Raw genomic sequence first — 461373 nt, forward strand, 5'->3', positions numbered from 1 at the left:
CTCTGCATTTCTCTGCTTGGCCTGTTTGAGATAAAATTCAAGTCTTGTTGCATTCATACCCAATGTCGGTAATTGGAGTGCAGCTACAACAAGTTGTGCCATTACAGAGTATCTCCAGTATTTTGATTGGCCTGTTCTATCACTGTGATCTTCGTTTTGGCCTCTTCTATCAGTGTTTGTGCCTCTTTGATATTTTTCAATCCCTCTTCATACAGCTTGACAGACTCTTCAAGTGTGATCTCGGGGTTCATCAGTTTTTCAAGCAATTCTTTGGAATATTCTAATTTTTCTTCAAATGTTTCATGTTTCATATTATGCCTTTCTCCTTTCAGCTAAGCAAAGCTCAACTGAAATTCCTCTCACTTCTAGTCCAACAGACTGATGCATGGAAATCACTAAATGATTTCTCGTAAAAGCTTCATTTATCAATTCAGACAATTTCATTGTAATACCTCCTTGATATGGTCTTCAAATTTATCTAATTCTACCAAAAAGGCATCATGTCCATAACTGCTCTGAACTTCAAGATAAGTATGCTTTTGTCCATTACGCTCCATCATTTTGGCGATATGTTCCATTTCACAAGGGAAAAACAGATAATCAGTTGAAAAACTGATCAGATGCACATTGGCTTTAATACGTAAGATAGCCTCATGCAAAGAGTCATATCCACGGCTTAAATTAAAGGTATTGATCGCTTTGACTATATATAGATAAGAAAGCGGATCAAATATACGTGAGAAATTATTGGTATTGTACTCCATGTATCTCTCCACTTCATAACGTCCGAAGAGTTCAAAAAGTCCATCATTATTAACATAGTCACGTCCAAACTTCTTATCCATAGAGTCCGGTGCCAGGTAAGAGATGTGCCCTGCGATGCGCCCTATAGCCAACCCATCCAGTCCCTCTTCTTGAAAGGCACCTCTTTCATAGTTACCGTGCTTAAATCGTGGGTCTCTACGTATCGCTTCTACAGCCACCTTGTTAAATGCTATGGTCCAGGGCCGTGTAGCGTACGTAGCGGCAAGTGAAATGATATCATCGGAAAAGTTCGGGTAGTCCACCGCGAATTGCAATGCCTGCATACCTCCCATAGAACCACCTACTATCGCACGTACATGGTAGATACCCAACTGCGAAAGAAGATGCATCTGTGCACGTACCATATCTTTAATGGTCACGACCGGAAAACGAAGTCTATAAGGATCTTCACTGGGATAATTGTTACTCATAGGCCCTGTCGAGCCAAAACATGAACCTATCACATTGGTACAGATCACAAAAAATTTGCGGGTATCGATCGCTTTACCGTCACCGATCAATCCGTCCCACCAGCCAGCCTTTCGCTCACCTTCATAGGTCCCTGCTGCATGATGGGAACCACTCAAGGCATGACAGACTAAAATAACATTGGACTTATCTTCATTTAACGCTCCGTATGTCTCATAGGCGATCTCATACGGTTCTAAGATACGCCCACTCTCTAAGTAGAGAGGAGAGCTAAATTGTGCTGTTTTAGTTGTGATTTCCATAGACTGCTTTTTATTTATAGAACATTTTTGGCTAAAACCAAGAAGCTACACCGTCTCGATAGCATACCCAAGGGTATAGACTGGTAATAACTTCAACTCTTGGCCCATGCGACTGGGGTCACATACAAGCACAATGTCCATTCATTATATTATTTTGTCGTATTTTATCTAATTTGCGCTTTATAACTATCCAAGTGCTTTTGCCAAATCATCTATAAGGTCTTGTGTATCTTCTATCCCTACGCTCAGTCGTACTAAACCTCCAGGCACACCAGCCTCTTCAAGCTCCTTGGCTGAAAGCTGCTGGTGTGTTGTACTCGCAGGATGCGTGATGATCGACTTACTGTCTCCGATGTTCACTACCACTGCAAATATCTCCGTTGCATCTGCGATACTCTGCGCCAACTCTTTACTCTCTACTTCAAACGAAAGAAGACCACTTGCCATCCCCTCTTTAAAGTACTTTTGAACCAGTGGATTTTGGGCACTGGACTTTAGACCCGGGTAATTTACCTTTTTTACTTTTGGATGTGCTTCCAAGAACTCTGCTATAGCCAATGCAGAACTGGAATGCTGTTTCATTCGTAGTGGCAGAGTTTCAAGACCTTGAATATGTAACCATGAGTTAAATGGACTTGGCGCACCACCAAGATCACGTAAAAGTGCCAAACGTACTCTAAGTGTAAAAAGTGGAAGAGGTACATCACTGTACACGAGTCCATGATAACTTGCATCCGGCTCATTAAAGTGAGCGTAACGTGCATTCCCCTTGATCTTTTCTACTAGATTCTCACGCTCAATAATAATACCACCGAGTGCCAACCCTTGTCCCGTCGTATATTTACTGGTACTGTGTACTGACAAGTCTACACCCTGTGCTATTGGCTTACATAACACGGGAGTTGCAACCGTATTGTCCACACAAGTCAAAATACCATGCTTGTCGGCAATAGCCACGATAGCATCAAAATCAGCCACATCAATACTCGGATTTGTAATACTCTCAAAAAGTATGATCTTTGTTCTCTCATCTACCAATGCTTCGATCTCTGAAGGATTTCTCACATCAAAGTAACGTGTCTCAATACCAAAACGTTTGATCGTATGTCCGGTAAGTGTCGTTGTTCCACCATATACTTGTTTTGCAACGATGATATTATCACCCGCTTCAGCCACGTTTGCGATAGCGTAAAAAATAGCCGACATTCCAGATGCAGTCCCGATCGCAGCCGCTCCACCTTCCAGTGCCGCAAAACGTTTTTCAAAGACATCCGTAGTAGGATTCATAAGACGTGTATAGATATTTCCAAGCTCTTTTAGTGCGAAGAGATTCGCTGCATGTTCCGTATCTCTAAACTCATACGCTGTACTTTGGTAAATAGGTACTGCCATAGTCCCTTGTGCATCTTTTTCATATCCTGCATGGACGGCCAGTGTTTGTTCGTGCATTACAATTCCTTATTTCATTATATAGGTAAATTATAGCTTGTGCTTGCTTGAAGAGAGGATTAATTGGAAGAAAAGATATCGTATTTATGGACGAAAGGAATCCCCGTATCACATACGGGGAGTATGATGAGAATCTTTAAGAAGAATAGTTTGGAGATTCTTTGGTGATCGTTACATCATGCACATGACTCTCTTTAAGCCCGGCAGAGGTAATTTCAACAAATTCCGCTTTTTCCCAGAATACTTTGATCGATTCCGAACCGCAGTATCCCATCGATGAACGGAGTCCACCTACCATTTGGTGTACAACATCGGCAATGCGTCCTCTGTAAGGCACACGTCCTTCGATCCCTTCGGGTACAAGTTTATCTGCAGCTGTACCTTCCTGGAAGTAACGGTCTGTACTTCCTTTGGTCATCGCACCGATACTTCCCATACCTCTATACTCTTTAAACTGTCTTCCGTTAAAGAGTATCATATCACCCGGTGCTTCATAGGTTCCCGCAAGGGCAGAACCCAACATTACCGAGCTGGCACCTACAGCCAAAGCCTTTGCAACATCTCCAGAATATTTGATACCCCCATCAGCGACCACAGGTACACCCGCTTTGTTTGCAACCTGTGCCACTTCATCAATCGCAGAGATCTGAGGTACACCCACACCTGCAACGACACGAGTCGTACAGATTGACCCCGGTCCGATACCCACTTTAACAGCATCAGCACCTGCATCGATAAGATCTTGTGCAGCTGCCCCAGTTGCAATATTCCCTGCAATCACATCGACATCAAGTGTTTTTTTAATGAGTTTAAGTGTATCGATGATACCTTGTGAATGCCCGTGTGCCGAATCAAGTACGATCACATCTACCCCAGCTTCTACCAGTGCAGTCGCACGATCAAGCTGACCTACACCGATCGCTGCACCTACCCTTAAACGTCCATGCTGATCTTTATTTGCATTAGGGAACTTCTCTTTTTTCTCGATATCTTTAATGGTCACAAGACCCTGAAGTACGCCATTGTCATCGATGATAGGCAGTTTTTCTATCTTATGCTGTTGAAGTACCTTTGCTGCTTCCTCCAGAGTGATACCTACTTTTGCCGTTACCAAAGGTGCCTTTGTCATGACATCGGAAATTTTCAAACTCATATCAGTGATAAAACGCATATCACGGTTTGTGATGATCCCTATAAGTTTCAACTCATCATCCACTACAGGTACACCGGAGATCTTATATTCGCCCATCAATGCATCCGCATCTGCCACTGTCTTATCGGGACCTATGAATATTGGGTCAATGATAATACCGCTCTCAGACTTCTTTACTTTCATGATTTGCTTTGCCTGTGTTGCTATGTCCATATTTTTATGAATGATCCCGATACCACCCAGGTGTGCCATAGCGATCGCTGCTTTGTACTCAGTTACGGTATCCATCGCTGCAGAAACGATAGGTGTATTCAATGTGACACGTTTGGTCAAGTTACTTTTTAAACAAACTTCTTTAGGAAGCACAACTGAATGTTGTGGTACTAGTAATACATCTTCAAATGTCAATGCTCTTTTTTTAATTCTCATTTTTTTATTTCCTTCGTTTATTTAATATAGTTTACAGCTTTTTCCATGCTTGCGGCACCGTCAAAAAGTGTTTTTTCGTTAAAAGCTTTAGCAATGAGTTGCAACCCTATAGGCATTCCCTCATCATTTTTAGCAACAGGCAGTGAAATGGCAGGAAGTCCTGCAAGATTGATCGCGATGGTATACATATCGCTCTTGTACATTTCGAGCGGGTCTTCAGACGCACCTATCTTCGGTGCGACCGATGGTGCAACGGGTGAAAGGATAAGATCTGCCTCCTCAAAAATAGCATTGAACTCATCTCTGATAAGGTGTCTTACTTTTTGTGCTTTGACATAGTACGCATCATAATATCCTGATGAAAGTACAAAGTTTCCAAGCAGGATACGTCTTTTCACCTCTTCCCCAAACCCTTCGGACCGTGTATGGTAGAAAAGTTCTTCCGTAGTTTTTGATTCCGCCCTTGTTCCATAACGTACCCCGTCAAAACGGGCAAGGTTGGTTGCCGCTTCTGCCGTAGCCAAAATATAATAGGTTGCGATATCATACTTTGTGTTTTGCATATTTCTATGTACGATGGTATGGCCGGCTTCTTCCAGTGCCTTGACTGTCTGGGCATAGGCTTTTTGTGTATCTTCATCTGCTTCAGAGATGTAGTTGTCGATCACGGCGATCGTCAGTTTTACATCCGGATCGATGTGATTGGCAATATCTTCTATCTCAAAATCTGCTGAAGTCGAATCTTTTTCATCATGTCCTTTGATCGCATCATACAAGATCGCCGCATCTTCCACATTCTGCGTGATAGGGCCTATCTGGTCCAAAGAAGAGGCATAGGCTGCCAGACCAAAACGGCTTACTCTTCCATAGGTAGGTTTCATCCCCACGACCCCACAGTAGGCTGCAGGCTGTCTGATAGACCCGCCTGTATCTGAACCCAGTGCAGCAATAGCGATCCCCCCGGCAACAGCTGCTGCTGATCCACCCGAAGATCCCCCAGGTACACGGTCTGTACCATGCGGGTTCTTCGTAGGTCCATAAAAAGAGCTTTCAGTCGTTGAACCCATGGCGAACTCATCCATATTGGCTCTACCGAATGCCATCATCCCTTTAGATTTAAGGTTCGTGATAGCCGTAGCTTCGTAAGGTGCAATATACCCCTGAAGAATTTTAGAACCAGAGGTCACAGACCACTCTTTGACCTGAATGTTATCTTTAATAAGGATCGGTACACCCTCACCTGAACTTTCAAACCCTACATAGGCATTGAGTCCACTCTCTTTGGCTTTGACTTCAAGTTGAGCTCTTATCTCTTCTAATTCTTCATTAGATTTTGTTAGCGCTTCTTTAAGAGTTATCACGACTTGCTTCCTTTTCTCTTATAATATTCTACTATTGCCAGACCTATCCCCACCAATCCAAAGATAAAAACGATCGAACCAATGATCACTTCTATCTGTATGGGTTGAGACATATCAAACATTAGGCAACTTCTCCATTACCAACGACATTCTCACATCTTTCACAGGCACACGTATCACTGCTGCTTGTAAATCTCCAACATCTTGGACATTTTGATGCCGTGGCTTTATGTACAGTAAATGTTTTTCCTTCAACTTCAAATGAAGCGACCTGTTCACCCTCACTGCTTGATTTCATTGCCGATACTACAAACCAGTCTTCCAGGTCCTTGCTGTCTTTGATGTCAAATGTACTTATATCTCCTGCGATCTCCACTTCAAGTGTAGATTTCATCAATTTCTCTTTTTTAAGTTTGTCTACAGCTTCAGAGAACTTTTCACGTGCCGTGATAAGGATGCTATCATCAAAACTCGATTCAACTTCAGGTACTGCAACATACACGAGGTCAAATACATTTTCCATATCACCTTTGAAAAGTGCCGGTGCGTATTCCAGGATCTCATCTGCTGTATAGGTCAATACCGGAGCCACGATGCCCAACATCGCTTTGGCAATATGTGCCATGGCAGACTGTGTGGCCCTTCTGACAGGATCATTTTTATCTTCACAATAGAGTCTGTCTTTGGTAATATCCATATAGATACCTGATAGCTCATTGGTAATGAAGTGGTTCAATGTTGCAAATCCTCTAAGGAAATCATAGGCATCAAATGAGTTTTTGACCGATGCAAATACCTTTGCTGCCTTTGTTAGGATCCATCTGTCCAATTCCCCATAGGCATCATGGGCCACATAGGTTTCAAGGTCATCCACATTCGCAAGGAGGAACCGGAAGGTATTTCTTATCTTTCTATACTGTTCGGCCGTCTGTTTCAAAATATTGTCAGAGATCTTCAAGTCTGACTGATAATCAGAAAGTGCTACCCACAGTCTTAGAATTTCCGAACCATACTCTTTGACGACTTTGTCCGGAGCAACAACGTTACCTTTGGACTTAGACATCTTCTCACCCTTCTCATCCACAGTAAAGCCATGCGTGATCAGCGTTTTATAAGGGGAAACTCCATTCACAGCTGATGAAAGCAATAACGAAGACTGGAACCACCCTCTATGCTGGTCGCTTCCTTCGATGTACAGGGAGGCAGGGTATTCACCCGCATCATAATTACCGCTTTTGATCACCGAATTCCAAGTTGAACCCGAGTCAAACCATACATCCAGGATATCATCGATCTTTTCGAGATCATCGGCGTTATAGCCTGAATTCTCAGGAAGAAGCGCTTCGATACTCATAGAGTACCAGGCATCTGCACCCTGTACATCAAAAAGTGATGCTATATGGTCCAAAACATTTGCATCAAAGATCACTTCTTTGGTACTCTTGTTTCTGAAGAACGCAATAGGCACTCCCCAGGAACGCTGACGGGAAATACACCAGTCAGGTCTGCCCTCTATCATAGGTTTGAGACGGTTTTTAGATGTCTTAGGATAAAAGTCCACCCCCTCAATCGCATGAAGTGCTGTATCTCTAAGAGACTCTTTAGCCCCTTTAGCAGTATCATCTATGGAGATGAACCATTGGTTCGTTGCTCTATAGATCAGCGGCTTTTTTGTTCTCCAACAGTGTGGGTATGAGTGAACGAATTTACTCTGCTTCAGCAATGCATCACCCAGGATCTCCAAGATAGGCTCATTGGCTTTAAAGATATGCATCCCTACAAACGCGTCTGGATCAGGAAGAAGATGCAAGCCTTTGACACTCTCATCATAACATCCGCGCTCATCAACAGGCATGATCACTTCAAGGCCATACTTCAGTCCAACTTTGTAGTCATCTTCACCATGTCCAGGCGCTGTATGTACACATCCGGTACCGCCATCCATCAATACATGGTCACCGAGGATCACTTTAGAGGTACGACCGTTTACAGGGTTGATCGCCAAAAGATTTTCCATCTCTTTGGCTGCGATCTTTCTGCTTGCATGTCCGGAGACCACACCCTCTTCAATCATCGCTTCATAACGTGCCTCTGCTACGATATGGCCATCATCGGTCAAAACATACATCTCTTCAGGATTCAGAGAGATACCTGTATTTGCCGGCAGTGTCCAAGGCGTTGTTGTCCAGATCACAAGACCGGCTTTACCTTCAACTCCCAACTTCTCTTTGGCTGCATCACTGAGTTCAAAGTGTACATAGATAGAGTAATCTTCTTTATCTTCATACTCCACTTCTGCATCAGCAAGTGCTGTTCTTGCAGCCCATGACCAGAAAATAGGTTTGTGTCTTTCGACCAAGAGACCTTTTTGTGCGACTTCGCAAAGTGTTCTATAAATGTTTGCTTCAAATTTAAAATCCATTGTGACATAAGGATTTTCCCAGTCTGCAATGACACCCAAAGCTTTAAATCCGTCTCTTTGTATATCCACAAATTTTTCAGCATGTGCACGACAAAGTTCTCTGAACTTCTCTGTAGGCATTGCTTCTTTCTTCTCTTTACCCAGTTTCTCTTCAACTTTCTGCTCGATCGGTAAACCGTGACAATCCCAACCCGGAGTCATACGCACCGCTTTGCCTTGGAAATAATTATATTTTAAAATGATATCTTTGAGTATTTTGTTCAGTGCATGTCCAATGTGAATATCACCGTTGGCATACGGAGGTCCATCATGCAGTGTAAACATTTCAGCACCCGCACGTTTTGTTTTCATCTGTTCATAAATATCGGCATCAAACCATGCATTATACTTTTTAGGTTCATTGTTTGGAAGATTTCCACGCATCGGAAAATCGGTTTTTGGGAGGAGAAGTGTGTCTTTAAAATCCATGTTTGATAATACCCTTAGTCTTATATTATCCCGTGATTATACCTAAAAGAGCATTAGAAGCTACTTTTGGTACAATTATCTTATGAAAAATATCCAATACCTAGTAGAAAAAATTATTCGAAAATTGGCAAAAGAGGGAGAGACGATCTCTTTTGCAGAAAGCTGTACAGGGGGTCGTATCGCTGCAGCCTTTACATCCATATCAGGTGCTTCAGAGGTTCTCCACGGCTCATGCGTCACATACTCGAACAATATCAAACATCTTTGGCTGGGAGTGAGTAATGAAATACTTGAAAAACAAGGTGCAGTGAGTCGGGAGTGTGTCTCTCAGATGCTAGATGGCATACAGAAGATGGCAAGTTCTGACTATGCTATAGCTGTTTCCGGCATAGCAGGCCCCACCGGCGGTACAGAATTCAAACCTGTGGGCACCGTATATATAGGGTTGAAAACACCTTTTTCCAAAGAGGTGTATCATTGTCACTTTAAGGGTTCAAGAGATGCAGTGCAAGAAGAATCTACCCTTTTTGCTATCGAGAAATTGGCCGAAGTCTTGGAAATTTAAAAACATTTCCCATAATTCTCTTGACAATCAAAGGTTTCTGAGCTATAATTCCGTCCACTTATTCAAGAAGTGAGTGCAAAAAACGTGTGACCTTTTAGCTCAGTTGGTAGAGCAACTCCCTTTTAAGGAGTGGGCCCATGGTTCGAATCCATGAAGGGTCACCACTATTATTTTTTATCGGTGCGGTGGTAGTTCAGTTGGTTAGAATACCTGCCTGTCACGCAGGGGGTCGCGAGTTCGAGTCTCGTCCACCGCGCCATAACTTTAAAGCAGACTTCAGCAGTCGGCTTATAAAACAAAGTTCCATTTTATGACCTTTTAGCTCAGTTGGTAGAGCAACTCCCTTTTAAGGAGTGGGCCCATGGTTCGAATCCATGAAGGGTCACCACTATATACAATGTTTGGTCGCTTAGCTCAGTTGGTAGAGCGCTACCCTTACAAGGTAGATGTCACAAGTTCGAGTCTTGTAGCGACCACCATTTTTGACAATTTATGTTTATGGTTCTTGATGACCCTTTCATCTAGTGGCCAAGGATATTACGTTTTCAACGTAAAAACAGAGGTTCAAATCCTTTAGGGGTCGCCATTCTGTCCAAATAAACATTCAAGCATTGGTCGCTTAGCTCAGTTGGTAGAGCGCTACCCTTACAAGGTAGATGTCACAAGTTCGAGTCTTGTAGCGACCACCATGTACATTTAAGCAAATTGATGTACAATTCTTTTCAACCATTTAGTTGGTTTAGGTGCGGTGGTAGTTCAGTTGGTTAGAATACCTGCCTGTCACGCAGGGGGTCGCGAGTTCGAGTCTCGTCCACCGCGCCATTTTTTCAAAAAAATCATTCTTTTTTCAATATAAAATAATCTTCAATAAGATAATCATACACACATTGCAAAACTTCTTATTTTTATTGAAATTCTAAGACAAAAGACAATTTATGATGTACGATAGTTGTATTGCACTTTTTTCTTTTGGGTTCGTTTTCTCTTTTGTTGCAATAACAAAAAAGAAAAGGAATGAAAGAACAAGTTAAAAGATAATTAGGAGTAGATATTCCCACAAACTATGCAGGAATCAAGAGAAGCAAAAATGATTAATCTCTAAGTCTGATACGCACAGACTCCTCATGCGCAGTCAACCCTTCCGTATTTGCGATCATTGCACACGCACCGCCGATCTCCTGCATCCCTTCCTTACTCATAGAGATAATAGAGGATTTTTTCAAGAAGTGTTCTACACTTAAAGGAGAATAGAATTTCGCTGTTCCACCGGTAGGCAGTGTGTGGTTTGGTCCTGCCACATAGTCACCTATCGGTTCTGGTGTATTTTCACCCAGGAAGATGGCACCTGCATGTTTGATCTTATCCAGCAACGACATTGGATCAAGCGTGATCACTTCTAAGTGCTCAGGAGCGATCTCATTCATCAGCTCGATCGCCTCATCCATATCTTGGGTCACGATAATGGCACCTCTCTCCTCTATTGACTTTCTGGCTATCTCTTCACGTGAAAGTGTTCCAAGGAACTCTTCTACCTTGTCACTGACCCTGTTCGCAAGTTCTCCATCGGTGGTAATGAGGATAGAACTTGCCATTTCGTCATGTTCTGCCTGTGAAAGAAGATCAATGGCGATGTAGTCTTCCCTTGCACTCTCATCTGCAAGTATCCCTATCTCCGATGGTCCAGCGATCATGTCTATGTTCACTTCGCCATAGACCAGTTTTTTGGCCGTAGCCACGAAAATATTTCCAGGACCGGTAATGACATCCACTTTAGGTATGGTCTCTGTTCCGTACGCCATCGCACCGATCGCAGAAGCACCTCCCACTTTAAAGACCTTCGTCACTTTACAAAGGTGACAAGCAGCCAGTAACAGTTCATTAATCTCATCATCTGGTGTAGGCGTACATACGACTATCTCTTCCACTCCCGCTACCTGTGCAGGGATCACATTCATAAGCAGTGAACTTGGGTAGGCAGCTTTTCCACCAGGAATGTAAAGTCCTGCTCTATCGACTGCAGTGACCTTTTGTCCCAGGATCGTTCCATTGGCTTCTTTGTCCATCCATGTTTTTGGCATCAGTTTTTGGTGATACCTTTCTATACGGTCATACGCAAGGTGCAGGGCATCACGAAGTTCAGGATCTATGGCATCATAAGCTTTTGCCATCTCTTCTGTAGAGACCAAGAGGGCATCATCATTTGCCGGTTCCCATCTGTCAAACTTCGCTATCTGGCTTTTTACTGCGCTGTTACCTTCAGTTTGTATCTCTTTAAGTAACCCGGACACGATGCTTGTCACACCCTCTATGTCCATTTTACCACGCTGAAGCAATTCATCAAAATTTGCGTCAAATGTATCGTCACTACTGTAAAATATTTTCACAATATATCCTTATCTAACTCTTTATATTTTCGTTCATATCTCGGGAGCATACTCTCATTGCCTAACACGCCACCTTGATGGATGTAGAGTGTAGGTATGGAAAAGACCTCAGGATGTGCAAGTAAAACTCTCCATCCAAGGGGGTCATAGAGAAGGTCAAACTCCACTCCCGTTTGTTGTTGTAATTTTAGCCAAATTTTATAATTTTCTTTATAAAGTTTGGCAAAATGGTGTTTTTTCTCCAAACTCAAGATCACTGGATGAACATTCTCATCCTGTTCCAACGCAAAAAACTGTTTTTTGAGATAGTGCTCATCTCCTACACAGGCTGTCGTATAGACCCTGTTTGAAGGAAGATATTTTTGTAAAAAAAGTGCCGTTGTCCCGGTCCCGGAGGGTAGAAATATATTTAATGCTGTTATATCATGCTCTTCTTGCCATGAAACGATCTCTTCAGCCAACGCCCGTAGTCCAAACGCTGCCTCTTTTTGCCGTCCGCCCTCTTCTATAAAAAGCACATTCTTGGGATAGCTGGAAGCAATGCTCTCTTTTTCGATGATCTTCATGCCATTATCCAGTGCAGCCTTGTAATTGCCATGAGGGTGCACCTTTAAATAGTCAGCGATATGGTCTACACCATACTCAAACTCCCATCCTTTCCTCTTTGCCAATACAGAGAGTGAGTACATGGTATTAGACTGTGCAGAACCATAAGAGACAAGCGTATTGACACCGGGAAAGTCGTGTTGAAGAAAATAGTAGAATTTTCGTGCTTTGTTGCCAGAGAAATCAGAGTCTATCAGATCATCCCGTTTCAGATAAAAATGATGATCGTCAAAAGTGATCGATTGGATCGGAGAGGGAAAATGTAATGTTTTCATGTGTAGATTCCCGGGTAGAACCCCGGGATAATGAACATACTATTAGTTTCTGTTTAAGCAGTTAAGGTCATCAAATGCTCTTTCAAGTCTCACAACAGTTGACTCTTCTGCAGCACGTAACCATTTTCTTGGATCATAATACTTTTTGTTCGGTTTATCTTCACCCTCAGGGTTACCGATCTGTCCCTGCAGGTAATCATGATACTTAGCCACATAGTTACGTACACCATCCCAGAACGACCACTGGGTATCCGTATCTATGTTCATTTTAACCACACCGTAACTGATCGCTTCTCTGATGTCAGAGAGTTCAGAGCCTGAACCGCCGTGGAAGACAAAATTTACAGGTTTTTTGGCGGTATTGTACTTCTCTTCGATATAGGTTTGGGAATTATCAAGGATCTTAGGGGTAAGTGAAACGTTCCCCGGTTTATACACCCCATGTACATTTCCAAAAGAAGCGGCGATCGTGAACTTGTCAGAGATCTTTGAGAGTTCTTCATACGCATAGGCTACCTCTTCAGGCTGCGTATAGAGCAATGCATTATCGACATGGGTATTATCAACCCCATCTTCTTCTCCGCCTGTTACACCGAGCTCTATCTCCAGTGTCATGCCTATCTTGGACATACGCTCCAAATAGACTTTACACGTAGCGATATTCTCTTCTATCGGCTCTTCAGAGAGATCTAACATATGAGAAGAGAAAAGAGGTACACCATGTACCTTGTAGTGTGCTTCACTTGCATCCAGCAGCGCATCTATCCAAGGCAGAAGTGGTCTTGCTGCATGGTCCGTGTGAAGTACAACAGGTATACCATAAGCTTTAGCGACCGTATGCACATGCTGTGCGCCTGAGATACACCCTAATATAGCTGCTTCATCTGATGGAAGTCCTTTACCTGCATAGTATGCACCACCACCATTTGAGAACTGGACCATTACGGGAGAATTTACTTTCTTTGCAGCTTCAAGTACAGCATTCACAGAAGGGGTGCTCACCACATTCACCGCAGGTAAAGCAAACCCCTCCTCTTTTGCAATTTTAAACAACTTTTGAAGGTCATCCCCTGTCACTACACCTGCTGGTACAACATCTAAAACTTTTGTAGACATTTAATTTCCCTTTTATGAAATTATTTTATTTTGATGTTTGCATTTTTCATCAATTGACTTACAACTTTTTCCTGTGCAAGTTGCATCTTGATATTATTTTTCACTGCCTCAAATGCCGGAATAGTTTGTGTACTTTTTGCTTTTTCTGCTGCTGTTTTCATTTTATTATAGGCTTCTTGGGCTTCTATGTCCGTCACTTCGGTTGTTGACATTTTTTTCTGCATCCAGTAACCTGAAAGTGCAGCTTCTTTTTCTTTATCGGTTAAAGATTTTTTTGATTCTGCCGCTACCAATTTAGCCGGAGCCATCATATTAATCAGTTGTTGTTTCTCATCAGCTGTAAGTTTTTCCCACGTCTTCGTACCTTTTGTAATTGTATTCAGGGCACTGTTTGCTTCTTCAACAGTGATCGTCATACCATTGACTGTACCTGCAGCCGTTGCAGCTACTGCATGATGTGTGGTGAATGCCAGTGTAAGACCTAATATAACAAGAGTTTTTTTCATTCTCTATTTCCTTTTGTATAATGTGGTGTGTATTCTACCTAATATTTGCCAATTACTCATTAATAAACATTTTTACAAAACTTCTATCTTTGCATCTTTTACAAGTTTATCGACCAGGGTCTTCTCAATGATCTGGATTTTCAATTTATCCTTAACACTTTCAAATGATGGGATGTTTTGGGTGGCGTTATGCTCTTTAGCCTGTTGCTTTAACTGATCATATACTCTCAAGGCCTCTTCATCCGTGACATTGATCTTACGTGCTTCTTTTTGCATCCATGTACGTGTATAGACTGCCTGTTTCTCTTCTTCGGTCAACTCTTTTTCTGCTGCATCCAACACGATGATAGGAAGTGCCAGCTCCTGTATGAGACGTGAACGTTGTTCCGGGGGCAAATGATCAAAATCGGTCACTTTGCCCTGTGTACGCTCTTGAAGATAACTATCCGCCTCTTTTTTGATGATCTTATGCCCGTTGACCGTAGCGATCATTGCTTTAGAAGATCTTGTTTTTGGCTGTTTAGGCTTCGCATCCAGGTTGATATTACCCAGGTCCACTATCCCTGATGTCTCTTTGGTATTTAACATATCTGTTAAACTGTTTTTTAAATCATCTGCAGAGACTGAAGTGATCATTAAAGCAAACGATACCCCTACCCCCATAAAAATTTTTGTCATACTCTTTTCCCTGTTCTAATGGCTGAAATTACTATTTGGTTGCGTTTACTTCTTCTGTCATATCGACAATTTTGGCTTTACTTTTAAGTTCTTTTGCAACTTCTTTAATTTTAACAGTAAACTGCTGTTGCTTGAGTAAAGCAATGATATTCTCTTTCACTTTCTCATAAGACGCCGGTTTCGCCTCTGTCTTACTTTCAAGATAGATCACATGGTAACCGAACTGTGTTTTGACAGGTTTTGTCGTGATTTGACCTTTTTCCAGTGCCAAAGCTGCTTTTGAAAATTCCGGAACCAATCTGTCTTCTGTTGCAGTACCAAGATCTCCCCCATTGGGTGCAGTAGGTCCTGTAGATTTGGCTTTAGCCAATTCAATGAACTTGGTTTTGAGTGCCTCACCTTTCAGTGGCTTGAGCGTATCAATAATATCTTGTGCATCTTTTTCATTCTCAAGTAATATATGTCTTGCATGCATCGAAGCTTTTTCCATGAATTTTTCAGCGTTCTTATCATAAAATGCTTTTGCTTCACTCTCACTTACAATGGCATTATCCAACTGCTCTTTCATCCACATGTTTACCAAAAGTTCATCTCTGATCTTTTCCATGTTTCTTTTAAATTCAGGTTTTTTATCTATACCTTCCTGTGCTGCAAGTTCTGTAAAAAGGACTTTTTCCACTAGTCTCTCTGTAACCATTTTTTTCTCAGCAGGAGCAAGGTCCATAAAGTTTGCCTGAGGGGCAGAGGCAGATACAAATGCTTGTGCATCCTGCTTAGTGATATTTTTACCGTTGACTGTTACAAGTATGTCTGACGCCACTACTGATGTTGCCATGACAGCCACAGCAAGCAGTGAAATTTTTGCTAGTTTTAACATTTCGAATTATCCTTAAGTACTTAAATTTATCCAAGAAGTATATACCTCTTGGGTAAATCATTTATTAATGTGCTACTATTCTATTTACTATTTTATTAGAGGAAGGCAATGAAGTATGGCAAAAGTCAAAAAAGCAACCAAAAAAGAGATAGAAGAGATAAAAAGTATCTTTCTTGAACACTATCCTGATTCTGTCACTGAATTAGAGTATCGTAATCTTTTTGAACTGCTCATTGCGGTCATGCTCTCTGCCCAGTGTACAGATAAACGTGTGAATATCATTACCCCTGCTCTTTTCGAAGCCTATCCCGACCCGGTATCTCTTGCCAATGCCGACCTGGATGAAGTCAAATCGTACATCAATACCTGTTCATTTTTCAACAACAAAGCCAAAAATCTCATCAAAATGGCACAGAGTGTCGTAGAACATTATGGGAATGAAGTGCCACTGGAGCGTGATGAACTGGTCAAGCTTGCAGGCGTGGGTCAAAAAACAGCCAATGTCGTCATGATAGAGTATGCCGGTGCCAATCTTATGGCTGTAGATACCCATGTATTCAGGGTCGCGCACCGTTTAGGGCTCTCTGATGCCAAAACCGCTGTCAAATGTGAAGAGGAGTTAAGTAAAAAGTTTAAAACAGACCTACATCTGCTCCATCAGGCGATGGTACTCTTTGGACGCTACAGATGTAAAGCGGTCAAACCCGAGTGTGAAGGCTGCTTTATGGAGGCCCATTGCAAAACAAAACAAACCTTTAAAGTGTAAGGATTCTCTTAGTACTTCTGTAATTCAATCTCTTTTCTGCTCTTCATTCACCGATCTTATGATCCGTTTCACTACCTCAAACGTACGTTCAACGGATTCCAGGTCGACCATCTCTCTTGTAGAGTGCGGATACCGTATGGTTGGACCGATGGAAGCAAACTTCATGGCAGGATATTTCTCTGCGATGACACCACACTCAAGTCCTGCATGTATCGCCATCATCTTTGTTTTACCGAACACCGACCGCATCTCTTGACTGACAAGATTGGTAAAATCACTGACATCGGGTTTCCATGCGGGGTATTTATCTTCAAGTTTTACGTTAAAACCGTAAGCGTTAAAAAATGCTAATGTTTCTTTTGAAATATCTTCCAGCTTTAGCGCATCCATTGCACGTGCACTGGTTTCCACAAGAAGCCCACCTTTCTCATCTGCGGTGATAATGGCCAGGTTGATACTGACATCAGGAATGCCCAGCGCCTCATTTTGTGCATGTACACCATGCTTGAATTGATGTATCATCTCTATGGTTTGAGCGCCCTCACGCAATACTTTCGGTCTTTCCGTCAGTTCACGTACCTTCACCAACTCTGTGTTCTCCAACTTCAATGCACTGCGTACAATGGCCACTGCATTTGCCGGAATAGAATTTCGACGTTCTCCTGCATAGATACTTGCCAATTGTGTGATCTGGTGTTCATGTAAATACTCACCCAGTACTTTGATCGCAGAAGGAATGCCTTTATCGATATCTACACCGGAGTGTCCACCGACCAGTCCTTTGACAGCCACTTCATAGCAATCGCCACTTCCGTCCACATAACTGTCTTGTTTGGTGGCTGTAATATCGACACCGCCTGCACACCCGATATAGACCTCTGCTTCATCCTCACTGTCTAGGTTTAACATGTAGGGGCTCTGAAGATCAAAGGAGACTTGATTGGCCCCTATGAGTCCGACCTCTTCGTCAGCCGTGAACAGAAATTCCAACTCTTGGCCTTCATCCATAAGCTGCATCATCATTGCTATGGCCATACCGTTGTCTGCACCTAGGGAAGCATCTTTGGCTTTCATCCAGCCATCTTCTATATAGGTTTCCAGGATAGGTGCCTTGCCCATGCAGACCATGTCATAATGTGCCTGAAGACAGAGTGCCGGTCTGCCTTTTGAGATGAAAATATTTTTAATGTCGTCTACTTCAACGTCATACCCTCTTTCTTTAGCAAACGTAACCAAAAATTCCAATAACCTGTCTGCTATTTTACTGCAGTGCGGGATCTGTGTGAGGGTTTGAAAATGTTCGATGATAGATGACATATATACTCTTTTTTCCAAATTATAGTAAAATCACATAAAAAAACAGGGAGTATGCATGGAACATTTCTTTACCTGTCCCTACTGTTGGGAACGTATCTCCATGGTACTGGACTATTCCGAGGAAGAAAGTGAATATATAGAAGACTGTGAAGTATGCTGTCGCCCCATAGAACTTCATTTCAGGTTTTCCGGGAAAGAGTTGGTGAGTTTTGAAGCGAGAAGAATGGAAGGGATCTAATCCTCATCTTCCAGCTTTTCAAAACGGGGTATGCAGAGCCCCTCTACCTCAACTTTTTCTATGAACATCTCATACGGACGCACCCATGTTCCTTGATCTCCATATAATGCCTTATAGACCACCATCCACTCCTTGGTCTCTGAGTGTTGTGCTGTCATAAAGACCTCATAAAGATTTCCTTTATAATGTCTGTAGACTCCTTTTTCCAATTTCATTTTAGATCTCCTTCTCTTCCGCTATGGATATTAGTCTATAGAATTTTCATTAAAGATACTATAATATACTTATGATTATAGATTTACGCAAAAGGATACAAAATGAAAAAATGGCGTTTGGATTTTAGAATATGGCACTGGGTACATGCAACAGTCATTTTGGGCCTGTTAGGCACTGTATTTTTACGCAAAACCTTTTTAAGCTGGAGAACGAACTCTGAACTTCTGACACAAAAACTTTCAGAGATCAACATTGAGGTCACCTCAGATCAGGCGAAAACACTTGCTACCGCCATCCGTGCACCCATGTGGGAGTGGCACATCATCTTAGGGTATGCGCTCGCAGTTTTAGTCGTATGGCGACTACTGCTCTTTTTTACCCCAAGTGGAAAAACAAACTACCAGAACTTCAAAGAAAAGACGCTCTATAAAAAAACGGTCGCCCTAAGTTATATCGTTTTCTATGCTGTCCTTCTCTTTATGGCCATTACAGGATTGACCATCCATTTTTATGAAGCACTCTCTCTTACTAAAGATACGGCCCATGACATCAAAGAGCTGCATGAACTTGTCTACAATGCCGTACTGATCTTTGTACCTTTACATATCATCGGGGTCATTGTTGCTGAGAGCAGAGATGAAAAAGGGATCATTTCAGATATGATCCACGGAGGGGCGTAAAACCTGTCCGTTTTTAACAGGACCTAATAGAGGAGCTGAACCCATAAACAATAAAGTCCTAAAACCCTATAATGAATAATAGGTTGCACCTTTATGGTGTACCACCAGTGCAGTCGTGCTCTGTTCCGGGACTATCTGGAATGTCTCAGAGAGTTCTATGCCGAACTCTTCAGGTTTTAACATATCAAACAACTCTCTACTCTGTTCAAGGTCAGGACATGCCGGGTACCCGAACGAGTATCTCGCACCCTGGTAACGGTTCATACGTACATCACGTAACGTATTGCCTTCATCTTCGGCAGTGATATTCAGATCCAAACGTATCTGTTTGTGCACGACTTCAGCCAATGCCTCAGCAAGTTCAACAGAGAGCCCGTGTACCATATTATACTCCAGGTATTTTCCTGCATCGTAAAGCTCTTTTTCATAGGCACTGAACTTGGCTCCGGCACTGACACAGGTCAGAGCGATGACATCATGTCTGTCATGTCTGAAAAAGTCAGAAAGTGCACGGTGCGGCTTCCTTCCCTGTCTTGGGAAAGAGAACTTGGTGACTGCCCTGCCGATGACCTTGTCCAAAGGCTCTCGGTTGGCATTTGCATCGACATTCCACCCTTCACTCTCATCGAACAAGTACAATTCCTGATCCTCGCTCCTGCAAGGATAATATCCGTAGATGATCGTCGGCTCGAACAGGTCTTTTTCGATAAACTCTTTTTTCAAACGTTCAAAAGCAGGATAGACCGTCTCATCTATGAGCTTTTGATAGACTTCTTTATCCATACCTTTACTCTTATAGCCCCAGTGCATCTTAAAGACAGAACGCGTATTGATCCACTCGTAGATCACAGAGAGATCCAAGTCCCCCTTTTGAAGTACTCTTCTTCCCCAGAATGGCGGTGTGGGTATCTCCACTTTCTCAGGCATCTCTATCTCTTCGAACGGTGGTATCACCACCTCTTTTTTTACTTTTTCCTGACGCTCTTCCATATCTCCGGCCAGACGCGTGTCCAACCCTACGGAATTATCTTCATTGAACTTCTCTATACGGCTCATCGCGATCACCCCGTCAAATGCATCACGACAGTAGAATATAGGGCCTTTGTAGATAGGTCTACAGAAATCATCGACAAAAGAGCGTGTGAGTGCTGCCCCGCCTAAGAGTACCGGAATTTCCATACCCATCTCGGCCATCGTTTCAAGATTCTCTTTCATCACCGCTGTGGACTTCACTAGAAGACCGCTCATTCCTATGGCCTGTATCGATTGTTTCTCTACAATGTCGAGATACTCCTGCAGTTCCGTTTTGATGCCCACATTGACCACTTTAAATCCGTTGTTCGAAAGGATAATGTCCACAAGGTTTTTACCCACATCATGAACATCCCCTTTGACCGTACCGATGACCAGTGTGGTATCCGTCTCTTTTTCCTGTTTGGTCAAATAAGGATTGAGGTAGTCTACCGTTGCTTTCATCGTTTCGGCACTCTGCAGTACAAAAGGAAGCTGCATCTGTCCTGAACCAAAGAGTTCACCCACCACTTTCATCGCATCAATAAGGATCTCATTGACTATCACATCGGGGTGTATCTCGTGACGTGCCTCCTCCACAAGCGGCAGCATCCTTTCTTTGTCACCATCCATAAGAAGTTTTTTAATCTTCTCTTCATGACTCATAGCCTCATAAGCTTCATCTGCACCCTCATCTTCTACCACAGCATCTGCAAAATGGTCGATGAATTTAAACAATGATTTCTCATCCGGTGTAAAAAGCAACTCTTCACAAATCGCAATGTCTTCTGCCGTCATTTTGGCCAGGGGAATAATGTGTTTCACATTGATGATCACAGAGGTCATACCTGCCTGTACACAATGATGCAAAAAGACTGAATTGAGGTAGAACCTCGCATGCTTTTCCAAACCGAATGAGATGTTTGAAAGGCCAAGCGTGGAACCTACCTCAGGATAGATCTCATGTATCTCTTTGATAGCTTCATAGGCATTCTTTCCAGCCAATCTGTCTTCTTCTTCACCTGTACCCACTGTAAAGGCCAACATATCGAACATAATGTTTTGAGGTTTCAGTCCATATTTGTTCACGGCAAGTTCATACATGCGTTTAGCCACCGCTACTTTCTTCTCTTTGCTCCTTGCCATCCCCTCTTCATCGATCACAAGGCAGACAAGTACAGCCCCAAACTTTTTGGCCAATTTACAGTAGGTTGCAAAGTTCTCTTCTCCATCTTCGAGGTTCGTGGAGTTGATGATAGGCTTTCCACCGATACACTTCAGCCCCTCTTCTATCGTATTGGGTCGTGTTGCATCCGGCATAAGAGGAAGCGGTATCTTCTGGTTATAGAGCTCCATGACCGCCCTCATATCCTTGGCCCCGTCACGTCCTGCAAACTCCACGTTGACATCAAGCATATGTGCCCCATCACGTACCTGTGCCTGACCTACGGTCAGTGTACCTTCATAGTCACTGGCCAAAATAAGCTCTCTGAATGCTTTTGATCCTGTCGCATTTGAACGCTCCCCTATGAGCAGTGGTGCCGGTTCCTGGAACAACTCTACACTATTGAACAAAGAAGCGACACTTGGCTTGATACTACCTGTAGGTTTTTTAGGGACTATCACTTCAACTGCTTTTTTGAGTGCCTGGATATGCTGTGGTGTTGTTCCGCAACATCCACCTAAAAAGCTTACACCGGCGTACCTTGTAAATTCCAATTGTTTTTCAGTAAATTCATCCGGTCCCATAGGATAGAAGGTATACCCCCCACGGTTCTGGGGCAAGCCTGCATTCGCATGCACTGAGATAGGTATCGCACAAAGTTCAGAGAGTGTTTTAAGGTGTTTTTTTACCTGGTCTGGCCCCGTACCGCAGTTAAATCCAAGTGATAAGATATCAAACGGTTCAAGTATTGTAACGATCGTCTCAACATTGGTACCTATAAGCATAGTTCCACTCAGTTCGATCGTAACGGATACCATAATAGGAAGCTGCACATCTCTCTCTTCATTTGCATCCTGACATGCATGCAATGCAGCTTTGATCTGCAGAGGATCCTGACAGGTTTCCAAAAGAAAAACATCACATCCGCCATCTATAAGTCCAAGTGCAACACATTTATACCCTTCATACATTTCATCATAATGGATATGCCCTAGAGAAGGAAGCTTTGTGCCCGGTCCTATCGAACCCAAGACAAACTTCGGTGACTTCTCTGTACCGTATTCGTTACAGATCTTCTTTACTATCTGAGCACCTTTTTTAGAAAGTTCATAGGCACGTTCACCCATCTGATACTCATCCAGTACCCAAGGCATCGTACCAAATGTGTTCGTCTTAAGTAGGTCAGCACCTGCCATAGCATAACGCTTATGGATACGCTCTATAAGTTCCGGTGCACTATGGTTAAGCAGTTCATTACATCCCTCTTGATCCACACCTTTATCATCTATCCATGCTTCGGAAGGAACTTTAAGGTCTTGTATCTGTGTACCCATTGCGCCATCGATGACGAGTATACGCTCTTGTAAAAGTGATTTGATTGTTTCTGTAATAGACAAAAAACGCCCCTTTATCATAATTCTGTAATTGTAGCAAAGTATGAAGAAAATATGATTAAATCTGAGTCACAAAGTAGTCTATTATGTCCATATAAGCTATAGATAGATACTATGTTAGGTATAATATCTAAGGCTAAACTCATTGTGAAGTGAGGACAGAAAGTGATGGGTCTCAATGTAGATTGCCAGACTGCCAAATGTATTTGATCTGCATTTGTACTTCCTTTTGTCCTAATAAGACTTTTAATGCAACCTATCTATTGTTTATGGAGAGAAAATGGGAAAAACAATTAAAAACACTATTAACGGAAAAGAAATCACAAAACCAGATCCGGTAGATGTAGAAGTGCCGTTTGACGGTGGTGTGATGATCACAGAAACAGACCCGGCAGGTATCATCACTTATGCCAACCGTAAATTTCGTGAACTTACCGGTTATACAAAAGAAGAACTCATCGGATCTCCACACAGTATAAACAGACACCCAGATATGCCAAAAGCTGCATTTAAAGGGTTATGGGAAACCATCAAAGGTGGAAACTATTGGGAAGGGTTTGTCAAAAATATGACAAGTGAAGGCAAATATTACAATGTTGTTGTATGGATCAAGCCTAAATTGGATGATGACGGCAATGTCATCGGATATATTGCAGGAAGAAAGATCCCTGATAAAGACCTCATGCAAAGAGCTTTCGACAAATACAAGGTCATGAAGAATGATGAAATGTAGTTAATGGGCCTAACCCATTAACCAAAAAGTATATACAATACTATAACGCTTTTTTTGCTTCCTGCAATGCTTCGATCACTGCATCGATATTTGCTTTAGGAATATGCACTTTCCAGTCCGGTTCTTCAGCACCTGCCTGCAGTGAAATACCGATACTTGCTACACTTTCACTCTTTGGACCATACGGTTCTTTTACTGTGGTCACTGTGATCTTCCCATCTTTTGTACCACTCAAACCCATTTCATCTATTTTTGTGACTGTTCCGCTCATCTATACTCCTTTAAATTTTGATATCAATGATTATAGTACAATGACTTAACTATTTTTTACCTTTGAGCAAACCCATCATTTTGGCCTGCAAACGCAACCACATTTTATGATCAATAGCAGGAAACCCTGCATAGGTCTTACCACCTTCAAGAGATTTGGTGACACCACCTTTTCCTGCAATGGTTGCAAAAGCACCCACTTTCAAGTGTCCTGCAGTGGCACTCTGTCCGCCCATGACCACATTTCTGCCTAACGTCGTCGAACCTGCAAGACCCACTTGTGCAGCACAAAGTGTATGCTCTCCTACATCACAGTTATGTGCGATCTGTATCAGATTATCCAGTTTGGTACCTTTACGTATATAGGTGGTACCAAATACGGCTCTGTCTATGGCACAGTTTGCACCGATCTCTACATTATCTTCTACCACCACATTACCATTCTGATAGATCTTCACATGCTCACCAAGCTTTGTATGCGCAAATCCGTACCCGTCACAACCGATCACCGTACCGCTATGAATGATACACTCAGCGCCGATCTGTGTATGATGATACAAGGTCACATTGGGATGCAGAAGTGTCCCTGAACCAACAGTCACATTGTCTCCGAGATAACACCCCGGTAAGATGGTCACATGATCTCCAAGTGTCACATTCTTACCAAAAGAGACGCTTGTATCTATATCGCAACCTTTACCCATAGCAGGCTGTGATGTCTCACTCCCCATTTTATGTGCAAAGAACTTAGAGGCCAGTGCCAGTTTAAGATATGCCTCATCCGTAATCAATGCGATCGTTCCGGAAGGCAGTAATCCTGCATGCTTTTCATCGATCAACACCGCAGCAGCCTTGGTCTCTGCCAATTGTGAAGCATATTTACTGTCTGTAAAAAAACTGAGTTGTGTGGAAGTCGCCTCACTTAAGGTATGTATCCCTTCGATAGTGATATCTTCACCATGAAAATCTACACCGATATGTGCTGTGATCTGAGAGAGTGGGTAAGTCATAAAGTGGTCCTTTTAACTTAAAGTAGATGTCACTTTCCTGTAAGGAGAGTGACAGAAGTAAAATGGTTTCTATCTTTCTATAGCTACAACACCGCCACGTACAACTTCATAAGGGTTGTAACGCTGCGCTGCTTCTATAAAATGCTGTATACGTATAGGTTCATCTGCAACCATGGCAATGATCATCTCTTTACCCACATTTGCGATACCACCGTTATATGCGGCACATAATGCTCCGATGTCACTTAAGTGCTCGGTAATAGGGAACTTCACCAAGACCATCTCTTTTTCAACCATCTCTTCATGCTCGATCACCTTATAGACGGGTATGAGCTTATGCAGTTGCTTGGTGATCTGTTCCATCACTTTAGTAGAACCGTTCGTTTCGATCGTAATATGTGACATATCACTGTCTGGTATGGGTGCCACAGTGAGTGATGCGATGTTATAGCCACGTGCTGCAAAAAGTGATGTGACACGTGCAAGAACAGAACTTTCATTCAATACGATAACAGAAATAACACGTCTTTCATTCATAGAATTTTCCATTATTTCTCTCCTTTTTGCGGTAACATCATATTGAAGAGTGCACCGCCGGCCGGTACCATAGGAAGTACATCTTCAAAACGGTTCACGGCAACATTCATGAAACACACCTTATCTTGTGCTATTGCATCTTTGATCGCTGCATCAAACTCTTCTTTGGTAGTCACGTCATACCCTATTCCGCCACACGCCTCAGCCAGTGCTTTCCAGTTCGGTTGGAATGTCAAGTCTGTCTCGGAGTAGCGCTTTTCATAGAAGAACGTCTGCCACTGTCTAACCATTCCCAGGAAGTGGTTATTGAGTATAAGATTGATGACCGGTATTTTGTACTCTGCCGCCGTCACCAGTTCTTGCATATTCATCAGGATCGAACCGTCACCTGTGATATTGATAACCGTTTTATCGGGGAAGGCTCTTTTTGCACCGATGGCTGCAGGGAAACCAAAGCCCATCGTTCCCAATCCACCGGAATTGATCCACTGGCGTGGTCTATCGAACGGATAATGCTGCGCTGCCCACATTTGGTGTTGCCCGACATCTGAAGTGATGATGGCATTTTCACCTACCAGTTCACCGATACGTTCTATAGCCCATTGCGGCTTGATGACCTCATCAGAATCAACATAAGATTGAGGGTGCAGCTCATCATAACGCTTCAATATCTCTCTCCATGCCTGGAATCTGTCTGTATCTATTCCATCAAGAAGCGGTAACATCTCTTCAAGAACCTGACTGACATCACCTACGATAGGATAGTCAACATCCACAAGTTTACCGATATTCGCTGCATCAATGTCTACATGAATAATATCTGCATATTTTGCAAACTCGGAAAGTTTACCTGTTACCCTGTCATCAAATCTCGCACCAAGAGAGATCACCAGGTCTGTCTCTGACATTGCCATATTGGATGCATAATTCCCATGCATCCCCAGCATACCAAGAAGCAATGGATTTTTGGCACCCATTACACCTCTTGCCATCAATGTTTCAACGGTAGGGATCTGCGTTTTTTCTGCCAGCTTACGTACAAGATCACTCGCGTTTGAAAGTACCACACCACCCCCGATGTAAAGCAAAGGTTTTTTTGCTTTTTTCATCGCTTCTACAGCTTTTTCTATCTGCTTTTTGTTTCCTTTGTATGTCGGTTTATACGTAGGAATATTGACAGAATCAGGGTAGACAAACTCACCGATATCTACAGTAATATCTTTAGGAATGTCGATAAGCACCGGTCCCGGTCGTCCAGAACGCGCAATATAAAATGCTTCTTTCAACAAACGAGGCAGTTCTTCCAATGAACGTACCAAAAAGTTATGTTTTGTACAGGGTCTGGATATACCTACAGCATCTATCTCTTGAAACCCATCTGTACCGATAAGCGACAAAGGCACCTGCCCGGAGATCACGACCATAGGAATTGAATCCATATAAGCTGTAGCCAGTCCAGTGACGGCGTTTGTAAATCCTGGTCCACTGGTTACCATCGCAACACCCACTTCACCTGTAGCTCTTGCATAACCATCTGCTGCATGAACAGCTGCCTGTTCGTGACGGTTCAAGATATGCTCAAACCCTTCTTGTTTGTAAATTTCATCATAAACGTGCATGATCGCACCGCCCGGGTAACCAAATACGGTCTTAACACCCTCAGCGATAATCGCTTCACACACCATTTGTGCACCACTCATCTGCATGGTCTACACTCCATTTAAATTTTTTTTGATTATATCTAAAAAAGATTAGAGTTTAATGGGCCTGATGCCCGCAAGCTTCTATGGCCACTCCCTCGCGTAAGCCATCATCTATCACGATACAGCTTTCAAACCCCAATAATCTGAAGAGTTGTTTGTAGATAAGGATACCTGCTGCTATGAGATCAGAACGTCCCGTACCTACAGCGATCTCTCTCTCTTCAAATGGCATGGAGAGTAATTCTTTCAAGTAAAAATCCAACTCCTCTATTGCAAGAGAAGTACCGTTGATCTTTGATGCATCATAGGTTTCATAATTTTGTCCGAGTTTCATGGCTGCAACGGTCGTAGGTGTCCCGGCTGTGGCTACGAAAGCATTGACCTTGCTTTTACTATGATAAAGATTCTCACAAAATCGTTGCATCTCAGCCATCTCTTTAGGAAGGACTTTCTCTATTTTTTCCAACGTTTCATAGGTTTGTGCAATGGTCACGATCCCTAAAGGAAAACTTTTAGAAACCGTTTCATCTCCATAATGGAAGATAAGTTCGGTAGAACCTCCACCTATATCAATCAGTACAAAGCTCTCCGAAGTATCCTGTAATGTGGAGAGTCTGTGTCTTACCGCGAGTAGAGTGAGTCTTGCTTCTTCTTCACCGGAGATGATATCAAAGTGCACACCTGTCTCTTTTTTGATCCGGGAAAGCACTTCATCCGAGTTCACTGCTCTGCGTACAGCTTCCGTTGTCACGGCTCTTACCAAAGATGAGGAAAAATCGATCTGCTCTTGTGCTTCCTGTATGGCTGAGATGACCTTTTTTACAGCCTCGTCATTGATCACCCCATACTGAGCCAGACCATCTGCCGTCTTCACGACCTTTTCAAATTCAGCTGTATGTCTGCCTGTGCTACACTCATACTCCAATACACGTAAAGTATTTGAACCTAGATCTATCGCTATCATTAATGTTCTTCTTTAAAAGAAAACCCACCCTCTTTGAGTTGCTCTCTTATCTGTTCCTGATGCTCCACACCTTTGGTTTCCAAGGAGACAGAGACATGTGCATCACCGAATTCCAGATCTATAGAGGTTCTGTCATACCCTATCTGAACGATGTTCGCACCTACTCTTGTCAGTATCTCGGTCAATGCCTGTAAAGCCCCCGGTTTGTCTACCAGCGTAACAAGCAGTTTCATCTTACGTGCAGACTTCATCAGTCCTTTTTCAATGATAAGAGAAAGCATTGTCACATCTATGTTTCCTCCACTGAGTACGACAGCTACTTTTGACCCTTTAGGCAAGTCTATCTTTCCATGTAGAAGTGCAGCAACACCTACGGCACCTGCCCCCTCTACCAACACTTTTTGTTTTTCCAATAAAAAGAGTATGGCAGCAGCGATCTCATCTTCGCCTACTGTCTCAAAAACATCCACATTTTTGAGAATATACTCTAAAGTGATCGGGGAAGTATCTCTAACTGCGATACCATCAGCGATCGTCCTTACAGAAGTCGTATCTATAGGTGTTTTTGCATCGTAAGACTGTTTCATTGCAGGTGCTCCTGCTGAAGAGATACCGATGATCTTACACTTAGGATTCAGTGCTTTACTTGCCACAGACATACCTGAGATAAGTCCACCTCCACCAACGCATACAACCATAGCATCAAGATCTTTTATATCCTCAATGATCTCAAGTGCAACTGTACCTTGACCTGCCATAACTTCTTCATCTTCAAAAGGGTGTACAAATGTATAGTTGTTCTTTTCCCCGAATTTTACGGCATAGGCATAGGCTTCATCATAGTTAGACCCATGAAGTATCACATTGGCACCCAGCTCTTTCACTCCCATGACTTTGGTAAGCGGTGTGGATTCCGGCATGACAATGGTGGCTTCGATACCAAAATGTTTTGCTGAAAAAGCTACACCCTGTGCATGGTTACCTGCAGAGGAAGCGACAACGCCACCTTTGTCACCCGCTTCTATCAAAGAAGCAATTTTATTAAAAGCTCCTCTAAGTTTAAACGCACCGGTACGTTGAAGGTTCTCTTTTTTAAGGTACACCTCATAGCCGCTCATTTGGCTTAAAATAGGAGCATAAGAGAAGGGCGTTCGATGCACAACATCCGATACTCTTTCATAGGCTTTTTGGATACTTTTTAAGTCTAACATTATCTTTCCTAGCTATTATATTGTCAGAAGTATATCAGAATAAGGATAAAGCATGGAATGCGAACTGCCACGCGTCAATAGTAGCTGTGAAGAGATGAAGAAATATTTTGAAGAAGCCAAAACCATAGCTGTGATAGGGGCATCACCAAAAACAAACAAAGCGAGCAATCATGTAGCCCACTACTTACAGAAAGTAGGCTACAAAATGATACCTGTCTATCCGAAAGGCGACACCATTTTAGGAGAAAAGGTCTATAGAAGTCTTACTGAGATAGACGAACCTGTCGATATGGTCATCGTTTTTAGAAAACCTGCTGCACTGGATGCTATTGCGGATGAAGTCATAGCCCGTGGTGATGTGAAGACCTACTGGACACAACTTGAACTTATTAACAATGAGGCAGCGCAAAGAGTCAAAGACGCAGGTATCAATGTCGTACAGAACTACTGTGCAATGGTCGAACACAGAAAGCTATTTAAACACACATGAAAAAGATACTTTTAATTACACTGACTTTACTTGGTACAGCGACACTGCAGGCAGAGCTTTTCACAGACCATTTTGAAAATGGTGTGGTCAAATCACAGATCGAATATCTCAAAGGCACAAGAACAGAGACTGCAGAGGGTGTCAAAGACGGACTTGAAAAGGTCTATTATAATACAGGTCAACTGGCATTTGTAGTGAAGAACGTTCAAGGGGTAAGAGAGGGCCCGCTCAATTGGTATGACAGAGAAGGAAACCATCTTGAAGTGATCCATTATCAAAAAGGTAAACGTCATGGTATGAATAAAATATTTTATGCTGACGGGACACTGCGTATAGAGGTCAATTATGTCAATGATGAAAAAGAGGGTCCCGAGAAATACTACTTCAGTACAGGCAAACTCGCCTCTGAAGTCATTTTTAAAAATGGTAAAAAAGAAGGCTTACAAAAAGAATACAATGAAGACGGGACTCTCAACAATGATGTCATGTATAAACATGGATATAAAGAGGGTAAAAGACGGTGGTATGACAAAGAGGGAAAAGTGATCAGAACGGAACTTTATAAAATGGACAGACCTGTCAATCTCATGAAGAAAATTCAGGCTAAAAAACCGGATGCGACCATAGAAGCACTTCACGGTTTAGACTTCAATCCTAACAACAGAAAGGTTAAATAGTCAAAGACGCATAAATTCGACTCTATATATGATGCGAAGGTACACTGTACCAATCAAATGTACCTTCCAAATATGCTTTATTCTATAGCAATAAAAAGTCCATTTAATCAGAGGGATAAATACACATTTTTCTCTCTATATTGACGTACTTATTACCTCATTAAAACCCCATATTTTCGCATATATCCATAAAAATTATAATAACTATTCTTACAGATAATAATAATCTTTAATTATGTTAAATATATTATTATTTTTATAATTTTAAAGAAAACTTAACAATTTTAATGTAAAAATTTATGGTAATCAAATTTAAAAGGAGACTAAAATGATTTCAAAAATTGTAAAAAGCACAGTAGCCTTGTCACTTCTTACCACTGCTGCTTTTTCTGCCGCTGACTATGACAAAACCCCGCCGTTTTCGATGGATAAATTGGAGGCAGTAAAAATAAAAGGGAAAACTGCCTTTCAACCAAAAGCAGACTATAGCATGTTTGTCAACTACGAACTTGGTATGCACTGTGTTGGTTTTGATATGAGCTACTGTTGTGTCATTCCACCATACAACTCTATCCAATCACAAGCGATCAAAGTCGGAAAAGGAAGCAGCCTTCCTAAGCTCATGACACCGGATGATAATGTAAAACTTTTTGCCTACACCAGAGACAACTCATTCTCTGAGGGTAACAAGATGAAGTACTGGACAGTACCTAAAGATGCCGATGGGGATGGCCACTTGGACAGTCCGGGTGATAATGTCGCAAACTATGTATGGTCGCATCTCTTTATCTATAAAGACCTTGAAGGTACGATGCCTCCTGGTGCAACAGAAAAAGACAGACTTAGAGTAGGTCGTCAGATCCAGGTAAAAGTGGACCATGGTCCTTCAGGTGCGCCTATGACCGGGTATATGTCCTATGCCGGTAAAGACGGTGGTAACGTGGTGATGACCGATACCCTCGTACCTCCGGTGAAAGATGTTAAACTTGTCCTTACAGCTTCGCACTTATGGGATGCACTCGGTCTTCCTTTGACTGCGTTTAATGACAGTACAAGAAAAGGTTCACTGCGTACAATAACAGAAAGAGATTTCCAGCCATTCCAGTACTCCACAGTTGAACTTCACACGGGTGATGGGAAACAGGTGAAACAACCCGATGGAACTGCCGTTTCTTACTTTGGTACCAACCCTGTAGATATCCCTAACTGTTATGCTTGTCACTCACGTACCGGTAAAGCAGCTCAAATGGCCAGAGATGAAGGTTTGACCCAAGGAGATGAAGAGTACAACTATTGGAAATCATACCCTGATACATCCGAGTATATGGCGAGACTTTCAGAGGGTTCTATCAACATCCTTGCACTTCACGATAAGCATCATGGTACGACATTCCTCTCTGACTATCGTAATGATGCACCTGCACAGCGTTTAGGTAAAGTCGGTTTTGTGAATTGTACGGACTGTCATGGTGATAACGTTTCTGGGAACCTTCAAGAGCCTAGAGTCACTGCCATGGGTTATAAAACAGTGAAAGCAAAACCGCTTTCAGAAGCGGTGCACGGATTCCACCTAGCCATGGTACCTATGCCTGATGCTGCAGGAAGATCACAATCATGTCAATCCTGTCACCCGACACACTTCCAAAACCCTAGTATGAATGATGACACGAACCCGTTCCGTGTGACAGACAGATATGGTGAAGCAAGATTCTCTAAAGGTGATATCAGAAATTCCGGCGGTGGTTGTTATGTCAGACGTGATGCGCACTCCAACCCGAATGCAAAACCTCCGTTCTTCCTTAATGCTTATGGTAAATGGCAGCTTGAGAACGTTGCAACCAAAGATGAACACGGAAAAGATGCCGGTAAACTTCTAGGTCTATACTGTACGAACTGTCACACGAAAGTAGCGCAAGCGCTTTATGCTGCGGATGACTTGACCAATGATTCCAAACAAGAGGGGAAAACACTTAGAAACAAATCTCTTAAAGAAATGGTAGCAGGTATCACAGGTGGAGACATGAAGAAGTTTGCTTCTTGGGCAGACCCTAAATCAACTGGTGAGAAGAATGAAGTCCTCAGTTACTATGCAGATCACAAATCAGCAACATTGGTTAAAAATGTGGGAGAAGGATTGAAACTGGATCTCAAGCCTTGGAACCATAAAACAGGTGAAGATGTACCGTATTCAGCAGCCTCTGCCGGTAATGACTGGTGGTTGGCAGCTTCTGAACCTCACTGTGCGGATTGTCACTTGGCACCGTTTGTTGAGCAAGATACCGGTGGTAAATACTTCCCGATCGATCAGCCTAACAAGTATTCACTCTATAGATACTCTAAAGCACATGGGAACCTTGCATGTCAGACATGTCATGAGTCGACACATGGTCTTTACTCAACACGATATGACGGTGATGAAAGATCTGTAGATGTGACAACACACCAGCAAGCACTTCAGTATAGTCCTGATGGTAAATATACCGGACCGGTGACCTGTACGGCATGTCACACGGTCAATAATAATGGTGTACCGGTGCAACTGGAGGGTACGGAGTATGCAAATGACTATTGGGCTTCAGTGACATTGGCTCACTTCATGAGAGAGGGAGACCAAAAACTTTCAGTCAAAGAACTGGTGAAAAAATACCCTTATAAAAAATCTGCACAGATCGTGAAAGACGGTTGGAAGTAATGCCAACCCTCTTTGAACTTACTATCTTCATAGTAAGTTCCTTTTCCCTTCTTCATTGAAGGGTTTTTTCTATATTCTTTTTTTCTATCCCTATACTTCACTCTTTATCACTATTTTTTGAGTTCTATCATAATATTACGGGTATAGATGATAAATCCAAAAAGTTGCCCCAGAAGCAAAACAGGATCTTTTCTGAAAACAGCATAACTTAATATCATCAGTGAACCGGTGAGACTTAGCATCCAAAAACCAAATGGAAGATGGGATCTTTTCATCCGTTCAGAGTAGATCCATTGATAGACAAATCTGAAGGTAAATAGAATTTGTCCTATGCTCCCCCAGAGCAAAAGAAACAACGGGATATCCTCATTTTTAAAGAGACGGTGCATCTCGATCTCGTTATTGTTGTATGCATAAAGAACGATGAGTGCAGGGAAAATCCATAAAAAGATCTGCAACACAGAGGGGAGCTTTCTCCAGGATCCTTGAAGCTGCATATTTCTTATATAGATAAAATAGGTGATCGATTGCCCCAACATGATGGCAAAGTCATCACGCAACCATCCATAGATAAATAATAAAAAAGAGGCCATAAGGCTCAATTCCCAAAAAAGTTCAGGGGTGAGTACCTTTTTCACTTTTTCTGACTGTATCCATTGCACAAGCAGACGTGCCGAAAAAAGAATTTGTGCACTGAATCCTATAACATAGACAAAAAGTCCATACGAGAGCCATCCACTACTCATACACTAGGGGTACTCTCTTCAACTTTATAGGTAATATATCTGCTTTTCATCCAACGGTAGGCAAAGGCATCCTGAAGAGGCTTGATGGAACGGTTAAAGATATTGAATTTTGATACCCCTGCGGTGCGTTCAAAATGTTGAACGTTTTTTTGCTGTATCTTGCCGCCTTGAAGTTTGATCAAAGCAGGAATAAAACGATGCATCCCGTCAAAAAAAGGTATTTTTTTTGCCACATCTGCTTTCATTATCTTAAGGGGGCATCCGGTATCGATCACGCCATCATCGATCAAAGCGCGTCTGATAGAGTTGGCAAAAGAGGATTGTACTTTCTTGCTTAACGTGTCTTTTCGTTTACCTCTAAATCCAATAACCGCTTCATACTGGTCTATCTCTTCAAGCAGTAGGTCAAAGTCAAACGGTGTGGTTTGCAGATCCGCATCGATATAGCCTACAAGCTCTGTACCGCAAACATCGATCCCTGCTTTAATAGCCGTACTCAATCCATAGTTTTTATCGAATTTGATATAGCTGAAATCATCTTTTTTACAAATATCCATTATTTTTTCAAAACTGCCGTCCGTAGAGCCGTCATCCACAAATATCACTTTACTTTTCGTGTCACTTTGAGCAAAATACTCTGTAAAAACAGCCTCTATCCTATCTAAATTGTCCACCTCATTGTAGACAGGTACAATGATACTCATTCTATAGTTATTTTTCATATCATACTATTTCCATATGTTTTTTGATGTAGATTCCCACTATTATAACGTACAATAATATAAAAGCTTCAAGGGTTTTACAAGCATGCTTTTTACTACAGGGTCATACAATATTCGAATAGATCTTTCCGCAGGAAACAGATAAAATTTCATATATTGAAAATGAGGTTAAAGAGAATAAGGATATACTTACCGTCAAATATCCCCATCATACGTTTTACACGCAAGAAAGAGTTCATTCTATCTGCAGAAGTGAAGACGATATTTTATTTGATTTCTATCTATAGTGAAGGAAAAAAGTACAAGTCATGATGAAACATCTCTCTATTCCCTTTTTCATACTCATTCTGATAACCGCTATTGGCATCTATTTTCGTCCTATTTGGATCATCGATGAAACACGTTATCTCAGTGTCGCATGGGAGATGTGGGATAAAGGCTCCTTTTTGGTTCCACTGCTCAATGGTGAGCCTTACCCCCATAAACCTCCATTTATATTTTGGTTGGTACATGTAAACTGGTTACTTTGGGGGGTGAATGAAACCACTGTACGCTTCATCCCTATGCTATTTGGTTTTGGGACGCTCGTTCTGGCCTATAGACTCTATCTTACGCTCTGGAAAGATGATGTTCAAGGTGCGCAAAATACCCTTCTGATCCTGGCAGGTACCCTGATATTCACTTTTTATAATTCACTGTTTATGTTTGATATCATACTGACATTTTGGGTATTTGTCGGTGTTTTGGGTATCGTGCAGGCTGTACAGAAACAGACATTTCTTCCATTTTTCCTTATCTCACTCTCATTTGGCTTTGGCATACTGACCAAAGGACCGGTTATTTTAGTACACCTTCTGCCACTTTTACTGCTTGCACCCTATTGGAGTGCACAAAACATAGATAAACGTATTTATGTGAAATTTTTCTTGGCATTTTTAGGGGGTGCTGCCATTGCACTTTCCTGGGCGATCCCGGCAGGTATTGCCGGCGGTGAAGCCTATCAACATGCTATCTTTTGGGGCCAGACAGCTGACAGGATGGTGAACTCTTTTGCACACCAAAGGGCGATCTGGTGGTATCTTGCGCTGTTGCCATTATTACTTTTCCCATGGTCATTCCATAAAGTATTTTATACGTCACTTAAAAAGACAACTATGGATCACGGGTTGAAAATGCTGTTGGTCTGGATGCTATCTGCACTGCTTGTATTTTCATTCATCAGCGGTAAGCAGGTACATTATCTCCTGCCTGAAATTGCTGCATTCTCCCTTTTTTGTGCAAGGGTCCTCACGACTGCTGCTCCTAACATGAAAGGCTATACAAAGTCTCTAGGGTATACCTATCTCTTCTTTGCGATCGTATTTGCCATTGCACCTTTTGTTGCACCGAAATCCATCACATTTCCTGTGGACAGCACTGCTTTTTTACTCTCAGCATTTTTGCTGTTTATTCTTGGACTTTATCTTGTAAAAAAGCATTTTACACTGAAACACGATGCCATAAAGGTCATGGCTTTAAGTATCATAGTGGCTGTTTTCGCAGTGCATTTTGCCATTCACAACTTTTTAGCCGCACAGGATATTTCCAGCTTTTCACAAAAAATTTCTTCTTTGCAGCAACAAGGTATACCGGTAGCACAGGATAAAAAATACCATGACCAGTTTCATTTTTTAGGCAGACTTCATGATCCTATCATCGTCTTAAAAGGTAAAGAGAAGATCGCTACGTTCATAGAGGAGCATCCTGATGGCATGATCATTACCTACCGCAAGAAAAAGCATATGCATAAGATAGATCAAGATCTCATCACGGACAAGACAAGCTTCAAAGGCAAATACGCCATCCTCGTCAAAGCAGATCTGTACAACAAACTAGATCGTATACCCTAAGATCACACTGACCTCTTCTTCAAAAATACGCCGCTTTCCACATGCTCCGTATGCGGGAACTGGTCAAACATCGCTGCTTCAAGCACCTCATGTGTTTCTGACAGTGTTACAAGATCTCTGGCAAGTGTTTCAGGGTTACATGAGATATAGATAATATTTTCTATATGTGAAATAAGTGCTATGGTTCCCTCATCCAATCCTGCTCTTGGCGGATCTACCAGTACCGTACTGAAGTTATAACTTTCCAGATCTATCCCCTTCAGTCTGGAAAACGCTCTTGCACCATTCAAAGCCTCTGTCATCTCTTCTGATGCCAGTCTTGCGAAAGTGATATTTTCAATAGCATTGAGCGCACAATTTTCGAGTGCCGCATGAATGGATCGTTTACTGATCTCCGTAGCCAACACTTTATCAAAGTAAGATGAGAGAGGAAGTGTAAAATTCCCCAGACCGCAGTAGCTCTCTAAGAAATCCCCGGACCCTACCCTTTTGGCTTGTTTGATTGCCCACTCTATCATCTTGACATTCACTGCAGGATTTGGCTGGGTAAAACCACTCTCATATTGCACATAGGTAAACGTTTTTCCGTCGATATCCAATGTTTCGCTTACAAACTCATCCGAAAGGATCACTTTTTGTTTACGGCTTCGTCCCATGATCTTACAGTTGAGCTCTGATTCAAGCGCTTTTGCCTCAGCACGCCACACATCATCGAGCTTTCTATGGTACAACATCGTGATAAGACATTCATCAGTGGTCGTTGCCAAAAACTCCACGGCAAAAAGACGCGCTTTTAACACTTCTGTAGAGGCATTGATCTTTTCAAGTAACTTCCACATACGCTTCTCTATGGGCTCTATGACCTTAGGACACTCTTCTATGATGATGGCACCTTTTTTCTCGATGTTACCCATCGCATAATCACACCTCTCTCCCTCATGCCAGATACGAAACTCCGCTCTGGCCCTGTAATGATCGGTAGGCGAATCAAAAACTTCCAGGTCCCCCTGATAAAAAGGGGCCAAAAGCCCGGAAACCCTCTGCTCTTTTTGCTTTAATTGTGCCTCATACCCGATCTCATAGAGTCCGCAGGACCCACAACTTCCAAAATGTTTACAGTTCAAACTTCATACCTTTAATTTGCATTGGATATAATCACAATAATAAAATATATCTGTAATTTTACCCAAAAGGTCCAAAATGTCTATAAGCGTTGTCATCCTCGCAGCAGGTCAAGGTACAAGAATGAAGTCCACGACCCCCAAAGTACTTCATGAAATCTCCGGAAAACCTATGCTATTCCATGCCATTGATGCAGCGCAAAAGATCTCTGATGACATCACGGTAGTACTCTACCACCAGGCAGCACGTATTCAAGAAGCCATAGAGGTACACTACAGCGGCATACATTTTCATATGCAGGATGCTGAACAGTTTCCCGGTACAGGCGGGGCCATGAAAGGTGTCAAAGTTGCACATTCCAAAGCATTGATACTCAATGGTGACATGCCGCTTGTCACCATGTCTGCTCTGGAGTCGCTCATGCAGGGAGATGCCGACATCAACATGTCTGTGATCAAACTGGACAACCCGACTGGTTATGGACGCGTGGTCATCAGCCAAGAGAAGGTCATAGAGATCGTGGAAGAGAAAGACTGTATTCCTGCACAAAAAGAGATACAGACTGTCAATGCGGGTGTCTACTGCGTGAAAAAAGAGTTACTGGAACGTTATATCCCTGTGCTAAGTAATGACAATGCCCAAAAAGAGTACTACCTCACGGACATCGTCAAAATGGCCGTAGATGATGGGAAGATCGTTCATCCTGTCATGGTAGAAGAAGAGGAGTTCAAAGGTGTGAACTCCAAGCTTGATCTTGCACATGCAGAAGAGATACTTCAAAGACGTATCAAAACAGCATGGATGAAAGCCGGTGTCTCTATGCGTTTGCCAGAAACCATTTACATTGATTCACGGGCCACGTTTGAAGGGGAATGTCTATTGGAGAACGGCGTAAGCATTCAGGGTGCTTCGCATATCATCGCGTCGCACATTAAAACACACTCTGTCATAGAAGATGCACATATAGAGAATTCTGATGTGGGGCCTATGGGAAGAGTAAGACCACATTCAAAACTTATCGACACGCATATCGGTAACTTTGTGGAAGTAAAGAAATCAACACTGACAGGGGTCAAAGCCGGACATCTCGCATACATTGGAGATGCAACCATAGAGGAAGGGTCTAACATCGGGGCAGGTGTCATTACCTGTAATTACGACGGAAAGCACAAATACCAAACCAAGATTGGTAAAAATGTCTTTGTGGGTTCAGATACACAGCTTGTTGCACCTGTGATCATAGAAGATGATGTGATGATAGCAGCTGGAAGTACCATCAACAAAAACGTAGCACAGGGTGAGCTTGCCATCTCAAGAGCGCCTATGAGAACTGTCAAAAATTTCTTTTATAAATTTTTTGGAGACAAATAGTATGCAAATTGATCTAAGCGGCAAATCTGTACTCATTGGTGTTACGGGCAGTATCTCAGCCTATAAAGCTTGTGATCTCGCACGTCTTTTTGTCAAATCAGGTGCTTCTGTACATGTTGTCATGAGTCCCTCTGCCGAGCGTTTTGTCTCAGCATTGACCTTTGAAGCGCTCACACGCAATGCTGTTTTAACTGAGAAGAGTGAATCCTGGGCCAGTGAGCTCAATCATATAGAGTTGGGGAAAAAGTGTGATGTGTTTATCATTGCTCCTGCAACAGCCAATACCATTAACAAAATCGCACAGGGTATTGCGGATAATATTTTAACCCAAACTGCACTGGCATTTAAAGACAAGATCCTCATCGCTCCTGCTGCCAATACACAGATGCTGGCAAAGACTGCTACATGCAATGCCCTGACCTTTTTACAGGAGAATGACTATACGATCATCAATCCTCAAGATAAACTCCTTGCCTGCGGAGATGTGGGAAGCGGAGCACTGGCAGAACCGACCGAGATATTTTTGGAAGTTGCCAAAGCATTATGCAGTGATCCATTTTGGGAAAACAGATCTGTCATTGTCACGGGTGGAGGCACACGCGAAAAACTGGATGAAGTACGCTATATATCAAACTTTTCCTCCGGGAAAATGGCAAAGTCACTCTGTCTCGCACTCTACTTGAGAGGTGCAGAGGTATCGTATATCTCTACAATGGGGTTTGATGACCTGCCCTCAGCCATTGCCACCATAGAAGCCCACGATGCACAGGATATTTTAGAGGCCACGCAGCACTCTATTCAAAAAGTCACTACAGACAGCCACAAGGTGAAAATGCCTTATTTGTTCATGGTAGCAGCCGTTGCAGACTTTACCCCCAAAGCGCCGCAAAGCGGGAAACTGAAGAAATCCATGCTTGGTGATACATGGAATATTGAACTCAAGCAGACTACCGATGTACTCGCATCTATCGATAAGAGTGCTATCAAAACCGTAGGTTTTAAAGCAGAAATGGATACACAAGAGGGGTTGAACAATGCCATCGCGCTTTTAGATAAAAAAGGGGTGGATGCAGTGTGTTATAACCTTTTGAAAGATGCCAAAAGTTTTGGCGGCAACGATAATGAAATCACCTTTATTACCAAAGAGGGACAAGTGGCTCTAGGACGTGCCGATAAACTCACGCTCTCCAATAAAATACTTGATGAATCCAAAAAGCTCATCCATGAAGAAGATCTCCATGTCTGAGAATTCAATCAAGCATCTTGCTATCATTATGGATGGTAATGGAAGATGGGCAAAAGAACGTGGTCTTAAACGTACGAAAGGACATGAGGCTGGTGCAGAGATCATTCGCGATATTACGACTTACTGCGCTGCACATAAAACTATAGAGACCGCTACGTTTTATGCTTTTAGCACCGAAAACTGGAAACGTCCCAAACTTGAAGTAGAGTTCCTCATGAAACTGCTTGACCGATACCTTCAAAAAGAACTGGAAACCTATCAATCGCATAATATCCGTTTTCAGGCGATCGGCAATATTGAAGCCTTTAGCAAATCTCTACAGGAACGTATCAGAAAAACGGAAGAACTCACCCAAAGCAATACCAGTCTTACACAGATACTGGCGTTAAATTATGGCGGACGTGCAGAAATAACCTCTGCAGTGAACAGCCTTATCTCAGAAGGCAAGAAAAGTGTCACAGAAGAGGATATCTCTGCAGCACTGCAGACACCATACAGCGATATAGATCTGCTTATCCGTACCAGCGGAGAAGAGCGTATTTCCAACTTTCTGTTGTGGCAGATCTCTTACAGTGAATTCTATTTCACTCCTACGCTCTGGCCTGATTTTTCAAGCGATGAGTTAAAGGAAATTATAGAAAATTTTGAACAACGTAACAGACGTTTTGGAGGTATTCAATGATAGAAACAGTTACAGGGATCATCGTTTTTATCTTTGGCATTATGATAGGATCGTTTTTAAATGTGGTCATCTACCGTATACCCAAAGGAGAAAGTATTGTTTTCCCTGCATCCAAATGCCAAAGCTGCCAAACCCCGCTGAAGTGGTACCATAATATCCCGCTCTTTTCATGGATGGCACTGGGTGGTCAATGCGGTTTTTGTAAAGAAAAAATATCCGTACAATACCCGGTCGTTGAATTCCTTACAGGTATTATCTTTCTGGCACTCTTCTTGAAATTAGGATTGGTCTGGTATCTCCCTTTTATTGCAGCTTCATTTGCTGCATTGTTTGCCCTTGTGATGATAGATTTCAAATATATGGCTGTCCCTGACAATGTGAACTTTGCAGCACTCATTTTTGCCCTTGTACAGCCTGAATTTCTCATGGCACTGTTCTACGCAGGCATCGCTGCTGGGGGACTCTACCTTATAGGCCTGTTCTCATCACTGATCGCAAGAAAACAGGCAATGGGTGGTGCAGATGTCATTGTTGCCGGAACGATGGGTGCACTGCTGGGATTCCCAAACTTTTTTGTCGCACTCTTCCTCTCTGCCTTGCTGGCCATGATACCTGCACTGATCTGGAGAGACAAGGGCGTTCCTTTCGTACCATTTTTGGCTTTAGCTACATTTATCGTGTATCTCTATGATAGACAAGCCACACAACTCTTGGAAACAATCATTTATGGTTAATGTAAAAGGCTATATATCATCAAACTTCACCAAGTCATTTTTGATGATATTCCTGCCATTTTTCATTATTATATCTCTCGTATTTTTTGTCAAAATATCGGCACTTACCTCCAAGATACAGATCAATTTTGCAGAATTGATACTCCTTTACAGTTATTCTGTGCCAGAGATTATTTTTTATACGATTCCCCTCTCTTTTGTCGCTGCCTTGGCAAATGTACTGATCAATCTCTCTCAAGGCAATGAACTCATCGCACTCTATGCGCTCGGACTGAAAGCAAAGAAGATACTCAGCAGTCTGCTGCTGTTGGGGTTTCTTTTTTCACTGCTCCTGGCCAGCATCTCTTTTCTGGCTATGCCACTCAGTAAACAGTTCTATAAGGCCTTCAAAGAAGAGAAGAGAGATGAAGCCAAACTGAACATCGTACCTGGGGAACTGGGTCAAAAGTTTGGGGACTATTATATGTATGTCAAAGAGAAAACAGGGGATACTTTTCAGGATGTCGTGATCTATAACCGTACCAATAAGGCAGATGAACAGTTCTTTGCATCCCAAACGGGTCAAATCAACAACTATGAAAATGTGTCTTCTCTGCTTCTCCATAAAGGGTATGGCTATACCTATGAAAAAACAAAGTTACAACAGGCAGAATACGAAACTATGGAAGTTTTTGACAGGTCACAAAGTAAAGGATTTGAATTTCAAAGTATCCTCTCTTATTGGAGTGAAGGAAAAGAAAGCGGAGAGAAGGTCATGCACAGGATCCTATTTTATATTTTCACAAGTCTCATTCCTTTTCTTTCGGTCTATCTTGTTGCTTCCTTTACCATGATCAACCCTCGTTATCAACAGAACCGTTCCTTTCTTACCATCTTTATCACTACACTCTTCTTCTATGTGATAGCATCTTCTTTAGAAAAGTGGGGTAATCCTCTTATATTGATCCTGACTATCGGTGTCGTTGCCATACTCGGTCAATGGCTCTTTAAAAAACGTGTAGCCAAGTACTTCTAATGGTTTCACTATGCGTGTAAAAGCTGTCATCAGTTATGATGGAAGTCACTATCAGGGCTTTCAAAAACAAAAATCTACCAAAATGACCGTCAGCAGTGCTATAGAGGAAGCCCTCTCCTCTCTGCAGATAGATTCACCTATCGTTGGGAGTGGGAGAACGGATGCCGGTGTACATGCTACCGGCCAGGTCATACACTTTGATCTGCCGGATTTCTGGCATGACCTGGAGAAACTAAAACGCAATTTAAACCGAAAATTGACAGATATCTCCTTTAAACATATCTCTGTGGCAAGCAATGATTTTCATGCACGCTTCAGCGCGAAGAAAAGAGTCTACCGTTATGTCTTTAAAACACACAAACCTTCTGTCTTTGAACAAAAGTATATTTCATATTACAAATCATTTGATCCAATTCTACTGATCAGTGCACTCAAAATATTTGAAGGAAAACATGATTTTAATTTCTTTCATAAGACAGGTACCATTACGCATACCACCGTTCGAGAGATCTATCGTGCCACATATATGGAACGTGACGGGTACCATTTTATCTATTTTGAAGCCAATGGCTTTCTACGCTCTCAGGTACGTATGATGGTGGATACAGCCATGCTTTGTGCCAAAGGGGATATGAGTATCACACAACTTCAAGAACAACTATCATGCCAAAAAAAGTACACCACCAAACTCGCCCCTCCGGAAGGACTTTATCTGGCAAGAATTATCTATGGATGACCTTTTTCTTTTTCAATCCACAATTTTTTGTTAGAATATCATGATATTACAGCAAGGATATATCTTTTGAAGAAACTTTTAATTTTTACTGCCATAGTATGTTTTTCTCATGCCGCCAGCGAAATGGAAAAACTCTACCTTCAAAATGGATGTAACGGATGCCATGGAATGTATGGAGAAGGTATGGGTGCATCTCCCAGACTACAAGGGGTACGAGAAGAGGTATTACTGAGAAGACTTAAAGATCTGCAAAAGGGGAAAACCCGTTCTGCTTTTGGTACGATCATGATATCCTTTGCCAAGGCACTGGATGAAAATCAAACCATAGAGATGGCAAAGTATCTATCAAATCTAGAAACAAAAGTGGAGGATGAACGCTATCAGATAGAATTTACCCCCGCCGGAGATGGGGGGTCATGAGATATAAAGAGAGCTACTTAATGTGTAGAAATTTCCGGTTGTACCATCTCTTCTGGCATACCTTCTACCTGTAGTGGTTCTGCTTCTTCTTTCACTTCAATTCTAACACTTTCAGTGATGATTTCAACAGGTGCACCCTCTACCGCTGTTTTTGCTTCAGACTGCGTGCTGTTTGTTTCTATGGCCTCTTCTTTCTCAGCTTCTGCTGACGCTTTTATCTCTTCCAGCTCCTCTTTGGTTTCATCCAGTTCCTCTTGAGCATCAAAAAGTTCATCATCCAGTACTTTGACCTGTTCAACATTCAGACCATGCTTATACACAAGTTCTCCACCCTCGTCTCCTTGTTCAAAGATACCTGCGACAAATGCGATAAGAATAAGTATATATATGACTCTTATGATACTTTTGTCTGTGAGCATGGAGAGCAGTTTAAAGAGTAAGACCAACCATGATGTCAACATCAGATAAGTCCCTAAATTTTTGTGCGCAGCAAGGGCTTCTTTCGCAGCATCATTCAATGTAGGGTAGGCTTCACTTCCATCCACCAATCCTGTAAAATATGCGCTAACCGCTGCTAACACAGTGAAAAGGATCAAAAAGAAAGACATACCGCTTATGGCTTTCTTTCTCATCACTAAATTGACAAGTTCCAACAAGAGGATCACAACAGGTAAAGCGATTATGAAATGGTCTACGACAGGGTGCCATAAAACAGGGATATCAAACGGAAGTTCTATTTTTGGTAATGAGATAGCTGGTAACTGCATACTTTTTTCCTTTTTTCTAATAGTTTTCTTGTTCTAAGATTATAGTGATTGATTATAACACAAATGCATTAAAAGGGTTTAACCACCACCATAATAACGATAAATATCATCAGCAGGGTCGGTATTTCATTATAAATCCTGAAGTATTTGCTGCTTTTATAGTGTGGATCATCGATAAGTGTTCTGCGAATACTCTCCAAAGAGAAGTGATAGGCTATAAGGAAAGCAAGAAGCAGCAGTTTGGCATGCATCCATCCGCCGCTTGAAAAAATACCTGAATTCAGATACAGCATGAAAGCTCCGGAGATGATCGTTGCCCACATAGCCGGTACACCGATATATTTAAACAGTTTATATTCCTGGATCTCCACGATATCTGTAAATGCTTTTGTATCCGCATTTTCACGATGATAGATGAACAATCTCGGCAGATAAAACAACATTGCCATCCAAGAGACAAAGCTCATCACATGAAATGCCAAAATCCAACTATAATATGCCATATTTACTCCAATACCTCAAAATCTTTTTTACTGTATATCACTACTTGTAGCTTCTTATAATAACCAAGATGTGCATAGTGTATCTTTAGACGGCTGCCATTTGCAGGGGTATGTTTCTTCTTTTTAAAATAGAGAGGAACCTTGGTATCATTGAAATACAAAAAATTATTTTTATAAATACCCGAGATCTCTTTGAGCACTTCGTTCTGCGGTATCCTGTTAGATATAAATGCATTACCTCTGAGCATATAGTTTTCACTCTCTACTGCACCCTTATCTTTAACCCTATACGCATGGGTGATCTCTTTTAACCCGTGATAGGTTTTGATACCTTCTACAAGCAGGTCATACCTCTGTCCCTCCTCCAATCTGTCTGCACAACCGTACAGGTAGATCCCTCGTCCGTTCATACGCTGTTTCACTACAGCATTACGGCCTCTTTTCAATACCACTACAACATTTTCAAGTTTGATCTTCCCGTCCAAGGCTTCTATATTGTAGAGATCCTCAATGCTCTTTCTTTCTACTTTTTTTTCACCTCTTTTTTTCTTTTCAGCGACATAAGGCTTTGTATCAAAATAGGCATAGACAGGGAGATGGTCAGAGTACCCTTTTCCTCTATGCTTACCGTTTTTATAGTCCCATGTGTTAATGTACCCTCGCCTCGTAAACAAATAAGATCGCTTAAAGACTTTAAAAGAGTTATTGACATAATCTATCCCTTGACCATCAAACATCTGTTTGGGAAGTACGATCTGGTCCAAACTGGATTTTTTCCCGTAGAACTTGTGACTCCAACGCTGATCTACGGGCAACTCCTTCCACAATGTATAATGTACACCTTTGTCTGCCTTTAGCATCTCCTCTTCTTCAACGAGATAGTCGCCTATTTTGGTTTTCAACACATCATTGAATGCCGTTTTACCATGCGTGTCATTGATCTTGTTTTCTAATGTCAGGTAAGCATTATAATCACTGTTAAAATCTCCCAATATGATATACTCTTTTGTCTCAGGCATCTTTATTATGCGGGACTGCAGAGCCTTGGCATACTTGATACGTTTGCTCTCATATCCCCTATAGGCCTTGGATTTCCAATGGTTCACAAACAATGTCAGGGGTTTCCCTTTTATATCTGCCTCCACTTCCAAGATATTTCTTACACCTGCAGCCACGCTCACCTCTATCTCACTTTGTTTTCTTATAGGGTAACGAGACAAGAGTGCGACCTGAATAGGTGCATTCTTTTTATGGGTGATGGCAGAGTATCCATAAGGACACCCCACTCTCTTCAGTCGGGTCATCAGTTGTTGCAGGATATGACCGTTCTCTACTTCTTGAAGTCCCAGGATATCTGCATCAAGATCACAGATGACCTCAGCCGCATGGTTCAGTTTGATGTCCACCATACGTTGTGTCCAATTATGTTTTACCGTGTAGTCATCATACTCCGTACCGACATACTCCGCATCAAAAAGGTTTTCTACATTATAGCTTGCTACTTTAAAAGGTTTGGAAAAGACAAATAAAGGCAGTAAAAATAAAAGTAAATATCGCACGTCATATCCTATGGTTTTAAAAATATTCTATCGAAGCATGAAAAAGAATATGCTAAGTATGACATATTGTCATAAAAAGAGATACAAAACATTACTATATTGGTATCAAAAAAGCTAAATCAGATAAAATTTATCCTATTTAAAGCTATCTTTGATATAACTGTTCATAAAAAACACAGACTAAAGGACACAATCATGACAAACAATGAAGTAACGTCTCAAAAAGAAGAGAAAGGGTATGAAGTCATATCCTATACAGATACGGTGGCATTTAACTATACCCTGCCCGATAATGAAGAACCACAAACCATAGAACATGAACTAACCTTGATTTGGGAAGATACGATTGAAAAGTTTATAGAAGCACATGGTACCGACAAACCGTACAAGGTACATACCTTTAAAAGGGAAAGAGAACAAAAATTTTTCATAGAACAGGTAGAAGGTAGAACTGAAGACCTCATAGACGAGGTACAAGAAGAGATCGCCAACAAAATGAAGTTTGGCTTTGAGTTTAGTGGACAACTGCATAATGACGACTAAAGAATATTCCTTGCTCCCATCGGCAACGATGGGGACGAGTTAAAAAAATTGGGTCAAGATAACTTTAGAGACTCTTTTCTGAAAATTTTTAACAAGAATTTGTATAGATCTTCACCTCTATGATTAAACCTGACTTCACACTCTTTGAGATGTAAAATAAAACTCTTTTTATCAAGTCCTCTAAATTTGGCTAACCTTATTTTAGCATAACTCCAGAAAGACTCAATACCATTGAAATGAGATTTGCCTCGGACAAACTTATTGGCTCCATGATGAACACGGAAGTACTTATCATATCCAAGATCAACTAATCCATGATAACCACACCAGCCATCATAATGAATGATGCTATCTGCGTCAAAAGCTTTTAAATACTTGTTAGTTGTAGGTCTGCTTATCTTTATTAGATTTAAAATTTGTGTCGCATTCAAGTCCTCTGAAAAATACTTTACACTCTCTCTAAATTTCCTTTCAGAAATGTGCGAACTTTTTACATACTTATTCTTGACGGTCATAGAGTTACTTTAGCATATTTATTAGCTGCTAAAGTTATCTAGACCCTTAATTTTATTATCTATATGAAGCCAATATATAATGATCAAACATCTCGGCGTACAAACTGTTCGAACTCCATTGATGAAAGTGCTTTACTAAAATAATACCCCTGAATTTCGTCACATCCTATTTTACGGAGAATAGCAAGCTGTTCCGCGGTTTCTACCCCTTCTGCGATAGTTGTCAAATTTAAATTATGTGCCATATTAATAATCGTATTTACAAGTGTCCTGTCTTCCGAATTTTCAATAATATCATGGATAAAGGATTGATCTATTTTGAGTTTATAAACCCGAAACTGTTTGAGGTATATAAGGGAAGAGTACCCCGTTCCGAAATCGTCTATTGACATTCGTATTCCATGATCATACAGCTCGTTTATCAGATCAATTGCATAAGAAGGATCTTCCATAGTAATACTTTCAGTAAGTTCGAGCAAGAGATATTCTGCGGGGAGTTGCAGTTCCTCAAGGATACCAACAATCATTGAAACTAATTGAGGATGCCGAAACTGGATAGCGGAAAGATTGATAGCCATCATAAAGGGAGGGATTCCTTCTGTAATCCATCTTTTTAATTGTCCAAGTGCATTACGAAGTACCCATTCACCGATCATTACGATTTGTCCACTCTGTTCTGCTATAGGTATAAATTCTGTGGGAGATATCACCCCCAGTACAGGATGTTTCCAGCGAAGAAGAGCTTCTGCACCGATAAGATCTCCTGTATCCATAGAGATTTGAGGTTGATAGTAAATCTCGAATTCATTATGTTGTAAAGCCTGCTTAAGCGCATTTTCGAGTTCAATTTTTCTGCTAGAGTTGGCTTGCATTTGCAAAGTAAAAAAACGGTAGCAGTTGCGGCCATCATGTTTTGCACGCTGCATTGCGGCATCGGAAGATTTAATCAATGATTCAACAGTACTACCATCAGTCGGATAAAGACCGATCCCGATCGAAGGCGTAATGGATACTTCAAATTTTTCTATAGTGTAAGATTGTGAGATGATATGAATCAATTTTTCGGCGACATGTGCTGCTCCGTCTGCATCAATATCGGGAAGAACGATAATAAATTCATCTCCTCCATGACGAGAAAGTGTATCTTCTTCACGAAGCACAGACTGTATCCGTTTTGAGACCTGAAGGAGTAAAGTATCACCAATATCATGTCCCAAAGAGTCATTAATATTTTTAAAATGATCCAGATTTACAAAGAGTAATGCTATAGGTTTTTTGGTACGATATGCGATATTGATAGCGTATTGGACTCTATCTTTGAGTAAAATACGATTCGGTAATCCCGTAAGGGAATCAAAATTAGCGAGCCATTGTACTTTTTCTTCGGCTGTTCTTTGAGTTGTTATATCCTGCATTGAACCGCGAACCATAATCACTTCACCATCTTGAATTACCGGTGAACCAATAGTATGAACCCATTTTTCATTTCCCTTTGCTGTCTCCATTTTAAGAATTAAATCATAAGATATTCCTTTATGAATCGCATCATCCAGTGCAGTTTGTATTTTTTGAAGCCATTCACCTTTATAGACGCTCAAACCTATGTCCACTGTGACAGCAATGTTCGGATCTAGATCGTGGATCAATGCGATCTCTTTTGTCCAATGTCCCATACCGCTTTTGAGGTCAAATTCCCATCCGCCGACGTGCGCCATCGAACTCATCTCTTCAAGGAGTCTCTCTGTTTGGATGAGATTGTCTTCTGCTGCTTTCCGCTTGGTTTCACGATCAAAATTTTCCATCGCAAAGCTAATGTCACTGCTCATTTCTATAAGCAATTGTTGACTCAAAGAGTCAAAAGCATTGAGAGTTTTCGAATAGATCGTAAATACACCGATTACATTGTCATACAAAGAAATAGGGAGTGCGGCGGAAGATTTCCATCCCATTTCACTGCCACGATCATGCCAGGGGGCCGTAGCAGGGTCACCCATGAAATCCTGACACCAATAGGGACGATTTTCACGGACTGCAGTACCGGTGGGACCTTTTCCAGAAAAAACATCTTCTCGTGTAGAAATTTCAATCCCCTCAAGATAATTTTTTTCATCCCCATATGATGCAACAGAATAAATATATTTGCTTTTCGGATCAATCAGTCCGATCCATGCCATATCCATGCCGCCTTGAACAACGGCACTTTTACAAATTTTTGAAAAGAGCTCATTTGGAGTAATAGCATGGACAATAGCATGATTGCATTCACTCAGCGCAGTGTATAATTGAGTGAGGTGATTGATATGTAGTTCATTGTTGTGGCGCCGTGTAATGTCACGGGCTATACCTAATACACCAATAAGTTTACCTGTCTCATCAAACATAGGACTTTTAAGCGTTTCAAAAAGTCCTTCATAGCTGCCGTCTGCAAATTCTAAATATTCTTCATTCATACTGGTTTTGTTTGTAGTCATAACCAAACGGTCTTTTTCACGGAAAAAATCAGCCAGCTCTTTATTGACAAAATCGTAATCTGTTCTGCCGACGATTTCTTCTTCTTTTGCGCCAAAAAAACGTTCAAATGTCGGATTACAAAACAAGAAGACACCATCACTATCCTTCAGCCAGATCAAATCGGGGATAGTGTTGAGCAACATACGAAGCTGACTTTTGGTCGCCAAAATCTCGGAGGTGCGTTTTTGGACAAGTGTTTCAAGAGAATTTCTGTAGTTTCTGAGTTCGGTGTATTGTTTAGCGATGTATCCCAGCAGTATACTGAGAAGGATGCCCAGCACTATTTCAATTGTTAAAAGCCATTGATTATGCCAGCCATTGATCGGGGCAATACGAAGTGTCCATTGCCCGTTTGGAATATCAATAGTCTGTTCCACAGGCTGTTTCAGTTTATCTGTACCTGATGCAGCAATGATTTGTTCTTTTCCGGTATTGATATTTATGCGGCTAAGTACATACTGATACCCTTCTTCTTTTAGCTTATCCATAAAAGTTACATCAATAATATCGGGAAATCGGATGGCAATGAATATAAATCCCCAAAACCTATTTTCTGTTCCTCTGTAAATTGGAAAACGGCTTACCAGTGCTTCTCTTCCCTGAACAAGCTGCAGCGGTCCCGCGAGAATTATTTTCCCGGTTTTATGTGCCAATAGAGCTTCTTCTTTCTGTTTTGGATCATTGAGAAGATTTAATCCCAGAGCTTTTTCATTGCCTGACAGCGGAACTATATGTTCGATAATACCATGAGGCGCCAATGCTATCTCGGAGATAAGTGGGAAATATTCTAGAAGTTCTTCTGCGGAAAATTTAAAATTGTCAATATTACCATCTTCTTGAACCATTGTTGAGAGTGGATAACTCAATGCCAGGATCTGATCGATATTTTTGTGTAAATTGGAAATATTTTCATTGGCAATATTTTCTATTCTATCCTTCATCTGCTGAATACGTATTTTTTCAAAATGCCAAATAAGGGTTCCTAAGACAATAGCAAAAATGAAAAAAATAAATATGCCTACAATCCATCCTTTTTGCACAGAATTATTTGGATAGTTCGATTGAGGAGAAAAAGATGGCATAGAAATAACCTTTTAAAACATATAGTTTGTAGTATAACACAAGCTTATTGATATACTTATGTTTTTTAATTAAATTTCATTTAACCATACTTCTTATCATCAGGTATGGGACTATTAGGTACAGTGAGTGTATTTCGCCTGGAATTTTTTGGAGTATTGAGGGCTTCATCAACTTTTTCTATGGCCTGATCAATAATATTATTCTCAGCTAATGAGGATATCCCAAAAGAAGCTTTTACCGAAATGTTCACATTACCCTAGAAACAGCAGTAAAAAGAGCCAATTCTTCACGTAAGCGATCAATAATTATTTTTACTGTCTGAATGTCAGTACCGGGCATACAAATAAGGAACTCCTCACCTCCGTAACGGTAGACCTGATCAGGGATGTATTTACAGACAATAGAACGTATGAGTTCTTTATCCCGTGGTTCATGGTTATACATGGCTTGATCTAACTGTTTGGGGTTGATTCTAATCTTTCTCGAGTCATCTTGAACATTATATACCTCATATATTTGTACATTATTCTTAATCTAAATAAGTTAATGCAAAAAAAGTTTGTAAAGGAATAATGGACAGTGGGAGAAATTAAAAATAAATTTATAAAAAACTACAAACCTTATAAAATGCTCTATATAGGAGGTTTTATAAGGTATGAGAGTAATAGATAACTATCCGAAGTTATCTATCTAAAGAGTTTATCTGAACATCTTTCCAAGCATACCCATAGCACCATTAGGTCCACCTGCATTGGCAAGCATTTCATCCATGATCGTACCTTCTCCTCTGGTTGCCTGATCTACAACCTGAGGTACTGCCTCAGCTAAAGCATTCGCTGCACACTCTTGAGAGATTCCAAGCTCTAAAGCAAAAGCAGCAATTTTATCAGAACCCAGAAGTGTCGTGATCTGCTCTGTGGAAATGGTTTTGTTTTCACCGTTGCCTAACCATGACCCCACGATCTCACCCAAACCATTTTGAGACAATCCGCCTACAAATTTCACAAGGTCAAGTCCGCCCTGACCATTTCCTACAAGATTATTTAGCGCATTGGTGATATCATCTGCATCAAGTCCTGATGTCGCAACATCTCCATTGTTTTGTATCATAGAAGCGGCTACTTTAAATAAATCTGTCAATTCCATATCTTTCCCTTTACTATTTCACTCTTGAGACTATCACAATAAAACAATTGCATTATCTAATAGTTGTATCTGCTTACTCTCGATCAGTTCAGTTAACGTACGTTTAAAATTTTTCTTGCTCATGCCAAAGACCTTTTTGATCTCTTCTGCATCACTTTTATAGGTAAAAGGCAAAGTGCCACCTGCTTCTTTAAGCATTTGCAAGATAGTGCCTTCAGCCACACTTATCGTCGCCTGTTTTCCAATGGGCTGTAACGAAAGATCAAGCTTATAGTCTTTTCTCACCTTTTTGATATAGACTTTTTTACGGTCACCTACACGTATCTCTTCAAAGATCTCATTGTCAAAAAGCATTCCCTCATACTGGTTATCGGCTACGACTTTAAAACCCAATGGTGTCTTAGCCAAAACAATGGCATCCAACATTTTGTTCTGATGCAGGCCGCTCATGTCCCTGTTGAAATATTTCCCTATTTTCTGTGTACCGTAAAGACGACCTGTCTGCTCATCCAGGCAGACACGTAAAAGATACTTTTTACCGATATTAAAATACTCTTTTTGTTGAGAAAGGGGGACAAAAAGATCTTTTGGAAGTCCCCAGTTCACAAATGCCCCATAAGATTTATAGTCCACAACTGTAAAGTAGCCATACTCTCCAAGTTTTGCATAAGGTATTTTGGTGGTCGCTACAGGACGGTCTTCGCTGTCGGTATAGACAAACACATCTATCAGAGCACCGATAGGCATCTCATCTTCCATGACATAGACATTGGGAAGCAGTACTTCATTGCCATCTTTTGCCTCCAAGAACAATCCGTAGTCCGTATCTCTGGAGACTTCTAGAGTATTTATCTCACCAATATTGATCGTTAAGTTTTTTGATTTTTCATTCATGTGTGTTATTCCGTTTCTTTGTATTGTGATATACTCACAATGTGATAGTGACATTATAGCGGAATAATGCACTAACCTGTACTACCTTTTACTGCAGAAGGATAGATATCCTTCTACCTATAAACCTGATTAGTATGTATAATCAAACATTACCCAGTATTTATTCGTATCTACATAACTCGTTGCAGCATCACCCTTCGCATACATGGCACCTTTGAGCATCATCATCAAATCTTTCATCACTTTTTTCGTGTAGACGATGTCAAACTCCGAACCGTAATCGACACTTCCTGCATCACTGTCAAACTTATGATAGACACCCAGTATCTTTCCAAATGTTTTATCACCATATCCCAGTTTAACAGAGAGATCTTCAAGACCGTCAGCAGGAGTAGCTAAAAACATATCTGCCCATCCGTTGTGAGCATGCAGTGTGGCAAGCGGTGTACTAAATGGACTTGCACCGCTTCCGGCTTCTCCCAGTACTTCATAACACACACCTGCAGTCAACCCATGGTGACTTCCGCTCAATCCGAATCTATAGTAATCAGCATCCTGCTCAGGTTCAGCATCATTGAACGGTGCACTCTCTTCAGTGAGTGATGGATCATTTTGCTTTGCATACTCTGCCATATAGTTCAGCTCAACACCGTTTTCCAACGTCATACCACCTGTTGCCCTGATACCGATATGATCAAATTTACTTGCGATCATATAGTCATATGCTGTGATGGTCAGCTCAGGCATCACTTTATAAGAAGCATGCAATAACACTGTATTGGTGTCAAAGTCCGGAATCTTTAGTCCGCCCAGATCTCTATCGAAAATTCTATTGACCCCCCAAACATATGCTGCCATAAGATCAAGCTTCTCTATGCCTTTATAGGCTACCGATGCAAGATCATAAGTCTGCGGCATCTGTCTCCAGCCTACGGTCCCTATAAACCTCTGATTGTCTAAATTCAACCCTTTTCGTCCTACCGTACCGACAAAACCCTCTTTAGCATACGAAATATTTGCCTGCGTGACCCTGGTCTGCTCACCATCTGCAACCACAGAGTAGCCTGGACTTGCAGGTGCATAATTGTCTACACCGAAATTGCTCACATTGGTCATTTCCAATGTAGCTGCCAACCCATCAACACCCAATGTATCAAATTTCGCTCCAAGCACCGTTCTTACAGTAAATGCATTGGCATTGTTTTTAGCATTATCTTCATCCACAAATTCATATCTTGGTCTGATCTGAAGAGAGTACTTCCCATGACTCAATATCTCTGATACACCATTCACTTCCGCTGCTTCCTCTGCCTGCACTACAGAAGTTGTTCCCATCATCACGCTCATTGCAGCGATAGCAACATAGCTCATTTTGTTCATTTTCATATTTTACGTTCCTTGTCTTGTAATTTTATATAAAAATGATAACGTGATAACTACAATTTATAATCAATATAATGATTAATTTTTAATCATTATAAGACACATTACATATAGGATAAGTAAGTTCAAATCTACAATACCCCCTGTGGGAGCATCATAGGGACCCTATAAATTCAATGGCAAGGAGGAGAAGAATTACTTCATGTAATAAGAAGTATGGGAGTTTACTGCGTGATACTCTCTAAATGTGTGGCAAAATCTTCAGGAGGAATAAATCCAGTCAAACTTTTTTCAGGCAAGTAGTTATTTCCTTTGTCAAAAAAGATGATGTTCGGCGTACCGAAAAGTTCAAACTTCTTTAGTAATGCTTTGTCTGCATCCGTATTGTCTGTGAGGTCTATCTTGATAAACGTGAAGTTCTTAAGATGTTCCTGTACACGTGGATCTGGAAATGTGATCTCTTCGAGTTCTGTACATGCAGTACAAGATTTTTTACCAAAGTCCACCACCACAGGCTTCTCTGACTCACGTACCTCTTTCATAAGGCGTTCAACACTATAACCTCTGTGACTTTTCTTGTCTACACTCACAGATACACTGTTTGCTACACTGGTATGCACCTGTGTGAATCTTTCAAAAGGTCTGATCATTGAGCTTGCACCACTGATCCCACCGATGAAGAGTGATACACCGTAGAGTAAAAACACCATAGCCAATAGCTGGAACAGTTTCTTTGCACCTTGTGTGGCACTGCTAGGATTAAATACACCCATATAGAGTGCTGAACCTATCAACAACAATGCCCACAATATCATCGTAAGACTCTCTGGAAGTATGCGTGAAAGCATAAAAATACCAAGACCCAGCATCATCACACCAAACGTTTGGGAAACCGCTGTCATCCATCCACCAGGTTTTGGCATAAATTTACCTGCTCCCAGTCCCACGATAAGCAGTGGCATACCCATACCGATACTCATAATGAACAGTGCCGCTCCCCCCAGAAGTGCATCACCCGTATGGGAAATGAACAGTACAGCCCCGCCAAGCGGTGGAGCGACACACGGCCCGACGATCAGTGCAGAGAGTAATCCCATAATAGCCGTACCCACGATACCCTTACCTTGGGCATTGTCACTTACACTGCTTAATTTCGACTGCCAGGAAGCTGGAAGTCCTATCTCATAATATCCGAAAAGGGAAAATGCCAAAGCCACGAACATCGCTGCAAAAAGGGTCAAGACCCAAGGTGTCTGCATCGCAGTCTGTATATCTGCCCCGACCAGTCCTGCTATGATCCCCACAGCCGTGTAGGTCAAAGCCATAGAAACGACATAGACCAAAGAGGTAAAAAATGCCTGGGCTACACTTGGTTTTTCATTGCCTCCCTGCTGCGAAACGATGATCGAAGACAAGATGGGTATCATAGGGAAAATACATGGTGTCAAAGATAACAATAGACCAAAAATAAAGAAAAGAAGTAAAATGAATATGGAACTTTCATTCACCAGTATATCTGCTATTTTCGCTGTATTGCCCTCCTTGACAAGTTTTGATATCTTGTCAAACAGCCCGAGTTCTTCGCCTTTGAAATCAAAGGTTTTTTTAATGGGCTGATAACAGATACCTGCATCTGAACATCCTTGAAACTCGATCTCAAGGGTGTAGTCACCTTTCACTTTGGACACTATCTCTTTTACAGGGATGGTAACAAGTACCTCATTTTCGTACACCATATCACCATCAAAATCATGTGCTTTGGGTTTTGTAACGGTCAGTTCAACAGAAGAGGGAGAAATGATTCTATAAAATAATGTGTTTTCATACACATGGATTTTATCTGCCATATTGATCTTTGTTTCTATCACATCCTCTTTGAGTACAGCACTCACTTGAAATGCTTCATCCGGTGATAAAAACTTCTGTTTTTTCAATACACTCTCAAACCCTGCAGTTGCAAATGTACTGAAAAGTAAACTCAATAAGAGTAACTTTTTGACTAAATCATTCATTATTTTCTCTTTTATATTAAACTTTTATAGTATTCTATTGTACTATTCGTGTATACGCTGTGTAATATTACCAATAATTGGTTAATAATAAAGGTTAAAAATGGCAAATCGTCTTAAAAATGAGCACTCCCCTTACTTACAGCAACATGCTGACAATCCTGTAGACTGGTACCCTTGGGGAGAAGAAGCCTTTGAAAAAGCACGAAAAGAGAACAAAGCGATCTTTCTTTCCATAGGGTACAGTTCTTGCCACTGGTGCCATGTCATGGAAGATGAGTCTTTTAAAGATGAAGCGACCGCGAAGATCCTGAATGAACATTTCATTGCAGTCAAAGTAGACAGGGAAGAGCGCCCGGACATAGACAAACATTTTCAGGAAGTCTACCAGCTGATGAACCAACGTCCGGGAGGCTGGCCGACTTCCATCTTTCTCACACAGGAACAAAAGCCTTTCTACTCAGCGACCTACATACCCGATGAGCCACGTTATGGTATGATGAGCTTTTCAAGTTTACTCGAAGTGATCGCTGAAAAATACAGCAAAGAAAAAGCGCTGCTTACCGAAAAAGCCGATGAGATACTCCGTTTTCTCAATCCCAAAGAAGATAGCATACAGGCCACAAAACTGGACCTCAGTATCATCCCAAGGGTTTCGGATCAGGCCAAACAGCTCTTTGATAATACAAACGGCGGCTTTAACAAAGCACCTAAATTCCCTCAGGCTTCTATGCTGGATCTACTCCTGGACCTCTACCGTATCACTGAAGATAAAGAGACACTGGACATGGCACTGCACTCACTCACCTGTATGGCAAAAGGCGGATTGAGAGATCTTGTGGAGGGTGGTTTTTGCCGTTACTCTACCGATAATGAATGGCTTGTCCCCCATTTTGAAAAAATGACCTATGACAATGCCCTGCTGGCAGAAGTCTACCTCAAAGCCTACCATGTAAGAGGAGAAGACTTTTACAGATCTGTTGCTTTTGAAACGATAGACTTTATGATGGAAAATATGAGTGAGGACGGCCTCTTCTACTCTGCCTCGGATGCCGATACAGAAGGTGAAGAGGGCAAATACTTTGTCTATACCTATGAAAAAGCTTTAAAGTCATTTGATAAAGCAGGTATCCCTAGCCAGGAACATGCTGCTCTTGCAGAGGCACTGCATATCACAAAAGAAGGAAACTTTGAAGGCAAGAACATCGTGCGTATAGAGGAACCCGCACACAGCGGCGATATCCCTTATTATGATGAAGCGATACAGGCACTGAGAAAACGCAGAGAAAAGCGTACCCACCCTTTCATAGACAAAAAAGTGCTTGTCTCATGGAATGCCATGATGATCAAAACGCTCTTTAAAGCCTCTCGTGCAGATCATGCGTACCTCAAACCAGCGCTCAGATCTCTGGATGCATTGCTGGAGAGTATGTACATCAATTCTGAACTCTTTCACTCTACACTGATAGGTAAAAAACCGAAGATCAAAGCATTTTTGGAAGATTATGCCTATCTTGCAGACACGCTTATCGAAGCATACGAAAGTACACTGGATGAAACCTATCTTATGACGGCAACAAAACTGACGAACAGTGCCATTGAAAAATACTATGCCCAGGGGAAATGGAAGTTCTCACGCGGAGAGTTTGAAACCAATGCGGACATTTATGACAGCTCCTATCCTTCTTCCGTTGCCACCATGCTCTCTGTACTTTACAGCATCTCCTCTTTGGTGGATGTCGTCTATAAAAAGTTTGTCTTTAAAACACTCGAGATCTACTCTTATGATATCATGCGCCAGCCTATCTCTACGCCGCGTATGAGCCGTATGGTGATCCGTTATCTCAAAGATGATGTCATTATCAAAGCCAAAGAGTATGCACTTAAAACACATATCAAAGAGCTGGATACCCTTCCTCATCCCTTCTCTCTTTTGAAAAATGATACCAATGACGGTTTTATGCTGTGTAATTCCAACAGCTGTTTTGGGCATGAAAAAGATTTTAAAGGCATTATAGAAATTTTAGAGAATCGTTAATGCGTCTTTTTATTGTTCTTTTCTTTCCTCTGTTCTTACTTGCGCAAGAGGGCCTGCAAACACGTACACAGGTACTGATGGGGACTTTTGTAAGTATTTCACTACCACAAACATACAACCAGGAGATCACCAGATCTTTTGAACTGCTAAGACATATCGAAGATTCTCTCTCTACCTATGATGAGACTGCTACACTGGCAAAACTGAACAAGAACCATCATGTGGAGTATGACCCTTATCTGGCTGAAGCGCTGACACTTTCAAGATCTTACTATGATGAGAGCAACGGTTACTTTGATATCACGATCGGATCGATCTCCAAAAAGCTCTACCATTTTGGAGAAGAGAAAACCTACTCCCCCTCCAAACAGGAATTACGTAATGCCCATCTGGATATCCACGGTATCCATATAGATGACAAGCAGATCATCATAGATGAAAACATCACCATAGACCTTGGCGGTATGGGCAAAGGGTATGGTGCAGACAAAGTTGCACAGTATCTTGATGAACAAAATATCACGAAAGGGATCATTGCACTGAGCGGGGATATCAGATGTTTGGACCAATGCGAGGTCTATCTTCAGTCACCCTACTCTGAACAGACATTTGCCAAAGTCAAAAGCAAAAAAGCACAACTTTCCATCTCTACAAGCGGTATTTACAGGAGATATGCCACCACCAAAGCAGAACATCACCTCATCAATCCAAAGACCGCTTCACAGGGGCGTGAATTTGTTTCCGTATCGCTTTTTACGACTGCCGACAACGCCAAAATCGATGCCTATGCCACAGCACTCTCTGTCATGTCAAGAACAGAAGCATTGGCATTTTTAAAAGAGAAGAAGGATATCGGCTTTATACTGGTTGATAAAGAGGGGAAAATACTCTATGGAAATGTAACAGATCTTGTGACTATAGAGTGGTTAGGCTACAAAGAAAACCCAACCAATCCAAGCAAGAGAAAAAACAGTAGCACAAAACACGAAAGTGCTGCAAGTTTGATCCATCCTGATACCACTAATCCAAACGCAATGACAAAGTAGGAAAAGATATCAAACAATGCAAAAATAAAAAGAGCCATTGCCACGATCAAAGATGTTTTTTGTGAAAATCTGGTACTGAACAGCATGAAATGTGCTGTAACAAAGATCAGTGTTCCTATGGCAAACAGATGCGGTGTAGCTACTTCTATCAGACCTTCTACACTCTTTTCTACAGGAGAAGCTATGATATTTTTCAGTGTACTTATCACACTGTCATTGCACTCTAATCCCTGAGAAAGTAAAAAAAGCCATATCCCGCTCATTAAGATCAAAATAATATAAATGAGCATATATCCGATAGGAAGACTATAGAGTGTTATATTTTTCATTTGAACAAGAGTTTCTTTAAAATTATGATAGCGACTATAAAAGCCAGTACATGCCACAATATGAAACTGATCAACCACATAGCTATAAATGACGGACTGACAAAATAAGCAAGCAACAGTGCTGCAGGTGCCAACATACCCATAATAAAGAGAAGATGCACGACCCATTTGGTCATGACTTTATCCGAATAGAGACGAATATAGATAGAGGCAAGTATCAAGAGTGAAAAGAGTGTCATGAACAGATCGATATGTACTTGAAGCAGCAGTGAATCTATCAGGATAGGTTCAACAAAGTTCTCTATATCACCCAAAAGTGTCACTGTAACACTCTGCATATCCGATCCTATCACATACGCATGAAGCAGTATATCAAATCCAAGATAGAGGAGTATCACAAATACGACAGATCCCATCAGATAACGAAGCAGTGTAGAGTGTGCCAGATCTTTTGTTACTAAAAATTTCATTGTCTCTTACTTTAATACAATTTCATAAATGGCTCTGGCGACTCTTGCACCTTCAGTGATCGACCTTGCCGAGAGAGTGGAACCGCTGATCGTAGGTATATCTTTCCCTACCGTCAGTGTTGCGGAGGCATCTTTATCCTGCAGTTGGCTCATCCACGTTTTGTTCGGTATATACTCCGGCGGCTCACCAAATGCCATAATTTCCGTAAACTTCAAGGTTCCACAGTTATCAAATGCATAGAGTACGGTCGCCTTCTTCCCTCTTACTTTTCTTGCTATAAGTACAGCATAACCCAGTCTTTCATTCTTACTTTTAATATCGTAATAACGATACACTTTAGTTCTCACAGCTGCCTTCGCTCTGGACTGTACCTGAGAAAACTGTTTTTTTGTCAGTATGATCTGCTTTGGGTCTATCGTGCTCACTCCTGTAAATGAGGATTTTATCACCTCATCTACAGATGCTTTACTGCTAGCAACACTGCTTTGGGACAACAGTGTCCCAAGCAGCAGTGTAAAAAAGATTTGTTTCATTGTGTATCCACGTATTAAAATATAAAGCCTAGACCAAAAGAAAATGTATTGGTATCTACATTATTCACTTCTTTCATCGCATAGTCAGCTTTCAATACCACCTGATCTGCAGGGAAGAAATTTAAACCGATTGTAACAATTTCTGTCTGAAATGCATCTTCATTCAAGCCGTCTACTGTCTTTTCTACAGGGTTATAGTCTTCGTATTGTGCAAAAACCGGTAATTTATACTCAAGTCCCACTAAAGAAGAGATATCGTAAGAGACATTGGCATAGTAACCGCTTGCTTCTTCAACAGCACTACTTCCAAGCTTTTCTGCACCATCCAAATTTGTCTGTGTGTAAAGCCCGTACGCCGAGAACGGACCGTTGTCATAACTTGCATGGATATCAAATATGGTGGTATCAAGTCCAGATACATCGTTAATTGCATCATTTTTAAGATTTGAACCATCACCATAGTAGACAGAAGCACCCGCCATAAGTCCATTGATACCCGTATAGTCCACACGGCCTACAAAAGCAGGGTCAAACGGCGCATTTGCACTCGAACCAAGTCTTGCACTTCTGATCCATGAACCATTTGGTGTCATAGTATTTGCATTATTTACATTCAATGCATTGATCACACCTGCCGTATATTCAATATCTACACTGTCAAATCTACCATAGACCAATGCACCGTTCTCATGCCATGTACTAGGTAGAAGGTATTTTTCAATATCCGGTCTTTGTACCGTGTTAAAGAGTGTCGGTTCATGTCTTTGGTTTATGAGACCCATCGGAGTGAGTACATGCCCAAGTCTAAAGTTTATTTCCTGGCTAAGTAAGAAGTCTAGGTAAAGAAACTCTACAACTACTTCACCACCATCCTCTGCATTGGCACCATGTTCAAACTCTATCTCAGTGTTCAGTACGATCCAGTCATTGAATTTGTATCCGAAATAGGTAATAAATCTATAGACATCTGCAAAATCATCCCCATTATCAGGATTTGCATAGAACATTTCACCATATCCCCCTATAGAGAGTGGGTTTTTAGAAAAATATACTTTAGAAGCTGCCGGTCCCATACCGCTGTATGATTTTTTTGTATCTACAAGTGTAAAGCCACCTGTTTGCGTCGCTAAAACCTCTTCTGTAAGTACAGTGTTCTGTTCCTCTAATACTTTTACTCTCTCTTCCAATGTAGCTGCCTGTGCACCCATTGCCATCATCGCTGCAACACTTAATGCCGTTGTCATTTTTTTCATCATTTTTCCTTGTTTTTATTTGTTTTTGAATTGATAGTTATTATCGAAATCGTAATTTAGCCAAATGTTTCTTAAATTTTTATTAAAATGATAATAATTATTAAAATATAATCATTAATAATATTATTCAATTAGATAAGCTTTGAAATTCCCTTATATAAGGGCTTTGAGGATTGTGCAGAAAATTAAAAATATATTTTATTTTCATGATATTTTAAGAAAATCAAGATAAAGTTGCATTTGATAATTGTTATCAATACAATATAAAAGGACATGAAATGAAATTCAATACGCTTTTGGCCACTACACTGACCGGTCTTATCTTTACAGGATGCGGAGGAGGTAGTTCCTCTTCAGAGAACTTTGGGAGGAATCAGATTGCATTGGGAGAAAAACTCTATCATGATACGAATCTCTCTAATAATAGAACGATGTCCTGTGCAACCTGTCATGTCATAGAGAATGCTTTTGTAGATCCTAGACCTACAAACTTGAGTTTAGGTGCTTCTCTGGGTGATGACGGCCTTTCTATAGGAGATAGAAATGCACCTATTGCAGCCTATGCTAAATTTATACCAAGATTTCATTTTGATACACACGAAGGACTCTATATAGGAGGACAATTTTTAGATGGAAGAGCCTTAGACCTTACAGAACAGGCAAAAGGCCCCTTTTTGAATCCTGTTGAAATGAATATGCCAGATGCGGCATCGGTCATAGCAAGAGTACAAGAGAATGCAGAATATGTGCAGGCATTTAAAGCAATATATGGAGATGATATCTTCAATAATACACAAAAAGCCTATGAAGCGCTTGCTGACACCATTGCAAAATTTGAAAAAAGTAATACTTTTTCTCCTTTTAGTTCCAAATATGATAAAGCCCTCAAAGGAGATGCCATACTCACAGAACAGGAGACGAGAGGATTGGCCCTTTTTAACGGGAAAGCAGAGTGTGCTGCATGTCACCCCTCTGATGGTACCCATGCACAATTTACAGACTTTTCCTATGATAACTTAGGCGTACCGGTCAATCATGCACTGCGTGATGCCAATGGGAAAGGAGATACTTTTGTAGACAATGGTCTTTATAACAATCCACATGTGAATGATGCCGGCCTTAAAGGGGCATTTAGAGTGTCTACTTTGCGAAACATCGCTGTTACTGGACCCTATATGCACAACGGTGTCTTTAAAGACTTGGCTACAGTGGTACATTTCTATAATACAAGAGATGTTCCCGGTGCTGTCAATCCTGAAACAGGCGAAGTATGGGAAAAAGGTGAAGTAGATATAAATAAAAATACCGCAGAACTTGGTAACCTTGGATTAACTGCTGAAGAAGAAGCAGATCTAGTTGCCTTTCTCAAAACGCTTACCGATGAACAATATGAACATTTGATCCCATAATATTTTTCTTATGTACCCTATGTCATACACAAACATCATTTTTTATGGCATAATAAATTTATATAATTAACTAAAAGGATATATTATGAAATGTAACATAGGAAAAATAGATAGGATCATCCGAACTATAATTGGTGTGGCTTTACTGGTTTGGGGAATCATGAATAACAATATCATTGCAGATGTTGTAGGAGGAGTCCTTCTCTTGACTGTTATTATAGGATGGTGTCCACCTTATGCATTACTTGGAATAAATACAGGGTGTAAAACCAAGAACGATTAAGTTACGAGATCCTTAATCTACAACTTGAGACTAAAGGATACAGTTTAACATTTTCATCGAGGGTAATACGCTTTTATAGCATAGAATAATCTTATAATAGATATAATTTCTTTCAATGAAAGAAAGTTTAAATATATTTTATGGAGATCTAAAAAATTCGTTTAAAGATCTCCTTCCCATTATCATTGTTGTTGCCCTGTTTCAAGGTATCATCATCCGGACTGTGCCGGATAATCTCACTTCGATTGTTATAGGTCTTACGATCGTGGCAATAGGATTGGCACTTTTTATCCGTGGTCTTGAACTGGGTATCTTTCCCATAGGAGAAGGATTGGCCATAGACTTTGCTAAAAAAGGTTCGGTCTTTTGGCTGTTGCTTTTTGCTTTTACTATAGGGTTTTCAACCACTGTAGCAGAACCTGCACTTATCGCCATAGCAGATAAAGCCGCGTTGATATCTAATGGTCTGATAGATGCTTTCTGGCTTCGTATGACCGTTGCACTCTCTGTAGGATTTGCCATCGCACTGGGTACACTTCGTATCTTATTGGGGCATCCTATAGCTTACTACATTATCAGTGGATATATTTTAGTGGTACTTGTTACTTTTTTTGCGCCCAAAGAGATCATCGGACTGGCATATGACAGTGGCGGGGTCACCACTTCTACGGTGACTGTTCCACTGGTGGCTGCGTTGGGGATCGGTTTGTCTTCAAGTATCAAAGGGCGTAATCCGGCCATAGACGGCTTTGGCCTGATCGCGTTTGCATCTCTGACACCCATGATATTTGTACAGATCTACGGTATCATCGTTTACAATGCAGGAGAGACAAGTGCCCTATCTACCGTAGTTACAGAAGTTGCTGAAAGTACAAAGAGTGCAGCGACTGCCTATACTTTTTCAGCGATGGACATCTTTATGGAACTCCTGGGTGTGATCAAGGATGTTGCCCCTATTCTCATCGTGATATTCTTTTTTCAGTATGTCATTATCAAAAAACCTGTGGCATACTTACATAAGATAGCCACAGGTATCATTATGGTGATCCTGGGGCTTTATGCATTCATCGTAGGACTTGAAATGGGACTTTTCCCCATAGGAGAGACCATCGCTTTTCAGCTTACGGATACGGGTAACTACCTTCTTATTTATTTGTTCGCATTTCTTATAGGTTTCTCTACGACGATGGCAGAACCTGCACTCTTGGCTATAGCCATCAAAGCAGATGAGATAAGTGAAGGGAAAATTAAACAAAATATACTTAGAATGATAGTAGCATTTGGTGTGGCTATCGGGATCGGGTTGGGTTCATACCGTATCGTTGCTGGTGATCCTATACATTACTATATTATTGTAGGCTATATCTTTGTGATTATTTTTACCTATTTTGCACCAAAATACATTATACCCATTGCCTATGACAGTGGTGGGGTTACCACTTCAACGGTCACCGTACCTTTGGTTGCAGCACTGGGCTTGGGATTGGCAGAAAACCTGGAATGGTGTGATCCACTGATAGATGGGTTTGGTCTCATTGCCTTTGCCTCCCTGTTTCCGATGCTTACTGTGATGGGGTATGGGATTTACGCAGAATATTATAAAAAGCAACAGAAGGTAGAACCATCCAATATTGAAGGAGAAGCATTATGAAATTCACAGCACTGATCGTCATCATACAGGATAAAGATGAAGAAGCCGCTATAGAAGCTGCCAAGGGAGCAGGAGCAGGTTCTGTAACTATTTTACATGGAAAAAATATCGGGCTTGAAGAGAAAAAAGTGTTCTTTGGTCTTACACTTGAGGAAAATGTCTCTGTACTGCTTTTTGTCTTACCGAGAAAACTCTCACTGCAGGTCATGCGCTTGCTTCGTGAAAAGTTCGATCTGGACAACCCGGAAAACAGCGGATTGGCATTTACTCTACCATTAACGCATGTAGCAGGTCTTGATACCAAAGAGTTACACAAATTTGAACATGATATCAAATCGATAATATAAAGGAGAAATCAATGTTAGTAGAAAAAGTAATGACACCTAAAGAAAAATTGATAGTGATCTCAGTGATGTCAACAGTCAGAGAAGCACTGAAGTTAATGAAAGAACACCAGGTACGCTCTGTCATTGTAGACAAAAACACAGAGGATGGTGCCTATGGACTTTTGACCTTTAAAAATATTTTGCAAAGTATCGTTGCGGAGGATGGTGACATCGATCTGCTCAATGTCTATGACATTGCTACAACACCGGCCTTCTCTGTCTCTGCTAAACTTGATGTAAAGTATGCGGCAAAAATGATGGTACAAAACAGCATTAAACGTCTACTGGTCATTGATAACAATGAACTTTACGGTATCCTCACCATGACCGATATCATTGGTATCCTTATGGATAGTGTAGAATAACGTTATTTTTTTACGACAGGAAAGGTAAGTATAAAGGTACTTCCTTCTCCTTTTTTAGACTCCAGATCCAATTTTATTTTGTATTCTTTACAAATAGAAAGGACGATATTCAACCCTATACCAAAACCGCCACGTTCATCATTTTCTCTATAGTAGCGCTTAAAGATATCATCCTGTACTTTTTTATCTATACCAACCCCCGTATCTTTCACCTTTAACACATGGTCCTTCAGCGTAATAGAAATACTGTCCCCCACGTCAGAATATTTGATGGCATTGGAGAGTAAATTATCTATGAGTCTATACGAAGATGTTTTAGGTATCAGCACTTCTGTAGGTTCAAGATCCAGTGAGATATGCAGACGTTTAGAATCAATGAGTTCCTTCACATATTCAGCCCTCTCTTTTACCACATCGGAAAAACACAATACTTCTGAAGATTCGACCTTACCTTCAAGTCTATAGGTGAGAGAACTGTACATCACAGAAAGTCTTTTCGCACTGGCCTCCAAACGTTTCAATTTTTTGGGCTCAATGTCTTTCAACGACTGTATCGTCATCAGTATGGCTGCAATGGGGGTATTGAGTTCATGTGTCGTATCTGAAATGAAATTATCTAAAGACTCTATCTGTTCCCTGACCGGTCTTAAAAATAGACGTCCTAAAAAATATCCTACTATCCCCATCAGTATAAATGATAATACTAAGTAACCTATGATCTTGATACGTAAACTCTGTACATTTTTTGAAAGCGCATTCTCTTTTAATACAATATAGTGCACACCTAAATGGTTGCTCTTGTCTTCTATGATAGTATAAGCACTTCCATTTTCAATGAAGAAGTCTTGATCAGTTACTTTAAAATTATCGACTTCCGTGTAGATAGGTCTTTTATCCTTATCATAGTACCCTACATGAAAACGGCAATGTTTTAAATGTTTTAAGAAGTCATTTTGACTCGCCAAATCCATCTCGCCTTTTGCGTCATCCTGCATAGCTTTCATCACAATGGAAGAAGATAACATACGTGCCTGGTACATCATTTCAAATTTTATGGCATTTTGCATAGAAACACGGTTATTTTCAAAGAAAAGGTACCCTATGATCGCAAGTAATATGAAGACCGATATCAGATAGACAGCTAAAAAACTAAAAAGTGATTTACGCTCATACGATGTTAAAACGATAACCTTCTCCTTTAATGTTCTCAAAATACTCTTTATCGAACATCTTTCTCAGATTTTTAATATACGTACGGATCGTCGCATGCGCAGGAATATTTTCATCGTCCCATACATTTTCTATGATCTCATCGCAAGAGATGATCTTCCCTATATTACGGATAAAGTACTCAAGTACCTGTGATTCTTTCTGCCTCATCTCGATCACTCTGTCTTTTAGAAAAATTTGATGTGCTTTAGGAATGAACCTCATACCGTCAAACTCAATCTCTTCTTGTAAACGGTAAAGCCTGACTATATGTTCTATCCGGGCATTTAATTCCTCAAGTTCAAAAGGCTTTTTCAGGTAATCATCTGCGCCCAGGTCAAAACCTTTTTTGAGATCCTCTACCCCTGCAAGTGAGGTGATATATATCGCCGGTGTGGTGTTACCGATCTCACGTAAGTATGAAAGTATCTCGAAACCATCAATGTTAGGTACATTCACATCTAAAAGCATCATATCATACGAACCGGAACCTATCGCATCGAGGGCTTTTTCACCATCAAAAAAACTCTCTACTTTATACCCTTTTTCTATAAGAAACTCCTCCATGATCTCCTGCAGTATCACATCATCTTCAAGCAGTAATATATTCATCCCCAACCTTCTTTAAATTCAATGATATATTTTAACATACTCTATGTGTAGAAGAGTACACATAGGATTTATGCTATAATCCCGCATCACAATGACCAACACTTCACTACAGGGAGCCCCACACCATGCGAGGAATTAAAAGATCAGTACTCTGTGTACTCATCACTTTGCTTTTATTTTCCGGATGTACACAGGTCGTAACAATACCTGTCTCTGTTGCAGGCTCTGTCGTAGGTGCGACTGTAGATGTAGCGGGTTCAGCGGTCAATGCAGTCACAGACTCGAACGACGACGAAGCGTGTGAAGATTAATACCTCTGTGCATTCTTAAATTCAGAAATTTCACTTTCAACCATCTCATCTATCATTCTTACATAGAGATCATTGATAAGGTTAGGAGACAATCCAAGTGAAATTGCTTGTTCTCTTACATGGGCGATCACATCTGCGATCCTATCCTCTGCTTTGACCTCATCTACACTGGTTTTAAAATGTGCTATCTGTTTAATATACTCATTGCGTTTAGCGATCAGTTCTACGATCTCTCGATCTACACTATCGATCTCATTTCTCGCTTCTTCAAGTGTGTTACACTTTTTAATATCCATATTCTATCCTTACATTAGTATCGCTATCATTTCGGTATTATAACCTAATAATATCCAAAGTAATATTTTAGCTATAATGATAAAATGAAGAATAAAAAATATCTCTTATTTGTTTTGTTAAGTGCCACACTTTTAAGTGCTGCAGGAAATGAGAATAATGCAACAAAAGGAAAAGAGTGGATTTTTTTACCTTATGCCTTTTCGAGTGACGCTACTGGATTTGCAGGAGGTGTCAGTGCTATGAAAAGAGCTTTATTCCAACCCCAAACCACATTTATCGCTACTCTTTTTACCGGTCTACCGCAAGACATTACCATCAATAATCAGCCCGAAGAAGCAACCTTTTCCGGAGGGTTCATCTCTTTTTTAGACTATAAACTTCCTTACACAGACCGGTTCTTTTTCTCCTTCATGGGTTTAAAAAGCTATTTTCCGAAAAACCGTTACTATATAGACGGTTCACATACATCCGATAAAGAGGATGCCTACATCAGTTCGGGTGATTCTGACTTCTTCACCACTACCTTCAGATACACCCTTCCCATAGGAGAAGGTGTAGACAATCCCGCAGGCCTCTACAAACTTGAAGGTGGTTTTTGTGTAGGCAGAGAGGAGTGCGGAGGCGGTGTACCTTTCGTAAGTGGTAGAACTTCTATAGGGATCAAGACATTTTTCCAGACAGACAATACGGACAACACAGAGAGGTGGCAAGATTCGATTTGGTGGAAAAACGGGACATCTCTACCCACATGGAATACCAATGGACTGCGATTTTTTCTTATGCATGATAATACAGATTTTGATATTAACCCCGCTAGAGGCTACCAGTTCCAACTGCAATACTCAAAAGATTTCGGCTGGGGGGATTCTCTTCAGAGTTGGGATTTTTTAGAATTTGCATACAATCATTACTTTGAACTGGAAACATTTTCATTTACCCAACAAAATGTGCTGGCTTTAAGTCTATGGACAGGGTACTCATTTTCATGGGATAATGACACAGAGATCTCTCCCGGATTTGATGCACATCGTCCCCCTATGTGGGAAGGTGCCAGACTGGGCGGTTTCAACAGGATGAGAGGCTATGATCAGGATCGTTTTTCAGACAAAGCAGCCTTTTACGCTGCTGCAGAGTACAGAGCCATCATCGACTACAATCCTCTGAAGGACATCTCATGGATACCGGCAAAAGTAGATTGGTTCCAGATCGTTCTGTTTGCAGAGGCCGGAAGGGTACATGATCAATACACGCTTGATCTTGTCAATGATATGAAATATGATGCAGGTATCAGCCTACGGGCCATGGTATCAGAATTACCGATACGGTTTGATGTGGCAACAAGCGAAGAAGGTACCTATCTGTGGCTGATGGCACGGCATCCATTTGACTTTTAAACTTCATTGTCTTAATCACACGAAGTGTACCATGTCTCTGTGAACGACCTTGTAAGCGAAGCGATTCGAGAATAGAGACGATTTTTGCTTCGTTTTTCTAAAAAATGAAGAGGAAAACAAGACCATAGTTCAAATTGAAGGGATATTAAAAAAAATGTTATAGATTTGATAGATTGGGATATATGTTCCCACGCAAAGCATGGGAACAAGAAAAAGCCCCTTATGGATCGTATGGCTTATGGAAGCAGAGCCTTACTCTACTTCAGCATCGATGACATCGTCATCGTCTGCTTTTTTTGCTTCCGGGTTTGCACCGCCTTGTTGTTCTTTAGCATACATCGCTTCCGCTAGCTTATGGCTTTTTTCAGTCAATGCTTTTACTTTTTCATCTATCTGCTCTTTGGTTGCAGAGTCATCTTTAATGACAGCTTCAAGCTCTTCGATAGCCGATTCAATACTCGCTTTTTCTGTCGCATCGAAGTTTTCACCTAGATCACTCAATGACTTTTTCGTCTGGTGCACCAATGCATCTGCCTGGTTTCTTGCTTCAACAACTGCTTTTCTTTTCTCATCATCAGCTTTGTGCGCTTCAGCATCTTGAACCATTTTTTCGATCTCTTCATCTGAAAGTCCTGACGAACCAGTGATCTTGATCTCTTGAGATTTACCCGTACCTTTATCTTGTGCAGATACAGTCAAGATACCATTCGCATCGATATCAAATGTTACTTCGATCTGAGGTACACCTCTTGGAGCTGCCGGAATATCTCTAAGTTCGAACATACCAAGTGATTTGTTGTCTTTAGAGAACTCTCTTTCACCTTGAAGTACATGGATGCTTACCGCTGGCTGGTTATCTTCCGCTGTTGAGAACACTTGTGACTTCTTCGCTGGGATCGTTGTTCCTTTTTCGATCACTTTCGTTGTCACGCCACCTAGTGTCTCGATACCAAGAGAAAGTGGTGTAACATCAAGAAGTAGTACATCTTTCACATCACCTGCAAGTACCCCACCCTGGATAGCTGCACCAAGCGCAACCACTTCATCCGGGTTCACGGATTTGTTAAGGTCTTTACCAAAGAATTTTTTCATCTCCTCTTGTACCAAAGGAACTCTTGTAGAACCACCGACCATGACGATCTCGTTGATATCTGACTTACTAAGACCTGCATCTTTCAATACACTTTCCACAGTCTTGATCGTGCCTGCGACCAGGTCACCGATAAGCGACTCAAATTTTGCTCTAGTGATCTTTGTTACCAAGTGTTTTGGTCCTGATGCATCCGCTGTAATGAACGGAAGGTTTATTTCCGTTTCAGTGGATGAAGAGAGCTCTTTTTTTGCTGTTTCAGCTGCATCTTTAACTCTTTGAAGCGCCATCACATCCGCTTTCACATCGATACCAGTGTCTGATTTAAATTGCTCAGCGACATAATCGATGATCTTGTTATCAAAGTCATCACCACCGAGGAATGCATCTCCGCCTGTTGCCATAACTTCAACCACACCGTCACCCGTCTCAAGTGCAGTTACGTCAAATGTACCACCACCTAGGTCGTAAACCACGATCTGCTCTGATTCTTTTTTATCAAGACCATAAGCCAATGCAGCTGATGTCGGTTCGTTGATGATACGAAGTACATTGAGTCCTGCGATCGTTCCGGCTTCTTTTGTTGCTTTTCTTTGTGCATCATTGAAGTATGCCGGTACTGTAATAACTGCATCTGTTACCGTCTCACCAAGATATGCTTCTGCATCCTCTTTCATTTTCATCAATACTTTTGCAGAGATCTCTTGCGGTGTATATGTTTTACCTGCCACTTCGATCGCACATGCACCAGATCTGTCTATGATATGGTAAGGAAGCTTCTCTTGTGCTTCTTTAGCCTTATCTTCACTCATCATCAGACCCATAATTCTTTTAATAGAGTAGATCGTTTTCTCAGGGTTTGTGATCGCCTGTCTTTTAGCAGACTCACCTACAAGTACTTCACCTTTATCGGTAAATGCTACGATAGAAGGTGTCGTATTTTTACCCTCTTTGTTTGCAATGATCTTTGCTTCACCGTTATCATACACTGCCATAGCAGAGTTTGTTGTCCCTAAATCTATTCCTAATACTTTTGCCATATTAAATCCTTGCTTATTCTATATTTATTTTTTATTTACAGGTTGAAACCATCGCTGGTCTCAGTACACGGTCTTTGATCGTATACCCTTTTTGCATCACTTGAACGATATCACCGGTTTCATGTGCATCACTTTCCACTTGCATGATCGCTTGATGTACTTCAGGATCAAATTCACCCTCACAGGACACCTCTTTGATATGATTTTTTTCTAAAATCTTTTTAAGTTGTTCATGCGTAAGGTTCACACCTTCTTTCATCTTTTCAAGTACTTCTGAAGCATTCTCTTCATCTGCACTTTCCATAGATGCCAATGCGTTTTCAAAAGAGTCCATGACTGCCAGAATGTCCTTTGCAAAACTTTCATTTGCATAGGAGACAGCATTCATTTTATCTTTCTCTAGACGTTTTTTAGTGTTTTCAAAGTCAGCATGGGCTCTGAGATATTTATCTTTATAGTCGGCAGCTTCTGCAAGCGCAGCTTCCAGAGGATCAACTTCCGCAGTCTCCTCTACTTCCGTTTGCCCTTCGACCTCTTCAGCCTGAGACTCTTCAAGATTTTCATTCTCTTGACTCATATAGAGACCTCCTTGTGTTCTAAATATTGCATCTTCATATTTAATGCTTGCGGCAATTATACAACATTGAGTGTACCTTTGTCAAGTACTAGTTGAGTTGATATGACTAAACTTAGTAAAAAGTGCCAAAATGTCTATTTGTAGGTTAACACATTGATGTGTAACTTGCGTGTAAAATAAGAATGTTTGGAGAATTGAATGGAAAAAGTTATGTATATAATAGGTGTGTAGAACTTATCAGCCCAAAAGCTGATAAGAGATGTGAAGATATTAGTTTCTAATACCAAGATCTGCTTTGATCGTGTTCCATCTAGCAAGATCTGTATTTTTAAGATATCTCATAAGTCTTCTTCTTTGACCTACCAGTTTAAGTAGTCCAAGTCTTGAAGAGTGATCTTTTTTATTTGTCTTAAGGTGCTCAGTCAAATATTTAATTCTCTCTGTAATAAGAGCTACTTGTACTTCTGTTGAACCTGTATCGCCGTTTCCTCTAGCATATTTAGCAATAATGTCTGCTTTTTTCGCCTGATCTAAAGCCATAATGACCTCCTGATTGGTATTTAATTTCCAAAATTCTATTTGGGAACGCAATCATAGCATAATAAGCTTAGACGAATATTGAGAGATACTATGCGTACATTAATGTTATTTTTTAATGTTAATTAGAGTAAAATACTCCTAATTATGAAAAAGGTTTTATTATGCTATTGACCCGTGCAAGTGAATATGCTCTACTTTCTTTGGATGCTATACGAAAATCTGACACGCCTATCGGTGCAGAACAGTTGGCCAATGAACTGTGTATCCCTAAAAGTTTTCTTGCAAAGATTTTACAAAGTCTCGCAAAAAAAGGTATCCTTGAATCACGTAAAGGTGCGCATGGTGGATTTATCTTGGCTAAAGACGTGAATGAGATCAGTGTGAATGATATCATTTTTGCTGCTGAAGGTAAATCGCCTGCTGTGTTTGACTGTACCAGCTATACAAGTACCTGTCCAAACGGGACTATAGGAAGTTGTGCTATTTCACCTTTTCTGATCAATTTCCAAACGAAGATAGATGACTTTTTAAATGGTTTGACCCTGGGCGACATACTTTAAGCCACGCTGATCACTTTTCTTCAGGGTCTACTCTATAGACCTACAAGTACTTCATTGTATAATACACTCATATTTAAACCTCAAAAAGGCATATTTTAATGAAACAACATGTTTACCACCTCTCCCATATTGATCTCGATGGCTATGGATGTCAATATCTCTCAGAACAATGTTTCGACACTATCGACTGCTATAATGCGAACTATGGTCCGGAAGTCACAGCAAGACTGGCGGAGATCGTGAAAAAGATCGAACAGGATAAATTTCTACACGGAGATGAGATCGAAGCACTCATTCTTATCACTGACCTCAATCTTACCACCAAAGAGGGTAACTGGATAGAAAACGAAGCTGTACGTATCGGTGCGAAGCTTCAACTGCTTGATCACCATGCTACAGGTGCAAGTACTGCAGAACGCTTTGCCTGGTATACACTTGACACGACACGTTGTGCTACGCTTATTACCTACGACTGGCTGCGACAACATTATCACTTTGATAAGCACAGTCACTTGGCCACCATCGTAAAAGCGATCAATGCCATCGATATTTGGCTCAGTGATGATACGCTGTTCGAATATGGAAAAGTCATGCTTGGTATGATCTCCGGGGCAAGAGAGGTCAACCGTATTTTATTTCCCGCAGAGGACAGGACCTTTAAACTCTCTCTTATAGAAGCGGCAAAACAAAGGGTCGATAGTCAAGATGCCCCGATACAATTGGATGATGATCTGCATCAGATCAAAAAATCTTTTTTCAGACAGGGTGAAAACAACACCAAAGACAACCTGGTTGCCTCTTATGTCACAGACCTGCTTACCAAAGACAAACAACGCCTTACCATCCACTACAAAGGCTACAAGGGTATACTTGGCTACAATGTAGGCAATACCTCCATCATAGGAAATGCCTGTATGGTAGCAAATGATGACTATGACTTCTATATGGATGTGAACTTCAGGGGACACTTTTCACTCAGAAGTAACAATAAACTGGATGTTTCTGCCATGGCCGCCCACATTGGAAATGGTGGAGGACACCCCAATGCAAGCGGCGGAAAGATAGACGGGTACAAAGATTCTTTTGTCTATGCCGATGTACGTAAATTTGTGCAGGAGTATATCGATAAGAAATGCGAATAGACTGAAGAACTTCAATCTGAATCAGTACTGTCAGTGGGACTGTATCTTAGATGATCTTCATGTTGCAGCAGCAGGTGCATATATTGGGCAAAGTAAAATGATGCAGCATATGCCAGAAATGAAAACAATGATCGATACAGAACTTAAAAAATGGATGAGAGTAAGAAAAAATAGCACAGGAACACCCCTTGGGTCTAAACCGACGAACGGGAGTTAAACATTATGAACAATGGTTAACTCTGGAATGAATTTATTTTACTTTGAGTATAATACTATACACTGAGATCATCAAAAAAAGGCATGCATGTTAAGAGAGATCATATCCTATAAATACTTTCGAAAATATTTTTATACGCATCAAGTCATTTCAGTTATCATCCTCTTTTTCTCTATATTCATTGCCATATTTATTTGGTCTTTATCAAAAGACTACTATGACAATCTGATACAAGAACATTTTGAAAGCCATGTACATGAGACGTTAAGCAGCATCGAAAAACAAATATCCAGTTATGAGCACGCTTTACAGGGCGGTATCGCACTCTTTCATTCAAATAACACTATTAACCGAGGAGAATGGCATCGTTATATAAAAGCACTCCAACCGGAAAAAAATTATCCCGGTGTTCAAGGAATCGGATTTTCACTGATGCTAAAACCTGAAGAGGTTACCCCACTCATAAAAAAGATACGTACCCACGACTATCCGACTTTTACGCTTACCCCTGCAGGGGAACGAGAACAATATAGTACTATTCTCTATCTCGAGCCGATGGACAAACGTAATCTTCAGGCAATCGGATACGATATGTTTTCCAATCCTACCCGCAGAGAAGCAATGGAAAGAGCAAGAGACACAGGTCTTCCATCTGTTTCAGGAAAGGTCACACTGGTTCAGGAGATCGATTCGGATATTCAATCCGGGTTTCTCATGTATCTACCATTATACAAGACCATAAAAAAACCGAAAACGGTACAAGCACGACGCGATTCACTCCTTGGTTTTGTCTACAGCCCTTTTCGGATGAACGATCTTATAAATGTCCTTATTAAAGACTCCTCAATGCTCAATTTTGAAATCTACGATAATGAAGAACCTCATAAAGGACACCTGCTCTATAGTTCCCTTACGTCATCTTCTTATACTCCTCAACATCACAGTAAAGAAATCTTTCAAATAGGTGGAAGAGAATGGTCTATCCACTTTTCAAGTACACGTGAATTTGATACAAATATAGACAACAGCTATCCCCTGTTTTTAACAATAGGAGGCTTACTGGTTTACTTCTCTCTGCTGTTCATTACCATAGCACTATTTTATAACCGGGAAAAACTGAAAGAGAAGAGTAAAGAACTTGAATCAAGCAGTGCATGGCTCAACACACTGATCCAATCCTCAATCGATGGTATTCATTTGATGGATAGAGATGGTAAACTCGTCGAATTCAGTCCCTCTTTTCTAAAGATGCTTGGCTACACTAAAGAGGAAGCGCGTCATCTGAACATACAGAATTGGGATGCAAAATTCTCAAAAGAAGTGATTTATCAACGCTTACATTCTATATCCGATACACCTATAACTATCGAAACGATTCATCGCCGTAAAGATGGTACGCTGCTTGATGTTGAGATCACAACAAAATCGATCATATTGGGTGGAGAACACTATATCTATGCCTCATCCAGAGATATTACCAAACGTAAAAAAAATGAACATGAGTTAAAAAAACTTTCACAAGCCCTTGAACAAAGCCCCAATACCGTAGTGATCACTGACTTAAAAGGGAATATTGAATATGTCAATACCGCTTTTACCACAATTACCGGATATAAATTTGAAGAGGCCATCGGGAAAAATGCGCGTCTTCTCCAATCAGGTAAAACACCTCTCAGTGCCTATAATGCCATGTGGTTACAATTGAACAAAGGAAAGAATTGGGTTGGTGAATTTATAAATCGACGCAAAGACCAAACAGAATATATCGAATCGATCAAAGCTTCCCCAATCGTGAATTCTGATGGGGTCATAACCAATTTTATGGCGATTAAAGAAGATATTACTGAACAAAAGAGGAATGAAGCGCGCATACATCACCTTGCTAATTTTGATGCACTTACCGCACTTCCAAACAGAAATAAACTAAAAGAACAAACCAAATATGCTATTAGCATTGCCAAACGGCAACATGGAAAGGTGGGGCTTCTCTTCCTTGATATTGATCACTTTAAAAACATCAATGATACCCTTGGTCATACTATCGGAGATGCTTTACTCGTTACACTGGCCAAACGTTTTCTTTTAGCCATTCGTGAGGAGGATATCGTATCACGTCTGGGAGGAGATGAATTTATCTTTATGCTACCCAACACGAATGAAAAAGGCATTGCTTCTGTTGCAAGAAAAATATTGGATCTTGTTTCCAAACCTGTTGTCATTAAAAAAAATGAGCTCATTGTTACCGCTTCTGTAGGTATAGCCATCTATCCAAATGATGGTACTGATTATGAAACCCTATCCAAGAATGCTGATATTGCTATGTACCGTGCGAAGCATGAAGGTCGAAACAATTACTGTTTCTTTACTGAAGCAATGCAGGAACACTCAGCACGTAATTTAGAATTGATCAATGCATTACACCATGCACTCGAACGAAATGAATTATCTCTAGTCTATCAACCCCAAATCTCATTAAAGCATAATCGCATTATCGGAGTAGAAGCTTTATTGCGATGGGATCATCCAGAATATGGAAATATTGTACCTAGTGAATTTATTACACTTGCAGAAGATAGTGGATTGATTTTGCCAATTGGAGAATGGGTGCTACGTACTGCGTTGAAGCAGGCAAAAAGTTGGATAGACCATGGTCTGTCTCCGATGACTATCGCTGTTAATTTATCGGCCGTACAATTCCGCCATAATCGTTTAACAGCTTTGATCACAAGTATACTTGACGACATTGGTTTACCACCAAAGTATTTGGAACTTGAATTAACTGAAGCCGTTACTATGAGTGACCCTGAAAGTGCCTATAAGGTGATAGACAATCTACATGCATGTGGTATCAATATGTCAATTGATGATTTTGGAACAGGTTATTCCAGTTTGAATTATCTTAAAAAATTCAAAGTTTCTAAACTTAAAATTGACCAGTCATTTATTCATGATATCCATAGAGAAAAGGAAGACAGAGCTATCGTAAATGCTATTATCAGTATGGCGCACAGTCTTGGCCTGAAGACAATTGCCGAAGGAGTAGAAACAGCTGAGCAACTCCATTATCTTCAGGAACAAGGATGTGATGAGATACAAGGATATTACTATAGCGAACCACTATCGGCTGAAGCATTGGAACTGTTTGTTAAGAATAACATAAAATCAAACTTCATGCAATATGACCATGCTGTCTAAAATTGATTGAAATATAAAATCATGGAACTATGTACAGCTCTTTTTTTAATCATATCTTCACTCTCGCTTCCAGTGCACGTGAGAGTGACATCACGTCTATATTATCCAATTCTACACCGGTAGGTACACCTTGAGCAATCTTCGTAAAATTTATCTCAAGCCCTTTTAGCTTATCTTCTATGTAAAGTATCATCGTATCTGTAGCAATGCTCGGAGGAAAAGCAAAGATGATCTCATCTACACCTCCAACTGCATAAAACAGATGTGCATCATCTAGATCATGTACCTCAGTCACCACATAATATACACCATCGAACTGTCTGCTCTCTTCTATGGTCAAAATGTCTTTGGCACTTTGCACAATACAGAGCTTTGTATTGTCACGATAAGGGTCAGAACAGATCGTACAAAGCTCATCTTCACTCATATTGTGGCACTTGCTGCATTTTTGGATCGTATTGACACCCGTTTCCAGGGCATGTGCCAGTTTCATCGCAGAAAATCCGTCTTCCATGACTGCATGATAGGCTAAACGGATCGCTGTTTTTTTACCGATGGAAGGCAAAGAACCAAATGCCTCCACCAGGTTTTCAAAGGCTTCTATCTTGTAGTGTTTCATTCGCACGCCGCCTTCATGGCTACACTTTGTTGCGAACACTTCGGTTCAAAAGCTAAAATCATGAAACTATTCATCATTTCTTAATGTTTCTCATAATCTACAACTTTAGAGTATTCCACTACAGTTTTGATAAAGTCGACCACTTTGAGATGTTCAGGATGCATCGCATAGGCATCCAACCCTTCTTTGCTTTCAAATACTGTAATGATACTCAGGTCCATAGCGCGTTCTTCCGTAGAAAAATTCACGCCGACATCTATACTTCGAAGTGTCGGCACCGCCCCCATAAGATTTTCCAGCATCTGTTTTGCCTGTATGATATTGGCCTTTTTATTTTCTTCTTTAAATTTAAAAGTAACGATATGTACAACCATAATAAACTACCTATCTTTGTATTTTTGTGATTATAACCAAATTATGGTAGAATTCGCCCAAATCATTCCCTATCTATGGAGATATATCAATGACAGATTTAGATTATTATGAAGTACTTGAAGTAAGTAAAGACTGTTCAGGTGCTGAACTTAAAAAATCATACAGAAAACTTGCAATGAAATACCATCCAGACAGAAATCCGGATGACAAAGAAGCTGAAGATCAGTTCAAAATAGTCAACGAAGCCTACCAGGTACTCAGCGACGAAGAAAAAAGAGCGATCTATGACCGGTATGGAAAAGCCGGTCTAGAAGGCCAAGGCGGCATGGGCGGCGGATTCGGCGGTGCTAACATGGATGATATCATGGATATCTTTAACTCTATGTTCGGAGGCTCTGGCGGTGGATTCGGCGGTTTTGGCCGAGCGCGAAGAGACCCGGGTCAGAAATATGCACTGGACTTTGAGATAGAAGTGCCTTTAAAATTTCATGAAGCAGTCTTTGGCTGTGAAAAGAAGATAGACATCCGTTACAAAGCACCTTGTGGTGACTGTGAAGGTACGGGTGCCAAGGATGCAAAACTAGAGACATGTGACTACTGTCAAGGACAAGGTCAGGTATTGATGAGACAAGGGCCTATGCAGTTTGCCCAAACATGTCCAAAATGCCATGGTCAGGGACAAAGCATTAAAGAAGAGTGTAAAAGCTGTCAGGGTAAAGGCTACCATGAAAAAGAGGATACAGTTACCATAAATATCCCTGCGGGAGTAGATTCCGGTAACCGTTTAAGGGCACAAGGGTATGGGAACGAAGCTAAAAATGGGCAGCGCGGTGACCTCTACCTTACATTCCATGTAGAAGAAGATGAAAACTTCATCCGTAATGGAAACGATATCTATATAGAAGTACCTGTGTTCTTCACACAAGCCATACTCGGTGAAACTATCTCCATCCCGGCACTCGACGGTGAATTGGAACTGGAACTTAAACAAAGCACCAAAGACAAAGAACAATTCGTCTTCGATGGTGAGGGTGTGGCTGATGTCCATAGCGGAAGAAGAGGACGACTTATTGCACAAGTGCGTATGGTACTCCCTAAAAAGATCAATGATGAACAAAAAGAGCTCCTCGAAAAACTTCAGGAGACCTATGGTGTGGAAAGCAGACCACACAAAAGTACTTTCGAATCTGCATTTGACAGAGTGAAAAGCTGGTTTGGCAACTAACGTTTAGCCTTTTTTGTCTTCCAATAAAAGAACGGGGTCTTCTCCCTGTTCTTTGAGTAGTTTCACCAACTCTTTTTTAACATTTTTATCTGTCTTCACATCCACTACGATCTCTAACATTTTTGTGATCTTTTCATGATGCTGCTGACTTGCCTGCATATACTCCTCGTGTCTTAAAGACTCTTTCTGCATCTTTGCTTCATGGGCTTTATTCTTTTTATGTATCCATAGCAGAAGCAGCAAAATAAGCAATACAAGCAATGTACTTACAATGAGCACGATCTGATACAGTCTATTTTGTTCACCCTGGTTCGATAGAAGCCGTTTTTCCTGAAGTAAAACAAGTTCTTTTTCCTGGGCAAGTTTCATTCCCTGCAGCTCTTTTTCATACGCCAATTTACTTTCCTGTAATTTAGATGTCTCTTGCGCTTGCAGTTTGATTTGCTCCAGTTCCAATATTTTAAGCTGCTGAAGTTTTTCTGCTTCAATTTTTGCTAAAGTGACCTGGTTGGCCCCTACCAGCTTTTGAAGTTCCAAAGTTTCATTCACTTCTTTATAGGTCTTCTGATCCGATGCTGCTGCCTCCTGTTTTTTCTTTGTCTCTTCCATCAAACGGGCTTTAGACACCTTACCCTGCTCACATCCATACAACATTACCAATACCACTGCTAGGAAAAAATATCTTATTTTCAAATTCTGCCTCTCTATCTCGTTTCAGTATTTTAGCCAATTTTTTGTTAGGCCATAAAAAAAGCACTATTTCTCTTTAAGTTTAATAGCGTTACAATGAACAAAGGATAATTTTTTTCCTTAATAGCTTTGAAAGGATCTAGTATGGCAAAAAGAGGTAATTCGATTATCAAAGGGTTGGAGATCAATGAGATTATTGCAATGCTCAATAAAGCATATGCGGACGAATGGCTGGCTTATTATCAATATTTCATTGAAGCCAAAGTCATCAAGGGTATTATGAAAGATGCAGCTATTGCTGAACTGACACAGCATGCGGCAGATGAACTCAGACATGCGAATATGCTGGCAGACAGGATCATTCAACTGGGCGGAACGCCTATCTTGCATCCACAAGAGTGGTTTACCCATGCGAACTGTGGATATGAAGAACCAAAAGATTTTGATGTCGTGAGCATACTTGAAGATTCGATCAAAGGGGAACAGTGTGCGATCTCAGTCTATTCGAAGCTTGCAGATATGACACAGCATAAAGATATCGTTACCTACGACATTATCTCTGAAATACTTGCAGATGAAGTAGAACACGAAGAAGATCTTCAGGCACTGCATGATGATATCACTGAATTTATAAGCGATCTCAAAAAAAGTATGCACTGAAAAAGTGATGATCGAAGCTTAGGGTGGCAGAAGGAGAGTATTTTACAGTATAAAGTCATCATTTGAAATGACAGAAAAGTGTGGGGTAGAAAGATGCAAGCATTTACCATGGCAGAAATGTTACCTGCATTTTTGTTAACCCTGTTTGCAGGTCTTTCTACTGCCCTTGGTGCGCTCTTTGCTTTTTGGGGTGGTGTCAAAAACACGAAGTTTTTATCCGTAGGTCTAGGCTTTTCTGCAGGCGTCATGGTCTATGTCTCATTTGCAGAGATCCTTGTCAAATCCCAAGATGCATTTACGTTAAAATATGGAGAGCTTGTAGGTGAAAGTTTAGGTCTTGTTGCTTTTTTTGTCGGTATTGCACTCTCATTTGTTATTGATCAGTTAATTCCTGATAATATCAATCCCCACCATACACTTGATATTGAAAACAGTATCGATAACGATGATACACAAACTATCCAAAACCATAGGGCACCACTGGCACGTATGGGTTTTTTTACAGCTATTGCCATTGCCTTACATAACTTTCCGGAGGGATTTGCTACCTTTGTCTCAGCTTTAAATAATATGACTACCGGGGTATCCATTGCACTGGCAATAGCACTCCACAACATACCAGAGGGCTTGGCAGTGGCACTTCCCGTATATCATGCAACAGGAGATCGCACAAAAGCCTTTCTCTATGCCTTGGGCTCTGGACTGGCAGAGCCCGTAGGTGCGATCATTGGATTCCTTATTTTAGTGCCTCTCATGGGAGATCTGACATTAGGGATCACATTTGGCCTGGTCGCCGGTATCATGGTCTATATCTCATTTGACGAACTCTTACCTTCTGCCAGGGTCTATGGTAATGACCACACCACCATCTTTGGTCTTGTGATCGGCATGCTTGTGATGTCAGTAAGCTTGATACTTTTTAAACTATGAGCTTACTTTTTGGTGTAATATCACCTTATGCGCTGATGGTTCTATACTTGAATCCTCTGTACGATGGTCATATGCGATGACATAGATTTCATCTCCCTTCTTGAGATAATTCTTCTCACCAAACTCTGCATACGCGGTTGCCCCTATAGAGATGAGGGCTTGTTTGGGATACCCTGCTGCCTGAAGATGGGCTGCGATATCTTCAAGAGGACCAAAATCCTCTTGGGTGTTCATTTTGTCTATCAGCCATGTTTTGAGCTTTGTATAGAAGTATGAGTACCCCAGAAGTGGAGCATCCACACCATAGGGATGCAACACACCTTCACGTTTCACAAAAGAGCATAAATGGTAATGGTCCATCACCCCACCCTCTTCAAACCTGTCAATAGGTATCCATTTGTCACCGATACCTTTGGAATTAGGCCCCCAGGACTTTTTCTCTGAGATCTTTTTTGCCCCTTCTTTACGAATAGTGCAGTCATTAAATGTAGTAAACTTCTGAGCAATGAGGTCAATCACCTTTTTTTGATCATCATACACAATATCAAACAGTACTGCGATCTCCGGTTCGACTTGTGCATTTGCTTCATACTCTGGAAGTGTAAGTCTGTCTGTGCCTATGGAGTACACGCCTAAAAAAGAGTCTGAGCCAGGAAGATAAAAAGGGAATATACCTTTAGGTGCATCAGGTTCAGCAGTCATGACATTTTCAAAGTCTTTGAGTTCACCTGCTTGTTCTAAATGGTGTGCAAAGTTTCCTGCCACACCTAAACCTATTGTATTTTGTAATTGCATAAATATCCTTAGAGAAAATATTAACGTAGTATATCTCAGGGACGGTTATAGGGTGTTGTAAAAGATTTTGGATGAAATAAAAGTGAAGAGTATCTACTACCCGAAAGTAGTAGATATAAGGGTGAACTTAGTTACCTGCTACAGCGTCTTTAAGTGTTTTACCCATTTTGAATTTAGGTGCTGTGTGTGCTGGCTTTGTATACGTTTTATTAGTTCCTGGAACTGTACCGCTTTTTTCTGCTACATCTACTGTAGAGAATGTTCCGAAACCTACCAATGATACAGTTTCTTTTTTTACTAATGCTTCAGTTACTGAAGTGGTAAATGCTTTTACCGCTCTCTCTGCTGCTGCTTTACTTTCAAACTCACCGTTTTTCTGTACCAATTCTACGAAATCTGCTTTTGTCATTCTACTTCCTTGTTTTTAAGATGGAATCATTATATCACAACTAATTCTTAAAAAAAGATAAAAATATGATAAAAAGCCCTATTTTACGGCATTTAATACACTTTTGTTAAAAAAAAGACTAAATATTATATTTAGTTATTTGTATAAATAATAGTTAATATATCTGTAAATTATATTGTATGGCCGTGAGAAAGTCCATATCATGTTCATCTAGTCTTTAAATGACGCTGTGAGCGTCATTACATTCATATGAAATCATCCTTAAAAATCAAGCTGTTCACATTTTGAGAGTCAAATCAGCACTCTAAATAAACACTACACACTTCAAAATCTGATCCAATATTTAAAAATAGTATTGGAATAGCAGAGAAATAAAAAATAGTTCTAGCCGCAGTTTTTATAGGGGTATCATTACAGTAAGAATATATTAGTGAAGTATACCTATCTAAAGGTTTAAGAAGATGGTGCGTCAGAGAGGATTTGAACCTCCACACCCGTAGGGCACTACCCCCTCAAGGTAGCGTGTCTACCGTTCCACCACTGACGCACATAGACTTGTAGTTTAAAAGTACTACTGAACTTTAAAAAAATGAGGGGTTGAAAAGTTGTGACGGATTATATCCATCACAACCTTTCAGTGTCTTTAAAATTAACCGATAAATGGGTTAGCATAAAGAGCGATAAGCGCAATTACCAATGTATAGATAACTTGTGCTTCGATCATTGCAAGAGCGATGAACATTGTAGTCATTAGTTTACCACCAAGACCTGGGTTTCTAGCAGTACCAGCGATAGTCGCAGCAGCAGTGTTACCCATACCAACAGCTCCACCAAGTGCAGCAAGACCAAGACCGATACCAGCAGCAACTACTGAGTATGCTTTGATCATAGATTCACCATCTGCTTCAGCAGCAAATGCAACAGCACCAAGTGCTAAGAAAAGTAAGAAAAACTTTTTCATTTTATATCCTTTAAATTAATAGAGTTTAAGTCTCTTCGACTGTTCTAGAAGTCTGTTCGGATAGCGTAAACGATACTAAATGATCGCCAACATAGACATAAATGCCTACATTTCCCTACTGATCACTTCAAATAACGTCAAAATTATATCTAAAATATATTTAAAAAATACATTGTTTATCGGTACAAAAATATTCCATGTGATTTATTTAATTTAAACTTAAATAATATAATAAATTATGATAGAATAAAATAAGGGATGTAGGTAACAATGTTTGTAGATTTGTTGCTACCTAATTAAAAGACAAGGGAAAAAGGGATGGAGTTTATTGATTATTTTGCAGCCTATTGGCTGATCATAAAATATTTAGTATTATTTGCAGCGTTGATCATTTTGCTTAGTAGTATAGATGATTTTTTTATAGATTGTTACTATTGGATCCGTCGTATTTGGCGAAAATTCACCGTTTACAGAAAACATAAACCTTTTAATGTGAATGAACTTTATAAAAATACAGAAAAACCGATTGCAATTATGGTACCGGCATGGCATGAGAAAGGTGTCATAGCCGATATGGCTGCTTTGGCTGCTTCAAGTTTTGAATATTACAACTATCACATTTTTATCGGAACCTATCCGAATGATCCTGAAACCCAGCATGATGTTGATATTGTTGCGGAACATTATCGTAACATTCACAAGGTAGTCACACGAACTCCCGGGCCAACCAATAAATCTGATTGTTTAAATAATATTATCGAACATATTTTTATATTTGAAAAGTCACACAATATCACATTTGATATTTTTGTTTTACACGATGCAGAGGATGTGATACATCCTCTGGAATTAAAGCTTTTCAATCATCTTATCGCACATAACGACTTGATACAGATTCCTGTATTTCCATTTCAAAGAAAATGGTATGACCTCACAGCGGGTCACTACGAGGATGAATTTGCAGAAAATCACGGTAAAGATCTCATTGTCAGAGAGAGTATTTTGGGATTCGTTCCGAGTGCTGGCGTAGGGACTGCATTAAGTCGAAAAGCGATAGAAAGACTTCGGGAAATTCATGAAGGTGAAGTTTTTTCTGTAGATACGCTCACAGAGGATTATAGCCTGGGATATGAACTGTTTAAAGAAAAAATGAAACTTATTTTTGTAAGAGTACCTGCAGAAATAGAATATAGAGCCAATAATCGGTATGGTCAGGCTGTTCCAGGGAAAAAACAGGAACTGATCACCGTCAGAGAATTCTTCCCTTCCACATTTAGAAAAGCGGTGAATCAAAAATCAAGATGGCTTACGGGTATTGCACTTCAGGGATGGCAGAAGATAGGCTGGACCGACAGCTTCAAAACAAACTATATACTCTTTAGGGATAGAAAGGCGATACTCACCAATTTAGCGAATATCTTAGCCTACATTTTGGTTGTCAATGTTCTTTTTATGACCTTATACTCAAAATTGACTACCGATACATGGTGGTTTCCGCCTATTGTGAAAGAAGACACATTGCTATGGACTTTACTTATCATCAATGCTTTTTTCCTGCTCAACCGGGTTCTACAAAGAATGTACTTCACCTATAAGGTCTATGGAATAAAAGGTGCACTACTGAGTTTTCCAAGAATTGTATGGGGGAATATTATTAATTTCTTTGCAATGTTTAAAGCAATAAGACAATTTTTCAAAAACAAAAAAGAAGGAAGCATACTGACATGGGATAAAACAACACATGATTTTCCCATAAATATAAAATTCCATACAATGCTGGGTGATATTCTTATAGAAAAGAACTTGATCGATCAAACAACACTCAATGAAGCATTAGAATTACAAAAGAGTGTCAATAAACCATTAGGACAACTGTTGGTTGAACAAGATATTTTAAGCGAAGAAGAATTGACAAAAGCAATGGCATTACAAGGGAATTTAGAATATATTGATATTACCATAGATCAAATAGATCGTTCCCTTATCAAAGAAATGGATAGATATGCTATGCTCGAACATGATATCCTGATCCTTAAAGAAAAAGAAGGGCTACAACCCATAGTCTCATCTCATCAATTGGTAGATGTGATCATTGATGATTATAAAAAAATCATATCAAAAGACACTAAACTATTTATCGCAAACGAAAGTACCATTCAGACGATTCAAAAAGAAATTTTGTTCCCGGACCTTACTGAAAATGAATACTTACATCTTCGAACTGTTGTGAAACAAAAAATGATCCCTAGAAATATGGTATCCCAGATTTTAGCATATAGAGCAGAACACAATATCACTTTTATAGCAAGCTGTCAGCATTTTGGCTTTTTACCTGAAGATCAATTAAAAAGGATCGGACTATGAAACGATTACTCATTTTGCCATTGTACTGTGTAACACTTCTCAGTGCAAATATTGTGACTGATTCGGTCGATCATGTCACAAATGAATTAACCGAATATAGAATCTATCCCCGGTTGAAAAAAGCCGATCTCTACATCTCTCAGGGAAATACTACAGCAGCAAAAGAACTTCTCTTGAAGGTTTTGGAGATCGATCCTAAGAATACGCAAGCAGCCAACAGGGTCGTTGTACTCTGTATGCAAGATAAAGATTTTGAATGTGCCAATAAATATGTTGCACTTGTAGAACCCGCTGTGTATGCCAAATACTATAAAGGGTATATCTCTTTCCACTTAAAAGATTATGCCCAGGCACTAAAAACGGCTTCTTCTATAGAAGATACTTCTGTACTCAAAAAGAATGAACAGGCATTTAATGATCACATCCTATTGAGATCAGCGATATTCACTGACAATACGAAAGCGACCCAGACCTATGTAGAGGAGATCCTGCATCCTAAATTCAACATTTCCTCTTGTCCCTCTGAATATTTGGATATCATCTCTTTGTTATTTGAACACAAGATGTTTGATACAGCAGTCAAAGAGATAGACCTTTACTTAGATCACTGTAAATCTCAAAAGATATCGGATGAAAAACTGGCTGTGTGGGCAGATCTTTTAAGAAAAGAAAACCACTTTGATCAAGCCGAACGTATGATCGCCCATATAAATCAAACCAATCTGAAAAATGAACAGTTGCTGCTTCTGTTTTTACAAACTAATCATGAAGCAAAAGCCATTGAAACAATGGAAACCATCTATCAGGCCAGCCCTACTGAAGAAAATCAAGTTCGACTTGCCTATCTTTATGAAAAATCCGATAGGCAAGATAAAATAACTTCTCTTTATTCCGATGTATACGAAGGTAAGAAAAACCCAAAAGATCTAAAAACACTGCTTTATCTCAAAAAGGACCCTCAACAGCAGTATCAACTATTAGAGAAATACTACCCCTATGCAGGGCTTACGGATGAAGAAAAATTTAACTTTTCAGTCTCTCTGATCAAGTTTTACAAAGAAGAGAACAAAGTCACTAAAATACTGCCTATAGTTGATGATCTCACACACCTTGAAAACTTGACAGACAAGCAAAAACTCTATTTGAGCCATCAGTATAGTGAAAATCATCAAGACCAAAAAGCGATAGCACTTATGGAAGCACTCTATCAAGGTGACCCGCTTCCTGAGTATAAAGAGAGACTGGTATATCTACGCAATAAAAATACCATTCCTAAGAAATCAAAACCTAAAGTAGTACAAAAGAAACCACAGATCAAACCATTACCTACACGAGAAGATAAACTAAGGTCTGAAACACAGATGGCGTATGACCTCATCCATCAAAAAAAGTATGATGAAGCGGTCATCCACCTGAACAATGTACTCAAATATGAACCGAACAACCCGGTAAGATATGAACAGCTCGGACAAGCATACTATGCGCAGGAAAAGTATGCACCTGCAGCAAAAGCTTTTGGCAAGGCAGCTTCTCTTGATCCACAATCAGGCTATTATGAATCATTGGGCTACTGCCACATAAAGTTAAAAGACAAAAAAAGCGCTATAGAAAATTTTAAAAAAAGTATCGATATCGTGAAGCAGGAAGAGCCTGAAAACATTGACAAGCTCTATCAATTAAAATACAGTGTAGCGGAATTGGACCGAAATTTCTTTGGTTATTTGACCTATGGTATGCGGCTTGACTCCTACAATAATACCGGCGGTATATCTCCCATACTTTCTGCCAACTATGGCGGGTTTTCTGCATTAGAACTTCATTATAAACCAGAAATTTTCAAGGGCTATGCTACCGTCTATGCAAAAGTACTGGCTGGCGTACGAGACCAGAGTTTGGCAATCAGATCAGAGACATGGCAGCCATCCATAGGACTGCGTTTCCAACCATTAGAAGAGGAAAGACTCTACTTCTTCGTAGAAAAATTCTTCAAAGGTGGGGATGAGAGTCGTGACGATACCATGCTTAGAGCATCATGGGAACTCTTTGATGGCTATGACTTTTACCCTACTACAACAGAGTACCCGTGGAAACACCTGTATATGGACAGTGTCTACTACCTGGACAATGGCACCTACAGTCTCTATGCAAACTATGAACACGGATATGTATGGAAAAGCGGATACCAGGATGCCTGGATGCCGTATCTTTGTACTTCTGCAGGATACACTAACGATAACGGTCCAAAAGAGACGCTCAAAAGATTTGATGTAGGTGCAGGGATCTCCTATTTTTTCTGGCGCAATGAACGTGAATATAAATCCCATCAATATACAGGAAGAACCAGACTGGAATACCGTCATCAATATGCGGGTGACCCTGAAGACGACCATGCACTAAGACTCATGCTTGAATTTTTCTTTTAAGGCATTCAATGCGCTAAAGAACCATTTGTGAAGTAATCATAAGAAAGGAGGCTAACAATGAAAAGCGTGTTTAAATTTGGTACATTGCTGATGTATCTTCTGTTTTTCGTTTCTTGCGGAGGTGGCGGAGGCGGCAGTGGTGTTACAACACCACCTGCTGATCCTGAGCCTGAACCTATCGTTCTTCCTTTACCAAGTAATAATCCTCCCCTGCAAAATGTCTTGATATTGTATGATAGTGCCGGTCCTTATGGAGATCAGGGAAAAACCAATGCACTCTTGCTTGAAAATCTCCTGGGGCACTTTGATCTCAACATTACCTCCAAACCTGCTAATGCATATATAGCAAATGAAATGGTTGATGAGAATATTACGACTGTGTTCTATCTTGGTACCACCTTTGATGTATTGAGTTACTATCAAGGTGACCCTAATGGGCATAGCAGTTATATGAATTTTTATCATGATATAGCAACACAAAATAAAATGGTTGTATGGATCAACTATAACCTTGACCTATTAGAAACAGAATGGGATGCAAACTCAAATAATTGGGGAGTGAATACATTTGTAGATACAACTGGCTTTACCAACTCCGGCACAGATACAAATTATACTCGTGTATGGTATAAGGACACAGAACTCTATAAGGGTGTCATACCTTTTGCAACGCCCGATGCAAACACAACAGCTTGCTATGAAGAAAGCAACATTACCTATGCTTGTTCATTAGAACTTAACACCATCGGAATCATTGATGATACTAAAGCAACTAGACTTGCTACAGCATCTTCAACATTTGATTTAACTAAATCTATAGAGCCCTATGTAACGAGGGGTGGAAATTTCTGGTTTGTTGGGGATCTCCCTTTTTCTTATATGTCGGAAGAGGACAGGTATCTTGCATTCGCAGACCTCCTGCATGATATGCTTGGTATAGACCACAATGAATCACACAAGGCGATCATGCGGCTGGAAGATGTCAATGCAGAAACAAATCCTTCTGATCTAATAGCTATAACAGAGTATATGCAAAGCCAGAATATTCCTTTCAATGTTGCTACCATCCCACAATATGAGAATCCATTGGGTGAATATGGTTATCCAGTCGGTACCTCCATCCCAATTTCTGAATCAGATATCGGTACACTACTACAAGCTTACTATAATGAAAGACTTATAGATATTGTACAGCATGGATTTAGCCATCAATATGACAGTGTCAAAAACCCATACAATGGGGTCACTGCGGATGATTTTGAATTCATGATAGTAACAGATATTAACAATGATGGCAATTATACCTATGTAGGACCTTCAGAAGATGATAATGGAACCTGGGCGAAGAATAGAATACTGGAAGGAAAAGCGATTTTAAATGAAGTCAGTATACAGGCATTTGCCTGGGAGGCTCCACACTATATGGCAGGTCCGAGCCATTACCGGGCTATCCAAGAAGTCTATCCGATACAATATTCAAGACTGATCTACTATCCAGATGAGACCGATAAATCTAAATTTATCGGACAATTCTACCCGTATGTCATCCGAAAAGATACCTATGGATACTATATCATCCCTGAAAATATATACAATATTGTCAAAGATCCAAATCAGGGCTATAGAGCAATAAATGCTGAAGATATCATCCGTTTTGCACAGAAACTGAAAGTAGTACGTGATGGTGTTGCCAGTTTCTTTTACCATCCATATCTTGGTACAAGTGACCTTTCTGTTATTATTTCAGGACTACAAAATGAAGGATATACTTTTGTAAGGGCTACATCATTAGTAGAATAGATCAAATGTCTTTGTTCCAAATCATGAAACTACCAGCTACAGTTTTCTATCTGATAGTTATTAACACCATGGGATATAGCAGTGACCTATCAAAACATACAAAAGCGGAGTGGATCACTGAAGCACTCTCTTCGCTTGCCGATAGCCGATACCCTCATGTCAAAGCAATCGCATGGTGGAACTCAAACTTTGATGATACAAGGCTGAGGATAGACTCTTCGCAAAAAAGCCTGAAGGCATATCAAAAAGGTATTGACCTGCCAATATTCACATCTAAAGCTCTTATCAGTTACAAAAAGCTCTATCCGTCATCTAATGGTACTATCTACCATGCTGCATACCCAGACTTTGGTGGTACTGAAGATAATGTCACCTCCGTCAGTATCAAAACATTTGAAACGCTTGCACAAAAACAGCTTGTATGGGCATACTTCTCAAACAATTGGTTCGATCAGATCAAATTTCCTCTATCCCAAGTGAATACCATCCATAAGAATGGGAAAATACCTTTTATCCGCTTGATGCCTAGAAGTGATTTTAGAAAAGGTGGTCCTGACCCGCTTTACACCATGCAAAAGATCATCGATGGAAAATTCGATAAAGCACTGAGTGAGTGGGCTTTGGATGCCAAAAAGACAGAAATACCTTTACTTGTGGAGTTTGGAACAGAGGTCAATGGAGATTGGTTTCCATGGAACGGAAGCTATAATGGAGGAGGGATCAAACATCTTTATGGTGACAAAAACAAAGCAGATGGGCCAGAACGTTTTCGTGATGCTTATAGACATATTATAGATCTCTTTCGTAGTCATGGAGTCGATAACATTACATGGTTTTTTCATGTAGATACATTTGGAGAACCGAAAAAGAGCTGGAATAGCATCGAAAAATACTACCCTGGTGACAAATATATAGATTGGATAGGGATAAGTGTCTATGGACCACAACTAAAAGATGAGCCCTACCGCTCTTTTGTTGAAATAATGGATACCATATATCCTGCTGTTCTAAAGATATCGGATAAACCCATTGCGATCTTGGAATTAGGTATCACAGAGTTAGAGTAAAAGAAGAGAAGGATCAACAAATTTTATAGGATATGCAGCAAAGTATATAGTATACACAGGGAACAAACCCTCTGTACTTTATGCATAAATGGACAAAGTATAGAAGAAAAAATTTAGGCTAAAAACTCTGGAGTTGCCAACTCGACTTTTTTACCTTTTTGTTCCATGACCACCACAGTGATCGTATCACCTTCACTGTATCTTTCTGAAAGATTATTGACACGTTCTTTGGCTACTTTTGAAATGTGGAGCAGTGCATCAAAGCCATCTGGCATTTCAACAAAAATTCCGAAATCTACGATCTTTTTCACTTTACCCTCATAGCTCTCACCGACCTTATATTCCATCTGCTTTTTCACAGGGGATGAAGCGATCTCTTCTATATGGGCTTTTGCGTCCGCTACTTTTGCTTTGTCTTCGCCTGAAATTTTTACGCCGCCTACATCACGGTCAAGATCAACGGAGACTTCGAACTTCTCAATGATCTCACGGATCGTAGCACCCGCTTTCCCGATAATATCCACTATCTTGCTTGGATGTACTGTAAAATGTTCTGTACTAGGAAGTGCTTCACTTGTAACAATGTTTGTTTCTGCTTCTTCCATCAATCCAAGAATATGGTTTTTACCCTGGCTGGCTTTTTGCAAAGCATCTCTCAGGATTTCTAGATCGATACCTCCTAGTTTAATATCCATTTGAAGTGCGGTGATACCTTTTGCAGTACCTGCTATTTTAAAGTCCATATCACCATCATGGTCTTCCAGCCCCATAATATCTGTCAATACAGCATACTTGTCGCCTTCACTTACCAGTCCCATAGCAATACCTGCTACAAGTGCTGTAGTATTCACCTCAGCTGCACGCAGAGCCAAAGCACCACCACAGATCGTAGCCATAGAGGAAGAACCATTGCTCTCTAAAATTTCAGAAACCAGACGGATACTGCCGTCAAAGTTGAGATCCAAAGAAGGTTCCAGTGCTCTTTTTGCCAGGTTACCATGTCCAAGTTCTCTTCTACCCGGTGCACCGATAAATTTAGCTTCACCCACAGAGTAACCCGGAAAATTGTAATGCACCATAAAATTCTCTGACTGTGCATTTTTATCGGTAATAAGTTCGTACATCTGTGCATCTTTTTTATCACCCAGTGTCGCCGTGACAAGTGCCTGAGTCTGGCCACGTGTAAAAAGACATGACCCGTGTACAGAAGGTAAAAGATTTGTCTCGATACTGATAGGTCTTACTTCATCGAGTGTTCTGCCGTCTGCACGAATATTTTTATCCAGGATCATCGCTCTAACCACTGTTTTTTTGTAGCGTTCCAGTACTTTGGATACCAGTTCTTTATCTGCCTCTTGACCGTCCGCTTCTAGAGCTTCCATGATCTTCGTGCGTACTTTTTTAAGTTCAGTGGAACGCTCGCTTTTGGCCATATGTGAGATCGCTTTTTCGACATCCTCAGCATATTTCTTTTCGATCATTTCATACAGTGATTCATCTACTTTGTCTTCAGCCAATGGCAGGTCCAGCGCTTCCCGTACCATAGGAGTAAAGGCGTCTGCATAAGCCGATGTTGCGGTATCTATAGCCTCTGATGCCATCGCGATCACATCGACCAGTGCTGACTCATCAAACTCATTGGCATTTTGTCCCTCTTCATTTTCAGTGGCGAGTGTACGCATCTCTATCATCACTACATCTTTACCTGAACCAACAACCAAAAGATCCAGTTCACTCTCCGCCTGTTGTGTAAGCGTCGGATTGATAACGATATCATCTCCGACTGTACCAACTCTGACCGCAGCAATACTTGTGGTCACCGGGATATCCGAAACATACAGTGCTGCATTTGCCGCATGTAAGGCAGCTACCTGCATATCAACCTCTGAATCTGAACTTACCACCATCACTGTGATCGTTAGAGGATAGTGAAACCCTTTAGGGAATAATGGACGTAAAGAGCGGTCAATGATACGAGATGTCAGTGTTTCAAAGTCACCAGGCTTTGTCTCTCTCTTGATGAAACCGCCAGGGATCTTGGCTGCAGCATAAGATTTTTCCATATACTGCACAGTCAAAGGAAGAAAATCCTCATCCACTGCTTTTTCATCGACTGCAACAGCTGCTATCAGTACCGCTTTTCCCTGTCGGTACATCACTGCACCACTTGCCTGCTTTGCTATTTTATTAAATTCATATTTTTCTTCGAGACTGTTTACATTGATCTCTATGGTTTGTTCTTTCATTCGTTTCTCTTTCCTTTTAACTGTTAAATACTTTCATACGATGCTGTTTTGCATGTTTATTTTCATAAAAATATATTTATTCTACTTCTTTTGGTTTTACTTCTTGATCATGGACCATGGAGGTTATCTCTTCAAAATTCAATCTTTCAAAATGTTTGTAATAGTATTCTATCGAAATATAGTCTTGTATCTTATGAGGGCAAAATACACCATCACACACCGTAAGCAGATTTTGATAGACACCTTTATCCAATATGGGCGTTGCAATAAAAATATTTTTAGCCCCTCTTGCGATGACCGACTTCAGTGCAACCATCATGGTCAGTCCGGTCTCTATGCACTCATCAGCCAAGATAACATATTTCCCCTTGAGAGAGATCAAATCCTTTCCTTTTCGATATTTATAGACGTAAGAGAGTACTTCCTCTTCATACTTTCTGTGGGCTTCGCCATAGACATAATCTTCATTGATCTCGAACGCATCGACAAGTGCTTTATGTATCACCACTTCTTCTGTTTCAGAGACCATTGCAATAGCCACTTCATGGTTATTCGGTGCCAATATAGGTTCTGCGAGTAAAATATCCATCTGTGCATTGATAGCCTTGGATATCTTATCTGCAAAATAAACGCCTCCTTCACTGACACCTATCACTACCGTTTCATTTTTTGAAAACAACTCTATAGGCAGTGTTTCAATCAACTGTTTTGAAGCGTCTTCTCTATCTTCAAAATACGCGTTAGGGTTTGAATCGCTGGGCATAATCTGCTCCTGGGAATTGTTTAGAAATTTCTTCATCATCAAAAGTATAACGAAACTCTTCTATATACTTCATCAATAATTTATACGCGTGATTTAGCTGTTCCATGTTTTCAACATCCCCTCCTAGGTCAGGGTGATTCTTTTTAGCCAGATAATGGTACTGTTTTTTGATATCCGCTTTGCTGATCAATTTGGGCAGATGTAATATCTCTAACGCTTTTTCGATCTCATCTTTAGGATTGATATTCATTATTCGGTCCCTACTGCACCAAAAGGAATAAAGTTTAACTGCAAATAAAATGTAGTATCTAGCGTAAAGCCTGTTGGTCTGGGAACGATATCTTGTCGGACGGATGCCGTAGCATTCCAGCAATCACGGTGATAGCTTCCCCCCAATCTCCACTGCTTACTTGATGCATCATCCACATCATACGTTAAACCGCCATTCACCTTGATCTGTTCATTGAATGCATATCCAAAATAAAAATAGATTTCATTGGCATTGAGATTACCGGTAACATAGGTCGGCACATCAGGTAATATCTTTTTATAGGTATGCCCCAGACTAAAATGGTAATCTTGTTCATTTAAGGTAACTCGGCTGGCTGACTCACGTATTTTACCATACTCATGTGAATAGGTCACATTATTATACAAACTCCATCTGTTCCAATTGTACTGCATTTCATTATTCAGATCAGCAAATTCATAGTTTCTATCAAGGTAATAGGTTTGCGTCAATCTTTGAAAAAATTTTAAGTTCATCATTTCATCATAAAAGTATTGGCTTAAATTCAGTGCATAGTGCTCTTCAGGTAACCCAACCGTGAACAATGCTGTTTGGTTCACATCCAGTGCAGACAACGAAGGGGACTTGTGTTCATTCCCCGGTCTAATGTACGCAAAAGAGGGTTGCAGAACATGTATAAATCCACCATACTTTTTCGTTAGATCCGTAAAAAATTTTACTTTATGTATATTACTGTAATACTCAAAATCATCATAAAGATACGTTCCATTATCAAAAAAGAATTTACTGTAATACAGCTCTTCTCCCAAAGAGAGATTCAAATAATCATCAAAAAATGATGTGGTAAATTCCACTGGTACCTTGAGCTCCGCCTGACGGAGGGTAGTACCTTTTTCTCTATCAAAATTATTGATGCGGAGATCTGTGCTATAGGTGAGGTTATCCCATATAAAATGACTTAAGTATTTATGTAATTGCAGGGCAGGCAGTATCTGTAATGTATCACTGTTATCCTCTTTTCTTGTATCGATGAAATATTTGGCATTTAACCCTGTGTAGTAGTCATTGTTATAAAGAAAATAATTCACTCTGGATTCTTGTAGAGGAATAAGTCCAAAATGTCTCAAATGGCTTTGCTGTAAATTCAGATAATCGATATCATTAAGATAGGTTATGTTGGTATAGAGACCATCTGTAAATCCACTGGGTAATTTATGAGACAGTACTTTGGAAGATTCATAGTTGAACTCTACCCCATAGTGACTATCGTTTGGGAGATAGTTGTCGTCTATATACTCCGTTTTATCTTTGAAATACCCTACCCTCAACTTTCCGGATGAATGCGATGAATCAACAAAACGAAAGGTACTGTACATCCCTATGCTCCTTGATGTACGGATCTGTGGGTTAAACTCTAAATCCATACTTGGAGAAATAGCCCAATAGATAGGTTGTTCGTAGAGAAACCCCTCAGTGGATGAATACCCAAAAGCAGGAAAGAGAAGCCCTGAACTTCTTTCTCTATCAGTTGAAAAAGCCAAATAAGGTGTATAAAACATAGGAATATCCCATAAATATACCTTGGCGCCATAGAGCTTTATATAGTTTGCATCACTATCGTATAAAGCGTCCGAGAAAGACATTTTCCATAAAGGATCTTCAATATCGCAACTTGAAATCAGAGAGGCTCCCAAAGTATAATTGCCTTCATCTTTATGTGCATCATCTGAAAAGATCCACACATCATTTTTCCCGATCAGAAAGAGTTCATCGAACGTCACCTCTTTTGTATCGGTATGAATTTCAATATGATTGGTATGAACTTTACTTCCATTGTAGCCCAGCATTTCGATCTCTCCATCAAGAACAAGTACTTTGGTACTTTTGTCAAAATCTGCAGAAGCTGCTTTAATGATACTGTCTTCATAATATACCACCACCTGATCTCTGGCTTTGACTGTATTGCCTGCAGCATCCACATGTTTTGCTGTTATCTCGATTTTACTTTTATCTGAGGCAGCAGACACTATTTGTATGCCCGCTATCATAGATACAAGAAAAAAAACGAGCTTTTTAGTCATTCACAACTACGCAGTTAGAAAGTTTATCATGCAGTGTTTGTCTCAGTGGTACAAAGAATGCCATAAGAAAGCCCAGATAGAACAGTACTTCACTTGGGATCCTCACGGAAGCACGTAAAAATGCCTTTTGAAAACCAGGGGTATCTCCTGTTTCCAAATCTATCACTTTGATCTTCATAAAATACTTACCCAGCGTCATACCGTTTTGCCACACTAAAACAGTGTGATAGAGAAGTTTTATAGAGAGCACAACCAAAAGATTTTGAGCGATGAAGCTATTGACAGTTTCAAGTGCTGCTTCATCTAGCACTGTGATATTTGACAAAACTGCAGAGAATTGATCATAAAAAATAATGATAAAAAACAGGGTGATAACCATATCATCTATGACAAAAGCAGTGATTCTTTTTTGAAGACTTGCAAGGGGCAAGGATAGAGATTCAGACATCCCTGCTTCCTAGAGTGCCTGATAGGCAATGTCTGTACGACACTGTTTGCCTGCAAAATGCACCTGCCCTACCAACATATAGGCACGCCTTTGTGCCTCTTTGATACTATCACCGATACCTACACAGACCAGTACCCTGCCGCCTGTTGCATAGAGTTTTCCGTCTTCACCCCGTGTCACTCCCGCATACGAGATATGTGCATTTTCCCTTACCTCTTCATGGTAGATATCATCTACGATGATCTCTGCAGGCGATGAACTTTTATAAGGATAGTCTTTACTTGCCATAACGACACCCACCGCATATTTGTCATGAAACTCTATCTTGGCATTTTTCAGATCACCTGTTGCTGCCTTATAGAAGAGTTCAGAAGCCGGAGACTTAAGCAGCGGCATCAACTCTTCACATTCAGGATCACCAAAACGTACATTATACTCAAGAATGATAGGCTCACCTTTGACCACCATCACACCGATAAAAAGTACCCCCGTGAACGGCATACCTTCAGCTTCCATACCCTTTAGTGTAGGTTCTATCACTCTCTCGTTCAACTTACGATAGATCTCATCATTGACCAGAGGTGTAGGGGCATAGGCACCCATACCGCCAGTGTTTGGACCTTCATCATTATTGAGGAGTCTTTTATGATCCTGTGCCGCAGGCAAGACCACATAATCTTTTCCATCACAGATAGCAAATACAGAAAGCTCATAGCCATCCAGGAATTCTTCCACAACAATACTTGTACCCGCATCACCAAATGCGTTACCTGAAAGCATTTCACCTGCAGCTTTTTTTGCTTCGTCATGGCTTTGGGCGATGATCACACCCTTACCAGCACAAAGTCCGTCTGCTTTCACTACGATCGGGGCATCCAGTGTCATGATAAAATCATATGCATCCTGCAATGAATCCGTTTCAATGTACTTGGCAGTAGGCACATTGTGACGGGCGAGAAAGTTCTTCATAAAGATCTTGGAACCTTCAAGTTGTGCCGCTTGGGCTGTGGGTCCAAAGATCGTAAGACCTCTGGCTTTAAAGACATCCACAATACCGCCTACCAATGGTGCTTCCGGACCCACAATGGTCAGTTCGATACCATTGGCTTCTACAAAATCAGCCAATGCAGAAAAATCACTGATCTCAAGGTTCTCACCCAATGTGTCTGTGGCTCCGTTACCCGGTGCAAAATAGATCTTCTCTACATTCTCATCTTTTGTCAATGCCAAGCCAATAGAGTATTCTCTACCGCCGGCACCTATTATCAATACGTTCATTTAAAATTCTCCGAAAAAGTTTAATTCTCACCATAATATGCGGTTAGTCCAGTAGGGATGACCATTGTGCGTAGAGGGTTTTGGAAAGGTTTGAAGGAGAACTTCCTTGTTCATCAATGACCTTTCCAAAGTCCTATGCGTCCAAAAAATCGTCACTGATAAGACCCGGGTGAGCGTTCTGTGTCAAGTCGGCCCTATATAGCCAACGGTGTAGGAGAGAGTCTCTCTTTAGGGGATGATCTCTCGCCGACCATGTCAAGCTCAAACGAAAACATCCACACACCAAGAGACCACATGTCCCACTAACAATAAATGTTGGACCCCAAATACAGTCGTCGCATCACCTAGGCTAAATATATTATAACCTATTTGGAGTTAGAAGTGAGTAAAATCTGCTTTGCTTTTAGTATGCAGGCATCTATCGTTGGCCTATCTGCTACTTCATAGCATACTTTGGCAGGTAAATGTACTTTTGTCGCTTCACCTATCACCACGGCGGTATAACTTTCATCCCATGCAAAGTTTTTCAAAAAACAGTGAATCGTCGAGGGAGATGTGAAGATAATAATGGCATTTTTGCCTGGTTTCTCTTTTTTTTCATAGCGGATACAAGCAGTCTCATAGATGACCTGTTCCTGAAGTGCTATACCCGCCTTGGCTAAAAACGTTTTTGCATCAAAAGAGACCTCTTTAGGGCGTAAGTATAAGATCTTTTTATCTTGAAATTGCGTGATGATATCTTGACTGAGCGTTTGGGCATAAAATGATTTGGGTCGGTACATCACTTTTCCGCCCAGGGATTCTATCTCTTTTGCCGTGGCTGCCCCTATGGCCAGACAAGGATACTTTTTCCATTCGGGATTTAATGCTTCTGCGCTCTTGACGGCCTGCTTGGAGGTAAACAGCAGTGTATCGCATGTTGAAAGATCTATCGTGGAGGAGAGAGATGAAAAACGTATCATCGGCAGATGTCTCGTTCCTTCCCTGGGCAGAGGGGATAAAAGATAGATCATACCATCAGTTTGCGTCATGATGATTTTTTCGCTACTCTGGATAAATGCTCACCATTCAGCATTGCCACATTCATACGTTCGTCATCATAAGGATCAAAGTGCGGTGTAATGACCCAGTTTTTATTGGTATCGAGTAAAAAGATCTGATCTTCTACTTGATCGGCGATACGGTGTGCTTCAAGCAGCAGTATATTCGGGTGCAAGACCATATGAAATTCTACAAAGTTGATGGAACCGTCCGTACGTGTCTTAAGCCAATGGTAACTTGTTATCTCAGGATGACTTGAGAGGATCTTTGCAATGTTTTCCACCATATCTGCATCCAGTGCACGGTCTAAAAGTATCTCTATACCTTCCCGAACGATCTCGTAGGCAGAGTAGATGATATAAAGTCCTATCCCTAGACCAAAGACCGCATCGATCGCATCAATGCCTGTCAGATATACCAATCCCAGCGCCAGCAAAACAGCAGCATTGCTCCATAGGTCTGTAGTATAATGCAACGCATCTGCTTTGATCACAAGATTGTCCGTCACTCTGGCGATTTTTAAGAGATACCTGGACAAAAGATAGGTAATGATGATGGAAAGCGTCATGGCTACGATTGAAGGGGTAAGCAGTGTGGTCACAGATCCGCTGCTTATCTTTTTAAACGCCTCATAAATGATGTAGAGACCTGACATGGTAATGATCGTTCCCTCTATGACAGCAGCAATAGCTTGGATCTTACCTTTACCGTAATGGTATTCATCATCCGGATGTTCTTCTGACTTTTTGATCGCATAAAAGTTGAAAACGGACACCAACATATCTAAAAGAGAGTCGATCGCAGAAGCAAGGACCGCCACTGATCCGCTTGCTATTCCCAAGACCAATTTTAAGATCACCAAAAGTGTTGCAACGGAACTTGACACAAGTGTGGCACGTTTCTGTGGTGACATTTTCAACTCCTTGCTCATGATAATGCTCCTCTTTTTTCTTTTATCATTGTCAACCCATTGACGGCCAATAATCCCACAGAGACTGTAAGATACATTATAAGAAGCATCCATAATCCGCGGCTTGCCACATCCAAAAAAGGGAAGAAAAGTGTGATACGATACAGTATACCTAGTAAGACTGTATATTTCACCATGTTGTGTAGACGTGTATAGAGTTTAACAATAGTTATCTCACGACAATGGTCACATCGGTTTTCAATCGCTCTTTGCTCATTTTTAGATAAAAATGCATAGACGAACTTTAACACATAACGCGACAAAGTAATGATCACAGCTATTCTAATGATAACAAAAAATGCCTCTAACCAAAAGCCCTCCGGTATCTTGGTCCACAGTTCCAAAAGCAGTGCTTTGAGACTCATCCCTTCCGAAAGATAATAGAGCCCAAACATAAACATACCTGTGAGCCCCAGCCATAACAATACTTTCAGTACCCAAAAGAGATACTCTTTTGCTTTCTCTATTTTAGCCTTATGTTTTTCATATGAAGAGGTATTTCTCATCAGCCCAAAAGCAAACCGGTAATGCCATATAAGCATGAAATAGAGTGCTACCACAGAAAAAAGAAGTATTCCAAATGCAATCACTTCTTCGTAGAAATTTGAGATATCCATATTTGACGGCCTCACAGTTGAATGAAAAGTGATTTTAGCATAGTTAGATTTAAAGGGCACGGGAAAGTTTGCCCGTGCCCTGAAATATAGAGAAAATTAGAGTGCTTTGGTCGCTAATGAAGCTACGCGTTGGGCAAAGGCTCCCTTATCTTTAGGTTCGAGTCCTTCAGAAAGTTTCGCAGAATCCAAAAGTATCCATGAGAGATCAGCAAAGAGAGATTCATCTTCAAGCGTATCCAGCTTCTTGATCATTTCATGGTCAGGGTTGATCTCCAGGATCAAAGGTATTTCCGGCATTTCCTGTCCCATTTGGGCAAACATCGCTGCCATACTTGCCATAGGATCAGAACTGTCTTTCAGTACACATGAGGGACTGGATGTCAGTCTCGTAGAAGTTTTTACCTCCTTGACCTCTTCACCCAACACCTCTTTGATCTTATCTGTAAGAGATTTGAACTCTTTAGAGATCTCTTCTTTCTCTTCTTCGGTCTTGGAATCCGGTGCTTCAATCGTTGTGATATCTTTAAGGTTCCACTCTTTATAGGCACCTATCATCGGCGTAACGATACTGTCCACCTCTTTATCATCCATGATAAGTACTTCGATATTTGCCTTTTTATAGGCTTCGAGCAGAGGAGAGTTTCTCAATACCTTTTCATCATCACCTACGATATAGTAGATCTCTTTTTTCTCAGAATCACAACGGCTCGTATACTCTTCAAGCGATACAAGACCTTCTTCCGTTGAACTCTTGTATTTGACGATATCAAGCAACAACTCTTTGTTCACATGGTCTGTGTAGATACCCTCTTTTATCACTCTATTGTATTGTGCAATAAATGTATCCGCATCTTCGCCACTGAGCTTTTTAATGGCCTGGAGTATCTTCTTTGTAGAATTTTGTTTGATATTTGCCAAGATCCTGTTTTCCTGAAGTAACTCACGGGAAACATTCAGCGGCAGATCTTCAGAATCGATGATCCCTTTTACAAAACGAAGATACGGTGGCAATAACTCTTTGTTGTCATCGGTGATAAACACACGCTTCACATAGAGTTTAACCCCTGCTTCATAATCTGCTCTGTACATATCCATAGGGGCGGTTTTAGGGATATAGAAAAGTGTGGTAAATTCATTGGCACCCTCTACTCTGTTGTGCAGATAGCTCAGTGGTTCATTATCACCATGTGCCAATGTTTTATAGAACTCTACATAATCCTCTTTTTTCAATTCAGATTTTGGAAGTGTCCAGAGTGCTGTAGCCGCATTGATCTGTTCTGATTTCTGGACCATTTTAGTCGTTGCTTCATCCCCTTCACCTTCTCTCTCCTCTTCAGAGTAGTTCAACATAATAGGGTATGCAATGTGGTTGGAGTACTTTTTGACCACTTCTTGTACTCTCCACTTGTCCAGGAACTCTTTCTCATCCTCTTTAAGCTTGATGTAGATGATCGTTCCATGCGCTTCCTTCGTCACAGGCTTCACTTCGTACTCACCTGTACCATCCGTACTGAACATGTAAGCCTGCTCTTCACCCGCCTTTTTAGAGATCACATCCACTTTGTCTGCTACCATGAACACAGAATAGAACCCTACCCCGAACTGACCGATAAGATTTGAATCTTTTTTCGCATCACCGGTAAGATTTTCCATGAATGCTTTTGTACCGGACTTGGCAATCGTACCTAAATGGTCCATTAGATCGGATTCATTCATCCCTACACCATTATCACCGATGGTTAGAGAGTTATCGTCTTTATCTAATTTGATGAACACTTTTCCGGACCAATCATCTTTCTTGAACTTTTCATCTGTAAGAGAAAGATAATTAAATTTATCTAACGCATCACTCGCATTTGAAACGAGTTCACGTATAAATATCTCTTTGTTTGAATAAAGAGAGTGAGTCATCAGTTTTAAGAGTTGACCAATCTCTGTTTGAAATTGATGTTTTGCCATACTATTTCTCCTATAGTGTATTACTTTGGTGAGATTATAATATATTTTTCTAAATATTACAAGTTTTTTGAAGGAAAGTTTAGTGATATTGACTAAAGTATTTATATTTTTAAAATATCCCATTATCTTGCTATAATAGAGATATGAAAAATTTATATTTAATCAGACATGCAAAATCAGATTGGAGCGATGAGAGTCAAAGCGACTTCGACAGGGGCCTCAATAAAAGAGGTGAAAAAGCGATCCTTACCATGGCAAATGCACTCAAAGAGAAAAAAGTCATGCCGGATCTTATACTCTCCAGTTCTGCCAAAAGAGCACGACTTACAGCCAAAGGTTTAGCCAAAGAGATAGGCTATGAGGAAAAGATCAAATACATCGATGCTCTTTATATGGCAGCACCTCTGGATGTCATTTCCATTATTAAAGAGATCAAAGACAAATACGATGATGTATGGATCGTCGGGCACAATCCCGAAACAACTGAATTAACAGACCTGATGCTGGATGACTACATCGACAATGTACCCACGCTGGGTATCGTCGCCTTAAAACTTCCGATCAAGCATTGGAAGAAAATGAAACCCGAAAAAGCAAAACTAAACTTTTTTATTTACCCTAAAATGTATACATAAGTTTTACTCTTTCCACTCCAGATGCTCTATAGAAAGTTTGTCGTTTGAAAATGGCTCAATGATGACATCTAACTCATCGAGCCTATAGTGCAAAGGGAAACCTATATTTGAATTTCTGGCCGTACTTTCGAGGATAAAGTATTTCTTTCCATTGACCCAGAGCCCTTTTGTCTTATCCAATCGCTTATCCTCTATGGCTGTAATGACAAAAATGTGTTTGGGTACCAGGACAAAATAGGCTTCTGATCCTAATACATGCAGCATAGAAATGAGTAGATTGCTCTTGTCATCACAATCTCCAAAATTCTGCTGTATGGTTTTTTGTGCAGAATACTGTTGAAAAGTGTTGGTCTTATAGGGGATATTGGTCACAAAATCCAATAAGGATTGTACTTTACAAAGTGCATCGGAGCAATGTGCTGTTAATGCAAATGCTTTCTCTTGTATCTCTTGGGAAGTCGTGACATAAGATCTATAGATGCCATTGGATGTACCTACATGTGTTCTATCTACGATAGCCATCGCCTTGATCGTACCGTAGATAAAAGCAATAAAAGAAATCGCTATAATAAGAAGAGATAGATTTTTTTTACTTTCGCTTTTCATACAAAGCTACACCCTATCAAAACATATTCTTTTATTCTTTTTTGCCTGTTTCACAACCCTGTTTTTGACGCTCTGCTAAAAGTTCTACACGTTTTTTCTCTGCATCTTTTAACATTTTCTTTTTGTTATTGCTCACTGTGAACCCTGGTGACGGTAATGCACTGGCTTTTTCTTGTAAATGGAAAGCACTGGTAGTATTTACCATGATCGTAAATTCATACAGTTCGATCAGCTCTTGATCAAGAGCATCATATACATCAGACTTACGACTCACTCTCTTTTCGTCAGCTATTTGAGCACTCTCTACCGTCATAAGGGATTCAGCACTCTCTTTTTGATGCTCTGCTGAATGTTCTGTATCTTTTTTCGTTTCATCTCTGACCACTGGTACGTTATTCTTTTTCACCGTGATCCCGGCTACCGGCACTGCTGCAACCTTTTCTTCAACATCCACACTACTGCCATGGTTTATCTTGGTCGTCAATGCGTCTGGTTTAACCATTTTTTCATCCCTGTCAGTAGATGGTTCTGATACTGGCACAGGTTTATTGACCACTTCCTTTTTATCTGCCAGGTCAACACTGCGTACAGGTATAGACGTTTTGCAACTATATTTTTGACGCTCTGCCGTATACTCTGCATATTTCTTCTTTGCATCTTTTAGCATCTGTTTTCTATTATTGCTGACCGTGATACCAGGTACCGACAGTGCTGCAGCTTTTTCTTCCAAATGAAAAGCACTGGTATGGTTTACCATGGCAATAAATTCATCCAGTTTCATCAGTTTGTTATCAATAGTATCACATGGCTCAGATAACAGAGCAGCTTTACTTACCACTGCCATTTGTGCCGTACTTGTATGTATAGGAGATTCGCAACCGTATTTTTGATGCTCTGCAGCATACTCTGCATATTTCTTCTCTGCATCTTCTAACATCTGTTTTCTATTATTGCTGACCGTGATCCCCGGTACCGTCAGTGCTGTAGCTTTTTCTTCCAAATGAAAAGCACTGGTGTTTTGTACCACTTGGGTAAATCTATCCAATCTTAGCACTTTTGCATCGATCGCAGCACAGGGATCAGAAGACAAAGAAGGGGTACTTACTACAGCCATTTTATCAGTCATTTGACCACTGCAGGCAGTCATAAAGGTTACAACAGCAAGAGACGAGAGTGAGTAAAGCAGTATTTTTTTCATAAGAGATTCCTTTAAAAAAGATTATAGCCGAAGTAGCTCAAATAAACGCGAGGGTCTATGTATATACATTACTGCAAACGCTTTTGGGTCACTTCATCCGGTTCAACTTCACATAACATCGTATCTTGTCCGCAATGACGGCAGGTTGTTCTCACAGTAAAGATATACCAGCCATTTTTATCTTTCAGTAGGGAATTACCACACTTAGGACAGGTGATACGGCTCTGAAGTATAGCAAAGAACATTGCCACACCTAGCTGAAGTGTACTATGCGTATAAAATATGGATAAGATGACAAAAAGACCGACCATCACACCTAGGATCATATACTTAACAAATGATGGAATACATTTCATGATTCTATTTCCTTTTTATTTGTAAAAAATATTTTAACACAATGGACTTCATCTGTAATGATATTAGTATGATTCTATTTCTTTCTCATGGGTATTAGATTCGAAGGTTGTTGAGAAGGGGGTTTCATGTCAAGTAAGTGACTGAACAACCCTACCCTCGAAGATAAGATCAAATAGAATCAAACTATTCCCACTCAATGGTTGCAGGAGGCTTAGAGCTGATATCATATACGACTCTGTTGATCCCGTCAATCTCATTAATGATCCTTCTACTCATACCTTCAAGCACATCATGCGGGATGTGTGCAAAAGTAGCCGTCATACCATCTACGGATTCAACCATACGGATACAGACCGTATTGTCATAGGTACGGTTGTCCCCCATCACACCCACGGATTGTACATTCAGCAGTACCGTGAATGCCTGCCATACTTTATCATAGTATCCTGTTGCTTTAAGCTCTTCTTGCATAATGGCATCTGATTCACGAAGTAGTCTCAATGCCTCTTCATTGACGTCTCCCATGACTCTTATGGCAAGACCTGGCCCAGGGAAAGGATGTCTTCCTATCATATGCTTTGGAAGTCCCAGTTCAAGACCGAGTTTTCTTACTTCATCTTTAAATATCTCTCTAAGAGGTTCCACCAGCTCAAAGGTCATCCAATCCGGGAGACCGCCCACATTATGGTGAGATTTGATCGTTTTTGATGGTCCTTTTACTGAAACAGATTCGATCACATCCGTATAGAGAGTCCCTTGTGCAAGAAAACTTACATCCGTATGCTTCTTGGCTTCTTTATCAAATACTTCAATGAACTTTTCACCGATAGCTTTTCTTTTGGCTTCAGGATCTGTCACACCTGCAAGTGCTTCCATAAACTCTTTTTTTGCATCGAGAGTGATCAATGGAATACCTACAAGTTTGAACATATCCTGTACCTGTTCTGCTTCATCCTTACGAAGCAGTCCCTGATCCACAAACACACAGATGAGCTGTTCTTTTGGCAAGGCTTCATTCAGCATAGCAGCCACAACAGAAGAGTCTACTCCGCCGCTTACGCCACAAAGGACTTTTCTGTCACCCACTTGTGCTCTGATAGCAGCGATCTTCTCTTTCGCAAAACTTCCCATGTTCCAAGTGCTGTCACAACCACAGATGTGCTTAGCAAAGTTCTTCAACATTGCTGTACCTTCTACCGAGTGATGTACTTCCGGGTGAAACTGGAATGCATAGATGTTTTTACTCTCATTGGCTATGGCTGCAAATGGAGAGTTTTCACTTGTACCTATGACCTCAAAACCTTCAGGTATACGTTCTGCTTTATCTCCATGGCTCATCCATACGATAGAGTCATTTGGGATATTGTTGAAGATACCGCCATTGTTTTCTATGTGAAGTTTTGCTTTCCCGTATTCATGATGATCCGCGGCGATCACGCTTCCGCCAAAGTGCTGTGTGATAAGCTGCATACCATAACAGATACCCAAAATAGGCAATCCAAGATCCCACACGCCATCATCTGGCTTATATGCATCTTCTGCATACACAGAAGCCGGGCCGCCAGAAAGTATAATACCTTGCGGTTTTCTGGCCTTAATATCTTCAATACTCTCACGATACGGTACTACTTCCGTATAGACACCACTTTCTCTCAGTTTTCTAGCGATAAGCTGTGTATATTGTGATCCGAAGTCTAAGACTAATATAGGTACTTGTTTCATCATCTTTCCTTGTATATGTATGGTTAAATCTTTCAAAAAAAACTTAACTATAAAAATACTTTTTCGGTATTCCTGAGCATCCTCAGAAATACCGATCTTGCAAACCTAACCTAAGATAGGATTATGCACCTATACCCAGTATCAGAAACTGTACATACCAGACAGAGACTGACACGATATAACCTACAAGTACGGTCCAAGCTAATTTTAGATGTGAACCAAATGTATAAATTCCGTGAAGTTTACCCATGACACCCACACCTGCGGCAGAACCGAATGAGATCAGTGATCCACCCACACCGGCCGTAAGTGTTACAAGCATCCACTGTGCATGTGCAGATGCACCCATATCCGGGCTTGACTTCAGTACTGCTGACATGACAGGTACGTTATCCACGATCGCAGAAAGGAATCCTACTCCGATATTCACGGTAGTCGCACCAAACTGGGAATAGAGAGCCGTGAAGTACTCCAAGAAACCTAAAAAGTGAAGTCCGCCGACCGCAGCTAAAATACCAAAGAAGAAAAGCAGTGTATCATTTTCAATTTTAGCGATGAATGAGAAAACGTTGACCGGAGGACATACGATACCCTCACTGTCGTATCTTACTTCTCTGCTCATTCTATAAATATAGAGTTTCAGCACAGCCAAACCGAACATCATTCCCCACATTGCAGGTAAATGAAGGACCTGGTGCGAGAGAACCGCTGAAGCGATCGTCAAAGCAAAAAGCCCTATGATCACTTTCCCGCCTGCAGCGATATAGACCTTTTTTTCATCTGCCGCAAATGGCGGTGTATCGTGTGGTACAAAACGGCTTAAAAGGAATGCCGTCACAAACCAACCTAAAATCGATGCAGGGAAAAGATAAAGGAAATCAACAAAAGCCCCCTTGCCGTCAACCCATACCATCAACGTTGTGATATCACCAAATGGTGACCAGGCACCCCCGGCGTTCGCCGCAACAACGATATTGATCGCCGAAGGCACGATAAATGCTTTGTTCGTTTTATCAATGGTGATCAATACCGTTGAAAGGATCAGTGCTGTTGTAAGGTTATCTGCAACAGGAGAGATGAAGAAAGCCAGAAGACCTGTGATCCAGAAAAGTTTTTTATAGCTGTACCCTTTGGAGACAAGGTTATAACGTAAAGCAGAAAATACATTCCTGTCGATCATCGCCTCGATATAGGTCATTGCCACATAGAGGAAGAAGAAGATCCCTGCGATCTCATAAATAAGCAACTCTATTTCATGGTGCAGATGTGCACCGTCCAAACCGTTCATAGCATAATAGACACCGATCAACATGAAGATCATTGTCCCTGCAAAAAGTGCCGGTTTTGCTTTGTTTATAAGGTATTTATCTTCCGCTGCGATAAAGTAGTATCCTACGACAAATATGATAAGTGAAACGATCCCCACCCATGTCGTTGTCAAATCTGTGTGCAATATTTCCGTGGTCATTAATTGTTCTCCTAATTCTTTGGTATGCCATATCTGCCCATACATTTACGCTAGACTGACTCTATATAGTGTGAGCCCAAAGACTCTTTTCTCGCAAGTGCTGCATCTACGATGGCAGAAGCAGTATTTAGTCTCAGTTTCAGTAATCTGCCGATCTCTTTATTTTTCATATCATAAATGAGATTTTTCGCTTCATGCAAGCCTTTGGTTGTCCTGATAATCCCTATATCATCCCACATCACTTGACGTAATTTTTGTTTATAGATTTTATCGTTTTCCTTGTGCAGAATATTACCGTAATCTTTCTCAAATATAGGTGTTTTTATCGCTTTATGCTCTTTGGAAAGCAGATGTTCCACTGCACGTTTTGCAAAGACCACACCTTCAAGTAATGAATTGGATGCAAGACGATTTGCCCCATGCACGCCTGTTCTTGCTGCTTCACCTATCACATAAAGACCTTCCATACCCTCTATGGAGCCATTGGTATCGCATTTTATACCACCGTTAGAGTAGTGAAATGCCGGAGAGATAGCGATCTTGTCTTTGGGGAATTTATAGCCAAGTCTGGCAAAGGTATGTGTGATATTGGGGAAACGATGTTCAAACCATTTCTCTTCGAACATGGAAAAATCCAGATAAGCCTTTTGTCCCGTTTTTCGTTTATGGGTGAAGATACCGCGAGCCACGATATCCCGGCTTGCCAACTCTCCTCTCTCATCATAATCGAACAAGAATCGTCTTCCCTCTTCATCCACGACATGCGCACCCTCACCCCTCAATGCTTCGGTCAGTAACAGTTTTCTTGCAAAAGGGGTATCAACAAATACGGTAGGATGAAACTGCATGAATTCCATATCGGAAAGCTCTATACCTTTTTCAACACAGATACCATGAATGTCGGCGCTGACGGTACGAGAATTAGTATTGTATGCATACAAAGAGCCTATACCTCCAGAGGCGATGATTACATCATCTGCATAGATGGTCGTAGGTTCATAATTGACCGTTGCTTTGACCCCAAAACATCTGCCGTTATCTATAAGCAGATCATACACCAGTGTATTTTTCTGAAGCTGGTGTTTGTTCTGCACCATCATAAAATAATGCATATAACGTCCCGTAGCATCTCCTCCGGCATGTATGATACGCTCTACGGAGTGTGCAGCCTCTTTCGTATATAAAAGATTCCCCGCTTCATCGGTATCAAACTCCATCCCTCTGGAGATGATATCAGGCGTGGTTTCCAGTGAGGTACGGGAGAGAATCTCCACAGCTTCTTTGTTATTATGATACGAACCCGCAGCCATGGTATCTTCGACATGAAGAGGGATATCCGCTTCATTCAAGGCGGTGGTCATACCTCCCTGGGCATAAAACGTATTGCACTCCCAGGGGATATCTTTACATACCACCAAGACCTTTTTACTTGCAGGCAGCTGCATGGCTGCATAAAGCCCTGCGATACCGGCACCTATGATCAGTACATCATACTTCTGCATCTTTAACCTTCTGTCTTCATACTTGTATTGTGCTCTACACTCTCTTCTACATACACCGGGTCGGTTTTATAACCGCACCCTGTCAAGATGATACAGCAAAGTGATGTTATAATCGCTTTATGAAAAAAGCCAGTATGATTTTGTCTCATTTATCTTCTCAACCTCAGTTTAAATCATTAAAACGGCAGGAGTGTTACCAAAAGTTTATCGATCTTCTTAGTCCCAAATGGCAAAAGGCCGTTGCCTTTGTCTATATCAAAGATGCGACACTCTTTATAGCGGTCACACACCCCGGTTTTAAAATGGAACTTAATTATAATAGAGATTTATTAAAAAGCCTATTAACAGAGCTGAACAAGCACGATGAAGCGTGTAAGATGATGCAGGCTGAAAAGGTTGTCGTCTTTCACAGCAAATATTATGCGATGCCTCAGGAAAAAGTCTCTTATGTGAGTGTACCCCATTATCATGAACGTGCCAAGGGAAATTTTGAAACACCTTCAGACAGAGAACTCAAAGAAAAATTCGAACGTATCAAAGCCATAGTCACATGCAATCAGTAATCCAAGATCTCCCTTCCTGTGCAGGCGTGTACCAGTATTTTGACGCAAACGGCAAACTGCTCTATGTAGGAAAGGCCAAAAACCTGAAAAACAGGGTCAAAAGCTATTGGCGTTTTTCTCCTGAATTCAAACCCAACCCTGCACAAAGTTCGCGCATCATCAAAATGCTCTATGAAGCAAGCAGAATTGAGTATATCGTCGTAGAGACGGAAGACGATGCCCTCATCTTGGAAAACTCGCTGATCAAACAGCTCAAACCCAAATACAACATTTTGCTTCGTGATGATAAAACTTACCCCTACATCTATATCGATGAATCTGTAGCCTACCCAAGGTTTGAGATCACCCGAAAGGTCATCAAAGGCAAGCAAATCACCTATTACGGCCCTTTTCCTACCGGAGGGAAAGCCCTACTTGATGCACTCTATGAAGTCTATCCGCTGGTACAGAAGAAGTCTTGTTTAAAAGAAGGAAAAGCCTGTCTCTTCTATCAGATCAAAAAATGTCTGGCCCCTTGTGAAGGGAAAGTGTCACCTGAAGCCTATGGTGAGATCGTCACCCAAGCCAAAACATCCATCGTCAAACGTAAAGATCTACTCTCCACCCTTGAAGAGAAGATGACAAACCTTGCCATCCAGGAACGTTATGAAGAAGCCGCTGCTATACGCGACAGCATCAATGCCATCTCTTCGCTCACGATCTCATCAAACATTGATTTTGCCAATGCCATGGACCTGGATATCTTTGCCATACTCAATGGGGATGAAAGAGGTGTGATCGTCAAGCTCTTTATGCGGGGAGGTAAGATCATCTCATCCGCATACTCTTACTTCAGGCATACCCATATTTTTGACGAAAATGAAGCGTATAAACAGGCCTTATTGGAATTCTATACCATCGACACCCCCCATACCGGTAAACAGATTCTTACGGCCCATATGTTTGAAGACTCGGCACAGGTGGCACATAGCCTTTCTGCCCGTTTTGACAAAAAAATAGAGATCCTTACCCCTCAGCGCGGTCCCAAAGCCAAACTGATCTCTTTGGCCCTGCAAAACTGCGAAGAGTTATTGCGTAAAACGCAGAGTGATACACTCATGGAACAAAAAATAGCAGATCTCTTTGACCTTTCTGTCATTCCTTACCGTATAGAAACTTTCGACAACTCTCATCTTATGGGAGCTGCTACAGTGGGCGGTATGGTGGTGTGGGATGAAGATAAATGGGATAAATCCGCATACCGACGGTATACACTGCATGAACGTGATGAGTATGGGCAGATGAAAGAGATGCTCTCCAGACGTATAGAGAACTTTAAAGAAGAACCTGCTCCGGACCTCTGGATACTTGATGGAGGACAGGCCAACCTCAATCTTGCAAAAGCCCTTCTCAAAGAAGCCCATGTCAATCTTGATGTCATAGCCATAGCTAAAGAAAAGCTCGATGCCAAGGCACACCGCGCGAAAGGTGCAGCCAAAGATATCCTCTATACCGCTCATGGCGTTCTTGAACTCAAAGCAAATGACAAACGTCTACACTGGATACAGCGCCAAAGAGATGAAGCACATCGTTATGCCATTACCTACCATCAGAACAAAAAACGTAAAGAAGATACACAAATTTCACTTCTCAATAAAAAAGGCATAGGCAAAGCAACAGTGAAAAAGTTGATCGATTATTTCGGGACATTTGAAGCCATAGAAAATGCATCTCATGAAGAAATAGAAAAAGTTACAAATAAGAAAATCTCTAACATTATTAAAAATTATAATCCATAAACAGACATTATTTAATATTTTTTACTAAAAAACTTCTTAATTCAATCTATTTTTAGTTTAGTTGTTATAGAGTTTTAGCAGCGGGTTATGTTTGCAGTATTGTTAGCCATAAGATTCTAGTGCATCTTATATGATACATAACGCTAAGTTAACAAGCTAAACTCATTGTGAAGTGAGGACAGAAAGCCATGGGTCTCATGAAGATTGCCAGGCTGCGAACAGTAGACTTCATGACTGTAAGTTTACTGAAACTACACTTCTTACACGTCACACTACAAAAAGGGGGGAGAATAATACAATGAATAGACCTGATCCAATTGATGAAGAGTATATCTTTGAAAAAGGCTTGATCGTTAGTTCTACAGATCTTAAAGGGATCATTACATACGCTAACAGAAAATTCTGTGAAATATCAGGATATACCAAAGAGGAACTCGTAGGCAAAAATCATAATATCGTCAGACATCCGGATATGCCAAAAGCAGCATTTCAAGAACTTTGGGACACGATACAGAGTGGCAAGGAGTGGACCGGTATCGTAAAAAATTTAAGAAAAGATGGCAGATATTATTGGGTTTATTCACATATTTCACCTATCATCCTTGATGGAGAGACCACCGGCTATACTGCAGCCAGAAGACCGGCATCGGAGACAGAGGTCACAGAAACCATTCCTATTTACAGGGATTTGTTAGAGAAAGAAAGTAAGTAAAAGAGGGGTTGTCAACAAAATGTACTATATATTAAATGAAACAAATCAAATTATCGCTGCTGATAAGAATCTATTGGAATTATGCGGGTTGTCGCATATAGATGCATTATCATTAAACATTGCATTAGGCGATACAAAATTTGATTTATCTGAAACAAAAATCACGATCACTACAGATCAAAATGAAAAAACGTTTCCTGTCTCCAAAACGTCTCTTTCAAGTATGCTTGGTCATATCACATTGGTTGAAATACAAGCAGAAGAAGAAAAAGCAGAAGAAAATGATCTATCGGTATTAACACTTGATGATACGGTAGAAAATATCGCTCCTCTTGATAGAGAGGAAACGGGTGAAGAAAAAGAAGTTGCTGTAGAAGACAGCGAACGCTTTGATCTTGTCATGGAAGAGGAAACAGAAAGTATCGCTCCTCTTGATACAGAGGAACCAAGCAAAGAACCTGAAGTTGCTATAGAAGACAACGAACTCTTTGATCTTGTTATGGAAGAAGAAACACAGAGCAGCATTGAGACGGTGGAAGAACCGCTCGATATCATGACCGAAGATACAGATATCCTTGACTTGGGATTGTCCGATAGAGAAGATGAAGTCATAATGGAGAAACCTGAAGCAGAGGATACTGCTGAAATTCTAATAGATCTGGATAAAGTATGTCAACAGATCGGTGTTTCTCATGAAGATTACAATACATTTCTCAATGAATATATCGATACGGCATTGGAACTTGAAACGGATCTACAGAGTGAAGAGAGCGCAACACGTTCCAATGCTGTTGCAACACTTTCCCATCTTGGCGAAGTATTACAATTGCCGGTTATCGGAGACCTCCTAAAAAGAATTGATGCAGCGCCTGCAGGTGAACAAAAAGCAACGGTCGAATCTTTTTACACAGCTCTCTCAAGAATCACTAAATCACCAAGCTCTCAAGCAGAACCTGAAATGGACCTCTTTGATACCCAAAAAGAGACTGAGCTAGACCTTTTTGATGTTGAAGAAAAAGAAAGTAAACCAGAAGTGATGATCAATGAAAAAGGCTTTGGTACTATTTCTCTTGAAGGTATTAAACCAATTCACTTTGACTTTCAACTTGAAGAAGCAGCCAATGACCTCTCTTTACCTGTAGAACTTATTGAAGAATTTGTAAATGATTTTATCGAACAGTGTCATAGTGAAACCAAGAATATGCTAAAAGCCTATGAAGAGGGTGATCTGGATGCCATTCAGAAGATAGGACATCTTCTTAAAGGCGCTGCAAGTAACCTTCGTATCAATCCATTAGCTGATACGCTCTATAAGATACAGTTTTGTGAAGACAGCAGTGATTTGGAAGCTTTGATCAAAGACTATTGGGGACACTTTTTGTCTTTCGAAATTCAAATAAATGCGCTAGCAAAATAAAAGGAAATAAACTATGACTATACGTAATAGACTTAAACTCATTGGTCTTGTGCCAATTTCTCTACTCATTTTACTTTCAAGTTATTTCTTTGTAACTTCATATGTAAACTATGAAAAGGCAAATGCACTCAAAACGACATTGATCAATAACGGTGCATTGGGCAAATCACTGATCGAAATAGGTAAAGAGAGTGGATTAACGGCCTTATATCTAGGCAGTGATAAGGAAATGTATGCAGATGCACTTATCAAACAGCGAGAGAAGTTAGATGAATCTTTTGAAAACCTAAAATATGAAGTTATCACAGACAAAAAAGTATATCTTCCTTTCCTGGTTACACTTTTGGAAGGAGAGAAAGCAAAACCATTAGACCCTTATACGCTGCTTGTGTCAAATATCGGTACACTTCCTGAAGAGAGGAAAAAGATAGATACTGCAAATATTGATTTCAAAACTGCCTTTTTTCAAACCTATAGAAACGGTTTATCGACGCCAACACTTGACAAGGTCCTTACACTGAAGAATTATCCGCTTGATACAGATATTTCAGAACTGATCGATATACTTGCACAAATTTATACAGCGACAGAGTACAGCGGACTTGAAAGAGGATTTATTTCATACTACATGACAAAAAAATCTTCTTTATCATTTGAGGAGATCGCTTTATGGGATGAGTTTAAAACAAAAGCGCATATTTTTGATATAAAACAGGTAGACAATAGTGCATTGCGTCAACAACTTGAAAAAGTCCTCTATAATGAGCATGCAAAAGAAGTGATGAATGACCTGGCACTTACATCATCTGCGATTCAAACAGATATCGATAACGGTGACTATGCAGAATCGGTTATGGACTGGTTTGCACTTCAAACACAGAAGATCGCTTTGCTTTCAAAAGCAGAACTTGTGGTTTCAAATGCTTTATGGAAAAAAAGTAACCTTTACCTTGATAAACAACTTTTACTTCTTGGTATCGCAGGTGCTATCTGGTTGCTGAGTTTTATTTTGGCATACCTCGGATACACAACTGCAAGAGATATTACTAGAAACATTAAAGAGCTTGAAGACGTACTTAACAAAGCTGTTGAAGAGATGAAAGCCAGCGATCAATACCTTGCATCAGACTCACATGCGATTGAAAATATTGATCTTGATACCCACGAAGGTACAAAAGAAGCCTATAAGTTCCTTGAGGACCTCGTTGAAACAGCAAAAGATGATAAACTCATTGCCCTACAGGCCAATGAAGCAAAATCTCTTTTCCTGGCAAACATGTCACATGAGATCCGTACACCGCTGAACGGTATTGTCGGTTTTACAGAAATATTACGTAGTACACACCTTACCGAAGAGCAAGAGGAATTCCTTGCAATCATTGATAAAAGTTCTGAAAACCTTCTGAGCATTATCAATAACATTCTTGACCTTTCAAAAATTGAAAGTAACAAGGTTGAGATTGAAAGTATCGTATTTGATGCAGCTGAAGAGTTCGAAAGTGCAGTGGAAACCTATGCAGTTGCTGCAACAGAAAAAAATATCGATATGAACTATTATATGGATCCAACGATCTCTGCAAAACTCAAAGGGGATCCAACAAAGATCAAAGAGATCATTATCAACCTTCTTTCCAATGCCGTCAAATTTACAAGTTACGGTGGAGAGGTGAACCTTGATATCGTAAAAGAGACAGATGAAAATGGTGTGAACAGAGTTAAATTTACGGTAAGAGATAATGGTATCGGTATGACAAAAGACCAACAGTCACGTATTTTTGATGCATTCTCACAAGCGGATGTATCGGTGACAAGAAAATATGGTGGTACAGGTCTTGGTCTTACTATTTCCAGTCAATTCGTTGAACTGATGGGTGGAAAACTGGAGCTTGAAAGTGCGAAAGACCATGGTACATCATTCTTCTTCTCATTGCCGTTAGAAGAGGTTGCATCTACTGAAGTTAATTATGAAAATGCATTTACCGATCTTGTTATAGGTAAATACGAGCAAGATATTCCGACAAAACTCGACACCAATCTGGAAAAATGGTTTGAATACTTTGGACCAACGGTTAAACATTTTGAATCCATAGCTGAACTCAAAGAGCTTGATTATAATGATACGTGTAAGAACTACTGGATCGATATTGACAAAGCAAGACAGAACATACTGGATGCTATCCATAATATGGATAAATCAAAACTTATTGTTATTGCGAATGTCACAAGCCGTAATAAGGTTGAAGAGCTGGGTATTGATCAAAGTCGTGTTCTCTTTAAACCGGTTACACTCAGTAAACTCAAAACCGTCTTAAACAATACAGCGACTGTAGCACCTCAGCGTATTGAAGAAGCAGCAGCAACACAACAGACCAAGTTTGATGCCAAAGTATTGGTGACTGAAGACAATATCATTAACCAGAAACTTATTAGACGTATACTTGAAGAGCATGGTATCACAGTGGATATTGCAAACAACGGTCTTGAATCATTTGAAAAACGTAGAAGTGGTGACTATGATCTTCTCTTTATGGATATTCAAATGCCTGTGATGGATGGTATTGAAGCAACACATGAGATCCTTGACTATGAAGAAGATGAAGAGTTAGCGCATATCCCGATCGTAGCCTTAACAGCCAATGCACTTAAAGGTGACAGAGAGAGGTTCTTAAGTGAGGGTATGGATGAGTATATCACCAAGCCAATTGAAACGACAGAGTTACTTTATATCCTTAACAAGTTCTTATCAGACAAGGCAAGTAACGAGACTGTAGAATCTGTCAAGAGAGAAGAGGACGTTATAGAAGATGTGGTTGCAACACCTGAAGAAAGTATCACTCCAGTCGCTGAAATCTCTGATGAGCCAGAACTCACTCTCGAAGAGCCAATGGCAGACCTCACGGAGACACCAAAAGAGGCAAAGATCCTTATTGCTAAAAAATTCTTATTGACTCGTAGAGTTCTTGCAAAAGTCCTGGAAAATCTAGGGCACGACTATGATACATTGGATGATATGGATATGCTGGAAAGCAGATTGGCATCAGGTGACTATGATATACTCTTTACAGATACCGACCTGGTAACGGAGAGTATCAGCCGCTCTAATGGAAATGTAGCTATAATTTCATCAAGCAATACAAATGTCTCTCAAGAAGTAAGTGTACAAAAAGGTGAAACCATCTCAAATACAGCTTCTAAAGAAGAGATAGAAAACATAATAACGAAGTATAGAGGATAAGAAACATGGCATTAAAAGTACTTGTTGTTGATGATGACTTCATCAACAGAAAGCTCCTACAGACTCTTTTAAAGAAGAATCCAAAAGTAATAGACATTATTGAGGCAGAAAACGGGTCTGACGCCTTAGATAAAATGAAAAAAGATCCTACTATCAATATCATACTGTTAGATATCATGATGCCTGTTGTGGATGGGATAGAATTTCTCAAGATCTTTAGATCTGATATGAATAATGCACATGTGCCTGTCATTGTACTCTCTACGGATGATACACGTAAAACGGAAGTGTATGACAACGGCGCAAACGACTTCTTACGTAAACCCGTGATGCAAGACAATCTCTATGAAAAATTAGACCAGTGGGCAGGCTAACTGATCTCTTAAAACAATAATTTGACCAGCCTTTCGGCCGGTCAAACTGTAGAAAAAAGCTTACTATTTTACAAATATTTCTTTCAATACTTCTTCAATACGAGAAACCCCAATGATTTTTACATTATGCTTTACTTCATCAGGAATATCCTCTAAGTCACGTTCATAGTTCTTCATCGGAATGAGTGCCTTTTCAACCCCTGCTTTATATGCAGCGATCAATTTTTCTTTGAGCCCGCCTATAGGCAATACCTTTCCTGTCAGTGTAACTTCACCTGTCATTGCAACCTTATTGTCTATCTTTTGCTCGCTTAAAATAGAAGCGATGGCACTTACCATAGCAATACCGGCACTGGGACCATCTTTCGGAGTTGCTCCCTCAGGCACATGGATATGAAGGTCATAACGCTTATAGACTTCGCTTGCATCCACTGCGATACGCTCTTCTCTCTCTTTGGCACTGTGAGGAATGATGGAAGGAGAGATAGGAAGCTCTCCATTGTCTATCAGTATCTTCACCACAGAATGTGCGATACGGACAGACTCTTTCATCACATCGCCTAAACTACCCGTTGGCTGTAAGGCACCCTTACCTTTGATCTTGATAGCTTCTATGGTTAAAACATCCCCTCCCACTGCCGTCCAAGCCAATCCGCTGACAACTCCGACTTGAGGCTTACTGTCTACCAAAGAGATCTCGAAGACTTTTTTATCTATAAATTTTTCCAAATTCTTTCTTGAGATCCTAATACTGTCTTTTGTTTTATCTTCCAAAAGCTGTCTTGCACCTTTTCGCATTAATCCGGCTATTCTACGACGTAAATTTCGTACACCCGCTTCTCTGGTATATTCATCTATCAATGTTTTCAGTGCTTTATCCGTAATAGAAAATTCTCTACTTTTTAATGCATGCTTTTTAAGCTCCTGAGGTATGAGATAGCGCTTTGCGATCTCAAATTTCTCTTTAGGTGTATAAGAGTTCAATCCTATGAATTCCATCCTGTCACGCAACGGGGCAGGTATACGGCCAACTTCATTGGCTGTAGCGATAAAAATAGCTTTGCTCAGATCAATATTGAAATTGAGATAATAATCTCTATACTTGCTGTTCTGCTCCGGATCAAGTATCTCAAGCAGGGCAGCTGTCGGATCACCCCTCATACTGCGCCCTACTTTGTCTATCTCATCGAGTACAATGACAGGATCCATACTTTTGGCTTCTATGAGTCCCTGCACTAAACGTCCTGGCATTGCTCCCACATACGTTCTTCTGTGTCCTCGAAGCTCATTGACATCTTCAAGTCCACCCAGTGCCATACGTACAAGCGGTCTTCCCAATGCAGTGGCGATGGAGTTGGCAAGTGAGGTTTTCCCTACACCAGGAGGGCCTGCAAAACAGAGTATGACGCCTCCCGTCTCTTTTTGTTTGATCCCTCTAAGCTCTGCGAGTTCACGTACAGAGAAGAATTCAACGATGCGCTCTTTGGGTTTTTCCAAAGAATAATGGTCCTTGTCAAGCTCAAGAGAAACATCTTTCACACTCAGATTTTTCTTGGTCAACTTTCCAAATGGCACTTCGAGTACCCATTCCAGATAACTCTGAAGTACATTGGCATCTGCAGAATCAGGATGCATACGGGCGAAGCGGTCCAACTGTTTACTGATCTCTTTAAACGCATCCTCTTGCATGTGAGGTTTGAGTTCCGCTATTTTTTCTCTAAAATTGGCGATCTCCTCTTCCCTTTGCGTATCCATGCCGAGCTCTTGCTGTATCTCTTTGAGCTGTTCTTTTAAGAAATACTCTTTGTTGGTCTGTTCTATCTTCGAATGTACTTTTGTACGTATCTCACGCTGCACTTTCGCAGACTCTATCTGAGAAGTGACAATGTCAATAAGCCCCAAGAGACGTTTCTCGATATTCATCTCCACATAGAGGACATAAGCGACTTCTTTATCCAGTTTCAACATAGACGAAACAAGGTCTGCGATACGGTTTGGCTCATCATTCTCTTCTATGGTACGTACAAGGTCTGCAGGGATCTGAGAGTTTAGCGCTGAGAGTTTTTTGACTTTATCTCTGAGAATATCCATCAACGCATCTGCTTTGAGCTTATTGTAACTCTCTAACGTGACCACATCGATCACGGCACGGTTAAAAGGTCCTTCTTGAGGTTCAATGATCTTTCCGCGGGCAAGTCCCTGGAAAAGTATCTTGACCCTTCCATCAGGTATATGTACTTTTCGCATGATCGAACCGATCACCCCAACTTTATACATGGAATCAAAATCATGTATGCCCTCTTTTCCTGGCATGGAAGACGTCACAAAGAGTAACGAATTGTTTTCCATCGCATCTGCTGCAGCATCGATATCTTTTTGGTCTGTAAGAAAAATGGGACTGATCATAAAAGGGTAGAGGAAAAGCTCATCCTCGACCACTATCGGTAAGGTAGTGGGAAACGCATCATAATCACTAAGTTGCATAATGTTGCTCCTTTAAAAATATTTATTTTGTTTTATATATATGTAGTGTAGACACCGAAGCACCCTATCAAAAGTGCTTTTAGTCTCACCTTAATTCAAAGGTTAGTCAAAGACATAACCGATGATACCTTTTTCAGGCGGTGTGATATCGGTCATTTCAACCACAGAGCCTTTGTTTTTCTCTCTATAGATCTTTGCCGCCTCTTCCTTGCCCGTACGGTCATACAGTGCCGCGATATTCTCATTGAGCAGGTATTGACTCATATGTAATCTTATCAGCATGGTATTAACAAGCGGTGCATAGGGAGAACCAGGATAACGATTGATATACACTTTAGCCGCAGCGATACTGTCTATGATCAATTTTTGGTCCTTATAGACATCTTTGATACCCAGAAATGACGCTTTGAGTTTCATGAAGTCTGTATACTCACGACTTTCATACTCACCAAAACGTTTGTTATACTCATCAAGATAATAGTTCGCAAGCAGGTACTCTTCAGCATTCATATGTGCATGAGCAAGCATCATCAAAGAGGTCGGCATCAACGGTGAACGCATATGTTCACTCTTAAGGGAGATGTAGTACGCATCTGCCTTATCCAAATTTCCACTCGTAATACTGCCGGCTATTTTCTGATACCAATAGAGTGCCGGTTTATTAAACTCAGCCACTTCCTTCTCATCACCGCACCCCACAAATAATAATGACATCGCTGCAGCCATACCTACTAACACACTTCTCTTCAAGTTCATATCTTTCCCTAAATTAAAATCTAATTACATATATAATAGCTCAAAGTATGTAAAAAGCGTATTAGGTTTGGTATAAATTGCTTCGTTTTATATAAGAATTAAGTTGTTTTATGTCATTATAATTAATAATAATAAAAGAGTATGGCCAAACCTATTGTGAAGTAGGGACGGAAAGCCACGGGTCTCAAAAGAGATGGCTGGGTTGCAATTTGACTAAAGACAGTCATTGCTCTAACTATTTTCTGCATATACCTCTCTTTTATAGCTGTATATTATGCTTTTATAGTATAATTAATCATTACTTGAACGATATGTAGGATATAAGATGAAAAAAAATTTACTTAATGCTTCAGTACAAAATGTAGTCCGTTTAAAATACATTCTCATATTCATACTCTCTTTTTTCTTTTCCATTCAGGCGTTGGGAGCACCATCATGTAGTAGTTATCACAGTACAAGTGAGTGTAATGCTGTCTCAACATGTACATGGGACGATGCTAGTAGTGTTTGTGTTGCAAGTGATGCAGATATAGATCTTCTTATAGCCAAAACCCCGTCAAGCAGGGTAGTTGACCTAAATGATACTATTACATACGTACTGACTGTAGCAAATGAGGCAAAAGACGATGCTGAAGTCGATAATCATGTAACGGTGATAGATACCCTTCCTCCTGTAACAGGTCTTACAGATTTTCAAATGATTGATGATGCTGGTTTTAACTGTACCATTGACGGTTCAGCCATTACACCAGGAATGCCACTTACTGATTCCAGTGTGTTGACCTGTATTGACGGGGAAATTGATGGAAGAACAGGGAATAGTGGAGTTCCGGGTCTCATTGAAATTTGGTACAGTTTTCGGGCTCCAGATTATAATACAGAACTCAACAACACGGTTGAAGTCAGTGCTCTCAATGATACTACAAATAATACTAAATCATCGTATGCTACAGTATATGTCTATGATGGTAATCTCATTCTTAATCCTCCACCACCGGAACATGCAGATGTTATTGATACTTTTACCACTCAAGCAGCATACAATGACGGAACATCAAAGGTAATAAAAACAAAAATTGCTGCAAAAACATTCACACCTATAACAGGTGTACATCTTAATGGGGATAATGTAGCCGTACCCTATCAGCATACTGATCCAGATATGTCTTTTATTGTCATTCCCTATCTAAGTGATAACAGTTGTATTACACAAAAAACAATTATCGATAGTGACACAGGGCTTCCAATGGTATTTAACATCACTGATGGAATGACTGCTGTAGAGGCGAATATGACGGTAGATAGCTCAGCTAGTCGTGCTTCTCGTATTCTGGTCAGCTATATTGATCTTGGGGCGATCCTTGACAATACTGGTGTAAAATGTGTATATACCAGTTCAACGCAAGGTAACCTTGCAGGACTTGGGCAATGTGTCAACAGTGCAAATAACTATTATGATGCCTTTGGCCTTTCAGCTTATGAACGCTGTAATGTCTTAAATGGTCAACCATGTACCCCGTCAAATGGTGGATATAGTTGTGGTCCAAATGATACAAGCTGTACTGGATACAATCCACTCTATGACAATGAAGTTGGATGTTTAATGTGTACACTAAATGCTTTTCCAGAGTGTTCTACAGACAATTTTGCCATTCGTCCTGAAAGATTTGATATCAATGCAACACATCAGAATTTTCCACATCTTCTCCGTGCGGGGGAAGATTATCCGATTGCATTAACTGCGCGTGATGCTGTAGGTTCAGCAACCGACCAATACACTATTTCAGATTATCCTTTCAACGATGACATCAATGCTTCTGCAATCAAATATTTTAATGATAATTATACTACCCTAGCTACAGACGATCTAATGTTTGGTAATCTTACTATGAATGATTCTTACCTTTTCTATTCTATTAACGGCCTATCAAGTTCAAGTGCTTCTATAGAACCCGCAACCGCAGAAGAATCGATACATATAGCCTATGATGATGTAGGCGATATTACACTTCATGTTCAAGACCAAAATTGGTCAGCAGTAGATAATGATGATACACCTATGAACTGTGATGAGAACGGTACTTATATCTGTGGAGATAGAAATATCACATTCATTCCTCATCACTTTAAATTTGCAGAACTTAACATTACCAACCATGCCGGTCCGGACAGTAATTTTACCTATATTGCAGATAATAGAGGCATGCCAAGTACAAATCCGCCTACAAGAAGTCCAATGGCAGCTCGAATAAAGACACGTATAGAAGCATTAAACAAAGACGGTAATATTACAAGAAACTTTAGAACTGGGGCACTCTATTATGAAAATAATATCACTGTCACTCCTACTGTTATCGTTCCTACATATGGAAACCCTAATGGATATCTTTTCCCTGATGCAAATGAATCGAATATCAGTAATCAACTGGTAGGATTTGGTCGTCCAGGAACTGAGGATGAAAATGGGACACGTTATATTGACTGGAATGAAAGCACCTATCCACTTGACTTCAATTTCCGTAGAGAGATCAATCAACCTGCTAATCCTTTTGATGTCAACGGTTCTTATCTTTCCATCTCTATGCTTTCACAGTATGTTGACCCTGAGGATGGTGATACAGCAGATATCAACGGAAGCCGCATCGGTGATCAAAATACTTCAACAACCTGTGCAGCAGATCCGGGCTGTGTAGAAGAAAATGCCGAGAACAATGCTACTTTCTATTATGGAAGAGCCCGTCCGTCCCTATACATTTATGATGACATCATTACTTCTAGCGTAAATACACCTATAGCAATTGATGTGTATTGTGATCTTCTTTTTACGGAATGCTCTGACAAAGGTATAGATACAGACAATGCACAGATCAATGAAGCTGATTGGTGGTTATCCTTAAATCACACTGAGGACAGTACGCGTCATGATGGAAATGTTACACTGCAAACAGGTATCATCACACCTTCAGGTACTGCGTCTATCTCCTCTACTATCTCTACTGACCCAGCAGCAGTACGAATTACCTCAGGGGGGATAGATCCAGATGTCACAGTAACCGCAACCTCATCAGATAGACCAATGACAGTGCCTATAGAGTTGGTTCACAATATACTTCCATTGACCTTGCCTTACTATACTGCGACACCTCCTTATACAAATAGTTGGTTAATCTATAATGAAGACTCTTTAAATCTTCCAAGTCCATTCTATAAAGTACGTTTTATTGGTAGTTCTGATTGGGCAGGACATGGAGATACTGGTCATGTTGTTGACAGCAATGTCAGTACAAAGAAAAACAGACGGTTGGAATGGTAAATGATGTTAAAAACTAAAATAATGCGTCCAGCAATCGCAATGCTAGAATTGATATTTGCTATAGTTATTATGGGTATCATACTGATGTCTGCCCCGCAACTCATCAGTACAGCTGCTAAAAGTGGTTATGTTGCTATCCAGCAGGAAGCGATTAATGAAGCTGCAGCACAAGTGAATATGATCATGGGATACCATTGGGATGAAAATGATGTGAGTGATGAGTATATAGATCCTATACTCATTGTATCAAATGGTGATAGTGCCCTAGATGAAGATGGTACTACCGGACGCCGTCTTGGTACACCTAAAGAGAGTTATCGTTCTTTTATACGTGCTGATGGTAGAGATGATCTCAATGCCTCATCTTTGGGTAGTGATGGAACGGAAACTGAGGAGGACGATATTGATGATTTCACGGGAGTCAGGAACCTAAGAGAAGTTGAAACTTCCATAGCAGATACTGTGGAGACAAACACTATTGATATTGATAGGGAGGTCGTCTACAGTAGTGACAGTGCCAACTACAATCAAACAACTATCACATTTGCCCCTTCCTTTACAGATGATGGAGCTACTACAAATATAAAATCTATTATTGTAAAGGTAACAAGTAGCAGTGGCACTGATGAGCTTGACAAAGAGATTATCTTACGTGGCTTTAGCTGCAACATAGGTGGATACAGACTTGAAGATAAGGAATTCTAGTATGAAACAATATCGATTTAAACCTGCTTTCAGTATGCTTGAACTTGTCTTTGTCATCGTCATACTCGGCATCGTTGCTTCTATTGGTTCTGAAATGATCGTCAAAGTTTATGAAAGCTATATTGTTCAAAGAGCACAACATCGGGCTACACTTAAAACTGAATTAGCGGCTACACAAATAGCCAATAGACTTGCTTCTGCTATTCCAGGAACAGTGTTTCGTGTCAGAACGAATGATACTTATGAACCAATTGATTCTGATTTTCCTGCCGGTGTAGTAGGTGATGAGTATAAAGGATTACAGTGGGTGGGGAGTGACACAGAAAGTTTCAGTGCAACTAGTGTCCCCGGGTGGAGTGGATTTTGCGATATCAATATCAGTACACAAACTTCTATTGAAACTCCTGGTTCTGCATTAGCTGACACGACAACCATTATAAATAATCTCTTTCCCGGCTTTAGTAGACTTTCGCTCTATTTCCCTTATGATCCAACAGATTATAATGCTACTATTGTAGATGGTGATACTATAGCACTTACAGGTACCGGTGCATCACGCATTGTGGAACACTATAAACTAGCATGGAGTTCTTATGCTTTAATAGTAGAAAATGGAGACCTTTATCTCTATTATAATTTTGACCCTACACCAGCAACACCTGTGGGCAATACAAAATCTCTGTTGATGAAGAATGTCAGTACATTCAAATTCAAGGGAGCAGGACGTACGATAAGATTTAAGATCTGTAAAGAAGAACCTATCAGTGAAGATGTCAACATCACAGCTTGTAAAGAAAAGGCGGTATTCTAATGAGAAAAGCATTTTCAATGTTAACGGCGATCTTTATCATTGTTTTGATGGCAACTGTAGCTGCCTTCATCGTGAACCTTTCAGGTAAAATGGTCAAAGAAACTACTGCACAATTCCAACGTGAACAAGCAATGCTCTTAGCTAAAAGTTATACTGAGTATGCGATTATGGCCGTTACTGCCAACGATCAAAATACTACCTGTCTCAATACTATTAACGGAAGCTTTAATGATTACAATGTGAATGTTAATATATCCTATATAGGACATCATAATATACTGAATGGCGGCTGTACTAATATTTTGAATCCTGGAAATGACGTAATTACACCCAAGTCTCCACTTAATATCATAGTTGATGTCTTTGTTCGCTACCCTGACTACGACCATCCCGATGGTCTCAATATGACCTATCATAGAAGGAGCTTACAAAAAATATGAGAACTTTACATAAACACACAAAAGCCTTTACTATGTTGGAACTTGTCTTTGTTATCGTTGTATTAGGTATCCTTGCGTCGTTAGCACTTCCTAGAATGGACCGAGATCTCAGACAGGAAGCCAAGGACAATATCCTTGCTGCCATTCGTTATACACAGCACTTGGCACTCAATGATGACAAAACCGATCCTACAGATCCAAATTGGCAGAAGAAGCTCTGGAAAATCACTTTCTCGATATCAGGTAACAATTTAGCTAACTTCTACACTATTTCATCCGATGATAACCAGAATGGTACTGTAGATAAAAATGAAACTGCCATTGATCCTCAAGATGGAAAATATATGTTTACTGATGATAGCACTATTGATATTGATGAAAGCTCTAATATCTTCATAGGAAAAAAATATGGTGTCATAAATATGACCTTTAGTGGTGGATGTTCAAATACTGCCCCTGAAATTGCATTTGACCACCTCGGTAGAACATATAATGATATAGGAAGTGCTACAAATGACTACAGCAAATATATGTCTCTAGACTGTAATATCGTATTTAGCTTTGCAGATGGTTCGACACCCATTACTGTAATAATTGTTCCTGAGACAGGGTATGTCAGTGCGGATTAATAAGAGATAAAAACCCTCTTCTATTTACCTTTCATTAAGTATCTTAAGTTAAAATTAAGTATGGATATAGCGATATATCTATACTTTAATATTAAGGATATATTATGAACAAAAGTATAACGGGAAGACATTTCGAACTGACTGATCCTATAAAAGCATATGCTGAAGCAGCCATCGATGGTTTAGAAAAATATCATTTAGACATAATTTCTGCAAGCACTGTGATCTCAGCCAGTGAAAAGAATGGGAAAAAAGGCTTTGTCACAGAGTTCATTATTAACCTTAAAGATAAAAACACGATCGTTATCACCCAAGTAGATAAAGATGTGTATGCCGCTCTGGACCTGGCGATAGAAAGAGTGAAAAAATCACTTAGAAGACATGCAGATAAAATAAAAGATCATAAAATTATGAGTTTTAGAGATCTGGGAGAAGAGGCTGAAGCTGTCAGTGAATTGACCGCAGAGGAAGTAGAGATCGTTCCAATGGACTTAGAACTTCACAAACCGCTTGATTTTGATGAAGCGATAGACGCATTGCAAGCCGAGAAAAAAAGACAATTTATCGTATTTAATGACAATGAGGGTTTGATGCGTGTCATGTATAAAAGAGCGGACGGTAAATTCGGACTTTATTAAATTCCTCTTTGGAAATTTCCTCGGGAGACCCCGAGGATCACACTCCTACACTTCCCAATCTATTTTTAGCCCTCATAATCACCTCTTCATCCTCAGCCATATCCAGCCACTTAAACTTTTGACCGCTTTGTATCGTACCATCTAGAATATCACCACTGTCTCGAAACTTCAGATCCAGTTTTGCTATGTCAAAGCCATTGGTTGTTTGTGAAAACTGCTCAAGCCTGAAATTCTCTGTAGTGTTAGAGTAGAGATAACACCAGCTCTTTAAACCGTTACGTCCTACCCTACCTCTGAGTTGATGCAGTGTGGCAAGTCCAAGCCGTTCTGCACCTACGACAACGATAAGCGTAAGCCTCGGTAAGGAGATACCCACTTCAACCACAGTTGTCGCTAAAAGTATGTTTCCTTTCTCTCTGAATTCAAGTAACACATCCTCTTTCTGTTTATCTTTACCGTGTGTGACATAGACATGCTCAAACTTCTTTTCCCAGAAGCCTCTGCTCTCTTCCAGAGACTGATAGGGTACCTCACTGCTCTCTTCTACCAAGGGGTAAATGATGAGTACTTGATGATCCTGTGCGATTTCCTCTTTGATATGTGTCAAAAGATTGGGAAAATCTTGTTTACTGATCGTCTGGGTCAATACTTCACGTTCAAAAGGCGTTGTCGTAATGAGACTGACATCAATCAGTTCAGACTCCATCATCGCCTGTGTTCTAGGTATAGGGGTAGCAGAGAACTGTATGAAATGTGGTTTTTTATCTCCCTTGCTGACCAAAGCTTCCAGGCTCTGTCTCTGTTTGGTACCAAAGCGGTGCTGTTCATCTACCATCACCAAAGAGGCCTTAGGAAGGTCCTCTTTGAAAAGCAGTGCATGTGTACCGATGATAAAATCTGCTTCTCTGTAATCTCCTTGATCTTTACCCTGCATGACCAATGCCACTTTGACGTGTTTGGGCAAATGCTTACATGCTTCTTCGTAAAGTTGCAGTGCAAGAAGTGAGGTCGGTGCCATCAATATACTCTTATGCGGCAGTGCCATCATCACAGAAGCCAGTATCACCATCGTTTTGCCTGAACCCACATCGCCAACGACCATACGTTTGGCTGCTTTGTCTTCTCTTCCCAGATCTGATCGTATCTCTGCTATGACCGATTGCTGTTCTTGTGTCAGCGTAAAAGGCAAATGATCCACAAAGTTTTCTATACTCCCCGTCAGTGCTCTGTGTGCAGGGAAATCTGCCCTTTTACCCCGTAATTTTTTGAGATGATTATACGCTTCAACAAACTTCAGTGCAGTGACAAAGTCAGGCTTGAATGTTGTACCCTCATATACCTCTTCCATACTTTTTGGGAAATGGATATGCATCAGCGTAGAGACCTCTTTACTGTCCAACCCTTCATTGTATAGATTCTGTTCATTGACATAACATGCTATCAGTGAAGAGATCTCACTCTCTTTGAGTACGGTTTTGTACTTGGGTGTGATTTTACCTATCGTTTTAATGGATTTGGGCTGTGACATTTGCAAATAGCCCTTATACTCCTCCAGCCTGCCTTGTATCACATGGCTGGACCCCACTTCAAAAAGTTTATGATGGTACGGTGTCACCCTGAAAAATGTAGAAGAGAGCCGCCTGCCTGATCGTGTGAGGTTGAAGGTGACACGCAGCTTACCTGAATAAATACTCGAATCCACCACTTTGGCCTCAAGGGTATTGACCTTACCTAGTTCCAGGGTGGTTGAGAGTGTCGTATCGTTATAAGAAGTCGGGATGATCAGTGCGAGATCAAGTAGAGAGTGAATTTTGAGTTTTTTAAAAAGTTGTTTTGCTTCTTCCATCCCAATGCCCTTCTGTTTGTATGATTATACAAAAGTTTTAGAGACAAAAGAAATAATATGTCAGATTGACATATTATTTCTTAGGAGGATCTTCCTTTTTTGTGACAATGCTGAAAGTGATATCTGACAACTCAGTATGTGCTTTGATAAAAGCATTGACCTCATCCAGTGTGACAGACTCGATCTTTTTTAACTGCGCTTTACTAAAATCAAGTGGTCTGCCATAGTAATAGTCATTATAGGCTCTATGCAGTCTTTGTGAAAGTGTTTCTGTGCGCAGAGGCTCAGACCCAAGTAAGAACTTCTTAGTCTCATCAAGCTCTTTTTGGGTGATACCCTCTTTGACAAATGTGTCTACCACCTCTTGTATCAGATCTTTTGCCTCGTTCTGCGTACTGAGCTTGGTTTGCATATATCCGCTCAGATACGACACCGGTTTTGTACGTCTGAATGAAGAGTAGACACCATAGGTAAGTCCGCGTTTTACACGTATCTCTTCCATGAGACGCGAACCAAAACCGGCACCTCCAAGAAGATACTCCGCGATCTTTGCCAGGTACTGATCTTTCTCTTTATAGCTATAGTTGAATGGCGCACCAAAATAGATATACGCCTGTTGCGTATCTTCATCGATCAGTACGACTTCTTTTTTATCTGAAGCCTGAACACATTCCACTTCTTTCTCTTCAACTTTCGGCAACACTGCAAGCAGTTTTGTCAGATATCCTTCTGCTTCATCCAATGTGATATCACCGCCCACAACCCCTATGGCATTGTTATACCCTAAATGTGTAGAGATAAATGTCTGGATATCTTCCAGCGACATACTCTCTATACTCTCGATCGTACCGTCATAGGGTCTGGCTAACGCGCTCCCTTTAAAAAGAGTCGCTCTCAAAGAGGTACCTGCGATATAATCAAAATCACTCTTCTTTTGTGTCAGCCAGCCGATCTTTTGATGTTTAATCTGAGACAATGCCTCTTTGGTGTAGTTCGGATCCTTTAAAAGTTCCTCCAGACGCTCTACCGCATAGGGAAATTCACTTTTTAATGAAGAGACCTCTATCACGAAACTCTCACGTCCCACATGTGCACCGATCTCTACAGCATGCGCATCAAGTTTTGTAGCAAACCCTACACTACCCTCTTTAGAGGTACCTTCATTCATAAGTCTTGCAGACATATCGGCCAAACCATCTTTGGTATTGCTCAAATGTCCTGCATTTTTAAAGATCAGTTGGATCGATACGATAGGAAGATACTTCTCTTGCTCAAATATAACAGGTACTTTGCTTCCTTTAACCTCGATCTCTTGAACGAATGCTGCCATCAATACTCCTTGTACTGCTATCCATAATAAAATAATTTTCTTCATATAAAACCTTTAGGTTTTTATTTACTCTAAAGTAAAAATAATTGTGACTGGTCACATGAATCAACTGCTAACAAATAACTACATTGCAGTGCGACCAGGGCACTAAATACCGAGTCGTAAGTTAACGTAATTCTTTTGAACTTTGCCTCAAAAACATCTAATCAATAATAACGTTCTAATATCTCATACGCAGTATTGCGTTTTGCAGGGTTTTCCCCCACATCTCTGATGAGCTTGATCATCTCTTCCTGGTTCATCTGGTTTTTCGCTCCTGCTGCAGAAACGACGTTTTCTTCCATCATCGTTGAACCCAGATCATTCGCACCGAAAAGCAGTGCCATTTGTCCTATGTAAGAGCCCTGTGTGACCCATGAACTCTGAATGTTGGGTACATTGTCCAAAAAGAGTCTGGCTACAGCCAGATAACGGAGATAGAGATTTGAAGAGGTCTTAGTGATCGTCGGTAACTCTCTTTTCAGCTGTGTATGGTCGCTTTGATAAGACCACATGATAAATGCTCTAAACCCTCCGGTTTCATCCTGAAGCTGACGTACATAATCCCAATGTTCTACGATCTCACGGGTTGTCTCTACCGTACCATACATCATTGTAGCCGTTGACTTGATGCCAAGTTTATGTGCCTGACGATGTACATCCAGCCATGTGTCTTTATCATGTTTTTTAGGTGCGATGATGTCACGTACCCTGTCTGAAAGTATCTCTGCACCTGCACCGGGAATTGAACTGAGCCCCTTTGCTTTCAATCTGCGCAGGACTTCGGAGATACTGATCTTTGAACGGTTGGCAATGTAATCTATCTCGATGGATGAAAAACCGTGTATCGTGACTTGCGGGTATTTCTTTGAGATATGTTCCACCAGATCTTCATACCACTCTATCTGCAGTTTAGGGTGTACGCCTCCTTGAAAGAGTATCTGTGTTCCGCCTATGGCCAAAAGTTCATCTATCTTCTGATCGATCTCATCAAATGTAAGAATGTACGCATCTTCTTTTTTCTCATGCGTATAAAAAGCGCAAAACTTACAATCCACCCAACAAATGTTCGTGTAGTTGATATTTCTGTCCACAACAAATGTCGTGACACCTTTGGGATGCATCTCTTTTTTACGTGCGAGTGCCATCTTCCCAAGGGTTTTCAGATCAGCGTTTTCAATAAGCTCTACTGCCTCATCAATACTCATACGTTGATGTGTGGAATTGGTACGAATCGTCATTTAGTGCCTCACTCAGATTGCGTTTTAACGCTTATCATTTTTATTTATCCAATGCATCCAAAACACCATTGATAAACTGTGGTGATTTTTCATCTGCAAGCTCTTTAGCCAATTCAACCGCTTCATTGATGATAATGGCTTTATCTGTTTTTGCAACAAGGATCTCATAGGCTCCCAGTCTCATGATCGCTTTTTCTACTTTGCCTATGCCATCATAATCCCAATCCTTCAAATGCTCTTGAATTTTGGCATCCAACATTTCAAGATTTTCTATAGTTCCCTGGAAAAGAATATCTGAAAACTCTTTTTGCTTGTTTCGGATCTTACCCTCTTCCAAAATTTCATCTGAGAACTTACCTATATTATTATTTCCTAGGTCATACGCATAGAGTAGCCCGACTACAGCGGTACGTGCCTGATGTCTGGTAGCCATTAGTCAATCTCACTGTAAAGGTTGATAAGTTCGATCAGTCCTACCATCGCTTCAGCACCTTTGTTTCCTGCCTTGGTACCTGCTCTCTCTATAGCCTGCTCGATGCTGTCTACGGTAAGTACACCGAAGGTTGCCGGTTTACCATGCTTCAGAGTGACAGATGCCACACCTTTCGTTGCTTCTGCCGATACATAGTCAAAGTGAGGGGTTGCACCACGGATCACTGCTCCTAAACAACATACGGCATCATATTTACCAGAAGCCAATGCTTTGTCCAATGCGAACGGTATCTCAAATGCACCCGGTACCAGGATAAGATCGAGATCCTCTGCATTTCCGCCATGTCTCGCATAGGCATCTTTTGCTCCCTCTACCAGTCTATCTGTAATAAAGTGGTTAAATCTTGCATTGATGATCGCTACTTTTTTACTCTTATCTACCGATAACTGACCTTCTACAATTTTCATGCTATTCCTTTAATTTTTAGTATTTAAATTTATGTTATTCGACGATCATTCTGATCGCATCGATCTGTTGGATCAATGCATCCAATTTACTTAACTCTATCATGTTCGGGCCATCACTTAAAGCGATACTCGGATCAAAGTGTGTTTCAAAAAAGAAACCGTCCACCCCTACTGCTGCCGCTGCACGTGCAAGATAAGGGACAAATGAAGCGTCTCCACCTGAACTTGCTCCGCCGGAAGCTGGCATCTGTACAGAGTGTGTTGCATCAAAGATCACCGGGGCAAACTCACGCATCGTTTTAAGACCACGCATATCTACCACAAGGTTACCGTATCCGAATGTTGTACCTCTCTCGGTGAGCCATACATTATATTTCTTGGCATTTTCATAACTGACCTCTCCGTCAAACCCTCTGGTTTTAAGCACTTTTCCCACAGAGTGTTCCATCGCGGCAGGCGCCAGGAACTGTCCTTTTTTGATGTTCACTACCGCAGAGGTTTTTGCAGCAGCCACAAGCAGATCAGTCTGACGACATAAAAATGCAGGGATTTGAAGTACATCTGCTACCTCAGCCGCTGCTGCCGGTTGTGTATAGTCATGGACATCTGTTAAGATCTTATAGCCAAACTGCTCTTTGACCTCTTGAAGCATTTTAAGTCCTTCATCCAGTCCCGGCCCTCTAAAAGAATCCAGACTGGTACGGTTGGCTTTGTCAAAACTGGCTTTAAAATAGAAGTCTTTGGTACAGTCATCATGGTACTGACCCAAAGATTCTGCGATACGCATCACATTGTCACGGCTCTCCAGAACACAGGGTCCAGCAATTAAAATCATTTTAGTCCTTTAGGCAGAGCTACGAGAAGCCCTGATAATATTACCAAGATTATACCCAAAACTGTCCAAATATCAGGAATGGGGTCTCCAAGCATGATACCGATCACCACTGCAAAGACAATATTACTGTAACTAATGGTACCAACGATACCTGCCTTTGTCAGTTCATACGCTTTGGTCATCAAAAGCTGGGAGATTGTTGCAAAGAGACCTACGGCTACAACATAAGCCCATTGACTGCCCTCCGGCATGACAAACGCTGCAAACATCCAATCAAACTCTTCTGAAACGTTCACATAGGGTGTGATAAGCATCAGAAATAGCGGAGCAACAGTTCCTACCCCCATAAACGACATCACTATGGCACGTGTATCATAATACTTTCGGAGTTCCCGTATGGAAGTATACGCCAGTGCTGCACCTATACCTGAAAAAATACCTAACATGTCATATTTGTCAAAGCTTCCGCCTTCAGGTTGTGCTACCAGAACAATCCCTATGAATCCTATGATGATGGCCAATAAAGCACTCTTGTGCAATTTCTCATTTAAAAACAGATAGGCAAATATGGCCACAAAGATCGGTGAGGTTTTGTTATAGGTCACGGCTTCACCCAGAGGAATATATGCCATGATATAAAAATATGCCAAAAGCGCTGCAAACCCCATAGAACCACGGAAAATAAGCAAGAAGGGCTTTCCTCCTATTTGCTTTAAAGGGACTCTATAAATGGCAACGCCTACAAGAATGACCCCAAAGATATTCCGGAAAAAAGTCACTTCCACAGGAGGGAGTACCTGACTCACGACTTTTGCAAATCCTCCCATCACCGCAAAGCTCAAAGAAGCCAACAGCATCAAAAGGATACCTCTGTCCATATTTTTAATTATTTCTATCAAAAGAGTGTCCTCATTGTTTCTAAAGAAGTTTTTTACATAGACAAAACATCATTTGCTAATTTTGTGAAAGTGTAGCATAATACCTTTATGAATGATGCAGAATTTTATACAAACCTCGTAGCCCTTCCCAATGGTGCAAATGATGTACGATATCTTGGCAAACGATATCTACTACGAAAAGAGACATTACTGGGCGGAAAACTTCTCAAAATCTATGCAGAAGAGCTGGGTGGTAATGACATCATCAGTGGAAACTACTACCCCACCATCAAACACGGGATGCTGAAACCTTGTGAGATGTCAGATAAAAAAGTGATCGACTTTGTGCTCAATGCCAAAGCTATTTGATCCTTGCAAGTTTTGCATCCCCGTAGAACAGTATATCTTTGATTGCTGATCTATGGATAAAACCGTCATTTGCAACAGCCAGTAAGATATCACCTTTTTTCTTTCTGAAATTTTTTTGGTGAATGAACGCCTTGGCATAGAGCTTTGCATCCTGCCCCAGATCTTTTTGATACTCTGCTACCTGGACATTATCGGGTATAGTGATCTGTACTTCACCATTTTGCTTTTCAAGTCCCACTGACTTAAACAGATAAGTTCTACCTTTTGGCTTCTGACTCACAGCATGGCCCAGGTTAAAGTAGAGTGTCAACAGGTCATCTTCGGCATAAAATTTGAGTGTTTCGGTATGGTCTTCTACCAATGTTTCTTTACGCCATTTTCTCACTCTTTTTGTCACATGCTTCTTATGATGATCGATATGATACTCTTTCATGACTCTTTTATCTTTTTTCTTGCTTGTCATCTGATAAAAATCACTGACCATCAGTCCATCTTTGATATGCCCTTTGGAAACATAGTGTTCCGTCTGTCCGCCCATCAGCACTTTCGCAACGCCTGACAGTGTTACTTTTGTATCGATCTGATAGGTTTCGCCATTTTGTGCAAGAGTGTTTTCAATGGTTCCTACCGTACCAAAGATCCCAAAGGTTGCCCTATAATCCAATTGGGTCACTTTGGCCGAAGCGAAACTTCCCAAAAGTAAAAACAGACCGCTCAATATAAACATTCTTCTTAGCACATGGATCCTTTTCTATCTCAATTTATACCAAATTCTATTATACTTATGTGTATAAAATGTGAAGGACAACAAAAAATGCCGACAACTGAAGTAAATACGACCGAATTCAATGCCACACAATGCCTCAATGTCATAGATGACCTCTCTATGAACCTTGAAGGAAACATACAGACACTGCTGGTACCTGTCTATGAAAAGTTTCCCATTTTGACCCAGACCTTTTTAGATATCCCTTTGGCAAATCTTTTTGCTGCCATATCGGTCTTTTTACTCTTTTTACTTTTTCGAAAAATTTTCACACTGATGATCATAGGTACCCTGCAAAAAATCGCCAAAATGACAGACACCTATTATGATGACAAAGTGATCTCTGCACTCAGAGGGCCTATACGGTTTGCTTTTATACTTATCGGTGCACACCTCTTCTTCTTGCTGATCTTCAAAGAGACAGCATTCGTCAAAAACATTCTCAATACACTGGTCGTCTACACCGTATTTTGGGCCATTATTTCTGTCATGGAGTCTTTGCGCAGTGCGTTTCAGCATGCCACAGAGAAATTTAATCCCGACCTCGCCAAAGAGATGGGGAATTTCATACTTAAAATAGCCAAAATCCTCGTAGGTGCTGTAGGTTTGGGTGCCATGCTTCAAGTCTGGGGGATCAACGTGACCGCGCTCGTTGCTTCTTTGGGGCTTGGAGGTCTTGCCTTCGCACTTGCAGCGAAAGATACCGCCTCCAATATGTTTGGCTCTTTTGCCCTGCTGGCAGATAAATCTATACGTATCGGTGAATGGATCAAAGTAGGCGGTGTCGAAGGTACAGTGGAAGATATAGGAATGCGTACGACTAAAATACGATCATTTGAAAAAGCGCTCATCACGGTTCCTAACCAGATCGTCTCTAATTCTCCTATAGAGAACTTCTCCCGCAGAGGTGTCCGTCGGATCAAAATGCAGATAGGTCTTACCTATGGTACCAGCAGAGATCAGATGAATGCCATAGTAAAAGAGATCCGAGCCATGCTGCATGGCCATGAGAAGATCTCTCAAAAAGAGACTTTACTGGTCAATTTTGACTCTTTTGGAGACTCTTCACTCAATATTTTCATCTATACGTTTACCAACACTTCCAACTGGGAACGCTACTTGAATATACGGGAAGAGATCCATCTGAAGATCATGCACATTGTTGAGGAGAACGGGGCGAGTTTTGCCTTTCCTTCACGGTCGATCTATATGGAACAGATGCCTGATAAAAATATGTTATAATTCTAATAATTAATAGGGAACCTCTAAAAGAAAGATTTATATTTATGCAAGAACTTAAAAAAGTAGCGATACTAGGACGACCAAATGTAGGAAAGAGTTCTCTCTTCAACCGTTTGGCAAGACAAAGAGATGCCATCACCGCTGATATCTCCGGGACCACGAGAGATATCAAAAAACGTATCGTGACGATTTCAGAGAACCGTGACTTTGAAGTGATCGATACAGGGGGGATAGACTACTCTTCCGAGCTTTTCTCCAAAGTAGCCGATTTTTCAATGAAAGCTGCCCAAATGGCAGATATCATCATCTATATGGTAGATGGTAAAACACTGCCATCTGAAGAGGACAGGGAACTCTTTTATAAACTTCAGGCACTGGACAAGCCGCTTGCGCTTGTGGTCAACAAGATCGACAATGACAAAGAAGAAGAGCGTTACTGGGAATTTTTGGAGTTTGGTGCAGAGGCAACGTTTCCTATGTCCGTCAGTCATAACCGTTATTTTAATGACTTCTATGCATGGCTTGAAGCACTCATACCTCCTCGGGAAGAAGAACCTACGGGACTTGAACTGACCGAAGATACGGAAGTAGACCCTTTTGATGAGATAGTCCGCGATATCAATAGCGTCGAAGAAGAGATAGACAACGAGATCAAGGTGGCCATCCTCGGTCGCGTCAACACAGGGAAAAGCTCCCTCCTGAATGCACTGTTGGGTCAAGAACGTTCTGTCGTTTCAGATGTTGCAGGAACCACAATCGACCCTATTGATGAGATGATAGAGCATAATGACTACAAAATTACTTTTGTCGATACTGCGGGAATCAGAAGAAGAAGTAAAATCGTGGGTATTGAAAAGTATGCACTTTCACGTACAGAAGAAATGCTGGAAAAAGCAAACCTTGTGCTTCTTGTGCTTGATGCTACCGTAGGTGTGACAGAGCTTGATGAAAGGGTGGCCGGACTGATAGAAAAATACAAACTGGCTTGCCTGATCGTCGTGAACAAATGGGATATCCATGAAGAGAAAACCTATGAAGAAATGGTTGAAGAGATACGTGATGAGCTGAAGTTCCTCCACTATGCGCCGCTGATCACCATTTCGGCAAAAACAGGATTGCGCGTCAACAAAATACTCGACAAAGTGACAGAGATCTATCAACGATATACCCGACGTATCCCTACTTCCGAACTGAACGATACGATACGTGAAGCCATAAGAAGACACCATGTACCCACACACAACGGTGCAGTAGTAAACATCAAGTTTGCAACACAGTATGAGACCAAACCGCCAAAAATTGCCCTCATCAGCAATAGACCTGAATTTATACACTTCTCCTATAAACGTTATCTGGCGAATTTCCTTCGAAGCAAATATGACTTTGAAGGGGTACCTTTAGACATCGTTGCCCGTAAACGCGGCGAGCGCTTCGATGACGATGAATAGTGTTTTTTACTAACACTTCGCTATAATCCCCTAAAATTATTTTAGGATGATATATGCGTGTACTTACAGGAATACAAGCTTCAGGAAAACTGCATTTAGGGAATTATTTTGGCGCCATGAAGCCCATGGTCGAGCTTCAAGAAGAGCATGAACTTTTTACTTTTATCGCCAACTACCACTCACTGACCACTTCAAAAGATGCAGCCACACTGAGACAACACACTATCGATGCTGCTGTTGACTACCTTTCCATTGGGATCGACCCTGAGAAGACAACATTCTGGGTACAGAGTGACATGCCTGAAGTCCTTGAACTTTACTGGATACTCTCTAAATTCACCCCTATGGGACTACTGGAGCGTGCGCATTCCTACAAAGATAAAATCGCCAAAGGTATCGCTGCCAACCATGCACTCTTCTCCTATCCTGTACTGATGGCCGCAGACATCCTGATGTTGGATACCCAAAAGGTGCCTGTGGGAAAAGACCAGATCCAACATGTTGAAATGACAAGAGACATCGCGATCAAATTCAACAATGAGTATGGAGAGATCTTTACACTTCCAGAACACCTTGTACAAGAAGATGTAGCTACGATCCCTGGCATTGACGGACAAAAGATGAGTAAGAGTTATGGCAACGCCATTGACCTTTTTATGGATGAAAAACCGCTGCAAAAAAGATGTAACAAGATCATCTCATCCTCCACTCCATTAGGGGAACCGTTGGAGTATGAGGGGGACAATATCTATGCACTGGCCTCACTCTTTTTAAACGAGGAGCAGAAACTTGAACTGCAGGCACGTTATAAAAGCGGTAAAGAGGGGTATGGTCACTTCAAAAAATATCTCAAAGAGTTGATCTGGGAAGAGTTGGGTGAAGCGAGAGAAAAACGGGAGTATTACCTCAACCATATGGATGAAGTCAATGACATTTTAGCAGCAGGCGCCAAGAAAGCCAGAGCGATCGCAAATACCAAAATGTCTAAAGTGAGAGAAGCGGTAGGGCTACTGTAAATTCAGCCCTACTTTCACTTCATCGACACTTACTCCCCTAGATCGCTATCCTCATCCGCATCGATATCCCCTTCATCATCAAGATCAAGGTCATCATCTGCTTCTAATTCTGCATCCGTCGGCATTTGATAGGCAGTTTTATCTAACGGATCTACGAAATTTTGATCATCGATCGAATTGTATTGCACAATTAAATATACGATACCTATAGACAAAAGTCCCACAAGCAATATTGCAAAGCTTTCTAACAAATTTTTCATCTTTTATCCTCAAATTGGTGGTCTGGCAAACTCAGATATGAAGTTTCTGGGTCCCATAACTTGCTTCACAACAAATTAGGCTTTTTACATACAGTAAAACCGTATGGATGTATTCTAGCATAGATAAGTTTATAGTAGGCGTTTTTCATCAAAATATACATAAAAATAACTTTACCTAATGTATAATTCAGTCGCAGCTGAGACAAATAAAATAGCGGATTTCAGTGATTATCCACTTCTATGGGCAGTATATGTACATAGCTCTCTATGATACTCTTTACCACTTCTATTTGAATTTCACCTGTCGTATGAATGTGCACCTGCAGTTCTCCCTCATTGAGATGTCCTTTTTGGGTGCCCAGTGTAAGTAAATGTCTGGATATCGCTTCGCCGGTATGGATCAGACTCACATTACAATCCATGATCTTTTCGATACTTTGACCTACAAGCGGGTAGTGTGTACATCCCAGTACGATCGTGTCTACATTATTCTCACGCATCGGTGCAAGCCATTTTTCAAGTAACCCTTTTGTCACCTCACTCTCCAGTTCACCTTTTTCTATCTGTTCAACCAAACCGGGGCACGCCTGTTCAAAAATGGAAACACTTTTTTGTGAAGCAAGTGTTTGTGTCAAGGTCTTATACTTATCTCCCTGAAGTGTGGCTGGTGTTGCCAAAACTCCTATTTTTCCTGTTTTCGTCTGTTCGATAGCCGGTTTGATCCCGGGTTCTGTACCTATGATGATCAGCGAAGGGTACATTTCTCTCAAATGATGGATCGCGGAAGAAGTCGCGGTATTACATGCCAATATCAATGCATCTATCTGATGGGTATTGATCAGATAATTGGTGATATTCAGTGAGTATTGCAGGATTTGTTCAGGGGTTTTTTCGCCATAAGGCGCATTTTTGGTGTCTGCCACATAGAAGATCTGTGCACCTTTGATCACTTGGGTCATAGCCCGAACAACGGTCAAACCACCCAAACCGGAGTCAAAAACACCTATTTTCATGATGCATCTCTCCTTGAAGCTAAGCAAAGTTCAGATGAAAATACAAATATTTTCATTGCCGTTGCCTACGCACCTTCGTTCATCATAGAAAGGAACTCTTCATTGGTTTTGGTTTTCATCATTTTAGAGAAGAGGAACTTCAGTCCTTCTACCTCTTCCATGTTTTGCATTGCATTTCTCAATGCCCATACTTTTTGAAGGGTTTCAGGATCCATCATCAATTCTTCTTTTCTTGTTCCAGACTTCGTCACATCGATCGCAGGATAGATACGTCTTTCAGAGACGTGACGACTGAGCACTACTTCGGAGTTACCTGTACCTTTGAACTCTTCAAAGATCACTTCATCCATACGGCTTCCAGTATCGATCAGTGCTGTCGCAATGATGGTCAAAGAACCACCCTCTTCTATGTTTCTGGCTGCACCGAAGAAACGTTTAGGTTTATGCAGTGCATTGGCATCCACACCACCGGAAAGTACTTTACCCGAACTTGGTGTGACTGTGTTGTAGGCACGAGCAAGTCTTGTGATAGAGTCAAGCAAAATAATGACATCTTTACCCATCTCTACACGTCTTTTGGCTTTTTCTATCACCATTTCGGCTGTTCTTACATGATTTTGTGCAGGAAGGTCGAATGTGGAAGCATACACTTCACCTTTCACTGAACGTTGCATATCTGTGACCTCTTCAGGTCTTTCATCTACAAGAAGTACCATCAGCGAAGCATCGGGATTATTGTGTGTCACACCATGAGCCAGTTCTTTTAAAAGTTCTGTTTTACCTGTTCGTGGCGGTGCAACGACCAGTGCTCTTTGTCCTTTTCCTATAGGGGTAAAAAGATCCAGTACACGTCCTGTCATTTTCATTGGGTTATACTCAAGTTTGAGTTGTTCACTTGCATACAGTGGTGTAAGGTTTTCAAAAAGAGGTCTCTGTTTTGACTTCTCCGGAGCCAAGTAGTTGATCGCTTCAATTTTAAGCAATGCATAATACTTCTCCTGGTCTTTAGGCGAACGTACCTGACCTGTCACTATGTCACCGTTTCTCAAAGCAAATCGTTTGATCTGCGTACCGCTTACATACGTATCATTGCTCGAATTGGCAAAGTTTCCATCAATAGAACGTAAAAACCCAAAACCATCGTTCATTACTTCAAGAATACCCGTATAGAGGATAAATCCTCCCTGGTTCACTTGTGATTTAAGGATTTCGAAAATAAGATCTTTTCTTTGAAATTCATTGGGGTTTTCAACTTTGACCTCTTTTGCTATGGTTACAAGTTCTGTCAGTGGAAGTTGTTGAAGATTTTCTATTTTGTAGCCCTCTACCGGTACATGTGTTCTGTTTTTCCTACTAGCAGCATTGCCGTTAGAAGATTTTTTATTATCGCTCATATTTCCTCTTGTTTTGAATATGCATTATGGAGATTGTACGTTAGCCATACGATATGCTACGCTATATGTAGTATCCGTATTATAATCCTTTTTGGCTGAAATTATAATTAAAATACGTCTCTTGGGCAAAGGTTGACAGGCCAGGCTACCCTATGACAGGGCAAAAAACAGTAACGGAGGATACAGGGCTGCTCCCATCCAAAAAAACATTGAAGGCAATTTCCATTCCAACATTTGTGCTATCTCTGGAGATACTTTACGCTCGATAAAGACTTTTTTAATCAGTTCTATTTTATAAAACAGATCAAAGATCTTCATCGCCAAAAGAAAGATCATGGTCACATTCAGTACACCTGTAAGAACGACTACGAAAAGTATAAAGTAAAATCCTGGCTGGATAAGGAAAAACAGAAAAATACTTTTCTGATAATAGGCATAGAGTTTTGCCAAAACACCCAAAAGCGTTGGGGCACGCTGAATAGTTGCCTCAAAAAGTTCTGCGAAGAGAAGGATGGTCGTCAATAAAAGTGCATGTTCCATAGAAGATTTTACCCATATTTAGATAAAATATATACTTCTAATACTAACTATGGACAAAGAGCTCATAGTACAATCAATCAAGGAAGTATCATTGGCAGACATAGCATGTACCCACTGTAATCTCACTTTTCCTGAAGAGGTGATGATCGCTGAACAGCAGAATGAGACACAACTTTTTTTCTGCTGTAAAGGTTGCCAGGGTGTCTACCATCTCCTAAATACCGAAGGTCTGGATACCTTTTATGACAAATTGGGCGATACCAAACTTCAACCTGCCATACAAAGCAATGAAGATCTCGAAAAGTTTGACTTGGAAGGGTTTAAAAACAAATACATCACTGTCCATGAAGATGGACTGTATGAGATCAATCTGATCATCGAAGGTATACACTGTTCTGCGTGTGTATGGCTCAACGAAAAGGTACTGCATAAAACCGATGGGGTCATAGAAACAAGCATCAACTATACCAACAACAAAGCCAAGATCATCTGGGATCCCGAGGTCATACAACTCTCCAAGATCATAGCAACCATCCGTTCCATCGGTTATAATGCCTACCCTTATGATCCGAAGCTTCAAGAAGAACGTGCCACCCGTACACGAAAAACCTATTATACCCGTATTTTAGTAGCCGTGTTTGGAGCTATGAACATCATGTGGCTGGCTGTTGCACACTATGCCGGATACTTTGGAGGCATCCAACAATCGTTTAAAGATATCCTCAATGTGGCTGAATTCGTATTGGCCACACCGGTACTCTTTTACTCCGGATGGATCTTTTTCAGGGGTGCCTATTATGGCTATAAGAACAATATCGTTAACATGGATACCCTGGTGGCTTCAGGTGCACTCTCGGCCTACATCTACTCCATCTATGCCATGGTCGCGCAAAGCGGGGAGGTCTACTTTGACTCCGTGGTGATGATCATCACCTTCGTACTGGTAGGAAAATACCTTGAAGTGCTGAGTAAAAAGCATGCCGTCGATACCTTGGACACACTGATGGGAAGCACACCCACCGAAGTGACCACATTGAAAGACGGGGTAAAGTCCTTAGTGAGCATTGAGAATATCCTCGTGGGGGACATCATCGAACTGAAACCCGGTGAAAAGGTCGTCATAGACGGTGAAGTCACCTGGGGACAAGGCTCTTTTGATCAGAGTTCGCTGACAGGAGAAAATGAACCGATCTATAAAAAGAAACATGACACTATTTTAAGCGGTTCTGTGTGTTTAGACTCTGTTATACACTATAGTGCGACCAAAGATGCATCAAACTCTATGTTGAGCTCCATCGTCAATCTTCTTGAAGACTCCATCACTAAGAAACCCCGTATAGAGCAATTGGCAAACACGGTTTCAGGATACTTTTCAACCGTCATCCTTATCATTGCCCTGCTGACCTTTGCAGGGTGGTACTTTTGGACAGAGAGCTTTGAACAGGCACTTATCGTCGGTATCTCTGTGATCGTGATCGCCTGTCCCTGTGCGTTGGGTCTGGCGACCCCTATGGCAACCCTGGTGGGTATCAGTGTGGCAGCAAAACGGGGTATCCTTTTTAAAGAAGCCTCTTTTCTGGAAACGATGGCGAAAAGTGACATCCTTGCCCTGGACAAAACCGGTACGATCACCGAAGGTAAACCCTCTGTCGTAAAAGCAGACTATCTTGAAGCCTTTGATCCCTCTTTACTCTATGCACTTGTCTCTACATCCAACCATCCCATCTCTAAAGGGATCAAAGCCTATCTAGAAGAGAGAGACGAAAAACTGGAACCACTCATGCTTGAAGAGATCACAACGGTTGAAGCCAAAGGGATCAAAGCCGGTTATAAAAACCAGTCACTGCTTGGAGGCAATGCCGAACTGATGAAAGCTTCAAAACTCGATGTGGATGCCAGTTCAGACAATGCCCTCTTCTTCTTTACGATAGACGATAGACTGGTCGCACGATTTGAGCTGACCGATACCATCAGGGAGGGTGCTGCAAAAGCCATCAAGCATATTCAAGACCTAGGGATCAAGGTGGTCATGCTGACAGGGGACCATGAACAAAGTGCCCAAAAAGTGGCAAAACAGGTAGGAATAGAAGAGATCTATGCTCAACTGCTTCCTCAGGATAAAGCTGCATTGATCGATAGGTTCCATCAAGAGGGGCATGTGGTTGTAATGGCCGGAGACGGTATCAATGATACGATAGCCCTTGCTTCTTCAGATATCTCCATCGCGATGGGAAATGGTGCAGATGTGGCCATCTCTGTCAGTGACATCGTGCTTTTAGATGAAAAACCTGAAAGTCTATACGAATCCTATAAACTCTCACGGAGAACCTTCGGAGCAGTCAAGGAAAATCTCGGCTTCTCCTTGTTGTATAATGTCGTTGCGGTTCCTCTGGCAGTCATGGGGTTTGTCAATCCACTGGTGGCAGCACTTTCTATGAGCTTGAGCTCGCTGGTTGTGGTCGGTAACTCTATGCGTATCAAACGTTTAAAATTCAAGGAAAAGAAATGAGCCAAGGGCGAATCTTTTACGAAAAATCATTTAGTGATTTCCTGTATAATGCTTTAGCAAAAAGTGAGATGAATTGCATAGGAGCTTTGCTTTTATGCAAGAAGAAAGGATAGATAATGTCAGAAAATATAGTCATTTTAATGATAGGTGTCTCTACAGTTTTAGGTGCCATAGGCTTAATCGCTTTGATCTGGGCTGTAAGAACAGGACAATTTGACGACCATAGCAAATTCATTGATGCGGTCCGTCATGACAATGAAGAGGACCTAAAAGATGCCGTGTTGATGCAAGAGAAGAAAAAAGCCTATAAAGAAAAGATTAAACAAGAGAAACGGGAAAAAGAAAAGAACTATCGACCGGCAGATTAGTATCTATCAAGAAAATTATGCTAGTATTATATGCATAAATATCAAAGGTTTGCCATGTACGTAAAAAAACTCTGTGTCACTTCACTTTTAACCCTTGGACTACTTCATGCCCAAAGCAATATAGGGCTCAATATCAATAACGAAGATCTGGAAGTAAGTGCTTCTATCGATCTTAATACTTTGACCTACTACTCAGACAGTACTTCCTATACACTGGATGCTTCTTACCTTCATACCGATGGTGACAACCTCATGACTCTGGGTGTCAGTGCGGAGAGTACTTTCCAGGGTGTCGATGGACTTGCACTCGGATTAGGACTGAAATCCGTGTTTGCCGATGATTTTATCGCTATTCCATTCTGTGCCAAAGCAAAATATACCCTTCCACTCAACTACAGTATCCCTACGACTTCATTCACAACAAGTGTGGCTTATGCCCCTTCTATTCTCACATTGAGTGATGGCGAAAGCTATACGGAATTTAGAATAGAAGCCGATATGGAAGTCATCACGAATGTACATCTGTTTACCGGCTATCGTAATATAGATACGGAGTATGATACCTATGATCAAACGTTTAATAACAGCTTTTATGGTGGAATGAAACTTAGTTTTTAGTGCTATACTTTCATACACAAACTGAAAGAATGTTCTTATACATCTTTTAGGCACCTCCCTGAGACCATAGAGAAGGAAGAAAATAATGGCAGACAGTATAGAAAAAAGCATATTCAGAGAGTATGACATACGTGGGATCTACGAAAAAGAGCTTAACGAAAGATCTGTCAAACTGATCGGTTATTACCTTGGTCAAAAAATTAATGGCGACAAGGTGGTTGCCATCGGTTATGATGCCCGTTCCCATTCCCCTATTCTAAGAGACTATCTCACTTCCGGACTCAATGCAGCCGGATGCAAAGTATTGGATATGGGAATGGTTGCTACTCCGGTCAACTACTACAGCAACTACATCGATTTTGACGGTATTACGACAGATGCATCCATTATGATCACCGGTTCGCACAACCCCAGCGAGTATAATGGTTTTAAGATCACTGTCGATCAAAGTCCTTTTTTCGGAGAAGCCATTTATGCCTTAGGAGATGAGATCCTTGCGCATCAAGAACTCATCATTGAAGACAATACGGCAAAAACAGATATAGATGTAAAAATCCCTTATATAGACTTTATGGTCAAACAATTTGCACACCTGAAAAACTTCCCTCAAAAGATCGTCATTGATGCCGGTAATGGTGTGGCTGATACTGTGATCACAGCTATCTTTGATGCGTTGCACTTTCACTACACCGGCCTCTACCTTGAACCAGACGGTACTTTCCCGAACCACCATCCTGACCCCTCTATAGAAAAAAACCTTGCCGATGTCAAAGCAGCTTTAGAAAAAGAGGGAGATATCGCTTTTGCCTACGATGGAGATGCTGACCGTATCGCTGTACTCACCCATAAGCATAACATCAAAGGGGATCAAATGGCACTGCTCTATGCCATGAAGATGCAAAACCCTACGGTCATAGGAGAGGTCAAGTGTTCACAGGTTATGTACGATGAACTTGAACGACGTGGTGCAAAGGCCATCATGTATAAAACAGGGCATTCCAACCTCAAAGTAAAAATGAAAGAGACTGGTGCAGATCTTGCCTGTGAGGTCAGCGGACATATCTTCTTTAAGAACCGTTATTTTGGGTATGATGATGCCATCTATGCCACACTTAGAATGCTGGAGCTCATCCATGACGGTATTGATCTGGATAAAGAGATCGATGCACTTCCCACGGTATTTTCTACAGAAGAGATCAAAGTAGAGACCACTGAAGAAGAGAAATTTGCCATCATTGACAAAGTCAAAGAACTGCTTGTCGATCCACCTGAAGATTTTCCCAAAATTCTCAACATCATTGATGTAGACGGTGTGCGTATCAACTTTGAAAAAGGTTGGGGACTGGTGAGAGCCAGTAACACCACCCCTGTACTTGTCACACGGTTCGAGTCTACAGATGAAGCACTGGCAAAAGAGTATGAATCCAAGGTCAATGCACTGATCAAACGAGCAAAGAGCCTACTGTGATCAACAGACTTTCTTTTACGTCCCAGGATGAAAAAACCCAGAAAAAGGCGTTTAAAGCGATTAAAGAAGAGCAGCAGCATATTGGATACTATACGCTGCCAGATCAAGACATTACATCTATAGTAAACTATTGTGACTCGATCTCCGATACGGTAGAGACGATCGCTGTCATTGGGATCGGAGGGAGTTCTTTAGGCGCTAAGGCCGTGTATGAATTTCTCAAACCTCTGAACGGGCTGACACGGAAACTGTACTTTTTTGAAAGTACTGACCCTATCAATATCACTACCCTGCTTTCAAAAATAAACCTTGCCAAAACACATTTTCTCGTGATCTCCAAATCAGGGACCACCGTAGAGACTTTCTCTATCTATAAATACATCTATTCACTTCAAAGTGATCCTACTGCCTATACGTTTATCACGGATCCTGACTCACCGCTTGAAAAGTATGCCAAAGAGATCAATGCAGCCGTACTTCACCTGCCTCACAATGTAGGAGGAAGATTCTCTGTACTCTCAACGGTAGGGCTTGTTCCCCTGGCTTTATGCGGTATAGACATACAGGCACTGCTAAATGGTGCGAAGGACGTCAAAGAGAGCTTTTTTCATGATGGATACCTCAAAGATACCTTACTGAAAAAAGCCGCCTTTTATGCGAAAAATCACACCCGATACAACATCAACTGTATTTTTGCCTATTCTGAAACACTCAAATATTTTTGTGAGTGGTATGTACAGCTTTGGGGTGAAAGCCTGGGAAAACATCAACGCCACAGTGCCTTTCATGTCGGTCTGACACCTATCGGCCTGATCGGTCCGGAAGACCAGCATTCATTCCTGCAGCTTATCATGGAAGGGACCAGGGACAAATCGGTCACTTTCATTAAAATTGAAGATTTTAATGACAATATCACTATCCCGGATATCACGCTTCCCCACTTGGAAGCGCTTGATACGCTCAATAACCTGCCTTTTTCGACACTCATCAATATGCAGTGTGATTCGGTGATGGAATCACTCGAAGCACAAGATGATATTCCTATTGACAGTATTATCCTTCCAAATGTCAATGCAAGTACCATAGGATCACTGCTCTACTATTATGAACTGCTGACGTCACTTGTGGGAGAACTCATCGATGTCAATACCTATGATCAGCCGGGAGTGGAAGCAGGAAAGATCATTTTGAAGAAAAAACTACATCAAAGGAAAAAATAAGATCATGAGTTACAAAATAGCCATCGCCGGTACAGGGTACGTAGGACTGTCAAACGGGATCTTATTGGCACAGCACAATGAAGTCGTTGCTCTGGATGTCATTCCTGAGAAAGTGGAGATACTCAACCAAAAGATCTCCCCCATTGAAGATACAGACATAGAAGCGTACCTTAAAAACGAACCTCTGAACTTTAAAGCGACACTGGATAAGCATGAGGCCTATGAGAATGCCGATTTTGTCATCATTGCCACCCCTACGGATTACGATCCGGAAACCAATTACTTCAATACCGAACTGGTAGAATCCGTGATCAGGGATGTGATCGAGATCAACCCAAATGCAGTGATGGTGATCAAATCTACCGTTCCTGTAGGCTACACCAAAAGCATTCGAGATAAATTCAACTGTGACAATATCATTTTCTCTCCGGAATTCCTGAGAGAAGGCAAAGCCCTCCATGATAACCTCTACCCTTCTCGTATCATTGTGGGTGAACAAAGCGAACGTGCCAAAACCTTTGCAAACCTTCTGGCACAAGGGGCCATCAAAAAAGAGATTGACATTCTTTTTACCGGCTCTACGGAAGCAGAAGCGGTCAAACTCTTTTCAAACACATTCCTGGCAATGAGAGTGGCCTACTTCAATGAACTGGACTCTTATGCAGAGACACATGGACTTGATACCAGACAGATCATAGAGGGTGTAGGTCTTGACCCCAGAATAGGTATGCACTACAATAACCCTTCCTTTGGATATGGCGGATACTGTCTGCCTAAAGATACCAAACAGTTACGTGCCAACTACAAAAATGTACCTAACAGTCTTATCGGTGCCATTGTAGAGGCGAACAGTATGAGAAAAGATTTTATTGCGGACTCGATATTGAAAAAGAACCCTTCTACCGTGGGTATCTACCGTCTGACGATGAAGAGCGGATCAGACAACTTCAGGTCCTCATCGATCCAGGGGATCATGAAACGTATCAAAGCCAAAGGGATCAATGTCGTCGTCTATGAACCCGCATTGGACGAAGAGGAATTCTTTCACTCCAAAGTCATAAAAGACCTGCAAGCATTTAAAGATATTTCAGATGTGATCGTAGCCAATAGACTCTCAGATGATCTCAAAGATGTGAAAGCAAAAGTCTACACCAGAGATCTCTTTGGCAGTGACTAAAGGAAAACGATGAAGATATTGGTCACAGGAACAGCCGGGTTCATCGGGTTTCATTTGGCAAAGAAATTGCTTGAGCGCGGTGACGAAGTCGTAGGACTTGACAATATCAATGACTATTATGATGTAAATTTGAAATACGGTCGTTTAAAAGCGTTAGGTATCGATCCCGCACACATAGAAGAAACCCATCCTGTCACTTCGACCATGTTTCCAAAACATACTTTTATTAAATTAGACCTTGCCCATAAGGATCAAATGGAAGCCTTTTTTAAAAAAGAGCAATTTGATGCGGTGTGCAACCTTGCTGCACAGGCAGGTGTACGGTACAGTCTTGAGAACCCCCATGTCTACATCGACAGTAACATACAGGGCTTTATGAACATCCTTGAAGGATGCCGTCAAAACGGCATCAAAAACCTCTCTTACGCTTCCAGCTCTTCTATTTATGGACTCAACAAAGACCAGCCGTTCAAAACCACGGACCAAGTGGACAGACCCATCTCTATCTATGCAGCTACCAAAAAATCCAATGAACTGATGGCACATACCTACTCCCATCTCTTTGGTATCTCTACAACCGGTCTTAGATTTTTTACCGTCTATGGACCGTGGGGAAGACCCGATATGGCGCCTATGCTCTTTGCGGATGCGATCCTCCATGACCGCGCCATCAAGGTCTTTAATCAAGGGGATATGAGTAGAGACTTCACTTACATCGATGATATTGTAGATGGATGCATCAAGGTGATAGACAACCCCAATGAAAAAGACCTCTATCAGATCTATAACATCGGGAACAATGCCCCGGTACAACTGATGGACTTTATCAAGGCTTTAGAGAATTCTCTGGGAAAAGAAGCGAAGAAAGAGTACCTTCCCATGCAGCCGGGAGATGTCAAATCAACCTATGCGGATGTCAGCGGTCTCGTGAATAACTTTGATTACAAACCCGATACTTCTATTCAGGAGGGTGTGGACAGATTTGCACAGTGGTATAGAGCGTTCTACCATATATAAAATGTATGCTTCTACAGATTCGTAAATTTCAACATATCCATCTTTTTATCATACACTGAAGTCTGTACATCAAACAGTCCAAGCAGTGTGGAAAAAAGATTGTCCTGGGAAAATTCATATGAAGAAGCTTTTCTGATCTCTTCTTTATTCAGAGGAAAATTTTTGCCTAGCCACAGTACAGACGCCACATGTTTCTGAGCATCCGGCGCTATAAAATAGGGAAGTCCGTGCAGGTAGAATCCTCCTTCACCCAAAGATTCTCCATGATCCGCCATATAAAACATGGCTGTATCGACCGTATCCTCATATTTCTTCAAAAGCCCTACCGTCTGTGACAGGAAGTAGTCTGTATAAAGCAGTGCATTGTCATAGGCATTGGCGATCTCTTCCTGGGAACACTCTTCTAGCTGGTTGGTCTGACACGTAGGCGTAAAACGTTCAAACTCTTTTGGATACCGTTTATAGTATGCCGGGCCGTGATTACCCATCTGGTGCAGTACAATGATCATATCTTTAGAGCTCTCTTCGATCAGTCTATCCAAACCGACCAGCATACCAACATCACGACACTCTCCTTCACACACAGTATTGTTATCAGGCGTTTTATACTGCTCATATTTGACTCTGTCTGCCACTCCCTTTGAGTCTGAGTTATTGTCTCTCCATAACACCTCTACACCAGCATGGGAGAGTACATCGAGTACATTCTCTCTATGAAGTCCTTTTTGTGTATCATAGTCGTTTCTGTCATAAATGGAGAACATACAAGGTACAGAAACCGCTGTGGTGGTCCCGCAGGAATACATATTTGAAAAATTGATGATATCTTCCTGTTGGATCAATGGATTCGTCTCTCTTTGATACCCATTCAGTGAAAAATGATCGGCACGTGTCGCTTCACCCACCACCATGATCACTACTTTTCTCTTCTCCGTTTTCTCTATCTTTGCATCTAATCCTGTCTGTGTGAGTGGCATATCCGTCTCTGTGACCTGTTCTTTGACATAAGAGCCCAAAGCGTAAAGTCCATAGGTTGGATTGGTATAAGAACGTAAGATCTTATGCTCTCTGAAAAATGAGGTATAGTGTTTGGAAAAAGGAAGCATCACCACAAAGATCAAAGCAAAACTGCCTACACTCAGTTTTAATTTTGAAAACAATTCCTTTTTTATACCATGATACACGATAGGTGTTTTATAGATAAAATAGGAAGGCAGAACTCCAAGCAGTATTACATAACCAAACAGTTTCCAGCTCATAAGATCAGAGGCTTCATGTATGTCTGTCTGGACCGTATTTTCGATCATCGTTGTATCCATAATGACATTATAGGTTTGCATAAAATAGTTTGCAGTCGCTGCCGTCATCAACATGACTATAAGCAATGGCTTAGTGACATATCTCCAACTTAAAAGAGAGCATAAAAGGATTAAAAAAAGAGTAAAGACCAACCCCTGAGACATGACAAAAGGTGCATAGGTACTATCAAAAGGATATACTTCCAACACATGCTTAAAAAATGAAACATTGGTAAACAGTACGATAAATAACGAGACTCCTACGATAAGAGCTGTAGATGTTCTAGGTTTCAATGTGATCCTTGGAAAGATTTGCGTAATGGTATCTGAAAAAGGTTAATATACAGAAAAATTGTTCAATTCCAAAAAAATTCATTCACGTATGCTATGAAAATTGTCACTTTTTGAACTTATCCGACTTTAAAGGTATTTTTTTTATTTCTTAATATTAGATATTTAACATAGTATTAATACTATTCGACTATCATTTTATGTCATAAATATGACAAACATTATGTTATAGTTCCTTACATGCATAAATGTAAGTCATACTAACTATATACACAAACTTAAAAGGTTCTTTTTGATCAGAAAATGTCTATTTCCCACAACAAGTTACGGTACATGTCTCCTACCACTTACGTTTATCAGAATATTTCATGGAGACAATAAATAGATGACAAATATCATATTATGTGGAGGTAACGGTACAAGACTCTGGCCACTTAGCCGTAACCTTATGCCAAAACAGTTTGTGAAGCTGTTTGAAGGTGAATCTCTCTTTCAAAAAACAGTTTCCCGTAACCAAAAAGCTTGTGGCGCACAGTTCATTGTCTCCAACTCCGAACAGTATTTCCTTGCAGTGGATCAGATAGAAGAGCACAACAATGATCATTCAAAATCAAACATTCAGAATTCAAAATTTCTTTTGGAGCCGGTAGGAAGAAACACCGCACCAGCCATAGCACTCGCCTGTCTCGCGTTAAATGAGGAAGAGATTGTCCTTGTCACACCGTCAGATCACCTCATTAAAGATGAAGCAGCGTATCTTGAAGCTATGGAGAAAGCAAAAACATTGGCACAATCAGACAATCTTGTGACTTTTGGTATCACCCCGCAATACCCGGAGACAGGGTTTGGATATATTGAGGCAAATGGTGAGTCTGTCGTGTCCTTTAAAGAGAAGCCGGATGCCGTTACTGCTCAAGCTTACCTTGATGCCGGAAATTACTACTGGAACTCTGGGATGTTCTGTTTTAAAGCGGGGGTCTTTCTTAAAGAGCTAAAACAATACACCCCAGAGATCTACGAGGCTTGTTTGGCAGCCTATAAGAATGCTAAAAGAGACGAGATGATCCGTATCACTTATGAAGATATGTTGGCTATCCCGGAAGACAGTATAGACTATGCGGTGATGGAAAAAAGCAGCAAGGTAAAGGTCATACCTTCAGACATCGCGTGGAGTGACCTGGGAAGCTTCGAATCTTTGGCTGAAGAGATCGATTCAAGTACCCATATCATTAATATTGGATCGACCAATAACCTGGTTCTTTCTCCCAAGCAAGTAGCCACCATCGATGTGGATGACTTGATTATCATCGATACAGCAGATGCTCTGTTGGTCTCTAAAAAAGGTTCCTCTCAAAAAGTGAAAGCTGTGGTTAAAGAGCTCAAAGAACAAGGTTCTGAACTGCCGAACATACATGTTACAGGACACCGTCCATGGGGTACCTACACGATACTCGATGAGTCTGATGGGTATAAGGTCAAACGTATCGTGGTAAAAACAGGTAAACGCCTCTCTTTACAAAAACACCATCACCGTTCTGAACACTGGATCGTCGTAAGCGGTACAGCTTTAGTGACCAATGGAACCAAAGAGTATACCGTACGTGCCAATGAATCTACCTACATTCCTATGGGTGAGATCCACCGTTTAGAGAATATAGGAAAGATCCCTCTTGTGATGATCGAAGCACAGGTTGGTGAGTATGTGGGTGAAGATGACATCGTACGTATAGAGGATGATTTTGCAAGAAACTAGTCCAGGGTATCTTAGAGGTGATCTGTTTAAAACCATTATTGAGAATACGCCACTTGTCTCCGTTGATCTTATAGTCAAGCATAAGGGTAAAATACTACTGGGGAAAAGAGTCAACAAACCAGCTAAAGGATACTGGTTTACACTGGGTGGCAGGGTACGTAAGGATGAGACTATCAAGAGTGCCATACATCGTATCTGTAATATGGAAATAGGTATAATTCCACCTGAAAATCCAGGGTTTATAGGTGTATTTGAACATCTCTATAACGACAGCATTTTTGATGATGTTTCGACGCACTATGTGAACCTTGGGTATGAGATAGAAGTATCAGATCTTGAAGATCTGCCAAGAGATCAGCACAACGAGTATCGTTGGTTCGGTCTTGAAGAACTGATACAAAACGATGAAGTACATAAGTATGTCAAGGATTATTTCACCACACAAAAGGGCACAGTCCCACAACAAAAGGAGAGTTAAATGGCAGAAAAGAAAAAAGTAGCACTGATCACAGGGATCACAGGACAAGATGGTTCTTACCTGGCAGAGTTCTTACTCAAAAAAGGCTATGAAGTACACGGTATCAAAAGAAGAGCATCACTCTTTAACACAGACCGTATTGACCACCTGTATGAAGATCCACATGTGGAGAACCGTCATCTTATCTTGCATTATGGTGATATGACGGATTCTATGAACTTGACACGTATTATCCAAGAAGTTCAGCCTGATGAGATCTACAACCTTGCTGCGATGAGTCATGTTGCCGTTTCATTTGAAACACCAGAGTATGTTGCCAATGCTGATGGAACGGGAACACTTCGTATCTTAGAAGCGGTAAGACTCCTTGGCCTTGAGCAAAAGACCAAGATCTACCAGGCTTCCACTTCAGAGCTTTATGGAAAGGTACAGGAGACGCCTCAGAGTGAAACGACACCATTCTACCCTCGTTCACCGTATGCCGTAGCTAAGATGTATGCCTACTGGATCACAGTGAACTACCGGGAAGCATATGGTATGTTCGCATGTAACGGAATACTCTTCAACCATGAGTCTCCGGTACGTGGTGAAACCTTTGTAACGCGTAAGATCACTAGAGCCGCTTCTAAGATCGCACTGGGACTACAAGATAAACTTTACCTTGGTAACCTGGATGCGAAGCGTGACTGGGGACATGCGAAGGATTATGTAAAGATGATGTGGATGATCCTCCAAGCAGATGAACCTGAAGACTGGGTCATCGCTACGGGTCAAACTACGATGGTAAGAGAGTTTGTACGTATGGCATTTGCCTATGCAGGTATAGAGTTAGAGTTCCAAGGTGAAGGTGTTGATGAAGTGGGTATCGTCAAAAGCTGTTCAAACCCGGATTATCAGATCAAAGCAGGAACTGAAGTAGTGGCCGTAGACCCTAGATACTTCAGACCTACAGAGGTAGACCTTCTTCTTGGAGATCCGACAAAAGCTGAACAGAAGCTAGGTTGGAGCAGAGAGTATGACCTCAAAGAGCTTGTCAATGATATGATGGCAAGTGACCTCAAACTGATGACAAAAGACCAGTATCTGAAAGATGGTGGCTACACCATTATGAATTACTTCGAATAAGAGCTAGCGTTAAGTGTTAAGTATTACGAAGGGAAAAAGGAAGTAAATGAATCTAGATTCAAAGATTTTTGTTGCAGGTGGAACCGGGCTTGTTGGGTCAGCCATTATAAAGAATTTGCAAGAAAAAGGCTATACGAATATCGTAGCAAATTACCATACTCGTCAACCCATCGTAACACGTAAGACGACGCACCTAGCACAAACAAATTCAGTCACGTATGAAAAATTAGATCTGTTAGACAGTAATGCAGTCTCAGATTTCTTCGAGCAAGAGAAACCCGAATTTGTTTTTCTCGCAGCAGCAAAAGTAGGTGGCATCGTAGCCAATAACACCTATCGTGCTGACTTCATCTATGAGAACCTGCAGATACAAAACAATATCATCCACCAAAGTTATAAAAATGATGTCAAAAAACTGATGTTCTTAGGTTCGACGTGTATCTACCCAAAAAATGCACCGCAGCCTATGAGGGAAGATTGTCTTCTTACTGATACACTAGAATATACCAATGAACCCTATGCCATCGCCAAGATAGCAGGTATCAAGATGTGCGAGAGTTATAACCTGCAGTATGGTACAAACTACATCTCTGTCATGCCCACCAATCTCTATGGTCCCAATGATAACTTTGATCTTGAAAAGTCTCATGTACTTCCTGCACTGATCCGCAAGATCCATTTGGGAAAAGCTCTAGAGCGTGTTAAGTGGGACGTGCTAGGTACTACGAAAGATGAAGCATGGGAGATTGTCACCGAAGATCTCAACAGAAATCCTATCGAAGGCATCACAGGTCAAAATACACAAGAAGAGATACTCGATATTTTAGAAAAATACGGTATCAAACTTCCTAACACTTCCCACGTAGCACGTAACACTCCCCAAATTTCCATAGAAATTTGGGGTTCAGGTAAACCTATGAGAGAGTTCCTTTGGTCAGAAGATATGGCTGATGCCTGTGTATTTTTGATGGAAAATAGAGACTTCAAAGACATTATCACTCAATCCACAATTACACAGCCAACGGCTGATGGTAAATCCTGCGAAGCTCTTAACGCTCAACGCTCAACGCTCAACGCTGAAATCCGCAATACCCATATCAACATCGGTACAGGTGTTGACATATCCATCAAAGAGCTAGCTGAGACGATCAAAGAGATCATCGGATTCCAGGGTGAACTCTACTTCAATGCAGACAAGCCTGATGGCACTATGAAAAAATTGACAGATGTCTCTAAGCTACATGGACTTGGATGGAAGCATAGTGTTGATTTAAAAGAAGGAATTAAAAAAATGTATAATTGGTATAAGAACGTAAGATCTTATGCTCTCTGAAAAAAGAGGTATACTATTTGGAAAGATTTGCGTAATGGTATCTGAAAAAGGTTAATATACCTTCAGTACAAAAAACAATTTATGATATATTTTTTAAAAACTATTGGCTTTTGATACAAAATATGACATCAATGTGACATTAATAAGATAAACTTTCGTTATGAAAAATTATATTTAGAAATATAATGAATTATTAAATCTTCCTGAGGTATAATCTTCAACAATTTTTAAAATGAAAGTTCACGATGATCCAAAAATGTCTATTCCCCGCAGCAGGGTACGGTACCCGTTTCCTCCCAGCGACCAAAGCCACACCCAAAGAGATGCTCCCTGTGCTTACCAAACCTCTCATTCAATACGGTGTGGAAGAAGCAGTTGAAGCAGGACTCAATACCATGGCAATCATCACAGGGCGTGGTAAACGTGCGATAGAAGACCATTTTGATATCTCGTATGAACTTGAACACCAGATAAAAGGTAGCAGCAAAGAGCCGCTTCTTGATGAGATACGTTCTCTCATCAACCAATGTACTTTCTCCTATACAAGACAGGTAGAGATGAAAGGCCTTGGCCATGCCATCCTCACAGGTGAAACGCTTATAGGAAATGAACCCTTCGCCGTCATCTTGGCAGACGACCTCTGTACCAATGGTCATGATAGTGTACTCAAACAGATGCTAGAAGTGTATGAAAAGTACCAATGCTCCATCATAGCCATTGAAGAAGTGCCTAAGGAAGAAACCTATAAATACGGTGTGATAGCCGGAAACCTGGTCGACAATACAAATGATACCTACAGAGTGACAGATATGGTGGAAAAACCGGACCCCAAAGAGGCGCCGACCAACATGGCGATCATCGGACGCTACATCCTTACACCCGATATCTTTGATATCCTCAGGGAAACCAAACCGGGCAAAGGTGGAGAGATTCAGATCACCGATGCTCTTTTAGAACAAGCAAAAAAGGGTAAAGTGATCGCCTATAAATTTCATGGTCAACGTTTTGACTGCGGTTCAGTGGATGGGTTTGTGGAAGCAACTAATTATTTTTACAATAGAATGGAGGCGTAATGCAAAAAATTTTAATTGTATTTGGTACACGTCCAGAAGCCATCAAGATGGCACCACTCGTAAAAGCATTCCAAAAACATACTGATAGTTTTGAGACCAAGGTCTGTGTGACGGCACAACACCGTGAGATGCTTGATCAGGTCTTGGATCTTTTTGAGATCATCCCTGAGTATGATCTGGATATTATGAAACCGGGACAAGACCTTTACGACGTTACTTCCAATGTACTGCTTGGCATGAAGCCTGTTCTAGCTGATTTTAAACCAGATGTGGTATTTGTTCATGGAGACACATCAACGACTTTTGCGGCTTCATTGGCTGCCTTTTATCAGCAAATAAAAGTCGCACACATTGAAGCAGGACTAAGAACAGGTAATATCTACTCACCTTGGCCAGAAGAAGCAAACCGCCAGCTTACTACGCAGATCACATCGTATCATTTTGCACCGACGGCAACATCTAAAGATAATTTGCTTAAAGAAAATGTAAATGAGCAAAGTATTGAAGTAACAGGAAACACTGTTATAGATGCGCTATTCCTGGCTTTAGAGAAGATCAAGTCCAATGAACAGCTCGAAACAGAGATCATTCAGCACCTGGCAACTCTTAATTACAAATTTCAAGATGATAAAAAAACAATATTAGTCACTGGCCACCGTAGAGAGAACCATGGTCAAGGCTTTATTAATATCTGTACTGCACTTAAAGAGATCGCTGTTTCTAATCCAGATATCGACATTGTCTATCCTGTGCATTTGAACCCAAATGTGCAAAAACCGGTAAAAGAATTGCTTTCAGATGTAGCAAATATCTACCTTATAGAGCCTCTGCAGTATGAACAGTTCATCTACATGATGGACAAGTCGTACTTCATCATCACAGACAGTGGCGGAGTACAGGAGGAAGCACCTTCTTTGGGGAAACCCGTCCTCGTGATGCGTAACACGACAGAACGTCCTGAAGCGTTAGCTGCAGGTACTGTGAAATTAGTTGGGACAGATACTGAACTTATCATTAAAGAGGCTCAAGAACTTATAGACGACAAAGAAGCCTATGAGCGTATGAGTAAAGCGAGTAACCCTTATGGTGACGGGCATGCGTGTGAAGAGGTCGTTGAATTTTTAAGAGGAAGTAATTAAATGTACAAAAATAAAAAAATATGTGTAATCGGTTTAGGCTATATCGGTCTACCAACTTCGGCCTTACTTGCAAACAGAGGTTATGATGTTCATGGTGTAGATGTAGTTCAAAGTACGGTAGATACTATCAACCAAGGCAAGATCCACATAGTAGAACCAGAACTTGATACTTTTGTGCATGCTGCTGTCAATAGCGGCAAACTAAAAGCTGATACGAAACCAGCAGAGGCAGATGTGTTTGTGATAGCAGTACCAACCCCCTTCCATGATGGTTTTGTACCAAATATCGATTACGTAGTGTCTGCTACAAAAGCGATAGCCCCTTATGTACAAGAAGGAAATATAGTCATCCTGGAGTCAACATCCCCAGTAGGCACGACAGATTTAGTAGAGCAAACTCTAAAAGAAAATGGCGTAGATACTTCTAAAATATATGTAGCTCACTGCCCAGAGCGTGTACTGCCAGGTCATATCATGCGTGAGCTTGTAGAAAATGACCGTATCGTAGGGGGTACAACACCAGAGGCTACAAAACTCACCGCAGAGTTTTACAGAGAGTTTGTAGAAGGTGAAGTCCTCGAAACCGACGCCAAAACAGCAGAGATGGCCAAACTGACCGAAAATAGTTTTAGAGATGCCAACATCGCTTTTGCTAATGAACTTTCTATGCTTTGTGACAAGTTTGGTATCGATGTATGGGAACTCATCAAACTTGCGAATAGACACCCAAGAGTAAACATTTTACAACCGGGGGCTGGTGTCGGTGGGCACTGCATCGCTGTTGACCCTTGGTTCATAGTGCATGCAGGCGGTGAAGATGCCAAGATGATAAGAACAGCTAGAGAGGTCAATACCTATAAAACAGAGTGGGTCATAGAAAAAATCAAAAATGCTGCTCTTAAGTTTGAAAATGAAAATGGAAGAAAAGCAAAAGTAGCTTGCATGGGTCTAGCATTTAAACCAGACATCGATGACCTTAGAGAATCACCTGCTCTTTACATCACCAAAAGACTCATCACTGATGGTTTTAATGTACTTGCAGTAGAACCTAATATCACTAAACATGAGGAGTTTAATATTTTCAACTACAATGAAGCTGTAAAACAGGCAGATATTGTGACTTTTTTAGTTGCTCATAAAGAGTTTAAAAACCTAGAGCTAGAAACAGATTTAGATTTTTGTGGAGTAAATAAATGATAAACAAAGAGAGATTAACCCATCTTCGCCAATTAGAAGCCGAATCTATCCATATTTTACGTGAAGTTGCAGCTGAATTTACCAATCCGGTAATGATGTACTCAGTAGGGAAAGACTCTTCTGTGATGTTACATTTAGCGATGAAAGCTTTCGCACCAAGTAAACTTCCTTTTCCTCTTTTACATGTTGATACCTGCTGGAAATTCAAAGAGATGATAGAGTTTCGAGACCAGCGTGCAAAAGACCTTGGGTTTGACCTTGTAGTTCACTCAAATCCTGAAGGCGTAGAGATGGGTATCTCTCCCTTCGAACATGGTTCCAAAGTGCATACAGATATCATGAAAACCCAAGGATTAAAACAAGCTCTTAATCAAGGTGGCTACGATGCTATCATAGGTGGGGCACGTCGTGATGAAGAGAAGTCACGTGCCAAAGAACGTATCTTTTCCTTTAGAGATAAACATCACAGATGGGACCCTAAAAACCAACGTCCTGAACTCTGGAATGTCTATAACACTGCTATCCAAAAAGGTGAAAGCGTACGTGTTTTCCCTATAAGTAACTGGACAGAACTGGATATCTGGCAATATATCTACCTGGAAGATATCAAAATACCATCACTCTACTTTGCAAAAGAGCAGGATGTCGTAGAGTATGAAGGTACAAAAATACGTGTCGATGATGACCGTATGCCTGAAGAGCTGCGTAAAACAGCCAAAAAAGAGATGGTACGTTTTAGAACACTGGGATGTTACCCGCTCACAGGTGCCATCAACTCCACAGCAACCACACTTCCGGAGATCATCAAAGAGATGCTTCTCTCAACAAGTTCAGAAAGAGAAGGCCGCCTGATCGATAAAGATCAAGAAGGTGCAATGGAATTAAAGAAAATAGAGGGATACTTTTAATGGATATCATCAACTACCTAAAAGAACATGAAAACAAAGATATGCTTCGCTTCCTCACTTGCGGATCTGTGGATGACGGAAAAAGTACCCTGATCGGAAGAATGCTCTATGATTCAAAGATGATCTTTGATGATCAACTTGCAGCAGCAGAAGGAGAAAGTAAAAAGTATGGTACCACCGGTGAGAAGATCGATATGGCTCTGCTTGTCGATGGTCTTCAAAGTGAACGTGAACAGGGTATCACTATCGATGTAGCCTACCGTTTCTTTGCCACAGAGAACCGTAAGTTCATCATCGCAGACACTCCGGGCCATGAGCAATACACTAGAAATATGGTTACCGGTGCTTCAACGGCAGATGTAGCGATCATCCTTATCGATGCACGTAAAGGTATCTTGACACAGACACGTCGACATAGTTTCATTGTAAACCTACTGGGCATAGAACATGTCATTGTCGCTATCAATAAGATGGACCTGGTAGACTTCTCTGAAGAAGTATACAAAAAGATCTCCCAAGCCTATGGTGAACTGGCAAATGAACTGGGTATCAAGAGTACCTACTACATCCCGGTAAGTGCATTGAATGGCGACAACGTGGTGGATCCAAGCCAGAAAACGCCATGGTATCAGGGAGAGACACTTTTAGGTCTGCTTGACACTATGGATATAAGCAAAGAGCAAAAAGCAGAAGATTTCCGCTTCCCTGTACAGTACGTTAACAGACCGAATCTTGACTTTAGAGGATTCTGCGGTACGATTGCAGCTGGATCAGTCAAAGTGGGTGATGAAATCACTGTATTACCTTCAGGGAAAAGTACCAAAGTAAAGAGCATTATCAATGCAGGTGATATCACAGAAGCCAACAGGGAAGCCACAATCCAAGAAGCCTATGCGCCTATGGCAGTGACCCTTACGACTGAAGATGAAGTGGATATTTCCCGAGGTGATATGCTTGTTCATACAGAAAGTCTGCCTGCCGTGTCCAATAACCTCAAAGTGATGCTCGTATGGATGGATGAAAAACCAATGACACCAGGCAAGTCTTACGATATCAAGCGTGCTACTTCTGTGGTTTCAGGAAGCTTTGAGCATATCAACTATAAAGTCGATGTCAATACCTATGAAAGAGAGGAGGTCACTACATTAGAACTGAATGATATTGCTTCTTGTCGTATGGTACTGACACGTCCTATGGCAGCAGATGCTTACACAGATAACAGACTCACAGGGAGTTTCATCGTAGTGGATCGTATTACAAACAACACTGTAGGTGCAGGTATGATCGTAAGTGTAAGCAGACGTAATACTGAAACGATCACAAAAGAATACAGTGATGCAGAAAAAGAGCTCAATGCCTATGTGAGAAAACACTTTCCAGAGTGGGATTGTAAAGCGATCTAATGTATAAAGAAACAAACAGGCGTTCTATCGTTAAAGGTATCAGTTGGAGAGTATTAGCTACTTCCACTACCATTATTATTGTGTATGTTTTCTTTGGAAGACTTGATCTGGCTATCGCCGCAGGACTGATAGAAACCATACTCAAAGTAGCACTCTACTGGGCACATGAGAGGGCTTGGTTTAAGATCCAATGGGGTAAAAAAAGAATAGAGCCTTTCAACCTCTGGTTCACTGGACTGCCTTTAGCAGGGAAAACAACCATAGCAGACAAAGTCTACACTGAACTGGAAAAACTGCATATTCCTATAGAACGTCTTGACTCCAAAGATATCCGTGACCTTATCCCAGGTATCGGATACAGCAGAGAAGAGCGTAACCGTCATATGCACCGTGTGGGTTTCTTGATCCAAAAACTGCAAAAGAACTCTATCTCTACCGTGGCATCATTCGTTTCTCCTTACAGAGAATCACGTAAAGCGATCAGGGAGATGGTAAATCAAAATATTGTGGTCTATGTCAAAGCAGATATAGAGACCTGTAAAGCACGTGATTATAAAGGTAAATATGCAAAAGCCTTGACAGGTGAACTGCCGAACTTTCCTGGTGTCAATGATGTTTATGAAGAACCACAGCATGCAGAGATCCTGATCGACACGGATAAAATGAGTGCCGATGAAGCCTGTGCTCTCATTGTAAAATATATAAAGAAGCACTATGTCAAATAAAAATATCGTCTGGCATGATCATCATGTATCAAAAGAAGAGCGATCATCCATTAAAAATCAAAAGCCTTGTATCTTATGGTTTACAGGTCTGAGCGGTTCAGGTAAATCAACGATTGCCAATGCTGTAGAGGTCAAACTCAATGCATTACAAAAGCACACTTATCTTTTAGATGGTGACAATGTCCGAATGGGACTAAATAAAGGTTTAGGTTTCTCTGATGAAGACCGTATTGAAAATATTAGACGTATCGGAGAGGTCTCCAAGCTTTTTGTAGATGCCGGGACTATAGTCCTTACAGCATTTATCTCACCTTTTCAAAATGAGAGAGATACTGTGCGTTCTTTGGTACAAGGTGGTGAGTTCATTGAAGTGTTTATCGATACTCCTTTAGGAGTATGTGAATCAAGAGACCCTAAAGGGCTATACAAAAAAGCACGTAAAAGTGAAATAGCAAATTTTACCGGTATTTCTTCTCCTTATGAAGCACCTATTTCACCAGAAATACATATACTAAATGATAAAATATCTATAGAAGATGTGACACAGAAAATCATAGATTATTTACAGGATAAGGGGTATCTACATGCTTGATACAATAGATCTGGAGCTTGTTGTTTACATTGCCAAAGAGGCCGGTGATGCAATTATGGAGATCTATGATAAAGATTTTACAGTTGACTATAAAGATGACAAATCACCATTGACCGAAGCAGATGTGAAGTCAAATGAGATCATCTGTCAAGCACTTATAAAAGCATACCCTGAGATCCCTTTACTGTCTGAAGAGAACAAAGAAGTAGCCTATAATGTAAGAGAGGATTGGGAATACTATTGGTGTATAGACCCTATCGATGGTACTAAAGAGTTCATCAAGAAGAATGGTGAGTTCACTGTGAATATAGCTTTAATTCATAACGACACACCAGTACTTGGTGTAGTGTATGCCCCCGCTCTAGGTGATATGTATAAGGCTAAAAAAAGTAATGGTGCATTTAAAAATGGACAAAAGTTACCATTAGAAGTGAATGAAGCTCCTGAAAAATCATTAAGAGTGGTTGCATCTAAATCTCACCTTTCAGATGCAACACAAGCTTTTATAGATGAAGTAGCAAAGAGTACAAAAAACATTGAACAAGTCTCAAAGGGAAGTTCTTTAAAATTAGTTATGGTAGCTGAAGGCTCTGCTGATATTTATCCAAGATTGGCTCCTACTATGGAGTGGGATACGGCTGCTGCTGATGCCATTGTCAGGGAAAGTGGGAAGATGACCTATCAGTTTGAGAATGAAAAAGCCGTGGTTTATAATAAAGAGAACCTTCTTAATCCTTGGTTTATAGTAAAAGAATAAATGAAAGATATTTTAAAAGGATCATTAGTAATATTTATATTTAAAGTATTTGGGGCTATTTCACTTTTCCTAGTGCATATACTTATATCTAGATATTATGGTGCTCAAACTCTAGGGGTATTTAATCTTATACTCGCTCTTATGATCATAGGGGCTATTTTATCAAGAGTAGGTCTTGATATGTATATAATCCGGATCATACCGTCAATTGAAACTGATAATGAAAAAATATCTCTATTTTTAAAAGAAGTTTTTAAAATTGTCTTTATAGGTAGTATTTTAGTTTCCATTTTATTTTATTTGTTTTCAAGTACAATAGACCAATATATATTTAAATCATTTGATGCTTCAAATTATCTTTTAGGTTTAGTAATAGTTATGATACCATTTGCATTTTTCAATATATTACCTGAAGTTTTTAGGGGCTTTCATGAGATAAAACGATACTCTTTTTTTAGAAACTTATCTCAAAATATAACTGTCCTGACACTTCTTTTTGTCAGTATGTTTTTTAATCTTGGCCTTGATCCTATATACATACTTTATAGCTCAACTATTGTCATTACACTTTTCTTAGCAGTTTTGCTTTTTAGGTTTCTAAAACAACACTCTATAGATGTAACTCTAAATGGAAAATATAAAGATAAGATACTATCTTACTCATACCCAATGTTTTTAACATCCTCAATGATGTTTCTAATGGGGTACATAGATAGTTTTATGATAAGCTACTATCTTGATGAATATCAAGTAGGTATATACAGTGCATGTATCAAACTCTCTTTTACTATAACCTTTATACTTGCTTCTATAAATGGTTTTATAGCTCCTAAGATTTCACAAGCTCATTCAAAAGGTGATAAAGACAGAGTCAAACAGATATACAAAAACTCTGTTAAGCTTATAGTATTGACCAGTTCACCCATATTTTTACTTTTATATATATTTCCAGAGTTTTTTTTAGGACTGTTTGGTGACGAATTTAAAATAGCAACATTGACACTTATCATTATAAATACAGCATTTGTAATTAATGCATTATGTGGTTCTGTAGGCTATCTTTTAAATATGACAGATAATCAACATATATTCATGAAAATACTAGTAGTTGGATTAATATTGAATGTTGTTTTAAATATTATACTTATTCCCATGTATGATATTAATGGGGCTGCTATAGCAACATTAATATCTATGAGCTTTTGGAATATAACTAGTTTAATAATTTTAAAAAAGAAAAAAATTGTATAAGAGGAACAAATGGATAAAAAAATAGATTTTTTTAATAAAAAGTATGGAGAATAAGATCATGGATAAAAAAGTCAATTTACTAATAATTGGAACACAAAAAGCAGGGACTACATCACTTTATGAATATATAAAACAGCATCACGATATCTATTTTTCAGATATAAAAGAAATCACCTACTTTGTACAGGATGAGCTATATGCCAAGGGGGAAGAGTATTATCACTCATTTTTTCAAAATTATAATGATGAACAAGTAGTTGCAAGTGCTTATGTACATATGCTTCCTTGCCAAAAATGTCCAAAGAGAGTTAAAGAATATAACCCTGATATGAAGTTTATTGTTATGCTAAGAGACCCTGTTCAAAGAGCGTATTCGGCATATAATTATGCGATTAAAAATGGTTGGGAAGATGAAAAAAACAGTTTTGAAGATACAATTGAACTTGAAAAAGAAAGAATAGAAAAGGAACAGTATGATTTAACATATTTTTACAATGGTTTGTATACTAAGCATATAAGCCATTGGCAGAAGTATTTTCCAGAAAAAAACTTTTTAATCATACAGGATACTGAGCTGAAAAATAATTCAAAAGAAGTCATGAAAAAAGTATTTTCTTTTTTAGAGATTGAAGACTTATCTGAAAGTATTGATACCTCTAAAGAGTTTAATAAAGCTGGGGTTGTCCGTTCAAAAAAATTACAGTCTTTCTTATTGAGTAAAAATTCAAAATTAAAAAAGATGATAACTTTCTTTTTACCTAGAAAGTTAAAAGTATTAATAATGTCGTATGTTATGCCAAAAATTTTTGAATTTAACCAGGTTAACAAGATGAATACAGCTATGAATAAAGATTTGGGAAAAAGGATAAGGAAGATTTTTGATGAAACAATTAGATAGAATGGTTCTAGAAAAAATAATAACTTTTTGTCAAAATGAAATTATCTATCAATGTAAAAATAGTAAACTTGTCACTTACTGCACATAATTAAAAAATAAACGAATGAGTCAAAAACAAAGCATGATTGAATTGATTGTAAAAGCCACGAAATAATCAATAATATACTTATTAAAAGACTAAAGGTAAACACATAAAAATGAAAACTTTATTAAATTTCATATTTCTTATATTACTAGTTATTATTTTTAATGTAAATATTTCCAAGTCAATATTTTTAGGTTTAACTGATGAAATATTGCTTATAATTTCAATGTTTATAATTATATATTATGCATTCAATGAACTTTTATTTTCTGAAATCTCAAAAATCTATTTTGTTTTATTTCTATATTTTCTATATCAATTTATAAATTATCTCTTTTCACCATTTGAATTATCTTTAGGTTTAGTCTTAGCTCAATCTATTATCAATTTAAAAGTTTTTTTAATTGCTTTGGCAGGTATGTTGATCTATTCAAATACACCAAATAACAAAAAAGTAGTTACTGTAGTATTAACCTTGTTTGTAAGTTTATTTGTAATGGGATTAATTATGAATATGCTTTTAGGAGAGACTTGGAACCAAATTTTTCATGAAGAAGTCAAATATAGATATGGATTCATAAGGCCCATAGGGTATTTTATGCATTTTGCACCGAATGCATATTTCTTTGTATTAACATTTATTACACTATTGCTGCTATATGGAAAAAAAAGAGTGATAAAGATTTCTAGCTATATTAAAAAATTCTTTATGTTTCTTATAATCGACTTCGCTATGGCATTTCCTTTAACAGTAAGGAAAGGAATGATCATGAATATCCCTTTTGGATTATTTGTTTTGACACTACTAGATAGAAGATCTAGATATATATTTGCACTCTTTACATTAATCTTTATATCAGTTTTTTTATTTTTGATAAAAGATATGCAAATCATGCAAGATACATTAGACAATTTTAGTAATTTTACTCATGATGAGCATACATACATTAGAGGCTTAATGTTTTTCTATGGTGTAACCCTTTGTATTGAATTCTTCCCTTTTGGTGCAGGAAATGCGACCTTTGGAACAGTTCTAAGCAAATATAATACCTTTGACGTTTATGAGTATGTAGGTTTACCATTAAATAGTATATATGATGAAGACAATAATAAATTGATGGGTGTATATGACAGTGGTTTAGCTTCAATGTTGGCGGAAAATGGATTTATGGGAATGGTATTAATAGGTTTGTTTATTTACTATTTTTTTAAATTCAACAAAAACAGATTAGATTGGTATAATTATCAAATTTTTAAGATTATTACAATTTTTACACTTTTTATGAGTATTACAGAACCTGCCTGGCAAAATGGACTCTATTCAGTATTTTATGTAATCAATTTATTATTTATTTATACAAAAAATGATCTATATAGGGAAAATGGAAAGTGGGTGAGATATGAAAATTAAAATATTACTGATTTCTAATATGTATCCATCAAAAGAGCATCCAACATATGGTGTATTTGTTAAAAATTTTAAAGATCAAATGGAAAAACAAGAATTTGACATTAGTCAAGCATCTTTAATCTATGGTCGCGGGAATAATAAGCTTGAAAAATTAATTAAATATATTAAATTTCTTAGAGATACCATTAAATTGATAAAACAAAACAACTATGACTTGATTTATGTTCATTATATAAGCCATTCACTTTTACCCCTTTTATTTGTTCACAAAAAGATCAAAAAACCATTAGTGTTGAATGCCCATGGAAGTGATGTGTTTGTCAATAACAAGATTGGAAAATACATTCAAAAACTTGTTACTCCTATAATAAAAAGAGCTCACACCATTGTCGTTCCATCAAACTACTTTGAAGATGTTATACATCAAAAGTTTGGTATTGACAAAAAAAATATTTTTGTCTCACCATCAGGAGGTATTGACACTGATCTGTTTAGTCCACTTAATCTAAATAAAGATGAGAATCATTTTATTGTTGGCTATGTCTCACGGATCGATGAAGGTAAAGGGTGGGATATTCTTTTAAAAGCTGTTAGATTATTGATAGATGAAGATACTGAAAACTTTAAAGTTTTAATGGCAGGTGGTGGTTCACAAGAAGAACAACTGATTAAAATGGTTCAAACATTAAAGTTGGAGGAACATGTAGAATTTGTTGGAAGACTTTCTCATGAAGAACTAGTAAACTATTACAATAAAATGAATGTATTTGCATTTACTACAAGATTAGCTGAAAGCCTCGGTCTTGTGGGCTTAGAAGCGATGGCATGTGGAGTACCGGTTATTGGATCAAATATAGGTGGTTTAAAAGGGTATATTTCAAGTGGCCAAAACGGTGAAATCTTTGAACCAGGAAATGTAGAAGACCTTGCTAAAATGATGAAAAAGTTCATAACTATGGATAAAGAGATTTATGATTCTTATTCGACCTACTCCTTACTGACAGCAAAACAATATGACTCTAATATAGTAAGCAACAATATGGGGAAAAAGCTAAAAGAAATCATCGATAAGGATTATAAAATTGAACAATAGAATAAACATCTTAAACTGCCCTATAGACAAACTTACAATGGATAAAACAGTCAAGGTCATTGATGAGTCAATCATCAATAAAACACACCTGCATCATGTTGTGGTCAATGCCGCTAAAATGGTAAATATGCAAAAAGACAAAGAACTCTATGAATCTGTCGTAAGCAGTGACATCATTAATGCTGATGGCCAAGCTGTAGTATGGGCAAGTAAGTTTCTTGGACAACCTTTACCTGAAAGAGTAGCAGGAATTGACCTTATGCAAAATCTTGTAAAACTGGCTTATGAAAAGAACCACAAAGTATTTTTCTTTGGTGCGAAAGAAGATGTTGTAAGTGAAGTAGTAAAAAGATATAGTGAACAATACTCACAAGATATCATCGCTGGATATAGAAACGGGTATTTTGATAATGTGGACGAAGAGAGTATAGCTCGACAAATCGCCCAAAGTGGTGCCCACATACTTTTTGTAGCTATCAGTTCACCTACAAAAGAAATATTTTTAAATAGATATAAAGATATCATTCAAACACCTTTTATCATGGGAGTCGGTGGTAGTTTCGATGTTGTCGCTGGCAAGGTTAATCGAGCTCCACTTTGGATGCAAAATGCTGGACTAGAGTGGTTTTATAGATTTTTACAAGAACCAAGACGTATGTGGAAAAGATATCTGTACACAAACAGTATGTTTTTATGGTTGGTTTTTAAAGAAAAGTTATTGAAAAAATAATCTAAAAACCATACTGTATTTGATATAATATTAAGAAATAAAAGCGTAATTATGAAAGAACTCTCAGCTAAATCACTATTTGTATTAATAGATATTTTTGTCATCTTCACTTCTCTTCTCTTAGCTTATCTACTACGAAATCTTTTAGCAGATATCTTTGCTGGGGCAGATAGCTATCCTCTAACTAACTATACCAGTTTCTATCCACTCTACATCATTACTATTACACTACTTGCTTATGAAGGTATCTATACACATCGTTATGATTTTTGGCATGAGAGTAGAATTATATTCAAAGGTCTGATGTTTTCTTTCTTTATCATACTTGCGTATTTGGCACTGACTAAAAGTATGCAAGACTACTCAAGAGCAGTTATCATATTCTCTTTTCTTTTTATGACTTTACTTTTACCTATTTCCAAAAACATATGTAAAAAATTGCTTTTCAAATTTGGCCTATGGAGAAGAAGCGCAAAAATTTATGGAAATGATCCATTCTTAAAGGATGAGATATTCGGAAATCATTATCTTGGTTATGTTGATGATAAGGCAGATAAGCCCAAAACGGTATTCATCAACTCTCATAATGAAAATTTAAGCACACTCAAACAAATTATAGATCAAGAGATAGGAGAAAGGCATGAGGTGATATTTATCCCTCTTATAGATGACTATGATCTAACGCGTTCTCATATTTATCGATTATCAAATACTCATACAAATCTCATCGTATTTCAAAATCGTTTAAAGTGCCAATATAGGCTACTAGCAAAGAAAATTTCTGATTTACTAATGTCCATTATTATTTTTCCTCTACTTCTGCCTATCATGCTTTATATCGCATACAAAATAAGAAAAGAAGAACCTGGTAGTTCCATCTTATTTAAACAAGAACGACTTGGTCAAAATGGAAAAAATTTTGTATGTTATAAGTTCAGAACGATGTTCGAAGAGAGTGATGAAAAACTTAACACTTATCTAAAACAAAATCCTGAAGAAATTGAGTTTTATGACACTTACCACAAGTATCAAAATGATCCTCGCATTACCAAAATAGGTAACACGTTAAGAAGAACATCCTTAGACGAACTTCCACAGATTTTCAATGTCTTTAAAAACGAGATGAGCTTCATAGGACCTCGTCCCTATATGTTAAATGAAAAAGAAAAAATAGGCAAAGATATCGACACCGTTCTTACAGTAAAACCTGGCATTACAGGTCTTTGGCAAGTCAGTGGTCGTAGTGAAGTAGACTTTCACTCCCGTGTCGAACTTGACACCTGGTACATCAGAAACTGGAACCTTTGGATGGACCTGGTTATCTTACTCAAAACAGTAAAGACTGTACTGGTACGTGAAGGAGCAAGTTAGTGCTAAGTGCTAAGTGCTAAGTGCTAAGTGCTATTATGTCATAATATTTGACTACATTAACATATGTCAAGTAATTTCACCTAAACAATATCAAAACAAAAGGTTCACATTGCAAAACAATACCCAATATATAGAAGAGGATAAAATAGACCTAAGAGAACTCTTCACAGTACTTAAAAAACGAAAAAAACTGATCTGGGGGGTGACTGCTCTCTTGACCATAGTTGCAGCTGCCTTTGTCTTCACTGCTACACAGTGGTGGCAAGTTAATGCTACACTTGAGATAGGTAAATATATAGACCAAAAAACAGGGAAAGAAATTTATCTTGAGAATGGCTCAGGAGTATCTGAACGACTGAAAGTTCAATACATCGATGTATATGAACATGTCAAAGATCGTGATAGTAAAATACAATCTATTAATGCTTCTAAAAAAAATCCGCAATTCATCTCTATCACTGCTCTTGGCAAAGAGAACAAACTTGCACTGAATGAAATCCAAAAGGTGATCGATGACCTACAAAACAAGCACCGAAAGATCATTGACGAGATCATTGCCAACAAGCAGTCTACCCTTGACCAAATAGATAGAGATATCTTTCAGGTCAACCATAACAAAATACCCAAAGTTACAGAAAGCATAGAGTACATTAGAAAAGTGCAACTGCCTTCTCTCGATAAAAAAATAGTCGCAGTTGAATCGAATCTTAAAAACTCGATCAGAGAAAAAGATGAAGCTATCAAAAACCTCACATCACTCAATGGTGAAGCTTCACTAGCAGCTTTAAGAATGGCACAGATACAAGGGCTGGAATATAAGATCTCTGAAAACGAAATAAAATTGATAGACTTAAATAACCAAAAACAAGAACTAATGTCGACCACACTACCTGCTCTGGAAAGAGAAATAGAAAGTCTCAAAAGAATTGATCTCGCATCACTCCAAGAAAAACGCCACTTAACCATCCTTTCTATGCAGCCCCATAATTATAAAAATACAAAAATAGTAGGTAGCATCATCACACAGGATAAACCTGTAAAACCTAAAAAAGCACTCATTATCATCGTTGCTTTTATCACTGGCTTGATGCTTTCAACCTTTTTAGCATTCTTTTTGGAGTTTATCAATCAGGGTCCTAAAAAAGAGGAAATAGAAGTTTAAGCTTCTTATTTTCTTTAAGCAGATACTTATGAAGATTACAAAATTTACTCTAAATGCATATCAAAAATTTCAGGAAGAAAGTCTATTTATAAGAATATTTCAAATTACTTTGTTTATTTGGTTATTTTCAATTCCACTTAAAAATGCTATATATCAGATAAGTACTGTTTTAATCATTATTCTCTTCTTGATACATTATTTTTATTATAAGCAAAAAGATTTTCTATTGGGAATTTTAACGACCTATAAAAAAGTACTTATAGTGTTTTTACTTTTTATTGCTTCTATGCTACTCTCTACCTTATTTGGGATTAGCGAGAAACATGAAATTTTTTCTATATTCAAATACATTTACAGATATATATTTATTTTTATCATTTTGCTATACTTTTATAAGCAATCTTTTTTTTCTAAAAAATACTTATTATCAGCCATATTTATTGTATTATTTATTAACTCGTTAGATGGTATCTATCAATATTTTGTAGGTCTAGACTTTATAGGAAATAAACCTCCTGATAGATCGCTATTATTAACAGGAGCAGTTTATCATCATAATCCATTTGGTCTTTTAATGACAATTGCTGCAAGTATGTCACTGGTTTTATTTTTTGATAAAAACAATTATACGATATTTAAATATGATAAAATATTCTATTTTGTAGCCTTACTTATGTTTCTTTTTACCTTATTTCATTCTCAATCAAGATCTGCTTGGGTCATGTTTGGGATCATTTCTGTAGGCTACATGTTTGTATATATAAAAAATTATGGTATAGATAAAAAATTATTTTTTTCCATATCTACATTACTGATTATTTCAACACTATTTTTTCTAGTGGATGATAATTTATTTCATAGATTGACTTTACTGATTCAAGGGAACAGTTCGGGAAGAACAACCATAATTTGGCCATTTACCATAGAAAAGATTATGGATTCACCGATCTTAGGCTATGGTATTAATACGTATAAAATGCTAGCAGTTGGAACTCCATCTGTTTATCATGCAGGTGTACATAACTTAACCTTGGAATTCTTACTTTATACTGGGATTATAGGATTTTCCATTTTTTTATATCTCATTATAATTACACTAAAAGAGAGCTTTAGTAAAAGAAAAATAATATACTTCATACTTTTTAGTTCATATTTTATCTTACTACAATTTGATGGTAGTCTCATCGACGGTAAAGTGCATCAGAATATATTTATATTACTACTCTTTTTTATTTACTCTTTTAGATTAGATAAAAATACTTCTAGTGAACAATATAAATAGGTTTATAGTGATTTTTATTAAAAATTTTTTATAAAATTATGGATTCTCCAGAGCACAAATCGTACTAGGTCTGGTAAATATCTTACTCTCATTATTCTTCGGTTATATATTTTATAATCAGATACTGGAGATCTGTCTTCTTTTGAATTCTCGACGATATGATTGATCATTGCCAGTAAGTTATACTCTTCGATCACTCTTCTTCTGGCCTCTTTTACAGCAGGTAGCCTTCTTTCATATTCACCCGGAGTAGATATAATTTTTTTGATCTTTTCAATAGAGCCTTCAACATCATAAATATCTATTAAAATTAAACTCTCTTCTGGAAAATACTCATAGACATTAGGACATCCAAAATAAATAGGAACCGTGAACCCTAAAAAAGCATCTGCCAATTTTTCAGTCCAAACGTTTGGAGCATACTGATTTTCAATGGCAACATGAAATTCATAATCATCCAAAGCTGCTGCTTTTGTTTCAATCCACTTAAACCCTCTACCGAACCGTTCTAATTCAGGAATTCTTTCTTCCATGATTTTTGTAAATTCATATCTCAATTTGTGTATCGTATGTCCTTGTTTTTTGTTTGAACACACAGTTGATATTTTCTTTGTTTTTTTCGGATGTGATACAGGGACAATAGTGTCATAGTCTTTCCCATAAAACCAGTTATTGCCTGTTTGTGAACGAATGGCATTTGGATGAGGCAAAACTTTCTCATCTTGATTGGTTATCAGGTAATGAAACTGTTTAGCAAATGCCCTACCATATCTTGTAATAGAACTTGGTTCTGTTGTCACTAGTATAGTATTTTCTTTGGAACATGATAATGTTTCAATACCATTAGGCATGATCTTAGGAACATCATCTATGACAACTAACCAATCATAATTTTTCTCTAGCGGGTTAAATGTAAATGAACAAGATCCCCATTTCGCTGCATTACCTGGTGACTGCATTCTATACACTGATTCTTCATCTGCTAGGCTACTGCGATTTACTAATTTTACTCTAATTTCTTGTTTCATCTATCCTCATTCTTTCAATCCATTAATACCAATATTTTTCAATCCATTTGGTTGGTTTACATGCCTTATATAGTCTTTTCCATTTGTGGCCTTTTTTCAATGCCCAAACACCATTGATAGCCTCTCTTGGATTAGGCGTTCCATGAAATGCAATGACTTTCAGACCTGGTCTATCTTTAGGTATCTGTGGAGTTATAAAATGTCTTAATGGACCTATTTTAGGCATACAGTGAAACCTGAATGAACAGAACCAATTGTCTGGCCAAAAATTTAAAGAACCATATTTTTCTATCACTTTACTAGACAAATATTCCTGAGAAGCTGTAAAAAATCTATCTGCGACTTCTTTTGGGTGCTTTTCAAAATACTCTTTTATATACCCTAATGTTCCAACTTGCCAAGAATAACACGTTGCTTGACCAACATTATTACCTTTACTGTTCCAATCATTGATGATATAAAACTGATCATTTTTTGGATAATCAAACAATTCATCTAAATTAGAAATAATAACCACATCCAGATCAAAAAAGAAAACTCTCTGATTTTGCAGTCCCCCCAAATCATCATCACATAGTCCAGCCTCTTTTCGATAGGCATAGTATGTCTGGTACTCTTTGATGGTATTCAAAACAGGAAGAGGCTTGACTATGATGTCATTATTAAATCCTTCAGAATCATCAGTAAAACAATAAAAGTCCACATTATATGAAGTATTTCTTACGACCATGTTATGAAGTATATTTACATACTCTGCGTCATAAGCATTACCCCATTTGATGCATATCACGTTGACTGTTTTTTTCATACCTACCCTCTTTTAAAATTTTTGATTTCTGTGATTTTCTTCTGACCGTATTTTATCAAAATTATTCTATTTTCACTGCGATGCTTTATCAAAGGAGTTAAAGATTTTTTGGATCATCTTTTCTGTTATGAGAGTTGAGTTAAACATTTTATGTGCTTTTTCCCATCCTTTTTTTGAAATTTCTAATCTCTTTTCCTCATTGTTTTTATAAAAAATGAGTTTTTCTTTTAGATCTTCAAAATCGTCAAAATATATGATTTCATCATTTAAAAAGAGTGTATCGAACTCTGGAATTTTAGGAGAGAATACTAAACAACCTTGTGCCAATAATTGTATGATCCTATCAGATGAATAGAGTGGAATATCATTGTACCTGCTATAATTTATTGCCATTTTTGATTTAATAACAGTATTTAAAAATTTTTGACCAAATATCAAGGATTTTTTATTATGACCAAAAATTTTGAAGTCAATCTCCTCTATTTCAGAAAGCTTATGGATAAAATCTTTTCTATTATCATCACTTCGACCAATAAAAATCAAATCATACTCAAATGCTTTATTTTCAAATGCTTTTAATGTTTCAATAGAATCATCACACATATTTGGCATATACTCAAAATTTGTTCTGTTCGTAAAAAATTGTTTATAATACTTTGGAGAGGTTGTCGCAAAAAAAGTATCTAAATATGGCAATCTATCATTTATATGTGTTATTCTATCAAAAGGGTCTACCCACCACATAGCAATTTTAATATCTGGAAAAGATTCTTTTATCTTTTTCAAAGTACTTGTATAGACTAATTCAGAATGTCCTAACAAAAGCAGATCCGGATTAAGATTATGAATAGTTTCAAGAAGCTTTTCATTCATTTTTGTTCTACCGAGTTTTTTTCGCTTCAAAAAAGTTGAATTTTTAGCTACTTCTCTATAGCTAAAGTCATAAACAAAATGACCATTTCTAATTAACCCATTCGTTATTTTTCTATCAATTGAATAAAATACTTGACCAAGCTTTGATTCACTAAAGTTTGCACAATGTAGCACCTTTAGACTTTTCATATGTACTGCCTTTTTATAAAGTCTACAATTCTCTCACACGCTTTCCCATCACCATAGGGGTTATGTGCTTTACTCATTCTCTCATATTCATTTTCATCATCTAAAAGCTTTTGTGCTTCATCTATGATCGTTTGCGAATGTGTCCCCACCAGTTTCACTGTGCCTGCTTCAATTGCTTCTGGTCGTTCAGTGGTATCTCTCATTACAAGTACCGGTTTTCCTAAACTAGGTGCTTCCTCTTGTACACCCCCGGAGTCTGTGATGATGAAATATGATTTATTCATCATATAGATAAAACTTTCATAGTGAAGTGGGTCTATCAAGAATACATTTGATACATCTGATAGTATCTCTTTTACAGGTTTTTGTACATTTGGGTTTAAGTGTACTGGATAAACTATATCAGCATCTGGATTGTTTAATGCTAGTATTTTTAGTGCTTCACAAATATTGATAAATCCTTGACCAAAGTTCTCTCTTCTGTGTCCGGTTACAAGTATCAATTTCTTAGTATCATTTAATTGATATTGAGAATTTATAGATGCAATGATTTTATTTTTTAGTTGAGGATTATTTTCTATCTTATCTAAAGCTAAAAATAGTGCATCAATCACAGTGTTACCAGTGACTATAATACTATCTTCATTTTTATTTTCATTTAAAAGATTTTTTTGACTTGTCGTGGTTGGTGCAAAGTGATAGTTAGCTAACACACCAGTTATTTGTCTGTTTGCTTCTTCCGGCCAAGGGCTATATATATTACCAGTTCTTAAACCAGCTTCCACATGTCCTACTTTTATCTTATTATAAAAAGCAGCAAGAGAACTAGCACTTGTAGTTGTCGTATCTCCATGGACCAACACAATATCAGGATTAAAGTCAGCTAATACATCTTTCATACCTAATAAAACATTGGATGTTACATCAAATAAATCTTGCTCTGGTTTCATAATATTCAAATCATAATCAGGCTTGATATCAAACATATCAAGAACTTGATCTAACATCTCTCTATGTTGTGCGGTTACACATACTTTTGATTGAATGGAAGTCTCTTTTTCAAGTTTTTTTACTAAAGGTGCCATTTTTATGGCTTCTGGTCTTGTTCCGAATACTAAAAGTACTTTTTTCATTTTAACAATTCTTTATATTCATTCACTGTCTCTTTGGCTATTTGAATCCAATCAAACTTTTCTTCAACAAACTTCTTGGAATTTTCACCCATTTGTACAAAATCGTTTTCTAAAAGCTTATCAATTTTTTCGGCCAAATCTTTAGGATCTTTTGGTTCACAAAGATATCCATTGACACCATCTTTTATTAAAACAGGTATGCCACCGACTTTTGTACCAACTAAAGGTAAAGATGCAGCCATTGCTTCCAACCCGCTGATACTCGTAGCCTCCATTAAGGATGGTAAAATAGACAGATCAGAGGCACTATAATAATCAATTATTTCATCATGTTTTTTGGACCCCAAAAGAATAAATCTATTTTTAAAGTTTTCTTCTAAAATAGTTTTTACTTCTTGAAACTGCTCTCCATCACCGATAAACAGTAGTTTTAATTTATCATTTTTTATATATTTAGTCGCAAGCGCAAGATAGTTAATTCCATTTTTCCAAACCATTCTTCTAGTCATGATCGCTAGTTTTTCATCATCTTTAATGGATAATTCTGTTCTTAATTTTTTTCGAATTTCTTCATTTCTTGTAAATTTAGAAGAGATCACACCGTTTGAAATAAAAACCTTTTTTGCCTCAAAAGAGAATGGAACTTCAAGAAGTTCTTCACTTGGTGCCAAAAATAATTTTGGTTTACTGAACAGTCTTTTTAATAGAGGGATTCTATATCCGCCTTTTTTTATTCTTTTCAAATAACCGGAAGTATGGTTTGTGTACACAAGAGGAATATCTTTTATATTGTAAAACTCTAATGGTCTCATACCATGTATATGTATGATATCAAAATGTTTTTCTTTTACCAGTTTTTTTAAAAATTTATTGATCTGATACCCATAGGTAAACCCAATATACTTCAAAGTAAACCTATAGATATCAATTCCATCTACAGTTTCAAACTCTTTTTGATTTTTATCAACAAATTTAGTAGCTACACTCACATCACACCCTATACTTTTTAAAGCTTGTGAGAGCTCGTAAACATGTGCAGTAATGCCTCCCACTGTAGGTGGGTAATCTAAACTGACCATTAGTATGTTCATACCTGTTTTGTCTAACTTTTTACGGTTACCTTGAACCTCACTATAAAAGTCAATATGTTTTTGAATGCAGTTTTCGATTAAAAATTCCTCTGTACGTGTTTTCTTCAAATCAGAAAAAAGTGTATAGTAGTTTTCCTTATGTCTATAAACTTCATTCACTTTTTTTGCGATATCAAAATCATCAGTGAAAAGTTTTTCAGGAAGTATCTCTATGGAGATTCCTACTTTTGTTGAGATAAGACACTTACCATAAAATAGTGTTTCAACTATTACTCTTCCAAAGCCTTCAGAGTGTGAACTAATAACTACAAGATCAGATGAAGCAATCAGAGAAGGTATATCTTCTCTATATCCTAACAAGCTGACTTTGTCAGATAAACCCAAGTCCATAATGAGTGTTTCAAGATTTGTTCTTTCCTTACCCTCACCAACAATGTTCAGATGAAATGGAAAATCCAACTTAGAGACCTCTTTGATCAAAATGTCGAATCCTTTAATCTTATCCAATCTCCCTATCGAAAGTAATGTAAAAACAGAATTGAAACTTTGCTTTGGTATATTTATTGTATAAGGAAGACCATTATAAATCACTTTTAAATTTTTATTATTAATTGATTTTGCAACATCTTGTGAGACAGCTATTACATGATCAATTTTATTAAAAATTCTTCCTTTTCTAGGATTTGTTTTTGTGGCTATATGCTCGGCAGAAGTAAATCTATCAAGATGATAAATAATTTCACTAGCCTTTGCACTATGTGTGTGAACAATATCCGGATTAATATTTTTGATAAGCTTCATTATTTCAAAATATAAAAAAGGGTTATGTCTATCAGACATAGAAGTTAATTTATGAATTTTAATATTTGGATCTAACTTATCTTCAATTTCATTATCTTTAAAAAGTAAGACCTCAACATGAATATTTTTCACTAAACCATTACAAAGCTCTTCAAAACATTTTTCTGCTCCTCCCCATCCATTTGATGCGATAAATTGGAGCACTTTCATGATTTATTCCTTTCATTGTGTGCAAATTTATAATGGTTTGATACTATTTCTTTATATACTTTTAAAGTCTTATCTACCATCTGTTTCAAAGAAAAAATATCTGTGATATACTCATACCCGTCAAATTTCAGATCACTGCATTGCTCAATATAGTTTGCCAATGAATCTTCCTTACCCACAGGATAAAAGAACCCGTTTTTACCTTCTACAATGATATCCAAAACCCCACCATGGTTTGTAGCTACTACTGGTGTATTAAGGGCCAAGGCTTCAGCGACACTTCGACCAAAACTCTCTGGTTTTTTAGAACTGCTCACTACGACATCACTTAAAGCATAGATCTCTGCTACTTTACTTTGTGAACCTGCAAAGATGATATTCTCCTCTAGATCTAACTCTTTAACCAAACCTTCCAGGGAATGAAAGTACTCCTGCTTATCTTCACGTATCCCTCCAACGATCAGGCCTGCAATCTTTGGATCATCTTTTTTCAGTAAAGCAATCGCACGAATGAAGGTCTGATGGTCTTTGAGTTGGGTGATACGTCCTACTGTTGTGATAATTCGTCTCTCTTCTAAATGATACGCTTTTTTAAAATCTTCGATAAATATTTGATCAAGGTTTTGAGGATTGAATTTTTCCAAGTCTATTCCTCTGGGGATCACAGTGATCTTCTTCTCTTCCGTGTGATAATGCTTTTGGATATAGTCTTTAATCGCACCACTCACACAGATCACCCTGTCCCCTTTTGTCATAATGGCACTGTAGAAACTTACACTGTTAAACCCATGCACTGTGGTCACAAAAGGGATATGCAGTTTTTTATTTGCAAAGTACGTCAGCCATGCGGATACCCTGCTTCGTGCATGAAGGATATCAGGCTTCAATTCTCTCAATATTTTTCGCAACTTAGCTATACGAAAAGGAGCAGTCAAAGGATTTTTGGAACAAACATCAAAAGTGATATGTGTTCCGCCCTCTTTTATGATCTGCTCTTTCAGTTTACCCCCTGCACTGATCACGATGCTCTCATGCCCCAGCTTCACCAATTCTCGGCTCAACTCTACCGTACCGCGTTCTACGCCACCTTCATTCAGCTCTGGTAATAACTGTACTATCTTCATAGATCTGCATCTTTCAAATAGGCTTTAAAATCTATTTTTTTATGTTTATTTTTAATCGTTCCATCAAAAATGTGCAAATACCCCTCTTTTTCCAAAACATCTATAAAGCGTGTAAATTTGTTTTCTTTTTCACTCTGCAAAGGCAAGACAACAATATTTGCTTCACCATAAGAGACCGCTTCAGAGATCATCGATGTACTGTCTCCGGTGATAAACACCGTTTCGCACTGCTCTAAAAAATCAGGAATAGGATTGATGGGATTTTTAGAGAAGATCGCCTCATAATCAAAAGCATAGGACGCTATCAGATCTTCTATCTCTTTACTGGTTCTAGGGGATGTGGTGATAGCAATCTCATACTCTTTGTATGCATCAACTATCGTGTCTAATTGTGCTTGTAGTTTTTCTTTATCCATCGTGAAAAGTTTATTGTCTCCGCCAATGACTATACCTATGGATTGTTTTCCTGCCTTGTAGAGCCCTTTAGGTTCCACATAAGCAAAGTTTGCAGGTATCTCTATGATATTTTCTTGTTTAGGCGGGTTATCGTGGTTTTGGGCAAAGATGATATCAAAATCATAGCGATACCCACGGGGCAGCATCATGGCTACAGATCTTGCGTTCATTTTCTTGGCAAAGACTTTCGTCGCATAGGATGTGGTAGAGCCTGTACCCACCACCATATCATAGGTTCTGTCTATCTGAATATCAAACAGTTTATCTGTGTACATCCCTATTGTGTCAAGTAGGTAGCTCAATGCTTTAAACCATTTATTTTTAAAATTGACAGACACCACATCATAAGATAGATTCAGATACTTTACAAAAGCCAAAGACTGGTTCAAATGCCCCATGCGGCCATCGTTGAGTATGAGCACCCTACTCACAGTCGCCACCTGTTATGCATCCAGAACCATTGCGCAGGGTATTTTTTTACGATATCTTCTATCGCCTGATTGTATCTCAAGGTCATCGCTTCGAGCTTCTGCTGCTGATCTTCGATCTCCTCTGCCACATACGCAACAGGGTCATGGATCACCAGCTCATACAGTCCGTCACTGTCTCTCACCACAAAAACAGGTACAATTAAAGGATCAAGCTTCAATTTAAGTGAGGCTACAGAGAGTGTTGTCGTAGCAGGTTTCCCGAAGAAGTCTATCTTGGCACTCAGGGAACCTCCCGATTTCTGATCGATAAGCAGTCCGACATTGCCCTTTGCCTTCAATCTTTTCATCATCGACAACATGGCTTTATCTTTACTTACAGCACTGTTGCCGTATGTTTCACGGAACGGTGTTGTAATATGCTCTTCAATCAGTCTGTTGTTCCCTTTACGGCCAATCACTGCCATGGGGAATCCGTTCTTGGCAATAAAATGTGCCATGAGTTCCCAGTTGGAGAAATGTGCCGTCATAAAGACAATACCGTGTTGGCTGTTTTGTGCCAGTTCTTGTAATTTTTCTTTGGCTTCTTCTCTGTTTTTGATCGCATGGTCGATATCGAACTTTCCCGTGAACATCAAGAGAATTTCAGAGATGGTTTTAGAGAGTTCTTTATAGACTTCTTTGGAGAGAACCATTATCTCTTGACGGGTTTTCTCAGGAAACGCCATAGTGAGGTTTGTGATGGTGAGATGTCGTCTTTTTTTATCTACATAGTAGACAAGAAGGGTAAGCGCTTTCATCATAGTATAAATGAATGATGCAGGTGCTATCTTTGCCAACCACAAAAATAGTCTTACAAAAGCATACTCTGTTTTTTCTCTCATTCCTGTCCTGTTTGCGATTTAATACGTAATTTTACCCAAATAGCCTAAAGGATACAGACCCAAAACACCTGCTTTCAATTTAATTTGCTATAATCACAGTAATTTATAAGACTATCAAAGGAATACTATCGTGATAGGAATCGTCGATTACCACATGGGGAACCTGGCCTCAGTTATCAATGCGTTTGCTAAAGTCGGGGCAGATGCCACCTTGGAGAGTGACCCAGCTAAACTGAGCCAATATGACAAACTCATCCTGCCCGGGGTAGGTGCATTTGGCGATGCTATGGCACACCTCAAAACAAACGGTATGGATAAAGCGGTCATTGATTTTGCTGCGTCTGGCAAACCGCTTTTGGGTATCTGTCTTGGTATGCAGCTGCTCTTTGAAAGTTCCGAAGAGTTTGGGACAACCAAAGGTTTGGGACTCATCCCCGGTAAAGTGGTCGCTTTTGATGAAGGTAGATTTGACCATCACCTCAAAGTACCGCATATGGGCTGGAATGAACTCTTCCAACAAAAAGAAACGGCTATTTTTGAGGGAATGAAAAAAGACTTTTATCTCTACTTTGTCCACTCCTTCCATGCAGTCTGTGATGACGCGTATGCCATAGGAAAAACACACTATGGCTATGAGTTTGTATCGGCTGTGCAGAATGGAAACATTTACGGCATCCAGCCACACCCTGAAAAAAGCCATGAAAATGGTTTGAAGATCATAGAAAATTTTGCAAAATTATAGGAAACATAGATGACAATACTACCAGCGATAGACCTTAAAGACGGTAAAGCAGTAAGACTAAGCAAGGGGCTCATGGAGTCTGCCAAGATATACTCGGATGAACCTTGGCAAGTGGCCAAACGGTTTGAAGAACTTGGGAGTGAATGGGTACATCTTGTTGATCTTAACGGTGCATTTGCCGGTAAACCTGAAAACCTGGAACAGATCAAAAAAATCCGCGAACACTGCAACCTCAAACTTGAACTGGGTGGAGGTATCCGTGATGAAGAGACCATCAAGATGTATTTGGAACTGGGTATCGATCGATTGATCTTAGGTTCTATTGCCGTAAAAAACCCTCAGTTTGTGAAAGATATGGCAGCAAAATACCCTATCGTTGTCGGTATCGATGCTATAGACGGGATGGTCGCTGTAGAAGGCTGGGGAGAAGTGAGTGATATGAAAGCCACTGACCTCGCAAAGGAGTTTGCCAATGCAGGTGTACAAGCGATCATCTGTACCGATGTTGGCCGTGACGGCATGATGACAGGGGTCAATGTAGATTTCACGTTGGAAATTCAAAAGGCGTCAGGCGTTGAGACGATTGCTTCTGGCGGGTTAAAAGATATGACAGATATCCATGCACTTATAGAGGCAGGCATCGACGGTACGATTGTCGGTAAGGCGTTCTACGAGGGAACACTTGATCTGGAAGAAGCGTTTAAGGTATCAAATGAAAGATAAGTATTATGAACTGACCATCACACTGAAGGATGATTTTGTAGATTTTATAGCAGACTTCATTGCCAATATTTATGGTGAAGGACTGGAACTTGGGACAGGGAAGATCATTGTGCGAAGTGAATCTGATTTAACTTTCGTTAAAGATGCGCTTGTATCATTGTCCGGTACTTTAAGTAATGCCATTAAAATGGACTATACACTGGAAGAGAAAGAAAATGTCGACTGGATAAAGACCTATCAAGACTCTATCCAACCTATAGAGGCCGGTAAATTCTACATCTTCCCAAGCTGGTATGCGCCCAAAGAGGATTTTATCAATATCAAAATAGACCCTGCACTTGCTTTTGGTTCAGGACACCATGCCACGACCTTTTCATGTTTAGAGGCTATCAGCACTTATGTCGATGCAGATAAGTCTGTCATAGATGTCGGTTGCGGTTCCGGTATCTTGGGTCTTGCGTGTAAAAAACTGGGAGCGAACGTAGAACTTTGTGACACGGACCCTCTCTCGGTGGAGAGCTGTAAAGAGAACTTTGCTTTAAACGAAGAGACCTATGACAAACTCTGGGAAGGCTCTATAGACAAGGCTGAAGGTAGCTATGATGTGGTCATAGCAAATATCATAGCGGATGTACTCAGATTTATCGCCAAAGATCTAAAATCTGCCTGTAAAGAAGATGGACTATTGATACTTTCAGGTATTTTAGATAAAAAAGAGAACCTGGTAGTAGAATCCTTTAAAGAACTGACACTGGTAAAAAGAATACTTAAAGATGAGTGGGTCACACTCGTATATAAGAAGGAAATAAATGGCTAAGCAACATAATAACCAAGATAATAATAACAATAATAATAATTTTTTTAACAACAACCCGCTATTGGCATTTGCGATCTTCTCTATCGTGATCATCATGATCTTCAAATCATTTGTAGGTGATAGTGGAGGTCTGGGCAATATGTTGGACAGCAACAATGTCACACAAACCAAAACAGTCAAATACTCGGAGATCAAGAGTGAGATTGCAAAAGGGACAATCACCTCAGTGAAGCTTACCCCTACAACGGTAGAAGCTATCGCTGATGTGGATGGACGCAAAACGCGTTTTGTTGCACAAAATGTCCCTACCTATGATAAAGATCTTATCCCTCTTTTGGAAGAAAAACATATCCCCTATGAAGGGATCATGGGCGGTGGCTTTCTTTCTGATCTTTTAGGCTCACTGCTGCCTATCCTGATCTTCTTTGCTATCTGGATCTTTTTGGCCAAAAAAATGTCCAAAGGTATGGGTGGCGGCATACTGGGTGCTGGTAAAGCCGACAAGCTGATAAATTCCGAGAAACCAGATACAAAGTTTCATGATGTACAGGGAGTGGAGGAAGCCAAAGATGAAGTGAAGGAGATCGTTGATTTCCTTAAATTCCCTGAACGCTACATAGAACTCGGGGCAAAGATCCCCAAAGGTCTGCTTTTAGTAGGACCTCCGGGAACCGGTAAAACACTTCTTGCAAAAGCGGTTGCGGGTGAAGCATCTGTACCTTTCTTCTCTGTCAGCGGTTCAAGCTTCATTGAAATGTTCGTGGGTGTCGGTGCGAGTCGTGTACGTGATCTTTTTGCCCAGGCGAAAAAAGAGGCTCCGGCGATCATCTTCATCGATGAGATCGATGCTATCGGTAAAAGCCGTGCATCCGGCGGACAGATGGGTGGAAATGATGAGAGAGAACAGACACTCAACCAGCTTCTGGCAGAGATGGACGGTTTTGGTACAGATACGCCTGTGATCGTACTTGCTGCAACAAACAGACCCGAAATACTGGATGCAGCCCTGCTCAGAGCAGGACGTTTCGACAGACAGGTACTTGTAGACAAACCTGATTATGACGGGCGTTTGGCTATCTTGAAAGTACACTCCAAAGATGTGAAACTTGCAGCCAATGTTGATTTGACCATTGTGGCAAAACAGACAGCCGGTCTGGCAGGTGCCGATCTGGCAAATATCATCAATGAAGCTGCTCTTCTGGCCGGGAGATTCAATAAAAAAGAGATAGAACAAGCAGACCTCCTGGAAGCGATAGAGCGTTCATTTGTAGGACTTGAAAAGAAGAACAGAAAGATCTCTGAAATGGAGAAAAAGATCGTAGCCTATCATGAAAGTGGGCATGCACTGATGGCAGAGCTTACAGAAGGTGCCACACGTGTGACCAAGGTCTCTATCATTCCAAGAGGATTGGGTGCACTGGGCTATACCCTGCACCTTCCTGAAGATGAAGAGCGTTTCTTAAAACAAAAACATGAACTTATGGCTGAGATAGATGTACTTCTAGGTGGCCGTGCAGCCGAGGAGGTTTTCATCGGTGAGATCAGTACCGGTGCAGGGAATGACCTTAACCGTGCTACGACTATCTTAAAAGATATGATCTCTGTGTATGGGATGACAGATGTGGCAGGGCTCATGGTGCTTTCCCGCAGCCAAAACTCTTTCCTTGGGGGAGGTGCGGTATCCACAGACTATAGTGAGAAAATGGCAGAAGATATGGATAACTATATCCGTACCACTCTGAATGAGCGTTATACCTATGTCAAGAATACCTTAACTGATTACCATCAAGCCATAGAAAACATGACGGCTGTACTGTTGGATGTTGAAGTGATCGAAGGGAAAAAAGTACGTCAGATCATAGAAAACTATGAAAAAGAGAATAATTTAAAAAGCCGTTTAGCCCATGGTGACAAAATAGCAAAAGCAAAAGCAAAATCTGAAGCTGAAGCGGCTGAGAAAGAAGAAACAGACGAGTAGATAATGAAAAATGCAAAGCTTGTCTATATCCTGCCAAATCTGTTTACTGCAAGCAGTATTTTTGTAGGCGTGATAAGTATGGTCGAAGCTAGCAAGGGAAACGTTGTACTTGCTTCATGGCTCATCCTCTTGGCACTTGTCTTTGACGGTTTGGATGGCCGTATTGCACGGATGACAAACACCACCAGTCAGTTTGGAGTGGAATTTGACTCTTTGGCGGACATTATCTCTTTTGGTATCGCTCCAGCCATGCTGCTCTATTTTTTTACGGGGGATGCGTTTGGACGCTTTGGCATACTGGTCTCTGCACTCTATGTGATCTTCGGTGCGATCCGTTTGGCACGATTTAACATCTCTACGGCAAAGACAGACCCCAACGTATTTATAGGACTGCCTATTCCCACTGCAGCCATCTTTGTCTCCATGTGGATACTTCTCTTTCACAAATACACACTTGAAGATTACGGCATTGTATTGCTTTTTTTGACACTCGGGATTGCAGTACTGATGGTCAGTAACTTTCGGTACCCTTCATTTAAGAAAGTCAGCCTGGATAAACCCATGGTCTTTAAAACCATGATCATGCTGATGCTGACTGCTTCACTGCTCTATCTTTTTTCGGCAGAGGGCTTTGCTATTCTTATCTTAGGGTATACACTTTATGGTCCTCTTCGTGCATTGCGGACATTAAATGTACGAAATATCAAAATTAAAAGATAATTATTATCCCTTGTATTTTATTTTTAAATACTGTATAATTTCTAAAATTTAAAGGAGAGATTATGAAAACTATCATAAATCAACATACTATTTTCACTCAAGATAGCTCTCTCCTGCTGCTCTTACTATCATAAAGAACGCTCTTTAAGCAAAGCTCAAAGAACTACGTTGTCACTGGGACTACTTCAGCAGTAGGCTCATACGACTAGTCGTATATTACGCGTTATTCATCCAAAATTACACAATAGTAAAACAATTAGTTTCTAATAACTACAATTTAGGTAGAATTAGACAATCATTTGCACCCGTACTTTAAAAAGGTATGCTATTGAACCCTCGCTGCCAGGTGTAGCTTTAGTGAGAGGTATGATAATGTGGTGTTGCCGCATTATGAGGAGAACAAAATGGAAACCATAAAAATATTCGATACCACATTGAGAGACGGTGAGCAGAGCCCCGGGGCTTCTATGAACACCGAAGAGAAGATCCAGATCGCTGCACAGTTGGAGCGTTTGGGTGTAGACATCATTGAAGCAGGATTTGCCGCTGCAAGTCCCGGAGATTTTGATGCGATCGATAAAATATCACAAAGGGTCACAAACTCGACAGTCTGTTCCTTAGCCAGAGCTATAGATGCAGATGTGAAAGCGGCAGGAGAAGCCATCGCCAAAGCAAAGATGAAACGTATCCACACATTCATCGCTACTTCAAGCATCCATATGGAACACAAGCTTAAGATGAAACCTGATGAAGTGATCAAAAGAGCGGTAAGAGCCGTTGAATATGCGCGTACATTCGTAGAGGATGTAGAGTTTTCCTGTGAAGACGCGGGCCGTTCGGACATCGGTTTTATGAAAGAGATAAGTGATGCAGTCATAGAGGCAGGTGCAACGACCATAAACTTACCCGATACCGTTGGATTCAGACTTCCTTTTGAGATCGGTGCGATGGTCAAAGAGATGAGCGAATACACCAAAGGCAGAGCGATCATCTCTGTACATAATCACAACGATTTAGGTTTGGGGGTCGCAAACTCTTTAGAGGCGGTCATCAACGGAGCAAGACAGATAGAGTGTACCATCAACGGTTTGGGTGAAAGAGCGGGGAACGCAGCCCTTGAAGAGATCGTCATGGCATTAAAGACACGTGCGGATGTCTTTGCCGGCTATCAAACCAATATCAACACTAAAGAGATCTATCCATCAAGCCGTTTGATCGCCAACATTACAGGCATAGAACCTCAGCCAAACAAAGCCATTGTCGGTAAAAATGCTTTTGCACATGAGAGCGGCATACACCAGGACGGTATGTTGAAAAATAAAGAAACCTATGAGATCATCCGTCCGGAAGACATCGGATTGACTATGGATGACACGTTGGTCTTAGGGAAACATTCGGGTCGCGCTGCCTTTAAAGACAAATTGGCCAAATTAGGGTTTACTTTGGAGGATGAGGCATTAAATGCTTCCTTTGAACGTTTTAAGATCATGGCAGATAGAAAAAAAGAGATTTATGATGATGATTTAAGGGCCTTGGTCACTGATGAAATGACCACGGCACCTAAGGTATTTGAATTGGTCTCTTTACAGTTAATGGATTGTTCCAATGGTGTACCCTCTGCCGCTGTCAGTATCAAAAAAGATGATAAAGAGATCATCGATGCAGGTATAGGGGAAGGAACGATCGATGCGGTCTTTAAGACCATAGACAGGATCTCCGGATATGATGGGCAATTGATGGACTACAAAGTCAAATCGGTCAGTGAGGGCAAAGATGCCTTGGCAAATGTCACCGTGAAAGTCTCCTTCAACGGAGAACCTGCCATCATAGGACACGGATTGAACATTGACACGATGTTGGCTTCTGCAAGGGCTTATATCGGTGCTTTGAATTCCTACTTGAGCATGGAAGGGAAGTTGAAGTCTCGTCATACGGACAGCTCAAAGACTATCTAGTCTTATATATTTGATGGATATTCGGGCTGTTTCATCTACTCTTTTAGAAAAGTAGATGAAAGTCATCACGGCTCTTGAATCACTTGGATTTCCTGGCACTCAATGCCGATACCCCCCCGCTAAAACGTAAGTGGGGTGTAAGTGCATTTGCCGTGACACTCTTTATCCTATAAACTCTACATTCTGTTAACGAACAGTTAAATACAACGTTGTATTATAAGCCAACTCAATATGAAAAGAAATGTAATCATGCAAAGAATACAAAACATACTGGAACCATTGAATTTGATCTACTATGCCTATGATGAAAAAATGAATATTTTAATATTGGATAAAAATTGGTCCAGTGAGTATACCTTCCCGGAATTGATCAAAATCACGCATGCACTCAGTAAAAATCATATCCTTTTTTTTATTGATGAAGATAAATCTATAGTGATCGCAGATTCAGATACTTTATTGAAAAAGGTAAAAAGATGCTTCAGATCAATGATCGCAAACATCAAAAACAGCAGAATGCCTATCTATATTTTAAGTGATAAAAAAGTGAAATGGGCAAAGAACTTACCGGTGTTTGACATAGAACCGATCCAACAAGAGGTTGATCTGTTTCCTTATGATGCTTTGGTCTTTACATCCAAAAATGCACTTTATGCGCTTGATACGATGGATCAAACCTGGAAAAAAAAGCCCGCGTATGTGATAGCACCTGAAACGGCTAAAATAGTGAAACACTTAGGCGGAAATCTTAAATTTGTTGGCAAAAAAAAACATGGGGACCAGTTTGGATTAGAGATAGCAGAAAAATACAGGCATCAAAAACTACTTTATATCAGGGGCTCCAAAGTCGTCTCGGATCTTGTGAGCATTTTAAATCGCGATGACATACAATGTGACGAATTGATCATCTATCAAACGGTTTGTAAAACATTCGATAAAAAAGTCAAACTGCCGAAAAATTCAACGATTATATTCTCTGCACCTTCAACGATCGAATGTTTTTTAAAAAACATCGCTTGGGATGAAAGTTTTAAAGCCATAGCCATAGGGAAGACAACAGCGAATTATTTCCCCAAAAATATTACTCCTGTCATTTCTGACACTACTTCACTGGAGTCTTGTGTTAAAAAAGCGATAGAATTAAACAGCTAGGATACACCCATTCGATGTGCCGGTAAGTTGACCTTGCATCGCTTCGCATCCTTAAGCTTACCACCAGTAACGCGGATAGTGTCGCTTAGGATTGCTTGACATGTTATTGACTACAAGTGCGATCATCAATAAAATCAAAGCACCTGTTGCGATCGGTGTCAATACGAACATATATCCTAATGCATGGATTTGAGAACTCCCTATCACAGCGATCAGGGCCGTAGCACCCCCGGGGGGATGTAACGTACGCGTAAAGTGCATGACCACGATAGATAAAGTGACAGCCAGTGCACTTAGGACCGGCGTTTCCAGTGGAATATATTGATATACCGTGATACCTATAGATGCAGAGAGTATATGACCGCCAATTAAATTGCGGGGCTGCGACAACTCTGACTGGGGAACACCGTATAGTAATACTGCGGAAGCGCCAAAGGAACCGACTAAAAAGATAGAATCCGATGTATTCTCAAAAATATATTGGTTAAGCACCGATATGAAGTAAATTCCAAGGAAAGCTCCTATGCCAGACCACATAACATGTGACATGTGTGCTCTGGACGGCGGAGCTTCCAACCCCCTCATTCGGTTGAAATACCCATATAAATGACGACGCATCAGAATCTCCTTTGAAGGGTATTATTTTCGGTAACAAGCCCATAACAATCATTATCAGGCTTGGATCTTTTATTTAAGATGCGTAGTATAACTCTTTTTCTCTGGCAATGAGTATATCAGCCAGGAAAAAATAGGCTTCTTTCCACGCATCAAGGATCTCATCTGTAGCAGCATCACCCAATACTTCTTTGATAGCACCAAGAATCGCGGTACCAACCATTGGATAGTGTTCAGGCTTGACATTGGTACGTACATGGCTCTGTGCCATCTTCTCGACCGCTTTAGATAAAACATCCAGATTATCGATATTTGCTGCATATGCGCCCACTGCCGAAGCAAGTTTTTTGTGTTGTTCAGGATCTGCATCTTTGAAGAGATCTTTGAGTTCTGGATGTTGGCTGAAAAGGATCTCATACATTTTTGTTGTAATAGCTTCTGCATGCTGAGAAACCGCACCGGCTGTAGCTTTGACCGTATCGATCGTTGATTGTGAAAGTGACATTTAATCTCCTGTTTTTTAAAGTGCCCGAAGTATAACCCAAAAAACGATTTAAAAAATTGATTTATATCAACTTCCATGGGAAATGAAACAAGATTTAAAATATTTACAGACATTTATCTGGCTACTGACACAACATCATGCACTTGATCTGAATGAAAGATAGACGGGAGGAGCAAAACCATCCCATGCTTATCTAATAGACTTGAATCATTTTATTTCTTAACGCTTTGGTAAGTAAAATGTCTTTGACCCTTTCTTGCCATAACGCTTTGAAAAGATTTTTCTCTTGATCAGATGCCTTTTTCTGCAATATTTTTCCCATCAAAGGCTTGATTCTTTGATCTCCTGGAATCATTGAGGGGTCATAACTGAGTGAAACAGAGGTGTCATTGTCTCTTCTTTTTAAAGTGACTTCTCCAGCCATAGGTTGATCATAGGCAATCAAGTTGTTCCTTGAAAAATTCCCCTGTATCCCCTTAAACCCTTCTTCACCACTTGCACCAACAATAAAGGAAATAATATTTCCTATGACACCCACTGCACCTTCGGTCCTTTTTCCCTTCATACCGATAGTGATATTCCCACGCTGGGGCAGTTCAGAACCGTAGAGCATTTTTAAACCAACCATTGTCATAAGATATGCGCCTGCAACAGTGGGACAGGAGTGGCCTGCCTGCTTGACACAGTCCAAATAACTCATTTCAACTTTACCCTCTTCACATGCTCCCAAAAAATCACTGAGCGGATCATAAAGTAAAATTGAGTCAACTTCATCAAAAAATAAGGGATATTTCATTTTCATCACCATCCTATTACATCTAGACTATCGGATACTTATCTGGATACAGATAAGTATACTAAAATTCAAGGGTTAAAAATAACTATTTATATTCCCAGAAAGGGAGTAAATACTCTATTTGCTCATCGTCCAATATCTCAAGTGTTTGAGAGATACATTGAATATGCACTTTTGTCACATATGCTTTGAGTTTTGCTATTTCATCTATTTTATGGTCCAAACTTTTTGGGGATGCATCATCCAGGAACAACGCTTCCATCATTTCTCTCTCCAAAGTATCGATGGTACGCTTTGTTTTTTGGACCTCTCCTATCGTATGATGCCGAATGACAAGAAGTTTCTTTTTCTGCTCGTCACTCAGTCCCAAAGCCTGTTTATCCCAATGTTTGATAAGAAGTTTTGTCATATGAGGCAACGCTTCCTTGTTGATCAGAAATGGAGAGTTCTGCAGTGCATTCATTTTGTCATTTCTTTGAATTTCATTGATCATATCTACAAATTCTTCGGAAGGGTAATGCTCGATCAGGTAATCCGATATTTTAGACAACTCTTCATCTGAAATACTCCCTTTAAGCGAAGGCATCACACCGTATTGCTGTACTTTGTTTGACTCACACACTGATTTTTCTGCCGCAGGATTCATCACATAATCAGTAATAAAAGCTTTCATGGTCTTTTTATCATCCATCACCAGCTTGGTATGATACATCACAGCCTCCATAGGCGGTGCTTTTAATTCAGGTATCATAGAGGGTGTTGGTTTTTCAAGCATATGGCATGTAGCACATTTGGATTTTACCAAATCAACTTCACTCGCGTGTAATGTACCCATACCTATGATGACTGCTGTTAAAATATTTATTTTTGTCATATGTTGTCCTTCAAGCGCTTCATATTTTGTATTGTATCTTAAAGCAAAAATAAAAAAAGTGTCTTGATATATATCAAGATTGACAGATCAAGGTATTTTATAACCGGATGAAGTTTGTATGAGTTTTTCTTCCTTAAGAAGTTTAGAAATGTTTCGTGAGAGTGTTTCAGGTGTCATACTGAGTATAGAAGCTATCTCATACTGTTTGAGGTCTAAAGCCAGTTTAGGATTCTTCTGGTAAAAATTCAATACTTTTTCTTTTGAAGTGGCCGCAAGGTTAAAATGTATATTCTGTTGGAGAAGATCGATTTTTTCAAGCAGTGATTGGATAATGGCATAAGATAGGCTCGTATGACTGAGAAGAAATCTTTCAAAACCATCCAATGAAATTTTCAGAATAGATCCATCCGTTTGAAACCTCGCCGATGAAGGTAAGGGAGTTTTTCTTAAAGTAGCTGCCTCAGCAAGCAGTGCATATCGGTTAAAGTATCCGATCACCACCTCGTTCCCCTTACTGTCATGTTTATAGACACTTACTACGCCATCGATCAATATCATGACATTGTTACTGATCTCCCCTTGCGTAAAAACGATCGAATCTTTCTCATAATCAGATATGTGTGTCACTGTTGCAAGTTCACTGAGCTCTTTTTCAGTTAATGCAGAAAAGAGGCTGATTTGCTTCAGTATCTCCGTAATATTCCGTTTTTCCATCATATACCTTACATTTATTTATCTTACACGGAAGCACTCCAAACTTCCATGTTTGATAATGGACTTTGTGACTGTTTAGGGTCTTGTATTACCGATAGAAAGTGAATTATATCACAACTCCGCAGACCTGGATTAAAAACCAAAAGCCTGGCATATTGATTTTTATCAATACACTTTTAATACTTCTATACTACAATTAATTAAAAAAGGAGCCTCTATGGGATTGATTTATGCTGAACAGGTCGAGTATATGAGTGTCGATCAGATGCAGAAGACACATGAGGATGAGATTAAAATTATCAATGAGATCGAGAAGCTTGCTGTAGGATACGAAAGAGGTACCACAGAACAAGGTGAGCTGGAGAACAAACTGGATGAATATATCGCACATGTGAAAGCACACTTTGCCAATGAAGAGCGTTTGATGCAAGAGTATCACTTCCCATCGTATGAGATGCATAAACTGGCGCATGATATGTTTTTAATGGATCTTCAGTATGCAACAAAGCAGTGGAAAGAGTTTGGAGATATCAAAAAAATGATCAACTTTGTAGCCAAAACACCCGAGTGGATCGTCATGCATGTCAAATCGGTAGATGCACCCACAGCAGATTATATTGCAAGAAAAATGGAACAACAGAACGAAGCGTAAAAGAGAGATTCCCCTCAGTCTTCTTGATAGTTTCAAACTAATGAGATTGCGAGTGCGATGTATAAAAACCTTGAACTTGAAAAGATATATAAGAACATACTAAGGATAAATAATGCTCATAAAAGATAAAGAAATACAACATGTTTCCAATGATATGATGAATATGTTACACGAAGAAGAGATCCAGATCATTAATGAGTTTCATGATGCTGTAGTAGCCAAAGACAGGGACAAGATAGATGAGCTCTTTAAGGTCGTCCAGTTTGATGTAGAAGATCATTTTTCTACTGAAGAAGCGATGATGGAAGAGAGTAAGTTTTATGCTATGCAGATGCATAAAAGTGAACATGATACGATGCGAAAAAAGCTCAATCAACTCCAAACAAGCTGGGAAAACAATAGGGATCCCGAAGAGATACTAAGGTTCCTTGAGGATGAATTCAAGCATTGGCTGGTTCTGCACGTTGCGAGATGGGATTCCGAAACGGCACTGCATCTTGGGGACTCGATGTAAGAACACCGCTATATACTTCTAGCATCTGCATAAGAAAATATGACTTGAATACACTTTTGCAACACTATCAGGATGGGGACACCTCCCCCTCCTCATTTTGATCATTCTCCATGGTCAAGAGCAATGAACATCCCAACCTCAAATCTCGATCTGTTAGTCTATGAACGAAGCTATTCTTTTTACCCTATTTCATAGAGGATTGCTTTTTTCATTATTTTATATTATTATATAACTATATTATTTTATTTAAAGGCTGTGATACAAAAATGAGTGAGTGACAAAGAAGGAATCTATCATGAAAAAGTCTGTTTTGTATAAAGGTTTGGTTTTAATGCTTTTCATTCTTGCTATAGGTAGTCAAACGATTGCGGATGCACCTAATTCAAATTATGATGACCCCAAATATACAGGTGATATAGTGGGCCAGATTAATACCTGTTTGCTTTTAGGATCAAATGAAGGTGTAAGGGTCTATATACCCGGCTCTTCCTTTGAAGCAATTACAGGTTCAGTTGGCAATTTCAAAATGAGTCATGTCCAGTCAGGCACATACAACTTAACCGTCACACAAAATGGCCACACTATAGGTACTATTCCCAAGGTCACTGTTGTTCCAAAACAAATTAAGAATATTGGAACGGTTACATTCTGCTTAGCTAATGACAGTGATGACTTACGCGAACAGTGATAAAGCTATCAAAGAATTCAATCATGGCAGCGTCATAAGGCAGTCCGATCTGCCTATTTAGAGGGTTTTAGTAGAACTAATTACTAAAGTGATGACAATCCAGACTTACATGTACTTTTGAAGTACAGCAGGGATAGTGATACTTCCGTCTTCATTCTGATAGTTCTCCATAATGGCGATAAGCGTACGTCCTGCCGCGAGTGCTGAGCCGTTCAGTGTATAGACGAATCTGTTCTTTCTTTTATATAAATCACCTTCTTTCATACACTTTTTCCAGTTTTTCTATCTTGACTTTTGCAATACCTGCACGAATGAGTCCCAGCTTCTGAGCAGAGGCAAAAGAAAGGTCAATCACTCTACCTTTGACATAAGATCCTCTGTCATTCACCTTGACTATCACACTTTTCCCGTTTTGAAGCATAGTGACACGTATCATCGTTCCAAAAGGCAGTGAACGATGCGCTGCAGTATACTTTTTGCTATCATATATTTCACCGCTTGCTGTACGCCGTCCATTCATAGCATTCGCATAATACGAAGCAATGCCGATTTCAACATTGGCATTTTTAGCCACACAGTACTTTTCATCATTGTATCTATTGTCAAAAGAAGCTTCCGCTTTACTCTTCTTTTTATCGGGCACAGAAGGCTTGCTGCAGCCTACAGAAAAAAGAGCCAAAGAGAGCAGTATCATAAGCCAACGCGTATATTGATGCATATTTTCCCCATTTTATGAATAACCTGCATGCTTTCCACATTTACCTGTATGCTTTCCACATTTAATTTGTATCAACCCTAAAATAAAGCCGGAGATCAAGTTTTTATTGAAGTAAAATAATAACATACCTAAGTGTCTATCAAAAGGGTGTCATTCCAATCTATAATTGCTTTTTATTTATGACACATTAAGTTACAAATAAACAATAGCTTTTTAAAAAATTTAAGAAATTGACAAAATAAAATCTTTCCTGAATAGGATAGAAGGTATTTTTTTAATCATAAAAAAGGGAAATTATGTCTATGGGGAAATATGTGAACAAGACTCTAATATATAATATATGCTTAATCGCATCTGTGCTCTTATTTACAGGGTGTAGTAGCAAAAATAATGATGAAAACTCCTCTGAGGATGTGAACAATTATGAAGTGAACAGCTCTATTATCACAGAAAGTCACTTTATTCAAGATCCTTCAAGAGTTGCCAATGCTAATCAAAGAGTCTACTTAGCTGTAGAGCACCAAGATATGTTGGATACATATATGAGTAGCGATGATAGCGGAGAGAAAGGATGTGATACGATAAAATACTATCTCGATGACTCTCTCAAAGAGATCACAGTTGACGACGATATGGAAATTAACGTAACGATATATAAAGATGATGTAGAAGTTGCAAAGATAGCCAAAGGTGAAAAAGCAACTATCGATAAAGCTGGCGAATATGTATTTGAAGTATGTCATAGCGGACATGGTTATAAAGATATGCATTTACCTGTTTTTATTATTCCAAAGCCAGTAGAAGACAATAGCCCATCTATAAACAAGAAGTTGTTTCAACAGTTCGTAGATCAAAATATATCTGAAGAACAGCAACATGAACAAGCTGGACAAATCCCACTTACGAATATTGCATTTCAAGGGGATTATTTATGTACCCAATACCACCATGAAATGACAGGGTTATCTTTTATTCGTTCAGATTTTAGTGGTGTTAAAATGGAACAATGTAATATACATGACAATATATTTGATCATTGTCACTTTGATATGAAAACATCTTTTCAAGATTCTACATTAAATGACAACAATTTTACTGGGATGACATTTTTTCCTCAAACACTTCACAAGATTCCTTCATTTAGTGGAAATAATGTTAGTAACTCTATTTTAATGGCACCATCATTTGTATATAAACAAGATCCATTTAATGTTGGAAAAACTGATTTAACTAATACAACTTTTAAAAACTCTCAAATATATTCCCCTATATTTGGTGCCGAAGTATCCTATCAAGTTTATGTTAAGCCGCCATGGTATGATGTACTATTGCATGGTCTTGAAGATGCCTGGGATGCAGCCAAAACAGCTAAGTTCTGGGAAAATGTTGGTGAGGCGGCAGGTATTGGAATTGCCATGGCAGGTTTAGCTATCGTCACAGATGGTGTAGCAGATGCTGCGGCAGGGCCTGCACTGGCTGATGCTTTGGCAGATAGTACAGCTGACATAGTGACAGACGTTGCGAGTGATACAGCGAGTGATGCAGCAGGTGATACAGCAGCGGATGAACTACCTGCAACTGGAGATGGCTTAAGTAATCTTAAGCAGTATGATGATGTAAATTTTGATATGATGGAAGATGGTGACGCTGGTAGTGATGTAACAGATTATGATACGGTAGATGAATTTGATCTTGGTTCCCAGTGGGATCAATATGATGAGATTAGTGATGATGAAGTTCCTGAGGATGCAAATGCTGAAAATATCTGTGAGTCATCTTATGCTACGAAGGCACTAGTTGCAAGTAAAACTGCAATGGCTGGAATAGGGTTTGGTGTATCCTATCTTCAACAATTACGAAGTGGTAAACCTGCAAATGCTAATTTTTTTGAAGAAACTGCATTAGCAAGCAGTGTGGGTGCTTTTGCAAGTGTGGCTGCAGGTAAAAAATGGTGTGATGAATATGATAAAATTAATAATAGAAACGCTGTAACCGGCAAAAGTGTTGTAGAATCAGTTCTTCTCAAACAAATAGCAAAAGGTAGTGCCATAACCTTAGGTATTGATGCAATTTCTGCTTATGCAAATGATCTAAACTCTATACTTACTGCTGAGGAAGAGAAGCTTAAGGAAGCTTTTGCAGGATTAAAAAATCCAAATGATGATATTACCGCTATTACCACTGCATTTGCTGAAATGTTAGTTGACGATAATGTTACAAAATATTTTACTAAAATTAAACGACATTACCTTGGCTCAGAGATAAGTAAAACAGCAACGTATATCGAAAATAATATAACAGTAGCAGTTAATGATGGTACTATAATCACTGGTCCTGCAAAAATACAACAAATGAGTCAATCAATGCAAAAGAGTATACTAGAGGATCTAAAAACTGGAGGAGATCATAATGAAATAGCAAGTTCTACTGTGGCCGGTAATTTTATAAATTGTGTAATCACAACTCCAAAATTTGGTAATCTAGATGGATTTGATGTTACGTTTGGCGAGATGAACAACTCTATGTTTGCAACTTACAGTAGTGAGAGTTTACCTTCACCTTTGTTCATGACTGAGTTAAACGATGTGAGTATATATGGGGGGACTTATGATTTAGGAAGTTATACGAAAAAAGATGGTGGTCGGTATGGGCTTATGTTAACAGGTTCTGGTATTACAATTTATAATGCAGTATTTAACAATGTCACTTCATTGAATTTAGATAAAGCTACGCTTTCAAATACACGAATCAATACAAATCCTTCTGATCCTATGTTTGATCCAACTTCTGATAATAATATACCTATTACTAACTCAAATATACTCAATAATACAATCATTACTATACCTAATAACGGTGCTGTTCAACAAAACATCATAGTTAGTGATAGTAATATTAGAAATTCATTTTTAGACCTACCTACAAACTCATCCGTTGACTTTTCAGGAACCACAATTGGTAATTTGAATGATTGTCAAGTTTTTATGAATGATCCATACCCAGCAATGGATAATTGTCTTGGAGCCAATGCTTCTAATAATTTGACTGTACAATTTTATAGCCAGCCTATAAATTCAGCTACACAAATCTGGTCAAATAGTTCATTATCGTGTCAAGATATTGCTAATATTCGTGTTCAAGGTAATTCTTTTGGAACTGCAGAAGTTTTTTTTGGTAAAGCTTCGAACATAAACCTTGAAGGTGTAAGCTTTAAAAATACCGATGGTTGTGTTTTGACAGGATTGGTAGATATGCTTCATGATGGTAACATTACCAATAGCAATAATCTAACGATAGACTATAATATCTTTGGCATAAAAGATGTGTATACCTTTGATGATCGGATTAAGTATAAAGATATCATAATTCATAATATGATAATTGATGCTAGTAATTGGTCTCAATCAACTGATGGAATAATTGATTTAACGAATATAGATATGAGTGGTTTTATTTTTTCAAATTTAACATTTGGAGAAAATGTAGACTTCTCAGGTGCTAACTTTTCAGATGCTAACTTTACAAACGTTACTTTTAGTGCACCAGTGAATATTACTATCACAGATGTTAACTTTAGCAATGCACACTTCAATAATGTGTCATTTAACGGTACGATTGATCATTCTGATTACAGCAATGCAGTTTTTGAGAATGTACCAGTTAACATGGGTAATGGAAATGCACAACTTACAAATTCAAAATGGTATGGAGTAAAAGGGATAACCTTTTGCGATTATCTCGGATATGATGTATATTGGAGTGAAAATCTGAATATTTTTGGGACATCACTCGCAGGAGCAGATCTTAGTAGTGGGTGTATCTTTGGTATAGATATCCCTACTAGTGGCTGGAGTTTAGTAGATTCAAACTTATCAGGTGCATCGTTTGGTGATAATACGAATCCTGATAATAAAGTATTCTTGAAAGATGTAAATTTAAGTGGATCAGATTTGACTTATGCAAACTTCGATAATGTTGATTTTTCTGGGGCAATTTTAAATGGTGCAAAATTCCGCCCGATTCGTGATACTGATCTTTTGAGCCAGCTTGTAAATAATGATTTATTAAAAGATGTTGATTGGTCAGTTGAAGGAGGAGCAGAAATATGTGCCTTATATAACACTAATCCAGACTTACTAGGTAAAAGGATGGTAGGTGCTGATCTGAATACATGTAACTTTGATGATCAAAATTTAAGTGGCTGGAATCTTAGTAATTCTATTATGCCTGATGTCGGATACGGTGAAATAAATATCGATTTTTCAAATGCCGATCTTACAGGAGTTGATTGGAATCAAAATGATATGTGTTATAGTAAGATATTTCAGAAATATAAAGATCAACTTCAAAAGAGTATGATTAATGCGAATTTAATGGACTGTTCATATAATTCTGATCTTGGTTATGATTTTTCAGGCTGGGATCTTAGAAGAGCAACTTTACCGGAGGATAGTATGCAAAGTGTGAATTTTACTGGTGCCAATCTTCAAAAAGCCGATATCAATTACACGATAGTAAATCCTAATATAGTTACTTTGCCCACTAATGAAAATAGTTTAAAGAATATAGATTGGTCTAAGCAAGGAAGTGCTGATATGTGTGATTTAGTGACGCCAACATATGCAAGTGCTTTAGGTAAGACACTGTATGGTGTGGATCTATCATTCTGTACAGGTGGGATGTACCCAATGACGTATAATTATTTTAATGGTTGGGACTTGACCAATGCAAAATTACCTGAAGACTTCAATGGCGACTTGAGTTGTGCAATCGTAGATGGTGCTTCAATAGGTTCAACACCTATTGGGTTTTATCAATGTGGACCAAACAGTACGAATGGTCAATGTTTGCAGACTAATTTTGAAAGTTGTTATTAATAACATAATACTTCTCATAGCTAAAAACCATATCACCTGAATAAAGGTGCATTTATGTGTTTTTAGCAACGTTTATATCATAGTAAACTTGATTCAATTAAACATACAATATAAAAAAATGACGTAATGAAGATAAAAATAAAAAAAGCTTGTTAATCATGGCAGTAAATAGGCAGTTCAATCTGCCTATTTACAGATATTTAGTAAAATTACTTACTAAACTGATGACGAGTAAAATTTACATATACTTCTGTAAAACCGTAGGAATTGTTATGCTTCCATCTTCATTTTGATAATTCTCCATGATAGCAATCAGCGTACGTCCTACCGCAAGTGCTGAGCCGTTCAGCGTATGAACGAAACTGTTTTTCTTACCGTCTTTGAAACGGATCTTTGCACGTCTTGCCTGGAACTCTCTTGTGTTCGAGATAGAAGAGATCTCGCGGTATTTGTTCTGTCCCGGGAGCCACACTTCCAAGTCTATAGTGGTTGCGGCAGAGAAACCTAGGTCACCTCCGCAAAGTTCCACAACTCTGTGTGGCAGACCCAGTGCCGTGAGTATATCAGAAGCATTTTGAACCATCATTTCAAATACCTCATCACTCTTATCCGGATGTGCGATGGCCACCATCTCCACTTTATCGAACTGGTGCTGGCGTATCATACCGCGTGTGTCACGTCCTGCAGACCCTGCTTCTTTTCTGAAACATGGTGTATACCCTGTCATAAGCACAGGAAGCTCTTTCTCTGTAAGTATCTCATCATGATACATATTGGTCAATGGCACTTCCGCCGTAGGGATCAGGTACAGATCTTCTTCCTCGATCTTAAAAAGATCATCTTCAAATTTCGGAAGCTGCCCTGTCCCTTGCAGCATGGCACTGTTATTCATAAACGGTACACAGAGCTCTTCAAAGCCCTTGGTTGCATTCGTATCAAGGAAAAAGTTGATCAGCGCTCTCTCCAGCCTTGCCGCTTCACCACGAAGTACGGAGAAACGGCTCTTTGCAAGTTTTACGCCGCGTTCAAAGTCTATCCACCCGTTTTGCTCGGCTAGCGCCCAGTGTTCTTTAGGCTCAAAAGAAAATGTTTTTGGCTCCAGCACTTTACGAAGTTCCACATTATCCTCTTCATCTGCACCTTCCGGCACACTGTCATCCGGAAAGTTAGGCATTGCCAATGCTACATTATAAAGTGCTTCCTCTGCTTCTCTGGCTTTCTCCTGGAGTGGACCCATCGCTTCTTTATTGGCATCTACTTTCGCTTTGAGTTCAGTGATGTCTTTGCCTTCACGCATATACTGGCCAAAGAGTTTTGACATACTGTTCTGCTCCGCTTTTGCAGCTTCCAGTGTCGCATTGGCTTCTTTTAGCGATAAAAATAAGCCTTGAAGGTTTTCAAGTGTGGCTGTATCTACACCTTTTTTTTGAAGTCTCGCGCTGGCTTCTTCGAAGTTGTTTTGGAGATATTTTAAATCGATCATCATCTTTACCTAGATATGGAATGTTTATGAAATTATAGTGGAAAGTTTAAAAGAAGTGGATTAAGTCCCTTCAGTAAGATAAGAGTAAAGAGCCTTGAACTTCTCTTGCTGCTCTTATGGTTGCCTGTTACTCCGATCTTAAGAGTGTAGGCAACTGCTCGTTCATAAAGACTTGAAAGGCTTTCTTGTCACGGATCGCATCAAAACTGCTTTCACTCTCAATGTCATTGGCCAACACTGGAGAGATCTTGATCGCTTTGATGATATCACTGACCGCATTGTCTATATTTTCCATCTCTGCATTCACACAACTCCGCTGCCAATAAGAATAGGCATATCCGCTATCTAGCTCCAGTGCCTTGTTACACAGGTTCAGTGCCCACTCTTTTTGTCCCAGATCGAGTACAGCATCCGCTTTATAGGTCAATGCCTCTACATTGTTTTTATCAATTTCAAGGATCTGATCATAGATCTCGACCTTTGCCTGAACATTATCTTCTAGATTGCTTCTTCTCCAAAGCGCATGTATGGCATTGGAACGGGCGATACTCTCCTGGTTCGTCATAATATCTTCAGAACGGCTCTGCATCTCTGCTTCAATTCTTGCAAGCTTTTCTGTATACTCTTTGGTGATCTCTTCCAGTTTTTGCTGTACGACCAGTTTGGTCTGTTCTTTGGCATCTCTCACACTTTTCCATCCTAAAATTGCGATCAAAGAGGCTATGGCCGTAAGGATGAGAAAAATATTGCTCACGGTACTGGTCATATAGTTCATCGCACGATCCGAAACATCCAGACGCGCCTGTGCGATCTTTTCATGCATCTCCACACGTAAACTCTGCTGTTCTGTACGTAGATTCCTTACCTCATCCAATATGTAGCGTTCGACCAGCGGTTTATACATAGGCTCCTTTAAGGTATCTATCTCTTTTTGTACTTCGACCACATCACTTTGGGAAGCAAAAGAAAAAAGTGATAGACATAGATAAAACAATAGTACCCGCATGACAACTCCGTTTTTATTTGAGTGTAACATACTTTTTTAAAATAGAGCTAATGCAAAAAGAAGGTACATCCCTTTTTAAATTGACATTACAACAATGCTCTGTTAGAATAGTATAGTTAGTACCTTCAGGGTTGACTGATATCCACAAGGATCGCCGTATGGAAGAGATGCAAAAGATCATCAATTATCACAAAGATACACGTAAATGGGTCAAATGGGCGATACTTTTCATTGGCATCCTACTTCTCTCTGTCTATGTTTTCTTTTTCAGAGAAAGCCATGGAATGAAGTATCATTATGTGTCAGAAGCATTGAAAAAGTCCGATCTTTCTCTTACCGTATCGGCCAGCGGGTATATTCAGCCGCTTGAAAGTGTGGATGTGGGGACAGAGGTCTCAGGTACCATCCAAGAGGTGTATGTCGACTACAACGATCAGGTTGTAAAAGGAGACCTTTTAGCCCGCCTGGACACCACCAAATATCAAAGTGCCTATGACAGGGCCAAAGCTGCACTGCAAATGTCAAAAGCGGCGTTGGAGAGTGCACAGGCACAATATTATCAGGCCGAAACAACCATCCAGCGCTATCAAAAACTCAAAATATCTTCCGAGGGGACACTGCCTACACAAAGTGACTGGGACAGGGAGTGGGCGAACTACCTATTGAGCAAAGCGCAGATCGCCAATGCCCAGGCACAGATCGCCCAGGCCACCCACGCTTTGAAGGCCGCAGAGTATGATCTGGAACGTACAAAGATCTATTCGCCTATCAACGGGACCATTTTGGTGAGAAACGTCGATCCGGGACAGACAGTCGCTGCGACATTTCAGACCCCTGTGCTTTTCAGCATCGCAAAAGATCTGAGCAAAATGGAGCTTCAGATCAGTATCGATGAAGCAGATATAGGAAAGATAAAAGCCGGACAAAAAGCAAGTTTCAGTGTCGATGCCTACCCCGATACCACCTTTGATGCAACGATCCGCCAGGTCAGGATCAATTCAGAAGTGCTTGAGAGTGTCGTCACCTATAAAGCGATCATGGAAGTGGACAACAAAAAGCTGCTGCTCAAGCCGGGGATGAGCGTAGATGCTGATATCGTGACGAAAATGCTCAAGGATGTCTTTGTAGTCAAACGCTCTGCCTTGCTTTTTATCCCTGTCAAACCTCAATCCCAATCCTTTTTCGGCGGGGAGAGAAATGAGAAGATCGAAGTTGATCCCAAACCTCATGTCTGGATACTTGAAGAGGGTGTACCCAAAAAGGTCTATGTCAAAGTACTGGGCAACAACGGCCCTCTAAGTGCCATAGAGAGCAGTGATCTTAAAGAGGGGCAGAAGGTCATCATCAATCAGGAAACGGCACCATGATCTCTTTGAAGAATATCAGCAAAGTGTATGGAAAAGGAGATGCAGCAACCACCGTACTGCATGGCATCGACCTGGAGATAAAAGAAGGTGATTTTATCGCTATCATGGGTCCCAGCGGAAGCGGGAAATCGACACTTTTAAATATCTTAGGTACGCTTGATGTTCCAAGCAGCGGAGAGTATACTTTTTTGGATACACAGATAGATTCTCTCAGTGCTGACCAGCGTGCATTGTTTCGAAGGTATCTTTTAGGGTTTATCTTTCAGGGATATAATCTTTTAAAAAAAACGACTTCACTTGAAAATGTGGAAGTCCCTTTGATCTACCAGGGGATCGACAGCAAAGAACGCAAACGCATGGCAACCGAGGCACTCAAGGATGTAGGCCTGGAAGATAGACTCTATTATGACCCCGGCCAGCTTTCAGGAGGACAGCAGCAGCGTGTAGCGATAGCCAGAGCAATGGTAACACACCCAAAGATCCTCATCGCAGACGAACCTACAGGAAACCTTGATACCAAACGCGGTCATGAGATCATGGAGTTGATCCGCACCTTTAACCAGCAGGGGATCACCGTGATCATGGTGACACACGAAGATGATATCGCGGCCTATGCTTCACGAACGATCTATCTGCGTGACGGGGCGATCGAAAAAGAGGTCAAAAGTGTTCCGTAATGCATTTTTGCTGGCATTGCGTGAGATCAGGCGTAACCTTATGCGTTCACTGCTTACGGCTGTGGGTATTGTGATCGGTATCGCTTCCGTGATCGCTATGGTCAATATAGGTCAAGGTGCCAGCCGATCGATCACACAGAGTGTGGAGCAGTTAGGAAGCAATACACTTTATATTATGCCCGGTCAGCGCAGAGGGCCCGGAAGCAGAGGTGTGATCGAAAAACCTTTTAAAAAGAAGGACCTCGAGATCATTCGCTCCTCGATCTATGCGCTTGACGCGATCTCACCCGTGGAGAACACTTCCATGACCGTGATCTACAAAGAACAAAATTACCGTACGAGCATCAGAGGTGTCGAAAATGAGTACCTGCAGATACAGAACTGGAAGATACAAGAGGGAAGAGGTTTTGAGAAGAATGAACTCAGGACAGGACAGAAAGTCTGTCTCATGGGCCAGAGCATCATCAAAAACCTTTCAGCCACTCCCGACTCGATCCTGGGCAACAAGATACGTCTGAAAAACTTTTCGTGTGAAGTGATCGGCGTGCTTGAAGCCAAAGGTGCAAATACATTCGGACAGGACCAGGATGATGTGGTATTACTGCCTTTTAATTTGTTTCAGCGTCGTATAGGCGGTACTGACAACCTTCATTTAATGATGGCCGCTGTCAAGGAGAATGTGCCTTTGGAAGAAGCAAGAATTCAAATAGAGAGGGTGCTTAGAGAGCATAGACATATCACAAATCCCATAGATGATGATTTTCAGGTCCGAAGTATGACAGCACTGCTTGATACCATTTCACAAGTAACAACTGTACTGACAGTGATGCTGGGAGCCGTAGCGGCGATCTCCCTGATCGTAGGAGGTATAGGGATCATGAATATCATGCTGGTTTCCGTGACAGAACGTACACGGGAGATCGGTATACGTATGGCTGTAGGGGCCATGGCAAAAGATATCCTGATCCAGTTCCTAATCGAATCGATCGTACTCTCCGGTTTGGGAGGGATAGTAGGCATACTTTCGGGGATGCTGATCACTATCGGTGTGGCAGAATGGCTTGATATCGAACTGGTCATTGATCCTTCTATCACGGTGATCGCACTTGTATTTTCCATGTTGATCGGTATACTATTCGGTATCATTCCTGCACGGAAAGCTGCTGCAATGAATCCTATCGATGCGTTACGATATGAATAATCAATTAGATAAAATTAAGAAATTTTTTAATATAGTGTTCACAAATTATAATTATTAAAAAAGGAATACACATGAATAGAAGAGATGCATTGAAAGTAGCAGGTGTCGCAGCCATGATGGCAGCGGTAAGCGCTGAAGCAAAAATGGCCGAAGAACATATGAACCGTACGGAGATGAAACCAAAAGATCCATCAAACATGGACAAAAATGAGCTCAAACACTCTCCACTTGTCACCATCAAAGAAAAAGATGCCAACGGATATACAGATGTATATATCACTGTAGGCCAAGGAGGGATCATTCATCCCAGTACACCGGACCACTGGATCGACTTTATAGAACTCTATGCAGATGATAAACTGGTAGGTAAAAGTGTCCTTGAACCGGAAATTTCTCGCGGTGCAGCTTCTTTTGCCGTGAAACTCGACAATGTCAAAGTACTGAAAGCAAGATCTGGATGTAATCTGCATGGTATTTGGACTACCACGGTCACACTATAATGTACTGTAGTCTACTATAAATACACAAAGGAAGTGACCGTTGGCTTACTATATCACCAAACTCGTGATCACCACAGTTTTAATTGTACTGATCTCCGAGATCTCTAAAAGAAGCAGTTTGATAGGTGCCATACTGGCAGCTATCCCTTTGGTCTCTATATTGGCCATGACATGGATGTATATAGACACCAACAGCAGCAACAAGGCAGTGGAGTTCTCACAGAGTATTGTTTGGCTCATAGCCCCATCCATGACACTCTTCATCGCTTTCCCTTTTCTCATCAAAAAAGGGCTCAGCTTTTATCCGAGTATGCTTATTTCCATCTTTTTAACGGTTTTAGCCTATTACAGCGTTATCTTTCTTCTCCATAAATTAGGCATTAGATCATAAGAATGAAGGTGTTTTTTCAACACCTTGCGTATCTACCCTATCTGTTTATGCATAAAGCGTGTGCTCCATGAGAATCTTTACACCGATGGCGATCAAAATCACACCCCCTATTTTTTCCGCCTTCTCTTCCAAAAATCCACCGCCCTTGGAACCGATATAGACACCCAAAAAGCTGAAGATATAGGTAACCACCCCTATAATGACCATAGACATATAGGGGTCCAACTGAAGCAGATTGAGCGTGAATCCTGCCGCCATGGCATCGATGCTTGTGGCAATGGCCAAATAGAGTAGCAGTTTATTGGTGATTTGGCTGATATCCTCTTCAATGTTTTCATTAAAACTTTCATAAAGCATTTTACCGCCAAGTATACTCAATAGGATAAAAGCGACCCAGTGATCGATGGACTCTATGGCACTTCCCAGACCCATATTCGAGAGATACCCGAAAAGTGGCATCACACCTTGAAAAAAACCAAAAAAAAGCCCCACTTTAAAAGCTAAAAATTTATCGAAATATTGATTTTTGACACCAATGCCTATGGAAACTGCAAATGCATCCATACTAAGAGCAAATGCCAACAAAAAAACTTCTAACATGATTCAATTCCTATCTTTATCTGAGTTCAGATTGTATTTTTGACATAGTATCAAAATACAGATATAAAACACTTTCTTTAGCTTGAACACACATCATCAGGTAATGACATTTTCTCTTTTTTCAGGAAATCTTCAAGGGATTTAGTGAATCGGAGATTTATTTTTTCTTAAGTGCTTATAGAGTATTATAAAAGTAATCATCATTAATTCATACAACTTATGTTTGTAAAATAAAAAATGTGAATATACCCTATTTCTGCACTCGGTACATTCTCTTTTGGCACTTCTTCTTTAAAGAAGAGACACATAGCCATGGAAGGTGAAGATGCGTAGTTTCTATCATGATACCCATACTGTTTTCGGTTCACATAAAAACCAGGTACTACGGTGGGTCTTTAGTATCGACCACAAACGGATCGCCCTGCTCTACATGGGGGTTATGTTCAGCCTGTTTTTCCTTGCTGTCTCTGCAGCACTGACCATGCGTATGGAACTTTTCTCTCCGGGTTCACAATATATAGCACCGCAAACCTATAATCAGCTCTTTACTTTTCACGGTGTTACTATGATCTTTCTTTTTATCATACCGGGGATCTCCGCAACACTGGGCAATTTCATACTGCCGCTGATGCTAGGTGCACGTGACCTTTCTTTTCCCAGGCTTAACCTCCTGTCGTGGTGGCTTTATCTGCTTGGCGTCGTCATGGCCCTCTCCTCTCTGGTGACCGGTCACGGATTTGCTGATACAGGGTGGACCTTTTATGCCCCCTATAGTATCCGCACCGATGCACAGGTACTGACTTCTCTCAGTGCCGCTTTTATTTTAGGACTTTCCTCCATCTTGACGGGTCTGAATTTCGTTGTCACCATCCACCGGCTCCGTGCACCGGGTATGACTTTTTTCAAGATGCCTCTGTTTGTCTGGGGCCTTTACGCTACGGCATGGATACAGATACTTGCTACCCCCGTGGTAGGCATCACACTGCTGTTAGTGATACTGGAGCGTACCTTTGGCGTAGGTATCTTTGATCCCAGTAAGGGAGGTGATCCGATCCTCTACGAACATCTCTTTTGGATCTATTCCCACCCGGCCGTCTACCTCATGATCCTTCCAGGCTTTGGCATCGTCTCAGAGGTATTGCCGGTGTTTACCCGACGTACCATCTTCGGTTACCGCTCTATCGCTATCTCCTCTGCTTCCATTGCAGGGATAGGATACCTGGTCTGGGGGCACCATATGTTCACCTCCGGCATGAGTGATACCGCCAGGGTCATCTTCTCCTTTTTAACCTTTATGGTGGCGATACCCACAGGCGTCAAGATCTTTGACTGGGTCGCTACGCTGTATAAGGGTTCCATTATCCTCGCTACACCCATGCTCTGGATCCTGGGAAGCATCATCAATTTCATAATCGGTGGGCTGACAGGTTTGACGCTTGGAGCCCTTGGAGCAGACATACACCTGCACGACACCTATTTCGTTGTCGCCCATTTTCATTACACGATCCTGGGCGGGGTCGTATTTATGTTCATCGGAGGGCTGCACTATTGGTATCCCAAGATCACAGGGAAACTTTATGACGAGCTGAGAGGGAAGATCGCTTTTGGACTCATGTTTATCGGTTTTAATATTCTTTGGTTCCCGATGTTCCTTGCCGGTTTCTTGGGAAATCCAAGACGCTATTTTGATTATCTGCCCACCTTCACACCTTTCCATCAAGTGGCTGCCCTGGGCGCGGTGCTGGTAGCCATAAGTCTGCTGATCATACTTTTCAATTTCTATAAGGGTCTTAAAAACGGAAAAATTTCCGGATCCAATCCCTGGGGAGGAACCACCTTGGAGTGGCATATCCCCTCTCCTCCACCGCTGGAGAACTTCTCCAACGTCCCTTATGTTGATTTTGAGCCCTACGAATATGAAGAGGGTGAACCTGCGGTACATTTGGACGAAAATTTCCGGAGGGTAAAATAATGAAGAAACAGGAGATGGCCTATGACCCTCAGGGGAACGGTTACCCGGTCACTGACTACCATAATGATCCTATCGGATCGAAGTTGGGATTTTGGATCTTTTTACTCACTGAGATGATGATGTTCGGTATTCTTTTTTTACTTTTTGCCATCTATTTCTACCGTCATACAGAAGCTTTTTCTCTCTCTTCAGGACAATTGAATGTATGGCTGGGCGGTACCAATACGGTGATATTGCTCGTAAGCACGTATACGATGGGTCTATCGACCATGAAAATGCACCAGGGAAAGGTCCGTTCTGCATCCCTCTTAGTGGGATCCACTGCGCTCTTAGCCGTCATTTTTTTGTCCATCAAGGCGATAGAATGGAGTGCCGATATCCAACATGGTCTGTATCCAGGGTCTGCAGCATTGAGCACATTGGATCAAGGAGAGATCCTCTTTTTTGGCCTCTATTTCACAATGACCGGACTCCACGGCCTGCATATCATCATCGGGATCATTCTCATGTCGTGGGCACTATGGCTGATACATACTGAACAGATCCGGCCCGGTCACACTGCTATCATGAAAAATATGACGCTTTACTGGGATTTTGTGCATATCATTTGGGTTATTCTTTTCCCTCTATTTTACATGATAGGAGCCTGAGATGAAAACTACTACCCCCACTGTTGCTTTGTATACCAAAATATTGGGAGGTTTATTACTCTTGACACTGTTGACATTCATGCAGCCCTCACTGTTTCATCTGAGTCCCGGGAAAACCGCTGGCGTACAAATGCTTATTGCTGCCATAAAAGTAGGACTGATCATCACCTACTATATGCATCTTCGCAGCGAAACTGATTATCTGAAAGGGTATGTGATCATGGCATTTACAATCTTGATGATCTTTTTTCTGGCCGTCGGTATCGACGTCTATTGTTCATAAAGGAGCCCTTATGCTGGAAGGATTTAATCAGAATGTTTCTACCTTTTCCGCTGATATAGACAGGGCATTTTGGATCACTACGGGCATTTCACTGGGTATATTTTTACTGATCACAGGACTGATGGTCTATTTTATCTTTCGCTATCACCATAGCCGAGTCAAGTCCAAAGAGATCCGTAACATCAAAGATCACTTGGGGCTGGAGATCACCTGGACCGTGATCCCCACGATACTGTTCTTTATTATTTTTTACTACGGGTACAGTGCCTTCAGGCAGATACGGACGATGCCAAAAGATGCCTTTACTGTCGACGTTCTGGGTAAACGCTGGTCATGGACATTTACCTATCCCAACGGTAAACGGACGGACGAGCTCTATGTCCCGAGGGGAGAGAACATTAGGCTGCGTCTGCATGTGCCCGAGAAGGATGTAATCCATAGCTTTTACGTACCTGCGTTTCGTGTCAAGGAGGATCTGGTACCGGGACAGGAGAACCACCTATGGTTCAATGCAACCAAACCTGGACGTTACGATATCCAGTGTGCCGAATACTGTGGTACCAGACACTCTTACATGCTTTCCAAAATAGAGGTGATGGAAAAGACGGCATTTGACGCATGGTATGCCAGTGACAAACTGAACCCCCATGATAAGGGTACGCCCAGCGAAGGGGAAACCCTCTATAAGACACTGGGATGTGCATCCTGTCATAGTCTGGACGGGTCTACGATCATAGGACCTTCATTCAAGGGAATCTACGGTAAAAAGATCACAGTGCTCACAGAAGGCAAACCCAGAACTTTGGTCGTAGATGAAACATACCTCCGGGATTCTGTACGAAACCCGGAAAAAGATGTGGTAGAAAACTTCCCTAAAGGGATCATGCCGGATCTTTCTGATCAGATCACGGAGAAACAGATGAACGCGATCATCACGTTTATAAAAGCACAAAGTACATCAAAAGACAAACCTTCAGCTCAACCTTCGGTAAAACAGGCTCCCGTCACCAAAACGCAGGAGAAAACACTTGACGGCAAAACCTTGTTTAATACCAAAGGGTGTATCGGCTGCCATAGCTTGGATGGAACTAAACGGGTCGGACCTAGTCTGAAAGGCATATACCAGAGCAAACAGAAGGTCATCACCGAAGGTAAACCCCATGAAATAACCGTCGATCGAGAGTACCTCCATAACTCTATCCAACATCCTAATGCCGATGTGGTGAATGGGTTCGAACCAGGTATTATGCCTCCGTTTGGGACCAAGCTTTCCGACGAAGAGGTGGAAGCGCTAGTGACATACCTCGAGGGAGTATAATACACCACTCACATTGAAAATGGGTCACCCTTTATACTTTCCTGTGTGTCCCATCACAAAAAGGAAGATTTCCACTTTGCTTACAAGCACACAAAGAGTACTCCTTTGTTGTATCGACGGTAAATAGCTTTGGCCTGTAGGTTGTACCTTTATGGCTGCCGTCACACAGTACACCGTCTGTACTCTTACCGCAAGTACAGAAATAGTGTGTTTGGTCTGCTTCTAATTTGACTTTTACCGGTGTTGCCATGATCTCTCCTTTTTTCAATATTTTTATCACTTTACTCACGTCTTAATCATACCATGCAAGCTTTAAAACAAAAAAGCAGTCATCGAATATATTTTTATAGATCTTTGACCATCACTCATGCCTAGTAGAATCTTGGGAAGAAAGAAGGTAACTTTTTAAAGTTTTGGACAAGAGTAAAGGAAGCATACAAACAAGGAAGAATGATGCGGTCTCAAATAAAAAGTTACCAGAAAACCAGAAGTATCAAAAAGGGGGAAAGAGTACTTCATGGAATTCATAGTGCCAGTATAGTCCTGTTGTGTGAAATAAGTGTGAAGTGGGTAAATAAGAACATCGTTGATAACTTGAAGGTATCAAAAAAGGGACTTGCACCTACCACCTCTCATTCATCTATTTGATTTACACGCAGTTGCTACACATCCATTGCACACCTTTATCATACTCTATAAAAAAGCAGCATAAATATGAAAGCCTTATTTTAGCTGCCGGTACTGCTATAGGAACTGGTTTTGGGTATTTACAAGATACCAATTGATGAAACTTTGTAGGTGGAGTGTTTCCATTCACTGTCCATAAATTGGTAGTGGTCCATTTTTAGAGGAGCTGAAAATGAATCATTATATTTACAGTTCGTCACATTATTCTATAACAAAACTAAGGCAATACACAAGATGAGTGACGAAGAATTAATACAATCTATTGAAGATTTAATAAAGCTCGGCAGCGAGGCAACAAGCGAAGAGATAGAAAAGAATGCGCTTGAATTTATAGAGTCACAAAAACATCATTTGCCCAATAAGTTTTTATCCTATAGAAACACCCATAAAAAAGCTATATTGATGGCAGGCGGCTCTGGTGCCGGGAAAAGTGAGACTGCCATAAGTATTTCTGAAAGTGAAAAAATAGATGTAGTCGATACGGATGCTATCCGAAAAATCTGTCCTTTGTATAGTGGGAAAAACTCCCACTTGTTTCAAAAAGCTTCTTCAAAAGGTGTTTCAATTTTAATGAATTATCTTTTCAAACATAACCTCTCTTTTATTCTTGACAGAAACTTTGCAAACCATTATATTCAAAAAAGAAACATAAAAAGAGCGATCAACAGAGGATATGCTATTGAAATAATATTTGTATACAGAGATAAAAATGTAGCCAAAGCCTACACAAAACAAAGAGAACAAATTGAGGGAAGAATGGTTCCAGAGAGTGTGTTTGAGACAAAATACGAAAACTCGATCAAGACTACAAAAAAAATATTGGATGAATTTGACGGCATTTCCTTCAGATACATAGACTTGTCATCACGGGAAATTGTCAAAAATGAAAAAGGGGTAGAAAAGCTCTCAAAACTATACGATACACTGAAACTATAAACCCAACCTCTTAGTGATTTTGTGGGTGACTAAAAAAAGTACGGCCCTGCATCTCAAAAATTGAAAAGTGTGCTATCAGTAAATCAGGGGTTTGTTCATAATTTTAGTGGGGACTTGAACCCTCGACCTCCGGCTTATGAGTAAGCTAGACAAACTGGCAATGTCCTACTAAACCCTTCTGACAGACCTGTTTCATAAAACAATTGGGACAAAAACGGGTCTTTTTCTGGTGGTTCTCGAGGTCATTTCATAGGGTTTACTTGGACAAACATTTGTGAACGATACTTAAAATTATTTTAAAGAAAAAACACACTATATCCTCCTTCAAAACCTTATAAAGTTATATATTTTATAAGGTTTTACTCCTCATATTCACTTACGTTAAAATCGCAGGCTTCTTTTCTCGCTTTACATCGTGGTATAGTATAACTATCGCCACTCAACAAAGAATCATATTGTATGTAAGCCTCCATCCTGGCGCTTGTATTAAAAATTATTTTTCTAAAATATTTGTCATTAATTCTATTATTTATAATAGGCTGTTCTATACAAACTCTAAAATAACTTTCACAATCAAGAGGAGCGACTACTTGATTATGTATTTCTTTCGCCTTGCTTGGATCTTTCAGCATTTTTTGTTTTGCTCTAGCTCCCTGCATAGCAATATCTATATGTATAGGATGTTTGTCTTTATACGTCTTGTATATCCAACGCTCAACATCATCCCTCACACCATTATTGTTGGAGTCTATTCCAAGAAGTGTTGAATTATTAATTTTAGGGTCTGGTTCAGGTGGAAGAATATGTCCGTTTATGGTTTCGGAAAAAGTATTTGAAGTTAAAAGTAATAATACGAGTCCAAGTCTTTTCATGATTTATTCCTCGTATTTGCTTGTGTTAAAATCACATTGTTCCTTCATCTCGCTAATCTCAGGAAGGGCATAGCTATCACCACTAAGCAATCTATCGTACTGCAAATACACATCACTTCTTGCTTTAGTGTTAAAATATTTACTTTTTACAGGAACATCAATTCTTTCATTAACTAATACTGGTTGCTTAAAAAACTCCACATAATTTTGATAATATGAAGCACAAAAATAAGGACTATTGACTTTTAACCTTATCTCTTTAGCCCTCTCAGGAGTCTCCAATACTTTTTTATAAGCTCTTGCAGCCTGCATAGCAATATCTATATGTATAGGATGTTTGTCTTTATACGTCTTGTATATCCACCTCTCCACATCATCCCTTACACCATTATTGTTCGTGTCTATTCCAAGAAGTGTTGAATTATTAATTTTAGGGTCTGGTTCAGGTGGTAGAGTGTGTTCATTTATGGTTTCGGAAAAACTTGCAAGTGGGTATAACCATAAAAGAAATAAAAATAATAGCTTTTTCATCTTTTATTTCTTGTCGTATTTAGTTGTATTAAAATCACAATATGCTTTTAAGGTTCTAATTTTTGGTAAAGCATAACTATCTCCACTCAAGAGACTATCATATTGCCAATACATATCTTTTCTTTCTTTAGTATCAAAGTAGATATTAAAAATAGAAGGATTAATATCTTTTTTCATCAAAAGTGGCTCATTGAAAAATTCTGCATATTCTTTATAATACCAATTACAATGTATCGATGAATTAACCTTGCTTCTAATCTCTTTAGCTCTTTCTGGTGTTTCCAGCACCTTTTTGTATCCTCTTGCAGCCTGCATAGCAATATCTATATGTATAGGATGCCTATCTTTATAGGTCATATATATCCAACGCTCTACATCATCCCTCACACCATTATTGTTAGAGTCTACTCCAAGAAGTGTAGAGTTATTGATTTTAGGGTCTGGTTTTGGTGGCAGAGTGTGCCCGTTTATCGTTTCAGTAAAACTTACATGTGGGTATGACCATATAAGGAATAAAAATAGTAGCTTTTTCATAATTTCTCAGACATCTTTATATACGGTGTTGTATTAAAATCACATCCTTCTATCCAACTTTCATCAGGCCAAGAACTCTCAAAAACCATTCCACTCAAATTTTGATTATATTCTCCATAAGCTCTTGCTCTTTGTGCAGTATTGAACTGAACTTCTTCTCGCTCTCTAAGCTCTTTTATCTCAGTTTCAGAATCTCTAAGAATCAGTGGTTTTCTACCAAATGAATTTGCCCATTCTGTTGTAAATACATATTGACATAGAGAAGATTTTTCAGCTTCTTTATTTCTTTCCCTGGCCTGACTTGGATCCTGAATAATATAACGAAATGCTCTTGCCTCCTGCATTTTCAATGGTATCATAATTGGATGGTCATTCTTATATCTATTATATATCCATCTTTCCACATCATCCCTCACTCCATTATTGTTGGAGTCTATTCCAAGTAAAGTAGAGTTATTGATTTTTGGATCTGGTTCAGGTGGTAAAGTATGTCCATTTATCATAGTGGGGGTTTGTTCCTCAGCATTCAATGAAAATGTTCTTAAAATAAATATCGCAATAAGGATTATCTTTTTCATTTAAGTTCCTTTAACAACTCTTTAACCTCTTGACTACAGAGCATAAGTCCTACTTCATCTGTCGGAACAGAATAAACACCTCCACTCAAATAATAATTATATTTAGCATATGCTCTGGCTCTTTGAATTGTATTAAAAAGTATTTTTATTAATCCATTTCCTTCCTTAAATAAAATTTTTTCAATTACAGCATATTCCTTATTATTGTAAACTCTTTTCTTTAGAAGTTTTACTGATATCTCACAGTCAGTTGCATTATTTAAAAACTTCATTGTATCCTTGGCTTTTTCAGGTTCCTGAATAATAATCTGTGCTGCTCTAGCTTCTTGCATTGCAATTGCTCTTACGATAGGATGATACGGTATTGCATTCTCTTCACATACTTCTCGTCCAGCTTTAAAGATACTTCCATCATCTAAAACAACATCATAAGGCTCTTGATGACAAGGCACGTACTCATCATATGTCTCATATATCCAACGCTCCACATCATCCCTCACACCATTATTATTTGAATCGATACCAAGAAGTGTAGAGTTATTGATCTTAGGGTCTGGTTCAGGTGGTAGAGTGTGTCCGTTTATGGTTTCGGAAAAACTTACTATCGGGTATAGTCCTATGAGCAGTATTAAAAATATTTTCTTCATATCTTAATCCTCATATTTAGTTGTATTGAAGTCACAAAGTTGTTTGCGCTCACTGCACCAAGGAATAGTATAGCTATCACCACTAAGTAAAGTATCATATTGCCAGTATTTTTCTAATCTTTTTCCCGTATTAAAATAGATTTTTTCCCTAAAATATTTATTGTTTATTCTAGTATTTTCATCTATAAACTGAAGCTTTCTTCCATCACTACATCTTCTATAATACAATTCACAATCAAGAGGAGCATTCACTTCATCATGAATCTCCTTAGCCCTCTCAGGCGTCTCAAGCACTTTTTTGTATCCTCTTGCGGCCTGCATAGCGATATCCATATGGATAGGATGCTTATCTTTATATGTCTCATATATCCAACGCTCCACATCATCCCTAACACCATTATTGTTAGAATCAATTCCAAGAAGTGTCGAGTTGTTGATTGTAGGATCTGGTTCATGTGGAAGAATGTGTCCATTTATGGTTTCGGAAAAACTCAAATGAGGATATACACATATAAGGAATAAAAAGACTTTTTTCATTTACGTTTCTTTAATAATGTATCTACATCAAATTCACATTGTGCTTTAAGTTTAGATATTTTTGTTGCAGGAAATACTCCTCCACTTAATATTTGTTCATGAAGTAAATAGCCTCTTATCCTTTCTTTAGTATTTAGTTGAATAGATTTAAATCTTTTTGAGGTTAATATATATTCGTTTTTATTCAATAAAAGTGGATCACCTAAATATTTTGCGAAAACTCTAAAATAAGACTCACAATCTAAGGCCGCATCCATTATTTTATATGTCTCCCAAGCATTTTCAGGGTGTTCTATCACTGCATTATAGGCTCTTGCCACCTGAAAGCCTATCTCTATGGTAATCTTCTCTTTACTGTATGTCTTGATGATGTAGCGTTCCACATCATCTCTCACACCATTATTGTTAGAATCAATTCCCAAAAGTGTTGAGTTATTGATTTTAGGATCTGGTTCAGGTGGGAGTTCATAACCGTTAATTGTTTCCGAAAATAGGAATGTACTCAGTATGGAAAGTAAAACTAGAATATATTTCATTTAACTCTTCTCCCTTTTGATGCTTTAATTATAGAGAAAAGTTATAAATACTTCCTGTTGCTTAACCTTATAAAGTTATATAATTTTATAAGGTTTTTTCCTCCCCACATTTGCTTGTGTCAAATTCAGAAAATAATTTCATTTCTACAGTTTTTGAAATTCAAGTATATATACCCCATGTCTTTTATATGGAATAGTAAATCCTTTTGTACCTTTATATTCATATTCCTCATAAGAAACTTCATCCCAAAAGTCCCTTCCAATAAAAATTGGTTCTGAATATTTTTGAAACTCTAAACCTAAATTTCTCCTTTCCTCGTAACTATCTATGTAGTCAGGAAATTTCACGTCCAACTCCAAAGGCATATTATCAATCATAAATACTGTTCTTTCTACTGAATCTTCAGGAACCTTATTCTTTATCTTTCTCTTCCATACATCTGCATACTCTACAGATCGAAGCTGCATATTAGAGATATCCTCACCATTGTGCCCTTTTAACTTCATACCATAAAGATTAGAGTTTTTATCTATGACTATGAGTTCATTATTTACTATCTTAGTGGGTATAATGGTAGTTTTTGGTACTTTAATGAGAAAGTTTACTTCTCCTTTATTTCCTTTAAAATCAGTTGCTTTCATTGTTATAGTATGAATTTTCTCTTCCATATCCATAGGTACATCCCATAGTATGTCTACTCCATCTATAATCCCAATCAGATCCTCACCTAAATCTGAACGCCTCACGATCATCATTCCATTAGGAGGATCAATAAGTTCATATTTTAAATCTATCTTTTTTGATAATACTCTAAAATATATAGATACACCTCGGATTGCTCCTCGTCTTTGTTGTAAAGGAGGTTCTATAAGCTTAATTTTGTTATTTTGATGTATTACTATATCATCAGGATTGTAGCCATTATAATTTTGTACTTTTATTTTAATTTCATTAGAAATGACATTATTCAAAGAAGCGCTTACAGTAAAGTTACCCTCTAATGCCATAAAATGATCATAATAAAATCTAATTCTTTTACTTGTCTTATTCCAAGTCACTAAATCTGTTACTTCTTCACTATTGCCATCACTATACGTAGCCATTACCTTTATAGGTGCTTTTATATGGTGTTCATCTTTGTTTTTCACAAACCTTGTTTGTTCTGTACTAAGTAACAAGCTTTCAAGTTTTGGTTTTTCTATTTTTGGTATTTCCTCATTTGCATAGCATCCATTAAAGACCAATAGTAAAACAAACATTGCATTTTGTATAAAATTAAACACAAGATACCCCCCCTTGAAGTATTAGTGTATTTATTTTAACTTCTTTATATTTGTTTTTGTTGATGTTTTAGTTTTTTACATATCACATAAAAATACAAAAACTACTTCTCCCCATACGACCTAATTACACCAAATAGTATAAAAATTAGAGACAAAAATCGAGACAAATTTGGGACAAAAAATTAGACTCGCGGCTCAAATAATGGAAAATATAACAATGTGAATTATTTTTATTGATCTTCAGAATGCTAAGTAAATAAGGGGATTGTTAATAATTTGGATGGTGTCAAGAGAGGGACTTAACAGTTTCCCGACACTCATCGAAAACACTCCCATTTATCGTATCTCTGGGAATATAATCGTTTCAAAGTTCAGAACTTAGTTCTGATAAAGTTCTGAAAATAATAACCAAATTTTTCTAAAAATAAGATTATTTTTCATTTCTAATATATACTTTTACCATAAAGCTTTTTTCGTTTGGTTTTTATAAGAGGAAGTGAGAGTTTTTGAATAGTATCAGCCCATATTACACTGATACCTCTTCACATCTGTTCTGTGATGCGATACAGAAAACCATCTCTATTGTTAAACTGCTCTCACACTAATTCCAAAAAAATCAGATGCCAATCCAATATATGGATGGCGGTTCCTATCCTTCCTAAGTCATACACATAAATGACAACAGCAGAAAAAGACTAACTTTGATATGGAGGGGCGGACATCTGTTCGGTAGTAATATCGAAACGAGTGGAAAAGATGGAGTGAGTGCGGTAAGTGGTTCAATTCTCCAACATAAGTCCCGCTCTTGTGGCATATGGGTGCTATACAATTTCTTGATACAGAGTTTGGAAACAAATCAATCGGTGAAACGGGGAGCCCTATCGATTGGAAGTATGTATCTTTTCACTTTTCTTTTCGGAGTGAGGAATGCGAAAACCCCATTTTTAGGGCTTTATGGTTTTAGATACTCCTACACAGGGGTTTCTTATGCCTTTTATCAGGATGGGGATAAAGGGGTTTGCCCCTTTATCGCCAAGAAGTTCAAGCACAAAGGCATAAGATACAAAAAGATGGTTATTCATTTGGAGAATATTTATATACCTTTATAAAGAATACTTGTTTTATATATATAAAATAATTTTGTCGAAAATCGCCTTTGAAGCCCTAATTTTCGGTCTGATATTGATTTGATGTGATTTGAACTTCATCTACACTGTAAGTCTTCGTTTCAATTGGTTCAAGGTCATCATCTTTAAAAATCGCATAGTTATCACCATCACCCACTGAACTTTTATATATAACACCATCAAAACCACAATGCTTAATGAATTCACATAAATATTGGCTTGATAAATATTCCAAGTGTGCTTCTCGTGGTAAGATAGGCTTCGATAGTTCCTCTCCTAAATGACATAGGTAATCTAAATCTTTGAACATTTGATTTAATCCATCATCATCAAAAGTAAATGGTGATATGGTTTCTCTTGGATCTCGTAAATCAGCAAGATTAAGATTACCCTTTACTTCAAATTTAGCTACTGTAATTTTATCACCTTTATGAGGTCTTATTTCTGCAATTGCTGTTTTTGTATTTGATGCAGTATATAAGTATGGAATTCCAATCGGATTAGCTCTTCCAGCTGACGAATATCTTTCGGGAGGTTTTCCCATTTCTTTAAGAGGAATTTCTTCTATATCTTCATTAACTCTTGAACGATATAGATACTTTGGAATGTATTCATTGGAAATAATAAGATTAGTCAAGAGACCTTCTAAATGTTCCTTATTGGGAGCTTTTAAAGGAAAATATCGATTGTAATGTTTAAGTTCTTTTTTAAATTCTTGCCAATTAGAAATCTTTGTAGTATCACCATTTTCTCTTGCTTGAAAATTTTTGTAGATTTTTATTTCTAAAATACTCTCTACAAGCAATAATGCTATCGCATCATCCATATGTGTAAAAAGCTTCCAATCATTATTAATTACCTCAATAATTGTGTTCCCACTTTCTACCTCTTCATACAAATCAAATATTGGCTGAAAGTAATCATTTAGTAATGAGGCATCAATTAAACTAACATTTTGGGATTTACAAAATTCACACGTTCCAATAGTCTCAGATTGTTGAATAATAACATCACTCATAAATTTATCATTAAAGCAATGAGTGCAACAATTGTTCATTATTGCCTACTTAAAAAATCTGCAAGAACTTCAATATGATGCTGCATCGACAACTTCTTCACATATCCAAGTCCTGGAAAGTGCCCTTCATTATAGAATTTTTTATATATGGCATAAGCATTACTTTTATAAATTTGGTCATCATTATCTACTCGTTCTACCATTTTATATAATGCTTCCGCAAACTTACCTGCCGGGTCGCTTGGTGTTTCATTTGTATCTGATTTAAAATGACATATATTCATTTTTTCATCTTCATTTATATAAGTCAAATGAATTGCCACAGCATATGCTGGGCCTCCACTTTCAGAGTATTCATTACCAACTATAAGAAAATCACCGAAACCTTGAAGGTCCATCTCTGTATATGTTAAATGTAGTTCAGAAAACTTCTCATCATCAGGATAATCTTTATTTCTATTTCGCTTAAAGCCATCTTTTAATAATACTCTCTCAACACCTTCTTTTTTAAAAGCTCTTCGATATAAAATTTCTTCATCAATAAATATATGCTTTTTTACATTATCAAACTGATTTACAAGTGCTGCTAATTCTTTTTCTTTTGGATAACCATTATGGATAAAAGCAATAGTTTTATCCATAAATTTATTTAAAAAACTTTCAATATATATCAAACTACTATTAGCATTTACAATACACCCAATACAGTAGTTGTCATAGTCAGATAGTATATCATTAATAATATTTTCTTCAATTGGAAGTGGATTATTTTTAAAATCACCCTCACTTGGATTAATAACTAAAACAAATGAAGCCGAATGCTCTTTTAATTTATTAATCGCCTTGCTTAAAGAAGTCAAATTCTCCTTTACTGGCTCAATAATTGGAACCATAGAAGCATCTTTGATTAACTTCGCATTCTCCCTAAGCAGAATTAGCTCGTATTGTTTTCCCCTCAGATACGGATGATACATTGACTTTTCCCTTATATAAACAGCTTTTTAACTTTTGTATTTAAAGCCTTTAAGAATTCTTGCTGTTGCTGAATGTTTAAATCTTCCTCTATTATAGCTATTTTTAAACTATCAGGAAACTTTTTGATGTTTTCTACCAATTTTGTATGATTTTTTCGGGCTTTCAATGCTTTTAAGACTTCTTGATGAGCCTGTTCTACTGGCAAAGTAATGAATAATTCCTTTGAAGCAGAAAATATTTTTGTGTTTGGAACATCTGGTATATATCCGAAATTATTTTGAATAACTTTTAAATACTCATCTTTTCTAAGCATATTAAACAATGCTTCTTTATCAAGTTTATTCAATCTTGATTTGGCTTTACGAATTGTTTTCAAAGTATATCTATCTGTTAATACAATAATACCTATGTCATCATCTACCAATGTCTTGATAGTATCTACTTTTGTTTCTACTGATACGATATTCACATATTCAAAAACTTTCTTATAGTTTTCAATTTGCTTTGGAAGTCTTTCAAAAGTATCCAAGTCAGTCTTTATCTCATAGATATGAGAAGTCCCGTTAAATATAACTATATCTGCTTTTGAAGTTTCAACCCTCAATTCTGTAAATAAAGAAGAAGACTTTATTGAATGCCTTCCAATAAGAATTTTTTTGGCAATAGCATTTTTAAAAACATACTCATTACGATAGTTTTTTAATAGTTGTTTATATGATTTTTCAAATAACTCTCCAAGAGTAGTATTTTGAGAAATTAAATCACCTAAACCTAACTCTTTAACAACATTAGACAATCTATCTGTATTCTGATTTATGTTGATAAAACTATTGAGTATCTTTGGAGTAAAAAGATAAGAAAGGGATGTATTATATTCCATTTTACATACCTCCTGTCTCTTTTTTTTGAGTATTTTAACATTATTTTTCAAAATAGCATAAACCAAAACTTTACTTAAAATAAAATTTAACAAGGCTGTTAATAACCTCTACAAAAGTTAAACCTGTGAAGTTTTTGTCAAAACCTTATACTCTGCATCAGGTGCAGCTCTTAAAGTATGCTCAAAGTGATGTTCGGCACATTTGATTTTAAACCACTCTCTTGCTCTTAAATCAAGTTCATCTTGACTTGTTTTAGTCTCACCCACAAAATAAAGAGTTCTTTCCAATTTGCCGGTCATAGGGTTCTTTTCTTCTTTAATATAACCCCAGTCAGGGTTATAGTTCCCTATCGGTGTAGGGATATGAAATTTACTTGGGAGTTTTACAAAGAGTTTGATGTTTGGATTATCTACAAAATGCTTTGTAAAGTCTCTTTCGTTATCACTATCCACAACAATACTGTCATAGACAGATTTATCACTCACAATATCCACGATTTTATTTTCAGGCACTTTGGTTAGGTCCGCAAATAACGACTGGTCATAGTAGAGTATAGCCCCATTTTCATCTTTCAGCTCTTCATACTCTATACCGCTAAGCAGGAACTCTCTTTTCTCATTATTGATGACTTTCGATACTTGATAGATAAAGTCCTGTGGATTTCTGATAAAGTCTTCAAGCAAGTAATCATCCAATCCTTCCAAAATTTTCTTGATTGAAATAGTTGTAAGGTTTGTTTCTTTTTTCAATTCCTCTATGAGGTTTGGAAGGTCTCCTGTATAACCGCTTGTATTGATAATACCGCTATCAGGAGTATTTGCTCCAACACCACTGCTTTCACTCATTGTAATCTCAAAGGTATCTATTTGATATACAATTTCATTGATTTCTACCGTGTCATTGATTGTATCAATACAGTTGTCAATTAATTCATCACTATCAAACTCTATTTTATACCGTGTTCTTGTAGATATTCTTTCCCAAAGCTCTTTAAACTCTTTACTATCCAACACATCTTTTTTGAGTTTGACAAGAGGTCTTTTATTATTGCCATTATCAGGGGTGATTTTCTTCTCACCTTTAAAGAACTCATTCTCATACTCTGTTTGTAGTCTTGATACAAACTCTTCATAACTCTCATTGGATACGACTGAGAGAACATTGATTTTTTTATCAAATACCCTACTTCCATCACTATTGACACTGAGCCTTAATCCCCGTCCTATCTCTTGCCTTTTTTTGATATCAGAAACTGTTTCATTCAAAGTCGAGATTTGGAAAACATTCGGATTATCCCATCCTTCTTTTAATGCGGAATGAGAGAAGATAAAACAGGTCTCTTCTTCAAACGACAAGAGCTTTTCTTTGTCTCGCATTATGAGGTTATAAACATCTTTTTCAATCTCTCTATCCGTCTTATTATTCCCCAACTCATCCTTATAGGTGATTTCACCGCTTTTCTTATTGACTTTTTTAGAGAAGTATCCGTTATGAACCTTGGATTTATCTTTCATCTTGAAGTGTTCATATTCAAGCTTTATCTCATCAAAGAGCTTTTCAAACTCCTCTTTTATCCATCCATCATTGACATAGTTATCCACTCTGTCGATAAAGAACAATGATAAAACCTTGATATCCAATCCTCTATCAATAAATTCCTGCTGTTTATCGAAATGAAGTCTTATTGTCTTTTCAATTTGAAGCTTTTGTATCTCTTTTTTTGAAGCATCATTATCTTCACCCTGTGAAAATACTTGATGGTTTTCAAATTCTATCTGCTTAGTTGAAGTCATTATATTCATAAGCCGATAGCCCTCATAGATACTGTTTTTGGTCTTTCTTTCCAGTCTATCGCCCTGTCTGATAGTGATAATATCTACTGAAACCTCTCCACTTCTATCTTTTACAAAACACTCTATGTTCGCATAGAAAGGTTTGTTTTTGTTATTGTCTTTACCTATCTCTATGACCCTGATATGAGGCTTGTTGAAGTTAAACTTCTCTTTCATCGAGACAACTTCGATTTTCTTTACAAGTCCTCTCTGATAACTTTCATATGGAGACAGTCTATAAAGCAGATTATAGTAGTTCTTGTGTGTTCCGCTGTACCTAAGTGTAAAGAGTGGATTGAGTTCAGCGATAGATTTTTTACTTAAATCACTCTCCATATTTTGAGGTTCATCAAGTATCACAACAGGTCTTGCTTTTTGAATGTAGCTTATCGGAGTATCTTCAAATCCATCTAAATCATTTTGTTTGATGACATTAGTCTCTTTATTGAAAGAGTGTAGTGTCATCACCATAATATTGATATGAGTATCCCTACCAAATGATTTAACCTGATTTGGCTTTCTACTGTCATACTCATAGCAGCTTGATACAACACTTGAATAAAGTTCTTCAAAATGGTCTTTGGTGATTTGGTAGCTTTTAAGAACACCTTCTTTGATGGATATAGACGGAACGATGATAATAAACTTAGTCCATCCATACTTTACATTGAGTTCAAAGACTGTCCGTAAATAGGTGTATGTTTTACCTGTTCCAGTTTCCATCTCGATAGAAAAGTCTAAGCTATCATTCCGCAGCTCAAAGGGGATATTGTTCTCTTCTTGTATCTGCTGTAAATTCTCAAATACTCTTTCTGTTGTGATATTCAAGTTATTTCCAAATACCCCATACTCTCCCATAAGTAAAGGCAGGTCTTGTTTTTTCGGCTGTCCTTCAAAAAGCCGTACAACAGACCTTATGGGAATAAGTTGAAACTCTTGATTTCCGTCAAACTTGAACTTCATTACATCGTCTTTAATCGGAATGTTTTAGATAGGTTCTGCTTATCGCTATCACTAAGGTTGTTATCAAAACAGATAAAGAGGGTATCATTTGATATTCCAGCAAACTCTTTATGAGTAGTTATCTCTGTATCGACTTTATCAAAGGTGATATAGAAGAACTTACTTTTCTTCACATTATCAGTTATCTTATAAATTTTACACTCTGTGATATCTTCTATAACTTCTATATCACTATTGAGGCTATACCCCTCTTTGAGGATATTCTCATAGATTACATTCAACTCTGTATAACCATCTACCATACTCTCATCATAGACAGTTGATGTCTTGAACTGCTGTCTTAGCTTTTTGATAATTTCATCTTTATCACTGTCTCTATTGACTTTGATAGCCTCATTCACTTTATAGTTTGAATTATCTAACTTAAAGACTTTAAAGCCACCATCAAGAGGCTTAGGATTTTTTCCATAACCATTGATAACTCTTCTTACTCTTTCTTTTGTTATTTCACTGATTACAGTAGGCTTCTTAATCGATTTTAAAAACTCATAAGCTACCTTCTGCCCCTTCTGCTTCGGGTCTAATACCTCTTGAAGTTGAACCAAAATAAACTTTATATCTTTATTCTCTTCTCTGTTTAATTCCAAAACAGCTTGTCCAGTCGAACCACTTCCACTAAAAAAATCTAACACTATATCATCACTTTTAGCATTACTTAATCGAATTAAATTTGATATTAATATGGTTGATTTTGGATTACTAAATATATTTTTCTGACCATCAAATATTTTTGTCATTACATCATTTGCTTCTTGGTTATAACCAAATTTGTCGTGGCTCCACCAGTTTGTAGCAGATTGCCCCTCTTCTTCTCGTTCAAATCTATAATATTTTTTTCTTGGAGCACCATCACCATTTTTAGGAAAAATTATTCTATTATCTTTTAATAGTTTCTTAAATGTTTTTTCCTCCCCCATCCATATTTCATCATAGATTTTTCCAGAAGGAGTTTTAATTTTATATTGACTTCCACCTTGGTCTGAACCTACTTTCCAAGGCTTCGTAGCCCAATCCCCCTTTGGGTCATTGTCTGGATTTGAAAAATCACCTGTTAATTCCAATTTCCCAACACCAGATTTTTTATATTCTTCTTTATTTTTAGAATAAACCAATATATGCTCAGCAACTAACCCAATCATTTTTGTCTTGTCATTTGGCTGATTATGTCTTCTCCTCCAATGAATATGACCCTCAAAATTTTCTTCCCCGAATATTTCATTACAAATTCTTTTAAGATTATCGACTTCATTATCATCTATTGAGATAAAAATGACACCGTCATCTTTTAGCAGAGTTCTACTCAAAAGAAGTCTCGGGAACATCATATTGAGCCATTGGGTATGCTTTCTTCCCTCTTTTGATTTTTTGGATTGGGTAGTCTCACCACCAACTTTTTGACCAGTAATTTCAAGATAGTTTTCAAGGGGAGTTTTAAAGTTGTCAGGATATACGAAGTCATTCCCCGTGTTATATGGAGGGTCAATATATATCATTTTGACACTGTTTTTATAGCCTGATTGCAGCAGTTTTAGAACTTCAAGGTTATCACCCTCTATGATAAGATTTTCGCTTGTATCAGGATTAAGGCTATCTTCTTTTACATACTTCAAAGTCCCGTTTGAAGGTGTCTGAATACTTTTATAGCAGTTCTTTTTACCTACCCATTCAAACTTATAGCTTTCATTGTCTGTTGCTATCTCTTCACCTAAAAGAAGCTGTAAAGCTTTGAAATCAACTTCACCATCCCTTACTATATCAGGGAATATTTCTTTTAGTCTTTCAATATTATCTTTTGCTGTATCACTACTTTCCAAATTTACCATTTCCGCCATAACACATCCCAAATTTTAATTCAAGTATTTTAGCTTGAAATGGATATTAGGCTACTGAGGAAATACCAATCAAATAAAATGGACTATTCTTCACACTCCCAAGACACTACTTTCACACCTTCAAAAAATTCCTGAACAGAGCAGTCAAGGATAGCAGCAATTTTATACAAGTGCGAGAGGTTAAAATGTTGATTATTCAGATATAACTCTCCTTGGCTAATTAGTCCCGGAGATTTAAGGCACATCTTTTGAGATAGTTGAAGTTGTGTCAGTCCTTTTTCTTCTCTTTTTTTCTTAACATTACTACCAACTGTTTTATAGAACTGTTCAAGTTCATCTTCCAAAGTGTAAGCCAATTTTATTTTCCATTAAGTTTATGGATAATGATAGTTGGTTATAATCTTTCTCTCAAATAGTAATTACTATGTGAATTATCTACATTTAAGGGAAAATCAATGAAAAAAATAATCTTAGTTCTTTCTGCTCTTGCTACACTATCAATGGCAGGAAGTGTTGAAGAAGACAAAAAAGCTTGTGATAATAACAACCTACAAAGTTGTTTAAGCCTTATGGAAAGATATAGTGAAGGCAAAGGGGTGAAAAGAGACCTATATCAAGCTTACCAAGCTATGTATAAAATAGGTGCTATTCTTGAAAAAAAATGCGAGAATGGTCATAAAAAATCTTGTACCGCACATCCATCAATAAAAGAACAATTAAATTTTTTACCTGCTACCTTTATCTTTGATGGTGTTTTTTCGGGAATGACACAAAATGAACTTTTAGATAGAAAGTTTGAAAAAAGAACCGATGGTTTATATAATGTAGAAACCGGCACTATGAATACGGCTATATCTACATTATATGGGGGCAAAATCGAGGGAGACTTTTTAACATACTCGAAAAATATTTTAAATAAAAAAGCAATTGTCAAAATTTTTCTTACAGAAAAAAGTAAAAAGGTTTATGCCGTGATTGTTGAATGGAAAAATAGCGGTATTGATTTTGGTTCAACTGTTAAATCTTCCCTAAGTGATACTTACGGTTCTTATAATTCAATAGATAAACTTCCACCGGCAGTAATGAATGGAAAAGAATGGAAACCAAATGAAAGAGCCACTGTTTCATACTATTTGGCAACGGATGAGATGATGAATATGAATACATATCTTACTTTTGTAGATAAAATTTATTACAAACAAAACAAAGAAGAAAAATAATCCCCCCTAATTCCCCCATTGGGGGATTGGTGCTACGATTATACCCATCTTTCAGACATCATAGCACTCTAAAACAGACCCCATAACTTCTTGGACCTGCTAACTTTTTGAAGCTCTCTAATATACTTATTTAACTCTCTTTTCTGTTTGCCTATACCCATATAATGAGGTAGGTTGTTGAACATAGATTTTAGGGTATGAAATTTTTTACCGTTGGAGTTCTTAAACGCTACCTCTAATTCTCCTTTGAAAAAAAGGAAAGTATCCTTACCTAATCTAAAAGTCCATTTCTCCCGTTCATCTTTAAAAAGTATCAAGGTCAGGAACCTTGAAATATCTAAGGCTATACCTCTTTTACCAATCTTTTTAAACTCCATTGGTCTGTCAATGTTCTTTCCCTCAGTATGTAGAACTACGATTATATCTTTGTAATTCACTAAGGCATAGTTAGAAATATTTTTTTTTCTTCGATACTGTCGTTTTCCTTGACTTAAATTGGTTTGGTAATGCTCTGATACCTTTTTTAGTATTTGAGCCGTTTTATGGCTCTTTTTAGACGGTATATGAGTTATCTTGTAATAGTTGTATCCCGTTCCGACATAAGCCAATAATAGCCCTGTAAATTCTTTTAATGTTTCCGCTCTTTTCATAATGATTTTACCTCCTTTGGTAAAAAGCACCTAAAAAGAAGCGGACATTCACCCAATCGCACAGTATCCCGTTTCATACGGTATGTTCTCACATAGAGCGATAGAAGTCTCTCGACGACTGACACCTCCTGAACACTCCAAAAGTATTCAAGGGGTGCCAGCCCCATAATTATAAATCGCCTCGCATAGCCTTTTGAGTGATAGTTTTATTACAAGATGCCACTCTTGTCTATCATCTAATTTTCACGACACTCCCGCAAAAATTATCATCCTCTCTCAGCTAACCTCTCACACCACCACTTCATAAGAAATCGTTAGGTGTTTGTCTTGTTAGTTATATTTGTCTTACCGCTTTACTTAGATGTTGAGTTATCTACCATACTTCTCTGACGACAGAATATAGAAGCTTCGTATTACTCACCTTCAAAAAGGTTTTCTATGGATAGTATAGTTTCATATCAGTTGAGTTATTTCATCATATAAAGCATTACACGGTTGCCGATTTCATAAATCATCGGCTTTACCTCTTGCCTTGCCAAGAGACCTTTACGGATTAAGCTATTTAGTCTTGATATTTCTATCTAAGCAGTTCTTAACCTGCTTGACTTCCTCCGCCGTGATAGAGTTGTATTCTTTCGATATACCTCCTCTATGTGGATTTTCACCACTTCAAACATAACAGGCACTTTATCGCTTAGGTGATAAAGCACCGTTTCCAAGTCGCCCTTATTCATTTGATATTATTGGGTAAAAGCGGATAATTTCAATCCACAGTCCCCACCACAGCACGGACAAACATATTTCTATGTATCCGGCCGCACGGGATTAATCTACTTAACGGGTTGGCGGCCCGTCATTGGTGATTAACCAAGCGAAGTCTATTTGGCAATATCTTCGCTCTGCGATTTATAATGATTTGGTTGGCAATGTCAATATAGTTATAGTTATTTTATTCTCCTTGTGTATTAATTGACATATCTGTTATAGGTAGTTTTTTTTAAAAACTTCACTTGAAAATAAAAAACTTTTAGCAAATTTTTCATCTTTTTCTCTCTATATTCCATTAATAGGTAAATCAAGCCCCTAAAATAGAGGTTGATACATTGATTGAGGGTAAATTTAAAAAATTTGTAAAAAAAACAAAAGAATAAGCCTATTTTAATATTAGTTAATATATAATCCCATTATCTCTTGTGATGGAGAGTAAATAAACTACCTTGAAAAAGTAGCTTGGAAATTCTTGTTTCCGGGAATAACATCAATAATTCTATACAGGATATAGAATTCTTTTTTTCTTCAAAGGCAATCAAAATAATTATCACTGTTAAGTTTATAGGATAGTAGTGTTTTCACAGGTTTAATTATTTGTCAAATCAAGCACATAATTTCAACTCTGTGTTCAACTCACAGTTCTATGTTCGTAGAACTTTCACATTCATTTAACTATAAAAACCTAAGGAGAAAAAATGAAAACAAATGAAGAAAATATAGTAGTAGATATCAAAGATACAAAAGTTTTAAAAATCATTAATAATATGTTGGCAAGTGATGACTTCTTTCCAGTTCTTGAAGATGATTTAAGAGATATAAGCAAAACTCAAACAATTCACTTTGGAAATATTCAAGAGCTGATGACGTACCTGAATTATGCTTTTGAGAGCAACTCCCATTACTATGATGGGTTGAAGTATCTTTTAGAGGTTGAAAAATTGCCTGTTGCCATTGCCATTGAAAAGATGGATATTCAAAAAGAGAATGAAGATTTTCTTTATAAAGAGCTATTGACTTATTTGGTTCCTGATGTAATGAATAAAAACAATAAGGAGGTAAAATAATGAGTAGCATTGATAGAAAAATTAGAAGAAATAAGAAAAATCCAATGGTGGATGAGTATGTAGAAACTGTAATGACATTTGTATTAAACGGTTCAAAAGAAGATATTACATACTACTCTTATAATAGAGAGTTCTTTAAAAAGAGTGATGAGTTGAGAGTAAAGTTCGCTGGTCTAATTACAAAGCTAATGTTTGACTTGTGTATTAAAGAGATAGAAATATTTACATTTAGCGATATTTTCAAACAAATGATTATTGATATCGAGAAGAATGAGAATATTCAACAAATGAATTTTACCGTAGAAAATGACAAAGTAATGTTTCAAAATAAATTTGTAGGATATAACCTTGGTAAGATACTTATCGGACAATTTATAGTGTATTTTGCCGGATATAAGTTATTTTTCGAAGATACACAAACGAATAAGAGATATTTATTTAAAGATAAATATGATTGTTTGGAGGTGGCATAATGAGTAGTATCATTTTAAAATCCTCAGATAGTCATCCTATGAAAGAAATATTTGAACAATATTTTCTTGTTTTAGATTTTTCAAATGAAAATTACATAATAGAGCTTTCAACATTTAATAGTAATTTTTTTAGTGATGGATATACACTTATCAATAATTATGCTTTGGTTCTAAATGACTTTAAAGATTATGCTAATTCAAAACAAAAAAGGGTTAGATTTATTGAATTTATAAAATACAGTATAAAGCATAGCCAAATATCAGATAGAATAGAATATTTTAACTTTAAAGTGAAAGATGACCATATTCTATTTAAACAAGATGGAGAAAAACAAGACTGGATAAATATGGGTGAATTTTACATAGACAACTATAAAATAAATGTATGTTCATCATATTTATTCTTCACTGACCTGCTTTCAGAAGAGCAATTTATGTATTATGCTGATTAGTATTAAAATAATCCAAAATGGCTAACGAGAGGCTGAGTGAATTCGGTCTCTTGCCCCTATATACAATTTGTCAAAATTAAAATCCATCTTTCCGGATACAGACAGATAAATCAATTACTCATTTTAAGCACCTATAAACTGCTGGCCTCTGCGACCAGCCTATATAGGTCTTAGGACTGAAAAATCAAAAAATGAAGTTTCTAACCTAAAAATTGAAAAATATCTGAATTTTCTCGAAAAAAATTACCTTCAAGTTCTAAATCCCTGCCAATCCCCTCATAATCTATATGATGAACAACCAAAGGATGATAACCGTTCAAGTCTGTATATTCAAGAATATACTGTTCAGCGATATCTGCCATCGTGCTATTTTCATAGACGATAACATCATCGACTTTATCAATCGCATCTTCAATAGTATCGGCTAAACCGTTATCTAACAGGACTTTGACTATCCTGTGCTGCCACGGTTCGATACGCTCTTCAATGAGCTTGATATTTTCGTTAAGAGTATCAATGTTTTCATACTCATCTATCGAGAAGATAGATACGTCTTCCCATTCGTAATCGGTGATAAACCACTCTTCGTGGATACTATCACCGCATAACTCTTCGCCTTTTTCCAATATCACTTTAATATTGGCTTCAAGCTCTTCTGTTTCAAGTGGCAATGTCAGCCACTCACCTACTAAATATCCATTGTTATAAGCTGCTAAATCTGTAAGAAATACTTTAAGCACTCTAACTCCTTTTTTAAATGAGATAGAGTGTTATAGGAGTAGTTTAAGAAAAAATTAAGTTTTAAAGATTTTTTTTGCAGTATTTATAATTTTTGAGAAATCAATGCTGCCAAATTCCATTTTTTCAATGACCTTTTGTAAATCTTTGACATCATAGTTTTCACCGTGCCTACTATTTCCGTATCGTCCAAAAGTTAGATTTCCTTTTAAACTATGTGCCGATAGATATTTTATCTTAGTCTCACCGATACCCTCATAACTTCTTAGCTTGCTTGAAAGTAAATGTTTAAATGAATGAAAATCTATCTGAAACTTATCATTTTCAAGATAGTTCTTATCCACGAACTGCGGTTTGAGCTTTTCATTGAAATCATCCCCGAAATCTTTCCAATAACCACTATCGGGGTAGTAGTTTAGATTACTGAATATCTGTTTTTCACCTTTTTTCTTTTGGGCTTCAACCAATCCCAAAAAACCGCATTCAATAATTTTTGAATGAATAGGAATAAGCCTTTTGGAATTCTCGGTTTTTACCCTTTTATCTTCTGATGACGGATAGATACTATAACAGTAGATACCGTCCTTTTCAATAATGCTATCCGTTGAGAGTTGAGCTATCTCGTTTCCTCTAAATCCCTGAAACATTGCAATGAGGGGAATAAATACTCTTTCAGGTCTATGTTTAAAATTATCTTCAAGTTCTTCATTGAACCAAGTCGTTTTAGCAATCATATCACTAAGTTCTTTTTGTTCAAATCTCACTCTCTCAGATTTCTGTTTAATTTTTTTGAGTTTTTCGCTGTTAAGCCTATTAGTATCAAGATGACCTTTCTCAATCATATGCTCTAAAAATGCCGATACTGTTGTCATTCTATCGCTTATTGATTTATCTGAAAGCATATCAAGTTTAGAAACAGTAGATAGCCCGTCATCAAAAATTTTCATTATTCGTTCAGTGAGTTCATCAACACCCATATCGGCAATCTCTTCTCTACTAAACTCTTCATATATCTTTCTATGGCTTCTTTCTGATATTAAATTTTTAAGCACCCCCGCATATGCTTCGTATGTCTCTTTCTCAATATCATATAGATACTCTTGATTACAAAAATATACAAAAAAATCTATCTCTTTTTGTAATGAACTTTTAAAACTTTTTTCAGATGCAAAGTCTTTTCTCTTGCTGTTTAGATATTCCTCTTTAAGTTCATAAGCCGTCTTTTCATAATATCTTACTTCGTGTTTTTCTTTTTTCTGTTCCATCCGACTTTGAACAGGTATCTCTTGTTGCGGTTGTGTCTGAGCTGATGTATCTTCAACTTCGTCTGCTAAGAAATAAGGCTTTACTTTTCTATTTTCACTTCTTTGGGCATCGCAAGACACAAGTTCATATTCTGCTTTCAATAGCTCTGTTCTAAATATATGTTGGTCTAAATGCTTAATCTCTTCAAAATTAATATTTGACCTTTGTAATATCGAATTTGCCAACTCTTTGGCATTATCACTATCAACATCGTATATTTCGGCATCAATCCTTTTTAATGCCTTTTCGGCTGCCTTTTTATGTGCTCCATCCCTTTTTTTACCCTTTTTGGTTATGTAAGCAAAGGCTTCCCGCCTTAATCTTCCAAGCCCATTATAATCGGTCCAAGCTTCTCTGACATAGTTTTTTATAACTTGTGTAATAAAATCCAATTGTTCAGCTTCATTCATATCCTCTCCCTTACAAAATTCAAAAAGTATATTTATTTTGGGCATTATTGTAGCTAAAATAAATTGTGCCGTTTCTAAATTACCGGTCCTTAAAGATGTAGAGAAGTTCCGTTTTGTAAGAGGGATTTTCCGTTTAAAGAAGTATGTTCCGTGTTCTAAATAGAGATATTTCATTTTCTGCCCTTAGTGTCAAGAAAGTTCAGAAAAAAGTTCAGAAAATCAAAATGACCTATTCGCTTTAAATGCTTATAAGATACGGTTTTATGGGGTTTTTATAAAAAATGAAGTGTTATCCTGGTGTCAAGAGAGGGACTTGAACCCTCGACCTCCGGCTTATGAGACCAGCGCTCTAACCAGCTGAGCTACCTTGACATCGTAGTGAAGAGACGGAATTTTATCTAAAGATACCTTTATTGTCAACACATTTTACAAAAAAGAGGTAAAAAGGCCTTAATATTTTATAGACAACACATTGTTTAGTCTATGTCACTCATATTGTTTAAATAATTTAAAGAAACTTATTGACATTTTTGGAAAAAATCACTACAATGCACCTATAAAAATTTACTCACATATAAAGGAGTCACTATGGCATTTGAACCATTAAAAGACAGACTGCTTGTTCTTCGTGAAGAGCAGTCAAATCAAACCGCTTCTGGGCTATATATTCCAGATACAGCCAAAGAAAAGCCACTGGAAGGAAAAGTCGTTGCAGTTGGTCCTGATGCAAAAGAAGATGGTATTAATGTAGATGATACTGTAGTCTTTGCAAACTTCAGTGGAATGGAGATCATGATCGAGGGTACAGAGTACCTCATATTAACAAGCAAAGAAGTGCTTGGTTTAATCAAATAATTTTAAGGAGATAGTTTATGGCAAAAGAAATATTTTTTTCAGATAAAGCGAGATCAGGTCTCTTTGAAGGTGTAACAAAGTTAGCCGATGCTGTGAAGGTGACCATGGGGCCTAGAGGGCGTAACGTACTTATACAAAAATCGTATGGTGCACCGCACATTACAAAAGATGGTGTTTCAGTAGCACGTGAGATAGAGCTTAAAGACAGCCTTGAAAACATGGGTGCACAACTGGTCAAAGAAGTCGCTTCCAATACTGCTGATGAAGCCGGAGACGGTACAACGACTGCAACCGTACTTGCACACGCTATCTTTAAAGAAGGTCTCAGAAACATCACTGCAGGAGCCAACCCTATAGAAGTGAAAAGAGGTATGGACAAAGCATCTGCTGCCATCATCGAAGAGCTTAAAAAGATCTCTAAAGAGGTCAAAGACAAAAAAGAGATCGCTCAAGTGGCTACGATCTCTGCAAACTCTGATAAGACGATCGGTAATCTCATTGCTGAAGCGATGGACAGAGTAGGGAAAGACGGTGTGATCACGGTAGAAGAAGCCAAAGGGATCAACGATGACCTTGAGGTGGTTGAAGGTATGCAGTTTGACAGAGGGTATATCTCGCCTTATTTTGTCACAAACACAGAGAAAATGACCTGTGAGCTTGAAGCACCTATCATTCTTGTCACAGATGGCAAAGTGACTTCACTGAAAGATCTAGTGCCTATGTTGGAACAGGTACAACAAAGTGGCAGACCGCTTCTTATCATCGCAGACGATATTGAAGGTGAAGCACTCTCGACACTTGTGCTTAATAAACTCAAAGGTGTACTGAACATCACTGCAGTCAAAGCGCCAGGTTTTGGTGACAGAAAGAAGGAAATGCTTAAAGACATCGCTATCTTGACGGGTGCGACACTGATCACCGAAGAGCTTGGTCTTACACTGGAGAAAGCAACACTTGCAGATCTAGGTCAGGCAGCAAGAGTGGTCATAGATAAGGACAATACTGTCATCGTGGATGGTAAAGGTGATTCCAATGCAGTAGCTGCACGTGTCAATGAGATAAGAACACAGATCGGTACGACCAGCAGTGAATACGATAAAGAGAAACTCCAGGAACGTCTGGCGAAACTCTCTGGCGGTGTTGCCGTGATCAAAGTCGGTGCTGCCACTGAGACGGAAATGAAAGAGAAAAAAGACAGAGTGGATGATGCACTATCCGCGACAAAAGCCGCTGTGGATGAAGGTATCGTTATCGGTGGCGGGGCTGCACTGATCAAAGCCAGCCAGGCTGTCAAACTTGATCTTAAGGATGATGAAGCCGTGGGTGCAGCGATCATTTTAAGAGCAGTATTTGCACCTATGAAGCAGATCGCACAAAATGCCGGATTTGATGCAGGTGTGGTAGCCAATAAAATTGCCAATTCAACCGATGCGAATTTAGGATTCAATGCTGCAACAGGAGAGTATGTCGATATGCTTGAAGCAGGTATCATTGATCCGCTTAAAGTGGAACGTGTAGCACTTCAGAATGCCACGTCTGTTGCCTCATTGCTTCTAACAACCGAAGCGACTGTTTCAGATATACCTGAACCTCCTTCGGCACAACCCGATATGAGTGGCATGGGCGGTATGCCAGGAATGATGTAAGTTCATTCCTGACTGACATTCAGAATATAAAAAGAACCTGCTGAACATCCTGTTTGGTAGGTCTTTCTTCATACTCACTACTCTCTTACTTTTTACAATTTTGTACAACTGAATGCATAACCTTTTATAACTGTATAATATTAATAAAAATAATAATATTGATAATTTAAGGAAATCATAGTAAATTGAATGAGATTTGTACAATTCTTTACGAAGGCTTAACACTTCTTTGCTATACTTCCTGCCTCAAAATAGCCTGAAGTATAGAAACATACCTGTCTAGTGCCCCTTCTAATAAGACAATAAGTGTTTCTCTTCTTTGTAGCTTTTTCCTTCACGTTTTAAAGACGAAACGGTATAGGGAATATGTTGGCTATTTTACAATTAAAGAAGAAAGGACGAGAATGGAGTTACAATATATCTTTTTTGGTATAGTGACGGCACTAGTAGTTACTACAGGTGCTATTGTGGCAATGAATAAAGCTAAAAACTAGACAAGAGAAAAGGACAAGACATTCCGACTACGTCCAAATCGAAAAAAGTCATACATTCAATCATAAAGAGTAAAATAGAGAATAATGAATGAAGGGGAAAGCTGTCAAATAGCGTGTTCAGTAGCTTCTCTATGAGCTCTGGTGATTGTCAAATACCTATTACCTGATCAGTTTTTGGAATTCAAAGACCGGTAAGGGTTTTGAAAAATGGTATCCTTGCAGATAATCACATCCATATGAAGTGATCATATCAACCATTTGCTGGTTTTCAATACCTTCCACCACTATTTTCATACCTAAAGTATGTGCCAACTCTATAATCGCTTTTACAATTCTTTGATCTTCTTCGTTCGTTAAAATATAATCAACCAGACTTTTGTCAATCTTTACAATATCTGCGGGGAATTTTTTCAAGTACCCAAAAGAGGTATACCCCGTACCGAAATCATCCAATGAGATACCTACGCCCAGTTTTTTCAATGCAAGAAAGTATTTTACAGTCTGCGCTTCATTGAGCATGGCGATGCCCTCTGTAATTTCAAACTTGATACATTCCGGATCAAGCTGATGCTCAGCCAGTTTTCTCTCTACATGTTGAACGAATTCACCCGTATTGATCTCAATCATGGACACATTGATCGAAACCTCAATACGCTTGAAATTGAACATCTCCCAGCGTTTTTGCTGTTTCAGCACTTCATCCAGTATAAATTGGCCCAATTTCACGATAAAACCTGTTTTCTCCATTAAAGAGATAAAGACATCCGGCGGGATCATACCATATTGCGGATGTTTCCATCGGATCAGTGCTTCGGCCGCTACAACTTCCTCATCTTTGACCCGTACAATAGGTTGATAATAGACTTCAAATTCGCCTCTGTTTAATGCACCCGGCATATCACTATGGAGTCTCAGTTCGTCATAAGCGGCTGTAAATTTTTCAGGTAGGAATATGGTGATGTTATTGTCGCCTTCTTTTTCTGCTTCTGCCAATGCCTTATAGGCATGATCCAAAAGTAGACGAATATGCCCGCTGTCGGGATAGATGGCGATACCTGCTGAAACGGTAAGATGTAAATGTACACCATCCATTTTATAGAATGTGGCCAATTTTTTCTGAATATCTTCTACAAACACTTTTGCCTCATCTATGGAGTGCAAATTCGTTACAGTCAGCATGAAATGGTTATCAAAAGTATGGTACACCGATACATTTGTATTCTTGGTCAAAGTCTTCAGGTATGCAGCAAATTTCTTGAGTACTTTATTGGTCTGTTCATCCCCGATAATGGACCGCAACCTTGAGAGATTGTCCAGACTCATCAGCATTAAAGCCAGTTTATTTTTTTCTAAATGGGCTTTCGAAAAAAAGGCCGGTAGGTCATTGTAGACCTGCAGTTGATTGGGCAAGTGTGTCAGTGGATGCTTAAAATCCGCAGCAGAGCGTTCCTTGGCTTTGCTTAGATCTTGTATCAATAGCACATCACACAAAACCTCCTTTGGCATTTCCATCACGATAGTATCTACATAGACATTTACAGGTATCTCATCCTCGGCTGAGATCTTTAATGTCGCATGAGAATACGTATGTACTTTATCCTTGGGTGATCCAGGCTGCGCATGAATAAATTGCTCTAACCCTAACCATTCCTTTTTGACTTTTATTTGAACCGTGTTTTTAAATGTTTTTAATAAAAAATCACCTTTTAGCTCTAAAATTCGTACCATGGCGTTACTGGCATACATCACTTTATTTTTATCGGAGAGTATCAACACCGCATCATCAGAGATATCAAAGGCTTTTTGAAAAACCTTCAGGTTATTGTCAAGGGTTGCTTTTAATTTCTTTTTTTGTCTTGAAAATAAATAGGTAGAGAGGACACAGAAAATGAGTAAAAGCACTATTGCCACTATTCCATACTCTTCCTGTGTCATTTGCGCTAAAATGTCTTGAAATTTTTCCAATCTGATCTCCATCCCTTAACCCTGTAGGTATTAAACTAACTTATATTATAAATATTAAAACTCAAGTTTTACTTAAACATAAAGCTTCTATTCGTGTTTCCGCATCTTGAACCGTAAATGTTTGATTGAGTTCAATGGCACTCAGTTCAATGGTCTTACCCTCTGCAGATATTTGTGCCCATCCTTTACGACACTGCAGTTTGGGATCATTCATCCTCAATTTTTTATCCATATACTCTAAATACTGACTTTTTTGCTCAAGGATGAACCCCATATTCTGTCTATATTTTTTGTGCATTTCAGGTAACGAAGAAGAAAAACGCTCCAACTTATATGTCATAACTCTTTTAAATTCATCTTCTAAATGTATGAATTTTGTCCGGGTCTCTTTGAGTTGTCTGCTGGGTGAGCTTCGTAACAATATCTCTTCTGTATGCTTCAATTCACGTACAAGATGGTGCAGCTTTTGATGCATCGCATAGGTAAACCGTTCACCCTGCTCATTTAAGGTATAGAGTATCTCTCTCATATCAGGAAGTATCATCTCCATCGCAGCACTCGGAGTCGGTGCACGCAGATCTGCAACAAAGTCGCTGATCATCACATCCACTTCATGTCCGACTGCACTCACTACGGGTGTTTGCATAGCAAAAAGAGCATCTGCTACCATCTCTTCGTTAAAGCTCCACAGGTCTTCTGCACTTCCCCCACCACGTCCTACGACCACGACATCAACCCCTAAACTGTCCGCATAGTGCAGGGCATGGGCTATCTGAACCGCTGCTTCATCTCCCTGTACCAAGGTATCGACGATCACGACTTCCAGTAACGGCCAGCGCTGCTCAATGATCTTCAGCATATCATAGAGTGCAGCACTCTCTTTGGCTGTGACCAATGCTATTTTTCTGATATGTTTAGGTATGGGTTTTTTTCTTTGTGCATCAAAGTATCCCTTTTCCTTTAATCGTTCTTTGAGCTGTTCATAGGCCAATGCCAAAGCACCCTTGCCGTAAGGTTCAACATGTACCGCATAGAATTGGTATTCACCTCTGGGCGTGTAGACGCCTACTGACCCTTCTATGACGATATGCATCCCTTTTTCTATGCGAAATTTTAATTTCGCAACCGAAGAGCGCCACATGACACATTTGATACTGCTCTGCTGATCTTTAATGGAAAAATAGATATGTCCTGAAGTATGATAGGTGACCGATGCCACCTCACCTTCGACAAGGATATGCATAAAGGTGGCTTCAAGCAGTGATTTGATTTTTGTGTTGAGTGAGGAGACACTCATCATTGATTGACTCATGGTACTCCTTTTTTATCTATGCGTTATATTTTTTGTGCAACAAGAAGGGTCGATATACCCATAGAGAAAGATTTGATATATTTCATCTCAAATCCGGCTTCTTCCAACTCTTTGGCCAACATTTCTGTGGTCAAGAACTCTTCTATCGAGTCCGGCAAATATTTATAGGCTTCATAATTCTTGGAGATGAGCCCGCCTACACGCGGAAGCACTTTCTTCATGCCAAAATCCACGATCTTGTCTACCACGCCGCTTCTGTCTTGTTTGGTAAATTCCAAGATCATGACAATACCGTTTGGCTTGAGTGCCCGGTTGAACTCTTGCAATGCCTCTGCCCTGTCAACCACGTTACGGATGCCGTAAGAGATGGAGATCACATCCGTACTCTCATCCGCTATTGGCAGTTTCTGAGCTTTTCCCTCAATGAACTCTGCGAAATCCACTTTTCCTCTTGCCACTTCCAGCATACCTACAGAAGGGTCTATCCCTACATATTTTTCTATATTTACGCCATTTTTTTTGGCCTGTTCTCTCCAGTAGATCAACAGGTCGCCTGTACCCGTAGCGACATCTGTCACCTGTGTCAATTCTTTTTTATCCAGGATCTCAAATGCTTTGTCACACCCTTTTTTACGCCACTGGATATCGATACCAAAACTCAAAACCCTGTTTGCCAGGTCATAGGTGCTTGCGATATCGTCAAACATTGTGACAATTTTTTCTTGTTTTTCTTCTTTATCTGCGAGTTTTTCAATGCCCAATGTTTTTGCTCCATATCATCAAATCTACATCTTTTTTGTCTTGATGTAAAAATTGTAAATTCATAGTTGTATTATAGGTTAAATTATTCGTAGAGAGCTTAGGTGTCTGGTAAATCAGCATCCAATCTATCTTCTCTTTGAGTGCATTTAGCATCCCTTCTCCGCCCTCTACCAAGACAAAAGAAGGTTGCTCTAAAAAATCCAATGTATGGATGATCTCTACCCTTCTCTTCTCAACAGTAAAAAGCGGGATATCTCTATCAAAATTATCTTCTTTGGTATAGATCTTGACGTCAGGTGCCTGCGCTTGGATAAATCTGCAATCCAACGTAGGTCTGTCTTCTCTTACGGTATTGCCGCCTATGAGCAGTGTATCGCACACTTCTCTTAGCTGATGCACATGGGTCAGGGAAGCTTGAGAACTCAAGTAACCCCCACCGATACGCCCGTTGGTTGTCTGTGCAAGTTTAAAAAGTACAAAGGCTCGCTTTTGCCATAAGAGAAAAGACTCTATCAACGCTTGACATGCCTCTTTGAGTACCCCCACACTCGCATTTCCCAACCGCTTCATACCGCCGCCATGCCCTTCTATGGGATCCTCTGTGCCTATCACTACCCTGCGCAATGCAAGTGACTGTAATAAAGAGGCGCAAGAGGGTGTTTTCCCTTCATGCGAACAGGGCTCAAGTGTCACATAAATAGTGCATTGCGCAAAAAAATCTTTGGGAAGTGTTAAAAGAAATGCATGTGCTTTATGGGAATCACAGGGATCGAAATCTACAGATCTGTTTGAGAGTGTTTCATAGGCTGAAAGCAGAGCCAAAACTTCAGCATGTGATGACCCTGCTTTCTGATGCGCCTCGATAGCTAAAATATTGCCCTCTAGCGTGACTACGGCACCAACCGCAGGATTGGGGTAGGTTAAGCCTTGGTATTCCCAGGCTTTATCCAGAGCAAGCTGCATATAAAATTCATCTCTCACAGCAACTTCTCCTTTATGTAAAAGCTAAATCTAGTTCCAGTCAAAATAGGTTTTTGCTGTACCCAATGCTCCATACTCAAAGCTTTCATCACCCTGCTTTGTTTCTACAACGATACCATCGTTATCAGCACTTTTGAGGATCCCTTTTACTTTCTCACCACCTGAGATCTTGAGCTTCACTTTTTCACCGATCGCATTTTGGAAGTGCACAGGTTTTGTGAGTTTTCTTTCTATCCCCGGAGAACTGACCTCCAAACGGTATTTCTGACTCATCGGAGGGTGGACATCTAGAAAAGGGGAGAGTTCGTGAGAAATATGCGCACACAGATCAAGATCCACACCGCCCGTTTTTGTTATCAAAACACGAAAGATCGTCTCTTCAAACTCTGTCACTACCTCTATATCATACAGAGAGGCACCATTGGCTTCTACAATTTTAGCGATTTGTATTTCAAGATTCATCTGTAGACTCTCCGTCATCTTTTGTTTTTCTGGTACTTATTTGTTTAAAAAGATCTTCCATACGACTCACTTTTTCTAACTGATGGTCAAACTCAAAGGTAAGTCTTGGAGCTTTGAACCACCCTTCACTCTGTTTACAATGGTTTTGTATGTACCCTGCTACAGCACGTAGCTGCCGGAGTGCCTCATTCTGCTCTTTCTCATTAAGGAATGAAGTATCAAGGTAGACCTTCGCATCCGATCTACCTTTTGAACACACCACGTCTGTCACTGTCAGTCCGTTGATACGCTCATCATCCAAACTGCCGAGTGCTTCGGGAATAATCTCTTTAAGTACAGATTCTACACGATGCCTTTTAATCTCTTCATGTGTCATCTTTAACCTTTCTTATGCATAATGCGACTGGTCGCATAGGCCAACTTCTGAAATGACATCAGCGTCAGCATAGTCATTTGGACTTTGTTCAAATGACGTCCTATAAAGTAACCTGTTCTTCAACATCTCTAAAGGTTTCGATCACGTCACCCTCTTTAATGTCATTAAAGTTTTCAAGCATGATACCACACTCATAACCGTTCTTCACTTCTTTAGCATCTTCATTGAAACGCTTGAGTGAAGCGATCTTACTTTCATAGATGACCACGCCGTCACGGATCAATCTTGCTTTAGAGTTTCTGGTGATCACACCGTCAGAGACTTTACATCCGGCGATCGTACCCACTTTACCCACAACAAATGTCTCACGTACATCTGCCTGTCCGGTAACTTCTTCAGAAATCACAGGGCTCATCATACCGCCAAGCAATGATTTTACATCATCAAGAAGATCATAAATGATAGAGTAAGAACGTATCTCAATACCCAACTCTTTTGACTTCTTCTTCACTGCACCTGTCGGACGTACATTAAATCCAAGTACAACCGCATGCTCAGATGCATCGGCAAGTGCAAGATCACTCTCAGTCACACCACCCACACCTTCATGAATAATGTTGACTTTGACTTCTTCATTTCTAAGCTTCTCTAGGCTTCCTTTGATCGCTTCAAGAGAACCTTGAACATCTGCTTTGATGATGACAGGAAGTGACTTGAGCTGTCCTTCAGCAATGAGTGCAGAAAGATCATCAAGCGTTGCTTTCGTACTTTTAGAAAGTTGCTTAGTTCTATCATACTCCGCTCTTTTTTCAGCCAGTTCACGTACTTCTTTATCTGTATCCATCACAATAAGTTCATCACCCGCCCCTGGCACTTCATTCAGTCCTACGATGGCTGCAGGTGTACTTGGTCCGATCTCTTTAACATTACTTCCGTCATCCAATTTAATGGCTTTAATACGTCCGTATGTCTTACCTACGATCACATTGTCACCTATGTGCAATGTACCGTTTTTAATGATCACATTGGCCACTGGTCCAAAACCTTTTTCAAGAGAGCTTTCAACGACAACAGCTTTTGCTTTTCTGTTTGGATTGGCTTTGAGTTCCATCACTTCTGCTTGCAGAAGAATCGTTTCAAGCAGATCATCGATACCCATACCTGTATGTGCAGAAACAGGAACGAATTCATACTCCCCGCCCCAGTCTGCTGCCATGACACCTATCTCAGAAAGTTGGGCCTTCACATTGTCCGGATTCGCACTCTCTTTGTCCATTTTATTGATCGCAACGATCATAGGTACACCTGCTGCCTTCGTATGTGCGATCGCTTCTTTGGTTTGAGGCATGACACCGTCATCCGCTGCAACAACAATAATAACGATATCCGTCGCCTGTGCTCCACGTGAACGCATCTCTGTAAATGCTTCGTGACCCGGTGTATCCACAAACGTGATCTTCTTACCATTCTTTTCTACCTGGTAGGCACCTACGTGCTGTGTAATACCACCCGCTTCCTTATCTGCTACTTTTGAAGTACGGATTCTGTCAAGCAGTGAAGTCTTCCCGTGGTCAACATGTCCCATGATCGTGATCACAGGTGGTCTCTCTTCAAGGTTCGCCTCATCCTCTTCTGCCTCATGATCTTCTGTGATTTCAAGTTCATCAAGAGGGTTGACAGTCGTCACTTCAACGCCAAACTCTTCAGCCAATATCTCGATCTCGTCTTTACTTAAAAAGTCATTCTTCGTTACCATCATACCCAATGCAAACAGTACACCGATCACTTCACCTACAGAACGGTTTACCTTTTCTGCAAACTCATAGACCCTTACATTCTCTGGGATCTCTACGGAAGTCACCACTTCTGTGCTTTCAGCTTTCTCATACTTCTTACGTTTACCACCACGCTTCAGTGAACGTTTCTGTTGGGGACGGAATGCTTGTCTGCCTTTACCGGTTGCTGCACCAGAAAGCTCTCTCTTTTTCGCTTCTTCTTTACGTTTTTGTTCTTGACGCATCATATCTTCATAGATGTTTTTATCAGAGAAATCCAAAAGGACAACTTCTTCTTCACCAAAACCACTGTCGATATCACCACTCATACTTTCATGGTTGAAGATATCTATCTTCTTACCGCTGTCTCTGGCCTCTGCTATTTTTTTAGGCTTCTTCTTCGGTACGTATGATGTCTGATCTTCCATAGAGATCTGCTTAGCAGCTCTTACAGGTTCAGGTTTTGCTTTCCTGACAATTTTAATGCCACCACGAGAGAGGGTTTTTTTCTGTGGTTTATCTTCAGCCTCTTCTATCTTGACAGGTGCTTCTGTTTCTGTTTTTTTGCTTACAACAGAGATACCTTTACGTTTCTTCACCTTTTTGACTGAAGGTTGTTCGGTGCTTTCCTGAGCCGCTTTCTCAACTTTCTCTTCTCCTGCCACTTCAGGAGTATCGACTGTAGTTTCAGTTGCAGGTTTTTCTGCAGCCGTAGTGTCAACCTCTGGTGTTGACACTTTTGTCTCTACAGTTTCCTCTTTCTTCTTGACTACAGTAATTTTTGCTTTGCTGCCAGGTTTTTTGAACCCTTTTGGCAATGTTCCGCTAATCGCATAATCTACGAGGATACCAGCATTTTCCATACTGATAGTACTGTTGGCTGCTTTGACATCAAAACCTAACTCTTTGGCTTTGTCTAGCAAGTCTGCGTTTGACAATCCTGCTTCATCTGCTATTTCTTGGATTTTAACTTTATCCATTCTTGATTAACTCCTTTAATATACTGCAACTAGTTGCATGTGTCGGCTTCATTTGCCAACGTTTTCAATAACCTAGTAAATCGTTCTTCATCTTGTTTAAAACGCTTCACTAAGCCTTTGATTTTTTTCTCATTATGTACACAAATATCACAGAGGTAGAAGCTTCTTCCTTTACCATCAGATGCAACGACCTCACTACCCTCTTGTTTTAAACGAATCAAAGTGTTTTGAGGATGTTTGCTTCGGCAAGCGATGCACATACGTATTGGCTGTGATTTATTCATGCGTATTATACCTAAAAAGAGATTAAGCGTACAGCTTAACTCTTGGTGATGACACCATTATTGTCTAAAGAGAGAATAAAAACCCTGAATTGAGGGAAACGCGCCTGCAGTGCCTGTGCAATTTTATTGGCATCTTTCTCATATACAAGGTTAAAAAATGTAGAACCTGAACCTGACAGTGTACTCATCAGTGCACCATGCTTCAGTGCCAGCTTCTGCACATCGAACAGTTCAGGCATCATTTTCATTCTTCTTGCCTGATGCAGCTTATCTTTGGATGCTATACGCAATAGATCCCAGGATTCGCTCATAAAAAGTGCTGTCATATAAGAGGCACGTGAAAGTGAATAGACGGTCTCTTCTTTTCTATACATTTTAGGCAGGATCGTACGCGATTTTGCTGTGGATATGGTACGGTTAGGCACAACCACTACTGCTTTTAAATAGTCAGGCATACGTCTTTTTTTGCTGTAGACCCGGTCACCTTCCACACAGGCGACATTAAAACCACCCATCACTGCAGGGGTGATGTTATCCGGATGGTGTTCATAGCGCAATGCCTGGTTGAGTATTTCTCTTTTGTTGTATCTCTTATCTGCCGCGGTATAGGCTGCGCTCAATGCAGCCACGATCACCGCAGAAGAACTCCCCAGCCCTCTTGAGATGGGGATACGGTTATGAAATTCGAATCTGAAATTATCCTCTCTTCCGGAGAGTCTTTTATAGTTTTCATTGAAAATACTTAAAAACAGGGAATTCTTCTTTATTTTAGGATTGTCGTCACCCTCCCCATGCGTGGAAAGACTCAAAAATTTTGAGGGTGTGATCGTAATTTCATTTCTTAGATCTACTGCAAGCCCCAAGGTATCAAATCCAGGGCCTAAGTTTGCAGAGGTTGCGGGTACGCTTATAAACATCATTGTCCTTATTTTGAACGCTTTTAGAGTGATCTCCAAAAACCACGCTGACACTTTGTCCACTTCAGCTGTTCGATCATGCAACAGATCACAGGAGTCTACACAGCCGGAAGTATGTACTCAGGTGTTGATTCTTCATCCAATTCAAGATCTTGAATACTCTGAGGCAATGTAAATTTTACATTGATCGCTTGTTCAAATTTTTTTGTAATTATAGTCTCTTTTTCCTTGATAAAATAAAGGTTTCCTACCGCTTTGATAGGTTCCCCTCCATTTAAGGCAAAACCGCTGCATCCTGCACACTGTATACCCTTCACGATCTCTATCGTTTTAAGCATGATATAGGTGAGTTTTATAGCCATATACGAACCGGGACCTCTGGTATAGATGATCCTGCTGATATCATATTTGTCCAGACATTCTTTGATCAGGGGTAAAAGGATTTCGGAAGTTTTTAACTCACTGGATATCGTGTCGATCAGCCTATCCTCTTCATAGACCCCCAACAGCAGAGGTGAAGAGATAGATATAACGAGAAGTTCGTATCTCTTAGGCAAAACTTTTTGCAAATGCTCTACTTTGTAACGCTTCTACTGCGACAAGATCATAGTTTTTACTGTCTGAGAGCAATTTAGATGTCAGTTTATAATTGAGATCATGACTGCCTGCAAATGATTCATATTTGGCCAGTATATTATGACCAGTGACCATCATATCGCCCATGGCATCCAGGATCTTATGTCTTGCAAATTCATTCTCAAACCGCAATCCTTCAGGATTCAGTACTTTATGGTCATCCAGCCCTATGGCATTGTGAAGTGTTGCACCAAGTGCTAAATTTTGACTTTGCAGGTACTGGATATCTTTCGCAAATCCGAAGGTTCTTGCACGTGCGATCTCTTCTATAAACGCTTTGGTACTGAATGCAAAATGCTCTTGCTGATCACCGATCACAGGATGGTCGAACTTGATACGAAAGTCAAATTCTGCACTCTCATGGGGCAACAGACGCACGAATTTGTCACCTTCGCGTACCTCAACAGGCTGTTTCACACGGATAATTTGCTTTAAAGCATCCTGTTCATGAATACCTGCCTCCTCCAACAAAAGACAAAAAGAGATGGATGAACCGTCCATGATCGGCATCTCGTTTCCATCCACGATCACGCGCATATTGTCTATACCATACGCATAGACAGCAGAGAGAAAGTGCTCGATCGTAGAGATATACCCTTTTTCATTTCCTATCACCGTAGCCATACGGGTATCAATAACCGAGTCGGGAGAAAGTGGTATTCTCATCGCAAGATCTTCACGGTAGAACATAATACCGGAATCTACATCAAGCGGCTCCAGTCTTAACTTGATCGGTTCACCTTTATGCAAACCTATACCTACAACTTCCACAGCTTTTTTCAGTGTTCTTTGTTGCATGACTCCCTCCTCTCTCAATTTTTATTGGCGTATTATAGTATAATATAATAATTATTGCAAAGAATATACTTTTGCTCTGTATCATTTTTAGGCTATTTACCCTGAATGATCTTGTCTGCGGCCTTAAATACATTATCCACATTCTTTCTGATCCACGCTTGATCGAACCACTCTACCGGTCTGACCTCTATACCTTGAACCAAAAGACCAAAATGCAGGTGATCACCCAATGCCAGACCTGAAACACCTGTTTTTGCTATGTTATCTCCCGCCTTCACTTCATCGCCTTCATTGACCAGGAGTTGAGAACAGTGCCCATAGAGTGAATAGAGACCCAGTCCATGATCGATCATAGGCATATTTCCATAGATTCCGTTTTCATTGGCAAAGACGACCTTACCGTCATTAGACGTTTTGATCGTCGCCATTTTTGTACTGGCCAGGTCATACCCTACATGATAGGAGTGAGAGACCTCATTCTCCTTCTCTCCATAGTAGTAATGTCTTGCATCCCCGTAACTCGCAACCTTTTGCCCGTTTCTAAGCGGGTAGAATTTTTTTATTTTCCAACTTTCCAGCACATCAGAAGAGAGCTCTTTGCTTAAGGAGTGGATCAAGGCTTCGTTTTTCAAACGCATCGTTTCATTGATCGCCTTTAGTTTTTCCAGTTTATCATCGATATGCGCATACTCAGGATCACTTGAAGCGAGATCGGTGATCTTTCCGTCTATGAAGTTGTCTCTGGCTCTGATCCATGAAACTTTATACTGATGGTTTATAACATAGAAAGGGATATCAGCCGTACGTTCGTTCTTCGCAGCATCGATCGCAACCACTTTCGCTTTAAACTCTGTTTGTGTAAACGGCCATGCTATCAGTGCCGCATAATATCCTTCTTTTTTATAAGGCTGTGCACTAAACCTTGTTTCACCTGCTTCTATATACAGTGTATCCAGATTCTCATCTTCTGCCTGAAATACAACCAAAGCACTTCCGCCTTGTGTAATACTGTAGGAGTTTGCTACGACATTGACATTGGGTCTTGTAAAGTCCACATTGATGTCGATCACTTTTTCACTCTTATTCCCCTGTGCAAAGTTCCATAAACTGCTGTCAGTGACCGAAACTTTTAATTTGAGTTTGGTTGCTTTTGCATCCAGTGTTTTACTTTGAGGATAGTTCACCAGCAGCGTTTGTTCTTTCGGTTTGCCTTCCAAAGTCCCCTCGCCAACGATCAGGCTGTTGGTGCCGTCACTCAGGATCAGTTGAAAACTTTTTAATCCTTCATTGTCAGCAAGTTGCACTTTCAATGGGTCCTTACGGTTCCAGAAGAGATTATCCCCGCTATGCACAGTCGGGACCTCTCTTTCAAATTCCGGTGCCGTATAGACATACCCTGCTCCTGCAACTAAAGCCACCAATACAACTAAAAACAATCCGCCTGCTATTTTTGCTCCGCTTTTTTTACCATTTCTATTTCTCATCCAATATTCCTAACTCTTCTATCTTTTCTAAAATTGTATCGATACTTTCTTGTAATCCGCATTGTGACACCTTATCCTCCAGAATGAACCCCGCAGCCACCTTATGCCCACCGCCTCCAAAGGCCATGGCCACTTTGGAAACATCCACTTTTTTACTGCGCAAAGAGATACGAATACCCTGCTCCAGCTCCATGGCAAATATGGCTATCTCCACCGTCGCTAAAGACCTGGCGTAATCTACCACACCCTCCATATCCGGTACCGTTGCACCGGATGCACGTATATCTTCCTTGGTTACCATGAGTGCAGCGATCTCCGCGTCATGATATAAAGATAAAGACGTCAAAGCCCTTTGCAAAATGCGCAATGAGCTCAAGGGTCGCCTCTGGGTGAAATGACGGGCTATCTCATCAGGTAAGGCGCCTCTTTGCACAAGCTCCTGTGCTACGGTAAACACCTCTTCATTGACCGAAGAGGTGGTAAAAAAACGTGTATCGGAGAGCAGTGCCGTGTAAAAACAGGTTGACGCATCAGCCTTGACAGGATAGAGTGCCTTGAACAATGCAAATGCCACCTGCGATGCAGAGGCATATTCTGCTATCACAACATTGATACTCCCATAACGTGTGTTGCTCTGATGGTGATCGATATTGATAATATCTCTACCCTCCAGATCAAATCCCAGTCTATCCACACTGCCGCAGTCACAAGAGATTATCACACTGTCTGCGTAATCGATATGATGCTTGATCTTTTTAAAGTTCGGTAAAAAATCAAGATAAAGCGGTAACTCGGTCGAAGCATTCACGATTTCAACTTTTAATCTTTTGTCACTGCTTAACAATGCATAGAGTCCTAAAGCCGTACCTAACGTATCTGCATCCGGATTCAAATGGGAAAGTATCGTAACAGAACCAGCATCTTCTATCTTGTTTCTTACTGCATCATAGGGGAGACTCTCACGTATCATTTTATTCTTTCATGGTTTAATTCACACCGTCTTGGATTATATACAAAGAGTGTTAATGAAGTGTTACTTACTCCACCTTCATAGACAAATCGATCCAGTTTGCCTGATGAATGATCGAGCCTGAACTGATGGCATCGACCCCGGTACCTGCGATCTTTTCGATCGTCTCAAGGGTTACATTACCGCTGGCTTCCAGCAGAATATGGGGGAAATTTTCATTTCTGTATGCCACAACTTTCGCGGTCTCTTCTGTAGACATATTGTCGCACATCACGATATCTGCTCCTGCTTTCATCGCCTCTTTGCTCATCTCAAGGCTTTCACACTCTATCTCCACCTTGGAAGTAAAAGGTATCTTCTGTCGTACCTCTTTCATAAAAACATCTAGATCTTCGATGGTCTGCAAATGTGTATCTTTGAGCATGAGACAGTCATCTAAGCCCATACGGTGATTGATCCCCCCGCCGCAGCGTACGGCATATTTCTCGAACTCACGCAACAAAGGTCTTGTTTTTCTTGTATCAAGCAACTTCACACCCGTATCTTTAAGGGCATCCACATACTTAGCCGTCAAAGTCGCTATAGAACTAGCATGAATGACCATATCCAGAATAGAACGTTCCAGAGACAGAATGGTTTTTGAGTCTCCGGAGATTAAAAGAAGTTTTTCGCCTTTACCAAAACGACTGCCGTCAGATTTTTCCCACTCCAGTGTCAGGTCATACATCTGTGCCAAGGCATCGACATACTCCTGACCCGCAAGTACACCATCACTCTTGGCAATGATATATGCCCGTATGGGTTTGCTTGTACTGATACGTGAAAAGAGGTCCCCACGCCCCAGGTCTTCGGCCACTAAAGCCTTTAAAAATCTCTCTTTTAACATTATTTTATCGCCAGCATGCGTTCTAATGCCACATTGGCATATTTGATCGTGTCTGGGTCCACTACGATCTCATTGATCGGCTTGTTATCCTCTATGGACTTGAGTGTATTGTACAGATCTTCCAACGTCGTTTCATTCATCGTCGGACACTCCGGTTTAGTGGAAGAGAGTACATAGGTATTACCCTTTCGCATTCTATTCACAAGATTATACTCTGTACCGATGGCTACTTTTTGTTCAGGGTCAAGGTCGTTGACATACTTGATCAGCTGTGAGGTAGAACCTGCAAAATCTGCTGCGAGTACGACACTTGGATCACATTCTGGGTGTACGGCTATTTTAATGCCCGGGTACTTGTTTCGATAGAACTCCACGTCATCTACCGTAAAGAGTTGATGCACAGAACAGAACCCGTTAAAACAGATGATATCTGCTTCTTTGGGGTCACACTCTTTTCCGTCTACCTCTACACCGATCACACAGGACTTCAATCCCATCTGTATCGCGAAATTCTGCCCTAGACATCTGTCTGGCACAAAAAGGATCTTCTTTCCGCTCTCCAAACCTTTCTCGATGATCTTGTAGGCATTGGAAGAGGTACATACCAGTCCTCCCATCTTCCCTACCTTTGCCTTGACCGAAGCATCAGAGTTGATATAGGTAATAGGCAGTATATCCTCTTTGGCGATACCTCTGTCTACCATATACTGTACAGATTCGTCAAAGTAAGAGCCATCCATCATACGTGCCATTGCACAGCATGCGATCTTTGGCATAAGTACACGTTTTTCAGGGGCAATGACCTTGACACTTTGGCCCATGAACCCCACACCGCAAAAAACGACCCAGGGGTTTGTATCTGCCTGGCATCTGCGTGCCAACTCAAGACTGTCCCCAGTGATATCAGCCATTTCAAATACTTCATCACGCTGATAATAGTGTGCCACTACCGTGACATTCAATTCTTTTTTTAGTCTGTTTATCTCAGCTTTAAAATCTATACTCATATTATATATCCTTAACTATTGTGGCTATTTTATCAAAATTCGGTTAAAATTGCAGTATAAATTTTAATTGTGGACAAATCATGGACTTTTTAACAAATCAGAATATTTTACTCTATCTCTCAGCCTATCTTATAGCCGGGATCCCTTTTGGATACCTGCTCGCTAAAAAGTTTGCAGGGGTGGATATCAAAGAAGCCGGAAGCGGGAATATCGGTGCGACCAATGTGCTTCGTGTGGTCAAAGAGCAAGACCCGAAACTGGCAAAAAAACTGGGAGCGGTCACACTCTTTTTAGATGCGATCAAAGGTGTGGTTGTGATACTCGCAGCCATAATGCTCGGTGCGCCTGAAAGTGTACTCTGGACCATTGCCGTACTGGCTGTTGTCGGTCACTGTTTTTCTGCATTTTTGTTTTTTGAAGGGGGGAAAGGTGTGGCAACCGGCTTTGGTGTACTGCTCATTATGATGCCTATTCCTGCGCTGATTGCCATTGTGGTTTGGCTGGTTGCAGCGAAAGGGTTAAAGATCTCATCACTCTCGTCACTGATCGGGCTCGTAGCGTTCATCATTGCCTCTTATCTCATCTATCCTGAAGTACCTGGTATAGGTTCCCATGCCCCTATCTGGATCATTGCATTCATCATCTTTTATAAACATATCCCGAATATCGTAAGACTCTTCAAAAAAGAAGAAGGCAAAGTCTAATATGACCATTCATATAGAGGATCTGACGTTTGATGTGATCATCGGCTTACTGGACTTTGAACGGGATAGACCCCAGCGTGTCATCATCAACCTTCAAGCGTCTTATGATTACAGCGATGATCAATTTATCGATTATGCGGACATGGTACTGCTGATACAGAATGAACTCAAAGAAAAACGCTATGAGCTATTAGAAAATGCGCTTTTAGGCCTCAAAGAATTACTCACTATCACTTACCCGAAGCTGCAGACACTTTCACTCAAGATTTCAAAACCGGATATCTTGGCCCAATGTACGGTTTCCTTAAGTAAAACTTGGAATTTTTAAAATTTTTTTAAAAAGCGCTCTTTTTTATGTTATAATATTAAACAAATCTTAAAGATTAAAAAAGGTGCATGTTATGAGAATATTGATCATAGAAAATGAAGTGACACAGAGTAAAACACTTTCAGATACGTTGACGCAAGAGGGTTATCAGAGTGATGTGGCTGAAAATCTTGATGATGCAAGATATTTTCTGCAGATCAGAAACTATGACCTAGTACTGCTTGGATGGCCATCGGGCAGTGATAAGAATCTGGATATCATCTCTACTATCAAAACAGAAGCACATAAAACCTCTGTCATTGTTCTTTCTGAACGGGAAGACAAAGAGAGTGAGATCAAAGCACTTAGATCCGGTGCCGACGATTTTGTCAGAAAACCTCTTGATTATGATATTTTACTGGTACGTATTGAAGCGAAACTACGGTTTGGTGTTTCTAACATTATCGAAATCGAAGATCTTATCATTAATCCTGAAGAAGAGAAGATCATCTATGAGGGTGAAGAGATAGAGCTCAAAGGTAAACCGTTTGAAGTCTTGACACATCTAGCGATGCATAAAGATCAGATCGTCTCTAAAGAGCAGCTGCTTGATGCGATCTGGGAAGAGCCGGAGCTGGTTACACCCAATGTCATTGAAGTCGCCATCAACCAGATCCGTCAGAAAATGGATAAACCTTTAGATATCACTACGATCGAAACGGTCAGAAGACGTGGTTACAGGTTCTGTTTCCCTAAAAAGATCTCTTAGACCAAATTTCCAAGAACACATTTGGGTGTTTTCTTCCTCACGGGATAAAAACACCTCATCCTACCAAAAAAACCAAACTTTTTTATCCTGGTACCTGTGCATTTTACAGTACTACCTTAAGAGATGATCAGAATACTGGCCTTTGCCCTTCTTCATGGTTTATTATTACAAAAATCAGTCCATTTCACACCTGGGATATTACGGGATTTTGTCTATAATTTCATCGTAAAAACAAGATACAAAACTGCAGCTAAAACAGACTATCATCCCTGTTCAATTTTACAAAAAAACGACCAAAGTAAAATTTTATTATCAATTCACAGATAATTTAATTTAAGCATAAGCTTTGTTCCGTTATAACTCCTATAAATAACATATATAGAGGAAACCATGGCATTAGTAATAACTGACGAATGTATCGCATGTGACGCATGTAGAGAAGAATGTCCAAATGAAGCAATCGAAGAAAATGATCCAATTTATCTTATCGATCCTGACAGATGTACAGAGTGTGTAGGTCATTTTGACGAACCTCAATGTATCGCAGTATGTCCCGTAGACTGTATTGTCCCGGATCCTGACAATGTGGAGAACGTTGAAGAGTTAAAATTCAAATATGACAAACTGCAAGAAGAAGAGTAGTTAGTCCATGTCAAAGCGAACTGCTATCATTGATATCGGTTCGAACTCAGCAAGACTTGTGATCTTTGAAAAAACAAGTCGTTACGGCTTTCATCTTATTTGCGAACAAAAATCCAAAGTTCGTATTGGTGAAGGTGCCTATGATAAAGAGGGGTATCTTCAACCCATTGGTATCAAAAGAGCCTATTTCACTTTAAAATCCTTCCTTCATACCATAGACAAATATGAGGCAAACAAAACACTTTGTGTTGCAACTTCTGCACTGAGAGATGCACCAAACGGAAAAGAGTTCGTCCAATGGATCAAAAAGGAACTTGGACTTTCCATCAAAGTGATCGATGGCAACAAAGAGGCAAAATATGGCGGTATCGCTGCAGTAAATTTACTGCCTATCAGCGAGGGGATCAGTATAGACATCGGAGGAGGCTCATCCGATATGACACTCATAAAACACGGGTATATCGTCGATACCTACTCGCTTGACCTTGGTACCGTAAGACTCAAAGAACTCTTTTTTGATAAAGGGCTCACTCCTGCAGATATAAACGAAAAAGCAAAAGCATATATACAACAAGCCCTGGCTCAACTTCCAGAGCATTTTAAACATACACTGGCCATTGGTATAGGGGGAACTGCAAGAACCCTTTCTAAGGGGATTATGAAACAGGTTTGCTACCCTTTAGATAAACTACACGCTTTTTCCTATCATGTGCAAGAGCACAAAACCTATCTTGATGCCATCCCACTCTCCAGCGCAAAAAATCTTCAACGGTTTGGATTGAAAAAAAACCGCTATGATACGATACGCGAGGGGACACTGATCTTCAATGAAATTCTTTCCCATATCGGTACAGAAACGGTTATTTCTAGTGCCGCAGGTGTAAGAGAAGGGGTGTTTTTGGAACAGTTGCTTAAAAAGGACAATCTCAAATTCCCAAGCCGTATCAATCCCAGTGTGATCTCGATATTGGATAGATTTCAACCTTTGGTCAATATACAAAAAAACCAGAAAACAAAACGCAAACTCGCGTCAAACCTTTATACACTGCTGCAACGGGATATTGATGATGGGAAACAGTATGAAAAAGAACTGCTGTGGGCAGTCAAACTCTCCAGTATCGGACAGACACTGACGGTTTACCGGTCACATCAGCATGCCTTTTATATTGCCATGCAGGAGTTGAATTACGGTTTTACCCATAAAGAGATACTTCTTATATCATTCCTGTTGCGAATGAATGAAAAGGAGCTGTTGAACAAACCGCTCTTTAAACACTATAAACCGCTTCTTCCGGAAAAAAGCACCCTGCTTTGGTTAAGCTTTATCTATACCCTTACTGTACTTCTGCAAGAAGCCTCCAACAGTGCCGGCATCACATTTGCCTATGAAAACAGAACACTCCGTATCCTCTCTGACAAACCCTTATACCTGGCAAAAGAGACAGTGAAAGCTTTAGAAAAGCCTATACCGTTTGCCATCATTATAGAAGATGAAAGTACCGTGCCTAAAAATAAAAAGTTGGGAATTTAAAAAGAGTGTTGCGAGCAAGGGTTCACCCTTGCCATTTGGATGGAGAAATGCTAGAATTTACTCCCCATAGAGAACTCAAAGGCTGCTGTTTGATCCAATGGGTCATCATCGATCGGATAGGAGAATACGAGATTGATCGGTCCAAATCCTGACTGCCACTCTAGAACCACACCCGTTGATGATCTTGTGATCTCATCAAAACTATCTTCACCGATCATTCCGTAATCATAAAAGAATGCCAGTCTCATCTTTGCCGCTTCAGAAAGAGGGATACTTGCTTCGACACTTGCAGAGGCTCTATGGAGACCCCCCGTACGCGTAAAAGTCGTTGGGTCCAATGGTGAAAGCGTATACGGTTGATATCCTCTGACAGACCCTATACCCCCTAAGAAGAGCTTTTCTGCGATAGGAAGATATGAGTTATCATCTTTTGCAATCGTTGTCATTCGTCCTTTCAGACGCAAGATAAGGTCATAATCGATCCAGTCTTCCAATCCATAATAGAGTCCTATTTTTGCACTTGTTTTTAAAATATTGGCATATCCGCTAGGATAATCGATCTGTTCGGTTGCATTCAGGTCATCTCCATCCAATTGCCCATATTCAAAATTCAGCGCTGCGATCATCCCTTCCCTTGGTACATAGAAATCATCTGTGTTGTCAAAACTTATACTTGCAAAGAATGAAGTCTTTTTATACTGGTCATTATAGAGATTAAAATAATAGTTATCGAACAGTGTAGTATTGGTATCATTGATCGTTGACTGATTATCAACATATCCCATCCCTACAGAGGCATGGAAATATCTATAGAACTCTCTACCTATATTCAGAGATCCACCCAACTGGTCTTGTGTATAGTCTATATATTCATACTCTTTTTTATACAAACTGAGTCCCAAACTATACATACTGTCCCACACTTTTGGGTTGACAAAAGAGAGATTGTAGTTTGTTGAGATCTTTGATACTTCAAAGCCTAAGGTCGTATTGATACCTGAACCAAAGAAGTTTCGATCTGAAATAGATGCATTGAACATCAGACCTTCATAACTTCCGTATCCACCACCCGCAGAGATCGTACCAGTGGATGTCTCTTTGACTTTCACAAGAAGGTTGATCTTATCTGCTGAGATCCTCTGACTCTCAACGTCGACTTTTTCAAAGAACCCTGTTCTTCCCAGTGCATTCTTTGAATCCTTAAGATCTCTGGCACTGAACGTATCGCCAGGTGCCAAATAGATATAACGGCGGATCACCCTGTCTTTGGTCGTGTCGTTACCCGAAATGATCACATCGTTAATCGTCACTACTTCTCCCGGTTCAACTACATAATTCAGATTAATGATCTTCTTCTCGGGATCTTTATGCATTTGAGGGGCAACTTTTACAAAGGCATAACCAAGATTCCCTACTTCCTCTTCCAAGATACTGATATCTTTTCGCATACGCTTAATGTTAAAGATCTTACCCTCTTTCAAAATCAGTTTATCTTTAAGATCCTCGGTGTTCAGCCCTTTGACATCTTGCGTAATACCTATGGTTCCTACACGATATTGTACACCTTCAATGACCTGGTAATCCACTTTGGCCTTGTAAGAACCAAAATCTACCCTCATCAGCGGTTTACTTACATAGGCATCCAAATAGCCATGTCTCATATAGACATCTTTGACCCTATACGCATCATACTCAAGTTGATCTACCGTCGCTTCACCATTGTTTCTCCAAGGCATCCAACCAAGGAAATCTTTTTCTTTGTTCGCCAGCTCTAATTCAAGATCATTTTGTACCAACGCCTCAGCACCCACAAAGTTCTGTTCCTGGATAATGATCTTCTCACCTTTGTTTACATCAAACACGATGGATATACTGCTTTCACCTACAGGGGTCGTACTCACATCCACCACCGTGTCATAATAGCCTTGACTTTCCAACTTGGCGATCAGTGTTCTTTTGGCCTTCTTTACACGTCTTTCATCATAAAGATCACCTTTTTTAAGACCTATGCCTTCCAGAAGCTTCATGCCATCATCACCCGATCCATATCCTTTGATATCCACATTTGCGATAGCCAGTTTTTCTTTAAAATGATAAATAAGTACACTGCCCTGCTGGTCTACCCATACATCTTTAAAATACCCCTGTGCAAAAAAGTTTTTAATGGAACGGTTGATCTTCTCCGCATTTATCTCTTCACCCACACGGATGCCGGCAATCTCTTTTGCACTTGTTGGGGAAAGATGTGCAAGTCCTTCAAATTTAATCTGTGTAACTTTCTGAGCTGAAAGAAGCGAACCAACAAGCATCCAAGAAAGTAGTATCTGAACCAGTGCCGTCTTTTTGATCATCGTTAAGCCTTAGTGTAATTTGCCAATATTCTATCGGTTTTTCGATAAGAACCTCATAAGAAACAGATAAATCATGCTATACTCTGCCAAAAAATGAGGTAGGTATTTTATGGCTAAAATCAAAGTCGGTATAGTTGGTTTAGGACTTATGGGTGGATCTTTAAGTCTTGCGCTTCAAAAGCACTCCAAAGAGTACTATTTCATGGGGATGGACCATAATGAACTCCATCGTTCACAAGCCCTTGAACTCGGTCTTGTTGATGAAATCTGTACCTCTACCGAAGCACTCAAAAGTTGTGAGATCATTGTCCTTAGTATCCCTGTGGATGGCATTATCTCTGTTATTCAACAGTTAGGTACTTTGAGTGATACCTGCACAGTGATCGATCTTGGAAGCACCAAAGAGAAGATCTCCCGTTCCGTCCCATCTGAGATTCGGCACAATTTTGTGGCTGCACACCCTATGACAGGGACTGAAAAATTTGGTCCTACTGCTGCTCTTGAAGACCTCTATACGGACAAAGTGGTTGTACTCTGTGACCTTGAAAAAAGTGGGGAACATCAACAAAATGTTGCCAAAAAACTTTTTACTGATATAGGTATGAATATCGTCTGTATGGGTGCGAAAGAGCATGACAGACATGCAGCCTTCATCTCCCATATGCCCCATGCGATCAGTTATTCCTTGGCAAATTCTGTGATGGCGCAGGAAGATTCCAAAAGTATTGTTGCACTGGCAGGCGGTGGATTTAAAGACATGAGCCGTATTGCGAAATCTTCTCCCAATATGTGGGAAGATATCTTTCGACAGAACAAGACCAATGTACTTGAAGCGATCAACTCCTTTCAGTCAGAACTGAAAAAATGCCAAAAGATGGTAGAGAATGAAGAGTGGGAGACGCTGAACGCTTGGATGAGGGAAGCCAATACTCTACATGATATCTTAGACTGACACTGCCTCAATACTATCGTGAAACGCTTCACGACTGCTTAATGCGATCCACCATCTCTTTGAGTGCTTTTTTGTCTATCTGGACAGATTTATCACCATTTTTACGGGCATAGAGTTTACGTACCATCTCTTCTATCTCTACATCCTCGCTCATATGACCATACAATAGTTTCAGTGCTTCTGTCTCGTTATAAGGAGTTGAAGTTCGTCTTGTTACGCGAGGCAACCATCTTAGAACAGGCAGGAACAGCATACCTAGGACAAAGGCTGCCGCCAACATCCACCATGCTACACTTTTTACCTCTACTTCTTTTTCTACGACCACTTCTTTGGTCTGAACAGGTTGTGATCTATTGGTTTGTACCACACCGTTTGTATCGGGTTTGTTGATGGATGCTGATGCAGTAGATGATTGCTTAATGGTAATATCATAGGCATTCACCGTAAGCGCTTTGAGCTGTTTATCTTTTGGTCTTAACACAGAAAAACTTCGTGCCGGTATGACAAAGTCCTCATCTGCTATAAAGGCAAAACTTTTACTGTAACTGCTGTATAGCTCTCCATCCACAACTTTTGTCTCTACTTTAGCTTCATCACTATAGACGGTTACCCTATCGATCTCATATTTTGGAAATTCGAAACTTTCCAGATTACCTTTCCCCTCTATCTTGACTGTGAGGTTGACCGGTTTGTTGGCTTTTACCTCTTGGGCATCAATGGTGGTGTTGATCGTAAAATCACCTACAAGGTCACTCTCCTGGACCTGAGGTAGAACTTCTATCTGAAGACTATTCGATGCTACCTGCTTCCATTTTGTACCAAAGGTCATACCGAAAATATCTCTTCTGCCTCTATCGGCTACCCCCACTTTGGCATAGGCAGGACTTGCTGTAAAATTCCCTTCTGCTTGTGGGGTAAGAAGATAGCGTACTTCCTGAACTTGATAGTTACCCTTGATATAGGCATTTTTCTCACCGGCATCTGTTACGGTAAATCCTGGAAAACCAGGCGGTGTATACTGGATATCCTGTGAGAGCCTTACACCATTTTTCAAAGAAAAATAGACCGTTACCATCAGTGATTCACCTACCATCACTTTCGTTTTATTGGCATGCATCTGCAAGGAGAACATAGCACTGTTCTCTCCTAACGATGCATTGGACTTCACGACTTTTATCTCAATGGGCTGGGTGTTATATCTTTTGCCGTCTATCTTCACTTCATAAGAAGGGATGGTGACATTTTTATCGGGTACAAAAGTGAAGGTTTTTGTCGTTGCGTGCTCGCTTTTCATTGTTCCGTTGATATAGCTATAGGAGCTGCTGCTTCCGGAATGGGCAGCTATGACACTCTGTCCATCGATCATTTGGATATCCGGAAATTCGGCGTCATCTCCTATGGCTTTAATGCGTAGCTCAACAGTATTACCACTGACAACCTCTGTACTTGATACCGTGGCCTCTACGCCATCAGCCCGCATCACTTGTAAAACCAATGTCATCATAGACAATACTTTACCAAGGTTTCGCATCTTCACTCCTTTGACCTTTTTTACCTTCACCCATCTGATACATCATCGTAGGTGTTTTTTTCTGTCCCATCTTTTTCATAAGACGTTTTAACTCCTGCTCTTTGAGCTTCTCTTCTTTATTCATCTTTTTTTGCTCTTTGGGCTGATCTGACGCTTTGTCACCTTTTTTCTCTTGGGACTTTTTCTCTTTTTGAGCGTCTGATTTCTCTTTATCCCCCTCTTTTTCCTTCTGTTCTTCTTTGTTTTTTTGATCTTTCTTTTTTTGATCTTTATTCTGTTTGTCCTGTTTTTTCTTTTGATCTCTGTTTTTTTGGTCCTGTTGTTTCTTCTTTTGGTCTTTTTGCTCTTGATTCTGATTTTGATCCTGCTTTTGCTTCTCGTCTTTATTTTGTTGCTGATCTTTATTTTGATCCTGTTTCTTTTGCTCTTCTTCTTTTTGCTTCTGTTTTTTGGCTAACTCAAGGTTGAATCTTGTATCCTCATCCTCTCTCATTTCCAGGGCTTTTTCATACGATGCGATGGCTTTGTCCCACTCTTTTTTCTGAAACTGACTGTTACCGATATTATGGAGCCTTGTTGCGTCATCTACACCTTCCGCCTTTTCATAGGCTTTGATCGCCTCATCATATTTTTTATCTTTATAGAACGCATTTCCTATGTCATACTGTTTTTCAGGGCTCTTTACATCTAAACTGTTCAATAAGGCTGCACTCTTACCATACTCTTTCGCCTCATAGGCCTGCTTTGCTTCTTTGATGGTTTTAAAGTCGGTAAGCCCGGCATGAAGTAAAGTAGCCATACTTATCACCCATAAGATCACTCTTCTCATACGTCTCTCCTTCTAGGCATCGAACTCAATGAAACAAGCAGCAGTAGCAGTCCAAATCCCAATGGATAATAAAAATACTCCACACGCTCTTTTACCGTCACTTCACCCTGCTGCTGGTTTTGATATTTGCCTTTTATGACAGAAACCAATTGTGTGATATCTTCTTTCCCCGTACTTGCTACCACATACGCACCATCATTCTCTTTGGCGACCTCACCCAATGCATCGTTTCTTTGTGTAATGGCTATGGTACCGTCTTCAAGCGTAAAAGGTTTGCCATTCTCGTCGATGACCGGAGCGCCTTTTTCAGTTCCTACCAGTACGACATACAGGTCGATATCATTTTCTTTGAGTATCTCTGTAAAACCTGCAATGGCCTCTTCATCTCCACCATCTGTAAAAAGTACCAGTATCTTAGGTCTCTTTTTTTCCAGTAAAGAACTTGCCAGTTCACCCAACGCTGAATAGTCTGTAGAACCCATGTTGATATAGCTGTCATCTACACCGCCCACCATCATTTTCAGAGTCTCTTTATCACTTGAAAAGGGTGCCAGTACAAACGGACTGTAAGCAAAGGCCACTACCCCTACCTCATCGCTCGGCATGGCATCAAACAATACATTCATCTTCTTTTTGGCGAACGTCAAGCGGTTGGGGTAGACATCGGTACTCCGCATAGAACCGGAGATATCCAATGCCGTCAGCAGTGTCAATCCTTGCACTTCTACGATTCTGTCACCCTTTTCCATCACCGGTCTGGCCATAGCAACGATCATCAGAAAGAGTGCCAGGAGCATCAGTATGTTACGTACGACCATCGGCATACTCTCGTCTGTCGCACTCAAACGTTTGAGTACCTTCTCATCAAAGATACGTGCAAGTCTCTCTTTGTTTGTCGAGATAAGAAACGCAAAGATGACAAAAGGGACAATGAGCGCCCAAAAAAACTGAGGATTGACAAAACTCATCTCTATACCCCCCTACTGTTTCTAATGTAAATAAACAACAACAGACTCAGGATGGCCAAAAAGAGCGGATAGATGTAGAGATAGGTATGCTGCACGATCTTTTTGTCATCGATCTTTGTTGCCTCAAGTTTGTCTATCTCTGCATAGACTTGAGAGAGTGTCGTGGCATCTTGTGCACCAAATGCCAACCCTTTACCCGCATCCGCCAATGCCTGTAGATACTGCGCATTATAATCACGTGCATCCCCTACACCTATCGCATAGAGTTTAATATCACGCTTTTCTATCAGACTTTTTACCTCTGTGAACGGTACCTTGCTCATATTGTCTATACCGTCAGTCAGCAAAATGGCGATCTTTGATCTGGCCTTGCTTTTACTCAAGAGATTGTAACTCTGCACGATGGCATCATTGATCGCTGTTCGTTTCCCTGCCATACCCATCTCTTGCATTTTTGTAATGTCTGTTAAAAACTTTTTTTCAAAGGTAAGCGGTGATGCGATAAAGGCAATGTCTGCAAACGTGACCATACCTATACGGTCATTCTCTCTTTTTTCTATAAAATCACCCACGACCTCTTTGACCACATCAAACTTGTTTCTCCATGGATCAGAAGGATCAAACCCCTGCTGTCGCATCGAATCACTCGAATCGATGATAAGCACAATGTCACGTCCCTCTTTTTTACTGTTCGAGTAACTTTTTGTGATGACCGGAGAAGCCAAAGCGATCACGGCTGCTGTGATCCCCACCCACTTTAACACGGAGAGCAAAGAGGACTTGCCTGCACTCTTTGCCATGAGTGTGTTCACATGAGGGAAAAAGAGTGCACGGCTTCTCTCTTTACACCAAATACTGCAAAGGATAAACAAGATCAATACCCCTGACAGAATCGGATATTCAAAACTAAACTGACTCATCCGCCACCTGCACATAGAGGTTGAATTTGTTAAGGGTATCCTGATCTACTGCATCCGCCTCTTTTTTATATTTATACTGTTCAAGCAGTGGTTCAAGTTGAGAAAAAAGCTCTTTTCGTCTCTCATCTGTGGCCAAGAGCCTTGCATAGTGTGTGGCCTCATACGCAGACTTCTTCGTCTCTTTCCAGTCTATCTTTTTCATCGCCTCAAGATAGCCTTTGGCAAGGTTGATCTTTCTGTTGTCCCAGAGCTTCTTCGCTACAAAAAAGACAACAGCTGCTACCAAGAGAATGGCAAAGTCGATCAAACCCCAATAGATATAATAAGAACTGTCCGGGATCTCAAGTAAAGGTTTGATGTCCCTAAGCTGTTCATTGATGTTTGCTGTTTGATTCATTTTATACTCCTGCCTTCATGGCTACACTACGTTCCGACCATTTCGGTTCCGTCACTATGGACGTAAAACTGTTTACTTCCATTTTACGCTCCTCACCTCATTCGTTTCATTAATTTGAGTGCCGGTTCTTCATGCGTATAGATCTTGGAAAACCGTATCCCCTGTTTTTTAAACTGTTTGTAGAGTTTTTCATCATTGTCATGCAACGCTTTCTTGTAGTTTTTCAGTGTGGCACTGTTCACATCACCTTCAAAACTCTGTTTGCTCTCCATATCTATGAGTCTGAGATATCCCAGTTCAGAAGGATCCTCTTCAAACCTGTCACGTACCATCACGGCAAAGACATCATGTTTTTTACTCAGTAGCTTCAAATCTATATCACCTACAAAATCAGATACGATAAAAAGCAGAGACTTCTTTTTCAGACGGTGATGCAGCATCTCGACCAAGGCAGAAAAATCACCCTCTTTTCCTATCGGGTCAAATGCATAGACATCTTCCACTGCTTTATGTACGGAAAAAAGTTTTTTACTTGCTTTACTTGCTTCATACAGCTGATCTGCAAAGATCATGTGTGAAAACAGATCACTGTTCTTTACAGCAGAAAAACCAAGAGTAGCCACGACTTCAGCGATAATGTCCGACTTTTGTTTTACGGTGCCAAAATAGACAGACCCGCCGAGCATCGAAACGACCACGACATTAAGCTCCCGCTCCTCTTTATAGATCTTTACAAAAGGTTTACCCAGTTTTGCCGTTGTTTTCCAGTCTATCTTACGGACATCATCACCGTAGACATATTCACGGAGTTCTACAAACTCAAAGCCTTCACCCTGAAAGAGAGAGGCATTGTTCCCCAGCATATCTCCATAGACCTGCTTTTTGGTTTTAAGGATAATCTTCTTTACAGCTTTGTTCAAACCAGATACCTCTAAGGGATTGGAACAGCAGCTAAGATCTTCTCTATGATCTCATCTTGTGTCACCTCTTCCGCCTGTGCTTCATAAGAGAGTATGATACGGTGGCGAAGGATCTCTTTGGCGATATAGGCGATCTCTATAGGCGAGACATAGTCCTGCCCTTTCAGGTAAGCGATCGCACGGGCAGCTTTATACATATCGATACTTGCACGCGGACTCGCGCCAAATTCGATATACGCTTCTAGCGCTTCAAGACCATAGGCCTTCGGATCACGCGTAGCAGCTACAAGTTCTATAATATACGCTTCTATCTCTTCATCCATGTGCACCTGAAGCGCTTCTTCCCTGATCTTGTTGAGATCCTCAATGGTTGCTACCTGTTGGATCTCTCCAAAACTGTTATTGGCTACACGTCTTGCGATCTCCAACTCTTCTTCTTTGGTATTATAACCGACCACCACTTTCATCATAAATCTGTCAAGCTGTGCTTCGGGAAGTTCATAGGCACCTTCCTGTTCTACCGGGTTCTGTGTCGCCATGACCAAAAAGGGAAGGTCTATTTTGAATGTTTCATCTCCGATGGTTACCTGTCTCTCCTGCATCACTTCGAGTAGTGCGGACTGTACTTTAGCCGGAGCACGGTTGATCTCATCGGCCAGTAAAAGGTTGGTAAAGATAGGGCCTTGTTTGATCTTAAATGTATTGTTTGAAGGATCATAGATCTCAGTCCCTATGATGTCAGAAGGAAGCAGATCAGGAGTGAACTGTACACGTTTGAAGTCCAGTCCCAGTGTCTTTGCCAGCGCATTCACCGCGGTCGTTTTTGCAAGTCCGGGAACACCCTCCAGCAGGATGTGCCCGCGGCAAAGTAAACCTGCCAAAAGCCCTTCGATCATCTTGTCCTGTCCGACAAGGACTTTAGAGATTTCTATTTTGATGTTTTCTATGGTTTGACTCAAGTTACTCTCCTACATTTTTATCTGAAAAGTATACTTTTGTGAGGTTAATTGAAGGTTAATATCTGAGGATACTACTTCAAATACCCCATGGCTGTAGCGATAATGTCATCATCATCTTTACTAGGTGATTTAAGTACCACTCTCTCTTTATTCTCATCCATGAATTCGATAAAGACATTTTCTCCATATGAAGAGACTTTGGAGATGCCTTTTTCTCTTGCCAGAACCTTCATGACGATCACATCAATGAACTGTCTGGTAATGACATCGAGTTTTCCAAACCTGTCTGCTATCTCTGCTTCTATCTCATACACCTCTCCTGTAGTTTCACAGAGAGAAAGACGCCGGTAGAGTTCCAAACGCAGTCTGTCCTCTTCTATCAGTTCTTCATTGAGGTAGGCATCAATAGAGAGTTTCATATCGATGTTCTGCGCTACTTCCTTGTCTTGTCCGGAAAGTTCTTTGATCGCATCTTCAAGCATACGCAGGTAGAGTGAGTATCCTATCTGCTTGATGTGACCCGACTGTGCCTCCCCGATGATATTCCCTCCGCCACGTATCTCAAGATCGTGAAAGGCAAGTACGGCACCGCTTCCCAGATCTGAATGCGACTCCAGTGCAAGTAGACGGCGTTTTGCGTTGTCTGTCAGACGCTCTTTATCGGTGACCATGAAGTAGCAGTATCCCTCTTTGGCCCCACGTCCCACACGCCCGCGAAGCTGATGCAGATCTGCGATACCGAAATTGTCGGCCCCGTCAACGATCATCGTATTGGCATGAGGCATATGTATCCCCGACTCCACGATCGAAGTAGAGAGCAGCACATCATACTCACCAGTGCCAAAAAGCATCATCTCATCTTCGGTCTCTTTGGCCGAGATCTTGGAGTGAAGCACTGCTATGCGCAGTTTAGGAAGTACTTCAAGCAGTTGCTTCTTTTTCTCTTCGATCCCTGCAATGGAGTTGAAGACATAAAATATCTGTCCACCGCGCCGCATCTCTCGAAGTATGGCCTCTTTGATGACCTTATCATCGTAACTCTTCACAAACGTACGTACCCCTTGACGCTCTGTCGGCGGTGTAAGGATCTCGGAAAAAGACTTGACTTCTGACATCGCAAGGTTCAAAGATCTCGGTATCGGTGTGGCAGACATGCTGAGAAGGTGTACATCGATGGAGATCTCTTTGAGCGCCTCTTTCTGTTTTACGCCGAACTTATGCTCTTCATCGATAATGACCAGCGCCAGGTTCTTAAACTTCGCCTTGAGCAACGCATGGGTTCCTACCACCACGTCAATCGTCCCTTCCTGCAAGCCTTTGAGCGTAGCATTTTTCTCTTTGGTCGTAGAGAACCTGTCCAGCTTGGCGACTTTTATATCATACCCCTGAAAACGCTCTTTCAGGCTTTTGTAATGCTGAGAACTCAGCAGGGTCGTAGGTGCGATCATCATCGCCTGGTAACCGTTCTTGACCGCTACGAACATCCCGTTCATTGCCACTTCTGTTTTACCGAACCCTACATCAGCCGAGAGCAGCCTGTCCATCATCCTGCCTGAGCTCATATCATCGAGCATATCATTGATAGCACGCTCTTGGTCTTCTGTATGCACAAAACCGGCCTGCGACATAAAGATAGCATGTTCTTCCATGTTTCTTTTGAACTTGATACCTTTTTTCAAATGACGCTGTGCCGAGAGGTTGATGATCTGTGAAGCGATGGCAAAAAGCTTTTCTCTGACTTTTTCCTTAAGCTTCTTGAAACTGGCTTTCCCCAGCTTATCAAGTATCGGCAATGCACCGCCTTCAGCCACATAACGGTCTATCACTTCAAGATTGGAGACGGGAATGAGCAATGCATCTTGATTTTGATAATGCATCACTACAAATTCACTGGTCGCCCCCAGTACATCACGTTTTTCTATCCCTTTAAAGATACCTACCCCGTAATTCTCATGCACCACATAGTCACCGGGCTTCAGTTCATCCAGAATGATCGTCGCTTTTTTTACCTTTTTGCGTTTAAGAGGCTTGTTGAGTGAAAGAATGAGTTTGTCTGCACCCAAAAGATTGACGATACCCTCCTGATAGACAAACGCTATATTTTCAAAAGAGTCCAACTGGGAACCGCGTACGATACTCTCATTTTTAGCAATGATCGTGATCTCTTTGTCTTTGTGGGATTTGAGTAGTTTATTGGGGTCCACTGCTTCAAGGTCACGGTATTTATGCCCTTCCGGGATGGCAGGCAGTACAAATGCATTTCGTGGGACAAGCGGTTGATCCAACTCGTACACTTCTTTCAGTTCATCCTCCAAGGCAGAGGCAAAAACGCCGTCAAACAGTGTTAAAGCGCTCTCCCCCAGATCATCCAGATGCCATAGTCCAAGCGAATCAATATCTTTGACAAAAGTATCATAACTGCTTCGTTCGGTTCTGTTCCTGAGTGCCTCATACTGGGTTTTGTTCAGTGCCAAAAATGCCGGCGTGAAGGTCAAAGATTCCAGCTCATCGTTGGAACGTTTCTGTGTCCCTTCATCATAGTACTGGATGGTCTCCACCTCTTCATCAAACAAAGAGATACGGTACGGCCTCTGTGCATCTATAGGATAGATATCTATAATGTCGCCACGAAAAGAGACTTCTCCATGGCTGGCAGCAATGTCCGTAAAATGGTATCCCCACTGATACAGTGTATCCTTGAGTTCCTGCATATTTAAAGTATCGCCGAATTCTATGGACCTGCTATCAAACAGTTCCGCTTTTGGGAAAGGGATAAGCAGTGTACGCAGCGGTGAGACCAGTATCTTTTTCTTTGTACTTTTATAGAAAGAAGCCAACTGTATGAACAACTGATGTATCTCTTCATCATAGGCGCGCAGATCTTCCCCTACGCTCACTCGAAGGTCTGGCAACACAAAGGTGTCAAATCCAAGTAACATGGCTATATCTCGTATCTGAACTGCTTCCTTGTCATCTTTACAGATCAGCAGTTTTTCTTCTTGTAACGCTTCTAGGTATTCGTAAATATTACTTTGGTACATCACTCTTCTTTTGCATTTTATTTAAAAATTCTTCTACGACATAAAATGAACCAAAAACCAGATACTGTTCATTTTTGTCTATCTTTCCCTCAAAGTAGCTATAGTTCATACCTACTTTTTGAATGGCTTTTTCTATCTCACTCAAAGTGGTCGCTCTTTGTGAATCAATGGGGATGATCTCTACATGTTTGACCTTAGGTTTCAGTGTTTGTAGCACAGCTTCATAATCTTTGTCATCAAGACTGTTATAGATAAGGATCACCTTATTATCCAATGCTTTTTCTATTGCCTTTGCCGCTAAAGGGTTATGTCCCACATCGATACGGATGTTTTGTGTCAAGGGATAAAAACGTCCGAAGAGTTCCAAGGTGCGAAGATCATTGATATTGTAAGAGATATCCAAAATATCCAAAGCCTGCAGTGCCACTGAAGCATTCTCGATCAAATACTCTCCCCATAACTTCTCTTTTGCGATAACTTTCAACTTCGACACACTCTGGGATGAAGGTAGATGGAGATACAGTATGGCACCCTTCTCCTCCACGATCTTTTGGGCAACATCCAGTACCTCATCATAGACTTGCGGCGCCAGCAATACTTGCTTTTGTATACTGCGTATTTTCGTACCGGCTATGGCTTCGATGCTTTCACCCAAGAAAGCCTGATGGTCTATGCCTATCGGCGTGATGACAGAAAGTGCCTTATCACAGACATTGGTCGCATCGAATTCTCCGCCTAACCCTGCTTCCAAAACCATCAGATCACAATTTTCAAAGACCACAAAGGCTAGAAGTGTCGTATACTCAAAGTAACTCAGACTTTCACTCAACTCCTTACCCAGGATGACAAAAAGACTTTGATGTGCTGCTTCAAGTACGTCATCCGGACTGTCACTGCCGTTGAGCCAGATACGTTCATTGAACTTTAAAATATGAGGAGAAGAGAAGTGTCCGACCTTCAGACCGCTTTTATAAGCCAAATATGCGATCATACGACCCGTTGAACCCTTTCCGTTGGTTCCCACGATATGCACCGTTCTAGGCTGTCTGATATGTGGTTTCAACAGACCATAGGCATGATGTACACGCTGATGGTCTATTTCTTTATAGTAAAGAGGTTTATGTTGAAGAAATGTATCAAAAGCGTCCATCATTTCGTTTCTTTTAACATCCCTTTAGCACTGACATATGCCAGGAATTCATCCAGTGCTTTTCCCAATCCTAAACGTAGAGCCTCTATTCTCAGTGCAGAAGAGGTCAATGAACTTTCCTGAATATCTGATTCAACAATACTGCTGATTGTTTTCCTTTCTCTACCCTCTTTAGTGACCATATAAAACTTGACCCTGATGACTGCGCGGTACCGAGTGACATAACCATTTTCATAGGAAAGCGGTATAAAAGTGCTTCCTGCATAAGAGAGCCTGATTTTACTTTGTGCCTCTTCTTTAGAAACGATACGTCCCTTAAATCGTGTGTAGACCAAACGGTTCATCTCATCTTTTACATAAGGTGCATTTTCAGGTTCAGCCCTGTCAACACTGACCTCCACATACACTGTATCGGAAAAAACATGCTGGATCATATGAGAAGAGGGTTTATATCCGCATGCACTGACAAGTAAGAGTATACTGACGGTCATCCAGAATTTTAAAATCATACGCATACGTCCCTCTCTTTTTATATTTTTTTAGCTTGGTTTTACCGCTAAATTCACTAATTTATTCGGTACCACGATCTCTTTGACGATACTCATGCCTTCAAGCCATTTTGCTCCGGCTTCTTTTGCTGCAGACAGGATCTCATCTTGCGTGGCAGAAGGGTTCACCTCTATCTCCGTACGTTTTTTACCGCCTATCATGACGACATACAGAACACTCTCCTGCACAAAGACCTCTTCTTTCACTTCAAGGACCGACTGCAGGTTTTTACGCCCGAACAATACTTCACTCAGTTCTGTTGTCACATGAGGAATGATAGGTTCAAGAAGGTTGAGCATAATATACAACCCTTCGGTCCAAACAGCTCCATCATCTTGTTTATCCAATGCATTCAGAGCTTCCATACAGGCTGCAATGAGTGTATTGAAGGCAAATGTCTTCTCATAGACATCGGATGATTTTTGCAGGGCTTCATACACTTTGACACGGGCAAGTTTTGCCTCTTTGCTCAAAGACCCTTGATCGATCTGAGGCAAGCTGTTCTGTGTCACTTTCTCTTTTCTGTCATAGAGTTTTTTGATGAACCTAAATGCACCCTCTACTGCGGAATCGTTCCACTCAAGCTCTTTGGCCGGCGGTGCGGCAAAAAGGGTAAAGAGTCTGGCCGTATCTGCACCATACTTCTCTACCAGTGCATCCGGGTCTACCGTATTTCCTTTGGATTTACTCATCTTCGCACCGTCCATCAGCACCATTCCCTGGGTCAAAAGCCTCTCAAACGGTTCATTGATATCATGGTAACCAAGATCACGCAGTACTTTTGTAAAGAAACGTGCATACAACAGGTGCAAGATGGCATGTTCGATCCCGCCGATATACTGATCTACTCCCAACCAGTAATTCGCTTCCTCTTTGTCAATACCGACTTCATTCCACTTCTTAGGGTTGGTCGCATAACGGAACTGGTACCAGCTTGACTGTACAAAGGTATCGAGTGTATCTGTTTCACGTACAGCCTCTTCACCACACTTGGGACAGGCACAGTGCTTCCATGTCGGATGATTATCCAGAGGATTCCCCTCACCTGTGATCTCTACATCTTCAGGCAGAGCGATAGGAAGATTCTCTATCTTTTCAGGTACGAGTCCGCAGCTCTTACAATGTACAAAAGGTATAGGCGCACCCCAGTAGCGCTGGCGGCTGACACCCCAGTTTCTCAGTTTGAAGTTTGTCGTGCCTTTTCCGAATCCTGCCTCTTCGAACATCGCAATGATCTTCGCTTTAGCCTCGTAATTGCCCAACCCTGTAAAAGCTGCAGAATCAACAAGCTCTCCTTCAAGCGTATAGGGCAGTTCTTCCCCTCCGCTGATCACTCTTTTGATCGGAAGATCATATTTGCTTGCGAACTCGAAGTCTCTCTCGTCATGTGCTGGTACAGCCATAACCGCTCCGCCGCCGTAAGAGGCCAGTACAAAGTTCGCTGTCCATACAGGGATCTCCTCTCCGGTAAGAGGATGGATCACAGAGATACCAAGAGGATATCCCTCTTTGTCCGCCTGTGCTCTTTCACGTTCTGTCATGTTGGCGATATGCGTGATCTTCTGCGCTGTAGCTTCATCAAGCAGATCATGCTCTACAAGATACTTCGTGATAGGGTGTTCCGCTGCCAGTGCAGAGTATGTGACACCGTAGATCGTATCTGGACGTGTGGTAAATACCGTGTATTTGTCAAAATGTCCACCCAATTTCTCTTTGCTCGCAGCACTGAGTTCAAATTCAAATTCGAGCCCCTGGGATTTACCTATCCAGTTGCTTTGCATCGTCAGTACCTGTGAAGGCCACTTCCCTTCAAGCTCTTTTAGATCCTCAAGCAGGTCATCTGCATACTTGATGATGTCCAGGTAATACCCAGGCATCTCTTTGAGCTGTACTTCATTGTCACAACGCCAGCAACACCCCTCTTCCACCTGCTCATTTGCCAGAACCGTATGACAATCCTCACACCAGTTCACCGTCGTAGATTCACGATAAAGCAGGTTCTCTTCGAACATCTTGATAATGAACTCCTGTTCCCACTTCGTATAGAGTTCATCACAGGTCGCAAATTCACGTGTTTTAGAAAATGAAAGTCCGAGTGCATTGAGCTCTTTTCTCATATAATCAATATTTGAATAGGTCCAATCCTTAGGGTGACGGCCGTGTTTGATCGCAGCATTCTCTGCAGGCATACCAAACGCATCCCAACCGATCGGGTGGAGTACATTAAAATCCTGTTTTCTATAGTAACGTGCGAATGCATCACCTATCGCATAATTACGTACATGTCCCATGTGCAAACGCCCACTTGGGAAAGGGAACATACTCAAGATATATTTTTTCTTTCTTGTTAAGGCATCATCCGGCTCAAAAGCCTTCTCCTCATCCCATCTGTTTTGCCATTTGGCTTCAATCTCACTTGGATTGTAACTCATATTTTCTCGCTTCATTGTTGTGATTATTTAATTAGGGAGATTATATCCAATATGGGGTTAGAAATGAATTGAAAGGGATAGATATCCTGCATCTCACCCTTCTCTCAGAGTATCAGGGGGATTTTCTACAGCACATCCGCAATCCAAGCTTAGGTAACATTTTATTGCCACTTTTTGTTCTGACTTTCCTCTTTATATTTAACTGTTTTATACCAATCAAAAGTAAAATTTAACTACAATAATAGCAATAAAACCAAGGAGTTTGTTTGTCTTTAGCCTTAGCAAGAAAATACCGTCCTGCAACCTTCGATGACCTCATCGGACAAGAATCCGTTTCACAAACACTCTCACTTGCACTTGAGGGGAACAGACTCTCCCACGCCTATCTTTTTTCGGGACTTAGGGGGAGTGGAAAAACATCTACCGCACGTATCTTTGCCAAAGCTTTACTCTGTGAGAAAGGTGAGACTTCCCACCCTTGCGGTACCTGTACACATTGTATGATGGCGAGTGAAAGCAGCCATATGGATATCATCGAGATGGATGCTGCTTCCAACCGTGGTATCGATGACATCAAAGACCTTATAGAACATACCAAATACAAGCCAAGCTCCGCACGCTACAAGATCTTTATCATCGATGAAGTCCATATGCTTACCAATCAGGCGTTCAATGCCCTGCTTAAAACGCTGGAAGAGCCGCCTGATTTTGTCAAGTTCATACTGGCAACGACAGATCCTCTGAAACTGCCTGCCACCATCCTTTCTCGTACGCAGCATTTCAGGTTCAAAAAAATTCCTCAAAACCTTGTACTCAAACACTTGGAGCATATCTTGGATCTGGAGAACATAGAGTATGAAAGAGATGCCCTGGACATCATAGCGCGTTCTGGAGCGGGGAGTCTGAGAGATTCGCTTACACTGATGGATCAGGCCATTGTCTACTCCAAGAACTTTGTCGATGTCAATACGGTCACAGGGATGCTTGGCATCATTGAACCCAGCCATTTGGAAACACTGCTCTCTGACATTATGGTTAAAGATACGGCAAAAGTATTGGCCTTTATCAAAATGGCAGCAGATTATGAAGCAGAAATGATACTGGATGAACTGACACTCTATCTCAAAGATCTGCTGCTCAATGCCAAAGGCAGATTCAGCCCGATGATCATAGAGCGTTTCTTCAGGGTGATCGCTGAATCCAAAAGTTTACTCGCTCTGGGAAGTGATAATGGATTTGTACTCTCCCTGACACTCTTTAAAATGATGGAATCTTTGGAGATCAAAGATATAGATACCATGATACGTGGGTTGGAACAGGAACTTAAAGGGATTGAAGTCTCTGAAATTATGGTGGCCGCTCCTTCAAAGGACATTGCAGCACCCTCTGAGATCATCACCATCACTGAAGAGGAGATCGACGCTTCACTTCCCAAAACTACAGCAGCTCAAGCAGAGCCTGTCGCAGAGGAGAGAACACCTGAAGCTTCACCTGAGGTCAGAGAAACACCGGTCATGCACCATGAGCCTACGCCTCTGATGGAAGAAGAAACAGTTCCTGCCGATATACAACCGATGACCCAGCCAGAAGTCACACAGCCCTCGACACCGACCATAAACCCCCATCAAAAAACATTCGATGCCCTGGTACAAAAACTCTATGACAGGGACTATGATCTGGGTGCCTGTTTTGAACGTAATATTGCTTTTGAGAACTTTGAAGATCATAAACTTACATGGGCCTCTATGGCAGAAGGCGAAGATAAAAAAATGCTCATTACCCATTGGGGATTGATCAATATGTTCGTGAAAGATATTTTTGGTTTTGAAACCAAAATTGTCAATATACCTAAAAAAAAAGTAAGTAGCGAAACCCTAAAGGAAGAAACAGAAGAGCCGCCAAATGAGATCCCTGCACATCAGGATGCAGATGCTGCCTCCATGATAGAAGATATCGAAATGAAAAGTTCATGCATCGCTCCTGAAGCCGGAGAGACTGAAGCAGCCAAAGAGAAAGACCCTTCCACTCTGCTTGAAGAACCCATGATCAAAGAAGCTATCGCTCTCTTTGACCCCAAAAAAGTAAGGATCAAACGTAATACCTAGGGAGAAAAGCGCTCTTTAGGTATCTATCCATGCCTGTGTCACAATCTTAGGTTTATCGTCATAGATCTTGATCTTCTCAGCCCCTATACAGCGCCCATTATCATCAAGTTCAAACACAACCATTTGAAGCAATGCTTTACACTCATCAGGTACGTTGAAATGACCTCCAATACCTGTAAGCACCCGTTTAAGAGGGATTTCTGAATCCATCCCGATAACTCCGTCCCTGCACCCGGTCAGACCCACATCTGTCACATAACAGCAGCCATCGTGTATCTGCAGGTCATCTGTAGCGACATGGGTATGTGTCCCGAGTATCGCAGAGACATCCTCTTTGAGCATATGCAAAATGACCTGTTTCTCTGAACTTGCTTCCGCATGCATATCAAGGATGATGTGTTTGAATCCTTGTGCTTTGAGCTTCTCTACCTCTTCAACGATCATGGTAAATGGATTATCGGCCAAAGGCATGGTGTAATGTCCCATAAGATTTAAGATCGCTGTTTTATGTCCCAGGAGCGTTGTTTCATAGATACCTTTGCCCGGTGTAGCCTTAGGATAGTTCATGGGGCGTATCAGGGGATAACTCTCAAAGATCTCAAGGATCTCTTTTTTATCAAAACTGTGATTTCCTCCCGTCATCATATCGATGCCGTATCCCAGTAGTTCAATACAGTTTTTTTCAGTGAGACCAAAACCATGACTCGCATTTTCATAGTTGGCTATCATAAAGTCTACAAAATGTTCTTGTTTGAGACGTGTTAAATGGCGTTTGATCATCAAGCGTCCAGGTTTACCTACGATGTCACCGATAAACCCGATTTTCAACGTTCTCTCCTACTTAGTGTTTGCTTTTCCGGTAAATGGAAGCAGTGCACTTGCCCACGTCAGTCCGCCACCGAAAGTATCGAGTAACATGAGATCACCTGTTTGCAGTCTTCCCGATTCCCAGATATCGTTCAATGCCATAGGTATGGACGCTGCAGAAGTATTTCCATATTTCCCTACGGTAAGCACCACCTGATCTTCTCTCATCTTCAGCGCATCACCCACTGCTTTGATAATACGGTAATTTGCCTGATGCGGGATAAAGTGCGGTATATCATCCGCATTGATCTTATTTTTGGCCAATATCTCTTTGACATCTTTTGTCAACGTTTTTACTGCCAATTTAAAGGTTTCATTTCCCTTCATCTGTACAAAGTTCAACCCTTGATCTATCACTTCCTGGCTTGCAGGATGCACAGCACCAGGTGCAGGTGTCACCAAAAAGTCCGCATAGGATCCGTCTGCACTTGCATGGATGTCAATAAATGCTTCGTCTTTATTGGATGTAGCCGAGATCACCGCAGCACCTGCACCGTCTCCGAACAAGATACATGTACTTCTGTCTGTATAATCGACCACAGAAGAGAATTTTTCTGCCCCCACCACCAGCACATTTTTTTTCATGTCTGACTCAATAAACGCCTTTGCGATAGTCAGAAGATAGACAAACCCACTGCATGCCGCAGAGATATCAAAAGCCTGAACATCCCTGATACCTATCTTCTCTGAGATAAGACAGGCTGTGGAAGGCATGTTGAAATAATCAGGTGTTACAGTAGCACAGAGGACCAGATCGATCTCTTCTTTTGCTACACCTGAACGCTCTATTGCCACTTCACAGGCTTTAGCAGCCATATCACTTGTATACTCATCTTCTGCAGCTATATGACGTTCTTTGATACCCGTACGCTTTACGATCCATTCATCAGTGGTATCTACCATCTTTTCAAGATCTGCATTGGATAAAATCTTTTCAGGTACGTATGCACCTATAGATCTGAATGCCGCATATATGGGTTTTATTGGTGACATAGTTGTCCTTAACGAATAATATAAAGTCTGTTATTTTACCATAAATTTATAAGTTTTAGGGGGTAGTTTCGCTGGGTGGTCGGTCTAAAGTACGTAGGTACCTTAGACTTATTTGGTATCAGATAGAAGCGTTTCTATGGTTTTATTGACATCTGACTCGGTATAGCGTATCGCCTGGAATATAGCATTTTTGATGGCTTTTGCATTAGAACTACCATGAGAAATAATGGCACATCCATTGATACCCAGGAGTGGTGCACCGCCATACTCTGCATAGTCGACTTGCTTTTTCATATTTCCGAACACTTTTCTTTTCATCATCAGTGCACCGATCTTTGCCGGCAATGATTTTCGGATATGTTGTCTCATCAGTGTAAAGATGGTCGATACCACACCTTCACTTGTCTTCAGTAGAATGTTACCTGTAAAACCATCACAGACAACAACATTCACGTTACCGTTAAAGATGTCTCTACCTTCAACGTTACCCACAAAGCCTTTTAAACCTTTGAGCAGTTTAAAGGCAGCTTTGGTCAACGTATTACCTTTGGAGTCTTCAGACCCATTAGATAAAAGTCCTACCTTGGGAGAGGCGATACCTAGGATCTGTTGAGCATAGGCTTCTCCCATCGCACCAAACTCATATAGGTTCTGAGGTGTACAGTCTGTGACTGCACCTACATCCAGTACCAATGTCTTAGTAGTCACAACACTTGGCATCAATGTGGCAAGTGCAGGCTTGGAGATATGCGGTAAACGCCCTATACGCAATGTAGCCAATGTCATGGTTGCACCACTATGGCCCGCTGAAACGACTGCAGATGCTTCTTTCTCACGTACAAGTTCTACCGCTTTATAGATAGATGATTCTTTACGCTTGAGTGCATCTGTGGCCTGATCGCTCATCGATATCACATCGGTAGCTTCAACAATTTCAACTTTGTCTGCATAATACGGGGGAAGGAAAGAACGTATCTCTTCTGTGTTACCTACTAGAATAGGGAGGAATTTTTCAGTTTCCAGTGCTTGAACCACACCTTCTATAATAGGCTCAGGACCGAAGTCCCCGCCCATAGCGTCAATCGCGATCTTGATCATTAAGATTACGCTTTAGTTTTTTTGTACTCACCAGTAGTCATATTCATGTGGTGAGGCATTCTCCATGTTCCATCTGCATCTTTTACTGGCATTGGTAATGTCAATTTGTAATGTGTTCTTCTTTTCGCTGCTCTTGTGTGACTCACACGTCTTTTAGGTACTGCCATTTTTTGTCCTTTGTTACAATTTTATTTAATATTCCACTTCAAAATCTTCATCACTATCGGCACATTTGCTGCAATAGTTATAAGTATTTTTAAATGTATTTATTTCGCTCTGTAGTATGTACGAAATATCTATTTCGCCATCTAAAAACTCTATTATATCTAAATCATCTTTATCTTCGGATACGATATCGCTCAGTCTAAGTTGCAGTTTATTGTCCACGTCATACTTGTATGTGTCTCCACATCTATCACAGTCCAACTCGATACTGCCGCTCATGTGTGCATCTAAAGTTACTTGATGATAACCACTCTTCTTTAAAGTCCCTACCAGTGTCACACCCTCTGAACTCACTTCAACGGGTTTCGGTGTGGAACCTATTTTGTCAAAAACTATTTTCATAGTTTTTGACTTAGTGAATTTCTCTCTGTGCAAAAAAGAAGTTAATTTCATTGATTGCATTTTCAACAGAATCACTTCCATGTACTGCATTGGCATCGATGCTGTCAGCAAAATCTGCTCTGATCGTACCAGGCTCAGCTTCTGCAGGGTTCGTAGCACCCATAAGCTCTCTGTTTTTAGCCATTGCATTTTCACCTTCAAGTACTGTTACAACAACAGGTCCTGAGATCATGAAATCTACAAGATCTTTAAAGAAAGGTCTTTCTGAGTGGATAGCGTAAAATGCTTCTGCATCTACACGAGAAAGTCTTGTTTTCTTTGTTGCTGCGATTCTAAGGCCTGCTGCTTCAAATCTTGCAAGAATCTGTCCTACAACATTTTTTGCTACTGCATCTGGTTTGATGATTGATAATGTTTGTTCCATACTTATATTCCTAAGCGATTAATTTACTTCCAATATGAAATTTAGTGGAGAGTATTCGGGCGGAATTTTACCGAATAAAGTATTAAAATAAGTTTAAGTTTTGAGAGGGTTAAGGGGGGGGGTATAAATGAGACTACCAGAAGGTAGTCTCTGTAAAGTACTAAAAATTAGTCTTCTACAACATTTCTATGTGCTGCTCTGTCTTCAAGAGAAATATCATCTCTCATTGGCATTTCAGCATCTGGGTTCTCCATAACATAGTTTAGACCATCAATGTAGTTTTCACCATTGAAGTAATCTTTGTGCTCAGCAGTGAACGGCATATCCCAAGTAATACAACCTTCAGTTGGACATGCTTCTGCACATGCTGGAGAATCAAAGTGATCTACACACTCAACACATTTGTCAGGGTACACATAGTAGTACTCCTCACCCGTTGGATTATCATCCTCATCTACGATTGCTTCTACTGGACATTCGTCAATACAAGCTGCACAGTTTATACATGTATCACCAATAATTACTGCCATATTTATTCCTTTTTATATAAGATAGGAAACTATAGCTAAAGATATTTAAAAAAACTTTAAACCCATTAGATAATTTGTTAAAGTGTATAAAAATGATTCATTTATTACACTATATTAAACACTAAATATTTAAATATCTTTTGATATCTTCTACCCTGTCTGTCTTCTCCCAGTTAAAACCTTCTTCTTCTCTTCCGAAGTGACCGTACGCTGCAGTTCTGCGGTATATAGGTTTAAGCAGATCCAATGCATCCATAATACCTTTAGGTGTCAGGTCAAAAAGTGACTCTACGCACGCTGTGATCTTAGATTCGTCCACTGTTGCGGTGCCATGTGTATCTACATAGATAGAGACCGGTTTGGCTACACCGATCGCATAGGCTATCTGCAGTGTTGCTCTGTCACATACACCTGCAGCCACAAGGTTTTTCGCTACGTATCTTGCCGCATATGCAGCAGATCGGTCCACTTTTGTAGGATCTTTTCCAGAGAAAGCTCCCCCGCCATGAGGACAAGAACCACCATAGGTATCGACAATGATCTTTCTACCTGTAAGTCCGGCATCTCCTTGAGGACCGCCGATCACAAAACGTCCCGTAGGATTGATATGATAGGTAATATCATCAGACATCAGCTCTGCCGGTATAACGGCTTTGATCACTTCTTCAAGTACCGCTTTTTGTACCTGTTCAAGCGTCACTTCAGGATGATGCTGCGTTGAAACAACGATCGTATCTATCGCAACAGGTTTTCCCTCTACATACTTCACTGAAACCTGTGCTTTACCATCCGGGCGTAAAAACGGGACAGTACCATTTTTACGGACTTCCGCCAGTTTGGCTGTGATCTTGTGTGCCAATGAGATAGGCAAAGGCATCAGCTCTTTGGTCTCATTACAGGCATATCCGAACATCAATCCCTGGTCACCCGCGCCGATCTCACCTGAAGCCTGATCCACACCCTGGTTGATATCCGGGCTCTGCTCCCCTATGCCGTTGAGTACGCCTGCAGACCTATAGTCAAACCCATAACTTGCATCCGTGTACCCTATCTCTCTTACCACCTCTCTTGCAATCTCTTGCATCGGCGCATACGCTGTTGTCTTTAGTTCTCCTGCAATAACACAAAAACCATTACTCAGTAACGTTTCACAAGCCACTCTTGCCTGTGGATCTTTTTCGATGATATAGTCAAGTATAGCATCTGAGATCTGATCAGCCATTTTATCCGGATGACCCTCGGTTACCGATTCACTTGTAAAAATGTATTCGTTAGCCATTTTTTTCCTTTAATTAATTCTCATTGAAGTATGGCAAAGCAATGCTTCAATTTTCCAGAGAAGCTGCCCTTTGATACCTCTCACTTCTGCTCTAAAGAGCGATGCCGATAAATCACTCAATGATTTTCGGTCAAGTTTCGCCATTCGGCTCAGAGAATTTTGAAATATTTGTTCACTGTCACTGAACTTGATACAATACCTCAAAAGGTACTGTATCAAATACAGCTTTCATGTAGAAGAAGCCTCCTCTACATGATCTTTTGTGCCAATTGCTCCGGCAGTATCCCCAAAGACTCTTCTACCAACCTGGTATTACCATGGGTGATAAATGCATCAGAATACTCAAATGTTGTCAATGCCACATCCTGAATCTTTTTTTGACTTAAAAGTTCCAGGATCGCTGAACCCACGCCCCCCTGTGCTGCAGAATCAGAAAAAACAAACCATTTTTTATACTTAGTGCTTAAATCCACAAGCATCTCTTCATCCAATGGCTTAACAAAACGCAGGTCCAGCACGGCAGGATCTGCTTCAACCAGTTCGGCCACTTTTTGGGCACGTCCGACACCATTACCGTACCCGATAAAGAGTATCTCTTCACCCTCTTTGAGCAAAACGGACTTCCCCAGTTCATAGGCCGGACTCTCTGTGTCTTCTGCCAAAAATGCCCCTCTAGGATATCTAAAAGCACAAGGGTGGTCATACTCTTTGGCAAATTGCATACAGAGCTTCATCGTTGTTTCATTGTAGGGTGCCAGCAGCGTCATGTTAGGAATGCCCCTTAAATAAGAGATATCAAAAGCACCCTGATGTGTCTCTCCATCCTCTCCCACAATACCTGCTCTGTCCAGCGCGAATGCGACACCCAGGTCCATGAGCGCGATATCATGGATGACCTGATCATACCCGCGTTGCAAGAATGTGGAGTAGATCGTACAGAAAGGTTTAAATCCTTCTTTTGCCAATGGCCCCATAGAGGTCACAGCATGCTGCTCTGCGATGGCAACGTCCCAAAAACGCTCAGGGTATTTTTTAATGGCAGCACTTAAACCCGTACCGCTTGGCATTGCAGCTGTCACACCGACCACTTTGCCATCTTCATCTGCAAGTTCTACCAGGGTATCGGAAAAAATAGCGGTTGCAGCCTTAGCCACTCCGGTTTTTTTAGGCGTTTCACCTGTTTTAAGGTCAAAAGCACTGACCCCGTGCCAATGCTCTTTGGTCCCTTCAGCGATCTCGTACCCCTTCCCTTTAGTGGTCTGTGCATGTATGAGTACCGGTTTGCCTAATGCTTTGGCGACTTCCATCGTCTCGATAAGGGATTCAATATCGTGTCCGTCCACGGGTCCGATATACTCGATACCCATCTCTTCAAATATAATACCCGGCGTAATGAGCTTGAAAGACTCTTCAAACCGTTTTGCCATATAGGTCGCACCTTCAGGCAGATGATCCAGGACCTTTTCTACCCTGCCCTTGAATTTCTGATAAAATGAACCGGCCATCGTTTGAGAAAGCAGTTTACTGATGGCACCGATGGGTTTGGCGATACTCATTTCATTGTCGTTCAGGATGATCACTACAGGGTATTTTCTGTCTCCCAGTTCGTTCAGGGCCTCATACACCATCCCAGCGCTCATACTTCCATCACCGATAAAGGCAACAGGTATCCTTTTTTCACCTTTCAGTGCTATGGCTTTGGCTGCACCCACTGCCAGTGAAATAGAGGTCGAACTGTGCCCTGCCACATAATAATCATACTTGGATTCTTTGGGTTTGGTATATCCGCAGATACCGCCAAACTGTCGTAAAGAATCAAACCTGTCCCATCTGTCCGTCAAGAGTTTATGGGCGTATGCCTGATGACTGACATCAAAAATAAAAGGGTCCTTCTCTACATCAAACACTTTATGCATAGCCACGATAAGATCTGTTGCACCCATAGTAGAACTCAGGTGTCCACCGTTTTTACTTACCGTATCCAATATCTTTTGTCTGATCTCTCCGGCTAAAGTATTGAGTTCGTCTATGGAATGTGCTTTTATATCTATCATCTTTTTATTTCCCTAGCAAATAGGCACTCAGCAGTTTTTTTGTGAAAACGATCTGGGCATCATCATACACCAAACCTAGATCATCTGCCAAATTTTTCAGTTCTTTTTTCGTTACTTTGTTCATCGTATTCTGCTGGACCTTGTGTTGGATAAAATCATCTAAAATAAAAGGCTTCACCTCTACTTCATCTGCTTTGACCACCTCAACTTTTTTCAAGCTATCACTTCTAAAAAATGTTTAAAGAAGACATCATTTTGTTTTGCTGTGCCTATCGTGATCCTCATGGCATTCATTCCATAGGAGGCAAGGTTACGGATGATGACACCGCGTTTAAGCAGCGCATCCGCTATCTTTGTGGCATCCATACTTTCATCAAACATATAGGTAATGAAATTCGTATAACTCTCTATGTATTCAAATCCCTGTTCTTCTGCAAAAGCCTCGTAGCGTTTGATCTGCTCCTGATGCAGTGCGATAGACGCTTCTACAAAACTGTTATCTTTGCATGCCTCTATGGCCACGGCCAAAGAGAGTGTAGAGATATTAAACGGGGGTCTCATTTTATGCAGTTCTTTGATCAGTTCGGCCTGTGCGATACCATATCCTACACGCATACCGCCCAGACCATGTGCTTTGGAAAATGTACCCAGATAGATGACATTCTCATACTCCAACAGGTCATTTGGCGTGATCGCATATTGTGGATCTTTGGCTGCAGCATACTCCATATAGGCACCGTCCACAACGACCAGTGTATCCTTATCTACTGCATGAATGATCTTTAAGACCTCTTCTTTACTTGTCGCATCCCCTGTAGGGTTGTTCGGTGTACAGAGGTAAATGATCTTTGGTCTATGCATACGGTAGGCTTCCATAAATTCATCATACTTATGCGTATAGCTTGCCGTACGAAGGATTCTTGCACCCATCTGCTTTGCATAGATCTCATACATGGCAAAGGTCACTGCAGACATCAATACAGAAGCGTTTTCATCCAAGAGTGCACGAGAAACGAATTCTATCACCTGGTCAGAACCCGCACCGATGATGATATTGTCATCATGGACATGAAACTTTCTGCTCAATGCGGCCTTAAGTTCGAACATACTGTCATCAGGATACAGGTGCGCGATGTCAGCATTGGACCTGATCACTTTGGCGATAGCCGGGTTTGTACCTATCGGGTTTTCATTGGAAGCGAGTTTTACCACGTCTTTCGCAGCAATACCGAATTGACGTACCACAAGCTCTATAGGTTTACCTGCTTCATATGTTTGAATGTTCTCTAATACTTTGTTAAATTTCATACTGATTCTTCTCCATCCCTGCTTACTGCTTATTTTAAATATCGTCTATCTCTTTCACATAAGAACCTAATATTTTGATCTCATCTTTATGTTTTTCCAAAATAGGTTTGATATGTGTATCATTTTGGTGCCCATGAAATTCTATAAAAAAGATCGACTCCCCCTCTACGATATGCGACTTGATCTTTGTCAGGTTCACATGTGCCTCTTCAAAATCATTCAGAAAATTCACTAAAGAACCCGGTTTATTCGAAAGCCTTACCAGTAAAGAGGTTTTATCGTTCCCTGATGCCGCATTTTCAAAGTCAGAGATAATGAAAAAACGTGTTCTGTTGTTCGTATCATCTTCTACATTATTGAAACGTATAGGCAGGTTATTTAATTTTGCTGCCACTGCAGGACAGAGTGCTGCAGCAGTGTCATCTTTTAGGGCAAGTTTTGCCGCTTTCACGGTAGATTCCACAGGGATATGTTCTACTTCATCTAATCCCAGGTCCTGTAGAAACTTACGGCATTGTCCAAAAGCGATATCTTTAGAGTAGATCTTTGTGATCTTTGTGATATCATCACTGACTGTGGCAAAGGCCATATGTACATCCAGGCACACTTCGGCAATGATCTTAAGGTCATACTCGTCCAGGCAATTGATCGTATCACTGACAATGCCGTTAGACGAGTTTTCTATAGGGATGACTCCAAATTTTGCTGTGCCTTTTTTGACTTCACGAAACACACCCGGGATAGAGCTGATAGGCAAGTATGCACTCATGGCTCCAAACTTGTTCTCGGCTGCCTGATGCGTAAAACTTGCTTCAGGCCCTAAATAGGCTACACCTTCAGGAAGCTCAAGATTTCTGGCCACGGCAAACATCTCTAAAAAGAGTGCGTCTATCGCCTGATCGGTCAGTTTTCCTTTATTTTGACTTTTTAAGCGGTTCAGAATAGCCTGTTCACGTTCAGGACGGTAGATAGGTGCACCGGTTGTATTCTTCACTTCGCCTACCTGATGTACCAACTCCATACGTTGATTATAGAGTTCTAACAAGGCATCATCGATGCTGTCTATCTTTACTCTCAGCTCCTCTAAAGTCATATGCTCATCCTGCCTTTTTGCTTTACTTATCCAGATACTCAAGCTCTAAACGTACTTGGTCTTCATACGTTTCACGCTGACGTATCAGTCTGTCTTTCCCGCCTTGAAGTGCCACTTCTGCAGCTTTTGCACGTGTATTGTAGTTACTTGCCATCGTAAATCCATAGGCACCTGCAGAATGCACCACGATAAGGTCATTATGTTCCAGCGGCGGAAGAGGCACGTTTTTACCGAAGAAATCTCCGCTTTCACATACCGGTCCTACGACATCTGCAGGTGTCTTTTCACCCTCTTGGAGCACCGCCTCGATCTTATGATACGCATTATAGAGGCTTGGACGAATAAGATCGTTCATTGCACCGTCTACAATGACAAAACGCTTCCCGTCATTGACTTTTTCATAAAGCACCTTGGTAAAAAAGGCACCGGCATTGGCAACCATGTAACGTCCCGGTTCACAAAGCAGCGTCACATCAAGTCCTTTGGTCGCTTCAAATATGGCCTGGGTATACACTTCAGCAGGTATGGTGACCTCATCATCATACACGACACCGATACCCCCGCCTACATCAAAGAACTTAATATCGATCTTGATCGCTTTAAGTGAACGAACCAGGTCTGCTACGATCATACATGACTCACGTATAGGCTCGATCTTTGTAAGCTGCGAGCCGATGTGGAAATGGATCCCCACAGGATTTAAAAACTCCGATCTGTTGGCATAGATATACATGCGTTTTGCCATATCTATCTCTACACCGAATTTGTTTTCATGCAATCCAGTTGAGATATACGGGTGTGTTTGCGGGTCGATATTAGGATTGACCCTGATAGAGATACGTGCTTCTTTACCCAGCTCTTTGGCTACCATCTCTACACGTTTCATCTCCGCTTCACTCTCCAGGTTAAGCAGTAAAATATCCTGTTCCAGTGCTTCACGTATCTCATCATCACGTTTTCCTACACCGGAGAAAATGATCTTATATTTATCTACACCTGCTGTCAATGCACGTTTGACCTCACCGATACTCACACAGTCAGCACCCGCACCAAGCTTGGCCAAGTGAGCGATCACAGAAAGGTTCGAATTTGCTTTTACTGCATAATTGATAAGTGATTTTTTACCTGCAAACGCATCTTTCAGTGTGTTATATCTATTTTCAATATAATCAAAATCATATATATACAAAGGCGTGCCGTATTTTTCTGCCAATGCTTTATAATCAATATTCATGTATCCTGTCCTGTATGCTCAATACCCTGAGTCTATTTTAGGGTGATTTTATCTAAAAGTTGATTAAAAGGTACATTTAAAGTGCTGGAGGGGATTACAGAAGGCTTCTTTCATCTGTAAAATAGATATACATGGCATAGGCCCACAAAAGCATGACAGGGAGTATCGCTGTCACTTCAGGAAGTAAAACACCATTGCCTCCCATTTGACTCAAACCAAACAATATACCCCAAATTCCAAATGTTACACCCAAAGAGAGTGCGATCACTCCACCCATATTCATCATTCTGGCATGAAACGGGAGTTTGAAAAATAAAATCAGTAACAGGGCCAGTGAAAAAAGTGGTACGACCACTTTGTCATAGAAGGATGCCCTGATCTTATCTGAACTGAGATTTTGTTTATACAATAGCTCCCATGTCATATAGGCATCCCGTATATTCAATGCTTTACCTTCATACAGTGACTCTATGATCTTAGGTTTATAGCCCTCTAATGTCTCTATACGTGCTTTATGTTCTACGGTATATCTTTTCAATTCCCCGTTTTCATAGATATGTGTCTTCAGCGTCGCATCATGTGCCGTCCATGTTTCACCATCGAATGTTGCTACAGGCGCATTGATCGTATACCGTACCTGATACCCTTCGACTTTGAAGATCGTGATATCTTTGATCTTTTTTTCTATAGGATCAAGCTTGGTGATATAGACAAAAGTATCATTGTATTTGAAAAAAAGATCATTCACATCATAGGTACCCAATTTATTTTCCAGAAGGAATTCCGCTTTGTCCTTTGCATAAGAAAACTCTGTGGTATGCAAGGTTAAAAAAATGATATAGGTCAAAGCGCTGACTGCGAATAATGGCAAAAAAAGTCTTTTTTTACTATACCCAAAGGCATGAAACGCTCCCATAGTGTTGTTTTTAACCAGTGCGAGCTTCGTCATAATGAGCGCAAAAACGATCGCCAAAGGGTACAGTAAACCCAGTGCTTCCTGCCACATGTAAAAAATATAGAGTATTTGATAGTTCGAAGCAATATCAAGTTTCTGTAGATGTTGAAAATAATCGATCGCAGCAAAAGCAAAAGAGAGACCGAACAAGATCGACAATAGGTTTTTACTATAAAGTTTGACCAGGTATCTAAAGTGTAATGAGGGGTTCAAGAGACTCACAGGTCCAAGCCTTCTATAGATTTCAGGCTGTACTTTGACTTCACCTCATTCAGTTCCTCTTTTGATAGTACTTTACAAGCCTCTGCAACATGTGTTATCAAACGCTCCAACATTAGATTTTCTTCTGGTGAAAAGTCTTGCAGAACATAATCTGCTACCTGTGACTTGTGTTCCGGCTTCCCCACACCTACTCTCACACGCAGATACTCTTTTGTGATATGTGCATCAAGCGATCTGAGTCCATTATGACCGCCATGGCCCCCACCTCTTTTAAAACGTACCGCACCGAAAGGAAGATCGATATCATCATGGATCACAATGATATCTTCAAGTGGCACTTTGAAAAAATGTTTTACAGGCTGTACAGAGGTTCCTGAAAGATTCATAAATGTGGTAGGTTTTAAAAAAAGTGAATTGGCTGCGCGATATAGCTTGCCGTGAAAAGAAGTTTTGGAGATATCTCTGGCGTCAAAGTCATTGACAAGTTTGTCGATGACTTTAAAACCGATATTGTGTCGTGTATTTTCGTATTGTGATCCCGGATTACCTAGACCCACGAAAAGTATCACGACTGTGCTTTCATGCTAGAACTATTTAGCTTTGATCACACCACAGATAGCAACATCTGGTCTGTCCATCATTTTACAGTTTGCCGGTACTTCCACATCTCTAACAAGAATAGAGTCATCTCTGTTCAATGGTTCTACATTAAGATCAAATTTCGCCGGCATATCTTCAATAGCCCCTCTTACTTTTAATCTTCTTTTAGACATCACAAGTACACCTTTGTTCTTAAGTCCAACTGGTGTTCCGTGCGTGACAACCGGTACAAGGAAGTTTGTTACTTGACCTGGTACTGCTACTCTTAGGTCCACATGAGTCACATCACCGTTCACCGGGTGTAGTTGATACTCTTGAATAAATACATTGATCTCTTTATCGCCAACTTTCACTGGGAATGCAAGTGCCTGTTTATTTCTTACAGTTCTTGCGAATTCACCACGTTTAAATGCAGCGTTGATATTTTCAACACCATTTGCATAAATGTTTGCGATTAGATAACCATCTCTTTTAAGCTGCTTTGCATTGCGCTTACCGATACTCTCTCTAACGATACCTTCTAACATATTTGTCCTTTGTTACTTGTGTATAATTTTTTTACCCTATCCATTGCTGCATGGAGTAAAATAGACGCGAATTATACCCACTTTGTATTAAACTATGCTTCATCCTCTTTAAAAGCAAAGACATCCACCTCTTTTTCATAGGCATGTTCATCGACGATCGCACCTTTTCCGACACCCTGCATTTTAAGTTTCATATCTGACGGGTTGGTTGCATATTCAAGTGCGATCTCTTCTGTGATCTCACCTCTGCGGAAAATATCTAAAAGTGCCTGGTCAAAGGTCTGCGTACCGTAGATCTCTTTCCCCTCAAAAAGAGCATCAGGGATCTCAGTATCTCTGTTCTCCGCTATAAGCTGCTCGATCCTAGCTGTTTTTTTAAGGATCTCGATCCCTGCAACCCTTCCGCCACGCTTTGTAGGAATCAGTCTTTGAGAGATAACCCCTTGAAGTACCGAAGCAAGAGACATACGAATACGGTTCTGTTCCTCGTTACCGAACATACCGACAATCCTGTCTATGGTCTCTTTTGCATCCAGTGTATGCAGTGTTGAAAAAACAAGGTGCCCGGTATTGGCTGCGTGAAGCGCAATATCGATCGTTTCCAAGTCCCTCATCTCCCCGACAAGGATAATATCGGGGTCTTCTCTCAGTGCTGCTCTTAGTGCATCAGAAAAAGAGTGTGCATCCGGACCTATCCCTCTTTGGTTGATCAGGCATCCTCTGTCTTTGTGTACAAACTCTATCGGGTCTTCTACCGTGATGATATGTTTTTTTGATTCTCTGTTGATCTTGTCCAGGATCGCAGCCAGGGTCGTTGATTTACCAGATCCTGTCACGCCGGTTACAAGTACAAGACCTCTTTGTATCTGGGCAAATGTTTTGATCACAGGCGGTAAATTGAGTTCATCCAGTGTCAATATCTTCACCGGAATAATACGGAAAACCGCGCTCAAACCATCCATTTGAAAAAAGAAGTTCACACGAAATCTATTGTCGGATCCCATGACATAGGAAAAATCCAGGTTTCTATCTGTTTGTAGCTTTTCATATTGATCGGCAGTCGTGATCTCCTGAGCCAGCTTGTCCATCATCTCTGCACTCAGTTCATCCTTCCCCAGCACTTTGAGTACACCATGTACACGTACTCTGACTTGGGAACCTGACTTAAGATGAAGGTCACTCCCATTGTTGCTGATCATTGTTCTAAGATAGAGCTTGAGTTTTTCTTCCATACGGATCCCTTTGATATGTAATTTGTAATTTATTTTAAACTGTCAAGCATCTCTTGGAATGCTTTTTCAAATGCTGCAAGCCCCTCTTTTAAGAGTTGACTATACACTTTATCCATATCAAATCCGTTATCAGCCAGTTTTGTGAAATACCCCTTGATCTCACTCTCTTCCAAAGGGAATTTAGGTGCCGGTGCGTTTTTGGCGATGAATGCTTCTATCGTTGCAAGCGGTGCCGTATTGACAGAGTGTGGCGCAAGCAGTCCTCTCATATAGTAATCCGCAGGAAGGTCATCCCCTTTTACACCGGTACTTGCAAAAAGTGTACGTACACTAGGCGTATGGTTTGCTTCGATAAGATTATAGATCTTTGCCGCATTATAAATACCCGTTTTAGATACAGGGAGACCCTCTTTTTCCAGATCAGCATCCAGTAATCTGTCAAAACGGCTGACAAAAACAGAGATCACTGCTTCTGCTCTCAAACCGCCATCTTTTTCAAAACAATCCAAGCCTTTTTTCATGGCCTTCAAAGCTTTTTTTGTCTGTTTCGGGGAGAAGATCAATGTGGCATTCACAGAGATACCTGTACTGAGCAGTTGGGTCATGGCATCATATCCTGCTTCCGTCGCAGGCACTTTTACCATGACATTAGGCTCACCGATGGCCTCAAAGAGTCGTTTCCCTTCGGCGACCGTACCTTCTGTATCGTTCGAAAGGAAAGGGTCTACCTCTATGGAGATATACCCGTCATTCCCTTCATCATACAGAGGTCTTAATGCCTGTGCGGCAGTACGGATATCTTCTATAGCCAGTGCTTCATACTTCTCTTTCGGGCTTTTACCTGAAAGAGAAGCCAGCTGCTCTTTATAGGCAGGCGAAGTAGTAATCGCAGAAGCAAAAATAGACGGATTACTCGTAGCACCATTAATGATGCCTTTTTCAATTAATGCAGAAAAATCATTTTTCAGAAAATCTCTTTCTACAAAATCCAACCATAAAGAGAACCCTATATCTCTATTCACCATCTTTATACTCCCAGCTAAAATGCTGCCATGAACCAAAATCAGTAGGTTTTTCAAGCGTCTTTTCCAAAGCATCAAGGAAGATATCCCTCTCGACCACTTCAGCGCCCAAACCTATCATATGATCTGTTTTCATCTGACAATCTATAAAATCATAACCTCTACTGCCTAAAACATCACTTAGTGCTTTAAATGCGACCTTGGATGCATCAGAGACCAAAGAGAACATCGACTCTCCAAAAAAGGCTTTCCCCAGGGCAATGCCATACAATCCACCTACCAGTTTTCCCTCTTTATAAACTTCTACACTATGAGCGACCCCTTCCTCATACAGGCGTATATAGGCTTCTTTTATCTCACTGACGATCCAAGTGCTTTCCTGACCTTCTCGGTAGACTGTCGCACAGTGCTTGATGACATCTGAAAATCTTTGATCAAACGTCACAGTGAATTTTCCTGAACGCAGTACCCTTCTAAATGATTTACGTATTTTAAATTTTTCAGGATATAAGAGCAGGCGCGGGTTCGGTGACCACCAGAGAATGGGATCCCCTTGACTGTACCAGGGGAAGATCCCTTTTTTGTAAGCGGCGATCAATCGATCAGATGAGAGATCCCCTCCATAGGCAAGAAGACCTTCATCCGGAGCTAAACGCGGGTCGGGGAATGCGGTAGAATCTTTACGCAACGGAGGGATAAAATAGTCATCTTCCTCAAACATGGATGCCAACTATTTATCCTTTATCCGTGGTACGTAAATTTGACTTATTTACTGTCAAATGAAAAATCTAGTTTTTCATCTTTATAAGTTACTTTGACCGAACCGCCTTTTTTGAGTTTTCCAAAAAGTATCTCATCGGTCAATGCTTCTTTGACCTTGGCATCTATCACACGTGCGATGTGTCTAGCACCGTAACGTGCATCGTAGCCCTCTTTGGCCAAATACTCTTTGGCTTTTTTACCCAAGGTCACTTTGACATCTTTAGGCTTCAGCAGGAGGTTGAGTTTATCTATTTCTTTCTCGACGATGGTCACAAGTACATCCAATCCGAGTGCATTGAACTCTATCGTCGCACTGAGACGGTTTCTAAATTCAGGCGAGAAGAAAGCTGCAAGTGCTTTATCCGTTTTGACCGAAGTGTCTTTATTGAATCCCATAACATTAGGCTCTTTGGTACCGATGTTCGAAGTCATAATGAGTATCACATTTTTAAAATCCGAAACGACACCGTTGTTATCTGTCAACTTTGCACCATCCATCACCTGAAGTAGAATATTCATGATATCAGGATGTGCTTTTTCTATCTCATCAAGGAGCAACACCGTATGCGGGTGTTTTTTGATCATTTCGGTCAACAACCCGCCTTGCTCATACCCTACATACCCTGGAGGTGCACCGACCAAACGGCTGATGGTATGTGCTTCCATGTACTCGCTCATATCCAGCCTTTCGAAATGTACATGCATCGTTTTTGCAAGCTGTGTCGCAAGTTCTGTCTTACCTACACCCGTAGGCCCGACGAAGAGAAAACTTCCTATAGGTCTGTTAGGTGCATTAAGCCCCGCATAGGAACGTTTGATCGCAGTTGCCAATGCTGTGATCGCTTCATCCTGCCCGATGATATGAGAAGCCAGATCTTTCTCCAGTGATTGAAGTTTCTTCGTATCGTCCGTACCTATGACCGTTGAAGGAAGTTTCATGATCTTCGCAACGCTCTCTTCAATGTCTTTAGATTTTACCGTGACGCCCTCTTCTCCTCTTAGCATAAAGTGTGCACCCACCTCATCGATGATATCCATCGCTTTATCAGGCAGGAACCTGTCATGCAGATACTTGACAGAAAGGTCAATAGCCGACTGCAGTGACTCATCTGTAAATGTGATCTTATGGTAATCCTCATACTTGTGTTTGATACCCTGCAAAATGGTCATCGTATCTTCAATACTCGGTTCTTCCACATCCACTTTTGCAAACCTTCGGCTGAGCGCCTTGTCTTTGTCAAAGAAGTTTCTGAACTCTGCATAGGTGGTTGCACCGATACACTTCAGGTCACCGCGTGCAAGTGCAGGTTTCAGTAAGTTGGATGCATCCATGCTTCCACCGCTTGTTGCTCCTGCTCCTACCATCGTATGGATCTCATCGATAAACAAAATGGCATCTTTTTCTAACGTGAGTTCCTTGATGATACCTTTGAGACGTTTTTCAAAATCCCCTCTGTATTTGGTGCCGGCAACCAAAGAACCCATATCCAAAGCAAACACTTTTGCGCTTTTGAGTACCTCCGGTACATCCCCTTCAGAGATCTTCAGAGCCAAACCTTCGGCAATGGCTGTTTTACCTACGCCGGGTTCACCCACAAGCAGAGGGTTGTTCTTTTTCCGTCTACAGAGCGTTTGCATCACACGTTCTATCTCGTCCACACGGCCTACTACCGGGTCTATTTTGCCTGTTTTGGCCAAAGATACAAGCTCTACGGTAAACTGCTCTAAAAGGGTCTCTCCCTCTTTTTTCTCTGTTGGACCATCTTTTACTTTGTCATAACGATGTGATATCACTTCAAGTATATCTACACGCGCGATACCCTCTTTTTTCATAAGGTAGACCGCATAGGAGTGTTCCTGCATAAAGATCGCTGCGATCATATCACCTATACTGGCTTCTGTTCTACCTGCACTGTGGATATGTGTCATCATGTCATTGATGGCACGAGAGAGTGCTACCGTCTCAAAGGGTTCTACCGCTTCTTTCAGAATAGGGATGGTCTTGGCAATATGCTCGGTGATACCTGTCTCCAATCTCTTAAGATCTGCATCAAGTATAGAGAGTATCTCTTGACCGGCTGCACTTTTGACTATAGACAAAAATACATGCTCTACAGTCAAATATTCATGTCTGTTCTCTTTTGCATATCCCACAGCTCCCTTAAATACATCATTTAATGCAATACTAATCATCTTAACTATCCTCTTCAATGGTTGCGAGTAATGGAAACTCATTTTCTTTGGCCTTTTGCTTGACCTGCTGTGCTTTGGTTTGTGCTATTTCAAAGCTGTATACACCACATATGGCTTTATCTTTTTCATGTATCTGCAACATGATCTGTTCTGCCTGTGTATGTGTCTTATGAAAGATCCCCATCAGTACTTCCACAACAAAATCCATACTCGTATAATCATCATTATGCAGTAACACTTTAAACATTTGCGGTTCGTGTAACTCTAAATCTAGCTCTAACTCTTCTTCAAACTTTGGCATCTTATGTTAAAATCCTCATAAATTATTCTATATACTATTATACAAAAAAAATGGAGAAAAGCAAGTGCGATCACTTTTCATCACTGCCACAGGCACCAATATCGGTAAAACACATACCACCGTTCAACTCATTGAAGCGTTTGCTGCCAGAGGTTTGTCTGTGGGTGCATTTAAACCTATCGAAACCGGTGTAAGCGCCTTACCTGATGATGCCAGTTTACTCTTAAAAGTTTGCCAAAAGGTAAACAAGAATTTCCTTGATCTCACTCCGGAAGATATTACAGCCTACACCTTTCCCCTCCCTGCAGCCCCTTTTTGTGCAGATACAAAACAAGAGATAGTGATTGAGAAGATCATAGAAAAATATCACGAACTCTCACAGCTTTGTGATATCCTTTTAGTAGAGGGTGCGGGTGGTCTGATGGTCCCTGTAACCAAAGATTTCATGATGATCGACCTGGCCAAAAAACTGGGTTCCAAAGTACTTTTGGTCACACCCAGCAGATTGGGATGTATCAATGATACCCTACTCTCCATGGAAGCCTTAAAATCACGTGATATTGAATTTGACTGGTGTGTAAACCTGTTTGAGGACAAGGGGAATTTTGCTGAAGTCACGCAGCCTTTTTATGATGCAGTCTTCCCTGAGTGGTGGAGTGCTGAGGAAGGCATACAAAGATTTATTAGCACCTATTAGTTATAATTACAAAATTTCATCCATAAGGCTCACTATGCAACATTTGGTAGATACCACCACCCTATCTGACACACAAATACAACAACTACTTCATGATGCCAAAACGTTTAAAGCACAATGCCCTTCTCAACTGCTTAGAGACAAGCTCCTCATTACCCTTTTCTTCGAGGCATCGACACGTACACGCAGTTCGTTTGAAGTCGCAGCAAAAAGACTGGGTGCTGCTGTGGTACACCTTGATCCGGGTAAAAGCTCTACCAATAAAGGCGAATCCCTTGAAGATACCTTTGCAAATCTTTGTGCCATGGAACCCGATGGGGTCATCATCCGACACTCTGACAATGATGCACCTGGAATCTTGGCTGATATGCAGATGACTTCTGTGATCAATGCAGGTGCGGGTAACTATGCGCACCCTACCCAGGCACTCCTTGATCTCTTTACATTGATCGAACATTTTAATGGTGAGATTGAGGGTAAGACCATTGCCATTGTAGGTGATATCGTCAGCTCACGTGTGGCGAGTTCCGGTATGCGTCTGCTTACGCGCATGGGAATGAAAATCATTTTAGTTGCACCCAAACCCTTTATGCCCAAAAGCGATCTGCCGCAATATGAAAAACTTGAAGATGTCCTGGACAAAGTAGATGTCATCATGTCTCTCAGGGCACAATTGGAACGTCATGCTTCTCCGATCTTTGATGATTATGAAGAGTATGCGAAACACTACTGTATCAACCATGATCGTTTAGGGGACAGAGATATCCTGGTACTACATCCCGGTCCGGTCATGAGAAACATAGATATCTCTGATGCAATGCTCAAAGATGAACGATGCAAGGTGCTTGAACAGGTTAAAAATGGTGTCTATATGCGTATGGCAATTTTAAAATTATTACTTTTAGACTCTTAAAATGGCTATTGTTTGGTCGCTGAGCACTGAGTGTGCCATTATGAAAGCGTGCATATTGCGAAGCACACGCTGTAATAATGTAGCACACTTGCGAGGCGACGCTTTTTTGCCTACTTTTTTTTAAAAAAAGTAGAGATAGAAGTTAGGGTATAAAATGATATGGCTTAATAAAGACAATGGTTTTGAACACATTAATACCCTTGCTAAACAGCGTACCCCTTTTCTTTTTATCATCTCTTTTGATGGTGAGAAGATCTTTGCCAAACCCCTTGATGCGCTGGATGATGATATTTTCTATAAACTGGAAGATTGGCGTAACTACCCTGTGCAACAACGTACAAAAACGTTTACTTTCTCCAGATCCCCTGTTGATTTCGTCACTTACAAAAAAGCGTTTGCTACAGTACTAGAAGAGATACGTTCCGGTAATACCTATCTGCTTAACCTGACATTCAGAACACCTATCGAGAGTAACTTCACCCTTAAAGAGATCTTCACCTATGCCAGGGCCAAGTTTAAACTCTATTTTAAAGATGAATTTATCTGTTTCTCTCCGGAACGTTTTGTGGAAATAGAAGAGAATACCATTGCCACCTACCCTATGAAGGGAACCATCGATGCCCATCTCCCAAATGCTAGAGAGGCTATTTTGGCCGACACCAAAGAGATGGCAGAACATGTGATGATCGTCGATCTGATGCGTAATGACCTGGGGATCATCGGTTCAGAGATCAACGTTGAGAAATTTCGTTATGTCGAGAAGATCAAAGCGGGTGAAAAAGAGCTCCTGCAGGTCAGTTCCAAGATCACAGCAACACTTCCTTCCGACTGGAGAGATCACTTAGGTACACTTCTCAGCCAGATACTTCCCGCAGGCTCTATCTCCGGGACACCCAAAAAGAGTACAGTCAATATCATCAAAGATGTAGAGAATGTTGACAGAGGGTTTTATACCGGTGTCTTTGGTGTGTTTGACGGTGAATCCTTACGCTCCGGTGTCATGATACGTTTCATTGAAAAAGAAAACGACACACTTTTCTACAAAAGCGGTGGAGGCATTACCATAGATTCTGATGCCCAAAGTGAATATAATGAACTGATAGACAAGATCTACTTGCCATTACAATAAAAAACTACTTTATGCTTCTCCGATGAGCATTCTCACGGTTATTTGCAATTTTCTCAAAAATTTTGTACACTGTTTGATAGAATTAAAGTGAGGTGCATCATGTCCAAAATTGTTTCACGCATTCTCTTCTCTTTCTTTTTACTGCTTCAACATAGTGCCATTGCAGAAGAGAATGAAACCAAAGGTCCCCAGCCAGAAGTCATGCAGGAAAAGCAAAACATAAAAGAAAGAGCCGGAGTACAAGAGCCTAAAGAAGCACTTTCAGAAGCACAAAAAGAAGCTATCGCTGCCGAACAGGCCGAGTTGCGTGAAGCAGGTATGGAACCCGAGCCTCTACCTGAATAAAACTAACGGCATCCCCTTATGGGTCTGTGTATCCATACATAGTCCGGGTCATCCTCTACTTTGGAGAAATAGAGTTCGCCCGAATCTCTCCACGGATCTATGATAATACCCTCTTTTATTGTTCCACCTTTAACGACCACGACCAGGGCATTATGTTCAAAAAAGTATTCTCCCACATTTGCACCTATTAAATGGAACTCAAAAGAAGTATAGTGCTTCTTAGACAAATAGAGATATAGAGCATCACTCCAATGATAACAGAGTCCTTTTTCCCGCAGACCCACGGTCACTAAAAAATTGTGAAACTGAGGAGGGTAGGTCATTTCAAACGCTTCTGTCAATTGCTTTGTTTTATGAAAAATATCTTTGGAAAGCTGCATCGCCTCACTTTGGGGAACCGTGCTGTCCAACGACTGGAAAAGCAGTGAAAGTTCTTTCACCTTGGTTTGCGATACGGAAGGTGCAGTCACCATACATCCTGCAAGCAGAAACGAAAGTATAAAGAATTTAAGAGAGTATCTGAGCATAGTGATCAGGAAGGTAGGAGATAATGGCTAAAATGAGCAGTATCATTGCACTGCTGTAACCCCATATCCATTTTGGATCTTTCGAAAGTACAAAACCGCCTATAAAACCGATTATAAGCCCCCCGATATGTGCACTGACATCAATGGAGGGGATAGAAAATCCTATGACAAGGTTGATCGCAATGATGATACTAAAGTCTTTCATGAATGCTTTCGTATGTGAAGCGATCTTTTCTCTATGTGCCAGGAAAAATCCTGCCAATGCACCAAAAACGCCAAAGATCGCACCCGATGCCCCTACCCCCACAGAGACAGGATGTATATACAAAGAGACAAGTCCCCCGATAATCCCGGAAAAGAAGTAAATGCTTAGGTAAGATTTTGTATCAAAGTACATCTCTGCCCCACGTCCTACGATATAAAGAGAGAACATATTCATCAGAAGATGGGTCATACCGCCATGCAGGAACATAGCGGTCAGTAGCCTCCACCATTCACCTTTAAGCACAGTCAGTGGACCGAACAATGCACCTATATCCACGAGGACCTGCATATCCATGTCACTGAGACTTTGGCTCATCAATGCAGAGAAAAGATAGACCACACTGCTGGATGCTATCAGTATATAGGTAAGTGTATAACGTTGGATGTCAGCCTTCATAGATCGCATCTGCGAAAATCACACCATCCACACCACCCCGGGCTATTTTACTGATCTCTTTCTCGCTATGGATGAGGACTAAGATGCGAGAATCAAAAAGATACTCATTCGCGATAGGCTGGATCATCAATGCATGATCTTCCTCACAGATGATATATTTTGCTCCTAAGGCATTTGCAAAGAGTGCATCCTCCAAATTATTTGCTACGATGGCAAAAGGTATATTGTTCTCCTGACAATGCACAGCATAGGCATGAGAGTCCACTAAAGGTTCAAGTAAAATGATATCATCAGTCTGACTTTTCTCAATACATTCAAGAGAAAAAACTTTAAAAAACCGATTACTTTTTATCCATGGGTGTCCAATTATGATCATATTTATTCCTTTTAGTTTTATGGTGTACATTCTGTAGAACAGTAATACTTACCGCCTACAATGATACTCTCTTTCACAGTCACATAGGTATGACAGGTTGCACATTCCACAAGTGTATCATCATCCAACTTTTTTTCATGTGGGCTTTTCCCGAATGTCGGAAGCTTTCCGCCAAAAAACTTATAAATAAGCACGGCGGCAATAACAAAAATAAGTAATTTTAAGATCATTCTTCATTCTTTATATAGAGGTAATTTCGTTGATTTTTTTGTACTATATCATATCTTAGCTGATGTTGCACATCTTCTATCTCGTCAAATACCCGAGATCCTTTGTAAAAAAGATATTCGGTATGGGAATCACTTATGTTTTCGGTCAATTCCAAAAGCAGTTTTGTGTTGGTGACGGCACGTGAACTGATCATATCGAACGCTTCATGCTCTACTGTTTCAACGCGTTTAGCTTCTACCGTGACATTGGAAAGTCCCAAATCTATGGCTGCATACTTTAAAAAAGAGACACGTTTTTTCAGCGGCTCAGCCAACACTACTGTAGTATCTGGTAATGCAATGCCAAGTACCAACCCGGGAAAACCTGCTCCTGTCCCTACATCCAAGAGTGTTTTGGGTTTTTTTATAAATGTCAAAGGATACAGTGAATCGACGATATTGACATAGATCGCATCGATCGTTTTGGCTCCCGTAAGATTATGGATCTGGTTCCATTCATGCAAAAGTGAAGCGAAACGCTCCAACTTGATGATGATATCACTTGATAAAATGATCCCCTCTGCATCTAAATATTGTGATAGGTTCAATACTTTTCCACCTTCACCAACCCACTCTTGAGTAATTTATCTACAAACTCAGAAAGATCTTTCTCTAACACTTCTTCTTCCACATCATACTGTTCCAACAGTGTTTTAAAAACCTCTTTCAATGTTTCTTTCTCCTGCATTGCCTGCCAGATAGCTGTACCTACTTCATCCAGTCCAAAGTAGTTCTCACTTTCCATATCAAGCAGTACCATCTCACCATCTACTTCCTGGGCAAATACTGTATCTGAAAATGTGATTTTTTGATCAAGATCCATATTGTTTCTTTTCCTCATTGACTTTGTTGCAAAATTATATCATGATATTCAATAATACGCTAATGGTAAAACTAGTTTGATTGTATGTATACTATTTAAAGGAGAAGCACACCGATAACATCCGGTGTGCATATGGTAATTAAATCTATTGTCCCATAGGTCTAGGCAATATTGTGAGATCGACCTGAGTGTCCATTTCTGAGGCATACTGTTTGAACGATGCACCTTTGTAAAGCGCACTCGATTTAGCTGATCTCTCCTGTACCTTTTCCGGTACTTTTTCAGTGTCCAGAACCCATCTGAAGGTTCGTGCCGTTTGACCATTCATGTTGAAGGTATAGCTTTGGAGTTTACCCTCTGCATAGGCAGAGACCAAAACCTCATTGCTTTCAGCATCCACCAATTGCATTCTTCCCATCAAATCCTCATCTGTCTGAGGTGTCTGATCAAAACGTGTTCTTCCCGTTGCATCTGTATGTGAAGTGACTGTATAAGCATTCCAACGTAGCGTCACTGTACGCTCAGGATTTGAGTTGACTGTAAAAGTCCATTCATCATACTTCAGCTCTGGATTGTGAAAATCTGTGACATAGTTCTTACCCTCTTGTGAAAAATTCACAGAGAGAAAAGGGAGAAGCTCTCCTTCACCATTTTTTACAAATGGTCGAGGCATCGACTTAAGATCATAGGCATCAACTTCGTTGCTTGCAACTTCCAATTGTCCAAACCTGTCATTGTCAAAGAGAAGTTTGCTTTCAGGATCTTCAGCAACGATCTGTACTGACCACTGTGCTGTCAACTGATCAGGCGTGGATGTATCCCCACCATCGCCACTTTCTGAAGTATCCATACTATCTGACGTATCAGTATTGGAAGGAGTATCCATGCTAGATGGAGGAGTATCCGTACTAGGGTTATAATTCCCGTCATCCGTAGATATTGATCCACCACCACAGCCAAGTAGAAGTAAGCTTGCTGCCATTACTGCTAAGATATTATATTTTTTCATAAAATTCATCATCACCTACTCCCTAATTTGCTTTGCCGTTAGGTACAATCAAATTTATCTCTTTCCCAATACTATTGGTACAATTCATCTCAACCCAGAATCCATCAAAATAGTCAATTGAATGAGGCAATAAGCTGGTGTCAGTTCCTATTATGTCGTATCCATTGTTACCAACATTGTATATCCAAATCTGGTTGCTCATTATATTGTTCTTAAACGCATCATCCGGATGCATTACCGTTATTACTCCAGTGTCCAGATCCTTCACTTCAACTCTGTAATCCCCCCAGTATGTCTTGGTAGAACTAACGGATCCGACAAGATTATAGAGATATGCATTCGTATCACCTTCAGTACAACTCTGTAGCGCATAGCGATAGCAACCTTTCTTTGTTGTAGTACATCCATCCTTTGTCTTCATCTTATGATCCCAGACTACCGGGTTCAATCCAAGCACCTTTAATTCAGTATCTTTTATTGTTCCTAGTAAGTATCCACGGTTTTTCTCTAATTTCACACCCGGATTAAGTTTGGTATAATAACGTTCATGCGTTGACGCATTATAATCACGTTGATAGACTATCCACTCTCTACCATATGTAGAAGTGTTCAAATCATCTCCAAAAAAATCAGCTACTGTAACTGGGTTAGTTGCACTGATTTCTGCTGGTGCTTTAACCATATGCCAACCTACTGTCATATTAGGACCAGCTGTCATATTAGGACCCACTTCAAGGAATCCAGAAAAGTCAGTAAAGATCAAATACTCTAAATCAACATTGATGTTCGTACTCATATCTAAAACAAGTGATTCAGCAGAAATAGCACCCCATAGATCTATTTTTAAATTATTCACTGCATACTTAGAATAGAGATACCCACTCATACATGCACCATTGATAAACGGATCAATATCTTCTATATACATAGCAAATTTATCCGGATTTAGATAAGGAATGCCTGCTTCACAGTTGTTCTCACCATTCGTGAGGTCAACTTCCGATTTTACCATAAGCGTAACCGAACCGTTGGTATCTGCCGGTACCACCTGACCATTCACTATATACGTATCGATCTTGTAAAGACCGGGATTCATGATCAGTTTACCAGGTTTACTTCCGGAAGCATTTCCCGCTCCATCAACCACAATGCGTTTATAAACACCAGGGTCAATAGTTTGTACATTATCCTTTTGGACACGGATATTTGGAGCACGTTTAAAGTCTGTTGCCAAAAAATCTGCATCGATCATAGCATATGGCGCCAAAACTCTAGATGTCAGTGCTGTTATCGTACTACATGGAGTGGCTACACCGTCTTCTATACAGTTGGCACTATCCAAAATATTATCGACACTCAAGTCAATATTTACATTAATACCGCTTGGAAATATTTCTGTTGCTTTAACAGCAAAAGCTGATGTCGAAAACACACCCATTATACCCAACAGTATAATTATTTTACTACCTCTGATCAAACTCTAAGAACGTTGCTGATTTTATTAATTCTAATCAAACTCTTAGAACGTTGCTGACTTTATTATATCTGATCAAACTCGTCTAACGTTGCTGATTCTCATCATACTCTCCCTTCAATGTATTTTAATTTTTTACAAACCTTTACCCTCTAACCAAAGTTCTGTGGTTCATTTATAGGGCAGTCAAAAGGATCAGTAGCACAACTAGCAGCTGCAATTGTTGGCTTTGCCAAAGAACCCAACACTATCAATGCCGGTGCTTTGTAGAGCGCCCTTTTTAAAAATGTCCGTCTCTCTTTTTTTAATTCTTTGTCTGTAACTTTGTTAGCTTTTTCTAATTTCACTCTTTTCCCTATATTCTATATTGTAGTAAGTAAATCTTATTCACTTACAAGCCTTCTAAAGCCATTTTCTAAGCGTAATTAAAAATAAAAAAATATATTAAATCACTCTTAATATATTTTATATTTATACATATTTTAATAAGTAAAAATTCATTGGGCAACCTGGCGATCTTCTCATTTGCTATAAAGTTATAGCATCAAAGACCCATGGCTTTCTGACCCCGCCTCACGACAGGTGTAGCATTATCAATTAGTAGTCTAACCAAAAGAAATTAAATATAAACTTAAATTTCATTCACACCAATACACCAAAATTATACGCAAATTTGTCAAATAAATGTCAAATTTATGTTATATCTCTTTTATAGATTAACTATTTTCTGTGACTTCATTGTATGATACTATTGTTTCATACACTTCATCCAGCCTCTTGAGGTCCCAGGGTATGCTGACCTGATACACGGGTATATGTTTTGACATCTGTGTAAAGAAATCAAAGCGTTCCTTTTTCATAAAAGAAAAATCGATAAAAGTGCTATAGTGAAACGCTTTGAACTTCTCTATGCCTTTGAGTTCATTGATCTCCACTATTGCATCGGGTTCACATTTTTTCAACAGATACACTGCATGAAGCGGTTTCGGTTCTGTTGCAAAGTTTTTTACCGGGTAGCCCAGTGCCTCTAACTCTCTGTAAGGTCTATGAAAAGGGTAAGAAGCGATAGCATAGTATCTATCACCACGTTTATTGATAGCCATGGAGTCATCTGAGAGCATCGTATGCCCTTTTTGTATGAAGTAGTCTGTCAATGTAGACTTTCCTCCAAAAGAGAAAGCCGAAAAAAGTACAGGTTTTCCTTTGATCTCAACAGCCCCGACATGCAAGATACGATACTTTCTTTCAAGTTCCAACACCAGTGGGAAAAAAGTGTGATAGATCCAAAAACGAAGTCGTTCGGGTGTGTAGTTCTTACCTTTTCTGTAGATGATCTTTTTGTCTGATCCCTCCCAGATAAGCGCCACTACCTCTTTGATCTCCAATGCCCAGGTGAACTCTCCATCAGCTTTTCCAAAAGGATGCATACTATGGTATCGTGCTTTCTGTCCTGACATATCAACCCAATCAGTCTTAAGGGGGAAGTCATCCAATAGTGAAGGTTTAGAAGATGCTATGACCTGTATCGTTGGATTTTCAGGATACAGTGAAGGATCAGAAGGAAAAGAGAGAAACTCTTTTTGTAACACAGGCTCACTCTTAAAATCAAAACGGTGACCAAAGACCATCTCTTTCCTTTTTCGGGTGATGATAACAATTTTCTGATTGTTATCTTGTGCCAGAAGAGCCTATCGAAGAACAGGCTGGATTAAAGCAGATGCCCCATCTGGTCTTTCTTGACTTGAAGATAGCCTTCATTATATGGGTTTGGAGTGATCTGGATTGGTAGACGTTCTACGATCTTAATGTCACCCAAGCTCTCTATCTTTTTAGGGTTATTGGTAAGCAGTTTCAGCTTTTTAATGCCAAAATGGTTTAAGATAAACTCAACCACTTCATAGGTACGTTCATCCGCTCTAAAACCAAGCTGATGGTTTGCCTCTATAGTGTTAAATCCTGCATCTTGAAGTGCATAGGCATTCACTTTATTGAGCAGCCCTATGTTGCGTCCTTCTTGACGATGGTAAATGATCATCCCACCCTCTTTTGCAATGAGTTCCAGTGCATATTGAAGTTGTTCTCCACAATCACACTTCACTGAACCAAGTGCATCACCGGTCAGACATTCAGAATGCACTCGTACGATCGGTTCGTCCGATAAGTTATCTGTGAAAATGGCCAAATGCTCTTTACCTTCACCATTTTTTGTTATTTCTTTAAAGGCCTGTATCTTAAACGTGCCATATTTGGTTGGTAACGTAGCGATTTGTGATATATCTATAGTAATCATGATGAGATTATACTTTAAGAATGAACAATTAATAATTAATAATTCATAATTAGTGTAAAATACTTCAAAAGATATCGTAAGGTTAATAAATATGTTCGCACGTTTTAGAAGAAAAAGAATCAATCCTGTCCTAAGAGACCTGCTCCAGGAGACCCATCTTTCCGTCAATGATTTCATCTACCCGCTTTTTGCAAAAAGCGGTACAGGCATTAAAGAAGAGGTAGGTTCTATGCCCGGTGTCTTCCAAATGAGCATTGATGAGATCGTTAAAGAGTGTGATGAGCTCAAAAAACTTGGTATCTACGCTATCATCCTCTTTGGTATCCCCGACACCAAAGACTCTGTAGGGTCTGATGCCCTGTGTGAACATGGGATCATCGCACAGACCGTACGAGAGGTCAAAGCTGCCCACCCTGATATGTTTGTGGTGACTGATCTCTGTTTCTGCGAATACACGGACCACGGGCACTGCGGGGTACTTGACCCGGTACTCCATACGGTTGACAATGACATTACACTTGACAACCTGGCGGCACAAGCCGTAGTTCACGCCAAAGCAGGTGTAGATATGATAGCCCCTTCGGGCATGATGGACGGAATGATCACCGCCATACGGAACGGACTGGATGAGGCAGGATTTGTAAACCTTCCTGTCATGTCCTACTCTACCAAATTCGCTTCTGCCTATTATGGTCCTTTCCGAGATGTCGCTGAATCCAGCCCGAGTTTTGGAGACAGAAGATCTTACCAGATGAACCCGGCGAACAGAAATGAAGCCATTCAGGAGAGTATAGAAGATGAAAAAGAGGGTGCGGATATCCTGATGGTCAAACCTGCACTTGCCTACCTTGATGTGGTAAGAGATGTGAAGAACAACACTTCCCTGCCTCTGGCTGTTTACAATGTTTCCGGTGAATACTCGATGCTCAAAATGGCAGCCAAAGCGGGTGTGATAGACTATGAGAAAGTGATGATGGAAACACTTCTGTCATTTAAACGTGCCGGCGCAGATATCATCATCACCTATCATGCAAAAGAAGCAGCAATATTGCTTCAAAAATAACCCCTTTCTTCCCTGCATCCCTCCAAAAAAAGTGCAGGTTTGTTCAACTTTCAACCTTTTATGGTAAAATGATTTCTTTTAAATTTTCAACCTTTACCTATCTATAAAAATACAAGGTTGAAAGATATGAGGATACAGTGATGAGACACTTTTTGACACTCAAAGATTTTACAAAAGATGAGATCTTGGAGATGATAACATTAGCACAGAAGATCAAGAAACAGACAAAGCAACGCAAGTTCGTACCCTATATGGAACACCAAACGCTTGGGATGATATTTGAAAAGAGTTCCACCCGTACGCGTGTGAGTTTTGAGACAGGTATCTACCAGCTTGGTGGTGTGGGACTCTTTCTCTCTGCTAATGACATACAGTTGGGACGTGGTGAGCCGATGAAAGATACGGCCCGTGTTATCAGCCGTATGGTCGATATGGTCATGATACGTACCTTTGAACAGTCCAAACTTGAAGAGTTCGCAAATTACTCCAAGGTTCCTGTGATCAATGGATTGACGGACTCTTACCATCCTGTGCAACTCATGACCGATTACCTCACGATGATAGAATACGGTAAAGATAAAGATCCTGTGGTTGCCTATGTCGGTGACGGGAACAATATGACGCACTCCTGGCTGATGCTTGCAGCGAAACTTGGATTTGAACTGAGAGTCGCTACGCCTAAAGGGTATGAGTGTGATGAAACGATCGTCAAAGAGGCACTTGAAATAGCCCAAGAGAGCGGTGCGAAGATCACCTTTGGCAACGACCCGAAAGAAGCGGTCAAAGAGTGTGATGTCGTGACGACAGATACTTGGGTCTCTATGGGACAAGAAGATGAAAAAGAAGCACGTATTCGTGTATTTGATGGTTATATGGTAGATGAAGCAATGATGTCATTGGCTAAACCTGATGCCATCTTCTTGCACTGCTTGCCTGCATACAGAGGCTACGAAGTGAGTGAGGAGACGTTTGAGAAACATGAAGAGGTCATCTTTAGTGAAGCAGAGAACAGACTCCATGCACAAAAAGGTATCATGGTGTGGTTAGATGCACATCGTAATGATGGAATCGACTAAATGAGCAATATAGATTTCGAAAAGTTCAGTAAATACTCCAGACCGGGGCCAAGATATACCTCTTACCCTACAGCCTTGGAGTTCAGTGATGACTTCAAATATGAGGACTATATACACTACCTGGAAAACGCAAAAGAGAAACTCTCACTCTATGTACATCTACCCTTCTGTAGGTCAGCATGTTATTTCTGTGGATGTAATGTTGTCTTTACTTCCAAAGAAAAGAAGCTTTCGCAATACATAGAATACTTGAAAAAAGAGATTGATCTTTTGGCTGAACATATCGATACATCCCGTGAAGTGATACAATTTCACTTTGGCGGGGGTACCCCGACATACTATAAAGCCTTTGAACTTGATGAGATCGTCACTTACATCAAATCGAAGTTTCCCAATTGGAGCAAAGAAGCTGAGATCAGCTGCGAGATAGACCCGCGTTTCTTTAACGAAGATCAAATGAAAGTCTTCAAAAAACACGGGTTTAACCGTATCAGCTTTGGGGTACAGGATCTTGATGAAAAAGTGCAAAAAGAGATCCATCGTGTACAACCTTTAGAGCTCACCCAAAAGTCTGTAGATCTGGCTAGAAAGTATGGAGTAACCTCTATCAACACCGACTTCATTTATGGATTGCCTTATCAGACCCTGGAAACGTTCAAAGAGACCCTTGAACTCTCTACACAACTCGATCCTGACAGGGTCGCTGTCTTTAACTATGCCCATGTGCCTTGGCTGATGAAAACACAGCGAAAATTTGATGAAACGACACTGCCCACACCGGATGTAAAACTGCAGATCTTCCAGTACACTATTGACTTTTTTGAAAGTAATGGATATAAGATGGTAGGTATGGACCATTTCGCCAAACCCGAAGATGAACTGTTTGGGGCTATCGAAAAAGGTGAGCTTCACCGAAACTTCCAGGGATACACCACAAAAGGGGGTGCGAACCTTGTGGGTATCGGTCTGACGAGTATTGGTGAAGGTGAGCGTTATTATGCACAGAACACCAAAGATATGAAAGCCTATGAGGCTGCACTCGATGCAGGAAAACTGCCTTTCGAACGAGGGGTGATCCTAAGTGATGACGACTATCTTCGTAAAGCAGTGATCATGGAGCTTATGGCAAACTTTTCCATAGATATCAAAAGAGTCGAGAGTGAGCATCACATAGATTTTAAAACATACTTTGCGGATGCCTTAGAAACCTTGCAGGAGTTTGTAGAAGCTGGTCTGGTCGCTATCACTGAGGATAAGATCACCGTAAGCACCACCGGAACCCTGCTGATACGGAACATAGCAATGCCGTTTGATGCCTATATGAAAAAGTATGCCCAAAGCAAGAAAAGCTTTTCAAAAACGGTATAATTTTTTTAGTAATAATGTTGATCCGAACGCCCTTGATAGCGAAGCGATTCGAGAGGATCAACGATTTTTGCCTACTTTTTCTCTTGTGAAGTGAAGTGGTGACAGAGTCATCACTCTCTTTGAGAAAAAAGTAGAGAAGAAAACCTAGCATAAAGAGGAAACAGTAAAAACAATGAGTAAAAAATTAGAAGAGATTTTTAACTTTACCGACACCAGTGAAGCCTGTATCAAATGCGGGAAATGTATCCCAGTATGTACCATCCATCAGGTCAACCCGGATGAAACCACTTCTCCTCGTGGTTTCATTGACCTTTTAGGTGCCTATCAGAAAGGAGATCTGGAACTGGATAAAAATGCCAAAGATATCTTCGAATCTTGTTTCTTGTGTACCAACTGTGTCGATGTCTGCCCCAACTCGCTCGCAACGGATATGATCATTGAAGAGGTACGTGCGGATATCGCTGATAAATTTGGTATCGCATGGTTCAAACGCGCGTTTTTCTACCTGCTTCGCCACCGTAAGATCATGGACCTGGTGATGAAACTCGGCTTCATGTTCAAAACCTGTGCATTGTCTGTGGATGAAAAAGGCAGAGGTCTTAGAGCAAGATTTGCCCTCCCGATGGTAAAAAAAGGAAGATTGCTTCCATCATTGGCTAAAACAAGCTTTTTAAACAGCCATCCTGAAGAGATACCGGCACCAAAGCAAGAGAAGAAAAACCCTCGTGTAGCCATCTTCATTGGATGTCTTGCCAACTATAACTATACCGATATCGGTGAGAGTCTGGTGGAGATACTGAAGCAGTTGAACATTGATGTGTTCATCCCTAAAAAACAGCTCTGTTGTGGTGCACCTGCCTACTTTACCGGGGATGTGGATTCTGTAGAGTATATGACCAAAAAGAATATCGAATACTTTGAGGGTTTTATGGAGGAGTGTGATGCCATGTTGATCCCTGAAGCAACCTGTTCTGCGATGGTGAAGCATGATTGGCAGGTCTTCTTTGAAAATCATCATATGCCTGAATGGAAAGAGCGTGCACAGAAAGTAGCCGAGAAGATCCATATGGCAACAGCTTGGCTCTACAACAACACCGATCTGCTCAAACTACTGGAAGAAAAAGGTAAAAAGTTTGATGACGTCGTCACCTACCATGACCCTTGTCATGCGAGGAAAGTACAAGGTATCTGGCAGGAACCGCGCAATCTGCTTGCGCAGAGCTATCCGATGAAAGAGATGAGTGATCCAAACCGCTGTTGTGGATTTGGCGGGGTCACCATGCAAACGGAGAAGTTTCACCTTGCAGAGGCTGCCGGAAAACCCAAAGCAGCCATGATCAAAGATACAAAAGCCAAATATGTCAGTGCAGAGTGCAGTGCGTGTCGTGTACAGCTCAGCGAAGCGATGAACAATGCCGATGTGGAGACGATCTTTAAGAATCCTTTAGAACTTATCGCTGAAGCGCTTAAGGATTAACCAAAACGGCAGGCATCTCCTGCCTTAATGACAAAGATATTATATCCGTCTACATATTTATATTCTAAACCACACCCTAGTTTTTCCAAGATATTATGTACAATATAAAGTCCCAGACCAAAACCTGAACTTCTTTTTTCCTCTTGGGAAAAAGGTTCTACATAATAAGCGAGTGGATGCTGCAGTTTCTCGCCTTTGGAACTGATCTCCAAACCATTACCGACTGTTTTGAGTGTCACATGCTTATCCTTGCTGTACTTGATCCCATTGTCCAGCAGGTTTTTTATGGCCAAAGAGAGCAGTTTGACATCCGTGGCCAAAGCGATATTTTTTACATCTACCGTCACATTATCTTTAGGCATCATCAAAAGCTCTTGACTTCTTCGTATCACTTCATCAAGCATCACATACTCAAAAGTAGGTTCAAAACTTTGCGTGGTCACCCTCTCTATCTCCGCAAGTTCCGAGATCAGTTCATTCATCCGTTCAAACGCACGAACAAGTATCTTTTTACTGGCTTCATCCTCCATCATCTCAACCACGATACGCCCCTTGGTAATAGGCGTTTTAAGCTCATGCATCACGTTGCGCATAAAAAGGTTTTTAGAGGTACTCAACGCATTGATATGCACAATGGCATCATCAAAACTTTTTGCGATCTTTCCTATCTCATCATCATAGAGATAGGTAACCCGTGTCTGCATATCACCCTGCGCAAATCTTTGTATCTGTTTGTGTAGTTTCTTTAAGGGATAGAGCTTTCTTAAAACCGCCAAATAGAGTATAAGAAGCACAGCAATAAGAAACACACCCAACGCCACAGCGATCTCGAAATAATAATTCTCTGCCCTGTCATCTTCCAACAAAAGATTGTGCTGCATACGCTGTACATAGATATAATGTTCATCTTCTATTTTGAATACCCTCACCTGCCCAAGGGAAGAACCTCCGGTAAACACTGTTTCACCTTCCGTCTCTATCTGCTGTTTGATCTTTGTCGCCTTCTTCTCAGAGAGTGGTTTCACACGTAAATCTTTGTAGAGAGCATCCAGGTCTTCTTTCCCCGGATTGAGCTGTAATTTTGAGAGAAACGTAATGGAGATCAGTTGATAGCGTTTATACTCTTCGATCTTATGTCGGTCTTTATCCCAGGAAAGAAATAGTAAAAATGTAGCGATCAAGATCAAAATGGCTACAGAGAAAAGAATATGTATAAAGGTGGTTACAGATAGGTTTCTCATACTCTGTCAGTTAAAAGGTATCCTACGCCACGGATAGGTTTAATGTAGATATTATCGGGATCGATCTTCGCGATCTTCTGTCGTATCCTTGAAATGATGACATCAATATTTTTAATGGAACTTTCATCATCAATATGTTCACTTTCATATAAAAGCTGCTCTCTTGAAACAGAACCGTTTTTATGCTGCAGGAGCATGCCCAAAATATCATACTCCGCAGCCGTGAGTTCCAAGGACTTACCTTTGAATCTGATCTCTCTGGCATTGGGATCGGCAACAAAAAGTGCTTCATTTTCCTGCACTTTCTCATCCACACTGTGTGTACGTCTCAAGATCGTTTTGATACGTGTCACCAGTTCTCTGGGATCATAGGGCTTTGGCATATAGTCATCTGCCCCGCGTTCCATACCGATCACTTTATCGGTAATATCATCTCTCGCCGAAGAGATGATAATAGGAATGTTGCTGATCTCACGTATTTTAGGGATCACTTCCAACCCATCCATACCCGGCAGGGTCAGATCTAAAATGATCAGGTCAAATTCATGCTGGGTTAAGAGTGACAGTCCTATATAAGGGTCTTCAGCACCTATGACTTCCATATCATATTTCGTAAGATAGTTTGTTAAGATGAGTGCTAGTTCCGGATCATCTTCTATAATAAGTATTTTTATAATGATGTCTTCCTTATGTAACTTAAGTGATCAGTTTACTTTGTTCTTTATGATTATAATCTATATATACTTTAGTAATCGCAATTAAAAATGAAGTAATTGCCGGGCCCAATATCATCCCCCAAAAGCCGTAGGTACTCATCCCTGCGATAATAGAGAAAAAGATAACGATCTCATTGATCTCGATCGTACTTTTCAATAGGTCTTTTTTGATCACTTTGATAATGACGGGTTTAATGAAGGTATCGGCGATAATAGAAATCACCACAATAGAATACCCCGCAATAAAAATAGCCGTGTTTGCATCCATATTTGACCAGGAATATAAAGCCACAGGTATCCAGACAATGGCTCCTCCGATGACAGGTATCAAGGAGGAAAAACCATAGATCACACCAAAAAGCAGCCCGTTAAACCCGAAGTAGCTTACCATGATCCCAAAGAGAAAGCCTTCAAAAATGGCTGTCACGACGATCGAATAGAAAACCACTTCCATCGTAGATGAAACCTCGTGTATCATCTTGGCACTTTTCATTCTGCTCACAGGCATCAGTGCACGTATCAGATCAAAAAAGCCTTCCCCGTAGAAGTTAAATAGGAAATAAAAAACAAGTACGAGGATCATATTCTTTACAAATCCAAGACCCGCACTTCCGGCTGTGGTCATATACGAGGTTGACTCTCGGATATATCCGGCGATCCTTTCGTCACTCAAACCTACCTCACTCCACTCTTTGAGATAGGGTATTTTTTGTGTAAAGGTTTGAACAACCGAGGTCACCTCATTAATGGTTTCAATATCGAGTTGAGCGATATACCCTACCCCTGTGGTTGCCATATAGATGATAGGTGCAAAAAGTATCAAGATCAAAAGCGAAGAGGTAAGCATCGCACTCATCTTTCTGGAATTAAAATACTTGATCAACTTTTTTGTCAGGTTATACGTTCCCATAGTAAGCAACATTGCCACCACGATCGAAAGTAAAAAAGGTTTATAGATACTATAGGCACCCATCAGTGAAAGTACAAAAAGCATAGTGATCGTGATACTTTTATTCGTTATCAAAAAGTCCGTCCTTCAACCCGCCAAGCTTAAAGTGTTCATAACTCTTTTGTGTGGCGATACGCCCGCGTGCGGTTCTTTCGATATACCCGTTGGCTATCAGATAAGGTTCCAGGACATCTTCGATCGTACCTTCATCTTCACTCAGTGCTGCACCTATGGTACTCAGCCCCATAGGTTTGTTTTTCGCAGAAACAAGCAATTCCAAAAGTTGTATATCCTGCTCATCGAACCCTAAACTGTTGACACCCAGTTCATCTAAAGCGTATCGGGCTCTTTGCAACGTCACTTCTGCTTCATTTGCCACTTCAGAGAAATCTCTCACACGTTTGAGTAAACGCAGTGCGATACGTGGTGTGCCTCTGCTTCTGCGTGCTATCTCCGTCGCTGCATGTTTTTGGGCCGGTTTTTCCAATTTCTGTGCAGCCTGTGCAACGATCCGGGCTAACTCATCAGGCGTATAGAACTGCATACGGAAATGCATGCCAAAACGCTCTCTAAGAGGGTTGGAGAGCATCCCTGCTCTTGTCGTTGCCCCGATCAGTGTAAAACGGGGCAGGTCTATCTTTACCGTCTGTGCAGCAGGCCCGGAACCTATAATGATATCCAAACGGAAATCTTCCATCGCCGGGTAGAGTATCTCCTCTATGGCCGGGGACATACGATGGATCTCATCGATGAACAGAATGTCACCCTCTTCGATATTGGTCAACAGTGCCGCCAGGTCTCCTGCTTTTTCGATCATCGGCGCTGCGGTTGTTTTAATGTTGGCCCCCATCTCTGTAGAGATGATATTTGCAATGGTCGTCTTCCCCAGGCCCGGAGGTCCGAAAAAAAGAATGTGGTCTAAGGCCTCTTCTCTTTTTTTACTTGCTTCTATAAAAACTTTCAGATTCTTTTTGATCTTCTCTTGACCGATATACTCATTCCATGAACTAGGACGAAGGGTTGCTTCATATGAAACCTCTTCGTCAAAACGTTCTATTTCAACCATACGTTCCATTTTTTACTCTACCACCAATCGATTGACTACTATCCCTGAACTTTCAACGGAACGCGCGACTGAACCTGCCAAAAATTTCTGCTTTTGCGTATGTACCGCACCGGATAAAATGTTTTTACCGTTTTGCGTATACACTTTGATATCTATCGTACGTAATGCCTGCGCTGTTAGCAGTTTATCTTCTATATCAGAAGCGGAACCTGCTCTGGCTACCGGACTGTATACCGATCTATTGTCACTGCAGCCATTCAGGCATAATCCTGTAACCATTCCCATAGCAAGTAAACCTTTAGTCATTTTTTTACTGTCTCAATAGGTATATTCATCACTAGGGAATTCTCTGGCTTTCACTTCATTACGGTAGGCTTCAATCCCTTTGCGTACCTGTTTTGCTCCATCAAAATACTGTTTGACGAACTTCGGTTTGAAGGCTTCAAAGAATCCGAACATATCACTCCATACGAGAACCTGCCCATCTGTAACATTTCCTGCCCCTATACCAATGGTCGGTACAGAGACCGCTTCGGTGATCGCTTTAGCCGCCTCTTGTTTCACCCCTTCAACCACGATGGCAAATGCACCGGCCGCTTCGATCGCTTTGGCATCTTCTATCAGCCTATCGATGTCAGCCTGGTCCTTTCCCCGTATCTTATAGCCACCCTCACTGCGTATGAACTGCGGCATGAGCCCTATGTGCCCAAGTACGGCAATGGAGTTTTGTGTCAGGGCTTCAACAATAGGTGCCCTCTCTTTACCGCCTTCTATTTTGACCGCTTGTGCATTGGTCTCCTGGTAGGCTCTTGTTGCATTTTTGACTGCAATTTCAGGTGTCATATACGTCCCAAAAGGCATGTCCAGTACGATCACAGGCAATGTTGCGCCATTGCATACGGCTTGTGTATGGTAGATCATCTGATCCATGGTTGCAGAGAGTGTGTCTTCTTTCCCCAGAAAACTCATGTTGAGACTGTCACCGACAAGTATCATCTCTACTTCACCATCAAAGATCTGTGCAAACAGTGCATCATAGGCTGTAACCATCGTAATAGGTTCCACTCCCTTCATCTTTGCAATGGTCGTTAAAGTTACTTTTTTTTCTATTTTTGGGGTATGAATACTCATAGTCTTCCTACATAATCAGGTATTTCCTATACGTCTTTGCTTTGCTTAGAGCGCTTCGGTTTGCACACTAAAGAGAAGAAATGCTCTTTCTTATCTTAATGTTTCTCATTTTATCTAAAAAATGTATAATAACAAAAATATATTACATATTGTCATAAAAGAGTTCATATTGAAAAATTTAGTTGCCTATATCACCACCGGTTTTCCTTCATTGGAATTTACAGTTGATGCCGCCTTGGCTTTAGCAGAGGCAGGTGTCGATACACTTGAACTGGGTATGCCTTTTTCAGATCCTGTAGCAGATGGACCCGTCATTGAAAAAGCCAACCTCAAAGCCCTGGAGAACGGTTTCAAAATTGACCATCTGTTTGAAGCATCTGCGAAGATAGCTCCCCATATCGATACCTTATGGATGGGATACTTCAACCCTTTTTACCATAAAGGCATAGATACATTCATTCGTGAAGCAAACAAAGCCGGTGTGCACGGTTTCATCATTCCGGATCTTCCTTTTGAAGAAGCAAAGCCCTATAAACCGGCCATAGAAGCTGCGGGGCTGACCCTGATAGATTTCATTGCGCCTACAGACTCCAAAGCACGTATCGAACAGATCGTGACCGATGCAAAAAAATTCATCTATCTTGTGGCGTATGCGGGTATTACGGGTTCTGGACAAAGCGAAGATCTGCAGCCGATCATCACAGATATCAAAACATTTACAGATACACCGGTCTATGTGGGGTTCGGGGTCGATGAGCATACCGCCAAAGAGAAAGCCCAGGGTGTGGACGGGGTGATCGTAGGTTCTGCTTTTGTCAAGGTCCTTTTGGATGAACATTTGAGCCAGAGTCAAAAGATCACGAAGATCTCTGCTATTGCCAGAGAGATCAAAGAAAAAATTAATAGCTAAAAGGGGGAATCCTATGGATGAAGGTATAAAGATCGGTATCATTCTGTTAATCGTCTCTATTGCAGTCGTAGGTGGTGGATATTATTATATGACAAAAAAGCTCCCAAAAGAGTAATGATTCTACCCATAAAAGTGTATTAAATAATTTCGAGTATAATACTCTGAATTACAGAAAGGGTTATACTCTATGGAACATTTTATCTGGAACGTCAATCCCAATATCTTGGAACTGGGTCCTTTACAGCTTCGTTGGTACGGTCTGCTCTTTGTAGGTTCGTTCTTTCTTGGACTGATGATCCTCACCAAGATCTATAAACGTGAAGGCAAAGATCCGGCGGTTCTTGATGCTATGCTGATCTATGTCATGGTAGGTGCGGTACTGGGGTCACGCTTGGTACACTGTTTCTTTTATGAGCCGGAGTTTTATCTTTCTCATCCCCTGGAGATACTCAAAATATGGAAAGGCGGTCTTGCGAGCCATGGCGGTCTTGCAGGTGTGCTGATCGCGCTTTATCTGTTTGCAAAACGGTACCATACCTCCTATATGTGGCTGCTTTCACGTGTATCCATCCCCGGTGCACTGACTGCGGCCTTTGTGCGTTTTGGCAATCTTTTCAATTCAGAGATACTGGGACTTCCGAGTGATAAACCCTGGGCGATCATCTTTGCACGTGTAGATATGGTCCCTAGACACCCCGTACAACTCTATGAAGCATTTTCCTACCTTATCATTTTAGGACTTTTAGTGGCTATCTACCGAAAAGTGACACCTGCTTTTGCCACCAAGATACTGCCTGCCGTCTTTTTAGTTACCGTCTTTACTGCACGTTTCTTTTTGGAATATACCAAAACCAGACAGGCAGCCTATACGACCGAACTTCCTTTGACTACAGGACAGATGTTAAGCATCCCTTATATAATATTGGGTATCTTATGGATGGTATGGGCATTTAAAAGTGTATCGAAGGATAAAAAATATGACAAAGCCTCTCATAGCTAAATATGCACTCGGTATTGACATCGGTTCAACTACCGTAAAGTACGTCGTGTGTGATACACACTTTCACATACTCCAAAAAGCCTATACTCCCCACGATACCAAACAGGCCCCGACACTTTTAAGACTCCTTCAAGAACTCTCCCATACACATCCGGATATCTATAACCACATAGACAGAGTCTACATCACCGGTTCAGGTGCTACACGTATCGCACCAACCATCAATGCGCGTTTTGTACAAGAGGTGAATGCAGTGGTACTGGCAGTAGAACACCTCCATCCTGATGTAAGAGCTGTAGTGGAACTGGGCGGACAGGATGCGAAGATCATGCACTTTAAGGTTAGTGAGGATGGTAAAAAGTCCGTACTTAGTTCTATGAATGACAAATGTGCCTCGGGTACGGGTGCAACAATCGAGAAATGTACGATGAAAGTGGGTATGGAGAACGATGAAGTTCAGAAACTCTCCTTTGAAACGGACAAACTGCACCATGTGGCAGCCAAGTGCGGGGTCTTTGCCGAAACAGACATCGTGAACCTCGTCAAAACTTCTGTACCTTCCCATGAGATCATGAATTCTCTTGCCGATGCCATCGTAATGCAAAACCTCACGGTACTGACACGCGGAAATACCCTGATGCCCAAAGTCCTGCTTCTTGGAGGTCCCAACACCTACTTGCCATTTTTGCAAGAGTGTTGGCGTATGCGTATTTCCGAACTTTGGGATGAACGTGGTGTGAAATATGACAAAGAGAAGATCCATGAGCTCATCATCGTACCAGACAACGCGCAGTACTATGCGGCATTGGGGGCTGTGATCTTTGGTGAAGGCGAAGCGAACCATGACAAGCCTTTTACAGGTCTCATACAGCTTAAAACCCTGGTCGATACAGGGGGTGTGACACAGAACGAGAATGATGACACGCCTCTGGTTTCCAGTCCTGAAGAGTTGCAAGCATTTAAAGAGCAGTACACGATCAAAGCGTTCACACCTCCTGTACTGAAAGAAAAAACCACCTGTTTCTTGGGTATAGACGGAGGTTCTACCTCTTCCAAAGCGGTTTTATGTGATGAAGAAGGAACACTTCTTTTAAAGGTCTATCAGCTCTCCAAAGGGAACCCCATAGTAGATACTTTGGAGCTGCTGCAGAAGATACAGGCACAGGACCCGGATCATTTCTATGACATCCAGGGTCTAGGTGTGACAGGTTACGCTGCGGATGTGCTGGGCGGGGCGCTCAATGCAGATGCGAACATCATCGAAACCATCGCGCATATGAAAAGTGCGCAAAAAGCCTTTGGAGAAGATATCAATGTCATCTGTGATATCGGGGGACAGGATATCAAAGTCCTTTTTATGGAAAACGGCATGATGAAGAACTTCCGTCTCTCCAACCAGTGTTCTGCTGGGAATGGGACCCTGCTTCAAAGTATGGCAAAACAGTTCGGTGTACCTGTAGAAAACTATGCAGAAACAGCCTTTACAGCCAAGAAAGCGCCACTCTTTAACTATGGTTGTGCGGTGTTCCTGGACACGGACAGGGTCAATTTCCAAAAAGAGGGCTACAGCAAAGAAGAGCTTTTTGCAGGCATTGCCAAAGTTCTGCCCAAAAATATCTGGCAATATGTCGTGCAGGCACCCAACCTGGCTGCTTTTGGAGACCATTTTGTGCTGCAAGGCGGTACCCAGTACAATCAGGCAGCACTCAAGGCCCAGGTAGACTATATCAAAGACAAAGTACCGCATGCCAGAGTAGATGTACACCCCCACCCGGGTGAAGCCGGTGCCTATGGGGCAGCCCTGGAAGCCAAAGCTATGGTCGAAGAACGAGGCTATGCAACCTTTGTCGGTATGGAGGAGGCTTTACAAATGACCTACACCTCCAGAACCGATGAGAGCACACGTTGCCACTTCTGCAGTATCAACTGTTCACGTACCTTTATAGACACACAGACACCTTCATCCAAAAGTGTCCGTTACATTGCAGGATTCTCCTGCGAAGAGGGTACCGTGGAGTCACATGAAGCATTGAAACTGCTTAAAGAAGGCAGAAAAGAGTTACAGCAAAATACCCCTAATCTTGTCAAAAAAGAGTCTATGGCACTCTTTGCACCTACCTATGACCTTGAAACCAAACCTACTGCTTCCACACAGATCAAAGAGCAGCAGGTTAAGGTGACATTGGGCGGCTGGGGACCTACTTTAAGAAAAGAGATAAGCAGAAACTTCCTAGAGAGCAGCCAAGAGAGTAAAAATTACAGAAAGAATCTGCAGATAGCCATACCCAAAGTACTGAACATTTACTCTCTGGCTCCTTTTTTACGTACCTATCTGGAAGCACTTGACCTTAGCCCTATGCACGTACAGTTTTCAGGTTTTTCAAATGAGGACATGTTCTTGGAAGGGGCGAAATACGGTTCCGTGGACTCATGTTACCCGGCCAAAGTGGCCCAGTCTCATGTCTATTCACTGATGTATTCTAAAAAGTTTGCCAAAAAACAGTTTGACCATCTTTGGTTTCCTGCTGTCACCCATCTTCCCGGTTATCTCAAACATACGATGGGTCAAACTTCCTGTCCTATCATCTCGGGTACGCCAAAAGTGGTCTATTCTGCATTCACCAAAGAGAAAAACCTCTTTGAAGAAAAAGGGATCGATTACGTAGAAGATGCGCTCAATTTTGACAATCCTGACCTACTGAAAAAACAGCTTTTTCACACCTGGAAAGATAAGCTCCGTATCACAGAGGATGAAAATAACTGGGCTGTGGAGCAGGCATGGAAAGCGTTGGATCAAAATGATGCTCAGATCATGCAGGAGGGACGCAGTATCCTGGATGAAGCCGTAGCCAATGATGAGATCGTCATCTTACTGCTGGGACGTCCTTACCATTCAGATCCGGGACTCAACCATGAAGTCTTGGATGAGTTCCAATCCTTAGGGTTTAAAACACTCTCTATGCGCGCCATTCCCAAAGATGAAGCCTATCTGATGCAGTACTTTAAGGATGATGTCGACTTTGGTTATGTTGAATCCCCTTATGACATACGCGATGTATGGGCAGAAAATTTTTCAACCAATTCTGCACAAAAGGTCTGGGCGGCCAAGTTTGCAGCACGCCATCCCAATGTTGCCGTGCTTGACCTTTCGAGTTTCAAATGCGGACATGATGCACCTACCTACGCGATCATTGACAAAATATTAGGGGCTAGCCGTACACCGCACTTGACCCTGCATGACATCGATGCCAACAAACCCGGCGGATCCATAAAAATACGTGTGAAAACCTTTGCCTATACACTGGAACAGTATCAAAAAAGACTTTCACAACAACCAACAATTTACAATCTAAAACAAGAGGAGATGAGAGTATGAGTGAAGTATGCAGCAACATGAGACCTCCCCAAAGCAATGGCGATCTATCGTTCATCAATACAACCCAAACACAATGGAGGGATGTACCACAGGAAACTATCAAGTATGCGCCCAAGCGTGAGACGATTCTGCTTTCGGGTGGATTGACCATCTTGCAGGATAAACTCATACAGTCTGCCCTGCAGTCACTGGGTGAGAATTATATCTCTATCCCCAACCCCGATTTTGAATCCTTTCAGAAAGGGAAAGCCTATGGAAACCGGGGCCAGTGCAACCCTACCTATTTTACTGTCGGAAACCTCGTCAAATACTTACAGAAGCTCCGTGATGAAAAAGGTCTCAGCAGTGAAGAGATCGTACGAAAATATGTCTATATCACTGCAGGCGGCTGTGGACCCTGCCGTTTTGGTATGTATATCACCGAATACAAAAAAGCGTTAAGGGATGCAGGTTTTGACGGCTTGAGGATCACCTCTTTTGACCATGACAAAGGGATCTTCCAGGGGGATGAGATCGATGACGGGATCTTGAACTTCACTCCTAGATTTTTCATCACACTCACCAAGGCCGTGATCATCGGTGACATCATGAACCTGCTTGGCTATAAAATGCGTCCCTATGAAAGAGAAGTTGGCAGTGTCGATGCAGCTATGAAGCAGTGTGAGGATCTTGTCTCTGAAGCATTTCTTGAAAAAAAGAGTTTGTTAAAAACATTGTGGCAATGCCGAAAGGTCTTAGAAGAGGTCAAACTCGACCGTTTGCAGCCTAAAGCCAAGGTCATGGTCATGGGTGAATTTTGGGCGGCTATGACAGAGGGTGACGGGAACTACAATCTCCATAGATTTTTGGAATCCGAGGGTGCAGAGTGCATACCCCAGCCTATTATCAACCGTCTGCTTTTAAACCTGTGGGAAGCAGAACGTGCTTTACATAAAAGAGAACATTTGCAGGTACAAGATGCCCAAAAAGTAGACTTCTCCTCTGTGAAAACACGGCTGCTTATCAAGCTGGGCAAGGCAGCGGTTAAAACCCATTTTGCCCTGTACGCAAAGGCCATAGGTCTCCATGACTATGAGATACCGGACATGGATAAACTTGCCCGTTTGGGACAAGAGTATTATACGCTTGACTGTGACGGGGGTGAAGGGCATTTGGAGGTAGCACACCTCATCGAAAGTGTCAAAGAGAACCTCTCCCATCTTGTTATCTCCGTCAAACCTTTTGGATGTATGCCCTCTTCTTCCGTTTCTGATGGGGTACAGTCACTGGTCACAAGCCGTTTCCCTGAAGCCAATTTCCTTGCGATCGAAACATCCGGAGAAGGCGCGGCGAACTTTTACTCACGTGTACAGATGGCACTGTTCAAAGCAAAACAGTCGGCAAAAGAAGAGTTTGAAAATTTAACACTGCCAGATGAGATACCGGAGAAGATACATAACTATCTCTATCAGCCTAAAAGTGAAAAAGCAGGTACGGCTTCACAGTTGATCGCAAGTCTGGAAGAGCAAAGGCTTTAGCCCTCTTCTGTCTTATGGATAATTTCAGCCAGCCTCTCTTCTTCGGCTTCATCAATATCCAGTGCTTCTACTTCACCTGCCTTGGCATCTGTAAACAGTGACATATCCAGCTCTTTTTCACTTTGAGCCACGATACAGGTCACCACAGCATCTCCTGTGACATTGACAGAAGTACGCATCATGTCAAGCAGTCTGTCAACACCCAGGATAAGCCCTATGCCTTCTACAGGAAGTCCTACCTGCACAAAGACCATAGAAAGCATAATGAGCCCTACACCTGGTACGCCTGCTGTGCCTATGGAAGCCAGCACGGACATGAGTATCACCGTAAGATAACCGCTTAACCCCAGTTCAACGCCGTAGACATTGGCTATAAAGACCGTAGCCACTCCCTGCATGATCGCTGTACCGTCCATATTGATCGTCGCACCGAACGGTACCGTAAATGAAGCCACTGAGTTATCCACACCCATGCGTTTTGTCACTGATCTTAGTGTCACTGGGATCGTCGCATTGGAGCTAGAAGTAGAAAAAGCAAAAACCTGTGCATCACGTATCTTTTGAAGAAAAATAAAAGGATTCAATCTTGTAAAGAGGTGAAAGATCAGCATCAGTGTTCCAAAAAGATGCAAAAATAATGCAGCGATGACCACAGTCACATACACTGCCAGCTGTGCTAAAAGATCCAATCCAAGTTCACCGATCGCTTTGGCCAAAAGTGCAAATACCGCCACCGGTGCGGTCGCCATGATGATCGTCACCATCTTCATCATCGCTTCATTGAGCACTTCAACACCTTCAGCGATACTCTCTGCTTTCTTTCCTACCATCAAAAATGAGATACCAAGCAGGATAGAAAAAAAGATGATCTGCAGCATATTTCCAGTGGCAAATGCTTCAATAATATTACCTGGTATGATATTTATAAGCACCTCACCAAGAGGTGGTGCTTCTTTAGCGGTAAAGGCTGTTGCTGCTGCAGAGGATGGAGAGGAGAACATCGGTATCACCACTGAAGCAATCCCGATAGCTACGGCGATCGCGATCGCAGTCGTAAGCATATAAAGCCCAAAGGACTTGATCCCTACTTGACCCAGTTTTTTGATATCTCCTATTCCAAACACACCTGAGATCAGTGAAAAGAAGACCAAGGGTACGACAAGCATCTTGAGTGCAGTGATAAACATCTTACCGATCACATAAAAAAGCCCGCCGGTGATATATTCATTGATAAAACTGCCTTCGAGATTGAGTCCTCCCAAATTGATGATCAAGCCTGTAATGATCCCTAGTCCCATGGCCCATAATACTTTTTGTGTCAAACGCATACCTACCCTCCATTGATAAAACGATCTCTATACTCCAGCCATAACTTTACCCTAAGTTTCTAAAAGAGTGTGATGGAGCGATGCATTGATCCAGTGCCCCTGCTTACAACAATTTACGGGAAATATGCAGTTTTATACTTGTCTGAGAAGTGGAGCAAATGCTTTTGTACCCAGTGTTACTTTGTCACCTATCTTCAAAGAAGATGCCTCTTGGGGGCTTATAACCACTTCAACCAATTGTTGCCCGATAGAGACGATGGCGACCCTAATGATATCCATCTGTATGATATCAAGCAGCTCCCCTTCAAATGAAAATTTTTGACTTCCGCTTGTTTTAAGCAAAGCCCTTTTAGGCGTATCATCCTGGATGATCTTCCCATGATCAAGTACAACCACCCTGTTTGCCAGACGATAGATCTCGCTTGGATCATGGCTCACCATGATCGTAGTCGTACCAAAATCTTTGTGCAGGGTCAGTATCTCCTGCTGTAACTTCGTACGCATTTCCGGATCCAGTGCGGAAAGAGGCTCATCCATAAGCAAGAGCTTCGGACGATTCATCATCGCACGGCAAAGGCTTACACGTTGTTTTTGACCCCCGCTAAGTGTAGAGGGAAGACGCGCTTTGAGTTCAGTAAGCCCTGTCATCTCCAACAAGTGTTCTGCCAGTGCATGATCTTTCTGTACAAAAAGAAGATTTTGAAGCACCGTCATATTAGGGAACAGTGCATAGTCCTGGAAAACAAATCCTATCTTTCGTTTCTGTGGTGGCAAGGTATGTTTTTCATCCATCCATAGTTCATCGCCTACTTTCAAGGATCCGTGGGCCCTTTCAAGCCCTGCGATGATCCTCAAAAGTGTCGTTTTACCGCTTCCGCTCTGGCCTGCCAGTGCTATGAACTCTCCCTCTTTGATCTTAAGATCGACCGTAAGCTCCATCTCCCCTATACTGCCAAAAAGGGTTTTGTTGATATCGATCTCTATCATCAAAAGCCACCCAGTTTTTTATTTTGTTTGCGATTGAAAACATAGACACCCAAAAGGACCAAAAAGCTTAGGATCACCATGATCGCACTGTAGATGTGTGCTGCTTTGTAATCCATGATCTCCACCATCTCATAGATCGCCACCGATGCCACTTTGGTTTCTCCGGGGATACTTCCTCCCACCATCAATACAACACCAAACTCACCTACCGTGTGTGCAAAGGTCACAATGATCGCTGTCATCAGTGCCGGTTTTATATTGGGAAGTGCCACTTTGAGTATCGTCATCCATGTTCCCTGACCGCAGATATACGAGGCATCCAGCATATTTTTATTCAAACTTTCAAAACCGCTCTGCATCGGCTGTACCATAAAAGGAAGGCTGTAAAAACAACTGGCGATCACTAGTCCCGTGAAATTGAAAACCAACTTGACGCCGAATGTCTCTTCAAAAAATGCACCGACAGGAGAGTTATGAGAAAGTGCCCAGAGGATATAAAATCCCAGGACCGACGGGGGCAATACGATCGGTAATGCCGTGACCGCTTCAAGAAACGGTTTGATCTTTGATCTTGTTTGGGATAAATACCATGCCAAAGGTAAAGCGATCACAAACAGGATCAAAGTGGTCAACCCGGCGAGTTTAAAAGAGATCAGAAACGGTTCCAGTTCAATACCCATAAATACTTCGCTCATGCAAGTACCTTTGAAACTGATAGTACGGTAGATTTTATCAGTGCAGTGACCTGATCGCCTACTTCCAGTCCGAGTCTTTCAGTTGAAGCTACAGTAATCATCGACTCTACACGGTTTTCTGAAATATCCAAAAGAATACGTGCCAACAATTTACCTTTTTCTATCGCAACGACTTTAGCTGAGAGCTGATTGGAATAACTGAGCATACCACGCAGGTTTTTACCTATGGCAACACTGGATGCATTCACACTGAGTAGACAGTCTGAACCTATACTCACTACTTCATCCAACTCCAAACTTACCATCGTGAGGGTTTGCTCCCCCAAAGCGAATGTCACGATGTTTACCCCATCGTGACATTGAATCGATTGTACTGTGGCTACAAGATCACTCATGGTACCAAATATCCATAGTTTTGTAAAATCTCTTTTGCCTTGGCACTCAACATAAATATATAGAATGCTGCCACTTCACTGTTCTTTTCTCCGTTACTTAGCACAACCATCCCCTGATTGATAGGTGTATAGAGTTCCGGGTCCACATCTGCCCAATTCACTCCCTCTTTAAAATGTGCCATCTTGGGACTGTAGAGTGACGATTTTGCGATGAAGCCGATATCTGCTGCAGTTACTGCATAGGAAACCGTCTGTGAGATTGATTCCGCATAGACAAACTTCTTTTCCACTGCCTCAAACACACCACCGTTTTTCATCGCTTCTACCGCTGCTTTCCCGTAAGGTGCTGTTTTAGGATTGGCCACAGCAATTTTTTGAATTGTAGCATCTTTTATAAGTGCTATACCTTTTTTGAAGTCCTGCTTTCTGTTACTTAAATAAGCCAATGACCCCTGTGCATACACAAGTGGTCTGGTGACAGCGATACCTTCTTTATAAAGAGCCTCAGGATATTTCATATTTGCCGCCATAAATAGCTGGTAGGGGGCGCCATTCTTGATCTGTGCAGTGAGCTTCCCGCTGCTTCCAAGTGTTACTTGAACCTTTGTCTCCGGATAAAGTACATTGAATGCTTTTTTCAGATCGTCAATCGCATAACTGACATTAGCCGCTACAGCGACTTTGATCTCACCTGCATGCAGGCTCATCATTCCAAAAAGTAAAGATAAAAGTATCTTTTTCATTGTTTTCCTTTTTTATTGTATACACATCTATTAAAACAGATAATTGATCTCAAATCTGAATTCATTGTAAGATGAGTCTGCTTTCAATGACCCATCGCCTGCAACCGTATCATCATCACCCTCCACATAGGCTAGACGTGTTTTCATATAGAATCCAGGTAAACTGTCGAACTCTTTGAGTACATCAAGTGTCAAAACATTATTGTCTGATTGTACCCCTGGCTTATAGTCATCAAAGTCCTGTACCGCATAACGCATAAACGCTTTTAATCTCGATACCACCCCAGCCTTGTCAAAGTCATAGTCTGCCCTTGCCATATATGTTTGGGTATTGGCATACCAGTTGTACTGTGCCATTGCCCTGGTAAACCCGCCTGTTGGGAATCCCCTCCAGGGCGCGATCAAATCTCCCTCATCAGCGATCTTCGTATATCCAAAACGAAGTTTCCATGCATTTTGGGCCAGATCGACCTTCGCACCAAAAAGCGCACTCTCAAGACTCTCAGGATCGTCATAGCCAAAGGTCTTTGTGTTTAGATTCGCACCTCCTATTATTCCTGCTCCATTATCAAACTGTTTCATATAACGAAGTGCCGGCGTAATTTTTAGATCATCCATAGTAAATGTATAATCTGCCTGCACCATTGCCGAAGAGACCAGGTCAGGAACGGCTGTATAGTTAAAGGTCAGTAACAAGTTCTCCATACTGCTGTTCTTGGCTTCGACTGTCACAAGCCTGTCATCGATACCAGCTGCATTTAGCTTGGACAGTGTAAGTCCTTTATGCATCGCCGAATCATCATTTTCAGTATATTTTGCATAGGGATCGCTTGGATCATCTCCATATGCCAAAAGATGATGGAACGTGGTGTGGTCCCTTAGTTTTTGTTTGGTAAGATAAGCAGCTTGCAGCTTGGTATCAGACAGTGCAAGACTGTAGAGTGCAACACCTTCAAAAGTATTCGGTATCATCTTTGTATCATTGCTTTTGGTCAAAAAGCTTTCATAGATAAGCCTTCCGAACTGTACATCAAGATGTGCATGTTTATACTCCAGGTACGCCTGAGCCAGTGAGGTCATGCCATATTTTCCCTGTGTCAGCACATCATATCTGTTTAAAACGTCTTTACCTGCCTTATAGATCGCTGCATCTTCATCATCCATATGCCAAGGGTTCTGTGTGGTATAAAGCCCGGCCGTAAAGCCAAAGCCATTGAGGTAAGCACTCTTATAGACCAGGCTCCCTCCTGTTCCCATAACATAATGTGTTTCTCCTTTGTCACCCCAAAAATAGTTGAAACGCAGCCTGCCGTAAAACTCCCCTTTGGTTAACATATCCCCTATGTTGTCTACTTGAGACGGTGTCTTTTGATAAACGACCTGCATATTGGATTTTAGTGTATGTTTTATATCTGCTGAAGCTGCACTCAATGCTAATGTAGCAAGTGATGCTGCAAAAATCGGTTTCATATATCTCCCTTATATAGTTTTGTATATAACGAACATCATAGCTATAAGTAATTTCGTAGTGCAAAGTCTAACGTTATATACCTTAAGATATAACGTATAGCGACAAAAATTCTCAATAACTTAGAAATATCGTACACACTTGGTTGGAATCCATAGACTTCACAATGGTATGTGCAATATCTGTTCTGTAGGTACATAATGATAAGCCATATCGTAACTCTTTTTTATCTTCTATCGTATATAGAGATCGCTTTACAGAACATTGTTCGATTTACTTCTAAGCTCTTGACAAAGTAACCGAAAAGTGATATTATCCGGCCATATGGGGATGACTTGGTTTCGACTGGAGTAGTCGGGGCTATGTGCATGTCGGACTGGGCAATTCCGTTACGCGGCCCACACGCGAATAAACGCAAACAATACAGATTATCGTCCAGCTTACGCAGTAGCGTAAGTCATTAACCCCGCAAACGCGGAGGACTGCTTCGCCGGTGAGTGTCATCTTAACCGGATCTTGAAGTATCACATCTGATGACTATGCTCCCTGGAAGCTATGCCAGGGTGTGAGAATTCTAGCTCGTCCTGTAAAGTTTTGAGTGTAGTACAAAACAGGATTAAAATTAACAACACTGTCTAAGCATGTAGAGTCATGGTTCTATCTATTTTAGGACAGGGGTTCAATTCCCCTCATCTCCACCAAACTACAATTTAACACAACTTCTCATAATACAATATCAAATAATACATACAACTTGTGTGCAGTAAGCATATTTCATAATCATAACCTTTGCTATTTCTTAATCTTTGTTTTATTTAGTTTTTCATAATATATTATTATATAAATCTATAAATCAAAGGAAGGGGTAATAAGATGACAAAGAGTCTTTTATCATTGGTATCGATCATGGTACTAAGTGGGCCAGCCTATGCTGGTGGGGACATGACAACGGTTATAGAACCCGTTGTCGAGATACCTGAAGTGAAGGTTAATCCTTTTTATATAGGCGTAGGTATGGGTGAAGCATATGTCAATGATGATACGACAGATGAAGAGATCTCTGCAACAACATTGATGCTGCAAGCAGGATACAAATACAATGATTATCTCGCATTTGAAGGTCGTTATACCTTTGGTCTGGGTGGATCTGATTATGATGCAGGTAACCTAACAGGTATCACTAATCCATATGACGGTGATCTTTCTACCTGGGGAGTGTATCTAAAACCAATCTATCCTATAGGAGGTATTTCACTCTATGCTCTTTTGGGGTATGGTGAGATTATGCTTGATGATCTTGCAGGTGGTGATGCCGTTGAAGATGGATTCCAGTGGGGACTTGGCGCAAGTTATTCGTTCACGGAAGAGATTTCTGTATTTGCAGACTATGTTTCTTTGTATGATGATACAGGGTTTGACTACAGGGCAAAAAGTGATGACGTAACTGCAGACACATGGACAGTCGGCTTCTCTTATAACTTCTAGAAAGGATAGATCATGAAAATAACAAACTTTAAAATGTACCCTCTTATGATTGCAGTTTCTGCATTTTTAGCTTTAAGTGGATGTGACGGTACCACAGGCATATCCTCTGACAGTGGTATGCTTACCCAATCACCGCAAGTCCCACCAACAGAAGCGGAATGCCTTCTGGCTTCTGGGGGATATGAAACTATAGTGATCCAAGATATTCATGATAACAATAGAACCTGGCTAGACAGAAACCTGGGTGCAAGTGAAGTAGCAGCTGGTCCTTATGATGAAGCTGCATTCGGTCATTACTATCAGTGGGGTCGTGCTGCTGACGGACATCAAGAGAACACCTCAGAGACAAATGATACATTAGCCACAACACTGGAAGGCAACGATCCCAATACGGATTGGTATGGAAAGTTTATCTTATCAAATAGAACAAATCTAGACTGGGCAGCTTCGAACATTGATAATGATGGTAGTCTAAGAGAACAATCCTGGAGTACTCCATATGATCCTAATCAAATTTGTCCATGCGGATATATTGTACCTACTGCTCAAGACTTTGTTGATCTAAATTTGTCTGATCCCAATACTGCAGATATATTTAAAATAGCATATACTGATCGTAGGGCAGCTGAGGATGGTTCTATCCCTCTTCCTACTGATCGTCGACTAGCCATTTATTGGACAACGACTCACGACAATAACGATAGTCACTACTATGCAATGTATTTTGGAGAGCCGGGAAAAATTTGGGACAATGGAAAACGAGGTGCAGGTGTTCCAGTACGCTGTATTAAACCTGTACCGTAGGAAATGTTTAACCAATAACCTAAAAGAAAAATTTATTGCAAATTATTTCCCCGTTCCATCTCATTTGAGATGGAATACTACATTCATTTAAACCACTTCTTTTGGCAGTTCAGCAGATAATGCCGTAGTCACTTCATAAGAGATAGTTCCGAACTGTTTTGCAGCTGTTTGTGCATCATTCATCACACATACTTCTTCTTTTTCAGATTCAAGAGAGATAGAATCCATGGATACACGTCCGAGTATAGGTAAACCTTCACTTGTTATATAGGGTTGAGTACTGTCTCCCCTGGACCATCCATCACCGTATCCTAGGTCATAAGTAGATATCATCATATCCTGTACAGCGATGAAATCTCCTCCGTACCCCAGGCGTTCACCTGCTCTTAATTCTCTTGTAGAGATCTTGTTGGCATACAAGGACATGACTGGACGTAATGCCGCCTCATCAAAACTGTCCGGTAACTCATTATATCCATACACGCCTATACCTGCACGAACCAGATCTTCATCAAAACTTTTCGTACGAAGAATTGCAGCTGTATTATGCGAATGTACTCTTACATTCCTAAAGCCCATTTCTTTTACTCTTTGTTTCACACGTTCAAACTGTTTTTTCTGCCAAAAGAATTCAGAACTCAGTTCATCTCCACTGCGGTAGTGTGTCATCACGCCTACAAGATTTAGCCCTTGTGCTTTGATCAAAGCAAATGCTTCATCCATCTCATCCAAAGCTATCCCGTTACGGTGCATTCCCGTATCTACTTTGAGTTCAACCTTGGCACCTTTCCGGGCTTTTTTGATATCTTCTAAACTATTGATCGTAAAAGAATATTTCTCATCTTTGATAATACTGTCACCAAGTATCAGTATCGTTTCAAAGAGAGATCTGATCTGATCTGCTTCTGCCATCTTCCGTACGACCGCATGTCTGATACCAAACTCTGATGCCAGTCTTCCCATCAGTTCGAGTCCGTGACCATATGCATTGTCTTTAAGGACGATCGCGATCTTCTCAACTGAGCCAGTTTTTAGTGCAATTTGGTTAAGATTATGATAGAAATTTTGTTTATTTATTTTAATAAATGCCATGACGAGATTATACCAAAATAGATAATAAATAAGGGACAAGATGCAAAAAGATCTAAAAGTGGTGATGCCGGCAGAATGGGAAAGGCAGCGTGCTGTATTGTTGTCCTTTCCTCATGAAGAGACAGACTGGCATGATCGAGACAATCCGGCAGACTTGGAAGCCAGTCTATCACCGTTTATACGCATCGCTCAGGCTATCGCTTACGGAGAAGCAGTTTACATTATCTGTAAAGAGAAAGAAAAAATTGCAAATATGTTCTGTTCCACACGGAACATGACTTTCATAGAGATACCAACGAACGATACCTGGATACGTGACTACGGATACATCAGTATTAAAGAAAATGATGAAGTAAAGCTTCTGGATTTCACTTTTGATGGTTGGGGCGGTAAATTTGAAGCCTCTCTTGACAATGCTGTCAACACTGCTTTACATCAAAAAGGATACCTTGGGACCACCCCTCTCGAACAGATCGATTTTGTCCTTGAAGGAGGCTCGATAGAGAGTGATGGAGAGGGAACCATCCTCACCACTTCAGAATGCCTTTGCAACCCGAACAGAAACGGCGGCCTGAATAAAAAAGAGATAGAAGAGAAGCTGCATACCTATCTGGGTGCGCAGAGGGTTTTATGGCTGGACCATGGATATCTTGCAGGCGATGATACAGACAGTCATATAGACACCTTGGCCAGATTTGTCAATACAACGACCATCATGTATGTCAAGTGTGAAGACAAAGAAGATGAACATTACGAAGCCCTGCAGCAGATGGAAGCACAACTACAGGGATTTACCACAGTTGAAGGGAAACCCTACACTTTGATCCCGCTTCCGATGTGTGAAGCGAAATATAATGATGATGGAGAAAGACTCCCGGCAACCTATGCCAACTTTCTCATTACCAATGATGCACTGATCTACCCTACTTACGATGATAAAAATGACACTAAGGTCGGAGAGATATTTAAAGGAGTATTTCCCGACAGGGAGATCATCCCGGTCAATTGTTTAAAACTCATAGAACAAGGCGGGAGTCTACACTGTTCTACGATGCAGATAGTATATTAAAAAGGATTCTTATGAAAACAGCACTGATCCAACAGGCTTACCATGGCAACAAAGCACAAACCGCTCAAGTCACAGTAGAGAAGATACAGGAGGCCGCACAAAACGGTGCAGAGCTTGTTGTCTTGCAGGAGCTTCATCAAACAGAATACTTCTGTCAAAGTGAAGATACAAAATTTTTTGATTATGCCGCCCATTTTGAAGCTGATGTAGCATTTTGGAGCACTATTGCAAAAGAGAACAGTGTGGTATTGGTCACTTCACTTTTTGAAAAACGTGCAGCAGGCCTCTACCATAATACTGCTGTGGTCTTCGAAAAAGATGGCTCTGTTGCAGGTAAATACCGAAAAATGCATATCCCTGATGATCCTGGATTCTATGAGAAGTTTTACTTTACCCCGGGGGACCTCGGTTTTGAACCTATACAAACTTCTGTTGGGAAACTGGGTGTACTGGTCTGCTGGGACCAATGGTACCCGGAAGCAGCACGTGCCATGGCACTCAAAGGAGCGGAAATGCTTATCTATCCTACTGCTATTGGCTGGTTTGAAGCGGACAGCGAAGAAGAAAAGGCCAGACAACTTGACAGCTGGATCACTATACAGCGTTCTCATGCCATTGCCAACGGGTTACCGGTACTGAGCTGTAACCGTGTAGGCTTTGAAGCAGATTGTGCCGGGGTGATGGCCGGTACACGTTTTTGGGGGAACTCTTTTGTCTGTGGTGCACAGGGAGAGATGATCGTTCATGCGGATGACAAGAGCGAAACGATCCTCTATGCAGAGATCGAACATGCGCGTACCAAAGAGGTACGTGATATCTGGCCATTTTTACGTGACAGACGTATAGAGGAGTATCAGTGTCTTCTCAAAAGGTATTGTGACTAGCGCTTTTTCTGCAGGTGCGGCATATGGGTCAAGAGAGATCTAATTCCTCTCGAACCACCACATGAATGCAAACATGAGACCCGGCGTTTTTGCGATGCTTTCATCATAGAGAAATTTCTTTGCTTCCTCTGTCGGCAGGTAGACAACCTCTATCTGTTCATGATCCACACCTCCGCCTTCACTGACTTTCATACGCTCCTCGACTTCGGCAAAATAGAGTGTCTGTTTACTTCCTGCAAAGCCCACCGAGGTATGAAAAGAAGTGATCTTTTGAATGTTTGAAAGGGGGATATCATAGCCGCACTCCTCTTCTACCTCTTCTTTAGCAATTTCTGCCAGAGAAAGTGCCTTATCTACGATACCTGCACACAGTTCTATGGTCATCCCATTTTCATTGTTCAAGTACACTGCAGGACGGAACTGTTTTACCAGAACAAATGATCTCTTCTCTTTATGGTAAAGAAGAATGGCAACACTGTCATGTGCTTCAACGATCTCCCATGATTTTTCAATACCTTCTTGTTCGTAGGTGGCAAATGATGTGGATATGAACTTGGCATTGACCAAAGGCTGAAGTTTAAAGTGCTTGATCTTTTTTCCCATCTTCTACCCTCATGCTTGTTTGTTCATATCCATCCCATATAAAAAGTGGGCTTCCCTCTTTGAGATATGCCAAAAGTTTTTCTTCATTCTCTTTGGCATTCTTGATCACGACTTTTTTATATTTCGTTTTGGTCACATCCTTATATTCGGTAATCTTCTTCAAGACGGTATCTTTGATCGACGTCTTGTGCAGGACTCGCATCGGGTCAATCCATCTTCCGTTTTTCTTCATTCCAAAATGCAAATGGGGGCCTGTACTTCGTCCTGTACTTCCAACATACCCGATGATCTGACCTTTCTTTACCCGCTCTCCTCTTTTTGCACGTATACGGCTCTGATGGGCATAGAGTGATTCATACCCGCCAGGATGTTTGATCTTCACCACTTTGCCATACCCTCTCATACTACCGGAAAAACTGACTTTCCCTGCATTGACTGCAAGAAGCGGTGTTCCCCTTCTTGCACCAAAGTCTGTACCATGATGCGGGCGATACCGTTTCAATATAGGATGATATCTTCTATGAGTGAATGAGGAAGTGATACGGACATGACGTAAAGGCATACCAAAACGTGAAGAAGTACTTTTTACAGGGACCCTGCGGGTGTAGATTACTTTTTCCTTACCTGTGACCGTATACGCTTGAGACTTTTTAGTGCTCTTATAGCCATAACCATCTTCATCTGCATAGATAAACTGTTGTTTCTTCCTAGATTCAATCATCGCGATTTTAATAGATGGCATAGTGTGTGGTTGGCCCATTCTCGTTTTTTGTGCATAGAGGAAAGAGACTTTGTCTCCCTTTCGAAACTTTTTCGCATTCACAGTGCCCTTAAAAAGCTGCCCGATCTTATCTGCGAGTGCAGGATGATGTAATGCATTGTTTACATCCGTATAGAGATTTTGTTCTATGGTGACCGTAGCACTGTATTCTTTTTCTTTATACTCTATAGGAATAATATCGAAATTATACACATCGCTGTTATGCTCTTTGGCCAGCCTTATCTGCATCTCTTCCCCTATCGGGATCAATGCCTGTTCAAGTGTACCGTTGGTGTCTTTTAACTCGTAATAAAGTTGGTCTCCCTCAATTTCGGAGAGAAACTGGATATCTGCTTTTGAAATATCATTGAGTATCTCTTTAGAGATCTTTTTGGAATCTAGATAATCTGAAAATGTTTTCCCTTTTTCCCAATGTCCAAGCGTTACTTTCGCGCCAAATAAGGAACTTGAGACCAAGATCCATACCACTATATTTTTTAGACTTCCCATTCTCTACTATTATCCCTACTGCTTAGTTGGACATTATTATAACTTAAGTAGGTTAATCTACCTACTATACTAAAAACATCAATAAACTTTTACTATATTGCTTGTATAATCAATACCATTATTTAACACTTAAAGGACCGCTATGCACAAAATAGCTCTTATTGCGCTACTCTCTCTACCGCTCTTTGCAGGTTTTTTCCCGCAAACAGTGCACACTTCTGTCAAATCTGTAAATGGAGAGACCATTACACTCAACAAACAATTTCCTGTTGATGGTATGAGTGGTGTTGTAATACATAATTACGGCAATGACCTGACAGCTATTACAAGTCGCATTGCCCAAACTTCAGCGAATAGATCCGTGGCATTGGTCAGTAAAGATATCCTCCATCATGATGAACTTCCTACCATCAAAACACCTATTTCAGTGAAGGACAAGGTCATTGGCGGATACCTTTATAATAATGTGCTTCTTTTAGCCCCGGATGCAGATACCTATGCAAAGATCACCTCTGAATATAGTAAAAAATGGATACATCCTGATCTCTTTGCCCTCTATCTTTCTACTGAAGGAGAAGAGAAACCAACAAGAGAAAACCTTGCGCGTTTTGCAAAAAAATATCAAGTAGGTCTTGTCTGTATCGTACGTAAAAACTCTGCTGTACTTTTAGACCCTATTTCTGCAAAAATTGTCTCTGAACAGTCAATGACCGATCTTCCCTCCAAAGGGTCATTCCCTTTTTACATGCGTTTGAAATCACTTGATTCAGAATGGTTCGGCAGTGATGTGAAGGGTAACTATTACGATACAATGAAATCTTTATAATGGAAGTCAGTCATGTTAGATAAAAAACATATAAAATATTTTGAAACACTTGTCGGGAAAGAGAATGTCTACAGCGATAAAGCACACCTCATCGCATACTCTTATGATGCTACACGCACACGCTATGAACCTGAAGCTGTGATCTTTCCAAGAGATGAAGCGGATGTCAGTGCGATTCTCAAATACTGCAATGAACATCAGATCGTCATTACACCAAGAGGGGCCGGTTCAGGGTTTACAGGTGGGGCACTTCCATCTCAAGGCGGTATCACGTTGGGGATGGAAAAACATATGAACAAGATCCTTGAGATCGATATGGAGAACATGGTAGCCGTAGTGCAGCCGGGTGTGATCAATATGGACCTGCAAAAAGCGGTTGAAGAGGTAGGACTTTTTTATCCGCCTGATCCTGCCAGTGAGCAGTATTCTACTCTCGGCGGGAACGTCAGTGAAAATGCCGGGGGTATGCGTGCAGCAAAATACGGTCTTACGAAAGACTATGTGATGGCGCTTCGTGCAGTACGTCCGAACGGTGACATCATCCGTGCAGGGAAACGTACCATCAAAGATGTGGCAGGCTATAACATAGCGGGGATTCTCATTGCAAGTGAAGGGACATTGGCTGTGATCACAGAGATCACACTGAAGCTCATTCCTAAACCTAAATTTACCAAAGCCTATATGGGTATCTTCCCTTCTGTGGATGATGCGATGAATGCGGTGTTCAAATCACTTGCCGCGGGTGCGAATCCTGTGGCCATGGAGTTTATGGATGACCTGGTGGTCCAGGCACTCAAAGAGAAACTGGGCATCAAACTACCGGAAGATGCAGGTGCGCTGCTCATCGGTGATGTGGATGGGAATGTGATCGAAGAGGTAGAATTTCAACTGGAAACCTTGGAAAGATCATTTAAAGAGAATGGTGCCCAGGATTTCATCATCGCACATGATGCCCAAAAAAGGGATGAACTTTGGTATGCAAGACGTAATGCTTCCCCATCTATCACGATCTTCGGGAGTAAAAAACTCAATGAAGATATCTCTGTGCCAAGAAGTATGCTGCCCGAAGCACTGGAGCGTATCTACGCAGTGGGAAAAAAATACGGCTTCAAAGTGCCATGTTTCGGACATGCAGGTGATGGGAATATCCATGTCAATGTCATGGTAGACGGTTCAGATGAAAAACAACTTCATGATGGACATCAGGCAATAGAAGAGATCTTCGAGCTTGTGGTAGAGATGGGAGGAACCCTGAGTGGCGAACATGGTATCGGTACGAGCAAGGCACCGTTCATGAACATCGCATTCAATGAGGTAGAACTTGATCTCTTCAAAAGTATTAAACAGGCTTTTGACCCTAACAACATACTCAATCCGGGAAAAATGGGATTACCTGGCTGATCGTATACACCTCTTCAGGATACACCTGCCCGAGTACAACAATTTTAATGTAGAGATTCCCGTGTTTTCACGGGAGTTACGTAGGAATCAATGACCATGCAAATCAATCCTCAATTCAAAAAAATCCTCAAAACCTATTACATCTTTTTACGTGATTTCCTCAGCGATCTTTTTGATAGCAGATTGGGACACTATGCATCCAGTTTGAGCTGGAGTACCCTTTTCTCTATCATTCCTTTCCTGGTGATCATGCTGGCTATTTTTACTACCATGCCTCTGTTTCATACGATGTATGCAAAAGTGGAAAAACTTATTTTTGCCAACCTTCTGCCTACGGATTCCAAAGTCATTATGGAATACCTTAATACCTTTATAGCAAACTCAGACAAATTGGGATATATAGGGGCATTCTATGTGATATTTGCCGCAGTCATGTTTTTCAAAGACTATGATTATATCGTGAATGACATCTTTTCAACACCCAAACGAACGATCTGGCAAGCCATGAAAACCTATCTTTTACTGATCATCACCATACCAACGATGATGGCTGCCTCTTTTTATCTCTCTGCATTCATACAAGGGTATCTCGATAAAAGCAGTCTCACCAGTATTATACATCTCTATGAAATTATTCCTTATTTCATCGTGTGGATGATGTTCTACATCGCCTACCAACTCTCTCCCCAGATGCATATAGAGGTCTCTGCTGCCCTGGCAAGTTCCTTCATCGCCTCTCTTGTATGGTACCTTTCCAAAAGTGCTTTTGTCTTCTATGTCGTCCACAATAAGACCTATGCAAGTATCTATGGAAGTATCAGTATCGCACTTTTTTTCTTTTTATGGATCTATATCTCATGGGCCATCTTCATTCATGGGCTTAAATTTTGTGCGCTACTGAACAAAAATGAAGAGATAGAGCATATATGAGACCCCTCAATCAATCACAGTCGTTTGTGATTGATAGGTTTGGCACCGATATGGTGGAGCAGCATGGCCCGTGCAGGAAACCGTAAGATTCATACTAAAAAAATATAATTCGCATACAATACTGCCAAACCTGTCACTGACCAAAAAAGTTTTTTACTCCATATAGCCCCTATAGATATGCCTATATACCCCACGATTGCCCAAAGAGGTAAAAGTGACTCTGTACTGCTTTTTGGCAGTGTAAACAATGCTGACAGACCTGTATCAAAAAGCGTACCCAAACCCAATAGATGCAGAACCATCACAAGAGGATAAAAAGGAATGAAGAGCAATGAAAGCAGAGGGGATAAAAGTTGATACCCGCTTGTCATAGGGAACACAGTATGTACGACAGGAAGCATCAGCACAAAAATACCCAGAGGTATGAAAAGCAAGGTGACCACCCATGCATTGAACCCTTTACTGTGCTGTAACACTAAAAAGATATAAAATACCCCTGCCACAGAAAGCCAAAAACTAAGAGAAACCAGCATCGAAGGGAAAAGTGCTACAAGGATCAGAACGATCGTAGTTAAAAAAGTAAAACTCAACAGTTCCAACCCCAACAAAAGTACCATCCATCCGACCAGTACCATCGCATAAGAACGCAGAAGAGAAGGCGGGAAATCGACAAACCATAAGTAGACACCTAAAAGTATCATAGCCATGGCTCCCACATCAAACAGTGCATGGCGGTAAGGGAAAAAGTGTTGCTGAAAGGGTCTATAAAGCAATAAAAGAAAACCATAGACCAGGCCCCACAGTATGCCCAGATGAAATCCGCTCAAGGCCACAAGATGGCTGACACCGAGCATACTGATCTTTTCTCTTAACTCTTTCTCTAACAAGGTAGCAAAAAATATCGCATTGTAAAATGAGCCTAAAGAGGTGTTTTCATGTTGTGAAGCCACTTTTTCCAATAACCTGTCTTTGAAGGTGACAGGAAGCACTTCTTGGCCTTTCATACGACTTTTCACATAAAAGGTGCCTAGATAGCCAACAAAAGAGATGTTCTTGTTTGGAAAGATCTGCAGACGCAGACGTTTGTGATCGAAATGATCTTGACTATAGTTCGTTGTATAAAAGGTCAACCCTTCTGTACTTCGAAGTTTGAGTACTTGATAGTGTTGATCTCCCTTAGACTTTTTATACGTATTCAATACATTTGCATGCGTGTAATAAAAGGGTTTTCCAATGAAATTTTGATAGGCTTGATATTCAAAAAAGAGCCGAATGAGTATCACAATCAGGAAAAAGAGCATCACCCAGATAAATGTTTTCTTCTCCGGGAATAGTTTTGGTTTTTCTAATTGCACAACAATTCCTTCAAAATCAACTCTGGTGAGTGGAGATACATTCTAGTGCATGTGAGACGCTTATACCAAGTTGTACAAGCCTTCAACGGCAGCGTAGAAGAAGCTATTACGCCCTATAAAACAGGCAACTCTATATTTCCTGTATTCATAGGGATATCAGCGTCTTCATACACTATTTCAACAGCCGACCCTGTTGGGGCATCCACGAAACGTGTAAAGTTCTTTTGGAAAATAAGTTTGACGGTACCGGTCGGTCCATTTCTCTGTTTCCCGATGATGATCTCCGCATCTTCTTCAGGTTTTTTTCTAAACTCGGAGGTATATTCTTTACCTTCGGCTTTGGCTTTCATCTCTTTCTCTTTCTCCTGCGCCTCACGGTACACATCATCACGATACACAAAAAGAATGATATCGGCATCCTGTTCTATAGCTCCGGACTCACGGAGGTCAGAGAGCATAGGACGTTTATTATCCCTGCTTTCCACTCCACGGTTAAGTTGAGAGAGTGCAATGATTGGTATCTGAAGTTCCCTGGCCAACTGTTTGAGCCCTCTTGATATTTCAGAGACCTCCTGTTGTCTTCCTTCTCTACCTTCACCACTCATCAGCTGTAGGTAATCTATGATCGCTACAGAGATTTCAGGGTGTTGTGCTTTCAGTTTACGAAGTTTACTGCGCACATGATGGATGGTCGCATATCCGCCGTCATCTACAAAAAGTTTTTTTGAAGCGAGGTCCTGAGTCGCAGCAGCAAGATCACTCCACTGCTCATCTTTAAGATCGCCTACTCTCAGTGCCTGAAGCGGTATGGAGGTTTTGGCAGAAAGCATTCTAAGCATCAGCTGTTCTGCCGGCATCTCCAGCGAGAAAAAGGCAACACCTTCATTCCGCTCTATCGCTTTGAGTGCCATGTTAAGCACAAATGCCGTTTTCCCCATCGCAGGACGTGCAGCGATGATCACCAGGTCCCCCTTACCAAATCCTGACGTTTTATCATTAAGGTTTCTAAACCCTGTATCGGTACCGATCAGTTTGGAGTTCCCAAGTGCTTTGAGACGTTCTATCTCCGCCATCATAGACAACGTGATCTCTTTGGATTCTCTAAAATCATCAGAAGTGGAATTCTGCGTGATCTCATAGAGCTTTTTCTCTACCAGATTCATCACCTCTTCAGCAGGCAGATCATCTTCTATCGTGACCTTTTTGATCTCTGTGGCAAGTGTCGCCAAGGCTCTTTTACTTGATTTTGCCTTGATCTCTTTGAGATAGGCCGCGGTATTGGTAATAGGATTTGCTGAAAGCAGGTCCAGCATCGCAACTTCGTCAAATTTACCCATCGAATTGAGTTTTGAACGTAAAAACTCGTCATCCAATGGTTTCTCTTCTACACTAAGCTCTTCCATCGCAGCAAAAACATGCTGATGAAAAGGCAGGTAGAAATCATGTGGTTTCAGCTTCGCCGCGATCTCTTCATAGGTTTCAGGATCAAAAATAATTGCAGAGAGTACCGCTCTTTCGATATTCAGGTTGTACATGTTTTCCATTATTTGTTATCCTCTGCAAACTTCTCTACTTCCTGCACAAAGCGCTCAACCAACTCTGCTTCAGGGAGTCTGGCAACCACTTCCCCTTTGAGCATGACCAAACCTGAACCTTTTCCATAGGCTATAGCAACATCCGCATGTTTGGCTTCCCCTATAGCATTGACCACACACCCCATCACAGAAACATCCATAGGTGTTTTAATGTGTGCTGTGCGTCTTTCCACCTCGGCTACCGCACTCACAAGATCCGCCTCTATACGCCCGCAGGTGGGACAAGAGATGATGTTCAGCCCCTCTTTCATTCTACCGCTGTCTTTGAGTATGGCTTTCCCGACTTTGATCTCTTCTTCGAGCTCACCGGTAATGGAAACACGCATCGTATCCCCTATCCCGTCAAGCAACAAAGCCCCCAGACCTATAGCAGACTTGATAGTCGCATGAAAAACCGTTCCCGCCTCTGTCACACCCAAGTGAAAAGGGTATTCATTTCTGGGGCGTAACATTCTGTAGGCATCTACGGTTCTATCTACATCCGAAGCTTTCAGTGACACTTTGATGTCTGTAAATCCCAGATCTTCCAAAAATTTGATGTTGTACTCTGCAGATGCGACCATACCCTCTGCTGTTGCACCATACTTCAGATCAAACTCTTTTTCCAATGAACCTGCATTCACCCCTATACGTATAGGCAGGTTTCGATCCTGGCACGCTTTGACAATCTCTTTGATACGTGATTTTTCACCGATATTCCCAGGGTTCAGACGTATACAATCCACCCATTTTGCGGCTTCCAGTGCCAATTTATAGTTAAAGTGTATATCTGCAATGAGGGGTAAAGAGATCTGTTCTTTAATGGCTTTAAGTGCAAGCGCATCCTGCATCTCAGGTACTGCCACACGCACCATGTCAGCCCCGGAAAAATGTAGACGGTTGATCTGCTCTACTGTCGCAGCCACATTATGCGTATCACTGTATGTCATAGACTGCACAGAGATCGGTGCATCACCGCCTACAGCGACATTACCGACATAAATTTTTTTTGTTTTAACTCTTTCTTTCACGGTTTGCCTTTTGAATAATTCTCTAATTTTACCCAAACAACCTACAACGGATATTAAGAAAATTCAACAGGGTCGAAATCTATCTCTATCTCTCTACGATCTACACTGTGTAAAGCCTTGAGCAAGGGGACTCTGTGCTTGGATCTCAAGAGTATATGGAACCTGAATTTATTGGCTATTTTTTCTACCGGTGCTTTACCATGTCCCACTATCTCTACCTCTTCAAATGCTTTGAGTTTCGTTACGGTGTCCAGTGTGATCTTGCTTGCTTTGGTTTCATCTTTATGTGCGATGAGTATACGTGCAAGTGAGGCAAAAGGAGGGTACTCTGCCATCTCTAAGAATGCCAGTTCATCTTTGATGAAAAGTTCATAATCGGCCAAATAGGTTTGAAAAAATTCCGGATCACCGGTCTGCACAATGATCTGGGCTGCTTTTGCCCGTCCGCTTCGACCGGCGATCTGAAAGAGTAAGGAGGTCGCTCTCTCTCGTGCCCTGTAATCTGCCAGTCCCAGGATGTAATCAAGCCCCATGATGATACTCAATGTAATATTTGCATAGTCATGCCCTTTACTCAGCATCTGTGTCCCCAAAAGCAGTTGGCTCTCGCCGCTTTCAAAACGCTTCAAAGCCTCTTTGAGTTTTTTAGCCGTGGTGATACTGTCTTTGTCGAACTGTTCTATCTGTATCCCTTCAACCGCTTCAGAAATGACTTCTATGGCTTCCACGGTACCCATACGTTCACTTTTAAGCGGTGTATGACCACAGTGGGTACAGGTATCCCGTATAGGTTCAGTATAGTTACAGTAGTGGCATTTTAAATGTCTGTATTTTCTGTGCAGAGCCATGCCCACTGAACAGAAAGGGCAAAGATGTGTCTTGCCGCAACTCTCACAGTAGAGATACTTGAAATTTCCACGGGTAGGAAGAAACAGCAGTGACTGGTCTCCCGCTTTGTAGTGCATATCTATGGCATCCAACATCGTATGGTTGATCCTGTCACCAGAAATGAACTTGTACCTTTTTTCTGTTTGTACATACGGTTTATCGAGTTTGACCACATCATATTTATAGTACGAACTCATCGAAGGTGTCGCAGAAGCCAACACCACTTTCGCACCCAATCTACTTCCCATCAATACTGCTACATCCCGTGCATGGTAACGCGGTCTGGTCATCGCCTTATAACTGTCATCATGTTCTTCATCTACAATGATAAGCCCAAGGTTGGACAACGGCACAAAAAGCGCAGAACGCGCTCCCGCGACAATGCGTATCTCTCCTCTTTCTATGCCTTCGAGGATAGACTCTTTTTTCTTCTTGGTCAACTTGGAATGCCACATAGCCACACGCTCGCCAAAATAGACCTTAAGACGCTTTTCCATTTGCGGTGTCAGTGAGATCTCGGGCATAAGAAAAATAGCGCTTTTCCCCTCTTCCAACATCTTTGCCATTAGCGAAATGAAGATCTCTGTTTTCCCCGACCCGGTGACACCAAACAGCAGTGCTTTCTCTTTTTTGAGGAGTTGATCATAAGCATTTTTCTGTATGTCACTTAACCTTGGAAGCATATTTTTTTCTATGGACTTCGAAGATGATTCTGTAGCAGAAGAAAGTTTAAATGGGATAAAAAGAGAAAGTGCTTCACCCAAAGAAGAAAAATAATACTCACAGATAAACTTCGCTATCTCCATCTGTTCCTGACTATAAGCATGATCTGAAACAGAGGTGATCTCTGCAGTTTCAAATTCAGGCTTTACCACCTTTTCTATGACAACTGCATCTTTTAGCGTCGTTTTTAAAGGCACAGTAACCACTGTACCTTTTTTTAATATATTTGGAGATGAATAAGTCAAGCTGGGAGCACTTGACTTCATAAGAAGAATTTTATAAAAATACAAGATAGTAAATGATATGGCTAATTCATATCAGTACATCCGCCACTGGTTACATCATTAAAGCGGTTGTTCTCTAACTTAAATGTACAATCTCCAGATGGTGACTTAAAGGTATACGTTTCACCATCATTCGTACTCCAACATCCAACCCTATCTGTACATGACTTTACATCATACTCCAAAACCAAACTACCATTCACATCATTAAACTTAGTAAAAACACCAGAACCTGTTCCTCGTAAATTTGTAATGCCATCAAAATCACCTTTAAGTATCTGTTTTTGTCTCTCTGTAGCAAGTGCACTCCTTACAGAGGCCAATGTTGCTAACCCTTTTGTAACCTGAGCATCATCACGTGTAGCTGCAAACTTAGGTACCGCTATTGCCGAAAGGATCCCAATCACTACAATTACAAATATTAACTCTATCATGGTAAATGCTTTTTTTGAAGATTTTTGCATATTTATTCCTTTTTCTTTAGAATGCACCCTATAATTTTTTATATTATATCATAAATGTATCTGAAAGATAATCCGTAACCAATGATATAAAATAAAAATTATATGGATAAGTAGAATGCTATAAGAGTGTAAAATAAAAAGCTACATATTTTTAGACCATACTATCATATAGCTTCTATCGCTTCCACCTCTTATGAGGTGGAGTGATATAAAGTTATCTTACAATTTTAATTCCGCCAAAGCTATGTACTTGACCAGAAGAAGTACTTAAATTTTGGTCTGCCGCAACACCCTGAGCATCTACACACCAAGTATCAGTTAACCCACTATGTGTGAATGTGACGTTTCCATCTAGTGTGTCCACACCAGAAAGTGTGAAACAGCCATCATCAGCAACAGCAACACATGCAGCCGTTGTATTGTCCTCTTCTTGTCTTGCTGTATATCCAGCAGAGATGTCAACAATACAGGTTTTAAGGTTATGTACAGCTTTTGAAACTTTTGCATCATCTCTGGTTGCTGCCAATTTAGGAATAGCAACTGCCGCCAAAATACCAATAATTACAATCACAAAGATCAATTCGATCATAGTAAATGCTTTTTTCGAAGTTGTTTGCATATCCACTCCTAATTCTTTAAGAAGTATACGTCCTAAATTTCATCTATGATATCACAAATCTATCATCTGCAAAATACTCCATATTGTAAAGAGTGCTTAAGATGAAAAATATACAGATGGTTAGAATGATATAAGAAGATAAAATAAAAAGCTAAAAATCGTGTTTACATAGCTTCCACCTCTAGCGAGGTGGAAATGTGATCTGAAGTTATTATCTTACGACTTTAGATCCGCCAAAGCTATGTACTTGACCATCAGAAGTACTTAAGTTTTGATCTGCCGCAACAATTTTCGCATCTGCACACCAAGTATCAGTTAACCCACTATGTTTGAATGTGATGTTTCCATCAGGTGAAGTTGCACCACCTGCTGCTTGTACATCACTAATAACAAAACAGCCATCATCAGCAACTGCTACACATGCAGCTGAAGTGTTGTCTTCTGCCTGTCTTGCTGTATATGCAGCTCCGATATCAGTAATACACGTTTTAAGGTTAGCAATACCTTTTGATACTTTTGCATCATCTCTAGTTGCTGCCAATTTAGGAATAGCAACTGCTGCCAAAATTCCGATAATTACGATGACAAAGATCAATTCGATCATTGTGAATCCGCGTCTCATGTTAGTCATGATTAACTCCTGTTTAAATATTTTCGTACCAATTCAATAATTGGCCTAATCGATGGTACTCTGAAAAACCTTTAAAAAAGTTTAATACTTTATAAGAATTTATTATTAACTTTAATTAAAGTTAAATAATACTCAGTGTATAGTATTAAAACGAAAGTATGTTGTTTCTATTTACATACACCTTGTATCATTTATTATTATGTGAGAAGGAGGGGAAAGGTGCATACTTATTATAAAAATGACGTAGGATCCACTATGAGAGCTGGATGGACTATGATAGAACTTATCTTCATGTTAATTGTTGTAGGAATACTCGCAGCAATTGCAGTCTCAAAACTGACCGCAACCAGAGATGATGCAAAGCTCTCTGCTGATGTTTCAAATATGAGTATCTGTATAAGAAGTGTTGCCGCTCACTATACTGCTACAGGGATTATGGATATTAATATAGCATCTTGTAATAAGGTAAATTGTTACACAGTAGATATTAACGGATCCATCATGCAGGTTGACATTAACATAAGTGCTGCCGATTATTGTGATGATATAGAAAATGTAGGTGGACACCTCATACATAATTACCAGTTTGCTGGACAAAGTATTGAAAGATAAAAAAGGAAATACAATGCAAAAAGAATGGTCATCATTTAGAATCACTTTAATACTCTATCTTGTTGTTCTCATACTCCCTCTTGGCTTTTATTTTGTTTACACATCATTTCAAACGATGCAAAACGATACAAAGATCGTACATCAAAGTTCTTGGACAGCAGGTGCAATGGCCCATCTTGCACTTATTCAAAATGATTACGAGAGAGTTGTACACATAGATAAAGCCCTTCAAGAGATATCTCCCTGGGTTGCACAGAACAATGATTCAAACCTCTATATAGGAGGTCAGACACTCTCTAAAGATTTTGAACAAATAGATGCTTGCTGGACCGCTTACAAAGAGAGTTATATGAAACATGACACAATTGCTATAGGTAAGCAGAGCCTCCAATGTTATGAACTTACTGATACTTTCGCAACGGTCATTGAGAAAATGGTCTATCTGAAGCAAAACAAGATCATTAATATATTTTACATGAGTCTTGCTCTTGCCATGATCTTTGCACTGTTGATCATCTATCTAGTAAGAGCTTATATCGGTCAGCAGATGAAAAAACATGCCATCCATGACCATGATACTAAGCTCTTCAACAAACAATATTTCTGTGCAGAGCTGAAAACATCTTGTGCCAGAGCTGTACGGAACAATGCTCCACTTTCTCTGCTTTCTATTTCGATCGATGATTTTGGGAAAGAGAGTAAGCACTATAGTCAAAAAATGCAAGCATTTCTACTTAAAACCTTTGGAGGGCTCATCACATCTTTGACGAGAGAAAGTGATATAGCATGTCGATATGATGAAAATCGCGTGTTTATACTTTTGCCTGATACCTCGGAAGAACATGCATTGATCTTGGAAAAACGTATACGTGAAGCACTTGAAAAACATGATTTTGGTGTCATACCGGAACTCAACTTCAAGTTCGCAACGACCCATCTCAACTACAAAGAGACACCTGAAACATTTCTATCACGTACAGAAGGGCTATTAAAATAAACGCCGGGAGGGTTTTTTATAGACCATCCAGGGTTTCAATAAGCAGTTCGATCTCATCTTCATAAGAGGTCGCCTGTTTAGCTAAACGCAGATAGGCCTTAAGCAATTTATCCGGCTTGTTGTCTTGATGTAAATTAACGCCTGCCGCTTCCAAGTCTTTGTTGACAAAGTCTGCAAAGTCATCTTCCAGTTTGATCTCATAACGATTCCCGGAAACAGTAAGTCCAACATTTTTCATGGTATCCCTTTATATGCTTATGCTAAAAGTGCTTCGACCTGTGCAATGATCTTTTCGATCTCCGCGTCTTTCTCTTCTAGTTCACGCTTGAGTGATGTGATTTGTGCCTCTTGTGCATTTTGGGATCCAGAGACATTTGCGAGTTCTACTTTAAGTTGAGCATTTTCACTTTTCAGTGCTTCATGGTCTGCTCTCCACTGTTCTATCTTCTCTTGTAGTTTTTGTAATGCTGCCATTTTATTCTCCATAATTTCTTTGTGTTATAATAGCGAAAATTTAAAAAGAAACAACATAAAAACAAAAGGTTTATTTTGCCAAATTTCACGGTATCAAGTCCATACCAACCCGCCGGTGACCAACCCCAGGCCATAGATACACTTTCTCGCTCCATTGAAGCAGGAAACCAATACCAAACCCTGCTTGGTGTTACGGGGTCAGGTAAAACCTATACGATGGCAAAGATCATAGAGAAAACAAAAAAACCTACCCTCATCATGACCCATAACAAAACACTTGCAGCACAACTCTACTCAGAGTTTAAAAGCTTCTTTCCAAACAACCATGTCGAGTACTTCATCTCATACTATGATTATTATCAGCCTGAAGCCTATCTGCCACGCCAAGACCTGTTTATAGAAAAAGATTCTTCCATCAACCAGGAGTTGGAACGTTTGCGTCTCAGTACGACTGCAAACCTGCTTTCACATGATGATGTCATTGTCATCGCTTCTGTCTCTGCCAATTATGGATTGGGTTCACCTGATGATTACCGTTCCATCGTACAGAAACTGTGTGTGGGCGATGAGTACAACCAAAAAGCCCTGCTGCTTAGACTGGTAGACATGGGCTACAAACGTAATGATGAATTTTTTGACAGGGGTGATTTTCGGGTGACGGGTGAAGTCATAGACATTTACCCTGCCTACTCTGAAGAGTTTGCCGTACGTATAGAGTTTTTTGGTGATGAGATAGAAGCCATTTATGAGTTCAATTCGCTCACGGGAGAGAAAGAAGAAGGAGTCAAAGAGGTCACCATCTACTCAGCCAATCAGTTCATCGTCTCAAAAGAGAAACTTGCCCGTGCTGTCAAAAGCATAGAAGAAGAACTTGCAGAACGGCTTGCCTATTACCAGAAAGAAGACCGTATGATCGAGTATAACCGTCTCAAACAGCGTACAGAGTTTGATCTGGAAATGATAGAAGGCACAGGAATGTGTAAAGGTATCGAAAACTATTCTCGTCATCTTACAGGCAAAAAAGAAGGAGAGACACCTTACACCATGATGGACTACTTTGAAGCGATGCATGATGATTACCTCGTCATAGTCGATGAGTCCCATGTCTCTTTGCCACAGTTCAGAGGAATGTATGCAGGAGACAGAAGCCGTAAAGAAGTACTGGTTGACCATGGGTTCAGACTTCCTTCCGCACTGGACAACCGTCCGTTGATGTTTGACGAGTATATCCATAAAGCGCCTCATTTTCTCTTTGTTTCTGCTACCCCTGCCCCGCTTGAACTTGAACTTTCCTCTGCAGTCGCAGAACAGGTCGTAAGGCCTACAGGACTGCTTGATCCGGAGATAGAAGTGATCGACAGTACCTACCAGGTAGAAAACCTGTATGACAGGATGAAACCGGTCATCGCACGTGGGGAACGCGTGCTTATCACAGTGTTGACAAAAAAGATGGCAGAAGAGTTGACTACGTACTACAATGATCTTGGACTTAAAGCCCGCCATATGCACTCTGATATGGATGCGATAGAACGAAACCAGACCATACGTTCCTTACGTTTGGGTGAATTTGACATCTTAGTAGGGATCAACCTGCTTAGAGAAGGACTTGACCTTCCTGAAGTGAGTCTGGTGGCTATTCTTGATGCGGATAAAGAAGGTTTTCTGCGTTCACGAACCTCTCTCATACAAACCGCAGGAAGGGCTGCAAGAAATGCCAATGGTCATGTGCTTATGTATGCGAAAAAGATCACTGATTCCATGCAGTTCACCATCGATACCACACAAGACAGACGTGAAAAACAGATCGCTTATAATAAAGAACACGGTATTACACCTCAAACCACACTCAGGGTCCTTGACACAGACCTCAAAGTGGAAGATGCAGGAGAACTTTACAATAAACAGAGCAAGCTGGATAAAATGCCAAAAGCAGAACGTCAACAAATGGTCAAAGAGCTCAAAGCAAAGATGCTTGCCGCTGCAAAAAATTTGGACTTTGAAGAGGCTGCAAGACTGCGTGATCAGATAGCAAAAATCAAAAAATTGTAGGTTTTTGCTATAATACGCGTAAATCATATATTATATAGGCAAAATTCATGGCTTTAGATCTCTCTTCTTCACAACTCTATTTTAACCGTGAACTCTCATGGCTGCAGTTTAATTCACGTGTCCTGGCACAAGCACTGGATGAACAACTACCGCCTCTTGAACGCCTTAAATTTCTTGCGATCTACGGAACGAACCTTGATGAATTTTATATGATACGTGTTGCAGGGCTTAAAGCACTCTATAAAGCAGGGGTACAAGAGACGGGACCAGACAAACTGACGCCAAGTCAGCAACTTGAGCAGATACATGGGTACCTTCATAAAGAACATAAAGTGTTGGAATCATGTTACACCTCTATCATCTCGGAACTTCATACCCATGGAGTGAATGTAAAGAACTATGATGCGCTCAACCAAGAGGAAAAACTGGAAATAAAAGAAAAATTCTTTCATGAGATATACCCTGTGATCATCCCTATAGCCGTAGATGCAACACACCCTTTCCCTCACCTCAACAACCTTAGTTTTGGTTTGGCATTGACACTGGAAGATGACTCTAAACATATCAAACATGGACTTGTGCGTATCCCCAGGATACTCCCTAGATTTGTACAGTTAGGACAAACATTTATTCCCATAGAGTCTGTGGTTGAATATTTTGCCTCTGAACTTTTTCCCGGGTTCAGTCCACTGGCTTCAACACCTTTCAGGGTCACAAGGAATGCAGATATCGAGATAGAAGAGGAAGAAGCGGATGACTTTTTGGAGATCCTTCAAGAAGGTTTACGTTCCAGAAACAAAGGATCGCTTATCCGTCTTGAACTCAACGATGGGGCAGATGAAAATCTTATAAACTTTTTACTTTCACATCTTAACCTTGATGATAAAGATATCTACTCCTACAAAAGTCTTTCACTGAACCTGGGAAGCCTCTGGCAGATCGTAGGGGATAAAGCACTTTCACACCTTGTACTGCCTACTTTTGCACCCAAAATACTTCCTCCATTGAACAGTGAAGATATTTTTAAGGCTATCGAGAAACAGGATGTACTCCTTTACCATCCTTTTGACAGTTTTGAACCTGTAGTACAATTCATCAAACAGGCTGCAGCAGACCCTGAAACGATCACTATACGGATGACCCTCTACCGTGCGGGTCCGAACTCTCCTATCGTAAAAGCATTGATAGATGCTGTACGTGACGGGAAACAGGTGATGGTGCTTGTTGAGCTCAAAGCAAGATTTGATGAGGAGAATAACTTACGTTGGGCAAGATTACTTGAAGATGTCGGAGCACACGTGGTCTATGGTATACCAGGGCTCAAAGTACATGCCAAGATCGCACAGGTGATCAAAAGACAAAATGGAAAACTGAAAAGTTATGTACATCTTGCCACAGGGAACTATAATCCAAGTACATCGAAGATCTATACCGATATATCGTATTTTACAACCAAAGAGATCTTCAGTACGGATGCGACGCATTTCTTTCACTTTTTGACAGGTTTCTCTACCCATACAAAACTTGATACGCTTTTCATGTCCCCTACACAGATCAAACCAAAGCTTCTCAAACTCATAGAGAAAGAGTATAAACATGGTTCCAAGGGGCACATTATACTAAAAGCGAACTCTTTAGTAGATGCAGATATCATCAAAGCACTCTATATCGCTTCTCAAAAAGGGTGTAGGGTCGATCTTATCATCCGTGGGATCTGTTGTTTGAGACCGGGGATCAAAGGTATCAGTGAAAACATTACGGTCTCGTCTGTGATAGGAAAATACCTGGAACATGCACGTATCTACTTTTTTAAACATGACAAAGTGAAATGCTACATCGCCTCTGCGGACCTCATGCCACGTAACCTTGTAAGACGTGTAGAGCTTATGACACCTATCATGGAAGAGACCCTGAAACAAAAGATAGAACAGATCTTGATGTTACAGCTTGCAGATAACGCCTTACGCTGGGAACTTCAAGAAGATGGAAACTACACAAAAGTCCCCCCTCTGGGTAAAACGGTCAACAGCCATACTGTCTTGGAAGAGTATGTCAACAAGATCCATGACAAAACAAAAAAAGAGACACCTGACTATGTAAGCCGTTTGGCAAATCGTATATTAAAGGAGAGTTAATGATACTAAAATTTAAAGAGTGGACACCCAAGCTCGGACCTAATGCCTGGATAGCCGAAGGTTCTTCTGTGATCGGACGTGTAACCATGGGAGAAGATTCTGCTGTATGGTTCGGCTGTGTGGTACGCGGGGACGTACATCACATTACCATAGGAGACAGAAGCAATATCCAAGACCTCAGTATGATACATGTCACACACCATAAAAAAGCAGATATGTCAGATGGACATCCTACTGTGATAGGGAACGATGTTACCGTAGGTCACCGTGTCATGCTCCATGGATGTACGATAGAAGATGCCTGTCTCATAGGTATGTCCGCCACCATACTTGATGGTGCTGTCATAGGGAAAGAGTCCATAGTCGGAGCAGACAGCCTGGTCACAAAGAACAAGGTCTTCCCTCCTCGAAGTCTCATCATGGGGAGTCCTGCAAAAGTCGTACGTGAGCTAACAGACGAAGAAGTAGCAGAACTCTATGCCTCTGCTCAACGTTATGTCAGTTTTAAAAATGAGTATCAATAACGTAAACAGTAACAAATGAAACAGATCATCACAAAAAGCCTGCAGGATATGTTCTCTAAAGATGTCATCCTCTTTGTTATCAAAATAGGATCCATCTCATTGGCTCTTACCCTGCTGTTCGCATGGAATTTGTGGGGTCTGTTAACAGACATCATTGCTTCCTATCTCTCATGGATCCCATGGGAATGGCTGCAGACATCGGGAGCATCTGTAGGAACCTTTATGTTTACCTATATGATTTTTATCATCATCGTCTCCCTGCTTACTTCACTTTACAGTGAGAAGTTACTTATAGCCTTGGCCAAGAAACGTTACCCTGATATTCCTGTGGTCGGCAGTGCAAATCTTACGACTTCCATTCTCTTGACACTGAAAGCCAGTATCGTTTTTCTAGTGCTTTTCATCCTCACGCTTCCCTTGCTTTTTATACCCATATTCGGTCAGGTATGGATACTCTACCTGTGGTCTGTCTTACTGAAGGAACCTACGATGTATGATGTAGGGGCACTCTTTATCAAAGAGAAAAAAATACGCAGAGAAAAAAAGAAAAAAACAACAGTGTTGGCTATGATGGCAGCACTTTTCAACTATATACCCTTGGTCAATATCTTTGCCCCTGTATGTGCACAGATACTCTTTTTGCATCACACCCTGGGGAAAGAAACTAAAGTTTAACGCTCTTTTTCTTTTTTGACCCTTCGTTCCTTCTTGCTGGAGACGGAAAAACATAACAGTTCATCCGCGCTCTTTACATACCTCGGCACTGTTTCCAGACTTTTTTCCATTACCTTTGCAGCACACAAAGCATCGCTAAAAGCACGATGATGCGTAGCTGTTTCTATCTCTAAAAAATCTATAAGATAGGCAAGCCCATACCGTTCACTCTCAAAGGTACGTCTTGCAAGATCGATCGTACAGAGTTTAGGGTTACCTATATGCCCCAGTCCAAATCTGTCAAAAGAGGCATTCAAAAAACTATAATCGAAATTTGCATTATGTGCGACAAACACCGCATCCCCCATGAAATGGCGCAATGCCGTCAATGCTTCTTTTCTTGTAGGTGCACCTATGAGGTCCGTTGGTTCTATACCTGTGATCTTCGTAATGTATTCCGGTAAGAACGCACACTCGACAAAAGTTTCAAAACGGTCTATGATTTCCCCGTTCTGCACCATCACTGCACCGATCTCGATGACCTGTGACGTACCCGGCTTACTTCCGTTGGTTTCTATATCTATGACACAATAACGCTGTTCTTTATGTGAAGTAAAACATGTCTCAAGTCTATAGTGTGCATCGTTCAATTGGGTGATAGGATAGCCTGAGGCCTGAAGAAGGATGAAGATCGTTTCAGCATCTTCCAGTAGGGTTGTATACTTTGTAACGATATGTCTGTATTGTTCTTCATGCAATATCCCTCCATGTTTACGAAAGGCTGTAGTAAGTTCTTCAAAGACTTTTTGCATTGGCTATAAATTGTTGCACTTTTTTAGGGTCTTTTTTCCCCTTGATGGATTCTACACCGGAACTTACATCCACGCCATAAAAACCAAACGGTTTGACTTGTTCAAGATTCTCGGGGGTTAGGCCTCCTGCCAAAATGATCTTAGAACAGTCTATGCCTTTGAACCATTCAAGATTCAAACGTTCTCCCGCACCGCCATAGACTTCACTGTATGCATCTACTAAACGATACCTGTCTTGAAATTTTGTTAGATCTTCCGGACCTTTTGCCCGTACCACAGGCAAAGTCTGTAAGCCGATGGCAGCCAAAGACTCTTCATCCACATCAAAATGGATCTGTGCCCGTGAAATATCAGAGTATCTGCACACCGTATCTATCGTCTCTACCCCTTCATTGACAAAGAGCCCTACTCTTTCTACAAAAGGGGGAAGTTGATCGATGATCCTTTTCGCTGCTGCCGGTGTGATATAGCGTGGTGATTTATTATAAAAAACAAATCCCAATGCATCTGCCCCACACTCTACGGCATGTAAAGCATCTTTCAAGTTGGTAATGCCACAAATTTTTACACGCATAATATCTTCCCTTTATTTTAATGCAGCAATGGCTTTTTCTATACCCTCTGGGTGTTTATAGACAAACGAGCCGGCCACAACAATATCGACACCAGCTGCCTCCAACTCTTTGACATTCTGATCATTCACCCCACCATCTACTTCTATCAGACATTTTGGATTTTTCTTCTCTATCAATGCTTTTAAGCGCTGTGCTTTTTCTATAACCGAAGGAATAAATTTCTGTCCGCCATAACCCGGATTCACACTCATGAGAAGCACCATATCGACATCTTCAATCAAAAACTCTATCGCTTCAATCGGTGTATGCGGGTTCAGTGTGATTGCAGGACGTATGCCCAATGCACGGATTTTTTGTATGAGTCTGTGAGGATGTTTCTCCTCCTCGATATGAAACGATATGAACTCCGGTTTCAAAGGGGCAAAAAGGTCAACAAAAAATGTGTTGTTCTCTACCATCAGGTGTATATCCAAAGGTTTGGTTGCTGCTTGGGCTACCGCTTCCACAACCACAGGTCCTATGGTAAGGTTTGGTACAAAATGGCCATCCATCACGTCGACATGCACAAGGTCACAACCACCCTCACAAATGGCTGCCACATCACGCGCCAAATGTCCAAAATCAGCAGAAAGTATACTTGGGGCTACTAACATAAATATCCTCTTGTGTTATTTTGATTTATTATAGCAAAATCAAACTTTTGACCTTGTGCCATAGGAAGGGGAGAGCATACGATTTACAAAAGAATCTCACGATAGTGTCCTATCACACACTCTCATGAGAGTACTTCCGTGGGATCTGTTTTCTCTTTTCATCCAAAACTTAAGAAAGGGTGCAAACACCTTAAGCAAATTTTATGTTCAAATTGTCTATAATCCCACAAAATATTCTTCGTTTTACACTGAACCTTTCAAAAAGTGTAACTGGGACGATCAAATTAAAGGACATACTATGGCAAGAAGATGTGACATTACGGGCAAAGGCCCATTAACAGGAAACAATGTTTCTCACGCAAACAACAAAACAAAAAGAAGACAACTTCCAAACTTGAGATCTGTAAAGATCACACTTGAAGATGGAACAACTAAAAGAGTTAAAGTAGCTGCTTCTACACTTAGAACTATGAAGAAACATGCTGCTCAAGCTGCCACAGCTGAGTAAGTCCCTACCTTTGGGACTCCGGCTTTGAAAGCCACACAAAGATTTAAAAAGTTTCTCGGTTGGAGAAGCGCACCCAAACCTCATATTACACTAAATGATGAGTATTATGGTCATTTAGCCCCTTTTAGACTACCCCTTATACTTACCGTAATTGTTATGCTTATCGGTACAATGGGTTATATGCTTATTGACGGTTTTCCACTTATGGATGCCATTTATCAAACAGGTATCACATTTACTACCGTAGGTTTCGGAGAAATCAAACCCATATCAGATATGGGACGTATTTTCACCATCACCCTTATTATCTTTGGCTTTATTGTCTTTTCTATCGCTATAGGTATTATTGCAGAAGTCGTCAAAAAAGGTGAATTTCAAAAAACAGCTAAGGAGCGTAAAATGCTTTACGAAATTGCTAGACTTAAACACCATTTTGTTGTCTGTTATCATAATGAATTTACGATACAGGTGACCAAACAACTTCGTGAAAACCATATTCCTTTTGTGGTGGTTGATCCTAGAGAAGACATGGAAGAGATAGCAAAAAGATACCATTATCCTTACTTTGTAACAGCGGAACCCCATACGGAAGAGGGTATCTTAAAGTCACACCTCTCTTCGGCCAAAGGGGTGATCACGCTTGCAGACAACATTGCAGACAATATTGCGACCATTGCTTCTGCAAGACTCTATGAATCAGAGATACACCGCGGAAAAAAATTCCTGATCATTGCCAATGCCAAAAGCAGTGAAGATGATCAAAAACTGCTTAAACTTGGTGCGGACAAGGTCGTCACGGCAACAAAGCTCATGGCACAGCGTATCAACGCCATGGCGGCGCGTCCGGACATGGAAAACCTTCTCCAGGAGTTTCTTTACAAAACAGATACCCCGCTTGATATGGAAGAGGGAAAAGTCTTTAAAACATCATGGCTTGCACTGAAAAAAATAAAAACTGCCCGTTTTAGGGATGTGGCCAATGTAACGGTTATCGGTATACGTCAGAAAGACGGCAGATTTATCCCTATGCCTAAAGGTGATACGATCATTATGCCAGAATCCAAACTTTTACTGATCGGTACAAGTGAAGGTATCGCTAAAGCGAAAAAGATCATTCGTAAAAAAGAAAAACCTCAGGAACTTAAATATGTATAAGCTTATTCCACTTGAAAACGGTCTAGAGAATGTAGAAGGGTTCTTCTGTGGTGCGACCAATGTCGGTATGAGAAAAAAACCTGCCAACTCTGAGGCTTCTGAACTGGATGGGGATGTTGCTTTTATACGAAGCGAACAACCTTGTGACATATCCGCTGTCTTTACAAGTAATACATTTCAAGCGGCACCGATCAAGCATTTTCAAAAATATCCTAAAGGGTTTCAAACTGACTTTGTCCTCATCAATGCCAAAAATGCCAATGCGATGACAGGAGATAAAGGGATAGAGGATATAGAATCCATTATGTCCACACTTTCCACCAAACAAAAAGTACTGAATCCTGTAATGAGTTCTACGGGTGTTATAGGGTACCGGCTGCCTATAGACAAGATCACTTCTGCATTTGATACACTGGATTTCAATGCTTCAAATTCGCATCAGACAGCCCGTGCCATCATGACGACGGACAGCTTCAAAAAAGAGTTGGCCTATAGAGTAGAACTGGAAGATGGCAACGCGTTTAACATTGCAGCCATCTGTAAAGGTGCAGGTATGATAAACCCTGCTATGGCCACGATGCTCTGCTTTATCATTACCGATGCCAACATCCCCAAGTCTGACATGGATACACTGCTTACAGAGGCAACAGAGGGATCATTTAACCGTATCTCTGTAGATGGTGATACCTCTACCAACGATACGGTCATGTTACTTTCAAACAAACAAAGTGCCCATTACGACAAAGCAGCCTTTGCGGAAGCCCTCAACAAGATCATGTTTGAACTGGCTATGCTGATACTCAAAGATGGGGAAGGCGCAAACAAACTGGTGGCCTTTGAAGTCAAGGGTGCCAAGAGTGAAGAAGAAGCCAAGAGGGCCAGTATGGCATTGAGCAACTCTCTTCTGGTAAAGACCGCACTCTTTGGAGAAGACCCGAACTGGGGACGTATCGCTTCTACCATAGGTGCCTCCGGTATAGCCTGTGATGATGAAACACTTATCATACACTATGATGACCTTCTTATCTACTCCGGTGAATTCAGAGAGCTGGACAAAGTGCGTGAAGAGAAGGCATACAAGATCATGAAACAAGAGCGTTTTAAAGTCACCTGTGACATTGGATTAGGTGATGCCAGTTATACCTCCTATGGCTGTGATCTGAGTTACGAATATGTAAAAATAAATGCAGAATACCGAACGTAAAAAGTTTGAATTTTAACTTTTTGCCAACACAAAAAAGTTATAATATAAAAATCTTAATACTAGGAATGAAAATGTTACATGAATACAGAGACGAAATACACGAACTTAAACAAAGCAATGCACACTTTGCAAATATCTTTGATAAACACAATGAACTTGATAAACAAGTAGAAGATGCAGAGGCAGGTCGTACGATTTTAACGGATGCAGAGCTTGAAACACTTAAAAAAGAAAAACTTCTTTTAAAAGACGAAGCCTATAAAATGATCTTAGACCATAAAAAAGCGCAAGCATAATCTTAGTCTTAAACATCCATGGGCTCTTGCCCATATATTAACCTTCTTACCCTATACTATCTTTAATCAATTCTAGGAAGTCTCATGAAATTCTTACCATTTATACTTATTTCCCTGTTTATAACCATGATCAACGCTGTAGAATCCCAAGCCATTTATTATGGAAAAGTGTTAGAGATACAAGGTGTCATGGGATACAAATATCTTAAAGTAGATGAAAACGGTACCCAACATTGGGTCGCCATCGCAAATGCACCCGTTGCTGTGGGTGACAGGATCGGATACGATAAAAGAACCATTATGCATGACTTTGAAAGTAAATCTCTAGGTAAAACCTTTAAAGAGATCATCTTTGCGTCAGATGTCTATCTGCCTCAAAAAGTACAAAGACCCACAAGTATGAAAGATATGCTGGGGCTGGGTAATCAAGATCCTCACCAAGGTATAGGAATAGGCATGTCACCGGAAGAAGAGGAAAAACCTGCAAAACCTTTTGTGAAAAAAGATGTGTATACGGTTGAAGAGATACATATGTGGAGAAAAAGTCTGGAAGGTGAGATCATCTCTTTGGAAGGTAATGTCTATAAAGTCTCTCATCAGATCATGAAACGTGACTGGGTTCACTTGGGTGATGGTACAGGTAATGAGAAAAAACTGACCGATGATTTGGTCTTTACCGCTGATTCAACCACTGTCAAGGCAGGAGACAGGGTCATTGCTACAGGCAGAGTCGTTGTCAACAAAGATTTTGGATATGGTTACTTCTATAAAGTACTGATCCAGGATGCTACATTTGAAGTGAAATAATATGGCAACATTTACAAGTATAGAAGCATTCCCGAAAGCACTTTTAGAGACACTGAATCTACTGAATTTCACTACGATGACCGAAATACAGGAAAAGGCTATCAGCCCTATTCTGGCAGGTAAAGACATCCTGGCTCAATCCAAAACAGGTTCCGGGAAAACATTGGCCTTTGGATTGCCCTGTGTGATGCATACCGATACCCAAAACTACAAACCACAAACCATCATCATTACCCCGACACGTGAACTCTCCGATCAGATAGCCGTGGAACTGAGAAAAGTTGCGGCCTACAAAGCCAACCTCAAAATACTGACACTTTATGGCGGTGTGCCGCTTCGTGCACAGGCTGAATCACTGGCCAAAGGGGCACATATACTCATCGGTACGCCCGGACGTATACAAGACCATTTGTCAAAAGGAACACTGCTGCTTGAGAGTATCAAGACACTGGTACTCGATGAAGCAGACCGTATGCTGGATATGGGCTTTTATGATGAGATAGTCAAGATAAGTTCCAACATGCCACGTACCAAACAGACCCTGCTCTTCTCAGCGACATTTCCTGACAACATAGAAAAACTTGCCAAAGCACTCTTGAAACAGCCCGTTACTATTAAAGTAGATACGGTTCAAGAGAGCGATAAGATAGATGAAATCGTCTATGAGACATCTGATAAATTGAAGACCCTTACAGCCCTCATTCAGTCCTATAAACCAGAATCACTGCTTATCTTTTGTAACACCAAGGCTGAAGTCATCTCTTTGACTGATACGTTGCATCAACGAGGGCATTCGGTTATAGATATACATGGTGACCTTGAACAAAAAGACCGTAACGAATCTGTGATCGCTTTTTCCAATGGTTCAAAACGTATCATGGTAGCTACTGATGTGGCTTCAAGAGGTTTAGATATCAAAGATATCGAACTGGTCATCAACTATGATCTTCCCTTTGATCAGGAGGTCTATACCCACCGTATCGGCCGTACAGGACGTGCAGAAGCAAAAGGTACCGCCATCTCACTCTATGGTCCAAAAGAGAGTGATAAATGTGCTTACATCACCTCTGCTGCACGTACAGCACAGATGAAAGACCTACGTGTAGATGCAACGTTTAAAATGGTCTCCGAATATGATACGTTGTGTATTAACGGCGGTAAAAAAACCAAGATTCGGGCGGGAGATATACTCGGTACATTATGTAAAGAGATAGGCATTGACCCGAAAATGATAGGAAAGATACATATCACAGATACGAAGTCCTATGTGGCGCTACATCATACTGTGATAGACAAAGTGTCGAAAGCATTAAAGAAAACAACGATCAAGAAGAAAAAATATGTCACCTGGATATTGGACTAATCTTCCAATATCTTTTGTCTTCTTTTGTGTCTTACTATATAGAAAAGTGTGATCAATACCACACAGGAGAGTGCGATCAATGTGGCAGAATGAAGATACTCAGAGATAAGTGCTTCATTTGAACCCAGAAGATACCCCAAGGCCACCAAAACGATTACCCAGATACCTGCACCGAATCCGGAATAAAAAGCAAATTTAGCCATATGCATACGCGCAAGCCCTGCAGGCAGAGAGATAAGTTGTCGTATACCCGGAATGAGTCTTCCGTTGAAAGTGGAGAGTTCTCCGTGTTTAGTGAAAAAAGCTTCGAGTCTGTCTAACGTCTCTTCTTTGATCAAAAAGTATCTGCCATAGCGTAAAATAAATTTTCTTCCAAAATGCATTGCCAGATAGTAATTGAAAAGTGCTCCTGCCACAGAGCCTATGATGCCTGTTGCAACAACCATATAAAGATTCAATTCACCTTTGAATGCCAAATATCCTGCAGGTATCATGACAATTTCACTGGGGAAAGGGAAAAAGGTGCTCTCAAGAAACATGAGAAAAAAGATACCCCAATAACCCATATCACCAATGTAGCTTACAAGGGTTTGGGCTATCTCGTGTATCATAAAAAGGGGTTAATCGCTATTCGCTAAATGCACCGACGGATACGAGTCTTTTGTAGCGTTGATCAAGCATTTCATCTTCAGAAAGTTCTCTCAGTGCCTGTACATTCTCTAAGAAATACGTTTTCAGTACCTCCGCTGCTGTTTCTTTATCACGATGTGCACCAATCAGTGGCTCATCAAGTACATCATCTATCAAACCATGTTCAAGTAGATAATCGGGTGTGATCTTCAATGCTTTTGTCGCAGCTTCTACTTTACTCGGGTCGTTCCATAAGATCGCAGAACACCCTTCAGGTGAAATAACGGCAAATACAGAATACCGCATCATCGCAAGTTTATCTGCAACACCGATAGCAAGTGCTCCACCTGAACCACCTTCACCTATCACAACAGAGACCATAGGTACTTTCACAGAAGCAAATTCAAAGAGATTTTTAGCGATAGCCTCACTCTGGCCTCTCTCTTCTGCCCCAAGCCCAGGGTAGGCACCCGGAGTGTCTATGAGCATCAGGACAGGAATGTCAAATTTTTCTGCCATTTTTACTGCACGCAGTGCTTTTCTGTACCCTTCAGGGTTTGGCATACCAAAGTTTCTTTTGATCTTGTTTTTAACACCACGCCCTTTTTGTTCACCGATAAGCATCGTCTTCTGTCCATTGATCCAACCGATGTAACATAAGATAGCCGGGTCATCTCTAAATGCACGATCACCATGAATTTCATAGGCATCATCCATCAAAAGTCTAATGTAATCCAAAGCATAAGGTCTGTCCGGATGGCGGGCAAGCTGCAGTTTTTGAAAGTCACTCAGTGAACCATAGGTCTTTTGTACTTCTTTGTCCAGCTCAGCTTGATACTTATTTACAGCCTCGATATTTGCTATGGCTTGTGCCGATACAAGCTCTTCTTGTATCGATTCAATTTTGCTCTCAAAGTCTAAATAAGTTGCCATGCATATACCCTTATATCTTCTTAAAGATCACTACACCGTTTGTTCCACCAAAACCAAATGAATTACTCATGGCAATATTGATATCTGCTTTTCTGGCTTCATTAGGTACATAATCCAGATCACAGTTTTCATCTGGTGTTGTGTAATTGATCGTCGGAGGAAGTACACCATCTCTCATAGCCATAAGACATACGACTGCTTCTATGGCACCTGCTGCACCAAGACAGTGACCCACTTGGCCCTTGATGGAACTTACCGGAGGACAGTTCTCTTTACCTCCAAACAACTCTTTAAGCGCCGCTGTTTCATTTTTGTCATTGATCGGTGTAGATGTACCATGTGCATTGACATAATCTATTTTTGGCTCACCTGCCATCTTATAAGCACCCTTCATCGCTCGAAGAGGTCCATCCATCGTTGGTGTAGTAATATGGTTTGCATCACCGCTTTCACCAAATCCGATAAGTTCACCATAGATCGTTGCACCTCTTGCAACCGCATCTTCATATGTCTCTAATACCAGTGCCGCTGCACCTTCACCCATTACAAAACCATCACGACCACTGTCGAATGGTCTAGAGGCAGTTTGTGGATCGTCATTTCTTGTAGAGAGTGCTTTCATTGCAGCAAATCCACCGATACCTACTTCACAAATAGCCGATTCTGCACCGACGACCAACATTTTATCTGCCGTCCCTACCATGATAGACTTTGCCGCTTCACCGATCGCATGTGTACCCGCAGCACACGCAGTGACCGATGAAAGGTTTGGACCTTTCAGCCCCTGATAGATAGAGATAAATCCACCCAGCATATTGACAAGGGAAGAAGGGATGAAGAACGGAGAAATTCTTCTTGGTCCTTTTGTTGCACATACGACCGAGTTCTTTTCGATATTTGGTAATCCACCGATCCCCGAGGCAGAAGCCACACCGAATCTTTCCATATCTACACCTTCTGGAAGTTTGGCATCTTCCATAGCTTCCAAAGCAGCTTTAAGACCAAGTTGTATAAATCTATCTGCCTTCTTTGCCTCTTTTGCATCAAGTACAGTCAGTGGATCAAAGTCTGTTATTTCACCAGCGATGCTCACAGTATGCTTTTCTGTATCAAACGACTCAATATTTTTGATACCGCATTTCCCTTCTACGATCGCAGAAAATGCACTTTCTTTATCTAGTCCTAGAGAATTTATCATCCCTAAACCTGTAACTACAACTCTTTTCACTGGCTCTCCTATTCCATTTTATGTAAAATATATATAAATACTTTTTGAAATACTTATATATATTCTACAAGCCCCCGAAGGGAACTTAACTTATACGTTTTCGATAAATTTGATAGCGTCAGCTACAGTTGCAATTGCTTCTGCTTGGTCATCAGGGATTTCGATATCGAATTTCTCTTCAAGTGCCATTACCAACTCAACAACATCAAGACTATCAGCCCCAAGATCTTCTACGAATTTAGACTCTTCTTTCACCTCATCTGGGCTTACATTTAGTTGTTCAACAACCACTTCTTTTACATCATCAAATAATGCCATTGACTTACTCCTTAAGTTTGTTAAAAATACGGGTAATTATAACAAAAAAAGTATAAAAAGCTTATACGTTTCATAAAATAGGCATTTGCACTGTCGTAAAGTTGAGTTTTAATTAGATAGGGGGGAGGAGAAAGTTGCATCTCTTCCCGGTAGTATATGTTAAAATTTATATTTGATGTTCGTATAGAAATAACGTCCAGGTTCATTCATAAGTACGATATTAGAGTCTGCTGCTGATATACCTGCTGCAAGTAAACTTATATCTTTATATGTGTTTGTTACCGCATATGTTGTATCAAATACATTGTCTACACCTAGTGTGAACTCAAAGTGATTACCGAATTTCTTTGTACCTTTTAAGTTGAGGACTGCATATGCATCTAATTCCTGTTCACCATTATCTGCATCAAAATCTGTCCATTCATCAGACGCGATCACTTCCGCTCTCAATGCCAGACTCTCATCATAATCATAATTAACTGCACCATTGAATTTAAATGGTGGGATTTCCGGCATATCTGTATCTGTTTGTCCATATAAAGGATCTTGCTTTTTCCCTCTTTGGTAAGACATTCCATAATCGAAATAGACTGAATCTGTTGCGATATATGTTCCGCTAAGCTCAACTCCCCATATTGTTGCATCAACATTTTCAAGATTATGACCATCTACTGTACCCGTTGAATTATACGCTATAAAATCATCCAACATGCTATAAAATGCTTTTGCTTTGATCGTTGCATTTTCATATTTCTTTTCAGCACCTAGATCAAACTCATAATTGACTGTATTCTCTAAATTCGGATTTCCTACAAAAGAAGGAGACCCATTACCCATCATTATCAAATATAGTTCTCTTGCATCAGGAACTCTTGATGACTTTCCAAAACCAGCATAATATTGTGTAGTTTCATTCGCATGATAGGTTCCCAATATATAACCATTCAGTTCATTATAGTCATTATCTGGTTGCAATACAGTGTTAGGATGTTCTGAAGTGATCTCTGTATCATCATATCTCATACCAAGATCTAAGACAAATTTATCCATTTTTATCTTGTCTTTCAAGAAGAGCGCAACATTCTTCGTATCTACGTCATTGATGGTTTTCATACCTGGTACACCCTCTTGATACATTCTTCCATCCCAGTTTCTCTTGCTGTAATCCAAACCAGCAGTAATAGTATGGTTATCTATATCAAAACTGTTTGAAAGTTTTGCTCCTTGCATCTTCGTAGTCAATGCATGTGTCATTTCATGCATCATAGCAGCTGATTTTCTATATTTATTTGACATTGGATGATCCACTTCAGATTGATAGACCTGAAAATTCAACTCTTTTGAATATGTTCCTAAATCTTTCGCTATATATTCCATGTTATAAATATCTGAATCATCATACAAGGCATCCATTTTAGATGAAGGGTAAAGGACATCATCACTTCTATTGGCTGTGTAGCTGAGTCTTAACTCCTGGTTATCTGTCATATCCCAAAAAAGTTTTGCCATCATGGTCTTTTTAGTATAGGCATCCATATCTCTATATTTATCTTGATAGGCACTATTTGCCAATTTCATATCTCCTGGATTATCAGCAATATAATTGTCTATCTGCTCTGCAAAATCATTGCCATCACCATCTTCATACTGTTCACTTGTCTCTGTAGACCCACTGAGTAAAACTCTGACACTATCTGTGATCCCTCCACTAAGTGAAAATGCACCTTTTTTGTATCCCCAAGACCCTAAACCAAGATTCACTTCACCTTCAAACTTTTCTTTTGGTTTAACTGTATGAATTTTTACATCTGCACTAAGTACACCGAAATCTTCTACATTGAACGGTCCTTCATTGATCTCAATATAATCCACGTTATTGGTCAAGATATGAGAAACAGGCGGGTCCATTCTGTTTGGACAGGCACCATACACTTTCGTACCATCTACCGTCACATTAATATTGTCTTTTCTCTGCCCTCTAACAACGATATCATTTGCAATACCTGATCTTCTACTTAATGCAACACTTGGTGACTGCTTAAAAAGTGCTTCTGCCAGATCGGCTGACTTAATGTCTTCTCCCCTGACATCTTTTATCACTTCTGTATCTACTTTTGTAGCTACGTTTATCGTTTCCAGCTCTACTTCGGCAGCATTCAAACACACTGAACATACCAAAGAAAGATAAATCCCTTTTTTCATATAACTCTCCTCAAATAATTTGAATTATAGTGTCATAGTTGTGTTAATTAAGTGTTAAATTTATCTGATCTGATAACGAAGTGTGATCTTTATACTTTTTGGTAGCGAAATAGGCGCATTTCTAATATCTATAGGAAATGCACTTTGTACAGCCTGACGTGCGGACTTATGAAATACCGTAGGCCCACTTACAGATATATTCCCTACATTTCCATTTTTCAAAATAGTGAATGCAACCTTGACCGTGCCCTGCATACCTCTTCTTTGTGCAATACGCGGATAGGATTTGTGCTTGTTGATTTTATCCCTGATACTTGCAAGAAATTGATTTTTCTGTGCAGGGCTGATATTTGCGCTTCGTGAAGAAGCTTTTTGTCTTTTCTGTTTTTTCTTGGCACTTTTCTTGCTCGTTTTTTTCTTCGCTTTGGGTTTTGGTTTTTTCTTGACCTCTTTCACGATCGGTTTAGGTATCACTTTTTGTACCACTGGTTCAGGGATAAGCTCTTCTTTGACTTTAGGCTCTTGTTCCGGGGTAGGCTCTTTACTGATCTCAGGTTCAACAACAGGGTCTTCTTCAACCACAGGTTCTTCTTCAACAACAGGTTTCTCTACCTCTTGGACCTCTTCTATCTCCTCTTGTTCTGCCTGTTCTACGGAAGAAACGACTTCAGGTTGAAAGGAGCACAGACAAAGCTGTGTCGTTTTCTCTTCTATTTTTTTTGTTGCCACAAGATAACGATCCTCGACATAGAAAAACAAACCTATCATGAAAAGGTATACAAGGGTGGTGCTAAAATAAGAGATAAAATGACGATGTTTTAACATATTTAGCATAGAAAAGTCTTTTTTGGGATGTATTATGACGGAAAAACGTTAAGGAAGTGTTAAAAAGCACAGAAGGAGTTGGTATTTAATGAGGGGGTGTCATCCATATACAAAGCACCTTCTGCGTTCCACTTATTTCGACGTAAAAGAATTATGACGAAGAAGTGTTAATTTAGTGTTAAGCGCAATGAACACTTCTGTTTAATTTGATCTTTTTTAGTTTCTTGGATACGTAGGACATGCAGTGTGACCAAGGTCTTTGGCCATCTGACAACACCCCTCTTCCACTCCCATACCTACCAGTGCATCATTAAATGCCCAGTAATGCGTATAACTTCCATTTCGTAAAAAGTTAAAGACAGTTAGAATATCCGTAGCATTCGCTTCTTTTGCTAACGTTATATAGTGATTTAAATCATCAATATCCACAACTTCGACCGTACATCCAACTTCTAAAGCATTTTGCCTTGAAGATATTCCCTTTTCATAGAGCGTCGTATAAAGGTTCTGTACGGGTGCTACCGGATATGTACCATTCCCGATTCCCTCTATACTATAAGGATGGTCTGTATCTGGATACTGAGTCATATTGAGATCATACTTCTGTGCAACCTGATTCACAGCTTCTGTATGTTTCACTTCGGATTTTGTTGCAATATTTTGAAGTTGTATCACCGCTTGTTCTTTATAAAGAGCCAGATACAGATCGTGTGCCAGCCCCTCTTCACTGTACATATGCGTAATCGCATCCTTTAGTTCTTGAGCCTCTGTCAGGTCAGAGCTTTCTCCATCTATCGCAGCTTGCACATTGGCTGGCAGTTCAATAGCTGTTGCCAATTCTTCTGTCCCCGAAAGATTAGATTCTCCTCCGCAACCTACTATCATAAAAACTGCACTTACAAGCCCTAGACTTTGAACCAATTTATTCTTCATGGATACATACCTTCTATATTTATTTTCAGTATCTTATCCTCAAAGTGTTAAGTAAGTGTGAAATTGATAATATTAAACGGCGTGTACCTTTGACATATTTAAACTCACGGTTGTCCCAACACCTTTTTCCGACTTGAAATGGATCTCTATCCCCTCTTCATCACAATATGCTTTAACCAAAGCAAGCCCTATACCTTCTCCGTCTTTTCTATCATCTGCCTGATAATAGCGCTCATGCACACGTAAAAGCTCTGTGGTACCCATACCCACTCCCTGATCTTCCACACTTAAGATATGATTATCCAATGTGACCTTTATCGGTGCATCCCTGGAGGAGTACTTCATTGCATTGGAAACAATATTGTCAAACATCTGTTCAAACCCTATCTTGTCCACTTCTATCTCATACTGTTCCAGACTGAGTTCAAAAGGATTTCGTTTCTGATCTTTGAACACTTCGATCCGCTCTTCAATTAACGATTGAAGAGCAAAACGTTCTTTTTCTATCGTATGCATCTCTTTATGAATACTATAGACCAACTCATCATAGAGTTTTTTCAGTCTTACACTGGCATCTTCTATACGCTTGATACGCTTTAAGGATTTTTCATCATCCATGGTTTTTTTTAACATGGCGGTATTGGCTTTGATCGTAGAAAGAGGAATGTTGAGTTCATGAATAATGTCATTGGTCAGAGATGTCAATGTATCTTCCATCTGTTTTTTAGGCGCAAAGATAAGTGCAGAGAGCACATACCCCCATCCTATGGCCACCAGTAGAACCAAGGCACCGGCTATAAAAAAATTAACTTCAATAATATTCCAATTGCCTAAAAAACGATACACAGCAGTAAGCAGCGTAAACATGGTCACAAAGTAAATGACCGTACCGAAAATGATCTCTTTTTTACGACTCAGCATTTCACATCCTTTCATTTAGTGAAAGGATCGCATCAGGCTTTAGCCTGGAAGTGCTTCGCTTGTACTGAATTTTACATAAATCATTTAGTGATTTATTGCATTGTATTTTAATACTTATAATGCTTGTCATTTGATGCTTATCTGGTACCCTACACCACGTACATTCTGTATCTGTGTAGGAAAATATTTTTTAAGTTGTGCGATATAGACTCTTAACGCTCCGTCACTGGATTCTTCCGAAGAGCTCCAAAGACGTTCTTTGATCTGGTCTAAAGGAACGACCCGCCCCTGACCTTCTAACAATGCAAGAAGCAGTTCACTCCCCTTAAGACTCAACTCCAATGCTTTATCGTTCTGATACAGGGTCTTCGTCAAGATATCGAACTGATATGTCCCTATCTCTACAAGTCGACTCCGTACCTGCCGGCGTAACACTGCCTGAATACGCAAGAAAAGTTCATCCAGATCAACGGGTTTCTGGATATAATCATCCCCTCCTTTTTCAAATCCCTCTTTTAACGATGTTTTGTCTTCTCGGGATGTAATAAAGATACAAGGTGTTTCATCACCGCTTTGACGTAATTTTTCTAAAAGTTCAAAACCGTTTTCATACGGTAGATTGACATCAAAAAGATAGAGGTCGAACACATGTTCATAGGTGAGATCAAGTGCACTGTAAGGATCTAAAGCACAATGTAAAACATGTCCCTCTTCTTCTAAAAAATCTTCCAGGGTTTCATTGAACAATTTGTCATCTTCTAATACCAGTATCCGTGCCAATACTTTCCTTTGCTTTAATATTTCATTTATGATTATACCTCAAAGTTATTTACATGATAGGGCAATTTCATGCTATACTTTGATTCCATAGACCAGACGGAAGGTAAACTGTTGAAACTCGATCAATCATTTTTAAAACATAAAGAGGGGCAGATCTTACTTCTCGGACTTATCTTATTGGGCGGCTACTTCATTCTCCTTTTGCTTTGCGCTGTTTTTTATTCAGATTATTTTCAGGAGTTACTCAGTATCACGGTCACGAATGTCATATTTGGACGAATGGCAGGACTCTCTATAGGTGTAGCCTCACAGATGAACGCTACCTTTCTTATACTCTTCAATTTTTTCATTGAATCCATTATGGTACTCATTTTATATCCGCTTTTCGTATTCAGCTGGAACAAGCTTGACTTCCTCTCATACCCTCCCCTTAGCCGATACCTGGAACAATCTACAATAAATGCCCATAAATATGAACCTCTCATTAAACGTTATGGTGTTGTTGGACTCATTTTATTTGTATTGACACCTTTTGCGATGACTGGTCCTGTAGCAGGAAGTTTTGTAGGGTTTTTGATCGGATTTCGGCATCGGGTAACGCTGACGATTGTACTGGCAAGTACCTTTGTGGCTATTAACCTATGGATCTATCTGATCAAGAATTTTGAAGAAGAACTGGTTGCATACAGTGACATACTGATGATAGGTGTATTCATAGCTGTCGCTGTATTACTGTTGTGGTATTTTGTGAAGAAAAATTTTCGTTGAAAATTTTCGTGCACATTACATAAACATCCCGCCATTCACTTTCAGTGTCTCTCCGGTAATATAAGAAGAGTGGTCAGAGAGTAAAAATGCTACAGCGTCAGCGACCTCTTTTGGTTCACCAAATCGGCCCATTGGTATCTTCGCTGTAAAAGCATCTTTTATCTCATCTTTAAGCACATCTGTCATCTCTGTCGCGATGAAGCCCGGAGTGATCGTATTGTAACGGATGTTTCTAGGTGCAGCTTCTATCGCAAAACTTTTTGTCATCGCGATCGTTCCGCCTTTACTCGCCGAATAATTCGTTTGGCCTGCATTCCCTGTTTCACCTACGATAGAAGAGATGTTCACTACAGAACCAAAACGCTTTTTCCCCATCACTTTGAGTGCTTCACGACATCCTATAAATGTTGATGTCAGGTTTGCATTGATCACATCCATGAACTCTTCGGTTTTCATACGCATCGCCAGTTTATCTTTGGTAATACCTGCATTGTTCACAAGATACGAAAGCTCACCGTCTGTATCAACAATGCTTTTCATTGCTGCCACAAAAGCTTCATCATCGCTTACGTCAAAACCTATCACTTCAGCTTTACCGCCTTCAGCCTCTATCGCCGCTTTTACAGCCTTTGCTTCAGCCTCTCCGGAACGATAATTGACCCAGACTTTCAAACCAAAAGTTGCAAGACTTTTCGCTATCTCTGCGCCTATCCCTCTGCTTGCTCCCGTGACTAAAACATTATGACCTGTAAATTTCATTTTGACCCTTTTTTTTATACTTTTGATAAAATTGTACCATGTTTTTATGGTACAATTGCAGAAAGGACAGATACATGGAAAATAAAATTAAAAAATCAGTAGCTACCTTACTCGCACATATCATCAAAATTGATGATAGAGATATCGAAAAAGAAACACCGCTTTTCTGTAAGCTTATGGAAATGGATTTTGGTTGCAGTCCTGAGGAAGCAAAAACATTTTTAAAAGAAACATTACAAGAAGAATATGACCTTGATGAGCACATTGCTATTATCAATGATGCCTTATGTGATGACAAACTCAGCAAAATGCATATCCTCGAGCAGCTGAATCATATTATCTACTCAGATACAATCACGCCTGATGATTATGAAGAGTTTGAAAAGATCAAAAAGGCGCTTTTTTCCTGCTGATCTAAAAATCCGTCTTAGATCAGTGGTGCATCCATCTCTTCAGGTATCTCCAAGCCCATCAGTTTGAGGACAGTAGGTGCAACATTATTCAACCCGCATCCCTCTTTGACTTCTGTGACGCCTTCAGCCACAACAAAACACCATACTTCACCCACCGTATGATTGGTCAGAACATGTCCTTCACTGTCTTTCATCTCTTCACAGTTTCCATGGTCAGACGTAAGTACCACGGCATACCCATCCTCTTTTGCCTTGTTAAATATTAAGCCAAGTTCCCTATCAACCGCATTTACCGCTTGACGTGCTGCCTCATAGTTACCTGTATGCCCTACCATATCCCCATTGGCAAAATTCACTACGATGAAATCATACGATTCATCCATCGCCGTACGTACCGCTTCACCCACCTCCGGCGCTGACATCTCCGGTTTCATATCATAGGTTTTCACATCGGGACTGGGTATGAGCACCCTGCTCTCTCCTATCATAGGCTCTTCCACGCCGCCATTTAAAAAGAATGTCACATGGGCATATTTTTCTGTTTCTGCTGTATGAAGCTGTCTCAGTCCTGCATCACTGATCACTTCTGCCAAAGTATGCTTCGGTGCCTCTTTAGGGAAAAGTATCGGGTAGGGAAAGTTTGCATCATACTTTGTCATCGTTGCGATATTGAGCGGTGTGGCCTTACATGCAAACTCATCAAAATGTGCATCTCCCAAAGCAGCTGTGATCTCACGCACCCTGTCTGAACGGAAATTCGTTATAAGTACCACATCATCCTCTTGCATCCCTTCATATGCTCCAAAAGCGACAGGTTCAATGAACTCATCGGTTTCATTCTTTGCATAACTCGCATCAATGTAGTCTTCCGGACTCAATGGTGTGGACGGTGTAGCCTCAGCAATAGCACGATACCCTTTTTCCACTCTTTCCCAACGGTTATCCCGGTCCATCGTAAAGAAACGGCCGCCTATCGTTGCAATAGAGATATCTTCATCGCAGATCGCTTCTATTTGATCCACATAGGTTTTAGCGGAAGTAGGACTTACATCTCTTCCATCAGTGATCAAATGTAAAAAGATCTTTTTCCCTCTATTTTTTGCAAGTTTTGCCAAGCCGATCGTATGTTCTATATGGGAATGTACACCTCCATCACTCAGTAAGCCTATCAGATGCACACGGTCACTCTTCTCCAAAATAGCGTTGAGTGCCTGGTTTTTTTCTATACTTCCATCTTCAAGTGCCAAAGAGATCTTTACCAGGTCCTGATACAAAATACGCCCAGCCCCTATGGTCATATGCCCTACTTCAGAATTTCCCATCTGACCTTCAGGCAGACCCACGCTCAAACCATGGGTAGAGATAAGTGCTCTTGGCGCTGTTTCAAAAAGTCTGTCATAGGTAGGTTTCGTAGCATCTTTAAATGCATTACACGTACTGTCAGGCTTACACCCTATGCCATCGGTGATGATCAAAACTGTTTTTTGTTTCATATTTTTTCTTTTCGTAGTATTTAATTGAAATAATAGTAAAATAAACTTTCTTAAATCTTTAATACAAAATTTTAAACGAAAGTTGACCATGCTATACGAACTCTCCCAACTCTTAGATATTAATCTATTCGGATACATCTCAGTACGTGCAGGTGTTGCATTTTTTCTCGCTTTTATACTGACTTTGTTTATCATGCCCAAATACCTTGCCTGGGCTATCTCAAAAAATGCCAATCAACCCATCAGCAAATATGTCCCTGCACATGAAGGGAAACGAAAGACACCGACTATGGGAGGTGCCGTATTTCTAGTCTCTACGCTCATTGCTGCATTGCTTACGGTAGATCTATCCAACATCTATATACTGGGCGGATTTATCACGCTCCTTGGTTTTGGCCTCGTTGGATTTAAAGATGATCTGGGAAAAGTACTTGCAGGGGACAACCTGAAAGGCCTTACACCCAAAGGCAAAATGGGATTACAGATCATCATTGCAGCAGTTTCTACAGGGCTGCTCCTCTACGGAGGATTCCCGACAGAATTCTATGTACCCTTTCTCAAAACACCTCTCTTCGACCTAGGGTATGCAGCCATTCCTTTTTGGGTACTTGTCTTCTTAGCTACGACCAATGCGGTCAATCTTACCGATGGGCTTGATGGACTGGCGACCGTACCTTCCATCATTGCATTGGTTTCATTGGGGCTGATCATCTATGTCACAGGACATGCTATCTTCAGTGAGTATCTACTGGTCCCAAATATCAAAGGTGTGGGGGAAGTCATGATACTTTCTGCCGCACTTATCGGCGGTCTGTTCGGTTTCTTATGGTACAACTGCTACCCTGCAGAGATCTTTATGGGAGATACAGGCAGTCTTGCTATCGGTGGTTTTTTGGCCTATCTTGCCATTTTAGGAAAAAGTGAGATCCTGCTTATCCTTATAGGTATCATCTTTGTCATCGAAACCGTCTCGGTCATACTCCAGGTAGGAAGTTTCAAACTGCGTGGAAAACGTGTCTTCCTTATGGCTCCCATTCACCACCATTTTGAACTCAAAAAATGGGCGGAAAATAAGATCATCATCCGTTTCTGGATGATCTCTTTCATTGCAAATATACTTGCACTCATCTCGTTTAAGTTCAGATAATATGGAACAGATAAAACCCACACTCTTTGGTTACGGACTCACCACCAAAGCGATCGCAAAAAAACTAGGGGGCGGATGTACGTTTTTTGATGACAATGTCACAAAAGCCTATACTGACGAAGCAGGTAATCATATCCTGCCTTCTGCGCTTTTTGACCCTGAAAAAAGTCATTTGGAAGTCACCACACCCAGCCTCAGACCCGATCATCCACTGATCAGATCTGCCAAAAACCTGCTCAGCGAATATGATTACTTTGCCAAAGCAATGCCTTTTAGCATCTGGATCTCCGGGACCAACGGTAAAACTACGACCACACAGATGCTCACGCACCTTTTGGCCAAACGCGGTGCTCTGAGCGGGGGTAACATCGGTACGCCTTTGGCTGAGCTCGATACGAGTGCCCCTATCTGGGTACTGGAAAGCTCTTCTTTCGCCCTGCATCATACCAAAACAGCTACACCGGACATTTATCTTCTGCTTCCTATCACCCCGGATCATCTAGACTGGCATGAAACATCTGAAGCGTACGAGGCCGACAAACTCAGACCTCTGCTGACCATGAAAGAGGGAGAACTGGCACTCATACCCAAAGGGTTGAACATTCCAAAGACACATGCCTATGTTGTTGAGTATGACAGCAATGCATTTATTGAAGCCTATTTTGGGCTGGATAGCAGCCAGTTGCGTTTCAAAGGTGCTTTTTTGCAGGATGCACTGCTAGCGCTTGCAGTAGTAAAAGTACTGTTTGATGAAGCAGACTATACGTTGATGAATACCTTTACCCTCGATGCACACAGACAAGAAGAGCTCAATGATGCGCAAGGTAGACTCTGGGTCAATGACTCCAAGGCAACCAATCTTGATGCCACGATACAGGCTGTCAAAGGCTATGCCGACAGACATATCCATCTGATCCTGGGTGGAGATGACAAGGGAGTAGATTTGACCCCTCTTTTTGAAGTCATGGCACCGCTTAACCTTACACTATATACTATAGGGGCAAATTCTGACAGACTTTTAACCCTTGCAAAAAGATACCATGTGAATGCTATAGCATCACAAACCATACAAAATGCTGTAAAACAGATAGATCAAGTGCATACACTAGAGAGTGTCGCCCTCTTATCTCCTGCTGCAGCCAGTTTTGATCAGTTCAATTCTTACAAGCACAGAGGTGAAACTTTTATGGCATTGGTAAAAGAATTAAAAAAATAATTTATTTTTTATTTTATGTGTCGATTTTTAAGTTTCAGCTGTTATAATTCTATCCACTTAAACGGACATCCTGTCTTTAAGTTGGCTCCATAGCTCAGTTGGTAGAGCAAAGGATTGAAAATCCTTGTGTCGGCGGTTCGATTCCGTCTGGCGCCACCATTTCTTCAAACATAATCCTAAAAATATTCACAATCATTAACCAAAATCTTTCAAAAAACGGTTTATTTGCTTAAAAACCATCTAAAAATCTCTTCATGAGGTAAATCTTTTTCTCTCTTTATTCCTCTAAACCCCACGTATATACGGGGCTTCTACATAATTATTAACTTTTTGTTAACTATTTATTAATTTTATTGACATTATTCAAGAATTTAGGTTATACTTAGGTTGTATTCAAAACAAATTCAAGGAGATTACAATGAAAAAAACATTATTACTTTCAGTAGTAGCGTCAACAATGATCATGGCTGGTGGAGATATCGCTCCAGTTGAGCCAGTAGTAGAAACACCAGCACCAGTTGCATCTGGTTGGGAATTTAGTGGAAATGCAGTAGTTTACTACCAAACAGACGATGCTACAGCAGGACTTTCTGGTGATGGTTCTGATGACAGCTTATTTTCTCAAGGTTCTTCAGCAGCAGACGCTGGTATCCAACTTAGAGCAACAAATAACGATGTTGTAGCTGGAATCGGTGCAGGTTTTGCAGTAAACGGACTTGCAACACTTAACCTAGAAAACACTATCGTATCTAATACTCCACAAGGTGTTGCTAATGGTGGTAACGATGTAGATGATTTTACTGATGGTGGTTGGATCTCTGAAGCTTACTTGACTTACGGGTTTGGTAACACAGGTATCAAAGCGGGTCGTCAGACACTTCCAGCATCACTTTCACCATTTGCATACTCTGAAAACTGGAATGTATTTGCAAATACATTTGATGCAGTAACAGTGGTAAATACTGATATTTCAAACACAACGATCGTTGGTGGATGGATCGCCGGTGCTAACACTAATGGTTGGGGTCACACACAAAACTTAACAGACTTCAATTCATTGAATGATGAAGACGGTGTTTGGATGATCACTGCACAAAACAAGTCAATCGCAAACTTGACATTGACAGGTTCTTACTACTTTGGTTCAGATATGGGTGCGAATGATGATTTAAATATCCTATGGGGTGATGCTGCATACGATGCAGGTAACTTCGGTGTTGCAATCCAGGGTGGTATGCTTGATGCAGGTTTACCAGATGATATGACTGCATTCGGTGCGAAATTGACTGGTGCTGTTAGCGGTATCAACCTTATGGCTGCTTACTCTACTACAGAAGATGGTGCGATGAGTCAACTTGGTGGGACAACATCAGTACTCTACACAAACACGATCATTGATCAACTTGTACCGAGACAAAACGATGAAGATAAGTTCGTTGTAGGTGCGAACATGGATGCACTTGGTGGAAACATTGCTGCCGCATATGCAAACGTTTCAGCTACTGCTGACTCTGACGAGATCGATGTTGCTTATGCGACAAACCTAACAGATTCTCTAGGTTTAACTGCAGCTTACGTTTTTTATGATGTAGATGCTCCTAACACTGATTCTGTTAACTTGATCCGTGTGATCGCAAACTACAACTTCTAAGAATCACTTCTTAAAGTTTTACTTGCTTTAGAGTTCAGGCTTTTGCCTGACTCTAACCTTTCTTTCTTCTTTTTATATTCTTTACATTTTTTCAACCTTATACATTTTTTTATCTTTTGGCTATAATGCTGAAAAAGTTTAAAATACAAATGAGATATTTATGAATAAAAAATTACACCTGGTCAGTCTCGGCTGTACCAAAAACCTTGTCGACAGTGAAGTGATGCTCGGCCGTCTCAAAGACTATGAGATCACCGATGACAACACCGAAGCCGATGTCATCATCGTCAACACCTGCGGGTTCATCGATGCGGCTAAAGAAGAGAGCATCAACACTGTACTGAGCCTCCATGATGAACGTAAAGAAAACTCCATCCTGGTGATGAGCGGATGTTTGAGCGAACGTTACAAAGAAGAGCTTCAGGCTGATATGCCGGAGATCGACATCTTTACGGGTGTAGGTGACTATGAGAAGATCGATGAACTGATCGCTTCGAAACAGAGTACTTTCAGCCCGGAAGTCTACCTTGCTACGGAAACCTCCGGAAGGGTCATTACAGGTTCCAACTACCATGCCTACATCAAGATCGCCGAAGGGTGCAATCAGGCCTGTTCTTTCTGTGCGATCCCGAGCTTTAAAGGAAAACTGCACTCGCGCTCCCTTTCGTCCATCGTCAAAGAGGTGGAAAACCTTGTAGCCCAGGGCTTTTACGACTTCTCATTCATTTCACAGGACAGCTCCAGTTACGGACGTGATATGGAACTTAAAGATGGGCTGATAGAGCTTATCAAAAAGGTGGAAGCTATAGAGGGTGTGCAGTCTGCACGTATCCTGTACCTCTACCCTAGTACGACAACTTTTGCACTTGTCGATGCCATTGCTGACTCTGAGATCTTTCAAACCTATTATGATATGCCTATCCAGCACATCGATGATGCCATGCTCAAGACCATGAAACGCGGATTTGGAGAGCAAAAGACCATAGAACTGCTTGAATACATGAAAAGCAAACCGGGTGCCTTTTTGCGTACCTCTGTGATCGCAGGACATCCTGGCGAAAGTGAAGAGAGCTTTCAGCGACTCTGTGATTTTATGGAAACTTTCGAGTTTGACAGATTTAACACTTTCCACTACTCCAATGAGGAGACGACCGCTGCCTATGCTATGGAACAGGTCGATGAAGAGACCATTGACCAGAGAGCACAGCTTCTTGGAGAGATCGCAGAAACAAGTACCCTCAAGTCGCTTGAAAAAATGGTCGGTCAAACCGTGACCCTTGCCATCGATGGTGAGAGTGATGAACACGAGTACCTGCTTTCAGCAAGGCCGCTCATCTGGGCCGTGGATATCGACGGGGAAATACTCATCAACGATACTTCTGACCTTCCTGTAGAGTACGGCAAAAGGTATGAGGCAAAAGTCACCGAGTTGGTAGGGTCCCAGCTGCTTGCCACACTGATCAAGGCACTCTAAACAAGCTTATGCTCACACTCGACCTCTCACACCTAAAAGGGAAAAAGAATTTATTGGCTTTTTCCGCAGGTGTGGACTCCTCTGCACTTTTCTTTTTACTCTTAAAGTACCAAATAAAGTTCGATATCGCCATCGTCAATTATGGTACACGCGAAACAAGTGATGAAGAAGAGATGCATGCAAAAGCACTGGCTAAACAACATAAACTCTTCTGTCACAGCATTAAAGCCCCGACATTTCACAGCCATTTTGAAAAACAGGCCAGAGACTTCCGTTATGAGTTTTTTGAATCTCTCATCACCATAGAGGGCTACGACACCCTGATCACAGCACATCAGCTTAACGATCAGTTGGAATGGCTGCTTATGCGTCTTAGCAAAGGGGCGGGCTTGAGTGAACTGCTGGGCCTTGAACCGGTCACACAAAAAGGACACTATGCGCTCGTACGACCGCTGCTTACCTACAGCAAAGAAGAGTTACTGCACTATCTGCAAACAAATGCGTATCCTTATTTTGTGGATGAGAGCAACAGTGATGAAAGCTATGAACGCAACAAGTTCAGAAAACACTTCTCCGATGCATTGATATCTGAGTATAAAGAAGGCATTCAACGCAGTATGGAATACCTGAGAAAAGACAAAGAGATACTTGAAAGCGGTTTTCAAACACTCTATAGCAACAAGCTGCTGCACATTGTCAAGCTCCATGCCCCCGCTGCCAAAGTCAAAGCGGCAGACCTTACACTCAAAAAACTGGGCTACCTTCTCTCTGCTCCTCAACGCCAGGAAATAGAAAAAGAATCCTCTTTGGTCATAGGCGGAGCATGGAGTATAGCACTGCAAGAGGACCTGCTCTTCATTGCACCTTTCCTCACAGTCGATATGCCAAAGAAATTTAAAGAGCTCTGCAGGGTGCTGAAAGTACCGGCGAAGATCAGACCCTACCTTTTTAAAGAAAATATAAACCCAAAATTTCTAATTTCTAATTTCTAATTCCTCACTCCTAATTCCTAATTCCTCACTCCTCACTCAAATGCCCAGCATTTGCCAAGGGGTGCGCTTTCATATACTCCTGCATTTTTTTGACGCTTCCAAGCTTTGTGTAAACCTGTGTGGTTGCCATCGTTTCGTGCCCAAGCAGTTCACTCACATCTGAGATACGTGCCCCATGATTGAGCAGATGCGTGGCAAAAGAGTGTCGCAGTTGATGCGGTGTCACTTTCAACCCCTGTGCCTTGAAAAGTTTTGTAAGCATATAACGTAACTGTGCAGCGTTCATAGGCGCAGAACCTTTTTCAAACAGATACTTTTTGGGGGATCTTCTTTTGATATACAAGTGAATAAGTTCTTGTAGACTATCCAATAGAGGCAGTTCTCTTACCTTGTTTCCTTTACCATGGATCTGTATCCATCCCTCCTTGATATCTTCAAGTTTAAGATGACTCAGTTCGGAGATACGCAATCCCAATCCATACAGCATTGAGATAAGCAATTTCCCCTCTACATCGGCATGACTTAAAACCTCTTCTATATAATTCTCTTCAATAGGCTTTGGAAGGCTTTGGGGTACCTTTATAGTCTCATCTCCTATAAGTTTGATACGCAGTTGACACTGATCTGCCAAATACTTTGTAAAAGAGTGTACTGCGGAGAGTTTTTTTACGATGGTCTTTTTATGATTTTTAACGATCTTAAAACGAAACGGGGTGATATCCAGTACAGTGAAACCATCTTCTTTATAGACATGACTCTCTTCGAGCATTTGCCTTAAGGCTATCTCATACGTCACGATAGACGTTTCAGAATACCCTCTGACATCAAACAGATAATGCAAAAACTCCTCGGATGCCTCTTGAAGTTTATCTTTCATCTTTTAATGCACCGTATGTGTTAACATTTTTTCTCTAAGAAATGTTCTGGCTTCATCCTGTTCCATTCCCTCCAAAGAGACATTCTCCAAATAGAAATCGATGGTAGTGAAAGGTTTGGGAATGACAAATTTATCCCAACTTTCAAGCTGCCAATACGCCTTAGGTACGTAATTCACTGTCAATACCGGTGCCTTGGCCTTATGTGCCAAAGCGATAGCGCCATCACTGATACTGTGGCGTGGACCCCTGGGGCCATCAGGCGTAACCAGAAGATCATCCCCTTTTTTCAATGCCCTGAACGCTTCTCTCAACACTTGAGCAGCTCCACGGCTGCTGGACCCTCGCAAAGGTGCGATAGAAAAATACATCAGTATCCTTGCGATCATCTCTCCATCAAAATGCCTCGAGATGATCCCCGAAGCTGACTGTTTTTTATGAAAGTAGCGATAGGCTTGGGGAGACATCAGCAGTTCACCGTGCCAACAGATAACAATGGACTGCTCTTGTGTAATCTCACCTGTGATATGAAAGTTTTTTTTAGAGGTCATCCAGTAAAAACGCATCAGAAGATAGCCCAGCGGGGGGAGGATGACTTGAGCAATGCTTCGTGAGAGTGTTTTAAACATTGGCTTTCCTAAACAAGCACTCCATCAAGAGCACCCCGAGAGGTTTTCGTCACTTTGACATCTACTATTTTACCCAAAAGCTCTTCACTTCCCTGGACAAAAAAGAGTTTACCGTCATCAGAACGTCCAGAAACCCTTCCGTTGGGTTTAAGTTCATCAAAATAGACTTGGTGTACCGTCCCCAACTGTGCATCCATGATCTCATCCAGTATCTCAGTATGTCGTGCCTGAAGTCGTGTCAATCTCTTCCCTGCTACATCGCTGTCGATCTGATCATCAAATGTTGCTGCTTCAGTATGCGGACGAGGAGAGTATTTGAAGGAGAACATCTGTTCAAAACGTACTTTTTCCAGTACATCCATCGTATCTTCAAAATCTGCATCGCTTTCTTCCGGGAATCCTACGATGATATCGGTAGAGATGGTTGCTTCAGGACACAGTGTACGAATCTTTTCACAACGGTTCAGGAAGTTCTCTTTGGTATACCCTCTTTTCATGGCTTTCAGCAGTGAAGTAGACCCGCTTTGCAAAGGCACATGTATCTGTTTACATATCTTAGGATTTGAGGCAAACTCCTGAATGAAAGCATCATCCATATGTAAAGGGTGAGGAGAGGTAAATCGTATACGTTCCAATCCTTCTATCTTAGAGATCTTTTGCAACAACTGCGTAAAGTCACAGCGCTCTTCAGCGGAGCCGAACCGTCTTCCGTAGTTATTGACATTCTGTCCGAGAAGCATCACTTCCTTTGCCCCGGTAGCGACAGCTTTTGTGATCTCCTGTACGATAAGGTCAGAAGGGATAGATATCTCCTCTCCACGTGTTGCAGGTACGATACAGAAGGTACAGGACTTATCGCATCCGATGGAGATATTGACCATCGCTTTAAACGGATTGCTTCTGTACTCGCCAAAGGCATAGGTACTTTCATCAAAATCTGTACTGACCTCTACGGCATGTTTTTTATTGATCACTTCAGTGATCTTTGAGACATTTCTTGCACCCAGTACAAAATCCACCGAAGGTGCACGTTTAATGATCTCATCACCTAAATGCGAAGCGGTACATCCTGTCACACCTATTTTTGCGGAAGGTTTTTTATGTTTGTTAAATACACCGATCTCTGAAAAGAGTTTTGCTACAGGCTTCTCTCTGACAGAACATGTATTGATGATAATAAGGTCAGCATCTTCTAGATTTTCAGTGATTTCGTAGGATTCTTTTTGGTTCAATTCTGCGATCATATGTTCACTGTCACGAACGTTCATCGCACAACCAAGTGTTTCTATAAATAATTTTTTACTCAAATGTTATCTCTTCTTTAATGGGGTAGTCTTCTGGGTCAAAGCCCAAAAAACCATGCTTTATGCCAAGCCTACCTTAGAAATAGCCTTATGCGATAATATGTACTTCGTAGATATATTCATTTTCATCCAGTCCGTATTTGACTTCTCTCATATATACAGAGAAACCTTTTTCTTCAAAATATTCAATCAACTCTTTCAGCTCTTTGTGCGAGTTATCTTTATCAAAATAAAATATAGATCTATTCGCCAGCTCGTCTTCTATTTTTTGCAACTCAATCGTTTTCGGCTTCGCTTTAAGTGTGGTTCTAGCAAGTTTCAGTTTCATCTATGGGTACCTTTTAAATTATATTATTTATTCTTCCGATTTATATAACAATTATACTTTATTTTCTGTAAAGCTTTGGTTAGCTATAATAATCAACTTCAAAAACAACACCTCCCAAGACGTTATTGACACTGTTATGTTACCTCTTGTAGCGGTATATTGTATTGATTATGAAAAACATTTATGAATAGGAAAAAACAATGGAAAAAATATTAGACATTATAGAAGCAATCGCACATGAAAAAAATATCTCCAAAGAGCATGCGATAGAGGCTTTTAAAGATGCTTTGATCAATACGGCTAAAAAGCTGACAAGTTTTACAAGTACCTTTGAAGTCAATATAGACAATGATACAAAAAAATACTCTATCTACAAGGTCATTACCGTTGTAGCTGATGATGATGGACAACTTTTTGTAGAAGTAGGAAAAGAAGGGAACAAGCAGAAAATAGAATCAGACAGTTTCATCGCGCTCTCCGATGCAAAAGAGTTTGATGACTCTTTAGAAGTGGGAGACCAGTTAAAAGAGGAATTCATCCTGGAAGAACACGGGCGTACGGCTTCAGCAAATCTTTTCAGAGAACTTGAATACCATGTACAGAGACGTATCGAACAAGACCTGTTTGAAAAATATAAAGAAAAGGTAGGTACCGTCATGTTAGGTACTGTGAACCGTGTGGATGCAGATGACAATACACATGTTGAGATCGGTGAACTTAAAGGTATCCTTACCCAGAGAAACCGTATCAAAGGCGAAAAATTTAAACGTGGTGACACTATACGTGCACTTCTAAGATATGTAAGTGTTGATCCGGATCATGGTCTTTTCCTGGAGCTGACAAGAACCTCACCAAAATTTTTAGAAGCGCTGATGGCCAATGAAGTCCCGGAGATCGATGACGGTGTCGTAGAGATCGTGGCTGCAGCAAGGATCCCTGGTGAAAGAGCAAAAATAGCACTGAAGACAGAGCAGATGAATGTGGATCCTATCGGTGCAGCTGTGGGAGTCAAAGGTGTACGTATCAATGCAGTAAGTGAAGAGCTTAACGGTGAAAATATCGACTGTATCGAATTTTCACCTATCCCTGAAGTGTTCATTACACGAGCCTTAAGCCCTGCCATTTCACAGAGTATCAAAGTCGATGCTGATGAGAAAAAAGCAGTGGTTAACATTACCAGTGATCAAAAAGCAAAAGCGATCGGTAAATCAGGAATTAATATCCGTCTGGCCTCTATGCTTACAGGATATACGATAGAATTGAACGAAATTGAAGGGGTCACAGAAAGACAAGTAGACAGTTCAGACACTGCAGAACCGACAAAAACGACCGATACATCAGCACTAGAGGATCTCTTTAAATAAAAAGATGCACTAAAAGTGAGTACATGACTCACTTTTAAACGCGGCAAAGTAGCGCTTTGCTCTACTTGTCTCCTATCATCGCAGCAAAACTCTCCGCATCCAAAGATGCAGACCCAACCAAAACGCCATCCACACCTCGAATAGCCGTGATCTCCTGAATATTTGATCTCTTCACACTGCCTCCATAGAGTAGTGGTTTTTGTACGGTTTGCTTTAATGCTTGATGCGTAGTAGCTATCTCTTCAACCGTAGCAGATCTTCCTGTGCCTATAGCCCAAATAGGTTCATAGGCAACGATAAGCTCTTTATAGCTGATGTCAATGCCATCAAACTGTGCAAGCAGATACTCCATCACAGCCTCATCACCTTTTTCTCTTATTTCAAGCGGTTCACCGATACAGTAGAGTATTTCATATCCCTGCTCTTTAAAAAATGCAAACTTTTGTGCTATTTTATCTTGAGACTCGCCTAGATGTTCTCTTCTTTCGCTGTGTCCGATAAGTATCGTTCTGATACCAAATTCATCAAGCTGCTCTGTACCTATTTCCCCGGTAAACGCACCGTTTTGCACAGGATAAGCATTTTGTGCACCGATAGTGAAATCACCCTCATACTTGCCTAAAGCCGTGGCCGGAGGAAAGATATAGACTTGGTCTTCAGGTTTTTTTGCAAGCAACTTTGTATTCAATACGTCAATGTATTTTTCCGTTGATGCTCTGGTATGATTCGTTTTAAAATTTGCTGCAAAAATCAATCAAAATCCTTTTACTGAAGTGCTTCTATACCTGGTAGAGAAAGACCTTCTATCAGTTTCAGGCTTGCTCCCCCACCTGTACTTACAAAGGTCATCTCGTCTGCATCACCGGCACGTTGTGTCACATCGGCAGTATCCCCGCCTCCAACGATCGTCGTTGCATGTGTTTGTGCAATGTTATTTGACATCGCAAAACTTCCTTTTGAATATCTGTCCATCTCATACACGCCCATAGGACCGTTCCATATGATCGTTTGAGCATCATTGAGTGCTTCACGGAAAAGCCTTGAAGAGGCAGGTCCGATGTCCAATCCCATCCAATCTGAAGGTATCTCTTGTATAGGGAGAAATTTCACTGTCGTCTTTTCTGAAAATTCCGGTGCTACCACCACATCAACCGGCAAATAGAATTTGACTCCCAGCTCTTTGGCTTTGGTCATAATGCGTTTTGCTTCATCCAACAGATCATCTTCAACCAATGAAGTACCTACTTCATACCCTTGTGCCTTGAGGAACGTAAATGCCATTCCACCGCCTATGATGATCTTATCTACTTTATTGATAAGGTTTGTCAATGCCTGGAGCTTTCCTGATACCTTGGAACCACCTACCACTGCGATAAAGGGGCGTACAGGATTTTCAAGTACCTTAGAGAAGAAGTTTATCTCTTTGCTCATAAGAAAACCTGCTGCTTTATGGTCTGAGTCAAAGAATTTGGTGATCGCATCAATAGAAGCATGTTTTCTATGACAGGCACCAAATGCATCATTCACGTAAAACTCTGCAAAACTTGCCAACTGCTCTGCAAATGCCGTATCATTTTCAGTTTCCCCTGCTTCATAACGAAGATTCTCAAGCAAAAGTACATCACCCTCTTTCATAGCGGCTGCCTTAGCTTTAGCGTCCTCACCTACCACATCTTCCGCCATAAAGATATCATTGTCTACTTTGAGGAGTGTACGCAGTCTTTTGGCTACAGGTGCCAAAGAATACTTCTCTTCATACTTGCCCGGTTCTGGTCTTTCATAGTGAGAAGCAAGAATGATTTTACAGTCTCTGTCTATACAATAACGGATGGTTGCCAAAGCAGAACGGATACGTCTGTCATCTGTAATATTCCCAAATTCATCTTTAGGGACATTAAAATCACATCTTATAAAAACTCTTTTACCGTCAACCTTCAAATCTTTTAATGTTTTCATCTATTTCCTGTCTTACTTTTTACTGATGTGTACTGCCATGTCTACCAAACGGCGGGAGTATCCCCACTCATTGTCATACCAGGAGAGGACTTTTACCATGTTGTCCCCTATCACCTGGATCGTATCGAGCGGTACGACTGCACTCAACTCTTCCCCTAAAAAATCCTGAGAAACCCTGTACTCTTCGTCCACACCTAAAATACCTTTGTGTGAACCTTCGCTGGCCGTTTTAAAGGCGGCTTGTACCTCTTCGACCGTCACATTTGTGTTGAGTGTCACTGTCAGATCGACCATAGAGACATCCGGTGTCGGCACTCTTATCGCCTGTCCGTTCAACTTGCCTGCAAGATTCGGAAGCACTTTGGAGATGGCTTTGGCTGCACCCGTTGTCGTAGGTACCAGATTTGTTGCCCCAGCACGCCCTTTTCTAGGATCTTTTTTATGCTTGGCATCCAAGATAGGCTGCGAAGAAGTATAGGAGTGAATCGTGGTCATCAATCCTTTTTCTATACCAAATACATCATCCAGCACTTTTGCCACAGGCGCCAGTCCGTTGGTCGTACAGCTGGCATTTGAGATGATCGCTTCTCCTGCGTAATCATCGGCATTGGCACCAAGTACGAAGGTAGCCGTGTCATCTTTTGCCGGTGCGGAAAAAACCACTTTCTTGACACCGTTGTCCAAGTAAGGCTGTACACTCTCCGCTGTCAGGAATGCTCCTGTACACTCCAGGACAAGATCCGCACCGCAAGAGGCGAAATCCAGCTTAGAGAGATCACGTTCAGCAAAGATCTTTGCTTTCGTTCCGCCGATATTCAGATACCCGTCGGCCACAGTGACATCATTACGTGTTCCATGGACAGAGTCATATTTTAGGTTGTATTGGATCATCTCATCAGAGCCCGAAGCATTCACCGCAACAAGTTCAATATCATCTCTATCTGCAATAATACGCGCCACACATCTACCGATTCTTCCCAGTCCGTTAATTGCTACTTTTACAGCCATACTTTACCCTTATGATTATTATGCTAAAATTATGCAATTTTACAGTAAATGAGGTTAGTATTTGGTTAATCATCAAAAGCCTACTATAGCTATCTTTGGAGGGAGTTTTGACCCTCCGCACAAAGGACATCAACTGATCGTTGAAAAAGCTGTAGAGAACTTACAGATCGATCAACTGTTTGTCGTACCTGCCTATCTGAACCCTTTTAAAATATCTACACTGGCCGATGCCTCTACACGGCTTGCATGGTGTCATACGCTATTTGACCCTATAGATCGTGTAAAAGTAGATGATTATGAGATCAAAGAGGGCAAAAGTACGGTAACCTCACAAAGTGTAAAACATTTTAACCAGGCATACGATGTCAAGTATCTGATCATAGGATCTGACAACCTGTCAACATTGACAAAATGGCATGCCTTTGAATGGCTGAATGAAACAGTGACTTGGGTGATAGCAACACGTGACGATCATCATTTGGAAACGGATGAACTTAAGAGCTGGAAGCTTCTTCCTATAGAAGCGCCTGTGAGTTCAACCCAAATAAGAGAAGAGAAAGATTTACAATTTATTGACGAAAAGATCAGAGAATCTGTCAAACATATATTAGAAGGGCAACACCATATGACAATAGACGAAAGAATAGAAAACATCGTAAAAATACTTGATGACAAGAAAGCGGAAGAGATAGAAGTATTTAACCTTGATGATGCGGATTACATCGCAAAACGTGTAGTGATCGCAAACTCACTCAACCCTAAGCACACCCTTGCACTTTTTGACCATCTGAAAACAGAGCTCAAAAAACAGGGGGATGCATTTCTTGCATCAGACTCGAGTGATGAGTGGTCCGTCGCTGATCTGGGAGATATACTGATCCATATCATGATACCCGAATACAGACAACGCTATTCACTTGAAACATTTTTAAATGAACTGGTTGAGAATCAGAAAAAGAAGGATAATGATCCTGCATAAAGATCAATGCACGGGGAGTATTTCCTCGTGCCCTGATCCTGCAAACCATTCCAATAACAAGAACAATCCAATAGTCACCAGCGGTGAAAAGATCAGCCACCCAACATATCTGTCTCTTACAAGATAGAGTATCAATCCACCCCATGAAATCACGGTCAATATCATATGCGCCAGGTATAAAGGCAGGACCTGTCGTGTTACATTTCCCATGACTGCCAATGCAATGATCACGCCAAACGTGAGAAACGCTATCAAAAGTTTTTTGAGATTTTTGTTTCGATAATACTGAAAAAAGAGGATACCAAGCGTAGCAAAGACCGCTAAAACACTAAGTGCTTTCATACGTACTTCTCCCTTTGAAGAGGCCAAAGCCCTTCGATATTTTGCGCTACTTTGTAGATATTATAGCTTATCGACAGTTTCGATCCCCAGTATATCCAATCCTTGTTTGATCGTCTTGGCTGTCAGATCAGCCAAGAGTAAACGGCTCATCTTTGTGGCTTCCTCTATACCCTCTTTGAGTATAGGGTTCTGTTCGTAAAAACGCATGAACAGTGTTGCCAACTCATACAGATAGGTGGTGATCTGGTTAGGTGAGGCATCCACTGCTGCACGGTTCAGTACATCTTCAAAACGAAGCAGCATCGTAGAGAGTCTATGCTCCAACGTATCGCCGATGATAATTTCACCCTCCATTGGGCCGCCATACTTTCTGAAGATGCTTTGGATCCTCGCATAGGCATACTGCATATAGAGCGAAGTGTTACCCTCAAAACTCAGCATCTTGTCCCAGTTAAAAATGTAGTTGGATTCACGGTTGATCGAAAGGTCCGCATACTTGACGGCTCCGATCCCTATGGTCTTCGCCAATGCTTCTAGTTCTTCATCCGAATAGCTCTCTTTGTCATTGATCGTCTCTTTGGCTTTGATAACAGCCTCATCAAGCAGTTCAATGAGTTTGACCGTCCCGCCTTCACGTGTTTTAAATGGTTTTCCGTCTTTACCCATCATCGTACCAAAAGCAATATGCTCAAGCTTCACATTTTCAGGGACAAAACCGGCCTCTTTAGCCACTCTGAAGACGTGTTTGAAGTGTTCACCCTGTCTTGCATCCACCACATAAGCAATACGCTGTGCCCCCAGTGTCTTTGCTCTGTAACGTAGTGCCGCAAGATCGGTAGTGGCATAAAGATACCCTCCATCACCTTTTTGAACGATCACCGGGACTTCCTCACCTTCTAAAAAGACACACTGTGCACCATCACTCTGCGTCAATAACCCTTTGGCATCCAAATCACTGATCACACTATGCAGGTCATCATTGTAAAAACTCTCTGCACGGACATCGTCACGTGTCAGATTGACACCCAGTTTTTCATATACCTCTTCGCAGTGTCCCAAAGAGATATCTATAAATTTCTGCCAAAGCGCCAAACAATGACCGTCCCCACTTTGAATTTTGACCACATACTCTCTGGCTTTATCTGCAAAACCTTCATCTTCATCAAAACGCCCTTTGGCATCCTTATAGAACTGCTCGAGGTCTTTCAAACTTACCGTACCCTCTTCATGTATCTCTTCAAGATAGGCAATAAGCATTCCAAACTGTGTACCCCAGTCTCCGATATGATTTTGACGTATAACCTCATCCCCTAGATAGGTTAAAAGGTTTGCCAGTGTATCACCGATGATCGTCGAACGCAAGTGTCCTACATGCATCTGTTTGGCCATATTCGGACCAGAATAGTCTACCACTACCTTGATGGGTGTTTCACGTTCTTCTACCCCAAGCCTACTATCTTGACGGGCTAACTCACATTGCGAAGCAAGCCAAAAAGGATTCAGCCATAAGTTAATAAATCCCGGTCCTGCTATCTCTGCTTTCGCCACTATGCCTGTTAAATCAAGATTTTCTATCAGTTGTGTTGCGATCTCTCTTGGATTTTTACCCAATGTTTTAGACAATGCCATCGCACCGTTAAACTGAAAATCTCCAAACTCAGGCTTTGTTGCTTCAGTTACACTCATAGGCTCGGCTTCTATACCCGCTTTGGAAAAAGCTTCTTTGATCACGTTATTGATTTGTAATTTTAATTTCATCGGTTTTCCGTCATAGTTAATATGGAATTGTAGTAGAAAATAGCTTCATAGCTATTTGGAGGAGTTTTTCAATACCGAGTCACAAAGTACTCAGTATCGCACTTAAGCGTTTTCGCTTTTTTTCTCTTCTTTTGAAGCTTCAACCTTAGGCTCTTCTTTGGAAGCGATCTCTTTAGGCTCTTCTTCATCATCCTTAATTGCTTTTTTAAAGTCTTTAATACCTTTTCCCATACCTTTAGCAAGATCTGGAATCTTCTTTGCTCCAAAAAGAAGCACAACAATCGCCAATACGATTAGTAATTCTGGCATACTCGGCATACCCATGTCAATCCTTTATATTCGCTACAATGAGCATTAATTTGAATAATTATACTGCAATAAAGTTAATATTACTTTTCACCTAACCATTGTCTTATAAATTTTTTTTCTTCTTCTATACTTTGTTTCAATCTAGCAGCCTTTGCAACGATCACAAAACGTTTTGTCGCTTCTTCTACCGTATCATTGATAATCGTAAAATCATACTCACCGACCGCTTGTATCTCACCTTTTGCATTTTCAATGCGCTTGACTATCACAGACTCATCATCTGTAGATCGTGCCCGGAGTCTTGTCTCCAATGCTTTCAATGTCGGCGGTGTGATAAATGCTGAGGTGGTGATGTCATTCATCTTTGCACGCACAAGTCTATGCCCCTGTACATCGATATCGAATATCACCAGTTTTCCCTCTTCCAAAGCTTCTCTTACAGGCTTGAGTGATGTACCGTAGTAGTTGCCATGCACCTCCGCATACTCAAGAAAGTTTCCCGCTTTGATATCTTCTTCAAAACTCTCTTTGGTGACAAAAAAATAATCTTTACCCTCTTCTTCACCTACTCGGGGAACACGCGTGGTCGTCGATATAGAAAAATAATATTCACCTATTTCATCTGATGCTGCGTTGATAATGGTACTTTTACCTGCACCGCTTGGACCTGAGAGTACTAAAATAGCACCTTGTTGCATTATTGATCATCCTCTAATTTAATTTTGATTTTTGTCTCTTTACCTTTTAAAAGCTTTTTTATCTTTTTAGGCTTCATTTGAGCCAGTGCAGCCATGATCGCTTCTTCAATGCGAAAAAGTTCCTCTTCACTCAATCCTGTCTCTTCTTTCTTCTGCTTTGTTTTAGTGGGTGTCCCGTCTACCTCTTCAGTAACATCATTGCTCAACTCTTCGACTATTTCATCTTCTTCTACGATCTCCAATCCCTCAGCGATCAGCTGCTCTTTGATCACTTTCACTTTGCGTGCTTCATATTCATCATCGCTCAAAGAGAGTGCATCTTCATTCTCTTCCATCTCATCATCCATATGTAACAATGCTTTGATCTTTGCTATTTCATCTCTGTTCAGTACTTCCGGAAGACTCACATCTTCTTCCGGTTCCAACATATCTTCAGACGCTTCATCTTCTTCGGACAAAGGAAAAATATCCTCCAAAACTCCATTCTCTGCCTCTTCATTTTCTAAAGAGAAAGAAACCATTGAAATATCTTCTTCTACTACTACAATATTTTCTTTGGTTTCTTCGAAATCGTTCAGTGGTATACTTTCAATCATGTTGATGATCTGTGAAGGCAGGAATGGTTTCTTGACAGTTGCATCAAAACCTTTCATCGCTTCACCGGCATAAGAGATAAAAACTTTTTTTCTGGCTTCCAATGTTTTAAGTAGAGCTTGAACCTCATCCACATAAGAAGCTTCATCCACAAAAACAATATCATACGAAACTTTATCCACTGCATCTGCACTCACTACTTCATCCAACAGTATGTGTTCATTTCTCGTGCAAAGCGCAAGCAATCTTGAGACGACAGGATTGATGTTAATGAGTAGGATTTTCATAAAAAGCTCTCTTGAATAATTTGATATTATTATAATATAAATCTGGTTAGGGCTTGGTTGTTTAAAAAAGATGTATTAAAGTAAAATAGAGCCTTCTTATTGGTTGTGTTCAGATTTTACGTAATTTGATGGAAGCGTACAATAGGTACGTTGAAAGAAGTGGTACACGCATAAGAATTCGAACCGAATCTAAGATTTTGCCTATTTCCTTGAAACACTCGGTATCTTAGGCGTTTTATACCCTTTTAACTAAAACAAAAAAATTAAATGTCAGTAGATAATAGGCGTTACTTATTGACAATTCCACTGACAGTCTATTTAAATAATTCCCTATTCATTAATAAAATGAAAACCTTATATTATTATATATTTTATAGGGTGTTACAAGTTCCTATGTTTACTTAGCAACGTATACTTTGATTATTAAAATCAGATATATGTATTTACGTAAGGTCATTATAATTATCTGTAATTAAAGAAAAGATAGCTTATCCAGTCCATCCCTACTTCATCGAGTTTCCACGAAGGAAGACTCTTCCTGTAATTTTTCACATAGATCTCGAAAGTCTCATCCATTGAGCGGTTACAGTCTATCTGCTTATCGTACTCATAAGATCTCTGGAGAACGAATCTGTTCAAATTCAGTGCCTCGGACCTATCCATGCTTTTGGAGAACTTTTCATTTACGACATCATCCAGTATGTTATTCTCTCTAATGTAGTCCTCTTCTACATTGATCGTAAAACGCCATCCGGAGGTATCCGTGATATTATGTTCTTTGAGGTCCCTGTCAATACATCTCTCTACAATATTCTCTTTGACCTCTTTGGCAATAAAATAATAGAGGTCATCTGAGCTGTAATAATCCCTACTGGCGTCCATAAGATGATCACGATATTTTTCATATGCAGGGTTACTCAGTGCGGGATGGTTATCATAGCCTATACCCGGCTCCTTATAGTCCTTAAGTAGATAGGCCACTATTCCAAATACGATCATGATGAAGACGAAACCTCCCAGAGCCAGGTTGGCAATTATTTTACCAAATCTTCCTAGGATAGATAATCTGTTCATACTGCACCTTTTTTTATACTATAAAAGTATATCCGAAATCTCATGATATCAGGAAAGGACTATACATAGAAATCAAAACCTTATAATCTAACATATTTTATAAGGTTATTCGGCATAGCGACGTTTGCGGGCCATAGATTTGTGCCCTTCAAAAGAAAACCTTATAAAATGCTCTATATTGGGATGTTTTATAAGGTAAACTATAAAAGAAAACATAGACTCAAAAAATTTAAAAGTTGTTAATTCATATCTATCAGTGATACAAAGTTCTGAATAATTTTATGGAAATATTTTTATTCCTCCACAAACTCTAACGAATGTACAGAATTTTCGTTCGAAGTAAAATCAATATGTACTTGATCACCTAATTTTATTATTGAGATATCTTTATCAATTTTAAAACTTAAATGTTTGAATTTATGTAGTATTTTAGGAAGTTTAACTTCAGTATCAAAAAGAGTTAATGTTGTTGACGACTTTTCTGGCTGCTCAAGATAAAAAGTACTATTTAAATCAGACAACTTATTTTTAAATGTGTCAAGATTTTCATCATTTACAATTACATCAGAACTAGCTTGCAATTCATTACTTTTTAGTCTTTTTTCTCCTTTTTGAATTGCAAGATATATTGTGTTTAATCTATCAAGCAGTTGTGAGGTAAAACTATAGTCTGTAAAACAAATAGATATATTTTGACTTTTTGCGATTTCTCTAGCAAAAAATATATATTTCAATTCATTAAAAACTTCTTTAATAAAGACTTCATTTGACATATCCTTAGGATCAATATCAACTATCTTTATTCCATCTTTTTCAAAAGTTCCATGTAATTTCCAGCCCTCTGATGCATTGAAGAAAAATTTATATACATTGTCAAAATACGGTAGATGATTTATTTCTACTCCATTCCATCGACTAAAATCAACATTGAATGTAAATTCAATATTTCTTTTTCTAGAATGAAAGTTAACATATGTTGAAATATTTACGATTCCATCAAATATTTTACCTTCCATAGATAATGATTTTGTGCCACTGTAAACTTGAAGTTCAATATCATTTATTGGGAAAAAATCTCCCAATTCATTTTGTTGCCAAAGTTTCAGTAACGATTTTTGTGGTGTAGGTTCAATTGATATTTCTTGACTGCTATATTCTTGATTTGATAATAATTCATCAAAAATTTTTGAACCTTTTATATTTATTTCCTCAATCGTAGATTTAAATGGCTTACCATGATGAAAAAGATCTTCCCAGTTTTTTTGAAACTCTATTGGATCAGAAGGTTTTATCGTAGGTGTCAACTTAACACCTTCTTTATTTTTAGAAGAAAATATAAAATTTGTAACATTATCTTTATATGATATATCTACTTTTAGCCTTTGATCTAAATTCATAAGGTGATTTGCTGTTGCAGATGAAACATTATGTACCATATCAGGAATAAATTTATTAGCATGACCAGTTAACGCAGTAGTTAGTGTATCAAGTGATTTATTATCATTTTTTTGATGAATTAATTCTTTTATATCTTGAGATTCCTTTTTTACTGTATCTTGAGTTGTTTTAGATTCATCTGTAGTAATAAGTTTAACTTTATCAAATTCCTTTTTGACAGATTTATCTATAGAATCTTTTGACTTAAAAAAGTTATCATAGATATAATTTGTTATCGTTCCAAAACCTATCGTTTCTAAAAGTTTTTCTATCATTATGTAGGCTTCCTCCATGATAATTTTACTTAAATAATCAAAAAAATATATTTCCTCGTTATATCAGTATCAGTAGTAAAATATGCATTGCTTTAATCTGTAAATAAAATTTATCACAATCATATCGTATATTTATTATAACGGCTATGTCCTAACGTAAGGAGAACTTTGATTTATGTGAAATAGAAAACATTATAAAATATATAACTTTATGATGTTTCCATCGATATAAAATGTCAAAAAGTATCATAAAAAAATACTTTTTAGTATCATGTCAGTTGAATACAAAAATGATACTATTTGGTATCATTTTTAAATACTAATAGTTTTCATAAAAAATCATGGGATCTTACAAAACAACAGTACAAAAGTGGGAGTTATCCTAATATTAAGAATTTTTAGAATTTCATTAAAAGTGATTTGTGAACGGTATAGTCGTTATAAATGGTGGTACACCCATCAGGATTCGAACCTGAGACCTTCGGTACCGCAAACCGATGCTCTATCCAGCTGAGCTATGAGTGCACATTTAAAGTGTAGTAGCGATAATTTAGAGCGCAATTATAGCAGAGAAATCTTTATTTATCAAGTAAATGCATGGGACCGAATAATTTAACTGCTTTAGGGTTGGAAATGAATGTATGATTGTAGGGATGTTCCAGTTCTATCGTTGCAAATTTATCCAGTGAAAACTGTTTCTTTAAATCCTTTGCATGCGTACCGAACAGGATGAGTTTCGGGGCATCATCCTCAAGTGCATTTAACAGTGTTTGCACAAAGGGTTTCCATGCTTTGACATGTTTTTTCGTACTCTGCTTGTCTGTAAAGATCAGTGCCGTATTTAAAAGCAGCACCCCGTTTTTTTCAAAATTACGCCGCAGCTCATCTATAGAATCGATCATGTCTGTTTTATCCAACTTTGCAATAGCTTCCTGCGAAGTATCGTCTGCTGTCAATTTATGGCTTGCGACGAGGGCCATCTTTATAAAATTACGTAAACTGGTTGCACGATTGACCTCTTTACTCAGACCAGAGTCTGAAAAGAGATTCTGTACTTTGGTATCGATAAAGGCATATCCCCCTGCACTCTCTTTTCTCGGATAGGGATCCTGGCCGAACAGGATGTATTTGACCTTCTCTTTGGAAAGGGTGTTAAAGGCGTTGAAGTAGTTTTCTTTGGAGGGAAAGTAGTCCTTATCTTCTTCTAAAAATCTCTGATACTCTGCCTCTAGAGAGGCATATGCTTCAGACAAAACTCTCTCCCATGAGCTTCTGGACATCAGTCTCTCTTTTTGAGTTTATCGAACTTGATGATCAGTTCTATCTTGCTCACAGGAATACCCAGTTTTTCAGAGACAGAAGCTTTACTTTCACCCGCATTGATCAGTTCCATCACATCATCAAGAGAAGAGAAATTGTCTATCACATCTTTCACTGCAACACGTGAGGCTTCATAGTTTGCTATCGTCACATTTTTGACATCCAGTATCTCATTGAGCTTTTTATTTTCTTTTGCCAGTTTACTGTTTCTGCTCATAAGCATCAACAGTATGATCACCAACAGTGCCAACAACGCTAAAACGGTGATATCCATCATTTCCATCTTATACAACCTCCATGATAATTAAAATTAAAAAAACAAAGCCCAAATAACCATTCACCGTAAAAAAGGCTTTGTCTATTTTTGTAAAATCTTTGTTGACCAGGTAGTGTTCATAACTCAACATAATGGCAGAGAAGAGTATGGCAAGCTGTGCCCAATAACCCAATCCTGATACAACTACAAAACCCACCCAGAACACAATGGCCATAAAGTGGAACAGCCTTGCGATCCACATGGTTTTGTCGGCTCCAAACTTAGAGGGAATGGAGTGCAAACCATGTGCTTTGTCAAATTCAATATCCTGAAGAGAGTAGAGCAGATCGAATCCTGCCACCCAAAACATCACCCCAATGGCCAGATATACAGACCATAGCGTGATCTCTCCGTTTACTGCCACGACACCTGCTATGGGTGCCAGTCCCAGGCTCACCCCTAAGATAAGGTGTGCCAATGGAGAAAAGCGCTTAAAAAGCGTATAAGCCCCAAGTACAAGTAAGATAGGCAAAGAGAGCTGAAAAGCCAAAGTGTTCACAAAATATGCCACCACGATGAACAGCAGTGCATTCATCACTATGAATCCTACCATTTGTGCATTGGATACCCTGCCGTCTACAGAAGGACGACTTTTTGTACGGGGGTTCAGTCTATCAATGTCTCTATCAAGATAACGGTTGACGCCCATGGCAAAGTTTCGTGCAGTGACTGCGGCCAGTGTACCTAAAAACAATAGTTCCCAACCAAACCAGCCTTCTGCAGCGACAAACATCGCAATAAAGATAAACGGCAGGGAGAACACAGAGTGTTTAAACATGACCAGTTCTGAAAAATGGTTCAATTTCTCTCTAAAATGATTCACTATGTCACTCTATGGATGAGGGATTTTCAGTTTAGAATTCAATGACCATGCAATGATCATTACTAAAACTGCGATCATATAACCATTTGTGATCACTCCGTAGGCATTCAACAGATAGAGGATCCATAAAAGAATGGCACCTAACGGTGTAGGTACACCTTCAAAGTACTTTTCAACTTCTCCGACATCCACTTTGAGGTTAAATTCCACCAGTCTTCTTAAACCGTTAATGATATACCATATAAATACCAGACCCAACAGTAGCTCTTCTATCCCTGTAATGCCACTGTAGTGTTTGACCGCATAAAAAAGTAAAAACGGTGGCATCACCACAAAAGAGAGAAAATCTGCAAAACTGTCAAGTTGTATCCCGAATTCTGTAGAAAGACTGTATTTACGTGCCAGCTTGCCATCTATAATGTCACAGGCACCCGCTATCCATGCTAATACAATAGCGGTAAAAAAATCACCTCTGACTATAAAAAATATTGCCATGATCCCCGCTGATACATTCATATAGGTTACCAGGTTTGCAATGTTAAAACGATTGTTCTTGTCAAATAAATTCATTCTTGCCTCTCTTTATCGATAGTGGTATTTTATCCTTTTTGGGGTTATGGTATGATTACGCTATGAGAAGTATGAAAACAGACTACAGTGAGGCACTCAATGCCAGATCCTAACACCTTTGAGCAACTTGCTCTCATCGGTCCTACAGCATCAGGGAAAACAGCCCTTTCCATCAAAATAGCCCAACAGATGAATGCCTATGTTTTATCCCTTGATTCACTCTCTATCTTCAAGGAGATAGATATCGTCTCTGCAAAACCTACTTTGGAGGAACGTGCCGGTATCGTACATTTTGGTATGGATCACCTCTATCCTGATGAAAGTTTTGATGTCACGACCTTTATCAGACTGTATCATGAGGTCCATAAATGCTGTCTTGAAGATGGAAAGAATCTTGTGATCGTGGGAGGCACCAGTTTTTACCTGAAGATGCTTATAGAGGGTATCAGTGACCTACCTAACATCTCAGATGAAACAAAAACAAAGACCCATGCCTATTTGCAAGATCTGCAAAAGAGCTATGCATGGCTTTCTGGTTTAGATCGAGTCTATATGTCCAAGATAGAATCCAACGATACCTACCGCATAGAAAAAGCTTTGAACATCTATTTGGAAACGGGGCTGACACCCTCACAATATTTTACACAATTCCCTCCTAGACCGACTGTGACCGAAGCGCTGCCCATCTACCAGATAGAAATTGATCGAAAAACACTCCGTGAACGTATAGCCTTACGTACGAAAATGATGCTCAATGACGGATTGATCGATGAGATTTGTATGCTTGAGAAAAAGTATACGCGTGCACCCAACTGTATGAAGTCCATAGGGATCAAAGAAACACTGGCTTACCTGGATGGTATCTATGACAAAAAGATGCTTAGTGAAAAAATCACTACCAATACAGCAAGATTGGCTAAACGACAGACAACATTCAACAACTCTCAATTTGATGATGTCATAAAAGGGGATATAAAAATGCTGGAAAAAATGTTACTGTAGGAGAAGAGGTCGGAAAATCAACCTTTCTACACGCTCAGCGCTCAACGCTGAACGCTAAATTTTAATAACCGCTGGCACTGATCATATAATAGAGATACGATACAAGCGGCTGTACATAGAAGATAGCTGCAACGGTTGCAACGGTTGCAAAACCGACCATGGCCATCAATGGTTTAGAGATGTTATAGTAAACCACATCCACATCTTTAACCGGATCTTTCAAGAACATATAGACAACAAGTTTCATGTAATAGTATGCAGCGATAGCCGAGTTAAGCCCCATAATGATCGCTAACCAGATATAACCGGCATTAACAGCCGCTTGCATCACATAGATCTTACCCCAGAACACTGAGAATGGAGGCACACCTGCCAGTGAGAACATAAAGAGTCCCATCACTACTGCACCCATAGGCATGATCTGGATCAGACCTGCAAACTTTTCATACGGGTGGTCATAACGTACATCGAATCTTCTCGTTTTGTGACGAGAGATCCATAACATTGAGAATGCACCAAGATTCGTGAACATAAAGAGTGCATAGTATAGGAATATCGCTGTGTTACCCTCTGTGGTATCCAGTGCCAATGCTGCTATAATGAAACCTGCATGTGAGATAGATGAGTATGCAAGCATACGTTTTACATCATTCTGTACCAATGCCATAATGTTTGAAAGTGTCATTGTAAGTACAGCCATGATAAGGATCATCCATCTTACCCATTCAACACCAAGATCAATATACATGCCAAAGAGTCTGATACTCACTACAAATGCAGCAATTTTAGGTACAACAGACATATATCCAGCCAACGCTGCAGATGCCCCTTCATACACATCCGGTACCCAGGTATGGAACGGGAAGAGTGAAAGTTTGAAGGCAAACGCAACAAGTAACAGTACCGATGAACCGAATACAGCGATCATGATTCCTGCTTCATTCAAGCGTGTTGCCATCACTTCTGCCACTTTATACAGTTCTACTGAACCTGTCAATGCATAGATCACTGCTGAACCCATCGCAAAGAATCCTGCCGCAAGTGCACCCATAGTAAAGTATTTCACCGCTGCCTCATACGAATTTGCTCTGTTGTGAAGTGCAATAAGTGTATAGAGTGCAAGCGATGCTGTCTCAAGACCGACAAAGATAAGGATAAGGTTATCCGTTGCTACCATAAACTGGAATCCTGCGATCATAAACAAGAAGAGTGCAAAAAATTCAGGATAGGAATACTCATGGAATCTTTTTGATGTCAATGCCAATGGTATGAATATCATAGAACCACCAATGATCATCAGCTGAGAGATGATTGAGATACCATCTATCAGCATAACATCAAAGAAACCGCGTTCATTGACATTGAGTCCGAGTACTGAACCAAAATCAACAAATAGAACCAGGATCGTTAACATCACATAGAGGGATTTATGTAATTTTCCATTCAGAAGATCAATGATCAAAATAATCAAACCACCGGCGATAGCTATAAGCATTGGCGCCAGTGTAATAAGGTTCAGGCTTTCTAAACTCACATTAATTGGCTCTAACATTAGTTCGCCTCCTTACTTGATTTTGCAACTTTTATCATATCTTTTGCCTCTTCCGTAATCGCTTTTTCATCCATAAAGCTTAACAGCGCTTTTACAGAGTTGTCTATCGGTTCCAATACTGGTTTAGGATATACACCTAACCAGATCACTATTGCAACCAATGGAATCAGTGACCATGTTTCTCTGGTATTGAGATCTTTGAGTTTTTTATTCTCTTCATTATTCAATGGACCAAAGAAAGTATGTTTCATGACCCTTAACATATACACCGCACCCAAAATAATAGAGGTACCTGCCAAGATAGTCATCATTGGTGTGACCTGGTAAAACCCAAGCAGTACAAGGAACTCACCCACAAAACCGATCGTTAGCGGTAATCCCACAGATGCCATAAGCATAATTCCGAATATCACGGCAAATTTAGGCATAACGGATGCTATACCACCAAATTCAGACATCAACTTTGTATGTCTTCTGTCATAGATCATACCCACAAGCATAAACAGTGCACCCGAAACGATACCGTGAGACAACATTTGGAAGACTGAACCCGACAAACCTTCTGCATTCATGGCAAAAAGACCAAGCATTATGATACCCATGTGAGATACCGAAGAGTATGCGATCACCTGTTTTATATCTTTTTGTGCATAGGCGATCATCGCTGTATAGATGATCATGATCAGTGACAACACAGCAATTGGTGTGATCGCCAAGACAGATGCATCCGGGAACATTGGAAGTGAGAATCTTACAAATCCGTAGGTACCCATTTTAAGCAGTACCGCTGCAAGAATGACCGAACCGATCGTTGGTGCCTGACCATGTGCATATGGGATCCATGTATGGAATGGGAACATCGGCACTTTGATCGCAAATCCAATAAAGAACGCTGCGAATAACCATAACTGGTAATTTACCGGTAATACCAATGCATACCAGTCTGTGATGGCAAAGCTCCATACCCCTGTAAGGTTATGGTAAATGTATGCCACAAACAACATACCTACAAGCATGATAAGTGATCCCATGAATGTATAGAGGAAGAACTTGATCGCTGCATAGACTCTTAAAGGTCCACCCCATGCACCGACGATATAGAGCATCGGTACAAGAGAAAGCTCCCAGAACAAGTAGAAGATAATCGCATCCAGCGCGACAAATACACCTACCATAGTCATCTCTAGGAATAGAAGTGTCACGATCATATTTTTGATATTCTTTGTTTCACCCATACTCGCCATACCGATAAGTGTCATCAGTGTCGTCATCAAAATGATGAACAATGAGATACCATCCGCACCAAGGTAGTATGAGATCCCCATGTCAGGGATCAACGGGATCATCTCTACAAACTGCATACCTGCGTTTGACGTATCAAAACTAAACCATAACCATACAGAAAGCAAGAATTCAATGGCAGCTACAGTAATACCATAGGCTCTTGCACTCTCTTTATCTACTATAAATCCAAGCAATCCTGCAACTGCCGGGAAGAAGACCAATATACTTAAAATATTTTCCATTTTTACCCCTTAACCTATCATCGCTGAAATCGCAGCAATTACCAATAACAGTACCGCACCAACAGCCATCCAGTTTAGATAGTTTGAAAGGTTACCTGTTTGCATACCTCTTGCTTTATCACCAGAACCGTAAAGGAACTTCGCAATATTGTCTACTGTCGCATCGACTATTTTCAGATCTACCTGCGTCCAGAACTTTTCAGAGATCATCATATACGGCTTCGTGATAAACTCTTCATAGAATTTAGGCACATAATATTGATTTTTTAATAATTTGTAGAAGAAACCACTTTCAACTTTTTCACTTCTTTCCCAGGCATTTTCACCTGTTCTTGCATATCTGTAGTACGCATAGGCGATACCTGATACGGCAAAAAAGATAACGATGAGTCCCAAATAGGTTGCCAAGTGGTGTGTATGTTCAGACATTTCATACTGTACGCTGTTCCCTATCTCATAGATAAATGCTTTATATGATCCCATAAACCAACCCGTGATGATAGCAAGTACTGCAAGAGGAGACATTGCTACCAGTACGAACTTGTACATTTCATGAGGGTGGAACCCTAGCGGCGTGTGACGGTCTTCCCCATGGAACGATAGGAATATTTGTCTAAATGAATAGAATGCCGTCATACCCGCAGTAATCACCAGCATAGCCCATAAAATATAGGTGTGCTCGTTAAATGCAGTCTCGATAATCGCATCTTTCGACCAGAACCCTGCAAATGGCGGCAGACCTGCAAGTGCAATGGAAGCGATGGTCATGTAGATCCATGTACCTCTCATCTTCTTTCTCAATGCACCCATCTTAAAGAGGTCCAGTTCATCATGCATCGCATGCATTACGTTACCCCCACCAAGGAAGAGGAGCGCTTTAAAGAATGCGTGTGCTGCAAGGTGGAACAGTGCGATCCAGTACGCACCGAGTCCTGCTGCAGCGAACATATACCCTAACTGTGAAAGTGTAGAATATGCAATAATTCTTTTCAAGTCACGTTCAACCAGTGCCATCGATGCTGCGTAGAACGCAACAAATGTACCAAGAGAGGCAATGAAGAAACTTACGCCTGCCACTTCTTCCATACTATAAAGCGGATTGGATCTGATGACCAGGAAAACCCCTGCTGTTACCATGGTTGCTGCGTGGATCAATGCTGAAACCGGCGTTGGACCCTCCATCGCATCTGTCAGCCATGTGTGAAGCGGGAACTGTGCAGATTTACCCATTGCACCGATAAAGAGTGCGATCGCAGCCGTAACTAAAACGGTTTCACCAAGATATGGGAGCTGAGCAAATACTTCATCATATTGAAGTGAACCTGTGTTCCAGTAAAGGATAAAGATACCGATCAACATACCAAGGTCAGCGATACGGTTCATAATAAATGCTTCATTTGCTGCCCATGACGGAGAGATAGAAGGATTGTCCTCTCTTGCCTGGTCCGGCTTGTGGTACCAGAAACCAACAAGAAGCCATGAACAGACACCCACACCTTCCCAACCTATAAACAGGCCGGCAAAGTTATCTGACATCACAAGTATCATCATAGAGAACACGAAAGCGGACAGGTATGAGAAGAATCTGTTAAAACTCTTATCATGGTCCATATAACCGATCGCATAGATATGTACTACAGTAGAAACCAAAGTCACGACTGTCATCATCGTTACAGAGATCTGGTCAACCACAAATCCAAATGGTATATTGAGATCCCCTGCATTGATCCAATCCATCATAGTGACATGTACAACGCTACCTGTTGTATAAAGGTTGAATGCCAATATTGCCGAAGCGACAAATGCCACGCCGATAAGCAGTGAACCTACAACACCTACAAATATTTTTCTTTCACTCATACCAAATAAAGCTGCAAAAAGAGAACCTACAAATGGTGCAAAAAGTGCTACATATACTAAATTTTCCATTCTTATCCTCTCATGCTTGCTAGGTCGTCAAGATCAAGACTTCCCTGTTTTTTATACAATACAATTAAGATACCCAGACCCACTGCCACTTCACTCGCTGCAATTGCAATAATGAAAAATGCAAACATTTGACCTGTGAGATCATTGTAATAGTGTGAAATCGCTGCAAATGCTATATTTACGGCATTCAGCATGACCTCAGTTGCGAAGAAAAGCATTAAAAGGTTTCTTCTTCTAAGTACCCCGACCAGACCTATAGAGAAGAGTATTGCAGATACGATCAAATAGTGAGAAAGACCTATCATCATTTTTCATCCTTTACTATCATAATTTCATCATCTGCACCCATATCTTCAGTGAGACTCACATCCATTTTTTTACCGGCAAGTATAATCCCTGCGATCATGGCTACAAGTAACATAAGTGCTGCTACTTCAAACGGTACAAGATACTTTGTAAAGAGTACGATACCCACATCCTGTGCATTACCTACACCTTCATGCATTGGGTAAAGTGCCTGTACACTTTCACTGAAGATCGGTGCAGCAAACATCAGTACCAATACCAGCGCCGATACTCCGCCAAGTAAAAATACTAAAGCGCTGTTTGTATTTTTCTCTTTGATATCTCTTGTGGCATCAAAGAACATCATCGCAAAGGCGTAAAGCGCCATGACAGCCCCGACATATACAACAAGTTGCACTACACCAAGGAAGTCTGCACCCAGGATGAAAAAGAATCCAGAGATAAGAACCATACCTGCAGCGAGCGATGTCATCGCATACAGTATATTTTTACTCATGACTGTGATCAAGAAAAGTCCTATTGTTAAAGCCGAAAATAGGTAAAAGGCTACGATTTCATACATTCTACTCTCCCTAATATGCTAATGGTGTTTTTTTAATGTTTTCATCTGCATTTGGAGATATCGCACCAAATCCATCATACTCTTGCTGCAGGTTCAGTTTGTCAAGAGGTGTTAACATATCTTCAAAGAGCGAGAATCCAGCCCTTTGCTCGGCAGCATTCTCATAACGCGGTCCATGCACAATGGCAAGTTCCGGACATACTTCTGCACAATAACCGCAGAAGATACAACGCCCGAAGTTGATCGTATATTCGCTCACTTCTTTACGTTGGTCCTCATCATATCTTGTATCCATAGAGATGCAGTTTGAGATACATATCTTTTCACAAAGACCACATCCGATACATCTGTAGTTACCTGATTCAAGTAATCTAAGCATATCATGGATCGCTCTATATCTTGGAGAGATCGGCATTTTTTCAAACGGATACTTTACCGTGTGACTATCACCTTTAAAAAGTGCTTTAAGCATGGATCTCATTGTGACCCAAAGTCCTACAAAAAGATCGCCTTTAACCGTTCTTTTTGCCACTTGAGAGAACTGTTCCATGGCCGTTTCAGGTTTACTTCCTGCATCCACTGTCATGTAGTTTTGTGTACCTACATTTCTGTTTTTAAATTGTTCTAAACTCATACCTAACTCCTTATACCATCATCACGACAGCAGTGATCAAAATATTGATGACCGCAATCGGCATTAATACTTTCCAACAAAGCCACATTAACTGATCCGGTCTGATATGCGGCCATGATGCTCTTACCCATAACATCAAGAAGAAGAAGAATGCAACTTTAAGAATAATGAACAACCATCCAAATGCACCCTCTGCATCATATCCACCTAAGAATACGATCGAAGCGATAATTGCTACGGTGATCATGTTTGCATACTCACCGATAAAGAACATACCCCATCTCATACCCGAATACTCTGTTGCATAACCCGAAACAACTTCTGCTTCATGCTCAAGAAGGTCAAACGGTGTTCTGTTCGTCTCTGCAAATCCAGCGATAAGGAACAGTACGAATGCTACCGGTTGTTGCCAGATCAGCCATGAACCTATACCACCGGATTGTGCCTCATTAAAGTCCACAAAAGACAATGAACCGACCAACATGATCGGTGCCAGGATGGAAAGACCTGTCACAACCTCATAAGATAAAAACTGGATCGCTGTTCTGGCTGATCCGATGATACCCCATTTGTTCGCCTGTGACATACCTGCCAAAAGCGGTCCGTAAAGTCCTGCTGCCATCATACCAAGTACAAAGAGTACCCCGATGTTCAGATCAGATGCGATAGAAGGTACAAAGGTACCACCAAGCAAAGGAATAAACTCAGGAACCGTAAAATCTGGGAAAACAGGTACGGCAGAGAGTGCAATAAATGCTGTGGCTGCTGTAATCACCGGTGCGACCATAAAGATCAGTTTATTCGCATTTTGTGGAATAATATCCTCTTTGGTAAAGAGTTTGATACCGTCTGCCGCAATTTGCAGTAAACCATATGGCCCTACGTGCATCGGCCCAAGACGTCTTTGCATAAATGCAAGCACTTTTCTTTCTATATATGTACCAAAACCTGCGATTGCTGAGATCACTGCCAAAATAATGATGGCTTTAATGATCACACCTAATGCAGTAACTTCTGGCAAGTTTTCTATGAGTGTTGTTTCCATATTACACCTTTCTCAATGTGACTGTTTGATATCTTGATCCTCCAAAGAGACCATATACATCTTTAGCAGCTTTGAAATCCGGAACTTTGACAATGTCACCTTCGATCTTTTCATCAGCCACTACATCCAGAGTAATGCTTCCATTTTCAAACACTACTTCAACTTTGTCTCCCAAACTCTCTGCTTTTGCCGGACTTGCATAGAGTGCGAATGCTTCAAAAATCTCATGTGCCTTGTCTGTAAAGTCATTAAATTGTCTTGCAGGGTTACATCTGTATGCGATCTCACCTTCAAGTGCTGCACTCTCATCAAACTTCTCAACGGTTGGTAGTGCTACCTCTTGCACTGTGACATCCAGTTTATATCCGCGGTTATCTACACCGGCATTCGTATATGCATTTGGTAAATCGTCGAAGGCTACAGATTTAAAGCCTTTTGACACAGGGAGCATCTCTGTCCAGTCGATCGTTAACTCTGGTGCACCTACAAGTGCTTTCACAATGTCATTCAATTCATATCCACCGTACTCTAAAGCAGCATTGGTAGGAAGTACTCTTTTAGCCATAGAGGTCAATGTTCCCTCTTGTTGATTCATTGCCGGCATATCCAGGTCACCGTCACCCAGTGCAGAGAGTCTAAAGTCACCGTTTTCATTGTAACCTACAGTATACCCGGAACAGTCATCATCAAGGTCACAGATCAGCGCAACACCCAGTGCATTTGACTTTGGTGGGGTCATCACCACATCCATGTTACATGTTGCTTCAATCAATGCTACCAGTTTAGCGAGGTTCTCTGCTTTTTCATGGAAGTAAAGGTCTTCACCGATCATAAGGGAGAAAGCCTCTTTTTTCTTCATCATTTTGTCAAACGCATCATCAAACTTCTCAGAATCTTTACCCAAAAGTGTCACAAGACCGTTGATCGTCACAGTGATCTCTTTTTCAACCGTCTCTTTGACTTTTTTAGACACTTCTTCCTCTTCACCGGTCTCTTCATTCAACACCATCTCTTTGACAGTCTTCATGACCTGCTCTTTCACCGTTCTGGTTTCTGAACTTTTAAAGCTTTCAATGTATTCTTTTACCTCCGCCGGAAGTTTCTCTTTGTCTGCAAAGAGGTCCAAGATAAGGTAGAGTGCTGCTTCTTCAAGACCAGCTTTGTGGACAAATGTTTCAACTGTTTTACCAAATGTAGGGATGAGTGTATCACCTACCGGGTGGAAATAAAGTCCTGCACCTTTGTTGAGTTTTTGTACATTGTTAAACGCATATTTAAGTGCAGGAGAGTCATTTCTAAGTGCTGCTCCTACAGAGATAACAAAATCGCTCTTCTTCATGATCGCATCTGTATCTGTAGAGTATAAAGAGCTACCTGAAGCTGCTGCATAGTGACCTAAGAATTTTTGGAAGGCTCTTACCTCTGGGTTATAAAGCTTAAGCCCCATTTTTTCTTTCAAGGTCTGAAGCATCATCGCTTCTTCATTCGTGATCATAGCGTTAAAACGTACAGTGTCTGCTTTTTTGAATGCTTCAAGCGCCGCATTGAATGCTGTTTCATCTTTGCTTACACCTCTGTTCTCAAAGTCATAGGCAAAACGTGCTGAACCGTCCAGTGATACATAGTTCCATTCATTGGTTACACGGTAGATCTTTTCAGATCTGTCTTCAATCGATGTCGGTTTTACTTCATAGTAAATTTGTGCACCATCACTTGAGTGTGCTGCAACCGCAGGTATTCTTCTTAAATCCCAGGCATTTGACTGGTAGACAAAATCACGGCTTACGAGTGCACCGACCGGACATACCGCGATACACTCACCACAGTCTGAACAGTTCGTAGCATCAGTACCATTACTCGGTGCGATCACAGACTTTTGAAGTTTATTCCACATAGCGTATGCATCTTTTGGCATCGTATCTTTATAGCTTTTGTCCAGATCGGCACCGCCTCTTTTTGCAGTAGTGATCGCTGCATCACCTACCATATCTTTACAGACAGTCGTACAACGTTCACATACGATACAGAGACCCGGATCATAGTGCAATACTGAAGACCAGTTTGTTGTCTCTCTTTTTGTATCCGGGATCATATATGATTGTGAATCTACGGAAAGTTCAAGCGTATAGTTCTGTAATTCACATTCACCGGACTTATCACATACACCACACTGGAGCGGGTGGTTCACATCATAAACTTCCATGATCGCTCTACGTTCTTCAAGAATGTTTGGTGTCTCAGTAGTGACCTCCATACCTTCTTTCACTTTAGCGTTACATGCATATACCTGTTTACCGTCTGCCTCCACTAGACAAATACGACATGCCAATGTCGGCGAACATCTTGTCAGGTAACATATAGCCGGGATGAAAACATCATTGGCACGAGCAGCATTCAGGATATATTCACCCTCTTTTGCTTTGTACTCTATACCATCAATCGAAATTGAGACCATATTATCTACTGTTTGTACTTCACTCATCGTTGTTTCCTATTTTTTGATTATTTATTTTTTCAAAAGCTAGTCTGCTAAATCTATAGGAGGATAGCAAAGATGCACTTAAGTTTATCTCATAAGCAGGATTTAACGCAATGATTCCTTTCATAGATGTATCAATTTTAAACACACGCATAAATTTAACCCCCTCGATCTCAAAAGAAATCAAGTCACCATCTTGTAATTTTGTAGCCATGGCAAACTGTTGAGAACCCCGCAATATCTCTTCTTTTTCTCTCTCTTTCGCTATTTCATTTTCAGCTTTTTTATAGGTATAGATCACTGCGCCATCATAGACAGGCAGATCATCTATTTCATCGATCACAATGTCCCTTATTTGCTCTTGGGGAATCACTCTGTAGATACACGGCTTCTTGATGTCCCCTTCACTAAGGATCTGGAATCCTTTCTCTTTGGGTAATTGATTGGTGTAAGCTAGAAGCGTTTGGGTATCTACACCCAAGATAGTGGCAATGCTATTTAATCCATCCACATCTGAAGCTTGCATCTCATCATTGACAGTGAGACATTTATCACTGTTGACATAGGTGCCCTCTTGACAGCTTTTATAGATGATTTTTTGACCTTGAACCACATCCTCGAGGTCACAGATCAATGCAACACCTAAGGCATTATCTGCAGGCGGCAGACATAAAATATTGACACCGGCATATTGTTCCAACAGTGCTATGAGTTTTGCAATTTGTGCTGCTTTTGGATGCGTATACAGATCACTGCCTATGACCAAAGAGAGTGTCGCTGTGTCATCTATAAGATCAAGCATCGACTCCAGTTCTTCTTCTCCTACATTACTTTCAGCACTGAGATAACCGATATCAAGATCCTCTAAAATATCTTCTATCTCTTGGGGAAGCGTCTTGTCTTCCAGCAGTGCATCTGCCAACAGTGCAGCGACACCCTCTTCACTTCCTACTTCATATTTTATAAACTGTGTGATACGGCTTTGAAGTTCTGCATCTTCTATAGGATGCATATAGACAAACTTGGGCTTTTTTTCTTCTAACAATTTGTGAACTACCGGTATAGACTCTGTACTTTCATCCTGAAACCATACCCCCAAAGAGATCACTACATCAGAAGCTGCCAAAGTCTCTAGATCACCTTTAAAAACATGATACCCGCTAACACTGCTGTATGCTTTTAAGAAATCCTGGTACCCTTTTGCTTCGGGACATACCAAGGTCTTACCCTGTTTCTCTTTCAATTCTTGAATGATGTGCGCTTCTTCATTGGTGATATCTGCTGAAAAAACTATACTGTCAGCCTCAACTATTTTCTCTTTTTGACTTTCATATGTGGACTCCACTGTCGTCTCTTCCTCCTATTAATCTTCACTTTAATGACCTTGGACAATACTACCCTATTGTCTCTGCTTCAAAATGCTTGTCAAGATTGTATTAGAAAACAAATTAAAAAACAAAGTTCTGTGTTAAAATGACTCATTCACGATTCATAGAGCCATTTTTTACTGCCTTATTCCCGTTTCTATTGTTACATATACTCACATCGTAGTACAACTTATGAAAATTATAAATTCCATATAGAGCTTTTCTTAATTGTCTATGTTACAATTCATATCAAAATAAAGTTTTATAAGGGTAAACACATGATTCATGAAAACGGAAAAATAGTAGACATCGCGATTATCGGTGCAGGGCCTGGCGGTATGGCAGCTGCTATCGAAGCAAAACTGGCTGGTATTGAGAACATTGTTGTCATTGACAAGGCGCCTCACCACAATGATATGATCCACAAGTTTTACAAAAAAGGTAAACGTGTAGATAAAGACTGGATGGGTATCAAATTTGAATTTACTGGTAACGTTACTTTTGAAGAGTGTTCTAAAGAAGAGTACATTGAGCAAATGGATAAAAAACTGACTGATGCTGGCGTACTTGACAAATTTGAGTATAACCATGAGATCATGAGAGTTGAAAAAGGTAAAGATGGTCTTTTCTCAATTATTTATGGTACTGACGGTGTAGATGAAGCGATGGAAACGTTGAAAGCTAGAAACGTTATCCTTTCAGTGGGTCGTATGGGTAAACCAAACAAACCTAAATATAAGTTCCCTAGAGAGCTTAAAGATGTTCTTAACTTCAACCTTTCAAAAGTTCAAAACGGTGAGCACGTCATGATTGTTGGTGGTGGTGACACTGCAGGTGAGTATGCTTATGGTCTAGTAGAGTTGGAAGGTATGGAAGATTGTGTGGTAACACTTAACTACCGAAAAGCAGAGATCACACGTATGAACCCAATCAATACTGAAATGTGTACAAAGTATCTTGACAATGGTAAAATTGTTAACAAAATGGGTGTAGATGTTGAGAGCGTAGAGCCTTCAGCCTCTGGTAAAATCCAAGTAAACTTTACTGATGGTTCGACTGGTGAGTATGACAGGGCTGTCTATGCACTCGGGGGAACGACTCCAAAAGATATCCTTGTAAACTCTGGTGTAAAAACTGGTGAGTGGGATGTACCTGTATACAATGAGTCAACATTTGAGACCAATGTAGAAGGTCTTTACACGATCGGTGACGTTGTAACCGATCAAGGTAGTATTGCACTTGCATTCAACCATGCGAGTGATGCAGTAAAAAATATCGCATCTAAACTAAAATAAATCCACGATACTGTGCTCTTTATTGAGCATAGTATGCATATATACTTACTTCAAGACTTTTTTAGAGTACATACGCAAACTTTTAATTTTCCACTTAACAATATTATACAGTATAGTTTGATTGATATTTTATGTTGAAGGATATGGATAGTAGGATCATATAACATCTTCACAAAAGTAAAGATGCTATTTATAAAATAACAGGGTTCTATTCGGCCTTTTCTTCTTCAGTCTCTTCTGCTTGGGCTTCAGCTTTTTCAGCCTCCATCTTTGCAGCTCTCTCCTGCTTTGTCGCTTCATCTACTTTTTTGACGACGATCGTCCAGTCCACTTCATTGAACTTAAGAGAATTCATCAAGTCATGGCCAGTAGCCTTTATGACATCTGCAGACTTTTGGATAGAAGTGTAATCCCCTACTTCAAAAAGGAAAATACCTACTTCTCCTACTTTCAATCCCTGATCAATAAGCTCAACCATTCTGTCATAGAAATCGTCTTTTAAATGTCTTAAATCGTATCTTTTCATGGTCTCTCCTTATCTGTCAACTTCACCGAATACGATGTTGGTAGAACCAATAATCGTAACGACGTCTGCAATGTATGTACCAACCAGAATCTCTTGAAGCAACCCGGTATGGAAGAAACTCGGTGCTCTACACTTCAATCTGTAGGCATATGGTTCACCTTCTGACTTGATGTAGAAACCAAGTTCACCTTTTGGGGATTCAGTCGGGCTATAGACTTCACCTTTAGGTGGTCTCATACCTTGAGTGACCAGTACAAAATGCTGCATCAATGCATAGTTTTGCGTCATGATCTCTTCTTTCGGTGCTGAGATATACTGTGGTGAATGTGCCATCAATTGTGGCTCTGTCTCTGCATACATAGGAATGAGCTGCCTGATGATCCTTGTGGATTGTCTGATCTCTTCCATATAGAGTCTATACCTTCCATAAGAGTCACATCTTTCACTCACAGGAACATCAAAGTCAAGCTCTGAATAGAGTTCATACGGCTCTTCTTTTCTGATATCGTACTTCACGCCGGAACCTCTAAGCATAGGACCTGTACATCCCCATGAAAGTGCATCTTCAGCAGAGATGACCCCTACATCTTCCAAACGCATTTTCCAGATACGGTTTTCTGTAAGCAGTGCCTCATAGGTATGTTCTACTTCATAGTCTACTTTGTCACAGAATGCTGCGATATTTTCAAGCCAGCCTGCAGGCAGATCTAGTGGCACACCACCGATACGTACTGCAGAGTGTGTCAATCTGGCACCACAATAGTCTTCCATGAGATCCATGGCAAATTCACGTTCACGGAATGCATAAAGGAAGACTGACATCGCACCGACATCCAAAGCATGTGTTGCGATAAAGAAGAGGTGTGAGATAACACGATTGAGTTCAAGCAACATGGTTCTAATGACCTGTGCTCTTCTTGGTGCCTCGATACCAAGAAGTTTTTCTACTGCCAATGCATAGGCATAGTTGTTTGAAGTTGAAGCGATATAGTCAAGTCTGTCTGTCGTTGGCAAGAATTCATTATATGTCATGTTCTCTGCCATCTTCTCGATACCTCTGTGAAGGTAACCGATATCCGGATAGGCTTTAACAACCTGTTCACCGTCGAGTTCGAGTACAAGTCTTAACTGACCGTGCGCCGAAGGGTGCTGAGGACCAAAGTTGATAACCATAGTATTGTCTTCACGCTCAAAATTGAGGTTCTCAAAAAATGGTGTTAATTTATTTGCTACTTGCATCGGCTCCCCTATTTTCTTTCGTCTAATTTCTTAGACGATTTTTTGTTATAGTTCACTAAGAATGTTTCACTATATTCAATGTCTTGTTCTTTTTCACCTTCAGAAATATCTGCACCGAACGGTACTTCATATCCTATTCTTGAGAAACGTTTTGTGTCGTGTCTGTCTACTTTTGCAGGATCTCTGTTTTCCGGTCCGATGATATCTCTATACTCTTTTCCGAAGATCTTATCGACTTCATACCATGAAGCGAACTCATCTCCATGTAAAGGATAGGTTTTAAGCAATGGATGCCCTTCCCAGTCATCAGGCATAATGATACGTTTAAGGAACGGATGATTGTTCACTTTGATCCCGAACATATCATACATTTCACGCTCTGCAAAGTTCGCAGATCTGAAAAGAGGTACAATGCTCTCGATCGCTTCACCCTGTTTAATACGGCATACCACTCTTACTCTTTTGGCTTCATTGACATTCAGAAGCTGGTAAAAAAGCTCAAACTCTCCGTCTTTTGCCAAATAGTCTACCGCTGATTGCTCAGAGCATTGTGTATATCCACATGCTTCTTTCAGTGTTTTAAGTACAGCAAAATTATTGGTCGCATCGATGTGTACGACAAGCTGTCCTAATTCTACATAAGACTCTTTTGCTTGTTCTCCCAATGCTTCAACTACTGAAGCAAAATGTGCATCTTCTACTTCACTTCTAGGTACACGCGGTGCCACCCAAAATCTATCTGTATAGTATGCTTTTCCCTGAACGTTGTCTTTTGGTACGTATTTTCTCATTAGATCAACCTCGCTCTTTTACCCGTTTGATTGGTTAAGTCTTGTTTTGTGTTCTTCTTCATGTCTGCAGACTCTTTACGGATCTTCTTTTGAAGCATCATCAGTGCATACTGAAGTGTTTCAGGTCTCGGTGCACATCCTGGAAGATAAATATCTACAGGGATGATACGGTCCACCCCTTGTACAGTGGCATACGTGTTGAACATACCGCCGGTATTTGCACATGACCCCATTGAGATCACCCATTTAGGCTCTGTCATTTGGTCATAGAGTCTTCTGGCGAACTCAGAGTGCTTTTTAGAGAGTGTTCCCGCGAGGATCATCACATCTGCCTGTCTTGGAGATGCCCTAAAGATCGTTCCCATTCTATCGAAGTCATAACGGGATGCTCCCGATGCCATCATTTCGATCGCACAACATGCGAGTCCATATGTGAGCGGCCAAAGTGAATTTGAACGCCCCCAGTTTACGAGTTTGTCTACCGAAGTCAGTGCTATCGGTAAGCCAGCTGAGCTGGCGTAGTTTACTTGATGCTGTGCCATTCAAGTGCTCCTTTTTTCCATGCATATACGAAACCAATCGTAAGTAGTAAGATAAATAGTATCATCTCAGCAAAACCGAACCAACCAAGTAATTTAAAGTCGATTGCCCAAGGGAACATAAAGATGATCTCTACATCGAACAAGATAAACAAAAGTGCTATCAGGTAAAACTGTGCAGAAATGGTGTTAGGCTGTTTGGTCACCTCTGGTCCACATTCGTATATACTTAATTTTAATCTTTCCGTATCCAGTCTTGCAAATTTTCTACTAACGAAACGTGCAGCCCATAGCGTTGCCGGGAACGCCACTGCTGTCAACGCGAATAAAACAAATACACCGAAATACGGATGTTCTGTAATTACATGAGTCATGTTAATCCCTTTAATTTCATAAATTCTCTTTGAAAACAAGCAAAGCCCGTTTTCAATTCCTCTCACTGAAGTGCACTTTAGGCTTAAGTTTTCACCTGCTTTTTCCAGTAGAGAAATTCCTTTAGAATATTAGCTTCATATTATCTAAAAGATGATTAAAAGATTTTGGGAGTGCTCAATCCTACCTATGATTACGCTTTAGTATGTAACGAGATGTAACGATGCATAAAGAAAATAGCGCTACAATATCAAATAAAATTATAATAACTATAAGGAAAGACAAGGTGACTCTTTTTAAAAACCCTATGAATGTACTCTACTGGATCGCCATGGCAGGCCTGGTTTTTTGGTTTGCCTACTCAAAAGGGTGGATATTTGCCAACTTTGAATCCATCGATGCCAAACAGGCCATCTATCTGCTGGAAAATGACGATAACGTAACACTGCTTGATGTAAGAACCATAGAGGAGTATAAAAGCGGCCACCTCAGAGATGCGACACTCATTCCCGTACAGGCACTCAGTCAAAATCTGGGAATGCTCAAACAAGATAAAGATAAAAAGATCATTGTCTATTGCAGAACGGGAAGCAGAAGTGTGACTGCCTCACGCATATTAGAAAAGAACGGCTTTACCCCGCTGAATGTCAAAGGCGGGATCATCAAACTGATCGGTGCAGGTGCAGATTTAGTCAAATAGTACGACTAACCGTCTCCCTACTGTAATTCTAAAACTTTTTAGCAATGTGACTTAGTGAATATTTTAATAGAATTTTCATTGGAATCTTTAAAATTATCTAGTTGTTCATTTAACTCTTCAGGAAGCTTTATTTCTTTTACTTCAGGGGACTTTTCAAGTATAAATCTCCTACCCAATATATTAATATGACAAGTGATCATATATTTGTTTCCGTATGTCAGGATGAAGACAAATCAGGCTACTGGTGTTTAAACTTTAAAGCCCATACTTTTTGCCCCTTCAAAGCTCGAACCAAGCTCTTTCTCGATCTCTTCAAGGAAGTCCTGATTGCCAAATACACTCTCTTCACGTACCGCTACTTTATAGGCTGTGTTTTTGATGATAAGATTGATCTGACCGCCGGTGAGTTCGTATTTGGAAAGTTCTGCCATATCAAATCCCTCTTCATAATCCGCATTTTCGGGAAGCATGAACTGCCACAATCTGAGACGCTGTTTTCTCCCCGGTTTTTTAAATTCGATCTTGTAATTGAAACGCCTTGAAAACGCTTTATCGATGTTACCCAGCAAATTGGTCGTAGCGATCAGTATACCGTCAAATTTTTCTATCTGTTCGAGAAAGATATTTTGCATTTGGTTATGCATTTTATCTGCCGAACTTCCTGTCCCTTCGCTTCTTGCACTCAAAAATTGATCGGCTTCATTGAGCAGTAAGATAGGATCTACTTTTGCTTTGGTACGCAACTCTTTAAAATCATCAAATATCCTACGTACATTCTTTTCACTCTCCCCTACATACATAGAGAGGATCTTGGAACAGTCAAATGAGAGTATGGGGCGCTTGAGTGTTTTAGCCAGACTCATCGCGGTCATTGTTTTCCCTGTTCCTGCGGGACCGTAGAAAATGATACGTGCATCAATACCTTTACGTTTGTCTTTGATCCCCCACTCTCTGAGCTTTTTAAACACCTCTTTGTCAACCTGTTTGACAACGTTTTGTAATGTCTCTCTTGTCTTAGGATGCAGTACCACATCATCTAGAGTGGTTGTAGGTTTTAGGTACTCGAAAAGCTCTTGTTCCTGTACCAGTGCATCCAACTTGAGCTTGGTGACCTTTTTGCTTTTTTTAGGATGTATGATACGCTGCATCACCTCTTCTTGCAGATAAAAAGAACGGCTTACCCCACCAAACATATTCAGTATCTCTTCATAATCGATGATATCCTCCGAGATGAGTTTTGCTCCATCTTCGAGCAGCGCACGGTTCTTTATCTTTTCGTACTCGTCAAAACTGATGAGCTCTATCAGCGTGTTCATATCCCTGAATTGTCCTTCTCCTCCGCTGTACTCTTCTTTAAGCAGTGCCAGGAATATCCTTTTTTCTTTTTCATCCAGCTCTTTTTCTTTAAAGAACTCTTCGACAACGATAGGTGTTTCTGTCATTTTGACACGCTCTTCTATACGCGTTGTCAAAAGTGTCAATTTATTTTTCAATCGTCCTATACTCAGTGAATTGTCTGCAAAGCCCTGTTTGAATGTAGCGATCTTATGTAAAAGCGACACCATGTCAAACTGATCCTGAAGATACTCGAGGTGGTCCGTGTACGGTTTGACTTCCGGGAGGAAGATCTCCAATGACCCCTCTTCCAGCAGACGCAACAGAGAGATACTTGGTGTCACAGAAGTACTGAGCAGTTCCAGCGTGGATGCTTCATGTGCTTTGACCTGCCCGAAACTCACTTGGATCATCCATCCCAGGTCCAAAAGATTTTTGACCAATCCGAGTTTTTCCAGATAGACATACCCCTCTGATGAAAAATTCTCCTGCAGCATCTCCAGCACAGAGACTTCTTCCAGCCCTGCCACGTAACGTTTACAGATATACTGGACTAAAGATGCTTCTTCTATCGTACATTTCAAATGTTCAAAGATCAATGTCTTCTTCACATCTTTTGTTTCAATAAAGTCAATAAGGTATTTCAATATGTGTTCCTCATAGTTAATAATTTGAGTATAACAAATATTTGCTATACTTTGAGTAATACATTCAACGTGCAAAAAAGGAGAGCAGATGGATACAGCCTTGACAATGACTCCAACATTTTCTATAGTCATGGCTGAACCTGTCTGTTCAAAAGATACAAAATAAACGATGTTCCTGTTTAAAAACCTCTTCTCGAAACCTCTCTCTGTACAACTTACCGTCACCTCAAATAACGGATTTCATCTCAGACCCGTTGCACAATTTGCTTCGTTGGCCAAATCATTCTCCTGTCAGATCACTGCGACCTTTAACAACAAAAGTGTCGACAGCAAAAGTGTCAATACCTTACTTTCACTCTCTTTGGAAAAAGGAGATACTTTCACACTGGTTGTGCAAGGCAGAAAGGCAGATGAAGCCCTTGAGGCACTGCAACGTCTTTTTATAACACTGATGCAAAATGACAAAGAGATCAAACAGATAGACAAAACCACATACAGTTATGAAGGTTCTGTCATAGAAGGAGAGATCATTTCTGAGGGTATTGCCATTGCTCCTGCCTACACCTATCATACGACAGAGGTACAGCATCAAAGCGAGATGGACTTTAATGCCGCTCTCTCTAAAAGTATAGAGGAACTGGAAACACTGTATCACGACAAAGAAAAGGATGAAAATGCCTCTATCTACCTTGCACAAAAAGAACTTCTGATCTCTCTGGGTACACACTGTCACACTTTGAGTGAACTTGAGGAAAAAGTTGAAGAGGAGTCCAGAAACCTTGCAGGCACCAAACTGGATGCCAAAATAAGTGATTATCAAGATATACTTCAACGTGTCAAAAAACATTTGGGACTGGAGATACAGGTCTCTTTCCCGGACAAACCTTTTATATTACTATGCAAGGATCTGCTCCCCAGCGAAATAGACCAGCTGCAGCAAACAAACGTTGGAGGGGTGATCTTAAAAGAGACTTCTATTCACTCACATACAGCTATTTTACTCCGTGCTGCGGGCATCTGTTCTCTTATTGCAGACACCCAAGACTATGCCGAAGGAGAGAGTGTCATACTCGATGCACAGGCTGGCGTGATCGTTCAAGCCCCCAGTGCTCATGATCTGCAAAAAGCAAGGGAACAGTTGGAACAAGCGAATGTACAAAAAGCACTCTCTGCTACAAAACGTTTTGAAGCGGCCATCACACAAAAAGGCAGACCTATCAAAGTGTTTGCCAATGTAGCAGATCTAAGCACAGCAAAAGCAGCTAAAGAAGAGGGGGCGGAAGGGATAGGTCTTTTGCGTTCAGAATTCTTATTTAAGGAGGTCAAACCCTCTTTAGAAACACAGCAAAAAGCCTACAAAGAGATCTTTGAACTCTTTGTAGATATCACGGTACGTACTTTGGATGTAGGCGGAGACAAAGCCCTGCCTTATATCCATCTACCTGCTGAGAACAACCCTTTTTTAGGTGTACGCGGTGTACGTCTATTCCGTATACATCCTGAAATTCTGGAAGAACAACTACATGCGATCTTCCTGGCTGCAGGAGATAAACCTATCAAGATCATGTTCCCTATGATCAGCTCTGTGGAAGAGTTCATGCAAACAAAATCCTTTGCACAGCATGTAGCCCGAAAATACCAACTTGACATTTCACACCTTCAATTTGGCATGATGATAGAAGTGCCGTCGGTACTTTTCTTACTGGAATCATTGAATGATGTCGTAGATTTCTACTCCATCGGTACCAATGACCTTACACAGTATCTTTTTGCCATTGAGCGGACCCATCCGCTGCTCAAAGCGGATGAACTCTCGCCGGCACTGTTTTCTGCCATTGAGCTCATTCTTGATACCGCAACCAAACCGGTCAGTATCTGCGGTGAACTGGCGGCAAACAAACATGCCATACCCAAACTTTTAAACCTAGGGATGGAGACGCTCAGTGTTTCACCCAAAAGTATCGCACAAACAAAAGAGGAGATAAGAGATGTTTAATTTACTTCAACGCATAGGGAAGGCACTGATGACCCCTATTGCAGTCCTCCCTGTGGCTGCACTTCTGCTTCGTTTGGGTTTTGGTGATATCTTTGACGGCCAAATAGCCCTGATCATGAAGAGTGCGGGAGAGGCGATCTTTTCTCATCTTGATCTCCTTTTTGGTATAGGAATTGCCTATGGACTGGCTAAGAACAATGATGGTGCCGCAGCACTCTCAGGTGCGATAGGAGTACTTATCGCCAAAGCAGTCTATCTCAGTATTGACAAAGAGGTGAACATGGGTGTCTTTGTAGGTATCATCATCGGTGTACTTGCCGGTACACTCTATAACCGCTATCATGACATCAAACTGCCGGAATTTTTAGGCTTCTTTGGGGGGAAACGTTTTGTACCTATCGTTACTGCTGTTGCTGCCATAGGCGTCGGTGTGCTTGCCGGATACTTCTGGCACTTTGCGCAAAGCGGTATCGATGCATTTTCAAATACCATCATAGGATTGCATGAGACAGGGACCTTCATCTACGGCACACTCAACCGTCTGCTTATCCCTTTGGGACTGCACCATATACTCAATTCTGTGTTCTGGTTCCAGCTGGGGGAGTACACCTATCTCAAAGAGGGCGTGGAAGTGGTGGCCAATGGGGACCTCCATCGTTTTTTTGCCGGTGATAAAACTGCAGGGGTCTATATGTCTGGGTTTTATCTCATCATGATGTTCGGTCTGCCTGCCATGGCCTATGCCATCTACCTGAATACCCCGAAACGCCACCGTAAAAAAGTCGGAGCTATTTTGGCGGGTGTGGCCTTTACCTCATTTCTCACAGGGATCACAGAGCCTCTGGAGTTCCTCTTTTTGTTCGTGGCCCCTCCGCTCTTTGTTTTACATGCACTACTGACCGGTCTGGCACTGGCAACGGCACAGATGTTGGACATTCATGCAGGATTCGGGTTTTCGGCAGGCTTCATAGATTACGTGATCAACTATAAACTTGCTACAAACCCACTGCTTCTCCTCCCTTTGGGAGCAGTGTTCTCACTTCTCTATTTTGTCACTTCCTACTACACGATCAAACGCTTTAAACTCAATATCTTTGAAGAGATGATAGAAGAGCAAACAGTCGAATCGGATGAGGAGACGAAAGCATTTATTGCTGCTTTGGGAGGGGAAGAAAATATTATTCATACCGATGCATGTATCACCAGATTGCGTATGCAGGTACATGATAGCTCGTTGCTTAGTGATGATGCCCTGATACGTTTAGGTGCAAAAGGTGTCATTCGTCCGGATAGACGCAGTGTCCAAGTGGTATTGGGGACGAAAGCAGAGCGTGTCGCTGAGAAGATAAAAGCATTCTTACGAAGAAGGTAACGATTTGTTAAGATTGCATTAGCCATGTATTAACTTATACGCATTATACTTATAGAAAAAACCTTCAGGATATATCTATGCGTACAGTTGTCTTGTTCTTCTTCTTAGTACTACTGAGCGGCTGTTCTTTGAGCAGACTGTATGTTCCGGGGGAGATCAATAAAGTCACTGTGGTAGAGTATACGCCCTATATGAAACACCACCGTGCATACTTCACAAGAACCGAATTGGAAACGATCAAAGAGGATCAGAAATACCTCTATCTTTATGATAAAAAAAAGAAGCACCTTGGCATACTGCTGCATCGTAAAAACGAATATATACTCTACAATCTCAGCAAACCGGAACAAACTGCACTTACGCTGCACACCGATCCAAAGACAAGCTATAGCGATGTCCTTAAAAGTTTGAAGCGCCAGGGATTTGCGCCCGTGGATTCTTTATATGCTGTGGGGGTGATCGCATCTGTGGCTCCGAGAAGATACAAAGGGGTCAAAACACTTTTGGTTGAAGTTCAAGACTATTCACATCTCCAGGACCTCTACCAACAGGCCATTAAAAGATACAATGCCGATGGGGTCAAAAGTATTCAAACAAAGCTGCCAAAACAGCTGATCTATGCGTATTATAGACGCTATGAAAAACGGGCCCGCACACGCAAACAATTGGCACAGTTGCAGATCATCGCCCAAAAACTGCAGATCAAAACACGAGAGGAGATCTATACGTATTATTTACATGAGGCACCTCTTGATGCATTGTCTGCGTATCTTTCACAAAAGGAGACGAGAGGTTCACTCTCAGCCCGTCAATACACGCTATTAAAAAGAAGAAAAAAATTCTTACAAGAGGAAAAACTCTTCCATGAAGGATCGCTTGAAGATCTCATCGCTGCCTACAAGATCAACAAAGACCCAAAATACAAAAAACGTATCCTGTCACTCATCAAGGAGAAACAGAAAAATCAATAGGTTCACTGCCAACTATTTGGTAAAGAGCACATTGTAAAGATTCAATTCGATCTTTGTCCCTTTATTTTTCTTACTGTGTATCTTGATAGGTACGGTTAACTCATCACACAGTTTTTTCACAATGTGCAATCCTATCCCTATACCTCTGTCCTGTTCTTTATAATATCTATCAAACACTTTGGAAGGATGTTTGATACCCTTTCCTGTGTCCTGTATCGTTAAACTGCTCCCTTGCAATACAATATTTACCTCCCCATTGGCACTGTTATATTTACCGGCATTGCTTAAAAGGTTGTCCAAAATACGGGTAAACGCATCTTTGTTTGTCTCTAAGACCGTTTTATCTATAGTCATCTTATATTGCACATCAGGGTAGAGTACTTCAAAGTAATGTACCCGGTCCTGTACCAGCTCTTTCAGTGAAAATCTTTCTGATTGTGCCGGAACCCCCTTGAGAAAAATACGCAGATTATCCTGTAAGGAGAGGATACTTTGGATGTTGTTTTCAAGTCTCCGTATTTTTTGATTGTCCCCTATCTCTCTTTTAAAAATTTTTAAGTTGATAAGCATAGAACTGATAGGTGTATTGAAGTCATGAAGAATATCTTTGACGAACTCTTCATTGATGCGAAGTGCTCTTTGCAGTGGCATCAGTGAATAGATAGAGAAAAGAAGAGAAACAAATGCAGCGAAGACAGAGTAGAACAAAAACTTTCCATACAGTTTATTGGCCAACTTTTCCACCCTTAGTATATAATTTTCTTTTGAGTACATGACTTTCATCAAATACTTTTCCGATGTCGGCACCTTGAAATAGCTATAAAAACCACCATCCTGATACAGAATGTTTTCTTCTTTGTTTTCATCCTTGTCCACAAAGTCTGTGGTGAGTCCTGCACACTGTAAGGAAAAGGCACACAGTTTCATCTCTATATGGATTTTATCTTCTATCTCTACCTTTTTAATTTGATATTCATTCCAAAAATTAATCGCCAGCAATACCTCTAAAAGTATCAGGAATATCAAAAAACTTTTGAAAAATGATTCACGCTCATACCTTTTCAATCATATACCCCTTCCCACGTATATTTTTGATCTCTATGCCTAATTTATTCTTTAATTTTGCAAGATTTACACGTAGCGCGTTGGCGGTAGGCTGTTCTAAAAAATCCATCAGTCTGTAACTCTCTACAATTTTATTTTGTGATGTCATCAATGCATGAAAAATATTTTGCTGTACCTCGCCAAGACCTATGGTTTGTCCTGCTTTTTGCAGTACTCTTGTCACCGGATTATACGTAATATCATTCAGAGAAAGCAGTTCATCCTCTTGTTGGTATTTTCGTTTAATGCGTATCAGCAGTTCTTCGGGGTCAAAAGGTTTTTTGATATAGTCTTCCGCTCCTATAGCAAAACCTTTGGAGATGGAGTTGATGTCAGTAAGTGCAGTGATATAAATCGCAGGTGTTTCATCTCCAGCATCTTTGAGTGCTGAGAGCACATCAAACCCATCGACCTCGGGTACATTCACATCTAAAATGTACAGGTCATACTTGTGGGTAAACGTAAGGTCAAATACTTCGGGTCCGCGATGTGCCACATCTATATGATACCCTTCCAGTTCCAGGAACTCTTTCAGGCTATCGCATAAAATCTGGTCATCTTCAAGTAATAGTATTCTCATAATATTAGAGTATACAACCAGTAATATTAATTAAATATTATATAAAACTATTTCTTTTTTTTAGGCATTTTGAGCACAATGAGAAATGCAACCAAAATCAAACCGTAGATCACATAATAATAGATATTGTCATTCATTGGCATTAGTTCACCTCCATAATGATATCTTGGCTTTTTACGATATTCAATCGTTTATCGATACTTTTCACATCACTCTCCTCAGAAATGATCACCGGCGTGATGATATCTTTGGCATGCTCACGAATGTAGGACAGGTCAACACGGATAATAGGATCTCCTGCTTTCACCTCGTCTCCTTCGTTGGCAAGGCGTTCAAAACCTTTGCCTTCAAGTGCCACAGTCTCCAAACCGATGTGTACCATGACCTCTAGATCTTTTGTACTTTTAATGCTATAGGCATGGTTCGTAGAAAATATTTTTGTGATCTTCCCGTCTATGGGAGCACTGAACACATCTGACATAGGGATGATCGCTACACCGTCACCTACAAGTTTTTGTGAAAAGACATCATCCTGCACACTTTCAAGTGCTACGACCTGTCCATCAACAGGTGACTTTATCTCTCTTATTTTACGTTTTAAAAATCCGAACATCTCTCTACCTTCTATACTTTACTTCACCGTTCACTAGGGTTGATATGATACTGAAATTTTCATCAAAGATGACTATATCTGCATCATAGCCTTCCCGTAATTCACCTTTAGGTATCCCCATTTTTCTCGCAGGACTCTTTGTCACCGCATTGATGATCTCGACAAGGTCCATAGAGGTATGTTCCTTCATATTTGACAATGCTTCATTCATCTTCAGTACAGAACCCGCAAGCGTACCGTCTTCAAGTACCGCCTTGCCTTCACTGACCTCAACACGCTGTCCACCCAGATCATAGATGCCGCATTTCATACAACCTGCCCGCATCGCATCGGTAATAAGAATAAGCTTCTCCTTTTTGATCTTCTGTACCAGTTCAAGTGTCGACGGGTGGGTATGTACCAGGTCGGCGATCATGTCACAGGTCACATCCGAGTCAAGTACGGCACCTACGATGCCGGGTTTTCTATGATGATAAGGGTTCATGGCATTAAAGAGATGGGTGGCATGAGAGATACCCCAGGCAAAACTCTCCCGGCTCTCTTCATAACTTGCATCAGAATGCCCGATACTGAGGATAATATGAGGATACTCATTTGTCAACTGCTTTACAAAATGCTCACTACCCTCTATTTCAGGTGCCAGTGTGATCATTTTTACTTCGTTCATATAGTTTTCTATCAGTGCCATGTTCGGTGGTTGAACATAGGCTTTGTCTTGTGCACCATGTTTCTCTGCATTGATAAAGGGACCTTCAAGATGAATGCCAATCAGCTTCGCACCGCTGACCCTATCGCCATGCAGCTGTATGTTTTGTAAAGCCTTGTCAATAGCCCTACTTGACATTGTCATGGTCGTGGCCAAAAACGAAGTGGTCCCTGTTTGAAGCAGGGTCGAAGAGATCGTTTCCAAGGCATCCGGTGTAGCATCCATCACATCTGCGCCACCGCTTCCATGTATATGCAGATCGATAAAGCCTGCACTGATGTAAGCACCCTTGGCATCGATCGTTTCAATACCTGTAAGATCTGCTTCTTCTACGATATTGACGATCTTATGATCAAACAAAAGTACCTTATCTTCGACGATCTTGTCATCATGCAATATCTTTCCATTGAGGATGGCTTTCATTATGTTCTTTTACCTCACCTTATTTTTTGTACAGTGATCACACATCACTTGCTAGACACTCTTTGAGTGCTCTTTTCAGTACTTTACCCGTGGCATTTTTAGGGAGTGCCTGAATCAGATGGATCTGTCTGGGTATTTTATAATTTGCCAGGTGTTCTCTCATATATTTTTTTAACCCCTCTTCATCAAGCTTCTCTACACCCTCTTCAAGTTCTATATAGACGACAGGGACTTCACCATGCTTCTCATCAAGCATGCCGATCACTGCCGATGCACCTACTCCCTCAAACCTGTCTATGACCTCTTCTACCTCACGGGGATAGATATTGATGCCTTTTGAAATAATGAGATCTTTTTTTCTATCTACGATAAACAGAAACCCTTCCTCATCCATATATCCTACGTCACCCGTAAGCAGCCACCCGTTAATGATGGTCTCATCGGTCGCGGTAGGACGGTTCAAATACCCCTGCATCACATTATCACCTTTGACAATGATATCTCCGACAGTTCCATGATGCACCTCATTCAACTCTTGATCCACGATCTTTATCTCATACCCATAGAGTGCCGTACCTACGGATCCCGCTTTTTGTTTTTTTAACGTATTCATACTGACAGCAGGGCTTGCTTCGCTCAGTCCGTACCCTTCCAGCAGCGCTGCCCGTTTAAATTTCTTTGCCATCGCATCCAGTGTTTTAGGCTGCAGCGCTGCTGCCCCTGATATAAATGCACGTACATGGTTAAACCACATAAAATACCATGGAAGTTTCGCTTTGGCTAAAGCATTATAGACATCGGGAATACCAAAAAAGAGTGTCACCCGTTTTAACAGCGTCTGTTTAAAGATGTTGGAAAAAGGCTGTATCGATTTGATGATCACGATACTCATGCCTACATACAGAGGAAGCATCACAGCGATGGAAAATGTGAAAGAGTGGAACATGGGAAGAAATACGATCCCCCTGTCTCTGGGTGTCACATCAATGTGCCTCATCCCGGAACTTCCGTTTGAAAAGAGGTTCTTATGGCTTAACATCGCCCCTTTGGGTTTTCCTGTTGTACCTGAAGTATAAATGATCACTGCTGTATCTTCCAAGGCAGTATCTGTATGGGCTACAGACAGGTCTGTTTTTAATGCTTCATCAAAAGTGTAGTGTTGTTCTCCCCGGACACGCTTCTCCCCTTCCCAAACCAGTAACCTACATACGTGACCTGCTTTAGAGCTGTTGACAACTTTCTCGTGGAGTGCAGATGCTACAAGAACCGATGCCCCGCTGTCTTCTAAAATATACGTCAGTTCCTCTTCTTTCAAAAAGGTGTTGATCGGTACGACAACCGCCCCTAGTTTTGAAGCGGCAAAGATCGTATAGATGAACTCCGGAGAGTTACGTAAAAAAAATGCGATCTTGTCACCCTTTTTTACCCCTTTGTGCGCAAAAAAAGCAGCCAACTTGTCTGCAGCTGTTAAAATATCGCTATAGGTGATTTTCTCTTTATCCACAAAGAGTGCAACTTTCTTGCCCCGTTTTCTTGCCTGAAAGGTGATCAGTTCATAAAAGTTGCTAAACTTGTAATCCATCTTAATACTCGTAAGATATACCCATCGAGGTTAAGAATGCACCACCTTCGGAAAACCCATCAACATTTGCAAGTACCGGGTTCATTGACTGCTCGGGGAACGTATACCCGACTGCCATCACCACCGGACCTGTGATCACACCTAGTGCCAAACCTTTCAGCATTTCCCCATCCTTTTTTCTGCCTCTTACAAACATGATATATTTATGCTTCGACCAACCCGTAAAGTGCAGTGATCTCCTGCGCCCAGATCGATTCATCGATCGTCTCCAGGACAAGGGGTATGTCATCCATACGCGGGTCATTCATAATGAATTTAAAAGCATCCCATCCGATCTCTCCCTGACCTAACGAGTCATGCCTGTCCACTCTTGAACCCAACTTCGGTTTGGAATCATTGATATGCATACCCATAAGATACTCTCTTCCTACGACTTTATCAAAACTGCTCCATGTTTCATCATAGGTCTCTCTCGTACGGATATCATATCCTGCTGTGAACATATGACAGGTATCGATACAAACGCCTACCCGGCTTTTATTCTCTACCTTATCTATGATGTGTGCCAAATGTTCAAACTTATACCCAAGATTGGATCCCTGTCCTGCGGTATTTTCTATGACCAGTTTGACATTGGAATCTTTTGTCGCTTCTATGGCTCTATTTAAGGATTCTGCTATCACATCAAGACACTGCAGCTCTGCGTGCATGAGCTTGTCATGGTATTCAGGGTCTTTTTTAGGGATCTTAGTCAAATGCGATCCCGGGTGGAAATTAAGCCTGTCAAGCCCCAGGATACGGCAACGTTCCAACTCATCAATAAAGGCATCTCTTGATTTTTCGAGTTTGTCTGCTTCAGGATGTCCCAGATTGATAAGGTAAGAGTCATGCGGTAAAATGTGTTTAGGCAAGATACCAGAAGCCTCAAGATTTTGATGAAATGCATCTATCGTTTTTGTCTCTAAGGATTTTGCAACCCATTGTCTTTGGTTTTTCGTAAAAAGTGCAAAGGCTTTCGCTCCTATGGCCATTGCATTGAGTGGTGCATTATCTACACCTCCGCTTGCACTTACATGTGCACCGACATATTTTGTCATCGTTGTACCTTAATATTGTTTTTTCACTTGTATAAGTATAGAATTGATTGTATCACGGAAAATAATCTGCTTGTTTAAAACACTATAATCGATGTTGTATTTATCTTCTTTTACGATCTTCTGTGTAAACCCGTCACCCTTTTTTTCTAATCCGGTACCGTTCAACAGAGGTCTACCTCTAAATATATTGTCCAGTATATCATCCGGGTACATAGCACTGAGCACTTCTTTGTTAAAGGCACGTTTCCCCATACATTCCAACAGACTCATACATACTGAAGTCCCGGATATCTCCAGAGACATGAGTGGATGCCCACTGCTGTAGATCTCGATTTTCAACGCCTCTTCATTCTCATAGATGAACCCCATATCTGCATACTTAAAGGTAGGGGTTTTAAATATGATGTAGGCAGAATTTTGTTGTACATACTCTTTAGATGCACAGCCACTCAAAAGAAAAGCCGTAATAAAAATCCAAACGGTTCTTTTAAAATCCATATTTTTTTCCTTATTTTAGATAAATTATATCCTATCTTAAGAGATTTTTAAGCGCCCTATCTATATAATGCCATCCACAAGTTACAGATGGCCCCATCGTCTAGCGGTTAGGATCCATGGTTTTCATCCATGTTACCGGAGTTCGAGTCTCCGTGGGGTCACCATTTTTAACTTGTAATCTATCAACATTATGTGGCCCCATCGTCTAGCGGTTAGGATCCATGGTTTTCATCCATGTTACCGGAGTTCGAGTCTCCGTGGGGTCACCATCCATTTAATTAACCCTATACTGTTCTATTGTATACAAAATCCCATTGAATAAACATCAGGTAAGCCTTAACCTATATCATAGCGATGAAATCATCAACACTACTCAAAGTTTTCCTATGGATTGCCTCCAGGAAGAGTCTTTCAAATGCCTCATCAATCACTGGTCCTGAGAAATAATACCCCTGTAAAATATCGCATTTTTGATCTACAAGAAACTTGCGCTGTTCTTCATTCTCAATCCCCTCGGCAACGATCTTCAACTTGAGGTTTTTAGCGATGGTAAAGATCGTTTCAACAAAACATTTGTCTTCACCCTCTTCAAGATGATGCAATTCAGAGATAAACGACTTGTCGATCTTGATCTCATTGATAGGTAACTGTCGAAGATAACTTAAAGAGGAGTACCCTGTTCCAAAGTCATCCATTGAAAAACGAATACCGTAATTTTGAAGGATCTTCATGTTTTTGATCAGTTTTGTGATATCTTCTGCAACGGAAGTCTCTGTGATCTCAAAGACGATCTTTGAGCGTTGTTCTTTGCTAAGATAGGTGTCACAAAGATGTTTCACATCATTGATAAAATGATAATGAAAAAGCTGTCTCATGCTGACGTTAATAGACATCTGTTGCAACAAAATACCCTTTTCTTCCCATTCTTTCAATGTGAGAAATGCCTCTTTTAATATATAAAATCCCAACTCTATAATGAACCCCGTTTTTTCCGAGATCGGTATAAATTCAGTCGGAGTGACCTCTCCCAATGTTTCGTTATCCCAACGGGAAAGGACTTCACAACCGATAATTTCATTCTCCGCATTGTACTGTGGCTGGTAGGTCAATGTTATTTCATTGTTTTGAAGCGAGAAATGCAATAAACGTTCTATCTCAAGTTTCCATTCGACATGCTTTGCAAGTGTCTCATTGAAGAAGATAATGCCGTTTCTTCCCTTCCCTTTGGCCTCATACATGGCGATGTCCGCTTCTTTGATAAAATTACCGGCTTCCATCTTCGGGTCACTGATAATACTCACACCGATACTCGCACTGATATATAAATAATGCTCTTCTATATGGTAACTTTCTCTGATCAATGCCAGTAACTCCTCTGCAAACTGAGAGGCATGATGAAGACACTCCTGCTCAGTTGCGAAGGAAGTACTCAGAACACAAAACTCATCTCCGCCAAGACGGGATACAAAATTGTGGTGCTGTTTACTCAAAGCGCGCATACGGTCTGCTGCCTGACAAAGCAGCATATCTCCGATATCATGGCCCAAAGTATCATTAATGGTCTTAAAATGATCAAGATCGATCAATAACAGATAAATATGTTGATGATCGTGTTTTTGGCTTTTCATAGCGTCATTCAAAAGTTCGATAAAATAGCGTCTGTTCCCGAGTGTCGTCAAAGCATCATGATAAGCCTGGAATTGACTTTTAATGAGATAATTAAAGGTATTGTGCGCGGCATAGAGCAAAACACCGCCTAAAACGATCGTAAAAAAAGCCAATAGATAGCTGTAAAACTCACCTACCAGGATAAAATAGATGGTCAAAGGCAGCATCAGTGTGACCAGAGTAAACAGAGCGAGCTTTTTTTGTGAAGCCAAAATGGTTGCCGAAACAACTGTAACGCCCAATTGTGTTGCTATGGCTACATAATGTAATTCTATATCATTGCGTGATGTATAGATCAGAAACATGATCGTCCAAACAGAGAAATAACTGAATAGAAAGTATCTCAGCTGCCCAAGCCATTGTTCTTTTTGCTGCATGTTAAGATCATGCTCTAAGAAACTCCTATGTAATCTATATCCCCAATATGAGAGTACCAATACAAAAGAAAACCATAAAAGTTCAGGAAGAAACGAATAAGAGTAGAGCCACCCCATATACAGATACCCCATGCCGGTACCGACAAACAGTGCGATCACCACAAGTATCTGTTTGTGCATAAAATCATAAAAGTGCATATTGTCGAGCATGGCATACCTTGAAATAGTTCTTAAGTTGTTCTACTGATTGTGTGACCTGGCGATCTTTTCATTCGCTATATGACATAATAGCATTCAAGACCCATGGCTTTCTGACCCCATCTCACGACAGGTGTAGCATGTTTACAAAAGTATCATGTATTATAAATCATTTACATTAATTTAATATGACAATTCTAAACATAATGCATTATATTTACTTATGCTGTTTTTAGTGTATCAAAAAGGTTACACCGAATCCATATACGTATGATCTATTTTAGCATATTTATAGATGTTCGGAAAGTGCAGTTGGATGATTCCATGAAGTTTGGTGGAGCATAACGGGATCGAACCGATGACCTCTTCGCTGCCAGCGAAGCGCTCTCCCAGCTGAGCTAATGCCCCAAAGATGTGAACATAGGATTCTAGCACAAGATAGGTATATTTTACCTATCTTGTGCAGAGTTTTTACGCACGTTCTGTTATTTCAAGCAGATGGTACCCAAATTGTGTTTTCACAGGACCGTGTACTTTACCCACCTCATCGTTAAAAACGACTCTGTCGAACTCCGGTACCATTTGTCCCTGGCCAAATCTTCCAAGATCTCCGCCTCTTGCACCTGAAGGGCAAGTGGAATTCTGCTTTGCTGCATCTTCAAAGGTGATCTCCCCTGCATTTATCTTCTCTTTGAGGCTCTTACAGAGTGCTTCGTCATTGACCAATATGTGTCTTGCTGATGCTGTTGCCATTTTCTTTCCTTCTCAACGATTAATGAAGTGAGTCATACGCTACTAGCTCACCTTTTTTCAGTCTTGGAAGTATATCCAGTTTTATCTTTTTAAGCAAAAATGTTTTCTTCTCTGCCGCTATCGCTGTATCTCTTGGTATACTCTGCAATTTATTTCTATAGTGTATCGTAAGTATGTTGATTAGGGCACTATTGAGCTCCTTTTCATCCATTGCTTTGATACTCTCATTTATACTTAAACCTACCAGCCCGGGGTGCTCGTCTTCCCCATTGATCAATGCTGTAAAAAGTGCGGTGTACTCCCCCAACATGGTCGTATCCATCACGCTAAGTACATTATCTATAAGGTTAGGATTTTCGATGAGTGTTTTTAAAATACTTAAATATCCTATATCATCTCTTTTTTGTGTAAAACTTTCTCTTGCCCTGGCTACATTGGCCTCTTTACCAAAAAGAGAAGGGGCTACACCCACCAATGTCGCTGCCATGGGAATATACGCATCTTTGATGATCTGGCTGAGTGTCTCCAAATACTGTTTCAGGGCGCCGAAGGCGGCTTCTTTGGCTCGAGGGTCATTGAGATTATACATAGATACGATCATCTCCAGCACAAAAGGGATCAACGGTTTGGCATTGCGAAGCAATTTCGCTACGCTCTCACTCTGCCCTTTGGCTATGAGGTCTGCAGGATCCTGTCCGTCAGGGAAAAGTACTACACCGCCATCAAAACCTGCCACTGACAACATCTGGGCCGCTTTCAGTGCTGCGGCTATACCCGCCTTGTCACCGTCGTACGCCAGGATCACTTTTGGATCTCCTTTGCGCAGCAGAGGCAAATGCTCCGGCGTCAATGCGGTTCCCATCCCGGCGACCGCTTCTTTAAAGCCTGCCTGATGGAACATCACTACATCTAAATACCCTTCACATACAATGATCTTTTTGTTCTTATAGATGCTCTCTTTTGCCAAATGATACCCATAAAGGAGTCTCGACTTATTGAAGAGTTTTGTTTGAGGAGAGTTGATGTACTTTGCAGGATGGTTCGTAATGGTCCTGCCGCCAAACCCGACCAAAGAACCGCTGGTAGAATAGATAGGAAAAGTGATCCTCTCCACCAAACGTGCATAATAACCGCTGCCGTTTTCATTTTGGGCGATGATCCCTGCTTCTGCTGCCTTGGGCAAAGGAAGCAGAGTCCTTTGCAGAAACTGCATCACTTCACCTCCGCTTGGCACATATCCTATCTCAAACGTTTCAATGGAATTTTGGGATATGCCTCTGTCAAGCAGATACTTCATCGCTGTTTCATTGTGATGAAGGTTTTTCACATACCAATGACCTACGGCTTCAAGTACACGTTTTGCATCAGAGTAGTCCGAGCTTCCTTTGCTGTAGGTCAATGAAAAGTTATGCATGGAAGCAAGTTTTTCTATCGCTTCAGGATAGGAGAGTTTTTCCAGCTCCATCACGAATTTAATGCTGTCTCCCCCTACGCCACAACCAAAACAGTGATAGATCTGTTTACTCGGGCTGACAACAAAAGAAGGGGTTTTTTCTCCATGAAAAGGACAGTTGGCTTTGTAGTTCGCTCCGGCTTTACGCAGCTCTATGAAGCTACCTATCACATCTACAATGTCAATACTGTTTTTTAAAGATTCTATCGAGGCATTATCTATCATTCTAAAATTATATCTAATTAGATATAATTTAAGGACGTAAACAGAGTAAAGCGCCTGTAACTGGTTATTTTAACCTTTCCCCCATTGCTTTGTTTCTCTTAAGGATTATTTTGGAACATATATTACCTGCGTATAATGACCCTCTTTTCAGTATTATGCTTATTGTTGTGATCTCTCTCATCATCGCACTCGTTACCTATGGATGGGGGCTGCATAAACAGCAAAAAGAGGAAGGGAACCTGCTCAAGTTCCTAGAAAAATTTGACACTGCCGAGTGTGCTTTGGAAACCGCGGACATGCCTTTTGAGCCTCATATGCTTAAACCGCTTACCCTACTGGCAAAAGCATTTGAAAATGCCGGAGAGTATCACAAGGCTATCAGTATTTATCTGTTCCTGATTAAAAACATTACCCATGATTCAGGGAAAATAGAACTGATGGAACGTCTGGGCAGTACCTATCTTCATGCAGGGTTTCTGGAACGATCCCAATCCATTTACACAGAAGTTCTACGCAAGAAACCCCGTAATGTTCAAGCCCTTTATGAATTGGGGATCGTCTATGAGATTATGCAAAAATACGATAAAGCCAAAGAGGTCTTAGGCCCTCTGACAATGCTAGGAGAAGAGACAACATCACTTGAAAAATTTCTGGATCTTTCAGAACTCCTTGTCAATAAGACCTTAGCCATACCGGAAAAAGTGGAAAGACTCAAACAGCTCTTAAAAGAGGCCCCGAGCCTCTACAGGCACATCATCAAAGCACTTTTATTCCTTGATACCAAAAGTGCCTGGGAGAGCATTGATCCCGAACGCATCAAAGAGCTTCTTGACGTCCTTTGGTTCTTACCGAATTCACAACTCGATTTAGATATAATCACATCAAATAAACAGCTGCAAACACTTTACTATGCGAAAGGTTATCTGCAAAAACCTGCAAAAGAAAGTGGTATTTTCAGTGTAGATATGTTAGCTACTGCAAGAGAAAATGGCTTTGAAGAGGGAGACCTGGTCTTCTCCTATCTCTGTCAAAAATGTAAACAGAGTTTCCCTGTCTCTTTCAAGCGCTGTCCGAATTGTATGGCGATAAATTCTGTTAAAGTTGAGGAAAAAATTGCAAAATCAAGCCCGAAAACAGATTACTCTTTACTCTGATGGTTCCAGCCTGGGAAATCCAGGCCCCGGCGGCTATGCGGGTATTTTGGAATTCAAGGGAGTCCGTAAAGAGTACTTTGGCGGAGATGCGCATACCACCAACAACCGTATGGAACTTCAGGCTGTGATAGAGGGGCTGAAGCTTCTGAAAGAGCCTTGTGATGTAGAGATCATCTCTGACAGCTCTTATGTGGTCAAAGCCATCAATGAATGGCTGGACGGATGGGTGCGCAAGAACTTTGCCAAAGTGAAGAATGTAGACCTATGGAAAGAGTATCTTGAAATATCAAGCCCTCACACTATATGCGGCACTTGGGTCAGAGGGCATAATGGCCATCCTGAAAATGAACGTTGTGACGAACTGGCCCGTAATGAAGCAGAAAGAATAAAATTAACACTATAGGAGAAATCTATGAATGATTACAGTCAACTGGAAGAACGACTGAACTATACATTTAAAAATAAGCAATTGATTATTGAGGCTCTGACCCATAAGAGTTACAAAAAGCCTTACAATAATGAGCGGCTTGAATTTTTGGGAGATGCCGTACTCGACCTCATTGTAGGAGAGTACCTTTTCTCCAAATTCCCCAATTCGAATGAAGGTGTACTTTCAAAGATCCGTGCTTCACTGGTCAACGAAAGCGGTTTCACACTTTTGGCCAGAAGACTCGATCTGGGTTCCTATATCTACCTTTCACTGGCAGAAGAGAACAACAACGGTCGCAACAAACCTTCCTTGCTTTCCAATGCCTTTGAAGCGATCATCGGTGCGATTTACCTTGAAGCCGGTTTAGCTACGGCCAAAGAGATATCGATCAAACTCCTGGAAGAGAGTCATCCAAAAATCGACCTTGACTCTCTCTCAAAAGATTACAAAACAGCGTTACAGGAGCTCACACAGGCAACCCACGGCGTGACACCGAACTATACGCTTTTGGACTCTTCGGGACCAGACCATAAAAAAGAGTTCGTGATCGCAGTCACCCTCGATGACAAGACCATTGCGACAGCCAAAGGTAAAAGTAAAAAAGAAGCACAGCAAAAAGCAGCCGAACTGGCATTAAAGGAACTAAAAGCATGAACACCTTTGGAAAAAAACTGACCCTTACCACGTTTGGTGAATCCCACGGTAAAGCACTCGGCTGCATACTGGATGGGGTACCTGCCGGACTGAAAATAGATGAAGCTTTTATACAAAGTGAACTTGACAGACGAAAACCCGGTAAATCAAAACTGGAAACAGGACGTAAAGAGGCGGACAAAGTGGAGATCCTTTCTGGGACATTTGAAGGCGTGAGTACAGGTACGCCTATCGCTATGATCATCTTCAACACCAATCAAAAATCCAAAGATTACGAAAATGTGAAAGATCTCTTTCGTCCCGGGCATGCGGATTTTACCTACTTTCACAAATATGGCCTAAGAGACTACCGTGGCGGGGGGAGAAGTTCAGCCAGAGAGACCGCTGCACGCGTAGCGGGCGGTGCCATAGCAAAGCTGATGCTCAAAGAGCTCGGTATCTCCATCCAGAGCGGTCTCTGTGAAGTCGATGGGATCAAAGGGGAAGTGCAGGATTTTGAATATGCAAAAAGTTCCAAGATGTATGCCCTTGACCCTGCAAAAGAAGCGGCACAGGAAGCAGCCATCCTGACAGCAAAAGAGAATCATGACTCTGTAGGTGGCGTGGTCCTTACTACGGCTACAGGCGTCCCCATAGGACTCGGTGAACCGCTCTACTACAAACTCGATGCGATACTTGCAGAAGCGATGATGGGCATCAATGCAGCTAAAGCGGTAGAGATAGGCGATGGTGTTGCCAGTACCCACCTCAAAGGTAGTGAGAACAATGATGAAATTACCCTGGATGGCTTTACCTCAAACCACTCCGGCGGTATGCTGGGAGGCATCTCCAATGGAGATACGATCGTGGTGAAGACACACTTCAAACCGACACCTTCTATCTTTCAAGAGCAACAAACGATCACGACCCACAATGAAGAGGTAAAATGCAACCTCAAAGGAAGACATGACCCGTGTGTCGCCATCAGGGGTGCTGTGGTATGTGAAGCGATGATGGCACTGACACTGGCAGATATGGCACTGCTTAATATGGGTAAAAAAATGGACCACCTGACTGCGATCTATCAAGCCCAATGATAATCCGGTCAGCGTTTAAAACAAAGCAGGTTCATCCAACCCTTTGACTCTAAACGTTTTACGATGCATTTCGCATCGGTCATATTTGAGCAAAGCCTCAATATGGGCTTTGGTCCCATACCCCTTATGTTTCTCAAAACCGTATTGGGGATATTGTTTTGCCATTGCTATCATCTCTCTGTCATGTGTGACTTTGGCCAAAATACTTGCGGCACTCACTTCAGCTACTTTTGTATCTGCCTTGACCATCGTACTGATATTTTCAACCCCAAAACTGCTGTTCCCGTCAAAAAGATACTCAACCCCAGATAGATGTTCCTGTATACTTTGTAAACCTGTCTGTAAACATTTGGAGATGCCCATCTCATCGACCTCTTTGGCTGAAAAAGTAACGATGTGATACGCTGAATTTTCGATCACGATCGGGTAAAGTGCTTCACGCTTTTTCTCTGTCAGCTTCTTGGAATCCATCAACCCCTCAATAGGATTTTTCAACACCACTCCGGCTATCACCAGTGAACCGGCCAAAGGTCCACGGCCTGCCTCATCTATCCCACATAACGGTTTACTGTGCATCATTCAAAAGAGTCAAAAACTCTTTCCCGTAACGTTCAAATTTTACTTCCCCGATCCCGTGTACTTCAAGCATCGCCTCTTTATCTTGCGGTACCTTTATACTTAGGTCTTTTAAAGTTTTATCCGAAAAAACGATATAAGGGGGGATACCTTTTTCAGAAGCGATCTGTGTACGCAGATCACGAAGCCTATCATACACTTCCACATCATAATCATCAAAATAGGTCACTCTTTTTTTGACCTCGGATTTTTGTACCGTCAGTCTCTCTTTTTTCAGTTCGATCTGATGTAAACCTTTGATCACTTCTATTCCAAAAGCTGTCAAACGATAGACTTTAAACTCGCCTATCTCCACGGCATTTAGTTCCAATAGCTTGTCACCTATTGTCAACCATTGTGATTTACTGTATTCCTCTCCTATACCATAGACAGAAAGGGTATCATGTCCATTTTGCAGTACCCTCTGTTCTTTGCTTCCTTTCAGTACATCTATCACATAATGCAACCCAAAATTCTGATCTGTACGCAAGATGGTGGAAAGTAGCATGCGTGCTGCTGTAGTAATGTCTACCTTTTCGCTTGCAGGTGCCGTACAGTTGTCACAGGTGTCTCCACACGCTTCTATGCGGTCATCAAAATAAGCAGCGATGCTCTGATGCCTGCAGTTTTCAGAATTGGCAAAACGGACCATACTGTCCAGCTTGTTGAACGCATGTTGTTTATAGGGTGTCTCCGGGAGATCTTCTATGAACATTTTTTGCTGTACGATATCCTGCGCCGAGAAGAGCAAAAGTGTTTCAGAAGCCAGTCCATCCCTTCCTGCGCGTCCTATCTCCTGATAGTAGTTCTCCAGGGTCTTTGGCATGGTCATATGTACCACAAAACGGATGTTACTCTTGTCGATCCCCATACCAAACGCAATGGTCGCAACCACTATCTGTACCCTGTCAGCCACAAAATCCGCATAAGTACGGTTCTTCTCTTCAGTAGAAAGTCCGGCATGGTATGCTCTGGCTTCTATGCCTTTGCTTTGCAAAAAGTGTGCGACGGCTTCTGTAGACTTTCGTGAAAGCGTATAGATAATACCGGACTCATCTGTATGGAGTTTCAAGAACTCCATCAGCTGTGCCCGTCCGTCTTTGATACGGTGTCGTGCATGAATGGTCAAATTCTCACGGAAAAGCGAACCTCTCACACGCTTAGGGTCCTGTAATCCCAGGTTGCTGGCGATGTCGCTTTCTACCGCATGGGTCGCAGTAGCGGTAAATGCTGCGATAGGTGTCGTGGCAAACTGCTCTTTCAGTAGAGACAGACGTCTGTAGTTCTCCCTGAATTCATGCCCCCACTCACTCACACAGTGTGCTTCATCGATGACAAAAAAGTTGATAGGAAGCTGATGCAGCAGATTTAGAAAATAGGCATTGGTGAGGCGTTCGGGTGCCACATAAAGCAGTTTTATCTCGCCTGCCCTCAAACGTGCTTCTATCTGCTGACTCTCGTCAATATCCTGCATGGAAGAGAGCATCTCTGCAGCTATACCGTTCTCCTTCAGTGCGACTACCTGGTCATGCATGAGTGCCAGCAAAGGGGACACCACAACGGTAATGCCTTCCATCAGCAGGGTAGGCAGCTGGTAACAAAGCGACTTTCCTCCACCCGTAGGTAGTATCATCAGTACATCCTGTTTTGCCAGGATCGCATCCACGACCTCTTCTTGCAAAGGTCTAAAAGCGCTGTGTCCGAAATAGTGTTCAAGGGTTTCTAATTTATTCATACTGGAAGTGTAGCGTGTCTAAGGTCAAAGAGAGGAAAAACATGTCAAATTGTCATGTTTTCAGGAGAACTTATACCCTACTCCCCATACCGGATGGAAATAATTCTGCTCATTGTCAGGGTCTATTTTATTTTTGAGCCTGTTGATAGCGACATTCACCGCATTGTCATTGACTCCCTCTCCATCAGATCCCCATACCTCATCACGAAGGAAATCTCTTGTCAGTGCTTTGTCTATATTTTTCATAAAGGTATGCAGCAAATTATACTCAAGGTTGGTAAGCGGGACGCTCTGCCCGTCAACAGTAAGAGCTTTATTTTCCAGATCCATGGTAAGTGATTTATATTTGATACGTTGTTGTTTTTGCAGGACACCGGAACGCTTAAGCAGTGCTTTGACCCTGAGTGTCAGTTCTTTGGGTGAAAAAGGTTTACTCATGTAGTCATCACCGCCTGCTTCAAATCCCTCTTCAAGTTCAGACTCTTTATCTTTGGCAGAGAGGAATATGACAGGGATATCATAGCCTATCTCTCTGAGATAGGCGACAAACTGACTCCCCTCCATTCCGGGGAGGTTACGGTCAACAAGCATCAGAGAAGGGGTTTCCTCCTCTAAGAACTGTTCAACATTCTCTGTAGAGAGAAAGCCGGTCACAGCATACCCCTCTTTACTCAAATGGTACTCAATAAGTTCTAAGATATCTTCCTCATCTTCGATGACAACTATTTCTATATTTTGATTTTGCATACGTGCATTATAGCATACACTGTATGGTTTCTATTTAGAGTTTCCCGCCCATACGTGCAAATATGACACGTTGTGACACACTTTCCAAACGGTCTATGATCTTAAGATTCTTACGTATATGTTTCAAAAGATTAAAATACTCTTCCGCAAGCCCATCCGCACTGCCTATTTGTTGTATCACATCTTTTTCCAGCAGCGTATAGATATCATCTGTTTTACTGTACTCCACATCAATTCTCGCAGCCAATGCTTTTACCTGCTCATTGTCATCAAATGTTTGCAACATTTCAATGGTATAATCAAAAGCATTGAGTGTACAACGATTAATGCTCAGGGAATCCTGGATAAGTTGGGTCATCTTATCATTTCTTTCCATGAGCATACTTTGCATATTTTTAAGATAACTGTTGATATTCGTACGAATACGGTTCAAAGCAGACGTAATTTTCAAATAAGAGACCAGTTCCCTTAGATCTCTTGCTTCTGGTGTATACTTTGCAAAGATAAGCACGATGTCATTGTCTATCTTCTCTGTCTCTTGACTGATGTCTTTCAGTCTGCCTCTGGCTTCTTCCAACTTCACTGCATCGATAGCCTGAAGTGCTTCAAGTCCCTCTTTATTTGCTGTGGCCAGCCCTTCCAGTACACTCAGTACGTCAGCTCTTACCGAAAGTCTTGCTTCTTGATATCCTGGTAACATATTTTATCCTTTATCCAAATCTTTTTTCTTTTTGCTCACTTCTAGTCCAACAGACTGATACAGGAAATCACGAAATGATTTCTCGTAAAATTTTGCCTTTGGCACATAGATTTATCCAAATCTACCAGTGATGTAATCTTCTGTCAACTTCTTTGAAGGGTTCAAAAAGATCTTATCCGTTTTGTCATACTCTATCAGATCGCCCAGATACATGAACGCCGTATAATCACTTAAACGACTGGCCTGTTGCATGTTGTGTGTCACGATCACGACTGAGACATCTTTTTTCAGCTCTGCGATCAACTCTTCGATCGCTCCCGTTGAGATAGGGTCAAGTGCCGAGGTTGGTTCATCGAAAAGCAATACCTCAGGCTTCAGTGCCACAGCTCTGGCGATACAGAGTCTCTGCTGTTGCCCGCCACTGAGCCCCAGTGCACTTTTATTCAATCTATCTTTTGTCTCTTTCCAAATAGCTGCATCTTGCAATGCTTTTTCCACACGTTCCTCTATCTCGATCTTATCTTTGATACCTGAAAGCTTCAAACCATAGGCAACATTATCAAAGATACTCATAGGAAACGGTGTGGGTTTTTGAAAGATCATTCCTACTTGTTGGCGCAACTTGATGAAATCATTCTCTTTTTTGAGATCCAGGATATTCTGTTTTTCATCATGCCCGCCATACAGGTTGATCTCACCCTCATAGCTGTTTCCGGGGTAGAGATCATGGATACGGTTCATGGCACGCAAAAGTGTGGATTTACCGCAACCACTGGGACCGATCATCGCTGTAATTTTATTTTTCTCTATAGGAAGGTTGATCTTTTTTAATGAAGGTTCATCCACACCCGCATAGGTAAAATAAAAATCTTTAATATCCATTATAATGTTATTTTCTGCCATGTTGTTTTCTGACCTTTTCTATTATTTTTTATTTCTTATCATATATCGACCGAGCAGGTTGATACACAACACAACCAGTGTAAGCACAAAAGATGCTGCCCATGCCAACTCTCTACTTTGTTCATCCGGATAAGTTGCAAGGTTATAGATACTTACCGTAAGAGAGGGAAACTGTTCTGTGAGGTCCATCGTAAAGAACTGGTTATTCGCTGATGTAAAAAGCAACGGGGCCGTCTCTCCTATGATACGTGCGAATGAGAGCAGAACCCCTGTGGTGATCCCCACTTTCGCCGCCTTGATCACTATCTGTAAAATGATCTTATGTTTGCTTCCGCCCAAAGCGATACCCGCTTCTCTCAGTTCCTTAGGCACCAGTGCCAGCATATTATCCGTGGTACTGATGATGATAGGTATCATCATAATCGCCAGTGCAACGATACCTGCCCAACCGTTGTACCCACCAAAAGGGTCAACGAACAGGGCGAAGACAAAAACACCTATGACGATGGATGGCGCTGACATCATCACATCACTTAGATTTCTAATGACAGAAGCCAGCTTGCCATTGTTGCTATACTCTCTAAGATAGATACCTGCCATCATACCAAGCGGTACAGCCAAAGCACTTGCCATAAGCGCCATGGTAAACTGTCCCACCAGAAGGTTTCTTATCCCCCCAGCTACAAGGTCATTCGTAAAAGTCTCAAAATGTAAACTTGTCATACCTTTATAACTCAAGGTCACAAGTATCCAAAATAAAAATCCTATACCTATGACTGCTGAGAGCGTAGAGAGGACCAAAACGACTTTATTCAGTATCAGTCTATTCATAATGCTGTCCTTTTCATACTGTTTTTCTTCCTAAGAAATAGAACTTCGCCATAGAGATAATGGCAAAACTGACGACAAATAAAATAAGTGCAAGATAATACATACTGCTCATCTCAAGGTCTTGTGCCTCTGCAAAGTTATTTGCGAGTAAAACCGGTATGGAAGTTGTAGGATCCGTCACTCTGCTTGGAATACTCATCACTGAACCTATAAGGAATGCAACAGCCATCGTCTCGCCCAATGCACGACCAAGTGCCAGGATAATAGAACCGATGATCCCGCCTTTTGCATAAGGCATCACCACATCCTTGATCACTTCAAATTTTGTTGCTCCCATAGCATACGCTGATTCTTTGAGCACTGAAGGTGCGGTATTCATCGCATCTCTGGTGATCGCTGCCATAAAAGGGATGATCATGATCGCCAGTACGATACCCGCGGTCAATAACCCTACACCGTTCCCTCCTACTGTTGCCTGAACAATAGGGGCAAAGTAAAAAAGTCCCCACATACCATAAATGATGCTTGGAATGGCTGCCAGTAATTCGATGGCTATTGAAACAGGTTTTACCAGTTTTTCAGTAGCGATCTCTGTCAAAAATATAGCAATCCCCATCGCCAGAGGCGTGGCAATAGCCATAGCAATCAGTGTACTGAGCAAAGTACCGACGATAGGTACATATCCACCAAAGATACCGCCTTCATCATCTTCATCCGCTTCCCACGTTTCATTGTAGAGGAAATCAAAGCCAAATTCATGCAATGCATCCTGTGCATATGAAAAAAGTACCGCAAAGATCCCTACCAAGATAAAAAAGGAGAGCGTTGCAGAGAAAAAAGAAAAATTCTTAAAGAGTTTACCACTCATGTATCGCCTTCGTAATTAATTGAAAGGATTGTAATAAAAGTTGGTTACATTTTAGTTACAAATCAAATCTTTTTTATCATGAAGGTGTCAAGAAGTAGGGGGAGAAATGTGATTTACGAAGAAGCCCCCGGGTAGAGAGCTTGTAGTTGTGTTGCTGCTAAAAGTTTTATTTAATTTTTTTAGCTTCCCAGTATTTTCTGATCTCATCTTTGGTTGATGCAGGAAGCGGCACATATCCAAGATCTGTTGCTGCTTTATCCCCATGGGTATATGCCCAGTCGATAAATGCCGTCACTTGTTTGTTTGTTTCCATTTTTTCTTCCGGAAGCAGGATAAATGTTGCTGCTACGATAGGGTACGAAGTTGCACCTGCAGGGTCACCGATCACTGCATAGAAATCATTCTCAGCTGTCCAGCTTGCATATTTAGCTGCATCCTGGAACGATTGTAGCGTTGGGTTGATATATTGACCTTCTTTGTTTTCGATCTGCGCTGCTGCCAATCCTAACTTCTCTTTATAGGAGTATTCAATGTACCCGATAGAGTTTTTGATCTGCTGGATATTTGCCGATACACCTGAGTTTGATTTACCTGCAACTAATTTTGCTGCTTTCCATGTAGGTTTTTTGCTTACTTTGATGTTTGCATCCAGTTTGTTCAAGAAGTAGGTAAAGTTAAATGTTGTACCTGATTTGTCAGCTCGTACGGCTACCGTGATAGGCTCATGCGGTAATTTTAAACCGGCATTTTGTGCCATGATCGCCTGATCATCCCAGTGCGTAATGCTTCCACTGAAGATACCTGCGATCGCGGCACGGCTCAGTTTAAGTTCTCCGTCTTTTACCCCATCGATGTTATACGCCAGAACCACTGAACCTACGACAGTAGGGAACATATAAAGCTTGTCTTTTTTAAGTGCTTTTGGCTTAAGCGGTTTGTCTGAACCGGCAAAGTCAACCATTCTTTTGGTAATGGATTTGACACCGTCACCAGAACCTGTTGGTGTGTAGTTCACCTGGTTTTTTGTTGCAGCATAATACTCTGCTGTCCAAGCTTTATATACAGGTCCAGGGAATGATGCCCCTCTCCCTTTAAGTTCATCAGCATTGACTGCTGAGAGTGCTACTGAAGCTGCCACTGCCGCCGTAAGAATTTTTTTCAATGTCATGGTTTGTTTCCTTGAGAAATAAATTGCCCTCTATGTCCATTAGACTTAGGATTGGACGAAGTATAAAACAACTTGGAAACATTTTGGTTACAGAATGTCATCAGTGGGAAAAGTAGCGCTTCCTTTTTGTCTCTTTGAGTAACTTGAGGTCTGTAATGATAAAACCATCTATACAATGGTTAAAGTCTTTGTCATATCCAAAATCCAAGAACTCTACACCACCCTCTTCACAAAGTTCAGAGTATTGTTTGAACAATGTAGGTACCGTATACCCCATGAATCCCAACTCTTCTTTTAGGCTTCTCATATCCGTTCTGTAGTCAGAACCTGAAAATATATTTTCACAATGCTCCTGCACCCATGACGATTGGATATAAGGTACTTTATGTTTGGCTAAATGCTCTTTTGAACTAAAATATGTTTGATAAAAGTAGATGATCATCCCCTGGGCTTTTTGGTTAAAGGCATTACTCAAACTCACTGCACCAAAAAGATACTGTATATCAGGACGACTTTTTATATAGGCACCTATCCCCTGCCAAAGATAGTCCAATGCCCTTGAGTTCCAGTATTTTGGCTGTACAAAACTTCTGCCCAGTTCTACTCCTTTTTCCAGATACGGTGCGAACTTTTCATCAAATTGAAACAAGGTACTTGTATAAAGCCCCTCCATATCAAAGTCATTGATGATCTCCCTACATATCCCCAGACGATAGGCACCAGCTATCTCCAGTGCCTCATCATCCCATATGATCAAATGCTTATAGTAAAAATCATAGCTGTCTATATCACGTTTCTTACCGCTGCCTTCCCCTACATGACGAAAACTGATCTCACGTAATCGTCCTATCTCTTTAATGACACAATTCTCTTTCTCAGATTCATACACCATAATATGTTTGCCATCTGTTGTCTTCCCCAAAAGTATGCCGCGCTTCAATTCCTTTTTCAATTCACTTTTTTCTTCTGGTACAGAAATCTCATTATAGGTTGAGAAGATCGGTTTGTGATTTTTAGCCACTTTATAGAGATGTTTTCTAAGAAGCTTCACGCTCTCTTTACGTGAAATGTTTGGTACATTATAGGCATCAAAAGGAATGGTTTTGCCTATAGTAAATTCAATATTTTTTCCTTTTGCTTTAAACATCTCATGTGGAAGTGTTGCCGTCGCCAAAGAACGATTCAGCATAGAGAGCAGATAAAAGTTCTTAGAGTTCTTCGCTTTGATATAAATAGGAAGGATAGGTGCCTGCATCTTGGATGCGATCTTTAAAAATCCGCTTTTCCATGGTGTGTCTTTTATGCCATTGGGCTTTGCACGACTGACTTCTCCCGAAGGGAATATGATCACTGCCTGTTCAGCTTTCAAAGCATCATAGATATTTTTAACGGTCTCTTTATCCATTTTCCCGTTAATATTGTCTACAGGGATGATGATATCTTTCAGGTTGTCAAACTGCGATAAAAAAGAGTTTGCAACGATCTTGATATCTTTTCGTACATTTTTAAGCAGATGCAGCAATGCCATGGCATCCAGCGCACCCAATGGATGGTTTGCAATGATAACGGTACGCCCGTAGGCAGGGATACGGGTCAGTTCATTGGTCTTCAACCCGATAGAGATATCAAAATAATCTATAATTGCTTCTACATAAGAGAACGTATCTTTATGTGTATTCTCTGAGATAAACGTATTGATCTCATTTTCATGAAAGAACTTTTTCATACTGCTAAACAATACTTTTTTTGCAATATGCGGGAAGGTTTCAATTTCTGGATAATGGTGTACCAGATAATTTTCTACACTGATCTGCATTAGGCTATCCTATAGGCATGATTGATCTCATCAACAAAATGACGATGTACGGCTTTTACTTTTGTATGTGCATGAAAAAGTGCTTCAACCAGATCCCACTCTTCATAGATAGTACTTGTAGCCTCCTCTTCATCGATCGAAAAAGTTTTTGCAACACTTTTAGCAAGTTTCGCTATTTTTTTATCTGATATGAATATTTCATCTTTCATATTTTTCTCCATTCAAACTTATAGTTAACAATAAGATATAGTGATAACATATTTATAACATGCCATTACTATAAGGAAGTATTAAAAAAACTGTAATGAGACATCATGGATGAAGGAGATACACTGTCTCACTCGTGGGTCTGAGAAAAGATGCCTCTTCCAAGAGTAAAAGAAAACGTTTTCATTTCAGTAATATGCAACCAGTCAATATGTAGTAGTCGCTATTGAAACTTATACCCTATGCCTCGCACTGGTACGATATACTCTTTTTTTTCATGGGGATCGATCTTTTTCTTCAAACGGTTAATCGTGACATTCACCGTACGTTTTTGGATATCTTCATTCCCATTCCAGATATTCTGAAGCAGATATTCTCTGTCGAGTGCTCTATTGTTATTTTTGATGAACAGACCCAAGAGTTCAAACTCTAACCTAGTAAGTTCAACCTCTTCATTTCCTATATATGTTTTTCTGGTGTTGAAATCCATGACGATATCTCTGGCCATCAATCTCTCGGCTTCTATAGGAATGGTACGTCTAAGTATCGCTTTGACACGATAAAGCAGTTCTTTCATGTTAAAGGGTTTTCTTAAGTAATCATCCCCTCCACGCAAGAACCCCTCTTCTATCTCCTCATCTCTGTCCTTCGCAGAAACGAACATTACAGGTGTCGTCACCCCTTTGTCACGCAGATAGCTTACAAACTCACTGCCTTCAACTAGAGGAAGCGTACGGTCCACGAGCATAAGATCTACGTTCTCTTGTTCCAGTATAGACTCCACCCCTTTTGTTGAAGTAGATCCAATGACCTTATACCCCTCTTTTACAAGATGAAAGGTTTCCAACTCCAGTAGATCTTCATTGTCTTCAATACTTAAAATTATTGCCATAGGATCCATTCCTTTTACCATGAACAAGCCTTTTTTATCTCTATTGATCTTCATATGACGTCAACGTACCTATTGAAGATTCATGAAGCAATAGTATAAAAAACCGGTTTCATTTCGGTAACATTTTCTCTACGAAGCGATCTATACTTCCGGTTATCGTGTTGTTATCATTTATCACTACACTTTCACATGAACTTTATAAAACAACACTACGAACTACTGTGCGCTTCAGTTATATTCGTTGCCATACTAAGTACACACTATCCCTTTTATAAAGCTATCATTTTGATGCTGGAGTTTGTTGTGATCATAGAGGTGGTAAAAATGATCTCGGAGTTTATAGACAAGAAAAGATTACGACTGAGGTATGTGATCGATGTATTTATTATCTTTTTGACACGGGATGTGATCATATTGACAACACACCCAGACAAAGACCGCCAAGAGATACTCTTTTTACTTTTAGTGATCTTTGTCTTTTTTCTCTTTAGGATTCTAGCCGTACTCTTTTCGCCTGCACTGTCCAGAAAGAAAAAAGCACAGAAGCCGTTTTAGAGCAATTTATATCCAACACCCCATACCGGAGCAAAATACTCTTTCACGCCTTCAGGGTCGATCTTCTTTTTAAGTCTGTTCATCGCAACATTGATGGTTTTATCATGAAAGTTTGTACTGTCATCACCCCAGACTTCATCACGCAAATAATCTCTGTCTAATGGCTGATGCGGATTTTTGACAAAGGTATGAAGAAGTTTAAATTCCAGGTTGGTCAACTCTATGCGTCTCTCCTCTATGAAAAGTTCACGTTTTTGCAGATCCAATATAAGGTCTCTGTATTTTACCTTATCGCTGGATGTCGCACCACTGCGTTTCAATAGTGCGGCTATTCTCAAAAGAAGTTCTTTACTGCTGAAAGGCTTTGTCATATAGTCATCACCTCCGGAGTGGAAACCTTCTTCCAGGTCACTCTCTTTATCTCTTGCTGTCAGGAACAACACGGGAATATCATATCCCAAGTCCCGTATTTTTGAAACAAATTCACTTCCCTCTACACCAGGAAGATTTCTGTCAACGATCATCAGGGAAGGATTTTCTTCTTCCAGGAACTGTTCTACATTTTCTGTAGAGACGAACCCTGTAACAGTGTATCCTTCTTTTTCAAGATGATATTCAAGAAGTTCTAAAATATCCGGTTCGTCTTCAATAACGATGATTTCTATATCTCTATTTTGCATTCTATAGCATAGTATATCTTGATAACAATTTGATTACAGATGAGGGAGAAGGGTAAAGGGGAGGGGTTTCTAAAAGGAACGCAGATATCTCTACCTGCGTTACAACGGTATATGATTGTTGTGCAAGCTGATGCTGCACATCAAATGATGTCTAGCTCGCTACACCTTTAAGTATGAAGAAAATAATGGCAGATAGTACTGCTGCGGCCGGTACAGTGATCACCCATGCCGCTACGATCTTTTTCACCATACCGCGTTTTACGTAATTCTCACGCAATGAACGCTTCAAGCTTTTGACTTTTTTCTTTTGGACTTTAGCCGCTTCGATTAATTCGACTTGTCTCTTATAATCTCCTGCAGCTTTCAATTCTGCAAGTTCTGACTTAAGGGCATTGTGCTTTTCCATTTCGATATGAAGTCTCTCCTGCTTCACACTCATATCTTTGCTGTCAAGCCACTCTCTAAGAAAACCGACCCCAAAGATCGCACCTACAGCAATGTGTGTAGAAGAGACCGGTAAACCAAGCTGAGAAGCAATAACCACTGTGATCGCCGCAGCCATCATAATGGAAAATGCCCTCATCTGATCAAGCTCAGTGATCTCAGACCCTACCGTTCTTATGAGTCTTGGTCCAAACAGTGCAAGACCTACAGAGATACCCACACCACCGATAACCATGACCCATAAAGGGATCGCTGCTTTTTCAGAAACAGCAAGTGTGGTCAATGCATCATTTACCGCTGCCAAAGGGCCAACCGCATTGGCAACGTCATTTGCGCCATGTGCAAAGCTCAGAAGTGCCGCTGCAAAAATAAGAGGAATCGTAAAAAGCATATTGACCGCTTCTCTAGAGTTATCCAGACCAACGACTTTTTTTGCTACTCTAGGCTTAACGATCAAGAAAGTGATCACTCCTCCGATCACACCTAAGATCAATGCCACAGAAAAAGATGGCTTCTTGGTTTGAGGCAAGAAACTCAATATCTCAGTGATCGTTCCCCAGATATGTTTAAAGCCTTTAAGCGTCAAATAGGTGATAAATGCTGCTGACATGATAGCCACGAGTGCAGGTATGACTCTTTTAGCCGCCGTTAACCTATCTGTTTTATAGATCACCTGTGATTTGATGACATAAAGGAATGTCGCTGAAATCACTCCACCCAGTACAGGTGAGATCACCCATGAAGCAGCGATCTTACCCATGGTTCCCCAAGAAACGATAGCAAAACCACCTGCAGCGATACCGCCGCCAAGGACACCGCCCACGATTGAGTGTGTGGTTGAAACCGGTGCTTTAAGCCATGTTGCAAGATTCAGCCATAGTGCTGCGGCAAGCAGTGCAGCAGACATACCATAGACAAATAGCATAGGGTCATTACCAAAAGCAGCTGGAGAAATGATCCCTTTTTTAATGGTTCCTACCACATCACCGCCAGCGATGAGTGCACCGCCCGCTTCAAAAATAGATGCGATAAGTACAGCACCACCTATGGTCAATGCGCCTGAACCAACGGCTGGGCCTACGTTATTGGCAACATCATTCGCACCGATATTCATCGCCATATAGGCACCAAATACCGCTGCTAGTACTAAAAATCCTCCGTGTGTTGCCTGTCCCATAACGCTGTTTGCATAAAACGCTACGGCTACAGCAAAACCTGCACCCAGTATTATTTTTAATGTATTGTTCATCTACATTCCTTCATTTGTGTATTAGTGGCGGGATTATAGAAAAAAAGTATTACAATTCTGTTACCAAAATGTAACCAAATGCAAGTAAAAGAAAATTGGGAGTTGAAAAAGTCAAGATGGGCAGAGTATGCCCATCTTTAGGAGTTTACATGATATTTTGGACTAGAATGTAATAATCGCGTCTAACTGCACACGCTCATAGTCTGCATCTGCAGGATCGCCAACTTTGCTTCCATAGAGTGTATTGAAGAAGAAAGTACCGGCAAGATATGTGTTTTCGCCAAATTTATATTTTGTTCTGATAGCATGACCTTTGGCAGCTGTACCACCACCGAAGTTATCTGAGTCAGAGTGCGCACCAAGCACCGCATCTTCTTGGATATCTGTATAAGAGTATTTTACTTGCCAATCACCAACTTCTTTAGCCTTACCGAGTTGAAATGCCAAATCGTATCCAAAGTTATTGTCATCTGCAGCTGTGTTATATGCTACACCAGCAGCGATTGAAAATGGTTTACCAAGTACATTTTTAAACTCGAGTTCTCCAAATCCTTCTACGATATGATAATCATTAGCAAACACACCATCTACCGTTAAAGTGTTACCCATACCTGTACCTTTATTGTCACTATAAAGTGATGTATTACCTTTGACACCATCATAATAGTAAATACCCGCACCCACATTCAGTGTTGAGCTTTCTAACTTTGTTTTTTGTACATATTGTGCTAAAAAGAGATTTACATCATCCTTTGCAATAATATTTTCCGCATAACTTGGTTGGTTAATACCTGCAGTGATGATCTTTGTATCATCTTGGTACTGATAGTTAATACCATCTAATGAAAGATCGTTATCCCAAACAAGTTGTGATTTAATAGGTCTATACATCATGTATGGTGATCTACCAACTTTCCAAGTAGAGTTACCATATGTATAATCAAGAGCTAAAGCATTGAATCTAAGCGACTGGAAAAAGTAATCTGACAGAGCTTCAGTATCCTTATTCGCCTCAACAAAAGTTTGGTTACCTGAAGTCGGGTTACCAAAACCACTTCTCATACCAACTTCAAATTGAAGATGATCTGTGATATCAATATGTGCGCCTAGTCTTAAACGATATCGACCAAGATACTTATTACTTTCAGTACCGTCATAATAGTCAGTCTCTTTACTCTCATAACGTAGTCTTAAGTCACCTTTGAAATGAATTCTATCGAAGATACTTTTTTCAGTTGTTGCAGTTGTGTCTTTCGCTTCTTCTATTCGTTCAATTGGGTGACTAATGTCCGATTCAGCCATTGCTACTGTCGCTAGTGCGGCCATGGATAGTACAATTTTTTTCATTTGTATAATTCCTTGTTATTTTTGATGCGGAAGTATAAAACAAATTGGTTACAAATTGATTACCATATGGTTACAAGTATCAGACCCTTTAGAATTTAGCGGAAATTTTCAGGTCTAGTGTCGGTCCTGTTTTGTAATATCGTGTAATACCATCACCCTCTTTCCATACAGTTTCATCATCCAGTAAATTTCCTGCTTTCACCTTCAACTCTAACGGATATCCATAATCAAACTTCTCGATCCATACAAGGTCCAAAAGTGTTGGCGGTGTTTCATACTGATCTTCTAGTCCCAATCCAAATGCGATAATACCTACTTTTCGAATACGTTCAGACATATAGTTTGCATTAAGAGATACTGAGCGATCATCATCCTCGTATCCCACTGTTAAGTTTGCAACATATGGTGAAAGCCCCTGCAGCGTTCTGTGGTTGGTTGTAAACTGTGTTTGCTGTTCTTCACTCAAAGACACATCCGACTCATTGTAGGAAAAGTTCCCCGATACATAATAGTTTTGCCACATTTGTCCAAGAAAATCCAGGTTCTTTCTACCATCTATCTCTATGCCATAAAGTGTTGCAGTGTCAGTATTGGCAAACGAATAGATAGGTAATGATGTAGAATACTGTAGTACATCTTCAATGGGCTTATCCATATATTTGTAAAACAATCCCAACTTGACAAACTCTGCCTCAGAGAAGAAGTAGCTATATTTAAGATCAAGATTATACATAATAGTATTGACCAAATCAGGATTACCGATAATCGTTGCTGGTTCAAATGGATGATTATATACACCACTAAGCTCTCTTAGGTCAGGCATAATATACGTTTTTGATGCCGCTATATCAAAAATATTTTTGTCATCATATGTATATTTCACGCTGAACGAAGGGAAGAACTCTTTGACTTCCGTACTGCTCGATGTGGTTGTGATAGTGTTTCTTAATGACATATCCGGATTGGAGGTGTCTTTCACATATTCATCTATTGTTTGGGTTAGATTTACATATCGTAGACCGAAAACTGCTTCAATTTTCTCCGTAGGCCGCAACATCAAAGAAACATATGGACTCTTTTCATCAACATATCCGTCGAATGCATCTGCAGGCTTGTTAAATGAGGTCAAAAGAAATGGACGGTAATCGTATGGATAATCAGGTATGACATACAACCCATAAATCGTATCAATACCTTGCGTCATCATTTGATCCTCTATCAGTGATGTAGGGCTTGTAGACAATTTAAATCTTCTTTGTCGTGAAACTCTCTCTTTGGAAGAGACAGTGATACCATATTCAATAGATTCATCCGGATTAAATATTTCTATTTGGTGTTTATTTTTTAGATATAAAGACTTCAGTACATCATCAGACTCTACTCTTGTAGCTGCATTGTTAGCTGAATTTTTGTTGTAAAGATATGCAAAATCCGCTGTATTATAGTAGATATATTCGTAATTGTTAGGCTGATAAAAATTTGCCGTGCTGTGTTGTAGACCAAAACTAAATGTGGAAGCAGAATTAAATACTCTATAATCGATCTCTCCACTTAACTGGTCAGCATTCATTTCTCTCTCTTCCCAGTCAAGATTATAGATGGTTAAATGCTCATCATTTGAACCTAAAATACCATCAGTGATCCTGGTTTTTTTACTTGCATCCTTTGTATACAGCTTCGTATACTTAAGTTTGAATACATCCAAAAAGTTATAACCGATATTCAACATACCTCCATGGGATATAGTCATTTCTCTTTGATCAATCGTACCTGACTGCGTAGGGGTATCATACTGATTCCCATACATGTCGTAGTCGTAATTAAAGTATTGTTCTTGTCTAAATCTATTCTCTTGCGTATATCCATAGGTTGCAAAGACAGACAATTCATGATCATCATTCACTGTAAAATTTTTACCAGCCTCGATAGATCCACTTACTCCTGGTAACACAGTGGTCTTGTTGACGGCATATATACGATTGATAAACATTCTGGTAAAGTCAGAAAGTTGTTCCTTTGTAAAATAATCTGTTGTCAATAGTGGTGTAGTTTCACCGATATGCATCTCTGTCGCATCAAGAATAGGCTGTGGAATATCACGGTACGAAAAGTCATATCCGGTCCAGTCTGTTGCAGATCCGACATAGTCTATCTGTGCCGTACCGGTATCTCTGTTAAATTTTGTTCCTAAAGAGATCTTGATGAAATCCTCATCAACATTTCCTCTGGTTCTGATATCTATATATCCACCACCAAAATTGCTTGGGATGTCAGCGGATGCACTTTTTTGTACTTTCATCGAACCGATAACCGAAGTAGGGAAAATGTCAAGAGGCACAGATCGCTTCATAGGGTCCGGGGAAGGCAATGGCATAGAGTTCATCTCTACATTAGAGTATCTCTCCCCAAGTCCACGAACATAGATATTTTTCCCATCGACCAAAGTAACACCGGTGACTCTTTTCAGTGCAGCAGCTGCATCAGAGTCTCCTTTTTTTGATATCTCTTGAGAACCCAGAATGTTCGCTACTGCATTGCTATTTTTCTCTTCTGCGATAACATCTGCGATACTACCTTCGATCTTCGGAGCAAGGACAACAAACTCTTCAAGCTCCATACTTGCCGGAGTCAATTTGACTGTTCTAGAAGTCGTTGCATCTTTTTTAACCACGATCCCTCCGATCGTCTGTGCACTGTAAGCCGAGTGTACTACAGAGATACTTAACGTTTTTCCGGATGGTACTTTTGCAGAGAAACGACCATTCCCATCCGTTCTTACATCTACCGACGTACCTCGTACAAAGACTCTAGCACCTGAAACAGGGGTATTTCCTTCTGAAGAGAGTACCTGCCCTCTCAGTATCCCCTCTCCGGTGACTTTTTCCTCTTTTCTTTCCACTGATGCAGCCACCGCCACGGGGGTATCTATGTCTATACTGTCTGTCCCGCTTTTAGAGAGTGTCGCAATAACTTCTGTGTCTCTTCCCTCTTTGATAGAAACAGGTTTTTTAAAATACCCCAGGTTCTCGCCTGCAGCATTTTTACCAAAGATCTCTATCTGGTGTTTTCCTGCAACGAGAGCTATCTTTACGGCACCATCTTTATCTGTATGAAAAACCTTTTTGCCATCGACTTTTATCTCATTCTTCGCAAGGGGGCTCCCCTCACTGAAAAGCAACACTGAAAGTGTACCCTCTTTTAACTCACTGGCCATGACAACCAGTGGCAGTGTCATTAAAAGCAATAATTGCGCCAACTTCTTCATTTATATACACTCCAGACTGTTACTTCTACATTTTTCAATATTCTTACGGATCACCGTCGCTTTAGAGAAGAGCTCATCATCTTCAATCTTTTTAAGATGTTCTTCTGCACTCTCATAATCTTTGACCATATAGTATGCATACGCCAATGCATAACGCATATTGTCATTTTTCAAAAGACCGTATCTATCAAGCGCGTCTTTGACTCCTATGATCTTCTCAAACTCACCTTTACCGATATAGATCGCTACTTTCTGTTTGGTCTTTTCTTCTTTATCTGTCATCATTGAATTGAGATACAGCGCATGTGCAAGTTCACCGTTTCTTCTGTACATCTCTGCAGCTTCTTTCAGATATTTCGCATCATAAAAAGAACCCTTTTCAAAAAGATCCGCAGTAACATGAGGCATCTCTTTTTGGTTATAGTAATGCCCCAGTAAAATGTGTACTTTTGCCGAAGACGGGGACTTCAGCTTCGCCTCTTCAAGTACCTTGATCGCCTCTTCTGATTCACCCCCGCTTTGAAGCATCTGTGCCAAGGAGATATACTCCTGTGCATTTGCAGGCATCTTCTGCATATAGGCTTTTGCCGCAGCGATGGCAGCCTGATAGAGCTTTAATTCTGCAAAATAATAAAACTTCTGTTTCAGCAATGTTGCATCTTTAGGGAAAATCTTTGCCCCTCTGCTCAGTGCATCGATCGCAGCACCTTTTTGATCCGCTTTCCAGTAACACTCTGCTCTAAGTGTGAATAGAGATGCACTGGCACGCCCTTTTTCTCCTGCTGCATCGAGTGCATGTACGGCATTGAGATACTGCTCTGCTTTATAATATGCCTGGGAAAGATAGATGTTGATCTCCTCTATCTGATCTTTTCTTACTTTCTCCGGATCAAACACCGGCTTTTTTACTATAGGCTCTTCTACTTTTTTCTTTTCAGAAAAAACACTGAAAAGATACTCTCTTTTAGGCTTCTCTTCCACCGGTGGCTCATAACTCTTTTGCTTGGTTGCAATGATCGCTTTTTTAAATGCATCAATAGATGCCTGATAATTCTCATTTTTCAGAAAGATCAATCCTCTCATATTATGATATTTATCCCATTCGATCTTCGTATGGGAATCTTTAGCTTGCTGAAGTTCTTCAAGTGCTTTATCGTACTTCCCGTCATAGTACATAATCGTAGCGATCTCCATATGATTGATCGTTTGTTCTTCAGCTTCATTCGCCTGCAGTGAATATGTCAAGAAAAGGACAAATGATAGTGTAATAATTTTTTTCAACATGACTTCACCTTAATTAAAATCGAAGCGTACTTTTTGCTTCGCCCATACTTTGACCGGGTTGCCTTTATATTTTGCCGGAGCAAAACGCCAGCTTCTGACACCTCTCAGTGCCGCCTGATCAAACACACCTGCCGGACTTGAAGCGATCACTTTTGCCAGCTCTACACTTCCATCCTTACCGATAAGCAAGTTCACGACCACATATCCTTTGATACGTTTTTTAGCTGCTGCAGGAGGGTACTCCAATGGACTACGTGAAACCACCCTTGGTTTACTGTCAACAGTACCTTCACTCATTGCTGCATCTGCTGCCATATCGCCCAAAAGACTTCTACCGTCACCGATGATATCCCCTGTAGCGAATTCAGGAATGTTCATCGCGATCCCGCCAAGCATTGCTCCAAGGTCCGGCATCGGTGCTTTTGGCTGTGCTTTAGGTTTTGGTTTTGGCTTCGGTTTTGGTTTTTCCACTTTCGGCGGCTGTTTTGCCATCTTCATATAACGCATAGGGTCTTTGACTTTTTTCTCTTTCTTCTCGACCTTTGCATTAAATGATACAACCAGTACCATCATCAAAAAAGCACCCATTCCCATCGCCAATAAGGCAAAGGTTTTGGCACGATCTCTATTAAACTTTGTAGTGTCCATAATAG

The 461373-nt window shown here is 40.5% G+C and carries 442 protein-coding genes, 14 tRNA genes, 1 other RNA gene, 2 pseudogenes and 5 riboswitches (1 of these 464 cut by a window edge); of the genes and pseudogenes, 176 read left to right on the top strand and 283 right to left on the bottom strand.

Annotated elements, in window-relative coordinates:
- From LDM98_RS05625 to ileS, 9 genes are all read right to left on the bottom strand, one after another.
- Positions 1-102: the start of a carbon-nitrogen hydrolase family protein gene (locus LDM98_RS05625; protein ID WP_223898362.1), read on the bottom strand. The gene continues 702 nt to the left of window position 1, outside the view; only the first 102 of its 804 coding nucleotides appear in the window; the start codon lies at positions 100-102; its stop codon lies beyond the left edge, outside the window.
- Positions 102-311, bottom strand: coding sequence for an exodeoxyribonuclease VII small subunit (xseB, locus tag LDM98_RS05630; RefSeq protein WP_223898363.1), 210 nt, complete (start codon positions 309-311; stop codon positions 102-104). Before xseB ends, LDM98_RS05625 begins: the two co-directional genes overlap by 1 nt.
- 1 nt (position 312) lies before the next feature.
- Positions 313-444 carry a hypothetical protein gene (locus tag LDM98_RS11775; RefSeq protein WP_255593305.1) on the bottom strand — a complete coding sequence of 44 codons (132 nt, stop codon included), beginning with the start codon at positions 442-444 and terminating at the stop codon, positions 313-315.
- Positions 441-1535 carry a homoserine O-acetyltransferase gene (locus tag LDM98_RS05635; protein WP_223898364.1) on the bottom strand — a complete coding sequence of 365 codons (1095 nt, stop codon included), beginning with the start codon at positions 1533-1535 and terminating at the stop codon, positions 441-443. The genes LDM98_RS11775 and LDM98_RS05635 overlap by 4 nt, the downstream gene beginning before the upstream one ends.
- A 186-nt stretch (positions 1536-1721) precedes the next feature.
- The gene (locus tag LDM98_RS05640) at positions 1722-2984 is read right to left on the bottom strand and encodes an O-acetylhomoserine aminocarboxypropyltransferase/cysteine synthase family protein (RefSeq protein WP_223898365.1); all 1263 of its coding nucleotides are present in this window, start codon (positions 2982-2984) and stop codon (positions 1722-1724) included.
- Between the two features lie 136 nt (positions 2985-3120).
- Positions 3121-4566 carry an IMP dehydrogenase gene (guaB, locus tag LDM98_RS05645; RefSeq protein WP_223898366.1) on the bottom strand — a complete coding sequence of 482 codons (1446 nt, stop codon included), beginning with the start codon at positions 4564-4566 and terminating at the stop codon, positions 3121-3123.
- A gap of 17 nt (positions 4567-4583) precedes the next feature.
- The gene (gene gatA, locus LDM98_RS05650; protein WP_223898367.1) at positions 4584-5927 is read right to left on the bottom strand and encodes an Asp-tRNA(Asn)/Glu-tRNA(Gln) amidotransferase subunit GatA; all 1344 of its coding nucleotides are present in this window, start codon (positions 5925-5927) and stop codon (positions 4584-4586) included.
- Complete coding sequence (locus tag LDM98_RS11780) at positions 5924-6049, bottom strand: hypothetical protein (protein WP_255593307.1); 126 nt, start codon at positions 6047-6049, stop codon at positions 5924-5926. The genes gatA and LDM98_RS11780 overlap by 4 nt, the downstream gene beginning before the upstream one ends.
- Positions 6049-8817: an isoleucine--tRNA ligase gene (ileS, locus tag LDM98_RS05655; protein ID WP_223898368.1), complete on the bottom strand. Its 2769-nt coding sequence runs from the start codon at positions 8815-8817 to the stop codon at positions 6049-6051. Before ileS ends, LDM98_RS11780 begins: the two co-directional genes overlap by 1 nt.
- A gap of 82 nt (positions 8818-8899) precedes the next feature.
- Here ileS and LDM98_RS05660 point away from each other — a divergent pair, with 82 nt between their 5' ends.
- The 8 genes from LDM98_RS05660 (at position 8900) to LDM98_RS05695 (ending at position 10204) form a co-directional block, all read left to right on the top strand.
- Positions 8900-9382 (top strand): CinA family protein, encoded by a 483-nt coding sequence (locus LDM98_RS05660; protein WP_223898369.1) that lies wholly within the window; start codon positions 8900-8902, stop codon positions 9380-9382.
- Positions 9383-9470: 88 nt separating this feature from the next.
- Positions 9471-9546: transfer RNA gene (locus tag LDM98_RS05665), tRNA-Lys, on the top strand.
- Between the two features lie 18 nt (positions 9547-9564).
- Positions 9565-9641 (top strand) — tRNA-Asp (locus tag LDM98_RS05670).
- Positions 9642-9694: 53 nt separating this feature from the next.
- A tRNA-Lys gene (locus LDM98_RS05675) sits at positions 9695-9770 on the top strand.
- Between the two features lie 15 nt (positions 9771-9785).
- Positions 9786-9861: transfer RNA gene (locus LDM98_RS05680), tRNA-Val, on the top strand.
- A gap of 31 nt (positions 9862-9892) precedes the next feature.
- Positions 9893-9968: transfer RNA gene (locus LDM98_RS05685), tRNA-Glu, on the top strand.
- Positions 9969-9995: 27 nt separating this feature from the next.
- Positions 9996-10071: transfer RNA gene (locus LDM98_RS05690), tRNA-Val, on the top strand.
- A gap of 56 nt (positions 10072-10127) precedes the next feature.
- Positions 10128-10204: transfer RNA gene (locus LDM98_RS05695), tRNA-Asp, on the top strand.
- Between the two features lie 269 nt (positions 10205-10473).
- On the opposite strand, the gene hisD is transcribed toward LDM98_RS05695, so the two are convergent.
- The 6 genes from hisD to LDM98_RS05725 form a co-directional block, all read right to left on the bottom strand.
- Complete coding sequence (gene hisD, locus LDM98_RS05700) at positions 10474-11766, bottom strand: histidinol dehydrogenase (protein ID WP_223898370.1); 1293 nt, start codon at positions 11764-11766, stop codon at positions 10474-10476.
- Entirely contained in the window at positions 11763-12647 is an 885-nt protein-coding gene (locus tag LDM98_RS05705; RefSeq protein WP_223898371.1) for a 1-aminocyclopropane-1-carboxylate deaminase/D-cysteine desulfhydrase, read from the bottom strand. The genes hisD and LDM98_RS05705 overlap by 4 nt, the downstream gene beginning before the upstream one ends.
- Before the next feature lie 42 nt (positions 12648-12689).
- Positions 12690-13763, bottom strand: a complete 1074-nt coding sequence (gene fbaA / locus LDM98_RS05710) for a class II fructose-bisphosphate aldolase (protein ID WP_223898372.1) — start codon at positions 13761-13763, stop codon at positions 12690-12692.
- A gap of 20 nt (positions 13764-13783) precedes the next feature.
- Complete coding sequence (locus LDM98_RS05715; RefSeq protein ID WP_223898373.1) at positions 13784-14269, bottom strand: hypothetical protein; 486 nt, start codon at positions 14267-14269, stop codon at positions 13784-13786.
- Between the two features lie 72 nt (positions 14270-14341).
- Complete coding sequence (locus LDM98_RS05720; RefSeq protein WP_223898374.1) at positions 14342-14947, bottom strand: hypothetical protein; 606 nt, start codon at positions 14945-14947, stop codon at positions 14342-14344.
- 31 nt (positions 14948-14978) lie between these two features.
- Positions 14979-15824 (bottom strand): peptidyl-prolyl cis-trans isomerase, encoded by an 846-nt coding sequence (locus LDM98_RS05725; protein WP_223898375.1) that lies wholly within the window; start codon positions 15822-15824, stop codon positions 14979-14981.
- A gap of 115 nt (positions 15825-15939) precedes the next feature.
- Between LDM98_RS05725 and nth the strand changes: the two genes are divergently transcribed.
- Entirely contained in the window at positions 15940-16590 is a 651-nt protein-coding gene (gene nth, locus LDM98_RS05730; RefSeq protein ID WP_223898376.1) for an endonuclease III, read from the top strand.
- 24 nt (positions 16591-16614) lie between these two features.
- Here the strand turns inward: nth and LDM98_RS05735 are convergent, their stop codons facing one another.
- Complete coding sequence (locus LDM98_RS05735) at positions 16615-17907, bottom strand: M20/M25/M40 family metallo-hydrolase (protein ID WP_223898377.1); 1293 nt, start codon at positions 17905-17907, stop codon at positions 16615-16617.
- Between the two features lie 55 nt (positions 17908-17962).
- On the opposite strand from LDM98_RS05735, the gene LDM98_RS05740 reads away from it, so the two are divergent.
- Complete coding sequence (locus LDM98_RS05740; protein WP_223898378.1) at positions 17963-18145, top strand: CPXCG motif-containing cysteine-rich protein; 183 nt, start codon at positions 17963-17965, stop codon at positions 18143-18145.
- Here LDM98_RS05740 and LDM98_RS05745 read toward each other — a convergent pair.
- Positions 18142-18360, bottom strand: coding sequence for a DUF1653 domain-containing protein (locus LDM98_RS05745; protein WP_223898379.1), 219 nt, complete (start codon positions 18358-18360; stop codon positions 18142-18144). The genes LDM98_RS05740 and LDM98_RS05745 overlap by 4 nt on opposite strands.
- Before the next feature lie 102 nt (positions 18361-18462).
- Here LDM98_RS05745 and LDM98_RS05750 point away from each other — a divergent pair, with 102 nt between their 5' ends.
- Entirely contained in the window at positions 18463-19041 is a 579-nt protein-coding gene (locus LDM98_RS05750) for a cytochrome b/b6 domain-containing protein (protein ID WP_223898380.1), read from the top strand.
- 66 nt (positions 19042-19107) lie between these two features.
- Here the strand turns inward: LDM98_RS05750 and metH are convergent, their stop codons facing one another.
- On the bottom strand, positions 19108-22614 hold the full coding sequence (metH, locus tag LDM98_RS05755; RefSeq protein ID WP_223898381.1) for a methionine synthase: 3507 nt from the start codon (positions 22612-22614) through the stop codon (positions 19108-19110).
- A 122-nt stretch (positions 22615-22736) separates the two neighbouring features.
- A riboswitch (cyclic di-GMP riboswitch) is annotated at positions 22737-22812 on the top strand.
- Between the two features lie 79 nt (positions 22813-22891).
- Between metH and LDM98_RS05760 the strand changes: the two genes are divergently transcribed.
- The gene (locus tag LDM98_RS05760) at positions 22892-23344 is read left to right on the top strand and encodes a PAS domain-containing protein (RefSeq protein ID WP_223898382.1); all 453 of its coding nucleotides are present in this window, start codon (positions 22892-22894) and stop codon (positions 23342-23344) included.
- 40 nt (positions 23345-23384) lie between these two features.
- Here LDM98_RS05760 and LDM98_RS05765 read toward each other — a convergent pair whose 3' ends face one another.
- From LDM98_RS05765 to ilvA, 6 genes are all read right to left on the bottom strand, one after another.
- Positions 23385-23615, bottom strand: coding sequence for a hypothetical protein (locus LDM98_RS05765; RefSeq protein WP_223898383.1), 231 nt, complete (start codon positions 23613-23615; stop codon positions 23385-23387).
- Positions 23616-23664: 49 nt separating this feature from the next.
- Positions 23665-24624: a UDP-3-O-(3-hydroxymyristoyl)glucosamine N-acyltransferase gene (gene lpxD / locus LDM98_RS05770; protein WP_223898384.1), complete on the bottom strand. Its 960-nt coding sequence runs from the start codon at positions 24622-24624 to the stop codon at positions 23665-23667.
- A 69-nt stretch (positions 24625-24693) separates the two neighbouring features.
- Entirely contained in the window at positions 24694-25173 is a 480-nt protein-coding gene (gene ilvN, locus LDM98_RS05775; protein WP_223898385.1) for an acetolactate synthase small subunit, read from the bottom strand.
- On the bottom strand, positions 25173-26867 hold the full coding sequence (locus LDM98_RS05780; protein ID WP_223898386.1) for an acetolactate synthase large subunit: 1695 nt from the start codon (positions 26865-26867) through the stop codon (positions 25173-25175). Before LDM98_RS05780 ends, ilvN begins: the two co-directional genes overlap by 1 nt.
- A gap of 52 nt (positions 26868-26919) precedes the next feature.
- The gene (locus tag LDM98_RS05785; RefSeq protein WP_223898387.1) at positions 26920-27828 is read right to left on the bottom strand and encodes a phosphatase; all 909 of its coding nucleotides are present in this window, start codon (positions 27826-27828) and stop codon (positions 26920-26922) included.
- On the bottom strand, positions 27828-29039 hold the full coding sequence (gene ilvA, locus LDM98_RS05790) for a threonine ammonia-lyase (RefSeq protein ID WP_223898388.1): 1212 nt from the start codon (positions 29037-29039) through the stop codon (positions 27828-27830). Before ilvA ends, LDM98_RS05785 begins: the two co-directional genes overlap by 1 nt.
- A gap of 52 nt (positions 29040-29091) precedes the next feature.
- On the opposite strand from ilvA, the gene LDM98_RS05795 reads away from it, so the two are divergent.
- From LDM98_RS05795 to LDM98_RS05805, 3 genes are all read left to right on the top strand, one after another.
- Positions 29092-29529 (top strand): CoA-binding protein, encoded by a 438-nt coding sequence (locus LDM98_RS05795; protein ID WP_223898389.1) that lies wholly within the window; start codon positions 29092-29094, stop codon positions 29527-29529.
- Positions 29526-30206: a toxin-antitoxin system YwqK family antitoxin gene (locus LDM98_RS05800; protein WP_223898390.1), complete on the top strand. Its 681-nt coding sequence runs from the start codon at positions 29526-29528 to the stop codon at positions 30204-30206. The genes LDM98_RS05795 and LDM98_RS05800 overlap by 4 nt, the downstream gene beginning before the upstream one ends.
- Positions 30207-30534: 328 nt before the next feature.
- On the top strand, positions 30535-32898 hold the full coding sequence (locus LDM98_RS05805) for a hypothetical protein (protein WP_223898391.1): 2364 nt from the start codon (positions 30535-30537) through the stop codon (positions 32896-32898).
- 110 nt (positions 32899-33008) lie between these two features.
- Here the strand turns inward: LDM98_RS05805 and LDM98_RS05810 are convergent, their stop codons facing one another.
- Positions 33009-33644: a lipid-A-disaccharide synthase N-terminal domain-containing protein gene (locus LDM98_RS05810; RefSeq protein WP_223898392.1), complete on the bottom strand. Its 636-nt coding sequence runs from the start codon at positions 33642-33644 to the stop codon at positions 33009-33011.
- Positions 33641-34366: a glycosyltransferase gene (locus LDM98_RS05815; protein ID WP_223898393.1), complete on the bottom strand. Its 726-nt coding sequence runs from the start codon at positions 34364-34366 to the stop codon at positions 33641-33643. Before LDM98_RS05815 ends, LDM98_RS05810 begins: the two co-directional genes overlap by 4 nt.
- 308 nt (positions 34367-34674) lie before the next feature.
- On the opposite strand from LDM98_RS05815, the gene LDM98_RS05820 reads away from it, so the two are divergent.
- On the top strand, positions 34675-36255 hold the full coding sequence (locus LDM98_RS05820; RefSeq protein ID WP_223898394.1) for a glycosyltransferase family 39 protein: 1581 nt from the start codon (positions 34675-34677) through the stop codon (positions 36253-36255).
- A 2-nt stretch (positions 36256-36257) separates the two neighbouring features.
- On the opposite strand, the gene trmA is transcribed toward LDM98_RS05820, so the two are convergent.
- Positions 36258-37379 carry a tRNA (uridine(54)-C5)-methyltransferase TrmA gene (gene trmA / locus LDM98_RS05825; RefSeq protein ID WP_223898395.1) on the bottom strand — a complete coding sequence of 374 codons (1122 nt, stop codon included), beginning with the start codon at positions 37377-37379 and terminating at the stop codon, positions 36258-36260.
- Between the two features lie 76 nt (positions 37380-37455).
- Between trmA and glmU the strand changes: the two genes are divergently transcribed.
- The 7 genes from glmU (at position 37456) to LDM98_RS05860 (ending at position 43581) form a co-directional block, all read left to right on the top strand.
- Positions 37456-38748, top strand: a complete 1293-nt coding sequence (gene glmU / locus LDM98_RS05830; RefSeq protein WP_223898396.1) for a bifunctional UDP-N-acetylglucosamine diphosphorylase/glucosamine-1-phosphate N-acetyltransferase GlmU — start codon at positions 37456-37458, stop codon at positions 38746-38748.
- Between the two features lies 1 nt (position 38749).
- Positions 38750-39994, top strand: coding sequence for a bifunctional phosphopantothenoylcysteine decarboxylase/phosphopantothenate--cysteine ligase CoaBC (gene coaBC / locus LDM98_RS05835; protein WP_223898397.1), 1245 nt, complete (start codon positions 38750-38752; stop codon positions 39992-39994).
- Positions 39987-40676: a polyprenyl diphosphate synthase gene (gene uppS, locus LDM98_RS05840; protein ID WP_223898398.1), complete on the top strand. Its 690-nt coding sequence runs from the start codon at positions 39987-39989 to the stop codon at positions 40674-40676. Before coaBC ends, uppS begins: the two co-directional genes overlap by 8 nt.
- Complete coding sequence (locus LDM98_RS05845) at positions 40673-41410, top strand: A24 family peptidase (RefSeq protein WP_223898399.1); 738 nt, start codon at positions 40673-40675, stop codon at positions 41408-41410. Before uppS ends, LDM98_RS05845 begins: the two co-directional genes overlap by 4 nt.
- Positions 41403-42425: an LptF/LptG family permease gene (locus LDM98_RS05850; RefSeq protein WP_223898400.1), complete on the top strand. Its 1023-nt coding sequence runs from the start codon at positions 41403-41405 to the stop codon at positions 42423-42425. The genes LDM98_RS05845 and LDM98_RS05850 overlap by 8 nt, the downstream gene beginning before the upstream one ends.
- 10 nt (positions 42426-42435) lie before the next feature.
- Positions 42436-43161: a tRNA pseudouridine(38-40) synthase TruA gene (gene truA / locus LDM98_RS05855; RefSeq protein WP_223898401.1), complete on the top strand. Its 726-nt coding sequence runs from the start codon at positions 42436-42438 to the stop codon at positions 43159-43161.
- Between the two features lie 66 nt (positions 43162-43227).
- On the top strand, positions 43228-43581 hold the full coding sequence (locus tag LDM98_RS05860; RefSeq protein ID WP_223898402.1) for a c-type cytochrome: 354 nt from the start codon (positions 43228-43230) through the stop codon (positions 43579-43581).
- A 17-nt stretch (positions 43582-43598) separates the two neighbouring features.
- Here the strand turns inward: LDM98_RS05860 and LDM98_RS05865 are convergent, their stop codons facing one another.
- The 3 genes from LDM98_RS05865 to LDM98_RS05875 all read right to left on the bottom strand — a co-directional run bounded on the left by LDM98_RS05865 (position 43599) and on the right by LDM98_RS05875 (position 46410).
- On the bottom strand, positions 43599-44348 hold the full coding sequence (locus LDM98_RS05865; RefSeq protein WP_223898403.1) for a DUF2231 domain-containing protein: 750 nt from the start codon (positions 44346-44348) through the stop codon (positions 43599-43601).
- 68 nt (positions 44349-44416) lie between these two features.
- A complete protein-coding gene (hemJ, locus tag LDM98_RS05870) occupies positions 44417-44851 on the bottom strand; it encodes a protoporphyrinogen oxidase HemJ (RefSeq protein WP_038000202.1) in 435 nt (144 codons plus the stop codon).
- A gap of 2 nt (positions 44852-44853) precedes the next feature.
- Positions 44854-46410, bottom strand: coding sequence for an endonuclease/exonuclease/phosphatase family protein (locus tag LDM98_RS05875; RefSeq protein ID WP_223898404.1), 1557 nt, complete (start codon positions 46408-46410; stop codon positions 44854-44856).
- A gap of 195 nt (positions 46411-46605) precedes the next feature.
- Between LDM98_RS05875 and LDM98_RS05880 the strand changes: the two genes are divergently transcribed.
- Positions 46606-46953 (top strand): hypothetical protein, encoded by a 348-nt coding sequence (locus LDM98_RS05880; protein WP_223898405.1) that lies wholly within the window; start codon positions 46606-46608, stop codon positions 46951-46953.
- Positions 46954-47006: 53 nt separating this feature from the next.
- Here the strand turns inward: LDM98_RS05880 and LDM98_RS05885 are convergent, their stop codons facing one another.
- The 7 genes from LDM98_RS05885 to dsbD form a co-directional block, all read right to left on the bottom strand.
- On the bottom strand, positions 47007-47468 hold the full coding sequence (locus LDM98_RS05885; protein ID WP_223898406.1) for a transposase: 462 nt from the start codon (positions 47466-47468) through the stop codon (positions 47007-47009).
- Positions 47469-47551: 83 nt separating this feature from the next.
- A complete protein-coding gene (locus LDM98_RS05890) occupies positions 47552-51061 on the bottom strand; it encodes an EAL domain-containing protein (protein WP_223898407.1) in 3510 nt (1169 codons plus the stop codon).
- Between the two features lie 247 nt (positions 51062-51308).
- On the bottom strand, positions 51309-51506 hold the full coding sequence (locus LDM98_RS05895; protein WP_223898408.1) for a hypothetical protein: 198 nt from the start codon (positions 51504-51506) through the stop codon (positions 51309-51311).
- 255 nt (positions 51507-51761) lie between these two features.
- Positions 51762-52208, bottom strand: a complete 447-nt coding sequence (locus LDM98_RS05900) for a YidB family protein (RefSeq protein WP_223898409.1) — start codon at positions 52206-52208, stop codon at positions 51762-51764.
- A gap of 33 nt (positions 52209-52241) precedes the next feature.
- Positions 52242-53102 (bottom strand): S1 RNA-binding domain-containing protein, encoded by an 861-nt coding sequence (locus LDM98_RS05905; protein ID WP_223898410.1) that lies wholly within the window; start codon positions 53100-53102, stop codon positions 52242-52244.
- A gap of 129 nt (positions 53103-53231) precedes the next feature.
- Entirely contained in the window at positions 53232-54488 is a 1257-nt protein-coding gene (locus tag LDM98_RS05910; protein WP_223898411.1) for a hypothetical protein, read from the bottom strand.
- Between the two features lie 221 nt (positions 54489-54709).
- Entirely contained in the window at positions 54710-56497 is a 1788-nt protein-coding gene (gene dsbD / locus LDM98_RS05915; RefSeq protein ID WP_223898412.1) for a protein-disulfide reductase DsbD, read from the bottom strand.
- Between the two features lie 100 nt (positions 56498-56597).
- On the opposite strand from dsbD, the gene LDM98_RS05920 reads away from it, so the two are divergent.
- Complete coding sequence (locus LDM98_RS05920) at positions 56598-58532, top strand: thioredoxin domain-containing protein (protein ID WP_223898413.1); 1935 nt, start codon at positions 56598-56600, stop codon at positions 58530-58532.
- Entirely contained in the window at positions 58532-59578 is a 1047-nt protein-coding gene (locus LDM98_RS05925; RefSeq protein ID WP_223898414.1) for an FAD:protein FMN transferase, read from the top strand. Before LDM98_RS05920 ends, LDM98_RS05925 begins: the two co-directional genes overlap by 1 nt.
- Here LDM98_RS05925 and LDM98_RS05930 read toward each other — a convergent pair.
- The 4 genes from LDM98_RS05930 to LDM98_RS05945 are packed head-to-tail and all read right to left on the bottom strand — an operon-like array spanning position 59464 to position 62164.
- Positions 59464-59907, bottom strand: coding sequence for a hypothetical protein (locus LDM98_RS05930; RefSeq protein WP_223898415.1), 444 nt, complete (start codon positions 59905-59907; stop codon positions 59464-59466). The genes LDM98_RS05925 and LDM98_RS05930 overlap by 115 nt on opposite strands.
- Positions 59904-60377 carry a hypothetical protein gene (locus tag LDM98_RS05935; RefSeq protein WP_223898416.1) on the bottom strand — a complete coding sequence of 158 codons (474 nt, stop codon included), beginning with the start codon at positions 60375-60377 and terminating at the stop codon, positions 59904-59906. The genes LDM98_RS05930 and LDM98_RS05935 overlap by 4 nt, the downstream gene beginning before the upstream one ends.
- A 6-nt stretch (positions 60378-60383) precedes the next feature.
- The gene (locus tag LDM98_RS05940; protein WP_223898417.1) at positions 60384-60911 is read right to left on the bottom strand and encodes an FMN-binding protein; all 528 of its coding nucleotides are present in this window, start codon (positions 60909-60911) and stop codon (positions 60384-60386) included.
- A gap of 14 nt (positions 60912-60925) precedes the next feature.
- The gene (locus LDM98_RS05945) at positions 60926-62164 is read right to left on the bottom strand and encodes a porin (protein WP_223898418.1); all 1239 of its coding nucleotides are present in this window, start codon (positions 62162-62164) and stop codon (positions 60926-60928) included.
- 278 nt (positions 62165-62442) lie between these two features.
- Here LDM98_RS05945 and LDM98_RS05950 point away from each other — a divergent pair, with 278 nt between their 5' ends.
- The 5 genes from LDM98_RS05950 (at position 62443) to LDM98_RS05970 (ending at position 66258) form a co-directional block, all read left to right on the top strand.
- On the top strand, positions 62443-63573 hold the full coding sequence (locus tag LDM98_RS05950) for a cytochrome-c peroxidase (RefSeq protein ID WP_223898419.1): 1131 nt from the start codon (positions 62443-62445) through the stop codon (positions 63571-63573).
- 85 nt (positions 63574-63658) lie between these two features.
- Entirely contained in the window at positions 63659-63856 is a 198-nt protein-coding gene (locus LDM98_RS05955; RefSeq protein WP_223898420.1) for a DUF2892 domain-containing protein, read from the top strand.
- 115 nt (positions 63857-63971) lie between these two features.
- Positions 63972-65507: a DUF1538 domain-containing protein gene (locus LDM98_RS05960; protein WP_223898421.1), complete on the top strand. Its 1536-nt coding sequence runs from the start codon at positions 63972-63974 to the stop codon at positions 65505-65507.
- A complete protein-coding gene (locus tag LDM98_RS05965) occupies positions 65504-65854 on the top strand; it encodes a transcriptional regulator (protein ID WP_223898422.1) in 351 nt (116 codons plus the stop codon). Before LDM98_RS05960 ends, LDM98_RS05965 begins: the two co-directional genes overlap by 4 nt.
- 11 nt (positions 65855-65865) lie before the next feature.
- The gene (locus LDM98_RS05970; RefSeq protein WP_223898423.1) at positions 65866-66258 is read left to right on the top strand and encodes a CBS domain-containing protein; all 393 of its coding nucleotides are present in this window, start codon (positions 65866-65868) and stop codon (positions 66256-66258) included.
- A gap of 2 nt (positions 66259-66260) precedes the next feature.
- Here the strand turns inward: LDM98_RS05970 and LDM98_RS05975 are convergent, their stop codons facing one another.
- Both LDM98_RS05975 and LDM98_RS05980 read right to left on the bottom strand, forming a co-directional pair.
- Entirely contained in the window at positions 66261-67469 is a 1209-nt protein-coding gene (locus tag LDM98_RS05975; RefSeq protein WP_223898424.1) for a HAMP domain-containing sensor histidine kinase, read from the bottom strand.
- Positions 67426-68079, bottom strand: coding sequence for a response regulator transcription factor (locus LDM98_RS05980; protein ID WP_223898425.1), 654 nt, complete (start codon positions 68077-68079; stop codon positions 67426-67428). The genes LDM98_RS05975 and LDM98_RS05980 overlap by 44 nt, the downstream gene beginning before the upstream one ends.
- A gap of 125 nt (positions 68080-68204) precedes the next feature.
- Here LDM98_RS05980 and LDM98_RS05985 point away from each other — a divergent pair, with 125 nt between their 5' ends.
- Positions 68205-68390: a DUF6726 family protein gene (locus tag LDM98_RS05985; RefSeq protein ID WP_223898426.1), complete on the top strand. Its 186-nt coding sequence runs from the start codon at positions 68205-68207 to the stop codon at positions 68388-68390.
- Here LDM98_RS05985 and LDM98_RS05990 read toward each other — a convergent pair.
- The gene (locus tag LDM98_RS05990) at positions 68387-68686 is read right to left on the bottom strand and encodes a chorismate mutase (protein WP_223898427.1); all 300 of its coding nucleotides are present in this window, start codon (positions 68684-68686) and stop codon (positions 68387-68389) included. The two genes, LDM98_RS05985 and LDM98_RS05990, sit on opposite strands and share 4 nt — an antisense overlap.
- An 84-nt stretch (positions 68687-68770) precedes the next feature.
- On the opposite strand from LDM98_RS05990, the gene LDM98_RS05995 reads away from it, so the two are divergent.
- Positions 68771-70081, top strand: coding sequence for a hypothetical protein (locus LDM98_RS05995; protein WP_223898428.1), 1311 nt, complete (start codon positions 68771-68773; stop codon positions 70079-70081).
- Positions 70082-70333: 252 nt separating this feature from the next.
- On the opposite strand, the gene dnaK is transcribed toward LDM98_RS05995, so the two are convergent.
- The 3 genes from dnaK to rpsO all read right to left on the bottom strand — a co-directional run bounded on the left by dnaK (position 70334) and on the right by rpsO (position 73328).
- Positions 70334-72211, bottom strand: coding sequence for a molecular chaperone DnaK (dnaK, locus tag LDM98_RS06000; protein ID WP_223898429.1), 1878 nt, complete (start codon positions 72209-72211; stop codon positions 70334-70336).
- A 31-nt stretch (positions 72212-72242) separates the two neighbouring features.
- Positions 72243-72788, bottom strand: coding sequence for a nucleotide exchange factor GrpE (grpE, locus tag LDM98_RS06005; protein WP_223898430.1), 546 nt, complete (start codon positions 72786-72788; stop codon positions 72243-72245).
- A gap of 270 nt (positions 72789-73058) precedes the next feature.
- The gene (gene rpsO / locus LDM98_RS06010) at positions 73059-73328 is read right to left on the bottom strand and encodes a 30S ribosomal protein S15 (protein WP_223898431.1); all 270 of its coding nucleotides are present in this window, start codon (positions 73326-73328) and stop codon (positions 73059-73061) included.
- A gap of 161 nt (positions 73329-73489) precedes the next feature.
- On the opposite strand from rpsO, the gene LDM98_RS06015 reads away from it, so the two are divergent.
- The 3 genes from LDM98_RS06015 (at position 73490) to LDM98_RS06025 (ending at position 78442) form a co-directional block, all read left to right on the top strand.
- On the top strand, positions 73490-73888 hold the full coding sequence (locus LDM98_RS06015; protein ID WP_223898432.1) for an Rrf2 family transcriptional regulator: 399 nt from the start codon (positions 73490-73492) through the stop codon (positions 73886-73888).
- 98 nt (positions 73889-73986) lie between these two features.
- Positions 73987-75030, top strand: coding sequence for a DHH family phosphoesterase (locus LDM98_RS06020; RefSeq protein WP_223898433.1), 1044 nt, complete (start codon positions 73987-73989; stop codon positions 75028-75030).
- Between the two features lie 304 nt (positions 75031-75334).
- Positions 75335-78442: an EAL domain-containing protein gene (locus LDM98_RS06025; RefSeq protein WP_223898434.1), complete on the top strand. Its 3108-nt coding sequence runs from the start codon at positions 75335-75337 to the stop codon at positions 78440-78442.
- Positions 78443-78491: 49 nt separating this feature from the next.
- Here the strand turns inward: LDM98_RS06025 and recR are convergent, their stop codons facing one another.
- Both recR and LDM98_RS06035 read right to left on the bottom strand, forming a co-directional pair.
- Positions 78492-79061, bottom strand: coding sequence for a recombination mediator RecR (gene recR / locus LDM98_RS06030; protein ID WP_223898435.1), 570 nt, complete (start codon positions 79059-79061; stop codon positions 78492-78494).
- A gap of 80 nt (positions 79062-79141) precedes the next feature.
- Positions 79142-79435, bottom strand: coding sequence for a Dabb family protein (locus tag LDM98_RS06035; RefSeq protein WP_223898436.1), 294 nt, complete (start codon positions 79433-79435; stop codon positions 79142-79144).
- 89 nt (positions 79436-79524) lie between these two features.
- Here LDM98_RS06035 and dnaJ point away from each other — a divergent pair, with 89 nt between their 5' ends.
- The gene (dnaJ, locus tag LDM98_RS06040; RefSeq protein ID WP_223898437.1) at positions 79525-80661 is read left to right on the top strand and encodes a molecular chaperone DnaJ; all 1137 of its coding nucleotides are present in this window, start codon (positions 79525-79527) and stop codon (positions 80659-80661) included.
- A gap of 3 nt (positions 80662-80664) precedes the next feature.
- Here the strand turns inward: dnaJ and LDM98_RS06045 are convergent, their stop codons facing one another.
- Positions 80665-81288, bottom strand: a complete 624-nt coding sequence (locus LDM98_RS06045; RefSeq protein ID WP_223898438.1) for a hypothetical protein — start codon at positions 81286-81288, stop codon at positions 80665-80667.
- Positions 81289-81495: 207 nt separating this feature from the next.
- Between LDM98_RS06045 and LDM98_RS06050 the strand changes: the two genes are divergently transcribed.
- Both LDM98_RS06050 and zupT read left to right on the top strand, forming a co-directional pair.
- On the top strand, positions 81496-82011 hold the full coding sequence (locus LDM98_RS06050) for a ferritin-like domain-containing protein (protein ID WP_223898439.1): 516 nt from the start codon (positions 81496-81498) through the stop codon (positions 82009-82011).
- A gap of 93 nt (positions 82012-82104) precedes the next feature.
- Entirely contained in the window at positions 82105-82941 is an 837-nt protein-coding gene (gene zupT / locus LDM98_RS06055) for a zinc transporter ZupT (RefSeq protein ID WP_223898440.1), read from the top strand.
- Here the strand turns inward: zupT and LDM98_RS06060 are convergent.
- The 4 genes from LDM98_RS06060 to LDM98_RS06075 all read right to left on the bottom strand — a co-directional run bounded on the left by LDM98_RS06060 (position 82936) and on the right by LDM98_RS06075 (position 85106).
- The gene (locus LDM98_RS06060) at positions 82936-83736 is read right to left on the bottom strand and encodes a DUF5718 family protein (protein WP_223898441.1); all 801 of its coding nucleotides are present in this window, start codon (positions 83734-83736) and stop codon (positions 82936-82938) included. The genes zupT and LDM98_RS06060 overlap by 6 nt on opposite strands.
- Before the next feature lie 127 nt (positions 83737-83863).
- Complete coding sequence (locus LDM98_RS06065; protein ID WP_223898442.1) at positions 83864-84145, bottom strand: HU family DNA-binding protein; 282 nt, start codon at positions 84143-84145, stop codon at positions 83864-83866.
- A 462-nt stretch (positions 84146-84607) separates the two neighbouring features.
- Positions 84608-84692: transfer RNA gene (locus LDM98_RS06070), tRNA-Leu, on the bottom strand.
- A gap of 102 nt (positions 84693-84794) precedes the next feature.
- On the bottom strand, positions 84795-85106 hold the full coding sequence (locus LDM98_RS06075; RefSeq protein WP_223898443.1) for a F0F1 ATP synthase subunit C: 312 nt from the start codon (positions 85104-85106) through the stop codon (positions 84795-84797).
- A gap of 318 nt (positions 85107-85424) precedes the next feature.
- On the opposite strand from LDM98_RS06075, the gene LDM98_RS06080 reads away from it, so the two are divergent.
- The 4 genes from LDM98_RS06080 to LDM98_RS06095 are packed head-to-tail and all read left to right on the top strand — an operon-like array spanning position 85425 to position 92760.
- Positions 85425-87470, top strand: coding sequence for a glycosyl transferase family protein (locus LDM98_RS06080; RefSeq protein ID WP_223898444.1), 2046 nt, complete (start codon positions 85425-85427; stop codon positions 87468-87470).
- On the top strand, positions 87467-89893 hold the full coding sequence (locus LDM98_RS06085) for a tetratricopeptide repeat protein (protein WP_223898445.1): 2427 nt from the start codon (positions 87467-87469) through the stop codon (positions 89891-89893). The genes LDM98_RS06080 and LDM98_RS06085 overlap by 4 nt, the downstream gene beginning before the upstream one ends.
- Positions 89894-89950: 57 nt before the next feature.
- Positions 89951-91693 carry a DUF2334 domain-containing protein gene (locus LDM98_RS06090; protein WP_223898446.1) on the top strand — a complete coding sequence of 581 codons (1743 nt, stop codon included), beginning with the start codon at positions 89951-89953 and terminating at the stop codon, positions 91691-91693.
- Between the two features lie 5 nt (positions 91694-91698).
- Complete coding sequence (locus LDM98_RS06095; RefSeq protein WP_223898447.1) at positions 91699-92760, top strand: glycoside hydrolase family 26 protein; 1062 nt, start codon at positions 91699-91701, stop codon at positions 92758-92760.
- 113 nt (positions 92761-92873) lie between these two features.
- Here the strand turns inward: LDM98_RS06095 and LDM98_RS06100 are convergent, their stop codons facing one another.
- The 10 genes from LDM98_RS06100 to htpG all read right to left on the bottom strand — a co-directional run bounded on the left by LDM98_RS06100 (position 92874) and on the right by htpG (position 104413).
- On the bottom strand, positions 92874-95006 hold the full coding sequence (locus LDM98_RS06100) for a polyribonucleotide nucleotidyltransferase (protein WP_223898448.1): 2133 nt from the start codon (positions 95004-95006) through the stop codon (positions 92874-92876).
- Between the two features lie 76 nt (positions 95007-95082).
- Positions 95083-95769 carry a phosphoribosyltransferase gene (locus LDM98_RS06105; protein WP_223898449.1) on the bottom strand — a complete coding sequence of 229 codons (687 nt, stop codon included), beginning with the start codon at positions 95767-95769 and terminating at the stop codon, positions 95083-95085.
- Positions 95747-96019: a DnaJ domain-containing protein gene (locus LDM98_RS06110; RefSeq protein WP_223898450.1), complete on the bottom strand. Its 273-nt coding sequence runs from the start codon at positions 96017-96019 to the stop codon at positions 95747-95749. Before LDM98_RS06110 ends, LDM98_RS06105 begins: the two co-directional genes overlap by 23 nt.
- Positions 96019-98100 (bottom strand): LPS-assembly protein LptD, encoded by a 2082-nt coding sequence (locus LDM98_RS06115; protein ID WP_223898451.1) that lies wholly within the window; start codon positions 98098-98100, stop codon positions 96019-96021. Before LDM98_RS06115 ends, LDM98_RS06110 begins: the two co-directional genes overlap by 1 nt.
- Entirely contained in the window at positions 98093-98548 is a 456-nt protein-coding gene (locus LDM98_RS06120; RefSeq protein ID WP_223898452.1) for an RDD family protein, read from the bottom strand. The genes LDM98_RS06115 and LDM98_RS06120 overlap by 8 nt, the downstream gene beginning before the upstream one ends.
- A gap of 9 nt (positions 98549-98557) precedes the next feature.
- A complete protein-coding gene (gene purD, locus LDM98_RS06125) occupies positions 98558-99826 on the bottom strand; it encodes a phosphoribosylamine--glycine ligase (protein ID WP_223898453.1) in 1269 nt (422 codons plus the stop codon).
- Between the two features lie 365 nt (positions 99827-100191).
- Positions 100192-100857, bottom strand: coding sequence for a uroporphyrinogen-III synthase (locus tag LDM98_RS06130; RefSeq protein ID WP_223898454.1), 666 nt, complete (start codon positions 100855-100857; stop codon positions 100192-100194).
- Positions 100854-101780 (bottom strand): cation diffusion facilitator family transporter, encoded by a 927-nt coding sequence (locus tag LDM98_RS06135; protein ID WP_223898455.1) that lies wholly within the window; start codon positions 101778-101780, stop codon positions 100854-100856. Before LDM98_RS06135 ends, LDM98_RS06130 begins: the two co-directional genes overlap by 4 nt.
- Before the next feature lie 14 nt (positions 101781-101794).
- Positions 101795-102454, bottom strand: a complete 660-nt coding sequence (locus tag LDM98_RS06140) for a hypothetical protein (protein WP_223898456.1) — start codon at positions 102452-102454, stop codon at positions 101795-101797.
- 96 nt (positions 102455-102550) lie between these two features.
- Entirely contained in the window at positions 102551-104413 is a 1863-nt protein-coding gene (htpG, locus tag LDM98_RS06145; RefSeq protein WP_223898457.1) for a molecular chaperone HtpG, read from the bottom strand.
- A gap of 143 nt (positions 104414-104556) precedes the next feature.
- Between htpG and LDM98_RS06150 the strand changes: the two genes are divergently transcribed.
- Complete coding sequence (locus tag LDM98_RS06150) at positions 104557-105048, top strand: histidine phosphatase family protein (protein ID WP_223898458.1); 492 nt, start codon at positions 104557-104559, stop codon at positions 105046-105048.
- A 3-nt stretch (positions 105049-105051) separates the two neighbouring features.
- Here LDM98_RS06150 and LDM98_RS06155 read toward each other — a convergent pair whose 3' ends face one another.
- The 6 genes from LDM98_RS06155 to nadB all read right to left on the bottom strand — a co-directional run bounded on the left by LDM98_RS06155 (position 105052) and on the right by nadB (position 111901).
- Positions 105052-105654 (bottom strand): transglutaminase domain-containing protein, encoded by a 603-nt coding sequence (locus LDM98_RS06155; protein WP_223898459.1) that lies wholly within the window; start codon positions 105652-105654, stop codon positions 105052-105054.
- A gap of 31 nt (positions 105655-105685) precedes the next feature.
- Complete coding sequence (locus LDM98_RS06160) at positions 105686-106852, bottom strand: hypothetical protein (RefSeq protein WP_223898460.1); 1167 nt, start codon at positions 106850-106852, stop codon at positions 105686-105688.
- Between the two features lie 68 nt (positions 106853-106920).
- Complete coding sequence (locus LDM98_RS06165) at positions 106921-107208, bottom strand: hypothetical protein (protein WP_223898461.1); 288 nt, start codon at positions 107206-107208, stop codon at positions 106921-106923.
- A 184-nt stretch (positions 107209-107392) separates the two neighbouring features.
- A complete protein-coding gene (gene guaA, locus LDM98_RS06170; protein ID WP_223898462.1) occupies positions 107393-108931 on the bottom strand; it encodes a glutamine-hydrolyzing GMP synthase in 1539 nt (512 codons plus the stop codon).
- A 121-nt stretch (positions 108932-109052) separates the two neighbouring features.
- Positions 109053-110399, bottom strand: a complete 1347-nt coding sequence (gene nhaD / locus LDM98_RS06175; RefSeq protein ID WP_223898463.1) for a sodium:proton antiporter NhaD — start codon at positions 110397-110399, stop codon at positions 109053-109055.
- Positions 110400-110449: 50 nt separating this feature from the next.
- Positions 110450-111901 carry an L-aspartate oxidase gene (gene nadB / locus LDM98_RS06180; RefSeq protein ID WP_223898464.1) on the bottom strand — a complete coding sequence of 484 codons (1452 nt, stop codon included), beginning with the start codon at positions 111899-111901 and terminating at the stop codon, positions 110450-110452.
- 119 nt (positions 111902-112020) lie between these two features.
- On the opposite strand from nadB, the gene LDM98_RS06185 reads away from it, so the two are divergent.
- The 6 genes from LDM98_RS06185 to LDM98_RS06210 all read left to right on the top strand — a co-directional run bounded on the left by LDM98_RS06185 (position 112021) and on the right by LDM98_RS06210 (position 119980).
- Positions 112021-112464, top strand: coding sequence for a DciA family protein (locus LDM98_RS06185; RefSeq protein WP_223898465.1), 444 nt, complete (start codon positions 112021-112023; stop codon positions 112462-112464).
- Positions 112452-114242 carry an excinuclease ABC subunit UvrC gene (gene uvrC, locus LDM98_RS06190; RefSeq protein WP_223898466.1) on the top strand — a complete coding sequence of 597 codons (1791 nt, stop codon included), beginning with the start codon at positions 112452-112454 and terminating at the stop codon, positions 114240-114242. Before LDM98_RS06185 ends, uvrC begins: the two co-directional genes overlap by 13 nt.
- 145 nt (positions 114243-114387) lie before the next feature.
- A riboswitch (cyclic di-GMP riboswitch) is annotated at positions 114388-114462 on the top strand.
- 78 nt (positions 114463-114540) lie between these two features.
- On the top strand, positions 114541-114954 hold the full coding sequence (locus LDM98_RS06195) for a PAS domain S-box protein (protein WP_223898467.1): 414 nt from the start codon (positions 114541-114543) through the stop codon (positions 114952-114954).
- Between the two features lie 19 nt (positions 114955-114973).
- Complete coding sequence (locus LDM98_RS06200) at positions 114974-116371, top strand: Hpt domain-containing protein (protein ID WP_223898468.1); 1398 nt, start codon at positions 114974-114976, stop codon at positions 116369-116371.
- A 13-nt stretch (positions 116372-116384) separates the two neighbouring features.
- A complete protein-coding gene (locus LDM98_RS06205; RefSeq protein WP_223898469.1) occupies positions 116385-119606 on the top strand; it encodes an ATP-binding protein in 3222 nt (1073 codons plus the stop codon).
- A gap of 5 nt (positions 119607-119611) precedes the next feature.
- Complete coding sequence (locus LDM98_RS06210) at positions 119612-119980, top strand: PleD family two-component system response regulator (RefSeq protein WP_223898470.1); 369 nt, start codon at positions 119612-119614, stop codon at positions 119978-119980.
- Positions 119981-120043: 63 nt separating this feature from the next.
- Here the strand turns inward: LDM98_RS06210 and lon are convergent, their stop codons facing one another.
- Together lon and LDM98_RS06220 are read right to left on the bottom strand one after the other, a co-directional pair.
- On the bottom strand, positions 120044-122464 hold the full coding sequence (lon, locus tag LDM98_RS06215; RefSeq protein ID WP_223898471.1) for an endopeptidase La: 2421 nt from the start codon (positions 122462-122464) through the stop codon (positions 120044-120046).
- 102 nt (positions 122465-122566) lie between these two features.
- A complete protein-coding gene (locus LDM98_RS06220) occupies positions 122567-123220 on the bottom strand; it encodes an outer membrane protein assembly factor BamD (RefSeq protein ID WP_223898472.1) in 654 nt (217 codons plus the stop codon).
- A 134-nt stretch (positions 123221-123354) separates the two neighbouring features.
- Positions 123355-123430: riboswitch (cyclic di-GMP riboswitch) on the top strand.
- A gap of 115 nt (positions 123431-123545) precedes the next feature.
- Between LDM98_RS06220 and LDM98_RS06225 the strand changes: the two genes are divergently transcribed.
- The 6 genes from LDM98_RS06225 (at position 123546) to hpf (ending at position 129756) form a co-directional block, all read left to right on the top strand.
- Positions 123546-126533 carry a DUF11 domain-containing protein gene (locus LDM98_RS06225; protein WP_223898473.1) on the top strand — a complete coding sequence of 996 codons (2988 nt, stop codon included), beginning with the start codon at positions 123546-123548 and terminating at the stop codon, positions 126531-126533.
- A gap of 21 nt (positions 126534-126554) precedes the next feature.
- Positions 126555-127238 carry a type II secretion system protein gene (locus LDM98_RS06230; protein WP_223898474.1) on the top strand — a complete coding sequence of 228 codons (684 nt, stop codon included), beginning with the start codon at positions 126555-126557 and terminating at the stop codon, positions 127236-127238.
- Position 127239: 1 nt separating this feature from the next.
- Positions 127240-128049, top strand: a complete 810-nt coding sequence (locus LDM98_RS06235) for a type II secretion system protein (RefSeq protein ID WP_223898475.1) — start codon at positions 127240-127242, stop codon at positions 128047-128049.
- Positions 128049-128489: a type II secretion system protein gene (locus tag LDM98_RS06240; RefSeq protein ID WP_223898476.1), complete on the top strand. Its 441-nt coding sequence runs from the start codon at positions 128049-128051 to the stop codon at positions 128487-128489. The genes LDM98_RS06235 and LDM98_RS06240 overlap by 1 nt, the downstream gene beginning before the upstream one ends.
- The gene (locus tag LDM98_RS06245; RefSeq protein ID WP_223898477.1) at positions 128486-129118 is read left to right on the top strand and encodes a Tfp pilus assembly protein FimT/FimU; all 633 of its coding nucleotides are present in this window, start codon (positions 128486-128488) and stop codon (positions 129116-129118) included. Before LDM98_RS06240 ends, LDM98_RS06245 begins: the two co-directional genes overlap by 4 nt.
- A gap of 104 nt (positions 129119-129222) precedes the next feature.
- Entirely contained in the window at positions 129223-129756 is a 534-nt protein-coding gene (hpf, locus tag LDM98_RS06250; protein ID WP_223898478.1) for a ribosome hibernation-promoting factor, HPF/YfiA family, read from the top strand.
- A gap of 37 nt (positions 129757-129793) precedes the next feature.
- Here hpf and recG read toward each other — a convergent pair whose 3' ends face one another.
- From recG to LDM98_RS06285, 7 genes are all read right to left on the bottom strand, one after another.
- Positions 129794-131602 (bottom strand): ATP-dependent DNA helicase RecG, encoded by a 1809-nt coding sequence (gene recG, locus LDM98_RS06255; protein ID WP_223898479.1) that lies wholly within the window; start codon positions 131600-131602, stop codon positions 129794-129796.
- 73 nt (positions 131603-131675) lie between these two features.
- Complete coding sequence (locus LDM98_RS06260) at positions 131676-132932, bottom strand: pitrilysin family protein (protein WP_223898480.1); 1257 nt, start codon at positions 132930-132932, stop codon at positions 131676-131678.
- A gap of 206 nt (positions 132933-133138) precedes the next feature.
- Positions 133139-134212 (bottom strand): dehypoxanthine futalosine cyclase, encoded by a 1074-nt coding sequence (locus tag LDM98_RS06265; RefSeq protein ID WP_223898481.1) that lies wholly within the window; start codon positions 134210-134212, stop codon positions 133139-133141.
- Between the two features lie 40 nt (positions 134213-134252).
- Positions 134253-134645 (bottom strand): transcription antitermination factor NusB, encoded by a 393-nt coding sequence (gene nusB / locus LDM98_RS06270; protein WP_223898482.1) that lies wholly within the window; start codon positions 134643-134645, stop codon positions 134253-134255.
- Entirely contained in the window at positions 134645-135112 is a 468-nt protein-coding gene (gene ribH / locus LDM98_RS06275) for a 6,7-dimethyl-8-ribityllumazine synthase (RefSeq protein WP_223898483.1), read from the bottom strand. The genes nusB and ribH overlap by 1 nt, the downstream gene beginning before the upstream one ends.
- A gap of 34 nt (positions 135113-135146) precedes the next feature.
- The gene (kdsA, locus tag LDM98_RS06280; protein ID WP_223898484.1) at positions 135147-135947 is read right to left on the bottom strand and encodes a 3-deoxy-8-phosphooctulonate synthase; all 801 of its coding nucleotides are present in this window, start codon (positions 135945-135947) and stop codon (positions 135147-135149) included.
- A complete protein-coding gene (locus tag LDM98_RS06285; RefSeq protein WP_223898485.1) occupies positions 135944-136846 on the bottom strand; it encodes a DMT family transporter in 903 nt (300 codons plus the stop codon). Before LDM98_RS06285 ends, kdsA begins: the two co-directional genes overlap by 4 nt.
- 87 nt (positions 136847-136933) lie before the next feature.
- Here LDM98_RS06285 and LDM98_RS06290 point away from each other — a divergent pair, with 87 nt between their 5' ends.
- Positions 136934-137194, top strand: coding sequence for a hypothetical protein (locus LDM98_RS06290; RefSeq protein ID WP_223898486.1), 261 nt, complete (start codon positions 136934-136936; stop codon positions 137192-137194).
- On the opposite strand, the gene LDM98_RS06295 is transcribed toward LDM98_RS06290, so the two are convergent.
- Positions 137187-137933 (bottom strand): DUF3108 domain-containing protein, encoded by a 747-nt coding sequence (locus tag LDM98_RS06295; RefSeq protein WP_223898487.1) that lies wholly within the window; start codon positions 137931-137933, stop codon positions 137187-137189. The genes LDM98_RS06290 and LDM98_RS06295 overlap by 8 nt on opposite strands.
- Before the next feature lie 75 nt (positions 137934-138008).
- Here LDM98_RS06295 and LDM98_RS06300 point away from each other — a divergent pair, with 75 nt between their 5' ends.
- The 3 genes from LDM98_RS06300 to trpS are packed head-to-tail and all read left to right on the top strand — an operon-like array spanning position 138009 to position 141666.
- Complete coding sequence (locus tag LDM98_RS06300) at positions 138009-139202, top strand: mechanosensitive ion channel family protein (protein ID WP_223898488.1); 1194 nt, start codon at positions 138009-138011, stop codon at positions 139200-139202.
- Positions 139203-139246: 44 nt separating this feature from the next.
- The gene (gene der / locus LDM98_RS06305) at positions 139247-140650 is read left to right on the top strand and encodes a ribosome biogenesis GTPase Der (protein ID WP_223898489.1); all 1404 of its coding nucleotides are present in this window, start codon (positions 139247-139249) and stop codon (positions 140648-140650) included.
- A gap of 53 nt (positions 140651-140703) precedes the next feature.
- On the top strand, positions 140704-141666 hold the full coding sequence (gene trpS / locus LDM98_RS06310) for a tryptophan--tRNA ligase (RefSeq protein ID WP_223898490.1): 963 nt from the start codon (positions 140704-140706) through the stop codon (positions 141664-141666).
- 29 nt (positions 141667-141695) lie between these two features.
- Here the strand turns inward: trpS and LDM98_RS06315 are convergent, their stop codons facing one another.
- From LDM98_RS06315 to LDM98_RS06330, 4 genes are all read right to left on the bottom strand, one after another.
- Entirely contained in the window at positions 141696-141926 is a 231-nt protein-coding gene (locus LDM98_RS06315) for a hypothetical protein (RefSeq protein WP_223898491.1), read from the bottom strand.
- Between the two features lie 221 nt (positions 141927-142147).
- Positions 142148-142939, bottom strand: a complete 792-nt coding sequence (gene murI / locus LDM98_RS06320) for a glutamate racemase (RefSeq protein ID WP_223898492.1) — start codon at positions 142937-142939, stop codon at positions 142148-142150.
- A gap of 65 nt (positions 142940-143004) precedes the next feature.
- A complete protein-coding gene (gene rho, locus LDM98_RS06325; RefSeq protein WP_223898493.1) occupies positions 143005-144333 on the bottom strand; it encodes a transcription termination factor Rho in 1329 nt (442 codons plus the stop codon).
- A 150-nt stretch (positions 144334-144483) separates the two neighbouring features.
- Positions 144484-144873 carry a hypothetical protein gene (locus tag LDM98_RS06330; RefSeq protein WP_223898494.1) on the bottom strand — a complete coding sequence of 130 codons (390 nt, stop codon included), beginning with the start codon at positions 144871-144873 and terminating at the stop codon, positions 144484-144486.
- 91 nt (positions 144874-144964) lie between these two features.
- On the opposite strand from LDM98_RS06330, the gene LDM98_RS06335 reads away from it, so the two are divergent.
- From LDM98_RS06335 to LDM98_RS06365, 7 genes are all read left to right on the top strand, one after another.
- Positions 144965-147382 (top strand): heavy metal translocating P-type ATPase, encoded by a 2418-nt coding sequence (locus LDM98_RS06335; protein WP_223898495.1) that lies wholly within the window; start codon positions 144965-144967, stop codon positions 147380-147382.
- A gap of 116 nt (positions 147383-147498) precedes the next feature.
- Positions 147499-147750 (top strand): cbb3-type cytochrome oxidase assembly protein CcoS, encoded by a 252-nt coding sequence (gene ccoS, locus LDM98_RS06340; RefSeq protein ID WP_223898496.1) that lies wholly within the window; start codon positions 147499-147501, stop codon positions 147748-147750.
- Positions 147751-147804: 54 nt separating this feature from the next.
- Positions 147805-148368: a YfaZ family outer membrane protein gene (locus LDM98_RS06345; protein ID WP_223898497.1), complete on the top strand. Its 564-nt coding sequence runs from the start codon at positions 147805-147807 to the stop codon at positions 148366-148368.
- Positions 148369-148453: 85 nt separating this feature from the next.
- On the top strand, positions 148454-149836 hold the full coding sequence (locus LDM98_RS06350) for a phosphomannomutase/phosphoglucomutase (RefSeq protein WP_223898498.1): 1383 nt from the start codon (positions 148454-148456) through the stop codon (positions 149834-149836).
- Positions 149833-151056, top strand: coding sequence for a glucose-6-phosphate isomerase (locus LDM98_RS06355; protein ID WP_223898499.1), 1224 nt, complete (start codon positions 149833-149835; stop codon positions 151054-151056). Before LDM98_RS06350 ends, LDM98_RS06355 begins: the two co-directional genes overlap by 4 nt.
- A 4-nt stretch (positions 151057-151060) precedes the next feature.
- Positions 151061-152233 carry a nucleotide sugar dehydrogenase gene (locus LDM98_RS06360; RefSeq protein WP_223898500.1) on the top strand — a complete coding sequence of 391 codons (1173 nt, stop codon included), beginning with the start codon at positions 151061-151063 and terminating at the stop codon, positions 152231-152233.
- Positions 152234-152242: 9 nt separating this feature from the next.
- Positions 152243-153250, top strand: coding sequence for an NAD-dependent epimerase (locus LDM98_RS06365; RefSeq protein ID WP_223898501.1), 1008 nt, complete (start codon positions 152243-152245; stop codon positions 153248-153250).
- Positions 153251-153261: 11 nt separating this feature from the next.
- Here LDM98_RS06365 and LDM98_RS06370 read toward each other — a convergent pair whose 3' ends face one another.
- A complete protein-coding gene (locus LDM98_RS06370; protein ID WP_223898502.1) occupies positions 153262-154842 on the bottom strand; it encodes a phosphoethanolamine transferase in 1581 nt (526 codons plus the stop codon).
- 382 nt (positions 154843-155224) lie between these two features.
- Between LDM98_RS06370 and LDM98_RS06375 the strand changes: the two genes are divergently transcribed.
- The 20 genes from LDM98_RS06375 (at position 155225) to LDM98_RS06470 (ending at position 176605) form a co-directional block, all read left to right on the top strand.
- The gene (locus LDM98_RS06375; protein ID WP_223898503.1) at positions 155225-156592 is read left to right on the top strand and encodes a mannose-1-phosphate guanylyltransferase/mannose-6-phosphate isomerase; all 1368 of its coding nucleotides are present in this window, start codon (positions 155225-155227) and stop codon (positions 156590-156592) included.
- Positions 156579-157070 (top strand): GDP-mannose mannosyl hydrolase, encoded by a 492-nt coding sequence (locus LDM98_RS06380; protein ID WP_223898504.1) that lies wholly within the window; start codon positions 156579-156581, stop codon positions 157068-157070. The genes LDM98_RS06375 and LDM98_RS06380 overlap by 14 nt, the downstream gene beginning before the upstream one ends.
- Positions 157071-158195, top strand: a complete 1125-nt coding sequence (gmd, locus tag LDM98_RS06385; RefSeq protein WP_223898505.1) for a GDP-mannose 4,6-dehydratase — start codon at positions 157071-157073, stop codon at positions 158193-158195.
- Between the two features lie 46 nt (positions 158196-158241).
- Entirely contained in the window at positions 158242-159528 is a 1287-nt protein-coding gene (locus LDM98_RS06390) for a GDP-L-fucose synthase (RefSeq protein ID WP_223898506.1), read from the top strand.
- Positions 159529-159773: 245 nt separating this feature from the next.
- Positions 159774-160601, top strand: a complete 828-nt coding sequence (gene galU / locus LDM98_RS06395) for a UTP--glucose-1-phosphate uridylyltransferase GalU (RefSeq protein ID WP_223898507.1) — start codon at positions 159774-159776, stop codon at positions 160599-160601.
- The gene (wecB, locus tag LDM98_RS06400; RefSeq protein ID WP_223898508.1) at positions 160601-161740 is read left to right on the top strand and encodes a non-hydrolyzing UDP-N-acetylglucosamine 2-epimerase; all 1140 of its coding nucleotides are present in this window, start codon (positions 160601-160603) and stop codon (positions 161738-161740) included. Before galU ends, wecB (LDM98_RS06400) begins: the two co-directional genes overlap by 1 nt.
- Positions 161741-162937, top strand: a complete 1197-nt coding sequence (gene wecC, locus LDM98_RS06405) for a UDP-N-acetyl-D-mannosamine dehydrogenase (RefSeq protein ID WP_223898509.1) — start codon at positions 161741-161743, stop codon at positions 162935-162937.
- Positions 162934-163845, top strand: coding sequence for a sulfate adenylyltransferase subunit CysD (gene cysD / locus LDM98_RS06410; protein ID WP_223898510.1), 912 nt, complete (start codon positions 162934-162936; stop codon positions 163843-163845). The genes wecC and cysD overlap by 4 nt, the downstream gene beginning before the upstream one ends.
- The gene (cysN, locus tag LDM98_RS06415) at positions 163818-165248 is read left to right on the top strand and encodes a sulfate adenylyltransferase subunit CysN (protein ID WP_374706920.1); all 1431 of its coding nucleotides are present in this window, start codon (positions 163818-163820) and stop codon (positions 165246-165248) included. Before cysD ends, cysN begins: the two co-directional genes overlap by 28 nt.
- A complete protein-coding gene (gene cysC / locus LDM98_RS06420) occupies positions 165248-165973 on the top strand; it encodes an adenylyl-sulfate kinase (protein ID WP_223898512.1) in 726 nt (241 codons plus the stop codon). The genes cysN and cysC (LDM98_RS06420) overlap by 1 nt, the downstream gene beginning before the upstream one ends.
- A complete protein-coding gene (gene cysC / locus LDM98_RS06425) occupies positions 165963-166565 on the top strand; it encodes an adenylyl-sulfate kinase (RefSeq protein WP_223898513.1) in 603 nt (200 codons plus the stop codon). The genes cysC (LDM98_RS06420) and cysC (LDM98_RS06425) overlap by 11 nt, the downstream gene beginning before the upstream one ends.
- Positions 166558-167322 (top strand): 3'(2'),5'-bisphosphate nucleotidase CysQ, encoded by a 765-nt coding sequence (gene cysQ / locus LDM98_RS06430; RefSeq protein ID WP_223898514.1) that lies wholly within the window; start codon positions 166558-166560, stop codon positions 167320-167322. Before cysC (LDM98_RS06425) ends, cysQ begins: the two co-directional genes overlap by 8 nt.
- On the top strand, positions 167323-168573 hold the full coding sequence (locus tag LDM98_RS06435; RefSeq protein ID WP_223898515.1) for a flippase: 1251 nt from the start codon (positions 167323-167325) through the stop codon (positions 168571-168573).
- Positions 168574-168631: 58 nt separating this feature from the next.
- Entirely contained in the window at positions 168632-169471 is an 840-nt protein-coding gene (locus LDM98_RS06440; protein ID WP_223898516.1) for a sulfotransferase domain-containing protein, read from the top strand.
- Between the two features lie 197 nt (positions 169472-169668).
- Positions 169669-170967 (top strand): hypothetical protein, encoded by a 1299-nt coding sequence (locus tag LDM98_RS06445; protein ID WP_223898517.1) that lies wholly within the window; start codon positions 169669-169671, stop codon positions 170965-170967.
- Positions 170957-172060: a glycosyltransferase family 4 protein gene (locus tag LDM98_RS06450; protein WP_223898518.1), complete on the top strand. Its 1104-nt coding sequence runs from the start codon at positions 170957-170959 to the stop codon at positions 172058-172060. The genes LDM98_RS06445 and LDM98_RS06450 overlap by 11 nt, the downstream gene beginning before the upstream one ends.
- Positions 172061-172097: 37 nt before the next feature.
- On the top strand, positions 172098-172790 hold the full coding sequence (locus LDM98_RS06455) for a WecB/TagA/CpsF family glycosyltransferase (protein ID WP_223898519.1): 693 nt from the start codon (positions 172098-172100) through the stop codon (positions 172788-172790).
- 51 nt (positions 172791-172841) lie between these two features.
- Entirely contained in the window at positions 172842-174161 is a 1320-nt protein-coding gene (locus LDM98_RS06460) for a sugar transferase (RefSeq protein WP_223898520.1), read from the top strand.
- A 109-nt stretch (positions 174162-174270) separates the two neighbouring features.
- Positions 174271-175323 (top strand): Wzz/FepE/Etk N-terminal domain-containing protein, encoded by a 1053-nt coding sequence (locus tag LDM98_RS06465; protein WP_223898521.1) that lies wholly within the window; start codon positions 174271-174273, stop codon positions 175321-175323.
- 28 nt (positions 175324-175351) lie between these two features.
- The gene (locus tag LDM98_RS06470) at positions 175352-176605 is read left to right on the top strand and encodes an O-antigen ligase (protein ID WP_223898522.1); all 1254 of its coding nucleotides are present in this window, start codon (positions 175352-175354) and stop codon (positions 176603-176605) included.
- Between the two features lie 17 nt (positions 176606-176622).
- Here the strand turns inward: LDM98_RS06470 and LDM98_RS06475 are convergent, their stop codons facing one another.
- From LDM98_RS06475 to LDM98_RS06510, 8 genes are all read right to left on the bottom strand, one after another.
- Positions 176623-177633: a glycosyltransferase family 10 domain-containing protein gene (locus LDM98_RS06475; protein WP_223898523.1), complete on the bottom strand. Its 1011-nt coding sequence runs from the start codon at positions 177631-177633 to the stop codon at positions 176623-176625.
- Positions 177634-177655: 22 nt separating this feature from the next.
- Entirely contained in the window at positions 177656-178441 is a 786-nt protein-coding gene (locus LDM98_RS06480) for a hypothetical protein (RefSeq protein ID WP_223898524.1), read from the bottom strand.
- 72 nt (positions 178442-178513) lie between these two features.
- The gene (locus tag LDM98_RS06485) at positions 178514-179503 is read right to left on the bottom strand and encodes a glycosyltransferase (protein ID WP_223898525.1); all 990 of its coding nucleotides are present in this window, start codon (positions 179501-179503) and stop codon (positions 178514-178516) included.
- Positions 179500-180636, bottom strand: a complete 1137-nt coding sequence (gene wecB, locus LDM98_RS06490) for a non-hydrolyzing UDP-N-acetylglucosamine 2-epimerase (protein WP_223898526.1) — start codon at positions 180634-180636, stop codon at positions 179500-179502. Before wecB (LDM98_RS06490) ends, LDM98_RS06485 begins: the two co-directional genes overlap by 4 nt.
- Positions 180633-182738, bottom strand: a complete 2106-nt coding sequence (locus tag LDM98_RS06495; RefSeq protein WP_223898527.1) for a glycosyltransferase — start codon at positions 182736-182738, stop codon at positions 180633-180635. The genes wecB (LDM98_RS06490) and LDM98_RS06495 overlap by 4 nt, the downstream gene beginning before the upstream one ends.
- Positions 182735-183862: a glycosyltransferase family 4 protein gene (locus tag LDM98_RS06500; protein WP_223898528.1), complete on the bottom strand. Its 1128-nt coding sequence runs from the start codon at positions 183860-183862 to the stop codon at positions 182735-182737. The genes LDM98_RS06495 and LDM98_RS06500 overlap by 4 nt, the downstream gene beginning before the upstream one ends.
- On the bottom strand, positions 183859-184749 hold the full coding sequence (locus tag LDM98_RS06505) for an ELM1/GtrOC1 family putative glycosyltransferase (protein ID WP_223898529.1): 891 nt from the start codon (positions 184747-184749) through the stop codon (positions 183859-183861). Before LDM98_RS06505 ends, LDM98_RS06500 begins: the two co-directional genes overlap by 4 nt.
- On the bottom strand, positions 184746-185630 hold the full coding sequence (locus LDM98_RS06510; protein WP_223898530.1) for a lysophospholipid acyltransferase family protein: 885 nt from the start codon (positions 185628-185630) through the stop codon (positions 184746-184748). Before LDM98_RS06510 ends, LDM98_RS06505 begins: the two co-directional genes overlap by 4 nt.
- Positions 185631-185760: 130 nt before the next feature.
- Between LDM98_RS06510 and hisH the strand changes: the two genes are divergently transcribed.
- From hisH to LDM98_RS06545, 7 genes are all read left to right on the top strand, one after another.
- The gene (gene hisH / locus LDM98_RS06515; protein ID WP_223898531.1) at positions 185761-186372 is read left to right on the top strand and encodes an imidazole glycerol phosphate synthase subunit HisH; all 612 of its coding nucleotides are present in this window, start codon (positions 185761-185763) and stop codon (positions 186370-186372) included.
- 9 nt (positions 186373-186381) lie between these two features.
- A complete protein-coding gene (hisA, locus tag LDM98_RS06520; RefSeq protein ID WP_223898532.1) occupies positions 186382-187095 on the top strand; it encodes a 1-(5-phosphoribosyl)-5-[(5-phosphoribosylamino)methylideneamino]imidazole-4-carboxamide isomerase in 714 nt (237 codons plus the stop codon).
- Positions 187085-187912 (top strand): 50S ribosomal protein L11 methyltransferase, encoded by an 828-nt coding sequence (locus tag LDM98_RS06525; protein ID WP_223898533.1) that lies wholly within the window; start codon positions 187085-187087, stop codon positions 187910-187912. Before hisA ends, LDM98_RS06525 begins: the two co-directional genes overlap by 11 nt.
- A complete protein-coding gene (ftsH, locus tag LDM98_RS06530; protein ID WP_223898534.1) occupies positions 187905-189890 on the top strand; it encodes an ATP-dependent zinc metalloprotease FtsH in 1986 nt (661 codons plus the stop codon). Before LDM98_RS06525 ends, ftsH begins: the two co-directional genes overlap by 8 nt.
- Before the next feature lie 3 nt (positions 189891-189893).
- Positions 189894-190610, top strand: coding sequence for a CDP-diacylglycerol--serine O-phosphatidyltransferase (gene pssA, locus LDM98_RS06535; protein WP_223898535.1), 717 nt, complete (start codon positions 189894-189896; stop codon positions 190608-190610).
- Between the two features lie 404 nt (positions 190611-191014).
- Positions 191015-192565: a 2-isopropylmalate synthase gene (locus LDM98_RS06540; protein WP_223898536.1), complete on the top strand. Its 1551-nt coding sequence runs from the start codon at positions 191015-191017 to the stop codon at positions 192563-192565.
- Between the two features lie 249 nt (positions 192566-192814).
- Entirely contained in the window at positions 192815-193717 is a 903-nt protein-coding gene (locus LDM98_RS06545; protein WP_223898537.1) for a uroporphyrinogen-III synthase, read from the top strand.
- Between the two features lie 57 nt (positions 193718-193774).
- Here the strand turns inward: LDM98_RS06545 and LDM98_RS06550 are convergent, their stop codons facing one another.
- From LDM98_RS06550 to LDM98_RS06570, 5 genes are all read right to left on the bottom strand, one after another.
- On the bottom strand, positions 193775-194335 hold the full coding sequence (locus LDM98_RS06550; RefSeq protein ID WP_223898538.1) for an HPP family protein: 561 nt from the start codon (positions 194333-194335) through the stop codon (positions 193775-193777).
- 73 nt (positions 194336-194408) lie between these two features.
- Positions 194409-194837, bottom strand: coding sequence for a globin domain-containing protein (locus LDM98_RS06555; RefSeq protein ID WP_223898539.1), 429 nt, complete (start codon positions 194835-194837; stop codon positions 194409-194411).
- 193 nt (positions 194838-195030) lie between these two features.
- Positions 195031-195639 (bottom strand): hypothetical protein, encoded by a 609-nt coding sequence (locus LDM98_RS06560; RefSeq protein WP_223898540.1) that lies wholly within the window; start codon positions 195637-195639, stop codon positions 195031-195033.
- Positions 195640-195718: 79 nt separating this feature from the next.
- Positions 195719-196507 carry a hypothetical protein gene (locus tag LDM98_RS06565; RefSeq protein WP_223898541.1) on the bottom strand — a complete coding sequence of 263 codons (789 nt, stop codon included), beginning with the start codon at positions 196505-196507 and terminating at the stop codon, positions 195719-195721.
- A gap of 87 nt (positions 196508-196594) precedes the next feature.
- The gene (locus LDM98_RS06570) at positions 196595-197221 is read right to left on the bottom strand and encodes a Crp/Fnr family transcriptional regulator (protein WP_223898542.1); all 627 of its coding nucleotides are present in this window, start codon (positions 197219-197221) and stop codon (positions 196595-196597) included.
- A gap of 217 nt (positions 197222-197438) precedes the next feature.
- Here LDM98_RS06570 and LDM98_RS06575 point away from each other — a divergent pair, with 217 nt between their 5' ends.
- The 3 genes from LDM98_RS06575 to LDM98_RS06585 all read left to right on the top strand — a co-directional run bounded on the left by LDM98_RS06575 (position 197439) and on the right by LDM98_RS06585 (position 199075).
- Positions 197439-197873 (top strand): bacteriohemerythrin, encoded by a 435-nt coding sequence (locus LDM98_RS06575; RefSeq protein WP_223898543.1) that lies wholly within the window; start codon positions 197439-197441, stop codon positions 197871-197873.
- Positions 197874-197985: 112 nt separating this feature from the next.
- Positions 197986-198387: a bacteriohemerythrin gene (locus tag LDM98_RS06580; RefSeq protein WP_223898544.1), complete on the top strand. Its 402-nt coding sequence runs from the start codon at positions 197986-197988 to the stop codon at positions 198385-198387.
- 295 nt (positions 198388-198682) lie between these two features.
- On the top strand, positions 198683-199075 hold the full coding sequence (locus tag LDM98_RS06585) for a carboxypeptidase-like regulatory domain-containing protein (RefSeq protein WP_223898545.1): 393 nt from the start codon (positions 198683-198685) through the stop codon (positions 199073-199075).
- 105 nt (positions 199076-199180) lie between these two features.
- Here the strand turns inward: LDM98_RS06585 and LDM98_RS06590 are convergent.
- Positions 199181-199315, bottom strand: a pseudogene (locus LDM98_RS06590) (serine--tRNA ligase); the annotation flags it as partial.
- Positions 199316-199325: 10 nt separating this feature from the next.
- On the bottom strand, positions 199326-199793 hold the full coding sequence (locus LDM98_RS06595; protein ID WP_223898546.1) for a septal ring lytic transglycosylase RlpA family protein: 468 nt from the start codon (positions 199791-199793) through the stop codon (positions 199326-199328).
- Positions 199794-200089: 296 nt separating this feature from the next.
- On the opposite strand from LDM98_RS06595, the gene LDM98_RS06600 reads away from it, so the two are divergent.
- Positions 200090-204670 (top strand): pentapeptide repeat-containing protein, encoded by a 4581-nt coding sequence (locus LDM98_RS06600; RefSeq protein WP_223898547.1) that lies wholly within the window; start codon positions 200090-200092, stop codon positions 204668-204670.
- A 238-nt stretch (positions 204671-204908) separates the two neighbouring features.
- Here the strand turns inward: LDM98_RS06600 and serS are convergent, their stop codons facing one another.
- Both serS and LDM98_RS06610 read right to left on the bottom strand, forming a co-directional pair.
- A complete protein-coding gene (gene serS, locus LDM98_RS06605) occupies positions 204909-206153 on the bottom strand; it encodes a serine--tRNA ligase (protein WP_223898548.1) in 1245 nt (414 codons plus the stop codon).
- Positions 206154-206280: 127 nt separating this feature from the next.
- Positions 206281-207159 carry a tetratricopeptide repeat protein gene (locus LDM98_RS06610; protein ID WP_223898549.1) on the bottom strand — a complete coding sequence of 293 codons (879 nt, stop codon included), beginning with the start codon at positions 207157-207159 and terminating at the stop codon, positions 206281-206283.
- A gap of 158 nt (positions 207160-207317) precedes the next feature.
- Between LDM98_RS06610 and LDM98_RS06615 the strand changes: the two genes are divergently transcribed.
- The 5 genes from LDM98_RS06615 (at position 207318) to LDM98_RS06635 (ending at position 211295) form a co-directional block, all read left to right on the top strand.
- Positions 207318-208526, top strand: a complete 1209-nt coding sequence (locus LDM98_RS06615; protein ID WP_223898550.1) for an efflux RND transporter periplasmic adaptor subunit — start codon at positions 207318-207320, stop codon at positions 208524-208526.
- Positions 208523-209203, top strand: coding sequence for an ABC transporter ATP-binding protein (locus tag LDM98_RS06620; RefSeq protein ID WP_223898551.1), 681 nt, complete (start codon positions 208523-208525; stop codon positions 209201-209203). Before LDM98_RS06615 ends, LDM98_RS06620 begins: the two co-directional genes overlap by 4 nt.
- Entirely contained in the window at positions 209193-210404 is a 1212-nt protein-coding gene (locus tag LDM98_RS06625; RefSeq protein WP_223898552.1) for an ABC transporter permease, read from the top strand. Before LDM98_RS06620 ends, LDM98_RS06625 begins: the two co-directional genes overlap by 11 nt.
- A gap of 71 nt (positions 210405-210475) precedes the next feature.
- Positions 210476-210904, top strand: a complete 429-nt coding sequence (locus LDM98_RS06630) for a desulfoferrodoxin family protein (RefSeq protein WP_223898553.1) — start codon at positions 210476-210478, stop codon at positions 210902-210904.
- 40 nt (positions 210905-210944) lie between these two features.
- Entirely contained in the window at positions 210945-211295 is a 351-nt protein-coding gene (locus tag LDM98_RS06635; RefSeq protein ID WP_223898554.1) for a DUF3147 family protein, read from the top strand.
- A 45-nt stretch (positions 211296-211340) separates the two neighbouring features.
- Here the strand turns inward: LDM98_RS06635 and LDM98_RS06640 are convergent, their stop codons facing one another.
- Entirely contained in the window at positions 211341-211895 is a 555-nt protein-coding gene (locus LDM98_RS06640) for a manganese efflux pump MntP family protein (protein ID WP_223898555.1), read from the bottom strand.
- A gap of 325 nt (positions 211896-212220) precedes the next feature.
- Here LDM98_RS06640 and LDM98_RS06645 point away from each other — a divergent pair, with 325 nt between their 5' ends.
- The 4 genes from LDM98_RS06645 to coxB are packed head-to-tail and all read left to right on the top strand — an operon-like array spanning position 212221 to position 216118.
- Positions 212221-213867 (top strand): cbb3-type cytochrome c oxidase subunit I, encoded by a 1647-nt coding sequence (locus LDM98_RS06645; RefSeq protein WP_223898556.1) that lies wholly within the window; start codon positions 212221-212223, stop codon positions 213865-213867.
- Positions 213867-214517, top strand: a complete 651-nt coding sequence (locus tag LDM98_RS06650) for a cytochrome c oxidase subunit 3 (protein WP_223898557.1) — start codon at positions 213867-213869, stop codon at positions 214515-214517. The genes LDM98_RS06645 and LDM98_RS06650 overlap by 1 nt, the downstream gene beginning before the upstream one ends.
- 1 nt (position 214518) lies before the next feature.
- Complete coding sequence (locus LDM98_RS06655; protein WP_223898558.1) at positions 214519-214800, top strand: cytochrome C oxidase subunit IV family protein; 282 nt, start codon at positions 214519-214521, stop codon at positions 214798-214800.
- A gap of 10 nt (positions 214801-214810) precedes the next feature.
- Positions 214811-216118 (top strand): cytochrome c oxidase subunit II, encoded by a 1308-nt coding sequence (coxB, locus tag LDM98_RS06660; RefSeq protein ID WP_223898559.1) that lies wholly within the window; start codon positions 214811-214813, stop codon positions 216116-216118.
- Positions 216119-216149: 31 nt separating this feature from the next.
- On the opposite strand, the gene LDM98_RS06665 is transcribed toward coxB, so the two are convergent.
- Positions 216150-216368 carry a CDGSH iron-sulfur domain-containing protein gene (locus LDM98_RS06665; RefSeq protein ID WP_223898560.1) on the bottom strand — a complete coding sequence of 73 codons (219 nt, stop codon included), beginning with the start codon at positions 216366-216368 and terminating at the stop codon, positions 216150-216152.
- A gap of 671 nt (positions 216369-217039) precedes the next feature.
- On the opposite strand from LDM98_RS06665, the gene LDM98_RS06670 reads away from it, so the two are divergent.
- Positions 217040-217741: a zeta toxin family protein gene (locus tag LDM98_RS06670; protein WP_223898561.1), complete on the top strand. Its 702-nt coding sequence runs from the start codon at positions 217040-217042 to the stop codon at positions 217739-217741.
- A 359-nt stretch (positions 217742-218100) separates the two neighbouring features.
- Here LDM98_RS06670 and LDM98_RS06675 read toward each other — a convergent pair whose 3' ends face one another.
- The 14 genes from LDM98_RS06675 to LDM98_RS06740 all read right to left on the bottom strand — a co-directional run bounded on the left by LDM98_RS06675 (position 218101) and on the right by LDM98_RS06740 (position 232292).
- Positions 218101-218613 (bottom strand): hypothetical protein, encoded by a 513-nt coding sequence (locus tag LDM98_RS06675; protein WP_223898562.1) that lies wholly within the window; start codon positions 218611-218613, stop codon positions 218101-218103.
- Between the two features lie 3 nt (positions 218614-218616).
- The gene (locus LDM98_RS06680; RefSeq protein ID WP_223898563.1) at positions 218617-219144 is read right to left on the bottom strand and encodes a hypothetical protein; all 528 of its coding nucleotides are present in this window, start codon (positions 219142-219144) and stop codon (positions 218617-218619) included.
- A 3-nt stretch (positions 219145-219147) separates the two neighbouring features.
- Positions 219148-219678, bottom strand: coding sequence for a hypothetical protein (locus LDM98_RS06685; protein WP_223898564.1), 531 nt, complete (start codon positions 219676-219678; stop codon positions 219148-219150).
- Entirely contained in the window at positions 219675-220256 is a 582-nt protein-coding gene (locus tag LDM98_RS06690; protein ID WP_223898565.1) for a hypothetical protein, read from the bottom strand. Before LDM98_RS06690 ends, LDM98_RS06685 begins: the two co-directional genes overlap by 4 nt.
- Positions 220253-220903 carry a hypothetical protein gene (locus tag LDM98_RS06695; protein WP_223898566.1) on the bottom strand — a complete coding sequence of 217 codons (651 nt, stop codon included), beginning with the start codon at positions 220901-220903 and terminating at the stop codon, positions 220253-220255. Before LDM98_RS06695 ends, LDM98_RS06690 begins: the two co-directional genes overlap by 4 nt.
- 3 nt (positions 220904-220906) lie before the next feature.
- Positions 220907-221440 (bottom strand): hypothetical protein, encoded by a 534-nt coding sequence (locus tag LDM98_RS06700; protein WP_223898567.1) that lies wholly within the window; start codon positions 221438-221440, stop codon positions 220907-220909.
- On the bottom strand, positions 221437-221976 hold the full coding sequence (locus LDM98_RS06705) for a hypothetical protein (protein ID WP_223898568.1): 540 nt from the start codon (positions 221974-221976) through the stop codon (positions 221437-221439). Before LDM98_RS06705 ends, LDM98_RS06700 begins: the two co-directional genes overlap by 4 nt.
- Positions 221977-222120: 144 nt before the next feature.
- Positions 222121-223260 carry a hypothetical protein gene (locus LDM98_RS06710; protein WP_223898569.1) on the bottom strand — a complete coding sequence of 380 codons (1140 nt, stop codon included), beginning with the start codon at positions 223258-223260 and terminating at the stop codon, positions 222121-222123.
- Between the two features lie 1164 nt (positions 223261-224424).
- Positions 224425-225405 carry an RES family NAD+ phosphorylase gene (locus tag LDM98_RS06715; RefSeq protein WP_223898570.1) on the bottom strand — a complete coding sequence of 327 codons (981 nt, stop codon included), beginning with the start codon at positions 225403-225405 and terminating at the stop codon, positions 224425-224427.
- A gap of 38 nt (positions 225406-225443) precedes the next feature.
- Positions 225444-226379 (bottom strand): sce7725 family protein, encoded by a 936-nt coding sequence (locus LDM98_RS06720; protein ID WP_223898571.1) that lies wholly within the window; start codon positions 226377-226379, stop codon positions 225444-225446.
- Between the two features lie 11 nt (positions 226380-226390).
- A complete protein-coding gene (locus tag LDM98_RS06725) occupies positions 226391-227260 on the bottom strand; it encodes a sce7726 family protein (protein ID WP_223898572.1) in 870 nt (289 codons plus the stop codon).
- 117 nt (positions 227261-227377) lie between these two features.
- Positions 227378-230056, bottom strand: a complete 2679-nt coding sequence (locus tag LDM98_RS06730; protein WP_223898573.1) for a DEAD/DEAH box helicase family protein — start codon at positions 230054-230056, stop codon at positions 227378-227380.
- Positions 230056-231948, bottom strand: coding sequence for a site-specific DNA-methyltransferase (locus LDM98_RS06735; RefSeq protein ID WP_223898574.1), 1893 nt, complete (start codon positions 231946-231948; stop codon positions 230056-230058). The genes LDM98_RS06730 and LDM98_RS06735 overlap by 1 nt, the downstream gene beginning before the upstream one ends.
- Positions 231949-232031: 83 nt before the next feature.
- Positions 232032-232292, bottom strand: coding sequence for a helix-turn-helix domain-containing protein (locus tag LDM98_RS06740; protein WP_223898575.1), 261 nt, complete (start codon positions 232290-232292; stop codon positions 232032-232034).
- A gap of 111 nt (positions 232293-232403) precedes the next feature.
- On the opposite strand from LDM98_RS06740, the gene LDM98_RS06745 reads away from it, so the two are divergent.
- Positions 232404-233168 (top strand): hypothetical protein, encoded by a 765-nt coding sequence (locus LDM98_RS06745; protein ID WP_223898576.1) that lies wholly within the window; start codon positions 232404-232406, stop codon positions 233166-233168.
- A 68-nt stretch (positions 233169-233236) separates the two neighbouring features.
- Here the strand turns inward: LDM98_RS06745 and LDM98_RS06750 are convergent, their stop codons facing one another.
- The gene (locus LDM98_RS06750; RefSeq protein ID WP_223898577.1) at positions 233237-233818 is read right to left on the bottom strand and encodes a hypothetical protein; all 582 of its coding nucleotides are present in this window, start codon (positions 233816-233818) and stop codon (positions 233237-233239) included.
- Between the two features lie 1466 nt (positions 233819-235284).
- Here LDM98_RS06750 and LDM98_RS06755 point away from each other — a divergent pair.
- The 3 genes from LDM98_RS06755 to LDM98_RS06765 are packed head-to-tail and all read left to right on the top strand — an operon-like array spanning position 235285 to position 236578.
- Entirely contained in the window at positions 235285-235653 is a 369-nt protein-coding gene (locus tag LDM98_RS06755) for a hypothetical protein (RefSeq protein ID WP_223898578.1), read from the top strand.
- Complete coding sequence (locus tag LDM98_RS06760; RefSeq protein ID WP_223898579.1) at positions 235653-236126, top strand: hypothetical protein; 474 nt, start codon at positions 235653-235655, stop codon at positions 236124-236126. Before LDM98_RS06755 ends, LDM98_RS06760 begins: the two co-directional genes overlap by 1 nt.
- Positions 236126-236578, top strand: a complete 453-nt coding sequence (locus tag LDM98_RS06765) for a hypothetical protein (protein WP_223898580.1) — start codon at positions 236126-236128, stop codon at positions 236576-236578. Before LDM98_RS06760 ends, LDM98_RS06765 begins: the two co-directional genes overlap by 1 nt.
- 200 nt (positions 236579-236778) lie before the next feature.
- Here LDM98_RS06765 and LDM98_RS06770 read toward each other — a convergent pair whose 3' ends face one another.
- The 3 genes from LDM98_RS06770 to LDM98_RS06780 form a co-directional block, all read right to left on the bottom strand.
- Positions 236779-237318 carry an antirestriction protein ArdA gene (locus LDM98_RS06770; protein ID WP_223898581.1) on the bottom strand — a complete coding sequence of 180 codons (540 nt, stop codon included), beginning with the start codon at positions 237316-237318 and terminating at the stop codon, positions 236779-236781.
- 54 nt (positions 237319-237372) lie between these two features.
- Entirely contained in the window at positions 237373-239205 is a 1833-nt protein-coding gene (locus LDM98_RS06775) for a hypothetical protein (protein WP_223898582.1), read from the bottom strand.
- Positions 239206-239326: 121 nt separating this feature from the next.
- Positions 239327-239403, bottom strand: a tRNA-Met gene (locus LDM98_RS06780).
- Positions 239404-239619: 216 nt separating this feature from the next.
- On the opposite strand from LDM98_RS06780, the gene LDM98_RS06785 reads away from it, so the two are divergent.
- Both LDM98_RS06785 and groL read left to right on the top strand, forming a co-directional pair.
- A complete protein-coding gene (locus LDM98_RS06785) occupies positions 239620-239886 on the top strand; it encodes a co-chaperone GroES (protein ID WP_223898583.1) in 267 nt (88 codons plus the stop codon).
- A 17-nt stretch (positions 239887-239903) separates the two neighbouring features.
- Positions 239904-241532 (top strand): chaperonin GroEL, encoded by a 1629-nt coding sequence (gene groL, locus LDM98_RS06790; protein WP_223898584.1) that lies wholly within the window; start codon positions 239904-239906, stop codon positions 241530-241532.
- 653 nt (positions 241533-242185) lie between these two features.
- On the opposite strand, the gene LDM98_RS06795 is transcribed toward groL, so the two are convergent.
- The 15 genes from LDM98_RS06795 to nadA form a co-directional block, all read right to left on the bottom strand.
- Positions 242186-244003 carry a bifunctional diguanylate cyclase/phosphodiesterase gene (locus LDM98_RS06795; protein WP_223898585.1) on the bottom strand — a complete coding sequence of 606 codons (1818 nt, stop codon included), beginning with the start codon at positions 244001-244003 and terminating at the stop codon, positions 242186-242188.
- A 49-nt stretch (positions 244004-244052) separates the two neighbouring features.
- Positions 244053-245303, bottom strand: coding sequence for an exodeoxyribonuclease VII large subunit (gene xseA, locus LDM98_RS06800; RefSeq protein ID WP_223898586.1), 1251 nt, complete (start codon positions 245301-245303; stop codon positions 244053-244055).
- A 23-nt stretch (positions 245304-245326) separates the two neighbouring features.
- Positions 245327-246064, bottom strand: coding sequence for a bifunctional demethylmenaquinone methyltransferase/2-methoxy-6-polyprenyl-1,4-benzoquinol methylase UbiE (gene ubiE, locus LDM98_RS06805; RefSeq protein WP_223898587.1), 738 nt, complete (start codon positions 246062-246064; stop codon positions 245327-245329).
- Entirely contained in the window at positions 246054-247046 is a 993-nt protein-coding gene (gene ribD / locus LDM98_RS06810) for a bifunctional diaminohydroxyphosphoribosylaminopyrimidine deaminase/5-amino-6-(5-phosphoribosylamino)uracil reductase RibD (protein WP_223898588.1), read from the bottom strand. The genes ubiE and ribD overlap by 11 nt, the downstream gene beginning before the upstream one ends.
- A 30-nt stretch (positions 247047-247076) precedes the next feature.
- Positions 247077-247508, bottom strand: a complete 432-nt coding sequence (gene rimP / locus LDM98_RS06815; RefSeq protein WP_223898589.1) for a ribosome maturation factor RimP — start codon at positions 247506-247508, stop codon at positions 247077-247079.
- Complete coding sequence (gene rbfA, locus LDM98_RS06820) at positions 247498-247884, bottom strand: 30S ribosome-binding factor RbfA (protein ID WP_223898590.1); 387 nt, start codon at positions 247882-247884, stop codon at positions 247498-247500. The genes rimP and rbfA overlap by 11 nt, the downstream gene beginning before the upstream one ends.
- A 100-nt stretch (positions 247885-247984) precedes the next feature.
- Positions 247985-250639 (bottom strand): translation initiation factor IF-2, encoded by a 2655-nt coding sequence (gene infB / locus LDM98_RS06825; RefSeq protein WP_223898591.1) that lies wholly within the window; start codon positions 250637-250639, stop codon positions 247985-247987.
- A gap of 29 nt (positions 250640-250668) precedes the next feature.
- Positions 250669-250923, bottom strand: a complete 255-nt coding sequence (locus tag LDM98_RS06830) for a DUF448 domain-containing protein (protein ID WP_223898592.1) — start codon at positions 250921-250923, stop codon at positions 250669-250671.
- Between the two features lie 35 nt (positions 250924-250958).
- Positions 250959-251840: a homoserine kinase gene (thrB, locus tag LDM98_RS06835; RefSeq protein WP_223898593.1), complete on the bottom strand. Its 882-nt coding sequence runs from the start codon at positions 251838-251840 to the stop codon at positions 250959-250961.
- A 98-nt stretch (positions 251841-251938) separates the two neighbouring features.
- Positions 251939-252409 (bottom strand): hypothetical protein, encoded by a 471-nt coding sequence (locus tag LDM98_RS06840; RefSeq protein WP_223898594.1) that lies wholly within the window; start codon positions 252407-252409, stop codon positions 251939-251941.
- The gene (gene lpxC, locus LDM98_RS06845; RefSeq protein WP_223898595.1) at positions 252390-253274 is read right to left on the bottom strand and encodes a UDP-3-O-acyl-N-acetylglucosamine deacetylase; all 885 of its coding nucleotides are present in this window, start codon (positions 253272-253274) and stop codon (positions 252390-252392) included. Before lpxC ends, LDM98_RS06840 begins: the two co-directional genes overlap by 20 nt.
- Before the next feature lie 92 nt (positions 253275-253366).
- Positions 253367-254758, bottom strand: coding sequence for a M23 family metallopeptidase (locus tag LDM98_RS06850; protein ID WP_223898596.1), 1392 nt, complete (start codon positions 254756-254758; stop codon positions 253367-253369).
- Entirely contained in the window at positions 254748-255728 is a 981-nt protein-coding gene (locus tag LDM98_RS06855; protein WP_223898597.1) for a bifunctional oligoribonuclease/PAP phosphatase NrnA, read from the bottom strand. Before LDM98_RS06855 ends, LDM98_RS06850 begins: the two co-directional genes overlap by 11 nt.
- 67 nt (positions 255729-255795) lie before the next feature.
- Complete coding sequence (nadC, locus tag LDM98_RS06860; RefSeq protein WP_223898598.1) at positions 255796-256614, bottom strand: carboxylating nicotinate-nucleotide diphosphorylase; 819 nt, start codon at positions 256612-256614, stop codon at positions 255796-255798.
- Positions 256614-257621 (bottom strand): quinolinate synthase NadA, encoded by a 1008-nt coding sequence (gene nadA, locus LDM98_RS06865; RefSeq protein ID WP_223898599.1) that lies wholly within the window; start codon positions 257619-257621, stop codon positions 256614-256616. The genes nadC and nadA overlap by 1 nt, the downstream gene beginning before the upstream one ends.
- 80 nt (positions 257622-257701) lie before the next feature.
- Between nadA and plsY the strand changes: the two genes are divergently transcribed.
- The 5 genes from plsY (at position 257702) to LDM98_RS06890 (ending at position 261574) form a co-directional block, all read left to right on the top strand.
- On the top strand, positions 257702-258325 hold the full coding sequence (gene plsY, locus LDM98_RS06870; protein WP_223898600.1) for a glycerol-3-phosphate 1-O-acyltransferase PlsY: 624 nt from the start codon (positions 257702-257704) through the stop codon (positions 258323-258325).
- Position 258326: 1 nt separating this feature from the next.
- Entirely contained in the window at positions 258327-258653 is a 327-nt protein-coding gene (locus LDM98_RS06875; protein WP_223898601.1) for a dihydroneopterin aldolase, read from the top strand.
- A 73-nt stretch (positions 258654-258726) separates the two neighbouring features.
- Positions 258727-259401: a homeostatic response regulator transcription factor HsrA gene (gene hsrA, locus LDM98_RS06880; protein ID WP_223898602.1), complete on the top strand. Its 675-nt coding sequence runs from the start codon at positions 258727-258729 to the stop codon at positions 259399-259401.
- 390 nt (positions 259402-259791) lie between these two features.
- Entirely contained in the window at positions 259792-260043 is a 252-nt protein-coding gene (locus LDM98_RS06885) for a YfhL family 4Fe-4S dicluster ferredoxin (RefSeq protein WP_223898603.1), read from the top strand.
- A gap of 7 nt (positions 260044-260050) precedes the next feature.
- Positions 260051-261574, top strand: a complete 1524-nt coding sequence (locus LDM98_RS06890) for a Ppx/GppA phosphatase family protein (RefSeq protein ID WP_223898604.1) — start codon at positions 260051-260053, stop codon at positions 261572-261574.
- Positions 261575-261624: 50 nt separating this feature from the next.
- On the opposite strand, the gene bamA is transcribed toward LDM98_RS06890, so the two are convergent.
- Entirely contained in the window at positions 261625-263925 is a 2301-nt protein-coding gene (gene bamA, locus LDM98_RS06895; protein WP_223898605.1) for an outer membrane protein assembly factor BamA, read from the bottom strand.
- A 109-nt stretch (positions 263926-264034) separates the two neighbouring features.
- Here bamA and LDM98_RS06900 point away from each other — a divergent pair, with 109 nt between their 5' ends.
- Positions 264035-264877 (top strand): prephenate dehydrogenase, encoded by an 843-nt coding sequence (locus LDM98_RS06900; protein WP_223898606.1) that lies wholly within the window; start codon positions 264035-264037, stop codon positions 264875-264877.
- 28 nt (positions 264878-264905) lie between these two features.
- On the opposite strand, the gene LDM98_RS06905 is transcribed toward LDM98_RS06900, so the two are convergent.
- The 11 genes from LDM98_RS06905 to leuS form a co-directional block, all read right to left on the bottom strand.
- Positions 264906-266408, bottom strand: a complete 1503-nt coding sequence (locus tag LDM98_RS06905; protein ID WP_223898607.1) for a BatD family protein — start codon at positions 266406-266408, stop codon at positions 264906-264908.
- Positions 266392-267237 carry a tetratricopeptide repeat protein gene (locus LDM98_RS06910; RefSeq protein WP_223898608.1) on the bottom strand — a complete coding sequence of 282 codons (846 nt, stop codon included), beginning with the start codon at positions 267235-267237 and terminating at the stop codon, positions 266392-266394. The genes LDM98_RS06905 and LDM98_RS06910 overlap by 17 nt, the downstream gene beginning before the upstream one ends.
- Entirely contained in the window at positions 267234-268205 is a 972-nt protein-coding gene (locus LDM98_RS06915; protein WP_223898609.1) for a VWA domain-containing protein, read from the bottom strand. Before LDM98_RS06915 ends, LDM98_RS06910 begins: the two co-directional genes overlap by 4 nt.
- Before the next feature lie 2 nt (positions 268206-268207).
- Entirely contained in the window at positions 268208-269125 is a 918-nt protein-coding gene (locus LDM98_RS06920; protein ID WP_223898610.1) for a VWA domain-containing protein, read from the bottom strand.
- Positions 269112-269522 (bottom strand): hypothetical protein, encoded by a 411-nt coding sequence (locus LDM98_RS06925; protein WP_223898612.1) that lies wholly within the window; start codon positions 269520-269522, stop codon positions 269112-269114. Before LDM98_RS06925 ends, LDM98_RS06920 begins: the two co-directional genes overlap by 14 nt.
- A gap of 92 nt (positions 269523-269614) precedes the next feature.
- Positions 269615-270442 carry a DUF58 domain-containing protein gene (locus tag LDM98_RS06930; RefSeq protein ID WP_223898614.1) on the bottom strand — a complete coding sequence of 276 codons (828 nt, stop codon included), beginning with the start codon at positions 270440-270442 and terminating at the stop codon, positions 269615-269617.
- 11 nt (positions 270443-270453) lie between these two features.
- Positions 270454-271401 (bottom strand): MoxR family ATPase, encoded by a 948-nt coding sequence (locus LDM98_RS06935; protein ID WP_223898616.1) that lies wholly within the window; start codon positions 271399-271401, stop codon positions 270454-270456.
- Positions 271402-271472: 71 nt separating this feature from the next.
- On the bottom strand, positions 271473-274442 hold the full coding sequence (mfd, locus tag LDM98_RS06940) for a transcription-repair coupling factor (protein WP_223898618.1): 2970 nt from the start codon (positions 274440-274442) through the stop codon (positions 271473-271475).
- Positions 274429-275592 (bottom strand): folylpolyglutamate synthase/dihydrofolate synthase family protein, encoded by a 1164-nt coding sequence (locus LDM98_RS06945; protein ID WP_223898620.1) that lies wholly within the window; start codon positions 275590-275592, stop codon positions 274429-274431. The genes mfd and LDM98_RS06945 overlap by 14 nt, the downstream gene beginning before the upstream one ends.
- Positions 275592-276107, bottom strand: a complete 516-nt coding sequence (gene lptE, locus LDM98_RS06950) for an LPS assembly lipoprotein LptE (protein ID WP_223898622.1) — start codon at positions 276105-276107, stop codon at positions 275592-275594. The genes LDM98_RS06945 and lptE overlap by 1 nt, the downstream gene beginning before the upstream one ends.
- A gap of 24 nt (positions 276108-276131) precedes the next feature.
- Positions 276132-278573 (bottom strand): leucine--tRNA ligase, encoded by a 2442-nt coding sequence (leuS, locus tag LDM98_RS06955; protein ID WP_223899069.1) that lies wholly within the window; start codon positions 278571-278573, stop codon positions 276132-276134.
- Positions 278574-278839: 266 nt separating this feature from the next.
- Here leuS and LDM98_RS06960 point away from each other — a divergent pair, with 266 nt between their 5' ends.
- Positions 278840-280678: a DNA polymerase III subunit gamma/tau gene (locus tag LDM98_RS06960; RefSeq protein WP_223898624.1), complete on the top strand. Its 1839-nt coding sequence runs from the start codon at positions 278840-278842 to the stop codon at positions 280676-280678.
- A 15-nt stretch (positions 280679-280693) separates the two neighbouring features.
- Here LDM98_RS06960 and LDM98_RS06965 read toward each other — a convergent pair whose 3' ends face one another.
- From LDM98_RS06965 to LDM98_RS07070, 22 genes and pseudogenes are all read right to left on the bottom strand, one after another.
- A complete protein-coding gene (locus LDM98_RS06965) occupies positions 280694-281506 on the bottom strand; it encodes a TIGR00282 family metallophosphoesterase (protein WP_223898625.1) in 813 nt (270 codons plus the stop codon).
- A gap of 9 nt (positions 281507-281515) precedes the next feature.
- Positions 281516-282538, bottom strand: a complete 1023-nt coding sequence (locus tag LDM98_RS06970; protein WP_223898626.1) for a beta-ketoacyl-ACP synthase III — start codon at positions 282536-282538, stop codon at positions 281516-281518.
- A gap of 108 nt (positions 282539-282646) precedes the next feature.
- Positions 282647-283636, bottom strand: coding sequence for a phosphate acyltransferase PlsX (gene plsX / locus LDM98_RS06975; protein ID WP_223898627.1), 990 nt, complete (start codon positions 283634-283636; stop codon positions 282647-282649).
- Between the two features lie 5 nt (positions 283637-283641).
- Positions 283642-283803: a 50S ribosomal protein L32 gene (gene rpmF, locus LDM98_RS06980; RefSeq protein ID WP_008244455.1), complete on the bottom strand. Its 162-nt coding sequence runs from the start codon at positions 283801-283803 to the stop codon at positions 283642-283644.
- Between the two features lie 25 nt (positions 283804-283828).
- The gene (locus LDM98_RS06985; protein ID WP_223898628.1) at positions 283829-284203 is read right to left on the bottom strand and encodes a DUF177 domain-containing protein; all 375 of its coding nucleotides are present in this window, start codon (positions 284201-284203) and stop codon (positions 283829-283831) included.
- Between the two features lie 10 nt (positions 284204-284213).
- Positions 284214-284627 carry a nucleoside-diphosphate kinase gene (ndk, locus tag LDM98_RS06990; protein WP_223891602.1) on the bottom strand — a complete coding sequence of 138 codons (414 nt, stop codon included), beginning with the start codon at positions 284625-284627 and terminating at the stop codon, positions 284214-284216.
- A 320-nt stretch (positions 284628-284947) separates the two neighbouring features.
- Positions 284948-285157, bottom strand: a pseudogene (locus LDM98_RS06995) (4Fe-4S dicluster domain-containing protein); the annotation flags it as partial.
- Between the two features lie 121 nt (positions 285158-285278).
- A complete protein-coding gene (metK, locus tag LDM98_RS07000; RefSeq protein ID WP_223898629.1) occupies positions 285279-286436 on the bottom strand; it encodes a methionine adenosyltransferase in 1158 nt (385 codons plus the stop codon).
- Positions 286437-286445: 9 nt separating this feature from the next.
- The gene (locus LDM98_RS07005) at positions 286446-286640 is read right to left on the bottom strand and encodes a hypothetical protein (protein WP_223898630.1); all 195 of its coding nucleotides are present in this window, start codon (positions 286638-286640) and stop codon (positions 286446-286448) included.
- A gap of 44 nt (positions 286641-286684) precedes the next feature.
- Positions 286685-288490, bottom strand: coding sequence for a 1-deoxy-D-xylulose-5-phosphate synthase (gene dxs, locus LDM98_RS07010; RefSeq protein WP_223898631.1), 1806 nt, complete (start codon positions 288488-288490; stop codon positions 286685-286687).
- A gap of 4 nt (positions 288491-288494) precedes the next feature.
- On the bottom strand, positions 288495-288707 hold the full coding sequence (locus tag LDM98_RS07015; protein WP_223898633.1) for a hypothetical protein: 213 nt from the start codon (positions 288705-288707) through the stop codon (positions 288495-288497).
- On the bottom strand, positions 288704-289798 hold the full coding sequence (gene hisC, locus LDM98_RS07020; RefSeq protein WP_223898635.1) for a histidinol-phosphate transaminase: 1095 nt from the start codon (positions 289796-289798) through the stop codon (positions 288704-288706). The genes LDM98_RS07015 and hisC overlap by 4 nt, the downstream gene beginning before the upstream one ends.
- A 34-nt stretch (positions 289799-289832) precedes the next feature.
- On the bottom strand, positions 289833-290891 hold the full coding sequence (gene pheA / locus LDM98_RS07025; RefSeq protein WP_223898637.1) for a chorismate mutase: 1059 nt from the start codon (positions 290889-290891) through the stop codon (positions 289833-289835).
- 22 nt (positions 290892-290913) lie between these two features.
- Complete coding sequence (gene lysA / locus LDM98_RS07030; protein WP_223898639.1) at positions 290914-292125, bottom strand: diaminopimelate decarboxylase; 1212 nt, start codon at positions 292123-292125, stop codon at positions 290914-290916.
- A gap of 94 nt (positions 292126-292219) precedes the next feature.
- Positions 292220-293302, bottom strand: a complete 1083-nt coding sequence (locus LDM98_RS07035; protein WP_223898641.1) for an LptF/LptG family permease — start codon at positions 293300-293302, stop codon at positions 292220-292222.
- A complete protein-coding gene (gene pth, locus LDM98_RS07040) occupies positions 293299-293871 on the bottom strand; it encodes an aminoacyl-tRNA hydrolase (protein WP_223898643.1) in 573 nt (190 codons plus the stop codon). The genes LDM98_RS07035 and pth overlap by 4 nt, the downstream gene beginning before the upstream one ends.
- Before the next feature lie 21 nt (positions 293872-293892).
- Positions 293893-294429 carry a 50S ribosomal protein L25/general stress protein Ctc gene (locus tag LDM98_RS07045; RefSeq protein WP_223898645.1) on the bottom strand — a complete coding sequence of 179 codons (537 nt, stop codon included), beginning with the start codon at positions 294427-294429 and terminating at the stop codon, positions 293893-293895.
- A gap of 92 nt (positions 294430-294521) precedes the next feature.
- Complete coding sequence (locus LDM98_RS07050; RefSeq protein WP_223898646.1) at positions 294522-295661, bottom strand: type IV pilus twitching motility protein PilT; 1140 nt, start codon at positions 295659-295661, stop codon at positions 294522-294524.
- A 29-nt stretch (positions 295662-295690) separates the two neighbouring features.
- Positions 295691-296686, bottom strand: a complete 996-nt coding sequence (locus LDM98_RS07055) for a transaldolase (protein WP_223898649.1) — start codon at positions 296684-296686, stop codon at positions 295691-295693.
- Positions 296676-297413: a leucyl/phenylalanyl-tRNA--protein transferase gene (aat, locus tag LDM98_RS07060; RefSeq protein WP_223898650.1), complete on the bottom strand. Its 738-nt coding sequence runs from the start codon at positions 297411-297413 to the stop codon at positions 296676-296678. Before aat ends, LDM98_RS07055 begins: the two co-directional genes overlap by 11 nt.
- 35 nt (positions 297414-297448) lie before the next feature.
- Positions 297449-299638: an ATP-dependent Clp protease ATP-binding subunit ClpA gene (clpA, locus tag LDM98_RS07065; RefSeq protein ID WP_223898651.1), complete on the bottom strand. Its 2190-nt coding sequence runs from the start codon at positions 299636-299638 to the stop codon at positions 297449-297451.
- A 1-nt stretch (position 299639) separates the two neighbouring features.
- Positions 299640-299939 carry an ATP-dependent Clp protease adaptor ClpS gene (locus LDM98_RS07070; protein WP_008244485.1) on the bottom strand — a complete coding sequence of 100 codons (300 nt, stop codon included), beginning with the start codon at positions 299937-299939 and terminating at the stop codon, positions 299640-299642.
- 64 nt (positions 299940-300003) lie between these two features.
- On the opposite strand from LDM98_RS07070, the gene bioD reads away from it, so the two are divergent.
- The 4 genes from bioD (at position 300004) to LDM98_RS07090 (ending at position 303023) form a co-directional block, all read left to right on the top strand.
- A complete protein-coding gene (gene bioD, locus LDM98_RS07075; protein ID WP_223898652.1) occupies positions 300004-300636 on the top strand; it encodes a dethiobiotin synthase in 633 nt (210 codons plus the stop codon).
- Positions 300637-300670: 34 nt separating this feature from the next.
- Positions 300671-301549 carry an aspartate carbamoyltransferase catalytic subunit gene (locus tag LDM98_RS07080; RefSeq protein WP_223898653.1) on the top strand — a complete coding sequence of 293 codons (879 nt, stop codon included), beginning with the start codon at positions 300671-300673 and terminating at the stop codon, positions 301547-301549.
- 154 nt (positions 301550-301703) lie between these two features.
- The gene (locus LDM98_RS07085) at positions 301704-302678 is read left to right on the top strand and encodes an aminodeoxychorismate synthase component I (RefSeq protein ID WP_223898654.1); all 975 of its coding nucleotides are present in this window, start codon (positions 301704-301706) and stop codon (positions 302676-302678) included.
- 99 nt (positions 302679-302777) lie between these two features.
- The gene (locus LDM98_RS07090; RefSeq protein ID WP_223898655.1) at positions 302778-303023 is read left to right on the top strand and encodes a hypothetical protein; all 246 of its coding nucleotides are present in this window, start codon (positions 302778-302780) and stop codon (positions 303021-303023) included.
- A 2-nt stretch (positions 303024-303025) separates the two neighbouring features.
- On the opposite strand, the gene LDM98_RS07095 is transcribed toward LDM98_RS07090, so the two are convergent.
- The 11 genes from LDM98_RS07095 to ribA all read right to left on the bottom strand — a co-directional run bounded on the left by LDM98_RS07095 (position 303026) and on the right by ribA (position 310452).
- Positions 303026-303550 (bottom strand): hypothetical protein, encoded by a 525-nt coding sequence (locus tag LDM98_RS07095; RefSeq protein WP_223898656.1) that lies wholly within the window; start codon positions 303548-303550, stop codon positions 303026-303028.
- Positions 303531-304220 carry a rhomboid family intramembrane serine protease gene (locus tag LDM98_RS07100; protein WP_223898658.1) on the bottom strand — a complete coding sequence of 230 codons (690 nt, stop codon included), beginning with the start codon at positions 304218-304220 and terminating at the stop codon, positions 303531-303533. Before LDM98_RS07100 ends, LDM98_RS07095 begins: the two co-directional genes overlap by 20 nt.
- Positions 304201-304587 (bottom strand): hypothetical protein, encoded by a 387-nt coding sequence (locus tag LDM98_RS07105; protein ID WP_223898659.1) that lies wholly within the window; start codon positions 304585-304587, stop codon positions 304201-304203. The genes LDM98_RS07100 and LDM98_RS07105 overlap by 20 nt, the downstream gene beginning before the upstream one ends.
- 17 nt (positions 304588-304604) lie before the next feature.
- Positions 304605-304817 (bottom strand): PP0621 family protein, encoded by a 213-nt coding sequence (locus LDM98_RS07110; RefSeq protein WP_223898660.1) that lies wholly within the window; start codon positions 304815-304817, stop codon positions 304605-304607.
- Positions 304814-305404 (bottom strand): 16S rRNA (guanine(527)-N(7))-methyltransferase RsmG, encoded by a 591-nt coding sequence (rsmG, locus tag LDM98_RS07115; protein ID WP_223898661.1) that lies wholly within the window; start codon positions 305402-305404, stop codon positions 304814-304816. The genes LDM98_RS07110 and rsmG overlap by 4 nt, the downstream gene beginning before the upstream one ends.
- A complete protein-coding gene (locus LDM98_RS07120) occupies positions 305401-305679 on the bottom strand; it encodes a PqqD family protein (RefSeq protein WP_223898663.1) in 279 nt (92 codons plus the stop codon). The genes rsmG and LDM98_RS07120 overlap by 4 nt, the downstream gene beginning before the upstream one ends.
- Positions 305680-305824: 145 nt before the next feature.
- Positions 305825-306697 (bottom strand): hypothetical protein, encoded by an 873-nt coding sequence (locus LDM98_RS07125; RefSeq protein WP_223898665.1) that lies wholly within the window; start codon positions 306695-306697, stop codon positions 305825-305827.
- A 13-nt stretch (positions 306698-306710) separates the two neighbouring features.
- Positions 306711-308126 (bottom strand): hypothetical protein, encoded by a 1416-nt coding sequence (locus tag LDM98_RS07130; RefSeq protein WP_223898666.1) that lies wholly within the window; start codon positions 308124-308126, stop codon positions 306711-306713.
- A 188-nt stretch (positions 308127-308314) separates the two neighbouring features.
- Positions 308315-308509, bottom strand: a complete 195-nt coding sequence (locus LDM98_RS07135; protein ID WP_223898667.1) for a hypothetical protein — start codon at positions 308507-308509, stop codon at positions 308315-308317.
- 153 nt (positions 308510-308662) lie between these two features.
- A riboswitch (cyclic di-GMP riboswitch) is annotated at positions 308663-308761 on the bottom strand.
- Positions 308762-308878: 117 nt separating this feature from the next.
- Positions 308879-309790: a hypothetical protein gene (locus LDM98_RS07140; protein ID WP_223898668.1), complete on the bottom strand. Its 912-nt coding sequence runs from the start codon at positions 309788-309790 to the stop codon at positions 308879-308881.
- Between the two features lie 80 nt (positions 309791-309870).
- Positions 309871-310452: a GTP cyclohydrolase II gene (gene ribA, locus LDM98_RS07145; RefSeq protein WP_223898669.1), complete on the bottom strand. Its 582-nt coding sequence runs from the start codon at positions 310450-310452 to the stop codon at positions 309871-309873.
- A gap of 91 nt (positions 310453-310543) precedes the next feature.
- Between ribA and hemB the strand changes: the two genes are divergently transcribed.
- From hemB to LDM98_RS07165, 4 genes are all read left to right on the top strand, one after another.
- On the top strand, positions 310544-311515 hold the full coding sequence (gene hemB / locus LDM98_RS07150) for a porphobilinogen synthase (protein ID WP_223898670.1): 972 nt from the start codon (positions 310544-310546) through the stop codon (positions 311513-311515).
- 140 nt (positions 311516-311655) lie between these two features.
- Positions 311656-312591: an ornithine carbamoyltransferase gene (argF, locus tag LDM98_RS07155; protein ID WP_223898672.1), complete on the top strand. Its 936-nt coding sequence runs from the start codon at positions 311656-311658 to the stop codon at positions 312589-312591.
- A complete protein-coding gene (gene hemN, locus LDM98_RS07160; RefSeq protein ID WP_223898673.1) occupies positions 312592-313959 on the top strand; it encodes an oxygen-independent coproporphyrinogen III oxidase in 1368 nt (455 codons plus the stop codon).
- A 172-nt stretch (positions 313960-314131) separates the two neighbouring features.
- Positions 314132-315436 (top strand): (Fe-S)-binding protein, encoded by a 1305-nt coding sequence (locus LDM98_RS07165; protein WP_223898674.1) that lies wholly within the window; start codon positions 314132-314134, stop codon positions 315434-315436.
- On the opposite strand, the gene LDM98_RS07170 is transcribed toward LDM98_RS07165, so the two are convergent.
- Genes LDM98_RS07170 through panB form a run of 6 tightly spaced genes read right to left on the bottom strand, consistent with a single transcriptional unit; the run spans position 315433 to position 320539 of the window.
- Positions 315433-316677 (bottom strand): ArsS family sensor histidine kinase, encoded by a 1245-nt coding sequence (locus tag LDM98_RS07170; RefSeq protein WP_223898675.1) that lies wholly within the window; start codon positions 316675-316677, stop codon positions 315433-315435. The two genes, LDM98_RS07165 and LDM98_RS07170, sit on opposite strands and share 4 nt — an antisense overlap.
- The gene (locus LDM98_RS07175; protein WP_223899070.1) at positions 316674-317354 is read right to left on the bottom strand and encodes a response regulator transcription factor; all 681 of its coding nucleotides are present in this window, start codon (positions 317352-317354) and stop codon (positions 316674-316676) included. The genes LDM98_RS07170 and LDM98_RS07175 overlap by 4 nt, the downstream gene beginning before the upstream one ends.
- Before the next feature lie 19 nt (positions 317355-317373).
- Complete coding sequence (locus tag LDM98_RS07180; protein ID WP_223898676.1) at positions 317374-318417, bottom strand: AI-2E family transporter; 1044 nt, start codon at positions 318415-318417, stop codon at positions 317374-317376.
- Positions 318404-319417 carry a Holliday junction branch migration DNA helicase RuvB gene (gene ruvB, locus LDM98_RS07185; RefSeq protein ID WP_223898677.1) on the bottom strand — a complete coding sequence of 338 codons (1014 nt, stop codon included), beginning with the start codon at positions 319415-319417 and terminating at the stop codon, positions 318404-318406. Before ruvB ends, LDM98_RS07180 begins: the two co-directional genes overlap by 14 nt.
- A gap of 3 nt (positions 319418-319420) precedes the next feature.
- The gene (locus tag LDM98_RS07190; protein ID WP_223898678.1) at positions 319421-319714 is read right to left on the bottom strand and encodes a BON domain-containing protein; all 294 of its coding nucleotides are present in this window, start codon (positions 319712-319714) and stop codon (positions 319421-319423) included.
- 12 nt (positions 319715-319726) lie between these two features.
- Positions 319727-320539, bottom strand: a complete 813-nt coding sequence (panB, locus tag LDM98_RS07195) for a 3-methyl-2-oxobutanoate hydroxymethyltransferase (RefSeq protein WP_223898679.1) — start codon at positions 320537-320539, stop codon at positions 319727-319729.
- Between the two features lie 169 nt (positions 320540-320708).
- On the opposite strand from panB, the gene trpA reads away from it, so the two are divergent.
- The 4 genes from trpA to LDM98_RS07215 all read left to right on the top strand — a co-directional run bounded on the left by trpA (position 320709) and on the right by LDM98_RS07215 (position 327342).
- Positions 320709-321449, top strand: coding sequence for a tryptophan synthase subunit alpha (gene trpA, locus LDM98_RS07200; RefSeq protein ID WP_223898680.1), 741 nt, complete (start codon positions 320709-320711; stop codon positions 321447-321449).
- A gap of 187 nt (positions 321450-321636) precedes the next feature.
- Entirely contained in the window at positions 321637-322449 is an 813-nt protein-coding gene (lgt, locus tag LDM98_RS07205; protein WP_223898681.1) for a prolipoprotein diacylglyceryl transferase, read from the top strand.
- The gene (locus LDM98_RS07210; protein ID WP_223898683.1) at positions 322427-325825 is read left to right on the top strand and encodes a BadF/BadG/BcrA/BcrD ATPase family protein; all 3399 of its coding nucleotides are present in this window, start codon (positions 322427-322429) and stop codon (positions 325823-325825) included. The genes lgt and LDM98_RS07210 overlap by 23 nt, the downstream gene beginning before the upstream one ends.
- The gene (locus LDM98_RS07215; protein WP_223898685.1) at positions 325822-327342 is read left to right on the top strand and encodes a hypothetical protein; all 1521 of its coding nucleotides are present in this window, start codon (positions 325822-325824) and stop codon (positions 327340-327342) included. The genes LDM98_RS07210 and LDM98_RS07215 overlap by 4 nt, the downstream gene beginning before the upstream one ends.
- Here the strand turns inward: LDM98_RS07215 and LDM98_RS07220 are convergent.
- From LDM98_RS07220 to LDM98_RS07245, 6 genes are all read right to left on the bottom strand, one after another.
- Positions 327339-328670: a dicarboxylate/amino acid:cation symporter gene (locus LDM98_RS07220; RefSeq protein WP_223898687.1), complete on the bottom strand. Its 1332-nt coding sequence runs from the start codon at positions 328668-328670 to the stop codon at positions 327339-327341. The genes LDM98_RS07215 and LDM98_RS07220 overlap by 4 nt on opposite strands.
- Positions 328671-328802: 132 nt before the next feature.
- The gene (locus LDM98_RS07225) at positions 328803-329657 is read right to left on the bottom strand and encodes an ABC transporter ATP-binding protein (protein ID WP_223898689.1); all 855 of its coding nucleotides are present in this window, start codon (positions 329655-329657) and stop codon (positions 328803-328805) included.
- Positions 329657-330352, bottom strand: a complete 696-nt coding sequence (gene modB / locus LDM98_RS07230; RefSeq protein ID WP_223898691.1) for a molybdate ABC transporter permease subunit — start codon at positions 330350-330352, stop codon at positions 329657-329659. Before modB ends, LDM98_RS07225 begins: the two co-directional genes overlap by 1 nt.
- The gene (locus tag LDM98_RS07235; RefSeq protein WP_223898697.1) at positions 330349-330747 is read right to left on the bottom strand and encodes a molybdopterin-binding protein; all 399 of its coding nucleotides are present in this window, start codon (positions 330745-330747) and stop codon (positions 330349-330351) included. Before LDM98_RS07235 ends, modB begins: the two co-directional genes overlap by 4 nt.
- A complete protein-coding gene (modA, locus tag LDM98_RS07240; protein WP_223898698.1) occupies positions 330744-331490 on the bottom strand; it encodes a molybdate ABC transporter substrate-binding protein in 747 nt (248 codons plus the stop codon). The genes LDM98_RS07235 and modA overlap by 4 nt, the downstream gene beginning before the upstream one ends.
- Positions 331491-331520: 30 nt before the next feature.
- Entirely contained in the window at positions 331521-332960 is a 1440-nt protein-coding gene (locus LDM98_RS07245) for an OprD family outer membrane porin (protein WP_223898699.1), read from the bottom strand.
- A gap of 324 nt (positions 332961-333284) precedes the next feature.
- Here LDM98_RS07245 and ssrA point away from each other — a divergent pair.
- From ssrA to LDM98_RS07260, 3 genes are all read left to right on the top strand, one after another.
- Positions 333285-333659, top strand: a transfer-messenger RNA (tmRNA) gene (gene ssrA / locus LDM98_RS07250).
- Positions 333660-333831: 172 nt separating this feature from the next.
- Positions 333832-334443: a porin family protein gene (locus LDM98_RS07255; RefSeq protein ID WP_223898700.1), complete on the top strand. Its 612-nt coding sequence runs from the start codon at positions 333832-333834 to the stop codon at positions 334441-334443.
- 33 nt (positions 334444-334476) lie between these two features.
- The gene (locus LDM98_RS07260) at positions 334477-335247 is read left to right on the top strand and encodes a hypothetical protein (RefSeq protein WP_223898701.1); all 771 of its coding nucleotides are present in this window, start codon (positions 334477-334479) and stop codon (positions 335245-335247) included.
- 87 nt (positions 335248-335334) lie between these two features.
- On the opposite strand, the gene LDM98_RS07265 is transcribed toward LDM98_RS07260, so the two are convergent.
- Positions 335335-336339 carry an alanine racemase gene (locus tag LDM98_RS07265; RefSeq protein ID WP_223898702.1) on the bottom strand — a complete coding sequence of 335 codons (1005 nt, stop codon included), beginning with the start codon at positions 336337-336339 and terminating at the stop codon, positions 335335-335337.
- 40 nt (positions 336340-336379) lie between these two features.
- On the opposite strand from LDM98_RS07265, the gene LDM98_RS07270 reads away from it, so the two are divergent.
- The gene (locus LDM98_RS07270; protein WP_223898704.1) at positions 336380-337408 is read left to right on the top strand and encodes an agmatine deiminase family protein; all 1029 of its coding nucleotides are present in this window, start codon (positions 336380-336382) and stop codon (positions 337406-337408) included.
- 11 nt (positions 337409-337419) lie between these two features.
- The gene (locus LDM98_RS07275) at positions 337420-338292 is read left to right on the top strand and encodes a carbon-nitrogen hydrolase (RefSeq protein ID WP_223898706.1); all 873 of its coding nucleotides are present in this window, start codon (positions 337420-337422) and stop codon (positions 338290-338292) included.
- 39 nt (positions 338293-338331) lie between these two features.
- On the opposite strand, the gene LDM98_RS07280 is transcribed toward LDM98_RS07275, so the two are convergent.
- Both LDM98_RS07280 and LDM98_RS07285 read right to left on the bottom strand, forming a co-directional pair.
- Positions 338332-338895 carry an NUDIX domain-containing protein gene (locus LDM98_RS07280; RefSeq protein ID WP_223898707.1) on the bottom strand — a complete coding sequence of 188 codons (564 nt, stop codon included), beginning with the start codon at positions 338893-338895 and terminating at the stop codon, positions 338332-338334.
- Positions 338870-340165, bottom strand: a complete 1296-nt coding sequence (locus tag LDM98_RS07285) for a peptidoglycan DD-metalloendopeptidase family protein (RefSeq protein ID WP_223898708.1) — start codon at positions 340163-340165, stop codon at positions 338870-338872. Before LDM98_RS07285 ends, LDM98_RS07280 begins: the two co-directional genes overlap by 26 nt.
- Positions 340166-340307: 142 nt before the next feature.
- On the opposite strand from LDM98_RS07285, the gene LDM98_RS07290 reads away from it, so the two are divergent.
- The 3 genes from LDM98_RS07290 to LDM98_RS07300 all read left to right on the top strand — a co-directional run bounded on the left by LDM98_RS07290 (position 340308) and on the right by LDM98_RS07300 (position 343322).
- Positions 340308-340991, top strand: coding sequence for a plasminogen-binding N-terminal domain-containing protein (locus LDM98_RS07290; RefSeq protein WP_223898709.1), 684 nt, complete (start codon positions 340308-340310; stop codon positions 340989-340991).
- 12 nt (positions 340992-341003) lie between these two features.
- The gene (locus tag LDM98_RS07295) at positions 341004-342392 is read left to right on the top strand and encodes an FAD-binding oxidoreductase (protein WP_223898710.1); all 1389 of its coding nucleotides are present in this window, start codon (positions 341004-341006) and stop codon (positions 342390-342392) included.
- Between the two features lie 96 nt (positions 342393-342488).
- Positions 342489-343322 carry a YihY family inner membrane protein gene (locus LDM98_RS07300; RefSeq protein WP_223898711.1) on the top strand — a complete coding sequence of 278 codons (834 nt, stop codon included), beginning with the start codon at positions 342489-342491 and terminating at the stop codon, positions 343320-343322.
- Between the two features lie 89 nt (positions 343323-343411).
- On the opposite strand, the gene LDM98_RS07305 is transcribed toward LDM98_RS07300, so the two are convergent.
- The 7 genes from LDM98_RS07305 to LDM98_RS07335 all read right to left on the bottom strand — a co-directional run bounded on the left by LDM98_RS07305 (position 343412) and on the right by LDM98_RS07335 (position 350891).
- Entirely contained in the window at positions 343412-344677 is a 1266-nt protein-coding gene (locus LDM98_RS07305) for a ComEC/Rec2 family competence protein (protein WP_223898713.1), read from the bottom strand.
- A gap of 113 nt (positions 344678-344790) precedes the next feature.
- The gene (locus tag LDM98_RS07310) at positions 344791-346221 is read right to left on the bottom strand and encodes a replicative DNA helicase (RefSeq protein ID WP_223898714.1); all 1431 of its coding nucleotides are present in this window, start codon (positions 346219-346221) and stop codon (positions 344791-344793) included.
- Positions 346221-347282, bottom strand: a complete 1062-nt coding sequence (ispG, locus tag LDM98_RS07315) for a flavodoxin-dependent (E)-4-hydroxy-3-methylbut-2-enyl-diphosphate synthase (RefSeq protein WP_223898717.1) — start codon at positions 347280-347282, stop codon at positions 346221-346223. The genes LDM98_RS07310 and ispG overlap by 1 nt, the downstream gene beginning before the upstream one ends.
- Positions 347283-347335: 53 nt before the next feature.
- Positions 347336-349159 (bottom strand): primosomal protein N', encoded by a 1824-nt coding sequence (locus LDM98_RS07320; protein WP_238480216.1) that lies wholly within the window; start codon positions 349157-349159, stop codon positions 347336-347338.
- Between the two features lie 41 nt (positions 349160-349200).
- Positions 349201-349641, bottom strand: a complete 441-nt coding sequence (locus LDM98_RS07325) for a type II secretion system protein (RefSeq protein WP_223898720.1) — start codon at positions 349639-349641, stop codon at positions 349201-349203.
- A gap of 214 nt (positions 349642-349855) precedes the next feature.
- Positions 349856-350260, bottom strand: a complete 405-nt coding sequence (locus tag LDM98_RS07330) for a prepilin-type N-terminal cleavage/methylation domain-containing protein (RefSeq protein WP_223898722.1) — start codon at positions 350258-350260, stop codon at positions 349856-349858.
- A 211-nt stretch (positions 350261-350471) separates the two neighbouring features.
- On the bottom strand, positions 350472-350891 hold the full coding sequence (locus LDM98_RS07335; RefSeq protein ID WP_374706916.1) for a type II secretion system protein: 420 nt from the start codon (positions 350889-350891) through the stop codon (positions 350472-350474).
- Between the two features lie 273 nt (positions 350892-351164).
- Here LDM98_RS07335 and LDM98_RS07340 point away from each other — a divergent pair, with 273 nt between their 5' ends.
- Both LDM98_RS07340 and LDM98_RS07345 read left to right on the top strand, forming a co-directional pair.
- Positions 351165-351503: a type II secretion system protein gene (locus LDM98_RS07340; RefSeq protein WP_223898724.1), complete on the top strand. Its 339-nt coding sequence runs from the start codon at positions 351165-351167 to the stop codon at positions 351501-351503.
- 13 nt (positions 351504-351516) lie between these two features.
- On the top strand, positions 351517-352500 hold the full coding sequence (locus LDM98_RS07345) for a GGDEF domain-containing protein (RefSeq protein WP_223898725.1): 984 nt from the start codon (positions 351517-351519) through the stop codon (positions 352498-352500).
- A 16-nt stretch (positions 352501-352516) separates the two neighbouring features.
- Here the strand turns inward: LDM98_RS07345 and LDM98_RS07350 are convergent, their stop codons facing one another.
- A complete protein-coding gene (locus LDM98_RS07350) occupies positions 352517-352738 on the bottom strand; it encodes a hypothetical protein (RefSeq protein ID WP_223898727.1) in 222 nt (73 codons plus the stop codon).
- Between the two features lie 17 nt (positions 352739-352755).
- The gene (locus tag LDM98_RS07355) at positions 352756-352974 is read right to left on the bottom strand and encodes a hypothetical protein (RefSeq protein ID WP_223898728.1); all 219 of its coding nucleotides are present in this window, start codon (positions 352972-352974) and stop codon (positions 352756-352758) included.
- Between the two features lie 75 nt (positions 352975-353049).
- On the opposite strand from LDM98_RS07355, the gene uvrB reads away from it, so the two are divergent.
- Genes uvrB through LDM98_RS07375 form a run of 4 tightly spaced genes read left to right on the top strand, consistent with a single transcriptional unit; the run spans position 353050 to position 358357 of the window.
- Positions 353050-355023: an excinuclease ABC subunit UvrB gene (gene uvrB / locus LDM98_RS07360; protein WP_275946684.1), complete on the top strand. Its 1974-nt coding sequence runs from the start codon at positions 353050-353052 to the stop codon at positions 355021-355023.
- Positions 355024-355070: 47 nt separating this feature from the next.
- Entirely contained in the window at positions 355071-357158 is a 2088-nt protein-coding gene (locus tag LDM98_RS07365) for an RNA degradosome polyphosphate kinase (RefSeq protein ID WP_223898730.1), read from the top strand.
- Positions 357158-357682, top strand: a complete 525-nt coding sequence (locus tag LDM98_RS07370) for a gamma carbonic anhydrase family protein (protein WP_223898732.1) — start codon at positions 357158-357160, stop codon at positions 357680-357682. The genes LDM98_RS07365 and LDM98_RS07370 overlap by 1 nt, the downstream gene beginning before the upstream one ends.
- Positions 357683-357697: 15 nt before the next feature.
- The gene (locus LDM98_RS07375; RefSeq protein WP_223898734.1) at positions 357698-358357 is read left to right on the top strand and encodes an EI24 domain-containing protein; all 660 of its coding nucleotides are present in this window, start codon (positions 357698-357700) and stop codon (positions 358355-358357) included.
- On the opposite strand, the gene LDM98_RS07380 is transcribed toward LDM98_RS07375, so the two are convergent.
- Genes LDM98_RS07380 through rpe form a run of 3 tightly spaced genes read right to left on the bottom strand, consistent with a single transcriptional unit; the run spans position 358354 to position 360376 of the window.
- Entirely contained in the window at positions 358354-359148 is a 795-nt protein-coding gene (locus LDM98_RS07380; protein WP_223898735.1) for a 3'-5' exonuclease, read from the bottom strand. The genes LDM98_RS07375 and LDM98_RS07380 overlap by 4 nt on opposite strands.
- Positions 359132-359722 (bottom strand): phosphoribosylanthranilate isomerase, encoded by a 591-nt coding sequence (locus tag LDM98_RS07385; RefSeq protein ID WP_223898737.1) that lies wholly within the window; start codon positions 359720-359722, stop codon positions 359132-359134. The genes LDM98_RS07380 and LDM98_RS07385 overlap by 17 nt, the downstream gene beginning before the upstream one ends.
- Before the next feature lie 12 nt (positions 359723-359734).
- A complete protein-coding gene (gene rpe, locus LDM98_RS07390; protein ID WP_223898739.1) occupies positions 359735-360376 on the bottom strand; it encodes a ribulose-phosphate 3-epimerase in 642 nt (213 codons plus the stop codon).
- A gap of 298 nt (positions 360377-360674) precedes the next feature.
- Here rpe and rpmB point away from each other — a divergent pair, with 298 nt between their 5' ends.
- From rpmB to dbpA, 6 genes are all read left to right on the top strand, one after another.
- Entirely contained in the window at positions 360675-360884 is a 210-nt protein-coding gene (gene rpmB / locus LDM98_RS07395) for a 50S ribosomal protein L28 (RefSeq protein ID WP_223898740.1), read from the top strand.
- Positions 360885-360908: 24 nt separating this feature from the next.
- Positions 360909-362039, top strand: a complete 1131-nt coding sequence (locus LDM98_RS07400) for a TrkA family potassium uptake protein (protein ID WP_223898741.1) — start codon at positions 360909-360911, stop codon at positions 362037-362039.
- On the top strand, positions 362032-363243 hold the full coding sequence (gene argJ, locus LDM98_RS07405; protein ID WP_223898744.1) for a bifunctional glutamate N-acetyltransferase/amino-acid acetyltransferase ArgJ: 1212 nt from the start codon (positions 362032-362034) through the stop codon (positions 363241-363243). Before LDM98_RS07400 ends, argJ begins: the two co-directional genes overlap by 8 nt.
- A 71-nt stretch (positions 363244-363314) precedes the next feature.
- The gene (locus LDM98_RS07410; protein ID WP_223898746.1) at positions 363315-363539 is read left to right on the top strand and encodes a YdcH family protein; all 225 of its coding nucleotides are present in this window, start codon (positions 363315-363317) and stop codon (positions 363537-363539) included.
- Positions 363540-363623: 84 nt separating this feature from the next.
- Positions 363624-364346 carry a hypothetical protein gene (locus LDM98_RS07415; protein WP_223898748.1) on the top strand — a complete coding sequence of 241 codons (723 nt, stop codon included), beginning with the start codon at positions 363624-363626 and terminating at the stop codon, positions 364344-364346.
- 1 nt (position 364347) lies between these two features.
- Positions 364348-365709, top strand: coding sequence for an ATP-dependent RNA helicase DbpA (gene dbpA / locus LDM98_RS07420; protein ID WP_223898749.1), 1362 nt, complete (start codon positions 364348-364350; stop codon positions 365707-365709).
- On the opposite strand, the gene LDM98_RS07425 is transcribed toward dbpA, so the two are convergent.
- The 9 genes from LDM98_RS07425 to LDM98_RS07465 all read right to left on the bottom strand — a co-directional run bounded on the left by LDM98_RS07425 (position 365706) and on the right by LDM98_RS07465 (position 374479).
- Positions 365706-366320, bottom strand: coding sequence for a DedA family protein (locus LDM98_RS07425; protein ID WP_223898750.1), 615 nt, complete (start codon positions 366318-366320; stop codon positions 365706-365708). The genes dbpA and LDM98_RS07425 overlap by 4 nt on opposite strands.
- A 16-nt stretch (positions 366321-366336) precedes the next feature.
- Entirely contained in the window at positions 366337-367272 is a 936-nt protein-coding gene (gene accA, locus LDM98_RS07430) for an acetyl-CoA carboxylase carboxyl transferase subunit alpha (RefSeq protein ID WP_223898752.1), read from the bottom strand.
- A gap of 10 nt (positions 367273-367282) precedes the next feature.
- On the bottom strand, positions 367283-368500 hold the full coding sequence (locus tag LDM98_RS07435) for a beta-ketoacyl-ACP synthase II (protein WP_223898754.1): 1218 nt from the start codon (positions 368498-368500) through the stop codon (positions 367283-367285).
- 90 nt (positions 368501-368590) lie between these two features.
- A complete protein-coding gene (gene acpP / locus LDM98_RS07440; protein ID WP_008244620.1) occupies positions 368591-368818 on the bottom strand; it encodes an acyl carrier protein in 228 nt (75 codons plus the stop codon).
- A gap of 159 nt (positions 368819-368977) precedes the next feature.
- Positions 368978-371020, bottom strand: a complete 2043-nt coding sequence (locus LDM98_RS07445) for a TonB-dependent receptor (protein WP_223898756.1) — start codon at positions 371018-371020, stop codon at positions 368978-368980.
- 60 nt (positions 371021-371080) lie between these two features.
- Positions 371081-371749: an energy transducer TonB gene (locus tag LDM98_RS07450; protein WP_223898757.1), complete on the bottom strand. Its 669-nt coding sequence runs from the start codon at positions 371747-371749 to the stop codon at positions 371081-371083.
- 312 nt (positions 371750-372061) lie between these two features.
- Positions 372062-372778 carry a DUF2202 domain-containing protein gene (locus tag LDM98_RS07455; protein WP_223898758.1) on the bottom strand — a complete coding sequence of 239 codons (717 nt, stop codon included), beginning with the start codon at positions 372776-372778 and terminating at the stop codon, positions 372062-372064.
- 72 nt (positions 372779-372850) lie between these two features.
- Positions 372851-373699 (bottom strand): HAMP domain-containing sensor histidine kinase, encoded by an 849-nt coding sequence (locus tag LDM98_RS07460; RefSeq protein ID WP_223898759.1) that lies wholly within the window; start codon positions 373697-373699, stop codon positions 372851-372853.
- Positions 373700-373825: 126 nt separating this feature from the next.
- Positions 373826-374479 (bottom strand): response regulator transcription factor, encoded by a 654-nt coding sequence (locus tag LDM98_RS07465; protein WP_223898760.1) that lies wholly within the window; start codon positions 374477-374479, stop codon positions 373826-373828.
- Positions 374480-374548: 69 nt separating this feature from the next.
- On the opposite strand from LDM98_RS07465, the gene LDM98_RS07470 reads away from it, so the two are divergent.
- Positions 374549-375247 carry a small multi-drug export protein gene (locus LDM98_RS07470; RefSeq protein ID WP_223898761.1) on the top strand — a complete coding sequence of 233 codons (699 nt, stop codon included), beginning with the start codon at positions 374549-374551 and terminating at the stop codon, positions 375245-375247.
- 15 nt (positions 375248-375262) lie between these two features.
- Here LDM98_RS07470 and fabG read toward each other — a convergent pair whose 3' ends face one another.
- Positions 375263-376006, bottom strand: a complete 744-nt coding sequence (fabG, locus tag LDM98_RS07475; RefSeq protein WP_223898763.1) for a 3-oxoacyl-ACP reductase FabG — start codon at positions 376004-376006, stop codon at positions 375263-375265.
- A gap of 74 nt (positions 376007-376080) precedes the next feature.
- Here fabG and LDM98_RS07480 point away from each other — a divergent pair, with 74 nt between their 5' ends.
- The gene (locus LDM98_RS07480; RefSeq protein ID WP_223898764.1) at positions 376081-376419 is read left to right on the top strand and encodes a TerB family tellurite resistance protein; all 339 of its coding nucleotides are present in this window, start codon (positions 376081-376083) and stop codon (positions 376417-376419) included.
- A 14-nt stretch (positions 376420-376433) separates the two neighbouring features.
- On the opposite strand, the gene gpmI is transcribed toward LDM98_RS07480, so the two are convergent.
- A complete protein-coding gene (gpmI, locus tag LDM98_RS07485) occupies positions 376434-377912 on the bottom strand; it encodes a 2,3-bisphosphoglycerate-independent phosphoglycerate mutase (RefSeq protein ID WP_223898766.1) in 1479 nt (492 codons plus the stop codon).
- An 88-nt stretch (positions 377913-378000) separates the two neighbouring features.
- On the opposite strand from gpmI, the gene mraY reads away from it, so the two are divergent.
- From mraY to tilS, 6 genes are all read left to right on the top strand, one after another.
- Positions 378001-379059, top strand: coding sequence for a phospho-N-acetylmuramoyl-pentapeptide-transferase (gene mraY, locus LDM98_RS07490; protein WP_223898768.1), 1059 nt, complete (start codon positions 378001-378003; stop codon positions 379057-379059).
- 1 nt (position 379060) lies between these two features.
- Positions 379061-380275, top strand: coding sequence for a UDP-N-acetylmuramoyl-L-alanine--D-glutamate ligase (gene murD / locus LDM98_RS07495; protein WP_223898770.1), 1215 nt, complete (start codon positions 379061-379063; stop codon positions 380273-380275).
- Positions 380276-380358: 83 nt separating this feature from the next.
- A tRNA-Phe gene (locus tag LDM98_RS07500) sits at positions 380359-380434 on the top strand.
- A 259-nt stretch (positions 380435-380693) separates the two neighbouring features.
- Positions 380694-381926 (top strand): hypothetical protein, encoded by a 1233-nt coding sequence (locus LDM98_RS07505; RefSeq protein ID WP_223898772.1) that lies wholly within the window; start codon positions 380694-380696, stop codon positions 381924-381926.
- Positions 381927-382086: 160 nt separating this feature from the next.
- Positions 382087-383400 (top strand): 30S ribosomal protein S12 methylthiotransferase RimO, encoded by a 1314-nt coding sequence (gene rimO / locus LDM98_RS07510; protein WP_223898774.1) that lies wholly within the window; start codon positions 382087-382089, stop codon positions 383398-383400.
- Positions 383401-383408: 8 nt separating this feature from the next.
- Complete coding sequence (gene tilS, locus LDM98_RS07515) at positions 383409-384392, top strand: tRNA lysidine(34) synthetase TilS (RefSeq protein WP_223898776.1); 984 nt, start codon at positions 383409-383411, stop codon at positions 384390-384392.
- Between the two features lie 25 nt (positions 384393-384417).
- Here the strand turns inward: tilS and LDM98_RS07520 are convergent, their stop codons facing one another.
- From LDM98_RS07520 to LDM98_RS07535, 4 genes are all read right to left on the bottom strand, one after another.
- A complete protein-coding gene (locus LDM98_RS07520; RefSeq protein WP_223898777.1) occupies positions 384418-385269 on the bottom strand; it encodes a tyrosine-type recombinase/integrase in 852 nt (283 codons plus the stop codon).
- A 3-nt stretch (positions 385270-385272) separates the two neighbouring features.
- Positions 385273-385896: a lysophospholipid acyltransferase family protein gene (locus LDM98_RS07525; protein ID WP_223898779.1), complete on the bottom strand. Its 624-nt coding sequence runs from the start codon at positions 385894-385896 to the stop codon at positions 385273-385275.
- Between the two features lie 8 nt (positions 385897-385904).
- Positions 385905-387203, bottom strand: a complete 1299-nt coding sequence (gene miaB / locus LDM98_RS07530) for a tRNA (N6-isopentenyl adenosine(37)-C2)-methylthiotransferase MiaB (RefSeq protein WP_223898782.1) — start codon at positions 387201-387203, stop codon at positions 385905-385907.
- An 85-nt stretch (positions 387204-387288) separates the two neighbouring features.
- On the bottom strand, positions 387289-387528 hold the full coding sequence (locus LDM98_RS07535) for an HP0268 family nuclease (protein ID WP_223898783.1): 240 nt from the start codon (positions 387526-387528) through the stop codon (positions 387289-387291).
- Between the two features lie 200 nt (positions 387529-387728).
- On the opposite strand from LDM98_RS07535, the gene nusA reads away from it, so the two are divergent.
- Complete coding sequence (gene nusA / locus LDM98_RS07540) at positions 387729-388892, top strand: transcription termination factor NusA (protein WP_223898785.1); 1164 nt, start codon at positions 387729-387731, stop codon at positions 388890-388892.
- Between the two features lie 61 nt (positions 388893-388953).
- On the opposite strand, the gene LDM98_RS07545 is transcribed toward nusA, so the two are convergent.
- The 3 genes from LDM98_RS07545 to gap are packed head-to-tail and all read right to left on the bottom strand — an operon-like array spanning position 388954 to position 391856.
- Entirely contained in the window at positions 388954-389646 is a 693-nt protein-coding gene (locus LDM98_RS07545; protein WP_223898787.1) for a triose-phosphate isomerase, read from the bottom strand.
- Between the two features lie 11 nt (positions 389647-389657).
- Complete coding sequence (gene pgk / locus LDM98_RS07550; protein ID WP_223898789.1) at positions 389658-390848, bottom strand: phosphoglycerate kinase; 1191 nt, start codon at positions 390846-390848, stop codon at positions 389658-389660.
- A 12-nt stretch (positions 390849-390860) separates the two neighbouring features.
- The gene (gene gap / locus LDM98_RS07555; RefSeq protein WP_223898791.1) at positions 390861-391856 is read right to left on the bottom strand and encodes a type I glyceraldehyde-3-phosphate dehydrogenase; all 996 of its coding nucleotides are present in this window, start codon (positions 391854-391856) and stop codon (positions 390861-390863) included.
- Between the two features lie 61 nt (positions 391857-391917).
- Between gap and nadD the strand changes: the two genes are divergently transcribed.
- On the top strand, positions 391918-392835 hold the full coding sequence (nadD, locus tag LDM98_RS07560) for a nicotinate (nicotinamide) nucleotide adenylyltransferase (protein ID WP_223898793.1): 918 nt from the start codon (positions 391918-391920) through the stop codon (positions 392833-392835).
- 3 nt (positions 392836-392838) lie between these two features.
- Here the strand turns inward: nadD and LDM98_RS07565 are convergent, their stop codons facing one another.
- From LDM98_RS07565 to LDM98_RS07620, 12 genes are all read right to left on the bottom strand, one after another.
- Positions 392839-393177, bottom strand: a complete 339-nt coding sequence (locus LDM98_RS07565) for a hypothetical protein (RefSeq protein WP_223898795.1) — start codon at positions 393175-393177, stop codon at positions 392839-392841.
- 60 nt (positions 393178-393237) lie between these two features.
- Positions 393238-394935 (bottom strand): arginine--tRNA ligase, encoded by a 1698-nt coding sequence (argS, locus tag LDM98_RS07570; RefSeq protein WP_223898797.1) that lies wholly within the window; start codon positions 394933-394935, stop codon positions 393238-393240.
- Positions 394936-395037: 102 nt separating this feature from the next.
- Entirely contained in the window at positions 395038-395259 is a 222-nt protein-coding gene (locus tag LDM98_RS07575) for a twin-arginine translocase TatA/TatE family subunit (protein ID WP_223898798.1), read from the bottom strand.
- 65 nt (positions 395260-395324) lie between these two features.
- The gene (gene gmk, locus LDM98_RS07580) at positions 395325-395942 is read right to left on the bottom strand and encodes a guanylate kinase (protein WP_223898799.1); all 618 of its coding nucleotides are present in this window, start codon (positions 395940-395942) and stop codon (positions 395325-395327) included.
- Positions 395942-396823, bottom strand: a complete 882-nt coding sequence (locus tag LDM98_RS07585; protein ID WP_223898800.1) for a hypothetical protein — start codon at positions 396821-396823, stop codon at positions 395942-395944. The genes gmk and LDM98_RS07585 overlap by 1 nt, the downstream gene beginning before the upstream one ends.
- A gap of 462 nt (positions 396824-397285) precedes the next feature.
- Complete coding sequence (locus tag LDM98_RS07590; RefSeq protein WP_223898801.1) at positions 397286-397897, bottom strand: hypothetical protein; 612 nt, start codon at positions 397895-397897, stop codon at positions 397286-397288.
- 293 nt (positions 397898-398190) lie between these two features.
- Complete coding sequence (locus tag LDM98_RS07595; RefSeq protein WP_223898802.1) at positions 398191-399609, bottom strand: hypothetical protein; 1419 nt, start codon at positions 399607-399609, stop codon at positions 398191-398193.
- 448 nt (positions 399610-400057) lie between these two features.
- A tRNA-Arg gene (locus tag LDM98_RS07600) sits at positions 400058-400134 on the bottom strand.
- Positions 400135-400187: 53 nt separating this feature from the next.
- Positions 400188-400889, bottom strand: a complete 702-nt coding sequence (locus LDM98_RS07605; protein ID WP_223898803.1) for a uracil-DNA glycosylase family protein — start codon at positions 400887-400889, stop codon at positions 400188-400190.
- Entirely contained in the window at positions 400889-401212 is a 324-nt protein-coding gene (locus tag LDM98_RS07610) for a sigma-70 family RNA polymerase sigma factor (RefSeq protein WP_223898805.1), read from the bottom strand. Before LDM98_RS07610 ends, LDM98_RS07605 begins: the two co-directional genes overlap by 1 nt.
- Position 401213: 1 nt before the next feature.
- Entirely contained in the window at positions 401214-402023 is an 810-nt protein-coding gene (gene mqnP, locus LDM98_RS07615; protein ID WP_374706921.1) for a menaquinone biosynthesis prenyltransferase MqnP, read from the bottom strand.
- Between the two features lie 54 nt (positions 402024-402077).
- On the bottom strand, positions 402078-402638 hold the full coding sequence (locus LDM98_RS07620) for a phosphatidylcholine/phosphatidylserine synthase (RefSeq protein WP_223898809.1): 561 nt from the start codon (positions 402636-402638) through the stop codon (positions 402078-402080).
- A gap of 99 nt (positions 402639-402737) precedes the next feature.
- Here LDM98_RS07620 and miaA point away from each other — a divergent pair, with 99 nt between their 5' ends.
- On the top strand, positions 402738-403640 hold the full coding sequence (gene miaA, locus LDM98_RS07625) for a tRNA (adenosine(37)-N6)-dimethylallyltransferase MiaA (protein WP_223898811.1): 903 nt from the start codon (positions 402738-402740) through the stop codon (positions 403638-403640).
- 61 nt (positions 403641-403701) lie between these two features.
- Here the strand turns inward: miaA and nuoN are convergent, their stop codons facing one another.
- Genes nuoN through LDM98_RS07670 form a run of 9 tightly spaced genes read right to left on the bottom strand, consistent with a single transcriptional unit; the run spans position 403702 to position 415018 of the window.
- On the bottom strand, positions 403702-405192 hold the full coding sequence (gene nuoN / locus LDM98_RS07630; RefSeq protein ID WP_223898813.1) for an NADH-quinone oxidoreductase subunit NuoN: 1491 nt from the start codon (positions 405190-405192) through the stop codon (positions 403702-403704).
- A complete protein-coding gene (locus LDM98_RS07635; RefSeq protein WP_223898814.1) occupies positions 405192-406718 on the bottom strand; it encodes an NADH-quinone oxidoreductase subunit M in 1527 nt (508 codons plus the stop codon). The genes nuoN and LDM98_RS07635 overlap by 1 nt, the downstream gene beginning before the upstream one ends.
- 9 nt (positions 406719-406727) lie before the next feature.
- On the bottom strand, positions 406728-408647 hold the full coding sequence (gene nuoL, locus LDM98_RS07640) for an NADH-quinone oxidoreductase subunit L (protein ID WP_223898815.1): 1920 nt from the start codon (positions 408645-408647) through the stop codon (positions 406728-406730).
- 2 nt (positions 408648-408649) lie between these two features.
- Complete coding sequence (gene nuoK / locus LDM98_RS07645; RefSeq protein WP_008244681.1) at positions 408650-408952, bottom strand: NADH-quinone oxidoreductase subunit NuoK; 303 nt, start codon at positions 408950-408952, stop codon at positions 408650-408652.
- Positions 408952-409515, bottom strand: coding sequence for an NADH-quinone oxidoreductase subunit J (locus tag LDM98_RS07650; protein ID WP_223898817.1), 564 nt, complete (start codon positions 409513-409515; stop codon positions 408952-408954). The genes nuoK and LDM98_RS07650 overlap by 1 nt, the downstream gene beginning before the upstream one ends.
- 10 nt (positions 409516-409525) lie before the next feature.
- Positions 409526-410149, bottom strand: a complete 624-nt coding sequence (nuoI, locus tag LDM98_RS07655) for an NADH-quinone oxidoreductase subunit NuoI (protein ID WP_223898819.1) — start codon at positions 410147-410149, stop codon at positions 409526-409528.
- A gap of 10 nt (positions 410150-410159) precedes the next feature.
- Positions 410160-411194: an NADH-quinone oxidoreductase subunit NuoH gene (gene nuoH, locus LDM98_RS07660; RefSeq protein ID WP_223898821.1), complete on the bottom strand. Its 1035-nt coding sequence runs from the start codon at positions 411192-411194 to the stop codon at positions 410160-410162.
- Between the two features lies 1 nt (position 411195).
- Positions 411196-413676: an NADH-quinone oxidoreductase subunit G gene (locus tag LDM98_RS07665; RefSeq protein ID WP_223898823.1), complete on the bottom strand. Its 2481-nt coding sequence runs from the start codon at positions 413674-413676 to the stop codon at positions 411196-411198.
- Positions 413669-415018 (bottom strand): hypothetical protein, encoded by a 1350-nt coding sequence (locus LDM98_RS07670; RefSeq protein ID WP_223898825.1) that lies wholly within the window; start codon positions 415016-415018, stop codon positions 413669-413671. Before LDM98_RS07670 ends, LDM98_RS07665 begins: the two co-directional genes overlap by 8 nt.
- Positions 415019-415318: 300 nt before the next feature.
- Between LDM98_RS07670 and LDM98_RS07675 the strand changes: the two genes are divergently transcribed.
- Positions 415319-416335, top strand: coding sequence for an NAD(P)-binding domain-containing protein (locus LDM98_RS07675; RefSeq protein ID WP_223898827.1), 1017 nt, complete (start codon positions 415319-415321; stop codon positions 416333-416335).
- 208 nt (positions 416336-416543) lie between these two features.
- On the opposite strand, the gene LDM98_RS07680 is transcribed toward LDM98_RS07675, so the two are convergent.
- From LDM98_RS07680 to LDM98_RS07700, 5 genes are read right to left on the bottom strand one after another with little or no spacing between them, the layout of a single operon-like run.
- A complete protein-coding gene (locus LDM98_RS07680; protein ID WP_223898829.1) occupies positions 416544-416861 on the bottom strand; it encodes an NADH-ubiquinone oxidoreductase subunit E family protein in 318 nt (105 codons plus the stop codon).
- 9 nt (positions 416862-416870) lie between these two features.
- Positions 416871-418100 carry an NADH dehydrogenase (quinone) subunit D gene (gene nuoD / locus LDM98_RS07685; protein ID WP_223898830.1) on the bottom strand — a complete coding sequence of 410 codons (1230 nt, stop codon included), beginning with the start codon at positions 418098-418100 and terminating at the stop codon, positions 416871-416873.
- Between the two features lie 8 nt (positions 418101-418108).
- On the bottom strand, positions 418109-418891 hold the full coding sequence (locus LDM98_RS07690) for an NADH-quinone oxidoreductase subunit C (protein WP_223898831.1): 783 nt from the start codon (positions 418889-418891) through the stop codon (positions 418109-418111).
- Positions 418891-419433, bottom strand: coding sequence for an NADH-quinone oxidoreductase subunit B family protein (locus LDM98_RS07695; RefSeq protein WP_008244697.1), 543 nt, complete (start codon positions 419431-419433; stop codon positions 418891-418893). Before LDM98_RS07695 ends, LDM98_RS07690 begins: the two co-directional genes overlap by 1 nt.
- Complete coding sequence (locus LDM98_RS07700; RefSeq protein WP_223891825.1) at positions 419415-419804, bottom strand: NAD(P)H-quinone oxidoreductase subunit 3; 390 nt, start codon at positions 419802-419804, stop codon at positions 419415-419417. The genes LDM98_RS07695 and LDM98_RS07700 overlap by 19 nt, the downstream gene beginning before the upstream one ends.
- A gap of 284 nt (positions 419805-420088) precedes the next feature.
- Between LDM98_RS07700 and LDM98_RS07705 the strand changes: the two genes are divergently transcribed.
- Complete coding sequence (locus LDM98_RS07705) at positions 420089-420502, top strand: rhodanese-like domain-containing protein (protein ID WP_223898832.1); 414 nt, start codon at positions 420089-420091, stop codon at positions 420500-420502.
- A 248-nt stretch (positions 420503-420750) separates the two neighbouring features.
- Here LDM98_RS07705 and LDM98_RS07710 read toward each other — a convergent pair whose 3' ends face one another.
- Positions 420751-422484 (bottom strand): ATP-binding protein, encoded by a 1734-nt coding sequence (locus tag LDM98_RS07710; protein ID WP_223898833.1) that lies wholly within the window; start codon positions 422482-422484, stop codon positions 420751-420753.
- A gap of 169 nt (positions 422485-422653) precedes the next feature.
- Here LDM98_RS07710 and LDM98_RS07715 point away from each other — a divergent pair, with 169 nt between their 5' ends.
- The 3 genes from LDM98_RS07715 to LDM98_RS07725 all read left to right on the top strand — a co-directional run bounded on the left by LDM98_RS07715 (position 422654) and on the right by LDM98_RS07725 (position 426823).
- The gene (locus LDM98_RS07715; RefSeq protein ID WP_223898834.1) at positions 422654-424480 is read left to right on the top strand and encodes an HPr family phosphocarrier protein; all 1827 of its coding nucleotides are present in this window, start codon (positions 422654-422656) and stop codon (positions 424478-424480) included.
- Positions 424473-425852: a PTS transporter subunit EIIC gene (locus LDM98_RS07720; protein ID WP_223898835.1), complete on the top strand. Its 1380-nt coding sequence runs from the start codon at positions 424473-424475 to the stop codon at positions 425850-425852. Before LDM98_RS07715 ends, LDM98_RS07720 begins: the two co-directional genes overlap by 8 nt.
- A 77-nt stretch (positions 425853-425929) precedes the next feature.
- On the top strand, positions 425930-426823 hold the full coding sequence (locus LDM98_RS07725) for a hypothetical protein (protein WP_223898837.1): 894 nt from the start codon (positions 425930-425932) through the stop codon (positions 426821-426823).
- 12 nt (positions 426824-426835) lie between these two features.
- Here LDM98_RS07725 and LDM98_RS07730 read toward each other — a convergent pair whose 3' ends face one another.
- The 8 genes from LDM98_RS07730 to LDM98_RS07765 all read right to left on the bottom strand — a co-directional run bounded on the left by LDM98_RS07730 (position 426836) and on the right by LDM98_RS07765 (position 433426).
- Entirely contained in the window at positions 426836-427888 is a 1053-nt protein-coding gene (locus tag LDM98_RS07730; RefSeq protein WP_223898839.1) for a HAMP domain-containing sensor histidine kinase, read from the bottom strand.
- Positions 427875-428507 carry a response regulator transcription factor gene (locus tag LDM98_RS07735; protein ID WP_223898841.1) on the bottom strand — a complete coding sequence of 211 codons (633 nt, stop codon included), beginning with the start codon at positions 428505-428507 and terminating at the stop codon, positions 427875-427877. Before LDM98_RS07735 ends, LDM98_RS07730 begins: the two co-directional genes overlap by 14 nt.
- A gap of 142 nt (positions 428508-428649) precedes the next feature.
- Positions 428650-429120, bottom strand: coding sequence for a PTS glucose transporter subunit IIA (locus tag LDM98_RS07740; RefSeq protein ID WP_223898842.1), 471 nt, complete (start codon positions 429118-429120; stop codon positions 428650-428652).
- A gap of 4 nt (positions 429121-429124) precedes the next feature.
- On the bottom strand, positions 429125-430249 hold the full coding sequence (gene nagA / locus LDM98_RS07745; protein WP_223898843.1) for an N-acetylglucosamine-6-phosphate deacetylase: 1125 nt from the start codon (positions 430247-430249) through the stop codon (positions 429125-429127).
- Positions 430250-430286: 37 nt separating this feature from the next.
- Entirely contained in the window at positions 430287-431831 is a 1545-nt protein-coding gene (locus tag LDM98_RS07750) for a long-chain-fatty-acid--CoA ligase (RefSeq protein WP_223898844.1), read from the bottom strand.
- A gap of 1 nt (position 431832) precedes the next feature.
- Entirely contained in the window at positions 431833-431994 is a 162-nt protein-coding gene (locus LDM98_RS07755; protein WP_223898845.1) for a hypothetical protein, read from the bottom strand.
- 40 nt (positions 431995-432034) lie between these two features.
- Positions 432035-432928, bottom strand: coding sequence for a deoxyribonuclease IV (gene nfo / locus LDM98_RS07760; protein ID WP_223898846.1), 894 nt, complete (start codon positions 432926-432928; stop codon positions 432035-432037).
- Positions 432929-432937: 9 nt separating this feature from the next.
- Positions 432938-433426, bottom strand: a complete 489-nt coding sequence (locus tag LDM98_RS07765) for a hypothetical protein (RefSeq protein WP_223898847.1) — start codon at positions 433424-433426, stop codon at positions 432938-432940.
- Positions 433427-433515: 89 nt separating this feature from the next.
- Between LDM98_RS07765 and LDM98_RS07770 the strand changes: the two genes are divergently transcribed.
- Positions 433516-433590 (top strand) — tRNA-Glu (locus LDM98_RS07770).
- A 30-nt stretch (positions 433591-433620) separates the two neighbouring features.
- Positions 433621-433695: transfer RNA gene (locus LDM98_RS07775), tRNA-Glu, on the top strand.
- Between the two features lie 72 nt (positions 433696-433767).
- Here LDM98_RS07775 and LDM98_RS07780 read toward each other — a convergent pair.
- The 4 genes from LDM98_RS07780 to dnaG form a co-directional block, all read right to left on the bottom strand.
- On the bottom strand, positions 433768-435681 hold the full coding sequence (locus LDM98_RS07780) for a bifunctional diguanylate cyclase/phosphodiesterase (protein WP_223898849.1): 1914 nt from the start codon (positions 435679-435681) through the stop codon (positions 433768-433770).
- A 37-nt stretch (positions 435682-435718) separates the two neighbouring features.
- Positions 435719-435819: riboswitch (cyclic di-GMP riboswitch) on the bottom strand.
- A 182-nt stretch (positions 435820-436001) separates the two neighbouring features.
- Positions 436002-436077 (bottom strand) — tRNA-Ala (locus LDM98_RS07785).
- Positions 436078-436140: 63 nt separating this feature from the next.
- A complete protein-coding gene (locus LDM98_RS07790; RefSeq protein ID WP_223898851.1) occupies positions 436141-436422 on the bottom strand; it encodes a peptidylprolyl isomerase in 282 nt (93 codons plus the stop codon).
- Positions 436423-436441: 19 nt separating this feature from the next.
- The gene (gene dnaG / locus LDM98_RS07795; RefSeq protein ID WP_223898853.1) at positions 436442-438100 is read right to left on the bottom strand and encodes a DNA primase; all 1659 of its coding nucleotides are present in this window, start codon (positions 438098-438100) and stop codon (positions 436442-436444) included.
- A gap of 110 nt (positions 438101-438210) precedes the next feature.
- On the opposite strand from dnaG, the gene LDM98_RS07800 reads away from it, so the two are divergent.
- Genes LDM98_RS07800 through aroC form a run of 4 tightly spaced genes read left to right on the top strand, consistent with a single transcriptional unit; the run spans position 438211 to position 441414 of the window.
- Positions 438211-439254 carry a lipopolysaccharide assembly protein LapB gene (locus tag LDM98_RS07800; protein WP_223898855.1) on the top strand — a complete coding sequence of 348 codons (1044 nt, stop codon included), beginning with the start codon at positions 438211-438213 and terminating at the stop codon, positions 439252-439254.
- Entirely contained in the window at positions 439214-439657 is a 444-nt protein-coding gene (gene rnhA / locus LDM98_RS07805) for a ribonuclease HI (protein ID WP_223898857.1), read from the top strand. The genes LDM98_RS07800 and rnhA overlap by 41 nt, the downstream gene beginning before the upstream one ends.
- Before the next feature lie 9 nt (positions 439658-439666).
- Positions 439667-440338: a ribonuclease III gene (gene rnc / locus LDM98_RS07810; protein WP_223898858.1), complete on the top strand. Its 672-nt coding sequence runs from the start codon at positions 439667-439669 to the stop codon at positions 440336-440338.
- Positions 440335-441414 (top strand): chorismate synthase, encoded by a 1080-nt coding sequence (gene aroC / locus LDM98_RS07815; protein WP_223898859.1) that lies wholly within the window; start codon positions 440335-440337, stop codon positions 441412-441414. Before rnc ends, aroC begins: the two co-directional genes overlap by 4 nt.
- 15 nt (positions 441415-441429) lie before the next feature.
- Here aroC and LDM98_RS07820 read toward each other — a convergent pair whose 3' ends face one another.
- The 11 genes from LDM98_RS07820 to LDM98_RS07870 form a co-directional block, all read right to left on the bottom strand.
- Entirely contained in the window at positions 441430-441993 is a 564-nt protein-coding gene (locus LDM98_RS07820; RefSeq protein ID WP_223898861.1) for a ribonuclease HII, read from the bottom strand.
- Positions 441980-443764 carry a DNA helicase RecQ gene (recQ, locus tag LDM98_RS07825; protein ID WP_223898864.1) on the bottom strand — a complete coding sequence of 595 codons (1785 nt, stop codon included), beginning with the start codon at positions 443762-443764 and terminating at the stop codon, positions 441980-441982. Before recQ ends, LDM98_RS07820 begins: the two co-directional genes overlap by 14 nt.
- A 60-nt stretch (positions 443765-443824) precedes the next feature.
- Entirely contained in the window at positions 443825-444511 is a 687-nt protein-coding gene (locus tag LDM98_RS07830) for a response regulator transcription factor (RefSeq protein ID WP_223898866.1), read from the bottom strand.
- A 34-nt stretch (positions 444512-444545) separates the two neighbouring features.
- The gene (locus tag LDM98_RS07835) at positions 444546-445211 is read right to left on the bottom strand and encodes a PhoU domain-containing protein (RefSeq protein ID WP_223898868.1); all 666 of its coding nucleotides are present in this window, start codon (positions 445209-445211) and stop codon (positions 444546-444548) included.
- Between the two features lie 111 nt (positions 445212-445322).
- Positions 445323-446114, bottom strand: a complete 792-nt coding sequence (pstB, locus tag LDM98_RS07840; protein ID WP_223898869.1) for a phosphate ABC transporter ATP-binding protein PstB — start codon at positions 446112-446114, stop codon at positions 445323-445325.
- 21 nt (positions 446115-446135) lie between these two features.
- Positions 446136-446945 carry a phosphate ABC transporter permease PstA gene (gene pstA, locus LDM98_RS07845; protein WP_223898871.1) on the bottom strand — a complete coding sequence of 270 codons (810 nt, stop codon included), beginning with the start codon at positions 446943-446945 and terminating at the stop codon, positions 446136-446138.
- Between the two features lie 13 nt (positions 446946-446958).
- Positions 446959-447813, bottom strand: coding sequence for a phosphate ABC transporter permease subunit PstC (gene pstC / locus LDM98_RS07850; protein WP_223898873.1), 855 nt, complete (start codon positions 447811-447813; stop codon positions 446959-446961).
- A 166-nt stretch (positions 447814-447979) separates the two neighbouring features.
- Positions 447980-448981, bottom strand: a complete 1002-nt coding sequence (gene pstS, locus LDM98_RS07855; RefSeq protein ID WP_223898874.1) for a phosphate ABC transporter substrate-binding protein PstS — start codon at positions 448979-448981, stop codon at positions 447980-447982.
- A 100-nt stretch (positions 448982-449081) separates the two neighbouring features.
- Positions 449082-450797 carry a lysophospholipid acyltransferase family protein gene (locus LDM98_RS07860; protein ID WP_223898876.1) on the bottom strand — a complete coding sequence of 572 codons (1716 nt, stop codon included), beginning with the start codon at positions 450795-450797 and terminating at the stop codon, positions 449082-449084.
- Positions 450797-451006 carry a hypothetical protein gene (locus LDM98_RS07865; RefSeq protein ID WP_223898877.1) on the bottom strand — a complete coding sequence of 70 codons (210 nt, stop codon included), beginning with the start codon at positions 451004-451006 and terminating at the stop codon, positions 450797-450799. The genes LDM98_RS07860 and LDM98_RS07865 overlap by 1 nt, the downstream gene beginning before the upstream one ends.
- Positions 451007-451227: 221 nt before the next feature.
- Positions 451228-451896, bottom strand: coding sequence for a response regulator transcription factor (locus LDM98_RS07870; protein ID WP_223898878.1), 669 nt, complete (start codon positions 451894-451896; stop codon positions 451228-451230).
- A 189-nt stretch (positions 451897-452085) separates the two neighbouring features.
- On the opposite strand from LDM98_RS07870, the gene LDM98_RS07875 reads away from it, so the two are divergent.
- Positions 452086-452451: a phosphate-starvation-inducible PsiE family protein gene (locus LDM98_RS07875; RefSeq protein WP_223898879.1), complete on the top strand. Its 366-nt coding sequence runs from the start codon at positions 452086-452088 to the stop codon at positions 452449-452451.
- On the opposite strand, the gene LDM98_RS07880 is transcribed toward LDM98_RS07875, so the two are convergent.
- The 6 genes from LDM98_RS07880 to LDM98_RS07905 all read right to left on the bottom strand — a co-directional run bounded on the left by LDM98_RS07880 (position 452448) and on the right by LDM98_RS07905 (position 461368).
- Positions 452448-453131, bottom strand: a complete 684-nt coding sequence (locus LDM98_RS07880; protein WP_223898880.1) for a response regulator transcription factor — start codon at positions 453129-453131, stop codon at positions 452448-452450. The genes LDM98_RS07875 and LDM98_RS07880 overlap by 4 nt on opposite strands.
- A gap of 151 nt (positions 453132-453282) precedes the next feature.
- Positions 453283-454824 carry an inorganic phosphate transporter gene (locus tag LDM98_RS07885; RefSeq protein ID WP_223898881.1) on the bottom strand — a complete coding sequence of 514 codons (1542 nt, stop codon included), beginning with the start codon at positions 454822-454824 and terminating at the stop codon, positions 453283-453285.
- A 162-nt stretch (positions 454825-454986) separates the two neighbouring features.
- Entirely contained in the window at positions 454987-456171 is a 1185-nt protein-coding gene (locus LDM98_RS07890) for a putative porin (protein ID WP_223898882.1), read from the bottom strand.
- 88 nt (positions 456172-456259) lie between these two features.
- Positions 456260-459436 carry a carboxypeptidase-like regulatory domain-containing protein gene (locus LDM98_RS07895; protein WP_223898883.1) on the bottom strand — a complete coding sequence of 1059 codons (3177 nt, stop codon included), beginning with the start codon at positions 459434-459436 and terminating at the stop codon, positions 456260-456262.
- On the bottom strand, positions 459437-460720 hold the full coding sequence (locus LDM98_RS07900; RefSeq protein ID WP_223898884.1) for a lipopolysaccharide assembly protein LapB: 1284 nt from the start codon (positions 460718-460720) through the stop codon (positions 459437-459439).
- A 9-nt stretch (positions 460721-460729) separates the two neighbouring features.
- Positions 460730-461368 carry an energy transducer TonB gene (locus tag LDM98_RS07905; RefSeq protein WP_223898885.1) on the bottom strand — a complete coding sequence of 213 codons (639 nt, stop codon included), beginning with the start codon at positions 461366-461368 and terminating at the stop codon, positions 460730-460732.
- Positions 461369-461373: the final 5 nt, after the last annotated feature.

The sequence above is a fragment of the Sulfurovum sp. TSL1 genome, from assembly GCF_019972135.1.
Lineage (GTDB): Bacteria > Campylobacterota > Campylobacteria > Campylobacterales > Sulfurovaceae > Sulfurovum.

Bases quoted from the DNA above. Each gene is read 5' to 3' on its own strand.
- xseB (WP_223898363.1), bottom strand. From the start codon at position 311: ATGAAACATGAAACATTTGAAGAAAAATTAGAATATTCCAAAGAATTG.
- LDM98_RS11775 (WP_255593305.1), bottom strand. From the start codon at position 444: ATGAAATTGTCTGAATTGATAAATGAAGCTTTTACGAGAAATCATTTA.
- LDM98_RS05635 (WP_223898364.1), bottom strand. From the start codon at position 1,535: ATGGAAATCACAACTAAAACAGCACAATTTAGCTCTCCTCTCTACTTA.
- LDM98_RS05640 (WP_223898365.1), bottom strand. From the start codon at position 2,984: ATGCACGAACAAACACTGGCCGTCCATGCAGGATATGAAAAAGATGCA.
- guaB (WP_223898366.1), bottom strand. From the start codon at position 4,566: ATGAGAATTAAAAAAAGAGCATTGACATTTGAAGATGTATTACTAGTA.
- LDM98_RS11780 (WP_255593307.1), bottom strand. From the start codon at position 6,049: ATGTTTGATATGTCTCAACCCATACAGATAGAAGTGATCATTGGTTCG.
- ileS (WP_223898368.1), bottom strand. From the start codon at position 8,817: ATGGATTTTAAAGACACACTTCTCCTCCCAAAAACCGATTTTCCGATG.
- LDM98_RS05660 (WP_223898369.1), top strand. From the start codon at position 8,900: ATGAAAAATATCCAATACCTAGTAGAAAAAATTATTCGAAAATTGGCA.
- LDM98_RS05705 (WP_223898371.1), bottom strand. From the start codon at position 12,647: ATGAAAACATTACATTTTCCCTCTCCGATCCAATCGATCACTTTTGAC.
- fbaA (WP_223898372.1), bottom strand. From the start codon at position 13,763: ATGTCTACAAAAGTTTTAGATGTTGTACCAGCAGGTGTAGTGACAGGG.
- LDM98_RS05715 (WP_223898373.1), bottom strand. From the start codon at position 14,269: ATGAAAAAAACTCTTGTTATATTAGGTCTTACACTGGCATTCACCACA.
- LDM98_RS05720 (WP_223898374.1), bottom strand. From the start codon at position 14,947: ATGACAAAAATTTTTATGGGGGTAGGGGTATCGTTTGCTTTAATGATC.
- LDM98_RS05725 (WP_223898375.1), bottom strand. From the start codon at position 15,824: ATGTTAAAACTAGCAAAAATTTCACTGCTTGCTGTGGCTGTCATGGCA.
- nth (WP_223898376.1), top strand. From the start codon at position 15,940: ATGGCAAAAGTCAAAAAAGCAACCAAAAAAGAGATAGAAGAGATAAAA.
- LDM98_RS05735 (WP_223898377.1), bottom strand. From the start codon at position 17,907: ATGTCATCTATCATCGAACATTTTCAAACCCTCACACAGATCCCGCAC.
- LDM98_RS05740 (WP_223898378.1), top strand. From the start codon at position 17,963: ATGGAACATTTCTTTACCTGTCCCTACTGTTGGGAACGTATCTCCATG.
- LDM98_RS05745 (WP_223898379.1), bottom strand. From the start codon at position 18,360: ATGAAATTGGAAAAAGGAGTCTACAGACATTATAAAGGAAATCTTTAT.
- LDM98_RS05750 (WP_223898380.1), top strand. From the start codon at position 18,463: ATGAAAAAATGGCGTTTGGATTTTAGAATATGGCACTGGGTACATGCA.
- LDM98_RS05760 (WP_223898382.1), top strand. From the start codon at position 22,892: ATGGGAAAAACAATTAAAAACACTATTAACGGAAAAGAAATCACAAAA.
- LDM98_RS05765 (WP_223898383.1), bottom strand. From the start codon at position 23,615: ATGAGCGGAACAGTCACAAAAATAGATGAAATGGGTTTGAGTGGTACA.
- lpxD (WP_223898384.1), bottom strand. From the start codon at position 24,624: ATGACTTACCCACTCTCTCAGATCACAGCACATATCGGTGTAGATTTT.
- ilvN (WP_223898385.1), bottom strand. From the start codon at position 25,173: ATGGAAAATTCTATGAATGAAAGACGTGTTATTTCTGTTATCGTATTG.
- LDM98_RS05780 (WP_223898386.1), bottom strand. From the start codon at position 26,867: ATGCAGATGAGTGGTGCACAAATGGTGTGTGAAGCGATTATCGCTGAG.
- LDM98_RS05785 (WP_223898387.1), bottom strand. From the start codon at position 27,828: ATGATAGCGATAGATCTAGGTTCAAATACTTTACGTGTATTGGAGTAT.
- ilvA (WP_223898388.1), bottom strand. From the start codon at position 29,039: ATGTTAGACTTAAAAAGTATCCAAAAAGCCTATGAAAGAGTATCGGAT.
- LDM98_RS05795 (WP_223898389.1), top strand. From the start codon at position 29,092: ATGGAATGCGAACTGCCACGCGTCAATAGTAGCTGTGAAGAGATGAAG.
- LDM98_RS05800 (WP_223898390.1), top strand. From the start codon at position 29,526: ATGAAAAAGATACTTTTAATTACACTGACTTTACTTGGTACAGCGACA.
- LDM98_RS05805 (WP_223898391.1), top strand. From the start codon at position 30,535: ATGATTTCAAAAATTGTAAAAAGCACAGTAGCCTTGTCACTTCTTACC.
- LDM98_RS05810 (WP_223898392.1), bottom strand. From the start codon at position 33,644: ATGAGTAGTGGATGGCTCTCGTATGGACTTTTTGTCTATGTTATAGGA.
- LDM98_RS05815 (WP_223898393.1), bottom strand. From the start codon at position 34,366: ATGAAAAATAACTATAGAATGAGTATCATTGTACCTGTCTACAATGAG.
- LDM98_RS05820 (WP_223898394.1), top strand. From the start codon at position 34,675: ATGATGAAACATCTCTCTATTCCCTTTTTCATACTCATTCTGATAACC.
- glmU (WP_223898396.1), top strand. From the start codon at position 37,456: ATGTCTATAAGCGTTGTCATCCTCGCAGCAGGTCAAGGTACAAGAATG.
- coaBC (WP_223898397.1), top strand. From the start codon at position 38,750: ATGCAAATTGATCTAAGCGGCAAATCTGTACTCATTGGTGTTACGGGC.
- uppS (WP_223898398.1), top strand. From the start codon at position 39,987: ATGTCTGAGAATTCAATCAAGCATCTTGCTATCATTATGGATGGTAAT.
- LDM98_RS05845 (WP_223898399.1), top strand. From the start codon at position 40,673: ATGATAGAAACAGTTACAGGGATCATCGTTTTTATCTTTGGCATTATG.
- LDM98_RS05850 (WP_223898400.1), top strand. From the start codon at position 41,403: ATGGTTAATGTAAAAGGCTATATATCATCAAACTTCACCAAGTCATTT.
- truA (WP_223898401.1), top strand. From the start codon at position 42,436: ATGCGTGTAAAAGCTGTCATCAGTTATGATGGAAGTCACTATCAGGGC.
- LDM98_RS05865 (WP_223898403.1), bottom strand. From the start codon at position 44,348: ATGCAGTTACCAGCTATCTCATTACCAAAAATAGAACTTCCGTTTGAT.
- hemJ (WP_038000202.1), bottom strand. From the start codon at position 44,851: ATGGCATATTATAGTTGGATTTTGGCATTTCATGTGATGAGCTTTGTC.
- LDM98_RS05880 (WP_223898405.1), top strand. From the start codon at position 46,606: ATGACAAACAATGAAGTAACGTCTCAAAAAGAAGAGAAAGGGTATGAA.
- LDM98_RS05885 (WP_223898406.1), bottom strand. From the start codon at position 47,468: ATGACCGTCAAGAATAAGTATGTAAAAAGTTCGCACATTTCTGAAAGG.
- LDM98_RS05890 (WP_223898407.1), bottom strand. From the start codon at position 51,061: ATGCCATCTTTTTCTCCTCAATCGAACTATCCAAATAATTCTGTGCAA.
- LDM98_RS05895 (WP_223898408.1), bottom strand. From the start codon at position 51,506: ATGTATAACCATGAACCACGGGATAAAGAACTCATACGTTCTATTGTC.
- LDM98_RS05900 (WP_223898409.1), bottom strand. From the start codon at position 52,208: ATGGAATTGACAGATTTATTTAAAGTAGCCGCTTCTATGATACAAAAC.
- LDM98_RS05905 (WP_223898410.1), bottom strand. From the start codon at position 53,102: ATGAATGAAAAATCAAAAAACTTAACGATCAATATTGGTGAGATAAAT.
- LDM98_RS05910 (WP_223898411.1), bottom strand. From the start codon at position 54,488: ATGAAAATGAACAAAATGAGCTATGTTGCTATCGCTGCAATGAGCGTG.
- dsbD (WP_223898412.1), bottom strand. From the start codon at position 56,497: ATGAATGATTTAGTCAAAAAGTTACTCTTATTGAGTTTACTTTTCAGT.
- LDM98_RS05920 (WP_223898413.1), top strand. From the start codon at position 56,598: ATGGCAAATCGTCTTAAAAATGAGCACTCCCCTTACTTACAGCAACAT.
- LDM98_RS05925 (WP_223898414.1), top strand. From the start codon at position 58,532: ATGCGTCTTTTTATTGTTCTTTTCTTTCCTCTGTTCTTACTTGCGCAA.
- LDM98_RS05930 (WP_223898415.1), bottom strand. From the start codon at position 59,907: ATGAAAAATATAACACTCTATAGTCTTCCTATCGGATATATGCTCATT.
- LDM98_RS05935 (WP_223898416.1), bottom strand. From the start codon at position 60,377: ATGAAATTTTTAGTAACAAAAGATCTGGCACACTCTACACTGCTTCGT.
- LDM98_RS05940 (WP_223898417.1), bottom strand. From the start codon at position 60,911: ATGAAACAAATCTTTTTTACACTGCTGCTTGGGACACTGTTGTCCCAA.
- LDM98_RS05945 (WP_223898418.1), bottom strand. From the start codon at position 62,164: ATGAAAAAAATGACAACGGCATTAAGTGTTGCAGCGATGATGGCAATG.
- LDM98_RS05950 (WP_223898419.1), top strand. From the start codon at position 62,443: ATGAAATTCAATACGCTTTTGGCCACTACACTGACCGGTCTTATCTTT.
- LDM98_RS05955 (WP_223898420.1), top strand. From the start codon at position 63,659: ATGAAATGTAACATAGGAAAAATAGATAGGATCATCCGAACTATAATT.
- LDM98_RS05960 (WP_223898421.1), top strand. From the start codon at position 63,972: ATGAAAGAAAGTTTAAATATATTTTATGGAGATCTAAAAAATTCGTTT.
- LDM98_RS05965 (WP_223898422.1), top strand. From the start codon at position 65,504: ATGAAATTCACAGCACTGATCGTCATCATACAGGATAAAGATGAAGAA.
- LDM98_RS05970 (WP_223898423.1), top strand. From the start codon at position 65,866: ATGTTAGTAGAAAAAGTAATGACACCTAAAGAAAAATTGATAGTGATC.
- LDM98_RS05980 (WP_223898425.1), bottom strand. From the start codon at position 68,079: ATGAATATATTACTGCTTGAAGATGATGTGATACTGCAGGAGATCATG.
- LDM98_RS05985 (WP_223898426.1), top strand. From the start codon at position 68,205: ATGCGAGGAATTAAAAGATCAGTACTCTGTGTACTCATCACTTTGCTT.
- LDM98_RS05990 (WP_223898427.1), bottom strand. From the start codon at position 68,686: ATGGATATTAAAAAGTGTAACACACTTGAAGAAGCGAGAAATGAGATC.
- LDM98_RS05995 (WP_223898428.1), top strand. From the start codon at position 68,771: ATGAAGAATAAAAAATATCTCTTATTTGTTTTGTTAAGTGCCACACTT.
- dnaK (WP_223898429.1), bottom strand. From the start codon at position 72,211: ATGGCAAAAGTATTAGGAATAGATTTAGGGACAACAAACTCTGCTATG.
- grpE (WP_223898430.1), bottom strand. From the start codon at position 72,788: ATGAGTCAAGAGAATGAAAATCTTGAAGAGTCTCAGGCTGAAGAGGTC.
- rpsO (WP_223898431.1), bottom strand. From the start codon at position 73,328: ATGGCTTTAGATCAGGCGAAAAAAGCAGACATTATTGCTAAATATGCT.
- LDM98_RS06015 (WP_223898432.1), top strand. From the start codon at position 73,490: ATGCTATTGACCCGTGCAAGTGAATATGCTCTACTTTCTTTGGATGCT.
- LDM98_RS06020 (WP_223898433.1), top strand. From the start codon at position 73,987: ATGAAACAACATGTTTACCACCTCTCCCATATTGATCTCGATGGCTAT.
- LDM98_RS06025 (WP_223898434.1), top strand. From the start codon at position 75,335: ATGTTAAGAGAGATCATATCCTATAAATACTTTCGAAAATATTTTTAT.
- recR (WP_223898435.1), bottom strand. From the start codon at position 79,061: ATGAAACACTACAAGATAGAAGCCTTTGAAAACCTGGTGGAGGCATTT.
- LDM98_RS06035 (WP_223898436.1), bottom strand. From the start codon at position 79,435: ATGGTTGTACATATCGTTACTTTTAAATTTAAAGAAGAAAATAAAAAG.
- dnaJ (WP_223898437.1), top strand. From the start codon at position 79,525: ATGACAGATTTAGATTATTATGAAGTACTTGAAGTAAGTAAAGACTGT.
- LDM98_RS06050 (WP_223898439.1), top strand. From the start codon at position 81,496: ATGGCAAAAAGAGGTAATTCGATTATCAAAGGGTTGGAGATCAATGAG.
- zupT (WP_223898440.1), top strand. From the start codon at position 82,105: ATGCAAGCATTTACCATGGCAGAAATGTTACCTGCATTTTTGTTAACC.
- LDM98_RS06060 (WP_223898441.1), bottom strand. From the start codon at position 83,736: ATGCAATTACAAAATACAATAGGTTTAGGTGTGGCAGGAAACTTTGCA.
- LDM98_RS06065 (WP_223898442.1), bottom strand. From the start codon at position 84,145: ATGACAAAAGCAGATTTCGTAGAATTGGTACAGAAAAACGGTGAGTTT.
- LDM98_RS06075 (WP_223898443.1), bottom strand. From the start codon at position 85,106: ATGAAAAAGTTTTTCTTACTTTTCTTAGCACTTGGTGCTGTTGCATTT.
- LDM98_RS06080 (WP_223898444.1), top strand. From the start codon at position 85,425: ATGGAGTTTATTGATTATTTTGCAGCCTATTGGCTGATCATAAAATAT.
- LDM98_RS06085 (WP_223898445.1), top strand. From the start codon at position 87,467: ATGAAACGATTACTCATTTTGCCATTGTACTGTGTAACACTTCTCAGT.
- LDM98_RS06090 (WP_223898446.1), top strand. From the start codon at position 89,951: ATGAAAAGCGTGTTTAAATTTGGTACATTGCTGATGTATCTTCTGTTT.
- LDM98_RS06095 (WP_223898447.1), top strand. From the start codon at position 91,699: ATGTCTTTGTTCCAAATCATGAAACTACCAGCTACAGTTTTCTATCTG.
- LDM98_RS06100 (WP_223898448.1), bottom strand. From the start codon at position 95,006: ATGAAAGAACAAACCATAGAGATCAATGTAAACAGTCTCGAAGAAAAA.
- LDM98_RS06105 (WP_223898449.1), bottom strand. From the start codon at position 95,769: ATGCCCAGCGATTCAAACCCTAACGCGTATTTTGAAGATAGAGAAGAC.
- LDM98_RS06110 (WP_223898450.1), bottom strand. From the start codon at position 96,019: ATGAATATCAATCCTAAAGATGAGATCGAAAAAGCGTTAGAGATATTA.
- LDM98_RS06115 (WP_223898451.1), bottom strand. From the start codon at position 98,100: ATGACTAAAAAGCTCGTTTTTTTTCTTGTATCTATGATAGCGGGCATA.
- LDM98_RS06120 (WP_223898452.1), bottom strand. From the start codon at position 98,548: ATGTCTGAATCTCTATCCTTGCCCCTTGCAAGTCTTCAAAAAAGAATC.
- purD (WP_223898453.1), bottom strand. From the start codon at position 99,826: ATGAACGTATTGATAATAGGTGCCGGCGGTAGAGAATACTCTATTGGC.
- LDM98_RS06130 (WP_223898454.1), bottom strand. From the start codon at position 100,857: ATGACGCAAACTGATGGTATGATCTATCTTTTATCCCCTCTGCCCAGG.
- LDM98_RS06135 (WP_223898455.1), bottom strand. From the start codon at position 101,780: ATGTCACCACAGAAACGTGCCACACTTGTGTCAAGTTCCGTTGCAACA.
- LDM98_RS06140 (WP_223898456.1), bottom strand. From the start codon at position 102,454: ATGGATATCTCAAATTTCTACGAAGAAGTGATTGCATTTGGAATACTT.
- htpG (WP_223898457.1), bottom strand. From the start codon at position 104,413: ATGGCAAAACATCAATTTCAAACAGAGATTGGTCAACTCTTAAAACTG.
- LDM98_RS06150 (WP_223898458.1), top strand. From the start codon at position 104,557: ATGAAAAATTTATATTTAATCAGACATGCAAAATCAGATTGGAGCGAT.
- LDM98_RS06155 (WP_223898459.1), bottom strand. From the start codon at position 105,654: ATGAAAAGCGAAAGTAAAAAAAATCTATCTCTTCTTATTATAGCGATT.
- LDM98_RS06160 (WP_223898460.1), bottom strand. From the start codon at position 106,852: ATGAAAAAAATACTGCTTTACTCACTCTCGTCTCTTGCTGTTGTAACC.
- LDM98_RS06165 (WP_223898461.1), bottom strand. From the start codon at position 107,208: ATGAAATGTATTCCATCATTTGTTAAGTATATGATCCTAGGTGTGATG.
- guaA (WP_223898462.1), bottom strand. From the start codon at position 108,931: ATGAAACAAGTACCTATATTAGTCTTAGACTTCGGATCACAATATACA.
- nhaD (WP_223898463.1), bottom strand. From the start codon at position 110,399: ATGACCACGGAAATATTGCACACAGATTTGACAACGACATGGGTGGGG.
- nadB (WP_223898464.1), bottom strand. From the start codon at position 111,901: ATGCAGAAGTATGATGTACTGATCATAGGTGCCGGTATCGCAGGGCTT.
- LDM98_RS06185 (WP_223898465.1), top strand. From the start codon at position 112,021: ATGAAAAAAGCCAGTATGATTTTGTCTCATTTATCTTCTCAACCTCAG.
- uvrC (WP_223898466.1), top strand. From the start codon at position 112,452: ATGCAATCAGTAATCCAAGATCTCCCTTCCTGTGCAGGCGTGTACCAG.
- LDM98_RS06195 (WP_223898467.1), top strand. From the start codon at position 114,541: ATGAATAGACCTGATCCAATTGATGAAGAGTATATCTTTGAAAAAGGC.
- LDM98_RS06200 (WP_223898468.1), top strand. From the start codon at position 114,974: ATGTACTATATATTAAATGAAACAAATCAAATTATCGCTGCTGATAAG.
- LDM98_RS06205 (WP_223898469.1), top strand. From the start codon at position 116,385: ATGACTATACGTAATAGACTTAAACTCATTGGTCTTGTGCCAATTTCT.
- LDM98_RS06210 (WP_223898470.1), top strand. From the start codon at position 119,612: ATGGCATTAAAAGTACTTGTTGTTGATGATGACTTCATCAACAGAAAG.
- lon (WP_223898471.1), bottom strand. From the start codon at position 122,464: ATGCAACTTAGTGATTATGATGCGTTTCCCACTACCTTACCGATAGTG.
- LDM98_RS06220 (WP_223898472.1), bottom strand. From the start codon at position 123,220: ATGAACTTGAAGAGAAGTGTGTTAGTAGGTATGGCTGCAGCGATGTCA.
- LDM98_RS06225 (WP_223898473.1), top strand. From the start codon at position 123,546: ATGAAAAAAAATTTACTTAATGCTTCAGTACAAAATGTAGTCCGTTTA.
- LDM98_RS06230 (WP_223898474.1), top strand. From the start codon at position 126,555: ATGCGTCCAGCAATCGCAATGCTAGAATTGATATTTGCTATAGTTATT.
- LDM98_RS06235 (WP_223898475.1), top strand. From the start codon at position 127,240: ATGAAACAATATCGATTTAAACCTGCTTTCAGTATGCTTGAACTTGTC.
- LDM98_RS06240 (WP_223898476.1), top strand. From the start codon at position 128,049: ATGAGAAAAGCATTTTCAATGTTAACGGCGATCTTTATCATTGTTTTG.
- LDM98_RS06245 (WP_223898477.1), top strand. From the start codon at position 128,486: ATGAGAACTTTACATAAACACACAAAAGCCTTTACTATGTTGGAACTT.
- hpf (WP_223898478.1), top strand. From the start codon at position 129,223: ATGAACAAAAGTATAACGGGAAGACATTTCGAACTGACTGATCCTATA.
- recG (WP_223898479.1), bottom strand. From the start codon at position 131,602: ATGGAAGAAGCAAAACAACTTTTTAAAAAACTCAAAATTCACTCTCTA.
- LDM98_RS06260 (WP_223898480.1), bottom strand. From the start codon at position 132,932: ATGGCAGCATTCGTTCAAGAGATCGAGGTTAAAGGAAGCAAAGTACCT.
- LDM98_RS06265 (WP_223898481.1), bottom strand. From the start codon at position 134,212: ATGACGATTCGTACCAATTCCACACATCAACGTATGAGTATTGATGAG.
- nusB (WP_223898482.1), bottom strand. From the start codon at position 134,645: ATGGCTACCAGACATCAGGCACGTACCGCTGTAGTCGGGCTACTCTAT.
- ribH (WP_223898483.1), bottom strand. From the start codon at position 135,112: ATGAAAATTGTAGAAGGTCAGTTATCGGTAGATAAGAGTAAAAAAGTA.
- kdsA (WP_223898484.1), bottom strand. From the start codon at position 135,947: ATGATTTTAATTGCTGGACCCTGTGTTCTGGAGAGCCGTGACAATGTG.
- LDM98_RS06290 (WP_223898486.1), top strand. From the start codon at position 136,934: ATGAATGATGCAGAATTTTATACAAACCTCGTAGCCCTTCCCAATGGT.
- LDM98_RS06300 (WP_223898488.1), top strand. From the start codon at position 138,009: ATGCCGACAACTGAAGTAAATACGACCGAATTCAATGCCACACAATGC.
- der (WP_223898489.1), top strand. From the start codon at position 139,247: ATGCAAGAACTTAAAAAAGTAGCGATACTAGGACGACCAAATGTAGGA.
- trpS (WP_223898490.1), top strand. From the start codon at position 140,704: ATGCGTGTACTTACAGGAATACAAGCTTCAGGAAAACTGCATTTAGGG.
- LDM98_RS06315 (WP_223898491.1), bottom strand. From the start codon at position 141,926: ATGAAAAATTTGTTAGAAAGCTTTGCAATATTGCTTGTGGGACTTTTG.
- murI (WP_223898492.1), bottom strand. From the start codon at position 142,939: ATGAAAATAGGTGTTTTTGACTCCGGTTTGGGTGGTTTGACCGTTGTT.
- rho (WP_223898493.1), bottom strand. From the start codon at position 144,333: ATGAGCGATAATAAAAAATCTTCTAACGGCAATGCTGCTAGTAGGAAA.
- LDM98_RS06330 (WP_223898494.1), bottom strand. From the start codon at position 144,873: ATGGAACATGCACTTTTATTGACGACCATCCTTCTCTTCGCAGAACTT.
- ccoS (WP_223898496.1), top strand. From the start codon at position 147,499: ATGTCAGAAAATATAGTCATTTTAATGATAGGTGTCTCTACAGTTTTA.
- LDM98_RS06345 (WP_223898497.1), top strand. From the start codon at position 147,805: ATGTACGTAAAAAAACTCTGTGTCACTTCACTTTTAACCCTTGGACTA.
- LDM98_RS06350 (WP_223898498.1), top strand. From the start codon at position 148,454: ATGGCAGACAGTATAGAAAAAAGCATATTCAGAGAGTATGACATACGT.
- LDM98_RS06360 (WP_223898500.1), top strand. From the start codon at position 151,061: ATGAGTTACAAAATAGCCATCGCCGGTACAGGGTACGTAGGACTGTCA.
- LDM98_RS06365 (WP_223898501.1), top strand. From the start codon at position 152,243: ATGAAGATATTGGTCACAGGAACAGCCGGGTTCATCGGGTTTCATTTG.
- LDM98_RS06375 (WP_223898503.1), top strand. From the start codon at position 155,225: ATGACAAATATCATATTATGTGGAGGTAACGGTACAAGACTCTGGCCA.
- gmd (WP_223898505.1), top strand. From the start codon at position 157,071: ATGGCAGAAAAGAAAAAAGTAGCACTGATCACAGGGATCACAGGACAA.
- LDM98_RS06390 (WP_223898506.1), top strand. From the start codon at position 158,242: ATGAATCTAGATTCAAAGATTTTTGTTGCAGGTGGAACCGGGCTTGTT.
- galU (WP_223898507.1), top strand. From the start codon at position 159,774: ATGATCCAAAAATGTCTATTCCCCGCAGCAGGGTACGGTACCCGTTTC.
- wecB (WP_223898508.1), top strand. From the start codon at position 160,601: ATGCAAAAAATTTTAATTGTATTTGGTACACGTCCAGAAGCCATCAAG.
- wecC (WP_223898509.1), top strand. From the start codon at position 161,741: ATGTACAAAAATAAAAAAATATGTGTAATCGGTTTAGGCTATATCGGT.
- cysD (WP_223898510.1), top strand. From the start codon at position 162,934: ATGATAAACAAAGAGAGATTAACCCATCTTCGCCAATTAGAAGCCGAA.
- cysC (WP_223898512.1), top strand. From the start codon at position 165,248: ATGTATAAAGAAACAAACAGGCGTTCTATCGTTAAAGGTATCAGTTGG.
- cysC (WP_223898513.1), top strand. From the start codon at position 165,963: ATGTCAAATAAAAATATCGTCTGGCATGATCATCATGTATCAAAAGAA.
- cysQ (WP_223898514.1), top strand. From the start codon at position 166,558: ATGCTTGATACAATAGATCTGGAGCTTGTTGTTTACATTGCCAAAGAG.
- LDM98_RS06435 (WP_223898515.1), top strand. From the start codon at position 167,323: ATGAAAGATATTTTAAAAGGATCATTAGTAATATTTATATTTAAAGTA.
- LDM98_RS06440 (WP_223898516.1), top strand. From the start codon at position 168,632: ATGGATAAAAAAGTCAATTTACTAATAATTGGAACACAAAAAGCAGGG.
- LDM98_RS06445 (WP_223898517.1), top strand. From the start codon at position 169,669: ATGAAAACTTTATTAAATTTCATATTTCTTATATTACTAGTTATTATT.
- LDM98_RS06450 (WP_223898518.1), top strand. From the start codon at position 170,957: ATGAAAATTAAAATATTACTGATTTCTAATATGTATCCATCAAAAGAG.
- LDM98_RS06455 (WP_223898519.1), top strand. From the start codon at position 172,098: ATGGATAAAACAGTCAAGGTCATTGATGAGTCAATCATCAATAAAACA.
- LDM98_RS06460 (WP_223898520.1), top strand. From the start codon at position 172,842: ATGAAAGAACTCTCAGCTAAATCACTATTTGTATTAATAGATATTTTT.
- LDM98_RS06470 (WP_223898522.1), top strand. From the start codon at position 175,352: ATGAAGATTACAAAATTTACTCTAAATGCATATCAAAAATTTCAGGAA.
- LDM98_RS06475 (WP_223898523.1), bottom strand. From the start codon at position 177,633: ATGAAACAAGAAATTAGAGTAAAATTAGTAAATCGCAGTAGCCTAGCA.
- LDM98_RS06480 (WP_223898524.1), bottom strand. From the start codon at position 178,441: ATGAAAAAAACAGTCAACGTGATATGCATCAAATGGGGTAATGCTTAT.
- LDM98_RS06485 (WP_223898525.1), bottom strand. From the start codon at position 179,503: ATGAAAAGTCTAAAGGTGCTACATTGTGCAAACTTTAGTGAATCAAAG.
- wecB (WP_223898526.1), bottom strand. From the start codon at position 180,636: ATGAAAAAAGTACTTTTAGTATTCGGAACAAGACCAGAAGCCATAAAA.
- LDM98_RS06495 (WP_223898527.1), bottom strand. From the start codon at position 182,738: ATGAAAGTGCTCCAATTTATCGCATCAAATGGATGGGGAGGAGCAGAA.
- LDM98_RS06500 (WP_223898528.1), bottom strand. From the start codon at position 183,862: ATGAAGATAGTACAGTTATTACCAGAGCTGAATGAAGGTGGCGTAGAA.
- LDM98_RS06510 (WP_223898530.1), bottom strand. From the start codon at position 185,630: ATGAGAGAAAAAACAGAGTATGCTTTTGTAAGACTATTTTTGTGGTTG.
- hisA (WP_223898532.1), top strand. From the start codon at position 186,382: ATGACAATACTACCAGCGATAGACCTTAAAGACGGTAAAGCAGTAAGA.
- LDM98_RS06525 (WP_223898533.1), top strand. From the start codon at position 187,085: ATGAAAGATAAGTATTATGAACTGACCATCACACTGAAGGATGATTTT.
- ftsH (WP_223898534.1), top strand. From the start codon at position 187,905: ATGGCTAAGCAACATAATAACCAAGATAATAATAACAATAATAATAAT.
- pssA (WP_223898535.1), top strand. From the start codon at position 189,894: ATGAAAAATGCAAAGCTTGTCTATATCCTGCCAAATCTGTTTACTGCA.
- LDM98_RS06540 (WP_223898536.1), top strand. From the start codon at position 191,015: ATGGAAACCATAAAAATATTCGATACCACATTGAGAGACGGTGAGCAG.
- LDM98_RS06545 (WP_223898537.1), top strand. From the start codon at position 192,815: ATGCAAAGAATACAAAACATACTGGAACCATTGAATTTGATCTACTAT.
- LDM98_RS06550 (WP_223898538.1), bottom strand. From the start codon at position 194,335: ATGCGTCGTCATTTATATGGGTATTTCAACCGAATGAGGGGGTTGGAA.
- LDM98_RS06555 (WP_223898539.1), bottom strand. From the start codon at position 194,837: ATGTCACTTTCACAATCAACGATCGATACGGTCAAAGCTACAGCCGGT.
- LDM98_RS06560 (WP_223898540.1), bottom strand. From the start codon at position 195,639: ATGAAAATGAAATATCCCTTATTTTTTGATGAAGTTGACTCAATTTTA.
- LDM98_RS06565 (WP_223898541.1), bottom strand. From the start codon at position 196,507: ATGACAAAAATAAATATTTTAACAGCAGTCATCATAGGTATGGGTACA.
- LDM98_RS06570 (WP_223898542.1), bottom strand. From the start codon at position 197,221: ATGGAAAAACGGAATATTACGGAGATACTGAAGCAAATCAGCCTCTTT.
- LDM98_RS06575 (WP_223898543.1), top strand. From the start codon at position 197,439: ATGGGATTGATTTATGCTGAACAGGTCGAGTATATGAGTGTCGATCAG.
- LDM98_RS06580 (WP_223898544.1), top strand. From the start codon at position 197,986: ATGCTCATAAAAGATAAAGAAATACAACATGTTTCCAATGATATGATG.
- LDM98_RS06585 (WP_223898545.1), top strand. From the start codon at position 198,683: ATGAAAAAGTCTGTTTTGTATAAAGGTTTGGTTTTAATGCTTTTCATT.
- LDM98_RS06595 (WP_223898546.1), bottom strand. From the start codon at position 199,793: ATGCATCAATATACGCGTTGGCTTATGATACTGCTCTCTTTGGCTCTT.
- LDM98_RS06600 (WP_223898547.1), top strand. From the start codon at position 200,090: ATGTCTATGGGGAAATATGTGAACAAGACTCTAATATATAATATATGC.
- serS (WP_223898548.1), bottom strand. From the start codon at position 206,153: ATGATCGATTTAAAATATCTCCAAAACAACTTCGAAGAAGCCAGCGCG.
- LDM98_RS06610 (WP_223898549.1), bottom strand. From the start codon at position 207,159: ATGCGGGTACTATTGTTTTATCTATGTCTATCACTTTTTTCTTTTGCT.
- LDM98_RS06615 (WP_223898550.1), top strand. From the start codon at position 207,318: ATGGAAGAGATGCAAAAGATCATCAATTATCACAAAGATACACGTAAA.
- LDM98_RS06620 (WP_223898551.1), top strand. From the start codon at position 208,523: ATGATCTCTTTGAAGAATATCAGCAAAGTGTATGGAAAAGGAGATGCA.
- LDM98_RS06630 (WP_223898553.1), top strand. From the start codon at position 210,476: ATGAATAGAAGAGATGCATTGAAAGTAGCAGGTGTCGCAGCCATGATG.
- LDM98_RS06640 (WP_223898555.1), bottom strand. From the start codon at position 211,895: ATGTTAGAAGTTTTTTTGTTGGCATTTGCTCTTAGTATGGATGCATTT.
- LDM98_RS06645 (WP_223898556.1), top strand. From the start codon at position 212,221: ATGCGTAGTTTCTATCATGATACCCATACTGTTTTCGGTTCACATAAA.
- LDM98_RS06650 (WP_223898557.1), top strand. From the start codon at position 213,867: ATGAAGAAACAGGAGATGGCCTATGACCCTCAGGGGAACGGTTACCCG.
- LDM98_RS06655 (WP_223898558.1), top strand. From the start codon at position 214,519: ATGAAAACTACTACCCCCACTGTTGCTTTGTATACCAAAATATTGGGA.
- coxB (WP_223898559.1), top strand. From the start codon at position 214,811: ATGCTGGAAGGATTTAATCAGAATGTTTCTACCTTTTCCGCTGATATA.
- LDM98_RS06665 (WP_223898560.1), bottom strand. From the start codon at position 216,368: ATGGCAACACCGGTAAAAGTCAAATTAGAAGCAGACCAAACACACTAT.
- LDM98_RS06670 (WP_223898561.1), top strand. From the start codon at position 217,040: ATGAGTGACGAAGAATTAATACAATCTATTGAAGATTTAATAAAGCTC.
- LDM98_RS06675 (WP_223898562.1), bottom strand. From the start codon at position 218,613: ATGAAAAGACTTGGACTCGTATTATTACTTTTAACTTCAAATACTTTT.
- LDM98_RS06680 (WP_223898563.1), bottom strand. From the start codon at position 219,144: ATGAAAAAGCTATTATTTTTATTTCTTTTATGGTTATACCCACTTGCA.
- LDM98_RS06685 (WP_223898564.1), bottom strand. From the start codon at position 219,678: ATGAAAAAGCTACTATTTTTATTCCTTATATGGTCATACCCACATGTA.
- LDM98_RS06690 (WP_223898565.1), bottom strand. From the start codon at position 220,256: ATGAAAAAGATAATCCTTATTGCGATATTTATTTTAAGAACATTTTCA.
- LDM98_RS06695 (WP_223898566.1), bottom strand. From the start codon at position 220,903: ATGAAGAAAATATTTTTAATACTGCTCATAGGACTATACCCGATAGTA.
- LDM98_RS06700 (WP_223898567.1), bottom strand. From the start codon at position 221,440: ATGAAAAAAGTCTTTTTATTCCTTATATGTGTATATCCTCATTTGAGT.
- LDM98_RS06705 (WP_223898568.1), bottom strand. From the start codon at position 221,976: ATGAAATATATTCTAGTTTTACTTTCCATACTGAGTACATTCCTATTT.
- LDM98_RS06715 (WP_223898570.1), bottom strand. From the start codon at position 225,405: ATGAGTGATGTTATTATTCAACAATCTGAGACTATTGGAACGTGTGAA.
- LDM98_RS06720 (WP_223898571.1), bottom strand. From the start codon at position 226,379: ATGTATCATCCGTATCTGAGGGGAAAACAATACGAGCTAATTCTGCTT.
- LDM98_RS06725 (WP_223898572.1), bottom strand. From the start codon at position 227,260: ATGGAATATAATACATCCCTTTCTTATCTTTTTACTCCAAAGATACTC.
- LDM98_RS06730 (WP_223898573.1), bottom strand. From the start codon at position 230,056: ATGAAGTTCAAGTTTGACGGAAATCAAGAGTTTCAACTTATTCCCATA.
- LDM98_RS06735 (WP_223898574.1), bottom strand. From the start codon at position 231,948: ATGGCGGAAATGGTAAATTTGGAAAGTAGTGATACAGCAAAAGATAAT.
- LDM98_RS06745 (WP_223898576.1), top strand. From the start codon at position 232,404: ATGAAAAAAATAATCTTAGTTCTTTCTGCTCTTGCTACACTATCAATG.
- LDM98_RS06750 (WP_223898577.1), bottom strand. From the start codon at position 233,818: ATGAAAAGAGCGGAAACATTAAAAGAATTTACAGGGCTATTATTGGCT.
- LDM98_RS06755 (WP_223898578.1), top strand. From the start codon at position 235,285: ATGAAAACAAATGAAGAAAATATAGTAGTAGATATCAAAGATACAAAA.
- LDM98_RS06760 (WP_223898579.1), top strand. From the start codon at position 235,653: ATGAGTAGCATTGATAGAAAAATTAGAAGAAATAAGAAAAATCCAATG.
- LDM98_RS06765 (WP_223898580.1), top strand. From the start codon at position 236,126: ATGAGTAGTATCATTTTAAAATCCTCAGATAGTCATCCTATGAAAGAA.
- LDM98_RS06775 (WP_223898582.1), bottom strand. From the start codon at position 239,205: ATGAAATATCTCTATTTAGAACACGGAACATACTTCTTTAAACGGAAA.
- LDM98_RS06785 (WP_223898583.1), top strand. From the start codon at position 239,620: ATGGCATTTGAACCATTAAAAGACAGACTGCTTGTTCTTCGTGAAGAG.
- groL (WP_223898584.1), top strand. From the start codon at position 239,904: ATGGCAAAAGAAATATTTTTTTCAGATAAAGCGAGATCAGGTCTCTTT.
- LDM98_RS06795 (WP_223898585.1), bottom strand. From the start codon at position 244,003: ATGGAGATCAGATTGGAAAAATTTCAAGACATTTTAGCGCAAATGACA.
- xseA (WP_223898586.1), bottom strand. From the start codon at position 245,303: ATGAGTCAATCAATGATGAGTGTCTCCTCACTCAACACAAAAATCAAA.
- rimP (WP_223898589.1), bottom strand. From the start codon at position 247,508: ATGAATCTTGAAATACAAATCGCTAAAATTGTAGAAGCCAATGGTGCC.
- rbfA (WP_223898590.1), bottom strand. From the start codon at position 247,884: ATGACACATGAAGAGATTAAAAGGCATCGTGTAGAATCTGTACTTAAA.
- infB (WP_223898591.1), bottom strand. From the start codon at position 250,639: ATGGATAAAGTTAAAATCCAAGAAATAGCAGATGAAGCAGGATTGTCA.
- LDM98_RS06830 (WP_223898592.1), bottom strand. From the start codon at position 250,923: ATGAATAAATCACAGCCAATACGTATGTGCATCGCTTGCCGAAGCAAA.
- thrB (WP_223898593.1), bottom strand. From the start codon at position 251,840: ATGTTTATAAGCGTACCCGCAACCTCTGCAAACTTAGGCCCTGGATTT.
- lpxC (WP_223898595.1), bottom strand. From the start codon at position 253,274: ATGCAACAAAGAACACTGAAAAAAGCTGTGGAAGTTGTAGGTATAGGT.
- LDM98_RS06850 (WP_223898596.1), bottom strand. From the start codon at position 254,758: ATGAGAAATAGAAATGGTAAAAAAAGCGGAGCAAAAATAGCAGGCGGA.
- LDM98_RS06855 (WP_223898597.1), bottom strand. From the start codon at position 255,728: ATGATACGTGAGAGTCTCCCCTATGATGCAGTAAGAAACAAGATAGAA.
- nadC (WP_223898598.1), bottom strand. From the start codon at position 256,614: ATGTTAAAAGAGAGATTTTTAAAGGCTTTAGTGGCCGAAGACCTGGGG.
- nadA (WP_223898599.1), bottom strand. From the start codon at position 257,621: ATGAGTATAGATTTTAAAGCTGAGATAAACAGACTAAAAAAAGAATTG.
- plsY (WP_223898600.1), top strand. From the start codon at position 257,702: ATGGACTTTTTAACAAATCAGAATATTTTACTCTATCTCTCAGCCTAT.
- LDM98_RS06875 (WP_223898601.1), top strand. From the start codon at position 258,327: ATGACCATTCATATAGAGGATCTGACGTTTGATGTGATCATCGGCTTA.
- hsrA (WP_223898602.1), top strand. From the start codon at position 258,727: ATGAGAATATTGATCATAGAAAATGAAGTGACACAGAGTAAAACACTT.
- LDM98_RS06885 (WP_223898603.1), top strand. From the start codon at position 259,792: ATGGCATTAGTAATAACTGACGAATGTATCGCATGTGACGCATGTAGA.
- LDM98_RS06890 (WP_223898604.1), top strand. From the start codon at position 260,051: ATGTCAAAGCGAACTGCTATCATTGATATCGGTTCGAACTCAGCAAGA.
- bamA (WP_223898605.1), bottom strand. From the start codon at position 263,925: ATGATCAAAAAGACGGCACTGGTTCAGATACTACTTTCTTGGATGCTT.
- LDM98_RS06900 (WP_223898606.1), top strand. From the start codon at position 264,035: ATGGCTAAAATCAAAGTCGGTATAGTTGGTTTAGGACTTATGGGTGGA.
- LDM98_RS06905 (WP_223898607.1), bottom strand. From the start codon at position 266,408: ATGCGAAACCTTGGTAAAGTATTGTCTATGATGACATTGGTTTTACAA.
- LDM98_RS06910 (WP_223898608.1), bottom strand. From the start codon at position 267,237: ATGAGAAGAGTGATCTTATGGGTGATAAGTATGGCTACTTTACTTCAT.
- LDM98_RS06915 (WP_223898609.1), bottom strand. From the start codon at position 268,205: ATGAGTTTTGTCAATCCTCAGTTTTTTTGGGCGCTCATTGTCCCTTTT.
- LDM98_RS06920 (WP_223898610.1), bottom strand. From the start codon at position 269,125: ATGAGTCAGTTTAGTTTTGAATATCCGATTCTGTCAGGGGTATTGATC.
- LDM98_RS06925 (WP_223898612.1), bottom strand. From the start codon at position 269,522: ATGAATCAAACAGCAAACATCAATGAACAGCTTAGGGACATCAAACCT.
- mfd (WP_223898618.1), bottom strand. From the start codon at position 274,442: ATGTACCAAAGTAATATTTACGAATACCTAGAAGCGTTACAAGAAGAA.
- LDM98_RS06945 (WP_223898620.1), bottom strand. From the start codon at position 275,592: ATGGACGCTTTTGATACATTTCTTCAACATAAACCTCTTTACTATAAA.
- lptE (WP_223898622.1), bottom strand. From the start codon at position 276,107: ATGCGTATGATTTTAAAATTCTGGATGACCGTCAGTATACTCTTACTT.
- leuS (WP_223899069.1), bottom strand. From the start codon at position 278,573: ATGAGTTACAATCCAAGTGAGATTGAAGCCAAATGGCAAAACAGATGG.
- LDM98_RS06970 (WP_223898626.1), bottom strand. From the start codon at position 282,538: ATGTCACCAATAAAACCCATATATGCGGCATTCAGATCTATAGGTGCA.
- plsX (WP_223898627.1), bottom strand. From the start codon at position 283,636: ATGATCAAGATCGCGATTGACGCTATGGGCGGGGACTTCGGTCCTGAG.
- rpmF (WP_008244455.1), bottom strand. From the start codon at position 283,803: ATGGCAGTACCTAAAAGACGTGTGAGTCACACAAGAGCAGCGAAAAGA.
- LDM98_RS06985 (WP_223898628.1), bottom strand. From the start codon at position 284,203: ATGAAAATAGTTTTTGACAAAATAGGTTCCACACCGAAACCCGTTGAA.
- ndk (WP_223891602.1), bottom strand. From the start codon at position 284,627: ATGGAACAAACATTATCAATCATCAAACCAGATGCAGTAGCAAAAAAT.
- metK (WP_223898629.1), bottom strand. From the start codon at position 286,436: ATGGCTAACGAATACATTTTTACAAGTGAATCGGTAACCGAGGGTCAT.
- dxs (WP_223898631.1), bottom strand. From the start codon at position 288,490: ATGATAGATATAAAAGCACATTCCATAGACGAACTCAATACTTTAGCC.
- hisC (WP_223898635.1), bottom strand. From the start codon at position 289,798: ATGAAATTTAACAAAGTATTAGAGAACATTCAAACATATGAAGCAGGT.
- pheA (WP_223898637.1), bottom strand. From the start codon at position 290,891: ATGACTTTAGAGGAGCTGAGAGTAAAGATAGACAGCATCGATGATGCC.
- lysA (WP_223898639.1), bottom strand. From the start codon at position 292,125: ATGAATATTGATTATAAAGCATTGGCAGAAAAATACGGCACGCCTTTG.
- LDM98_RS07045 (WP_223898645.1), bottom strand. From the start codon at position 294,429: ATGTTAGAAGGTATCGTTAGAGAGAGTATCGGTAAGCGCAATGCAAAG.
- LDM98_RS07050 (WP_223898646.1), bottom strand. From the start codon at position 295,661: ATGGAAGAAAAACTCAAGCTCTATCTTAGAACAATGATCAGCAACAAT.
- LDM98_RS07055 (WP_223898649.1), bottom strand. From the start codon at position 296,686: ATGGTGAATAGAGATATAGGGTTCTCTTTATGGTTGGATTTTGTAGAA.
- clpA (WP_223898651.1), bottom strand. From the start codon at position 299,638: ATGATTAGTATTGCATTAAATGATGTATTTAAGGGAGCTGTGGGATAT.
- LDM98_RS07070 (WP_008244485.1), bottom strand. From the start codon at position 299,939: ATGCCAAAGTTTGAAGAAGAGTTAGAGCTAGATTTAGAGTTACACGAA.
- LDM98_RS07080 (WP_223898653.1), top strand. From the start codon at position 300,671: ATGCAACATTTGGTAGATACCACCACCCTATCTGACACACAAATACAA.
- LDM98_RS07085 (WP_223898654.1), top strand. From the start codon at position 301,704: ATGATATGGCTTAATAAAGACAATGGTTTTGAACACATTAATACCCTT.
- LDM98_RS07090 (WP_223898655.1), top strand. From the start codon at position 302,778: ATGTCCAAAATTGTTTCACGCATTCTCTTCTCTTTCTTTTTACTGCTT.
- LDM98_RS07095 (WP_223898656.1), bottom strand. From the start codon at position 303,550: ATGCTCAGATACTCTCTTAAATTCTTTATACTTTCGTTTCTGCTTGCA.
- LDM98_RS07100 (WP_223898658.1), bottom strand. From the start codon at position 304,220: ATGCGATCTATGAAGGCTGACATCCAACGTTATACACTTACCTATATA.
- LDM98_RS07105 (WP_223898659.1), bottom strand. From the start codon at position 304,587: ATGATCATAATTGGACACCCATGGATAAAAAGTAATCGGTTTTTTAAA.
- LDM98_RS07110 (WP_223898660.1), bottom strand. From the start codon at position 304,817: ATGATCTTAAAATTACTTATTTTTGTTATTGCCGCCGTGCTTATTTAT.
- LDM98_RS07120 (WP_223898663.1), bottom strand. From the start codon at position 305,679: ATGGATCTTGATCAAAAAATCACATTTTCAGATACAGTATTTGCCCAG.
- LDM98_RS07125 (WP_223898665.1), bottom strand. From the start codon at position 306,697: ATGAATTTTATGAAAAAATATAATATCTTAGCAGTAATGGCAGCAAGC.
- LDM98_RS07130 (WP_223898666.1), bottom strand. From the start codon at position 308,126: ATGGGTGTGTTTTCGACATCAGCTTTTGCTGTTAAAGCAACAGAAATA.
- LDM98_RS07140 (WP_223898668.1), bottom strand. From the start codon at position 309,790: ATGGTCTTTGGTCACCGTTTTGATTTTAAGAGTGAGCCTGTGTTACAA.
- ribA (WP_223898669.1), bottom strand. From the start codon at position 310,452: ATGATTACTATAGATATATCACAAATCGCTACGTTACCAACCAAATAT.
- hemB (WP_223898670.1), top strand. From the start codon at position 310,544: ATGTTCGCACGTTTTAGAAGAAAAAGAATCAATCCTGTCCTAAGAGAC.
- argF (WP_223898672.1), top strand. From the start codon at position 311,656: ATGAGACACTTTTTGACACTCAAAGATTTTACAAAAGATGAGATCTTG.
- hemN (WP_223898673.1), top strand. From the start codon at position 312,592: ATGAGCAATATAGATTTCGAAAAGTTCAGTAAATACTCCAGACCGGGG.
- LDM98_RS07165 (WP_223898674.1), top strand. From the start codon at position 314,132: ATGAGTAAAAAATTAGAAGAGATTTTTAACTTTACCGACACCAGTGAA.
- LDM98_RS07170 (WP_223898675.1), bottom strand. From the start codon at position 316,677: ATGAGAAACCTATCTGTAACCACCTTTATACATATTCTTTTCTCTGTA.
- ruvB (WP_223898677.1), bottom strand. From the start codon at position 319,417: ATGGAACGTATGGTTGAAATAGAACGTTTTGACGAAGAGGTTTCATAT.
- LDM98_RS07190 (WP_223898678.1), bottom strand. From the start codon at position 319,714: ATGACTAAAGGTTTACTTGCTATGGGAATGGTTACAGGATTATGCCTG.
- panB (WP_223898679.1), bottom strand. From the start codon at position 320,539: ATGAGTATTCATACCCCAAAAATAGAAAAAAAAGTAACTTTAACGACC.
- lgt (WP_223898681.1), top strand. From the start codon at position 321,637: ATGGAACATTTTATCTGGAACGTCAATCCCAATATCTTGGAACTGGGT.
- LDM98_RS07210 (WP_223898683.1), top strand. From the start codon at position 322,427: ATGACAAAGCCTCTCATAGCTAAATATGCACTCGGTATTGACATCGGT.
- LDM98_RS07215 (WP_223898685.1), top strand. From the start codon at position 325,822: ATGAGTGAAGTATGCAGCAACATGAGACCTCCCCAAAGCAATGGCGAT.
- LDM98_RS07220 (WP_223898687.1), bottom strand. From the start codon at position 328,670: ATGCGTTTGACACAAAAAGTATTATGGGCCATGGGACTAGGGATCATT.
- LDM98_RS07225 (WP_223898689.1), bottom strand. From the start codon at position 329,657: ATGATAGAGATCGATATCAACAAAACCCTTTTTGGCAGTATAGGGGAG.
- modB (WP_223898691.1), bottom strand. From the start codon at position 330,352: ATGAGCGAAGTATTTATGGGTATTGAACTGGAACCGTTTCTGATCTCT.
- LDM98_RS07235 (WP_223898697.1), bottom strand. From the start codon at position 330,747: ATGAGTGATCTTGTAGCCACAGTACAATCGATTCAATGTCACGATGGG.
- modA (WP_223898698.1), bottom strand. From the start codon at position 331,490: ATGAAAAAGATACTTTTATCTTTACTTTTTGGAATGATGAGCCTGCAT.
- LDM98_RS07245 (WP_223898699.1), bottom strand. From the start codon at position 332,960: ATGAAACCGATTTTTGCAGCATCACTTGCTACATTAGCATTGAGTGCA.
- LDM98_RS07255 (WP_223898700.1), top strand. From the start codon at position 333,832: ATGACAAAGAGTCTTTTATCATTGGTATCGATCATGGTACTAAGTGGG.
- LDM98_RS07260 (WP_223898701.1), top strand. From the start codon at position 334,477: ATGTACCCTCTTATGATTGCAGTTTCTGCATTTTTAGCTTTAAGTGGA.
- LDM98_RS07265 (WP_223898702.1), bottom strand. From the start codon at position 336,339: ATGGCATTTATTAAAATAAATAAACAAAATTTCTATCATAATCTTAAC.
- LDM98_RS07270 (WP_223898704.1), top strand. From the start codon at position 336,380: ATGCAAAAAGATCTAAAAGTGGTGATGCCGGCAGAATGGGAAAGGCAG.
- LDM98_RS07275 (WP_223898706.1), top strand. From the start codon at position 337,420: ATGAAAACAGCACTGATCCAACAGGCTTACCATGGCAACAAAGCACAA.
- LDM98_RS07280 (WP_223898707.1), bottom strand. From the start codon at position 338,895: ATGGGAAAAAAGATCAAGCACTTTAAACTTCAGCCTTTGGTCAATGCC.
- LDM98_RS07285 (WP_223898708.1), bottom strand. From the start codon at position 340,165: ATGGGAAGTCTAAAAAATATAGTGGTATGGATCTTGGTCTCAAGTTCC.
- LDM98_RS07290 (WP_223898709.1), top strand. From the start codon at position 340,308: ATGCACAAAATAGCTCTTATTGCGCTACTCTCTCTACCGCTCTTTGCA.
- LDM98_RS07295 (WP_223898710.1), top strand. From the start codon at position 341,004: ATGTTAGATAAAAAACATATAAAATATTTTGAAACACTTGTCGGGAAA.
- LDM98_RS07300 (WP_223898711.1), top strand. From the start codon at position 342,489: ATGCAAATCAATCCTCAATTCAAAAAAATCCTCAAAACCTATTACATC.
- LDM98_RS07310 (WP_223898714.1), bottom strand. From the start codon at position 346,221: ATGGAAAACATGTACAACCTGAATATCGAAAGAGCGGTACTCTCTGCA.
- LDM98_RS07320 (WP_238480216.1), bottom strand. From the start codon at position 349,159: ATGAAGTCAAGTGCTCCCAGCTTGACTTATTCATCTCCAAATATATTA.
- LDM98_RS07325 (WP_223898720.1), bottom strand. From the start codon at position 349,641: ATGCAAAAATCTTCAAAAAAAGCATTTACCATGATAGAGTTAATATTT.
- LDM98_RS07330 (WP_223898722.1), bottom strand. From the start codon at position 350,260: ATGCAAACAACTTCGAAAAAAGCATTTACTATGATCGAATTGATCTTT.
- LDM98_RS07335 (WP_374706916.1), bottom strand. From the start codon at position 350,891: ATGACTAACATGAGACGCGGATTCACAATGATCGAATTGATCTTTGTC.
- LDM98_RS07340 (WP_223898724.1), top strand. From the start codon at position 351,165: ATGATAGAACTTATCTTCATGTTAATTGTTGTAGGAATACTCGCAGCA.
- LDM98_RS07345 (WP_223898725.1), top strand. From the start codon at position 351,517: ATGCAAAAAGAATGGTCATCATTTAGAATCACTTTAATACTCTATCTT.
- LDM98_RS07350 (WP_223898727.1), bottom strand. From the start codon at position 352,738: ATGAAAAATGTTGGACTTACTGTTTCCGGGAATCGTTATGAGATCAAA.
- LDM98_RS07355 (WP_223898728.1), bottom strand. From the start codon at position 352,974: ATGGCAGCATTACAAAAACTACAAGAGAAGATAGAACAGTGGAGAGCA.
- LDM98_RS07365 (WP_223898730.1), top strand. From the start codon at position 355,071: ATGGCTTTAGATCTCTCTTCTTCACAACTCTATTTTAACCGTGAACTC.
- LDM98_RS07370 (WP_223898732.1), top strand. From the start codon at position 357,158: ATGATACTAAAATTTAAAGAGTGGACACCCAAGCTCGGACCTAATGCC.
- LDM98_RS07375 (WP_223898734.1), top strand. From the start codon at position 357,698: ATGAAACAGATCATCACAAAAAGCCTGCAGGATATGTTCTCTAAAGAT.
- LDM98_RS07380 (WP_223898735.1), bottom strand. From the start codon at position 359,148: ATGCAAAAAGTCTTTGAAGAACTTACTACAGCCTTTCGTAAACATGGA.
- LDM98_RS07385 (WP_223898737.1), bottom strand. From the start codon at position 359,722: ATGCGTGTAAAAATTTGTGGCATTACCAACTTGAAAGATGCTTTACAT.
- rpe (WP_223898739.1), bottom strand. From the start codon at position 360,376: ATGTTAGTAGCCCCAAGTATACTTTCTGCTGATTTTGGACATTTGGCG.
- rpmB (WP_223898740.1), top strand. From the start codon at position 360,675: ATGGCAAGAAGATGTGACATTACGGGCAAAGGCCCATTAACAGGAAAC.
- argJ (WP_223898744.1), top strand. From the start codon at position 362,032: ATGTATAAGCTTATTCCACTTGAAAACGGTCTAGAGAATGTAGAAGGG.
- LDM98_RS07410 (WP_223898746.1), top strand. From the start codon at position 363,315: ATGTTACATGAATACAGAGACGAAATACACGAACTTAAACAAAGCAAT.
- LDM98_RS07415 (WP_223898748.1), top strand. From the start codon at position 363,624: ATGAAATTCTTACCATTTATACTTATTTCCCTGTTTATAACCATGATC.
- dbpA (WP_223898749.1), top strand. From the start codon at position 364,348: ATGGCAACATTTACAAGTATAGAAGCATTCCCGAAAGCACTTTTAGAG.
- LDM98_RS07425 (WP_223898750.1), bottom strand. From the start codon at position 366,320: ATGATACACGAGATAGCCCAAACCCTTGTAAGCTACATTGGTGATATG.
- accA (WP_223898752.1), bottom strand. From the start codon at position 367,272: ATGGCAACTTATTTAGACTTTGAGAGCAAAATTGAATCGATACAAGAA.
- acpP (WP_008244620.1), bottom strand. From the start codon at position 368,818: ATGGCATTATTTGATGATGTAAAAGAAGTGGTTGTTGAACAACTAAAT.
- LDM98_RS07445 (WP_223898756.1), bottom strand. From the start codon at position 371,020: ATGAAAAAAGGGATTTATCTTTCTTTGGTATGTTCAGTGTGTTTGAAT.
- LDM98_RS07455 (WP_223898758.1), bottom strand. From the start codon at position 372,778: ATGAAGAATAAATTGGTTCAAAGTCTAGGGCTTGTAAGTGCAGTTTTT.
- LDM98_RS07460 (WP_223898759.1), bottom strand. From the start codon at position 373,699: ATGCTGAGTCGTAAAAAAGAGATCATTTTCGGTACGGTCATTTACTTT.
- LDM98_RS07470 (WP_223898761.1), top strand. From the start codon at position 374,549: ATGCTATACTTTGATTCCATAGACCAGACGGAAGGTAAACTGTTGAAA.
- fabG (WP_223898763.1), bottom strand. From the start codon at position 376,006: ATGAAATTTACAGGTCATAATGTTTTAGTCACGGGAGCAAGCAGAGGG.
- LDM98_RS07480 (WP_223898764.1), top strand. From the start codon at position 376,081: ATGGAAAATAAAATTAAAAAATCAGTAGCTACCTTACTCGCACATATC.
- gpmI (WP_223898766.1), bottom strand. From the start codon at position 377,912: ATGAAACAAAAAACAGTTTTGATCATCACCGATGGCATAGGGTGTAAG.
- mraY (WP_223898768.1), top strand. From the start codon at position 378,001: ATGCTATACGAACTCTCCCAACTCTTAGATATTAATCTATTCGGATAC.
- murD (WP_223898770.1), top strand. From the start codon at position 379,061: ATGGAACAGATAAAACCCACACTCTTTGGTTACGGACTCACCACCAAA.
- LDM98_RS07505 (WP_223898772.1), top strand. From the start codon at position 380,694: ATGAAAAAAACATTATTACTTTCAGTAGTAGCGTCAACAATGATCATG.
- rimO (WP_223898774.1), top strand. From the start codon at position 382,087: ATGAATAAAAAATTACACCTGGTCAGTCTCGGCTGTACCAAAAACCTT.
- tilS (WP_223898776.1), top strand. From the start codon at position 383,409: ATGCTCACACTCGACCTCTCACACCTAAAAGGGAAAAAGAATTTATTG.
- LDM98_RS07520 (WP_223898777.1), bottom strand. From the start codon at position 385,269: ATGAAAGATAAACTTCAAGAGGCATCCGAGGAGTTTTTGCATTATCTG.
- LDM98_RS07525 (WP_223898779.1), bottom strand. From the start codon at position 385,896: ATGTTTAAAACACTCTCACGAAGCATTGCTCAAGTCATCCTCCCCCCG.
- LDM98_RS07535 (WP_223898783.1), bottom strand. From the start codon at position 387,528: ATGAAACTGAAACTTGCTAGAACCACACTTAAAGCGAAGCCGAAAACG.
- nusA (WP_223898785.1), top strand. From the start codon at position 387,729: ATGGAAAAAATATTAGACATTATAGAAGCAATCGCACATGAAAAAAAT.
- pgk (WP_223898789.1), bottom strand. From the start codon at position 390,848: ATGAAAACATTAAAAGATTTGAAGGTTGACGGTAAAAGAGTTTTTATA.
- gap (WP_223898791.1), bottom strand. From the start codon at position 391,856: ATGGCTGTAAAAGTAGCAATTAACGGACTGGGAAGAATCGGTAGATGT.
- LDM98_RS07565 (WP_223898795.1), bottom strand. From the start codon at position 393,177: ATGAAAGCACTTAGTGTTTTAGCGGTCTTTGCTACGCTTGGTATCCTC.
- argS (WP_223898797.1), bottom strand. From the start codon at position 394,935: ATGAAATTAAAATTACAAATCAATAACGTGATCAAAGAAGCTTTTTCC.
- LDM98_RS07575 (WP_223898798.1), bottom strand. From the start codon at position 395,259: ATGGGTATGCCGAGTATGCCAGAATTACTAATCGTATTGGCGATTGTT.
- gmk (WP_223898799.1), bottom strand. From the start codon at position 395,942: ATGCAACAAGGTGCTATTTTAGTACTCTCAGGTCCAAGCGGTGCAGGT.
- LDM98_RS07585 (WP_223898800.1), bottom strand. From the start codon at position 396,823: ATGAAAATCCTACTCATTAACATCAATCCTGTCGTCTCAAGATTGCTT.
- LDM98_RS07590 (WP_223898801.1), bottom strand. From the start codon at position 397,897: ATGAACAGATTATCTATCCTAGGAAGATTTGGTAAAATAATTGCCAAC.
- LDM98_RS07595 (WP_223898802.1), bottom strand. From the start codon at position 399,609: ATGATAGAAAAACTTTTAGAAACGATAGGTTTTGGAACGATAACAAAT.
- LDM98_RS07605 (WP_223898803.1), bottom strand. From the start codon at position 400,889: ATGTCCAGAAGCTCATGGGAGAGAGTTTTGTCTGAAGCATATGCCTCT.
- LDM98_RS07610 (WP_223898805.1), bottom strand. From the start codon at position 401,212: ATGGAAATGATGGATATCACCGTTTTAGCGTTGTTGGCACTGTTGGTG.
- mqnP (WP_374706921.1), bottom strand. From the start codon at position 402,023: ATGTTTAAACACTCTGTGTTCTCCCTGCCGTTTATCTTTATTGCGATG.
- LDM98_RS07620 (WP_223898809.1), bottom strand. From the start codon at position 402,638: ATGAATTTATTTGACAAGAACAATCGTTTTAACATTGCAAACCTGGTA.
- miaA (WP_223898811.1), top strand. From the start codon at position 402,738: ATGCCAGATCCTAACACCTTTGAGCAACTTGCTCTCATCGGTCCTACA.
- nuoN (WP_223898813.1), bottom strand. From the start codon at position 405,192: ATGTTAGAGCCAATTAATGTGAGTTTAGAAAGCCTGAACCTTATTACA.
- LDM98_RS07635 (WP_223898814.1), bottom strand. From the start codon at position 406,718: ATGGAAAATATTTTAAGTATATTGGTCTTCTTCCCGGCAGTTGCAGGA.
- nuoL (WP_223898815.1), bottom strand. From the start codon at position 408,647: ATGGAAAATTTAGTATATGTAGCACTTTTTGCACCATTTGTAGGTTCT.
- nuoK (WP_008244681.1), bottom strand. From the start codon at position 408,952: ATGATAGGTCTTTCTCACTATTTGATCGTATCTGCAATACTCTTCTCT.
- LDM98_RS07650 (WP_223898817.1), bottom strand. From the start codon at position 409,515: ATGTATGAAATCGTAGCCTTTTACCTATTTTCGGCTTTAACAATAGGA.
- nuoI (WP_223898819.1), bottom strand. From the start codon at position 410,149: ATGAGTTTAGAACAATTTAAAAACAGAAATGTAGGTACACAAAACTAC.
- nuoH (WP_223898821.1), bottom strand. From the start codon at position 411,194: ATGGAAACAACACTCATAGAAAACTTGCCAGAAGTTACTGCATTAGGT.
- LDM98_RS07665 (WP_223898823.1), bottom strand. From the start codon at position 413,676: ATGAGTGAAGTACAAACAGTAGATAATATGGTCTCAATTTCGATTGAT.
- LDM98_RS07675 (WP_223898827.1), top strand. From the start codon at position 415,319: ATGATTCATGAAAACGGAAAAATAGTAGACATCGCGATTATCGGTGCA.
- LDM98_RS07680 (WP_223898829.1), bottom strand. From the start codon at position 416,861: ATGAAAAGATACGATTTAAGACATTTAAAAGACGATTTCTATGACAGA.
- nuoD (WP_223898830.1), bottom strand. From the start codon at position 418,100: ATGCAAGTAGCAAATAAATTAACACCATTTTTTGAGAACCTCAATTTT.
- LDM98_RS07690 (WP_223898831.1), bottom strand. From the start codon at position 418,891: ATGAGAAAATACGTACCAAAAGACAACGTTCAGGGAAAAGCATACTAT.
- LDM98_RS07695 (WP_008244697.1), bottom strand. From the start codon at position 419,433: ATGGCACAGCATCAAGTAAACTACGCCAGCTCAGCTGGCTTACCGATA.
- LDM98_RS07700 (WP_223891825.1), bottom strand. From the start codon at position 419,804: ATGACTCATGTAATTACAGAACATCCGTATTTCGGTGTATTTGTTTTA.
- LDM98_RS07715 (WP_223898834.1), top strand. From the start codon at position 422,654: ATGTTCCTGTTTAAAAACCTCTTCTCGAAACCTCTCTCTGTACAACTT.
- LDM98_RS07720 (WP_223898835.1), top strand. From the start codon at position 424,473: ATGTTTAATTTACTTCAACGCATAGGGAAGGCACTGATGACCCCTATT.
- LDM98_RS07725 (WP_223898837.1), top strand. From the start codon at position 425,930: ATGCGTACAGTTGTCTTGTTCTTCTTCTTAGTACTACTGAGCGGCTGT.
- LDM98_RS07735 (WP_223898841.1), bottom strand. From the start codon at position 428,507: ATGAGAATACTATTACTTGAAGATGACCAGATTTTATGCGATAGCCTG.
- LDM98_RS07740 (WP_223898842.1), bottom strand. From the start codon at position 429,120: ATGTTCGGATTTTTAAAACGTAAAATAAGAGAGATAAAGTCACCTGTT.
- nagA (WP_223898843.1), bottom strand. From the start codon at position 430,249: ATGAAAGCCATCCTCAATGGAAAGATATTGCATGATGACAAGATCGTC.
- LDM98_RS07750 (WP_223898844.1), bottom strand. From the start codon at position 431,831: ATGGATTACAAGTTTAGCAACTTTTATGAACTGATCACCTTTCAGGCA.
- LDM98_RS07755 (WP_223898845.1), bottom strand. From the start codon at position 431,994: ATGCTGAAAGGTTTGGCACTAGGTGTGATCACAGGTCCGGTGGTGATG.
- nfo (WP_223898846.1), bottom strand. From the start codon at position 432,928: ATGACAAAATATGTCGGTGCACATGTAAGTGCAAGCGGAGGTGTAGAT.
- LDM98_RS07765 (WP_223898847.1), bottom strand. From the start codon at position 433,426: ATGGATTTTAAAAGAACCGTTTGGATTTTTATTACGGCTTTTCTTTTG.
- LDM98_RS07780 (WP_223898849.1), bottom strand. From the start codon at position 435,681: ATGCTCGACAATATGCACTTTTATGATTTTATGCACAAACAGATACTT.
- LDM98_RS07790 (WP_223898851.1), bottom strand. From the start codon at position 436,422: ATGGCAACAGCATCAGCAAGACACATATTGGTCAATGACGAAGCACTC.
- dnaG (WP_223898853.1), bottom strand. From the start codon at position 438,100: ATGATAGATAATGCCTCGATAGAATCTTTAAAAAACAGTATTGACATT.
- rnc (WP_223898858.1), top strand. From the start codon at position 439,667: ATGAATGATTACAGTCAACTGGAAGAACGACTGAACTATACATTTAAA.
- aroC (WP_223898859.1), top strand. From the start codon at position 440,335: ATGAACACCTTTGGAAAAAAACTGACCCTTACCACGTTTGGTGAATCC.
- LDM98_RS07820 (WP_223898861.1), bottom strand. From the start codon at position 441,993: ATGATGCACAGTAAACCGTTATGTGGGATAGATGAGGCAGGCCGTGGA.
- recQ (WP_223898864.1), bottom strand. From the start codon at position 443,764: ATGAATAAATTAGAAACCCTTGAACACTATTTCGGACACAGCGCTTTT.
- LDM98_RS07830 (WP_223898866.1), bottom strand. From the start codon at position 444,511: ATGCAAAATCAAAATATAGAAATAGTTGTCATCGAAGATGAGGAAGAT.
- LDM98_RS07835 (WP_223898868.1), bottom strand. From the start codon at position 445,211: ATGTTACCAGGATATCAAGAAGCAAGACTTTCGGTAAGAGCTGACGTA.
- pstB (WP_223898869.1), bottom strand. From the start codon at position 446,114: ATGGCAGAAAATAACATTATAATGGATATTAAAGATTTTTATTTTACC.
- pstA (WP_223898871.1), bottom strand. From the start codon at position 446,945: ATGAATAGACTGATACTGAATAAAGTCGTTTTGGTCCTCTCTACGCTC.
- pstC (WP_223898873.1), bottom strand. From the start codon at position 447,813: ATGAGTGGTAAACTCTTTAAGAATTTTTCTTTTTTCTCTGCAACGCTC.
- pstS (WP_223898874.1), bottom strand. From the start codon at position 448,981: ATGACATTGAAAAAAATTCTTACGGCGGCAGTGGCAGCTTCAGTAGCA.
- LDM98_RS07860 (WP_223898876.1), bottom strand. From the start codon at position 450,797: ATGCAGATCAGTGTAGAAAATTATCTGGTACACCATTATCCAGAAATT.
- LDM98_RS07865 (WP_223898877.1), bottom strand. From the start codon at position 451,006: ATGAAAGATGAAATATTCATATCAGATAAAAAAATAGCGAAACTTGCT.
- LDM98_RS07870 (WP_223898878.1), bottom strand. From the start codon at position 451,896: ATGGCAATAATTTTAAGTATTGAAGACAATGAAGATCTACTGGAGTTG.
- LDM98_RS07875 (WP_223898879.1), top strand. From the start codon at position 452,086: ATGAACTTTATAAAACAACACTACGAACTACTGTGCGCTTCAGTTATA.
- LDM98_RS07880 (WP_223898880.1), bottom strand. From the start codon at position 453,131: ATGCAAAATAGAGATATAGAAATCATCGTTATTGAAGACGAACCGGAT.
- LDM98_RS07885 (WP_223898881.1), bottom strand. From the start codon at position 454,824: ATGAACAATACATTAAAAATAATACTGGGTGCAGGTTTTGCTGTAGCC.
- LDM98_RS07890 (WP_223898882.1), bottom strand. From the start codon at position 456,171: ATGAAAAAAATTGTACTATCCATGGCCGCACTAGCGACAGTAGCAATG.
- LDM98_RS07895 (WP_223898883.1), bottom strand. From the start codon at position 459,436: ATGAAGAAGTTGGCGCAATTATTGCTTTTAATGACACTGCCACTGGTT.
- LDM98_RS07900 (WP_223898884.1), bottom strand. From the start codon at position 460,720: ATGTTGAAAAAAATTATTACACTATCATTTGTCCTTTTCTTGACATAT.
- LDM98_RS07905 (WP_223898885.1), bottom strand. From the start codon at position 461,368: ATGGACACTACAAAGTTTAATAGAGATCGTGCCAAAACCTTTGCCTTA.